This is a genomic window from Croceitalea sp. MTPC6, assembly GCF_036985525.1.
Classification (GTDB): Bacteria; Bacteroidota; Bacteroidia; order Flavobacteriales; family Flavobacteriaceae; genus Croceitalea.
Genome location: NZ_BTGR01000001.1, coordinates 1 through 461,373, shown reverse-complemented (window position 1 = coordinate 461,373; position 461,373 = coordinate 1). Strand labels below are relative to the sequence as shown.

The window sequence follows — 461,373 nt, the reverse complement described above, 5'->3', positions numbered from 1 at the left end:
CAATGATTATTCTTTTATTGGTATCATTTTAATCCTTTTTTGTCTGCGTAAATAGGATTCTATAATAAAAGTTGAGTGTTCATCACCTTCTATTGGAGCTATTATAGATTCTAAGATATGAATATTATTTAGTTGGTAATTTAAGTCCACAAAACCAACACCGTTTAACTTGCCTTGTTTGATTAAAATTGCACTCTGCTCCCCAAGTTCTCGACCTTTGTCCAACAACACTAGACTCCTATTGTCAATACTATATTTTTCTATAGCTTTCAATATTTTTTCATTTCGTCCAGCTGTATTTTCTTCCTCTTCGAGATGAAACTCTTTTTTTATCTTATGTAAAAAATTATCTGAAGCTTTGAAGGTATTAAAACTACCAAGACGTTTGGATTGACCGTTTTTCCTTTCAGATTTTAGGGATAGTAATCCAGCTGCATCTTCAAAAGCATATGCTCCATGTGAATAGCCCCTTTGTCGCTTTTTATCATTAAAGAGTGGAGTATTTCTTTTTATTTCATGGTGTTCCTTCAAAAGCGCAACAAGCTCACTGCCAGTTTTTTCAAAAGTTACTTTTTTAGTTTCTTTTTGTAGCTTTCTTGCCAAAGGGCCAACATTAGTAAAATGTTGATTCACTCTTTTTTTGATGTTTTTTGATTTTCCAATAAAAAGAATTTCACCATTCTTATCGTGCATGTAATATACCCCTGTCTCCGATGGCAACCGATCCACAATGTCCAATTGTTTTGTAGAAAGTTCGCCTAATGTTTCTTCGCGAACAACAGATTTTATAACGGTTTTATTGGAGTCTTTGTTTAAAAGAAGCTTAAAAAGCTTGAGTGTAGCCAGGGCATCACCATTAGCTCGATGTCTATCGCTTACGGCAATACCCAATGAACGCACCAACTTTCCCAAGCTATGCGATTCTGCTTCTGGGATTAATTTTTTGGAAAGATCTACCGTGCAGATTGTTTTTCGCTGGAAGTCATAGCCTAAGCGCCTAAACTCTGTCCGTAGGATTCTGTAATCAAATTGAGCATTATGGGCAACAAGAACCGTATCAGAGGTAATTTCCACAATGCGTTTAGCAACCTCATGAAATTTAGGTGCTGTAGTTAGCATCTTATTATTGATTCCTGTAAGATTGACTACGAATGGCTGAATGTCCCGTTCAGGATTGATAAGAGTTATGAATTTATCGACAACTTCATGGCCATTAAAGCGATGGATAGCAATTTCCATAATGCCCTCCTCGTTGTACTTTCCACCAGTGCTTTCAATATCTAGAATGGCATACATTAATCTAACGATTGCTTTTAAGAATAATTTCTAGCGCTAAAGATACTACTTCCAATACGTACCATAGTACTGCCCTCTTCAATGGCGATTTTGTAATCTCCACTCATGCCCATTGATAAGGTGTCAATTTTTGGCAATATTTTTTTAAGATTCTCAAAAACTCTTTTTAAGGATTTAAACTCTTTTCTGATTTGAGATTCATCGTCGGTATAGGTTGCCATTCCCATGAGTCCTTTTATTTCAACATGTTGCATTGCCTTAAAATCCTCGGAATTAACAATTTCCTCAAGCTCGGTTTGGTCTAATCCAAATTTGGTATCCTCTTCTGCAATATGCATTTGTAAAAGGCATGGGATTGCCCTATTGCATTTTGCTCCCTGTTTATTGATTTCTCGCAATAACCGAAAACTATCCACGCCATGAATCAAAGAAACAAATTCAGCCATGTATTTGACTTTGTTTCGCTGTAAGTGCCCAATCATATGCCATTGGATGTCTTTCGGTAAAGTTTCCCATTTTTTGGTCATTTCTTGGACTTTGTTTTCACCAAAAACCCGATGTCCAGCATCATATGCTTCCAATATATCACCATTGGGTTTTGTTTTGGAAACTGCAACAAGCGTAACTTTTTTTGAAATTGATTTAGTGATCTCTTCTAAATTTTCAATTATGGACATAATCTACAATGTTATATTTCATAAATAGCCAAACCACTTCTAAGTTTGGGCTCTATATACGTACTTTTTGGAGGCATAACCAGGTCTGCATTTGCAATCGCCTTTATTTCTTCTACTGTGATTGGTACTAATCCAAATCCTACAGTAAATTCCCCTTTATCAATACTATTTTTCATCTTAATGAGATTGTATTTTCCATAACCATAGGAGATACGCTTATCATTTCTAAGATCAGAAATTCCTAAAATGGGTTCTAGGATTGTTTTATATAAAATTTGAGTATCGAGTTCACTAAGTACATCGGTAAATTTATATACAGTTTTTCTTAAATAGAGTGAATAAAATTCACCATCTAAATACATGCTAAAATGATGTTTTTTGGTAGGCTTATATATACCATCATCTTTTTTTTCTATACGGTAAAAAGTATCCAACTGTATTAAAAACTCTTCTTTGGACAACCCATTCAAATCTTTTACCATTCGATTGAATTCGTAAATCTTTACATCTGACTCTGGAATTAGATAGCTCATAAAAAAATTATAGGCTTCGTTTCCTCTGTGCCCCTTGTTCTTTGAGCTTAAGTCTCTTGCCAACAAATTGGAAGAAGCACTCCTATGGTGTCCATCTGCTATATAGAGCGCATCTATTTTTGAGAATGCACTTTGCAAAGAGCTAATGGTTGCTTCATCATTGATTTGCCATAATTTGTGTTTAACCTTATCAGTAGTAGTGAAGTCGTATACAGGGGCTTTTCGCATTTCTTCTTTAATGATATTTGATATAACAAGGTCATCTTTGTAAGTCATTAAAACAGGCTCTGCATTAAAACCTACTGTTTTTAGGTAATCTGCAAATAAGATTTCCCTTTTTGCTATGGTGTCTTCGTGCTTTTTGATTGTATTGTTTCTATAGTCTTCAACACTGGTGGCACAAAAAAGCCCTAGGCTTTTAAAATTATCATTAGTAATTTGATACAGGTAAAAACTTGGGTATTTATCTTTTTGAAAGGTGTTGTCTTCCAAAAATTCTAAATATCTGTTATGGACAAGTTTAAACCGCTCCTTCCCTGTGATGGATTTATCAAATTTAAACCCGGGGTTTATAATGTGTAAAAAAGAGAACGGATTATATTTTAAAATTGAATTTAACTCTTCTTTTTGGTATTCTTCATAAGAACGTGAAGCCACAAAAGCCACCTTATCCACTGCAGGACGTATTGCCTTAAAAGGAAGAATCGTAGCCATTGGTTTTATATAAATTGTTTAGCCACCTTTTCTGCCTTTCTGGATACGGAGTAGTCATAAAATCCTTCGCCAGATTTTACTCCGAGCTTGCCAGCCATAACCATGTTAACCAATAGTGGACAGGGAGCATATTTTGGGTTTTTGAACCCATCATACATTACATTTAGTATGGAAAGGCAAACATCCAAACCAATGAAATCTGCCAACTGTAACGGACCCATGGGGTGTGCCATACCCAACTTCATAACGGTGTCAATTTCGCTTACTCCAGCAACACCATTATATAAAGTTTCTATGGCTTCGTTAATCATTGGCATCAATATTCTATTTGCTACAAAACCAGGATAATCGTTAACTTCAGTAGGGGTTTTTCCAAGTTTCTTTGACAATTCCATGATAGTATTGGTAACCTCATCTGAAGTACTGTACCCTCTAATGATTTCTACTAACTTCATTATGGGCACGGGATTCATAAAGTGCATTCCAATCACTTTTTCTGGACGATTGGTTGCCGCCCCAATTTGGGTTATTGAAATCGAAGAGGTATTGGTGGCTAAAATGGTTTTAGAATCACAAAGTTTATCTAGTTGTTTGAAAATGTCCAATTTGATGTTCAAATATTCTGTTGCAGCTTCAACGACCAAATCTGTATCTATAACACCTTTTTTTAAATCTGTAAAAGTGTTGATGTTTGAAAGTGTACTTTGTTTGTTGTCCTCAGAAATAATCTCTTTAGCCAACATTCTATCTAAATTCTTAGTGATAGTGGCAATTCCTTTTTCTAAAGAATCTTGTGAAATATCAATTAGGTTGACATTAAAACCATTTTGTGCAAATACATGTGCAATTCCATTACCCATAGTACCAGCACCTATTACTGCAATTGTGTTCATTGTATAGAGTTGATTTCTTAAAATTTATTTATTCGTTTTCGAAAGCTGCTATAACTTGTAATGCTACCCGTAGTGCATTAGCGCCTTGTTCTAAAGAAACTATTGGTTCAGAATTATTGTTTACTGCATCTGCAAAAGTTTCCAGTTCATCTAAAATTGCATTATTGGGCAGAATATCAGGGTTTTCAAAATAGATTTGCTTTTTTTCACCTTCGGCATTCTGTAGAATCATATCAAAATCTCCAGGATTTTCTGGAGCATTTTTCATTTTTACCACTTCAACTTTTTTCTCAAGAAAATCTACAGAAATATAAGCATCCCTTTGAAAAAATCGCGATTTACGCATGTTCTTAAGAGATATTCTACTAGCAGTTAAGTTAGCAACGCAACCGTTCTCGAACTCTATTCTAGCATTGGCAATATCTGGGGAATTACTAATGACCGAAACTCCACTCGCATTAATTTGCTTTACTTCTGAATTTACCACGCTTAAAATGGCATCAATATCATGAATCATTAAATCCAATACAACGGGAACGTCCGTACCCCTAGGGTTAAATTCCGCAAGTCTATGAGTTTCAATAAACATTGGGTTTTCTATAGCTTCCTTCACAGCTATAAAAGCTGGGTTAAAACGTTCTACATGACCAACCTGTCCTTTTACGTTATGTTCATTGGTTAAATTGAGCAACGACTCCGCTTCTTCTATTGTATTTGTAATCGGTTTTTCTATAAAAACATGCTTACCTTTCTCAATCGCTTTTTTTGCGCAGACGTAATGTGAAAGAGTAGGAGTGACAATATCTATAACATCAACATGGTCAATAAGTTGATTTATGTTTTCAAAATATTTATAACCAAATTCTTCACTTACTTTTTTGCCATTGATTTCATCTGGATCATAAAAACCAATTAATTCATATTTTTCGGATTGGTTGAGCAAACGAAGATGTATTTTCCCTAAATGTCCTGCCCCTAGAACACCAATTTTCAGCATAAAATTCAGTTTTTTCAAAAATACGGATATAGGTTCAATTTGCTAAGGCATTTTAAGGAAGTTCGCAAAGAACTTTATAAATTCGTGAACCAAACCAAAACATGCGAGATACTTTAAAACATAGGGGAATGCGCAATAAACTTGCTAAAGTTGTTGCTTCAAAAGGAGTTACTGATGAGAAGGTATTGGATGCCATCAAGGAAATCCCTAGACATTTATTTTTGGACAGTGGGTTTGAAGCCCATGCTTATCAAGACAAAGCGTTTCCCATCGGTGCTGAACAAACTATATCCCAACCGTATACTGTTGCTTTTCAAACCGAACTTTTGCAAATAAGACCTAATCAAAAAATACTGGAAATAGGTACTGGAAGTGGATATCAGACCGCTATACTACTTAATTTAAAGGCTAAAGTTTATACTATAGAACGTCAACAAGAACTGTTTAAAAAAACTAAGCTATTTTTTAGTAAAATGGGCTATCGTCCCAAAAAAGTAATTTTTGGAGATGGTTACAAAGGATTAGAAGAAGAAGCCCCTTTTGATGGTATTATTGTTACAGCTGGTGCACCAGAAGTTCCAAAACCATTAATGGCTCAATTGAAAATTGGAGGGAGGTTGGTTATTCCTATTGGTGTAGATGAACAAATCATGACTCTATATGAGCGAAAATCAGAAAAAGAGTTCGAAAAGAAAGAGTTTGGAAATTTTAGGTTTGTGCCGTTGTTGGAAAACAAAAATTAATTGTTAAAGCTCTTTTTGATTCTGGATAGATTACGCTTGTTATCCCTATCCTTAATAGTTTCGCGCTTATCGTACTCTTTTTTACCTCTAGCCAATCCTATGTTTATTTTAGCGAGCCCTCTGTCATTTAGAAAAAGATTTATGGGTACAATAGTATTTCCGGAGGTGGTAACTTCTTTTCGTAACTTTTTAAGCTCTTTTTTGTTAAGAAGTAATTTACGTTCCGCCTTTGGTTTATGGTTATAATGGCCACCATGGCTATACTCATCAATTTGCATATTTACAACAAAGAGCTCGCCAGCCTCATTGAATTCACAGAAGCTTTGTGATAAAGAAGCCTTTCCAAGTCGGATAGATTTAATTTCGGTGCCGCCAAGAACAATACCAGCCGTATATTTATCCAATATTTCATAATCGAACTTGGCACGCCTGTTTTTAATATTGATGTTTTTTTGCATGGGTTGCAAAAATAAGAACTCTAAAATTAGTAGGCTCGCGATGTAATTTTTTAGGTATAAATACCGACAGAATCAAAATGAGAAAAATCACTCTAGTTTTACTTATATTATTTTTAAACGCTTGCATTAGCGAGAAAAAAAAGCAATTAACTGCACAGGAAATTATTGATAAATCTATTGAAGTAAGCGGAGGAAAACTACACAACGATTCTAAGGTCTCTTTTTTGTTTAGGGGTAGAAATTATATTTCTGAAGTTATTGAAGGAAAGAAAACATTAAAACGAATTACCTATACTGATTCTCTAAGAATTACTGATGTTAAAAGACATAATTCATTCCAACGATTTTTTAACGACAGTTTGATTCAAGTTTCTGACTCTATCGCAACGAGATATTCAAATTCGGTAAACTCTGTTCACTATTTTGCTCGATTACCATATGGTTTGAATGATTCTGCGGTTAAGAAAGAACTTTTGGGAGAAAAAAAGATTAAGGATAAAAACTATTACAAAGTCCAAGTTACATTTACTAAAGAAAATGGGGGCGAAGACTTTGATGATATCTATATCTATTGGTTTGACAAGGAAACTTTTAAACCCGAATTTTTAGCTTATGAATTTCATGTTGATGGTGGAGGAGTTAGATTTAGAGAAGCATACAACGAAAGATATATTGGGAATATCCGATTTGTCGATTACAATAATTTTAAGCCTAAGAATAAGAATGTTTCAATTTTTGCAATAGATAGCCTTTTTCAAGCTGGGGAACTGGAACTGCTATCAAAAATAGAACTGGACAGTGTGAAGGTAGTTGTTGCCAATTAATTCATTTTCAAACGAATATCCGTGGCAACACTATCTATTATTCTCACAATGAACAAACTGCTATTGTCTGTATCGTCCATCTGTTCATATTTTTCATATCCTATTAACTTATTTACCATCATTGGCGTTGTGTTACTATGACCAACAATCAATACGTCTTTGCTTAAATTATCCGCTTTCAAACTTTCTATATCTATATCACTTGGATTATAATAAGTGACATTTATATCTTTTTTCACAGAAGTTGGAGCTGCGGTCATTGAGGTACGCTCATAATTTGTAGAATAAATCACATCTAAGTCTATGGGTTCAAAAATTTCTGCCCATTTAATGGCTCTACCCAAACCATCTTGATTTAATTCTGGATTTGAATTTGATGGGTCTGTCCTGTCTTTTTCAGCATGCCTAATTAAATAAAAAGTTGATATTATCGGGTCTGCTTTTATTTCTTTATCTTTAGTATTGCAGCTTATAATCCCCACAGCTATAAAGACAAGAAGACAAACTTTATTGAGACTAATTTTTTTAAATTTTGTTGAAATTTTCATATTCAGGTGAGCTTGGTTTTTCTAAAAATAGCATTAAATTTTTATTTTCCCATATGCAAAAAATTATAGTTGTCTCCTTAATACTATTATTTTCTTGTAAAGTATTTGGTCAAGAGGCTATTCTTCCAAATGATTTTAGGCAACATTCGTTAACTCAATTTAATTCCAGTTTACTAAATGCTACAAACGTATTGGATTGGAATAATCCTCGATCACTTTCTCTTTGGACACGTTGGCAATGGCAATCTATAGATGGAGATCCTACCAGTCTATTTTTAAATTATTCGCATAGTTTTAGTTCTAAAACAGGAGTGGGTTTAGGTTTTTTACAGCATAATACTGGCACTTTTTTAAATACTGGAGGTATTTTAAATTTTGCTCAAGCTATTACATTAAAAGAAAATATAAATCTCATTGTTGGAGCAAATGTTTATTTATTTACACAAGAAGTAGCCGATGATAGATTTGATCCTGATATGGATGTATCTGGACTAGAAGGGAGGAATGATTTTGTTGCTCAATTTTCACCAAGTGTTCGTTTAAACATAAACAGGTTTAACATTGCAGCCTCACTAGAAAACACTTTGGATTATAATTTTTCGCAAAGTGAAATTATTGATAACAGTAAAATTTTTGTTGGAACTATTAGTAATGACTTTCCCATTGTACTCTTTCCTTCTATCGAAAACAATTTTATTAGGCCTGTGTTCTATGTTAGGTCTATACCTGATTACGATATGCAATATGGGGGTAATTTGTTACTATCAACTTCAAAATTTTGGGTCCAAGGTGGATATAACAATTTTTATGGACCATCTGGAGGTATAGGAGGTACTTTTTTTAATACTTTTTCCATCGGGGCATTAGTCGAATTTGGAACAAGTACTGAACTTACAGATGAAGAACTTACTTTTGAGTTAGTTGCTTCATATCATTTTGGAAAACCAAATCGAAGTGAAAAAATAGTTGATTTTGATGACGAAGATCAAATTGAAACTAAAGAAGAAGTTATTGAAGAACCAATTCAACCAATAGCCCAAGAACAACTAGAACAAAAAAAGCAGCTCGAACAGGAAGAGATTAAAGAAAGGCTTCTTAAAAAACAACAGGACTCAATTCTACTCCAAGAAGAGAAAAATGCTCAGTTAATAAAGCAGAAAGCTCGTTTAGATAGTATAAACAAACTGCAACTAACTAAAGAAGTGGATGTGTTACCCAATGAGAAATATGAAGAGGTCACTAGCACTACAATTGATGGATTAACACCTGGGTTTTACCTAATAGCTAATGTTTTTGGCACGAAAAAATACTTTGAGGCTTTTATGAAGTCTATGACTGATAAAGGGCTAGAACCTAAATCTTTTTATCGAAGTCAGAATAAATTTAACTATGTCTATTTAGGAAAATACAATACTATTGAAGAAGCACGAAGAAATAGAAACAGTAAATTAAATGGTAAATACCAAGGAAAAACTTGGATTTTTAGAGTTAAGAAATAACGTTATTTTTTGATTTCTTTTTGAACAAGTTGCTCCAAATAAGCCATTGTATTTACCAAATACTTTCTATCTCTAGTCATTGTGGCCATTGCAACCGCACCATTTAAAATGGTATATAATTGCTTTGCAAATTGTAGTGGAGGAACTGGTATCTTTATTTCTTTAGCGTTAACACCATTTTCAATAACCAAAGCAATTTTTCCTTCGATTTCCTTGATAGTCTCTTTGTTGGCAGCAACTAACAAAGAATTATTGTGTTGGGCATCTACACCAATATTTAAAATTGGGCATCCTCCCATTTGCATGGTAAAAACATCATATTGTCTGTAAAAGCTGATTAAAGAATATATTTTATCCAAAGAGTTTCCGCCATTGTTTAACAACTCATCTATTTTAGCCAATAAAAGTGTTCTATTGTGTTGAAATGAAGCTAAAGCAAGGGCTTCCTTATTCTCAAAGTTTCCATAAATCGCACCTTTCGTTAGCCCAGTTGCTTCTGTTAAATGGCTCATACTTGTTCCTACATAACCATGTTTGTTAAAAATAGGAGCAACGGTTTCTATAATATACTGAGTGGTGCGTTCAGCTTTGGTTGACATGCTATGTGGTTTGATACTAGCTAATATAGAAAAAATATATACTGTATGGTATTAAAAAAGACACCTAATTCAAGGTGCCTTTTTAATAAATCGTCATATAGGCTATTTTACCAACTCATTTTGATTTCTAAAGACCAGCTTCTCATCAAAAGAATCTAGTAAAATAATACTTTCTCCTTTTATGTTTCCTGCCAAAAGTTCTTTAGATAGTTTGTTTAAAACTTCTTTTTGTATCAACCTTTTAATTGGCCTTGCTCCATATTGTACATCAAACCCCTTATTGCCTAAATAAGTTATTGCTTCATCAGTAGCATCTAAGGTGATATTTTGCTTTAACAACATCTTTTTTAATTGTTCCAGTTGTATGCCCACTATTTGTTTAATATCCTCTTTATTTAGAGGTGTAAACATAATAATATCATCTATCCGATTAAGAAATTCTGGGCGTATGTTCTTTTTCAATAATCCTAGAACTTCTACCCGTGCACTTTCCGTAGCACTGTGGATATCCTTATTGGCTTCAAACTTTTCTTGAATAATGTGGCTTCCCATATTACTGGTCATTATTATTACGCAGTTTTTAAAGTCAGCCACACGACCTTTATTGTCCGTTAACCTACCTTCATCAAGTACTTGTAGCAATATATTAAAGGTATCTGGATGCGCTTTTTCAATTTCATCAAGAAGTATCACGGAATATGGTCTTCTACGAACGGCCTCAGTTAATTGTCCTCCTTCATCATACCCTATGTATCCTGGAGGTGCTCCAACCAACCTACTCACTGAGTGGCGTTCTTGATACTCGCTCATATCAATTCGGGTCATGGCATTTTCATCATCAAAAAGATATGCTGCCAATGTTTTAGCAAGTTCTGTTTTTCCAACTCCGGTTGTCCCCAAGAATAAAAAAGACCCAATGGGTTTTTTAGCATCTTGTAAACCTGTCCTACTTCTTCTAATTGCATCGGAAACTGCCTCTATAGCTTCTTCTTGTCCTACTACTCTTTTATGTAAGACATCTTCTAACTGCAATAACTTTTCACGCTCGCTCTGTAACATTTTTGTTACTGGAATTCCTGTCCATTTTGCAACAACTTCGGCTATATCCTCGTTGGTAACCTCCTCTTTGATAAGTGTGCTGGACTTTTGTTGCTCTAACAGTTCTTTGTTCAGCCCATCCAATTGCCCTTGGGCCTCTTTAATTTTTCCGTAACGTAGTTCTGCTACTTTGCCATAGTCTCCATTGCGCTCTGCACGCTCTGCATCTAACTTATAGGTTTCTATATCCTGCTTGGTTTTTTGGATATTGTCAACTACAGTTTTTTCACTTTCCCATTTGGCAAAAATTTCGTTTCGCTGCTCTTTAAAATTGGCCAACTCTAAGTTCAAAGATTTTAGTTTTGCACTATCATTCTCTCTTTTTATAGCCTCTATTTCAATTTCCAGCTGCATTATTTTTCTGTCTAGAACATCCAATTCTTCAGGTTTAGAATTGATTTCCATACGCAATTTCGAAGCAGCTTCATCAATTAAATCAATTGCCTTATCGGGTAAGAACCTATTGGTAATATAGCGTTGTGATAGTTCTACTGCAGAAATTACCGCTTCGTCTTTAATACGAACTTTATGGTGCGCTTCATATTTTTCTTTGATACCCCTAAGAATTGAAATAGCACTTTCCGTGTCGGGTTCATCGACCACAACTTTTTGGAATCTTCTTTCTAATGCCTTATCCTTTTCAAAATATTTTTGATACTCATCTAAAGTAGTTGCCCCAATGGCTCTTAACTCCCCTCTTGCCAAAGCAGGTTTGAGGATATTAGCTGCGTCCATAGCCCCTTGACCACCTCCAGCACCTACTAAAGTGTGTATTTCATCAATGAAAAGTACTATGTCACCGTCGGAAGAGGTAACTTCTTTAATAACAGATTTTAAACGTTCTTCAAATTCTCCTTTATACTTTGCACCAGCGATAAGTGCCCCCATATCTAAAGAATAGATAATTTTTTCCTTAAGATTTTCGGGTACGTCTCCTTGTACAATTCTATGGGCCAAACCTTCAGCAATAGCTGTTTTACCTACTCCTGGTTCGCCAACAAGCATGGGGTTGTTTTTGGTTCTTCTGGATAATATTTGTAAAATTCTTCTAATCTCTTCATCCCTTCCAATAACAGGGTCTAGTTTTCCAGAGTCTGCAAGCGAATTTAAGTTCTTGGCATATTTATCAAGAGAGTTATAGGTGTCTTCGGCGCTCTGGGAAGTTACTTTGCCCCCTTTGCGTAGTTCTTCAATAGCTTTTAATAAGTCTTTTTCTGTAACGCCATTATCCTTTAAAATCTGACTTATTTTACTTTTTGACTTAAATATGGCCAAAATCAGATGCTCAACGGATACATACTCATCTTTCATCTTTTTGGCAACAATGTTAGCTTCATTTATTGTTTTGCCTGCTTCTCTGGACAAGGCTATTTCACCTCCAGAAACTTTAGGAAAACTTTGAAGTTCTTTGCCCACAACTTGATTGATGATGTCTACATTTATATTGAGTTTTTTCAAAATAAACGGCAATACATTTTCGTCAACTTCTGAAATTGCTTTAAAAAGATGTTCGTTTTCTATTTGTTGATGCCCAAAACCTTGCGTAATTTGTTGCGCTTGTTGTAGGGCTTCTTGTGATTTTATGGTAAAATTGTTAAAATTCATTTCAATTGTTTTTTACAAGAAAAGCAACAACCTTACCAGTATATCGCATCGGTCAAAATGTCGCCAAAACCTTGAAAATAAAGGACATTTTGTCTGTTTTGTTAAGTACTTTAAAATAAAACGACAAAGATTAAAAATTGGAATATGGGTTTATTTGGAGGATTGTTTGGTGGAGGTTCAGAAGCAAAAAAGGAAAATAAAGTTCTGCCGTGGATTCCTTTGCAGTCTATTGATCAATTGGACGAAATAGAGGAAAAGTCTAAATCTAAAACACAAGTTGTTTTTAAACATTCAACCACTTGTGGAATAAGTAGAATGGTTTTAAATCTATTTACGGATACCTATACTCTTGATGAGAAAAGTATAGACCTTTACTTTTTGGACCTACATGCAAACAGAGATGTTTCCAATGAAGTGGCGGTTAAGTTTCAAATTTTGCACCAATCTCCTCAGTTATTGATCATAAAGAATGGAACTACAATTTTCCATACTTCTCACGGTGCTATTTCAGAAGTTTCACTGGAACAATACATATAAAAAAGCCCCAACTTTCGTTAGGGCCTAAAATATACTAATTGAAATTGTGCCGTTGCACTACACTCTTAAGTCTTGCTTTTAAATCTTCGCCGGCGTCATAAACCATTTGTTCATTAGAAGGAAACGGTACTGCAGCTAAATCTAAAAGGGCAATTAAGTTGTTTTCCAGTGCTCTTTTATCACCACTATAATTTGCATATACATGCTCAAAAACAAACTCACTAGAGATAGGGTAGGAGTTAATTTCTTGACCGTTCTCTAAATCAACAAAACTTACCTTTGCACCAACTTGAGCGTTTTTAAATTGTGTAAATTGATAAAAGCTACATGTTACTTTTTTAAACTTATCAACTTTAATATCATTACCTAGACTGTCTTTGGCAACATTTCCGTTAGCATCCAAAACATAGTCGTAACCATCCCTAATCTGCTTTTCTTTTATTATTTGCTTCTCATTGGTTTGCTCAGGAGAAATATTAATTTCTCTGAAATCTAGATACATGGCATAATCGTATTTGACAGATTCAAGAGGGTTTTTATGGAACTGAGTCCAAAGATTATTGATACCGTAAGTATTAAAGTCTAGTAGCTCTTCTTCCAATCGCTCAGGAATTATCTGTTGCGTGTCATTTCGCAATTCAATTCTTACATAATCCAATCCTTTTGTGTATGCCTCATCCATTTTGGACACCGTATTATAATAACCAGGGTTTATTTCATTCAAATATTTGAAATCATCATATGCTTGTCTATAATCATATTTATTCACGGCATTCTTAAGTAAATCCGATGCATTCGCATATAAATATTCAGACAATTCAGCTTTTGTTTGAATTATTTGGGAGTCATAATTTTTGAAGTTGAAAGACGCATTTCTATTTTCACCATAAATAGGCAATGGTAATAATGGTGCAATTCTATTTTGTAATTTTTTCAACTGTAAATATGACCTATATATTTTCTCTAAGTTAGCAGGGTTGCCATCTTTTTCAAGAAATGCCACTGTTTCCAATTCTCTTTTCTTGTTTTTCACAAATGCTTCTTCCAATAAGAGCACATACTCTTGATTTCCTTTTTTAGTCTTATTGTCCGAAAGTTTAGCAATAGCTTTATTCATAGCTGTCACATAGTTACCGCTGTTTAAAGCCTCTTGTGTTTTTTTAACTCCCCCGCAGGCAGTTAAAATTAGTAAAGTGATTAATAGTAAAGATTTTTTCATGGCTTTTGATTTAATGGTTTATTGCTAGGTTTTCAATAGCTGTGCCAAAAATGCTTTTTTGATAAACGTAAATCTAGTGGATGTAGTATAATGTATTTGTAATTATTTGATTTTTAGAATATTGTGTGATTTTTAGAATTGTTGATTTTTGTTGAATAAAAATCGTGAAATATTGCTTTTGTTGGTATGCTTATGACTACTCCAATTCGTATTTTTGCCACTTAAAATGTGCAAAATGCGAAGAGACCATCATGTTTTTGACCTAATTGAAAAGGAAAAAAAAAGACAGATACAAGGCATAGAGTTAATAGCCTCTGAAAACTTTACCAGTCCCCAAGTTATGGAAGCTGCAGGCTCAGTATTGACCAATAAATATGCTGAAGGCTATCCTGGAAAACGATACTATGGCGGATGTGAAGTAGTAGATGAAGTTGAACAGCTGGCTATTGATAGGGCAAAAGAACTTTTTGGGGCAGTATACGCTAATGTACAACCACATTCTGGTTCTCAAGCAAATGCATCTGTTTACCATGCATGTTTAAAGCCCGGAGATACCATTTTAGGTTTTGATTTATCTCATGGAGGGCATTTAACTCACGGTTCGCCAGTAAATTTTTCTGGTAGATTGTACAATCCTGTTTTTTATGGAGTAGAGGAGGAGACAGGAATCTTAAATTATAATACTATTCAAGAAATTGCTGAAAAAGAAAAACCTAAAATGATTATTGCTGGGGCTTCCGCATATTCTAGAGACATTGATTTTAAGCGCTTTAGGGAAATAGCTGATAGTGTTGATGCTTTGTTGTTGGCTGATATTTCACATCCTTCAGGACTAATAGCGAAAGGAATATTAAATGATCCAATGCCACATTGCCATGTAGTGACCACCACCACTCATAAGACATTACGTGGTCCAAGAGGGGGGTTAATAATGATGGGCGAGAACTTTGAAAACCCGTTTGGAATAAAACTCAAGAATGGAAATCTTCGTAAGATGTCTGGACTATTGGATTTAGCAGTTTTTCCTGGAAACCAAGGAGGCCCTTTAGAACATATCATTGCCGCCAAGGCTGTCGCCTTTGGCGAAGCACTATCAGATAGCTTCTTACATTATATGGTTCAGGTAAAGAAAAATGCTGCAGCTATGGCCAAAGCATTTATGGATAGAGATTATAAAGTAATTTCTGGAGGTACTGATAATCATATGATGCTAATTGATTTACGGAACAAGAATATTACTGGAAAAGATGCTGAAAAAGCATTGGAAAAAGCTGACATCACTGCAAACAAAAACATGGTTCCGTTTGATGACCAATCTCCATTTATTACTTCCGGAATACGTTTCGGGACTCCTGCGATAACAACTAGAGGCTTAATAGAAGAAGATATGGAAACAATTGTTGGTTATATTGACGAGGTGTTGTCAAACTCTGAAAATCAAAAAATTATGGGCGGAATAAAAGAAAATGTGAACAAACTAATGTCACCCAAGCCTTTGTTTACAGCTTAAAAACTAAGACTTTATTATTCATTGTTCAGAAGGATAAAGTCCCCATCAATGATGTTTTTGCTTTTTAAGTCGTATACTAGGGAATCTTGGTTAACCTCAGAGTAGAAGTAAAGTCCCCAATAGTTGAAATAACTGGTCCTAATTTTTGACATCACCCCATATACATCGTCAGATGCATAAGTTTTGTCCGTGGACTCTTCAAAAACTGGGATAAAAATTTCATACGGCATTTCTGTAAGCCCTTTTGTGAAATGGACAAAGTTTTCACTTAATGCTCCTAATATAGAACAAAGTTGGTCTGTTATATTTTGATTAGGAATTTTTGTAATAAATAACGAAGTGTCTATAAAATATATCGCAATCTCTTCGATAATTATCTTTTGGGAGTTCAACTCTTGTAGTTTCGTGACCGCTTGTTCAAAACCTGAGTACTCTAGCTTGGAGTTATTTTTACAAAAGCCTCCCCAGTTACCACTATTTAAATGAAACAAACTTTCGGTAAGGCCGAAATTACAATTTAGCCCAATATTAATTGATAAGTCTGGACAACTCTCATTGAAAGTTGTTTTGATGTTAGCCTCGGCAAAAAAGAATTTTTCTAAACTACTCACAAATTGATTAATACCCATAATTTCAAAAGAATCATTAGAAACTTTTGAGTTGGTATTACCGTTGGTATTCTGATTTTGCCGCATTCAATTTGGTTTGTATTATAAAGTTAAATTGAATATTGAACATTGGATTGGCGCAAAACCTTAAAAAAACTAAGGTTTTAATAGTAAAATCATTAAATTTTGTTAAAAAAATGTTAAAATTTAATGAACTGTCCTATTTAGTGCTTGGAGTAAACAAAAAGACCGATGAACGGTGAGTTAGATAAAGCCCCTATTTTTTGCAGCTAAAATCAAAGCTAAGTCATTCTCTTTTTCTGTCCCAAAAAGAGATTTTAAGTGTCTCTTTCGATTTTCTATGGAGGAGGCAGATAACTCTACATAACTTTCCAAGTCTTTAGTTTTTGTACCTATTGATAAGTGATATAATATTTTCTTGTCATTTTCATCAAGAGAAATAGTAGTAGACATTCTTTTTCTAATTGCTGCCAATGCTTTTGAAGAATAATATGGCGGTTTAAAAGTAACGGTCTTTACTGCATCTTCTAATGATTTAGGATCAATATCCGTTTTAACCATGTAACCGTCAGGGTCTACGGACTTTAGAATACTGTTTATTCTATGGTTATCACTAAAAGAGGACATGAATATTATTTTTGACTCTGGAACCAACTTCCTGGCAAGCTTACCCAAATCTTCACCATTGTGGGGTTGTTCTTCATTTGGGGGGTATAGTTGAACATCTAGAAAAATTATATCATACTTAAAAGAATTTACAGAATCTTTAATCTTTTCTTCACCGCTTTTATACGAGTTGGCGGTATCCACTATAATGGTATGGTTTTCAAAAGAAATTCTTTCCAGAATAAATTTGTAACCGAGCATTGTCATTTCATGATCATCTATGGCTAAAATTCTTAATGTCTTCATAGAGATTTCTTAATTATACTTCTAAAGCTTTCTTTGGCTTGTAGGAGTTTTTTTCTTTGAATTTGCTATCGTAGTTATCTAAAGATACACTAATTATCATTTCCGTTCCTTTACCAAGAGCACTTTTTATTTTTAAATCCCCATTTATCTTTTCAACTCTGGATATAATATTTTTTAGGCCAATTCCCTTTTTACCTTTTTTTACATTGAATCCAACCCCATCATCCACTACTTTTAGTAAAATTTTATTATGCTCTACATTTAGATTGACCGTTATGTTCTTGCATTTTGCATGCTTCACACAATTTTGCAAACATTCTTGTACTATGCGGTAGGTATTTATCTTTATATCTCCTTCTAAATCATCCCAATCAAAAGAGTCAGTAGGATTAAATGAAATAGCAATTTTTGATGAAGAACTCACGGTATCTATCAAATCTTGTATTGCTATTATGTAATTATTTATCTTTTTGTATGCCGCACTATTTAGTTCATGGGAAATTGTTCTTACTTCCTCTTCCAATTCTTGGAGCTTTTCAATAAGTTCCGCACGTTGTGCTATCGCAGACTCATCGCTACGTTCGTTCAAACCACTTAAAATGAGTCTAATACCAAGCATTTGGCCTAAAATACCATCATGAATTTCTTCTGATATTCTTTTTTGTTCAAGTTGTTTACCTTCTTGAAACTTACCCTGCTGCGAAAGCATTAAATTGTAAATTTCTTGATTGCTTTCTTGCTGTTCTTGCTGAAATCTTAACTTTTGATTATTGGATCCCTGATTTATGATGACAAAAACGCCTAAGCCTAATAATAAAAGCCCAATAGTAATTCCGATCAATGTTTCTTTTTCCTTTGCCAACGATTCATTTTCTTCAATAACTTCATCTGTTTCCAGTTCAATTCTAGCAAATTTGTCCTGTATGGCACGTTCTTGTAGTTGTAACTCTTCACTAAGACTAAAATAGGCGTCTGCATATTGCGCACTGTTCTTTTTGTCTAGTATGGTCAAAAGCTTAAGGGAACTTAATAGTCTATCGTTATTTGATGTTTCCCCAGCAATTTTTCTTCCTAGTAGTGCATTTTCTATTGCTAAACCTGTCTTCCCAGCCTTATGTAATACTTCTGCCTTATATTCATAGTTACGTGCCTTATCATAAGTTATTCCTAAGCTGTCTAAGATTTTATTAGAATTTTCAAATTCTTGAATAAGAAAACTAAAATCAGTAATACCATTTTTAAATTTGGCATAGGCCAGACCACTTTTGGCTTTGGAATATAACTTTGTTCTTTTTTGGAATAGACTGTCGGTCTGTAAAAGTTGGCTATAAAATGATATGGCTTGGGGGTAATCTCCATTACGGAGATTGGTTGATGCCATATTGTTAGTGTTGGTGGTATTTTGCCGATATCTTTTATTCTCTCTTGAGAAACGAATAAATTCTTTGGCTTTTCTATGGTATTGTAAAGATTTGTCAAATTTTTGCATACCAGTTTGGGCAATAGCTAGTCTAGTGTAGGCATCAAATAACTCCTCATCCATATCATTATCAGCGTAAAACTGAATTGCCCTGACGATATCCTTTTCTGCTCCTATATAGTCTTTATTATTGTCTTTTATATCTGCTAGAGAAAATAAAATTCTTCCTGGGTAATCTCTAGAAGTGGTATTAAGGTCAGCTTTTAAAAATAAATTATATGCTTCTCGATAGTGATATATGGCGCTATCCGGTTGAATACGTCTGAAAAAGGTTCCTAAATCCCAATGGGCTTCGCCATGCGATTTGTTGTCCTCAATATGTATCGAACTTTTCATCAACTCTTTGTTTACTTGTCTAAAAAAAGCAGAATCTGTTCGACTGTTAATCCTTAAAGAAATATCAGATAAGTATTTTGTTTTTGCTCTGGTATTTGGGCGTTCTTTTATGATATCAAAGGCTTTGTTTAATAGCTCAACTTTTTGTTGCTTGGAAAATTCTGGTTTTTTTGAAGACTCAATCCAGAGGGCTATACTATCTTTAGTTTCTTTTTGTTCTAGTGAAACACTTGTCTTATTTTTAGGAGTACAGCTTAAAGTACTTAGGATAACACCAGTAAGAAGTAAAGATAATTTCCACGTCATGTATGTAGTATAAATCGTATAATTAACAAAATCCCTACTTACAAGATACAAAAAAACCCCAAGTGTTAACATTTGGGGTTTCAAGATAAATTTATTTGATAACTAACTTCCTCTTTTCACTTCATCTACATCATCATCGTCGGTTGCATCTATATATAGTTGTTCTTCTTCAGTGGTACTTTCTGTTTCGCAAGAATAAAAGCCAAATGTCATTGTTGCAATTGCCAAAATACTCAATACTTTTTTCATGTGTTTTAAACTTTAATAGTTATAGGGAATCTTTTTAAATAATATGATAAAAATATAGAAAGACCCTTTCGTTGGGAGTATTATACTTTTTTCGGTGGTAAAATGACCAGTTCTATTAGTGAATGGACTATTTCTATAAGAATTTTATTAATTAACGTGTTGAATCGCGTTATTGGAGAGTAAGATTTGCAATTCGTCAATTCGTGTTTTGTAGGACTTAGAGAACGGAATTTCCTTAGAATTATTTCTTAGTGTACAAATACATTTACCATAATTAATTCTAGAAACATATTCACTATTAAGGATGTAGCTCTGGTGAATTCTAATAAATTTTTTTGGTAATGCCTCCTCAAAAGACTTTAAAGTTTTAAACGCACTAACCTTATCACCATCTGTAAGAATAAAATCTGTAGCATTGTTATCTGCCTGTAAGTATAGAATTTTACTAGTATCCAAATAGTGGAAATCGCGATATGTTTTTAAACAAATAGTGCTTGGTGTTTTTTCTTTTGGGTGTTGCCTTCTTAATTTGAAAACTGTTTTTCGGACATCAAAATCTGAATAGGGGAATAACCAATAATCAAAGAACCCCTGCTTCAAAGCATCATATGCAAATTGTTTGGAGTCAGAATAACCAATAAAAATTGGCATCTTTCGGATGTACTGATGTAATTCAGTAATCATTTTAAAATATTCCTCGGCATCATTATCTGTGAGGTTCACAAAAACAACATCTGGCAGATGCTTTAAAATCATACTCATACCATCATAATGATTATGAACAATATCACTCAGTTCAAAATCATTATAATCACTCAAGTAATCCTTTAGCATTAAACAGGAAGCTACTTGAGAATCTATCACGGTATAGAGATAACTCATACTTAATTTGTTGATAGCTAAGGTAATAACGGAATTTGAATACGGATTGCATTTTTCCCTTAAAAAAACTATGGTTTTTCTTTACCGAAAATTATTACAAGTAGAAACTAATTTTCTGTAGAGTACTCGTAAGCTCCTATATCTGGTAGGTTTTCGCGGTTGACACCTAAAATGTCCAATGGGGAAAATTGGGAAAATTGGATATTGCCATTATCTACTGCAATCGAATTTGGCAATAAGGAGAAGTCATTCTCTGGGGTATTTTGAAAAGCCGTTTCACCATTTAAAAAAATAGATTCAAAAAAAACTGTATTATCAAAATCATATAGGGGATTGCCATTAAATTCATTACCAGTGTCATTAAATTTTATAGTGCAGGTATCAAAGTTGTATTGAAACATAGCATCATCATTTTTTAATAAGCCCAATTCAATACGTCTATTGCCATCAATAATAGTATTGGAGAAACTTGCATTAACTAAATCTGAAGTTATAACCTGGTTCTGACTATTTTCTTCGGAATTTGTGATTATCAAGCTAGGGGTATTTCTAAAACCATTTTGCCAGTAATTAGCTATTGTAGTATGGTTAAAACTATAGTCGCCTCCTAGTCCCAAAACAGCTGAAGCAAAGCCCGCACCCCCTAAAACCAAGTTCTCCGCATCAATCTTGGCCGTTCTTGTCCTTAGATTAGAGTTTAAACTGTTATATATCTGCGAGTTACCAATCTGTAAATTTGGGTTATCGAAATCTCCGTCACCTTCAACAAATAAACCAATAGTGGCATTTTTTATCGTCAAGTAATTTATTTGATTATTGGTACTGCCCCTTGCAAACCAAATTGTTCCCCATTGTCCTGGGATATTGGCAAATTCAGGTTCCAACCGATCACCTTCAAATATGACTTCGTTTTCCAATACTTCTTGGTCCATGCTCAATGCACCATTTATCTGTATGCTACCATCTGGGCTTACCAAAATACCTGAACCCTTATGGAAATGGACCCGTGCACCAGCTTGGAAATTTGCAGTTCTTTCATTGGGTACGGCTGCATACCCATAAATGACATAGGGTTTCTCATTAGAAAAGTCAAGTTCATCATCTTCAAGAAAAAAACCTTCAATCCTAATTTCATTTCCTTCTTCATCCAAACCCAACAATAAGGTTTCAGTAGTGCCATTTGATAAAGTCCTAGGATAAAGGAAAATGGCATCTTTAATAAGTGTTACCAATTCCACCTGCTGTGCTGTATTTGAAGAAGCAAATTCAATAGCATCTGTGTAGAGAAATTCATTCTCATTTACATCTTCAAGGGGAGTGGTAATTTCAATGAAGATAAAAAGACTATCTTTTGCCAATAAAGGCACATTTTCAAACTCTTTACCAGCGGCACCATCAACATTCAAACGATAATTACTTTCTAACCCATTTCTTAATCCAATAGAAGGAATTTTAATGTCGTCATTAGAATTATTGTAAACCTTTAAAGAATAAGTACTACTACCAATATTTGCGAATACAGTATCTAAAAAAACAGTATCCTTGGAGAATTCCAAGTTGCCAGTTGAGGGCTTAAAGTCAAAGTCTTTTCTACAAGATGTTCCCATAACCACTAAAGCAGTTACAGCTAATATGGCCGTATATTTCAAGGTTTTATAAGTCAAGAATCTTGAAAAAGGTTTTTAATTTTATCCGATATCCTCATAGGCTTAAGTGTTTTGGAGTTTAATAAACACCATTCAGTTACTGATTTAACAAACAATTTTCCAGTTTTATTGTTCTTTATTTCTACTTGCCTATAAGAGATTGGGCCTTTTGTGTCTTTTATAGTAGTCGTAACCAACACCTCATCATCTAATTTAGCAGCGTTATAGTAAGTGATGTCATGCCTTCTTACGACCCAAATACATTCTAGTGAAAGGTCTTTAGAAGCCTCTTGCCAATGTTTTTTGGATATTTCTTGAATCCAATTCACGTAAATGACATTGTTCACATGATCTAAATCATCCAAATCACTTTGAACTACTTTTTTCACCAGACCATAGAAATTCATATTACTTTTTGATGATATTTACCTCAAAAAGTTTGTCCCAGTTTTTACCGGTAACAAAAAAGGTTTTACGCTCTGGATGGTAAGCTACTCCATTAAGAACATCTACTTGTGGATGTTGCTCAACCTTTTCTTTGAGCCCTCCAAAATTTATAACGCCCTCTATGGCTCCAGATTTGGAATCAATAATCATCATACTTTCTTTTTGCCATACGTTCGCATAGATTTTTCCATCAACATACTCCAATTCGTTCGCTTTATTGAAGATTGATTTATTGGTAACCGTTTCTATAAAATCAGTTTCGGTAAGGTTTGCCGGGTCTAGAATCCAAATTTTTTCTGTACCATCGCTTTTGTAAATTTTTTGACCATCGTTGCAAAGACCCCAACCCTCTTTGCTCTTTCCATAACTAAAGGTTTTAATCTTAGACAAATTTGTTTTGTTGTAAACGTAGCCAAGACCACTTTGCCATGTTAGTTGATAAATTTTGTCTTCTAATACGGTTAACCCTTCTCCAAACACAGAATCGTCCAACGCTATCTCTTGTAATACCTGACCTGTTTTATAATCTATCTTTCTTAGTCTTGATTTTCCTTTGCGCCCAGTACCTTCATAAAGGGTATCATTTTTAAATTCTAGTCCTTGTGTAAAAGAGGTTTTGTCATGGGGGTAAGTATTAAGAATCTCATAAGTGTATATTTCTGGGGACTTTTCAGCTAGTATTTTTATTTTTTTAGTAATGTCTACAGAATCGTCTTCAAAATCAATTTTAGCAATCAAAATCTTGCTCCCTAACTTATCTATATTAAAGTTTATTTTTCCATTTTTTACTGAAAGTTTTTTTCCATCAATAAAGTAATCCACTTTTTTGATATTTAGATTTTGCTTGTTCTTTATTGAAACTGCTACACTTTCATTTTTTTTGAACTGTTTCTTTTTGCTTTCAAACTGAATATCAAATAGTTTGGTTTTATCCGTTGTGCCACCACAGGCCAGAAAAAAAGTTGATAGTATGGTAAAAAGAAAAATCTTCATAAATTTTTTAGTTTTTCAGCTTTTAAATACAACGCAAATTAAGCATGTCTAGGGATTGCGACAAATTTAAAAGGTCGTATATTTGCCCTTGGCAAGTCCTACACGACCAGCTCCTGCAAAATCCCCCAGGGTGGGAACGCAGCAAGGGTATGCGGTCGTAGCGGTGCGATGTAGGTAGCTTGCCTTTTTTTGTGCCTTAAAGTTAAGGAACAGCGACAAGTTTTCTCTATTTTTGCGCCATGGACAACAAGGTAGTTTTAGTTACTGGAGGGTCATCAGGAATAGGTAAAGCTATAGGTGTATATCTAACTAAAAAAGGGTATAAAGTATACGGAACTACTCGTAATCTTAATAAACTTCCTGACTTCAAAGATTTTGAATTACTTGAGCTTGATGTCACCAACGAAAAAACCATAAAACTTGCCATTGCTCATATTCTTAAAAATGAGGGTAGAATAGATGTGGTTGTAAACAATGCAGGCGTAGGTATAACAGGACCTATTGAAGAAACCCCTATCAATGAGATAAACAAGGCTTTTGATACCAATTTTAATGGCCCTATCCGGGTTATCCAATCTGTTTTGCCCCAAATGAGAGAGCAAAAAAATGGACTTATCATTAACATTACCTCAATAGCAGGTAATATGGGTTTACCCTATAGAGGTATTTATTCGGCTACTAAAGGAGCATTAGGTTTGGTTACCGAGGCCATACGGATGGAGACAAAAGAGTTTGGGGTAAAAATTACAGATTTGGCACCAGGGGATTTTGCAACCAATATAGCTGCAGGTCGTTATCATGCTCCCACAGGGGAAGAATCCAGTTACAGCTCATACAAAAGGGTTTTGGATACGATTAATGAGGATGTTAATGTTGCGCAAAATCCAAATCTAGTAGCAAAAAAAATACATTCCATTATTGAAAAGTCAAACCCGAAAGTTCATTATTCTGTTGGAACTTTTGTACAAAAACTATCTCTTTTTTTAAAACGTATTTTGCCTGGTAAGCTCTACGAAAAATTGCTTTTAAACCATTATAAGTTGTAGCTTTACAACAATTAGAAAACCTTAAACTCACACGAATGAAATTTTTTATAGATACGGCGAATCTTCAACAAATAAAAGAGGCCCAAGAATTGGGTGTTTTGGATGGTGTAACTACCAATCCCTCATTAATGGCAAAAGAAGGAATTACTGGTAAAGAAAATATTCTTAAACATTATGTTGATATCTGCTCAATTGTTGATGGTGATGTTTCGGCAGAAGTAGTATCTACGGATTTTGACGGTATAGTTAAAGAAGGCGAAGCTTTAGCTAAACTGCATGACCAAATAGTGGTAAAAGTCCCCATGATTAAAGAAGGTGTAAAGGCCTTAAAGTATTTTTCAGATAAAGGAATCCGTACAAATTGCACCTTGGTATTTTCTGCGGGGCAAGCCTTATTGGCAGCAAAGGCAGGAGCAACATACGTGTCGCCTTTCTTAGGTAGATTGGATGATATTTCTACAGATGGACTTAATCTAATTGCAGAAATTAGACTTATTTATGACAATTATGGTTTTGATACACAAATTCTTGCTGCCTCTATAAGACATACTATGCACGTTATAGATTGTGCAAAATTGGGAGCAGATGTAATGACAGGACCTCTTTCCTCAATTGATGGATTGCTTAGGCACCCTTTGACCGATATTGGGTTAGAAAAGTTTTTAGCAGATTATAAGAAAGGAAATTCATAGTAGAATTGACTTCTTACATTATATGGAAGCCTAGGCAATTGATTTTATTTGTCAAGGTTTTTTATTTGGAGATAAGTGATTTGCTTGTAAATACATTCGCAAAGGCATCAACTATTATTGTGTCTTTCGTTATGATACATTTGCTAAGGTTGTCTATTATTAAAGCCTCCTGCGCTTTTTCAAAATTTGGACTTCTATATTGACTGTTTTTATCAATAGAGTGCTCTTCAATCATTGTTAACCATTTTTCCTCTGGAGTCCTCAAATTAATACCTACAAAACGATAGTCTGGGTTTTTCTTTTCCAATTTTTTTACATGCCGCAAGATATTCCTGAAATGCCTTTTTTGGTCTCCGGTCCAAAAGTAAAACACAACTTTACCATCCTTGGATATAGCTTTCATACTTGTACTATCACCACTTGTATTTTGTACAACCAGTTTAGGAACATTTTCATTAGGTTGCAATGCTTTTATTCCATTGTATAGGTGGTTTATTTCTGCTATATGTGCTTCATTATCAGAGAGTTTATGAAAAGTATCTATAAATTGGTTGCACTCATTATTTACTTTGTGTACTTTTAATAAATAATTCATCGCAACGTTTCTAAAAAGGTTGTTTCGAAGATGTTCTTCTTCGACCAGACTATCAATCAAATGCATTTTATGCTTGTTTAAATGCAAATGGTCTTTAGATGACATCATTTTTTCCATACCACAATTTTGAACGCATACCATGTAGGATAAGTTCCCAAACCTATTGTTTACGTAGTTATAGTAAGGTCTAAAATAAGTTAATGAAGCATCATTTAGATTCAAGTTTTTACGATAATCATAGAAACTTGCATCAAGCTTGTGTATTGTTTCCTCGCCAGACTTTTTCTTATGTATGAAAGGATATTTCTCTTTGTATATGTAACTGTTATAGTCTATTGATGCTTTGGCCATTTTAAAGGCTCCTTCAGATACATTGCTTGAATTCTTTAATAGGTTCAGTTCTTCTAACTTTTGATTTCTTAAAGAATCTATTTTTCTCCCAAACTTTTCAGGTGGAAACTGATAATAAGAATAGACAAGTTGCTCTTCGTCTTCATAATTTAAGAACATCTCCAATAAGAAATTATTGACCTCTTCATTGGTTCCGGAGAACACCAAAGATTCATCAAAAGCTACGGTATTTAGTCTTATTATTAGGCTGTCACCTTTTTCCAGATATACATATTGCAATTCTGGAGAATGATCAAAATGATGTAAGCCCTCTTCTATATTTGAAAGTTTAAAAGAGAACCTATTATCCTTGTTTAATCTTGCCGAATCTACCACTTTATCGTCCTTGTAAAGCACAATATAGTCACTTGTTGGGTTTACTATTTCGCCAGAAAAGTATACAGATTCGTTAGATTCTGATTGCTGACCACAAGACGCTAATAAACAAAATGTTAGGCAGAGTAAAGCTCTTTCCATAAATAATCTTAAGCTTAACAAAGCTAACAATCCATGGGAGGGCTGTCTGTTAATGGCTAGTTAAATGTTGTTAAACCCCAGTTTTTGTAGGTTTTCTTCTTGATAGAAGTAGTTGGTATAAGGGATTAATTTTAGCTATTTTTGCAAAAAATTAAAATAAAGAAATGCTTTCAGTATCTAATTTATCCGTTCAGTTTGGGAAAAGAGTTTTGTTCGATGAAGTAAACGTTGCTTTTACCCATGGCAATTGCTACGGCATTATTGGGGCCAATGGTGCAGGAAAGTCTACTTTTTTAAAAATATTGGCCAACAAGATAGACCCTACATCTGGTCATGTGCATTTAGAGCCTGGAAAGCGTATGTCTATTCTAGAGCAAAACCACAACTCCTTTGATGAATATCAGGTTTTGGAATCTGTTGTAATGGGTAATAAGCCTCTGTTTAAAATAAAAAAGGAAATAGATGCCCTTTATGCGGATTATACGGATGAGAACGCGGAGAAGATAGGTGAGCTGCAGGTTCAATTTGAAGAAATGAACGGTTGGAACGCAGATAGTGATGCCGCTGCATTATTGTCCAATCTTGGTATTCCTGAAGAATTGCACTATACCACAATGGCAGATATGGACTCAAAACTTAAAGTAAGGGTGCTGTTAGCCCAAGCTTTATTTGGAAGCCCTGATGTTTTAATTATGGATGAGCCTACCAACGATTTGGATTACGAGACTATAAGCTGGTTGGAGAACTTCTTAGCTAACTATGATAATACAGTAATAGTGGTATCGCACGATAGGCACTTTTTAGATGCTGTTTGTACTCATATAGCGGATATTGATTTTGGTAAAATAAACCTATATTCCGGTAATTACACTTTCTGGTATGAGAGTAGTCAATTGGCTGCCAGGCAGAGAGCTCAACAGAATAAGAAAGCAGAAGAGAAGGCAAAGGAACTACAAGAGTTTATAATGCGCTTTAGCGCTAATGTTGCTAAAAGTAAACAGGCCACTTCTAGAAAGAAAATGCTGGATAAACTTAAGATAGATGATATAAAACCTTCTAGTAGAAGGTATCCTGCGATAATATTTGATAGGGAAAGAGAAGCGGGTGACCAGATTTTAAATGTAGAAAAGTTAACCGCTACTTCTGAAGATGGTGATTTGTTGTTTTCCGATATTGATATAAATCTGGCAAAAGGGGATAAGGTAGCAATTATTTCTAAAGATTCAAGAGCAACAACTGCGTTTTATGAAATTGTTGCAGGAGATAAGAAACCAGATTCAGGTAAATTTCAATGGGGAATAACCACCACACAATCTTATTTGCCTGCAGATAATGAAAAGTACTTTGATGAAAACATGAACCTTGTGGATTGGTTACGTCAATGGACCAAAACTGAAGAGGAAAGAGAAGAAGTTTATGTGAGGGGCTTTTTAGGAAAAATGCTTTTTAGTGGCGAAGAGGCACTTAAAAAATCAACTGTACTTTCTGGAGGTGAAAAAGTACGATGTATGTTAAGCAGAATGATGTTACTAAGAGCTAATGTCCTTTTGCTTGATGAACCCACAAACCATTTGGACCTGGAAAGTATTACTGCATTTAATAACAGTCTTAAAAACTTTAAAGGCACTGTTCTATTAACCACACATGATCATGAGTTTGTACAGACCGTTGCCAATAGGGTCATCGAAATTACACCAAAAGGCACGATTGACAGGCACTTGACATTTGATGAGTACATGTCTGATAAAACCATTAAAGAACAGCGTAAAAAAATGTATGCCGTTATGGCCTAATTAGCCATTAAAGTATTTACTGTTCCAAATTGCCGGATTAAAATTTTTGCCTTGGGCAAAAGCATAGTAGATAACTATTGCGCCTATGGTTTTGAACATAAAGAAAAAAAGAATCCAAAACTGAGCGTTCGAGTTAGATTTTGAAAATAATCCGTCAGGAACTAGGATAGCAGCAAAATAGCTAACTACTAACGTAGTAATGGTCAAATTTATCATCCCTTTAAAGGGCCAGACCAATAGTTTTCTCATTGGGTGCAAATCGTTTCCCCATTTATGGATTAAGTAGAAATATCCGTTACCAATAGGGGCAAATAAAAGAGGGTCATCTTTATCTTCTAACTTGAATAACTTAGAAGGGGCCATAATTTTAAAACCCTCCAAGATCATGTTATGCTCTTTTTCTAGATGCTTTATTTTAGAAATAGCCTTTTGAGGAATTTTACCTTTGAAGTACTTGGAATCTAAAAAACGCAATCTGTAATCGGTGCAAATTCTTTTTATCTGTTCAATATGATAGATTTTATCCGTCTCTAATAAGTCAAAAACAAATTGATTATCAACTGCTTGCGAAGAACTAGCAAGACGGTTTTCAATTTTACCTTCAAAATCTTGCGCTAAAATTTTCTGGACTTCTGATAAGATTTTATTTTCAGAACTGGATTTGCTCTTTAAACGAAGCAGCTTATCCTCGATGTTTGTCTTTTGTAGTATCATTTCTTTTCATAGCTTTTTCCAAAGTTACTTAATTGCAATTTTTTCATCGAGAACGTTACAATTTATCAAACGTTAATTATTTGTTAATTTCTATGAACTGCACTCTGATTTTAAAGTAAATGTCCCTTAAAGAGTTAACTTACCGATGTTTTTGGTATTTCATCGATTGCCGACAATATTTTTGCCTTACAAATAGAACTGAACACTAATTGTTATACTAATGAAAATCCCCCATAAAATAGCCTACTTATCACTTGCATTTTTTTGTCTAAATTTTAGTTTTGCGCAAAATACTGATTTAAATACTTCAAGGTCAGAGGTGTATAAAACAGAATCTAACAATCATATACAAGAGGCTATAGCTACGGAAAATCACAAAACCCTTATTGCGGCTTTAAAATCTACAGATTTAGAAGAGTCGTTGGATGAAAATGTACCTTTTACAATTTTTGCTCCATCTGACATTGCATTTTCGAAACTTTCCCCAAGTAAGCTTAAAGAGTTATTGAATTCTGACGATAAGAATGAGCTTAAATCGGTTTTAAAGTATCATATTGTAGCTGGAAAACTCACTGCTTCCAAAATTTTAAAGGCACTTTGTAGGGGAAAAGGTAAAGCGACATTTACAACCATCCAAGGGAATAAAATAACTGCAACTATGCGGGGTTTAGATATTATACTGACCGATAGCATGGGAAATTCTGCAAAGATTACAGTTGCTGACTCTACGCAAGGTAATGGCGTTATGCATGAAATTGACAGTGTAATTCTTCCAACAAGAATCTAAATTTATTTCATTTTTACCTAAGTTCAGCTCCAAGTTGTTGGACGTAAGCATTTTGTAATTTTGACATTATTTTGTCTATTTGCTTATCTGTCAATGTTTTAGATGTATCCAGTAAAGTAAAGCTCACTGCATAGGACTTTTTGCCATTTGGTAGATTTTTCCCAGTGTAAACATCAAACAGGTTTACTTTCTTTAAAAACTTTCTTTCAGTCTGAAAAGCAATATTATGAATTTCCTTAAATGGAATATTTTCATCAACAAGTAATGCAAAATCACGGTTCACTTCAGGAAATTTTGAAACTTCTTTATAGACAATAGTATTTTTTGAGGCAAGGGCCATGAGCAAGTCCCAATTAAAATTGGCGTAGATTGCTTCATTTTTTACACCAAGTTTATTGCTGTAAGATTTATCTACAACACCCAATGACAATAGTATTTTATCATTTTTTTCAAATGAAATACCTTCTGAAAGGTAGTTCGTATTGGTTATTTTTTGGTTGAAGCCGGTTATACCAATTCTGTTCAGTATACTTTCAGAAATTCCCTTTAAAAAGAAAAAGCCAGAATGTGAGTTAGGAGAAGCCCAGCTATTTTCAAACTGGTTCCCTGTTACTAATAAGGAAAGTTCAGATTCCTCATTGTATACACCTTCACTTTTTTCATAGGTCTTTCCAAATTCAAACAATTTCAAATTTTGCTTTCTTCTATTCTGGTTGTGTGCTATAGCAGTTAAACCAGAAAATAGCATAGACTCACGCAAAACGGCTAAATCCGTACTGAGCGGATTAAGCATTTCTACATTTTTTGAACTGTTGACTCCCTCTTTATTAGCATCAGCGGGAACGAGACTATTTGTCATTATTTCAAAAAAGCCTCTTGATGCCAATAGGTCCCCTATAACATTTTGTAATTTGTGGTTTTCAAATTTAGAAGTGCTAGCTACAGATGCAGTAAACTTTTGCTTATAATCTATATTATTATATCCGTACACTCTTAAAATCTCTTCAATTACATCAACCTCACGTTGAACATCAGTCCTGTATGAAGGAATAGTAAGGCCTAGACCAGATTCTGTAACATTGTTCACTTTTATTTCTAAAGAACTCAGTATTGACTTTATGGTGTCTTTTGGTATTTCTTGACCAATAAGTTTGTATATCTTCTCGAAAGTCAAGAAAACCTGGAAATCATCTTTCTTTTTTGGATACAAATCTATAATATCCGAGGTAATCTCTCCCCCAGCGACTTCTTTAATAAGTAAGGTAGCTCTTTTAAGAGCATATTCAGTAGTATTAATATCTATACCACGTTCAAACCTAAACGAAGCATCAGTATTTAAGCCATGGCGCTTTGCGGTTTTCCTTATGGAAACAGCATCGAAATAAGCACTTTCTAAAAAAATAGAAGTAGTATCTTCTGTAACTCCTGAGAACTTCCCTCCAAAAACACCAGCAATACACATTGGCTTCTCGTTGTCACATATCATGAGATCATCTTCATGCAGCTCACGTTCAATATCATCAAGAGTAACAAACTTTGTGCCTTTTGGCAGTGTTTTAACCACTACCTTATTGCCCTTTATTTTAGAAGCATCAAATGCATGTAACGGTTGCCCCAACTCATGCAAAACATAATTGGTGATATCTACAATATTGTTTATTGGAGATAGCCCAATAGCTTTAAGCCTGTTCTTTAGCCAAGTAGGAGAATCTTGAACCAATAATCCACTAATGGTAACCCCACAATATCTTGGTGCAAGCAAGTTGTCTTCAACTTCTACATCCAACTTTAAAGACCTATTGTCTATAGAAAAAGTACTGGTAGACGGGGTTATTAATTCTTTTACAATTTCTTTTTGTTCCAATCCCGCCTTTAAATCTCTGGCTACCCCAAAATGGCTCATTGCATCAGAGCGATTAGGAGTTAGTCCAATTTCAAAAACCTGGTCTTTTTCAATTTCAAATACTTCACTGCATGGAGTGCCGGGTTTTAGATCATCATTAAGGACCAAAATACCATCATGGCTTTCTCCAAGACCCAATTCGTCCTCAGCACAAATCATTCCATGGCTTTCCTCTCCTCTTATCTTACCTTTTTTTATTTGCCAAGGCTCATTGTTATTAGTATATAGCGTGGTGCCAATAGTTGCAACTGGTACTTTTTGGCCAGCAGCCACATTTGGTGCTCCACAAACTATTTGGACAGGTTGTTCTTGACCAATATTTACGGTAGTCAACTTTAAGCGATCTGCGTTTGGATGATTATCACAGGTCAATACATGACCAACAACAACACCTGCAAGTCCTCCCTTCACGGATTCGAAACCAGAGATGCCCTCTACTTCAAGGCCTAAATCGGTCAAAAGTTCTCCCGCTTTTTCCGCTTTCCAATCTAGTTGCAAAAATTGCTTTAACCAGTTGTATGAAATCTTCATTGGTCAGTTTTAAAGTTTGCAAATATAAAACATTGGTTACTCACATTCAATCTACATTTTTAGCAAAATCATTGCCCAAAATGTAAGTAGAGCAGTATATTTTCGATATAATTGAAAAAATATTCTGAAATGAAAAAAATATTCACTTTGTTTTTGCTTGTAGGTTCAATCTTATCCTGCGATAAAAAAGTTGATAATTCATTGAAAATTGGTGAGTGGTGGGCAAATATGGAAGTAACAGAAAGCGAGATTCTTCCATTTAACTTTATATTAAAAAAAGAAGGGAGCAGTTATACCATGGAAATTAAAAACGCTGACGAAACTATTTTGGTCGATGAGTTTGAATTTTATAATGATTCCATCAAGATACAAATGCCAATTTTTGAAGGCTATATCGCCGGAAAATTTACAGAAAATGAAATACGAGGAGATTTTATAAAAGAGAGCTTGGATAGAGTGGTTCCATTTAATGCTCAATATGGTACGAAGCCAAGATTTACTGTTGTACAGAAGCCTACTGTGAATATTTCGGGAGTTTGGGAAGTTAGTTTTGATTTTGATAAAGAAAATCCTTATCCAGCCAAAGGAATTTTTACACAAGAAGGTGAAAAAGTTGTAGGCACCTTTAGAACAAATACCGGGGACTATCGCTATCTGGAAGGCATAGTTGATGGAAATTCTTTAAAGCTATCTACTTTTGATGGTGCACATGTATTTTTGTTTACTGCCCAGGCAACAGATAGCACATTGACAGGTGTTTTTTACTCTGGCAATCATAGTATCGAAAACTTTAAAGCTAAACGGAATGATGCTTTTGAGCTTGCAGATGCAAATTCATTAACGTATTTAAAAGACGGATATGACAAATTCGGTTTTTCTTTTCCAAATGCTGATGGGGAAGTAATAAGCTTGGATGACGAAGAATTTGAGGACAAAGTTGTATTGGTACAGATTATGGGTACTTGGTGCCCAAATTGCTTGGATGAGACAAAGTTTTATGTTGATTACCTAAAGCGAAATCCCAATCCAAACTTGAAAGTGGTAGCTTTAGCTTTTGAATATGCCAAAACCAAGAAAAAAGCCTTTAAAGGAATAGAGAGACTAAAAAATAGAGTAGGGGTTAATTACCCAATTTTATTGGCTCAGGTAGGAAGTTCAGATAAGGTATTGGCCAATGAAAAATTACCAATGCTAAATCATATCATATCTTACCCAACTACTATCTATATTGATAAAAAGGGACAGATACGTAAGATACATACTGGTTTCAATGGTCCAGCAACTTTAGAAAAGCATGAGAAGTTTAAAAAAGAATTCAATAAAACACTTGACGAACTACTGGCAGAATAAATTAGATAATTGTGGATTTTCCCAATCCAATATTCTCATCGTTCATGTTTAGGTCTTCGTCATTATCAACAATATTGTCCGCAATAAAATCACCAACGTGATTTGTTCCGTATTTACTTTTTGAGTTTAAATCTGGAGTTACCACACCTTTTTCAAGAGCTTTGTCAACAGCTTCTCGGACAGCCATAGCCTCTTCAAATAGTTGAAAGTGCTCCAAGAGCATTGCTGCTGATAGAATGGAAGCAACAGGATTAGCAATGTCTTTTCCCTTAGCTTGTGGATATGAGCCGTGAATAGGTTCGAAGAGCGCATTTTCATCACCAATTGAAGCTGAAGCGAGTAAACCAATAGAACCTCCAATTACACTTGCCTCATCAGAAATAATATCACCAAAAAGGTTTTCGGTCAAAACCACGTCAAATTGATTTGGGTTAAGTATGACTTGCATGGCAGCATTATCTACAAAAAGAAAATCTAGTTCTACGTCCGGGTAGCTCTCTCCTATTTTAGTGACTACTTTTCGCCAAAGACGTGAGGATTCCAAAACATTGGCTTTGTCGACCAAGGTTAGTTTTTTTCTTCTGTTTTTTGCAGCCTTGAATGCTAAATGGGCAATGCGGCTAATCTCTTTTTCAGAATACTCACATAAATCAGAGGCTACTGTACCTTCATCATTGAGTTTTTTCTCACCAAAATAAATACCCCCTGTTAACTCACGATAAATGGTAAAGTCTGTACCAGAAATAATATCTTCTTTCAAAGGAGATTTATTTATTAGGGTAGGAAATACTTTAACAGGTCTAACATTAGTGTACAATCCTAATTCTTTACGGAGCTTTAAAAGACCTTGTTCTGGACGCACTTTTGCATTGGGATCATTGTCGTATTTAGAATCTCCAATAGAACCAAAAAGTACGGCATCCGCTTCTATGCAAAGTTTTAGTGTGCTGTCTGGAAGTGGGTTTCCTGTTTTATCTATGGCAATAGCTCCAACAGGGGCTTCTTTATAGACAAATGTATGATTAAATGTTTCTTCTACTGCCTGTAAACATTTTACCGCTTGATTCAATACTTCTGGTCCAATGCCATCTCCAGGTAGTAAGGCTATGTTTAAATTCATGTGATTATTGATTTTGCGTTTCGAACGCTTCAATGGTTTCTTTTTTGCTTATTAAAAAGTCTATATCGTCATAGCCATTTATCAGGCACATTTTTTTGTAAGCATCAATGTCGAATGATTCATTAAGGTTAATTGCCTCTAATTTTAATACTTGGTTTTCCAAATCTACATGGAGCTCAGCAGTCGGATTTTTTTCTAAGTACGCTAAAAGTTGAGAAAGTTTTTCTTTCGAAATCTGGATAGGAAGTAAACCATTATTAAGGGCATTTCCCTTAAAAATGTCTGCAAAATAACTAGAGATTATTACCTTAAACCCATAATCTTCTAATGCCCATGCAGCATGTTCCCTGCTTGAACCGCATCCAAAATTCTCACCTGCAACCAGTATTTTACCAACGTAATTTCCGTTGTTCAATATAAAATCTTCTTTAATATTACCTTCTTTATCAAATCGCCAATCTCTAAAGAGATTTTGACCAAATCCTACTTTACTGGTAGCTTTAAGAAACCGTGCAGGGATTATCTGATCGGTATCCACATTTTCTATTGGAAGTGGAACTGCACGTGATATTAATGTTTTAAATTTTTCCATTAGGTTAATTCTAATTCTGTCACATCTACAACTTTTCCTTCTACAGCAGTTAAAGCTGCAACCAATGGGCTGGCAAGTAAAGTCCTTGCACCTTGGCCTTGGCGTCCCTCAAAATTTCTATTAGAGGTGGAAACACAGTATTCACCTGCTGGAATTTTATCTTCATTCATTCCCAAACATGCAGAACAGCCCGACTGTCTAATTTGAAAACCAGCTGCTTCAAATATATCCTGTAAACCTTCTTCCTTAATTTGCTTAGCAACCAGTTGAGACCCAGGAACGATTAGGGCGGTAACATTTTTTGCTTTCTGTTTTCCTTGTATATGTGAGGCAGCCAACCTAAAATCTTCTATGCGTGAATTTGTACAACTGCCTATAAATACATAGTTAATGGGATGATTCACTAAAGATTGACCCTTCTCAAGGCCCATGTAAGAAAGTGCTTTTTCAAAGGAAGCATCATTTATGGTTGGAATCTTCTCATTTATCTTAATCCCCATTCCCGGATTAGTTCCATAAGTAATCATCGGTAAAATATCCGAAGCGTCAAAATGATATTCGGTATCAAATGTTGCACCTTCATCGGTTGGCAAGGTTTTCCAATAAGCTAGTTTACGATTCCACTCATCTCCTTTTGGGGCAAATTCTTTTCCTTGAACGTACTCAAAAGTAGTTTTGTCAGGAGCAATCATTCCGCCACGAGCACCCATCTCTATACTCATATTGCAAACAGTCATACGCCCTTCCATGCTCATTTTTTCAAATACATCACCAGCATATTCCACAAAATGTCCAGTTCCAGAGTTGGTTCCTAACTGTGCGATTATATAAAGTATTACATCTTTTGGCAATACATTTTTATTAAGCTTTCCATTTACGGTGATACGCATTTTTTTGGGTTTGTTCAGCAACAAACATTGGCTGGCAAATACTTGAGCAACTTGACTGGTGCCAATACCAAAAGCGATTGCGCCAAAAGCTCCGTGGGTTGAAGTATGACTATCACCACAGACCATGGTCATTCCTGGTTGGGTAATACCCAATTCTGGTGCCATTACATGTACGATTCCTTGGTATTTATGACCCAAACCATATAAAGTAACACCATGCTTTTCGCAATTGGTAGTCAACATTTCTACCTGTTTTCTAGATAGGGCATCTTTTATGGTTAAATGTTGATCTAAAGTAGGCACATTGTGATCTGCAGTAGCGACAGTTTTGTTGGGTCTTGATAATGGGATGCCTCTTTGTTCCAATTCGCCAAAGGCTTGCGGACTGGTAACCTCGTGGATTAAATGTTTATCGATATATAAAATTTGGGGACCATTTGGGATAGTTTCAACAACATGGGCGTCCCAAACCTTATCGAACAAAGTTTTTTTCATTAGGCAATACTTTCTAATTTTACATTGCTGGTCTCCACAATTTTATGAATATCTGTATCTACAATCTCTTTCTTGACATCAGCAAATTTTAGAAAATTATCATAAACAACATCCAATTGCAATTTTGTTAATTCATATCCAACCTTTTTTGCCCTGTAGGCTAAAGCAGCTCTACCACTTCTAGCAGTTAAAACAATGGATGATTCGCTTACACCTACATCCTCAGGGTCAATAATCTCATAAGTTTCCCGATTCTTTATAACCCCATCTTGGTGAATACCAGAGCTATGCGCAAATGCATTGGTGCCTACAATAGCCTTATTGGGTTGTACGGGCATACCCATTTTTTGAGAAACCATTCTACTGGTATCAAAAAGCAGTTTACTGTTAATATTGGTATCCAAACTTAAATCTGGATGTTGCCTTAAAATCATTACTACTTCTTCTAATGAAGTATTTCCCGCACGTTCACCTATTCCATTAATGGTGCACTCTATTTGTCTGGCACCATTTATGGCACCGGCAATGGAATTAGCAGTGGCTAATCCTAAATCGTTATGACAGTGACAAGAAAGGATGGCTTTATCTATTCCCCTCACATTTTCTTTAAGGTATTTTATTTTAGCACCGTACTCATGTGGAAGGCAATAACCAGTCGTGTCTGGAATGTTCAAAACTGTCGCCCCTGCTTTAATGACTGCTTCGCAGACTCTTGCCAAATACTCATCATCTGTCCTTCCTGCATCTTCAGCGAAGAACTCCACGTCTTCCACAAAGGTCTTGGCATAAGATACCGCAGCAACAGCTCTTTTTATCACCTCTTCTTGAGTAGTTTTGAATTTAAATTTTATGTGGGATTCCGAAGTTCCAATCCCAGTATGTATCCTTGGTTTTTTTGCATACTTAAGTGCATCTGCTGCAACTTCAATATCTTTTTTTACTGCTCTTGTTAGGCCACAGACAGTAGCATTTCTGATTAATTTACTAATTTCTGTTACAGACTTAAAATCACCAGGACTAGATATGGGGAAACCTGCCTCCAAAATATCCACTCCCAATTCTTCCAGTCGTTCTGCAAGAACTAATTTTTGTGTTGTGTCCAATTTGCAACCTGGCACTTGTTCGCCATCTCTAAGCGTCGTATCAAAAATTTGTACCTTATCTTTACTCATCGTTTTAAGTAATTTTAACCAATCTATACGAAGATAAAATACAGTGGTTGCCAAAAGCTATTACTCAGCAAACCATTACAATGTTAAATTGTTTTTTGACAATGTCAATTATCTGTAAAACAAATAGTTAAACATTTAATTTTACGATGACAAATACCCAAAAGGATGCTTTATTTGTACTGGTCAAGTCACTTTCTAAATCTGAAAAGCGTCAGTTTAAACTTTATGTAGGGAGATTGGGAGTAAATGCTGACGCTAAGTTTTTAGCCTTATTTAACCTAATGGATAAAATGAAGGCATACAGTGAACCCTTGATAATGGAAAGTGGTATTGTAAAAAAATCCCAATTATCTAACCTTAAAGCACATTTATACAAGCAGATTTTAGTCAGTCTTCGACTTAACCCAGTGAATCAAAATATTAGGGTACAGATAAGGGAACAATTAGATTTTGCAACGATTTTGTATCAAAAGGGACTTTATAAGCAAGCCTTAAAAATTCTTGACAAGGCGAAGCACGTTGCAATTGAAAATGAAGAGAAGAATATTGCCTATGAAATTGTAGAGCTAGAAAAAATAATAGAGACACAATACATTACCAGAAGTATACCGGATAGGGCTGATGAACTTGCGGTACAAGCAAAATCATTATCTGCACATAATGTGATGGCCAGTAAATTGTCCAATCTTTCCCTACAACTATATGGAATGATGCTAAAAGTGGGCTATGTAAGGAATGATAAGGACTTGCAAGAAGTTACAGATTATTTTGAAGCACATTTACCAGAATATGATATTGAAGAACTTGGTTTTAGGGAAAAGCTATGGTTGTACAAAGCGTATTTATGGTATAGTTTCTTGACCCAAGACTTTTTATCATCCTATAAATATGCGAGTAAGTGGGTGGATTTGTTTTATGAAAATGAAGAAATGATTCGTTTGAACCCGGTTTTTTTCCTCAAAGGAAACCATTACTTGCTAGAATCTTTATTTTACGTAAAGTACAGTTCTCAGTTTAAAGAGACTTTGGAAAGACTGGAAGAAATGACACAAAATTCGGATTTTCCAAAGAATGATAATATTACGTCATTAGCATTTTTATACATCAATTCCAACAAGCTTAATCTTCATTTTCTTGAAGGCACTTTTGAAAAGGGACTGTACTTAGTTGCTATTATTGAATATGGAATAAACAAGCATAAAGACCGAATAGATGAGCATCACATAATGCTACTTTATTACAAAATAGCATGTTTGTATTTTGGTAACGGCGACAATAAAAATTGTATTGTTTACCTCAAAAAAATTATTACCAATAAAAATCTTAAGATGCGGGAAGATTTAATGTGTTTTGCACGTGTTTTAAGCTTAGTAGCTCATTATGAAGCAGGTATGGATTATCACCTAGAAGTTCAGTTAAAGAGCACTTATAAGTTTTTATTAAAAATGAACGATTTGCAAGCTGTGCAAAAAGAGATGATTAAGTTCTTAAGAAGTTTAGGTGATATTTATCCAAATGAGCTCCGAAAAGAATTTTTAAAGCTGTACAGTGAATTAAAAAAATATGAAGATCACCCTTACGAAAAAAGAGCGTTCTTATATTTGGATATACTCTCTTGGCTAGAAAGTCATTTGTACAATAAACCTGTGGGTCAAATCATTAGAGAGAAAGCTTTAGCCATTAAACGATAGCCTAACTTCTTTATGACTTCATGATATATTAATTCGAAATTCCTGGAGTGCTTAAGTTCATTTGTGGTACCAGCCCATTAGAGAATTTTTCAAATTGATTGTTTTTTGCTAACTCCCTAACCTTTATAGGGTTAAAATTGCCATTAAAGTATAAGAAAGACCCTGTAGCATTATCGTTATTGTAGATTAAAATCTCTTTGACAACATTGCGTTTTTCCCTTATAGAAACTACATTACGCTTTAATTCATCATTCTTTCGGAATACTTCAATAAAAGAGCTAGAGGCAAAGTTGTTCATCTGTGTATTTAAAAAACGTGTTTGGGATTCTGTTTTACTTGGAAACTGCATATACCTCAAATCTCTTGTGTTGCCTACCAAGGATTTCATTTCTGGAGAAATTTCGCTCACCAATGAAAACATAAACTGAGGCACTCGTATAGCTGTAACTTGATTATCGTTTTTATGGGCCTCATAAAAACTATCGATAGAGTTATAACTTCCGCAAGCCGAAAATAATACTGGGCAAAGAACTAAAAGAATTTTTTTCATGGTGCGTGTTTGTTTAAAAGTAGAAAAAATTAAAGACATGCATTCCAGATTGCATCATTGGGTGGCTCAGCTGTAAACGAGACTAATTCTTTTTTCACGGGATGTTCAAATGCTAGACTTCTTGAATGTAAATGAATGCTTCCGTCTTTATTACTACGAGTAGCACCGTACTTTAAATCACCCTTTATGATACTTCCGATAGCTGATAATTGAGCCCTAATTTGATGATGTCTTCCTGTTTTTAAATTGATTTCCAACAACGTATAGTTGTCAAGTTTTTTAATCAAACAGTAATCTAGAATTGCTTTTTTACTATTAGGAACTTCATGTTTGTGCGCGTATGATTTATTTTGTTTTGGATTGCGAACTAGCCAGTGTGTAAGTGTACTGATTTTATTTTCTGCAGCTTTCTCAACAACTGCCCAATAGGTTTTTTTTGTTTCTCCTTCAGAAAACAACTTATTCAAACGTGGCAGTGCCTTAGAGGTTTTAGCAAAAACAACTATCCCCGAAGTTGGTCTATCCAAACGATGGGCAACGCCCAAATAAACATTGCCAGGTTTGTTGTATTTAATTTTCAAGTATTCTTTTACTATTTCGCTTAAGGGCTGATCACCGGTTTTGTCGCCTTGTACGATGTCCCCAGGTCTTTTATTGATTACGATAAGATGGTTGTCTTCGTAAATAACTTGAAGGTTATTTGGCGTAGACAGAATTTTAGTTGCCATCTATTTCTTGTTCGTTAAGAATAGTCGCGGCTATTACTTTTGCAGCTATTTTGCTTCCTTTCATTGAAGGATGAAAGCCATCGTTTCCATAAAAGGAATAATCATTTGTCTCATCAAAATGGGTTTTCCAAACTGCACCTACAGGAGCTAAGAGAGCACCATTAGTTGTTGCAGCATTTATATGGTTTTTGATTACATCATCAAAAGTGTAGTGGTATTGTTTTGAAGGCCATACCATGAAATAGATCAGTTCTGCCCCATGGGCTTCGCATAGCTTCTTGATTTTTGCTCCATCAACAAGGAGCATTTTTCTTCCTTCTGCTTGTGAAGAGGGACCTTGTTGTATAATCACAAAATCAAAACCGTTTTTAGCAATAAGCTTTTGAATATTCCCATCATCTAAGTGGTCAATTAGCGCATAATTAGGAAGAGCAACCATTTTGGTTTTAAGACGAACCTCTTTAGCACGAGCTATCTCTGCCACTAGTTCCGGTAAATTGTTGGTATAAGTTAGGCTATTACCAATGAAGAGCGCCTTGAATTCTTTTTTATTTGTAACATTGTTTGATTGACCAAAAACTGCAAGACTTGAAAGAACAAGAACAAATAACAGTATGTACCTATTTAATTTCACCCAATTAGTATTGTTCTTCTTCACTTGGGAAATCCCTACTCTTAACATCATCTACATATTGGGAAATAGCATTGCCCATATCTTCATAAAGATTCATGTAACGCCTTAAAAAACGAGGATTAAATTCATGCGTCATCCCCAATAAGTCATGAACTACGAGAACTTGCCCGTCCACTCCGTTACCTGCTCCAATACCAATGATTGGAATGGAAACACTTTCCGCCACTTCTTGGGCCAATTCTGCAGGAATTTTTTCCAAAACAATACCAAAACAACCTAATTTTTCCAATAATTTGGCATCTGCTTTTAGCTTTTTTGCCTCTGCTTCTTCTTTTGCACGAACTGTATAGGTTCCGAACTTGTAGATGGATTGTGGTGTTAACCCCAAATGACCCATTACGGGAATACCAGCCCCAATAATACGTTTAACAGATTCCTTAATTTCTTCTCCACCCTCTACTTTGACGGCATGTCCGCCACTTTCTTTCATAATCCTGATTGCGGAACGTAAAGCCTCTTTAGAATCACTTTGGTAGCTTCCAAATGGAATGTCTACAACAATTAAAGCCCTGCTAGCAGCCCTAACAACAGAACTGGCATGGTAAATCATTTGATCCAAAGTTATAGGAAGGGTAGTCTCATGCCCGGCCATAACGTTACTGGCAGAATCCCCAACCAAAATAACATCCACATTAGCGGAGTCCACTATCTTGGCCATGGAATAATCATAAGCAGTTAGCATAGAGATTTTCTCCTTGTTCTGTTTCATTTCCACCAATGATTTTACGGTGACTCTTTTGTATTCTTTTTTGGCTACAGACATTTTGACTTAGATTTGAAGGCTAAATGTAAGCAGATTTGTTTAATTTGGATTTCAATCAAAAAATGTAAATCATGAAGAAAAGTATTTTTATAAGCCTATTTCTTATCGGAATAACCACAAGTTTTGCCCAAACTGATGACAAAGCTGCTGTTAAAAAAGTGGTGGAAACTTTTTTTGAAGGATTCCATAAGCAAGATTCTATCATTATGAAAAGTGTGCTAGCGGATAATGTGGTTTTACAAACCACTGGTCGTAATAAAGAAGGAAAAACCCTATTTAGGAATGAAAAAATTGAGAAGTTGATAACCTCAATTACAAGTATACCTGATAGCGTGACTTTTGAAGAAAAACTCACCTCTTGGTCCATACAAGTTGATAGAACCATGGCAAACGCCTGGATAGGGTATGAATTTTGGTTAAATGGAAATTTTAGTCATTGTGGCATCAATTCTTTTCAAATGGTGAATTTTGATGGGGATTGGAAAATTATCTATTTGATTGATACCCGTGGTAGGGCCGGCTGTTTGGAGAAATAAGGTTATCGCTATTATTGCTCGATTTTTCCAACTGGTCTAGTTCCCTTGCCTGTCTGGTTGTTTAATGAATCTCCGAGCTCTAATCTTATTTTATCGCCCAGTGATTTTATTTTTGCTACAACTTCTGGGTTTTCAGCAGCTACGTCTTTTGTCTCACTAATATCTTTCGATAAATCGTAAAGCTCTATTTTTTCCATGGTGTTGTATTCGTATTCGACTGGAAACCCATTTTCACCACCCTTACGACCATTTAAAGTTCTGTATTTATGCGGATAATACATCTTCCATTTACCAGACCTTATACCATGAAGTTCATTTACATGATAGTAAAAGTAGTATGCTTCATGAGGGCTAGTAGTAGAATCTCCCGTCCATATATTCCAAACATTTTTACCATCAATTTTGTTATCAGGTAATTTTGCCCCTGTTAGTGCTGCAATTGTCGGGAGGATATCTATTGCCATCATAGGTACATTGATTACCCTTCCTGGTTTTATTTCTTTCGGATATCTAATAATACAAGGCTCTCTTTGACCTCCTTCTAGTGCTGTTCCTTTCCCTTCTCTTAATGGATAAGCACAGCCAGCATGATCACCATAATTAAGCCATGGGCCATTGTCTGAAGTGAAAATAACAATAGTATTCTCGTCCAAATTATTTTCTTTTAAAGTAGTTAAAATCTGACCGACTGACCAATCAATTTCCATAATTACATCGCCATATAATCCTCTTTCTGATTTACCTTTAAATTTATCAGATACAAATAGAGGAACATGAGGCTGCGGATGTGCTATGTATAAAAAAAACGGGTTTTCTTTATTCTTCTCAATAAAGTCGACGCTCCTTTTTGTTATCTGTGTGGTTAACAAGGATTGATTTGTTAGGGTATCTATAATTGTTTCATTTTCAAACAAGGGTAGCGGGTCAAAATCGAATATTGGTCCTTGCTGAGGATGAAAAGGCCACATGTCATTAGAATATGGAATGCCAAAATATTCATCAAACCCCTGATTATTAGGCATAAATTTAGGATTGTCACCTAAATGCCATTTTCCAAAAACCCCAGTTTTATAACCAATGTCTTTTAACATTTCTGCCATGGTAGTTTCAGAAGTGCTTAACCCTTGCTTGCTATTTGGCATAAAAGCCCCATGTATTCCAATTCGGTTTGGGTAACAGCCTGTAAGAAGTCCTGCTCGAGATGCGGAACAAACCGCTTGAGCAGCATAAAAATCTGTAAGTTTTATACCTTCTTGAGCCATTTTATCTAAGTGCGGTGTTTTAATATCGGGTGAACCAAAACAACCAATATCTTGGTAACCTTGATCATCAGTAAAAATGATGATTACATTGGGCTCTATACTTCTAGATGACTGTTGTGCAAAGCAAGAAATTGAATAAATAAGGGATAAAAGAAATAAAGCTTTGTTCTTCATGGTTTTAGTTAGTTCATTGTATTTAATGAAAAAGTTGACTGAAGTTTTTATTTCTTTTCTTCTCGTAAAATTTTCTCCATTTTACGACCTTTTGCCAATTCATCAATCAGCTTTTCCATACGTCTACATTGTATATATAATTCAAATTCATCTTCTATTTCTTCAATTCGATAACCACAAACAACTCCTTTGATCATGTGCGCATTGGGATGGATTTTTGCTTTTTCAAAAAACGTTCTAAACGTTACTTTATCTTTAATAAGTGTTTTTAGCTTATTTTCATCAAAACCGGTAAACCATTCTATCACTTGATGAAACTCTTTTTTTGTCCTACCATGTTTTTCCAATCTATTCCAGTAAAGGGGGTAAATGGATGCAAATATCATATTGGCAACCTTTTCATTTTTTTCGACCGTAACTTTCATTTTTTTTTGATTTTAAATTAACAAACGCTAACAGTTTCGTTTAACAGCTTATAATCAGTTATTCAGTAAGTACAAATTGCCATGATATACCGTATTTGTCTTGACACCATCCGAATTTCTTGCCAAACCCATAATCTCCATCACCTTGATAGCTGTCTAAAGGAACCATCACCTGACCTCCATTTGAAGAAAATTTTTCGAAAAGGGATTGTATGACATTATCAGATTTATCACTTATAAAAATTGAAACAGCAGGTGTAAATGACCAAGCGTGATTGTAATTACTTTCAGAAACCATGTAATCGGTTCCATTTAATGAAAATACACCATGTTTAATAAGTTCTGGTGTACCTCCTGCTTCACCTTCTGAATATTTTTTTATGCTTTTAATTTCTGAATTTGGAAAGATGGATGTGTAAAATTCTATAGCTTCTTCAGCCTTTCCACATTGTTGACCTACAAATGTGAGGAATGTTGTTATATTCATCTTTTTACTTTTTACTATTTAATTGTTTATTACTAACAACGTCCTTGCGTAAACTTAGTTTTTAATACATTTTATACTTTGTCAGCAATTTTTTTTCGTCTGTTTCTTCTTCAATTTTTTACCAATTTTTAAAATTCTTTGTTCTAATCAAATTTACTCACATTCAATTCTTTATCTAGATTGCGGAAAGAGCTATTTATCGTGTAATCTCCTGACAATAGAGTATTTAATTTATTGTTAGTTTGAAGTAATACTCTTTGTAAACTGGGGAGTGGGGATAATGGAAATATATCTAGTGCGAAAGAATTAATCATTTACTGAATAAGTCAATTTTAAATATTTGCTACAGTTCGGATAAGCAAAAGCTTTTGGTTTTGTTTTTTCTTTTTTGCCCGAAAGCTAAATCCCAAAGATTTTGCGACTTCTTAAATATACACAGATCTTGGCGTAAAAACACAAGTCCGTTTTAATTATAGGTATTGTTAGTGGTTGGCATTTTATTCAGCCTATTTTTCCGTTTTAGTAAACCCGTACATTGTTTTATAGTAATCAATTTTGGGCTTCCCTTGGCCATTTTATAGCATACCAAACAATAACGGATGTAATTATACTTTCCAAAATTGCCAAGAAAACATAAAAAGCTCGCCAGGGTTCAATCGAAAGAACTCCTAGAAGAACCATTATCGCAGTAAAGAATATTCCAAGAACAATATTCAATCGTTTGTTTAATACGGGATTAAGAACTAATGATAAAAATACCATTAAAGCTGGTACTGCCAACAATACCGCAGATGCAAAAAGCTTAACAGGACTGTCCAATAGATTAATTCCATTAACCAACCCTTCCGTTTTTCCGGGAACATAAAGTTCGAAATAATCTCCATACAAATAACAAAACGTCACCGTAGCCCATAGAGCAGATAATTTAAATCTAACATTGATTTTAAAGTCCTCTAATTTCGGTTTTTCCATTTTGATTTATTTTCTCCAATATTTTTAGTTTTTGCTTACCACTAACGGTTATATATCATTAATGATTTATATAACTATTATGTGCGCAACTAAGATAAAGAATAAGACTTTATAGTTATCTATTGATAACCACGGTATTATTTAATAAAAGCATAGTATGTGTTTATAAATGACTAAGATTTTCTTATCGTTTTAAGTAACAGAATGAATTAGCAGTCACTTAAAAATACGCCAACTGCCAATCCGCCTTCAGAAGTTTCTTTGTATTTGGTGCTCATGTCTTTTGCAGTTTCCCACATGGTATTCACAACCTTGTCCAACGGCACTTTTGCAGCTGCCGGGTCTGTATCCATTGCTAATTCTGCAGCATTTATTGCTTTTATGGCACCCATGGAATTTCGCTCTATACAAGGTACTTGTACCAAGCCTCCAATAGGGTCGCAAGTAAGTCCAAGATGATGTTCCATGGCAATTTCCGCTGCACAAAGTACTTGCTCTGGAGTACCACCCATTAATTCAGTTAAGGCTCCAGCGGCCATGGCAGAAGAAACGCCTATTTCTGCTTGGCAACCACCCATAGCAGCAGAGATGGTAGCTCCTTTTTTAAAGATGCTGCCTATTTCACTCGCAACAAGTAAAAAGCGTTTTACATCATCAAAATCCCCATCATGGTTTTCAATGACCAAATAGTACATTAATACAGCAGGGATTACCCCAGCACTACCATTGGTAGGTGCAGTTACAACACGACCTAGAGAAGCATTTACTTCGTTCACGGAAAGCGCAAAACAGCTTACCCATTTTAATATTTGTCTAAATTTAACTTCGGTATCTCGTATGGTTTCAATCCATTCTCTAGGACTGGAATAGGGGAGGGTTCCCTTTAGTTTTTGGTGCATGTCAAAAGCACGTCTGCGCACATTTAAGCCACCTGGTAAAACTCCTTCGCTATGGCAGCCCGTATACATACATTCCAACATGGTATCCCAAACTTGTTTGATACCGGAATTTATTTCATCATCAGAATTTAAGGAACGCTCATTTTCCAAAACAATTTCCGAAATGGATTTTTGTTCTTGCTCACAAAAAGCCAACAACTCAGCGCCAGATTTTACAGGAAACGGAAAAGTCTTAAAAACTGCCTTATTCTCTTTTGAATTGGTTCGTTCTTCTTTTACCACAAAACCACCACCGATAGAGTAATAAGTTTCCGAACAGTTTTTTTCATTGTTTAGCTGTGCTTTAAATTCAATTCCATTGGCATGGAATGGCAAAAACTCTTTTTTAAAAATGATATCCGTCTCAAAACTAAAGTTTACTTCACGTTCTCCTCCAAACTGTATTTTCTTATCGTTTTTGATTGAATTTATTATGGTTGGAATATGCTCAGTAGGAATGGTGACCGGGTCGGTGCCTGACAAACCTAATGCAACAGCAGTATCTGTAGCATGGCCTTTTCCAGTTAGGGAAAGAGATCCATAAAGGAACACCTGGATTTTTTCTATCTTATCAAATAGGTTGTTCTCTTGGAGTTCTTGTATCCATCTTTCTGCAGCTCTCCATGGTCCCAAAGTATGTGAGCTGGAAGGTCCAACCCCAATTTTAAGCATGTCAAAAACACTGATACATTCCATTGGCTAAGTTTGTTTCACCAAATATAGGCAGCAAAAATAGAAGTCTTATTAAATTTTTATGCCCAGTTTCTGACAGCTTGTCATATTTACTGTCATGGCATAATCATTGACATTTAGAGTGTGAGTAAAAAAGTAAATATAAAAGCATAACTATATAAACATGAGTAAAATAATCGGAATAGATTTAGGGACAACCAACTCTTGCGTTTCCGTGATGGAAGGTAATGAGCCAGTTGTTATTCCAAATGCAGAGGGTAAGCGTACTACACCTTCAGTTATTGCATTTGTAGAAGGTGGAGAAATTAAAGTTGGGGACCCTGCAAAGCGTCAGGCGGTAACAAACCCACACAAAACCATTTATTCTATCAAAAGATTTATGGGAAATAAATTCTCAGAATCTTCTAAAGAAGCGAATAGAGTACCTTATAAAGTTGTAAAAGGTGATAACAATACGCCACGTGTAGATATCGATGGTCGTATGTATTCGCCACAAGAATTATCTGCAATGATTCTTCAGAAAATGAAGAAAACTGCAGAAGATTACTTAGGTCAAGACGTGACCAGAGCAGTAATTACAGTTCCTGCATATTTTAATGACTCTCAGCGCCAAGCTACAAAAGAGGCGGGTGAAATTGCAGGGCTAACTGTTGAGCGTATTATCAATGAGCCAACTGCTGCGTCATTGGCTTACGGATTGGATAAAAAAGATACGGACCAAAAAATTGTAGTATTCGATTTTGGTGGTGGTACACATGACGTTTCTATCCTAGAACTTGGAGATGGCGTTTTTGAAGTATTATCTACGGATGGTGACACACATTTGGGTGGTGATGATGTTGACCAAAAAATTATTGATTGGTTAGCAGAAGAGTTTAAGAAAGACGAATCAATGGATTTACGTGAAGATGCCATGGCATTACAAAGATTGCGTGAAGCTGCTGAAAAAGCTAAGATTGAATTATCTTCTTCTGCACAGACGGAAATCAACTTACCATATGTAACCGCAACGGCATCAGGACCTAAACACTTGGTAAGAACATTGACAAGAGCAAAATTTGAACAATTAATAGAAGATTTAGTAAAACGTACTATTGAGCCTTGCCAGACTGCATTGAAGTCTGCTGGACTTTCAAAAAGTGATATTGACGAGATTATCTTGGTAGGTGGTTCTACAAGAATTCCTGCAGTACAAGAAGCTGTCGAGAAATTCTTTGGAAAGAAACCTTCTAAAGGGGTAAATCCAGATGAGGTTGTGGCAGTAGGTGCTGCTATCCAAGGTGGTGTGTTAACCGGGGATGTTAAAGATGTATTGTTGTTAGATGTTACCCCACTTTCTTTAGGTATAGAAACTATGGGAGCGGTTGCCACAAAATTGATTGAGGCCAATACCACTATCCCTACAAAGAAATCTCAAGTATTTTCTACTGCAGCGGACAATCAACCTTCGGTTGAAATCCATGTATTGCAAGGAGAGCGTCCAATGGCTGCGGATAACAAGACTATTGGTAGATTCCATCTAGATGGTATTCCACCAGCACCAAGGGGGACACCTCAAATTGAAGTGACTTTTGATATTGATGCAAATGGTATCATCAAGGTTTCTGCAACAGATAAAGCAACAGGTAAATCTCAAGATATTCGTATTGAAGCTTCTTCTGGACTCACAGAGGAAGAAATCCAAAAGATGAAAGCTGAAGCTGAAGCAAATGCTGAAGCGGATAAGGCTGCTAAGGAAACTGCTGACAAATTGAATGAAGCAGATGGAATGATTTTTCAGACTGAAAAGCAGTTGAAAGAATTTGGAGATAAACTTTCTGATGATAAGAAAAAGCCAATTGAAGAGGCTTTGGAAGAATTAAAGAAAGCATATGAAACCAAAGACTTAGCTATAATAACTCCAGCTTTGGATAAAATTAATGAAGCATGGAAAGTAGCATCTGAAGAAATGTACAAAGCACAGGCTGAAGCTGCACAAGCTGGGGGAGACCCATCTGCAAGTACGGGAGGAGAAGCTGCTGGCGGTGATGCAACTGAAGGTGATAATGTAGAAGACGTAGATTTCGAAGAAGTCAAGTAAACTCTATATTTTAGTGAAATTTAAAACCCGTAACTGACCGTTACGGGTTTTTGTTTATTTTAGAATAAAATCTTACATGAAAAATAAAGTGAACAGAGAACTTTTTCAAAGCATAGGTACTGCTACTGCGTTAATAATTAGCGTGTTGGCATTGGTAGTATCAATCTATGAAGCCAATCTATTAAAGGCGCAACAAAAAGCAACAGTTTGGCCTTATTTTTCAATTAGTCAAGGTTATAATTCTGATGGGTTTAGTATTTATGGTCTTAATAATGGAACAGGACCAGCTTTAGTAACTTCAGTTTCTGTTACATTCAATGGTGAACCAGCTGTAAACTATATGGATTTTTTGAAGATTGTTAAACCAGACAATACTATAGGATATGATATCATACGACAAAATAAAATGAACAATACCGTATTTAAAGCAGGAGAGGAGCGCTTGTTATTTTTTATGAGATGGAATGAAGAAACACGAGAGATCGTAGAGAAAATGGAAAAAGAAGAAGTTAATATCACAGTACAATATTGCTCTGTTCTGGAAGAATGTTGGACATTTGAATATCCCTCAGGAGAAAGAAAAAAGAAAAAATTTAAATCAGCTTTAGAATTTGAAGATTAAATTACACAAGAATTAAATAAATTAAAAACCCGCATGAAAATTGCGGGTTTTACTTTTTAGTGAGTTTTATGAAGCTTCTAGCATTCTTAATTTTTCTAGAGCTGCAGATTTTGAGTTTACATTGAGTTTTAAATAGATATTCTGAATATGAAAATTGACAGTACTTGGTGTTACATACAATTTTTCAGCAATGCTTTTGTAAGTAGCACCTTGCCCTAAATATTCAGCGATTTGATTTTCTCGCTTTGATAATGCCTCATATTTTTTCTTTTGAAACATTTCAACTACAGTGCGAGCAACGTCATGGCTTAAAGCAGCTCCATTTTCCCTTACGGAATTTAAGGCGGCCAATATTCTAGTTTTTGTTACGGGCTTGGTAAGATAACCGTTAGCCCCTGCTTTAAAAGCTTTCCGTACAATGTCAAAATCATTCTTTGGGCTCAATAAGATAATCTTTACATTATCATCTTTTTTGTGCAAGTATTGAATTCCTTCAATTCCCGATATACCAAATAGTGATACTTCAGATAGAACTATATCTGGCCGATACTTACGATAATTTTGCAATGCATCGTGTACAGATCTAAACGTACCAACAAGTTGATAATCGTAAAAGGTCTCAAAGTAACTTTCGTACTTCTGGTGTGAATTTTGGTCACCGTCTATGACAATTACCTTTAATGCTTCTGTTTTCATATGATATAAGATTTGGGGTTGTACTCATTATTTTATATTTAAAATTAGAAATTGCAATTTTTAACCTATTTCCAGAATAAGTGTAATCGTGGCCATGATTAATGCTGGTCTGAAGTATAGCATACTTTAGATTTAACTTAAATCACAACGAATGTCTTTGAATTATCTGGAGAATTTTATGAATCATACATCGGCTAACTATACACTTGTTAGTTGTAGATTCAAGATTCCCAATAAATTAAAAGTGAGGTATAACTATACCTTAACGAGAATAACTAAAGGATTTTTTTCTCTTTGTATTAATAATGTAGAAAGGATAGCATTTTTGAAGGAGTAGTAGTAAGACTTCATATTGTAGGTTTTACGGGGTTTAAAAGTGTTTGGGTAACTTTTACAAAGGCAATATAGAATTTTTTTTTGAATAACAAAAAAATATGTAAGATTTTTCTTTCAAAATATATTTCATTAACATATGAAAAAGAAAAAAGGGTTGATTACCCAATCAACCCTTTTTAACAAAAGCATTTGCCACTATCTTACAATTAATGGCTAAAAATCAACCCCGATTAGTAAGCTCTTGTAATATCTTTATTCTTCAAAAGTTAGCTCTGCTGTAGCCGTACCCATTGGATTATATACTTCCATTATCCATTTGTCTTCTTGGTAGGTACCAGCCAAATTGTTACCATAGGCATCAGAAGCATCACTTTTGGTTTTAAAATCTGCTAAATAGACATAGTGCAATCCATTTTCCTTATTATAAAATTTTCTGGCATTCAATCCCTTTTTCTTAAGATTGTTCATAAAGGAATTCAAATACTTTTCGTTTTTAAATACATTGGCAATCATATAATAACCAGAGGCAATACCAACTATATTAGAGCCATTTTGTGATTTTATGGGTGTTTTTTCAAATAAGTCCGTTCTATAATTAGCCCTGAAATTTTTCTTTGTCTCTTGAGCATTGTTTTCTGCTAAGCGAGAATTTGCATAACGAGATTGTCTCTTTGGTTTTGGTTCTTGATAATCTTGCTTAATTTCATGACGTATTAAGCGTACCATAGTTTCAAATCGTTTTTCAAACATTTCATCCCTTGCTTTTTCAATAGAATCTTGTCTTAAAATCAGTTCATCAAGAATCAGTCTATTTTCATAGGCGACAGAGTTTTCATCCACTAAAACTGGAGCACCTTTGGTCAACTCTCTTTTAAGGTTTAGGATTTGTTCTTCATAATTTTTGACCACTTCATCAATTCTAGCATCTTCAGATTTGTTTTCTGCAATGTTTACATCAATACCAACGCCTCGTAGATCATCGTCAAATGAATATGCTAAAGAAAGTTCATGGTTCCAACCAAGGTTGTCACCAACTTCAGTTAAATTTTTCTCCATTAAATATCCTAAGGATAGTTTTTTGTTCAAATTAACTCCAATACCTGATGAGAAGCCATAAGAGCTATCATAAGTACTTTGGAACCATCCAAATTGTGGCAAGTCTAAAAGTACCGAACCTGTATAAGAAACATCACCTCTTCCATTGGCACCAACTTGTACCATTGGCATAAGTCTACCGTTTGCCAGCAAACCGGTGGCTTTTTCAAAAGTATGGCTATATTGTATTGTGCCTGTTATGTTTTCCATACCAAAATTGGTTTCCAGTGCGTTCAAAGTTTGATTGTAGACCACTAAATCCCTAAAATATAGACCAAAATCAAATTTATTAAGGGATAGATTAATTCCTGGTTCAACAGTAACTTTATTCTCTTTTCTAGCTTCTTGGATTAAGGGGTCACTTTCGTTTGTTATGGCCCTATTTTTATCCAGCCCTTGGCTCAAATAATTTACATTGGTTCCAAAAGCAAGTGCACTTTTTTCGCCTAATTGAACAGCCGTAGCATAGTTGGCATTAAATCCAAACTCTTGTACAATGCCAGACCAGCGTCCATAAACACCTAATCCCAGTGCCGTGTTTTTATCCAATTTATTGCTAAAACCTAAATAGTAATTTTGATTGTTATCCTCGTAAGAAGCGTATTGATTTCTCAACAATACATTTAAGTAGGACTTGTTTTCACGGACCAACGAAAATGTTGGATTAATTAGAAAACGATTAAAGAACAATTGGTTGTGGAATGGGCTTTCAACATTATATTGATTAGAAGTTTCTGTTTCTTGGGCCATTGTACTTTTAGAAGCTAACATCGCAACTAAAAGCACTAGACCGATTTTTATATTTTGTTTTATAAATGAGTTCATCTTTTCGGGGTTTAAAGTGAAACTGGGTATGTTGTTATCTAGCATTTTGTAAGTATGCTTTTAGTATCTACATTTAAATTAATAAATGGTAAGGGGCTATGGACTTGTGCTTGTAGAGGTTATTCCTCAAAAACTGTTGATGAGTAATCCGTGCCTTTATCATTATGCAAGGCTTTCATAAGTCCTTCTTCGCTTTTTTCAACTAAAGAAGCATCAACTGGTTTGGAGTAGCTTATTGCTATTTGGCTTACTTTATTTTTCTTACCTCTATTGGACATTACATAGCCCATTCCTTTTTCTGGTACTAATGCAAGTGAAAAGTCGTCATAAGGGCTATTAATGGAACTTCCTAAGTTTACGGATTTGGTCAAAGTGTTTTTAGCAACCTGAACAGCAAACAAATCTAAGCCTCCATATCCTTTTCTTCCTTCTGAAGCAAAGAACAATAATGTGCCATTTTTTAGGCTAGGGTAGAGGTCGTTCTTTTTGGTATTTACCTTAGGGCCTAGGTTTTTTGCAACCCCTAAACTTCCGTCTGGTTTAATGTCTGAAACATAAATGTCATATTTACCAAATGTACCTGGCATGTTCGAGGCAAAGAACAGGCGACTTCCATCTTCTGATACTGTAGGATGTTTTGCAGAGTAATATTTTGGACATACAGCTACTTTTTGTACATTTTTCCATTCTCCATTAACGTTACTTGCCTTGTACAAAACATGAACGGGTTCTTTTTTGGAAAAAACACCATATTCTGGTTTTACATTTGCGATCTTACTAAAATAAGCCGTTTTGCCATCTCTGGTAACAGTCATTTCAGGAGTAAACCCTTCTTTACTGTTATCAGTATTTGCTAGTGTAGGGATATAATTCTGTGAAGGGGAACTACCTTTATTCATGGAATAATCTTTTTTAATGACAGCTGCCCAATCTTTATTGTCACTCGCAATATTTCCTTTTAATTGCTCTTTGGCGTACTCATATCTTTCTTGATAACTGCCGCTCAAAGTTCCAACTTGGACAACATTTTGTAGTTTCTCGTACCAGAAAATGGCAGCTTCGTAATTTTCGGTTAAAAAATTTACATTGCCGAGGTCTTGAAATATTTCTACTTCTGAATATCCTTCTTTAAGCAATTCTAAATAGTCATCGATTCGTTTATTGGCTTCGGTCGTATTTTTCTGTGCATTTGTTTTGAAAGCAAACAATAAAACAACAATTACTAAGGTTAATTTGTAAGTGGGGGAAGATTTCATAGCATTAAGATTTTGGGTGTTAATACGATACAAATATCAACAATCAATTCTTCCAAATACTTATGAATTTTTCATAGGTTTTGCTTTTTAACGGTAAAAAAATGCTTTTAAACTGATTAAAAGAGGAGTTTGATAGACTAATTGGTATAGCTCAATGTGTGTTTTAACCTAAAAATGTGTCTTTGAAGAATTGGAAACCAACTGATTTATTTCTTTTAACTCTGTTTCAGTAAGATGTCTATATTTACCAATGGGCACATCCAGTTTAACATTCATTATACGTATCCGCTTTAATTTTCTGACCCGATAATCTAGATATTCGCACATCCTTCTGATCTGTCTATTTAGTCCTTGGGTCAAAATAATCTTAAACTGTTTTTCTGCTATTTTTTCAACTTTACACTTTCTGGTAATTGTATCTAAAATGGGCACACCATTTTCCATTTTACTCATAAAGTCGTTGGTAATAGGTTTATTTACTGTGACTATATATTCTTTTTCATGATGGTTCCTAGCTCTAAGAATTTTGTTTACTATATCTCCATCATTAGTTAAAAAAATGAGACCTTCACTCGGTTTGTCCAATCTCCCAATTGGGAATATGCGTTTGGGATAATTAATAAAATCAATGATATTATCTTTTTCTACTCTGGTATCTGTTGTACAAACAATGCCTACGGGCTTATTGAATGCCAAATAAACGGGTTTATCTTTAGTTTCAGTAATCAGTTCCCCATCAACTTTTACGATATCCCCTTCCTTAATTTTAGTCCCCATTTCAGGGACCTTACCATTAATGGTTACACGACCTTGCTCGATAAGTTTATCTGCTGCTCTACGTGAGCAGTGGCCAACTTCGCTAAGGTATTTATTGATTCTGGTTTCTTTCACTTTAGAAAACGTGATTTTCTTTTAATAAAGGTATAAACAAAAACCCCATAACTTTCGTTACAGGGTTTTTTTGCGGAGAAAGAGGAACTAACCATATTCTCATTTTTTGAGGTTTTATAGGGTCTAAAAGCCGTCTAAAATTTTGCCTCCACCGAAACAGCCCCTTTTTAACAAAAGTTTGGGAATTAAAGGCCATTTCTCCTGATTTTGAATAGAAACAAGCATAATTAACTGCAAATTCTACTTTTTTGATAACTCAAAGACTATCGGTTCGAGTGTAACGCAAATTATTAAGTTCTAACCAAGAATGATGGCGTTAATTCTGTCCTTAATAATAGGTAACGTTTCGGCGAGAATTGCCCTATCAATATTAGCACTTAAAATTTCTTCACTGCGCTGTTGTGATAGCAATAGCGAAAACCGTTCTTTAATAAAGGTACTGACATTTTTGATTAGTAGGTAGTTAATATCAGTAGGGTATTTTTCGGAAGAATTTTATCATTGGTCATCTCTTTTTCCCTCGCGTTGTTCCCTAAGGTGTATTACTCTCATCATTTCTACCCGTTGGATGGAAGGAAGGGGAAAGCCTGCGCGCAATAGGTTATTCATTTATAATTATCATCTATTCGGTTTGTATATTGGCTTCTATTAGACCTAAGGTGTTCTTTAAAAACTGCATAATCGTATTTTCATTTACTGTAACGTAAGATTGATTCATATAATAATCAAACAACATACTATCTACTTCTAAGCTTGACAAGAAAGCCTCATAATTTTCTTTTGCAACTTCTAGAGGTTGAATAATAATATCACGTCTGTAATCAGATCTGTTCATTGATGCATCTGCGTTGCGCACTGGAATATACTTATACATTATTTTGGGTACATTGTTTATCCAATACGCTCTTCTTACAATAATGTCTTCTTTGTAATCGTCTAGTTCGCCAGTCCACTGGTTTAGTGCATATTTTAATTTTGCATCTTTTATGATTTCTAGATTACCAGAAGATATAATATCGTTAATCACGCCCGATCGTGGGTCAAATGTAGCGTAATTGTACATTTGCCCTAGTAAACTATCGATTGTTTTAGTCTTAAATGAACTTGTATGATCAAAATTCATTAAAGCAACAATGGCGTTTAAACACCCTTCATTTAACCTATGGTCAAATTCGAGTTCTTTTATATTTTGCTTAAATTCTTCCCTTAAACTCAAAAGGATTTGCTGTTCCTTTTCTGCATCTTTTTGCTTTTCATTCCAATTATTAATCTGTATGGCAATGAGAATTCCGATAACGACGAGGACGATTTCGCCAATGGCATAGGTGAGGTATTTTGGCATACGCTTTCTCGAAAGCGCATCTAGACGTATTTTTCTGAAGAATTTAATCATTGGTTACAATTGTAATCTCATTATCTTTTTATTTGGCTATCTAAAGCTTCAAGAATATCGTCTATCCTTTTCAATAGAGTTTCAGATTCTTGATTGTTAAACATATTTAGAGTCAATGACCAGGCGACCATACCTTCCAGTTTCGTGTCTTTCAATAGTTCATCCGTAGTCCTTGTAACGAGTTTTGATTCTCCTGGTATGAGGTTTTTAACTTGTCTAGGGTCCAACAAATTTTTTGGGATGTTCTTGTAATAGTAATATGCTAATTCACGCTGAATATCTATTTCATTTGAATAAGGATAGAATTCTTGTTCACAAAATCTGAGAAATATTCGCTCTACTTCTTGAAGCTGAATCACATCTGTGCTCCAGTTGACGAGTAGTTGCTTTAATTCTTCATCTTTCAAAATTTCGATATTTCCAGAGCTTACCAGGTCATTTTGAATAGGGTCAAAGGTTGGTGGCTGAATCGTACTCAAATAAACAAATACACTATCGCGTGTAGCATTTTCTGGATTATCAAAATATTCTAATAATTGCCTAGAGCTTTCAATCAAAGTATTTCTAAATTCTATTTTATCCAGAAGTTGTTCTCTATTCGAATTAAATTCCTTTTCAAGCCTTTTTAATATAGCTTGCTCAGTGGCATTTTCTGCGCGTTGCTCTTTCCAATTGTTAATCTGAAGGGCAATTAAAATACCAATTACAACAAGTATAATTTCGCCAATGGCATAGGTGAGATACTTAGGTACACGCTTTCGCGAAAGCGCATCGAGCCTTATTTTTCTAAAGAATTTTATCATTGGTTAGCGGTTTACTATAGGGAAGCACAACGGTCGTGTATAAGAATAGTAGGGCTGAAAAAAGGCGACTATCATTCGGATAGACACAAGCCAAATTTAAAAATTTGGCGACCTTGCAAAAGTGCTATTACCATTGGATTAAGCACTCATTGCCCTATTATTTTTATACGTTGTTTTAATCAGTTTTCTTTCTATTGATTCCCCAATAAAACGTCTTTACTATCAGGTCTATTAAATTCTTGCCCAAAGAATCTATCTAAAAATGGATTAAATAAATCTGGGTTTGTTAATGGAACAAAATGAGTTTCACCCGGGAAAATCACTAATTGTGAATTGGGAAATGATTGATAGAATTCAACAGAATGTTCTTCTTTAATGATGTCTTTATCAGCAGCCATAACCAAAACGGGCACTTCAATTTTACCTAACATTTCTTTTGTGAATTTTGGCTCGTAATCTAAAAGGTCAAGATGTTGGTCAATAACTGCCCAAGGTGCTGAATCATCTTTTTTTGCAATCATACCTTTTACCATCATATGGTTATCATCAACAAATTTTTCAGCCCAAGGATAAATAGCAGATGTATCAGGTCTCATATTAGACCCCATAACTGCTAATTTTTTTACTTTATTTGGATATTTACTAGCAATAATCATAGCTATATTTCCTCCATCGCTAAAGCCATAAAAATTTGCATTTTCGATTTTCAACTTATCAAGTAATGATTTCCAATCATCTGCCATTAAAGCTAATGTTAGTTTGTCTGTATTCAATTGAGATTTTCCGTGTCCTCTGCTATCGGCGATAATTACTTTGTACTTGTCTTTTAAAAAGTCAATTTGCCCTGCCATTTTTGAAATATCTCCACCATTTCCGTGAATGATAACAAGTGGTTCACCTTGTCCATATATTTCATAATACATTTCTATTCCATTAACATTAACTTTTTGACCACTATTATTTCCATAGGGTATGGAATCATTATTAGTTTCAGTTAATACTTCTGTATTTGGATTACTTTTTTCTTTGGTTGTTTTCTTGCTTGATTCGGTATTACAGCTAAACAGTAAAATTGATGATACTAAAATGATTAGTAAGTTCTTCATTAGTTTTATTTTTTAATTGATTACAACTGTAGTTATTATCTGTTCATTTTTTTCTAAACTTATTTCTATTCCTTTTGATAACTATTAAATTTTTTTGTTATATCAAGCAAATATTAATATCGTCAACTTTTAGCTATACATCTTTTTCCCTTGTATAACCATTTCTAATATTAGCAAAGGAATAACCCAACTCGACCAAACAGATAGAGCATAAATATCTACTGGTTCAGCTATTTTCAGCGGTTGTAAGACATCAATAATCAATCTCGTAAATACAAATGCTGTAAACGTTATTGTGTAGCTTCTTAACATCCACTCCTTATGCAATTCAATTTTTCTTTTTTTAATAGAAAAGAATGCCATCAATCCTGTTGAAGCCCAAAAAAATGACATCGCCATTAATCCAAATTTATAACCAAGATTTACTTGTGATGTTAAAGCCAGATACATCCCTGTAATGCCTCCAAGTACTACACAGACCAAATATATTCTTCCCAATAGCCTATGTCGATGAATATTTTTATTCCGAAATGAGGGTATAAATTGAAAAGGTCCGATTATTATGGCAATAATTCCTAAAATTATATGTGGAAGCAAAATATTGACTCTGGAAAAGTAATAATCTCCATAAGACTCTTGAGAAGGCACGACCATTGAAAATGCTCTTGTTAAAACATAATATGCTCCAATAATTAGGATTAAAACATATAAAATATTCAATAGATTTTTTACAGATTTTGTTTTCATATGGTTGGTTTTTTCATAATTCTGATTGTTTAGTATTTATTTTAGTCGTTTTCGTACTTTTAATTAGATTTATGTACATCAACTTCAATTTCAACCATAAATTCTGGTAGCGCTAATCCCTTAACTTCAAGCCAAGACCCTGTGGGAAATTGATTTTTATAAATTTGAGTACGGTACCCAGACACTTCTAACATTTTGGGCATACTGGTAGTAAAAATGTCTTCCTTTACCACATCGTCAAAAGTGCAACCGTAGTGGGTGAGTATCTTTTGTAAATCGGCATAACAGTTTTTTATTTGCTGTTCCATATCGCCTACAGCTGTAGGATTTCCTTCGTTGTCCATACTTACAGCGCCAGAAATTTTAATGAAATTCCCAACCTTAACAGCGTGTGAGTAGCCGTAGGCTTTTTCCACTTCGGGGCGCAACTGGAAGTATTCGGGTTTTACTTTAGAAGAGCTAGCTTCTATTGCGGTTGCTTTTATTGGTTCTTGATCTTCTTTGGGTGCTTGGCAAGATAATAAGCTTAGTACTATGCATACTGACACTCCTGTTTTTAGTAAATACGTTGCTGTCATTTTTAAAACTTTACATTTAGTTAGTTTCTGTCTAGAAAAGAATTATCGTGTTTTTCCTCGGCATACGAAATTTCAATACGCTTAAAATTTTGTGGGTCGTACGCATTTTCTGGCACAAGTTTTTCTATTCTAATGGCGGTATAGACCTATTGGTCTGTAATGCCCGGACCCGTGGAGGGCTTTTTGGTCTTTATGGTAAGGATGCCACTATTCTCAGAATCTGTTGTTACGGGACTGTTAAAGACCACGTTTTTAAGAATGATGAGGTTTCTTTTCTCTTCGTTTTCATTGGCTGAAGTATTGGGATAGTTACTGGGCAACGGGCCATTGTAATAGGCAACGGTGTACATTCCTTCTGTTTGTTTACATTCGGCAGTTTTACCGGAGGGGAATTGTATAGTGTAGATAAACTCATTATAAGCAGTTACACTTTTTTCAAGATTTAAAGTTGTGCTACTTTTAAATTTGAAATCTTGCTGCACTGGCATTGCCATCCAAAATAATGTGGTGGTTATAAAAATGATTATCGGTTTCATAGGTCTCTATTTTAGAAGTATTGAAAATTAGTTTTCATAGTAAAAGAAGCCGTGTACAATATCTGTATCTAAGCCTATGTTAGCACCCCGATACAGCATATCGGTTTCCCTTTGCACGGGAGCGGCTATGCGCCCATCTTCTATCAGGCCGCATTTTTCTATATGCAAGTCATTGTATTGCCACTCATCTTCTATCTCCCCAGCGGTGGCAAGTTGCCATCCATTTTGCTGTGCTAGCTGTCTGGCTTGTCCGATTGTAATATTTTCACTTTCGTGAAATTTTAAGACATCATATTCAACCTCCTCACCAACCGTATTCGGCGTAGCGTTTGACGTATTTTCAGGGTTTGTGTTGCTAACAACAGGCTGTTGATTAGGCGTCGAATTAGTAGGCGTTTGTGCAGTACTTCCTAATCTTTCTGATTGATAGTTATCCATAATTTTTTTGAAATTGGCATCTGAGATACGGTTGTCTGAGTCAAACTCAAATCCTGGATCAAAGTTGAAGGGGTATTCTAAAGTCTTCGTATCGTTTAAAGAAGTAGAAGCATCCAGTATTCTATTGAATTTATACTGTTTTCCATTAGCCGTATAAACAAACGGCTTAGCAACAATTTTCCATTTTTTCACTTTGTAAATGGTCCTGTTGGGTTGCACGGGTATAACATCCGTATCAATCGTGTTTTTTGACTCTGTAAAATTAGATGCCTGAGAGGAGACATCTTTCTTGGTAGTACTTCCACCTACATTAGTGCCTGCGGTTACCTCAATATTTGCAAAAAGATAACTTACACTGGCCTTGACCGATGCAGATACTTCCCAATAACGATTATCAGTTTCTTCAGTACTTTTTGAAAAGCTAAAGCCTTCTGTGATGTTTTTTGCAATTTCCTGAGTTACAGTAATGGGCGAACTGGTGCCATTTGAGTAGGCAGAGACTGTATAAACCACCCTGCTTTGATCAGGAAGACTTATATCTAGATCGCCTATCTCCTCTCCGTAAACTTGCACTTCACCAAGTTCTAAGGGACCATTTCCTTTCATTTGAACACGCACGTATCGTCCAGGGCGTTTCGTTGCCCCTGTAAATCGTTGTATATTTTGTTCTAGGTGCAGCTTTTGTGCAAAAAAAGGTTCTGTATTTCTATTGTCGTTTCGTATGTCCTGCGTTACCCAAATATTAAAGTCTTTTAATCCATTTTGATTGCCATCTGTGCGTTTTGAAATAACCACATCTTTTATCAAATAGTTTCTGCCTAGATCGACCTCCCAGAAGGGTCGTGATTCATTATTGGTAGTAGCTACGGAGCCTAGGTTTACATTTCCTTCTAGATTTCCGTCGTTTGCGAGATTAGAGGGACGATTGTTTATAGTGCTCCTTTGCCGCGTGGGTTTTCCCAGAGCGAGGTTATCATTAGATTGACGTCGCTTATTTACCAAAGTGCCATTTACTACTACCTCGGCTAAGCTCAGAATTCCTTGCCTGTCTAGCTGTATGCGCACGAACTGGCCTCGGGCATTACCAGTAAATTTTTTACTTCCTCTAAAAAAGCTACCGTCATTATTGAATTTTGTTCCGTTGCCTCCTTCACGGTCTGCAACGATGATGGAGAAGTTAGAAAGTCTATCATCACAACAATCGGTTCTGTTATAAAGTGTGATGGATTTTATATCATATTCCTCTAGTAAATTTACCTCCCACCAACTGTTTTCTTGATTTTGAGTATGAGTGATGGAGTGGTGGTGGTAGTGTCCATCAGTATTGCCATCTACTGCGCGATTTGCGTGACCGTGCCCAAATTGACTAGATTGCTTGGCAGGTTTAAATGCGGCGATGTTTTCTGGATCATATGGAGTCCAGCGCTGTGCGGTAGTAGCAATGGTAAACAGCACTGCACAGACCATTACGGTATATTTAGTATTTGGAAGGTAAGATCGTTTGATCGGAGTATTTTTTACCATAGTCATATTTTTCAGGAGTTTAACCCCAAAGCGATAGCCGGTGAATAGGTGACGTTTCATAGTATGATTTTTGAGAGTTTTCTCGCAGAATGATTTGACAAAAAAGGGTTGATGATTGTATTACCAACCCTTTATGTTATTGATTTTCGCGCTAAGCGAATAAACTACAATAGTGTAGCTTTCAAGTTTTCTTAGAATTCACGCTTTACTTACTGTTTGGCGGGGTCATAGTCCATCCCTGACTTTCCATAAAATCACCAGTATCATAGAAATAATAGACCGCTTTAATTTCTTTTCCGTTTTCCGTAAGAACAGCAATGTGATATCTAACAGGGCTTACTTTGCCATTTTCTTTATTGGTGGCAGTATTAAGCCCCCAGCAGAGTACCCATTCTCCTTCATTCCGATTATTAGTCACCTTAACAGGTAAATAGAGTTCGTTACTAACTTCGAAGGTGTAAGTTTCAAATCTTTCTTTTAAAAAGTCTTTATGCTGGGCAACGGTAAGTGAATCATTTCCTCTACCTAAGCCATAAATTACGGCGTCTGAGGATAGGTTTTTTTGCAGTTTTGACAAGTTCATTTCTTTCCAGCCCGTAATGTACTGTTGAGCCATTTTTAAAGAAGCGTCGGCGTTAGGATAGTCTAGAACGAACGCAGGTCCTGTTTGTGCTTTTGCAGTATGATGACCTGTTATTAAGAAAGTCATACAGAAAATCAATACGGCAAAAATAGAACTAGTTTTTAATGTTTTCATAATAGTTGATTTTAGTTAATAAATATGAGACGAAAATTACACGAATGGCTCATTGTAGTCAATCACATATTGATGTGAAATTGTGGAGTTATTATTCTGTATATTTGGTTTTTACAACCAAATTAAGCCACTCCTTTTGAAAACTATTCACAGACATTTGCCAACTCTTTTCGGCTTTTTTCTATGGTTTTTAATAGGAAATGCACTCGCTCAAAACCCTTCACAGATTGATGTATTGAACACAGATGATGGTCTTCTATTTAGAGACGTGTCTAATATTGCCCAAGACAGTAAAGGTTTAATGTATTTTGGTACGACGCAAGGCCTCAACCGTTACGACGGTAAAAATTTTAAGGCCTACACGAGCAATACCAAGAATCCCTTTTACATTAAAGAAGACTTCATCAAAGCTAATATGGTGTATGAGCCGACCAAAAATGCCTTATGGTTTATGGCCAATGATGAGTTGTTTCAATTACGGCTCACCGAAGATTCCATTATAAATTACACAAAACAGCACAACCTAAAAGATAGGGTGTTGGATGTCTTTAAAACAAAAGACAATGCTATTTGGGTAGTTACCGATGATTTTTGGGAAGTACAAAAGGATAGCTCAAAATTGTACCTTCAAAAGTTTGAAAACAATGCCTTTCAAGTTATTGCAACTGTTAATCGTTATAAACGTGTTTTCAACCACGTGGCCATAGATGCCGATGGTTTTATATGGTGGACAACCACCCGAGGAACTAACAAATATAGTCTCAAAGGTGAGTTGTTAGAGCATATAAAATTAGACACTCATAATTGGTCTGGTGATGCGATACATTATGTACCTTCCTTTTTCGATAGTAATAATACCCACTATTATTTTCCAAACTCTAGTGGTGGTATTGCCATTTTCGATAGTAAAACCGAGACTTACAAAACCATACTAAAAACAGATGATGTTTTTAGGCGTGCCATCGAAGACCAGAATAATAATATATGGTTTTCGAGTGATTCCAGCGTATATAAGATGGATTCTAAGGGGAGTTTTACCAACTATAGCGAAATATTAAAAAACGCCTTTGATTTTTCTGTAATCAGTTCGTTGTATGTTGATCATACGGGCTTACTTTGGGGAAGTACTGACAATGGCCTCTTCAAAATAAAAACCGAAGAACAACTTTTTAGAACGCTTTTTAAATCTGAAAAAGAAGGTTGGGGGCGCTCTATGCGTGGTATTTTTGAAGCTTCTGAGGGTCGTATTTTTTCCTTGTGTGAAAATCAGCATAAACTCTGGTACGCTACAAAAACAGGAATAACCGACACTTTGCCCTTGAAGGACGCCTTAGGAAAACCCGTTTCACTTCTATACGATGCTAATTTCCTTGTAACCGACGAAACGAAAACCAAAGCCTATACTACAGCAAACGGTTTAAGTGAAATAAATTTAAAAACAGGTCTTACCACAACGTACGATACCTTTAAGTCACACAATAATGTTCATGGGCCTAACGGTTTGTTACGATTGGACGACGGTAAATTACTTTTTGGCTTCACTTTTGAACATTTAACGGTATTTGATACTAAGTCTAAAAAAAGCCAGCCCATTTTTAGCTCGAATGCGCTAGATTCTAATATTAGAGGTATTCGGGTTTTTGAAAAAAGTCGTGACCCAGATCAAGTTTGGCTTGGTACCCGGAATGATGGCGTGATAAAAATTGACCTTAAAGGCGAAATCATTACATCTTACAATCAGAGTACCATTCCAGCGTTTGGTAATTACCAAGTTTTGTCTCTACTAGAAGATGATGATGGCAGTTTATGGGTTGGTACGTACGGTGGTGGTTTAAGACACATCTCGGGAGATGGAAAACTCTTGGCATACTACACTACAGATAGTGGTTTACCCAACAACAATGTCGTTGGTGTTATAAAAACAAGACGAAATACGTTATTAATAAGCACTTACAATGGATTGTCCGTTATGGATATAGCTACTGGTGATTTTCAAAACTTTTACACCGAAAACGGCCTTTCGCACAATGAATTTAATTTTTCCTCTTTTTTTAAAGGTAGTGACGGTTTGTTTTATTTTGGAGGAATGAATGGTGTGAATGTGTTTGTCCCCAATCAATTACAAGAGGCTATAGCGCCTCCCCCCGTTGAATTTTTAGGCGTTGCGGGCTATAATAGCAAGACTAAAGACTATTTTGAAACTGATTACTCCCAAACCGAATTTTCAAGACTGGAGCTGTCGCCTTATGACCAGTATTTTGAAGTAAGTTGGATGCTGCCCACCTATTTTCAAAATAACAAAAATACCTTCAGTACCCAGTTGGAAGGCTTTGAAGACCGCTGGTTTTATCAGAGCAATTCCACATCTATAAGGTACAACCAACTACCCGCGGGCGACTATATTTTGAAAGTAAAAGGAACCGATTTTAATGGCAACCAAAGTGGTTCAGTATTGTCTATTCCGATTACTGTAAAACAAATTTTCTATAAAAAATGGTGGTTTATAGGCTTGGTTATTATGACCTTAATTGTATTGGTCTATGTTTTATTTAGGTACCGCTTGCGACAAGTTTTAGCTTTAGAACGTCTGCGTACCAAAATTTCAAGTGACCTTCACGACGATGTGGGTTCATTATTATCTGGTTTGGCTATGCAAACTGAACTTTTGGAAGAAAACGCCAATGAAAATGATAAAAAGAGGCTGAACAAAATAGCATCAATAAGCAGAAGTGCTGTATCTCAAATGCGGGATTTAGTTTGGAGCATCGACAGCAGACGAGAAACAATAGCAGATTTAATAGAGCGCATGCGCGAGCTAGCCGAAGAATTATTGTTACCCAAAGACATTGCCTATACATTGGATTGTAATAACATTCAAAATTTGAATAAAAAATTACCCGCTCAGACCAAACAGCATATTTTTTTGATTTATAAAGAGGCCATTAACAATATTCTAAAACATTCTGATGGCGATTTGGTTGCCATCAAGCTGGGAAATAGTTCCAAGGGTTGCCAGCTCATCATCAAAGATAATGGCAGTGAGAAAGACGTTTACAAATCTTCTGGATTGGGCTTATCTAACATGGCTATGCGTGCCGAGAAACTTCGTGCATCTCTAAAGTTTGAAAGCGAAAATGGCTTTGGTATCTACTTAAGTCTACCGTTCAATATTTAATTTCACATTAAGATGTGATTGTACTTGCCTTTTTATGTCATAACTTTCTAAGGTGAAACTTTACACATCAGCTACCCGTAAAGAAATTCCTACTTGCGTGGAAAATGAATATGATTAGATTAGTACTTATAGAAGACGATTTGTTGATTCAAGAAAGCCTGAACGACTTTTTTGATGGGCAAAACAATGTAGAATGTATTCAGAGTGCTACCTCTGTTGAGGACTTTCTAGAAGCTATAAATAGCTTGGAACATAATCCGGATGTCATTCTTCTGGATATCAATTTATTGGGCATATCGGGTATTGAGGGTATTCCGTTGATTAAAGAACAACTTCCGGACTGCGATATTATTATGCTGACCACTTTTGAGGACAACGACAGCATTTTTAAAGCGCTCTGTGCTGGAGCTTGTTCTTACCTGTCTAAAAAAACATCCCTTAAAAAAATTCTTGAAGCTGTTGAAGTGGTTTCTAAAGGAGGTTCGTATATGTCGCCCGCCATTGCCAGAAAGGTTACGAATCATTTTGTACCGAAAAAACCAAAGCAAAACTTGCTTACACCAAGACAGCTTGAGATTGTTGCAGGACTCGTTGATGGCAAAAGCTATAAAATGATTGCCAGCGACTTGTTTGTATCGTTGGACACAGTACGTACGCATATTAAAAATATTTATAAAACACTTGAAATCAACAGTAAATCACAATTAATTAAAAAAGCTTATGATAATGAGATTTGACGTTTTATATTGAAACCATAGATTTATAAATCACATAAGATTTGTATCCTGATATTATTCTTGAAGACTGAATAATCAATTCTAAGAATATAAAAACGCGAGCCGAATAGTATCCCTAATCGACTCATAACATCAATTCTACATTGTATTTATAACACCGTTCCACCCCATTCCTCTACATTCCGCGAAAAGCTTCATTCCGAGAAAAGAGATTCACTACATCATCTTGAACCCAGTCGCAGAAAAAGCGACAGCATTCGCTCTACAAAAAGTCACTCCAACCTTTCCTCACACAAAGATTTAAAATTTAGCCTGAGACAGACTGCATAACCAGGCGCGCTATGCTTGCACTTTTTATAAGTCCTTACTCAGTCAAAATTTTATTGAGGCTACCGAAAAGGTAACAGCGAAGGCGCTATGGGAAGTAAGTGAAAGAAAAAGAAGAACGCTCCTATTCAACTTTTTACACCAAATTGACTCAATCTTTAGCAAATACCCCTATTTCTAATCAAGGAAAAGGAAAACGCTCTAGATATAATAAGTAAGTAGGGGAAAGTGCCAACTTGGCAACTAATTGACAGTATCCAAACACAAAATTTAGTGGATGAATAATTGATGATATATACTCGAATATATGTTATTGAATATTATGTAAATCAGTTGATTATATAAGATTATCATAAAAATCAGATGAACTTAATCATAAAATTTTGTTTTGGGTTGTTTGCAAAAAAGAGCATTTCTAGTTTCAGAAATGTAAGAAGATACCTGAAATGAAATGAAAGGAATCGAATAGCAAGAGGGTAACACGCTGGCGCGATGTTTCATTTTATCGATTCTTTCAAAGGGCTAGTGTTCATAGGCATTGAGAGCAATTAATGATTTGTTGATTTTCAGATACTTAAGAAGTTTTTTCTGAAAAAGTCTTCTGAGACTAGTAAAATCAACAGAAAAATTCAGAAAAAATGGATAAAGGATACGAAAATGAGCGGTTTGAGAGCCTAAAAATCAAAACCTCAGTGGCAAAGAGATTTAGGGCATTTGGTAAAAGTCTATCAAAATCTCAGTCAATGACATTACTGGTTATGCTCGACTTTTTTGAAGATAATAGTATTTCTCCAACGGATGAATTAGGTGCCGACTTTCAAAGCGTAGAAATAAGAGTTTCAAATCTAATCAAAAAGCGAATGAATGGGATGATTGCAATTATAAAAAATATCGAGAAGAATCAAACGAAACCGACTTTAGCAATGCTCCAGTCTCTATTTGAGCAAACTGAACCGCCTAAAAAGAAAGAAGTGCTCTTTCGCGAAAAGAAATACGTCAATGATAAATAGTAGAATCAATGGAAAAAGTAAACTACATCACGCATCTCAATACCATTTTGGATAACTTCAATGAGGATATCAGAATTAAACAGGGGCACATCACATTGTACCTAGCATTCTTTCATAAGTGGAATAGAAGTTATTTTGAGAAGATAATTACTGTCAATAGAGAACTGATAATGGAGCGAGCAAGGATAAGGTCTAAAACAACCTATCATAGATATTTGAAAGACTTGAATGATTGGGATTATTTAAAGTACATACCTTCCTACAACCCAAGAATTGGCTCTAAAATAGAGATGAAGTATCACCGTCCCAAAATTGGTACAAGTCCTAGTACACTGAAGGTCCAAAATTTGGACAAGTACGAACCAGAACCTAGCCAAAATTTGGCACCTTACATAAAACTAAAAACAATAAGAAAACTTAATAAACAGCCTGACTTAATTTTTAATCTTAAAAATGTGCTTTTCTTCTTTAAAGAAAATAAGTTTCCTGAAATTGAAGGAAGAAAATTTTACACCTATGTTAAAGCAAAGAAATGGAAAACAGATAAATGGAAATCCATAGCTTTCATATTTGCTAAGAACAACTTTATGCTAAACGAGCCAGAAAGGGGCCGTCCATATTTTGGCTATGTTAAGAATTTAGAAAGAAGAAGCAATAGAGATACCACTTAATCTTTAGGCTTAAACTTATCTCTAAGAATCGCCATATCTCGTGACACCTTCATATCCAAGATTTTTGCATAATGTTGCGTAGTTTTAAGATTTGTATGACCCAGCATTTTGCTTACTGATTCTATAGGCACGCCATTAGTTAGCGTGACGGTAGTGGCAAATGTATGCCTAGCTAAATGAAAGGTTAGGTTCTTAGAAATTCCCGCTAAAGTCGCAATTTCTTTGATGTAGGCATTCATTTTTTGATTGCTGAGAACTGGTAACACCAAATCTTTTTCTTTCAATAGCTCATTATCTTCATATTTCTCAATAATGGCCTTTGCAATAGGTAGAATAGGAATGTTACTTCTTGTATCTGTTTTAGAACGTTTGGTTTTGATCCACTCTTCTCCGTCAGAACCAACACTTATGTCGCCTCGATTTAGTTTTTTCACATCGGCGTATGCGAGGCCAGTGAAACAACAAAATATAAAGATGTCACGCACTTGCTCCAGGCGCTCCATTCTAAATTCAAGAGCAATTATTTTCTGAATTTCTTCTTCAGTCAGAAATTCGCGCTCGACTATTTTAAGCTTTCCTTTCCAATGGAGAAAAGGATCTTTATCTATCCAATCATTAGCGTGAGCGATCCGGATAATCTTTTTAAAATTGGTGATGTATTTGATCGCTGAGTTGTGCGCACACTTACGGGTTGTTTTTAGATAGTATTCTAGCCCTGTAATGAACTTATGGTCTACCTCCTGCACAGGAATATCATTTCGCTTGTATTTCTGCTTTACAAATGCTGCAACGTGTTTCTTGCAAGTTCGATACCGCTCAGCCGTTCCGGCGGCAAAATCTTTTCCGATGAGACTCTCTACTTCGTCATTGTGTTCCTGAAAAATCTTTAGGAGCATTTTTAGAGCTTTTCCTTTACCAATAAATGCATCGCGGAGATCAATTGCATCAAACCTTTTATCGACCCTTAAATATTCTTGCTGTATTTTAAAAATTTTATTTTTTATCAAATGGATCTGCTGATTTATCTCTTTTGCATCAGCAGAATTACCAAGAACTCTCTGGGATTTTGGATTCCAATGATCAATCTTGACTTTTCTGTAAATGCTACATTCAGCTCTTTTTCCATCCACAGTAATCCTTAGGTAAATGTTCGATTTACCCTTTGAGTCAGCTTTGCTCTTCTTGATATAAAATAGTATGGATAATGAAGATGACACCTAATGTGCTTTGAATTTACTTAAAGGTAGTAAATAAAAAATTAGCAAGACAAAATATAAAATACTTATAATCAGTTCATTAAGTATAATTCGGTGTCAGTTGAAATAAGAATATAAGTGACACCGAATGGAACCCTTTTTAATTGATATTAAATGATATGAATTGATATCATTAAAAATAAAAAACCCTGTAAATCAAGGATTTACAGGGTTTTTGGTGCCTTTTGTAGGTCTTTAAGCGGAGAAGGAGGGATTCGAACCCCCGGAGGTGTGACCCTCGCTGGTTTTCAAGACCAGTGCATTCGACCACTCTGCCACTTCTCCTAATGCGGGTGCAAATATAATAACCTTTTTTGTTCTATGGAATAAAATTTTTGGTTCAATAGGTTCTTTTATAGATTCAGCCATTGTTTAAATTCCGCAGCTTTATTTTTGCTTATGATAATATCGACCTCAGAGTTTGGATTCACTAATATTTTTAGCTGATTATTGCCATACTTCACTATTTTTTCGATTGCAGAAATCGCAATAATAAATTGCCGGTTTGCTCTAAAAAAATAAGCGCTGTCCAAGTTTGAAAAAAGCTCATCCAAACTAGAGTTTGAGGTACTTCGCTTTTCATCAATACAGACCACGTAGGTAATTGTATTTTCCATATATATGTATGCAATCTCTTCTGTGGGAACAGGCTTTAACTCATTTCTACGATAGGTGAGAATACGTTTTTTAGAAGCATTGTCATCCTTTTTATCCCCTACAGAATGCTCAACTTTTTGTTGGTAGGCATTAACGGCACTGTTAAGTTTTGCAAGATTGACTACCTCATTTGATAATTTCAGGTTTTTTGCTTCCAACCTTTTTTCATATGTACTTCCTATCAATCTTACAGTAACTACGGAAGAAATTATAATCAACAAGCCCATAATTACCAAAATGGTATAAAACTTATTCTTTAAATCGCTAATCTGTGCCATTACCTCGCGGGTGTTGGCATGGGCCGCTATTATCCAATCTGAATATTCTACTGGATATAGGTATACCACTTCTGATTCTTGTGAGGCATCTTCAAAATCGCGTATACCCCCAACTTCTTCTTTGTTTTGAAGTAGACTATAAAAATCATTTGAGGTCAGGTCATCAGAAACTGAGGATACAAAAGATTGTTCTGGACTAATGCTTTCCCCGACAATTTTAATATCAGGATGGCAAACTATTTTGCCCGACCAATTAAACATACTTACAAAGCCAGTGGTACGGTCTGTACTCTCAATACTTTTCTGTAAAGAAGCAATTACGGTATCTTTTGCGATTCCGTTTTTAAGTTGAGTACCCAATAAAGAAGCTACTTCACGCGCTTCCCTCTTACTGAACTCCAATTGTGTCTCAAGCACTTTGTCGACACTGAACTTGACAAAATATCTTGCAGCGATACTTGAGATGACCAAAAAGATTAGAGTAATGGCCAAAAATGTCATTAGGTATAAACGGTCTTTTCGCATAGCTGATTTTGTCTTGCTAAAATAGGAATCTTAAAAAGAAAGCTTCTTAGAAACCTGATTTAAAAACAATCCTGAAAACTTCATCGCTCAAAATTCCCGATTAAGCTCAAAAATTCCCTTTCACAAACATTAATAGGTACTGCCCGAGTGAATATGGGTTCATTTGGATTCAAAACAATACTAAATCTAAAAAATGAAAACATGAAAACAACTAAGTTATTCTCAATGCTATTCATAGGCTTTTGCATTTTAAGCTGTACCAACGATAGCGAAGATGATTTAATCGCCATTGATCAAGAACAGGGAAATGGTGGTGGTGAACCTGGAGAAACTGGGGTAACCTATGCGAACACTGTAAGAGCTATAATTCAAAATAGCTGTGTTGGTTGCCATGCAGATCCACCAAGAAATGGGGCACCTTTTGCTCTTGTAAACTTTCAGCAAGTAAGTAGCAGAGCTAATGGAATTTTAAGTGCAATGTCTCGTGACAACGGTTCTGGTGTTATGCCACCTTCTGGAAGGTTGCCGCAAAATACCATAGATCAAATACAAGCTTGGATTGACAATGATCTCCCAGAAAACTAATCTACTAACGACTATAAAAACCATAAGATGAAAACAAACAAAATTTTATTGCTAGTAATTGCCTTTTTGACAAATGTATTTGTACTGTCATTACACGCACAAAAAAAGTATGTGGATAAATCAGGGTACATAAAATTTGAGGCTTCTGAAAAACTTTTTGAACCAGTTGAAGCTGTAAACAAGTCGGTTACAGCAGTTCTAAATACAGATTCTGGAGAATTTGCCTCTCTAGCATTAGTAGTTGCTTTTAGATTCAAGAATTCTCTGATGGAAGAGCACTTTAACGAAAATTATATAGAGTCCGAAACATACCCCAAAGCAATATTCAAGGGTAAGCTGACCAGTTTTGACCTTTCCAGTTTATCAAATACCCCAAAGCAATTTGAGGTGGATGGGAAATTAGAATTGCATGGAAAAGAAAAGCAGGTCAAAACAATGGTCAGTTTACAAAAGTTGAATGATGCCATAGTCATGGAGGGTGACTTTATGGTCACCCCTTCAGACTTTGATATTGAAATTCCTGGAATTGTAAAAAATAAGATAGCTAAAGAAGTCCAGGTAACCATCAATTTTAATCTTAAGCCATGAACAAAAAGAAAAAGCGATACATAATGGTAATATCAATTGTTTTAATGGTAATGGCGGGGGCTATTATTAATAAGAAAGTAATAAATCCCGAGCACAGAGAGATATCTGAAGAGAAAACAGATTTTACCATATCGGCAGAAAACCTTCAATTCCATTTTGCCAATGACCCTGGTAAAGCTACCAAAAAGTATATGGACAGGGTAGTTGAAATCAGTGGAAATATTACTGAAGTTGAAGCAAACAGCATGGTGATGTCTAATCGAGTTCAAGTGGACTTTCTTGACAGTTTGAATAGTCAATTGAATATAGATGGCAATGTAACCATTAAAGGTAGATGTGTAGGTTTTGACGAGCTTCTATTGATGGTGAAAATTGACCAAGCAACAATACTAAAACACTAAACAAATGAAAAATAGACTAATACTGATAGTAGTTGTATTGTTCAACTACAACTTAAAGGCCCAAGATGATTTACTCGCGGAGTTTGACTCCGTTCAGCCTAACAATTATAAAAGTGCTGCTTTTAAGGGGCTTAAAATCGTGAATTTTGAATCAACCAAAATGATATCAAAAGGAGAACTATACTTTGTGGTTTCCCATCGTTTTGGATCGGTCGATACTGGTTTTGAAGATTTTTTTGGCTTGGACCAAGCTGTTACCCGTTTAAACTTTTTGTATGGAATTACAGATGGCATCAATATCGGGGTTTCACGAAGTTCTTTTCAAAAAATTTATGAATCGTCTTTAAAACTTAGATTAATAAGGGAAAAATCTGGTGGCTTCCCTTTTACCATAGTCAGCTCCAATAACATATTGCTCAATACGGCTTTGGACGATCAAATTTTACCAGGACTAGAATTTGATAACCGTCTTGGATATACAGCTCAGGTATTAATTTCAAAAAAGTTCAACAAGAACTTTTCATTACAGTTAATGCCAACGTTTTTCCATGATAATTACGTCGCTATCGATGAGCAGGAAAACTCACAATATGTTTTAGGCTTTGGAGGTAGACATAAACTCACAAAACGGTTTTCACTCAATTTTGATTATGGATATCACCTAAATAGAGCATCAACCTCACCATTTAAAAACCCTTTATCAATCGGTGTTGATATAGAGACTGGAGGTCATGTTTTTCAATTACACTTTACTAATGCGCAGCCTATGAATACAAATGGATTTTTAGGGCAAGGAACAGGAGACTGGGGCAGTGGCGATTTCTTCTTTGGATTTAACCTTTCAAGAGTATTTAATTAATCATAAAATGAAAACACAGTTAGCAAGAATTCAGGTTCAAAATAGGTTTTGCACTAGGTGCAAAAATTTAATTGAAGCCAAACTATCAGAAATAAATCACGTTTCCAACATTCGGCTTTACGCAAAAGAATCATTGGTGGTCTTTAACTTTTTTAGGGCGAATGAACTATCAGATGTCTTAAACGTATTATCAGAAATCGGGTACCCCGAAATTGGTGAACGAATAGCAGTCACATGTCAACCATCCCCAAAAGCATGTTTTTGTTAAGTAGTTTGAGCAGATTTTTTAGAAGCCTCCAGGTTTAGGGCTTTTATTAACCTTATTGAGGTTAAACCAAGCTTAAGCTATACAATCTTATAGCAAACAATTTTATATAAATAGTAACATATAACACTTAAAAGAAAGTTCTAATATGATAAGGCGATATCCCAATTTTAAAATTAATAAAGTATTCCGCTTTAAGGACGAAAATTCCCTTTCGCATAGCTTTTATGTTCTTGGGTGCCAATTCAGGGGTTTCTTTGACATCATTAATTAATCTAATAGTAAGAAAATGAAAAAATTATTTTTATTCGTAGCGGTCACTTTATTTATGGCCAGTTGTAGTTCAGATGACAGTGGTTATGGAAATGACCCAGACGCTGGAACAGATGATGACCCTGTAGTTGTAGAAAATTCCGTTAGGCTAAGGTCTGATGCTACATTTGGGTCGGTATTGACCAATTCAGAAGGCTTTACCTTATACTTTTTTGCTCCTGATAGTAAAGGAGATTCAAATTGCTCAGGTGGTTGTGCAACAACTTGGCCACCATTTAATACTGCTGAGCTTACATTGGATGATGGACTTGATTCAGCTGATTTTGGCACTATTACAAGAGCAGACGGCAGTGAACAACGGACCTATAAAGGATGGCCTTTGTACCTGTTTTCAAATGACGGTAGTGCTGGTGAAATTAATGGGGATGGTGCTGGTGGTACTTGGTTTGTGGCAAAACCGGATTATTCCATAATGATAGCTAGGGGACAATTGGTTGGAAGGGATAGTAACGGCAATGAGACCAACCTTAATAGTGATTATGAAGAAGGAGATGAAGAAACTTTATACATGACAAGTGCTAATGGGCGTACTATTTATCATTTTTCCAATGATTTTAAGGATACCAATAACTTTACCAATGAAGACTTTTCAAATGATGGTGTGTGGCCTATCCTTAAAATAGACATTGTAAATATTCCAAGTATTTTTGATGCTGCCGATTTTAGTGCAATAGACGTTTTTGGTGAGACTCAAGCTACCTATAAAGGTTGGCCTTTATATTACTTTGGGGGAGACGAAAATAGAGGTGATAACTTTGGTGTAGGCTTTCCAGTAGCTGGGATATGGCCAATTGTAAATCCTGATACTGAACCAGCTCCAGAAGATGACCAAACTTCCACAGTAGATAAGGTTTTTGAAGTAAGTAATGTTGGCGCCACAGCATATACATTTGGTTTTACTGATGTTCAAAACCCTGAAATTGAGTTAGAACGAGGGAAAACCTATGAGTTTACTGTAGACACTCCCGGCCATCCATTTTTTATCAAAACAAATCAGAGCACAGGTACTGGAGATACTTTTGATGAAGGTGTTACAAACAATGGGGCATCAACGGGAACTATAACATTTACGGTCCCACAAGATACACCAGATTTGTTGTTCTACAATTGTGAATTTCATGGTAGCATGACAGGTAGAATTAGAATAGTTGATGCAAATACGAACCGCTCATTTACAGTTGATAACAATGGAGCCACATCTTATACCTTTAGTGGAAATGGGTTAAATGGTGTTGAAAACCCAAACTTTACCTTAACAAGGGGAGAAACCTATGTTTTTACTGTTAATACTCCTGGTCATCCTTTCTTGATAAAATCAGTTCAGAGTACTGGTACAGGAGATACTTTTAACGATGGTGTTGCGAACAACGGTGCTTCCTCTGGTGAAATTACATTTACTGTTCCCCAAAATGCTCCTGATAAACTGTTTTATAACTGCGAGTTTCATGGTACCATGACAGGTGTCCTTGTAATTGTAGATTAAAGAGATCAAAAATTAAGTTTAGTGTTTAGTTTTGGTTATTTAGTTCATTTTTATTTAATCCCCAAGATATCTTGGGGATTAAAATTGATGATTTGAATTCCTTCAGTTTATTTCATAAGTATTAGTTTTATCCACAGAAGGTATTATTGATGATATGATCATAAAGTTTTCATTCTTTCGTTTACTATCCTATTTTTTGATAGTTTTTTTTATTGTTAGTTGCCAAAGTGATGCAAATCAAGACTTTACGAATATAGAACCTGAAATTTCATTATCTGCTGATAATTTAATTCTAAATATATCCAATGAGCAGAATGAAAAGGAAATGGTTGTTGCCGTAGCCGGTTTAGTACATGAAATAAACCATGTTAATAAAAGGACAACAATTTTGCTAAAGGGAAGTACAAAAAAAGAAACCTACATAATTTGCGATATAAACCCAAACCAAGCAGACAATATAAAAGCCATAAAAGAAGGGGATTCCATTTTAGTGAAAGGCCTTTTAAAAGGAATGCTTAGAGATGTTATCATGCTTAATTGCATAATAGCAAAGACCAAATAAAATGATTAGAATAACCACCATATTTTTTATAGCTCTATTAATGGGCATGGGACATAAAGAAGATAAAGAAAGAGTTATTTCCCGACAGGGTAAAGTATCCTTTTTTTCTCATACTTCTGTTGAGGACATAAAAGCTGAAAACAATCAGGTACTGAGTATAATTGAACTTGATCAAGGAAAGATCGCTGTAAGGATGTTAATGAACGCTTTTATTTTTGAAAAAGCCCTTATGAGAGAGCATTTCAATGAAAGTTATGTGGAATCTGATATTTACCCAGAAGCGACTTTTGAAGGTGATATCATTGATTTTGACCACAATTTTATTGGAGAGCAGACACGTATTACCAAAGGGGTTTTTACCATGCACGGTGTCTCCAAACCTTTAGAGATTAAAACCAAAATTGTTAACGATACCAATGGATATGTAGTTTATGGGAATTTTGAAACTTTAGTCAAGGATTATGATATCAATATTCCTCCATTATTAGCAGGTAACATTGCAAAAAGTATTTCAGTAGATTTTAGATTTGAATACCAGCCCTATGAAAATTAATACCATATTAATAGCATTACTGCTACTGATTGTAGTCCAAGAATCTTATTCGCAAGATTTGTTAGAAATTTTGGAGTCTGAAAAGCAAGGTGAAAATCAATTTATCCCAGCTACGTTTAAAATGACTAGGATAACTATTGGACATTCCACTGAGGTTAGGGATAAAGGCATTATGGAAGTAATGACTTCCAGTAGGTTTTGGAATCTTCCAGTTGATAGGTCACAAAGTTTTGTGGCAGATAGATTGAGTACTCGTTTTGCTCTAGAATATGGGGTAACCGATAGGTTAACCTTTGGTACTGGAGCAACAACATTTGATGGTTTGTTTGATGCCCACCTGAAATATAAACTACCACTTAAAAACAAAAACAACGTGGGACGACCATTTAACATCACTTTATTTCAAAACGTAAGTTATAACAGTAGCGCTATTGCAAACCAGGCTATCAATGATGACTTTTCTGATAGAACGGCATATACATCTCAAGTTTTGATTTCAAAGAAAGTTTCCAAAGATTTTTCTATTCAGATTTCACCAACTTTTGTACATAAAAGCCTAGGTTTAACAGATAATGACCCTAATAGCTTTTTTGCTATTGGTTTTGGTGCCCGTTATAAATTGGGAGGTCATTTAAGTTTGGTTTCAGAGTATTACCATATGTTTAATCCTATTGAATCATTTGATACTTATAACCCTTTTGCTATCGGTGCCAACTGGGAGCTAGGCGACATAATGCTTCAATTTATGTTGACAAACGCAGTAAATATGGTAGAAGATACTTTTATTACACAAACAAGAAATAATTTCAATTTTCGAAACCCCAATTTAAATTTTGGTTTTAACGCCACTTACGTTATCCATTTTAAGAATAAGCTTAAGAAAAAGTAATGAAAAGACTTATCGGGTAGTTTTGGGTAATAAAAACAAATAGTACTAGCCTCCTATTATCTTCTGCAATAGTACATTTGCATAATGGATGAATGGTACCATTATATACTCTTAATAGTTACTGGTTTTGTTGTTGGTTTCGTCAATACAGTCGCTGGAGGTGGTTCCCTTCTGTCCTTGCCCGTACTTATATTCTTAGGCTTACCACCCAGTGTGGCCAATGGCACCAACCGTGTTGCCATTGTGGTACAAACAGCTTTGGCAACGGCTGGCTTTAAAAGTAAGGGAGTGAGTACGTTTCCCTTTAATATGTACTTAGGCATTTCAGCACTTTTAGGAGCTATAATCGGCGCAAGAATTGCTGTAGATGTAGACGGAGAAGCATTTAATCGCATCCTCGCTATAGTAATGCTGACCGTAGTGTTGATTATTATATTCAAACCAAAAATTAAAATAACTGATTTACAGGAAAGACTTACCGGTAAGTATTTATGGGTAGGTATAGTAACTTTTTTCTTTTTTGGCATTTATGGTGGTTTTATAAATGCAGGATTAGGTTTTTTAATGATTTTATTTTTAAACTTTGTGAATCGAATGACATTGGTCCGTGCCAATGCTACAAAGGTGGTTGTAGTTTTTACATATATGTTATCAGCTTTGGCAGTTTTTGCCTTTAATGATAAAGTAAATTGGTTTGTGGGGCTAGTTTTAGCTTTGGGAAACGGAAGCGGTGCATGGATAGCAAGTAGATTTTCTGTAAAAAAAGGTGACGGATTTATAAAAACCTTCTTAGTGGTTATGATAGTGATTATGGCTATTAAACTTTGGTTTTTCAATTAACTTTAATGTAGTAATAAAATATGCCAGGATTTGAATTTTTTGGAGATAAGGAGAGAGCACAGGTTAATGAGGTATTGGACTCTGGTGTATTGATGCGTTATGGGTTTGATGCTATGCGCAACGGACAATGGAAAGCCAAAGAGCTCGAAAAGACCTTAGCGGAGCGTATGGGAGTGAAACATGCACAGGTAGTGAGTAGCGGTACGGCTGCGCTTACGGTAGCGTTGGCAAGTGCAGGTATTGGTGCAGGTGATGAGGTAGTTATGCCCACATTTACCTTTGTCGCCAGCTTTGAGTCTATTTTAGCAATTGGTGCAGTACCGATTTTGGTAGATGTTGATGATACGCTTACACTAAATCCAGATGCTGTAAGAAAAGCAATAACAAAGAACACAAAGGTGATAATGCCAGTTCATATGTGTGGTTCCATGGCAGATTTGGATGCCCTTAAAGCTATATGCAAAGAAAATGACTTGCTTTTGTTGGAAGATGCTTGTCAGGCTATTGGTGGCACATATCATGGTAAACCCTTGGGGAGTATAGGGGATTTGGGTTGTTTTTCATTTGATTATGTAAAAACGATTACTTGTGGGGAAGGTGGCGCAGTTATAACGAACAACGAAAAATATTATAGGAAGGCGGACCATTATTCAGATCATGGACATGACCATATTGGCCAGGATAGGGGAGCAGAATCACATCCATTTTTAGGATATAATTTTCGTATTTCAGAATTGAACGCTGCTGTTGGTTGTGCACAAGTTCAAAGACTGGATGAGTTCATTGAAATTCAAAAACGAAACTATACCATTTTGCGAAATGCTTTATCTGAAATTCCACAAATATCTTTTAGAAGGGTTCCCGAAGGGGGAGAGGAAAGCTATGCTTTTCTCAATTTTTTTCTACCTAATGCGGAAATGGCTAAAAATGCACACAATACTTTAGGGGAAAATGGTATTGATGCTTGTTTTTATTGGTATGATAACAATTGGCATTATTACCGAAAGTGGGAACACCTTACCAATTTAAAATCGTTGGGAAATTTACCAAAAGATATATATGATGGTATGCCAGATTATTCAAAATCTAACTTTTCAGCTTCGGACCATTGGGTGGGTAGAACTATTTCTTGTCTAATAAAATTAGGATGGAGTAGGGAAGAAGTAGAGGACAGGTCAACTACAATGGTGTCGTTGTTGAAAGATTTATTTTAATAACCAACATAATCGACAATCTCCAATCCATAGCCTACCATGCCCACTCTTCGGGTTTTTGGTATGGAATTGGTCAATAAACGTATTTTAGAAATATTTAAATCGTGCAATATTTGAGCTCCAATACCAAAATCTTTAGTATCCATCTCAATTTTTGGCGCCTTGGAAACCCCACTTGCCTGTAATTTTTTGAATTCTCCAAGCCTACTCAAAAGATTCATGGATTGTGAACTTTGATTAATAAATACCATTGCACTTTTCTCCTCAGAATTTAGTGCTTTAAACATTTTGTTTAGGGCCTCATCTGGATTATTGGTCAAGGTGCCCAGGATATCATTATTGACCAAAGTGGAGTTAATACGGGTTAAAATAGGTTCTCCACTTTCCCAAGTACCGCGAACCAAAGCAATATGTACCTGATCGTTCGTAGTTTGTTTATAGGCTCGCAACCTAAATTCCCCGAATCTGGTATTTATATCAAAAGCTTCCTTTCTTTCAATAAGACTATCATGCTCCATTCTATAGGCCACTAAATCTTCAATGGAAACAATTTTTAAATCAAAATTTTTGGCAACTTCTGTTAATTGGGGCAAACGTGCCATGCTTCCATCTTCATTCATTATTTCTACAATCACACCTGCAGGTTTGAGACCTGCAAGTCTGGCAAAGTCAATAGCGGCCTCCGTATGTCCAGTACGTCTTAACACGCCACCCTCTTTCGCAATTAGTGGAAAAATATGGCCAGGTCTGGCAAGTTCATGAGGTTTTGTATTGGAATTGGTGAGTGCAACAATGGTTTTTGCACGATCACTGGCAGAAATACCAGTAGTGACCCCATTGCCTCGTAAATCTACAGAAACAGTAAAAGCAGTTTCCAAAGGGTCTGTATTATGACTAACCATTTTATGCAACCCTAATTCTTTACAACGCCCTTCGGTCAGTGGGGCACAAATAAGCCCGCGACCGTGAGTGGCCATAAAATTAATTGTCTCTGGGGTAATTAACTCTGCAGCTGCGAGAAAATCGCCTTCGTTTTCTCTGTTTTCATCGTCAACAACTATAATTACTTTGCCTTTTCTTATATCAGCTATAGCTTCTTCAATAGTATGTAGTTGAACTTTATGGTCTACGGTTTTGGTCATGCTTGCTCAATTTTCTCTTTTCTTTTAAATAAATTTTTAAATACGTCCAACACATTTCCAATGTTCATCAATCCTTTGTCTGCAGTGGCTCGTCGGGTTAAAAATATGCTTAAAGGTAACATAATGAGCGTTGAGAGCCATGCACCAACGATAGGGTGCATTTCTCCTTTTTTAGCATAATTATCAGCAAACACACCAATAAAATAATAGGTCAAGAATAAAATGATTGCAATTACCATTGGTAGTCCTAGTCCTCCTTTACGTATGATAGCCCCAAGTGGTGCACCAACAAAAAACAAAATAATACATGAAAAAGCCAGGGCAAACTTTTTATGCAGCGATAAAATATGTCGGTTATATATCTCATAACGTTTATTGAGCTCTAGCTTTTTCCCTTTAATTGTATTTAGAACATTGGTGACGGAATTTTTTGCATTGGTCAATAGTTGGGTTTTTTGCCATTCTGGCATTATTGCCAAAAGGCTTTTGGTGTCATTTATGCTATCATTTTCTTTTACACTGCCCTCTTGTTGGTATTTGGCTATAGATTCTGCATTTAGTGTGTCAGATTTCTTTATAGGAAAAGCCCCCATCCTTACTGTAATATTTTTTGAAAAGGCTTTTACTTGTTTAAGATTATTAATTTTTAAAGAATCGATATCCTTACTCAGGCGCGAAATATTTTTCATCTTGTCTGTTGTGATATCCGATTCTTCTTCAAGATTTTTATTGCTCAAAGACGAAATATCAATGTTTTTGACATAGACCTCAAATTCTGCTCTGTTAAATGGGTACTTGCGTTTGTCTTTAGCAGCTTTTGGTTGGCGTTCCTCATAATAGTGCCCATCATTTAAAATAAGCTGAATGATATCTGATTCTTCACTACTGACCAATTCCCCAGTTTTGGCTTTAATTACCGTAGTATTGATTTTGGTCTTAGATTTTTGATGAATAACTATATTCTCCAAGTACTGGTCATTATCCCCTGATTTTTTTTCGACTTTAATATTCATATCGGTACCTTCGATATCGCTAAAAACACCTTCTACAATCACTGCAGCAGGTTTTACTTTTGCAATATTGCGACGCATATTAAATATCTTCTGTTCTGAAGCCGGGATTACGGTATTAGCAAAGAAAAAAGTAAAACCACCGAGTAAAATAGTAAAGACAATTAGGCTTCGCATTGCCTTTTGCAAAGAAATACCCGAGGCTTTCATGGCAGCAAACTCATAGTTTTCGGCAAAACTACCAAAAGTAAGTATGGAAGAAAGTAACACGGTAAGTGGTAAAACTTTCTCTGTTAGGTTAGGCATTAAATAGAAAAGGAATTTCCCAATAATCCAAATATCGAGGTCTTTTCCAGCAAGGTCGTCTATAAAAAGCCAGACCGTTTGAAATATGAAGATGACCATCAATATTACAAACGAGCTGAAAAAGTTATAAAGAAATCTCGATAATATATATCGGTCAATTATTGGCAACACACTAATTTCTTATGATATAGTAGCCGTCGTTTTTGTACTTAGCTTCATCAAAAGTAAACAAGCTTTTTGATAAGGGCTGATTGGTTTTGAAAGAATTAACGGTAATGGTAGTTTTTGTACTGTTTTTGCCAGTTTCAATCAATTTATAGATATGCTTTGTTTCTGCATCGATACCTAATAAAATTGATTTTATCTCAGTATTTGTATCAATAGGAATAAGTTTTACAAACTGAATTTTTCTACCTTTTACGTTCTGTAAAATGTCCCATTCATAATTGTGTCCTGTCCTGTAGAAAGTGAGCATTTTGGATGGTGTAACTGTATTTTCTTCTTGACTGGGACTTTCAATCGTTACTTCTTCGTTTTCCGGGACAATCGTATAAACTTTGTTTCCATCAAATAACTGTGTGGCACCAAATAAATTGGCTATGTATTTATCACCTTTTAATGTCACATTGCCTTTGGTCTCTTGCTTAATGTTTGCTTCACTATTTTCCAAAATATAGTTGAAATCGATAAAAATATTATCATAAGTTGATACGTTATTGTAGACCTCGTCTAATAACGCTTTGGCTTTTTGAGAATTTTGGGCGTATGATGAAATTCCAAAAGCTATCAAAGTAATAAGTGTTAGTATTTTTTTTAACATGGTATTTGTTTTACTCATTTTGTAATAATTGATCTAGGGCAAATATATCCGCTACTAAAACTTGACGAGCTTTGCTGCCTTCAAAAGGACCTACAATCCCTGCAGCTTCCAATTGATCTATAATTCTTCCAGCCCTGTTATATCCCAATTTTAACTTCCGTTGAATCAGGGAAGCTGAACCTTGCTGTGCAATCACAACCACTTCAGCAGCTTCACGAAATAATTTGTCCCTATCTGCAATGTCATAATCAATACTCGTGCCAGAATCTTCACCTACATATTCAGGTAATTCGTGAGCGCTTGGATATGCTCTCTGTGCTCCGATGTAAGCCGTTATTTTCTCTACTTCGGGAGTATCAACAAAGGCACATTGTATCCGTGTAACGTCGTTACCTTGTGTGTAGAGCATATCTCCACGGCCAATGAGCTGGTCGGCGCCTTGCGCATCCAAAATAGTTCTAGAATCTATTTTTGAGGTTACCCTAAATGCAATACGGGCAGGAAAATTTGCTTTTATAATACCAGTAATCACATTTACTGATGGTCTTTGTGTGGCAATTATCAAATGTATTCCAATAGCCCTTGCCAACTGTGCCAATCTGGCAATAGGTGCTTCTACTTCTTTGCCAGCAGTCATGATAAGGTCGGCAAACTCATCAACCACTAAGACAATGTACGGCAAGAATTTGTGGCCATCATTGGGATTTAATTTTCTTGCCTTAAACTTGACGTTGTACTCTTTAATATTACGGACCATTGCCTGTTTCAGCAACTCATACCTATTGTCCATTTCGATACAAAGGGAGTTTAAGGTATTGATTACCTTAGTATTATCTGTAATAATTGCCTCTTCAGAATCTGGTAATTTTGCTAGAAAGTGCCTCTCAATTTTATTGAACAGTGTAAGCTCTACTTTTTTTGGATCTACTAATACAAATTTTATTTCCGCAGGATGTTTTTTATACAGTAACGAAGTGATTACCGCATTGAGCCCTACGGATTTCCCCTGCCCTGTAGCACCGGCCATCAATAAATGAGGCATTTTGGCTAAGTCAACCACAAAAGTCTCGTTACTGATAGTTTTACCAAAGGCTATCGGTAATTGCATTTCTGCATTCTGAAATTTCTTGGAAGCAATTACAGAACGCATGGATACAATTGTGGCATTTTTATTAGGGACTTCAATACCAATAGTCCCTTTTCCTGGAATTGGAGCAATAATACGAATACCAAGTGCTGCCAATGAAAGTGCAATATCGTCTTCTAGGTTTTTAATTTTTGAAATACGCACTCCAGCTTCTGGAACTATTTCATAAAGCGTAACTGTAGGTCCAATGGTCGCTTTTATCTGCGCGATTCCTATTTTATAGTTTTTGAGGGTGCTTACAATCTTGTTTTTATTCTCTTCTAGCTCTTCTTGGTTGATGGTAATCCCTCCAGTTACCCCATGTGGGTCTAATAAATCCAACGTTGGGAATTTATAATTACCCAATTCTAGTTTAGGGTCAAATTCTCCAAAATCCTTCACTAGCTTATCAGCTTTTATAGCTGACTCCTCTTTTTCCTCAGCAACCTTACTTACTTCCAAGTCAATTTTAGGTTCTTCTTCTGGTAGATTTACATCTAGGCCCGCTTCATTTTGTAATGGCGGAATATCTTTTTTATGAGTATAAGTGTCTATCTTGATTTCTGGTTCTTCTTCTACAGCTAATTCAATAGCACTTTCTTCCATTTTTGTTGGGACTTTCTCTTTTTTTAGAGATTCCATTTTAGTTCTAAAGTAATTCCCAATTCCCTCAGGAGAAAAATTGAACAACCTGACGAGAATACTTATCAGTGTAAATATCAAGATTAGAAAAACTCCGATTTTACCCGTATAGTCATGAAGAAAATCATTCATTTCATAACCAATTAAACCACCCAATAAAGGTTGTTCACTTGCAAAAAAGCCTAGTGCTATGGAAACCCAAACAACGCCCAATAAGCCCCAAATCCATTTTCCCCATAGATTTTTGCTTTCCAAGCCCAGAAACAGGTACAGTCCCGTAACTGCCAATAAAAGTGGAAATACGAAAGAAGCCAAACCAAAACCTTGGTACATAAAAAAATGACTTATAGCGGCACCAAACTTATTGAGCAAGTTAGAGGCTTCGGCATTTCTATTACTGAATTCTGTAAGCAAACTTTGGTCAGCTTGCCAAGTGAAATAATAGGAAATAAAAGAGAAGAAGAGCGCAATGCTTAGCACTATTAAAAAGCTACCTAGAATAATTTTATTCTTTTTAGAAAACTTGAAGTAAGATTTCTTTTTTGTTACGCTAGCTTTGGATTTTCTTCGTTTTTTGGCCATTAACAGGAATTAAAAGGGGCTAATTTACAAATTTACGATGCTAAGACGGAAAAGGACTTTGCCTTAAAATATTTTGGGAATATAAATCAATAAACCAACGATGGCCGCCAAGATGGAAACAATCATGACTGCACCGGCGGATACATCTTTAATAAAACCAATTTTATCATCATGATTGGGCTGCACAAAATCCGATAGCTTTTCGACTGCGGTGTTCATACCTTCAATTCCCATAACCATACCAATAGCAAGACATTGCAATATCCACTCTGTATTTGATATTTCAAAATAAAAGCCGGCTGAAGCTGTTATTAAAGCAATAACAAATTGCACTTTAATGCTGGCTTCAGTCCGCAACAATAAGAACATGCCCTTTAATGCGAACCCTACACTTTTTACCCTATTTCTTAGAAAAGACTCTTTAGACATCCATTAGTACTTCAAGTGCAGCTTTGTAATTGGGCTCATCAGCAGTTTCTTGTACCTGTTCTGTATGGATAACATTTCCATTGGCATTCAAAACCACTACACATCTTGAGTGCAGCCCTTTAAAAGCGCCATCACTAAATTCAAGCCCATAGTTTTTACCGAAATCCCCTGTTTTAAAATCAGATAACATCTCAACATTTTCAATTCCCTCAGCACCACAAAAACGTTGCTGTGCAAATGGTAGGTCTCTAGAAATACAGAGTACATGTGTGTTTTCAAGTTCTGCTGCTGCTTCATTAAATTGCCTTACAGATTTTGCACAGGTTCCGGTATCCACACTTGGAAAGATATTCATCACTACTTTCTTGCCACTATAATCACTAAGAGAGGCTTCGGAAAGGTCAACTTTTGTTAAAGTGAAATTTGGTGCTGCTGTATTTTTTGATGGAAGTTCACCAGTAGTATTCACTGGAGTCCCACCTAAGGTAATTGATGCCATTTTTATATTTTTAAATTGATGGTGAAGGTAATAAACAGAATAGCCAAAACCAATATGAAATGTTCTAAAACAAATTTCTTTTAAGAACTGACCAATTTCTTAATCCTTATTTTAAAAGAAGCAAAAATCATGGTCATGATAGGGCTTAACCAATTGAAGATTGCGTAAACAAAATATTCACCAACGCCAACACCCAATACTCCACTATGGTATGCGCCGCAGGTATTCCATGGAACCAATACGGATGTCACCGTACCAGTATCTTCTAGTGTTCTACTTAAATTTTCAGGAGCTAAACCACGCTCTTCATAAGCTTTCGAAAACATTTTTCCAGGAACGACCAATGCTAAATATTGGTCTGAAGCAGTACCATTTAAAACAATACAACTTAAACCGGTACTTGCAAAAAGTCCAGTGTCAGATGTCACCATGTTGAGTAATGATTTGGTAATACGCTGTAAGGCTCCAATACCATCCATTATACCTCCAAAAACCATGGCACAGACAATTAACCAGATAGTTCCCAACATACCGGACATTCCGCCTGAAGAAAACAAATCGTTTAAGGCTGGGTCTGGAGTTTCTATTGCTGTATCTATGGTGATTGCATTTAGAATTCCTTTGTAGCTAGATTCAAAAGTCAATGTATCGCTACCTCCTAAAGTAGTCAGTATTTCCGGTTGAAAAATTAAAGCAAATACAGCTCCCAAGAGGGTTCCAATAAGTAGGGCTAAAAGTGGAGGTGCTTTTTTGACAATCATAAAAATCACTGCAGCTGGTACCAGAAATAGCCATCCACTAATGTTAAAAGTGGAATCGATTGTGTTTAAAATTGCATCAGTATCAGCAACGCCCGATGTATCAATTGTAAGACCAATGACTATAAAAACGATCAGTGTTACAGAGATTGTTGGGACGGTGGTCCACAACATATATTTAATGTGGGAAAACAATTCCCCACCTGCCATGGCAGGAGCTAAGTTAGTAGTATCACTAAGGGGAGATAACTTGTCTCCAAAATATGCACCGGAAAGTACAGCACCAGCAGTCATGCCTAAAGAAATACCTAATGCTTCACCAATTCCAATTAATGCAATACCAACTGTCGCCGCAGTTGTCCAACTACTTCCGGTAGCTACAGAGATAATGGCACATATGATAACGCAAGCGGCTAAAAATATCGTTGGATTTAAAATTTGTAAACCATAGTAAATCATGGCAGGGATAATACCACTTACCAACCAAGTGCCAGACAAGGCACCGACCATTAAAAGAATAAGCAAGGCTCCTGTTGTTGAGCGAACATTTTCAGCGACCTCTGCGAGCATTTGTTTGTAGGACACTTTGTTAAAGAAGCCTACTATTGCTGCAACAGCACCACCCAACAATAAAATAAATTGGTTAGAACCACTTAATGCATCATCGCCAAAAACGTATACGTTGTAAGCTAGCATTGCTACAAGAACGAATACTGGGAGAAGCGCTTCCCAAATATTTAGTTCCCTATTCTCAATGATTTTCTCGTCTTCCCGATACCTGGCTTTTTTCTGCTTTTCAGTCATTGTCTTTGGTTTGGTAATCAGGTAATATTACAATTTTAGAACCTGATCTGCAAACCTACTTAAACCAATACGTTTTCTTTATTTAAGATTCCTAAAGTCAGCATACATTCTTTCATTGCCTTGTAGGTTTTTTGAATATCGTTATCCAAACCAATAGAAAACCGGATTAACCCTTCTGATAGCCCCATCTCTAGTTGTTCTTCTTCAGGAATTTCTGAGGATGTTGAAGAACCTGGAGCACTAAACAATGTTTTGTAAAAACCTAGACTCACGGCAAGATACCCAAGATTTTCTCTTTGCATCAATTCCATAAAAGCATTAGCCATTTCTAGATTTCCAACATCTAGGGTCATTAACCCGCCATAACCATATTCTGGATTCATTTGGTCTGTAAAATCTTTGTGCCCAAGGTGGGAGGAGAGCCCAGGGTAAACAACCCGCAACCCATCCTTTTCAAATTGTTCGGCTAAAAACAATGTATTCTCACTATGCTTTTTTATACGAATATGTAGCGTTCGCATATTTTTTAGGATTGACGCCGCCCTTAAGCTGTCCAGAGTACTTCCAAACAGCATTCCTGCCCCATCATTTACATCTTTTAATTGCAAACAAAAATCGCTGGAAGCACAAACTGCTCCAGCTACACAATCACTAGTGCCATTAATAAATTTGGTTAAGCTGTGCACCACGATATCAGCTCCTAATTGAGCTGCTGGAATACTTAGGGGAGAAAAAGTATTGTCTACAACGAGGGGGATATTATATTTCTTTGCGAGTTTTGACAGTGCTTTGATATTAGCAATCTCCAAAAGGGGATTGCTTACTGCTTCGCAATAAATCATTTTGGTATTGCTTGTAATATTATCTTCAACAATTTTTAAATTGGTAATATCTACAAACGAAGTATAAATTTGGAACTTCTTTAGAAAGTTTTTCATTAAAGCATAGGTTCCTCCGTATATGGTTCTACTGCTTACAATGTGGTCCTTGGCATCACATAACTGAAAGATAACGGAACTAATCGCACCCATTCCACTTGCATATACGTTGGCGGCTTCAGTACCTTCTAGCGCAGCCAAAGCTTCACCCAAATAAAGGTTAGATGGGGAAGAATGCCGACTGTACAAATAACAACCCTCGGTGTTCCCTTCAAAAGTGTCGAACATGGTTTTGGCCGAAATAAACGTATAGGTTGAAGAATCTGATATAGATGGATTTACACCACCAAACTCTCCGAAGTATTGTAAATCTTGGACTTTCTCTGCAGACTTATAACTCATAATATTTGTATTTAACTACTAAAATAATTTTTTTTAGAATTTAAATCAATATTTAGTTACATATATTGAATTTAAATCTATAATTAATTTATATAATAGATTTTTTATTTAATTTTAGCAACGAAATTGATAAAATATAGAATTTGATTCACCATGATTTTAGATGCTACAGATAAAAAGTTACTTAGACTCTTGCAAGAAGACAGTAAAAAAACCACCAAGCAATATGCATTAGAATTGGACTTGTCAACCACTGCGGTTTATGAAAGAATACGAAAATTAGAAAGGGAAGGTGTGATTACAAATTATGTGGCCTTAGTGGATAAAAAGAGAGTAAACCGAGATTTCACGGTGCTTTGCCATATACGATTGTCCCAGCATACCAAAGACAATGTATTACGTTTTGAAAAACAGGTTCAGCAATTAGATGAAGTGTCCGAATGCAATCACGTAAGTGGTGACTACGATTATATTCTTACAATCCACGTTGCAGATATGATATCGTATAGAGAATTTATGGTAAATAAACTGACTGCCATTGACCAAATTGGGAGTACCCAGAGTTCTTTTGTGATAAACCCTGTCAAAAAATCTACGGCAATATTCATATGAAGCACTGGGTAAATTTTAACCTAAAGTGGTGTTAAAATGTGTATATACCTGATTAGGTGTTCATAATTTAAGGGAATTAAAACCAAAAAATGAACAGACATCAATTTTTAAAATCTACATTGGTTTCAGGTGTAGTCTTCGGCACTATGCCATTACTTTCTTTTAAAGGAAAAGTTGACCCCCAGCTTGATAAAAAACTGGTACAAGAATTTGTAGGGAAATCGCATAGTGACATCAATCGGGTTAAAGAACTTTTGGAAGAACATCCAACCTTGCTCAATGCTGCGCATGACTGGAAATATGGCGATTTTGAAACTGGGCTTGGTGCTGCTAGTCATGTAGGTAATACAGAAGTCATTCATTACCTATTGGAGAAAGGGGCGCAGGCGAACATTTTTACAGCCTGTGTTTTGGGTAAAATAGAAGTTGTAAAACCAATGCTCATGTCCTTTCCAAATACACTCCATGCAAAAGGACCACATGGATTTACACTTTTGCACCATGCTGAAAAAGGAGGAGACGCTGCTCTAGAAGTAAAGGAATATTTAAAGAGTTTGGGTGCTACAAAAACTCAAATAGAACTTTATTAGGGGGTTAACCACGGCTTATTTTTTATCTAAACTTTAACCTAAAGCCTTGTTAAAGTGACTTTTGCATTGTACTACTATGATTAATTTGACGTTCAATCAAAAAACTACCATCAGAATGTCATCAAAAAACAGACTCCTGTTATACAGTGGAGCAACCATTTTTGGAGGTTTTTCCCTTGTATTATTTACAAAAATCACCAGAGATATCTTATTTAACGGCCTTAGTCTTTGTGGCTCCACAAATCTTGAACTGGTCTTTGGCAGTTTACTTATGTTTACTGCTGCGGTAACGGCGGGCTTTATAACTTCTATTATAGTAGTTCGTAAAACACATTTTCCACACTTACTGTTATCTATAGGTATATTGGCAAAGATGTCATTCATGGTCAGTTGTTCTTTCCTAACTGGCTCTTTTCTTTTTGAGCTGGGTGTGAACAGCTCTTTGATTTTAGGGCTATGGCTTGGAAATTATAGTGCAATAAAATTTCCTTTAGCCCCAGTTTCACAATAGCTTCTTAACGGAAAAACATTCGTATTTTTGTAGTCGTTCAAAACGATTCTATCAAAAAGAATCACCTTTACATTATCAAGATATGAGTAAATACGACGTGGCCGTTATCGGATCAGGACCTGGAGGTTATGTAGCTGCAATTAGATGTGCCCAATTAGGCATGAAAACTGTAATCATAGAGAAGTATGCCACACTTGGGGGAACTTGTCTAAATGTGGGTTGTATACCTTCCAAGGCTTTATTGGATTCCTCACACCACTATGAAGATGCTGTAAAACATTTTGAGGAGCATGGAATTGAAATTCCGGGTGAAGTAAAGGTTAATCTTGAAAAAATGATTGGTAGAAAGCAAGCTGTTGTGGACCAAACTACCAAGGGAATCCAATTCTTAATGGATAAGAATAAGATTGATGTTTTTGAAGGATTGGGAAGTTTTAAGGATGCGACTCATATAGAAATTGCTAAAACAAAGGGTAAAAAGGAAACCATTGAAGCAAAAAACATCATTATCGCAACTGGTTCAAAGCCTTCAACTTTACCTTTCATCGAAATTGATAAAGAACGAATCATTACTTCTACAGAAGCTTTGGAATTAAAAGAAGTTCCAAAGCATATGGTTGTTATTGGAGGTGGCGTCATAGGTCTGGAATTGGGGCAAGTGTATAAGCGATTGGGAGCAGAAGTTACCGTTGTTGAGTATATGGACAGGATTATCCCTGGAATGGATGCTTCACTTTCTAAGGAATTAATGAAGGTGATGAAAAAGCAGAAGGTAAAATTCAACCTTTCACATAAAGTAAAATCTGTTGAACGAAAAGGTGATGAAGTCATAATAATAGCAGATGATAAAAAGGGGAATGAAGTTGAATTTAAGGCAGACTACTGTTTAGTCTCGGTGGGTAGAAGACCATATACGGATGGTTTAAATACTGAAGCTGCAGGAATACAATTAGATGACCGTGGTAGGGTAGAGGTCAATAAACATTTACAAACAAACATTTCTAATATATATGCCATAGGTGATGTAGTTCGTGGTGCTATGTTGGCACATAAAGCAGAAGAAGAGGGTACTCTTGTAGCAGAAATTTTGGCAGGTCAAAAACCACATATCAATTACAATTTAATTCCCGGTGTTGTTTACACATGGCCAGAAGTTGCAGCTGTTGGTAAGACAGAAGAAGAATTAAAAGAAGCTGGCGTTGACTATAAAGTTGGACAGTTTCCTATGAGGGCTTTGGGTAGAGCTAGGGCAAGCATGGATATCGATGGTTTTGTTAAAATCCTTGCCGATTCAAAAACAGATGAGGTCTTGGGAGTTCATATGATTGGTGCTCGCTGTGCGGATTTGATTACAGAGGCAGTGACAGCTATGGAGTTTAGAGCATCTGCTGAAGACTTAGCGCGTATGAGTCATGCCCATCCAACATATGCTGAAGCTGTAAAAGAAGCTGCGCTAGCGGCAACAGATAACAGAGCGTTACACGTTTAAGAAAATTAGTTTCTAATTCTGGTTAGAAAAACACGAAGCTTTACAAAAAAGTCTTTTACCGTCGTGATAGCTATTTTTTGAACAACAAAGAATTCCTTTCTAAAGGAGACAATCGCCAAGCCCAGTTGGTCTTTTATAACATCTTCATACTTGGCATATTTAAGGGCAAGATAAGTACATATAAATATAAATGTCAAAGCCCCAAGAATTACTGCCAAAGGGCTTAATTGATGGTGAAAAAATCTATATAATCCTAAACCGGTAAAACTTCCGTATAAAATCACGAAGTGAATCACATAGATGGAAAGTGTATTTGCTCCAATTTTCAAAACGGTTTTATGGGTCGTTAAGCTTCTAAAAACCATGAAAACTGCAAATACTACAAAAACATCTCCCAAACGTATGAATAGGTAATTGTTCTCTTCTATCAATTTGAACAAAGTAATCCCTGTCTGTTCAAAAAGAGCCAGAAATAAATCTGAAGAGGTAAAAATTAATAAAAGACCAATGCTTAAAGATAAACCAATGGCCTTGAGATAAAAACTCTTAATATTTTTAAATCTGGTGAACAAAATAGAAATAAACCCACCTAAAGAAGCGTAGCCCAACCATGGTATAATGGTGAATACGGAACCATTGGATTTAGTAAAGTAATTAGCTAGCGCATCAGGTAAAAAAGAGAATGACCATTGTTTATAAAAAGGCTCAAAAAGAAATAATACTAGTGTAATGCCCAATAACACAGATGGGAAGAAATATTTTCCTTTTTTGTTCGATAATAGATAAACACCAACAATAGTCAATAATGATAGGCCTATACAATGCAATACATCTACCAAGAAAAAGCCTTCGTAAATTTCACCAACAAGAAGTCCAAACAGATTAAGACGGAGCAAATAGCCTATTAAAATGAGCTGCAAACCACGCTTAATACCTTTTTTAACCCTAGTGTTGTTCCATCCAATAGCAGTCCCCCTTATTAATAAATAAGTGAAAATAAAACCAGAAACCGTAAAAAAGACGGGAGCTGTAACTCCCCTAAAATAACGCCATGTGTTATAAAATAAATTTTCTGGGTCTCTAAACAAGGTATCCAAGAGCCCATCAATAAAGTGACCTTGTAGCATCATTAAAATGGCCCAAGCGCGCATGGCATCTATAAAGAACAGTCTATTGGATTTCGTGTCCACTTTTTTCTATTTCACCCTATATACTTGTTAGACAGGTATTTTGGATGTTTTGCAAAGTAAAATTAGCCAAAATTCGACCAAAAGAACTGTTTTTGGGGTATTTTAGCAGAATACATAATAAATTTTGGTTATGGCTAAGATTTTAGCACTTGCCGGAAGCAATTCTTCCACATCTATTAACTATAAATTAGTTCGCTACACGACATCTTTAATAGAGAATCATGAAATATTGGAATTGGATATGTCAAATTTTCCATTTCCAATGTATAGTGCAGACATAGAAGTCAAAAATGGATATTCCAATTCCATGATTGAGTTTATGAATGATATTAAAAGTGCACGTGCCCTTGTTTTATCTGTAAATGAGCATAACGGAAACTTATCTGCTTACTTTAAAAACTGTTTAGATTGGCTGTCTAGAATTGAACGAAAGTTTCTCCAAGACACCAAGGTTTTATTAATGGCTACGTCGCCTGGAAAAAGAGGAGGTGTAGGAGCCTTAACTATTGCTTCTAGTTTATTGCCACGTTTTGGAGCCGAAATAATTTCAACCTTTTCACTGCCTGATTTTTCAGAAAATTTTGATTCTAATAAAGGTATCATCAACGAAAAACAGATAGAAATGCATCAAAAAGCATTACAATCTTTTCTAGCAGTAATATAAAAAAACAACCTGATTGCGTACAACGCATACATTCTCAGTTTCCAATAGTACAAGGTTCAAGAAAAAACTCTTGATATGGTCCAATAGCTTTAGTGATGCCATATTTTTAGATAGCAATGACCATAAAGATAAATATGGATCATTTGATGCACTTTTGGCGGTAGATTCTGATAGTTTCTTGAGCACTAATAGCAACTCTTTTGAAGACCTAAAGCAGTACCATTCTAAAACTAAGGATTGGTTGTTTGGTTATTTGTCTTATGATTTAAAAAATGAGTTAGAAGATTTAAAATCAAACAATTACGATGGTTTAAGTTTTCCAAGACTTTATTTTTTCCGCCCCAGGAAATTAATCATTTTAAAAGGGGATACTGCTCAGTTTTTATATTTAGACCCTATCAAACAAGAATGCAAGGATGATTTTAAGGAAATTTGTTCCATTGCCCCAAAATTATTCTATAAGAGAGCCATTAAAAAGGATATTAGAATAAAACTGCGAATTCATAAAGATGCTTATTTTGATAAGGCAAAGCAATTTCTGAGACATATTCATCGTGGAGATATTTATGAAGCAAATTTTTGCCAAGAATTTTATGCTGTTGATACTCATATAGACCCAATCGCTACCTATTTTAAATTGAATAAAATTTCGGAAACACCTTTTGCTACCTTATTGAAGATGGAGAATAAGTTTCTGATTTCGGCCAGTCCTGAGCGTTATTTGAAGAAAATGGGGAATACCATAATATCGCAACCCATAAAAGGTACAGCGGGACGCTCAAAAAATAAAGAAGATGATTTAATATTGAAAAAGGCTTTGGAAGAGGACCCTAAAGAGCGCGCGGAGAATATCATGATTACAGATTTAGTGAGAAACGACTTATCTAAACTGGCTCTAAAGGGAAGTGTAAAAGTAGAAGAACTGTGTAAAGTGTACACATTCAGGCAGGTACATCAGATGATTACAACCATAAAAGCACAAGTTGAAGAAACAGAAGACCCAATAGAAATTATTAAAGCATCCTTTCCAATGGGGAGTATGACCGGAGCTCCTAAAATAGCAGCTATGCAAATCATAGAGGATTTGGAAGAAACAAAAAGAGGACTTTACAGCGGAGCTGTTGGGTATTTTGCCCCTAATGGTGACTTTGATTTTAATGTGGTCATCAGGAGTATATTGTATGATGCTAATAAAAAATATGTCTCTTTTTCGGTAGGAAGTGCAATTACGGCAAAATCTGACCCAGAAAAGGAATACCAAGAATGTCTTTTAAAAGCAAAAGCGATGCGAAAAGTTCTTGAAAGCGATTGATATACTTAATTTTACAATGTGTTAGCGGAGTTTAAATCACATATTGAAAATCGATTTCCTTTTTTAAAGGATTCAAAATTGCTTATAGCCTGTAGTGGGGGTCTGGACAGTATTGCGCTTTCATTTTTGGCTAAAAAGCTTGAACTGGATTTTGCCCTGGCACATTGTAATTTTAAGTTAAGGGGACGAGAAAGTGATGAAGACGAACAGTTTGTTGTTGATTTTTGCAACAAGCATACAGTCAAACTATTTTTAAAAGGGTTCGACACAAAAAAGGAAATGGAAAATCAAAGTGGTTCCATTCAAATGGTGGCTAGAAAACTTCGTTATGACTGGTTCCAAGAATTATTGTCTACGGAAGGTTTTGATTATGTACTTACGGCCCATCATACCAATGATAGCTTAGAAACCTTTTTAATCAATCTGTCCAGAGGAACTGGGATAGAAGGTTTAACAGGTATACCAGAGCAAAATAGCAGGATTTTACGCCCACTACTTCCTTTTTCACGAAAGCAAATTCTAGAGTTTGCTAAAGGGCAAAACCTTGTATGGAGAGAAGATAGTAGTAATTCTGAGACTAAATATCTTAGAAATAAAATTAGGCATCAAGTAGTTCCTGAATTGGAATCATTACATCCTAATTTTTTGATGAATTTTTCCAATACCCAAGCTAAGTTAAAAGGGACGTCATCAATTCTACAGAATACAAAGAAACAGCTGCAATCAACACTTTTTAAAGAAGTTAATGGTGTTATCAGAATATCAATTAAAGGCTTATTAAGCCTGCAACCCTTAGAGCCTTATTTGTATTTATTACTACAAGAATATGGTTTTACGGCATGGAAGGATGTATCAAATCTAATACACGCAGAAAGTGGTAAAGAAGTTCGCTCTAGTACCTATAGATTACTAAAAGATAGGGAGTATTTAATCTTAAGCGTTGTACCAACCACTTCTAATAGTATCTCCGATTTTTTTATTTACAAGAATGATGAATTAGTGAATAAACCGCTAAATCTATCAATAGAAAGGGTAAAGCGAATAGGGGAGACCAACGAAAATATTCTATATGCGGATATGGATATGTTAAATTATCCGTTAATGTTAAGAAAGTGGAATAATGGCGACTATTTTTATCCGTTAGGGATGAAGGGGAAGAAGAAGCTTTCCAAATATTTTAAAGATGAAAAAGTTGATATTATTGCAAAAGAAGTGCAATGGTTACTTTGTTCCTCTGGAGATATTGTTTGGATAATAGGAAAGCGAGCAGATGAAAGATTTAAAGTAACCCCAGCAACAAAACAAATAGTAAAGATTACATGGCACAATTGAGGTTTTTGTTCAGTTTATTATCGTTTGTATTGATTTTAAGCCATACTTATGCTCAATCGGATGAAGAACCCGCTATTTGGGAACATGAGGTAAATAAAATATCTGATACCGAGTATGAGCTGATTTTTAAAGCCAAAATATTCGATGGCTGGCACATATATTCACAGTATACCCCTGAAGGTGGTTCCATGCCCAGTGAATTCACGTTTGAGGAAGTAGGGAATACCTATGAATTATTAGGAAAGACCACAGAAGGCGAAACAATAACTGAATACAGTGATATTTTTGAAGTTGACGAAACATTCTTTAAGAACAAAGCAGTTTTTACCCAACGTATAAAGTTGTTAGACCCAGAGGTAAAACAACTTACTGTTAACCTCTTCTATCAAATATGTAAAGAAGTTTGTATTCCAAAAGATGAAGTTTTTGAAATTTCTTTGGATGGAAGTTTTTTTATAGCTGAAAGTAAAAGTTTAGATGAACGTAGCTATTTAATGACCAATGCCTTAAAACTTGATTTAAAAAACAAGGAATTACTTACAAAAAGTGGTGATTCAAGAACCTCTACTAAATCTGGATTTTGGATGATTTTTGGTCTTGGCTTCTTAGGAGGACTTATTGCTTTATTGACCCCATGCGTTTTTCCATTGATACCTTTAACGGTATCATATTTCACCAAACAATCAAAGAACAAATCGAAAGGTATTTCTAATGCGATCTTGTATGGTTTTTTCATAACACTCATTTATTTTTTGTTAAGCCTTCCCTTTCATCTATTTGATTCAGTAGATTCACAAATATTGAACACAATAGCTACTAATATTTGGTTGAATATTTTCTTCTTCGTCATTTTTGTGTTTTTTGCCTTCTCTTTCTTTGGCTATTATGAATTGACTTTACCAAGTTCTTGGGCCAATAAAATGGATGCTGCCTCTGCAAAAATTGGAGGTATTTTTGGTATTTTCTTTATGGCACTTACTTTGGCCATAGTTTCTTTTTCATGTACGGGACCTATTTTGGGGGGGCTTTTGGGTAGTACCGCTTTAGCCCAAGGAAGTGTTGCAACTAATCTCTCTTTTGGAATGACGGGTTTTGGTCTGGCATTAGCATTACCCTTTGCATTATTCGCTTTATTTCCGGCGTGGTTAAATTCTTTGCCGAAATCGGGAGGTTGGATGACCACAGTAAAAGCTGTGCTTGGTTTTCTGGAGCTGGCATTAGCTTTCAAGTTTTTATCCAATGCAGATTTGGTTGGAAATTGGGGGATTTTTAAAAGAGAAATTTTTCTGGGAATTTGGATAGTGCTTTTTGTACTACTTGCATTGTATCTATTCGGGGTTTTTAGATTTCCCCATGATGGACCAAAAGGAAAACTACCTACAGGAAGAAAAATAACTGGAATACTAAGTGCGTGTTTTGCTACTTATTTGATACTTGGGCTTACTAATATTACCAATTTGAAATTACTGAGTGGTTTTCCACCACCAGATTTTTATAGTGTTTACACAACTGAATCGGACTGTCCTTTAGGCTTGGAATGTTTCAAAGATTTTGAAGAAGGTTTAACCTTTGCAAAACAGAAGAATAAACCTATTTTATTGGACTTTACAGGTTGGGCGTGTGTTAATTGTAGAAAGATGGAAGAGAATGTTTGGAGCGATCCAAATGTATATGCTTTGCTCAAGAACAAATATGTTCTGATTTCACTTTACGTGGATGACAGGAAAGAATTGTCAAAATCGAAGCAATTTGATTTTCAATATGAATCTGGTCGAATAAAAACAATAGAAACCATAGGGCAAAAGTGGGGCACTTTTCAGACAATTAACTTTAATGCCGCTTCACAGCCATATTATGTTTTGCTTTCTCCAGAATTAGAAATCTTAAACTCTGCTATTCAGTATACTGATATTGAGACTTATGAGGACTGGTTAAAATCCGGTCTTGAGCAACATTTACTTTCTATGCACTAATATTTGGCAGCTTTCGGGAATAAGGCTTAACTTTAAAGCTCAACTAACTTAACTTTTACATGAGAATAATAAAGAAAGCACTTTTAGTGCTGTTATTTTTATTGGTGCTCATTGGCATATTTTGCTTCTTCTTTATTAATTCCTTGAAGCCAGATTATGAAGGAACTAAGGAATTAACAGCCATTAGTTCTAATGTTGATGTTTATTATGACACCTATGGAATTCCACATATTTATGCTGAAAATGAGGTTGATGCAATAAAGGCATTGGGATATGTTCATGCGCAAGATAGGCTTTGGCAGATGGAGCTCCTGCGTCGTGTAGCCAAAGGCAGACTTTCAGAGGTTTTTGGCAAGGACTTAATTTCAACTGATAAGTTTTTTCTTTCCCTAGGAATAGATGAGCATACGAAGAGAACGGTTTCTTTCTTGGATACAGACAAAGAGATGGTTGTACTTTCTCAGGCTTACCTTGATGGTGTAAACGAATTTATTGAAGAAGGACCAACGCCAGTTGAATTTTATTTGACAGGTTTGGATAAAGAACCCTTTGCATTGGAAGATATTTATAACGCAGTTGGTTATATGGCATTTAGTTTTGCTATGGCACACAAAACAGACCCTTTACTTACAAATATTCGAAATCAGTGGGGTGCTGATTATGTTAATGAACTGGCAATTAACTCTGATAGTAGTACTGTATGGATTAAAAATTATAGAGAAAAGATTAATGATAGTATACCAGTTGGCATTACTGCTAGTGTAATTGATGCTTTAGAAAAACTACCTATTCCACAGTTTGTTGGAAGCAATAGCTGGGTTATTGCACCTGAAAAAACTAAAAATGGCAAAGTGATTTTGGCCAATGACCCCCATATTGGCTTTGCACAACCATCCGTATGGTATGAAGCACACGTAAGCACTCCTAATTATGAAAAGTATGGTTATCATTTGGCAGGTGTTCCTTTCCCATTATTGGGACACGACAGAAACTTGGCTTATGGCCTAACTATGTTTCAAAATGATGATCTAAACTTCTATTACGAAGAAACAAACCCTTCGGATAGTACCCAATATAAGACCGAATCTGGCTGGAAATCATATGAGGTAGTTTCAAAAGAAATTAAAGTAAAAGACGAAAAACCTGTGGCATTTAGCTATAAAAAAACCAGACATGGGCCAGTGTTGAATAAAATTGCAAATCAGATAAGTGGGGAGAGACCAGTTTCCATGTCATGGATTTATACCCAAATAGATAATGAAGTTATGGATGCTTTACATGGAATGACTCATGCTAAAGATATTAAGGAATTCGAAAGGTCACTTCCAAAAATACATGCTCCAGGTCTTAATGTTATGTATGGGGACGCCAAGGGCAATGTGGCTTGGTGGGCAACTGCCAAACTCTATCAGATGCCAGACAGTATTTCAACAAAATTTATTCTTAATGGGGTTTCGGGTATGGAGGAACCTATCAGATTTTTAGACTTTTCGGAAAATCCCCATGCAATAAATCCTGATTGGAACTATGTGTATTCAGCTAACAATCAGCCTGATTCAATTTCAGGGATGCTTTACCCTGGATATTATTTGCCCGAAAACCGCGCAAAACGAATAACCGCTCTTTTAGATGATAAAGATGATTGGGATAAAGAAACGGTAAGTGATATGATATTGGATGTCACATCTTCCGTAAATCCCGAGCTTGTTACTGAACTCATTAAATTGGTGGATATTTCTGGTTTTTCTGAAGAACAATTGGTACAGTTAGATGCACTTAAAAATTGGAAAGGAAATTATCCGTTGGAAAACACTAATGCAGCGCTATATCATAGATGTGAATATTATGTCTTAAAAAATACTTTTGAGGATGAGCTGGGGAAAGAGCAGTTTAAACAGTTTTTATCCACGCATCTTCTTAAAAGACAAATAGCTTGGGGGACTGGTAATACAAATGGTCTTTGGTGGGACAATGTGCATACTAAAGATAAAATAGAGACACGTGATGATATTGCTATAAAGTCATTTTCGGACGCATGGGCTTCTTTAGTTAGAGATTTTGGACCTCACCCTGCTGATTGGACATGGAAGAAAGTACATACCTTAGAGCATGAACACCCAATTGGACAAGTTGAATCTTTAAGAAAATATTTTAATGTCGGACCTTTTGCTGTTGAAGGTACGAGAGAGGTAATAAATAATATGAGTTTTCCTTATGATAGTACTGGTTTTTACCGTGTTAGCTCAGGACCTTCAACTCGTCGTATCATTGATTTTTCAGATATAGAGAACAGTATAAGTATTTTACCAACTGGTCAATCCGGGAATCCTTTTAGCAAATATTACAAAGATCAAGCAGAAATGTATGTAAAGGGAGAATTTAGAAAAATGATGATGAATAAAGAGGAAATAATGCAAACCTCAACTTCTTTACTTACATTTAAACCTTCTGGAAAGTAAACTATGCTCATTAAAGTTTTTGGTAGCGCTGTCTTTGGCGTTGAGGCAACCACAATTACTGTAGAGGTTAATATCGATAAAGGAATTGGATACCATCTAGTTGGTCTCCCAGATAATGCAATCAAGGAAAGTAATTATAGAATAGCAGCTGCACTGCAAAATAATGGGTATAAGATTCCGGGTAAAAAGATTACCATAAACATGGCACCAGCAGATCTGCGCAAGGAAGGTTCTGCTTACGATTTAACTTTAGCCATGGGAATACTGGCAGCTTCTAACCAAATTCAATCTGATGAAATAGAAAAATATCTGATTATGGGAGAACTTTCTTTGGACGGTAGTTTACAACCCATAAAAGGAGCTCTACCCATTGCAATTAAGGCTAAAGAAGAAGGGTTTGAAGGTTTTATCTTGCCAAAACAAAATGCAAAAGAAGCCGCGATTGTTAACGACTTAAAAGTTTATGGTGTAGAAAACATAAAGGAAGTTATTGATTTTCTTGATGTTAAAAAACCATTGGAGCAAACAATAATTGATACGCGAGCCGAATTTTATAAAAGTTTGGACTTTCCAGAGTTTGACTTTTCTGATGTCAAAGGGCAAGAAAGTATTAAGCGCTGTATGGAAATAGCGGCGGCTGGAGGACATAACATTATTTTGATAGGTCCGCCTGGAGCAGGAAAGACGATGTTGGCAAAACGCTTACCATCAATTTTACCTCCAATGACTTTACATGAGGCACTGGAAACCACCAAAATACATAGTGTTGTTGGCAAAATCAAAAACATGGGTTTAATGAGCCAACGACCATTTAGATCTCCACATCATACCATTTCTGATGTTGCCCTAGTGGGGGGAGGAGCTTATCCGCAACCTGGAGAGATTTCTTTGTCACATAACGGTGTATTGTTTTTGGATGAACTTCCAGAATTCAAAAGAGGAGTTTTAGAAGTTATGCGGCAACCTTTGGAAGATAGAGAGGTGACAATATCTAGGGCTAGATTCACGGTTACCTATCCAAGTAGTTTTATGTTGGTAGCCAGTATGAACCCAAGTCCAGGTGGTTACTTTAACGATCCAGACGCTCCAGTGACATCTTCGCCAGCAGAAATGCAACGTTATTTGAGTAAAATATCTGGACCACTTCTGGATAGAATCGATATTCATATAGAAGTTACACCTGTACCTTTTGAGAAGTTATCTGAGGAACGAAAAGGAGAAAGTAGTGTTAAAATTAGGAAAAGAGTTACTGCTGCTCGTGAAATACAGACTAAAAGATTTAGTGAATTGGCTAATGTACATTACAATGCTCAAATGAGTACTAAACAGATTCGAGAGTTCTGTGTTCTAGATAAGGGTTCGAAAGAACTACTCAAAAATGCAATGGAACGCCTTAACCTATCAGCTAGAGCTTATGATAGGATTCTCAAAGTAGCTCGCACAATTGCTGATTTAGAAGGCTTGGATTCCATAAATGGTAACCACATAAGTGAAGCTATACAATACCGTAGCTTGGATCGAGAAGGTTGGTTAGGGTGATTTTAACCAATCACCTTAATATTAGCTCTTAGGCCTTCTATAATTCCTTTAATGTTTTTTACAGTATCAATCAAATAATATTTGATTACGACATGAGGAATCCGTATAGTGGTAAATCCATTTTTAAAAGAATGCATGGCCTGCTCTAGATCATTGATTGCCTGGTCATGTGTAATCATTTCATAATCAGTGTCAATCTCAATATTAAGCTTTACTCTGGAAATAGCCATGTCTACGGATTTTTTACCATCCCACCATTCTAGCATGGGATTTACACCAGCTTCTTTTAAAGCATAGAATAAATGAATAGCTTCAAGAGGAGTTCCGTTGTCTAAGATTACTTTTTTAATAAGTTTTGTATGTCTAGCACATAATTCTACTCCAAGGGAGTCCATAGAATTTTTGTGCTCTTCATAGCCGATGTTTTTCTCACAATCTTTACAGGTCATGTTAAGTAGGTCGTTTGGTATTAATATTAAGATTTGGGATTAGTATAACAGTAACTTTTTTGGATTATTATCAGTAATCGACGTATGACATAAATCTTTTTAGGTGAACCATCATTTTTTAGATAAACGGTAAATTAAAATGTTAAAATTGTTGTGAAAATTCTATTGCGCATGGTTTTTTTTCTTCTATTTTAACAGCATGTTCCTTAAATGGTTTTAAATATGTTTAAGAAAATTGGTCCTGGTATTTTAATCGCCGCTGCATTTATTGGCCCAGGTACTATCACCGCGTGTACGATTGCGGGAGTTAGATTTGGATATTCGCTGTTATGGGCTATGTTAATTTCTGTTTTGGCAACAATGATTTTGCAGGAAATGGCTGCACGTTTAGGGATTGTGACGCAAAATGGATTGGCACATGCCATAAGAAGACAACTTACTTCTAAGTGGTTAAGAACGCTGATTATTATAATTATTTTAGGAGCTATTTTAATAGGTAACGCTGCTTATGAAGCAGGTAACATTGGTGGGTCAACATTGGGATTGCAGGCATTGTTTGGTGATAGTTACTCAAAACTCTACCCTTTTGTAATTGGTTTGTTAGCTTTTGTATTATTGTGGATGGGCAATTATAAAACCTTGGAAAGAGCTTTTATGGGTTTAATTTTTTTAATGAGCATCTCTTTTTTAATTACAGCCATTTTAACAAAACCAGAAATTTCTTCAGTTTTAAAAGGTCTGTTCCAACCTTCTTTTCCCGAAAAAAGTGCTTTTACAATCATCGCATTGGTAGGAACCACAATTGTCCCTTATAATCTGTTTTTGCATGCCTCTTTAGTTAATGAAAGATGGACAAAGAATGATTTAAAAACTGCCAAGTGGGATACATTAATTTCAATTGGTATTGGAGGTATGGTTTCGATGGCGATTATAATATCTGCTTCTGCAATATCATCTACTGAAATAACAGGAGCCTTAGATTTAGCAAAAGGTTTGGAACCCCTATTTGGAGAAACCGCTAGATATTTCATGGGTATAGGGCTTTTTGCGGCGGGCATTACTTCTTCAATAACAGCACCATTAGCCGCTGCTTATGTTGTTAATAGCTGTTTCGGCTGGAAGGCTGGCTTAAAGGATTGGAAGTTTCGTTTGGTTTGGATTAGCATATTGCTTATTGGAGTATTCTGTCTTTCATTTAAAATTAGACCAATTGAAATAATACAATTTGCCCAAATAGCAAATGGGATTTTGTTACCTGTTATTGCTGGTCTACTAGTGTGGATAGTAAATAAAAAAAGGGTCATGGGTACATACACCAATACAAGGATTCAAAACATATTTGGACTTTTAATTATTGGCCTCTCCGTTTTATTGGGAGCAAAAAGTATCTTTAAAGTTTTTGGCCTATTGTAAATGGAAGTGAAAAGCATAGATATTAACTCTGATGTAGGTGAAGGTTTTGGTAATGAAAAGCAACTTTTCCCCTTGATTTCTTCTTGTAATATTGCTTGCGGCGGTCATGCAGGGGACGAAACATCAATATTGCAAGTCGCTTTACTTGCCCAAAAGTATAAAGTTAAAGTAGGTGCACATCCGAGTTATCCAGATAAAAAGGGTTTTGGAAGAGTAGATATCAAAATATCCAATACGAAACTCAAGAACAGTATCGAAAAACAGGTAAATACCTTTCAAAAAGTTATAGAGACAAATGCTATAAAGATGCATCACATTAAACCGCACGGTGCTTTATATAATGGTATAGCTAAAGATGTTACGCTCGCGCATGTTTTTTTAGATGCTATTGGTAACTATAAGGATGAAACAATCCTATACGTTCCATATGACTCAATCATTGCTAGGGAAGCTACCAAGCAAGGTTTCAAAATATGGTATGAGGCTTTTTGTGATAGAAATTACAATAAAGATTTAACCTTGGTGTCTAGAAAAAAACCAGATTCTCTTATCACACGTCCTGAGGAAGTTTTAGAACATTTATTACCTATCATAAATAATGGCTCGGTTAAGACTGTTTCTGGAACTATCTCACATATAAAAGCAGATACCTTTTGCATTCATGGAGATACTCCAACGGCAATGGAAATATTGATGTATCTTACAGAAGAATTACCAAAACACCATATTAAAATAAGTAAGTGAAAAGTTACCCCATTACAGTAAAAGATTTTGGTAAAAAAGCGATTCTGGTCGAATGGCCAATTGAGATAGAAGAAGGTATTTTAAATGATATTATTAGATTTAAAACTATCTTGAAGAATCAATTTAAAGAAGGGTTAGAATTTGTTCCCGCATACAATTCTTTAACCATTATTTCTTCTAATGATTCTTTTGATTTGCAAGATTTTAAAAATGAACTACCTAGACTCTATTCGGATAGAAAAATTACTGTTAAAACAAATAAATTTCTTTGGAAAATACCCGTTTGTTATGATAATGAATTCGGAATAGATTTAGAAGAAGTTGCATCCCATCTTAAGACAAGCATTACGGAATTAATAGAAAGCCATTCTTCTTATGAGTATACGGTCTACGGAATTGGCTTTCTGCCTGGTTTCATGTATTTGGGCGGACTGCCAAAATCTTTGGAAACCAAACGAAAAAAGACCCCTAGGCTAAAAGTAGCCAAGGGTGCAGTTGGATTAGCAGGCAAGCAGACTGGAATATATCCGCAAGAATCCCCCGGAGGTTGGAATATTATTGGCAATTGCCCTATCCCAATTTTTAATGTTGATTCTGAAAAACCTTGTTTTGTACAAGTAGGGGATAAGATAAAGTTTGAATCCATTACCAGAGCTGAACATGACCTTTTTAAGATAGAAGGAGAAGTGGGGATTTACCAACCTGAGAAAATTGCTCTAGATGCTTAAAGTATTAAAACCAGGTTTTTTTACGACCATTCAAGATAGTGGTAGGTTTGGATATCGTGATAAGGGAGTCCCAGTCTCAGGAGCAATGGATATGATTTCTGTTTTTCGACTCAATACGTTGTTGGAGAATAAAGAAAATGCTGCTGTTTTAGAAATCACGATGACAGGGCCAACACTTCTATTTGAAAGTGACACCTACATTGCACTTGCTGGTGCATGGCTTTCCCCAACGTTAAATAACAAACCTATAGATAATTACAAAGTATATAAAATTGTAAAAGGAGACATTTTATCTTATGGTAGACTTGAAAAAGGATTTAGAAGCTATTTGGCTGTTAAAGGTGGCTTTAAGACCCAGATAGTACTGGGAAGTAGGTCACAGTATTTTCCATTATCTGATACCAAGTGTATAGCAGAATCCCAAGAGTTGAATTTTGAAGAGACAAGCAATTTTAAACCAAAAATTTCTGAATTACAAACAGGCACTAATTTAGATTTTAATTTTTTGGAAGTTCAAAAAGGACCGGAATATGATATGCTCAATGATAAGCAACTAGAGGAACTTTTTATAAATGATTTTTCTATTTCTAAAGAGAATAATAGAATGGCTTACCAATTGAATGAGACTATAGAGGGTCACTCAAATACAGTATTAACTTCTGCGACCCTTCCAGGTACTGTTCAATTTACTCCAGCGGGCAAATTAATTATTTTAATGAAAGATGGTCAAACCACTGGGGGTTACCCAAGAATATTACAATTAAGTGAAGAGGCCATAAGCGTTTTGGCGCAAAAGAAACATGGAGATTTTTTAAAATTTAAGTTAATTTAAATTTTGTGGTAGACTTCCTCAAAAGGGATTCTAAACCTAGGGCCGTAGATGCCTTTTTCATCTCTTATTCCGCAACTGATTACCATATTTATTTCAGCTCCTCGAGGTAGCCCCAATATTTTTTTAATCCTTAGTGTATCACTACCTTCCATAGGGCAAGTGTCATAACCAATTGCGGCCATACTTACCATAAAATTCTGGGCGGCCAAACCTGCGCTTTTATGCGCAACGATACGCATATCAGAATTTCTTACTTGTCTATAAATTGGCTTAAATAAACCGACTATTTGAAAAGCTAAATACTTTAGCCATCCAATAATTCCAAGAAAATCAAAATATAATGTTGGAATTAGCTTTTGGTAATAAGCCAAGGCGAATTTTTCACGTTTGGTATATTCGGAGAGTGGCTTATCTCCAAGGTTTGACTTTAAAAACTCAATGTTAGCTTGAGCCCTCTTTTTCCATAAATCTTTACGAGTAACAATCACAACCAATTGCTTAGCATATTTTGCCGCGTTTTGGCCCAAACATGCTATTGTCATTTTATTAAGCACCTCAGGCTCGATAATATGGTAAAACTCCCATAGTTGTAAATTACTGCTTGTGGCCGCTAGCGTAGCATTATAAATACACTGTTTTACTTTTTCATCATCTAACTCTGAGCCTTCTTTATAAACACGAACTGAACGGCGGTAATTAATAGCTTGAGATACTGTTTTTTCCATAGCGGTTAAAAGTATAAAATGTAGCTTGATTTTGTGACGAAAATTAATTTTACTACTATTATGTCATGAACAACAAAAATATAGTGATTAACATAATTGTAATTATTCCGGTATCGGGGTGATTTCAGTATATGTTATTCTGAAAAGCCCTGACAGCGACGTCAGGGCTTTTTTTGTGTCTTTTGTGAAGGAATGAGTATGGTATTTTATTTTGATTTAATCAATTGATAATCAGCAATATGAATGAATATGAATTTAAATGAATTTAGAGCATCGTAAACTGTTAAAATAATTCGGTATTCGAAACAATTATTTTTGATTAGAGAAGTATTTACAGGAGATAACTGGAATTTGAAAGAAATCTTTTAATGGAATTAAACAAACACAGCAAAAATGTTACTCAGGATCCTACGCAACCAGCCGCTCAGGCCATGCTTTATGCGATAGGCCTGTCTGAAGACGATTTAAAGAAGCCGTTTATTGGAATTGGGAGCACTGGGTATGAAGGGAATCCTTGCAACATGCATTTGAATGACTTATCAAAATATGTTAAGCAGGGGATTCAACAAGAAGACTTGGTAGGTTTAATATTTAATACAATAGGTGTCAGTGATGGAATTTCAATGGGTACTCATGGTATGCGTTACTCTTTACCATCCCGTGACATTATTGCGGACTCCATGGAAACTGTTGTACAGGCTATGAACTATGATGGCTTGGTAACCGTTGTGGGATGTGATAAAAATATGCCAGGAGCATTAATGGCAATGATTCGTTTAAACAGACCTTCGGTATTGGTTTATGGAGGGACAATAGCTTCCGGATGTTTAAAGGATAAAAAGCTGGATGTGGTATCTGCTTTTGAAGCCTGGGGAGAAAAAGTAGCTGGTACTTTAAATGAAGAAGATTACAAAGCAGTAATACAAAATGCATGCCCAGGAGCCGGTGCTTGTGGTGGCATGTATACCGCAAATACTATGGCTTCTGCAATTGAAGCATTGGGAATGGCAATTCCTTACAATTCTTCTAATCCGGCTACTGGTTCAGAAAAGGAGGTTGATTGTATTGCTTCAGGTAGGGCATTAAAGCACCTTTTGGAAAAAGACATAAAACCACTTGATATCATTACAAGAAAATCATTGGAAAATGCGGTACGCTTAATTACAGTGCTTGGTGGCTCAACTAATGCTGTATTGCACTTTTTAGCCATTGCTAAAGCTGCGGAAATTGATTTTGGACTAAATGACTTCCAGCATATTAGTGATACAACTCCATTTTTGGCAGATTTAAAGCCAAGTGGAAAATATTTGATGGAAGATGTACATAGAGTTGGTGGTGTGCCGGCAGTGATGAAATTTATGCTGGAAAAAGGGATGCTGCATGGTGACTGTTTAACGGTTACCGGTAGAACAATAGCTGAAAACTTAGCTGAAGTACCTAGTTTGATTGAGGGTCAAAAAGTAGTTAAAGACTTGGATAACCCTATAAAAGAAACGGGGCATTTGCGTATTCTTTTTGGGAACTTGGCGGTAGAAGGTTCTGTGGCTAAAATTACAGGAAAAGAAGGTTTGCATTTTTCAGGTCCAGCTAAGGTTTTCGAAGGCGAGTTTGCCGCTAATGATGGAATAAGACAGGGTCTTGTAAAAAAAGGTGATGTTGTTGTAATCCGCTATGAAGGTCCAAAAGGCGGTCCTGGTATGCCAGAGATGTTGAAACCTACAGCCGCTATTATGGGCGCTGGACTTGGTAAAGATGTAGCACTAATTACTGATGGACGGTTTTCTGGTGGCACCCATGGATTTGTTGTTGGTCACATTGCCCCAGAAGCTCAGGATGGCGGAAATATAGCGTTCTTGAAAGATGGAGATATTATTACCATAGATGCTGAAAAAAACACTATCTCGGTAGATTTATCAAAAGATGAGTTAGAAAAAAGAAAGGCTAGCTGGGAGCAACCAGCTTTAAAGGTGAAAAAAGGAAGTTTATATAAATATGCTAAAACAGTTTCTTCAGCTTCACAAGGCTGTGTTACTGATATGCTTTAAAATTGCGCTGATGGAAACACTAAAAGCTCAAGAGAAACAGAACAAGACAAAATCTAATATTAAAATTTCTGGAGCGGAAGCAATAATTCATTGCTTGCTAGCTGAAGGGGTAGATTTACTGTATGGATACCCAGGTGGTGCAATTATGCCTGTATATGATGAATTATACAAGTTTCAAGACGAATTAACCCATATACTGACTAGGCACGAACAGGGAGCTACACATGCTGCCCAAGGTTATGCAAGGATTTCTGGTAAAGTTGGTGTAGCTATGGCTACTTCAGGCCCAGGTGCGACCAATCTAGTCACTGGGTTGGCAGATGCGCAGATAGATTCAACACCTATGGTTTGTATTACCGGGCAAGTACCAAGACATTTATTGGGCTCAGATGCTTTTCAAGAAACCGATATCATTGGAATCTCTACCCCCGTCACTAAATGGAACTATCAGATAACCAAGGCTTCTGAGATTCCTGAAGTGATGGCCAAAGCGTTTTACATTGCTAAATCAGGTAGACCTGGTCCCGTTTTGGTTGATATTACAAAGAATGCACAATTTGATGAATTTGAGTTCTCTTATAAAAAGTGCAATGGGATAAGAAGCTATAAGCCCACTCCAAAACCTGAAATATCAGCTATAGAAGCTGCCGCAAAGTTGATTAACTCTGCTAAAAAGCCTTTCATTGTATGGGGTCAAGGGGTTATTTTAGGAGAAGCAGAGGAAGAATTAAAATCTTTAGTTGAAAAGGCTGGAATTCCCGCAGCTTGGACAATTATGGGAGCATCAGCATTGGATACGGATCACCCTTTAAATGTTGGTATGGTTGGGATGCATGGAAATTATGGACCAAATATACTTACCAATGAATGTGATTTGTTAATTGCTATTGGAATGCGTTTTGATGACCGTGTAACGGGAAAGCTAGAAGAATACGCAAAGCAAGCAAAAGTTATCCATTTTGAAATAGATCCCGCTGAAATTAATAAAAATGTAAGAGCTGATGTTCCAGTCTTAGGAGATTCCAAGGAGACATTAAGCTTATTGCTTCCACATATCAATTCAAACTCTCATAAAGAATGGTTAAATGAGTTTGATAAGAAATATCAGATAGAGTACGACACTGTCATAAAAAAGGATATTCACCCAACCAAAGATGGACTTACTATGGGTGAGGTAATTGAAGAGATAAATATAGCAACTGGACACAAAGCAGCAATTGTAACAGACGTGGGTCAGCACCAAATGATTGCTTGTAGATATGCGAAGTTTAAAGAAACTAAAAGCAATATTACCTCTGGTGGATTAGGGACTATGGGCTTTGCATTGCCAGCAGCCATTGGTGCCAAGATGGGTGCTATGAATAGGGAAGTGGTTGCTGTGATTGGTGACGGTGGGTACCAAATGACCATCCAAGAGCTAGGCGTGATTTTCCAGCATAATATTCCCGTGAAAATTGTGGTATTGAACAACGATCACCTGGGTATGGTGCGTCAGTGGCAAGAATTGTTTTTTGATAAACGCTATGCTTCTACTGTAATGGTAAATCCAGATTTCGTTAAAATTGCTGAGGGGTACCATATTAAGGCAAAATGTGTAAATGAGCGAAAAGATTTAAAAGCTACGGTTCAAGAAATGATTGCATCAGATAAGCCATACTTCTTGGAAGTTAAAGTGGAAAAAGAAGATAATGTATTTCCAATGATTCCTTCTGGGGCAGCAGTTTCTGATATAAGATTAAAATAAGACTAAATGAGCACTTCAAATAAAGAAAAACAATGGTTTACCATATCGGTTTATTCCGAAAATAATGTGGGATTGTTAAATAGAATATCAGGTATTTTTTTAAAGCGTCACATTAATATAGAGAGTTTAAATGTATCAAAATCAGAGATTGATAATGTTTCAAAATTTACTATAGTTGTGTATACTACAGAAACATGGGTACATAATATTGTTGGTCAAATAGAAAAGCAAGTTGAAGTCATCAAAGCATTTTATCATACTGATGATGAGACCATTTTTCAGGAATCTGCTTTGTTTAAAATTGCTTCAGATTTACTTTTTGATGAACGACAGATTCAAAATATCATAAAAGAGAGCAATGCTCAAATTGTAACTGTTGCCCGGGACTTTTTTGTTCTAGCAAAAACGGGGAGACGATTTGAGATAGATGAAATGTATGAGCAATTAAAACCTTTTGGTATAATGCAATTTGTTCGCTCAGGACGAATTTCAGTTACAAAAGATGAGATGCAGATATCTGCTCTACTTAAAGAATTTCAATACAACTAATCCAATTAAAACAATAAATTAAAGAGAACACACAATGACAAATTATTTTAATACATTATCACTTAGAGACCAACTAACACAATTAGGTAAGTGTAGGTTTATGGAATCTTCAGAATTTTCGGATGGTGTAACTGCTTTAAAAGGAAAAAAAATAGTCATCGTGGGTTGCGGTGCGCAAGGATTGAACCAAGGGTTAAATATGCGGGATTCTGGTCTGGATATCTCGTACACACTTCGTGATGCCGCGATAAAGGAAAAAAGACAATCATATATCAATGCTACTGAAAACGGTTTTTACGTTGGGAATTATGAGGAATTAATCCCAGACGCTGATGTAGTTATCAATCTTACACCAGACAAACAGCATACCGCTGTTGTAAAAGCTGTAATGCCGTTAATGAAAAAAGGCGCTACTTTATCGTATTCCCATGGGTTTAATATTGTAGAAGAAGGTATGCAAATACGTGAAGACTTGACCGTAATAATGGTTGCTCCAAAGTGCCCTGGTTCCGAAGTAAGAGAGGAGTACAAAAGAGGTTTTGGTGTTCCCACTTTAATAGCTGTACATCCTGATAACGATCCTGAAGGAAAAGGTTTAGCACAGGCAAAAGCCTATGCGGTTGGCACTGGGGGCAATAGAGCCGGTGTTTTGGAATCTTCTTTTGTAGCTGAGGTAAAATCAGATTTAATGGGAGAGCAAACCATACTTTGTGGTATGCTACAAACAGGTTCTATACTATGTTTTGATAAGATGATTGAAAAGGGAATTGATGCTGGTTATGCCTCAAGACTCATTCAATATGGTTGGGAAACTATAACTGAAGGGATGAAATATGGTGGGATAACCAATATGATGGATCGTTTGTCAAACCCAGCTAAAATAAAGGCATTTGAGCTATCTGAAGAATTAAAAGATATTATGCGCCCTCTTTTTCAAAAGCATATGGATGATATCATGACCGGGCATTTTTCCAAAACCATGATGGAAGACTGGGCCAATGACGATAAAAATTTATTGACATGGCGTGCAGCTACGGGCGAAACTGCTTTTGAAAAAACACCAGCTGGCAATAATGAAATTAGCGAACAAGAGTTCTACGACAATGGTGTTTTAATGGTTGCAATGGTTAGAGCAGGAGTAGAGTTGGCTTTTGAGTCGATGACGGAATCTGGAATTATTGCGGAATCTGCCTACTACGAATCATTACATGAAACCCCACTAATTGCCAATACTATTGCAAGGAAAAAGTTATTTGAAATGAATCGTGTGATTTCTGATACTGCAGAATATGGATGTTACTTATTCGACCATGCTTGTAAACCTTTATTGGCAGATTTTATGAAAGGCATTGATGTTGATGTTGTAGGAAAATCTTTTGCGGGTGCTGAAGGCAATGGAGTTGACAATGCTAAATTAATTGCGGTTAACAAAGCCTTGCGTGAACATCCAGTAGAAATTGTTGGGGCACGACTTAGAGAATCTATGACTGCAATGAAACCAATTGTTTAAAATAGTAAGGGTAACTATACCCTTTCGTTTATAGCTCATGAAAGAAACGGAAACTTCATATTTTCCCAAGATTGCGGATATTTATTCAGCTGCAAAGACTATTCGTCAAGTGGCGAGTCAAACTCCATTGCAGCAAAGTATTCGTTATTCAAAAGAGTTTGGTGCAAACATTTTGCTCAAAAGGGAAGATTTGCATCGTGTTCGCAGTTACAAAATTCGAGGAGCATTCAATAAGATAAGTTCGCTCTCCAATCAAGAATTAAAAAGAGGTGTTGTTTGTGCTAGCGCAGGTAATCATGCCCAAGGTGTCGCCTTTGCGTGTAATCATTTAGGAGTACGCGGCACTATTTATATGCCAGTAGTAACACCGAATCAGAAAGTTGACCAGACCAAAATGTTTGGCGGAGAGTGGGTGAAAATTGTATTAGAGGGAGATACTTTCGATGATTCTTATAAAGCAGCTATTGCTGCATGTAAAGTTGAAGATAAAACCTTTGTGCATCCGTTTGATGATCCAAAAACTATTGAGGGACAAGCAACAGTTGGTTTAGAGCTTTTAGAGCAATCAGAAAAACCAATCGACTATATTTTTGTTGCAGTAGGTGGTGGAGGATTAGCCTCTGGTTTATGTGGCACATTTCAAGCTTTATCGCCAAGCACTAAAATTATTGGAATTGAACCTTCGGGTGCTCCATCGATGAAAAAATCCATTGAGAATGGGGAACGTATTGAGCTTAAAGAAATAGATAAGTTTATAGACGGTGCCGCAGTGCAAAAAGTTGGAGTCCACACCTTTTCAATATGTAAAGATCACCTTTACAAAATGGAAACGGTTGATGAGGGAAAAGTTTGTCAGACTATTTTGGAACTGTACAATCGGGATGCAATTGTGGTAGAGCCTGCAGGTGCATTAACAATTACGGCCTTAGATGCTTTTAAAGAAGAGATTAAGGGTAAAAATGTGGTATGTATTGTTAGTGGAAGCAATAACGATATTACCCGCACCGCTGAGATAAAAGAGCGTGCTTTACTTTACAGTAGGCTAAAACACTATTTTATCATTAGGTTTCCCCAACGACCAGGCGCATTGAAAGAGTTTGTTGCTGACATTCTTGGTCCAGACGACGATATCACTCATTTTGAGTATTCAAAAAAATCCAGCAGAGAGAATGCCCCAGCGGTTGTTGGAATTGAATTAAAATCTTCTGAAGACCTTGCTCCGCTGATAAAAAGGATGAAAGAAAATAGCTTTTTTGGCGACTATTTAAATGATAAACCTGACTTGTTTCAATACCTAATTTGAGACAAATAATGGAACACATATATGAATACTATACCTAAAGAATTTCAAATAACAAAAGAAATCCACCATGACTCGTATTTGGTAAATGGTGAATTAAAAAAATGGAATGGTAAAACTACTCAAGTAACTTCAACCATTTCATCAACCAAAGCATATGCACCTACAGTTTTAGGTAGTATTCCTGATATGGGAGAGCCTGAAGCGTTAGAGGCATTGGATGCTGCTCTAGATGCTTACGGTAAAGGGCAAGGGGTATGGCCCACAATGAAAGTTAAAGACCGTATTGAATGTATGGAGTCTTTTGTAAAAAAGATGGAAACTAAACGGGAAGAGATAGTAAAGTTATTAATGTGGGAGATTGGCAAGTCTTTACCAGATTCTCAAAAAGAGTTTGATAGAACGGTTGAGTATATCTACGACACCATTGAAGATTACAAGCAAATAGATAGGAATGCGGCCAAGTTCCATAAATCAGGTGATGTATATGCTCATATTCGAAGAGGGCCATTAGGAGTTGTTCTGTGTTTAGGACCTTATAATTATCCGTTGAATGAAACATTTGCCCTTTTGATTCCTGCAATCATTATGGGAAACACAGCGGTTTTTAAGCCAGCTAAACATGGAGTTTTATTAATTACGCCTTTGTTAGATGCTTTTCAGAGTAGTTTTCCAAAAGGAGTGGTTAATATTTTGTTTGGTAGGGGAAGAGCAGTGGCGGCCCCAATAATGAAGACGGGAAAAGTTGATGTTTTAGCATTGATCGGAAATAGTAAGTCTGCAAATGCTTTACAAGACCAACATCCAAAAAGTAATCGATTGAGGTTAGTTCTAGGTTTAGAGGCGAAGAACCCAGCTATCATATTACCAGATGCAGATTTAGACCTTACAATCAATGAGGTCATCGCGGGAACAACCTCTTTTAACGGACAAAGGTGTACAGCCTTAAAGGTGGTTTATGTCCATGAGGATATTAAAGAAGAATTTCTAAAACGTTTTTCAGAGCGCATAGATAATCTAAAGTTTGGAAACCCTTGGGAAGAAGAAGCAAAGCTAACACCGCTTCCTGAACCGGATAAACCGGCATATATTCAAGAGCTAATAGATGATGCTTTGGTAAAAGGAGCAAAAATTCAAAATAAAAAAGGCGGAAGGCATTCAGAGAATTATATATGGCCAGCCGTATTATATCCTGTTTCTAAGGATATGCGCGTTTATGAAGAGGAACAGTTTGGTCCTGTAATACCAGTTCTTTCATTTAAGGACATAGAGGAACCTTTAGATGATATGGCGGAATCCAATTATGGACAACAAGTAAGTTTATTTGGGAAAGATGTCTACACTCTTTCTCCGCTAATAGATACACTGGCAAACTTGGTGTGTAGGGTCAATCTAAATAGTTCGTGCCAACGTGGGCCAGATGTATACCCATTTACTGGCAGAAAAGACTCTGCACAGGCAACCTTGAGTGTTCATGATGCTTTACGCTCATTCTCCATTAGGACATTCGTTGCCTTTAAAGACAATGAATTGAATAATGATACCATTGAGCAATTACTGGATGCTAAAGTGAGTAATTTTTTAAGTACCGATTATATTTTATAGATTAGAAACTCCTTTTTCATCTATTTTGGTAAACTCCAATCGGAGCTTACTTATTTTAGCCTTAACATATTCATTTTAACATAGTTAGCTTATTTTTTAACAATACCCTAACTAGGTTAACATTCTTGGATTGATACTTTTAGCGGACAACAACCAGTTTATTTATCAATTAAAAAGAAACAGATGAAAAAATTTTACTCACGACTATCAGTAATTGTATTATTGGCAATTTTTGGCATTACATCAGAAATCAATGCCCAACTTGACCTTCCTAGAGGCAGTCAAAAGGCAAAAGTGGCACAGCGCATAGGTATTACGGACATTGCCATAATGTATTCTAGACCAAGTGTTGGTGACAGGGAAATTTGGGGACAATTGGTGCCCTACGGAATGAATAATTTAGGTTTTGGAACTGCCAAAGAGTCACCATGGCGTGCAGGAGCCAATGAGAATACCATTTTTAAAACGACACATGACATTAAAGTTGAAGGTCAAATGCTTCCTGCAGGGAAATATGGACTTCATATGATTGTTAATGAAGATGACTCTGTAACTATTATTTTTTCAAAAAATCATGGTGCTTGGGGGAGTTATTTTTACGATCCTTCCGAAGATGTATTAAAAGTGAATGTCACTGCACAAGAAATTCCGCATGTTGAGCAACTTAAATATGAGTTTAATGACGTGGATGCTACATCTGCCGTTGCATCTTTGAATTGGGAAAAAAAACAGATTCCATTTAAAGTTGAAGTAGGGGTGACTGACATTGTATTGGCAGATATCCGCTCAAAAATGCAAACACAACCTGGCTTTAATAGACAAACATGGGAGCAGGCAGCAAATTATGCATTGAATAATGGCGGAGATTTAGGTGAGGCTATGGGGTGGATCGATGCCGCTATTGCTGGACAGTTCTTTAGTCAAAAAACCTTCAATAACATGGGGATTAAAGCTCAGATTCTTATGAAGCAAGGAAAAATGAGCGAAGCAATGGCCATAATGGAGGAAGCCATGCCAATGGGAACAGTTTTTCAGGTTCATGGTTATGGACGTCAGTTGATTACAGCTAGGCAAAAAGACAAAGCACTTGAAGTTTTTAAATGGAATGCCAAAACCCACAAGGACACTTGGCCTGTACACTATGGTTTGGCAAGGGCATATTCGGCAAAAGGAGATCATAAATCAACTTTAAAGCATTTGAAAATTGCTTTGAATAATGCGCCTGCTCAAGCTAATAAGGACAGGGTAGCAGCCAATATCGCTAAAGCGGAAAAAGGAGAAGCAATTAATTAATTCAATATTTTATTAAACTTAAAAGCGCAGGGGGTAATGACTATCTCTGCGTTTTTAGCTTATATACCCCCAAATAGCCTTATCCTTGGTAAGATTTACATAGGCTTGTCTTATCTTTAAATTTTCTGGCTTTGCGAGCTTAGAGTCATCTTTTAAAAGCTGTATTGCGTAGTATCTAGCCGATTTCAAAATCTGATTGTCTTTTACTATATCAGCTATTTTAAGGTTTAATAGTCCGCTTTGTTGCGTACCCATTAAATTACCAGGACCACGCAGTTTTAAATCCACTTCGGCTATTTCAAAACCGTCATTGGTCCGTACCATAGTTTCTAAACGGGTTTTAGCATCAATGGACAGTTTATGGCTAGTCATAAGAATACAGAAACTCTGTTCTGCTCCACGCCCAACACGACCTCTTAGTTGGTGCAATTGCGAGAGTCCAAAACGCTCAGCACTTTCAATAATCATTACAGAAGCGTTAGGCACATTTACTCCAACCTCAATTACAGTTGTAGCTACCATGATTTGTGTTTCGCCTTTAATGAAGCGATTCATTTCATAGTCTTTGTCATCTGCTTTCATTTTTCCATGTACAATGGATATCTGGTATTCAGGTAAGGGAAAATCTCTCGAGATACTTTCGTAGCCATCCATTAAATCCTTGTAATCTAAAGCTTCAGATTCCTGAATTAAGGGATAAACAATATAAACTTGGCGTCCTTTTCTAATTTCATCTTTAATAAATTGAAATACCTTTAATCTGTTCGCATCATATCTATGCACTGTTTTGATAGGTTTCCTACCAGGGGGCAATTCATCAATCACAGAAATATCCAAATCACCATAAAGGCTCATCGCCAATGTTCGTGGTATTGGTGTAGCTGTCATTACTAGAATATGAGGAGGCACTTCGTTCTTTTTCCACAGTTTTGAACGTTGGGCTACTCCAAAGCGATGTTGCTCGTCAATCACAGCCAAACCAAGGCTATTAAATTGAACTTTATCCTCTAATAATGCATGCGTACCCACTAGGATGTTTAGGTCTCCATTTTCGAGGCGTTCATGAATACCCTTGCGGATAGATTTTTTTACCGAACCCGTTAGAATTTCAATAGAGATATCCATTTCTCCCAAAAGTTCTTTCAAGCCATTGTAATGCTGATTCGCAAGGATTTCTGTAGGTGCCATTAAACAGGCCTGGTAATTGTTATCAATAGCTAAAAGCATGCACAACAATGCCACAATAGTTTTACCAGAACCAACATCACCTTGTAAAAGCCTGTTCATTTGAGCGCTACTGCCTAAATCATTGCGAATTTCTTTAACGACTCGCTTTTGGGCGTTGGTCAATTCAAAGGGTAAATGGTTTTTGAAGAAATGGTGAAAATTATCACCTACTTGATCAAAAGCCAAACCCTTAATTTTTTGTTTACGAACAGCTTTTTTATTTAATAATTGGAGCTGGACATAAAAAAGCTCCTCAAATTTTAGCCGAAATTGGGCTTTTGCCAATAATTCTTGGTTCTCAGGGAAATGGATATTGAATAGTGCCTCACTTTTTGAAATCAACTTTAATTCATTGATAAGTGTTACTGAAAGTGTTTCTGGAAATTGATTTTTCGTTTCTATAAATAATTGCTGAATCAGCTTTGAAACTACTCGGTTAGTAATACCAGAGTTGCTCAACTTTTCTGTAGAAGGATATATGGGCTGCATGGCAATTTTCAACCCTGCTTGGTGAACTTTTTGTAATTCCATTTCTGGGTGGGGCATGGAAAAAGTACTTCCGTATCTATTTACTCTTCCAAAAACGACATAGGGCTCATTTAATTTTAAGTTTTCACGAATCCATTTTTGACTTCGGAACCAGACCAATTCCATTTGTCCGGTTTCATCTTTAAAAGTTGCTACTAAACGTTTACCTCGCTTTTGTTCAACGGTTTTAAGATGTATAATTTTTCCAAGTATTTGAATATCAGCCCCGCTATCTTTTAACTGAGCAATTTTATAGTATTGGGTTTTGTCCAAATATCGGTTTGGGTAGAGCTGGAGCAGATCTTGAAAAGATTCGATTCCTAATTCCGTACGTAAAAGTTCGGCCCTGTTTGGACCAACACCTTTAAGATAAACTATTGGTGTTTGCAAGAAATTGGAATTCATAGAACTAAAATATGTAATTTGGATTGACTTTTGCTACTTTGCTCCCATGAGGCTATTCCAGTTTATGTTTCTTTTTGTATTTACGCTTTCACTTTTTGCGCAAGAACAGAGCGCAGTTGATTTTACCAAAGTTGAGGCAGAAATTACACCAATTTTTAATGCTGAGGAGATTTGGGGAAGTGTGACCTACGATTTTGCAATCAAAGCAAAAGTAGACTCTATTTTTGTGGATGCAATCAATATGGAATTTCTCTATGCCTCATTGGATAAAAAACAAATTGAATATTCAAATACGGGAAAGCAAATCGTTTTTAAAGCACCAGAAAACTTAGGTGAACATCAATTATTTCTTAGGTATGTTGCCAAACCAAAGCAGACCGTTTATTTTATTGAAAAAGATTCTTCCCTTCTTTCAAAACAATTCTGGACACAAGGACAAGGAAAATACACTAGCCATTGGTTGCCCAGTTTTGACGATATGACTGAAAAAGTTGAGTTTGACCTAATACTTAATGCGGATGAGGAACATACAGTCATAGCTAACGGAAAACTAATAAAAAAGAATACCGAGGAAGGCCTTACTGATTGGCATTTTGATATGACCCAACCAATGAGCAGTTACCTTGTGGCTTTTGCCATAGGTAATTTTGAAAAGAAAGCATTAAAATCCTCTTCTGGAGTACCTCTTGAGTTGTATTATGAGCCTAAGGATAGCTTAAATGTGGAACCAACATATCGATACACAAAAGAGGTTTTTGATTTTTTAGAACAAGAAATAGGTGTTTCTTATCCATGGCAAAACTACAAGCAAGTTCCTGTACAAGACTTCCTTTATGCTGGAATGGAGAATACTAGTGTGACCATTTTTTCCAATAGTTACATGGTAGACTCTACAGCTTTTGTAGATAAAAATTATGTAAATGTAAATGCCCATGAAATGGCACACCAATGGTTTGGAAATTTAGTTACAGAACAGAGTGGAAAGCACCATTGGCTACATGAAGGTTTTGCCACTTACTATGCGTATTTAGCTGAACAACATCTATTTGGGGATGACTATTTTTATTGGAAGTTATACGAAACTGCTAAAACACTCCATAATTTATCCGAGAATGGAGGAGGAGAAGCCTTGACTGACCCAAATGCAAACAGCCTTACTTTTTATGAAAAAGGAGCTTGGGCATTGGTGATGTTAAAGGACCAAGTTGGAGATAAATTTTTTAAGACAGGAATCCAAAACTATTTGAAAAAATATCAATTCAGAAATATTACAATAGAAGACTTTTTAATCGAAGTAGAATTGGCATCTGGTCAGAAAATGGCTGGGTTTAGGGAAAAATGGCTTGAGTCTGATGAATTTCCCTGGGGAGAAGTAAAAGAAAAATTAAGACGCGAATCTGAAACTTTAGCCATAGTATTTGAAATGGAAAATGAATTCAAAAAAGCTAAGAGTGATGATTTAGATTATGAAGCATACTGGGATAAGACCAATTCCGTTTATTTCAAGCAATATCTAATTAAAGAATACCATCGAGCTTTACCTACTACAGTTATTGAAAAGGCTTTCGCCAGCAATAATACTAAAATTCGAAGAGCCTTATCTAGTTCGCTGTATGGTGTTTCAGGTGCTAGACAGTCAACTGAAAAACTCCAACAACAATTTGAATCGCTTTTAGATGATAATAGTTACGTAACTATTGAAAATACACTTATAAAATTGTGGTCTACTTTTCCTGAGAAAAGGAGTGTATATCTTTCGAAGACAAAAGATATCATTGGACTGCCCAATAAAAATATTCGTTTAATGTGGTTGGCCTTGGCTTTGATTACAGAAGGTTATGAATCAGAGAAGAAACAAAAATATTATATAGAATTGAATGGGTATACTTCACCCAATTATCATTTTGAAGTGAGACAATTGGCATTCCAATATCTCAGTCAGATTCAAGCTTTAAGTGATGAAGCACTGATAAATTTGGTAAAAGCATCCATGCATCATGTTTGGCAGTTTAAGAAGTCTTCAAGAAATTTGCTCAAGGAGTTGAGTGAAAGTAATGAATATAAAGAACGACTTGAAAGTATATCCGGGTTTCTAAATTCTGAAGAAAAAGAAACTTTAAATAAATTATTAAGTCCATGAAAGCACTGGTGATTTCTGGTGGTGGTAGTAAAGGTGCCTTTGCTGGAGGCGTGGCACAATTCCTTATTGAGGAGGCCGGAAACGAATATGATATATTTGTAGGCACATCCACCGGAAGTCTTCTTATTTCACATTTAGCACTTGGGAAACTTAACAAAATCAAAGAAATCTACTCTTCCGTCAACCAAAAAAGTATTTTCAACAATTGCCCTTTTGTAGTTAAGAAAAAATATGGCGCGGATATCATTAGCATGAACCATTGGAATATTTTAAAGAATCTACTGAAAGGGAAAAAGACTTTTGGAGAGAGTGAAAACCTTCGTCAACTCATAAGGGACAGTGTTACTGAGATTGAGTTTAATGAGCTAAAGGCATCTACCAAGGATATTGTCATTACTGTTTCAAATTTATCGCTAAACCAAGTAGAGTATAAATCCATTAATGATTGTACTTATGGTGAGTTTTGTGATTGGATTTGGATTTCGGCTAACTATACGCCATTTATGAGTCTCGTAAGGAAAAATGGTTGCGAGTATGCTGATGGTGGTTTGGGAAGTCTGGTTCCAATTGAGGAAGCAATTCTTAGAGGGGCAACGGAAGTAGATGTAGTGGTATTGCATACCGAGGTTAACTACTACAACAGAATGCCATCTCGAAACCCTTTTGAGCTTATTACCAATATGTTAGGTTTTGTTTTGGATAGAATTGAAAACCAAAATATTAGAGTCGGTAAATTAGTGGCAAACCAGAAAAATGCAATTATCAACTTATATTATACACCAACGATTTTAACTACCAACTCTTTGATTTTCAACAAAGAAAAAATGACACGCTGGTGGAAAAGGGGGTATTTATATGCTAAAAACAAGAATGCAGAGAGTATGCCTATTCAGCCTAACCTTCAAGAATAAATTACCACAAATCACCTACCTCTTTCTTCACAAATGCTAAAGCAGTTGCAGAAGGGGATTGCTTTTCTATCATTTGGGTCAGAATATCTTCACGAAGTTTATCTGCGGAGTCAGATTCGCTCATACCTGCAGATCTTATAATTTGTATTGTTGCACTTTTGGCCGCTTTTATGACATTCCAACATTCATCAGTCATATAAATTTGTTGTGATAGATTATGATCGAACTCATCTTCTACATTTTTGATAAGTAGATTTTCGTAAGCAGCTTTATCCTTACTTTTTGGTGCAACCCTTACCACAAGACTATTAATGGCAATACGCTCTAGAAATAAGGCCATACGCTCATAAGCTTGTAATCTTACTGGCAGTGTGTCTTTTTGAGAGTCTTTGTGCAATAAAAAACGTCTTCTACCATCTTCGTTTCGCGTGTGGAGCCTAAAAAAGTAAAAAGCGATTAAACCTGTAACTACAGATGGTAATAGGTAAGCAAAAAGTTGGAAAATTTGGTCTCCGGTCATAATTCGTTTAGGTTTTGATGAATTAAGAACGTATTTTTTTTTCTAAAAGTATACCTATTGCTATTTGAACTCAGTTTTTAGCATTGTGTAAAAAGCCTTATGGTTTGGACCAATTCTTACGGAAACCCCTTCTTTAAAATTCCCGTCTTTTACCAAAACTTTTATTTTGTTAGGTTCTATACCTTCCGTTTTCAATATGCCGTTAGCTACTGCCGTGGCTTGATTATAGCTTTGTTCAAATTCTCCAGTAATATTCAAGCCTTCCACTATAACAGATCTATCCGGATTGGCCTTAATTAGTTCACCCACTTTTTTTGCCCATGCGAGGCCACCTTCTGTTAGCTTTATTGCAGTATCTGAACCAAACAAGCTATCCAAGGAATTGGAAATTAAGAGCTCACCATCAGTGATTCCAACTTTTGCACCTGCTCCCATAGTTTGTTTGGTTTGAGTCAACAATTGGATGGTAATGGAATCATTCTTCAAGAAAGTATCCCTAATTAGATTCAGCTCTTGCTCTTTCTGATTTAAACTTGTCAAAGCGTTATTTACAGTTTCCGTGTTCTGCTTTGAGATTTTTGAAAAACTCGTCAAATTTTGCAATAGCGTTGCATTAGCATTACGGAGCTCGGTATTTTCTTTTTCAAATAGCTCTGCCTTGGAATCTGAGGCATTAATCTGACGTTTTGCTACGGAAACGGAGTCATTCAATGCCAAAATGGTTTTCTCAAGTTCAGCAACCTTTGTAATTAACTCACTCTTCTTTTGAGCCTGAATCACTACTGATGTAATTAAAAATAAGATTAAGGGTAATAGTTTTTTCATAATTAAAAATTCGTTTTTCCGCCCAAATAGGTGCAATCATAAAGTTCTTGAACTCCGTTAAAATCAACTGGGGTCTTTTCGTACCCATAGACAGATTTTAAATCACTGCTAAGGTAATCATCATCTACGTTAACTTGAATATCTGTCATCATAAATTGTGCGGGATGTTCATAGCCGGCAGCATGGGTCACTTCTAAAACCTCTTTCCTAAAGGTTTTAAAATATTGTGCCAAGCGTTCAGATTTTAAGGTAACATCAATACCTGACTGTAACCATTTGCTTTGTGTGGCCACACCAGCTGGACAGCGGTTAGTATGACAAATCTGTGCTTGAATGCAACCAATGCTCATCATGGCCTCCCTGGCCACATTAATACAATCCACACCCATGGCAAATGCCATAGCAGCTTTTGCGGGAAAACCTAATTTTCCACTTCCCACAAAAACAATTCTTTCAGTTAATCCCCGCTCTTGGAAGATTTTATACAAACTAGTAAAACCATACACCCAAGGTAGGGATACGTGATCTGCAAAACTTGGTGGTGCTGCTCCGGTACCACCTTCACCACCGTCAACAGCTATAAAATCTGGGCCTTTACCGGTTTTCTTCATTAAATCAGCAAGTTCTATCCATTGGTCCAATTTTCCGATTGCACCTTTTATTCCAACAGGTAAGCCAGTTTCGTCCGCTATTTTTTCTACGAGTTCATGCAATTCAGATATGGAAGAAAAAGCTTTATGTGTTGCAGGTGACAACACATCTTTTCCTACTTCAACACCACGAATTTCTGCAATTTCTTTGGTGATTTTTGCTCCAGGCAAAACCCCACCCTTACCCGGTTTGGCACCTTGGGAAAGCTTTACTTCAATAGCTTTGATACACGGGTTTTCATCAACCAAGACCTTCATTTTATCAATAGAAAGATTACCATCTTTAGAGCGCACTCCAAAATAACCCGTTCCAAAATGAAAAACGACATCCCCACCTTGTTTATGATAAGGTGAAAGACCGCCTTCTCCCGTATTGTGATAGGCTTCTGCTTTCTGAACCCCCTTGTTCATTGCTTCCACAGCTGCTGCTGATAAAGAACCAAAACTCATTGCGGAAACATTGATTACTGAGGCCGGGCGATATGGTTTTTTACGTTTATTATACGCGCCCATCACTTTTGCACAAGGTAAAAAATATGGATTTTCTTTATTTGGGTGTTTATCTGATACTTGATAACCAATCATTGCATTTTTAACAAAAATATGTTGGTGTGCATATACATCCCTGTCCGTTCCAAAGCCCTCATAGTTATTTTCGCTCTTTGCGGAAGCATAAATCCAACCTCTTTCAATCCTATTGAAAGGTAATTCCTCCCTGTTGTTGGCCACAAAATATTGTCGCATTTCTGGACCAATACTTTCCAACCAGTAACGCAAATGACCTACAATTGGGAAGTTATGGTTTATGGTATGGGAACGTTGAAAAAAAATATCTCTAATTGCTACGAGCACTAAAATAGATATGACCCATAACCACCATGGGATATTTCCTAAAAAAGTTAATACCTCATCCATTTGCTAAATTTCAACTATGTTTTTTCTTATTGTCGATAACTATTTTGATTACTCCGTATAAGGCCAATAGAACCCCAATAATAGTACAGGAAAGGTATGACCATCCAGGTTTCTCCATTACAAGAAGCCCCATCCCCAAAGAGGTAAAGATCATTCCAATAATGCTATACAAAAAGCCTCTATTTTTCTTTTCCATCCAAAAGTATTCTTACTTGGAAATAATTATTTGCCGCTATCGAGATAATCCAATGTTAATTCTGTCATAGCTTTTACCCCCAATTGCATTCCGGCATCATCTATCATGAAATCAGGAGTATGATGTGGAAAAGATTCTGTATTCCCTGGGGTCATTCCTCCCAGAAAGAAGAAAAACCCTGGCGCTTCCCGTTGAAAATAAGAGAAATCTTCTGCACCTGTTATTGCTTTTTGGATTACAACATTATCATTACCTGCAACTCGCTCTAGTGTTGGGAGCATTTGCGTTACAAGAGCTGGGTCGTTGTAGGTGATATCTGTTGCATCTTTTATTTCGCAAGTCGCGGTACCTCCGTAAGCTTTGGCGATGGTTTCTACCATTTCTACCATTCTTTTGTTCAATTTGTCTTTCATATCATAGTCCAATGTTCTTATAGTACCTATCATTTCAGCACTTTCGGGAATAATATTAAAACGTACCCCACTTTTAATTTTACCTACGGTAATTACAGCTGCTTCTTCTGTAAGTTTAGTTTCACGACTAATAATGGTTTGCAATCCATCAATAATTTTTGCACTTATAAGAATGGGATCAACTCCAGACCACGGTTGTGAACCGTGACTTTGTTTTCCATTTACTTTGATAGTGAAGCTTTGCGCTGCAGCCATTGTGCCTCCAGATTTATACCGAATCATTCCAACTGGTGCTTGTGAGTTGATATGTAATCCAAAAATCGCGTCCACTTTTGGGTTTTCCATCACGCCCTCTTTTACCATTAATAGTGCTCCTCCTTCTTCACCTGGTGGTGGCCCTTCTTCTGCAGGCTGGAAAATAAACTTCACAGTACCGTTTATTTTGTCCTTGTTTTTAGAAAGTATTTCAGCAACACCCATTAGAATGGCAGTATGTGTGTCATGTCCGCAGGCGTGCATAACGCCAACTTTCTCCCCTAAAAATTCTGAAGTAACTGTGGATTTATATGGTAAATCGTTTCGTTCTGTAACGGGTAAGGCATCAATATCAGCTCTCAGTGCTACTACTTTTCCTGGATTATTCCCATTTAAAAGCCCTACAACCCCAGTATGGGCTACGTCAGTTTGTACTTCTATCCCAAGAGATTTTAGATGGTTGGCAATCTTTTCAGCAGTTTTAAATTCACGGTTGCCCAGTTCTGGGTTTTGATGAATGTCATGGCGCCATTCAATCACTTTTTGTTCTATTTTTTCGTAATCTTTTCCAAGATTAGGGCCTTGCGCAATTGCACTTGTTGTTACAAAACATATTCCTAATAGCAATAATTTATTCATGAGTTGTTATTTTAAAATTTAATAAGACGGTAACCATTATTTTGTAACTGAATCAGAGCGGTCATAGCAGAAAGCGACAGTTGTACTCCAGTAATTGTATCTTCTATTGGGAAATCCCTAGATAATGAAGATTGACCACAAAATATAAATTCTACTCCAGCATCCATCAACTGTTCTACCATTTCTGAATTTGGGTTATCAATGTCGTAGCGTTTTTTATACGCGGCGTTGGTGATGATATCTTTGGAAGCTCTGTTGTGCACTACAAGAGCTACTTTCATATTTTCTTTTGTAACGCCGCTTTGGGCATGCATATTTAAAAACCGTGCAGCAGTTTCAATACTTTTATTTAAGGATGATTTGTCCTCGGGGCTGTTCATAATATCAAAAACAACCTTTAGCTCAGTATCTTTTTTAATCTTATAATCTTGATTTTCAATTTGCCAAACTTTTCCGTAATCTGCGATTATGGGACCTGCTTTTTTTTCTTGGGCCACACCTGCAAAATAACCTAGTGCCAACAGGGATAAAAAGAAGTATTTTTTACTCATAAGGTCTAAATATATTTAAAACTGGGCGAAATACCATTTGCTGTTCAAAAGTATTTAAAGCTTCGTTTCAACAAACCGAGTAGATTGGCTAATTTCACCTTTTGAGTTTTTATTTGTGGAGAAAGAGATTGCATATTTAAAAGGATTAAATGAAGCCCAACTAGCACCCGTTTTGCATAAAGATGGACCGCTTATGGTAATTGCTGGTGCCGGCTCGGGTAAAACTAGGGTTTTAACCTATCGTATAGCGCACCTAATGGCGCAAGGCGTAGATTCATTTAATATTTTAGCGTTAACCTTTACCAATAAAGCAGCACGTGAAATGAAGAAGCGTATTGCGGATATTGTTGGTAATTCTGAAGCTAAAAATCTGTGGATGGGGACCTTCCATTCCGTTTTTGCCAAATTGCTTCGTTTTGATGGGGATAAATTGGGCTACCCAAATAATTTCACTATTTACGATACGCAAGACTCACAACGCCTTATTGCTTCTATTATAAAGGAGATGGGCTTGGACAAGGATATATACAAATACAAACAAATTCAGAATAGGATTTCCTCCTACAAGAATAGTCTAATCACAGTGAAGGCCTATTTTCAGAACCCAGAATTGGTTGAAGCTGATGCCATGGCAAAACGCCCTAGACTGGGAGAAATATACCAAAACTATGTAGATCGTTGTTTTAAGGCTGGAGCAATGGATTTTGACGATCTTTTACTAAGAACTAACGAATTGCTGACGCGATTCCCTGAGGTTTTAATGAAGTATCAAGACCGCTTTAGGTATATTTTGGTAGATGAGTACCAAGATACCAATCACTCACAATATTTAATTGTAAAGGCACTCGCTGACCGTTATCAAAATATATGTGTAGTAGGGGATGATGCACAAAGCATTTATTCTTTCCGAGGGGCGAATATCAGTAATATTCTAAACTTTCAGCGTGATTATGACGATGTGGGCATGTACCGTTTGGAGCAGAACTATAGATCTACAAAGAACATTGTAAATGCTGCGAATTCTATTATAGCCAAAAATAAAAATCAGTTAGAAAAAGTAGTTTGGACCTCAAATGACGAAGGAGATAAAATTAAGGTTCATCGCAGTATCACGGATGCTGAAGAAGGACGTTATGTAGCAGCTTCTATTTTTGAAAATCGCATGCAGCACCAAATGAAAAATGGTGAATTTGCTGTGCTATATCGTACTAACTCCCAGTCGCGATCTATTGAAGATGCTTTGCGGAAAAAAGATATCCCATACCGTATTTATGGAGGACTCTCCTTTTACCAGCGAAAGGAAATCAAAGATGTATTGGCATATTTGCGTTTGATTGTTAATCCAAAGGATGAGGAAGCATTAAAACGAATTATAAACTTTCCGGCACGTGGAATTGGGCAAACTACTATAGATAAGTTAGTGGTTGCTGCCAATCATTACGGACGCTCTATTTTTGAAGTTATTGAAAATCTATCCAAGCTAGAGCTTAAAATCAATGCAGGCACTTCTAGAAAACTGGAAGATTTTGTGACCATGATCAAAAGCTTTCAGATTATGAATGAAGGCTCAGATGCATTTGTGCTTGCCGAGCATGTTGCTAAGAAAACAGGATTGCTGTTAGAATTTAAGAAAGATGGTACTCCAGAGGGCATAGGTAGGATGGAGAACATTGAGGAATTGCTCAATGGTATTCAAGATTTCGTGGAGGGGCAAAAAGAATTGGCAGAAGCAACAGGTAGTCTCACGGAGTTTTTAGAAGATGTCGCATTAGCTTCAGATTTGGATAAAGATACAGGCGATGATGATAGAGTAGCCTTAATGACCATCCACTTGGCAAAAGGATTGGAGTTTCCATATGTGTATATCGTAGGAATGGAAGAGGATTTATTTCCATCAGCAATGAGCATGAATACCCGCAGTGAGCTAGAGGAGGAGCGAAGGTTGTTTTATGTGGCATTGACCCGTGCAGAAAAGCAAGCGTATTTGACCTATACCCAAAATCGTTACCGTTGGGGAAAATTGATAGATGCTGAACCAAGTCGATTTTTGGAGGAGATTGAGGAGCAGTATGTGGAAAACTTAACTCCGGTTAATGATGGTTACCGTTACAAATCTCCTATAAGCGGTGATATTTTTGGCGAAGTAGATAAAAGTAAGCTTCGTCAGATAAAGCCAAAGAACGGGACACCACCTAGTATAAAAGGCCCCAATGAAAACCAGTTGCGTAAACTCAGAAAGTTAAAGCCACAAATTTCTGAACCAACTGCGAACACCAATGTAATTGATGCCAATTTAGTTGAAGGGGCGATGGTTAACCATACCCGTTTTGGTAAAGGTAAAGTGTTAAAAATCGAAGGAGTGGGCAACGATAAAAAGGCTGAAATTAAATTTGACAACGGTAATGTAAAAAAGCTATTATTACGTTTTGCTAAGTTGGAAGTGTTGAATCAATAGCTGCTTTTTTATATCTTAATTGGATGAATAAAGTTTTCCTTATATTTTTAATTTCCTTTTATTTTTTAGGGAATCTAAATGCTCAATTTGGGTATAGGTCTTTAAAGAAAGAACAGTCTAGCGCATCTTTTGTTCCGGTTAAGTTTAAAACTTTAAATGATAGCGTTCTAAATGGATACGGTTATCTTAACTCGGTAGCATTACAATCCATAGTGTTTTCAAAAGAAAAACCTACTGGCAAAAAGACCAAAGACTGGAAAGTTCTAAAAGTAAAGAATGTGGAATTATATAGGAAGGTTCCTGTAAATGAGATACAACGAATTTTAACACAAATAGATTTATTCGATTCGATAACGGCTAAAAAAATACATTCGCGAGGAGAGTTTCAAGTTGATACTTTAAGGGCTTATTATTTAAGAAATATGAAAGGTAATGTTGGAAAGGGCTTCAATGAATTGGTTTATGAGAATAATAGTGTTAGGTTATTTGAAGCAATTGAAACCCCTAACTTTGTTAAACACGAGCTAGTCTTCTTTCAGACAAAGGAATTACCTCCTTATGATAGTGACACCTATTTTTTAAATTACCATAATCAAAAAGCCTTTTTACGTTCTGCTAAAAGAGTTTTTAAAGAATGTCCGAAAATTCTAGAAAAAATAAATAGAGGAGCTTATTTTCCTAAAAATTTAAAAAAACTAAAGCAGTTAGCGTACGACTATGAAGTTTTTTGTAAAGCTAATTAATGAACTAAAACATATTTTGTGGCTGAGTTTATCAAAATATATGATGAGAACCCTAATCCTAAAGAGATTACAAAAGTAGTTAAGGTGCTTCGCGATGGTGGATTGGTCATTTATCCAACGGACACAGTTTATGGTTTAGGATGTGACATTACTAAAAGCCGTGCACTAGAAAAGATAGCTCGGATTAAGGGAATAAAATTAGCTAAGGCCAATTGGTCTTTTATTTGTGCGGATTTAAGTAATCTTTCGGACTACGTAAAGCAAATAGATACCGCTACTTTTAAAATATTAAAACGCGCTTTACCTGGTCCCTACACTTTTATTTTGCCAGGGAATAACAATTTACCAAAGGACTTTAAAAAGCGTAACACAGTGGGTATTCGAGTGCCTGATAATAGTATTGCACAAGCTTTAGTGAGCGAATTGGGCAATCCAATAGTTTCCACATCCATTAGGGATGAGGATGACGTTTTGGAATATACTACTGACCCAGATTTGATTTTTGAAAAATGGCAAAACCTAGTTGATATTGTGATCGATGGGGGTTATGGGGATAATGTAGCTTCTACGGTTATTGATTTATCCATAAGCCCTCCAGAAATTGTCCGTGAAGGAAAAGGCAATTTAGATGTATTATAATGCTCAGTTTTAATTTATAAGGTATAAAAAAAGCAGCCAACTGGCTGCTTTTTAAATTTTATGCAATTAGGGAATTCTTAGTTTCCACCACCATTAATAGCAGGGTCTTTCATTCCTTCTTCTATCATACTGTAGAACTGGTCGATTTTTGGAAGTACTACAATTCTAGTTCTTCTATTTTTAGCTCTTTCAGCAGCATTGTCATTACTAACTAGAGGAACATAGAAGCTTCTACCAGCAGCAGTCATTCTTTTTGGGTCTACGCTAAAATCGTTCTGTAAGACTCTTACAATTGACGTTGCACGTTTAGCACTTAAATCCCAGTTATCTAAAAGAACACCACTTCTATAAGGTACGTTATCTGTATGTCCTTCAACCATGAATTCAAAATCTGGCTTGTTGTTCACAACCTTAGCAACTTTACCTAATACTTCCTTGGCAGCATTGGTAACGTTGTAACTTCCACTTCTAAACAATAGTTTATCGGAGATAGAAACAAAAACAACACCTTTCTCTACACTTACTTCAATGTCTTCATCATCCAAGTTTCCAAGTACACCTTTTAAACTTTGCACTAACGATAGGTTTACAGAATCTCTTCTGGTAACGGCATCTTGCAATCTTCTGATGGTTAAATCCTTTTCTTGTAAGCTTTCAAGGGATTTTTCAAGGTTTTCTGCACCTTTAGCAGTCAAGGTAGTTAAATCCCCCATGTTATTTATCAGTTCTTGGTTGTTTGCTTTTAAGAAAGCATTTTGCTCTTCTAGAGCACTTAACCTAGATGAAGCAGTTGCTTTTTCCTCTAAGCAGTCATTAAGCTTAACAGTAGCTGAGTTTAATAAATCTTGAGTTTCTTTTTGTTTGGCTTCTAGTTCCGCATATTTCTTTTGCGATACACAAGAAGATAATAAAACTACAAGTGAAAGTGTTCCGAGTATAACTTTTTTCATGATTTAATTTTTGCGATTAACTGTTAGTTAGGTTTCAAAATTATATAAAATGATATGCTCTGATACCCTATTCTAGTTAATCTTTTACTAAAATGTTAAAATTTCTTATTTGATGTACGAAATGTGCCCATACTATAGATGTCACAAGATAGTATTTTAATATAAAATTAGCTTTTTCGCGTTTTCTATAGATTTTGGAAAAGTTGGCATAAAAGCTCAAATGTGCTTTAAACACAGCAAGGAAATGTTTTGGTTTTAGCTGGAAGAGAAACCTAAGAGCTGCTACTCCGTCTAAAATCAATCTAAAAAAGATAATTAGAAATGCTTTTCTTCTAGGTAAATTTTTTGTGATAGAGTAGAGGGAATTCCTAAAGTTTAAGAATGTTTTTTTTGGATTCATATTGCTCAATGTGGAACCACCAAGGTGATATACTTTACTTTGACCAACATAATACACCTTATGCCCGTTATTTTTTGCACGCCAACATAGGTCTACTTCTTCTTGATGTGCAAAATAATCTGTATCAAAACCATTCAGCTCCCAGAAAACATCAGATTTAATAAACATACAGGCACCAGTTGCCCAAAAAACTTCTTTAATATCATCATATTGACCTTTATCCTCTTCTAATGATTGGAAAATACGTCCGCGGCAGAATGGATAGCCTAACTTATCTATAAAACCTCCGGCAGCCCCTGCATATTCAAAATAACCCTTCCGTTTTAAATCTAAAATTTTAGGTTGAATGATTGTTGCTTTTGGAATTTCAGTGAATCCATTTATAATGGGTTTCAACCAATTTTCGGTAACCTCTACATCGGAATTAAGGAGACAATAGTAATCAGCATGAATACTTTTGAGCCCAATATTATAGCCTCCGGCAAAACCATGATTTTCCTTATTTATGACAATATCAATATGTGGGAACTCATTTTTTAAGACCTTAACCGAATCATCTGTAGAAGCATTATCAATAACATAAATGTCCGCACCGTGAGAATGCTCAATTACAGATGGCAAATACTTTTTGAGTAATTCTGCCCCGTTCCAATTTAATATGACTATTGCGAGTTTCAAAACGGAGGCAAATTAACGGCTAAAATCAGGAATTTCCTTTAAAAAAGAATATTTTTCTTTCTTTAGGTCCATTTGGCAGTAATAGTGTTGTAAACCATTGGTGACCATTAAGTATTCGGCATTTAATTTGAGGTTATAGCGAGCTATTTGGTCAAATGTATATTGGTCTATTTTTATTTTTGGGGATTTGCATTCAACTAAAACTTTAATACTACCATTTGTATTAAATACGACGACATCAAACCTTTTTTTAAGATTGTTTACCAAAATTTGTTTTTCAACATTGATGATACTTCTTGGATATTTTTTTTCTTCAATTAGAAAATGAACCACATGTTGTCTAACCCATTCTTCGGGTTGTAAGGCCACAAATTTTTTACGGATAATGTCAAAAACATGGATGCTATTTTCGCTACTTTTGAAACGGAACTTGTATTCTGGAAAATTCAATGGCTGCATTGAGCAAATTTGGTGAATTTTTTTAAATGGAAGCTGTAAAAGCAATTGTAACTGATATAAAACAAAAAAATCTAAAACCCCTCTATTTTTTAATGGGTGAGGAGCCTTACTATATTGATAAAATTTCAGACTTTATTGCTAATAGTGTATTGACCGAAGAAGAGCGCGGATTTAATCAGATGTCATTTTACGGAAAAGAAACTTCTGTAGATGACATTGTTGCCAATGCAAAGCGCTTTCCAATGATGGCAGAGCATCAGGTTGTTATTGTTAAAGAAGCACAGGAACTTTCAAGGACCATAGAAAATTTAGTTTCTTATGCCGAAAACCCACAACCAACAACAGTTTTAGTAGTTTGTTATAAGTATAAAAAGCTTGATAAAAGAAAGAAGCTATATAAGACTGTTCAAAAAACTGGGGTTTTATTTGAAAGTAAAAAACTTTATGAGAATCAAGTTGCAGATTGGATACGTAGAGTACTTAATGGAAAAAAGTATCAAATTTCGCCAAAAGCTGCTGCTTTATTAGTGGAATTTCTTGGGACAGATTTGAGCAGGATAAATAATGAGTTAGAGAAATTGTTTTTAGTTGTAAAACCCGGAACTGAAATAACACCATCAGTAATCGAAGAACATATTGGTATAAGTAAGGACTTCAATAATTTTGAATTAAAGAAAGCAATTGGAGAGCGAAATATTTCAAAAGCAAGCCGTATCATAAATTATTTTGCCCAGAATCCAAAAGATAATCCATTTGTTCTAACGGTTACCTTGCTCAATAGTTTTTTCACCCAGCTTCTTAAGTATCATGGATTAAGTGACCATTCTCCGAGGAATGTTGCTTCTGTATTGGGAGTAAGCCCTTATTTTGTGGATGAATACCAAGTAGCTGCCAAAAACTACCCCATGAAAAGGGTTAGTAAGATAGTTTCAAATCTAAGGGAGATGGATTTAAAGGGCAAAGGGGTAAATGCGCAAAACACCAGCCACTTTGATTTACTTAAAGAACTTTTAGTCAAGATTATTTAATCACTTTTTATCTACACTAAATTTTCCTGGACCTACAAAAACAATTACGATAAAAACTAAAAGATACAATAAGGCTTTCTCTTGAACTTTAAAGGGGTCTGATATATGCACTGCAAAAAAGGCAACTGCCATAGTTAATGCAGCTGGGATAGCTGCTAATCTGGTTTTATAACCAACAAGTATCAATATTGGCGCAATAAACTCTCCAATTACTGCTAAAAAAAGTGAGGGGGTTGAGCCAATTCCTATTGGGTTTGGAAATTCGAAATTACCTGCGATTAGATTTTGGAACTTGCCGAGGCCATGTCCAAATATCATCATTAAGGAAATACCTACTCTTAGTATTGCAAGTCCTAAATCTGTTAAAAGTGATTTTTTCATTCTTGGGGGAAATTTAATTATTGCAAATTAATCTTTTTATTCAATATCTAATTTCTTTTCGTTTGAAAAAGAGTTTTTATCGTCTCCAAAAACAAAAACTTATTAGTAAATTGTAGAGGTTAAAAATTTATCAATCAATTATTTAAAAACTAGAATACAATGAAAAACACAGTTTTATGTCTCACTTTTTTATTTCTTTCTTTAACTGGTATTTCCGCACAAGATTTTCAGTTTAAAGCAAGTGATATAGAAATTAAATACGAGAGTTTTAAATTACCAAACGGACTAACATTACTTGTCCACGAAGACCATAAAGCACCAATAGCAGCGGTTAATGTATGGTACCATGTGGGCTCCAAAAATGAGAAGCCCGGCAAAAGCGGTTTTGCACATCTTTTTGAACATTTAATGTTTAACGGAAGTGAGAACTATAATAAAGATTATTTCCAAGCCTTAGAAAGTATTGGGGGTACAGACCTGAATGGCACTACTAATAATGATCGAACAAATTATTTTCAGAACGTTCCAGTTTCGGCATTAGATCAGGTTCTTTTTCTAGAGTCTGATAGAATGGGGCATTTGTTAGGCGCCATAGATCAGGAAAGGTTAGATGAACAGCGCGGTGTAGTACAAAATGAAAAAAGACAAGGTGAAAACCAACCATACGGGAAGCAATGGGATTATCTAACAAAAGCTATGTATCCCAAAGGACATCCATACTCATGGACCGTTATTGGAGAAATGGAAGATTTGAACGCTGCTTCACTTGAAGATGTCCAAGAGTGGTTTAAGTCATACTATGGTACTGCAAATGCTGTTGTTGCTGTTGCAGGTGATGTAAACCCACAAGAGGTATATCAAAAAGTGCTAAAATATTTTGGTGATATCCCTTCCGGACCAACTATTGAAAGGCAAGAAGTTAATATTCCTGACCATGGATTGGATACATATCAAGTTTATGAAGATAGAGTTCCGGAAACCCGTGTTTTATTCGCGTGGAACACGCCACAGTTTGGTGCTAAAGAAGATATTCATTTTGATTTAATTTCTGCTGTTCTTACAAGTGGAAAAAACTCAAGGTTGTATAAGAAGTTCATTTATGAAGACCAGACCGCCAGTTCAGTGGTTTCTTTTCAAGCATCCAGTGAGATTGCAAGCAGGTTTGTAACATGGGTGAATGTTAAACCAGGTCAAGACCATAAGAAATTAGAGAAAGAGTTGTTAGCTGAAATCAATAATTTCATAGAAAATGGACCAACGGAAGCCGAGCTCAAGAGAGTTAAAGCTGCTTATTTTTCAAACTTTATAAAAGGACTGGAAAGAATAGGAGGCTTTGGTGGGGTATCAGATATTTTAGCTTCAAATCAAACTTATTTTGGTGATGCCGGATATTATAAGACAGTATTGAATTATGCTGAAACTGCGACTGCTGAAGATTTGAAGAACACTGCAAAAAAATGGTTGACAAAAGGGAAACACACTTTAGTTTGTAAACCGTTTCCAGAATATAGTTCAGCTCAATCGGTAGTTGATAGGTCAAGGCTTCCAGTTCTTGGTCCACAAAAAAGCTCTCAGTTTCCAGATTTAGAAAGAGCTAAATTATCCAATGGATTAAATGTTGTGTTGGCAAGACGCACTGGAGTGCCAACCATTGTAGTAAACCTAATGATAGATGCAGGATATAAATCAGATTATTTAGCTAGTCCTGGTACTGCACAATTGGCCATGAACTTAATGGATGAGGGGACAAAGAACATGAACTCCCTGGAAATAAATGAGAAGTTACAGTTATTAGGTGCAAGCCTAAATACGTTTTCCAATCAGGATGTGTCAAATGTTTACATGACAACGCTAAAGCAAAGCTTTGGTCCAAGCTTGGACTTGTTTTCTGATGTAGTTTTAAATCCAGTATTTCCTCAAAAAGAGTTTGAACGACTAAAGAATGAACAAGTCAATAGTATAAAACAAGAAAAATCACAACCTATTTCAATGGCTCTACGTGTAATGAACAAGTACATGTATGGTGAAGATCATCCCTACAGTAATCCTTATACAGGTACTGGTTATGAAGAAACGGTTGAAAAATTATCTAAAGATGATGTTGTCAAGTTCTATAACACTTGGGTAAAACCCAATAATGCTACCATAGTGGTTACAGGTGATGTTGAAATGAGTGACTTAAAATCTAAATTGGAAAAAAGCTTGGGGAAATGGAAAAAAGGTGAAGTTCCTACAATAGCATTTAACAAACCTAATGCAAATTCTAAGAACACTCTTTATTTAATGAATAGGCCTGAATCCCAACAGTCAGTAATTATTGCTGGACATTTGACAGAAAAATATGGAGATATATCCGAAATAGCTTTAGAACAAATGGTAAGTATTCTAGGTGGAGATTTTACTTCTAGAATCAATATGAATTTACGTGAAGATAAACACTGGTCCTATGGGGCAGGTGGTTTTGTGTTAGGGGCCAAAGAAGAACGTCCATTTATAATGTATGCACCTGTTCAAACTGACAAAACAGCTGAATCCGTAACAGAACTGCGTAAGGAAATCTCAGAATTCTTAACAACACGACCAGCAACCCAAGATGAGCTCACTAAGGTAAAAACCAATCAGGTTTTAAAGTTACCTGGCCAATGGGAAACCAATAGTTCTGTAAACAGTTCTGTTGCAAACTTGGTTAGATATGACTTGCCTGATGATTACTACCAAAAATACGATCAAAATGTTCGTGACCTATCATTGAACGAAGTTCATGAGGTTAGTAAAAAAGTGGTAAAGCCAGAAGCTGTTAATTGGTTTATGGTTGGAGATAGAGCTAAAATAGCAAGTAAGTTGGATGAACTTGGGTTTGATCAGATAATTGAAATTGACGCTGATGGCAAACCTTTAGTTCCTGCCATGAAAGAAGATAATACCGATATTAAGAACTAATAATTTAGAAAACTGAATAAATAAAAAAGCCTCACTTCTCTGTGAGGCTTTTATTTATTTACCTGAGTTTGGGGTAGTTTTGAGGATTTACCTCGTGCATTATATCATATACTTTTTCAAAAATATCTTCAGCATTTGGTTTTGAAAAATAGTCGCCATCGGTAGCATAAGCTGGGCGATGTGCCTTTGCAGTTAAGGTCTGCGGTGCACTATCTAGATGTTTATATCCTTCTTGTTTCTCAATAATTTCCTGTAGTAAATATGCAGAGCATCCACCAGGGACATCTTCATCAACAATTAAAAGTCTGTTTGTTTTTTGAAGACTTTTTACCACATTATGATTAATATCAAAGGGCAATAACGATTGAGCATCTATCACCTCAGCATCAATACCAACTTCTTTTAGTTCATTGGTGACATTTAGAACAATCCGTAAGGTGGAACCATAGGACAATATGGTGATATCATCACCTTGTTTTAAAGTTTCCACAACTCCAATAGGTGTGCAAAACTCACCCAAATTGGTTGGTTTATTTTCCTTTAGGCGATACCCATTTAAACTTTCAATGACCAAAGCAGGCTCATCAGCTTTCATAAGGGTGTTATAAAATCCTGCTGCTTGGGTCATGTCTCTAGGGGTTAAAATGTACATTCCCCTCAACAAATGGATTAGACCACCCATTTGAGAACCAGAATGCCAAATCCCTTCCAACCTATGTCCTCTAGTACGCACAATTAATGGTGCTTTTTGCTTGCCGACAGTTCTATAGTGTAAAGTGGCAAGATCGTCACTAAGTGTCTGTAATCCATACATGATATAATCCAAGTACTGGATTTCTGCTATGGGTCTTAGGCCCCTCATTGCTAAACCTATTCCTTGGCCAATGATAGTAGCTTCCCGAATACCTGTATCTGCTATTCTGTACTTACCATATTTTTCCTGTAAACCTTCTAACCCTTGATTTACATCACCAATATTGCCTGTATCTTCCCCAAAGACCAGTGCATTTGGGTATTTTTCAAAAAGCTTGTCAAAATTGTCCCTAAGGATAACCCTTCCATCTACTTGCTCAGCAGAGTCTGCATAGACAGGGGCTATTTTTTCTTTTGTAACAGCATTTTCCGAAAGTTCTGAGTATAAGTGGGAACTGAATTTTGGCTGGATTTCGGACATAAACTTCGAAATCCAACTTTGTAACGCTTTCCTTTCATCAGAATCTTCCCCAATACAATATCTTAGTGCTTTTCTTGCATGGGACGCCAAATCCTTTTTGATAGGTTCTTCAATCGCTATTAAATCATTCTGGATTTTATTTATGAATGTACGATTAGGGCTTTTATCGGCTACAAGGCTAAGAAGTGTAACCAACTCTTTCTTTTTAGCAATATGGGGCTGCAAAAATTCTGACCAAGCAGCTTTTTTTGCTTGTCGTACTTCTTGCTTTATTTTCTTTTCTAAGGCTTTTAGTTCCTCTTCATTAGAGATATTGTTTTCTAAAATCCATTCCCTAAAACGCTTATTACAATCATTTTCCCTTTCCCATTCCAAACGCTCTTGCGATTTATAACGCTCATGTGAACCAGAAGTGGAGTGTCCTTGTGGTTGGGTAAGTTCCGTTACATGTATTAATACCGGTACATGTTCTTCACGGGCAATATCTGATGCATTTTCATAAGCATGAATCAAAGCTGTGTAATCCCAACCAGGTACTTTTATAATTTCATACCCTTTATTATTCTCATCACGCTGAAAACCCTTTAAAACCTCTGAGATATCACTTTTTGTAGTGTGATATTCCGCGGGTACGGAAATTCCATAAGCATCGTCCCAAACACTAATTATCATAGGAACTTGCAGCACACCTGCTGCATTAAGTGTTTCAAAAAAATGTCCTTCACTGGTACTTGCGTTGCCAATGGTTCCCCATGCAACTTCATTACCTTTGTCAGAAAAATTAGTAGTATCGATTCCAGTAACATTTCGATATACTTTAGAAGCTTGAGCAAGTCCTAATAATCTTGGCATTTGCCCAGCTGTACAGGAAATATCTGCGCTGCTGTTTTTTTGTTCCGTTAATTTTTTCCAACTGCCATCCTCATTAATACTATGGGTAACAAAATGTCCACCCATTTGGCGACCAGCACTCATAGGTTCTTTAGAAATATCCGTTGTGGCATAAAGACCGTGAAAAAATATTTTTGGATTTAAATGGCCAAGAGCCATCATAAAGGTTTGGTCTCTGTAATAACCACTCCTAAAATCTCCGTTTTGAAAAGACCTGGCCATTGCTAATTGCGGTAGTTCCTTTCCATCTCCAAAAATTCCAAATTTTGCTTTTCCGGTAAGAACTTCACGCCTACCTAAGAGACTACATTCCCTACTTGTGACCGCAATCTCATAATCACTTAAAATTTGTGCTTGAAAATCATTAAATGAAATATCATTATCGGTCTTAGGGTCTGTTTTCATATATAAGGAATGATTTTTTGCAAAATTACAAAATATAAGGTGATTTTGCCAGTAAAAAGCAGAAATGAATATTTACAAAATCACAATAAATTGTTATTTTAAAAACGAATATGAAAAAATAATGGTGATTTAAGAATTGTATTTTGTTGATTCTTTAAAATTAGAACCATTTTCTTGTGAAGAGACCGGTTAGTGTTCTTGGGCTAATGGTAACTATAAAGCGTATGCTTTGGCCGTAATCTGGTTGCGCAATTTCCCAACCTTTATTTGAGTACAATGGAAAATATAATTCAAAATAATCAGTTACCAGGTTCAGGCGTATTCCAGAATCATATACAAAGCGACCACTCTCGCCTTTGTCCGCAATCATACCTATATCACCATATAGTTCTATCCATCTCCATAAATTAAAACTTGCATTTGTTGTTGCAATCCAGTCACTCCCAAACTGATCGTCAAAACGTGATTTAAAGCCACCTTCAGCTATAATTATCTGTTGACTATAAATACCACTGCCTTCAGAACGACCTAAGTAGCCCAAATCAAAAAGGTAATCAGTTGGTCTGTCCAATGCATAACTGAAGAAATCAGAATTGGTTTTATTTCTTAAAAACTTCCCAGCATAAAAGCGTAAATTCAACTGTCTGTTACTTTCGAAAAGTTTGCGGTATTCAAACTCAAATGATGCTTTGGTAAATTCGCTTGAATGTTGAAAATCTAAAATGGATGACTTAAAATTTAAAATATTATTATCTACATTTAAGTAACGAACATTAAATACGCTGTAATCTGGATTATTTTCTAAATCTAAATCTACGGTCTCATCCAACAGCACGGTAGGGTCAATACTCCTAAAAACGTTACGATGCCTAAAAAGTAATAGCTGTCTTTTATTGGATATTAAGTCATCAGGCCGCCAACCAAAACTCATTGAAGGTGTAATTGTTGTAAACCTTGAATTTGATTGAAAGTGAGAGGTGCTTGCACCAATACTAAAGTTAGATACGTAATGTCCACTTTTTCCGTGATATTTGCGGTATCGAAAGCTGGTTTTACCAACCAAAGTTCTTTCCAAAAAGGAATAGGTTGGAGCTATATCATAGGTAAACTGTCTTTCAAGAAAAGTTTTATTGTAAATTCTTAACCCTGGTGTTATCCCATCATAAACATTGAAATTAGCAATGGGAACATAAAAAATTTGGTTATAGTACGGGTCTTCTGAATCTTTAAAAAAACGAAACTGTAGTTTTTTATTGCTGGAGAAAAAGCCATTTAGAGTCTTCCAGTTATCACGTTGATTAAATTCAGGAATCTTTTTATCATAGTTTAAAACAAGTCGGTCTGCACCATTTCTTGGAATGGTAAATGTCTTTGAGGTATCTATGTCCGAAAACCAATATTTTGATACTACAGAATCTTTTTGTAACCCAAATAAAGATATTGGGACATTGGTTTTTCTTTTATTTTTAATGGTAAAGCTTACAGAATCCTCAGTTTTGGTGATATCCTTTATCTTAAAGTCTATTTTTTTCCTAGAACCTACATAATCATCAAAAAACCAGTTGATGTCTGTCTCAATATTACTTTCCAGTACACGTCTAAAGTCTTTTGCCTTAATCTTGGGTTTAAGTTTATTTCTATCATAGAAGTCATAAATGATATTTTCAACCTTTTCTTCACCAACATAGGCTGACAAATAGGCCATGCCTAAACCTGCTTTGTATCTATTTGCAATTTTTTGATTAAAAAAGACCAAGGAATCATTAGGTGTTGTTAAAGCTTGGTCAATATTTCTGCGCGCTGTAAACATTTGCAACCAATAGTATTGGTCGTTAAAGTCTTTCTTTGCAAGTTGGAAGCCTCTTAGTCCCCAAACCTTTGATAATTTTCCAAGAAGCTTCTGCTTAGGGTAGTTGTCCTCCACATATTTTATCATTAAGTAATTACTGATAGCATCATTGACCCAACGTTCTTTTCTAGGATCTAGAAACAGGGACTCTTTTAGATAAGCATTTAGCGCTGTCTTTAAAAATACCATCTCAAACTGGAACTGTTCTTGGTACGGTCTAATAAAGGAGGGGAGTTGATTTAATCCATACAAAGGACTTTTGTTGTAATCAATTTCACTGACTAAAAGGGCATCATGAGGATATTCCCCTAGATTATTATTTAGGAAACGTGATACTTTTTCTATGGAAATCACTTGTGAAATACCGTCGTACTTTTTTGAATCTAAATCCGTTTTTACGGTCAAATACCCAGTTACGTGTTTGGTAAATTCCTTTTCTGGAGATAGAATAACATCACAATTTTTGCTATTACTCTCTTTTAAAGTTACTTGCTGTCCAACAGAGATATCCGTGATTCGGGATTCTTTAAAGTTGGAAGTTATATATAGCTTTTTCGGAAATATTAAGCTAATAGTGGTATTAGCAATATCTGTATAGTTATCCTCTAAGTTTTTATTGGAATACAACTTCCATTCCCCATCAAAAACTGCAGGATTTAGATACCAATCCTTTAAATAATACCCTCCTTTTGCATTGTAGCCATAAGGGGTAAATTTATTTTCAGGAAGCTTAAGATTGTATGTAAAAAAGATGGTAATAGACTGTTGTGGAGCCAATGGTTCCTGTAACTGAATCTTTATGATGTCCAGGTTTTTGGTACGCTCCCAGTTAAGCCCACCATATTCGCTATCAACAACACTTAAGATAGTTGTTCTGCCTCTTTCGTCATCCTTTGCTAGATGCAGACTTCTTTTAAACTCTTCTGCAAAACGTTTGGCCAAGGGTGTTTTTTTTGAAGAATAGGCGTGGTTCCAATCATTAAAATATAGGTTGCTTAAAGTAACATCGGAACTGTTTACATAAGTGAATTTTTGCCTTATTGAAATTTCTTTTGTTTCATCGTTAATAGTAGCGGTCAAATCATTCTCATGCTGTCCTATTACTGTAAATATGGAGAACAGGAGTAATGCTGTAACATAATGTTTGACTCGAATACTATTTTTTTTCAAAGGAATTTGATTAAAAATTTGGACTCATTTCATGTCCTTTATAGAAGCTATCTATTATGGAAACAACTTCCTCTGGCGAATCCACTAATTTTATTAAATCTAGATCTGATGCACTAATGTTTTTTTCTTCTAGCATTGTAGTTTTAATCCAATCCAATAGACCATTCCAAAAGCTTGTTCCAACAAGTACAATTGGAAATTTCCCAATTTTTTGTGTCTGAATAAGGGTAATGGCTTCAAATAGTTCATCAAGTGTGCCAAACCCTCCAGGCATAACGACAAATCCCTGTGAATATTTGACAAACATGACCTTACGGACGAAAAAGTAGTCAAAATCCAAGCTTTTGTCTGAGTCAATATAGGGATTGTCATGTTGCTCAAAAGGCAAATCTATATTTAAGCCTACTGAAGTTCCGCCTGCTTGGTTTGCTCCACGATTACCTGCTTCCATAATTCCAGGGCCACCACCAGTAATAACACCATAGCCTGATTCCGCAAGCTTTTGGGCTACTTCTACCGCTTGATTGTAATAATCTTCTCCAGGTTTTGTTCTAGCCGAACCAAATATGGAAACACAAGGGCCAATAGCACTCATTCTTTCAAAACCATTGACAAACTCCCCCATTATTTTAAAAATGGCCCATGAATCATTAGTTTTTATTTCGTTCCAACCTTTAGGATGCACTTCAGATCGCATATTTTGTTATTTAGACTGCTTTCGCAATATTAGTATTCGAATTTTCCAGCTCTTTTTTTAAAAATTTGGCCGTATAGCTCTTAGGATCTTTAGCCACTTGCTCTGGTGTACCTTTTGCGACTATCATTCCACCACCACGGCCACCTTCATAGCCAATGTCTATAATATGGTCCACCATTTTGATAACGTCCATATTGTGTTCGATGACCAAAACCGTATTTCCCTTATCAACTAGCTTGTTTAAGACATCCATTAGAACCCTAATATCTTCAAAATGAAGTCCTGTTGTGGGCTCGTCCAAAATATAGAAGGTATTTCCGGTGTCACGTTTAGACAGTTCTGTTGCCAATTTAACGCGTTGTGCTTCACCACCAGATAGGGTAGTAGATTGTTGCCCTAGGGATATGTAGCCTAGTCCAACATCAACTATTGTTTTAAGCTTTCTATGAATTTTCGGAATATTCTCAAAGAAATCAACTGCTTCGTTCATCGTCATTTCCAAAACATCCGCTATGGATTTCCCTTTGTAACGAATCTCTAAAGTTTCTCTATTAAAACGCTTGCCGTTGCAGGTTTCACATTCTACATAAACGTCAGGCAAAAAGTTCATTTCGATAACTTTTAACCCACCACCTTGACATGTTTCACAACGTCCACCTTGAACATTGAAGCTGAAACGACCGGGCTTATACCCACGAATGGTAGCTTCGGTAGTTTTGGCAAACAAGGCTCGGATTTCACTAAAAGTACCGGTATAGGTCGCTGGATTTGACCTAGGAGTTCTTCCTATCGGAGATTGATTGATATCAATAACCTTATCAATATGTTCTAAGCCCTTTATTTTTTTGTAAGGCATAGGTTTTTTGACCCCATTAAAATAATGGGCATTCATAATAGGGTATAGGGTCTCGTTTATCAATGTGGATTTCCCACTTCCTGAAACTCCAGTTACACCGATCATTTTACCAAGGGGAAATTCAGCAGTTACATTTTTTAGATTGTTACCGGTGCAATCTGTAAGTACTAATTTTTTTCCTGTGCCTTTCCTTCTTTTTTCAGGAACTTCTATCTCTTTATCTCCAGTGATATAATCTGCTGTAAGTGTGTTGTAGTTTCTTAAATCTTCAGGTTTGCCTTCGGAAATAATGGTGCCTCCATGTTTGCCCGCCTTGGGTCCAATGTCGATAACATGGTCCGCTGCTTCAATCATATCACGGTCGTGTTCCACGACAATCACGGAATTGCCAATGTCACGGAGTGAAGCCAGAGAATTTATCAAACGCTCATTATCACGTTGATGTAAACCTATACTGGGCTCATCCAAAATATAAAGTACGCCTACCAATTGCGAACCAATCTGTGTGGCCAAGCGAATGCGTTGCGCTTCTCCACCAGACAGGGATTTTGAACTTCGATTTAAAGAAAGATAATCCAATCCAACATCCAAAAGGAAACGAATGCGGGTTCTAATCTCTTTTACTATCTCTTCCGCTATTTTCTTTTGGTTCCCTTCTAACTTTTGCTCTAGTTCCTCGAAGAATTCTGCCAATTCTGCTATATCCAAGTGCGCGAGTTCTGCAATATTCTTTTCGTCGATTTTAAAGTAAAGCGATTCTTTGCTTAAACGAGAACCATTACAAGTTGGACATTGTATTTTATCCATGTAATCCTTGGCCCAGCGTTTTATAGAGGTGGAACTAGCTTCATCAAATTGTGATTTAATGAAATTGGAGATACCTTCATAGTCAATATTATACTCTCGTTTAACCCCTAAAGTTTTAGAATCTACCGCAAAACTGTCTTTCCCACCATTTAAGATAACACCCATGGCTTCCTTCGGAATTTTATCCAATGGCGTCTCAATATCAAACTTATAGCGTTGTCCAATGGTCTCCAATTGTTTAAAGGCCCAAGACTTTTTGTATTCTCCTAGAGGAGCAATACCGCCAGTCTTGATGGATAGTTTTTTATTGGGAAAGATTTTAGCCTCATTTACCTCGTACACATGCCCCAATCCGTTACAATGCGAACACATTCCCTTTGGGGAATTAAAAGAAAAGGTATTGGGTTCTGGAGTGGGATAGGAGATGCCCGAAGACGGACACATTAAATCCCGACTGAAATAGCGCGGTACTTTTTCGCCTTCTTCCAAAACCATGAGTACATTATTGCCACTATACATGGCAGTGTTAATAGTTTCAGTTAGGCGTTTATCAAACTCTTCTCCTTCAGCTACTTTAAGGCGATCGATAACAATTTCAATATCATGTACTTTGTAACGATCCACCTTCATTCCCTTGGTGATGTCGACAATCTCTCCATCTACCCTTACCTTTACAAAACCTTGTTTACCAATCTGTTCAAAAAGTTCGCGATAATGCCCTTTCCTTGATTTTATAACTGGCGCCAAGACATTGATTTTTTTGTCTTTGTAAGCCTCAATAATTAAGGTTTTAATCTGCTCATCGCTGTAGCTTACCATTTTCTCACCCGTATTGTAACTGTAGGCATCACCAGCTCTTGCAAAAAGCAATCGCAGAAAGTCATATACCTCGGTAATGGTTCCGACTGTTGATCTAGGGGATTTAGAAGTGGTTTTTTGCTCAATGGCAATAACAGGAGACAAGCCGTCTATTTTATCTACATCCGGTCTTTCCAAACCTCCCAAAAATTGCCTTGCGTAGGCAGAGAAAGTTTCTATATAGCGACGTTGCCCTTCTGCATAAATGGTATCAAAAGCGAGCGAAGATTTACCACTGCCTGAAAGACCGGTAATGACCACCAGCTTTTCCCGTGGAATGGTAACATCTATATTTTTAAGATTGTGAACGCGCGCTCCGCGTACCTCAATGTTTTCTTCGTAGTTGATCATAGCACAAGATGCTAAAGTAATCAATTGACTGTTAAAAATGAAGTGAGTTTAGGTTGCATTTTTGTTAATTGATGATGTATTTTTATGCTCAGATTTGTCATTTCCGCGTTTCACACTCAGCGCCCACCTGCTGGACGGACAGGTAGGCGAAGTACAAGAGGAGATTTATTTTAAAGTCATCCGCCTACGCAGACGATGAAGCTAAACTATTTTATTATATGAAACTACTAGGCATAGGCTCTCGCATTAACCACTCTGAATATGGAAAGGGAGTGGTTACGAATGTATCATCAAAACATTATTGGGTAACCTTTTTGGATAAAGGATTGGAAACTATTGCTATTGACTCGGATTTTGAAGTTATAGAAGCTTTAGAAGACGATGTAGATAGCATTAGCTTTTTTGATGTAGAAAGCTCCTTGGTGAAAATTTTGGAAAAATGGAGTGATACCCACGAAAAAGTTGCCATAGCGGATAAATGGAAAGGTGGTAAACTAATCTTAGAACCAGATGATAGCACTGCCAATAAAGAAATGCCCATTGACACCTTTTTTCACAAAATTGTGATGATACGTGACCGTATTCGTGTGATGGAGCAAAAGATAAACAGCAGTAAAAATCTGGACGACCAAGAAAAGGTTGACTTACAGCAGTATATTACCCGTATTTATGGTTCCTTGACCAGTTTTAACGTACTTTTTAAAACCAAGAGCGATTATTTTGTTGGGGAGCGGAGTAAATAACTTATATGTATTTACTTCTGAAACCTTATACAGTTACAGTTTTTAACCTTCTGATTAGTGTATTCGTTGTAAAATTTAAATATTACCGGAAACATTATTCGAAAGGTTTTTAACTTGTTGGGAATAATTTGTAGATGTGGGAAAGAGTGGATATTTAATAACCAATTAATAATATACCTTTCAGTGGAAGGTGTAACCTGCTACTGATATACAAGGTTTCTAGGAAGGTATATATTTTCTTAAAATCATCTGCTCCTCGATATTCATTTCTTACTGCTATGACCAGATATTCAACTTCAAACATCATGCACGCTTGAAAAATATCTTTTAAAAATTGATTGTTATCAACAGCCCTACCAGCTTCAACCTCAATAACAATCTTACCGTCCTCACTTAGTGCATCTGCGTTAAAACTTTTATCTATTTGATTGTCATAGCCAAAAAGGACTGGGACATCAATTTTTTCATTTTTTGATTTACCAGTTTCAACTTTAAAGTTTATAGATTCTAATTTTGGTCTTAGAAAATCTAATACCTCATTGCTGTGTAATTTGCTATCAGTTGAAGAAATTTGATTTTCAACTTTCTTAAAACATTCAATGATTTCTTCCATTTCGTTGGTTATGCCATGTGAACGTGGGAAAAATTGAAATCTTATCATACTATTTCTGAGTTAATCTTTTTTATTAGCTCTTTGGAAGTTAAGTTAATATCTTTTTCTTCAACATAGTAAAAAATATTTTCATCAATCACCCTGGCTTTTCTTGAGGTATAATAACCTTCTTGAGATATTAATTTTTCATTTAATCTATTTGTACCTATTAAACACTTACCCTGCTCACTAAAATTAATAGTTTTAATTGGGTATTTTACACCTCGAAAACTTATGTAATCCATATGATATAATTTAAACTGCCTCTTTCTTTTCACTCAAATACTTCCAATACCGTTTTGGCACATGTTGCGTATGCAGTTTTCTATTGATACGGGATTTGATATTGGTACTTTGGAAATAGTTATTCCATAAATCTTGGTATTCATATTCGACATCTGCGAAGACTTTGCTTTTTCGAGTGCGGTTAAAATGTATCTCAGATAAGTCCAGTGAAACAATTTCTACACGTTCTAAATTATAGAATATGCCGTATTTACGCTTTACATCGTAAATTAACCATTGTTGGTCCGCATAGCGGTTACGAAAGTGTTTGGAGATAAGGGGCAACACATCAAAGTCGGGTTCTATATTGGCAAAATAAATATCATCTTTTGTCAATTGAAAACGTACAAATGCTTCCATACGATGTTTTTCGCGACCGACTTTTTGTGCCAGCTTAGAAATATATAAAACGGTCTCATCGGAGAAATCCGCCTGCTTTTTATCCTTTGTTGCCATTAGTTTTTTAATATAGGTATAGCACATCATTTCCACCCCCTCTGTTTCGCTCAAAAAAGCAAAGTATATGGTGTTAATAGCATTATAACTTTTGGAGCGAACGCCGTTCCATACGCGTTTGGCTTTCTCCACATTGGTAAAAATGGTTTCAGTATCTGAAAACAGGCCATTTTGACTTTGACTGTTACGTTGAATATCTGCCACATGTAGCCTTTCTTCAAAAGCAATAAAAACAGCAGTAAGAAAGCCGTTAAAGCTTCCATCATAAATCAGGGTTGCTTGTCTGTCATTTCCGCGAATGCGGGAATCTGTTTTTGAATTTTCCATAGTATTCAATGTTTTTTAAAGAGTCATTTCAAACGTGTGTGAGAAATCTAGATTTCTCGGTCGCAAGCTTCTTCGAAATGACTAGCATTATCTTACAATTCTTCTTTTAATAATTAGTAGTGCCTTTTTTACTTTGCTCTTAAATACAACATAGTCGTAACCAAGACTAAGAATAGTATCTCGGCTACGTTCTAGAAAATCAACTTGATTTTGGGTCTGTGGTGCTTTTAATGTGTTCATAGTTTTAGTTTTAGTATTGTCAGGCTGAGCTTTTCGAAGCCTTTTGTCTATACTTTGACAAGCTCAGTATGACAAAGTCCTAGTTAAATAATGCTAGTTGTGTACTGTACTGATTTCGGAACTTCCCAGTGGAGTTTTGTAAAATCAGTCCTTTAATCTTCTCCGCATCCAAATCCCTGCGTTCCCAATTGCGAGAGTCACAAACCATAAAGTATTTGGCACGGTTGAGCGCCACTCCAATTTTCTTGAGGTGGTCCCAGTTCAATTTTCTAAATCTTCGGGCATTTATAATTTTGTGCACAGAACGCATTCCCAATCCAGGCACCCTTGCCAGCATACATTTATCCGCTTTGTTGATATCCACAGGAAAATATTGCATATTACGTAGCGCCCAAGACAATTTGGGATCTACATCCACATCCAGATTGGGATGCTCATCATTTACGATTTCGTTGACTGCAAAACCATAGAATCGCAAAAGCCAATCTGTCTGATATAAGCGATTTTCACGTAGCATAGGTACCTGAGAACCAATTGCTGGTAAACGTTTATCCTCTGCTATAGGTACATAACCAGAGTAGTAAACCCGTTTCATGTTGTATTTTTTGTAATAATAGGTAGCGGAATACATAATGTCTTTATCCGTTTCGCCCGTTGCACCTACAATCATTTGCGTGCTTTGACCGGCAGGAGCATACTTTGGGGTGCTTTTGATGATTTTGCGTTCATTTTTAAAACGGAGCAATTCGTTTTTAACCTTAAGCATGGGTTTGGTGAAATCTTCATGCTTTTTATCAGGAGCCAATAATTTAAGGCCAGATACGGTGGGGATTTCTATATTGACCGATAGACGGTCAGCATACAATCCGGCCTCATACATTAATTCATCACTAGCACCAGGTATGGATTTTAGATGGATGTAACCGTTGAAATTTTCTTCTTCACGCAATTTTTTGGCAACGGCAATCAAACGCTCCATGGTATGGTCTGGACTTTTAAAGATGCCCGAGCTCAAGAACAACCCCTCGATATAATTTCTGCGATAGAAATTAATGGTCAAATCCACCACTTCTTGAATTTTAAAAGCAGCACGCTTTACATCATTGCTTTTTCGTGTAACACAATAGGCACAATCAAAAATGCAGTGATTGGTCAATAGAATCTTTAATAAAGAGACACAACGACCATCTTCCGTATAGCTATGGCAGATTCCCATTTTAGAAGCGTCACCTAGACCTTTTCCTTTATTTTTTCGGTCACTACCACTACTGGCACAAGAGACGTCGTACTTCGCGGCATCTGCTAAAATGTTCAACTTTTCTTTTATACGTTCAAAATTCACTAGAACTGGTTTTAATCCAAAATTATGGAAATAATCCCAATAATGGAAATATTCCATATTGTTTTTGGAATTATTCCATATTTAACTACATTTGAGTATGGAAAATGAACTCACACTCAAACGTTTTACAGCTATTCGAAGGGATTTAGGGCATACCCAAGCAGAGTTTGCCAAGCTTTTAGGGGTGTCCAATACTACTGCAGATATAGAACGAGGACGTACCAAACTTTCTGGTAGGGTAGTAGTGGAGCTGTTGCGGCAATTCAATATAAATCCACTATGGTTGTTTGGTGAAAGTGATGAAAAACATTTGGACACTACGAGAACAAGTGTCATCCCCAAAGTGGTTACTGTAGATAGTTCTGAGCAAGATAACATGGTCTTGGTAAACGCTAAAGCAGCTGCAGGGTATCCCCAGAACATAACGGACACAAGTTGGTACCAACAATTACCAGCTTTTGATATGCCCATTCCAGAGTTTAGGAATGCTACCTACCGTGGTTTTCAGGTAGAAGGGGACAGTATGTTGCCCAATCTACACCCCGGGGAATGGGTTTTGGCCAAAGCGATTGAACATATAGACCACGTTAGTCTTAATAAAATGTATGTGGTGGTTTTACAGGACGCTGTGATGGTAAAAAAGATTGAACGAAAACCAAATTCTAATAACATCACCTTGGTTTCTTTAAACGAAATCTATCCTCCCTATGATATTAAGCCCTTTCAGATTCAAGAGATTTGGGAGGTAAGTAGTAAACTCACTTTTAATGTTGATGCTACTACGGAAAAAGGATTGCTGCGCCAGTTACAAGAATCAATGGAGGAATTAAAAAAGCAAGTGGGGCAGACAAAAAACTAATCCTTTTTGGATTATCTTTAAAACCATAATCAACCACTTATCCAATGAAACGATTTTTTTTCGTTTTTGCACTTTTCCTATTCTGTTTTAAGATTTCCGCACAAGCGCCTACTGATACTTTAATAGTAGGCTATGCACCGGCAGCTCCATTTATTATTGAGGACGATGAGCTTTTGGAAGGAATAAATATTTGGCTTTGGAAACGTGTGGCTGAAGATTTAGAGCTGCCTTACACCATAAAGAAGATGGCTTTTGCCGATATGCTAGCGGCATTAAAATCTGGCGAGATAGATGTAAGTATTAATCCTTTGACAATTACGAGTGACCGCATTAAAGAACTTGGGTTTACCCGTTCTTTCTTTGCTTCACATTCTACTGTAGCGGTTGCCGAAAAATCATCTTTTCAGAAAATAAAACAGTTCTTGGGCGCCATATTTCAGATGAATTTCCTTCGCGGATTTCTTTTACTTTTTGTTATTCTGTTGTTTTTCGGCTTTTTGACTTGGTTGTTTGAACGTAGACATAATCCCAATGATTTTAGACCTGGACAAAAAGGAATTTGGGATGGACTTTGGTGGTCTGTTGTGACATTAACCACTGTAGGCTATGGTGATAAAGCACCAAAAACACGATGGGGGAAAATCGCCGCTTTAGGGTTGATGTTGAGTGGTCTGCTTTTTGTTTCCGGTTTAACAGCAAGTATAGCATCAAGTTTAACGGTAAACCAATTAACGGAAAACGTTGAAAGTTTTGATGAGTTTAAAGAACGACCAGTAGGCACAGTTCGTAGTTCTAGTTCTTATGATTTTTTACGAGTCCATTTTTTTAAAGATATTAACCAATATAATAGTGTTGTACCTGGGTTACAAGATTTGAATAACCAAAAAATAGAGGCATTCATATATGATGAACCTATCCTCAAATATCGAATTCGAAAAGATTCTACATTAGCTAAGCTGCAATTATTGCCCATTAAGTTTGATGTACAATTCTATGCTTTTGGCATAAATAAGGACAGCTTGGCCTTACAGAGAAGAATATCACAACGGATTTTGGAAATCATTGAAACCACAGAGTGGGAGGTAGTACTTGCAGAATATGGACTTACAGAGATTTAATTATATCCTTTAATGTTACCAATACTTAAATTAACAGGGCCAAATTTGTGTGATTTAGGTAGATATGCACCAGTTGAAGTAATAATCCAATCGTCCCAACTAGCTTCCAGGCCTCCAATTGGAATAATTTTAACCCACATTTGAAAGGAATTAGGAAATCCATTAGGGTTCAATTTCCAGAGATAGCTATCTCCAGGTGTAGTTCCGCCTTTGGTATAGGTAACCAAAAGTCCTTTTGAGCCATCTTCAAGTTCGACAATACCTCTTTTAGTTCCCTTGTCAAAAACCTTGTAGGGTGCTACCAACCAGAAAGAATCATTATTGAATTTGTCCAAGGCATCATCTATTAAAGTTTTGCTATTTACGTCATTAATTGCTTTACCCCCTTCATAAGATTTGCTTTTTGAAAGATTGGATAAGTCTAGAACAACTTTCTTGTTACTCCATTTGACTTCAACAATACCGTTCTCTTTGTCCCACTTATAGTGATGGGAATCGTTTCTAAAAGACCATTCTATAAACCGTGTTTGTTTATAGCTATCATAATTAATTGCTTTAAGCATTTTAGCTGCTAATGCATCCGCTTCTGCCCCTGACTTTCCTTTTGGTAGGGGTTCGTTTATTATCCACCCATAAATAAATAGTCCAAGAAGAACTACCCCAGTTAGAATGCCTATAATTTTTAAAATACGTTTTATCAAAATAATCCTTCTTTAATACTTTTAGCTAAAACCTGTGCAGCTTTTGGATAAAAGCGAAACCAAAGCTCAGGTTCAAATACTTCCAGTTCTGCTAGCGCCAATTTCTCTTCATTGTCCTTAAAAATATCCACTCTGGCATAGATAGGAAGCTCGGGAGCTGCATTTACTATTGAAATGGCAAAATCTATCTCTTCGCTTGAAGGTTGATATTTATGTACAGAACCCCCATAGTCATCCTGTACTCTAAAATCACCAGGCTTTGCAATTTTTAAAACGGCATGGGTGAATTTTCCGTTAAGGACCATCATGGAAATTTCACCTTCTACAACTATATTTTTTTGAAACTCTTGAAGCATCATGGCTTGATTGCAAATTAATTCTTTAAACGTGGCTTCATGCTTATTGCAGTCTGATTCATGGAATTTATAGGTATGATAAGCTCCGCCTCCAATACAAGGTTTTAGAACAAAATCTCTAGCTGTAAAACCCATGGTGCTTTTAGCATTTTTTATAGAATCAGCAAGGCTTGTTTTGGTATTGGGCTCAACAAATAATGTTTTAGGAATGTTCACGCCTTTTTTATTCAAATCTTGAAGATAGTGCTTATCAATGTTCCATCGAATCAATGTTTTGGAGTTGATAAATGTAGTTTGTTGAGCTGTTTTTTGAAACCATTCAAAAAATTCCTCATAACGGTCAAAATAATCCCAAGTAGCTCTGAATATAGCATACGTGCTGCTTGACCAATCAAAGTTTTTATCATCCCAAGGTTTTCTTGTTACGCTTAGACCTTGTTGTACCAATTCATCTTGTAGCATTTGATCTTCCAATAAAACATTTTCTATGTATTTGTTGGTTTTAGTTGGGTTTATATATCTGCTGTCCGTAAGGATGGTAATATCATATCTCATAGGTGATTCTCAATGAAGTTGATTAGCCCAAAAATGATGATAATCCAAAAAATAAAACCTAGAACCCTAGCATAAAATGATTGTTTTATTTTTCTATCAAAACCATGTTTTTTAAACCTATCTATTTCAAAATCATTTGAATCTTTTGCAGGAAAAAGTTTAGATGAATTATTTATAGGAATAATAAAAAAATCGGACCATTCTTCAAATGTCAAAGAAGCATTTTTTCTTTTTGCTGAATTATCCTCCTTCTTTTTATTCATTTTATCTAAAACTAAATAGTTCTGAAAATTGAGTTCCGAGCTTCAAATTAATCGACACAAATCACACTAATTCTTACAAATAATTTACAAGTCGGCCTCTTAAAATTTTAATACTTGGGTTTGAGCTTGAAGTTTGAACTTTAATTTAAAAACCTACTGCTTTATCATCCCCACGCTTATCTGCACCACCTTCCAACTTTCCATTTGGCAACACGCGGATGGCATCAACTTTGCCAATTATCGGGGTTCTTTCCTCATTAATGATATAGCCTTTTGCTTTTAATTCGGTCTTTAATTCTCCAGAAAAACCTTGAGGTTCAAAAACAACCATGTCCGGTAACCATTGATGGTGAAAACGTGGGGCATCTACCGACTCTTGCATGCTCAAATTAAATTCATAAGCATTTAAAATGGTCTGTGCTACCGCTGTTATAATAGTAGAGCCACCTGGGGTACCAACGACAAGCCATAATTTTCCATCTTTTTCTACTATGGTTGGCGTCATACTGCTCAACATTCTTTTTTCTGGGGCAATGCTGTTTGCCTCGGCCCCAATAAGTCCAAACATGTTTGGGACGCCAACTTTGGCACTAAAATCATCCATCTCATTATTCAAAAAGATACCTAGCTCTTTTGAGTATAATTTTGAGCCATAGCCTCCATTTAATGTGGTTGTAGCCGAGATTGCGTTTCCTTCGGCATCGATAATAGAGTAATGGGTAGTTTCCATACTCTCCACAATTTCTACCTCGCCGTGACTAACATCTGATGAAAGTGTCGCTTTATCAAACGAGAAGTTTTTCATCCTTGAACTTAGATAATCATTGGTCAGAATTACATCCAAAGGAATATCCGTAAAATCTGGATCGCCTAAAAAGTAGTTGCGGTCCGCGTAAGCCCTTCGAGCTGCTTCGGTAAACAACTGAACCGTTTTTGCTGAGTTATGACCAAAATCATCCACATCATATGGTTCCATCATTTTAAAAATCTGATTCATGGTGACGCCACCGCTACTTGGTGGACTCATGGAAATCACTCGTAAATCTTTATAGTTGAAAGTTACTGGGTAGCGCCATTTTGCTTCATATTTAGCCAAATCTTCCTCGGTTATAAATCCACCATTTTCTTGAATCAATTCAGCTAGTTTTTGGGCTACTTCGCCTTTGTAAAACCCGTCACGTCCTTCATTCATTATTTTGGTTAACGTATTGGCAAGTTCAGGATACTTTATAGTATCGCCTACTTTAAAATTTTGTGCAAATTTTGTACTGTCTCCATTTACCTCAACAAATCGCTCCTTATAATTTTCTAGTCGTTTTGCTTGTTTTTCTGTTACAACAACACCTCTTTTTGCCAAGGCAATTACTGGTTCTAAAATTTCTGGAAGCGCTAATGAGCCATATTTTATATGGACTTCCATAATTCCGGCAACAGTTCCAGGAACGCCCACTGCAGTCGCGCCAACTGTACTCATATTGGGGATTACATTGCCCAGTGAGTCTAAATACATATCCTTGTGAGCAGCCAATGGCGCTTTTTCACGATAATCCAATCCGCCTATATCACCGTTTGCTTTTCGGTAAACCATAAAACCACCACCGCCAAGATTGCCTGCAAACGGATAGGCAACTGCTAGTGCCATTTCTGTCCCAACCATAGCATCAAAGGCATTTCCACCTTTTTTCATGATTTCAATACCAATTTCACTAGCTTCTTCACGTGCGGAAACCACCATTGCTTTCTCGGCAACTTCGCCGGTTGGAATAGCAGGCTTTTGCTTGCAATTAATGAATAAAACAAATGGTAATAGCAGTATTAATCTTCGCATAGGGAAATGAATTTTTGTTTGGAAAAGGTAATCAATTCATCAAAAAAAGCAGTAAACTCTTTTTCAAAGTCAGTATAGTGTTCTTCTAAGTCTAAAATCGCATTGTTCATTTTCGACCTATTTTTTGTACGGCGGTTCATTCCATTAAGCACTCTAGCAATCCCCGTTAGGTTGGAATAGTTATAGAGCCAATTATCAGCTACCATATAGGGCAACATGCGCTGCGTGCCAAGAGGTAGTATCTCGTAATTTTCTTCTAAAAGGTCGTAAAAGGAATCAACATAGCTATCCAAAGGTATTTCCGAATAGGCATTCCAATTTTTTGCCAAAAAGTGATCGTAAAAAATATCTACAATAACCCTGCTGTAGTGACTGTAATTTTTATGTAAACGTTTACTGCTCTGTCTCGCAATAGGGTGCGCATCTGTAAAAGTATCTATCTCACGATGCAATAAAATCCCGTTTTGAACTTTAAGAGGTAGGTGTTTGTATTTATTGGCACGAATATGATCGGCAAAAAAATTACCCAAGGTAATCTGTGGGTCATCAAACGAAAGATAAATATGTGCTAAAAAATTCACTTTCGAAATTTACAAATTAGAAACGTGTATTAACAACCATCAATTTATATTTGCAAAAACTTTTAAACACATGGCCTTAATCAAATCTATTTCTGGAATTCGTGGTACCATTGGTGGTGGTGCTAATGATAACCTAACACCTATTGATGCTGTAAAGTTTGCGGCGGCCTACGGAACTTGGTTAAAAGACTATACAGGTAAAGATGAACTTACTGTAGTCATTGGGAGAGATGCGCGTTTGTCTGGTGAGATGATTCAGAATTTAGTGGTTTCTACTTTGGTGGGACTAGGGATAGATATTGTGGATTTAGGTTTGTCTACCACGCCAACAGTTGAAATTGCAGTGCCGTTGGAAAAGGCAGATGGGGGCATCATTTTAACTGCTAGCCATAACCCAAAGCAATGGAATGCACTTAAACTTTTGAACGAAAAAGGGGAATTTTTAGATGCAAAACAAGGTGCTGTCATCTTAGAACTGGCAGAAAAAGAAGATTTTGATTTTGCAGAAGTGGATGATTTGGGCAAAATAGATAAAAATGATTCTTATATAGATATCCATATAGATGAAGTATTAAATCTGCCCTTGGTGGATAAAGAAACCATAAAAAAGGCAGCTTTTAAAGTTGTTGTTGATGGGGTTAACTCTACTGGAGGAATAGCCATTCCTAAATTGCTTAAAGAGTTGGGAGTAGAAGTGGTTGAATTGTATTGCGACCCTACCGGGCATTTCCCACATAATCCAGAGCCGCTAAAGGAGCATTTGAAGGATATTTGTGAATTGGTTGTAAAAGAAAAAGCAGACTTTGGAATTGTCGTAGACCCAGATGTAGATCGTTTGGCATTTATAAGCAATGATGGCGAAATGTTCGGGGAAGAATATACTTTGGTTGCTTGCGCTGATTATGTATTGGGCAAAACAAAAGGAAATACAGTGTCCAATCTCTCTTCTTCCAGGGCTTTGCACGATATTACCCAAAAGCATGGTGGTACATACGAAGCTGCTGCAGTAGGCGAAGTAAATGTAGTCACCAAAATGAAAGCTAACAATGCCATAATTGGTGGTGAAGGTAATGGAGGAATCATATATCCCGAAAGTCATTATGGCCGTGATTCGTTAGTGGGTACAGCTTTGTTTTTGATGTTGATGGCTGAAAGGGGAGGAACAGTAGCTGAACTTAGAGCTAGCTATCCAAGTTATTTTATGAGTAAAAAGAAGATTCAGTTAACCCCTAATTTGGATGTAGACGCTTTACTTGTGGCAATGCATGATAAATATAAAAATGAAGATGTGTCCACTATTGATGGTGTAAAGATTGATTTTGCTGAAAATTGGGTACATCTTAGAAAATCCAATACAGAGCCTATCATCAGAATTTATACGGAGGCTAGAAGTCAGGCTGAAGCAGATGGTTTGGCAGACAGAATCATTGGAGAAATCAAAGATATTGCTGGGATATAATCTATTTTGACAAGAAATCCAGTAAGTTATCTTTTATGAGTTGCTCTTTGTCCCAAACAATAAAATGGTTTTCGTCTTTAAGAGTAATAACTTCTAAGTTATCCACATTTGAAAACGCTTGTTTCATAAAGTCAACATTTTTATAGGGCACCAAATTATCTGCTGTACCATGAATTATCATCACGTTTTGGGATAAGTATTTTAAATCTGGACGCATAGCGATTAAATCCTGTTTTAGCATCCAAAGTTCATCATTTGAAGGTTTTAAAGAACCAGGGACAAGGTATTTAAGGGGAACCCAAGTCAGTGGTTTTCTCCACTTTTCTGGCTTTTCAGTACTTGGATCTATTGCGCCCGCTAAAATCATTAGATTTTGATATAAATCTGGATTTTCTAAAGCCATTTTTACAATAAGGGGCCCTCCATAAGAATGACCAATCAGGGTGATAGGTTTACCATTATCAATTTTCTTAAGGAAATTGTTCATAATTGTAGCCTGTACATCTAAATTCAGGCTTCTACGAAAATCACTATATCCAAAGCCAGGTCTATCTGGCGCAATAAGGCGATACTTTTTAAGTAAAAGGGAGTCGGTCAAATAATTTTTCCATGCATCCCAACTTCCTGGAGAACCATGTATAAAAACAAGGCTTTGTGCCTTCTCATTACCAGTCTGTAGATAATGAAGATCTCTATCTTGAATTTGAACAGTGGAATCTAAAAATGCTACTCTTTGTTCTTTGAAAAAAGCTCTAGTCTTTTTTGCAGAAGTACGCATAGTCATACAAGAGTGTGCGAATAATAGGTAACCTAAAAGCACGGCATAGACTAAGTACCGTTTTTTAAATTTCATAAAGCATCTTTATTTAGATACTCAGTCGGAACTTTGTCCCGATGCTTCCATCTTCGGTGCGTCCATAAGTAAAATTCAGGAGCTTCATGTATTTGTTGTTCTGCCAGCCTGAGGAATTGTTCAGTGATTTCGTTTTCCGAAGTATTGGCACCATCAAGGGTAATAGGAATTAATTCTGCCTTGTAATATCCACGTTTTACTTTGGAAACTTTTAGGAACACAACGGCTAGGTCCAATTTTCGTGCAAGTTGTTCCGCGCCTTTGTAAACAGGGACTTTAACACCCATGAAATCTGACCAATATTGTCCTTTCTTAACCATTGGCGATTGATCACTGACCATACCATAGACCGAAATGGTATTCTTTTTTTCATTGCCAATTACGGTTTTAACGGTTTCTTGCTGGGTAATAAGATTGGTATCCCAGCGGTTTCTGACTTTTCGGGTCAATTTATCAAAATATGGGTTGGCAATACGCTGGTAAACACCATAGCCTCTGGCATCTATGTAATTATTGATACTGGTATTCCATTCCCAATTCGCATAATGGGAACAAACAATCAAAACTGTTTTAGATTTAACGATTTCTTGTAAAACCTCAATATTTGGTAAGTGATATCGCTTTTTCACTTCTTTTTTAGACATCCCCATAGTTTTGGTCATTTCTAAAAAAACATCGCACATGTGCTTGTAAAACTTGCGTTGTATCTGTAGGATTTCTTCTTCGGATTTGTTGGGAAAAACCAATTTTAAGTTGTTATAAACCACTTTTTTACGATAGCTAATCACATAATATAACAGATAGAACACACAATCTGATATAAAATGGATAAGCTTAAAAGGAAGTCTGGAAAATACCCATAAAATGGGGTAGGTTATAAGATATACAACTAGCTGCATATAAAAATAGTATGCGCAAATATAGCTATATTTAGACCCAAAAATGACACTTTATGTATAGTTTGCATATTGCTACAATTGCCATTATTGCAGCCAATGTTTTGGTTTCTATAAAAGGCTTTAATGATACTATATTTTTTGATCGTTATAAGTTTAGCATAGGAGGAATAAAAGGTGGGCAAAAAGAACGTGCCTTGACTTCGGGTTTTTTGCATGTGGACATGGCCCATTTGTTTTTCAATATGTTTACGCTTTACTTTTTTGCTGATGTAGTAATTAACTGGTTTGGTCCGACCCAATTTTTAATTATTTACTTTATTAGTTTGTTAGGAGGAAACTTATTATCAATTTTCTTCCATCAGAACGAACCCTACTATAGTGCTGTAGGGGCAAGTGGTGCTGTAACTGGTATTTTGTATGCTGCAATCCTATTGCAGCCAGATATGCAATTGGGCTTCTTCTTTATTCCCATACCACTGCCTGCATATGTTCTGGGTATTGGTTATTTGCTGTATTCTATTTATGGCATGAAAAATAGGGTTGGGAATATCGGCCATTCTGCACATTTTGGGGGTGCAATCGGTGGGTATGTGACCACTTTGTTATTTAAGCCAGAGCTTTTTCAAACGGATACTCTAATGGTCGTTCTTTTAGCATTACCAATCATAGCCTTGTTTGTGCTTGAAAAACTAGGAAAGATTTAAAAAAGTAATCTTTATCTTACATAATTTGTTTTAGTAGTGTGTACTTCATCGGATTGCCCACAATTTAGGTGTGTTTTACAACAATAATTAGTGGGAGTAGGGGATTCAGGATAATTTCGTCATTCAAAATACGATTAAACATGTCCCATTTCAAGAAGTTTAGACTGCTTTTCATTTTGATTTTGATTGTTGTTTCATGTACTGATGAGACCACAGTTTTTGAAAACCCGCAAGATACTATAGGAGTAGAGTTGAATAGTGAAACACTATTAAACAGTGTCGTTTTTGACGACAGCGGAGTACTTGATATCTTTGAAGAAGATATCAATACAGGAAAGTTTGCAAAATTTGCCAACGAGCAAGCTGGTGATTACCCTTTAACCCTAGTTGCTAAAATTGAACCACCCTTATTTTCTGGAGGTGAAAATTTAACAGCTACTGATGTCCACATAGATGGAGATTTTGCATATGTAAGTTACAATACTGCTGGTGCAGTTTATGCCGGCGCAGTTGATATAGTTAACATCGGTGACCCTACAAATCCATTTTTGGCCGGCAGGGCTTATTCTTATGATAAAGATTTAAATGCCATACATTATGATAATGGCTATGCCTATATTGTTGGAGGTATTGATGCCGAGCAATCTGTATTAGCTACTGACAATTCTGTAATTATTAAAGTTGCAGTTAATAGCGGACGTTTTAACACTTCTGATTTAACCTATAACTATCAAGCTGGTTTTAATGCTACAGATATAGAATTAATGGGTAATAGCTTATTCGTAACTTCTGGCAAGGATGGTTTTATTAGTGAATACAGTACAAGTACCCTTGAGCTTATTAAAGAAGCCCCATTTACAGATTTACGTTCACTATCTATAAATAATGATAAAATAGCTGTCTTGGATGCAAGTGTAGGGGTTCGCATTCTGAATACTGATTTCAGTGAATTATCCCAAATTTCTATCACTTCGGATTTTAGAGAGTCAGATAAAAGGACTTTGGATTTTTCAGGGGATAAAGTAGTAGTATCAGAAGGAGAAAATGGAGCAGGAGTTTATAATGCTTCTACAGGAAGTTTTATTGAATATGTTCCTATACTAATAAATCCTGATGATGTTTCTACGTCTGATGTTGTGACCAATGCAGTTGCTTTTAATGAGGATGTGCTTTTAATGGCCAATGGCGGTGCAGGTTTGTGTCTTTCAGAAGAAAATAATTCAGTGGAATTGGTTGGGATTATTGAATTAGAAGGCTCTATAAACTATGTTGCGACAAAGGGAGACTTTATTTTTGCAGCTTCTGGACGTGAAGGTTTACAAATTATAAAAATGAATAAACCATCTACTAGTCTTCAAGAAAGATGTTCTATATCCCCTAGATATTTTGGAAGCTCAATATTAAATGTGCCTCAAGGTGATGATTTAGCTTACAGTGGTTCTAGAAGACTTAGAGAAGTTACAGTTGATGGTTCTTTGCTATTGTGCGGAAGTTGGACTGTTAGAGATGGAATATCAATCAATAACAATGCAATACTTGAGTTGAGTGGAATTTATACAGTAGCTAGAAACAATAGAAGGCGAAATGTAACTATTAGTGAAGGTGCAACTCTTAGGTTAGAAGGAGAAGAAAATGGCGGCTTGACCATTTGGGGAGATTTGATACTTGAAGATAACGCTACGCTAGAATTTTTAGGAAATAACAATGCCATAACTGTTCATGGGGATGTCATTATATCTGACTCTGCTACTGTGATAGGTAATTATGATGATACAGAAAATAAGTTCTAATCAAACTAAAAACCATAACAAATAAAAAAAGCCCTTGTAATTCTACAAGGGCTTTTTTGATAAAAGTATTTTTAATTCTAGTTAAGAAGCAATTCTACTACTTTTTCTTCTAAGGCAGGCCCTCTGAGGTCTTTTGCCACAATAACCCCATTTTCATCCAGTAAAAAGGCAGCTGGGATAGCATTTATCCCATATAATTTAGCAATTGGATCATTAAAATATTGTAGGTTGGATACATGGTTCCATTGTAAGCCATCTGCCTCAATGGCATTAAGCCAATCTTCAGACTTTCTATCCAAAGAAACTCCTAAAACATTGAAACCTTTATCCTTGTATTTATTGTAAACCTGAACAATATTAGGATTCTCTGCTCTACATGGTCTGCACCAAGCAGCCCAAAAATCTACAAGGGTTAGTTTTCCTTTTACATCATTCAATGCTAGCACTTTACCCTCTGGCGTTGGCCCGGAAAATACAGGGGCAATCGCTCCAACTTCGGTTGCAGCTGTTCTTTCTAATTCTTCAGCAATTCGTTTACCTGGTTTTGTAGCTTTTATTTCATTGGTAAGTGAATTAAAAAGATCTTTGATTTCATTTGCTGGTATTGCTTTGGTACGTAATACATTTTCTAGAACTAGAGCAGAAATTAGGGCATTTGGATTTTCTTTGATAAAATCAATATTAAAGCTTTTTGATTTCTCTTGAAGTTCAAAAAATTCTTCTCTCAAAGAGGTCATGGCTGCACTATCTGGAGGAGATTGCATTCTTGCTTTTTGCATGTCTTGCTGCATAGATTGAGCCATTTGCTGCATTTTCCTTGATTCGTCCAAGAACTCAGAGAACATTTCGTTCTGCAGTGTTCCCTCTATTTTAGCGAACATCAAACTGTCTTTTTGACCTTTGAACGTTATTGCCCCATTTTCAACAATTACTGGCCAATTTCCACGGATTCCCTCAACCACCATATAATGTAAAACGGGAGAATCTTGAGTTCCTTGGAATTCAAATTTGCCCCCTACGGTTATTGTTGTGTCAACATCGACTAGTCTGTTGGTAGAATCGGTTGTTTTTAAGTAGACTTTGGAACTGTCAGCAAGCTCACCGGTTATTTCTCCATTAATACTGTATCCATCAGAGCCTGTTCCACAAGCAATAACTAAAATAGCAATTAAAATGACAACTAAACCTTTTTTCATATTGTAAATTTTGGTCAAAGGTAAAGATATTCATGAGCATAAAAAAAGCCCTGTGTTAAGGGCTTTGCATTATGTTAGAAATAGTTATTAGAATTGATAGCGAAGTCCTAAGGCAATATCAAAAAGGAAATCGTTGTCAAAACCGTCAAAGCCAATAATGCCTATCTCTGGACGTATATCTAATGAGATTAAAAGCGGAATGTCAAAATCATATTCCAACCCAAGATTTCCAGCTGCAAAAACAAACAGTCCGTCATTGTCATCACTAAAGCCGTTGTTGTTATTGGGCACAGGTTCAAAATCGGCATTTCCCAATCCTCCACCAACACCGTAGTACCAATTAAAACCACCATCTATTTGATGTACCCATTGGTAAACCCCAGCTAATTTAAAGGCATCAAATTCTCTGCTATCCCTAAATCCAAGGTTAAATTCTGCTCTGTTGAGTCTACCAATTGATTTTTGATAGGATATTTCCGCACCAAAGCCATCGCTATCTCCCAAACGTAACCCTAATGAATGGTCTGAAATACTTTGTGCCTGTAAGTTGATTGTTGCAAATACAAATAGTAATGTAATAAATGTGATGATTCTCATAAGTTTCTCGATTTAATGAAAATTAAAAATAGTCTCTTTCGGACTTTCTGTAATAAAACTTACTTTAGTTGTCAAAAATTGTTCCAAATTGAATAAATCAATTTTAGAAGCACTTTCTAACCAGCTTGAAGGAGAATTAAATCATGATGATTTAACAAAAACCTTGTATGCTACAGATGCATCTGTATACCGTAAGATTCCCCTTGCTGTAGCCTTTCCAAAAGTGGCCAATGACTTAAAAATATTAGTAAATTTTGCTGTAAATAATAAAATAGGATTAATACCAAGAACTGCGGGCACTTCATTGGCGGGACAATGCGTTGGAGAGGGCATAATTGTAGATACCTCTAGGTATTTTACTAAAATCATACATCTTAACGAAGAAAAGCGACAAGTTGTCGTACAACCTGGGGTAGTACGTGATGAACTCAACCAATATTTAAAACCATTTGGTCTTTTTTTTGGACCAAATACCTCCACTTCAAACCGTTGTATGATAGGGGGAATGGTGGGTAATAACTCATCTGGGACTACATCAATTCAATATGGGGTAACACGTGATAAAATAGTGTCTTTAAAAACCATACTTTCTGATGGAAGTGAAGCTTTTTTTGAAAATATCTCCAAAGATGAGTTCTTTAAAAAGTCAAAAGTGGATTCCTTGGAAGGTAATATTTATAAAGCATTACATGAAGAGCTTTCCAATACTGAAGTTCAGCAAGAAATTTTAAAAGAGTTTCCCAAGCCAAGTATCCATAGACGAAATACAGGATATGCAGTAGATGAACTTTTAGATAGTTCTGTTTTTTCAGATTCAGTAGAACAGTTTAACCTTAGTAAGCTCCTGTCCGGAAGTGAAGGAACCCTTGCTTTTACTACTGAAATTACGCTCCATCTCGATGTTTTACCTCTTGAATACTCGGCAATGGTGGCAACGCATTACAGTTCTTTGGAAGACTGCTTGAGTGATGTTGCACCTGTAATGACACATAGTTTGCATTTGTGTGAAATGATGGATAAGGTAATTTTGGACTGTACCAAAAACAACAGGCAGCAACTGGCAAATCGGTTTTTTGTAGAAGGCGACCCAGCTGCTATTTTAATGTTAGAGGTAAAAGCTAAAACAGAACAGGATTTAAAAGTACAAATAGATAACCTCTTAAAAACTATTTCAAAATCTGGGCTAAGCTACGCCAGTCCGGTTTTATATGGTGGTGATATTGGTAAAGCCATTGAGCTTAGAAAGGCTGGACTGGGTTTGTTGGGTAACATGGTGGGTGATAAGAAAGCGGTAGCCTGTATTGAAGATACTGCGGTTGCACTTGAGGATTTAAAAGACTTTATCTTGGAGTTTTCAGCAATAATGGCTAGTTACAAACAAAGTGCGGTCTATTATGCCCATGCTGGTGCTGGAGAACTGCATCTTAGACCAATTTTAAACCTTAAAAAGTCAGAAGATGTAAAGTTATTCAGGGCAATTACAACTGATGTTGCCAAATTGACCAAAAAATACAAAGGAAGTTTTAGCGGAGAGCATGGTGATGGTATTGTTCGTGCAGAATTTATCCCTTTGATGATTGGTGAAGCCAATTATGAGCTTTTAAAACGTATTAAAAAAGTATTTGACCCTCATAACATCTTTAATCCAGGTAAGATTGTCGACGCGTATGCAATGGATGAGTCGCTTCGCTATGAAATTGACAGGGAAGAACCTGAGATCAAAACACTGATGGATTTTTCAGACAGTGAAGGTATTCTTAAAGCTGCTGAAAAGTGCAATGGGAGTGGGGATTGCCGTAAATCTCACAATATGTCCGGTGGCATGTGTCCTAGCTATCATGCAACGTTGGACGAAAAAGACACTACTAGGGGCCGTGCGAATACCTTAAGAGAGTTTTTGACCAATTCTGATAAGCCCAATCAATTTGACCATAAGGAATTGAAAGAAGTGTTTGACCTTTGTTTGAGTTGTAAGGCCTGTGCCAGTGAATGCCCAAGTAATGTTGATGTTGCCACACTGAAAGCCGAATTTTTATATCAGTACCAAGAAACAAACGGATATTCCTTACGAAGTAAGTTGTTCGCTTACAATACCAAGTTTAATGCTATGGGGAGTAAGGTTTCTGGTTTGACCAATGCCGTATATGATTCCAAAATACTTGGGGGTTTACTTAAGAAAACTGTTGGAGTATCATCAAAAAGAAAACTTCCTAAGGTATATAGTTTTAGTTTCGATAACTATATAGAAAATTTTGAAAATAAAGAGGTTAAACCTAATAGAAAGATAATTCTATATATAGATGAATTTACAAAATACCTTGATGTTGAGGTTGGCAAAGATGCAATTCATGTGCTACAAAAATTAGGGTATTCGGTAGAACTTTTTTACGCGGAAAGTGGACGCACTTACATGTCTAAAGGTTTCTTAAGACAAGCAAAAAAACTTGCAGCTGCGAATATTGAGAAATTAAAGCCTTTTTTAGACAAGAACCTTCCTATTATTGGATTAGAACCTTCTGCAATCTTATCCTTTAGAGATGAATATAAACGTTTGCACTATGATAAGGGAGTTTTAGAGCAATTGTCTGCCAATAGTTTTTTGATTGAAGAGTTTTTGGCTGAGGAGATTCAGAAAGGTGTCATCACTGCTAATTACTTTACAAGTGAAGAAAAAACAGTTAAAATACATGCTCACTGCCATCAAAAGGCTTTATCAAATCAGAAAGTAACATTCGATGTGCTAAATCTTCCAAAGAACTACAAGGTGTCGATTATCGCTTCAGGTTGCTGTGGTATGGCTGGTTCTTTTGGTTATGAAAAAGAACACTACGAAACCAGTATGGCCGTAGGAGAGCTAAAACTTTTCCCTTCGGTAAGAAAAAGTGATGAAAACACCATTATAGCAGCTAATGGAACCAGTTGTAGGCATCAAATTAAGGATGGTACAGCTAGAGAAGCGCTACATCCCATCACCATCTTGCGCCAAGCCCTGCTTATCCAATGATTTTGTATCAGACTTTTTCTCTTCCTTTTCTGTTATTTCCACATCTCTTTTGTCCGTAATGGATGCGATTAGTTCATTCATGTCCATTTCCTTCAGTTCCTCATCAACAAAAAAAGGTGATAGCTTATCGTGACTGTAATGGTATATGCGCCAACGCTTAAAAGAATATTCCAAAGCGGTCAAATTTTCTACCCAATCCCCTGAATTTAAATACAAGGTTTTACCATGTCTGTTTTCGTAAATTTCTTTTTTAGGCTGGTGTATATGACCGCAAACAACATAATCATATCCATTTTCAATAGCTAAATCAGTAGCGGTTTTTTCAAAATTATTAATGTACTTTACCGCGCCTTTTACACTGTTTTTTATTTTTTTGGAAAGCGAATACTTTTCGCGCCCCAGTCTTACGAGGCACCAGTTTACAAAACTATTTATTAAGATGAGCAAATCATATCCGTAGCCACCTAACTTCGCAAGCCATTTTGCATTCTGAATGGAAACATCAAAAACATCGCCGTGGAAAATCCATGTTTTCTTTCCATCTAAATCCATTACCAATTTATTTACAATTTTAAAATTGCCCATGGATGTGTTGGAGAATTTTCGAAGCATCTCATCATGATTTCCTGTAACATAGCATACTTCGGTGCCTTTTGAAGCCATTCCAATAATCTTCTTGAGCACTTTTAAATGTGAGGGAGGGAAGTATCTCTTGCTAAACTGCCATATGTCAATAATATCACCATTTAAGACTAGTTTCTTTGGCTCGATACTGTTTAGATATGCAATTAATTCATCTGCATGGCAGCCATATGTTCCCAAATGGACATCTGATATTACCGCTAGCTCTATCTTCCTTTTTTTCAATGCAAATAGTTTATTTGCAAAGTAACGACGTTGTTATAAGCTTAGAATCAATTTGAAGTCAAGTGTTTATAAGCTTATTGTTAAAAAAACATTACGGTATATTTTCAATGTTTCAAAATCTTTAAGCAATAGCTAGGTTTTAGGATTATTTTGTGTTTTTTGTTTAGGTATCTGCCTACTGTTGTTAAAAACTAATTTGGAAATCTAAAATCCTTAGTCTAGATTTTATGAAAGTTTTAAGCGAACTTCGTTATCGGTCGATATGTTTAATTTAAACAAGCCTTATCTTAACATTGTGAACGATACTAAAAAATATAGAACTAAACCAAAACCAAATATGAAAAACCTAAAACCTTTATTATTTGGTTTAATCTTGTTTCTTTCAATTAGTTGCTCTATAACTAAAAATCAAAAAAGAGGGACAGTACTGCCTCAAAGTTTTAATTTCAAAACAGAATTCACTACTGCAAAATCAGTAATAATCTTGCCTTTTGAAATTGATGGAATTTCTAAAAACTTCCTATTTGATACGGGTGCTGATTTCAACCTTATTCAACGAGACTCAATCATAGGACGTACTGGTAATTATGATGGAGCCTCCAAGCGAAAAATGAAACTTGGAAATGAGTTTGTGAAATCTATGAAGATTGGAAGCGTAGAATTTCAAAATACTTTTGCAGGAAACGGAAATTTCGAAGGGTTAAAAGAACAGATTCCTAATTTTGGTGGAATTATAGGACAGTCAATAATTAGCAAGGCAAATTGGCTCATTGATTATCCTAATAAAACACTAAGGGTTTCGAATGAAAATTTAGCAGATAATACATTTCAAACTATTCAAATTAAAAGAGAACATGGAGCGCCATATACTTATATATCGATTAATGGAGTAGAATACAAAGTTATAATAGACTTTGGCTCCTCATCAGAATTTAACCTGCCAAAGGAATCTAAACTTGCAAAATGGCTTTTACAACAGTATGATTTTAAAGACAATGAAAGAGACAGGTATACGCTTGGCGGGCTTCAAACTATTAAAGAAAAAATCGGAACTGTACCCTTAATAAAATTGGGGAATATGGAATTTAATAATATTAATGCCACAATAAATATTTCAAGCCAACCTAGAATCGGAATTGGATTTTTTAAAGACTGTGAAATCTATATTGACAACCTTGATTATAGTTATAAAATTAAAAAACTAAGATAAAAAATACCGCTCACAGCAAAGTGCATAATTATTTGCTACGGAATGTTTTTTACGAACCATACTACAACTAACCATGTACAACCCGTAACGTGACCCATATTTCCAATTGTCTTTATATCCAATCTATTTGTTTCAAAAAAAGCTTGTATGGGTTCTTTGTTTAAAATTTATAAAAATTACCTTTGAAAAGCACTAACATTAGACAATGGCAGGGAATTCATTTGGAACACTTTTTAGACTTACAACATTTGGAGAATCACATGGTAGAGCCTTGGGCGGCATTATTGATGGCTGCCCAGCTGGTATTGAATTGGATATGAAAGCAGTTCAAAATGAACTGAATCGTAGGAAACCTGGTCAATCAGCAATTGTTACACAACGTAAGGAACCAGATGCAGTAGAAATATATTCTGGAGTTTTTGAGGGTAAAACTACGGGGACGCCAATTGGTTTTGCTATCCATAATACCAACCAGAAATCTAAGGACTATTCGCATATAAAAGACTCGTACCGCCCATCACATGCAGATTATGTGTACGATAAAAAATATGGCTTTCGGGATTATCGTGGTGGGGGAAGAAGTTCAGCGCGTGAAACAGCAAGTAGGGTAGTGGCAGGCGCTATTGCTAAACAGTTTTTAAAAGGAATTGAAATCAATGCTTTTGTTTCTCAAGTTGGAGAACTAAAACTTCAGAAACCTTATCAAGAACTGGACTTTGAAGAAATTGAAAAGAATCCTGTCCGTTGTGCTGATTCTGAAATGGCGAAGCAAATGGAAGATTATATCAAATCCATTAAAAAAGAAGGGGATACCATTGGTGGGGTTGTCACTTGTGTTGCTAAAAACGTGCCAATTGGTTTGGGAGAACCTGTTTTTGATAAGCTACATGCAGAATTAGGTAAAGCGATGCTTAGTATAAACGCTGTAAAAGGCTTTGAATATGGTAGTGGATTTGATGGGGTTTTAATGAAAGGAAGTGCCCACAACGACCAATTTAACCAAGATGGCACAACCAAGACTAATCTTAGTGGTGGTGTGCAAGGGGGTATAAGCAATGGCATGGATATCTATTTTAATGTTGCTTTCAAACCTGTGGCGACCGTATTACAAGGTTACGAGACCATCAATAAGGAAGGTGAAAAAGTAAAAACTCAAGGTAAGGGAAGACATGATCCTTGTGTAGTGCCAAGAGCAGTCCCTATCGTAGAAGCCATGACAGCTTTAGTGTTGGCAGACTTCGCATTGTTGGCTAGGACCAACAAAATGTAAGGTACTTAGTGGATTTCACTTCAAAATAGTATCTTACAGCGTAAATTTCAACTATGCGTAAATTAGAATTGCACTGGAAAATCCTAATAGGGATGGTCCTAGGTATTGTCTTTGGATTTGTAATGACCCAGGTTGACTGGGGAGCTTCTTTTGTTTCAGATTGGATACAACCTTTAGGAACCATTTTTGTGAAGCTGTTGAAGTTAATAGCAATTCCATTGATAATCGCTTCTTTGGTTAAAGGGATTTCCGATTTAAAAGACATTTCTAAGTTTAGGAATATAGGTCTGCGCACCATAGGCATCTATATAATTACCACCGTAGTTGCAATCACAATTGGATTGGTATTGGTCAATATTGCCCAGCCTGGTGACGGAATTTCTGAAGAGACAGTATCGAAACTCACGGAAACTTACGCGGAATCTGAGGGGGTGACCGGTAAGATGAATGAGGCCATGAAGCAGAAAGATAGCGGTCCGCTACAGTTTTTGGTGGATATGGTGCCAGACAATGCTCTAAAGGCAATGAGCGATAACAGTTTAATGCTTCAAGTTATCTTTTTCACCATATTTTTGGGAATATCAATGCTTTTAATAGGGGAAAAAAGGGCAAAGCCCCTGAAGGATTTCTTTGATTCCCTAAATGATGTAGTGCTAAAAATGGTTGATTTGATTATGCTTTCGGCTCCTTATGCGGTATTTGCGCTTTTAGCTGGCGTTGTGGTTTCTTCGAGTGACCCAGACTTACTATTGGCTTTATTAAAATATGCGGGAACCGTTGTTGTAGGGTTGCTTTTAATGATTGTTTTCTACACGATTGTAGTCTCGGTTTTCACCAAGAAAAACCCATTTTGGTTTTTAAAAGAGATAAGCCCAGCACAATTATTAGCGTTTTCAACTAGTTCTAGCGCAGCCACGCTGCCAGTGACTATGGAAAGGGTAGAAGAGCATATAGGAGTGGATAAAGAAGTTTCCAGTTTTGTGCTTCCGGTTGGAGCAACAATCAATATGGATGGCACAAGCCTATATCAGGGAGTGGCAGCAGTATTTATTGCTCAGGCTCTTGGATTTGATTTAACTTTAGGAGACCAACTTACTATTGTGCTTACGGCACTTTTGGCATCGATTGGTAGTGCAGCAGTACCAGGAGCCGGGATGGTGATGCTGGTCATTGTTTTAGAGGCTATAGGTTTTCCAGCTGATAAATTAGCTATTGGCTTAGCCTTAATTTTTGCGGTAGATAGACCCTTAGATATGTGCAGAACCGTAGTAAATGTTACAGGTGACGCAACCGTATCTATGGTAGTTGCTAAATCTGTTGGGAAATTAGGTGATCCAAAACCAAAAGAGTGGGATGATCATTATGATGAGGTCAAGTAAGGCAAACCTTAAGAAAAGCGTAACAGTATTTCTTTGTCATAGCTAATGACAACTATTATATTTTGTGCTAATTGAATAACGACCACTATGAATATTTGTTTTTTAATGTATCCTTGGGAAGAAATTGACCCTGAAAACGATACCAGTCTAGCTCTAATCCATGAGTGTGCAAAGCGAAAACATGGCGTAGCACTTTGCAGCCCTGCTAATCTAACTATTCGAAACAGTGTCACTAATGCCTTTTGTACTGTGTTGAATAGAGCAGAAAAAATCTCAAGTAATCTAAAAACTTTCTATAAACAGACGAGCTTACGCGAGGAAATGCTTCCTTTGGCTGGTTTTGACGTCATATTTATGCGCGCAAACCCTCCATTGGACCCAATAATGCTCAATTTTTTGGATTCCGTGAAAGATGATGTTTTCATTATGAATTCCCTTCAAGGAATTCGCGAAGCGAATAACAAATTGTATACAGCAGCTTTTGGGGATTCGCATAGTAATATCATCCCTGCTACCCATGTGTCAAAAAACAAACATCATCTCATTAAACAAATAAAAGAATCTAAGACCGACAAGATGATTTTAAAACCCTTGAATGGTTTTGGAGGCTCTGGTGTTATTCTTATTGAAAAGTCAGCAATGAGTAGTATTCAATCTCTATTAGATTTTTATATAACTAACTCAGATGGAACATCTAACTATGTTATACTTCAAGAATATATTGAAGGAGCTGACCAAGGTGATGTACGTATCTTACTGTTGAATGGTTTGCCTATTGGTGCTATGAAAAGAGTGCCAGGGACAGATGACCATCGTTCCAATGTTTCTGCTGGTGGTACCGTTGCTAAACATGCAATGACCAAGGAAGAAAAAGCGCTTTGCAAACAAATTGGCCCTAAGTTGGTAAAGGACGGACTCTATTTTGTTGGTATCGATGTAATCGGAGGTAAGTTGGTTGAGGTCAATGTAATGTCGCCAGGTGGTATAACTTACATGAACAAAGTGTATAAGACCAAGATTCAATCTAAGGTCATCGATTTTGTAGAAAGTAAAGTTGTTGATTCTTTAGAAGCGTTTAATAGGCGTTCTCGCTTAAGAAATGAAGTAGCGAATGCGTAAACTATCCATCAATGGGATTATTAAGTTAATTGAAGCTGAAGCGATATTTGAAGCAGTAGCGGAAGATTATTCTTTCACTTTAAAAATTGATTCTTATGTCCCCTATATTTGTGGGGCAGTGCATGATGGGCATCAATTTCGAAAATCCCTTTGGGATGTTTGCACACATACAGAATATGAACGTTGGTATGAAGAAGACCCATGCACAAAACAAATGGTTCAGTCGCATCCAATTGTGATAGCCGGGTATGATAGTCGTTTTGAGTATGATTTAAATCGAGCTCCAGAAACTGCAATTTATACAGATGCTTGGGGAAAAGAATTGTGGAAGTTCCCTTTAAAACAAGATGTTAAAGAGTTTAGTTTACAAAAACACATTAATTTTTATCGTGTAGTGCAGGCTTTGATGGAAAAACTAGAGTCAAAATACCAGAGGGTATTAGTTTTTGATATGCACAGTTATAATTGGAAACGATGGGACAGGGAAGTACCCACCTGGAATATGGGTACAGCAAATATTGACAATGAACGTTTTGGAGGCATTGCACTTAACTGGAGCGCTAAACTAGGACAAATGCAACTTCCCAATGGGATAAAATCTACTTCTAGAATTAATGATACATTTCAAGGAAACGGCTACTTTTTAAAATATATCTCTCAAAACTTCACTAATACATTGGTTTTGGCTACTGAAATTGCAAAAGTTTACTGTGATGAGTTAACTGGAGTTATTTATCCTGAAGTTGTGCATTCTGTTGAGAAACAGCTAAAAGAATTGATACCTTTGCAATCGCAAGAGTTTCAAGAAGCACAATGATTCAAGAAAAATTACAGACTGAAATACAAAAAGAATATCCTGATCTATTTGAGATTGACGCAAATCTAGACCGTTTGGTAAAACGGATAGAACTATTGAGCTATGTTAATCCGCAGAACATTGAAAAGGAAAAACAACGTTTTTTTGCTTCTAAGTATACTGGTGAACCAGAATTTAAATATCCAAAGCTAAAGTTTAACCCCTATAAATTACATCGTCTTTTCTTTTCCCAACGTTTGGAAAGGATTAAAGATGATAATATCCGAAAATTCTATCAAGAAGTTATTTATTATTATGCCAATATGATTCAATGTATTGAAACGATAGGTAAGGGTAAAAACTTCTATTACAATTCTTTACGAGTTTTTGGAACTCCTACAGAAAAAGATGTGCAGAACGCACAATTCATTCTACATTATGCAGATGAACCTTTGTCTGGAGATATGGAAAAGGTATTTTCCCCGAATGAAGCAAAAGATTACTTTGAGGATTTTGCAAAGCAATATGACTTTCCGCTAAATGTAAGGTTCTCTACCAATATAGCGGCGGATGCAATGGTCAGTAACAGCTCCCAAACACTCCTGATTAAAAAGAACACTCGATTTAGTAAGAATCAACTGTTGACATTGGCCAACCACGAAATTGGGATACACTTGGTAACCACTTTTAATGGTTTGGAACAGCCACTGAAGGTATTTTCAAATGGTTTGCCTAAAAATGTGGAAACACAAGAAGGTTTAGCTGTATTTAGTGAATATATGGGAGGTGCACTCACATTAAAGCGCTTAAAAGAGTTGGCGTATCGTGTAATGGCATCTGATAGTTTAATAAAGGGTTATAGCTTTGCAGATACTTTTGATTTGATTCATGGACAGTACAAACTAAACCGTGATGAGGCTTATAGTATTACTCTTCGTGCCCACCGTGGTGGCGGTTTTACAAAGGATAGACTCTACTTAAGTGGGTTGAGAAAAATCTACAAACGATATCAGCGAGAAGAGAGCTTGGATGTGCTTTTATCTGGAAAAGTTTCTTTGGATAGCGAAAGTCAAATAAAATATTTACGCGATGTTGGCCTTGCCCAGCCGATTACACATAAAAGTCTTTCTTTTACACAAAAATTAAATACAAATACCACTTTAGATTTTATTTTAAACAACTTAAAATAAAATCTAACTAGATGAAGCGCTTTACTCCTTCTGTCATTACAAGTATTTTGATACTAACCATCAATTCTGTATTCGCCCAAGATAATGAATCATTGATTGCACCAATAAAATGGCATTCATACACACAACCCGGCGAGTTAATGTATTTTACAGAATACAAGGACAAGCTAGTTATAGAACGAAGAAGTGAAGGTGATAACTATGCAGAGCCAAGATTAAAAAACATCATGATTGTTAAACGCATAGATGACAGTCATTATATTGTAGAGGAAGAAGATAAGGAAGGTTTTGTCTTACTTAAAAAAGTTATGTCAGCTAACAATCAAGTTTTAGATATAAGTTTCCCTATTGAAGGAAAAACTGTTGAAAATGTAGGAGAGCAGTTTGAAAATGGCGTTCCAATTTGGAAAAGTTTAGAAGCTATTCGATTTTATTCCCAAGAAAAATTTCAAGAAGTAAAAAAACTACCTGGTTTAAATGAAGTCAAAAGGGAAGATTTAATAAAATCGCTTCAGTGGCGCAAACCCCTTGGAGAAATGTTAGAGGCTTATCTAAAAGACTCTGACGGTTCAAGACCTTACCAAATCTATCGCTTTTTAGAGGCATATCAGAAGAAAAAGTTTGTTGAATTAGGCTATAATCCTTACAAGATGATAGCCTATAACTTTGAAAAACAATTTGCAGGCGATGAAGAAATCATAAAGTTATTGACGGAAGAAATTACTTTTGATTAGGAAATAAAGGTGCTCATTTGAGCACCTTTATTAGTAAAAGATTATAAAGAGATATATTTCCCCCTTGGGTATTTTACTTGAAAAGAAAATTGAGCTGACTTGTTTTCCTTAGCAGATAAATCCATAATCCAAGTTAGTAGCCCCTTCTTTTTGTCATAATCGGCAGTAAAAGTCTCTATATCATCTACTTTAATTTCTTTGTTCTGTGATTTTGGAATCCTGTCCATAAGTTTTAAAGTAATGGCGGTATTCTTATTATTCTTCACCTCTAAATCATAAGTTCTATCAAGGATACGATTGCTTCCAGTAAAAGATTTACTTTTAAAGTTACGTTGTTGCTTTCTGGTTACGGTAATGTTAGGGTCTATACCCAAGGAAAGCACCATTTCTTTTTTCACTGTATAAGGGTCCAAAGTTGTTTTACCTGCATAGGTGCCTTCAAAATAGATGCTCGCTTCACCAGGTAATAGCTGGTATTTCTCCCAATCTTTAAAACTAGCTGTTAAGAATACATTTTCATTGATAATGGGAGCTGCAAAGTACTCGTAGTTTGCTAGCATTTTAAAAGTGTTGATTTCAATAGCGGTAATATCTCCGTCTGATAAAATGGAATAAGGCTTTTTAATGATGAACTTAGCATTGGTAAGGTCATTCTTAAGTGTGCTTTTCTTTGTGGTTATCACTATTACTCCATTTGCTGCTCTTTTGCCATAAAGAGAAGTGGCACTGGCATCTTTAAATGTTTCAATGTGTTGAATTTCATTTTCATCTAAATCCCCTTCAGTAAAGCCCTCCATTGGCACACCATCTATAATTACCAGAGGCTCTGGTACTTTTGGTATAGAAGAATTTCCGCGAACTCTAATTCCAGAACTACTTCCAGAAACCCCGTACCCTACAACTACCACTTCATCTAAATGCTGTGCATCTTCCTCCATTCGCATATTCATTATCGAAGAATAGATAGGAAGCTCGGTTGTCTTTTGCCCTATATAAGAAAACTGTAATTCCTGTCCATTAGTGACATCAAGCGTATAATTACCATCAAAATCGGTTTGGGCGCCATTGTTAGTTCCTTTTACAACAACGTTAACTCCTGGTAACGGTTGTCCAGATTGGTCAGTTACCGTTCCTACTATTTTTCTGACTGTTGGATTATAGGCATAGCCTTTCTTTTTCGCTTTTGTTGGATATCGGTTGGCATATTTACTGGTAAAATTCAGGTACTTGGCTTCTAGATTTGGTTTTGAAACATTATAGGTTGGGTTTCCTGTTGATAAAGTCACATTAACATCATTCCAATCTTTACCAGTTTTCTGATACACATTCGCTTTGTATGCTAAGTTTAACGGTGCGTTTAATGCTTTAGATTTTATATCATAATTAGGGATCCAGCCAGCGTCTTGCACCAGATAGGATAGTTTAATATTTAGATTCGTGTCAATAGGAGCGTCAAATTTTATAGTCAGTTCCCCTTGCGGTAGTGCTGGGGAGTTGTTGGCCTCTGCCAGTTGATTTTGAATCTCTCGTACATCCTTGTTTAATTCATTTATCTGTAGATTGATTTTAAAAATTTCATTCTTGATAGCGGTTATTCGTTCTCTGTAATACTGACTTATTTCTTTTATCTTTTGTAAGTCCAATGCCTGGCTGTCGGCACTTACCAATCGGTTTGTGGTTATCACTTTTTCCTCTTCTTCTAATCCAACAATCTGATTTTTTAAAAAAGTAACCTCGGAAGTTATCCTCTTAATTTCATTTTCCCAAAGTGTAGTTTTTGGATGGCTCTCAGATTTATCCAAGTAGTTAATATCATAAGACATGGATAAAATGGACACTGCTTGCAGCCCAGAAACTTGAATGCTGCTTTCTTCAATTTTATGGGACAGACCTGTAAAAATTACTTCAGACGTACCTGATACCAAGCTGCATGAGGCGCTTCGTGTTATTTGAGCCCCGCTTAAATACACAGTTACTTCGTTAATCTTGGATGAAATTTTTAAATCGTTTGCCAATACAAAATAGGGAAGTAGAAATAAAATTTGAACTAACTTTTTCATAAGGATTGGTTTTAAAGTTTTACCAAACCTATTTCTATAAACCAATTCTTAAAACTTAGAATTAGTAGCCGCTACCAATTTGTATGTGAACGTATGAATTGAATGAGTAACTATAAAAATTTAGCCTGTAATTCTGGAGTGGGAATCATACAGGCATCCTTCTTTCCATACCATTTATAGCGATTACGAGCAATAAAGTCATAAACTATGTTCCGAAGACCTTTAGGAAAAACATATAATAGTGAAGAAAGCGTTCGATAACCTTTTAGGTTTTTGCCTATCTGTAAAGCGGCGTCAGATTTGGTGTAATAGGCAACACCAGGTTCTATAAGAATAATGGAATCTACCTGAGAAGTGCCAATACCACGTTCTGCAGTCAATTTTTCACCAACCTCACTTTGTAATGCCGCGAAACGAAAGGTATCTTCTTTATCAAGTTTAATCACAAATTGCACAACCCCATTACAAAGGTTACAAACCCCATCAAAAAGAATGATTTTATTGTCGTTTTCCACTATGCAAAGATACCACGGGGAAATAGGAAGACCTAGATTTTATAATGTATTTAAGAAACTGGTTAAATCATTTTTTTTATCTAGACTTAACTTCTTTTTTAGACGGTATTTAGATTTTAAAATACTATCGGGTAAAACATTTAGCGTGGCTGCAATCTCCTTGGTAGTCAAATTCATTCGTAAAAAAGCGGCCAAACGAATTTCTTTTTCAGAAATATCTGCTGATAACGTTTTCAATTTCTGGTCAAAGTCGTTGTGCACCTCAGCAAAATAGGTTTTAAAGACCGCCCAATCCTTATCGGATGCATTTTCTTTTTTGAGCAACATTACGATACGCCTGAACTCTGTTTTAAATTTATCGGGTGAGTTCTTCACATTTTCCAAGTTTTCCATCAACTCTTGGATAAAAGTGTTCTTTTGTACCAAATGCAAGGTTTGACTGGTCAGTTCCTTTTGTTTGTGTTCAATTTCTTTCTTATAGATTTCTTCCTGCTTTTCTCTTGCAATACGGTTCTTTTTAATACGTTGTCGATAGCCAAAAACTGAAAGACCAAACAAGCCTAGAGCAGAAGCCATACCACCTGCGTATAGGCCTTTTTGAAGGTTGTCGGCTCTAGATTTTTGATTTAAGGTTTTGATTTCTTCTTCTTGAAGGGCAATTTCAGCTTCTTTTTTTTCTGTTTCGTAAATAATTCTAAGTTCTTCAACTTTTGATATTTTATCTCTGTTGTAAATTGAATCATTCAATTTTTTAAACTTTTTAAAATCCTCAAGTGCAGCAGAGGAGTTATTATTTTGATAAGCTAAACTCCTTTTGTTGTATGCATCTCTTAAAATTGTGTTGTTTCCAGATCCCTCTGCATATTTTATTATTTCATTGCAAAGATTAATTGTTCTATCGTATTGATTTAAATTAAGGTATGTTTCTGCAAGCTCTAATCTTGAAATTGAGCCTCTACGTTTTGAACTAATATTTTCTGCAATGCGAATACTTTCTCCAAGGCTTTCAATTGCTTTGTTGTAGTTCTTAGCGATATTATATAAGGATCCTAACTCAGTTAGTGCAGATGCCTCAATGGACGAAACATTGGTCTTCTTAGCTTTTTCAATCCCTTGAAGAAAAAGCTCTTTAGCCTTATCATAATTTTCCATTGATTTATATGATTTGCCCAAATCAATCAGTGCAACGGCTTGGTAATGGGTGTCGTCTTGATTGATATAGATTTCCAACGCCTCTTTATTATATTCTATGGCTTTTTTAAAATTCCCAAGGTTTTGTTCAATAGCCGCCAGATGATTTTTTGCATCAGCAATCCTTACATTCTTATTGATGGGAGCATCAATAATAGGAAGCATTTTTAGGCTTTCAAGAACATTTTCTAAAGCTATTTGGTAATAACCTCTACTTTCATTAATTCTTCCTTTAAAATCTAGAGAATATGCTATGCCAACTGAATCTTTGTTTCTTTTATTATATGAAAGATTTTTATCGTTTATTTCATCTGCCTTGTCCAAATTTCCAAGTTCAAATTCTAATAATGCAAGCCCATGATAGGCCTGTGATACAAAGATGTAATTGTTGTAAATTTTAGCAAATTTTAAAGCTTCTGTATATCTATAACGAGCCGAATCTACCTTATTAACGTTGTTATATAGAATTCCAAGTTGATAATTAGCCATTGATTGTCCGCCGCTAAATTTTATTTCATTAGATATCGCAAGTTGCTCAAAGGCATATTTTTTTGCTAATTCTGGATTCCTATACATGTAGTAATTAATAATCTTGTTATTAGTTATCACCTTGCTAGAATCTAGTTTTTGTGTTTTATAGTTCACTAATAAACTATCAATATCAAAATTCAGTTGGGATGAAACTTTCAAATAAGAAAAGAAAGCTAAAACAATTAAAAGAGATTTAATATTTGCCATGTTTAATAATGATTGGATGTAAGCAATATAAATAATTATTCCATTGCTAAGGCATTTGTAAAAGTGAGTTGAAAATCATCTGTCCATGGAAAGTCCATGAAAATTTAGATTCAAAATTTACAATAAATCACTTAAATGTATTGATTTTAAAGGGATTAAGGGTGTTTATTTTTTTTTCAGAAAAAGAGCTTGTCCGAGGTGTTTTTGTAATAGGTCTATAATGTTTGTCCATACTTTGTCCATGGACAAAATTAGGGAAGGGGTGTTTTCTGTTCTAGGTTTGGAGTGTTGAATCTTAAAAACCAAAAATTATGAAAACAAATCAATCAACATTTAAAAGAGGTATCTATGTATCTGTTTTAAGTTTAATTTTTATGGCCTGCAATGGTTGTAGTAAAGATGAAATGGAGCCAGGACCAGAACAACCAAATTTTTCTGAGGAAGAAGCATTAGATTTTAATGCTGCGGTCACCAATTTAAATGCTTTTGACCAACCGGATGAATCCCCTATTGTTGAGGCAGGCACAAGTAACCCTGAGCGTGATACTGAGGATACTACTTTAGAATGTACAACTAAAACATATAAAGGTGCTCCCGGATTTAATGAGATGTTTACCTTAGATCCTACTACAGACGTAATTTATCCAGGTGCTTTATTAAAGGGTGAAACCATCCCTACTGGAGCATATGAACGCATTAGCGGAGAAAGAGCACCAATTACAATTTCTGCCTCTTTACAGAATATAGCCAAAGTTAAGGTCGATATTGAGAATCCAGATAAACTATCAAATGTTAGACAAGGCATAGCAGATTTATTGAATCAAGAAGTAAATGGATCAACTGCAGCGGCAATAAATCTAGAAATTCAGGAAGTTCATTCTGCCCAACATTTAGAGGCTTCGGTAGGAGTTAATTATAGAGGCGTAGGAAAGAAAGTGTCCAACACTTTAGATTTTAGTAATTCGTCTTATAAAAACACCTTTGTCTTAAAATTTATTCAACGGTATTACACCTTAGATGTTGATACTCCAGGAAGTTCTCCTTCTGATTTATTTACTGGCTTGCCAAATGTAAATCTTTTGGGTTCTACAAGTCCAGTTTATGTTTCTTCAGTGCAGTATGGTAGAATGGTATTGTATACTGTAGAATCTAACTCTAGTATTACTGATGTTAAAAATGCTTTTGATGCATCTGTTGGTTCAACAGATGGTACTATTGATGTTGAATATCAAAATATTATCAATTCATCCAATATACAGGCACTAATAATAGGTGGTTCTGGAGCTGGGGCTGTACAAGCTATTAATGGACCAGGAGAAGTATATAATTTTATATCTGAGGGAGGTAATTATTCTAAAGACTCCCCTGGAGCACCTTTGGCGTATAAACTAAATTATGTGAAAGAAGGTTTTCCAGTTGCAAAAGTTGTTTTAGCTACGGAATATCAAATTAGAGATTGTGATTTAGCTTACCCAGAATATCAGGTAACAATAGATAAAATTACAGGTACACAACCCTCTGACACTGAAGTTAATGGAAATCTTAGAATGAAGATGAAGGTGGGTACAAGTTACTTAGATGCAAATAATAATGGTTTGGATGACGGTCCGTCATGGAGCAGATCTACAAGTAATTTTGTTGATGTTCAAAATGGTAAAACTGCCAGTATTGGAGAAGTATACATCTTCAAGCCCTATCGTCCTAATACTGCTGTGGACCAAATTGAATTCTATGGTGAACTTAAAGATTATAATGGTGTTTTTGGCAACCCAAGTCTAGGAAATAAATCTGGCAGTGTAAAACTGGATGCATTACTCATGAATGCTGAGCAAAGTTTCACGTTATCCTATAATGCTGGAATCACAGCTCATTTTAAGGTTGTACGTATAAAGTAGTTAGCTTTCTTAAATTTCAGTCGGTGCCTAAAGTTGGGATTCAACAACTTGGCGCCGGCTGTTATTTTATTCCCGCGAATGCGGGAATCTCTTTATGGATTCCGTATCAAGTGCGGAATGAAAAGCGAAATTATTTTTTCGCCTCTACCAAATCCAACTGTTCCACACTCACATTTGTGGTAAATAGGCCGTAGTTTACTACGGCTTTGTTTTTTTCGAGTTTATCAATAGTACCCACCGCCTTGCCATCAAACAATCGTACACGGTCACCTATTTTAAAAACCGGTCTCGGCTTTGTTTTTTCAGCTTGTATAGCTTTTTTCTTTTTAACTATTTTCTCTTTACGAACCTTAACTATTTTTTGCTCCAATTCGTTGGCCACTTGTTTCTTTTGAGCTTTTCTTGCTTTTGCTTGCTTGGCAGAAGTTTTTTTACGTTTGCTATTCTCAGTTTCTACAATTCTAAGCAGTTCCGAAACTAAGGGTCGCTTTTTATTGTCTAAAAAGTACTTTTCAGCGGCATCATTTAACTTGTTGCCCAAATAAATCATACGTTGGTTATGGTCATACTGCTCTTGGTAATTTTCTAGCTTGTTTTTAACTTTAGAATTTAACTCTTCTAATCGTTTTGCTTCTTCTCTGGCCTTAGTTTCCTCATCTTGGAGCCTTGAACCTGTTTTCGCCATTTTGGAGCGCTCCTTCTGGAGTTTAGCTATGGTTGCATCAAAACGAACCTTTCCACGTTCAATTTTCTTTTTTGCTTTGTTGATTAAAGAGTAGGGTATCCCATTTTTCTGTGCAACTTCAAAAGTGAATGAACTTCCAGCCTGTCCCATGACCAATTTAAAAGTGGGTTGAAGCGTCTGATTATCAAAAACCATGTTGGCATTTACGGCGTGTGGTAATTCGTTCGCCAATAACTTAAGATTTGAGTAGTGGGTGGTGATTACGCCATAAGCTTCACGCTCGTAAAAAACTTCCAGACAAGCTTCGGCTAATGCTCCTCCTAATTCGGGGTCAGAACCTGTGCCAAATTCATCAATTAAAAACAAGGTTTTATTGTTGCACCGCTTTAAAAACTGATTCATGTTCTTAAGACGGTAACTGTAGGTACTTAAATGATTTTCAATAGATTGATTGTCGCCAATATCCGTTAATATCTTATCAAAAAGAAAAACAGAACTGCGTTCGTGGACAGGAATCAATAAACCGCTTTGCAGCATTAGCTGTAATAATCCAATGGTCTTTAAAGTGATACTCTTTCCACCTGCATTTGGTCCAGATATTACGATAATCCGTTTTTCTTGATGCAACTCAATCGTCTGTGGCCAAGTTTTTTCCCTTTTTTCCTTGTTGCTCAAAAAAAGCAGTGGATGATAGGCATCACGCAGAAACAATCGTCTTTCATTATTGATTTCTGGCAATATAGCATTCATCTCCGAGGCATATTTAGCTTTAGAGGCTGTAATATCTATATGTGTTAGAAAATGTTGGTGGTTTTCTAGGTCTTCTGAATAGGGACGAATATAGTTTGTGAGCTGATTTAATATTTTTTGAATCTCTTCCTTTTCTTCAAATTCCAAATTACTAAGCTCTGTACTGTATTGAAGTGTAGCTTCGGGCACAATGTAAATAATACTGCCCGTTTTAGAAGTGCCCATTACAGTGCCTCGTACCTTTTTACGATGCATGGCTTTTACCGCCAGAACACGTCTATTTTCAACAACAGACTCTCGAATTTCATCTAAAAATTCAGAAGCCTGATATCTAGTAAGCGCAGCACCAAAACTCTGATTCATTTTTCCCCGAACACCATTAATTTGGTGCCGGATATTCTTTAAATCAATTGAAGCATTGTCTCGAATCTCTCCGAACTTATCGATGACGGAATCTATTTCTTCAACAATAGCTTTGTTTTCATCAACAGTCTCTGAAAAGACAAATAAGAGCGGATAGTATTCTTTAAATTTTTTGAAGAACTTTTTATGGATACTTATAGTCTTACAAATATTCCCAATTCTTCGAAATCCAGAAATTTCTAAGGTTGTATTCTCAATTTGTAGTAGTTTTAGCTCGCTATCAATAGAGTCAAAACCATGATTGGGAATACGGTTGTCATTTTCAAATGAGGCTAGGTATTCTGAGGTTTGACCAAGTATCGTCTTTAAATATGCTACATCTAATAAGGGTTGTAGTTGCAGTACAGCTTCTTTACCAAGTTCTGTGTTACATCTAGCTTGTAATTGCTGTAAAACAGTTGGGAATTCTAGGTCTTGAAGTGTTTTTTGATGTATGTGCTGCATGTACTTTTTCTGGCAGCGCAAAGATAATGCTTTCAAGAGAGGTAGTGGAATTGGTTTTTTAGTTGTTAAGAACGGCACTTACTAATTTTTCAACCCCAAATCGTACTACGTCTGTTGAGGACAACCCCGTTAGGTTCTCTACTTCGGTTATTTTTTTCTCTGCTTCTTCTTCATTTAAACCAACCGTATTTAAAGCGATTCCGGTGGTTTTTGGTTTCGTTTGTGAACCACAAACTGTAGCAACGGCCTCATTCAATTTAATGAATTCATCCAAAGGTGGAATGGGAATATGTGAAACAGGTTCCCGTAAATGGGTATGGGCAGCTTTATGGCAAAGTATTAGATGCGTGGCTTGTGAACCACGCAACAAGGGTAGGGTAGCGGTACTGCCTGGATGCGCTAATGAACCCTGCCCCTCTATGATTACAATGTCTTTATCCGCTTCAGCAAGAACAGCTTCTTGTACCGCACCAGCAGCCTGGTCCACTTTTATGGCGTCCAAGGGAATACCATTCCCCATAATAGTTATTCCAATTTGTCCTGTTGGAACAAACCCTACATTATGACCTTGTTTTTTTAATTCAGCATATAGCTCTAAACCTGCAGTCATTTTACCAGCTGCCATATCGGTCCCTATCATTAGAATGCGTTTATTCTTTAATTGAACTGCTTTTCCTGTAGCAATGGGGTAGCTAGGTTTTGGTTTACGAACATCCCATATTCTCTGTTTTGGGGAATCGATCAAATGATGTCCATATCGCAAATTTAAATCATCATGAAGACCATTGATTAATGAAAGTCCATTTTGTAAAGCTTCAGAAATTGGCTCATCCCATGTGTCTGGAAATTTCCCCCCGGAAGGGGCAATGCCAAGCACCAGTATTTCACCGCCTTTTTGAACAGCTTCGGCAATAGTGCCAATTACGGGGATGTCATAAGGTAATCCTACGGATTCCTTTACTGTTTTTCCTGCGTGCTTGGAATCTATGACACAAATAATGGAATGTTTGGAAAAGCGCATTAATCCAAAGCCCATTTTCCCCATGTCGGAGTCCAGCGCTCCCTCCATAAAGAGTGCTATTTTTTGTGAAGTATCAAACATGACAGTTAATCAGTTTTAAATTTACCTCCATGTCCAGGAACATCCAAAGGCATGGTAATTTCATTGACCAAAGGCGCTCCAGTGCAAGGGTCGGGATTGAGATTTAAGTGTGAGTCTAAGTCAATATGATTTAAAGCACCTGATACAGCGGCTCCTGCAGCAATAGAAATGGAACTTTCCCCCATACAACCAATCATGGTCTGAAGGCCAAAAGCCTTTGCCGTTGCAATTATCCGCAATGCACCGGTGATTCCACCGCACTTCATCAACTTCATGTTCACGCCATCTACGGCATCCGCCCATTTTGGAATATCACTTGCAAAACGACAAGATTCATCTACAAATATGGGTAAAGGTCTATTTTTAAACAGTTGTAGTAAATCATCTTCCTGTCCTTCTTTTAAAGGTTGTTCTACATACTCGCAACTTCTTTCAGAAAGCCATTGCATCATATGTTTGGCATCTTCCAATGACCAACCACCGTTAGCATCTACACGTATTGCAATAGGATAGTGCCTATGATAATCCAATACTTCATTATACATGGCTTTGTCTGCTTCAATACCATCATTGTTGCCTAATTTCACTTTAAGCGTTTTAATGCCCATGTTTTCTAAAATCAATGGTAAGCGTTCTCGAGCTTCCTCTGGCCCCATGATTCCTAACGTGATAGAAGTAGCATGCTTTGGTTTTGAAAATCCCAATAGTTGATATAGAGGCATTTGGACTTTTTTAGCCTTTAAATCCCAAAGCGCTATATCCAAGGCTGCTAATGCACAGGGGGAAACACCTTCTTTTAACGCAGTATCATAGGTATCTATCACTGAACTTAAATCTGTATACTTAGAAAGAAAGGATTCCAATTGTTTTTGGGCTACTTCTGGGGTTTCTGCGCCTTCGGATTTCCCTGGAGAAGTTTCCCCCCAACCAGTATGGTCTCCATCTGTCACCGAAACATATAGATTGGATTGCCCATCACGGACCCCCCGGCTTATGCGTAAAGGATATAATTTTTTCAGGTATACGGTTTTGTAGGCTACTTTCATAATTTTTTTATGTACGGATTATCCAAAAATTAGAATTCAAAATAAACGGAAATAGATAGCATTATCATACCTAAAACCCCAATAATTAAAACTAAGGGCAGTACAAACTTCAACCATTTATTGTAGCCAATGTTTACAATTGCCAATGAAGCTAAAATAATACCGGTTGGATTAATAAATTTAAAAAGCCCTACCCCAAATTGGTATGCATTCACCATAACTTCCCTGCCAATACCAACGTTATCTGCTAGTGGAGACATAATGGGCATGGTAAGAACAGCCATCCCTGATGATGAAGGAATAAAAAATGATAATCCGCTGTACAATAAATAGGTAACGTTAATAAACAGGCCCTTATCCATATCGGATGTTAGTTCGCTAGTGTAAAATAGCAGTGTATCGCTAATTTGCCCATCTTCCATTAGAATGCTTACACCGCGAGCTATACCAATAATAAAGGCAACCCCCAATAAATCTTTTGCGCCAGCTATAAATTGGTTTACGAACTGTTTCTCGCTCATTCTTGTGATTATTCCAATCAATAATGCCCCCGCCAAAAAGACGGCGGTCATTTCCAAAAACCACCATCCAAGTTGGGAAACACCATATACCATAACAACAAAGCAACAAGCAAAAACAAACAATACCAGTTTAAGTTTCCAATCTAGTTTGGTAAGATTATTTATACCGCTACCGGCAAATAGTTTTTGTATTTCATCTTTTTGACTAAAAATCAATGATTTGCTCGGGTCCTTCTTTACCCTTTCCGCATACCTGACGATATATGCGACACAGATTATTATGCCTATGATCAATGTTACTATTCTACTGTTAAGGCCTTCGACCCAATTAATGCCAGCTGCATCTGATGCAATTATGGTGCTAAACGGATTTACGGTCGAAGCCAAAGTGCCGATTGAAGAGCCAATATATATAGAGGCTATGCAAACCAAGGCGTCGTATTTAGCAGCTAAAAAAACAGGAATCAATATAGGGTAAAAGGCAATTGTTTCTTCCTCCAATCCAAAAGTAGTGCCCCCCAGGGCAATCAATAAGGTTACCAATATTATTAAAAGGAATTCTTTCCCTTTTAATTTTACACCTAACCAAGCAATACCTGCTTCAAAGGCTTTAGAAGCATTTACTATACTTACCAAACCGCCAATAATCAGTACCAATAAGATAATATCCGCAGATTGCATGATTCCTTTTAGCGGTGCTTGGATAAAAGATACCAGGCCCTGAGGTTTATTGTTTAAGGTAGTGTAAGTATTAGGAACACTTATAGGTTTAGAGATAGCACCTTCAGTAAATTTTTCAAGATTTATTTTAATTCCCAGTTCGTTTAGTGATTTTTGTGTGGCAGGAAGCTCTATAGTATTTTCCTGTTGCTTTTGCACGAACATATTTGTGCTATGATCATACAATAATCTATCATATTGCCCGGCAGGAACTAACCAAGTCAGAACACATACAACAGCTAAAATCAAAAACAGTATAGTATGTGCAGTAGGGAATTTAACTTTTTTTAAAAATGACATAGTAGTTTCGGTTTGTTGCTTTAGGAAAGATATTATTTTTAAATCATATAAAGAATTTGATATAATGAATGTATCCATAGAACCTAGCTGGAAAAAAGTATTACAACCAGAATTTGAAAAGCCCTATTTTAAACAGTTGGCACAGTTTGTCAAACAAGAATACAAACAACATACCTGCTACCCTAAGGGGAAAGAGATTTTTGCCGCCTTTGACCATTGTCCGTTTCAAGAGACCAAGGTTGTTATTATTGGCCAAGACCCTTATCATGGATCCAACCAGGCAAATGGGCTATGTTTTTCGGTTAAGGATGGAGTTCCACACCCTCCTTCCTTGGTAAATATCTTCAAGGAAATAAAGGTTGATACAGGTACTGAATACCCAAAGAGTGGTAACCTAGAACGTTGGGGGGCACAAGGGGTGTTGCTTTTAAATGCTACATTAACTGTTCGTGCGCACCAAGCAGGAAGTCATCAAAAAAAAGGATGGGAGCAATTTACAGATGCCGTTATTTCTACTCTTTCTAGAGAACATAACGGGTTGGTTTTTTTACTTTGGGGTGGTTTTGCAAAGAAAAAAGCAAGTTTGGTAGATAAAACTAAACATCATATTCTAACATCCGGTCATCCATCACCTTTAAGTGCTAATCGCGGACTTTGGTTTGGAAATCAGCATTTTAGTAAAGCAAATGAGGTATTGGCAAGTATGGGTAAAGAAGCGATTAAATGGTAATTAGAATTAAATTTTCTCTAGATTCAAAATATCTTACAAGTTCGTACGTTAATTCTAATACAAATGCTTAAAAATTCTTACAAGAATGATACCAAATACTATTCTGTTGGTTGATGATGATGATACCACAAACATACTTAATAAATTCTTTGCCGAATCCTTGGATGACACGATTGATGTAGTCACTGCAGTAAATGGTCAAGAAGCTCTGGATTTTTTAGAAGAAAATGATATTGAAGCTATTGGCCCATGTTTTGTTGTATTGGATGTATTAATGCCCGTAATGGACGGATGGGAGTTTCTAGCCGAATTCAATAATCGTTTTAGTGATAAATACAAAGAACAGGTGACCATATCTATATTGACGGGGTTGGATTCAGAAAAGATTTCTAAACAAGCAAAAGATAACCCACTGGTTCATGATACTGTACAAAAACCGTTATCTGATGCTAAATTCAGGGAATTGATCACAAAACATTACAAAGAAGAGAATTTAAGTCAGTAGTTCCGTACTATCTTTTATTTCTGATATTAAATCCAGTTCAAATAATTGCTTCTGGATTTTTTTTATGGTATCCACATCAAGTTGAGATTGCCCCCAATGTGTCTTGGACAACCATATTTTAATGTCTTCCAGTTTTTGACTATATCTATTGGCTAAAGTCCTGTCAATACTTGGAATCATTTTAAACTCTTCGGTATATAAATTGATGACCTCAAGAATATGATTCAATGTTCCTTTGTTCTCAAGGGCAAAACTATTGGTAACTGCTATCACAAAACAGGGCCATAATGTTGGGCAATCCCCCAATCTTCTAAAGACCCCATTATCTACTAATGGTTTTGTTGTAAAATGCTCCCACATAAAATAGTCGGCATCTTCTTCGGTTAAACCTTTTACGGCGCCTTTTAGGTTGTTTATGATTTCAAACTTTAATTCTTTTGTGTTCCAGTTCTGTTGCTTAGCATTCACATAGGCCATAAGATGGCTGCCACTACCATATCTACTTATAGCGGCCTTTTTTCCTTCTAAATCTGAGATGGATTTAAATTTACTTTTTGCCGCTACATGAATGCCCCAAAGTAGGGGAGATGCCACATAGGTTTGCGCTATTTTTGATTGATTGCCCTCAGTAATACTTTTTACTATACCTTCTGTAAGGATTATGGCCAGATCCGTCTCACCATCTGAGAGCATTTGTGCCATTCTACCTGTTCCCTCATGGATATCCGTCCACTCTAAATCAATTCCTCTATTTTCAAAGGCACCTTCTTCTATGGCTAAATGCCAAGGGAGGTTAAAATGTTCAGGTACTCCTATAATCTTGACCTTCTTCATCTAAGATATTTTAATTCAAAATTCATGAAATTTTCTCTAGACAGTATTTTATTAACTCTTCTACAGTTTTTGAAGGGTTATTGGAGAATTCACCTGTTGCCCTATTGGCCAATATGGCATTCATGGATACAGCACGATGTCCCAAAAGCTTTGCCAATCCATAGATTCCAGCGGTTTCCATCTCTAAATTAGTGATTTGTTTACCTTGAGACTTAAATGAAGACAGCTTTTGGTGAAAGTCCTCTAATTTTGGGTTTAAGCGGATACTTCTGCCTTGCGGACCATAGAATCCAGCATTGGTTACGGTAGTCCCAAATCGTATACGATTTGATTTTAAGGAGTTTGCTAGGTCAGGACTGCAATCGAACACGTATGGGGTAATATTATGTGATTCCCACTTGAGAAAAGCAATCAATTTGTCTGAAAAGTTTTGATTCTCAAATATCTTTTTTTTATAAAAGTGCATAAGCCCATCCAAACCTATTGCAGTTTCAGTTAAAAGGAAAGAATCAATTGGAATATTTAGCTGAATAGCTCCAGATGTACCGATACGTATAAAATCTAATCTTGTTTTTTTAGTTTTTTCGGTTCTAGTTGTAAAATCTATATTCACCAATGCGTCCAACTCGTTGAAAACTATGTCAATATTATCGGTTCCTATTCCAGTTGAGATGACCGAGATACGTTTGCCGTTTACAATACCAGTATGTGTATGGAATTCGCGTTTTTCTTTCTTTACTTCAACTTTATCAAAGTGTTTGGAAACATCGCTTACACGTTCTGGGTCTCCAACGGTAATGATAGTCTTTGCAATATCCTGTGGAAGTAAATTTAGGTGATATATACTGCCATCTGCATTAAGAATCAGCTCGGATGCTGCTAATGGCATGCTATAATTTTAGAATCCTATCGGAAGTTGTGTTATACAGAAAATTATATTTTAAGGCTCCGCCTAGATAGGCTTCATTATCACGCAATTGTGCATAATAATTGGATTTCCCCTGTAAAACTTCTTTCCCAATTTTACTCAACCTTACTGGACTGAATGAAGTAAACAAGGGTTTCATGGTACTGAGTGCCCGTTCGTATTGGGTGTCACCAAATCCGTACATACCTTGATTGGATAGTATTTTCCCTAAAAACTCCCGTTTTGTCTTAGGTTTTTCGTTTGTTGCAAGATTTAAAATATGATTTTCTACATCGTTAAGCCCATTTTTTATACTGGGAAAGCGTTGTAGATGAACTTTCATGGCTTCTGAAAGGTATTCGAATTGGTAATTTTTGTAATCGGTTAGATTTTCCAAGCGTATTGGATTATCACTACAGTACAATTGCCATACATAATCAGCATACTCAATATCATCCTGTGTAAGAACGGTACGCTTTTCATAAAGTGCTAGCAATTTTTCATCACTTAGTTCATTGAGTGCATAGAGTTTGTCGGACTCATCTTCTTTCCCACTGCAAACCAATGAAATTTCCGCATGTCTCCGATGGGTTTTTAGCCAGCTTAACACAGCTAGCATATTTATTTGGCAAAAAAGGTCGTATTCGAACCAAAGTACTATTTGGTCCTGTTGTTTGTGATTGCAGAGCGAACGATACTCTTTAAGCGTTTTCTCCACAAACCAAGACTTGGATACTTTATAATTTTTATTAAGGAACTCAAAACGGGTTTTCCAAAAGGATTCGCTACCTACCGTACTAAGGGTTTTACCTTCACAAAGCATTTCTCGCCATGTGATAATGTCTCCTTTTAGGGGTAACGTTTGTAATCTTTCCGTGAAACTGTCTCCATTTGTAATGTGCAACAGTGATTTCATCTTAAGAGTAGTTTACGTTGGTTAGGAAAGTTAAATGTAACATTTAAACGAAAAAAACAAAAACTATTCTGGTAAAACATCGTTATTTAACCGAAAAATTTAACACATCATCGATAAAATCAAATTATAACGCAACCTAATAATGAACCTAACCTCCGACTCGTTTCACCTTAAACCCTTTTTGTTTAAGAAATCCCATGATTTTATCCCGATAATCTCCTTGGATAATAATCTTTTCGTTTTTGTAGCTCCCTCCGACACCTAAAAATGATTTTAACTCTTTGGCAAGTTTCTTAAAATCGGAATCAGCACCAGTATAACCCTCTAATATAGTGATTGGCTTGCCTTTTCTTTTCTCGTACTTACAGATGATTGGTGCCTCTTGCAACCAGTAATCAGGTTTTTCTTGCTTGGGTTCATTGCTTTCTTCGGGAACGTGGTCAGGGAATAATTTTTTGAGCTGATCGTTTAAATCCATTGTTTACTTTTTTACCAAGCCTAATTCTACGAGACGTTCGTTTAGATATTCCCCAGCTGTAATATCTTCGAATTGTTTGGGATTCTCCTCATCAATACAATCTTCCAAACAATTCAAGGGCATTTCACTTATGGGATGCATAAAAAATGGAATGGAATAACGTGATGTTCCCCAGAGTTCACGTGGAGGATTAACAACTTGATGAATGGTAGATTTTAATTTGTTGTTGGTCAAGCGGGAAAGCATATCACCTACATTGATCATCAGCTGATCTGAAGTTGCAATGGCATCAACCCACTCATTCTTATGGTTTTTAACTTGTAAACCTTTGCCATGGGCCCCCATCAAGAGTGTGATCAAATTAATATCCCCATGCGCCGCGGCACGAACGGCATTCTTTGGTTCTGAAGTTATAGGCGGGTAATGAATGGGTCTTAAAATGGAGTTCCCATTTTTTATCCACTCATCAAAATAGTTTTCCTCTAAATCCAAATGCAATGCAAGTGCACGAAGGACATATTTAGCTGTTTTTTCAAGCATTTGGTAGGTCTCCTTGCCAACGCTATTAAACTCTGCAAGCTCTTTTACCATTACATTGTCTGGATATTCTGCTTCTAATTTTGGATTGTCTTGCACATATTGGCCAAAATGCCAAAACTCCTTTAAATCACCTTCTTTACGACCCTTAGCATGCTCTTTTCCGAAGGAAGTATACCCACGTTGTCCGCCAATCCCTTCTATTTCATAAGAATCTTTTACTTCTTGAGGTAGGGAAAAGAATTTTTTGATCTCTTCATATAAATTTTCAACAAGTTCATCAGAGAGAAAATGCCCGCTCAATGCGACAAAACCAATATTTTCAAAAGCACTTCCAATATCTTTTGTGAATTGCTCTTTTTGTTTTGGGTCTTCGGATAAAAAATCTTTAAGATTAACACTTGGTATCGCACTCATGGCAAACTTTTTTTAATACTATCAAATTTAAGGAATCTCCCTCTACCATTTTAAAAATTAGATGGCAACTATCCTTTTTACTACATTTATCTCGCCATAAAATTTAGTATGCGATACCATATTGGAGATTTAGACAATAAAACTTTGGTTCAGCTTTATGAGCGAATGCTTAAACCAAGGATGATAGAGGAGAAAATGCTTATTCTGCTTAGGCAAGGGAAGATTTCTAAATGGTTCAGCGGTATTGGGCAAGAGGCGATTTCGGTTGGGGTTACTTCTGCATTGAAGAATGAGGAGTATATTTTACCCATGCATAGAAATCTTGGGGTTTTTACAACAAGAAATGTTCCTTTAAACAGATTATTTTCGCAATGGCAGGGTAAAGCTAGCGGTTTTACAAAAGGTAGGGACCGCAGTTTTCATTTTGGTTCTCAAGAACATAAAATTGTGGGTATGATATCCCATCTTGGCCCTCAATTAGGAGTGGCTGACGGTATTGCCCTTGCAGATTCCTTAAGAAAAAAGAAACGGGTCACTTCCGTGTTTACAGGTGAAGGAGCGACAAGTGAAGGGGATTTTCACGAGGCTCTTAATGTAGCCTCCGTTTGGAACTTACCAGTATTATTTTGCATAGAAAACAACGGATATGGCTTGTCTACACCTATAAATGAGCAATATAACTGTGAACATTTGGCAGACCGTGCAAAAGGCTATGGTATGGAGTGCCGTATTATTGATGGGAACAATATCTTGGAAGTCTATGCTAAGGTAAGTGAGTTGTGCAAGGCCATTAGAAAAAGACCACGCCCTGTGTTGATAGAGTTCAAGACCTTCCGTATGCGTGGCCATGAGGAAGCAAGTGGCACTAAATATGTTCCGGACAAGCTTATGTCGAAATGGGCCAAGAAAGACCCTATTTCTAATTACGAAGCCTTTCTTTTAAAAGAGGGTGTTCTTTCCGAAAAGAAAATAGCTGCATTAAAGACTACGATAACCGACGAAATCAATTCTAATTTAGAGTTGGCTTTTGCAGAAGATGAAATGTCTTCAAGTTTAAGTAATGAATTAAATGATGTATTTCAAAAGTTTATATACCAAGAAGTTAAACCATCTAAAAAAAATAATAGTATTCGTTTCGTAGATGCTATTTCAGAAGGATTGAAACAATCCATGGATAAGTATAATGAGCTTATTATCATGGGGCAAGATGTGGCAGAATACGGAGGGGTTTTTAAAATAACAGAAGGTTTTACCAAGCAATTTGGGCGTAGTAGGGTACGAAACACGCCAATTTGTGAATCTGCCATTGTTTCTGCTGCAATGGGACTTTCTATAAACGGTATGAAAGCGGTTGTAGAGATGCAATTTGCAGATTTTGTGACCTCTGGCTTTAACCCAGTTGTAAACTATTTGGCTAAAGTACATTATCGTTGGGGGCAAAATGCTGATGTTGTAATTCGGATGCCTTGTGGTGGTGGAGTGGGGGCGGGCCCATTCCATTCACAGACCAATGAGGCATGGTTCACAAAAACACCAGGCCTTAAAGTAGTCTATCCTGCATTTCCTGTTGATGCAAAAGGATTATTGAATACGGCCATTAACGATCCAAACCCAGTTTTGTTCTTTGAGCATAAAGGTCTGTATAGAAGCGTTTACGGAGATGTGCCTGAAGAGTATTATACATTGCCTTTTGGTGAGGCAAGCATTTTAAGGAGCGGACTACAAGTTACTATAGTTTCCTATGGCGCCGGTGTACACTGGGCTTTGGAAACTTTGGAAAAACACCTAGAGATTGATGCTGAGCTTATCGATTTGAGGACGCTACAGCCTTTGGATATAGAAACCATTTATACTTCCGTTAAAAAAACTGGAAAGCTTATTGTGCTGCAAGAAGACAGTCCTTTTGGGGGTATTGCTAGTGATATTTCCTCATTAGTTATGGAGAATTGTTTTGAATATTTGGATGCACCAGTCAAAAGAGTGGGCAGTTTGGAAACCCCAATACCGTTTGCAGCTCCTTTAGAAGAACAATACCTTCCTAAAAAACGTTTCGAAACTGAATTACTGGCACTTATTGCATATTAATAAAGCAATAGTGTTAACCTTATATCGCTATTGGAGCAAAAGAACCTTCTCTTTTGGGCGTACTTAGCAATCTAGAATACATTTCTCGATTTTAACAAAACTTAACATAAGTGCGTAATCGATTTTTTAACATATGCGTATATACTATAAATACTAAATAAATAACTATGCAATTAACTAGAATTATATGTGCGCTGGCATTAGTTGGCCTCATTTCTTCATGTTCAGTCTCTAAATCTGCGAGACAACAACGAAACCTTTTGAGTGGTACGTGGTCATTGAATGATGTTTCCTATGAAAATAACCAAGGTTCTTTTAAATCTATAATATTCGGAGATGCCCAAGATATTTGTTTTGAGGGAAGCGATTGGTTCTTTAGGGATAACAACAGTACTGGTCGATATACCATAAAGCAAGGTTCACTTTGTCAAGGTGGTGACCGTTTTATCCGTTGGTCGATTGTAGAACCTGCAGATAGGTTAAGTCAATTACAGTTTAAGTTTATTGATGAAAAAAGGAAAGATGTATCAGGTGGGAGAGGATATCGATTAGACATTACAAACCTTAATGAACAAACAATGACCTTAAAATCCAACGTTTCGGTTGAGGGTCAACCAGTAACAATAGTTTATGAATTCACAAGAAAATAGAAAAACAATGAAAACTAATCTAAAAAAGAGTACAGCTTTACTAATGATATTTAGTCTTTTATTGAGCTGTAATACTGTAAAGAACGCAAATAATAAACAAAAGGGAGCTGTCATTGGTGCAAGTGGTGGAGCAGTTATTGGCGGAGTTATAGGTAACAACGTAGGTAAAGGAAACACAGCCTTAGGGGCAATTATCGGTGCCGTTGTTGGTGGAGCTGCTGGAGGGTACATTGGAAATAGGATGGATAAGCAAGCAGAACGTATTGAAGAAGAAATTCCAGGTGCAGAAGTAACAAGGGTAGGTGAGGGCATTAACGTGACCTTTAATGAGGATGCAGGTGTTTATTTTGACACCAATAAATCCGATGTTAAAGGAACTTCTGCCTCTACTCTGGATAAACTTGCGGGAATTTTAAATGAATATCCAGAATCAAACATACTTGTAGAGGGGCATACCGATAGTGCTGGTAGTGATGAGTACAATTGGAAACTCTCTCAACAAAGAGCAGAATCCGTCACCAAATATTTGGTCAATAACGGAATAGCGTCAAATAGGCTGACTACAAAATGGTATGGAGAAACACAGCCTAAAGAAAGTAATGAAACATTGGCAGGTAAAGCTAAAAACCGCCGTGTAGAATTGGCAATCATTGCTAGCGAAGCCTTAAAACAAGAGGCGATGCAAAAGACAAAGGGGTAACCCTTTAATTTCATCCCACAATGGAATCCCGACTTGAATAGTCGGGATTTTTTTGTTTTTAGGACTATCTTAAGAGCGTGAAAAAGTATGATGTCATTATTATCGGTGGAGGATTGGCCGGTCTTACCGCAGCAATACACTTAAAACAAGAAAATTGTGAGGTATTGGTGATTGAAAAAAACATGTATCCCAACCATAAAGTCTGTGGGGAGTATATTTCTAATGAAGTAAAGCCATATTTGAAAAGCTTGGGACTTGCTATTGATTTATTTCCATATGCTGAGATTGATACCTTACAGATGAGTACCCGTTCCGGTAAAATGATTGAAACCAAGTTGCCTTTGGGCGGTTTTGGAATTAGCAGATATACTTTTGACAACTTACTTTTTGAAAAAGCTAGCGCAATTGGGGTTGAGTTTCTATTTGATATGGCAACCTTGGTCACTTTTGAAAATCACATTTTCAAAGTCATGGTAGGTTCTAAAACAACTTACAATACATCAATAGTTATTGGGGCATATGGAAAACGCTCAGTTTTAGATAAGAGTTTAAAACGGAACTTCATTCAACAAAAATCACCTTGGCTAGGTGTAAAATGTCACTATGACTATGATGGTTTTCCTTCCAACCGGGTAGCACTTCATAACTTTAACGGCGGTTACGGTGGCTTGTCAAAAACTGAAGATGGCAGTGTGAATTTTTGTTACCTAACCACTTTTGCAAGCTTTAAAAAATCAAAATCCATTCAAGATTTCAATACTAATATAGTTTCAAAGAACCTTTTCTTAGGGGATTTTTTAAATAATGCTAAATCAAAATTTGAAAAACCAATAAGTATTGCTCAAATTTCATTTGAAAAGAAAAATACAGTTGAAAACCATATGTTAATGTGTGGAGATAGTGCCGGACTTATTCATCCTTTGTGTGGCAATGGTATGGCAATGGCGATACATAGTGCTAAAATTGTTTCAGAGTGTATTTTAGATTATCTGAATGATAAAAATTACGACCGTAGTAAGTTAGAAATAAGCTATACTAAGCTTTGGAAAAAGGAATTTGAAAGTAGATTGCGAACAGGGAGGGCCATTCAAAGTGTTTTGATGAACAATACTGGTTCAGAATTAGCTCTCAATACAATAGCAAGGTCAGAAAAAATACTGCAAATGATGATTAAGCGTACACATGGAAACCCTATCTTAGTATAATGCAGCTGGCATTAAGAAATACTGAGACTGAACTCATGGACAACCCAGATTTGGGAGTTAGTGAATTGGAAAAAGTATTTAAAGACATTAATAGGGTCAATGCCATATTGGGCGGAAGTTCTATTAGTCTTAAAGAAATCCAAGAGTTGATTAAACTCCATCCAAAAAAATCGTATACGATTTTAGATATGGGTTGTGGTGACGGTTATATGCTTCGTAAAGTAGCATTATTGCTAAGGAAACGGAATGTAGATGCCCAACTCATTGGTATTGATTTAAGAGAGGATATTCTTTCTATTGCAAAAAATGCGTCTATGGATTTTCCAGAGATTAGCTTTAAAAAACAAGATGTTCTTGAATTGAATCCAAAGGATTTTCACTGCGATATTTTACTTTGTACTTTAACAATACATCATTTTGACAATAAAGAAATATCCGTTTTTTTAGAGAAATTTATAGCTATATCTAAGATAGGGGTTATCATAAATGACCTACAAAGAAGTGAATTGGCTTGTTATTTATTTAAAATTTTTCGTTTTTTCTTTTTAAAAACTACCATTGCGAAAAAAGATGGATTAACATCAATAAAAAGTGGGTTTAGAAAGTCAGAATTACAAAGATTTGCAAAAAATATACCGAATGTTATTCATAAAATTAGATGGAAATGGGCTTTTCGGTATGTATGGGTCTTACAACTAAATCGACTATAGTAAAATATGCACCAAGTTAAAGTCGTTGGGGTTTCCAAAGAACTTCCACCTTACAGTAGAACCACTAAAGACATTATTCCTTTTGTAAACCTTTGGCTATCCGATCAAGAAGATCGGTTTAAAAGAAAAGTCATCAAAATTTTTGAAGGAGCTGGCGTTGATAAGCGTTACGGCATCATGGATATTGATGAAGTTTTTCATGCAACTTCGTTTGAGGCCAAAAACAATATCTATGTTAGGGAAGTAAAAAAACTGGGTAGTAAATCTTTACAAAAAGCATTGCATAAACAAGGTTGGCAAGCTGATTCTTTAGATTATATTATTACTGTTAGTTGTACAGGAATTATGATTCCTTCACTTGATGCTTACTTAATTAACGAACTTGGTCTAAAACAGGACATAGTTCGTCTACCAGTAACGGAAATGGGCTGTGCGGCAGGAGTTTCAGGGCTGATATACGCTTCACATTTTTTAAAGCACAATCCAGGTAAAAGAGCTGCTGTAGTTGCTGTTGAAAGCCCGACTGCAACCTTTCAATTGAATGATTATTCCATGGCTAACATGGTAAGTGCGGCTATTTTTGGTGATGGTGCGGCCTGCGTTTTACTTTCTTCACGTAAGGCAGATAATGGTCCTAAAATTATAGGTGAGGAAATGTATCATTTTAAAGATGCCACACACATGATGGGCTTTGATTTAACCGATACGGGTTTAAAAATGATATTAGACCCAACTGTGCCTGAAGTTATTGCCTCGCATTTTCCTAAAATTGTATATCCATTTTTAGAAAATCACAACACTTCCATTGAAAAAGTAAATCACCTTATTTTTCATCCCGGAGGACGAAAAATAGTGCAGACCGTTGAGGATTTGTTTGGTAAATTAGGAAAGCAAATAGATGATACTAGAGAAGTACTTAAAAACTATGGAAATATGAGTAGTTGTACAGTTTTATATGTGCTGGAACAATTTCTGGAGAAAAATATAACATCCGGAGAACAAGGGCTTATATTAAGTTTTGGACCTGGGTTTTCTGCCCAACGTGTTTTAATAGAATGGTAATGGAAGAAAAAGGCAAGCATAATCTGTGGGCTTTAATTCTTGGCGGAAGTAGTGGGCTGGGTTTGGCCACTGCCAAAAAATTGGGAAAAGAAGGATATCAGATACTAATTGTACATAGAGACAGAAAGTCTGACTTAGATTTACTCAATAAAAATATCGCAGAAATTACTTTAGGTGGCGCTCGTTGCGAAAGCTTTAATGTTGATGCTACCAATCCAGAAAGACAACAAGAGGTATTACAGCTTATTTTACAAGTAGTGCAGCAAGAGAAAATAAAAGTCTTGGTGCACAGTATTGCAAAAGGAAATTTAAAGCCTATGAAAAGTTCTGATGGTGCAGAACTGCTAAATCAGGATTTTCAACTTACCATTAACGCTATGGCCTTAAGTCTGTATGATTGGGTAAAACTTTTAGTGAAAAACAATCTGTTTTCTACTGATGCACGGGTGATATCGTTTACCAGTGAGGGTAACAGTAAGGCTTGGAGAAGCTATGCCGCCGTTTCTGCTGCTAAAGTCGCACTAGAGGCTATTACTAGGAATATAGCTTTAGAATTTGCATCAAAAGGCATTAAGGCAAACTGCATCCAGGCAGGTGTAACAGAAACCAAATCCATGCGTATGATTCCGAATAGTGACAAAATTGTTGAAGAAGCCCTTAAAAGAAATCCCAACGGACGCTTAACCACTCCAGAAGATGCAGCTAGTGCCGCTTATCTTTTAACTACTGATGACGCAAAATGGATTACAGGTACAATAATCAAGGTGGATGGAGGTGAAAGTTTGCGATAATGGAAAAAGATAAAATCCTGGCTAAACTTCCTTATACAACACCTTTCCTCTTCGTTGATGAAATCACCGAAATTAACGAAAGTGGCGTGGTTGGAAATTATGCGTTCAAAGCATCATCCGATTTTTATCAAGGTCATTTTAAAGATTTCCCGATTACACCTGGTGTTATTTTAACGGAATGCTGCGCTCAAATAGGTCTTGTCTGCCTGGGAATCTATCTTTTAGGTGAAGAATTGGATTCTAGGATTAAAATTGGGCTTTCCAGTTCAGAAATGGAGTTTTTATTCCCTGTATATCCTGATGAAAAAGTTATTGTGACTTCTGAGTTGGTTTATTTTAGGTTCAATAAATTAAAATGTAAGGTCCAAATGTATAATCCCAGTAGGGAATTAGTTTGTAAAGGGGTAATTGCTGGAATGTTTAAAACAGGAGCGGATGAATGATAGGGTAGTGGTTACCGGTCTTGGGGTTTGTGCTCCTAACGGAATAAGTCTAGAAAAGTTTACAAGGGCGCTTGAAAATGGAGAAAGTGGAATTAGATTTTTTAAAGAGTTAAAAGATTTAAAATTTTCATGTCAAATAGCTGGAAAACCGAACATTAATGAAATCAATCTCAATAATTACTTCAGTAATGTTCAATTAAAGGATTTAAACTCAAGCGGACTAATTTATGGGGTAATTTCTGGGCTAGATGCATGGGAAGATGCTGGTCTGGAAAAAGTCAATCAAGGAGGACAGCCAGATTGGGATAGTGGTATTCTGTTTGGTACTGGTATTTTAGGTGTGGATAAGTTTCGAGAGTCCATTTATAAAGTTGATGAAGGTAATGTGCGAAGATTAGGCAGTACTTCAGTAGTTCAGACTATGGCAAGTGGCATAAGTGCGTATTTGGGAGGAATTTTGGGTATGGGGAATCAGGTAACCACTAATTCATCTGCATGTATCACAGGTACGGAAGCTATATTAATGGGCTATGAACGGATTAAATCTGGTAAAGCTAAACGAATGCTGGTCGGTAGCTGCAGTGACAGCGGACCATATGTTTGGGGCGGTTTTGACGCTATGCGAATTCTTCCAAGAAAATACAATCACAATCCCGAAAGTGGAAGCAGGCCTATGAGTGAAACTGCATCTGGATTTGTCCCAGGAAGTGGAGCAGGGGCATTGGTTTTAGAATCACTAGAGAGCGCTCTAGAGCGTGAAGTAAAAATCTATGCAGAAATATTAGGTGGAGCTATAAATAGTGGGGGACAACGAGTAGGAGGGAGCATGACAGCCCCAAATAGTACTGCTGTTCAGCGCTGTATTACACAAGCACTTAAGAATTCTGGTATTATAGGGAAAGATGTTGATGCGATTAACGGACATTTAACCGCAACCACTAAAGACCCAACAGAAATAGAAAATTGGTGCAAAGCATTGGAACGCTCAGAAAGTGATTTTCCTTACATAAACTCATTTAAAAGTCATTTTGGACATTGTTTGGCTGCTGCAGGGAGTATTGAATGTGTCGGCACCGTATTACAATTGAAAAAGCAAAAAGTATTTGGAAACCTTAACTGTGAAGATTTGCATCCTGAGATTAAAAAACTGATAGCTTCTGATAAAATTCCTTTAAAAACATTCAATACTAGCATAAATATAATAGCTAAAGCTAGTTTTGGTTTTGGAGATGTGAATGCCTGTGTTATTTTTGGTAACTATACAAAATAAGCATGAGTCTAACTGAAGAAGAGAAATATCAAAAATTAAAGTCCATTGTTCAGACATATTTGCCAGATGATGTTACTGTAGATGCCATACAAATGGAAAGTAACTTCACAACGGAATTAAATATTAACTCTGCTAATCTTGTGGATATCGTATTAGATGTAGAGGATACTTTTGATATTATGTTGGAGAATGATGACATGGATGGTATGCAAACGGTAAAGGATGCATTGCAGATAATCGATAAAAAGATAGCGGAAAAATGAAAGAATTTGGGGAGTGGATAAAACTAAAACTTACCGTAGATAAGCGTTTAATATTCACCTATTGCATCATTTATTTTTCTTGGGGGATACTAATGAACTGGTTTGGCGCCGAAGTTCAGATAGCTAAGTTTACCTATTGGTGGCAAGTGGTAACCTGCTATATTTTATATATGGTGCCTGTTTCTTTACTGCTAAGAGGTTTACCATTTCATGCACAATATGCTTACGGTCTTGTAGCGATGTGTCTGTTGGAGTTTGGGGGCTATGCACTGGAAACTTCTTATGCGTACCCAAATAATTTATTGGATCAATTTTTTAATGAGCGAAATTTTAGTTTAGCTATGGCACTTTTCTTTGCCTTGTATTTTCCAATGGGGAATTGGTTAGTAGGAAAGGTGTACCGAGCCATTTTCAAATAAAAATAAACTAGAATTAAACTACTTTATGTCAAAAAGTAGTGTAATCCTTACTAGGTTGTCTTCGCGCTTCTTTTTTATTTTTATACCGTAATCAGAACAATAGATTGAAGTAGTGCCCTTAAGCTGATTGCCTTGTTTTGCAAAAACTATCGTAATCGGTTTAGTAGTTCCTTTAAGTGTTAGATTTCCTTTCACAAGATAACCATCATCTTTCGGATTAACAGCGCTACTTTCAAATTCTATTCTAGGGAAATCATCTTCATCAAAGTATTTCCCGCTTTTAAGGGACCAATTACGTAAACCATTGTTGGTGTCAAGGGTTTTAACCGCTACAGAGCCACTAAAAAAAGAGTTTTCAGGATTATCAAAGTCTATTTTACTGCTCGATTCAAAACCTTCAATAGTACCCTTGACGTCTTTGGAAACGAACTCAAAGCTAATCTTAGCTTTGGATATTGTTGTCTGTGAATTGACTGAATTATGTAGGCTGAATAGCGTAACAAGTGATAGAAACAGAGTAAGTCTTTTCATAATTAGAGTATAGGTTTTGAGTATTGAGTCATTTTTTAGATTGAAACTTACACCTTCTCCATTTCATATGGGTTATACTCAAGGTTATTGAAGTGTTAAACTTACTGGAATTAGGGTATTTTTTCTACAAAACGAAGGTATTTTTACTAACTTTAAAGAGAGTCATATGTACAAAATGATGGAAAGCACTCCAAAAGATAATCCAGTAATCAATGAAATGCGCTTTAAATTAGAGCGCAACCATACGGAGATACAGACACTATTGGATAAACTTAACTCTTACACGTGCGAACCCACAAATTATGAATGCTTTGAAAGATTACGTAATCTTAGAGATGATATTCAAGCTTTAAAGAAAGAGCATTTAAAATTGTTCAGCAGATTTGATATAAGGCAATGGAAGAATCAAGATGACTTGGTGAAAATTATGCGTGAACAAATTGCTTCTTTTAGAGAATTGGATAGAAAAATAGGGGCATACGTTTTAGATACAACAGGAGAGCATTAGTTAATGCTTTCAAATATTTTATTTTACATAATATAAATTATGATACAGATTGGTATATAAGTATTTCAGGTTCAACATCTTAGCTGTAAGTCATAATTCTATTATGTAAAATATCCCTCACGTTTATAGCCTTTAAGAGAATTACCAACAGGGTCATCAACCTGTTTAATTTACGCTACGAGAAAATTTTTCACACAAAATAAAATTCCTTCTAAACTTCGAAATTCCACAACCCTGGCGACAAACTTTCCGTCTGTACTCATAATTTGCCGTTATGTAAAATAGCCGCTAGCAAACGCTTGATTGCTTTTTAAATTCTAAAATGCTTAATCGCATTTTAAATTTAAACACAATTTCCAGCCGCTTGCCAACGCCATTTAAAAGCTGACCTTTTTGGTTTGTTCAAAATTTGAGTATTAAAGGAAATGTGTGCAAGATTTTTTTCTAGAGCATTCTCGTCTGATTGCCGCAACAGCTAAAATTTTCTCTGCGAGCAAAATTCTTAGCCCTTGCTAACCTCTCGTCTTGTTTGAAGTTTTTCTTTAAGTGCTTCTAACATTATGAAAATACGGCATAAATTCTGAAGATTAAGAATCTTTAGAATTTTGAGCGAGCTGTAGCGTTGGCATTGACTAGCACGGTGTTTATTGAAGTCTCATTTCTTTTTTTCTTGATAAAAAAAGAAACAAAAAAATCAAGGCTTACAGATAATTTTAGAAACAATGTACGGCTCAGTCGCTATATTCTAGAAAGCATTCTAACTCTTAAGACCGCTTTGAACTATTTGAAACATTAAGGTGGTTAAGAAACCTTATTACCAGCCCTCTAGAATATGGCCGCTCCCCTCGCCTATTGTTTAGCTAAAATTCTCTTAGGCCATAACCCTTTTACTTAAGAATAAACCATATTTTTCAATCGCTCCTCAATTTCAAAATTTTGATATAACACCTTACCAAAATGTTTTTCTTGAACCGGTACGTAGTTCTTATCTATGCGTGAGTGAATCTTTTTTAATAGCTCAACTAATTTTTTGGAAAATTTTAAATTATATTTTTCTGAGTAATAAAAAGAGTTGACAACGCACAAATGATAATTAGCATTAGGAGCATAAACTACATCCATTTTTTTATCCCGTAGAAACCTTAAGAAGTACTTAGTATAAATAAATTTCTCTTCATTTATTGAAAAAACAACAGCGGAAAAATTAAAAAACGCTGTATGTGGGATATAGGTGTCAAGCCATAGGTTTAATATTGTTTGGTGTTTGTTTATAGCCCATGTTTTATCCATTCTCCATACATCAACTACTAAATTGTCAATCTTAACCTTATATCCACCAAAACTATTTACTCTGCAGTCATATTGATTCATTAGCTCCATTAAATCATGGTCTGACTCAATTACAATATCTACATCGCGAATAGTTTTATTCTTTAAAAAATAATTCCTAATTATTCCGCTAAACAAATAGACTTTGGTATGAAGTGCCATTTCCTCAATAAAATCATAAACATTATTGGTTAGAGAATTTTTCAAATAAGAAGAAAAAGGCTTATTCTGTAATTCTATGTATTCTTGTATATCAGCTAATTTTTTGGCCACTTAATTTTTGAAAATGTATTAATGCAAATTGGTCGGTCATTCCGGAAATAAAATCTACGATGATTCTGAGTTTGGCATAATCACTTAAATTATCGAATTCATCGGTATTATTCTCAAAAAGAGCTGCCTGTATTATGCTACCGGAAATCATGCCTAAAGCCCTTCTTTTATAATCTTTAGATTTCTTAAAAAGGCAATCAATATAATAGTCTAATAGTCCAGTTAGAACAGAATGACCAGTAAGTTCAAGCTGTTGAATCTCTCTTTTCTTAAAAATATGTTTAACTGTAAAACTTGATAAAGCATCCGTTAAGCCAGATTCATCATCCTTAATTAATTCCTTGTTATAGCTTCCATCACATATTTCTTCCAAGTTCTCCACATAGTTTTTTACAGCTAGTTTAACCAACTCTGAAATTAAAAAAATTCTAAGTTTTACCATTCGTGATAATCCTTTTGCGTCACTTTCTATTTTCGATAAATCTTCTAGTTTCTTTTTAACTAAATCAATATGCCCAAATTTACTTTTTATAAAATCAAAATTGTACCAACCTTTATTAAAACCATCTTCAATATCCATAACTAAATAGCAAATTGAATCTGCGGCTTCCATTAGATATGAAAGTGGATGACGAATAAAAGAATTTCCATTTACCATTCCACAATTTTCACCAACTAATTTTAAATATTTGATTTCGGATTGAAAAACACCTCGTTTACTAGTGCTGATTATACTTTTGTCAATTTTACCAGAATTTGGATACTTCAGAAATGCACCTAACGTTGCATAAGTTAAATTTAAACCTGCTTCTTCCTTATGCAATAACTGTAATTTGGTCAAAACTCTCAGTCCCTGCGCGTTACCATCAAAAAACTCGTAATCCTCTCTTTCTTCTTTAGAAAGCGTAAAATTTCCGTTTTCATTTTTAAAAAGATCTTCAAAATAATTCGCAATTACAGTTTCTCCGAAATGCCCAAAAGGTGGATTCCCTATGTCATGTACCAAACAAGCATTTTTCAGAATCACAGGGATTGTTCTGTGAATTTCTTCTTTGTCTAACCTTGTTTTATTTAGAAATTCTTCTTGTTCACAAACCCTTAGTCCCAATGAATGGCCTATCGCCATTACTTCCATGGAGTGAGTTAATCTTGAATGAATATTATCGTCTAATGTTAAAGGGAATACCTGAGTTTTATCGTGCATCCGTCTTGTTGCAGGGCTGAAAATTACTCTACCAAAATCACTTTCAAATTCGTTTCTAGGGTCTAGAGTCTTATCCCTTGTTGTAACACGAATTCTTTCTGGGTTTAGATATTTATTCCATTTCATATTTTAAAAGTTCAATTATTAATCTACATATAAAAACTATACTTTAATTGCATTACATCTTCTGGTTCTAAATATTTTAATATTTCACCCACATTTCGTGCACACTCCAATGTAATTGGAAATTTTCTATCAAATTGAGTATTATTCCAATTCATCTTTGTCAATGCAAGAATCTCATCGCATATCACATTGGGGGATTCGTCATGTTCAAATAATCTAATTTCAATTGGGCTTGGAATATACATGCCTGCATATGTTTCAAAATATGGGACTGAGCCTCTAGTATAAAGTAGAAGTCTTTTTTCTGAGAGTGAAACTTGAGTTCCTCTTAAAGGTGGATATTCTCCACTCCTATATAATCTCAATTTAGACGGCATAATTGTAACCAAATCTATTTGATATATATTCACCTGTTTAGCGGCCTGCTTAAAGCCATAAATTTCATCTGGACTAAAATTTGAGGTTTTATGTACTACAAGTCTTCTAGGGTATATTTTAACTGCTTCAAAGTACTCTTTTAATGATATTGACAATAGATTAAAAGCTTGCTCTTCATTCATATGAGGCGTTCTATCATACTTGTTTATTATGACTTCTTCACCTCTTAATATAACACCTTTACCAATCTCATTGAATATTTGCGCTATACTTGTTTGAGTGGTTTTACTATCTCTACTTTTGTAAAAACTTATTCCAGCATAACAAGTTGAATCAGAAATATCCTTCCTTATTAAAGCCCATGGTGTACCAGAAGCTTTATAATAAATTGCAGTAAAAAAATTCCATGCTATAGTCGCGGGGTCTTGCATGCCACTTGAAGGATTTGCAATTTTATCCCGTAGCATCTGAATTGGGACATTATACTGCATAGCTTTAGCCTTTAGGTACCTTCTGAAATTTTGTTCCTTCTTTACAATGACTTCATCTATGGCTGACTCTTTAAAATCATTCTTTTCTTCCTCATCTTCTGGTTCCAAATCTTTTCCCTGAACTAAGTTGAAAAAGTTATCACTTAGAACACAGAGAATAACATCGGGTCTTTTATTCTTAGTCAAAAACTTAATTTCGGCTAAATATAAATCTGCAATTGATGTAATGCGAGATTCAAAATCCATGTCGCTGTTAACTATTTCCTCAAACTCAGAATTATTGATTTTTCGCACATAACCATCATCATATACAATTTCAGATTTAAAGCCAACCTCTTTATTAAACCCACAAAAATTTAAAAAAAGATTTGGATGCGGAACACTTCCATTCTTTCCACTTTTACCGTCAATATGCCTTTTACAACTATTTAACCATTCCAAAACAATATCTGTGCTCTCCGATTTACCTATAATTCCAATTGTTATTTTATCTGGACGTACTTGGTCTAAATCATAGGGATTATAACTAAATATGCCTGATTTAGGACAAAGATGTTGACCTTTACCGAACTGAAGAGATGGCTCTTGAATATATCTTAATTTCATTCACTAAATAAGTTTAGGGAAAGTTCATTATCAGCTTCTATAATTGCCTCACCTTTTTGAATTTGGGTTTGATCATGTTTAACAGGTTTCCATTTTGAATCATCTATTTTAGTCTTTATAAAAAGTGGTTCGGGAGTTTTAAACTTTAAAACTCTCTTGTCCACAGTAAATAAATCTTTATAAAGCAAAAAGTAACACCAAAATTTATAGAAGTAGTATATAGTTTTATTGTTTTCTAACCTTTTAATGCCAGAGATATAATCTTTTTCAAAGCGACTAGTTTTATATCCTCCAGGATTTGTAAAGCTCCATGTTGAGTTAATCGCCAAATACCAGACATTATTAATAAGTTCAAAAGATGGTATAAACGCTAGATGTCTATAACAGATAATGTGCTTTTCTTTCTTATTTATTATTTCGGAAATTACAGTTTTAGTTGCATAGTTTTTGGCCTTCCACCTTATTTCTTTCGGCGCTGGATTTTCTCTATCTACCATACCAAAACGTAATAATTTTTTAGTGTTAATCCATTCCAATCCTCTTACAAACAAATCTTGCCTTAAAGTATTTCGCAAAAGATTTTTAAAAATCCTTAAATAATCTGAGTTGTCGTCGTAGTATTCTTTGCTTTTAACTGCCGTAATAGTTCCTTTATCTACTAATTGAGAAAAAAACTCTTGGTCATCAGATAAATTCCTAAATGTGATTAGTTTCCCTTCGCGAAGTAGCCAATCATTACACATCATATTACGCTCTTTAAGCTCATTAACCAATAAAGATTCTTTGCTTCTTGGACTTTTCAAGGCTCTATAGCCCTTGTTAATTCTCCATGAATTAATTCTTTTAAAAATTTTGTCTTCTTTAATATCTAGGTCTGCTATATAAATATTTTCTGGAATTTCAATTTCCAATAGGTTTAAGAAAATCTTTTCTCCCATATGTGATAGATAACCTTGAGTAAACTCTTTTGTTCTATTTTCAATTTGAACATCAGAGAACTCATGATTATATATTTTGGCCAAGTAAGTAAACTTTTCTAGAGATAATCCCTCGATTCTTTTGAGTAGATCAACATTATCTAGAATATGTTCATTCGAATTGAAGACTAGTGAACTAGGCTTTATTTCTTCGAACTTTTCAACAGGATATTTCTCTTGCCTTTTAGTTAGGATAAAAACATAAAGTACATCAAAGTGATCTTTTAAATCATACTTATCAAACTTCTCTAAAGTATCCTTTATTTTTTGTGAACTAGAAGTTGAAGTTATTTGAAATGCAACTCTATTTTTAAAATCTGCAAGATCTATAGCTGGGAAATTATTTTTCTTTGTCGAATTAAGATTCTCTAGTTTAAGATCAAAAACTGAATTTAATACTGGTATCAAAAAATGCTCGGAATGAAGATTAATATCGTATTTCCCAAGTTTATTATATTGCTCCACTTCAACAACAAATCTTGTAGAATATTTTACTATTTCGTTTATCTTATCTAATCTATTCAACTTTCTTGTTCAATTTTAATTTCATATCCCTAGGTTAAGTATAATATATTTACTCTTGTACAACATTATACTTTGTAGATTTCCGGATTATAGGATAGGATTCGTCTTATAATTTCATCTTCATTATCAGTCAGAGCTAAAAGCTCACCATAAATTTTGTTTTTTGAAACCTCTTTAAGAAAGTCCCACAATGGTCGTTCAACTGTCCACCTCTTAATTCCAAATAAAATCATAGGCGAGATATAGCCCATTGATTTATAGTGATTTTGAGTTGCGTCTTGAAATATTTCCTGAGTCGTTCCAGCACTACCAGGTGCGAAAATGACACCATGCTTTGCTATAGATAGAAGCCCATCTTCTCTTACGCTATTTGCGAAATATTTTGCGATATGAGTGGCAAATGGAGCTGGCGGTTCATGACCATATAACCATGTAGGAATTCCGACGCTCATACATTTATCTTCTTTACCCTGTTCAATCGGGTATTTTTTCATGACTTTCCAAGCACGATGAAGCCAGTCTTTATCCTTATATTCCTTGCCCGCTTCGCCATGTTCAGGCCTTACTTTCATTTCGTTAATTGCATGATTTAAATCCTCCTCACTTCTCTCAGCAAAAAAGGCACCCAGATGAGTTGCTTCCATAGCCCCTGGGCCACCTCCACTAACCATCAAAAATCCTTTTTTTGTAAGCTTTCTTGAGAGTTTGGCTACTTTTAGATAAAACTCATCTTGTCGCTCCATACCATGCCCTCCCATAACTGCAACAACTTTCCTTTTGGAAATTACTTCATTAAGCGCATCTGTCATGCTATGATCATGTAGTCTTCTCAAAAGACTGGTCATTATAGTATCTGGCTTATCTTTTCCTTGATTTTTATATTGTTTGTAGATTTTATAGTCATATGTGTTTTCATAGCCATCTGGATCTTTTAAATCAAATCCCTTGAAAAGTTCTCTCGGGTGGTATAATTTACCTCTATGGACCTCAAAAAAATACTCTTTAACATCAGGAATTACCAAACCGCCAGTTTTAACAATATGACCTGAAACATTATCTGATAAATCACATCCTAAGAAAATAGAGTTATCAAATTCTTTTTTTAGAATATCATTTTCGAATTCTTTCAAATCTAAGTTTTGAATTGCCGCTTTCTTTGAAGTGTTCAACCAAACTTTAAAGTCTTCAATATTATCTATTTCGGTCATAATCGTAAGTTTTCGGTATTAATTATTAATGTATGAGGTTTGGCCATTGACCATCTAAAATCAAAAATCTGGAGGAGGTTTTGGCTAAATGGGGAGAAAGTAAAAGTAATTAATTTTAACAAGTATTCAATTACGTAAATCAATAATAAATTTGAAAAATGTAGTAAAATACCATTTCACACACATTACACTCCCCTCCTATCGTCGGCTCGTATAATAAGTGTTCCATTACCTTTTGAGAAGAAAGTTTTTAGAAAGAAAAAAATCAATGAAGATGGTAACAACTTTCGCTTTTAATCAAAGCTCAAGTTACATAACGCGGAACATTATGATACATTTTATATTATTGGTTTAGCCAGTGGCTGAAGCAATAATCAAGAAAGACGATGCGGCTGCCAATACACCGTAAAGGTTTAATGTAAAACGTAAGTCTTAGTCGGACTTTCGAAGACTGCTTTTTATTTTGTTGGCAGAAATTTTTTATGAATTCAGTAGGATATATAAATAATTTAGTACGGAAGGTTCTGTATACTTGCTATATTTCTTTGTATAAATATATACCGAGTTTAAAAGCTCTTTCAGCAAATTGATTGGCATTAGAAATTGATGTGTAAACTTCATAGCTGTCAACTCCAACCCTTCTTTTCTCTACAATATTTTCATGGACATAATCATAGAAACGAGATTCAATTATTGATTGGATTTTAATTGAATTAAATTTTAGTGTATACTCGCTATCATATGAGTGTTCTTCCAAGAAAATTATCAAATCTTCAAAGTCCTTATCTCTTAAAGACGACAGAATAGAATTATACTTAAACAAATTATCGGACATAGTCCAAAAATAAGGATTAAATCCAATATTACTTTATTTTGATGGAAACAGGATGACTTTTAGATTATAGTTATTGAAGTAGTTATATTAACAGAATTTAGGTAAGGCTATAGTGTGGTTCTTCAAGAATTCAACGACGAGTCTTTTTTTCTTTTTTATCTGTCTCTACGAGTTTGTCATCTTGCCATGTCCCGCTGGTAAGTACGCTGCCATCCTTTGCGTAGAACTCGCCTTCCCCATTACGTTTGTCATCTTTCCAGTTCCCTACATATTTTTCACCATTAGGCCAATAATAAGTGCCATATCCAGTGCGCTTTGCATTCACATAACCTCCCACATAATATTCTCCATCTGGCCAGTAAAAAGCGCCTTGTCCATGACGCTGGTTATCTTTCCATTCGCCTTCATATCTACTGCCTGTATCGAGTAATGCAATTCCGTACCCGTTGGCCATATTATTACGTACTTGGCCAACATAATGCATTTGATTGCCTTTTTTACTCTTAAAGGTGAGGTACTCCCCAAAAGACTTTTCTTGCAACTGTTTCCGTAGACGGTTAAGCTGAATTTTTGCTTTTTCATGGGCAAAGCTCAACGAATCGTAACGTTGAATTTCAATTGGACTGGCTAGTTTAGGAAGCGCTAAAGAATCATCTTCAGCTTGATTTGTTTTGTCCCTTAATCTTTGCTCATTGTAGTTTCTAATTTTCTTTGCCAGTGCAATACGTAGTTTAAGTCCGTTATTTTCACTTCCTATTTCATGTGCAATTTTATCATACTCCCTAAGCGCAGTATTGTAATCATCAGTTAATAAAAGTGAATCCTTTGAAAATAGATCTTCGTAGATGCTAACTTTTTTCGTCAGCTTTTCCTCATCGGCATCAAACTTATTAACTCTATTTTGTAGCACATTTAACCTAAAAAATAGACCAATAGAAATTACAACTGCAGTTGCCAATAATAAATAAGGAATTAAAATGCGCTTTTTCATCTTTACATTCTTACAGTCTACTTACGATAAAGGCTAGTCGTTTAGATGTATTGAAGGTAACTTGTTTTTAACCTTCCTAAAATCAGGTGAAAAATAGACATGAAAACGTAAGGTCCAATTTTGCTTAAACTCCCCTGCATTTTCCAGAGTCTGACCTTGGGAATACATTAATCCACCAGCTACAGTTAGTCGTGGGGTAAGGATATAGCCTAATGTTGTTGTTAAACGCAAGTCTTCCATTACACTTCCCACTACAGTTTTTCCACTTTGCATGATAAGTTCAGATTCTGGGGAAATGTACAGGGTTTTAGGCGCTAGTTTATCATTGTTCAAAGGAATCTTTGCCCTAAACATATAGCGCCACCTATTTCGAAATATATAATCGCTATTTTCTTCAAACCCTTGCGTCCATCGGTGCTCAATTCGTATACGATGATAAATCATTGCTGAATACAGGGGCTGGGCAAATTGATATTGATGCCAAATTCGAAATTCTGGGACTACATTACGATCGGTTGAACTTTCATCAGTATTAAAGTTGATTCGCACTACACCGCCCAAGGCAGCATTGATTTTTTTATTGTAAATGTAACCAATGGCGTGGCGGTTATAGATTTGCCCTACTTGACCAATAAATGGAGTTGCTTCGGTTTCTTCAAACCGAAAATGGGTTTGTGCTACCCAAAATAAACGTTTGGAAATCCTGATATTTCCGTAAGTATTTATCCATAGTCTGGTTTTTGGGTCCTTAAACTTTGATTCTGATGGAAGGATTTCTCCATCCATGTCTTGTGCCATTGCAGGTTTACAAAATGCTAGTAGCAGTAAAAACAAAGTAAGTATAGAGCTAATAGAGTTTTTCATGTACTATTGCTCTTTTTTGATAGGTTGAAGTCCAAATAAAGCTATGACCTTAAGAGGGTCTGTTTCCTTCCTTAGTTTACGCTCTAGTTTTGAAGTATTTTCTACCCTTAGTTCAAGCATTCGCTGGTAGGTATCTTTCATCAATACATTCAAGGCTTTTGCATCTTTGCATTTAAATTCTTCTTGGGCGTGGGTCAAAAAATAAGGCACTAAGACTTTTCGGTAAGCAGAAGTGATGCGCTTTTTTACCTCTTCGTCCATAAGAGTCGCCATAAATGGATTCCATATACGATCTTGATATTTTATTTTGATAGTTTCTTCTTGCTCAGGAAGTTTGATAATGTTTTCCGCTAATACATTCAGCTGGTCATAGCATGACGATAGCTCCTTTGCTTTTATAAGTTTGGATTCTATTTTTGATAATGAAGAATATGAACTTAGTGCTTCATCTGAATGCTCTTTTAGAATGTTAAGCGCCTTTTTAATTGATGATGGACTGTTATTAGCTGAAGAGTCGATACGAATATGCAATTCTTTTTGCTTAGCTATCAACTTCTCTTCAATACTAACAAGCTCCTGCTGCCTTTTTTCATTTGTGAGTCTTTCTTCCAGTTTGTTTTTTATGGAGCTTAAACTTTCCCTTGCATACAGGCTCAATTGAACCAGACTCCCTAAGTCATTATTTGAAAAATCGAATTCTTCCTTTGTATCTAAACTGAAAGAGCGATTTGTATTATTTGTGGTATCTGACACTATCACAACATCAATAGTGGCAGAAGGTTTTCCTGATGACCAAAGCTTTTGAATTAGTTGTTGTCTTGGTGCAAATTCAATAATGTCCTGGTCATTGTAGCCTAATAATTTCCCAATGGGCTTTAAAAAATCCTCTGCAATTTTTTTAATTATTTCATATTGAAAAGCCGCATTGTTATCAGATAGTTTTAAGATATTGAGTTGTGTGTCTGCTAAAAAAGAAGTGCTTATGGCATTTGCAGCTTCATAATTTTCAGAAATCAGGACTAATTGTTGCTGCTCTTCTTCTGTTAATTGGAAATATGGAACTTTGACTTTGAATTCGGGCAGAAAAGAAGACTCTCCAAGTTCAGAAAGAATATCATCAATTTTCTTGTAATAAGCAGCATTCTGAGCCAATAATTGCTGCATCTTCCCTCCTACTGTGTTATCAAAACCTGAATTGGCAAATTGATAGATCGCTATGGCTTTAATATATTTTTCATCAAGGTTTATAGTTTTTGTGGTACCTGAAAAAGTGCCATAAATAGTCTCATTTTTGCTATCTCCATCTATTTCAGTTTGGATTTGGTTTAAAAGCCCATTGGAGAATATCCAATTTTCTGAAGCGCCTGTACCAAAGGAATCATAAAGGGACCATTCGTCATGGGCCAATCCATTTCTCAAAAAACGACCGGCCAATATTAAACTATCATTCTCTACACGAAAACTCTTTTGGGGAACTCCATTGTTAAAATCAATACTACTTTTAAAAAGTGTTTGGGATACTTTAGAATCTTCAATCTTGCTAACCGTATATGTCCAAGAACCATTAGGCTTACCTTTTACTATTTTACCTGAAGTTTTTTCTTGAACACCGTTAATTGCAACTCGATATTGATAATCGATGACTTGTGATTGGTTATTGGATTGAAATTCACCAAATTGGAACTTCCAATATCCCGTGGGATAATTATTTTGAAAGTTACCAGCAAAATCAAACGAATAATCTTGTTTTTTTAGAAGAGAATCAAGATTTGCTTTTTTTAGGTTGAAGCTGCCATTTAGTACAGTGTCGCCTTCTATTAATTTATAACCATAGTCTGCATCCCCTTTGTACTTACCAACGGTAAGCGGCCCTTTGTAATGTAGGTTTTCCTGTGCCGTAGTTTCATGGCAAAAGAAAACTAGAAATAGAACTCCGTAAATTAGCTTGTTTAAGCTAGGGTAAGTTAGATACACAATTCAATAATGAAAGTTAGTTCATTACTGATACGATTAAAATATGATTTTAGATGTTTTAACTCATTAAAGTTAAAGCAAATGAAGAAAATAAAATGCTCCCTTGTTATAATACAATAGTGGAGCAGAAAGAAATTAAGAACCTCTTGGCATTTCTTTAACGCTTGACCATTAGCATTTTATTTAATTTTAAGATGTTCTACTAACTAATATTTATAATTATGAAAAAGCTGTCAACCCGATTCTTGTTAATGATTTTCTGTTTTTGCCTCAGTACCGTATATGCTGGCGATTCGTTGAAGGGTAATTTTACTACTGGGAATCCTCAAATTAGCTCTATAAATAGTATGGCTTTTGGTCCAGAAGGTATTTTGTTTATTGGTGATAGCAAATCTGCCCAAATAGTTGCAGTAGACTTAAGTGGACAAACAAAAATGGACCATAGTAAATTAAGAATTGATAGAATAGATCAATTATTGGCGGATATGATTGGTAGTGCTACCGATGAGTTACAGATTACGGATATGGTCGTAGACCCATCCAGCAATAATATTTATGTTTCGGTCAATCATAGTTCTGGTAAATCTTTGCTCTTTAAAGTAATCGACAATACATTAAAACAAGTTCCATTAACAGCAGTGTCATTCAGTAAAATTTCGTTAGATGACCCTATTGCTATGGGTGCAAAGGACAGACGGGATAGAGACCTTCGTAAATGGGCTGTAGCCGACATTGGCTACTCCGAAGGAAAAGTAATGGTATCTGGATTGAGCAACAAGGAGTTTGCATCTACATTCAGAGTAATAAATTTTCCTTTTGAGAATAAGCAGGCACATGGGAGCTTAGAAATTTATCATGCTGCACATGGAAAGTATGAGACGCATGCTCCAATCAAAGCCTTTTTAGCTACCAATGTTGGTAACGAACACCATCTAGTAGCTGGATACACCTGTACACCGTTGGTATTGTTCCCAATGGAGAAAATAGAACTTGGTAGACATAATAAGGGAAGAACCGTTGCCGAATTAGGTAGTGGTAATTCACCTGTTGATATGATTGAGGTTGGCAGTGGAGAGAAAAGATTTTTACTTATAGCCAACACAAACCGCCCACTGATGAGAATGAAGTTTGCCGATATAGAGGCATATAAACAATCAATGACAAATCCTGTAACCATTAAAGGTGCCACTGAAGGTGTGGCGTATGTAAACATGCCGTTTGTAAATGTGCAACAACTTGATAATCTTGAGGATGGTTATGTTATGATACAAAGAGAAGCCAATGGTAACTTAGCCCTAAAAAAAGGAAGTGATTGGTGGATCAATTAGTTTTCTGTATCCTTTGAAAAACTATATTTACTTACCAATTATAGTCCTTACTAGTTGGGTGTCATTTTCGCAAGACCCACCTTCTTTTGTGTTTAAAAAGAACAATATTAAATGTATTGATAGTGCTTTTGATGAAAGTGAGTTTTTAGTTTTTAACGGGGAAATAACGCTGCAGGAGGCTAAAAGTTCAGCTCCTATAATTGGTCAATTATACAGAGATGGAGAAATACATTATTTTGAACCTATAGTACCTTTTGCTTACGAAAAAAAATACTCGTTAGCATATAAAGATTCGATTGTATATTTTAAAATTGAAACTCCAAAAGACTATCAGTTTTTATCGGTAAATGCTATATATCCAAGAGCTACAGAGCTCCCTGCAAACATCTTAAAGTTTCATGTTCAGTTCTCACGACCTATAAACCTTGCAAACGTTTATGACCATATCTATTTTATAAGCTCTAGAGGAATTATAGTAGATCGGGCAATCCTACCATTAGAAAATGTTTTGATTTCTGCAGACGGCACCCTACTAACACTCTGGATCGAACCGGGAAGGCAAAAGAGAGGACTTTCACCAAATGAAGAACTTGGGCAGGTTTTTAGTCCTGGTGAAAGCTACACTTTGGTTGTAAGTAATCGTTTAAAGGACCAGAACGGTATTAACATGCAAAATCCTTTTAGTCATCAATTTCGTGTTATGAAGCCAGATAGAGAAAAGCCAAAAATAGCTTCTTGGGAAATTACGGCTCCTCTTGCTAATACTACATCTGATTTAGTTATCAATACCGGTAAAGCATTGGATTTTATGAGTGCAACTCAAAAAGTAACTGTATATGATTCTCAAGAGAACCTAGTTTACGGACAATGGGATCTTACTAATGGTGATCAACAGCTTATTTTCAAACCCAATAAAAAATGGGTTAAAGGAACTTTTTCGCTTTTATTCGATGAAAGACTGGATGACTTGGCCGGGAACAATCTACTCCAAGTGTTCGACAATGAAATATCTACAAAAAGTGAGCAAGCTAATTATGAGGAGTTTAAATTGTCTTTCGTGGTAAAATAGGTATTCATTTATCTTGGATACTGTCTCACAACGGCCCTATTTTCATTCAGTTAGTAATATAAATTCTAAGAAATATGCTTTCTATATAAAATAAAAATCCATTATCAATTTATTTTTTTAACTATAACGTCCTTACTCCTGTACTTTTTTATATGTATATGTTTCTCCGTTATCAATAATTTTTAAATTGAAGTTGTCGTCTTTTTCATTTTTAATGAAATTGACAGTGATGTCGGCTCTTCTTATAAAAAAATTATTGTTCGATGTAGCATAAAGTCTAAATCTTATATCATTGTTTAGGTAAATATATAATTGATTATCTCTTTTTGTAATACGTCTTACCCTTTCGTTCTCACCTACATAATTACCCACAAGTTTCTCTTGATGTTGTGCTGAAATAGAAATTACTTTAGGTAAAGGCTTCTTAATTGTTTCTGGATTTGAAGCTGTAGAAAGTAACTTGTTGGTGACATCGTAGATTTGATTCCAGCATTCTGAAGTATTGCCTAAAGTTGCAACGACTATCTCCTTATCTAAATTGATCATTAACTGAGTAGATGTACCAGACTGTGACCCACTATGCCCAATAATATGTCCTGCATTGTTATTTTCATCTCCATATATATACCAACCCATTGCATATGGATTGCTCCAAGTCTTAACTCCTGGATCAGTAATCATCATAATAAAAGTTTCAGGCTTAATTAATTTATTTTTTATGACAGCTTCACCAAACTTGAGTAAGTCTTCGGTACTTGTATAGAATCCCCCGCCAGGGACTTTCACACTTAAATTTGTTACAGTATCAGGAACAAACTCTCCAGATGGGTTTTTATAATATAATTTTGATTTGTTTGGATATTGCTTTCCATATAGTTCTACATCAGTATATGCCATTCCAGCTTTGTCCCATATATATTGTTTCATGTAATCCCTATAACTAATTCCAGAGGCGTTTTCAATTATTGCCCCTAAAACTACATACCCATAAGTAGTATAGGAATAATTAGAGCCAGGTGAATGTTTTAAAGGTCTATCCTTAAAAATTGTAATTGCTTCTTCGAATGAATTATAATTATACGTTGGAAAAGCCTCTTCTTGGGATTCGTATGCTCCTATTCCCGAAGTATGGGTCAATAAGTGTTTTATTGTGATTTCACCTTCTTCCTTTTTTGGAAAATAGGGTAGGTGTTTTTGAATTGGGTCGTCTAAAGTTAATTTTCCTAGCTCATATAGCTGCAGAATGGCAATTGCTGTCATTGGTTTTGCAATGGAGGCAGTTCTATTAAGCGTATTTGCATTTATCCTTATCTTATTCTCTAAATCCATAAAGCCAACAGCACCAATCCACTCTATCTTTCCGTCAATGTATATACCTGCTGTAATACCAACAGTTTCATTGTACGTGACGCATTCTTCAAGAAGAGCGTTTGATTTTTCCTTAAGAGAATTAAATCCATTTTCTGATTGAGCTGTAGTGAATTGAAATGAAATAAAAACAAAGATTACCAAAAGTATATTTTTCATGCATGTCCGATTTTTTAAGATTGAAGGTTTTACCATTAAAACTAAACTACCTCAAACTTTCGAAAAACTATAGCATGTAAAATAAAATGGTCTATAGATTTATAATTCCGAAGAAAAAACAGCTAGTTTAAAAGTGACCTTGTCTTTTTCAGCTATCTCTTCAATACGACCACTTACATGGCGGAAGTATTTTTCTTGAAAAATGTTAAATTACTTACACCGTCAGTAAAGATTGTGAAACCGTTGATTTCATTTTTTTCATCTCTTTGAAAATGGATACTACCCATTGCTAATAGTTCACTGGTGAAAATATCCTTTTTAACGGAACTAAAAACAATCTTACCATGCTGTTCATGCTCTGTAAATAAATTGCCGTCTTCAATTTTAAATTCGTATTCAGAATCAATTTCCCTTTGCTTAAACTTACCAACAAACTGTTCGAGTTCATTTACAGAATATGACACTGGTCGATAGGCTATATATTGATTGGGATGTGCGACACCGGAAACAACCTCATAGCTCTTAACACCATTTTCGTTTTTAAAGTTGATAAAAACCTTGTCATCACTTTCCACGGCTAGTTGAAACTTAGTCTGGCTTAATGGTATCAAAGGTGTCTCATAATCGCCATTTACAGCAGATAACCTTAATGTGTCATTTTTTAACGTTACTTTTCGTGTTCTACCACCTTTTGCAGAAAAATAATGCCCTCCATAAGAGTTCATTTTCTTTCTACTTACTTTTGTACTGGATATAGCATTCAAATCAATTGATGGGGGTTCAGGGTAAATATCTTCTAAAAAATGTATTGCCATTTGCATTGCTGCCTGACCATTATATTGCATATTATTGCCCAAGGCAATGGTGGTTACTTGCTCGGTGGGAAAACGGAACACATTTGCGCCATAACCACCTATTACACCAAACATCCAATAACACTCCAGTCCTCTTTCATAATGCCAAAAATCCCTTCCGAGGGTCATTCTACCCCAATAAGAGTTATTAGTTTTTCCATTGTTCAATTGAACAGGGGAATCTAGCTTTTGAATCAGCTTGGATAGGTTTCCTGTACTTTTGTGGAATTGTGCATACCAAATGGCTAAATCTTCAGCTGTGGTGTATAAATTTGTTGGGCCTGTTGTGCTTATTCTCACCGGGTTTTTAATAATTCCACTTTCAGTTCTTGAATATGATGCCGCTTTGTTTTTAATCAATATTTCAGACCCATTAAGAAATAAGGTGTTTTGCATACCAAGTGGCTCAAAAATGTTTGTTTTGGTAAATTCTGCTAACGATTTCCCTGAGACTTTTTCAATAATCGCTGTCATGAGCAAACTCTCGGTATCTGAGGTAAAATACGAGAAGTCAGTTCCGGGGGTAAAATTCAACGAAGTTTGACTACTTATCAATTCTAGGGCCTCTTCATTGGTAAAATCTTCTATTGCGCTTTTACCCAAAAGAGATTTGATAACAGTATAGTCATTTAAACCTGTACTATGGTTCACTACATGTCCTATGTTCAGAGTTGCATTATAAGGTGGTAATTGTGGCACGTATTTTTGAACAGGGTCGTTCATTTTAATATTGCCCTGTTCTACAAGTATTAGGATTGCTAATGTTGTAAATTGTTTGGACAGCTTATCTACTAAGAACTTGGTTTGCGGTGTTACGGCTATGTCATGTTCTAAATTTGAAGTCCCTACCGCTTTCAAATAAAAAGTCTCTCCTTTATTTACTATAGCTCCAACCAGACCTGGTGTTTCTGGCTTGTCCCATGTTTTAAAAATGGTATCCAATTCATGTTTTAAGACTTTGTTTTCTTGTGCCTGTGAACCAACACATATGAGCATTAGGAATAGACTAAAAAAAAGTGATTTCATATTGATGAGCTATTTATTTATTCTTATTTAATTCAAGTGCTTCAATAACTTTTTTAGCTACAGTTGCAGCAGCAGTAGGATCTTGCCCAGTAATCAACCTACCATCTGTAATTGTATAATTGTCCCATCCATTTTTTGAATGTGGGAACTCCCCTCCTCTTTCTATGATTTTTTGCTCAATAGAGAATGGAAACTCTTGATAGTATTGTGCCTTCATGTCCTCAAAAAGATCTGGAAAGCCATTTACTTTCTTACCGCTTACCAAATATTTCCCATCTGAAGTGGTAATATTAACAAGCCCAGCTGTGCCATGGCAGACGGCGGATATAATTCCGTTTTGCTGCTCATAGATTACCTGAGCAATTTTTTGGATTTCTTTGTTATCCGGTACACCAAACATTGCTGCGCCACCACCCACATAATAAATGGCAATATATCCCACGGGATTTATTACGGATGGTTTTTCTCTATTTTTAAGTTTTGATAAAAACTCGCAATCATACAAATATTTCTTAATTAATGGATTCGCAGTCTGGATGTATCCAAGAGGTACGGCACCACCTTTAGGACTTACGAAATCAATTTTATACCCAGCTTTTTTAAATTCATCATATGCCAATACAATTTCAGCAAAATGATTGGCAGCATTAATTTTAGAATTGCCGTAAAAATGAGCATTGGATACTACAAAAATTATTTTTTTGGTTTGATTAGATTCTAATTCATTTGCTTTTATTAATGATGTTTGATGGAATAAGCTGAATAAAATCAAGTATGAAACGATAATTCTCATTATATCAAATTTTGACCCTAATTTGACACATTGACGGCAGAAAATAGTTGAAGCTTATAAATCCGAACTACGGATTTATAAATTAATACAAGAAAGCAACTAAAGCCCTTCTTTAAATTGTGATGGGGTGGTTTGGGTAATCCTTTTAAAAGCAGTGTAAAAAGTAGATTTAGAATTGAAACCACATTCATACCCTATACTTTCGATACTGTATTTATCATGAGAGCGAATTAATTCTTTAGCTTCATGAATACGATATTCGTTTAACCAATTCGGAAAGCTTTTTCCTAGGTTATCATTAAGTAATTGAGACATTTGATGGGTGCTGAGCGCTATTTGCTTAGCAACTTCCGCCAACTTTAAATCAGCATTTTTGTATAATTTTTTAGTACGCATTAATTCATCAAGGCTTTCTAGCAATTCCGTAGCTCTAGTTTCCTCTATCTTCTTATCTACATAACTAAATGCATTTTTAAAAAGAACAGATTGTTTTTTTCGTGAAAAAACCAAGAGCAAAATTAAGAGATATGTTAGCAATGAAAAGGTGATTGCACCGGTCATGTATGATGTATAATAGGATGAAAAATAGGCAATCCAAATTAGAGCAGTACCAACAAATACATTGATTACCCATATATCAATAGCTTTCATTCTTAGACTTTTATCAAATAATTTTTGAAAAGCTGGAACCAATAAGACCCCAGAAAAAATTAAATATAAAAACCACTCAAGATAGACAAGGTTCATAAAATAATCTTGCCATAGATGAAGGTGATCAAAATAAGGATATCTAATACCTACAATCAAAATAAGTGGCAAGAGAAATGCAATGTGATATATCCAGCTTCTATTAATATTGTTTATGGGCCGCATTACTGATTTAATATAGAAATACAAAAAAGGACCAATAAAAAAGCAGGCAGTAATTCCGATTTGAATAAACACACCTGAAAGATCCACCATGAAATAGAAGAAAACAGATTTACCAATTCTTATGCTCAGAATTAAAAAGAGTAGTCCTAAAAAAGTATTTGAAATGTGCTTTGGTTTAGCAAAGAATAAAAAATAACCAGCTAAAATTAGCCCATTGAGTACACCAAGGGCACTAAAAAAGAACAGAAGATAAATATTAAAATCCATTACTGTTTATGTCTTTCTAAAGATATTAAAAAGGAACACAAATTGTAACTCAATATAGATAAGTGAACTTATTTGATAAGGGTGACTTTTACGGCATTCATACCTTTCATGCCCTTTTCTAGTTCAAAAGTGACCTTGTCATTCTCAGCTATCTCATCAATAAGACCGCTAACATGGCAGAAGTATTTTTCTTGGTCTTCAGAATCGATAATAAACCCAAACCCTTTTGAAGTATCAAAAAAGGAAACTTTACCGGTTCTTACTGGGTCAAATTCCTCAACGTCACCTTCTTCCTTTTTAGGAATGCCCAAAACAATGTCTTCAGCTTCTATTTCTACCTTCATGGAGGGGTCTGGTGGTGTATCAACTAGATTACCATTAAAATCAACATAGGCCAATGGGATGCCTCCACCATTTTCCTTTGCTTCAGCCCTACGTGCTTCTTTTTTCTTTTGCTTGTCTTCACGCCTCTTTAAGCGTTTTTTTTCTTTTTCACTTTTACTGTAGGTCTGTTGAGATCTCCCCATTTATACTTAAAAATTTATTGATTTGACTTAAAGGTAAGCTAATAAAAAAGTCTAATCTAAAAAGAAAGGCTTTTTTCTTGAATTTTAGAGCTAATATTGGCTTTTCGGGCTTATTGGTTCCACCAATTAGATGGTTTTGCTGTTACCTCACCTATTATAATTTCCTGTCCAATTTGTGGTGTTATGTAGTTTAAACCCAATTCCTCTGCTTTACTCTTAAAACGTTTAACGGGTTCTATCCAATCATGTAGTGCTAATTTGAATGCACCCCAATGAATTGGCATTGTTAGCTTTGCATTTAGATCCAGCCCAGCCTGTGCTGTTTCTTCGGGGAACATGTGTATGTCTGCCCACATCTTATTATACTGCCCACATTCTAACATAGCAAAGTTAAAAGGGCCATATATCTCTCCTATTTCTTTAAAATGGGGAGCGTACCCACTATCACCACTAAAGAATAAGGATTCTGTTTCTGATTTTATAACCCATGAAGACCATAAAGTACTCTGCCTATTATTAAATTTTCTGCCTGAAAAGTGTTGCGCTGGAGTACAGGCTAATTTTAGATTTTTAAAAAGCCTCTCTTCCCACCAATCAAACTCTATGATTTTTTCTTTTCCAACACCCCATGCTTTTAAATGTGACCCAACACCCAAAGGGGCATAAAACATTCCAACTTTGTCCTTTAGTTTCTTAATGGATGGATAATCTAAATGGTCATAATGGTCATGGGATATCAATACCAAATCTATCTTAGGTAATTTCTCAATTACAATGGGCATTTCTTTATTAAATCTATTTGTTCCCAATAGGTTGTGTGGTGCCGCCACTTTACCGAACATAGGATCAATTAGAATATTTTTTCCATCTATTTGTAATAGAAATGAGGAATGCCCAAACCATATCAAACGCGTATCACTTTTATAATTAGCAACTTCAGTAGAATCTACTTTTTGTACTTCTATATCTTCGGATGGGCTACCATTTGGTACTTTAGTGAAGAAAAATTTACGTGTTAAACTTAGGGTTTCTCCAAAACTTAAATCTTTTGGAACATCTTTTTTGTTGACAAATTGTCCGTTTCTGTAATTGTCAGATTTAGCAAACTCAAGCTGTTGTTCTTTTGATATATCACCACCAAAACTGGGATAAAAATTCACAAAAAGAAAATATAAAATGACTAGTAGTCCTACTATGGCTAGAACGGTCCAAAACATACGCTTGAGATATTTTTTAATTCTTTTCAAAAATGTATGCCGAATTAGTTGATGCTAGCTACACGATTATCACTGTAAGTCACTCGATAGATGGCGTCTCCATAATCGTCAGAAATTAAAAGTGACCCATCTTTTAAAAACAAAAGGTCAACAGGTCTACCAAATGCTTCTTGCGTTTCGTCATTTAACCAACCATCTATAAAGGTTTCATAGCTAACAGCCTTATTGTCTTCCAATTTTACCAAAGCTATTTTATAACCAACTTTTTTACTTCTGTTCCATGAACCATGTTCTGCAACAAAGGCTGTGTTGGCATACGCTTCAGGAAACATACTTTTCGTGTTGAACTTAACGGCCAATGGCGCAACATGAGCACCCATGGCCTGTACAGGTGGCACAAAATCTTCGCAGGGTCTTTGGTTTCCAAACTCTGGGTCTTTTACTGTTCCTCCATGACAAAAGGGGTAACCAAAATGCTGACCTATTTCTGTGACTCGGTTTAATTCACAAGGAGGAATATCATCACCCATCATATCACGTCCGTTGTCTGTAAACCAAAGTTCTTTTGTTTTTGGGTGCCAGGTAAAACCTACCGTGTTCCTAACTCCCTTGGCATAAATTTCTCGATTGCTGCCGTCTGGGTCCATACGAGTAATAGTTGCATATCTTTCATCCACAACCGTGGAATCACAAATATTGCATGGGGCTCCAACGGGAACATACAATTTATTATCTGGACCAAAAGCAATGTATTTCCACCCATGATGAAATTCCGTTGGATAATCATCATAAACTACAACTGGATTTGGCGGACTGTCCAATTTGGATTCAATACTATCATATCTGAGAAGCCTTCCTACTTCAGCCACGTACAAAGAACCATTTTTAAAAGCAATTCCGTTTGGTACTTCTAAAGTGGAATCTAAAACTTTTACATGATCAGCTCTATAGTCATTGTCTAAATCTTGTATTGCATACACGGTTTTATCATTTCTAGTTCCAACAAACAAAGTCCCATCATCACCCATAGCCATAGAACGTGCGCCGTCTATACTATCTGCATAAACTTCAATTTTAAAACCGTGAGGGAGTTTCAACCTATCTATTGGTAACTTAGAAACTGCTTCGTCATACTGAACCACTTCTTGTTTTTCTTCTTTGGACGCCTTCTCTTTACAAGAATGACCAAGACTTACTATAAGTGCTAAAATTAAAATGCGAGTAATACTAGTTGTTCTCATAGGTATTGTTGTAAGTTGGTTTTAAAATAATTTGCGCTGTCCGTAATACTTTGAATGGAGTTGGTCGCAAAGTTACCACCTTGTTCCAAATAATAGTATTCTAAGCCCGATTGGTCTAGTTGGGATAGCATTTTATGATAATCTATGGAGCCATTCCCCAATTCTGAATAATCCCGAGTAACTTTGTCCATATCTTTTATATGCCACATCACAAAGCGTTTGGGGTCTTTTGCAATTAATTCAACTGGATTCAATTTTGATGATTGTACTGCCCAATAAAGGTCTAGTTGTAGTTTTACCAAACTTGGGTCTGTCCTGGACATAATTATATCATATCCAATTTCCCCATTATGGTCTAAAAATTCAAAATCATGATTATGATATGCAAAGCCTAACCCTGAGCTATTTACCTGCTCTCCTATTCTGTTTAATTTCTCAACAAGAAGTTTGAAATTTTCAATAGTTCTGTATTTTGGTTGTAGCCATGGCCAAGTGACGTAGCTTAAATCTAATTCTTTTGCTGTTTTGATGCACTTGTCCACATAAGTTTTTAATTCTTCTGGTGAAGCTTCAAAATAATCGGAAAACCCATAGTGGCAACTAGATGCAGTAAGCCCAATATCGCTTAATATTTTTTTGAAGTCACTTGTGCTATGGCCATAATATGTTTCTTTAACAGAATTAAAACCATATAACTCCAAATCTTCATAACCCAAAGATTTCACCGTTTTTAAACTCCCAATTAAATCTCTCTTCATAGCATCACGAATAGTAAATGCTTGAAGCCCCATTTTATATTTTGATTTATCACTAGTTGAAAAACATGAAATTGGGATAATAGAGACAGCAGTTAATGTTCCTGACTGTTTAATAAATTGTCTTCTGGACATGGATTGTTACGGCTAAATTGAGCCAATGAAAATAGAGAAATATTTTATCATTCCACAGCTTTAATATCTCCTCTGTATGCAATATTTGTACGATGCGTGCTGTTAATATTCATTTGGGTCTGTTTGTTAGGAAAGATATTAATGGCAACTTGATAAGTTTCGATATCATGACTAGCCTGAAAACGTAATTCGTATCGTTTTTTCTTTTCATTAAAATCAACTTTTAAGTCTTCCATAAGTCCATCCAACTCTATACCAATGTCTTGGCTATTGTAGTTTGCCGAAAGCTGGCGGTCACCAAAATACGGAAGGTGAGCTTTAATGCTATCCCCTTCTATCTTTAAGAAATTTGGATTGCCTATCAAGTTTATTTGATTAGAGTTACTACCAATTGGAAAAAGCCCTGCATTATATAAATTGTTAAGTCCAAATGATGCCAAAGGATAAGCCCATGTAGATTCTATCTCAAACTTTTTCCCTTCAACAAGACTATGTAATTCATCTATATTTTGTTCAGAATAAGTAGTTTTAGAACTACTGGCGCAACTTAGCAAGAGTATTGAAATAATTATAGCTAAAACAAAGTGATATGTTTTTTTTCTTCTCATGGCATTCTAATTTACTAAAAAAACACATCAAAAACTAAACCAATTTTATAGAATTAAGTTAAAATTAGTTCCCCTCAAACCATTGTTTAAAGCTATTTACCTTTTCTCTGCTGACCACAATTTCTTTGTCTACATTAGGTTCCAATGAGAGTTTTAATCTTCTGTTGGAATACACGGTTACATCTCTAATTGAATTTAAAGACACCATAAAACCTCTATTTACCCTAAAGAACTGTTTTGGGTCCACTAAATTTTCTAAGGTCTCCATTTTGTATTCAATTAAATACTCTTTATTTTTTTTAGTCAATATGGACACATCTCTGCCTTCAGCTTGAAAGGCTATAACATCAGTACACGATATAGATTTAATATGGTTTCCAATTTTAACCACGAACCTATCTTTATATGATTTTTGGCTTAACTTTTTCAGTATTGGAGCACCATCTTCAAAGGTTTTGAATTGCCTTTGCATATTGTCCAATTTTTTTAATGCTGCGGATAGTGCAGTAAAGGTTATGGGTTTTAATAAATAGTCAATGCTATTGACTTTAAAAGCATCCACAGCAAATTCATCAAAAGCAGTTGTAAAGATGATAGGTTTATTTATGGACAATTGTGAGAATAGCTCAAAACTTAGTCCATCACTTAATTGTACATCCATGAAGAATAAATCCACATTTTCTTTATGCTTTTCTATCCATGGTATTGCTTCACTTAATGACGCTAAGGTCTTTAAAATTTCTATCGCTGCATTATACTTAAGCAAGTAGCGTTCCAGCTTTTCAGCAGCTAAGTGTTCGTCTTCTATGATTACAACTTTCATAGGCTATATAATTTCTTGATAGCTTAATTTTGGAAGTACAATGGATTTTAAAAGTCCTTTTTCCACAATTTGCAATGCTTTATCTGTGTAAAAAGCATATTTTTTTGATATTTCCTCCAGGCTTTTGATTGTTAAAGGGACTCTTAATTTTTCCTCATGTTGATAACTGACTTTTACTCCATTTTCCTGTTCTGTAACCGAGACAATTATCGTTTCGTTTTCTGAAACTACTGTACTTTTAACAATAGCTTCAATGATTTTTAAGAGTGAGGTTGGCACTACAGATGTTGAATTGGAAATAGTGCTTTTCAATTCAATTTTACGATATGGCAAATGATTCAACAGTTCTATCAACTCCTGTAAAACAATCATTTCTTCTTGTATCGGCACTAGTTCATCATTTTTCTTGGTGATGATATACCTATAAATACTTGAAAAATTATCTGCAAGTCCTTCCGCGGCATTTGCATCTTTTTTCATCAATACTATTAATGCCTCAAGGCTTTCAAATAATAAATCTGGATTAATCCCTCTTTTAAATTCTTGAAAATCATCTTCGATGTCATGTTTTGCCAATACCTCTCTAGAAATCTTTTCCTTGTTTACTTTGTGCAAATAAAAATGTGCCAAATATAAAATCACATAAATGATTGTAATAAAGATGAAGATTGAATTAAAAATAATCAATTCCCTACTATTTAAAGTGTAGGAAAGCACATATTTAAAATACAAATGCATTGCTGCCGAGACTAAAATAACGGTCATTATAATTGAACTCAAGACCTGTAATAGCAGACGCGCAAAGAAGGATTTCGGATGCTTTAACTTTTTAAACACCAACAAAGAAAGCCTGGAAAATTCCTGAATTAGATATGCTAAAATTATACATACATAAAGCTCCTGCCCTATAAATGTCTCTTGTAATTGGTCTATGGTATTGTTTATCAACAACAATAGTAAATAAACCAAAACCCCATTGAATATGGGACTCAATAGCCGAAAAATAGTGTTATGTATAAATAACTTTTTCATTTATTTATGATAGGTAGTTTTATCGTAAAATTATCGGAGTCCTCAATTGTAATTTTTTTACCGATTAGAATCGCATACCTAGCAGAAATGTTCTTTAGTCCAAGCTTTGTTGACTTGATATTTGTTTTGATTTCTGTTTTTGGATTTGACACTACTAAGTTGTCACCTTCTTTATATAAACTAACGGTAAGGGGCTCTTGAGCATTAAAGCTGTTATGTTTAGAAGCATTTTCTACCAATAATTGTAATGTTAGTGGAGGGATAAAAGTTTGTAGTGTTTCTTCATCCAAATTAAAATTCACTCTAAAACATTTTCCAAAACGTGTTTGGAGCAATAAAAGATATGCTTCGGCAAAATGTACCTCTTCTTCAACAGTCACTAAAGTAGCCCTGTAATTCTCCAAGGTATACTCATACGATTTTGCCAGTGCCCTTATGAACTGTTCAGCAAGTATTACATCTTTATGGAATAGTGATGTAAGTACATTAATACTATTGAACAAGAAGTGGGGCCTAAGCTGTGATTTTAATGTGCTCAGTTGTAATTCTGCTTGTTTACGTTCTAATTTCAATTCTTTGACCTGTACTTTTGCATAGTGGTTGTATGAGTAAAGAGCAAAGTATATGACATTGTATAAAATTGCCGCACAAAACAATAGAATAGAAATTTTAATAAACAAATTGGATTGTGATTGGAATGAAAACTCATGATTCATTATATTAGAGTATGCCCAAAACCCTATGGTAACTATTAAAAAGCTGAGAACTAAATCCCAGATTACTCCAAAGAGGATACGAATACCAGGGAGTTTTTTAAACGAAATAAGCGTGTTTAGTTTTGAATTGGAAAAATGTACTGAATAACTGATTAAAATGCCTAAAACCCCGCTCAAGATAAATTCTAACGTAGTTTGGGACTCGTTAAACCGCAAGAAAGTATAGAGTAAGATACCCAAAAAGAATCCCGTAAGGAATATGGTGACATGCTTTTGCACGGTTGGCTGGTATATAATGGTTTTATAATTCCACTCCATATCACCAAAATAGACATAATCTGAGAACTATAACACGTCTATTCTGGAGATATTAGATGTGGTCTTGGTTGGGTTGATTGTATTTTTACTACTGGATTGCCTTTAATGCTCTTCCAAAGTGAGATTCTGAAGAAATATCTTTACAAGCTTCTGTATACACATTTTTAACATTGCTGCTGCTATTTCTTACTTCAGAAGCAAAACTTAAAAGTGTTTCTGCCTTATGAAAATCTGAATTAATATTTTTAGTTGCTAAAAGAATTTTTGAAAGTTGTGAATCTTCAAATTCTTGTCTAGATAATTGCTTAAAAACATCAGCCTGGTGATGGTCAGAACTTATTTCTTGTAAAGCCTCTAAATAAGCTGGTAAAACGGTACTATCTATATTCTGCTTAGTTGCTACTTGCTTTAAAACACTGGCCTGGTGATTGTCGGAATCCATATTGTCTTCAACTAGTCTTAGTAGGTTGGACAATGAACCAGAATCCATTTTATTACGAAGTAATTCCGAAAATACACTAGCTATATGGTGGTCAGAATCCATATCGCTTATGGAAGCTAATAGTGAATTATGAACACTTTCTGATAATCCGTTAATATTCAAGGCTTTTTTTAACACTGAAGCTTTATGGTGATCAGAATCTATACCTTTTGAAGTATTAACTAAAAGCTTCATGTTTTCCGGATTTAAGGAACGACGGTTTAACACTTCCTTTAAAACACTTGCTTTATGGTGATCAGAATCTATGTCATTAGCGATAATGAACAGTGTTTTCATTTGAGTGTCTGAAATATCACCGTTCTGTATAGATTTTTTTAAGACTTCTGCCTTATGATGATCAGAGTCTATTTTTCCAGCTGTTTTAATGTAAGCAGCAGTAGCCCCTTCTGAGATAATAAAGTGCTTAATGTTATGTTTTAAAATACTGGCGATATGATGGTCAGAATCTATGTCTTCACCTACAGTGTTCAAAACAGAGATAATATCTTTCTCCTTTAAATCTTTATCCAATAGTAGTTTTACATATCTGGATTTTACATGCTCACTGGAAATATTGCCTACTTCTTTAAGTACTTTGTAAGAGCCACCTTGTTTGTACATTCGGTCAACTCTTTTTTCTGCTCCAAGTGTGGTGGTTCTTACTATCTCAAGCAGAATTTCTGAAAGCCATTTTTTACCTTCAGCATCAAAACTTTTCTGTGAACCTCCTACATAATACTTCTTTGTAAGCCTGCCTGAGTTATCTGGCTCTATGAATATCTTTCTTCGGCTTCCAAAGGCAGATTTTTTTATTTCCATATAACCATTTTCAGAAATAGCGATTACATCGGTATCGTCATCGGACAAAGTAATTTCTCCCTTATATTCGACAGAGAAATTATTTCCAAAACCATTTTTAACAGAAATTGAGGTTTTCCCATTAGAAGATATATTTACCGAGGTACTCTTTTTCTGCCCATTACCTATACTAGAACTTAATAGGAGGAGAATAAAAATAATTTTAATGAGAAAAGACGTGATGATTTTTGATAACTGATTCATGATTGTTCGTTTTTTGTACCGATGATTATCGGGTGATGAATAAACTCTTATTTGATTGATGAAGCAAATATGGAAAGTATATGGTCTTTGAAAAAAAGGAATGTAGTGAATTGGACAATCTTTGTATTGAAATGTACATTGACTAGAAAAGGCTTATTTTCTGAACCTTTCAAAAAGCATAAGCTTCTTCTTGGAATTAATGAAGTAAACCCCTGCCAATAGAATTATGGCGGCAATAATGGATTGTAGTGTAATTTTTTCATCCAGAAATAACCACCCCAAAAACAAGGCCACTATTGGGTTAACATAGGTATTTGTAGCTACTTTTTCTGGAGATACATGTTTTAATAAAAAATTGAATGAAGTAAAAGCAACGATGCTTCCAAATACTATGAGTAATACCATTGCCCATTGTGTGTCTGTTTGCCATGTTTGTGGCCAAGACCATTCCTCAGCGAACATCAAACTCATGATTGCCAAGAAAACCCCAGCAATAAACATTTGGTATCCAGTATTTACAAAATAGTTGGATGGTAAATCAGCTTTTTTAACGTAAAGACTTCCATATCCCCAAAAAAGCATTACCGAAAAAATCATTAAAATACCCAAGACCGAGTTCTCTTGTGCTAAAATTTCTTTTTGACTCACCAAAAGATAGATTCCAACGACCCCTAAGACTACGCCAAAAATGGACATCGGCTGGATTTTTTTTCCTTGTAGCACATACATCATCAATAATATAACTAAGGGCTGGGCAGATATTTCTAAAGCGGCAAAACTGCTATCCATATATTTTAGTGCCCAAACGGCTACACCATTTCCATAACTTAGAAATACAAAGCCCAAGAAAGCAGTATTTATAAGCTGCTTCCTGGTTATTGTTAAGGAATGCCCCAAAAGGCCGGCAATAATAAATATTAAAATCCCTGCTATTATAAAACGAATGGAAGCTAAGAAAAATGGTGCTAATTCTGTAACAGCAATTTTATTTAATAAGTAGGTTGATCCCCAAACAATGTAAATAGAAATAAAGGAAAGTACGATTAGGGTTCCTTGTTTTTTCTTATAATGAAACAGGTCTTTGTTGCGCAATACTGGCTCTATTTATATTTCTTTTTGGTTAGGATAATATAGTTTGTGTACTTATGCTTCAACAATTTTAGATTTATCCTCATTAAGTTTCATGCGTTCTCCTGACCAATAAGCTGCGGTAGCAAGATGTGAAGGTGTAACAGCTTGCAGACCAACCTCTATGGGTGCCAATGGTTTGGCACCCTTTTCAATGGCATCTAAAAAATTGTTGATATGCACTAAGTCTAAATCCTCTTCATTATTAAAGACTCGAGGGGGTTGGCCGTGCGGAGTATAAATATAACCAGCTCTAAACAACTCTAAATTACCTTTGGTACCTAAGAACAGGACAGAGTCATGAGAGTTCTTAACTGGTAATACACTGCATTCGAAAGAGAGATTCCAATTTTTTGGGTAGGATATTATTGAGTTAACGGTATCTGGGTTTGATCTGCCATCATTAAGATGATATATCCCACCAGTTGTTACCGCATTAGTAGGGGTTTCGTCATCCATCATCCATTGTGCTACATCGGCCCAATGCGTTAATAGGTCCGAGAGAATACCTGCACCGTACTCTTTGTAATTTCTCCAAGCGGTGTACCTAGCCCACTCATATGGAATATTTGGAGCATTTCCTAAAAATTTTTCCCATCTAAAATCTTTTGGAATTGGCCTTGGTTTTATAACCCTTCGCTGCCACCCAAAATCACTCCAAACTGCCCTTACAAAAACCACCTCACCTAATAGTTTTGTACCAGAGAAGAATTCCTGTTTTACACGACGGTACATAGTACTGCTTCGTTGTTGAGTTCCCGTTTGACAAATCATACCACTTTTAGAGACTGCTTTTTGTATTATTTCACCTTCTCCAAATTTAAGTGTCACTGGTTTTTCCAAATAAAGGTGCTTTTTAGCCTCTAGTATTCTAACCGCATAATCTTTATGTAAATGATCTGGGGTAGCTAAAATGACCGCATCAATTTTTGAATCTTTGAGTACTTCATCTAAATTATAGCTTTGTTTAATAGAACTGATCTTAAGAAATTCTTTGCTCCGATCTATTTGTTCACCCCAAACGTCACATAGAACTACAGGGTTGACCCTGCCAGTTTCTATCATTTTTGCCAGGACCCATGTTCCTCGTCTTCCTGCTCCTACCAAAGCAATGTTTATGCTAGGTTTAGCTTTAAGAATTGTTGGATACATTATGGTTGAGGCCATAACGGCACTACTAGAACGGATTACAAAATCTCTTCGCTTCATAAGCACTTATTTTTCTTCCGGTTGGGCATACCTCATTTCCATACCTATTGATGTTCTTGGTTTAAAACCCTTCCAATTTCCTGTATTAGCATCTTTTGAAACCCTTAAATAGTTTATGAAATCTTCCTTATTCTTAAGATGTAATCCAAAAAATGCTGTTATGAAATGTTGATTAATATTGTTTATTCTTCTCATATCCCACACCGAATCCGCGTACCTCAAATACTCGTTGATATCTAAACCTGGCTTCATAGTTTGGTCAACTGGAGGGTTAGGTGCAACATTATGCCTAGCATTGATGAAGGTAAGTAAATATCGATCACTATTAATCGCCCCTTCATATATTGCTTTCACTCCATTTTCATACTTTGAAATATCATCTTGGCTACCCGAAACAAAAAATGTTGGAATTTTAAGCCCTGACAATCCTTTCAAATCCCAAACCTGATTTGCCATACCCCATGGAGCTAAGGCAACAAAAGCTTTTATTCGTTTGTCAACAAAACCTTGGTATAAAGAACTTCCCATCATACGATTATCCAATGCAGTATTTCCTCCGGTCATTTTCTTATAAAAGTCAACTGCATTCTGACTATAACCTGCCCCGCATGTATTAAGACCTCCATAACCTCCCATGGAGTAACCTACCAGACCGGTTTGGTCAGTATTGACCATTCCTGATAAAAAATGATTGCTTTGTAATGAAGACAATCTTGTAATTTCGTTTAAAACAAATAATTGATCTAAAGATCGGTTAACTAACGTGCTCGTAAAATTAGCTGCATCTTTATACGTGGAATCGGTATGATCTATAGAAACAACCACATATCCCTTGGAGGCGAGATTTTCTGCTAAATAAGTGAACAAAAAGCGTGATCCGACATATCCGTGGGAAAGAATTATTAATGGGAAAAGTCCTTCAGAATCTACAATCTCAGCTGATCTCAAAGCTCTACCCTTAAATTCAAATGGAATAACAGGCCTATTGTCAACTCCTTTTCTGCCGAGTACTTGGATATAATTCTCTATCTCATTCGTCCCTTCAGGAATTTTGGCCGGATACCAGACTTCGATAGTAATAGGTCTATTATATATTGGGGCCATACCATCTTTAATGTTGAGAATGTCCAATTGATTTTTGTTGATTAAATCAATTGTACGCACTCCTACACCAAAATTACCACGCAGGGCTAGTTCAGGAGCATCTGGTAGGGCATCACCTATGATATAAGTATGTCTTTCTAATTTCTGGGAATAAACCTTAGCGCATTCAACATTTAGAAATACTAAAATATTAATGATAATTATTATGTGACGTATGAGATTTCTCATTCAAAAAAATTAAGTATAGTTTTAATAAAAATAACGAATGTTTATTGAATCTACTTATAAAATTATAAGATATAGAATTTGTTTTTTGTGAATAAAAAGTATGATATTAGAGCTTTAAAGTTAAAAATGATATGAAAAGAATTTTGCCACTTATCACGCTGCTCACTACATTGATTTCATGTAATATAACTAATGATGACGGTGTTCCGCCACCAAACTTTGATGTTATTGGTCTTTGGGACTTAACTGAGATTAATGTAAATCCTGCACAAGACATTAATGAAGATGGTATGGCCTCAACCAATCTTTTGGATGAGCTTGACTGCATATCAGGTGAACTCCTTATCGATGGGGACTTACTATGGTCATTGGAACAAACCAGTTTACAGGTCACTACAATAACAAATGGACAATTTAATGTAGCATGTTCGGGTAACGTAGTTGCAAACGGTGAATGGTTTTCCGATGAAAACGAAATCACTTTTGAAGATAATCCAGAATTTTCTGCTTTACAAATTGAAAACGGTACGTTAGTATTAAATTTAGGGGAAGACCTTCCTGGCTTTCAAAGTTTTATGTACACACTTAGACAATAAGATTATATAGTCCTATGGACGGTAAAATTATTCTACGTGATGACATCAAGACCTATCTTTTAACACAAATAAAACTGGGGCATCATAAAATTGGCAAGACCATTAATTTGGCGGCACTAGCAAGAAAGCTCAATGTAAGTGTCACACCTATACGTGAAGCACTTACTCAGCTTGAAGAATCGGACATTGTAAAAGCTATTCCCAACAGGGGGTTTATCATTAACGAATTATCCCTAACAGAAGCTATTGACTTGTATAACACTGTTGCACAGCTAGAGGTAATCGCATTGGATTCATCCACATTTAGTTCAGAATTAAAATATAAACTAAAAAACCTTCAATTACGGTTACAGCAAACACATATGCCAAAAGCTAGACTAACAACAAGGCTAGAATTTCATGAGACTTTGGTAGAAGCCTGTGATAATGTTATCTTAAAAAGCATCCTTAAAAAATTGAAAACAAGAATCCTGTTTTATGAGCAGTTATATTTTGATGATGCAACATTTTATGAAACCATAGACAATCAAAATGAAGGAGTTTTAAGAGCAATTGAGGAAGATAACCTTCCCACGGCTGCCCTTATTCTAAAAATGAACTGGATGACAGTATTGGACTATCTAAAGAACAAATGGGGAAATTCATGATTCTTAATAAGAACATAGATCTCTATCCCCTTCTTCTTTCCAACAAAACAAGCATCATTAAACTCAGCATAATACGATGGTCGTCATCTGCATCTGTTGGTTTTACCTGAGAGATTTGAAACTTTCGCCCAAAAAAAGAGGCTTCTTTTTTTAAACGCACCACTATTTGTTCTTGCTTATCAAGTACTATATAGCTCGGATTGAATAAATATCCGGTAAAAAAGTTTAGAATAGGTATTTGCCCCAAAAGGCCATCTGCAACTTTTACCCATGCATTCTCTTCGCGAATTTTATATTGTGGTTTTTGGTGCTGGTCTATGATGTCATAGTTAGCTTTCCATAAGGAAGCCCAACCTTTACGGGCGACTTTGCCCAGTTCTTTATCTGAACTATCAGTAAAACTGTATGCTGTGGAAAAATCAATCCATTTATCCGCTTTGATGTGATAATTCACTTGTGTTTTTGTTTCATTGGAGAAAACTTCTATATCTTCTTTTAGCTTGAACATTTTTTGACGTACATAAGCAATTACTTTGCCATTAGCATCTTTAGCAGTAAAGTCATTGGATAAAGTTGTAATGTTAAAATCAAATGAAATAGGAAAATTCAGGTCGGTCATTATGGTTTTTTATTTGAATAAGCTTTTATCTAGCCCTGGGATAAGTTTTAAGGCATTTTTATAATATACCTTGCGCAGAACTTCATCTGGTAAATCTAAGCCATACATGGCCCAAAACGCATGGTATTTTTTGTAATATGGGAAATACTCGTCCGCCGTTTCTAAAACTCTAAAATAAGTTGGAAACTCTTCAGGTTTCCAACTGTCTTTTCCAAATAGGATACGGTCTTGATATTTAATGAAAAATGCTTTTGCTTGTCTTGGCTGTCTACCAAGCTCTGAAATAATAGCACCGATACCTACGGACATATTTGGCATTTCATCCAACAACTTTGCTAACTTTTTAAGGTTATTGGCATACCAGCCCATATGGGCATTGATAAACTTAGTTTTTGGGTGTTTTTTGAACATTCGGTGTTGCTCATCAATTATTTGTTGCCATGGGGCCGGGTTTGTAGCGGAACGTTTTCTTCTGGGTCTCGTCTTTAGTTCTAACCAACGTTCATTATCACTGTTCATATCATCCCAAAAGGATTTGGGGTCTGCCGCATGAATCAATACTGGAATACCCAATTCACCACATTTAGTCCAAATGAGGTCTAATCTAGAATCGTCTATTGCTATCCGGTTGCCATTTATGTCTTTGTTGCGCAGACCCAAACTTTTATAGATTTTAAGTCCTTTTGCCCCAGCTTTTACATCGGCCTCTAGCTGTGCTGCAGCTTGTTCTCCCCATCCTTCATTACCAACACCATTAAAATTTATATTTGCAAATACAGCAAAACGATTTGGGTAATTGTCATTTACGTTTTTGAGCATGGCCCTAAGCCCATCGCCAGATCCACCACTAAGATTCACCATAATGCCTTCATTTAATTTATCCATATCTGAGATTAATTGGGATAAATCTTGCTCAGCCATTCGAAACTGGTGACTATGTACATCTATAAACTTAAATTTTGCCTTTGAAACCGGGTTTTCAGGTACAACAAGAGTGGATTTTGGACTATATTCTTCAAAACTCATTTCTTGGGCATGTGCATTGAATTGAATTGCAAAGAGGATTAAGATTAAATGTAATGTATACTTCATTTTTTGATGATTTTAGATTGATTATTCCCTTGTTTTAAGAATTCATATGTTTCTGGGGTGTCAATATCGATTTCTTTACCCTTAGGGTCAATGGCTTTTAGAGTGTAGGAGTAACGCTCCATTAATTTTCTTGCACCGTAGTCTTTGTTGAGTTTTTTTAACTCCACAAAAACCGATTTACTAAAAATAGCTGGTACACCATTACTAACACCATAGCTTGTTGCTATAATTTTATAGTTATTTGAATCGTAACTTGTTAACATTTTGACAAGGTAGTCTGGGTCAATTAGAGGTTGATCCGCTAACATAATCAATATGGCTCTAAATCGTTCTTTACTTTCAATCGTAGAAACACCACAGGAAATAGAACTCCCCATGCCTTCTTTCCAATTTGGATTATGTATAATGTCGACATTATTGGGAACTTTTTGTTCTATCTCATTTGCGTTTGCACCCAAAACAACAAATATATCTTTGGAAACCTGATTCGCTTGTTGAACAGCATGCTCTAACAATGTACTGTTTCTCCAAGGCAGTAACTGCTTAATCTTACCCATTCTGGTTGAAGCACCAGCTGCTAATATTAAAACAGCGATATTATCCTTCTCTTTCCCCATCAAATATGGATTCTTCCTTCCCTTTCTTTAAGATGTATGGGAGTGCGTTTATGTATTACAGCTAAAATTTCTGCAATAACTGCAATAGCAATTTCTTGAGGTGTTTCCGCTCCAATATCAAGCCCAGCAGGACCATGAATACTGTCAATAAAGGCTTCTGAAATACTGATATCTCTTTCCAATAAGTCACTTAACAATTTTTCCCTCCGTTTAAGTGGGCCCAATACACCCAAGTAGGCAGGATTTACATGTTTTAATTTGTCCAAAAACTGTAAGTCTTTCACAAAACTATGTGTCATCAATACCACCGCGGTTTGCATATCCACATCTGCATTAAAGGATTCTGCTTCAACATTTATAAAATGTGTTGCTCCAGGGAAATCTTGTATCGATTTTTCTTCTTTGGGATTGGCTACTATAGAAACTTCCCAACCGGTCATTGCTGCATAGGAACATAATTGGACTGCATCGTGTTCAGCACCGATTATTATCAATTTAAAACATGGATTTAGTTCTTGAACAAAAGTCAAATCACTCTTTTGTGCATCAAAACCCTTGCGTACAACATGTTTTTCACTATTGAATATAAAGTAGGACCCAAATTGAAACCCTTCTAAATGTTCCTTTTGATAAGTGCTTTCTATTCGAAGTGGAATCCGACTTTCAATTGCTTCCCAGAACTTTGATACAAATAAGTCATCTGGTTCAAATAGCTCCAATAAAATGTATAAAATACCTTCACAGCCTAAACGATACCTTCCATCATACGTCATTATCTTTGGAATTGAAGTCTTGAATACACTGTCAGCTTGTCTCAATACTTCTTTTTCAACGCAACCACCGCTAACTGCTCCTGCCATTTTTCCATTTTCATGAATTAGCATTCTTACGCCTGGTCTACGATAGGATGAGCCGTCCAATGAAACTACGGTAGCTAAAACTGAAGCTATTCCATTAGTTTTTGCGTTCTGATATGCACTGATGATTTTCTTTAATTCATGTGTCATTTAGAGAATACTACGTGTTGCAATAAATGGAACAATAGCTCCACTTTTATATTCTTTATTAGATTTCAACAGTACAAAGCCATTTGCCTTTGATAAGCTGGTTAAATCTCCCGATCCATTACCGAGAATTAGATTACATTTTAGTTTTCCTGCCACAATTCTAGCCTTAGCTCTTATAAAACGTGTTAAATCGGTACTGTTTTCAAAAGCCTCTTCTAAAATTACGGTAAATTCAATAGTTGACAATCCTAAACATTTGTTAAGCCATGGAATAAAATAGACATGATAATTGGCAAATGTTGAAGCTGGGTTGCCAGGGAAAGCGAAAACTGTCACTTCCTTTTCTTTATGCTGACCAAACCAAAAGGGTTTGCCAGGGCGTTGTTTTACTTTATGAAAGACTTTTTCAACCCCTATATCTTCAAGGACTTCGGGCAGATAATCATATTTTCCTTTGGATACGCCACCACTTAAAAGCAGTACGTCAAAATTATTTAGGAGCTGTATAAGCTTACTTTTTGTAATTTCTTTATCGTCTTTAATATGAACAGATTCAGAGCGTATACCTTCTCGTAGGAGTGTAGCTTCAATCGTGTGTACGTTGGATTTCCGTATTTGGTGCGCCATTGGAGTTTCAATAACATCCACTAATTCATCTCCAGTAGAAACTAAACATACCTTAGGGTTCTTTTTTACCAATACTTCTGACTTACCTACCGATGCCAGAACACCTATTTCAGCAGCTGTAATTTTTTTTCCAACTTTTAGTACAGTAGTACCTTTTGGTTCATCACTCCCCTTTCTATGTATATTTTGTCCTTTTTTAACGGGTTTTTGTACTACAGCGTCCTCACCTTTAATTTTAAGGTGTTCATACATGATAACGGTATCTGCACTTAAGGGAAGTACAGCTCCTGTCATGATTTCTATACAGCAAGAGAAATCTAACAACTCCTTTTGAGGAGAGCCAGCAGCGGCAATATCAATAATCCTAAATTCTTCTAAGCTCTTTGTTATGGCGTCATAATTTATGGCAATACCGTCCTTAGTTGCTCTATGAAAAGGTGGAAAATCCCTATCGGCAAATATGTCCTCAGCTAATACTCTTCCAAAAGATTCTTTAAGAGGTACCTGTTCAACCCCAAAACCTTTGCAAGTATCTAAAACTAGACTTATTGCCTCTTCAAATGCAATCATGAGAAAAAATTGATTTGTAAACCATTGTTTAATAATACTCGTACGCCAACAAATAATACTAAAATAGCGGTTAATATACGTATTCGCTTACCGGAAAACTTACTCAAAGTTAGCCTTACTCCTATTTGCCCGCCAACAAACACTGCCAACAATAGTCCTATTATCTCTGGCCAAAAAAGCTCCAAAGTACCATTTACCATTAATCCTGTTAATCCAGAAACTGAATTGACCAAAATAAAAAAACTTGCCAAGGCGGCTATGGTAATTGGTTTCTCCCATTTTAAATGGTTTAGGATTGGGGCTAAAAATATTCCACCTCCAATGCCAACCAGACCGGATAGCAACCCTATAACCCCTCCTAATAGATAGGAAGTGTATTTTGGGTATTTTACAGAGACATAATTTGATTTAAGTTGAATACTCTGAATAATTAACGCTACTGCTGATATAATGAGCGTAACCCCAAGAATACTAAAAAATATTGCTTCACTAAGTCGAAAAGAAGCACCAATAAAAGCTAATGGAATGCTGGTAACAATAAAGGGTAAGAATTTCTTAAATTCCAAATGACCTTTTTTAAAAAATAAGTAGCAGCTGCCAGAAACCACCATAAGATTGCACAACAAGGCAACACTACGTATCACAAAAAAGCTAGTTATAAAAAGCGTTAGTAGAGCTAGATAACTTGAGCCACCTCCAAAACCTACTGATGCATAAAAAAGGGCTACAAAAAAGAAAATAAGCATCAATCCAGATAATTCACTAATTTCTAGGAACATACTGAAGCCATTTCATTCATACCCCCTAAAATATGATAAATTGAAGAGTGGGGATATTCAGATGTCAATTGTTTTAAAGCTATTTCGCTTCGCTTCCCAGATTGACAAATAAGATAGATGTTTTTATTAAAGTTAATTTTATCCATTGATGTATTTAATTCTGAAAGCGGAATGTTAATAGCGCTCTTTAAATGTTTCGTATCAAACTCATCTGGGTTTCGAACATCAATTAGTACTACTTCTTCAATTTTTTGTATATCTCTAAATTCTAACGGACTTACTGTTGGTACTACTTCACAACCAGTAAACCCGTAATCATCTTGAAGCTTTCTTATATTTTTATGTATACCCTTTTTGTTAAAACTAACTTTTTGTGTAGACTGCGTGAGACCATCAAATAACAGTAATTTTCCCGACAGCACCTCTCCTACTCCAGTAATAATTTTCACTACCTCTAAAGCTTGTAAGGTGCCAATAATACCAGGCAAAACCCCCAAAACCCCATTTTGATTACAATTTGGAATTTCGTGAGCGTTTGGCATTGTCGGAAACAAACAGCGGTAAGTAGGACCGTTATTGTAATTAAACACACTTACCTGTCCTTCAAAAGCATGTAAAGCGCCATAGACAAAAGGTTTGTTGAGAATAACACAGGCATCATTAATTAGATATCTTGTAGCAAAGTTATCCGTTGCATCTACAATCACATCAAAATCTTTGATGATAGTTATAGCATTTTCTTTGGTCAAAAATAAGTCATAGGATTTAATATTTGTATTGGAATTTTGCGCTTCCAATTTCTGTTTTGTTACCTCCAATTTAGACTTACCAATATCGGCTTCAGAATATAATACTTGACGTTGTAAATTGTGCAATTCCACCACATCTTGGTCTATTAAACCTAGTGTCCCCACTCCCATTGCGTTTAAGTATTGGGCAATAGGAAGTCCTAATCCTCCAAGTCCAACTATTAATACTTGATTTACATATAGTTTAGATTGGTTATCTACACCAAAGCTTGATAGTTTTGTTTGTCTTATGAATCTTTCTGTTTTGCTCATTGAACTATCTGCTTGGTTGCATACTTATACTCTTCTATAGAATTTGCATTATATAAAACCTCGTCATTTTTTGGGTATACTAGTTTTATCTCGGAATTTATCAAAAATTTTCTTGGACAAGAACTTTTCGATGTTTCCATGTAGGTAATTGCTTTGTCCAAACCAGATGGTTCCCATATAGCTATTAAAGGTTCTGGCAATTTGGTTTTATTGGTGGCAAAAGCCGTGGCCACTTTTCCAAGATTTCTTTGCGAAACAAGCTCTTTAATATTTTCTTTATTTAATAGCGGTAAATCACACGCTAAAACCAGCCACGCAACATCTGGGAATTCAGCATGAGCACTCAAGATACCGTTTAATGGACCTCTATATTCATTTTTGTCCACTATATAGTCAAAATTATCCCTAAGTTCCTTTTCTTGCTCATTCCTAACACTAAGGAATGTTTTATCACAGATTCCTCCTAGAAGTTGATACATATATTCCCTTTGTGGAACATCATGATATTTAATCAACCCTTTATCCTTGCCCATCCTAGTGCTTTTACCTCCAGAAAGTACCAGTCCGTATATTTTAGGTTTTTCATTTCGCATTGAGAAGGCTAATTGCGTTATCCTCCAATTGAGGTCATGGAACTATCAAACACTGAAGCATGTTCTTGCTGCGCATCAAAGCCTGTTTTAGCTCGTGTGCCTAAAGCTTTTAAGATAGCTTCTTCAATTTTTTCTTTAGAACTTTCCGCACGTAATAAATCTCTAAGATTAGCTTTTGATTTTCCATACAAACAGGTAATCAAATCTCCCGTAGCAGTTAATCGTAATCTATTGCAAGTACCGCAGAAGGTTCTGCTAAAAGACGGAATCAACCCAAAAGTGCTTTTATGATTTTTAATCTGATAGTTAATCGAAGTAGAAGTTTTGGGGGATTCCAGCTTTACGTAATTTGGAAAAGCATTGGCTATATGTTTTAAAATGGCTTTATAATCCCATTTTATCTTGCTGAATTCCTTGCTTCCCCCATTAAATGGCATTTCTTCTAAAAACCGTACCGAAACTGGATAATGTTTCATGAGCTCTAGAATAGGAATTATGTCCTGTTCGTTTTGCTCTTCCAAAACAATAAAATTAATACGCACATTGAACCCTTCTGAAATCAATCGGATTAAATTTTCATGGACCGTATCGTACTGGTCTCTTCTTGTAATCTGTTCAAAAGTAGATTTATCAATCGCGTCAAGACTCACATTGATATTTTTGATTCCCAAGACTTTTAATTCATCAATATAAGGACCTATTAAAGTTGCATTTGTGGTAACAGATATATCTTTTAGACCATCTAACTGCTTTAAGTGCCTTAATAACACCAGAAGGTCTTTTCTCACAAATGGTTCCCCACCAGTAATCCGAATTTTATCTATGCCCTGTCCTACCAAGATTGTGCTCAACGAAACCAACTCTTCTATGGACAAAAGTTTATCTTTTTTAGAAAAATTGATTCCTTCAGCAGGCATACAATAGTTACAGCGTAAATTACATCTGTCTGTAACCGCTAATCTTAAGTAATTGATATGTCTGTTGTGATTGTCTAAAAGCATATTTTAGTATTATCCTCCACTCACTGGTGGAATCAATGCAATTTCGTCATAAGAATTTATTTTTTGGTCATCCTCAGCGTAAGAATTGTTGACCGCAATGGCCAATGATGAAAGTTTTTGAAGCTCAGGATAAGACTTTCCCAAAAAATCACGTAGTTCTTTTACGTTTTTTGGAATAGTCCTGCCTGTTACACTAGCAGTAGGTATAGAAAGGGAGGGGCTACCAACGATATCCTTGGTAACCCCAAATAATAAAATTGTCATTATAATTATCCTAATATTTGTTTAGCTGGAACTTCTAATAGCTCCGGCGTTTTAATGAATGGTTGCTTGTAGAGGCGTTTACCTGTAGCCGCCTTAAAGGCATTCGCAATTGCCCCACCTACTGGGGGCAACGTAGGCTCTCCTAGCCCTGTGGGCGATAATTCATTTTGGATTAAATGTGTCTCCACCTCAGGAACTTCGTTCATTCTAATTAAACGATACTTATCAAAGTTTTTGGCAACAGGTTCTCCGTTTTCAAAACCAAAATCTCCATACATAGAATGTCCTATACCGTCTATAATGCCCCCTTCAATTTGGTTTATTGCACCTGTTGGGTTTATAACTATCCCACAATCAACAACACAAGTAATCTTTTTTACAACAGCAGTTCCATTTTCAATGGCTACATCAGCTACTTGTGCTACATGGGTATTGTGACAATAGTAATTGACAAAGCCTTGATAAATACCTTCTGGTTTGTGACCCCATCCAGATTTTTCTACTGCTGTTTTAATACAATTTTGCATTCTCTCTGGGTCATACTGTATACGGTCATCGGTAGTTCCTTTAACCTTTTCCAGCAAATCCAATCGAAATTGGATTTTATCCACTTCCATCAATTCTGCCAATTCGTCAAAAAAGCTTTGTTCCGCATAGGCCAAAAAGTTGGTATAGGGAGCACGCCATGCACCAGTAGTAATATTGCTTTTGTAATTGGCCACATCCACTTGATAGTTCTCAATTGCTCCAGCTGGGAAAAAGTTTGGGATAAGCCCATACATGTTATCATTGATAGCAGCTTCTTTTAAATGATATCCAGTTAATTTTCCATCTTTTACAGCAGCCTTGATTCTGTATTTTATTGCTGGTCTATAGACACCAGTGTTCATATCATCTTCTCGTGAGGATACCAATTTGACAGGTTTCCTGATAGTGTTTGATATTTCTGCTGCCTCATAGACAAAATCTCCGTAGAGCCTTCTTCCAAAACCGCCACCCATACGTGTCATTTCTAAATGGATATCAGCGACATCACGTCCTAGCATGTCAGCAACAGTGTCTGCTGCTGAAGCCGGTGTTTGTACAGGACCAACCAAATGAATTTTGTCATCCGAAACGTTGGCAAAGAAATTCATGGGTTCCATACAGTTATGAGGTAAGAAAGGTGACTCATAGGTGCGTTCCAGTATCTCATCAGCTTCTACAAAGGCTTTTTGGACATTCCCGTCTGAACGCATTGTATTGAAGTTTCCTCCATCTAAAAGCCCCATAAGAATTTCATCATGTTGTTCGGTGCTTTCGAGTACAGAATCTTCCCAAATAATTTTCAAAGCCTTTTTTGCCTTCATTGCTTGCCAAGTAGATTCGGCAATAACGACCACTTTATCACTTTCGGACAGCTTGACAGACCAATTTCTATTTTCACCATTCATATGGGCCCTGGCCTTTTCACCGATAGTGATTACATCAACCACTCCTTGCACCTTCCTAGCTTCAGAATCATCATAGGAAACTAATTTTTGACCAAATGCTGGAGGTCTTGCTACAGCCGCATAAAGCATTCCTTCCTCCTTGTAATCCAATCCGAACAATGGCTTTCCGGTAGTGATTTTATCGATATCAACATTGAAGGCATCTTTACCAATAATCTTATAATCTTTGGGTTCTTTGAGCACAACATCTTCGGGAACTTCTAGAACGGCAGCTTCATTGACTACATCGCCATAACCCAATGTTTCTCCAGCAGCGTTTGTTATTACTCCCTCACTTACGGTACAGGTTGAAGCATCAACACCCCAACGGGCAGCGGCGGCATTAACCAGCATTTGTTTAGCCGTTGCTCCTGTTTGTCTTAATGCATCCCATCCAAAACGAATGGATTGACTGCCACCAGCAACTTGCCGTGTGTAATTTTTTGTGTCCAGAACTCCTTGTTCAACAAAGACATTTTTCCATGCTACATCCAGTTCTTCAGCAATTATCATTGGCATAGAAGTTTTTACCCCTTGCCCTATTTCTGGGTTTGGAGAGAATAGGGTAACTGCACCGTTATTCGCTATTTTGATAAAGGCGTTAAAATCATTGTAGTCTAATTGGGATAAGTCTATTGGAAGCACAACTTTTGGTTTGCATGCCTGAAAAAGATTAAATCCAATGAGCATTCCCCCTCCAGCTAATGTAGAAGTTCGCATAAATGCCCTTCTGCTAAATGTATTTTTTTGAGTTGTTGACATGATGTTTTTTTGAAGGGTTTCTTTTAAGACATTTTTTCTGCAGCTGTTGCCACTGCTTTACGAATTCTAGTATAGGAAGCACATCTACAGATATTACCGTGCATGGCATTTCCAATTTCTTCCTCTGTAGGGTTCGGGTTATTTTCCAAAAATGCGGAAGCCGTCATTATTTGCCCAGCTTGGCAATAACCACACTGGGGTACATCTACTTCGGCCCATGCTTCTTGGACAGGATGTTTTCCATCTTTTGAAAGTCCTTCTATAGTAGTGATGGACTTTCCTTCCACTTGGGAAAGTGTTGTGGAACAACTGCGTAGTGGTGTACCGTCCACATGTATGGTACAAGCCCCGCATTGTCCAATTCCACAACCAAATTTAGTGCCTACAAGGTCAAGATGATCTCGTAGCACCCATAAAACAGGAGTATCAGCAGCTACATCCACAGTTTTGGATTCACCGTTGACTTTAATTTGAAATGTTGGCATAAGTCTTTGAATTGATTAATTACTGGATTACTGTTGAAGTTACCAAAATTTGTGCTAATCAATTCTTTTTTAACAGATGGGATTTCGTTTTAACTTTTCCTTAAAACTAATATGCTCCTACAAAATAATTTATCATCCATTTGTTCGTTAAGCAGAAAGGAACCATAAAATTTTGAAAATGAAAAAATGCCTTAATTACGCCATTCTTATATTCGGTCTTACCCTTTTTATTTCTTGTGGAAATGCAGATGATGATGTTAACTTTGACCTCAATCAAGGTGAACTTGGCGAAGGTAAGGAACCTGATGACTGTCTAAATTTTGGAGAGAACGAACTTCTTCTTTCCATTCAAGAACAGTTTACCACGCTTCCGGGAAAAGTTTCAATTTTGTTTAAGGTGAGTGATAATCTTGGTAATCCGGTTTCTGGGTTAACTGCTAACCAGTTTACCATTTATGAGCAAGGAAGGAATGACGATTGTTTTAATACAATATCTTCTTCAGAATCTTTTGCACGTATTTCACCCAACTCCCAAATTTTTAATAATAATACGCTGTTGGTCTTGGATTTGAGTAATTCTGTGTTGCAAAGTAGCTTGGAAGAGCTTAAGGTTGCTTCCACAAGTTTTGTAAACAATGTAATGCCATCTCCTGAAATGGATTCCTTTAAAATGGCCATCTATTGGTTTGATGGGGAAGATGAATTACACTTATTAAATGAATTGACTTCTTCTACAATAGAATTGACAGCAGCGATTGAAGGTATAGATGAGAACATTAGTAATGACCCTTCCACGGATTTATACGGAGCAGTAATAAAGTCAACAAATATTGCAGAGGAATTATTGCAGAGCAGCACTCAAAACAATGCTATAGGCGCAGCCTCAGTAGTACTTTTTACCGATGGGACTGACCAGGCTTCTAGGTTTACAGAACAAAGCGCATTGAATGCAGTTGATAATGCAAATAGGAACATATCTTTCTTTACTATTGGTCTTGGCGATGAGATTGACTCTCAAATTCTTGAAGAAATTGGAAAAACAGCAAGCGTCGTTGCAAGTAATGCGACAGAACTGGAAACCACTTTTAATCAAATTTCCGCACGAGTTTCTGAGCAAGCAAATAGTTTTTACTTATTTGAATATTGCACTCCAAAAAGAGACGGTAGTGGTGAGAACAACCTTGTAATTCAACTTACAAATAGTGCACAACAAGGTGCTGTGCAGACTAGATTTAGTGCAAATGGATTCACTGGAGGCTGTGAGTAATTCTTTTTGTGGTAACCTAATTAAATACTGCGGTTTTAGTATCTTGTGATTTCATTCAAACCAATATATAATGACTTTTAAATCCAGACCTAGTTACTTTGTTTTTTTAGTAACACTGCTCTTCTTTTTATCAAATTTAAATGCTCAAGAACACCATGCAATAGAAGGAAGATGGGATTTGGAAATGGAATTTGAAGGAAAAACAGAACCTTCTTGGTTGGAGGTTCGCCACTCTGGTCATGCCACTTATGTTGGGCGCTTTGTATTTGCTTTTGGAAGCGCAAGACCCATTTCAGAAGTAAAAATTCAGGATAACAGTTTTAGTTTCTCCATTCCTAGACAATGGGAACCCAAGGGTCAAGAAATGAAGTTTAAGGGTATGTACTCAAATGGAAACATAGAAGGCTCTATGATTTACACAGATGGGTCTACTGTTAATTGGACTGGTAGAAAAGCACCAAGTCTGGCATACACTCAAAACCCAATTGAGATGACGCCAATAAATTTGTTCAATAATAAAGACCTTAAGGGTTGGCATACCGATCGTAATGAAAATCAATGGTTTATCAAAGAAGGTATTTTAACAAGCCCTAATTCTGGAGCCAATCTAATTAGTGATAAAAAGTTTACAGACTTTAAATTGGTCACGGAATTTAGATTTCCCAAGGGAAGTAACAGTGGAATATATCTAAGAGGCCGCTATGAGGTACAAATTGCTGACAACTATGGCTTAGAACCATCAGATATATATTTTGGTGGAATCTACGGCTTTTTAGAGCCTAATGAGAATGCGGCGAAACCCGCAAACGAGTGGCAAAAATATGAGATTACTTTAATTGGACGCAGGGTTACTGTAGTAGCCAACGGAAAGACAATTATAAAAGATCAGACAATACCTGGAATCACAGGAGGAGCTATAGATAGTAAAGAGGGCGAACCTGGACCATTTATGTTACAAGGAGATCATGGACCTGTTGAATTTAAAAGCTTTATCGTCACCCCATTAAAGGGAAAGGAAGAAATGAACAAAAACTAGTTTAGGTTATATTTTCTTTAATGTAATATTTCTCCATCTAACCTTTATTCCTCCACCATCATGTATTTGTAATGCAATGGAACCTTTTCCCTCACCAATTTTTTCATCTTCTAGATGAATCATTTCTACTCCGTTCAGGTAAGTAGTTATTTTTGGTCCATGTGCTATAATCTTCATGGTATTCCACTGATTCATTTTTAAAATAGCATCTTTTCCAGAATCTGGTTTAATAAGCCAACCCCTACCATAAGATTCATAAATGCCGCCTGTATGTAAACCTGTTGGAGCTACCTCTGCCTGCCATCCGGTGACTTTGGTTCCTTCAAAAGTTGACCTTATAAACACCCCACTATTGCCATCAGCCTCTTGTTTAAATTCTAATGATAACTCAAAATCATCATAGTTTTTTTCTGTGGATAAATATCCGTATGCCTTTTCTGGTCCACTTTCACACACAAGTTCACCATTTTCAACATACCATTTTTCTGTACCATGTACAATCCAACCATCCAAGTTCTTACCATTAAACAATGATGAAACTTTTTCTTGGGCAAACATTGAATTGAAAATAAAAATTGATGTAATTAAGATTATATTTTTCATAATAAATTAGTCTTATTTAAAGAGATAAAAGTTAGTCAATTAAAATAAAAACAACACATAGTAGTATTTTTCTTACAATATTATTATATTTGCTACATAAATCTAGCCTATGTCCGAAATTACCCCCAATATTTTCTTTCAGATGTGTCCAAAAAAACGTAAAAAAATATATTGATAGATGGTTTATCTTATCATTAATATTTATGTCACTGGGTCTAGTTTTGGCATTTTTAGCTTTGCTTATAGTTGCTTAAATAGTTTTAATCACGATAAATCAGGGCGTTTCCAAATTTTTGATTTTCCAAAGGTTCATTCAAATCAATAAGAAAACCATTGATTACAGCGTGAGTTATTTCACCATCCTTTTCTAGAAAGAAAGTTGGATTTACATAGGGCTTCAGCTTAAAAACCCCTAAATTTCTCCCTTTTGGCCATAAATTAAACGGTAATCCATTAACTATTTTGGAAGTTTTATATTTTGAAAAATCAACGGTTAAATAACCTATGCCATCTTTAAGCAAAGACGTTAGGTTATTAGAATCTAAATTAACTTTACCGCGTTCAGCTACTTTGGGCGCTACAATATTGTAACCAGAAGCATCAAAAGTTTGATAACCATAATAGGTTGATAAATCTCCTTGATCTTCAATTATACTTTTATAATAATACTCGTTATGTTCTTCTAAATCAATTTCTTGCCTAAGTATACCTAAATCTAGAATAAAGGATTTCCCCTCTAAGTCATAAGTCACATTCTCAATTTTTAAGTCGAAAAGATTTCTGTCATTTCTTGGAATTTTCTCATAATCTTCAATAGGAATATCCACATAACTTTCTTTAGCAATGGTATATAAAGCAGATAGAATGGAAACATAGTTGAGCTTACGTATTTCTTGCTTTTCTGTATCATTGGGATATCCTCCAGATTCAATAAGAATTAGACTAGTACCCCATTTAGCGATGTTATCACCAAAGGCACGTGGTTCAAAAGCGTCATTATATCGCCCTACTTGACCAGGCGCGTATTTTTGAATGATATCGTTCATAAAAACAATAACCTTCATTGCATTTGCGCGAACCTCATTAATGTCTTTTTCGTAGTTGTAAGCAGTTGCCAAATAAGATATTGAAGCAGGTTTTTCTGTTCTTTCTGCATTGTAATACGTGCTTTGATCGTGTAGATTAAAACCAAAAGCGGCGTCCAGACTGTCCCTGACTCGTTTTAGCACCCTACTTTCTGGTGATTGCAACCGTAACGCATCCCGATTAATATCAACTCCAAGAGCATTTCTTCTAGTAAAAACTTCCGCACCATCTGGATTTAGCATTGGGAGAAAATGTAATGTTAGATTATCTAAAATTTCTTCCTTTTCAGTTTTAAAATCGTTACTATTAAAGAAATTCAATAAATCAAATATGGCTTGGGTAGCAGTAGGCTCATCACCATGCATTTGGGACCATAAAAAAATATTGGTTTTCCCAGAACCAAGGCTAATAAGACTTAAATCTCTCCCTTCAATGGATTCCCCAACTTTTTGAACAACAAACTTAGGATTAGCCCTAAAATTATTGATGAGAGGTTGTAATTGATGGTGCTTTATCCTTCGGCTATCTAAGCTAACTTCTTTATAGTTTTCATACGAGTCATATAAAGCCTCGGTAATACTCTGCGCAGATATAAAAGAAACAAATAATAATGTGAGTAATAGAGTTGAAAGATTTTTAATCATTTTAATTTTTTAATGGAACTGGTGTAAAATTATATCTTTTTGTGGCTTTTCTGACTTCTATCATAAAATCCTCACCAGGATCTGTCTTTTGGGTACGGTATCCCTCATCCTGCTCAAGCCAAAGTGGGTGATCTTCAAAATTGATATACTCGTAATGCCCAATCAGAAACTTGATATCATATTTTTTAGCTAAGTACTTGACCAATTTTATGTTTGATTTCAATTGTTTTTTGGTCAATGGAGATTCTGATGTACCACCAACATTCTCAATGCCTATTGCATAATAATTTAGACCTATTACGTGCCTGCCCATATAGTTTTCGGGCATCATTCTATAAATCTTACCATCCTTGTCCACCAAAAAGTGTGTGGAGACGTTAAGTCCACTAACATTTTCTAAATCTGGTCGCCAACTGGGCAAGGTACTTTTATAAAAAGCATCAAAAGAACCCTCAAAAGTGGGGGTTGCGGTCCAATGTAACACAATCATTTTTGGGTCAATAATTATAGAATCCTTTTCAAGTCCATACCTATTTTTTATATACTCTTTGGTAAGTGCAACACGCTCTTCGTCAAATATGATAGGCTTGTCAATAATAGCCTTTGATATACCACAGTTGCTTAAAAGCAGAATGAAAACTACACAAAAGACAGGTCTCATGGTAAGGTTTTATAATTTGTAGAATCTTTGGGAAGCGCATAGCAAATAAAGAGTTTCTTTCTCCCCCACTCACGTGCTTTTTTTACATCTTTCCCCATGTAAATATCTATTCGGTTTCTCCACCTTCTATTCATCTTATCCTTAACTATAAAAGTGTCGGGCAAGGACTCAATGGTCATCATGGAGTTATGGTCTATGCCTAAGGCCATTAAATCCCTAGAAATTGCAACAACTTTCATCCCTGGTTTTAATGTATCACCCCAAGCAGCAATATTTGGATTACCCTGTGTTTGCCAAGAAACGGAATTATACGCTGATACCGTAACCTCATGGCCATGCCAATTGTATTTAGAGACCACTATTGCTTTTTCCTTTTTACAAGATAATAGACAACTAAAAGCTAAAATATAAACAAGAAGTCTTATCAATGCTATTGATTCTTTAACGTAACCACCCCCTAAACTACATAAAATATGGTATACTAAAAATGAACTTGTTTGCTATAGTATACTTTCTGTAATTTTACCAAGCTATGAAAAAAGAAAAGAAGCCCGATTACGTTGTCTTTGACGAAGAAACACAATCGTACAACAGTAAAATCCTACCCTATTCCAGCAATGTTTCTGCTCCAAAAATAACTCCTCCCGATGTTACTTCATGGAAGAACACCAATATCATTAGTGCCAACAATCAGTTTAAAGCAAAGTATGAAGCCATACAAGATGAGTATAAGCGAATGATGGAAGAATTTGAATATAACTCACTTGTTTACAATGCCAAGTTTAGCTTTGAACCAATTGTAGGGAAGGTTTATCATTTATATAGAGCTAAGGATGGCAGTGCATTTTTATCCTTGATTTTACCCAATGAGTGTAACTTTGAACATTTGGGCACCTTTAAATTAGGGTCAGATAAAACTTGGGAGAAACTATGACCTGGGTAATGGCACATAAGTTTCATCTGTCTTCATCATTGGAAAGGTTTTATCTCGCCAAGCCCTTTTAGCCTCTTCAATTCGTTCTTTAGAAGAGGAAACAAAATTCCAATAGATATGTCGCTCTTCCTTAAAAGCTTCACCACCAAACAATAAAACGTGCGTATTGGCTTGGAGTTGTATTTTGCAAATATCTTCTACTTTACTCACCAAAATATTGCCCTTTTGTATTTCTTCATCACAGGCTTTAATACTACCATCCACAATACAAATGCCAATCTCACCTTTTAAATCACCACCTACATCCAAATCATAAATAGAATTGTTTCTTATTTCCACCATAAATAGTGGAGAAAATGTTGGGACTGGGGACTTCTTGCCATAACCTTCTCCCGCAACAAGTGTAAAATGGGCACCACTATCTTGCCATTTGGGTAATTCAGATTCAGCTATATGATGAAAACTTGGAGCAATCTCTTCAAACTCTTTGGGTAGGGCTACCCAAATTTGATAGCCGTGGGCAGTGAATTCTTTTCCGTCCCTCAAACTTTGCGGAGTACGTTCTGAATGCGAAACCCCACTACCCGCTGTCATCCAATTTACCGAACCCGGTCTAATCAATTGTTTGGTTCCAAGGCTGTCTTCATGCATAATTTCACCCTCTAGCATAAAGGTCAAAGTGGACAAACCAATGTGCGGGTGCTGGTCGACATCCATATATTTTTTTGGTCCAAGTTTGGTAGGCCCCATGTGGTCAATAAAAATAAAAGGACCTATCATCCGCTTTTTACGAAATGGGATTAATCTACCAACCAAAAAATCTCCGATATCACGACTTCTTTCTTCTATTATTAAACCTACATTAGACATAGTAGTATGATTTCCTATTTTAGCCACAGAAAGTTACAATATTACCTTTTAAAATATGAAAATAGTCAAGCGAGTTTTACTGTTTTTGCTAATAGTAATTGCAATAGTGGTATATCTAAATTATCCGAAACTGAATGTAATTTCCGGATATGCTTCCAAGTATATGGCATCCAGTGTTTTAGTTGGTAAGCGTTCTCCCGAATCTATCATTAAAAATGATTTGGATATGCCCTTGATAAAACTAGCAAAAACTGAGTATAATGAGTCCGAAGCAGAAGCCACGGCTAGTGTTTACGGGTGTATGACCAGAAAAGCAATAGACCGCCAAGGTTTGGGAACAGTCTTAGTGGACAGTGACTACCTCGAAGACGAAATGTACCTACAACCCCAAAGAAACTTCACCAAGATTGAAGCTCCCTATCCCTTTGGTCATTTGCCAGCAAAGGATACCATATTTCCAGAGATTGACTATGACCAGTTGCAAAAGGCAATTGCCATGGCTTTTGAGAATAACGGAGTGCAAAAAACACGTACGCTTTTAGTGCTCTATAAAGGGCATCTGCTTGCCGAAAACTATATTGAAGGATTTACAAAAGATACTCCAGTTCTTGGTTGGTCCATGACCAAAAGTATTTTAGCTACCTGCTATGGTATTTTGGAGCATAAAGGAAAATTAGAAATGGAATGGCCTGCTCCAATTGCAGAATGGAAGAATGATGGACGCAAAGTAATTACACTAAACCATTTGTTACGGATGCAAAGCGGATTAGAGTGGAATGAGGATTATTCTACCATATCAGATGTTACTAAAATGCTTTTTTTAGAATCTGATATGACTAAAGCGCAACGCAAGAAAAAAGCAGCAGCCAAACCAACCGAAGTTTGGAACTATTCTTCTGGCACTACTAATTTGCTTTCTGGAATTCTGCGCCAACAGTTTAGAACCCAACAAAAATACTTAGATTTCCCCTACACCAGCTTTATTGACAAAATTGGCGCATACTCTATGTTGTTGGAAGCTGATTTAGAAGGAAACTACGTAGGTTCCTCATACGGCTGGGCAAGTACTAGGGATTGGGCAAGGGTTGGACAGTTGTATTTGGACAACGGAAACTGGAATGGTGAACAGCTATTCTCTAAGGAATGGATAAATTATATTACTACACCAACTACATTATCAGATGGTTGGTATGGCGCTCATTTTTGGTTGAACTCCGGTGGGATTTTCCCAGATGCTCCTAGGGATTTATATTCCATGAACGGTTTTCAAGGGCAATACGTGTTTATTATACCTTCTAAAAATTTAGTAGTTGTACGTACAGGGTTGGCTGAAAACCCAGTTTTTGATGTAAACCGGTTTTTGAAAGCGCTTGTTTCAACGATTAAGTAGGCTCTTTATTGCTCAAATAACGGTTTTAACTCCACATACCACAAAAGGAAGGTACTTCACAACAATAATTTCATTTGGGGACACTCTCATACTACATTTACAGTGTAATAATCAAGTAAATAAATTTTTTCATTTTCATATAGTGTTCTCGTAAAAGGGCCTTTGTCGAATAGACAGGGCTCTTTTTAGTTTACACCATTTTGTAGAATGAGTATCATCTGTTACTGGTTCTCGATACATTTTGCTTCTCAAAACACTCGCCCTGACATTACGCTAGACTTTTAAGGAATCCATTTATCTTTGCCAAAATCTGGCTTTCGCTTTTCTAAAAAGGCATTGCGACCTTCCTTAGCTTCATCGGTCATATAGGCCAAACGTGTAGCTTCACCAGCAAACACTTGTTGCCCTACCATACCGTCATCGGTTAGGTTCATGGCAAACTTGAGCATTTTTATAGAGGTAGGTGATTTTTCCAATACTTCCTGTGCCCATTGATATGCGGTAGCTTCGAGCTCCTCGTGTGGGACCACAGCATTTACCATACCCATTTCAAAAGCTTCTTGTGCAGAGTAATTTCGACCTAAAAAGAAAATCTCACGAGCTTTTTTCTGTCCTACCATTTTAGCCAAATATGCAGAACCGTAACCGCCATCAAAACTGGTGACATCTGCGTCTGTTTGTTTAAAAATGGCATGTTCTTTACTGGCCAGTGTCATATCACATACCACATGCAAGCTATGGCCACCACCTACAGCCCAGCCTGGCACTACTGCAATAACCACTTTTGGCATAAAACGCATCATACGCTGTACTTCCAAAATATTTAAGCGGTGTTGCCCATCCTGTCCCACATAACCTTGGTGTCCCCTAGCCTTTTGGTCGCCACCACTACAAAAAGACCATACTCCGTCTTTGGTTGAAGGCCCTTCGGCTGAAAGTAGGACTACACCAATGGATGTATCCTCCTGTGCATCATAGAATGCTTTGATGAGTTCACTAGTAGTATTTGGACGAAACGCATTACGCACGTTTGGGCGGTTAAAAGCAATACGGGCTACCCCATTAGCTTTTTTATAAGTAATATCCTCAAATTCTATAGCAGTTTGCCAGTTGGGTGACTTCATATGATTTCTTTTCTAAGCACTAAAATAATGGTTTTGTTTGGTCATTTCGAGTGAATATGAAAAATCTAATAGTTGTAAAATTGAGCAGAGTTGAAAGGTCTCAATCATCTGTTTAATGCGGTCTCATTTTAAAGTGAGTAAGGCCTTGTTAAAAACTAATTAAAATCATAAGCGCTTTCGCCTAGAATTAATAAAAATTTTCAACGAACTTCGTTATCGACCGATATAGCTTATTAAAACAAGACCATATCTTAACAATTAGCAGCCATTGGAACAGACCGTAATCTGTGTTTAATATTCAGTAATCTGTGTAATTTCCTACCAAAATATTAGCCGAAATTTGACCAAAAGATTTCTGTTATGAAGAAAAAAAAATACCATTAATTATATGCTTTATTTTTTTAGCAATAAACTTAAGCGCACAAGAAGGATTTAAAAACACCAAAGAAAAGAAAATTTATTTTGAGTTGCGACCTCTACAATTTGCTCTAAAAGGCTATTCAGTAGTGGGGCACTATGCATTAAATGATAGAACACAAATAGGGGCTAGTGTATTTGCTGCTACATTATCAGATGGAATCATAGATTTTGTTTGGGACACAGAAGGTTCTTTGGAATTAGAAGCTAAACAAGACATAGTAATAGGACTATCTTATCGCTATTTTTTGAATAAAAGAAAACCACATCAAAGTTGGTTTGTTGGTACTGCTGCAGGAGTAGAATTTTATACGTTAACGAATCAAAACGATGGTCAGGAGCTTGACTATACTTTTTATTTTCTTGCACCAAGAATTGGATATATCTGGTATCCTCTTAAAAGTAAAGTGCCAAACTTTTTTGTTACAGGGGAAGTCGTAGCTGTATTTCCATTAATAAATGACGGAAAGGTCACCTTTGAATCAGGAGCTACCGCAGATATCAACGATTTCTTGCCTTCTCCGCTTATTGGAATTGGTTATCGCTTTTAAAAAACATGCATATTTCATTTTAAAAACTAATCCAATTTTATGGTGAAGCTTTTAAGTGTTCATGACAAATATAATGAGCTTATTATCAATGATTTAATCGAAAATAGAATTATTGATAGTTTCAATATAGAAAAGTAATTCAATTGGAGTCCGATATCTTTACAAGAACAGGTAAAAGATATCGCACGCAGTCTTAAAAATTCAAATATTGTAAAATGAGAGCTTTGTATTTTCCTTCAAATCAAAATTTTGCTAGCTTATTCTTAAGAATTTCAATTGGTGGTATGTTTTTACTCCACGGTATTGGAAAACCTTTCATTGTGGGGATGGACAAGGTTATTCCAGGATTTATTGAGCAAGGTTTTCCTGTATGGACAGCTTACTTTTCAACAATAGTTGAAATCATAGGTGGAATGATGCTCTTAGTAGGTCTTTATTCAAGAATCGCTTCCATAGCTCTTATGCCAATAAGTTTAGGTATATTATTCTACCATTTTCCAAACGGTTGGGTTTTTCAAAGTATAGGAGGAGGTTGGGAATATCCTCAACTAATAATAGTTGCACTAGTCGTCATTTACTTTTTAGGTACAGGCAAATATGGAATAACAAAAACATGAGCGTAACAAAAATGATACATATCAAATCAATTCATCAAATTCATAAATTAGCAGGGCTTAATAAACCGAAGCACCCTTTATTCAGTATATACAGGATTGAAGAGTTGAAGTTGGATTCAGATAATTTTCCAGAAAAGATGACTTATGATTTTTATACCGTTGGTTTGAAAAAAAATCTTAATGGATATGTAAAATATGGAAGAACCAATTACGACTTTCAAGAAGGTGCTTTAGGATTTACAGGACCTTTCCAGTTAATGGAGTTTAGTACTGATTTAATACAAAATGCTAGTGGTTGGATTCTATTTTTCCATAAAGAACTCTTAAATTTTACCAAACTAGAGAAAAGTATTGATGATTACGGTTTTTTTGAATATGCTGTAAATGAAGGGCTTCATTTATCTAAAGATGAAGAAAAATCAATAGAGGAAATTTTCCAGAACATAGAAAAGGAATATCAATTGCCCATCGATAAATACAGTAAGCAAGTAGTTCTATCAAACTTGGAACTTCTATTAACATATTCTGACAGATATTATTCAAGACAATTCATATTAAGAAATGAAGTGAACAATCGCATTTTCTCAAATTTTAAAGATGAATTAAAGGCTACTTTTAATGACAATATTAAGCTACCAACAGTTGAGCAATTAGCAGAAAAACTAAACCTTTCCGCTAATTATTTGAGTGATTTTTTAAAGACAACCACCGGGAATTCTGCAATCGAACATATCCACCGTTACATTATAGAACAAGCAAAGAAGGACTTGGTTTTAAGCGATAAGTCCATTTCTGAAATCGCTTTTGAACTAGGGTTTGAATATCCACATTATTTCAGCAGACTATTCAAGAAAAAAACAGGACTTACGCCATCCGAATACAGATTAGAATCGGAATAATAACGGTGGCTAACAATGTATAAAAAATAATAGCGGTTTCGGTGCTTAACCGAAATCGCTTTTTTATACTTAGAGTCAGGCTTAATTCGAATAGTTAGATTTCATAACCCGCTACTATTCTTATACGAGACCGATAACGAAGCTTGTTTTATCTTTTCGTATTCTTCTCCTCAATCCACTTACCCATAAACTTAGTGCTTGCCATGGTTTGGTGCTGTAATAGCGAGCCGATAAAGTTATGGGAGCGGTGTTTTGCTAAAGTATTTTTTAAAGAAGTAATTGTTTTAAATAATTGAAAAGCTAAGTTTTGTTTTGCAAAGTGTTTATTTATGATTGCCACACCTGCTTTTTGCATTTTTAACCATTCCGCTTTATTGTTATAACTATTTATTGCCGCTATGGAAAATTCTTTTGGGTTTTCATAAGCTTTAAATTCTGGGATTCCCTCTGCTCCAACCGCTGTAGTTATTGTTGGTGTACCGTTTTGCATTCCGTCTACAACCTTTCCTTTAAGTCCAGCACCAAAACGTAACGGGGCAAGGTTAATTTTGGCATTCTGCATTACAGTATTTAAATCTTCTCCCCAGCCATGCACTAAAAAACCATCTTTTGGCTCATGTATTTCTGTGATTTGCTGTGGCAAATAGGCTCCGTAGATATTGAGTTTAACATTTGGCAATTCTTTTCTAACCAATGGCCAAATATCAGCTTTTAAATATTTTACAGCATCTACATTGGGTGCATGCTTGCCATTGCCGATAAAAATAAAATCTTGCCGATCTTCAAAAGCTGGCCATTGGGCTTGTGCTTCTTTAGAAATCGTATCCAATAAAAATGGTAAGGTAAGCAATAAACTTTCTGTTATACCAAAAACACTTTGTAATAATTGGGTTTCAACCTGAGAAATCATAAGGGTTAAGTCAGAACGGTAAATACTTGCAATTTCCCGTTTAGTGATATCTTCTTTTAGCCACTTTGCATTAGTAAACGCTTCGTTAGCTTTTATACAGGCTTGCCTTATACTTCGTAAACTATGTAAATCTTCTGTATTTAGTATTCGTAATGCATTGGGAGCAAATTGGGCAACACGCCAACCAAATTGTTCTTCAACCATAAATCGGTCAAAAACCACCACATCTGGATTTAAGCTGCCCACAAAGTCATCAAAAGTGGCATCGTTTAAAAGAATTTTCTGGGTTTTTATATTTAAATCTAAAAGTTTTTCGGAATAGCTGGTTTCTTGCGCCGTAGTTGCGAAAGTAATCTCATAACCGTTAGCTATAAAACTTTCCAAAAGTTGCACCATACGATGTCCTGCTGCTGTGGTTTTGGGCTCTGGCCAAACATAACCAAGGAATAAGGCTTTTTGCATAGTGGTTGAAAATAGAGCTTACCTACATCATTTGTGCAAACTTCTTTGAGATATTGGAACGCAATTTTCGCTCGTAATCTTCCTCTAACCACTCTTTGTAGTTTTTGGTATTGTTCATGATACAATACGAATATTGGCGGACCCTATATTGAATTTCCTCTTTCAATTCTTTTGCTAAAATTCGCGCATCAAACACATCTTCACTATTCTCCACACAAATTTGAGCATGCTGTTCTATGCTGCGTTCCAGCACTGTTTTAGACTTTCCGCCTTCGGCAAAGACTTTTTTATACTCCGCCTTAATATCAAAGTGAATATTTTCAGACTTGCTGAATTTAGCCTTGAGTTCGTCTGGCATTTCATAGACGAATTCACGCTCTATTTCTTCATCATTTTTAATATTCTCCAAGTAAAAATCTGGAAAATGGAATATTTCTTGCCAATCCAATGGCTCATCCCATGGTCCAAAACGGGCAATATTATTACCCATATCAATCACATTGAACTTGTCCTTATTGGGTAATACACGCGAACCACGACCAATCATCTGAAAATATAAGGTCAATGACCGTGTTGCTCTATTTAAAATTATGGATTCTACTGTAGGCTCATCAAAACCAGTAGTTAAAATACTTACAGAGCTTAGAATGGCATCGGGAGTGTTGGAAAACCACTCTAGAATTTCTTTTCGCTCTGCAGCACTATTACGATTGTCCAAATGTCTCACATTATATCCTGCCTTCTTAAAGGTTTCATAGACATAATGTGAAGTGTTGATGCCGTTATTGAAAATAAGGGTTTTGGTCCCCTTGGCCACTTCTTCATAGGCAGTTACCAATTTGCCCAACATACTTTGATTTCCGTAAAGCTCTTCGGATGATTTCACGGTATAATCCCCATGAATACCCAGCTTTAAACTTTTAAGGCTAACATCATAATTGTACAGTTCAGCTTTGGACAAGAAGCCTTTTTCTATTAGGGATTTAATGGATTTTCCCACTATCAATTTCTTGTAGTGGTCTTTCATGGGCAGCTTGATGTTTGAGCTCAAAGGTGTAGCGGTTACACCTAAAATGGTAGATTTTTCGAAGTATTTGAACAGTTTTCTAAAGGAATTGTAATGTGCTTCATCTATAATGACCAATCCAATATCCTTAATCTTTATCTTTTCTTCTTGCAGTCGATTATTTAGGGTTTCCACCATTGCCACAAAGCAGGTGAACTCATCTTGGTCATCAAATTCTTTTACCTCACTATTAATGATTTTGTTCTTCACCCCAAAACCATGAAGCATTTTGGAAGTCTGTCGGCTTAACTCTATCCTATGGGTCAAGACTACCACTTTCTTTTTGGTCTGCTCTATATAGCGCCTAGTAATTTCAGAAAACACTACAGTTTTACCACCACCGGTGGGCAATTGGTAAAGCAAGTTGCTACCATCTGGCATGCTGTCCAGTTCCTTGAAGATGATCTTGAGGTCTTCTAACTGATAATCGTAAAGTGTTTTTCTTGCAACTTCTTTTTGTACTTCCAAACAGATATGCTTTTGCTCAATTAATAACAAACCTTACAAAACTAGAAGATTTTAAGGGTAGTTCTAAATTCTTTTGGAGGAATATTTCAAATACTATTAACAATTAGCAAGTATGTAAAATGTAAGGTCATTATTTAGCAATGCTCATAAAATTTTTATAATAAAGCATAATACCATTTGGAAAAACGGTTCTAAAGATGTATTATGAGAGCTATTACCTAAAAACTAGAAAAACGCATGAGGCAACTTAAAATCATTAAGCAGGTTACCAACAGAGAATCCAAATCTTTAGACAAATACCTACAAGACATTAGTAAAATTGATTTAATAACTGCCCAAGAAGAAGTAGAATTAGCGCAAAGAATACGCACTGGTGACCAAGTTGCCCTCGAAAAGTTGACCAATGCAAATTTACGGTTCGTTGTTTCTGTAGCAAAACAGTACCAAAACCAAGGTTTAAAACTTCCAGATTTGATTAATGAAGGAAACGTTGGTCTGGTAAAAGCGGCCAAACGTTTTGATGAGACACGTGGATTTAAATTTATTTCCTATGCTGTTTGGTGGATACGTCAATCCATTTTACAAGCACTCGCAGAACAATCACGTGTGGTTCGTTTGCCGTTGAACAAGATTGGTTCCATTAATAAAATCAAAAAAACGTTCTCATATTTGGAACAAGCGCATGAGCGACCACCTTCTGCAGAAGAAATCGCCAAGGAACTTGATATGACGGTTACCGAGGTCAAGCAATCGCTTAAAAACTCTGGACGCCATGTTTCCATGGATGCACCACTAAAAGAAGGAGAGACTTCTAATTTGTACGATGTAATGCGTGCTGGGGAATCTCCTAAACCAGATCGTGAACTAATGCACCAATCCTTAAATACAGAAATCAATAGGGCATTGGATACGTTATCACCACGAGAAGCAGATGTAGTTCGTTTGTACTATGGTATAGGACAACAGCCGTCGATGACCTTAGAGGAAATTGGAAGTACGTTCGATTTAACAAGAGAGCGGGTTCGTCAAATTCGAGAAAAAGCAATTCGAAAACTCCGTCACAATTCTAAAAGTAAAATTCTAAAGACTTATTTAGGATAAAAAAAGAGCCCAGATAATTATCTGGGCTCTTTTTTTTATAAACACACTAAACTTAAGAACAATTCATTTGGGTAATATCGTAATCCGTTAGTATTTCATTTAGCTTATTAATGAAATTAACGTAGGCAGTATTTTCATTGTTTTGGTTTTCCATAGGTTTTAGGTTTTGGGGCAAAAAAGGCTATAGGTAATCCAATTCGGCTAATTCGTTTATACTCAAAATTTCATTTAACTCTTGTAAAAATGCAAGGTATTCCTCACCGTAGGTATCGTATAACATGCTAGATTAGGTTTTTAAATTTGGGTCTTTCTAATTAACACTGTAAACATATCCTAAACTTTAGAAGACGACAATAAATTGTGGTGAAGGCTATCTAAAATGTTGTGAAGGTTAAAAAAATGTAAAAAACCGATTTTACTGTAGTCCTAATCTCACACATATGTTAAATAAGTCAGTATCTTGTCACTAATTCACAAAAAAGTACTTTTCGCAACATAGGGGGGCTAAACCAATGTATATGCTGTTATAATTCCGCAATATGCAATGCTTATCTACGTTTTAGATATACTGTTTAATATAGACCCAATGACGAAAACCTATTCCACTATCTTACGAAAACTTCATTTATTGCTATTGTTTATCAGTACAGTTGCAATTTTAAAAGCAAATACTCGCAATTCAACAGTATATAATAGCAGCAGCGAACTTCTTGTCCAAAGCAATAGCTTTAATGCAAAAAAGCGAAGTAGCTTTTCATTAAATGGCATAAAAGAGCAAGTGGACAGAGGCTTAACTATTGTACACTTTTTTAATACAGGGAAATTTGAATACCGTACTTATGACACCCATGGTAGTGCTGATGCTGTCATAGAAATAAAAGAGGTTTTGTCACAACTATTTGCGAATGATGCAACTTTTGCAATTTTAGCACATGATTCTGCTGCCAAGGCTTTTGATGGCAATACCGCTGCTTTAAAAGAAATGGGACTTAATACCTTAAGTGCTTTGAAAAGCCGCCAAGCCTATATTATGCACAACCTAAATGGAAACATTATAGAATTGGTCGATGACCTGACTATTGACCTTAAAGTTGACGTACCCAATAATATAAGTGATATAAAAATTTATTTCCCAAGGGAGGTTTACACTTTTGTTCCCAACAATAATCGCTATATAGCACATGCTGGCGGAGAAATCAATGGAGTTAAATCTACAAATACCAAAGATGCCCTTGATGCAAATTATGTTAAAGGGTTCCGACTTTTTGAACTGGATATTATCACTACATCTGATGGGAAGCTAGTTGCTGCACATGATTGGCGCATGTGGTCCAGATTTACGGATTACGAAGGAGAGCTGCCCCCTACCCACGAAGAGTTTATGAAACGTAAAATTTATGGAGACTACACCACACTAGATTTAAAGGGAATAAACGACTGGTTCAAGGCGCATCCAGATGCTACCTTGGTAACTGATAAGCTCAATGATCCTGTGGCCTTTGCCGAATCATTTGTTGATAAGGACAGGCTTATCATGGAGCTTTTTAGTGTAATGGCCGTTGAAGAAGCTGCTAGTAACGGACTAAATGCAATGATTTCCCAAAAACCTTTTATGAGCTTAAAAGGGGATAAACTAGATTTTTTGGAAATAAACAATATAAAATACATTGCTTTATCCCGTAGATTGATTTCCAGAGAGAAAAAATTACTTCTAAAACTAAAAGATGCTGGTGTAAAAGTATATGTATACCATGTAAACTTTGACCCAGGAAAGGATGAGACCTATGTATATGAAAATGAAATTGGACTGGTTTATGGAATGTATGCAGATAAATGGGCTTTTGATTCCAAAGATGATCAGGCTTCAAAATAGCTGTTTAGTGCATTTCTAAAACTTCACATTATAGTTAAGTCCTGCAGTAATTCCCCAGAAAAAGTTATTGGAATCAAATGCAAGTTCTTGTCGTCTTACCCCCAGCCTAGCTTTATAAATGTTTTGGCTATTCTTACTGGTAAATTGATATTCCAAACTCATACGCTGTGATTCTATAAAAAGTAATGTTTCGGCCAATAGTGTATCACCGGCAACAATTTGTCTTAGTTCAGGAGAATACCCCACACCTACACTAATTCCCATATAATTTTCAGCATCCTTAAGATACTTTCTTGTTAAGAGATTGGCAGAAACCCTAGTAAGATTCCCCGGTCTTGGAGTTATAAAAGAACGAAGTGAAAAGTAATAATTACCTCTGTAATGCCCAATGGAATTGGTTATGGCCGTAACATTTCTAGTTCTAGTGACTATGTATCTTCCACCTGCAGAAAATTCAAATGCACCGGGCAAGCTCACATAAACATCTCCTCCCACCTTCTGTTCTGGATAAATATCCGCATTTGAATAGCCATAATTTAGATAGGCATAAAAACGCTTAAGAAATTTTGGGTACATATCTATTTCGTACTGCAAGCCGTTAATTCCATTACGATTACTAAAATTGACTTTGGGAATTATACTTCCAATTTTGGTTTGATGCCTGTAGGAGATGTTAGAAAAGAAAATAGGATCATATCTTTCACTAAAAACGGTATATGAATTATTAACTCCAAATCTTCCTACCAATGCATTATTTTCAGTTTCAGAAGTGTTTTCTATTTTGGCACTTTCTACTTTGGTTTGCTTACTTTTTTTATGCTTACTAATAATTTTTTGGTCTGTGTTGTACCACCCCAGTACAGAATATTCTTTGTTTTCTAACCTTTCCTTAGCTATTCTTCTTAAACGCTGAATTTCTTTAGTATCGTTGTTATAAAAAATAGCTTTGTTCGCCAAGCCTAGAGCTGTAGCGTTATTTCCGGCATATAATTCGTTTTTAATTGAAGCTACCCAAAACTGTTTGTCATTTTTATCTTTGGAAATTAACTTATTGTATGTTTTACGTGCTGTTGTGTATTCACCATTCCAAGTATAGGTTTTAGCCAATAAATATTGGGCCTTATCATCCTCTGGGGAATTCTCAGCAATTTTCATAAGTACTTCCCTAGCCTGTTTATGTTTGCCTTCGTATGCCAATTGATGGGCATCTTCATAGGAGTTGTCAGCCAAATCTTGCCCCCACCCAATAACGGAAAGGAGCATAAAAACTGTACAATATGTGGAACGTCTTAATATCATTGTTCTAAAGATGCTACAACTTTTTCTGGTTCAGGTTTTTTGTATGTCTTTATGCCCACCTTACGAGCTTCTCGCCTAGCTCGCGCTATTTTATCCGACACCACATCAGCATTTGAGCTATTGGCCTGTACCAATTCTATAAGCTCTAAGGCTTCATGATTAAGTCCATTCCAGAAATAGACATCGAAAAGCGCAGAGTATGAGTCAATATAATCTGGGTTGATTTTTATACATTCCCGCAGTATTTCGATAGCTGTTTCGGAATTTCCTCTCCATGCATTGACCCTGCCCATTAAAATTTTTGTGTCCACATGCCTTGCTTTTTCCGAAAGGATATAGCGACATAACAATAAGGATTTATCGTATTCTTCATCAAAGGCCAAATCTCTTGCAATCATGTAGAACTTATCAGAATCATAACCGTTGTAGAGACTGTTGAACCAAATCATTTCACTGTCCGTAAACTTTTCTTTTTTGACAGTAAATATTGCTAAGCTATCAGGGATAATCTTGTTGTTGTTGGTTACATAAGCATTCATAGATTTAAAAGCTTTTACTTTACTCTCCAGATTTCCACCACCAAAAGAGTTACCTAAATTCATATCTCCATCCACTTCATAGACAGAACCTTCAGAAAATAGTTTTTCGCCACTGATATATTCTTTCAATTCGTTTTTGTTTCGCATTAAAGGAATGTCCTTGATAGATCTAAACTCAACATTAGTATCAAGTACATCTCCCATCCAGGCCACTTTTTTTGGCATTTTTAGTTCGTACTTACCTTCTAACAGAGACAGTAGTGTTGGAGTTACATCAAAATGAGAGGAAATGGCACTCATTTTCCTATTAGTCTTTAATAATGGGCTATGTATTATTAGGGGGACATGGAATCTACTCAGATTGTTCCGCTGTGGTATAGGAATTAGTCTATGATCACCGGTAACAATAAAAATTGTATTATCATATCCTGGCTGCTTTTTGTATTCTTCAAACACATAGCTTAATGCATCATCCGTGTATAGTAAGGTTGCAAAAATGTTATCGTTCTTTTTGATTACCTTTTTTGTCCTACTATCAAAATTTCCAATAGATAATATTTGTTCTACCTGCTTTTCATAAAATTCTTGTCGCGGAGGTATAAAGGGCTCGTGGTTACTAATGGTCATATATACTTCTAGCCTATTTGAGAGAGCACTCCTATCAATACTCATACTTTTTTTGAACAGTTCTTTATCTGGGTATCCCCACGAAAAGCCATCTGTTCCTGCTTGCATTTCATAATCATTTCCAAAAGTTGATTTATCCAGAATAAAATCTAAATTTTCACTTATTAGAAAACTATCTACATTATCAAACGTGCTATTGGTTCCTTGATAAAAAGAAGTGTGGTATCCGTTGTTTTTCAGAATACTGAACAAGGTTAATTTATTTGGGTATTCCTCTAACTCCATGAAACCACTTTTACCAAATGGTAAAGAACCCATAAGAGACGGCAATACACCAAAAGTTCTCCCTGTATTACTGAGACAGTTCTCCCAATATAAAGACTTCTCTGTAAGTGAATCCAAGAATGGGGTAAATCCGCCATACTCGGCACCCTCACCTACAAAGTCCCTTCCAAGGCCTTCTACTATTATAAAAACGATATTGGGCTTTTCCTCCCTTAGGTCAAAAAATTCCCCAAGTGGATTCGCTATTTGCTGTGACTTAATTAAAGGATATTCTACATTAGCATCATAAGAAGTATCTTCTGTTGAACTATTGTATAAATTTATAGCCAGATATTGACTTTTATTTTGATTTATAGGTTTACCTTCTAAGTATAGTGTAGAGATAAAGAAACTAAATAAGATGATTGTAAAAGGATACATTCTACCTATATAATGATAGTATTTAGATGTTACTTTATAGAGCCCAAAATACACCCCAATTATTATGATTATTCCTAAAATGGGTAAAAAGGATATTCCCCCAGAATTGGAAATGGTCATTTTTATATCCTTAAAACTATACCCCAATAAATCTGACCCTAAGGGAACTAGAACCGTACAATAATAACTTATTAGAGCTGCTTCTATAATGAGCAAAAAAGCAATAATTACAAATACAAGGTTGAAGCCATACTTTGGTCTTAAGTTTTCCCAAAAATTAAATGGAAATACTAGAATAAGCCCAATTATAGACGCATAACCCAATTGGTGCGCAACAGCAATAAAGAAACTGCCACTGAATATTGTATCTACCACACCTTTAAAGTATAACGTGGTGTATTGGTATATTGAAAGCAATAACAAAGTACCAAAGAAAGAGATGATTAATCTGGTGTATTGTTTTAAAGTGTATCTATCTATTGAACTTGTATTCATTCTTTAAAAATTAAGCTGCTTTGGCAAAGCCTTTACGTACTTGTGAGCCCCAGCCAGATTTTACCCTAAATAATTTTTTTAGATTTCCCCTTACCGCAGAATACACAAGAATTGGATGAAATGTAATTGGCTCTAGGATTGCACACAGTAAAAGCATTAAAATATCTTTGGTTTTTTTATATTCATTATAGGTGTATACATCCCATAGAATAGCATAAAAAGAAAATGTTATTGAGAAAACATAGATTGCAGCAGTTATAGCTATAAAGAAATCCCAGTTTATAATTCCTAAATACCAGAAATATATAATGGTAAAAAAACCAAAAAACTCCAGTAATGGTGCCAACCATTCATAAAAGAACCAGTAAGGATAACTGATAAGACCAAGTCTTCCAAATTTAGAATTGAAGAACATGTCCTTATGCTTATACAAGGTCTCCAAATTACCTCTTGTCCATCTATCTCTCTGATTTACCAAGATGTTTAAATCCTCTGGAACTTCTGTCCAACATAAAGAATCCGGTATATATTCAATGGTGTAGGCTTCTTTAAGCTCGTGCATATACCTTCTCATCCTAAAAACCATCTCCATGTCTTCACCTACAGTATTTGTATCATAACCCTCTACGGCCAAAGCAATTTCTCTGTCAAAAAAACCAAAGGCCCCGGAAATAATCAATAAACTATCTATTCTTCCCCATGCCATACGTCCTAATAAGAAAGAACGCGTATACTCCAATAATTGAAATCTTGCCAACCATTTCTTTGGCAGTTTTATTTCTTCCAAGGTTCCCCCGGATATTGTACAAGAATTTGCAACCCGGATTACCCCGCCAACAGCAATGACTCTTTTCTTGGTTCGCTGTGAAAAGGATTTGACCACATGTAGCAAAGCATCTGGACGTAACAGGCAATCAACATCTATACAGCCAACATACCTGCTTTCAGAAAGAAAAATCCCAGTATTCAACGCATCTGATTTGCCGCCATTTTCTTTATCTATTATTGTAAGTTTTGCAAATGAAAGTAGTTTGGATTTGTATACCCCGCGGATTGGTTTAGACTTCCAATTTGGGTCTATTTCCCGTTCTACTTTAACTAAATCATAGGCTTCAATCATTTTTTGAAGTGTATCGTCCTTACTTCCATCGTTTACTACCATTACCTCATAATTCACATATTTTAGTGATAGCAGCGAGCGGATGTTTTCTACAATGGTTAGGCTCTCATTATAGGCTGGAGCAATAATGGTTATGGTTGGAGCTATTGGTGATGCCATTACTTTGGACAAATCCCCAAAGCTATTTTTGTTTTTGTAGTGCAGTGAGTTTCTTGTAGAAAAATAACCCATGAATACGAAAAGGCAGAACAAGATAGAACTGAACAACAAGAAAATGAGGTCAATATATTCTAGTACTATGTCAAATAAACTAGTGCTCATGATTCTCTTTTTGGTTGCTTAAATTCAAAAAGAATTCCTCTGATAGTTCAAAATCAAAATCATCGTCCTTTTCTTCAGAAGCGTTAATACCAAACTCATCATATAAAAAACATAACTCTAGTGGTAGTTTATTGTCTTTTTCCCCCTTCTCTTCTATGTAAGGAGCTTCAATATTATTTTCTAATTCAAAAGTTTGGGATGGATTAATTAAATCATCTCCAAGTGTATCCAACAAGTTAATCTCATCATCATTTGCATAAATATCTTGAATGGAATCTGAAAGTTTCTTTTCCAATACTGCAACGGTCTTTTTAGAAAGCTTAACAATTTTTGATTCTTTAGAATTCAGGAGTTTTTGCAAAAAGACAATCTCTTTTTCATCGCCCAAAGATTCCATCTGCTTAATCAGCAATAATTTAGAATCTAAATCAACCGCTTTTTGAAATAATGGGTAAAACACACTCTCTTGCTCCTTGCCAATAACAATATCTTTAGATTGCTTAGTCTCTGGTAACTCACTTTCAACTATTATAGAACTTGTTGGCTCTGAAGTTTCTTCAGATTCTTTTTGCAATATTTTTTTTACTGGAAAAGAAGTTTTTAGCTTTTTAAGTTTTTTGAATGCTTTAAAACGAAGTTCTGACTCAACCTCATGCTCCATGACTATTTCAAGGAATTCCACTTGTTTGGAGTCTACTGTTTCTTCCATGTTCTCCAAGTATGTATCCTTGTCCGCAAAGTCCATTTCAGCATATTCCTCCACATTAACTTTACTATGGTAGACATCATCATTTTCAGATGATAAAAGACCAAGTTCCACATCTAGAGAGGAAACCGTTTCATTATCCATTTCCTCAAAATCGAAATCTGTTTCTTCTGGGACAACTACTACTGGATCTACTATTTCTTTATTTTTTATTTCATCTGATTCCGAGTCGTCAATTTCAAAAACGTCCATTTCATCAGTAGTTTCAATCTCTAAATATTCATCGGAAATTGAAACAGTTATAGTATCATCAGAGTGAATTATTGAAGGCTTTTTTTCTTCACCCAATGGAATCTCTATATCTGAACCAGCAGCTTTGGTTTTGGTGATATCCTTTGTTGGCAAAACACTTTCCGGAGCTATACTGTTCATAGCACTTCTAGCTTTGCTGCTCACTAAAAAGTTGAGTTCTTTTACAGAAACACCATTTAAAAAAGGAATGTCAGATTCGTTTCCAAAAATAGCGATAGCACCAAGAATCTGTATTTTAACTTCATCATTACATACAAGGAATACATCTCTTAAAGTAGATTTGGCTTCGACAAAATTAAAATCTTTTATACACTGTATTGCTGCTAGTTTTATTTGGTCATTTTTATGTTTTATCAATTCAATAATTGAGGCAGCCGCATCGTTTTGATTGTAGTGTTTTATTAACCGTAATGCGAACAAAACCACATCTTTATTTTCTGAAATAAGCCATGATTTAAACCTTGGGGGCTCATAATCCTTTAGACCGCTCAACGCTTCTATCATTTTTAATTGTTGCCATTCACTTATGGCATAGCTGGTAGAATCAAGGATATAGTCAATCCCTTCATGACGCAGCTTAATGGTAGCTATTTCCGCTTGTTTACGAATTGTCCCTCTCTTGTCATTAATGAACTTAGTGATTAACTGGTAAGACTCTCCAACCTGCATTTGAGTGAGTTCTAAAATGCCTTTTGAAACAACCTCCCAGCGCCAACTTTTAAGTTTGGCAAAAGCATCATGATGCAAGCCAAGTTCTCTGTACAACTTAAAAAGCCTCTCTTCTGTAGTGCCCGAAACATCTTTTTGAAGATCAAAAAGTATTTCAGCTAAAATTTTTCTAAAACCTTTATCCCGTAGATACTCTCGAATCTCAATTTTTAGATTTACATATTCTTTTTGCTCATCTTTTGAGTCTTTAGGAGAATGGAATAGGAAATTGCTAATTACTGGAGCAAGCTCAGACCTTTTACTAGCGGTCTTTACTGCTTTTTGTGATAGCTTGTTCTTAAAAAAGAAAATGAAAATAAAGTACAGCAAACCCAGTCCCAAAAAGAGAAAGGTCAAGTTCCACAATACATTTGTATCAGTTGCTGTGGAATTAACGTATAAAAGACTTTTATATGTTTGAGTAGTTAAGTTCAATTCATTCTACTTATTTCCCTAGAAACCCGCACCAATAATTCTGAAGGGCTTACGGGTTTAGAAATAAAATCATTCGCACCCATTTCAAAGGCGCTCAATACATTTTCTTCATTAGAGGCTGATGATATTAAAATAATGGGAATGGTAGATTTTAAATCATTTCTTATATAGTCTACCAGTTCAATACCAGAAAAATAGGGCATCATTATATCACTGACTATAATATCTGGCAATGAATCGTTTAGCCAATTCTTCACTTCTTTGCCATCACTTTTCAATACTACCTCATAACCTCCTTTTTCGAGACGGTAATTTAATAATGATGCAAGCATGTCATCGTCTTCAGCTAGTAGGATTCGTCTTTTTCTCAATGGGATTTGGGGGATTTAATTATTATTATGTTGTCTTTATTCGTTGTATTTCCAATTCAATCTTAGGAGCAATATTCTCATATTCTTTTAAAAACTCCTCATATAGAAAATTAAGGTGTTTAGGATCTTTATCGGATTTGCACACCAAGCTCATCTGTTCACAGATTTCTATAAGATTATTTAGCTTAAACATTCGTAAACCATTTTTAATCTTATGTGCTGTAAAACCTACACCATCAAAATCATCATTTAACAAGTGGACCTTGGTTTTGCCGATAAACTCAAGAATATTTTTCTTGAATAACTGCACCAGTTCATCGAGTAACTCAACCTGTCCCATACAATCTTCCAATACGGGGTCTAGGCTTAGCTCTTCAGTTACATTGTTCTTACTGATTGGCTCTATGATTTCAATTTTAGCGTCACTTTCCGTCATCTTTCTATTTTTATTATTAACAATTTTCTTGAGTAAGTCGTTTGGTTTAAAAGGTTTAAGAATAAAGTCGTTGATGCCCAAAGCCGTAAATTGCTCCTTGTCAGAAGTACTAAAATCTGCGGATAGGGCTATTATAGGAATGTTTTTTATAGATTTTTTTGAATTGCCACGTATTTGTTTGGTAATTTCAAACCCTGTCATATTAGGCATTCTAAGGTCCATGAGAACAACATCGATTTTATGGTCCTGTAAGATTTTTAAACCAAAGAGTCCATTATCCGTTACTATAGTTTTACAGCCCCAGTTTTGTAAACGGCTTGTAATAAGTTTTTGGTTTAACTGATTATCTTCAAATACCAAAACTGTAATATCAGCTAAAGGGTTTTGCGTCTGCTTTACAATACTTTTGACCTTTTGACTTTTTTTTGGTTGTGCTGAAGCTTTTTTATAAGGGATTTCAAATTTGAATGTAGTTCCAGAGCCTAGAATGCTTGATACTGATATTTTACCATTAAGCTGCTCAATAATTTCTTTTACGATACTTAGTCCAAGTCCAGAACCACCATATTTGATGTGAGTGTCCTTTTCTGCCTGTTGGTAAGATTCAAATATTTTGCCCAACTTGTCTTTTGCAATACCAATGCCAGTATCCTTTACCTCAAATCCTAAGTGGACTTCATCACCCTCGATTGACTCAAGGTTTACAGTAAAGTTTATCTCTCCGTTCTCAACAAACTTAACTGCGTTCCCCAAAAGGTTCAGCAAAACCTGAGTGAGTTTAGATGGGTCCCCAATAATAGTTTTAGGAATATCTTTATCGATACTTAAATTCAACTTTACATCCTTATTCACAATAAGGGTTTGGGTTAAGTAACTTAACTCCTTTAGTAAGTTTTTAAGGTTGAACTCAATAAGTTCAAAACGTTCTTTTCCAGAAGATAACTTTGAAAATTCTAATAATTCATTGATAATGGTCATTAAATTATTAGAAGCAAGGCCAAGTGCAGTAACCAATTCTTGTTGCTCTTTTGTGAGTTTGGTTTCCTGCAATAAATCTACAAAGCCAACAATTCCATTCAGTGGCGTACGGATTTCATGACTAACATTAGCGATTAGAGAGCTTTCTGTTGTAGCCAAAGTAGTTTTTTGGGATTCATTATCATCAACAATAACGGCCTCTGTATTTCTTTCACCAAAAACTTTACTTTCTAAACCATTTTTAAATGATTCAAATGTTTTTTTAAGGCTGGATGCCTCAGAAGCACTCAACTCTTCAAATGAAAACTGGTCTAGACCATCTTCAATTTTTGAAAGCTGCGTTAATAATTCTCTGGTATTCAAAGTAGTTTTTTTAGTCTCTTGCAGATATATTTTCCAAAAAAGAGGTTAACAATCTGGTTTTTATAATTTTAAAGCTCCCCATTTCACGTAGTGTGCACAATTAATTGTTACCTACATTCGATATTCTGTTGTCAAAATGCTTTATTTGTAGGTATAAATTTTTTGGAATGAAAAAACTTGGGATGTTATTAGCTGCATTATCACTGTTTGCTTGTGGTGAAGGTGAAAAAAAGAAGGAAGAAAATTTGGCAGAAAAGGCTAAAAGAATTCATGAAAAAGTAATCACTATCGACACCCATGACGATATCAATGTAAAGAACTTTACAGATTCAATAAACTATACCCAACGTCTTGATAATCAAGTTAATCTACCTAAGATGAAAGAAGGTGGATTGGATGTAGCTTGGCTAATTGTTTACACTGGGCAAGATTCTCTTAATGCTGAAGGCTATGCTAAGGCATCAGAAAATGCAATGGCTAAGTTTGACGCTATACATCGTCTTTGTGAAGATTATGCTCCCAATGAAATTGAATTAGCACTGAATTCCAATGATGTTCGTCGAATTCATAAAGCTGGAAAGAAAGTAGCGATGATAGGGGTTGAGAATGCTTATCCAATTGGTGAAGATTTGTCAAAATTTGAAGACTATTACAAGCGAGGAGCAAGATATATTTCCCTATCCCACAATGGCCACAGCCAGTTTTGTGATTCCAATACAGGGGAAAAAGATAACGTTTGGTTATATAATGGTTTAAGTGATATTGGTCAAGATGCTGTAAAAGAGATGAATAGATTAGGTGTTATGATTGACATATCACATCCATCAAAAGAATCTATGAAACAAATGGTAGCGCTTTCTAAAGCACCTATTATAGCATCACACTCTTCTGCTAGGGCATTATGTAATCATAGTAGAAACTTGGATGATGAGCAATTAAAGTTATTAAAGGAAAATGGAGGTGTGGTACAAACAGTTGCATTTAGCTCTTACCTAAATAAGGAAAAGCATGAAGCTAGAGCTGAGTACATGAAAACTGTTTATCAATCGGTCGCAGATTCTTTAAACATGAATTGGTATGCGCGGTCTGAGTTTGCTACATTATCTGACCAGCAAAAAGGTGAGTTTATGGAAAACTACCCAAAGATCATGAGTATTGGTAAGGATTTAGTGAAAAACATGAAGGACGCTCCTGCTCCTGTGGCTGTTTCTGATTTTATTGACCATATTGATTATATGGTAGATCTAATTGGTATTGACCACGTAGGAATCAGTTCAGATTTTGATGGTGGCGGAGGGATTGATGGTTGGTCCGATGCTTCTGAAACATTAAATGTTACCACGGAATTGGTAAAAAGAGGATACACCGAAGAAGAAATAGAAAAACTATGGGGCGGTAACCTATTACGTGTTTTAGATGAAGTACAAGCTGTTGCTGGTGAAATACAAGGAAGCTAAACTTCCTCATCTTTTTTAGCCAATCTGTCTTTTACAAACTCGATTTTTGTCTTACCATGTGGTTTTGGTTTACCATTATCATCTAAATTAACCATGATGATGTTATCCACCGTTACTATTGTTTCCTGAGTCATTTTATTACGTACCTCACAGTTAAGGTTTAGTGAACTTTTGCCAAATTTAACGGCCTCAACGCCAATTTCCACAATATCCCCCTCCTCTGCCGAGCTCATAAAATTAATTTCCGACATGTATTTGGTGACCACCTTTTTATTTTCCAATTGAATAATGCTATAAAGTGCGGCCTCCTCATCTACCCAAGCCAACACTTTTCCGCCAAATAGGGTTCCATTAGCATTTAAATCTTCAGGTTTCACCCATTTTCTAGTATGAAATCTCATTGCATGAATTTAGTATTTACAGCAAAATTAGAGAAGAAAATAGGATTATAATAAACTGATTTGGCCTCCACCTAAAGTTTTAGGGATAATCAAATTTGTTCCTAATTTTTTATTCAAATTATCAATAAAATAGGCAGATAAAAGCGGAGATTCCAATTCCATATTTTGATGCACAAAAAAATGAATATTTTTTAAACCCATTTTCTTCCATTCGTCTAATTTGTTTACCCAATCTACCAGTCTTAAATAATCACTTTCATGATTTGCTCCCACATATCTTACAAAAGCCTCATTTGTGGTCAACCGCATATGCATGATATCCCTTCTGCCCGCAGTATCGACCAATACGTTGGTAATATTGTTTTCTTCCAGCAAATGATATAGCTCATTGGCGACAGATTCGTCATTAAACCAATCTGTATGTCTAAACTCCATGGCCAATGGAAACTCCTTTGGCCAATATTCCACAAAACGCACTACCCTATCCCAGTTTTTAGGATCAAAATTGTTGTGCATCTGCAAAAAAATAGTTCCAAGTTTTTCCTTTAATAAGGACGTTACTTCTAAATACCTATCCGTAATTTCATATACCTTTTCATTCATTCTTCGTAAATGACTTACCTCATTGGTCATTTTAGGAAAAAACTTGAAATCTGATGGTGTTTTGTCATACCATTTCTGGTAGGTCTCTGCTGGAAAAATGCGGTAAAAGGTTGCGTTTAATTCTATTGAATTAAACTGAGTTGAATAATAGCTCAACTCGTCTTTCGTTCCACGAGGATAGAAGTTTTTTAAATCTTGCCTATTCCATTTTGCACAGCCCACAAAAATATTAAAAGGACCATCAATTTTAGAATTACCAAGTAAAACCTCAGTTTCAGGATGGTTGGGGGGTATTGTAAAATCTATTAATTCTGGGCGGTCAACTTTTCCAAATTTCATAGCTGTTGCATGGTTTTAACTAGATTCTAAAAATACGTAATTTGATTTCTTATGACATGTTTTATGATGTTTATAAATACGTTGACAAATAAAAAAAATCAAGATTTTGCATCAAAACAGTTACGCTATCTTTATAAAAACTATCACAATGAACGATAGGTCCAATAATTTACTGCGCATTCGTCCAGAGATTAAAACTACCCAAATAAATAGTGACATGAGTTCCGAGGAGCGTTTTCAGAACGAAACCCTTCGTCCTATTCTTAAGTTTCAGAACCCTCTTATTATTGAGATGTTTAGAAATTATATTCGAAAACATAAGAATGCTTTTTTAGAGTTATCTCTTGAAAAAAGGCTTATGTACATAGAGAACGCTATTCAAAAGGATGTTAAGTTCCGGAATTCTTTAAAAGGGATGGTAATAGGTCAATTTACAGTTGATGAATACGCAATCTATATCCAAAACTCTTCTGCATTGAACAAACGAATGATGAATATGGTTGTTGAACGGTTAAAAGACCAAGTTCAATTACTTGATGAGTCTGTTTTAGCCTATTAGTGATTCACCATTTAGATTTGTGGTAAGGATAGAGCTCATCAAATCAAAATAAGGTCGTATTGTTTTGAAAGAATGGTCTATCTGTTCTATAAAATCCTTAGCAAGAACTTCTTTGTCCGTAAAATTTCTAACAAAGATGAATTGCTTGTGACGCAGTAATTCAATATCTGGATGTTCTTTATCAAATCCTTTAGGTGCTGTTTTCACAGCATCTCCTTGCAACTCTCCCCAAACTGATTTAAAAGATTTTTTATTTATGACTTCTCTAAACTCTGTAGCGTCCAATTCCAATTCCTTCCTTATACGCAGTAAATCTTCTTTATTGGGTTCCCAAAACCCAGCTGCCAAGAATGTTTCCCCTGGTTTTATTCTAAGATAGTACCCGCCTCTTCGCTCAAGTCCCATTCTAGAAAAAGATCCTGCAAAATGTGCTTTGTAAGGCGTTTTGTCTTTTGAAAAACGCACATCTCTATAAATACGAAAAACCTTTAGCTTCTCTATTTGGTCGTGCTTATTAAGATTTTCCATAATGGCATTATAAAATACTTTTACATCGGTTTCATGTGATTTAAAAGTATCCTTGTTTTCTGTAAACCATTCTCGGTTATTGTTCTTTTCTAGTTTCTTTAAAAACTCAAAAGCCTCTTTCTTTATAATTTCAGCAGACATAAAACAAACAATTCATAATTTATGCTAAAGTTAACCAATTCTAACATTGTTGTTTTTTAAGAATAGCTAATTTTAATGGCTTTAGATTAAAACCCTTAAAATGAATAAGCAATCAATCATCAAGGAGTTAAAGGCTCATAAAAAGCAACCCTATTTAGACTATCGGTTAAAAAGAAATACAGAGGTTTTTACGGATACACTTTTCTACACCCTATTTGATATTAATACTAGTGTAGAAACTAATTTAGATACTCTTGAAGTACAGTTTGATGAACTCGTGAACCTAGCGTGTTGGGAAACTAACCGACCTTGTAAAAAGGTATGGGAAAACTATATTTCAGAACTTCCTTCTATTCTAAAAAAACTGAATTTAGATGCCGAAGCTATTCTTAATTGTGACCCAGCGTCATTATCTATTCAAGAAGTTTATATGGCTTATCCTGGGTTTTATGCGATTGCTATTTATAGATTGGCGAATGTACTTTATAAAGAAGGCTTTCCTTTAGTTCCCCGTTTAATGACAGAGTACGCGCATAGGCAAACCGGCGTAGATATTAATCCAGGTGCTACCATAGGCGAATCTTTTTTTATTGATCATGCTACTGGCGTTGTCATTGGAGAGACCGCCATAATCAAAGACCATGTTAAAGTATATCAAGGGGTAACTCTAGGGGCATTATTTGTAAACAAATCCCTTAAAAAGACCAAACGGCATCCTACTATAGAATCACACGTTACTATATACGCAAACGCAACAATTTTAGGGGGAGAAACTGTAATTGGTGAAAATTCCACTATCGGTGGGAATGCATGGCTTACGAAATCAGTGCCTGCTAATTCCACAGTTTTTCATACTCCAGAAATCAAAATAAAAACGAATGTCTAAGACTATATTGGATTTAATTGGAAATACACCTTTGGTAAAGTCAAGGGTTTTGAATACCAATCCAAATGTGGAATTATATTTTAAATTGGAAGGACATAACCCTGGAGGAAGTGTAAAAGATAGACCTGCCTTTAACATGATTAAAAATGGATTGGAGCGAGGAGATTTTACAAAAAATTCTAGATTAATCGAAGCTACTAGCGGTAACACAGGTATTGGGTTGGCCATAGTTGCTGGAGTTTATGGTTTAAATATTGAATTGGTGATGCCAGAAAACTCTACCAAAGAACGGATACAAACAATGCGCGCTTACGGAGCTAAAGTAACTTTGACATCTTCTGATATTGGAATAGAAGGTGCTCGTGATTATGCTGAAAACAAAGTATTAAATGAAGGCTATATAATGTTAAATCAATTTGCTAATGATGATAACTGGAAGGCACATTATAATACTACGGGACCAGAGATTTGGAAAGACACCAATAAAAAAATCACCCATTTTGTTTCCAGTATGGGAACAACAGGTACAATTACAGGTACTTCAACATTCTTAAAAGAACAGAATCCGAATGTCAATATAATTGGGGTACAACCTGAAGAAGGCTCTCGTATACCAGGTATTAGAAAATGGTCGCCAGACTATGTTCCAAAAATCTATAATTCTGAAAAAGTTGACAATATTCTTTATGTAAATGAAAAAGAAGCAGTAGCCACGGCTAAACGATTGGCCAAAGAAGAAGGTATTTTTTCTGGCATGAGTAGTGGCGGGGCGGCTGTTGTAGCTTTACAGATTGCCGAACAATTGAAAGAAGGAGTTATTGTTTCTATCGTTTGCGACCGTGGAGATCGTTACTTATCCTCCAATTTATTCGATTTGTAAAGCCTGATTAATATTTGAATTATAGGCCTTAAATAATATTAAATCGTTGTGCCCTCCACCTTCTACAGTGAGAAATTCTTTGTTGCTTGAGGCTAAACTAAAAAGCTTTTTGCCCGATTCATAAGGTACAACAGCATCTTCGGTTCCATGAAAAATAGTTACTGGGCATGTAACCTTGCCTATATATTTGTTTGATTCAAATTTATATTTCAACAGCCATTTAACGGGTAATACAGGAAAACGTTTTCTTGCAACTTCAAGTAAATTATAAAAGGGTGTTTCCAGAACTAATTTTGCTGGTTTATTTTTTGAAGCTGTATAAGTTGCTACCGAAGCACCCAGAGAACGCCCATAAAGTATGATATCATCTTCTTTATAGTTGTCCAAAGTATAATCATAGAACAGTTGTGCATCTCTTAAAAGTGCAGCTTCACTAAGTTTTCCTGTACTTTTACCATAAGTACGATAATCCATCACAATAACATCATACTCTTTTTTAGCAAAAAAGGTTGCGATTTCTCCCCACCGTGATAAATCTCCAGCATTACCATGAAAATATAGTATCACTCCCTTTGGATTTTCCCTTTTAAATTGCAATGCATTTAATTTAGCTCCATCATCAGCAGTTAAAAAAAACTCTTCAAAAGGTTCGGAAAAACTATAGGTGTATTCTTGAGGTAATTTTGAGGTAAGGAAAATTATCTTTTCCTGTAAAAAATATAACATAGCAGCAACTAGTATATAAAGTATGATGAGTATTCTGCCAACGCGTTTAAGCTTTTGCATTAGAAGGTTTTGAAGAATGTTGGACATGAATGCTTGAACCTTCCAAATTGACTTTCTTGGGTTTTGAATTCACAATTTCCGATAACATCTTATGATAAGATTCAAAAGTATTCAAGTTTTTATGGTCACCACCGATTACTGTATGCAGTGTAGTGTTTTTAGGTTTTATTCTAGATAGTTTTACACTTGTTTTATAAGGTATTAATCTATCGTCGGTACCGTGAATAATATGAATGGGACATTTTACATACTTTAACCATTTATAGGTTGGCATCGGAAATTTAATCAACAATGATAATGGCATAAAAGGAATATATTTTTTGGCAACTTTGCTTAAGCTATAATATGGCGCATCCAAAATCAACATTCTTGGATTATTCATAGATGCTAATTTCGTTGCAAAACCAGAACCCAATGACCTACCATATAGAATAATGTATTTCTCTGAAACGTTATCCTTTATTTTGTTGTAAATCACCTGCATATCACGCTTTACGGCTTTTTGTGTCCTTCGTCCTGTGCTTTTACCAAAACCGCGATAGTCTACCATGATAACATCAAAACCATGTCTTGTGAAATCTACAGCAAACTTGCCCCAACCTTTGATGCTTTTTGAATTGCCTTTTAAATAGAAAACAACTCCCTTTGGAGTTTTAGCCTTAAATCGAAGTCCATTAATTACCGCGCCATCCCTAGTCTGTATGTTGTATTCTTCGGTTTCTTGATTTTCATAGTAAAACTGAAAATCCTTGGATAATTTTTCTGGTTTAAAAAGAAAATAGTCTTGTAGAAAATACAGTAGTATGCTAATAACCACATAGGCTATTAAAACAATCCCTAAAATATAAAAGACTTGCTGCACACTTTTAATTTCTTTGAAAATACAAAAATCTATAGTATTAAATATTACAACAAAAAAAGAGCGCTAATTGCGCTCTTTTATCTATTTGATACTATATGATTCTATTGGTCATCAGTAGCATCATCGATTTCATCTTCAATCTCTTCGGCACCTTCTTCTATGCCTTCACCAACTTCTTCGATTGCATCCTCTGCCTTCTCTTCTGTTGATTTTTGTTCTCTACAATTTACTAATGCAATTAGTATGATTACCGCAGAAACTAGTTTTATTGCTATATTTTTCATTCTTATATTTTTTTAAATGCGTTCTTAATTAAGGTCAAAATAAATAGTACTATAAATATGAAGAATAGAATTTTAGCTATTCCTGCAGAAGCTCCTGCAATTCCTCCAAAGCCTAATATTCCGGCTATAAGTGCTATTACTATAAATGTTATGGACCATCGTAACATATTATTATTGTTTTAGGGTTAGTAACTATTACTTAGATTTTTTTTCATTTACTTTTTGGAAGGATTCTACCTTTAACTCAATTTCTTTACCATCTTCCATAGTGAATACATATGCTTTTTCTAGATTCATATTGTCCTCCATACTTATGGTCATATTTTCCAAAATGGTAATGTTTTCACCATCTTCTACAGCTAACATTAAATCATTCTCACTGGATACTAATGTGAAGTCAGTTTTTTCTTTTGTTGTATAACTAAACTTGACTACCTCATCATACAAGTCATCTGCATCATTATCAATCTTTACAGTTTTTACTACTACTGTTGGTGGAATAATTCTATCTTGATTTATCTTCTCCTTGTCGTTTTTATCCAACATTACAACTTGGTTTCTGGTAGTTTCAATTAAGACTGAATTCTTGATTAATTCTCCTTTTTTATAAAGCTTGTAAGTCTTCTTTGTACTCTCTTTTGCTACTCCTGATTGCTCAGCCTCTTGGGCTGTTGCTATTGTTCCAGTTATTAGTGCAATTGATAATACTATTGTTTTATAAATTTTCATTTTTGTGTTTTTAAGTTTAATAATTCGTTTTCTAATTTGGATTTCCTTAGGCGTTCAATGAAGTCTTAAGCTTTTCATCCTTTCTCTTTCCCCATGCATTTAACATCCAGCTACTTTTCTCCAATTCCCTGATGTAGGCCCCTATCAAGTCAATCGTTCCCTCATCATTTATATCTGTAGCTTTCTTTATCACTTTACCCATCTGTTTCAATAAGATTCCGTGTGCATAGAGAATTTCTTCGACCATTTTTTGGTCATCTAAATCTGTATTACTTTCATTGATTGCTGATTTCTCCAAATAGTTACTAAGGTTGCTCATCGGATGGTAGCGTAAGGTTAGTATACGCTCTGCAATCTCATCTATTTTAATCCTTGCATCTGTATACAAGTCTTCAAACTTTTGGTGTAAATCAAAAAAGTTTTCTCCGGTTATGTTCCAGTGGAAATTTCTTAATTTTTGATAATACAAATGATAATCTGCTAATAGTGTATTTAATTCAATAACTATTGGTAATACCTTCTCCTCTTCTAAATTCAAATAATTCATTTTTCAGGTGTTTTTTTCCTTGGATAATCCAAGGATTAGATTAATATAATATGCTAGTGTTGGCAGTGAAGAAAATTTAACGTCGCATAGATTCTGCAACCACTTTTGGCGAATGCCCGTTTACAAGAATAGTAGTAAACCAACACTATCAATATAAGGGCATATTAAAGTTTGTCAAGTGATTTAACAGGATTTAACCCTTTATAGAAAGCATTAACTTAATAGTATGTTAAAGCCAGTCTTTTTTCTTAAAGTAAATTAACAGTCCAAGGAAGATTAGTAAAAAAACTCCCCACAAATAGTAGTATCCATTTTCTGTGTGAAGCTCAGGCATATTGTCAAAATTCATCCCATAGATGCCTGCAATAAAAGTTAGAGGGATAAAGATAGAAGCAATAACGGTCAACACCTTCATTACCTCATTCATTTTATTGCTCATGTTGGTCATATACATTTCCATGAGGCTTGTAGACATTTCTCTGTATAGCATAATGTCTTCATTTATTTCTGAGCAATGGTCAAGTGTATCATGTAGAAAAAGCTTGGTCTCTTTAGAAATAAGACTATGTTCAGTATGGACAAGTCTATTTACCAATTCTTTTACGGGAAAAATCCATTTACGAATCCGTAAAATTTCTTTTTTTAGATATTGAATTTTTCGGGCTGATTCTTTCTGAGGGTTATTATAGACTTCATCTTCAAGCAACTCTAATTTATTCTTAATATCATCTAGCACAACAAAATAATTATCCACAATGGCGTCTAACAATGCAAAAAACAAGTAATCTGCTCCCCTACTTCGTATTCTACCGTACTTATTTTCTATACGCTTTATTACCTCTCCAAAAACATCGTCATCAGTCTCTTGAAATATTAAAACACAATTCTCAAATAGTGTAAGCGCCACATGTTCAATAATGAGTTGTCCTTCACCATTTATGTATAACATCTTAAAAACCCCAAAAACATAATCTTCGTATTCATCAATTTTAGGGCGTTGTAGGGTATCCACCAGATCTTCCAGTAAAAGATTGTTTAAATCAAATTGTTGTCCAATACTCGCAATTGCAGCTTCATCGGTTAAACCAACCACATCAATAAAAGAAGTAAACTTGTCACTTAAATTAGACTTAATATTTTCCTTAATAGGATTTTCGGTAAAATACTCTTCATTATTGTAGTTAATAGTGGTAATTGTAGTAATTTGTTTTTTACGATTACCTATATAATTAATCGCCCCAGGTGCTTTACCTAGTTTTGATTTAGACCTGTGCGTTTTCTTAATCTTTACCTTGGGCGGGTTTTTTCTCATCTCTTGTGCCGAATAGATTTATATCCAATCTAAATATACATTTAAAAATTACATGAACTCTTGTTAAAACACTCAACTATTTTCCATAGTTTTATTGTAATCATCAATCAATCAATACTATGACAACTATCACAGCTTCACCTCATTTTAAAAGAATTGAAATAATAGATGCTCTTCGGGGCTTTGCCCTAGCTGGAATAGTTGTCTGCCACGTAGTTGAAAATTATATAGGTTCCATGCCCTCACAAACTTTTAATGAAGCAGTGCATCTGGGAATTATTGATGATATTGTTGATGGTTTCATCAACACACTTCTCAGGGGAAAATTTATTGCATTATTTTCTTTTTTGTTTGGTCTTAGCTTTTTTATTCAAATGGATAATGGCCATAAAAGAGGAAGTTATTTTGGCGATAGATTTTTTTGGCGTCTACTGCTTTTATTAGGTATTGGCTATGTGCATCATCTTTTTTACAGAGGAGATATTCTAACTATTTATGCCATACTCGGAATATTCCTTATTCCATTTTATGCCATAAACAACAAATGGGTCTTAAGTTTTGCCACTCTTTTATTTTTAGGTTTAGGAAGATATATTGTCTTCTATGCCACTGGTGGTGATGGTCTATTCAGCACCGAGGAAATGACTCCAGAAGCTCCAAAAGTATTGACCTATTATGAAACATTAAAAACGGGAACTTTGACGGATGTTTTTGCCACTAATGCTGTCCAAGGACATATTGATAAAGCTGAGTTTCAATTTGGTATTTTTGGTCGCGGATATTTCACATTTGCATTTTTTCTGATTGGACTTTATGTGGGGAGGCTTAATTTTTTGAAAAAATTTAGAGAGGAAAAGAAACTGACCAAAAAAGTGCTCATTTATGCTTCAATAGTATTGGTGCTATCATTTGTAGGAATGGCTTTAGCATTTTCTAGTATGGGTGAAAACTTCAACTTTAAAAGTTGGAATTCTATGATTGGGTTAAGCTTTATGGATTTGACCAACTTTTCAATGACCCTTATTTACATCGCACTTTTTGCAATATTGTTCCGAAAAGTTAAATGGGAAAAAAGACTTAGCACATTTGCTCCCTACGGACGTATGGCACTCACCAATTATGTCTTCCAGAGTGTCCTATTTACATTTATTCTCTTTGGCTGGGGCTTAGGTTTTATTGGCGAATTAAGACAAATCTATACATTTTTAATTGCCATTATCTTTGTCGCGTTGCAAATGTGGTTTAGCAAATTATGGCTTAAACATTTTTACTACGGACCACTAGAGTGGCTATGGCGTAGCTTAACCTTCTTTAAGTTAATGCCTATGAAACGGAAGTAGCTTAATTACAAATCATTGATGTAACTACCATAAAGGTCTTTGAATCTAACTCCATTGGTAAATCTATACTTACTTAACTTTTTATGGGCAACTAGCCCCCATAAAACTAGTTCCTTTACAAAATAACTATCGTTTTTACTCAAATCTGGCAGATGTTCTTTTAGTAATCTATTTAATGGAGCAATGCTATCAAGTTTTTGCTGATAAACTTTATCGGAATCTTCATCAAATAACTCAAACCCTTCTTGGTCAAAAAACCATGAGATTAATCCATCATAAGGTGTCTCTGCATCTTTACGTTCGAGTTTATTTATCTTTGGAAACAGGGTTGGGAATAAAGTTTTAATAGCTTCGTCCAACAATGTCTCTGCCACAAAACCAGCACCTTCTTGTTCTCCTTCGTAAACCAATTCTATTTTACCAGTAATAGCTGGGACAACCCCCATAAAATCACTCAATCTAATATTGGTTTTATCTTCTCCAGACTTTAAAATTCTTCTTTCGGCTGTGCTCAACAAGTTTTCGAAAGCTGTAATGCTCATACGGGCACTGACCCCACTTTTAGCATCCACATATTCACTGTTTCTAGCTTCAAAGCTAATCTGTTCCAATAAATCCATAGCCAGTTCCGGAACATTAACCAAATCGGACTGCCGTTTATCCAGTTTAGCTTCTTGTTTTGTAATCTGCTTAGCAATTGTAATATCTTCTGGGTAATGGGTTAGGATCTGCGAACCAATCCTATCTTTTAAAGGAGTAACTATACTTCCTCTATTGGTATAATCTTCTGGGTTTGCTGTGAATATGAATTGTAAATCCAAAGGGAGTCTAAGTTTAAACCCGCGAATCTGAATGTCTCCTTCTTGCAAGATATTAAATAAGGATACTTGAATTCTCGCCTGTAAATCTGGTAACTCATTAATTACAAAAATACAGCGGTTGGCTCTGGGTATCATGCCAAAATGAATAACTCTATCATCAGCATAACTCAATTTTAGATTGGCGGCTTTTATTGGGTCTACATCGCCAATTAAGTCGGCCACAGTAACATCTGGCGTAGCTAGCTTTTCGTAAAATCGTTCATCCCTATGCAACCAAGAGATGGGTGTCTTATCCCCCTCTTCTTTGATTAATTCGATGGCATATCTTGAAAGGGGATTTGTAGGGTCATCATGAATTTCAGAACCTTCAACAACTGGAATGTATTCATCTAAAAGGTTTACCATCAATCTAGCCAAACGTGTCTTTGCCTGACCTCGAAGTCCAAGTAGATTAATGTTGTGTCGGGAAAGAATGGCTCTTTCTAATTCTGGAATTACCGAATCCTCATAACCCCAAACACCTTCAAAAACATTTTCATCATTCTTTATTTTCTCAATGAGGTTGTCCCTGAGTTCGTCTTTTATACTTTTAGATTGGTATCCAGCTTTTTTAAGCTCACCCAGTGTTTTTATGTTTTCTATTTTCATATTTTTTGATAGTGCATAGTCATCTCGAAGGAGCATGCTACTAAGAAATCTAGATTTCTCATATTCGTTCGAAATGACATTAAATTATTTTATTCTCTTTCTTCTATTGTTCTCGTAATCTTCAAAAATCATTTCACCCAAGCCTTTTAAGCCTGTGTAAAAAGCCTTTCCCTTATTTGCCTGGGTAAACTCTCTTATAAATTGCATCAGATAGGGGTCTTGTGCTATCATAAATGTTGTAATTGGAATATGTAACTTTCTAGCTTGTGATGCCATGGCATAACATTTTTCCACAATGTACTCATCCAAACCAACACTGTTTTTATAATAGGTTCCATCTGGCATACGCAAACAGCTTGGCTTACCATCTGTAATCATAAAAATTTGCTTGTTGGTGTTGCGTTTTCTACGGAGCATGTCCATAGCCAATTGCAATCCAGCAACCGTATTGGTATGATAAGGTCCAACTTTTAAATAGGGCAAATCTTTAATGGGTATTGGCCATGCATCATTACCAAACACCAAGATATCCAAAGTGTCTTTTGGATAACGGGTAGTAATTAACTCCGCTAATGCCATAGCTACTTTTTTTGCAGGTGTAATGCGGTCTTCACCATATAGAATCATACTATGGCTAATATCTATCATGAGCACAGTGCTCATCTGTGCCTTGTATTGTGTGTCTTCAACTACCAAATCTCCTTCATCCAACATGAAATTGCCGATACCATGGTTTATTTGTGCATTCTTGAGACTTTCGGTCATTGAAATACGGTCTAAACCATCACCATAACGATATTCCCTAAACTCTCCAGTGTGCTCGTCTCCGCTTCCAGATTTACCTGTTTTATGATTTCCTGAACCACTGCGTTTTATTTTACCAAAAATTTGGTCAAGAGCACGCTGGCGAATCATTCGTTCCAATTTAGCGGTAATAGAAATAGTTCCTTTTCCGCCTCCTTCATCTCCCTCTTCACTTTCCTCACCCATTTGACCACCCCCATCTTCAAACTCTTCGCGGATATATCCTTTGGCCTTCAAATCCTCAATAAAGTCTTCTATAGTATAATCATCAGTGGTAAGCTCATATTCCTTATCCAATTCACGCAACCAATCAATAGCTTCATCAAAGTCACCAGAAGTGTGTGTAATGAGCTCCTGAAAAATCTCAAAAAGTTTTTCAAAAGGGGATAAATTGGGAGCTTCGTAAGGTGTAAAACGAAATCCTTTTCTCAAATTCATAGCCATCATATAAAATTAACACATTCTAATAAGATGGTAGATGCTTTACAAAAAACTTAACGCTTCTGTTTATGTTTGCAGTTATGGAAAAAGAACTGTGCAAAGGATTCTACACCACTCCTCCACTATGGATAAATAAGCAGTTTGGTGTACAACAGTTTAATTTTCCTAAACTGGATTTGTTAAACTTAAGTGCGAAGGCAATCCCAGAACAATTGCGATTGGGCCATAAAATGGAATATGTATTTGAGCAGCTTTTGAATCATTCTGAGGATTGGAAAGTTTTAGCTAAAAACTTGTTGATAGATAGAAATAAAGTACGACAGGGAGAACTGGATTTTGTTTTGCAGCATAAACAAAGTAAGGAAACTTATCATGTTGAACTAGCATATAAGTTTTATATAATTAATCCTGAAATTACAGAACCTATTCATCGTTTAATGGGGCCTAACAAAAGGGATATGTTCTTTACCAAGTTAGAAAAATTAAAGCAAAAACAGTTTCCATTATTATATTGTAAAGAATTGTCCAAACAGCTTGAGATACTTGAAATTAAAACAGAAACGGTACAGCAGCAAGCATGCTTTAAAGCACAATTGTTTCTGCCTTACGAGGTAGATGGGATTTCGATTAGACCATTAAACAAAAACTGTATTAAGGGGAGCTGGGTTCGGTTTGATGACTTTAATACTGCAGAATTTAAAAAATGGCAGTATTACATTCCTTTTAAACAAGAATGGGTACTAGAACCATCTACAGATAGAAATTATGCCACACAGTATGAAACTTTGTTGGATATCAACTTAAGAATGCTTAAAGAAAATGCACCTATGCTATGGGTTAAAAAACCTAATGGTGTTATTGAAAAGGTTTTTGTGGTTTGGTGGTAGTATTTTCGGTTATTAAATTGGGTATTATGAATTAGTTGATAAAAGAAATACAGTACCTTGTTGCTTTTGCATTTGATTGTTAGCAATAATCAAAAATAGGAAATGAATAAAACCATATTTACAATTAGTATCATTTTTACAGGATTTGTACTCCATTCATGTAAGAGTAAAAAAAGAGATGCAAATACAGAAGAAATATTATTAGTTTGGGCAGATGAATTTGAAAAAGATGGCCCTCTAGATAGTAAGAAATGGTTTCATCAAACACAACTTCCACCAGGAGGTAGTTGGTGGGGTGGTATCATACAGCACTATACAGACAAAACGTCTAATTCTTATGTAAAAGATGGCTATTTAAACCTAATCGCTAAAAAAGAGACTTTGGATGACCAAGGTCATGTAAAACAGTATACATCGGCTAGACTAAATTCCAAATTTGCTTTTACCTATGGTCGTGTAGAAATCCGTGCAAAACTACCAACTGGAACTGGAACTTGGCCAGCAATTTGGATGCTCAATACAAATATAGATGAAGATGGCGCCTATTGGGACAACCAAGGTTATGGGACTACCAAATGGCCTAACTGCGGTGAGATTGATATTCTAGAACATTGGGGAAAGAATCAAGATTATGTATCAAGTGCGGTACATAATGGTTCTAGCTATGGATATAAAGTTAAAAATGTTGGTGGTCAACAAATTGATAAAGCTTCTGACAAATTTCATATTTACACGCTAGATTGGTCTAAAGAGAAAATGATTTTCAGTGTTGACGGCGTGGAGCACTTTACCTATAACCCCGCTACTAAAAACGATGATACTTGGCCTTATGATTCTGATTATTACCTAATATTGAATATTGCTATAGAACCAGATATTGATCTAAATTTTGTTGAAAGCCCTATGGTAATAGATTATATCAGGATTTATAAATAGCCAACTATTTTTTTCTTTTCAATAAAGTGGTCTCAATATCTTTTAAAGTATACCCTTTAGCTTGTAGCAGAATTAAATAGTGAAACAACAAATCCGCACTTTCATTTAAAAATAAATCGTCATTATCATCCTTGGCTTCAATAACGGTTTCTACAGCTTCCTCCCCTACTTTTTGGGCAATTTTATTTATCCCTTTTCTGAATAGTGATGCCACATAACTCTTTTCGTCTTCTTTATTGTCTTTTCGAAAAGCAATAGTTTTTTCCAATTCAGAGAAAAAACCAAAAGAACTATTATTATCTTCTGACCAACAGGTATCTGTTCCTTTATGACAAGTTGGACCTTCTGGTTTAACAGTGATTAAAAGCGTATCATTATCACAATCGTTTTTGATACTGATTAGGTTTAAAAAGTTACCGCTCTCCTCTCCTTTAGTCCAAAGCCTTTGTTTGCTTCTACTGAAAAAAGTAACCTTTTTGGTTACTTGAGTAACTTTTACAGCTTCTTCATTCATGTAACCCAACATCAACACATTTTTGGTTTGTGCATCTTGAATGATTGCTGGTACTAGTCCGTCATTATTTTTTGTAAAATCTATTATCATAGTCTAACTGGAATTCCTTCCGATTTTAGTGCTGTTTTTAAATCTTTAATTTCAATTTCTTTAAAATGAAATACACTTGCAGCCAATGCAGCATCTGCTTTTCCTTCTATAAAAGTATCTGTAAAATGTTTGATTTTTCCAGCACCACCAGATGCAATAATAGGTATGTTTAATTCTGTTGAGAGCTTTTCCAAAGCCACATTGGCAAAACCATCTTTAGTGCCATCATTGTCCATTGAAGTAAACAAAACTTCTCCTGCTCCACGTTCTTCAACTTCTTTTGCCCAGTCAAACAAATCAAGTTCTGTTGGGACTTTACCACCAACCAAGTGCACTTTCCATTTATCCTCTACTTGTTTGGCATCAATGGCCACAACGATACATTGTGAACCAAACTTTGCCACTAAATCATTTATCAATTGCGGATTTTTTACTGCAGAAGAATTTATGGACACTTTATCTGCACCATTCTTTAGCAAAACATCAACGTCTTCTACAGATGAAATTCCTCCACCCACGGTAAAGGGAATATTTAATTTTTCTGCAACACGATACACCAAATCTGCTAAGGTCTTTCGTTTTTGCTCTGTTGCCGATATGTCCAAAAAAACCAATTCATCCGCACCCTCTTCAGCATAACGTTGGGCTAACTCAATTGGGTCTCCGGCATCACGAAGGCCAACAAAGTTCACTCCTTTGACAGTTCTCCCATCTTTAATATCTAAACAAGGTATTATTCTTTTAGTCAGCACTTAATATATAATTTTCCAATTGTTTCAAACTAATTCTATTCTCATAGATTGCTTTACCAATAATTACTCCTTCACAACCTAATTCTTTGAGTTTTGGCAGCTCATCAAAATTAGAAATGCCCCCACTAGCGATTAGATTGATTCCAATTTCCTCAAAATCTTCAACTCCTGCACCAGTAATCTGGGTTCTATGAATCATGGTTTCTCTCAGAAGTTTTTCATATAGCTTAAAAGAAGGGCCTTCTAGCATTCCATCCTTTGAAATATCAGTACAAATCACATACTTAACACCAGTTTTTTGGTATTCTTTTACAAATGGAATTAGTTCCTCTTTAGATTCTTCTTTCCAACCGGAAATAGCTACTTTTTCATCTAAAGCATCTGCGCCCAAAACGATTTTATTTGTCCCATAGACATTTAACCATCTTAAAAAAGTAGTTTTGTCCTTTACAGCTATACTTCCTCCTGTTATTTGATTTGCGCCATTCTCAAAAGCAATTCGTAAGTCCTCATCTGATTTTAATCCCCCTCCAAAATCAATCTTTAAGCTAGTTTTTAAGGCAATTTGTTCCAAAATTTTATGATTTACAATATGTTTAGACTTAGCACCATCTAAATCCACAAGGTGTAAAAATTCAATCCCATGACCCTCAAAAGATCTTGCAACTTCCAAAGGATTTTCGTTGTATACCTTTTTAGTATTGTAATCTCCTTTTGAAAGGCGAACACATTTACCCTCAATAATATCTATAGCAGGGATTATTCTCATAATTTTAAAAAATTCTCTAAAATTTTAGCTCCATACTCACCTGACTTTTCTGGATGAAATTGAGTTCCATAAAAATTATCCTTTTGTAATGCTGCACTATATTCCAACCCATAGGAACAAGCTGCAATGGTCTCCTCTACTTTTGGAGCATAAAAACTATGCACTTGATAAATAAAATCTTCTTGAAGCCCATTAAAAAGTTTGGATTTCAGGTTTTCAATTTTGTTCCAACCGATTTGCGGTACTTTAACTTCTGAATTAAACTTTTCAACTTCGACATCAAAAATTCCCAATCCCTTAGTATTTCCTTCTTCAGAAGAATTGCACATGAGTTGCATGCCCAAGCAAATTCCTAAAACGGGCTGTTTTAACTCAGGGATTAAATTATCAAGTCCGCTCTCCTTCAATTTTTTCATAGCACTACTTGCCTCTCCAACCCCAGGGAAAATTACTTTATCAGCTATTTGTATTTGTCGAACATTTTTGCTCAAAGTTGCATTTACACCTAGACGATTAAAAGCGAATTTGATACTTTGGATGTTCCCTGCCCCGTAATCAATAATCACCAGTTTCATCTATAACATCCCTTTTGTTGATGGCAATATCATTTTCTCTACATCACGCTTAACAGCTACTTTAATTGATTTTGCAAAAGCCTTAAAAATTGCTTCAATTTTATGGTGTTCGTTAGTGCCTTCTGCTTTTATATTTAGGTTAGCTTTAGCTCCATCTGTAAAGGATTTAAAGAAATGATGGAACATCTCGGTTGGCATATCCCCCACTTTTTCACGTTTAAAATCTGCATTCCACACCAGCCAATTACGACCTCCAAAGTCAATGGCCACTTGGGCCAGACAATCATCCATGGGTAAACAAAACCCATAACGTTCAACACCTAATTTAGAACCCAGCGCGTCATGGAAAACTTCTCCCAAAGCAATGGCAGTATCTTCTATGGTATGATGCTCGTCCACTTCCAAATCACCGTCAACTTTAATTTTCAAGTCCATTTGTCCATGTCTTGCCAATTGGTCCAACATATGATCAAAAAATGCCAATCCAGTTTTGATATCGCTTTTTCCTGTACCATCAAGATTTAACTCAATTCGAATATCTGTTTCGTTGGTTTTTCTATGGATTTTTCCGACACGATTTGAAAGTTTTAAAAATTCATAAATCTTCTCCCATTCGTTGGTTTCCAGAGAGATATAGTCAGAAAGTCCAGTCTTATCTACAGTAATCTCATCAGTCCCTAAATGTGTTTCGTCGTTGATAAAGACCCCTTTTGTCCCTAAATTCTTTGCCAACTCCATATCAGTTAACCTATCACCTATTACAAAAGAGTTTTCCATGTCATAATCTGCTGTCAGATACTGTGTGAGCAATCCTATTCCTGGCTTTCTTGTATCTGCATTCTCATTTGGGAAGGTTCTATCAATAATTACTTCATTAAATATTATATTTTCATTTTCAAAAGACTTGATGATAAAGTCTTGAACTGGCCAAAAAGTATCCTCAGGAAAAGAGTCAGTGCCCAAGCCATCTTGATTGGTTACCATAACCAATTCAAAATCCATTTCTTTGGCAATCATGCTGAGATACGTAAACACTTTAGGATAAAACTCTAATTTTTCAAAACTATCCAGTTGATAATCTGAAGGTGGCTCAATGACCAATGTTCCATCACGATCTATAAACAATACCTTTTTTGCCATTATTCTAGTTCTTTTAAGGTCTGTAATAATTTTGAATTTTCCTCGCCTGTACCAATAGTGAATCTAAGTGTTTCTTCACACAAAGCCTGTGAACTAAGGTTTCGCACAACTATACCTTTGTCTAATAACTGCTTATAGCGCAAAGTTGCATTATCTACTTTCACCAACAAAAAATTAGCTTCGCTTGGGAAAACTTTTTCTATGTAGCTGATCTTTTGAAGTTCTTTATTTAATATTTCACGATCTTCAACCAAATCTGCCACATTGCCCAATACTTTTGATTGATTCAAAAACCCTTTTAAAGCCCTTTGTTGGGTTAGTTCATTTATATTGTATGGTGGTTTTATTTTCTTGAGAACATCAATAATATCTTTTGATGCAAAACACATCCCTAATCTAATAGCTGCCATCCCATATGCTTTAGAGAGTGTTTGGGTAACTACTAGATTTGGATATGATTCTAATTGTTTTATCCACGATTCAGATTGAGAAAAGTCGATGTAAGCTTCATCAATAACAATTAAACCATTAAATTTTTCAAGCAGTTCAATGATTTTTGAAGCTTTAATTAAATTACCTGTTGGATTATTAGGAGAACAAAGGAACAGGAGCTTAGAATTTTCATCAATGACTGAAAGAATTTTTTCTACATCTGGTTGAAAATCATTTGTCAACAAAACTTTCCTATTCTCAATAGCGTTTGTTCCTGCCAAAACTTTATACATTCCGTAAGTTGGTGGCAATGAAATAATATTATCCTTATGGGGTTCGCAAAATGCTCTAAAAAGTAAATCTAGAACTTCATCACTTCCATTACCTAGTAAAATTTGATTTTCAGAAACTCCTTTTTGCTCAGCTAAAACTGCTTTTAGGTTTCGCTGGTGAGGGTCAGGATAACGGTTTATACCATTCTCATTTGGATTTTCATTGGCATCCAAGAAAATCATGTTCTCACGTGTAGAAAAATATTCATCCCGCGCAGATGAATAAGGCTGTAAAACCTTTACATTCTCTCTAGTTATTTTCTCTAAATTTAAGCCCATACTATTCCTTTAAACTTTTCAATCTTAAAGTAACCGCATTTTTATGTGCTTGTAAACCCTCAGCTTCAGCCATTAGTTCGATGGTTTTACCCAAATTCTGAATTCCTTCTTTTGTTATTTTTTGAAAAGTCATATTCTTCATAAAACTATCCAAATTCACACCACTATATTGTTTAGCGTATCCATTCGTTGGTAAGGTATGATTGGTTCCTGAAGCATAATCTCCAGCACTTTCCGGTGTGTAATTGCCAATAAAAACAGATCCGGCATTTATTGTGTTCTGAATATAAAAATCATCATTTTCTACACAAACAATGTAATGCTCAGGACCATACTCATTAATGAGTTTTAAAGCTGTTTCGTCATTTTCAACATAGATAAGCTTGCTATTTGAAATAGCTTTTTGGGTAATTTCCTTACGCGGCAGTTCTTCAAGTTGTTTTTCGATTTCTTTTTCAACCTCTGATATTAAATCTTTTGAAGTTGAGACCAGTATAACTTGACTGTCTGCACCATGCTCTGCTTGGCTCAATAAATCTGAAGCAACAAAAGCAGCATCTGCAGTATCGTCAGCGACAACCAGAAGTTCACTGGGTCCAGCGGGCATATCTATCGCTACTCCACACTTAGTAGCCCATTGCTTAGCTACGGTCACATATTGGTTTCCAGGGCCAAATATTTTATAAGCCTGTGGAATACTTTCCGTGCCAAAAGTCATAGCTGCTATGGCCTGAATGCCCCCAACTTTATAAACTTTGGTTACACCACAAAGTTTTGCGGTGTATAGTATTGCGGGATTTAAATTTCCCTCGCTATCAGGAGGGCTACATAAAATAATTTCATTACAACCAGCTAATTTAGCCGGAATAGCGAGCATTAATATTGTTGAAAACAAAGGTGCTGTTCCGCCAGGAATATATAACCCAACTTTCTGTATAGGACGCTTTTCTTGCCAGCATGTAACACCAGGCATAGTTTCAACCTGAACTTTTTCTGTTATCTGTGCCTTGTGAAAGGATTCAATATTTGCTTTGGCTACCTTAATTGCCTTCTTCAATTCCTTAGATACTAAGTTTTCTGCCTCATCAAATTCATATGATAAAACTAATGTTGTATCCAATTTAATACCATCAAACTTTTCAGTAAAATCTGCTATAGCAGAATCTCCATCAGCACTTACCGCATTAAATACTTGGGCTACAGCATCTTCAATTGCCTCAAAAGATTGTGTAGGTCTTTTTAACAAAGCCGACCATTCTGATGTAGCTGGGTTATAAATTTTATTCATTACAACACCATTTTCTCGATTGGACAAACTAAAATACCTTCTGCCCCTGCACTCTTTAATTCATCAATAACTTCCCAAAAAGTATCTTTATTGATTACCGTATGTACAGAACTCCATCCTTTCTCTGCCAACGGAAGTACTGTTGGGCTACGCATCCCTGGCAATAACTTTAAGATTTTATCTAACCTGTTATTAGGTGCATTCAATAACACATACTTAGATTTCCGCGCTCTTAAAACTGATTGAATGCGAAACTGGAGTTTTTCAAGAAGTGAGGTTCTTTCCTCATCAATTTGTGGAGAAACCGCTAAAACAGCCTCACTTGCCAGCATTACTTCCACCTCTTTAAGGCCATTCTTAAACAATGTGCTACCACTAGAAACAATATCACAGATTGCGTCTGCCAAACCAATGTTTGGTGCAATTTCCACGGAACCATTAATAATGTGCAAATCTGCTGAAATACCCTTTGAATCTAGATACTGCTTTACTGTATTTGGATATGATGTAGCTATGCGTTTGCCTTCTAAATCTTTGATAGAATTATAACTTTCAGATTTAGGTATAGCTAGAGAAACTTTACATTTAGAAAACCCTAAACGTTCTGTAATCCGTATACCATCGCCTTTCTCTATAAGTACATTTTCTCCAATAATAGCTATGTCTACTACTCCATCTCGCAAATATTGGGGAATATCTCCATTTCTTAAATAAAATACTTCTAAAGGAAAATTACGCGCTGTGGCTTTTAATTGGTCTTTACCATTATCAATTGAAATTCCAGCTTCCTTTAAGATTTTAAGTGAATCCTCATTTAACCGACCACTTTTTTGAATAGCAATTCTGATTTTATTCATTTTCAAATTTTGATGTTTGGGCAAACAAACTAGGTCAAAAACAAAACCCGTTTGATTGCTCAAACGGGTTTTAATTATTTTGAAATACACAAAATATCGTTACCTCGCCTGAGCGTGTATTACGATATGATGATGTGTATTGTTATTTATCATTACGCAGTAAAATTAAAACTTAATTTTTAGACAAAAAAGCAAATTTTAGTTATTTCCTAAAATTAGAGGTAATCCACTATCGCCAGAACCTACTACAACCACTTTTGAATTTGGGGATTTTGAAAGTTCCAAAGTCGCTTCGATACCTTTATCCTGCAAAATTTTATCTGTTAGTGAAGCACTTAAAATACGGTTTGCATCTGCTTTACCTTGGGCTTCTATGCGCACTTTCTCGGCCTCCTTCGCAGCTGTGACCAAACGAAATTCATACTCCAAAGACTCTTGCTCTTGTTTTAGTTTACGTTCAATAGCCTCTTTTATAGTTGGTGGTAACGTTACGTCCCTAATTAAGACCTCATTCAATTGAATATATTGATCATCTACTATCTTTTTGGTTTCTTCGTAAATTTCAATCTGAATGGCATCACGCTTGCTTGAATAAAGCTGTTCTGGGGTATAGCGCCCAACAACACTCCTTGCAGCTGAACGTATAGCTGGTAAAAGTATCCGGTCTATATACTGTTCACTCTTCTGTTGGTGTAACTTCCCAAGTTCTTCATATTTAGGCTGAAACCATGTTGATGCATCTAGTTGAATATCCAATCCGTTTGAGGATAACACTTTCATTTTTTCAAAAACCTCTTGCTGTCTTACTTCATAAACATATACTTTATTCCAAGGAGCAACCAAATGAAATCCTTCACCTAATGGGGGCTTGTCCGTTACAACACCATCTCCAAAAGTTTTGTACAAAACACCTGCCTCACCTGAGCCAATTGTTATTGCGGATTTAGAAATTAAAATAATCAGTAAAATAATAATGAAAACTGCTGGTAATGCAATTTTTGGTAATCTATCCATCTTTATTCTTTTTTATAATAAACCGTTATACTTTCTAATAAACCACTCCGCTGCGAATGCTAGGACAATAAAAAATAACAAATAGCGAAAATCGATTAAAGATACTACATTTCGATTGCTTTTTTGGACTGGTGTAAAACGAGTGTCGTTTTCTAAATCATTAATTAATGATTCCATTTGATTTGGAAAGTAAGATTTACCCCCTGTAGTAATCGCAAAACGCTCTAATTTTTTATAGTTTGAAGATAGGAATTGATTCTCTAAGTTAAAATCCAATATTTTAAAACGTTCAGATTTTGATATTTTTTCTTTTGATTCCGTAATGGAAAAATCATAGTCTCCAGCCTCTAGACCATCAAGATTAAATTCATAATTATTTCCTTTGAGCAACATGGGAAACTCTCTATTAAAATCGGGTGCTTTTCTGCTTAGTTCAAGTATCAAACTGGCATTAGGGTCAAACGTGTAGGAGTTGTCAAAAAAGGAGGCAGAGATTTTTGCATTTGTACTACCATCATAGACTAACTCATAATCTACTGTCAATCTACTTTTTTGTTTTACATCAGAAAGGAATAATATCAATTTGCCTGTAAAATCATCGAATGCCTTAAAGCTTCTTTCGTTTCTGTAGGTTTGTACACGCCATTTCCAGATATTCTCCCCAAAGAGCACTGCCTCTTTAGACTTTTCCTGATTGATTATCAAAAAAAGCGGCGTATCCAATTCTACGCCTTTAATACGTTGATTCGCAATAGATTCATACGGTTTTAAAATTGACAAATCACCTAGTCCACTTTCTAAAGGAGGATATCCTTCAAACGATAAATCTGAAATATCAAAAAGATTAAAGGCAGCATTTTTAGATGGAATAACTTCCTCCTTTTGATTATAACTTTCCTTTAAAAAACTACTTTGAACAGCATTTAAAAAGTTCCAATCTGTTTTACTACCAGTAATAGTAAAACTACCTAGTCCCTTATTGGATATAAAATCAAAAACTGTTTTAAAATTTGTATTAGGCTGATAAAGAATAAAAACATCTATGTCTTCCAAGACTTCGCTGGAAACATTAGGTTTTAATATTTTAACCTCTCGTTGCTCATTGGTTTCAATTGATTTTTTTAGTGCACCAATGTCTGGATGCATAATGGAACTAACGATACCGACATTTGTTTTTTCATCAATAACTTCAATTGCTTGCTCTTTAACATTATTTGCTGTGTTCTTTTCATTGCTCAGTTTATCAACTTGGACCCTTAAATCTTTTACGCCTACATTTTCAGCCTTTATTGTGGCACTAATGGTTTTGGCATTATCATTTTTACTGAAACTTAAAGGTTGCTGAAAAACTTGCCTCCCGTCCAAATAGATTCTTGCTACAGAACTAACATTTTTATTTCCAGAGTAAGTGACACTTGTTTCTACAGGAAATCTATTTCTTAAAAATGCATACTTATTTATAATTACTTGACCAACGTATAGGTCCTCGTAAGAAGTAGTATCTCCAGCTACAACCGGAAATACGTGTAGTCCTGAATCAAGTGTAAGATATTCATAATCCGTTCCCAAAGTCTGGTTTCCATCTCCAATGAGTATGACAGCATTAGTTTGCTTGTTATAAATTTCACCTAGAGTAGTAATAGCTTCAGCAATATCTGTATTATTCTCATTAAATACTAAAGTATCATTTGTGCTAATGTTACTGCCAAAAGTATAATAAGTCGTATCAAATCGTTCTCCCAATTTACTATTAGACTTAATCCCGTTAATAGATTTTCTAACATCTTCTTCCCCTTCAAGGTTCAAGATAGATTTAGAATTATCTGATACAACAATTAGATTTGGCTTTTCTGTATAATACTCTTCTTTTGAAAACTTTGGATTTATAAGTAAGAGTAAACTGCAGAACAATGCTACAAACCTTAAAAAGGCTAAGAATTTGTTAGTTTTATCTTTTCTAGTCTTATAAAAATATTGAAATAGGACAAAGCATAACGAGACTATAGCGGCAAGTAATATTAGTAATACCGTTGAAGTCTGCATTAAAATTTATCTAATTAAAAAGGTATTTATGTTAGCATTCCACCATCAACGTTCAAAACCTGTCCAGTTATATAAGCGGACAAGTCAGATGCTAAGAACAAACAGGCATTTGCAACATCTTCAGGAGAACCACCGCGTTTTAATGGAATTGCATCTCGCCATCCCTGCACGGTTTTTTCATCTAATTTATCTGTCATTTCAGTTTCAATAAAACCCGGAGCAATTGCATTACAACGAATGTTCCTGGATCCAAGCTCTAAGGCAACAGATTTAGTAAAACCAATCATTCCAGCTTTAGAAGCTGCATAATTGGTTTGACCTGCGTTCCCCTTCACTCCAACAACACTGCTCATATTTATGATAGAACCTTTGCGTTGTTTTAAAAGGGTACGTTGAACCGCTTTGGTCATATTAAAAACTGATTTTAGATTGATTTCGATAACCTTATCAAAATCATCTTCTCCCATCCGCATTAAAAGGTTGTCTTTGGTAATTCCAGCATTGTTTATCAAAACATCTATTCCCCCAAAATCTTCCAAAACTGAAGCTATAAGCTCCTCCGATTCATTAAAGTTAGCAGCATTACTTTTATAGGCTTTCGCCTTTACACCCAAACTTGACAATTCTTTCTCCAATGCTAAAGCGGGTGCTTCACTTGAACTATAAGTAAAGACTACGTTAGCCCCGTGCTCTGCGAATACTCTTGCAATTCCCATTCCTATTCCACGGCTAGCGCCTGTAATGATGACATTTTTATCTTGTAGTAATTTCATAGTAAAAACAATTGGTGCTTATTCAAATATAGTCTTTGTATAATTTATCAAAATAAAAAATCCCGAATTTATTGGGATTTTAAATAAGTTTTAATAAAAATTTAAGCCATTACGGATTTTACTTTTAACCCTATCTCAGCAGGAGAATCCACTACGTGGATTCCACATTCTTTCATAATTTGTTTTTTGGCCTGTGCAGTATCATCACTTCCTCCAACAATAGCACCTGCGTGACCCATGGTACGACCGGCGGGAGCAGTTTCACCAGCTATGAAGCCAACTATCGGTTTTTTACTACCACTTTCTTTATACCATTTAGCAGCATCTGCTTCCAATTGACCACCTATTTCACCTATCATAACAACACACTCTGTTTCGGGGTCGTTAATCAACAATTCTACTGCTTCTTTGGTAGTTGTTCCGATAATAGGGTCACCACCAATACCAATTGCCGTAGTAATACCAAGCCCTTGTCTTACAACCTGATCGGCAGCTTCATAGGTCAATGTACCAGATTTGGAAACGATTCCTACATTTCCTTCTTTGAAAACAAAACCTGGCATGATCCCAACTTTCGCCTCACCCGGAGTAATTACACCTGGGCAATTTGGCCCAACCAAAGTACAATCCATGTTTTTAATATAATCGTTTGCTTTGACCATATCAGCAACAGGTATACCTTCGGTAATCGTAATAATGACTTTTATTCCAGCGTTAGCAGATTCCATAATAGCATCAGCTGCAAATGCAGGTGGTACAAAAATGATAGAAGTATCTGCCCCTACTTTCTGTACTGCCTCTTCCACTGTATTAAATACTGGTTTGCCCAAATGCTCTTGTCCACCTTTCCCCGGAGTTACACCACCAACTATATTGGTTCCGTACTCAATCATTTGTTCAGCGTGAAAAGTACCCTCGCTACCTGTAAAACCCTGTACAATTATTTTGGAATCTTTATTTACTAAAACGCTCATAGTATTTTATTTGTTAACGATGACAAAAATAGCAGTTTGAAAGTCAATTGTAAAGTAATCGATTGCTATTTATTTTGAATTTTTTTTAAAATGGAAGGCATGTTCTTAATCGTTGCCAGTTCCCTCATTTTTTCTCTTGCCTCAACAGCTGGGCTTCCAAAGTAAGTCTTGCCACCGTCCAATGAATTAGCTACCCCAGATTGTGCATAAACCACTGCTCCCTTCCCTATGGTGATTCCACTTATTACTCCTACCTGACCCCATAAAGTCACTTCGTCTTCAACCACAACACAACCAGCTATACCTGTGTGCGAAGCAATCAAGCATTTTTTACCCAAAATGGTATCATGCCCAATCTGGATTTGATTATCCAATTTAGAACCTTCTCCAATAGTGGTATCTCCTGTAACTCCCCTATCAATTGTACAACCAGCACCTATATCCACACTGTTTTCTACAACTACACGACCTCCCGAAACTAGCTTGTCAAATCCTTCTGAGCGCTTTTTATAATAAAAGGCATCAGCCCCTAAAATAGTATTTGCATGAATAGTAACATTATCTCCAATAATGCAATCATCATAAATAGAAACGTTAGAATGAATCAAGCAATTTTTTCCAATAACGACATTATTCCCAACAAAAGTATTGGGCTGGATGACTGTATTTTCTCCAATAATAGCTGTTTTAGAAACCGAAGCACCTGAGGATTTAAATGGCTTAAAATGCTTTGTCAATTTATTAAAATCTCGGAAAGGATCATCGGAAATCAATAATGCTTTTCCTTGTGGGCATTCTAATTCTTTGTTTATAAGTACAATAGTTGCAGCAGAATTTAAGGCCTTATCGTAGTATTTTGGATGATCCACAAAGACAATGTCCCCATTCTCCACTACATGAATCTCGTTCATTCCTAAAACAGGAAAATTTGGGTCACCTACATGTTTCGCATTTATAAGTGCAGCAATATCTTTAAGTGAATACGGTTTTGGAAACTTCATTAGGTTTATTCTTTTACCCTTTCGAGGTAAGCACCTTTTTCAGTATCTATCTTTATTTTGTCACCTTCATTTATGAACAATGGAACATTAATACGGGCTCCTGTCTCCACAGTGGCAGGTTTAGTGGCATTTGTAGCGGTATTTCCTTTAACCCCTGGTTCTGATTCTGTGACTTCTAGAATAACACTTGCTGGCATTTCAACAGAAAGTGGCATACTATCCTCTGTGTTGAACAAGACTTTTACAACCTCTCCTTCTTTTAATAAATCAGGAGCATCTAAAGTTTCTTTTTGAAGTGTAATTTGATTGTAGTCATCCGTATTCATAAAATGATAAGTATCTCCCTCCGGATATAGATACTGATACGATCTAGTTTCTACACGAACATCTTCAATCTTATGGCCAGCTGAAAAAGTATTGTCGATTACCTTGCCAGTGGAAACACTCTTCAGTTTTGTTCTCACAAAAGCAGGGCCTTTTCCTGGCTTTACATGTAAAAACTCAATTATTTTATAAATGTCATGATTGTATTTGATACACAATCCTTTTCTAATGTCTGATGTACTTGCCATAATTAATTTGTGCTAAAATAACCCTTCATTATCCCTCTTTGGGAATCCCTTATAAATTGTAATATCTCATCTCTTTCTGGAGTTGCTTCCATTTCAGCTTCGATTATTTCTGAAGCCTGTGAGTTATTGTAATTTTTTTGATATAATATTCGATATATATTCTGAATCTCTCTAATCTTATCGGATTCAAACCCTCTTCTTCGTAACCCAATAGAATTGATACCAACATATGATAGAGGCTCTCTTGCAGCTTTTACGTAAGGTGGCACATCTTTTCTTACTAAGGAACCTCCGGTCACAAAAGCATGGTTTCCGATGGAAACAAACTGATGCACGGCAACCATTCCAGCTAAAACAACATTTTGACCGATAGTGACATGGCCAGCAAGCGTTGAATCATTACTAAATATACAGCCATCTCCTATAAAACAATCATGAGCAACATGGCAATAAGCCATAATCAAACAATTTTTGCCAATAACGGTCTTCATTCTATCAGCAGTACCTTTATTGATGGTCGCGCATTCTCTTATAGTAGTATTGTTTCCTATCTGTACCGTGGTTTCTTCCCCATTGTACTTTAAATCTTGTGGTGGTGCTGAAATAACAGCACCTGGGAAAATATTACAGTTTTTACCAATTCTAGCGCCTTCCATTATGGTAACATTGGAACCGATCCAAGTACCCTCACCAATAGTAACATTGTTATGTATGGTTGTAAAAGGTTCAATGACCACATTTTTAGCGATTTTTGCACCTGGATGCACATAAGCTAAGGGTTGATTCATGCTATTCTCCTTTAGTTTTTACTATTTGGGCCATTAATTCAGCTTCAGATACCAGTTTACCATTTGCATAGGCATAAGCTTGCATGTGGCATATACCTCTTCGAATAGGAGATATTAAATCACATTTAAAAATTAGGGTATCACCAGGAACTACTTGTTGTTTAAACTTCACGTTATCAATCTTCATGAAAAAGGTTAAGTAATTTTCTGGATCGGGAACCGTACTTAATACCAAAATCCCTCCTGTTTGTGCCATTGCTTCAACCTGTAGGACTCCTGGCATAACTGGTGCTCCAGGAAAGTGCCCAACAAAAAAGGGTTCGTTCATGGTAACATTCTTTACACCAACTACATGGCTATCGGAAAGTTCCAAAATCTTGTCCACTAGCAGGAATGGCGACCTGTGGGGCAGCATTTCCATGATTTGATTTACATCCATTAAAGGTTTCTGGTGCAAATCATAACTAGGAACTTTATTCCTTCTTTCAATCTTAATAATCTTAGCTAGTTTCTTAGCAAACTGTGTATTTACATAATGCCCCGGCTTATTGGCAATTACTTTACCTCGAATCCTAGTTCCTGTAAGGGCTAAGTCTCCAATAACGTCCAGTAATTTATGACGGGCCGCTTCATTAGGCTGGTGCAAAGTGAGATTATCTAAAATACCATTTGGTTTTACGGAGAGTTTCTTTTTATTGAACGCTTTCTCTAACCTTTTCATTGTAGGTTCAGAAATCTCCTTATCTACATAGACAATAGCATTGTTTAAATCACCACCTTTAATCAGTCCATGCTCCAAAAGCATTTCTAATTCATGTAAAAAGCTAAAGGTTCTTGCATTGGAAATCTCAGTTTTGAAATCTGACATTTTTTCCAATGTCGCATTTTGGGTTCCCAGGACTTTGGTGCCAAAATCTACCATTGTAGTTACTTGATACTCTTCTGAGGGGATTACCGTTATTTCACTGCCTGTGGCCTCGTCTTTGTATGAAATAACGTCTTTCACCACATACTCATCTCTGTCTTGCTCTTGCTCAACAAAACCGGCTTCTTCCAATGCTTCTACAAAAAACTTGGAGGATCCATCCATAATTGGAGGTTCTGGCGCATCTAGTTCAATCAACACGTTATCTACCCCCATACCGACCAAAGCAGCTAAAACATGCTCTGAAGTCTGTATTTTTACGCCGTTCTTTTCTAGATTGGTTCCTCTTTGCGTATTGATTACATAGTTAGCGTCCGCTTCAATAATCGGTTCCCCTTCTAAATCTACACGCTTAAAAGCATATCCATGGTTCTCTTGGGCCGGAACGAATTTCATTGTAACGTTTTCGCCAGTATGTAGACCCACCCCTTTTAAAGTAATCTCTTTTGCAATAGTGCGCTGCTTCACATCAATCTCTTTTACTATTTACTTTCTTTTCTATATCAGAAATTTGATTAGCAAGTTTGGGTAAGTTCTTAAAGTAAACATATGACTTATTATAATCACCATAGTTTAGTGCGGGGGAACCTTGAAGCACTTCATCATCTTTAACATTTCTGCCAATTCCTGATTGGGCCTGTATCTTTACCCTATCGCCTATATTAATATGACCGACAATACCCACTTGGCCACCAATCAAACAATTCTTACCAATTTTTGTAGAACCTGCAATACCTGTTTGAGCAGCAATCGCTGTATGTTCTCCAATTTCAACATTATGGGCAATCTGAATTTGATTATCCAATTTTACACCTTTCCGTAAAATCGTGGAACCCAGAGTAGCTCTATCGATAGTGGTACCCGCTCCCACATCTACATTGTCTTCGAGAATAACATTACCGGTTTGTGGAACCTTACTATATTCGCCTTTTTCATTTGGAGTAAAACCAAATCCATCAGCTCCAATTATTGCTCCGCTATGAATTACGCAACCATTTCCGATAATTGACTCTGAATATATTTTTGCTCCAGCAAAAATCATAACATTATCGCCAATTCTTACATTATCACCAATGTACACGTTAGGATATACTTTAACGTCAGCACCAATTTTCACATTGTTGCCTATATAAGAAAATGCCCCAAGGTAAAATCCCTCTCCGTATTCAGCATCTTCAGATACAAATGAGGGGCTTTCAATACCAACCTTGTTATTCTTAACTTGATTGTAATATTCCAACAGTTTGGAAAAAGATTTGTAGGCATCTTCCACTTTTATCAACGTGGTCGAAATTTCTTGCTCAGGAATAAAATCCCTATTAACAATGGTAATGGAAGCTTTTGTGGAATAAATGTAGGATGTGTATTTTGGATTGGCCAAAAAGGTTAGAGATCCTTTTTCACCTTCTTCAATCTTGGAAAGTTTATGAACAGCGGTTTGAGGGTTTCCCTCAACTTCTCCTTCTAAAATTCCAGCAATTTGGTTAGCGGTAAATTTCATTTTGGCAAAAGTAAGAAAATTTGTCAAACGCTTTCTTTCGGATAACAAACATAGTGCTTGGTTACCGTCTTGGATAATGCTTTCAAGTTTAGGTGGTCAGAAGCTTTAGCAACATCTGTAAGCTTCCCGTTTTTTCTTAAGATATTAATATTCTGTCGCTTCTCATTATATGCCCTATTGCTTATCACTCCTGTAAACACAAAATATTCCAATTCTTCTTCTTTCAGATTGTAAAGAGATTTGACCCAATCTTTCTTCTTTGCAATTCGTTCTTCGTCTATTGGTTTATTCTTTATTTTGATATGCAATAGATTTCTATTCAATAGTATTGCCGCCAATCTTGATAAAATAAAATCTGGGTGAGATTCCCACATTTTTAATGCAGATAGAACATCAACATCGTCCAACTTAGAGAAAAGTTGTAATGTGTTCTCATCAAAAGTTAAAGAGTTGTTTCTTTTCAGAAAAAATAATAATCCGTCTGAACAACTTAAATCTTCATTGCTTTCCAATAAACACTTGGCACGATCAATCAATTTTACCAATAACTGTTCTGCCACAAGGCTGGTCTTATGTAGATATACTTGCCAATACATAAACCGTCTCGCCATTAAAAACTTTTCTACAGAATATATTCCCTTTTCTTCCACTATAAGCTCACCGTCAAAAACGTTGAGCATCGTAATCATCCGCTCTGAGCTGATATTACCTTCGGTAACCCCAGTGTAAAAACTGTCCCTTTTCAAATAATCCAAGCGATCCATATCCAATTGACTTGAAACCAATTGATTTAAAAACATTTTGGGATGCTCCCCTTTAAATATTGAAATGGCAATTGTAAGTGCTCCATCAAACTCCACATTTAATTTCTCCATAAAACGCAACGAAATGGTTTCATGGTCTGTATTCGAAACTAAAATGTTTTCCAATGCATGGGAGAATGGTCCATGACCAATATCATGAAGCAAAATCGCAGCCAATAACCCAGTTTCCTCTTCTGCATTAATTTCTACATTTTTAAATCTTAGCACACGGATAGCTTGCCTCATCAAATGCATACTGCCCAAAGCATGATGAAAACGGGTATGGTGTGCCCCTGGATATACCAAAAATGAAAGGCCCATTTGCGATATTCTTCTAAGGCGCTGGAAGTATGGGTGGGCAATTAAGTTAAAAATAAGTTCATTGGGAGTGCCAATAAAACCGTAGATTGGATCGTTAAATATTTTAAGCTTGTTGGTCTGTGCCAAGGAGTTTTATTTTCGAAGAGCAAAGATAACACTATATGAAGAAGATTTCCATTCTATGGGTCGATGATGAAATTGACCTATTAAAGCCTCACATTTTATTCCTTGAAAAGAAAAATTATGAAGTTACCACTTCTCAAAGTGGCCAAGATGCTATTGAAGAACTAAAAGATAGAACTTTTGATATTGTCTTTTTGGATGAAAATATGCCGGGCATTTCTGGACTGGAAACCCTCACTGAAATAAAAAAATTGGATGCAACACTTCCTGTAGTGATGATTACAAAAAGTGAGGAAGAATATATTATGGATGAAGCTATTGGAAGTAAAATAGCGGACTACCTAATCAAGCCCGTAAATCCCAATCAGATTTTATTGAGCCTAAAAAAGAGTTTAGATAATTCAAGATTGGTCTCTGAGCGGACTACTGCAAATTATCAACAAGAGTTTCGGAAAATTGCAATGGATTTATCCATGGTCAACAGTTATGAAGAATGGGCAGAGCTCTATAAAAAATTAATTTTTTGGGAAATGCAGCTGGAAGAAATTGAGGATTCTGGTATGTTCGAAATTTTGGAATCCCAAAAAGTAGAGGCGAACACTCAGTTTAGCAAATTTATTGACAGGCGTTATCCCGAATGGTTTGATGAAGGGGATGGCCCTATAATGTCCCATACACTATTCAGAAAGTTGATTCAACCAGAGCTTAAAGGAGAAAAAACCTTATTGGTAGTTGTAGATAATTTACGATACGACCAATGGCTCGCATTTGAGGAAACTTTATCTACTTTCTATAAAAAGAAAAAGGAAGTCCCCTATTATAGTATTCTCCCTACTGCCACCCAATATGCGCGTAATGCCATTTTTTCTGGCCTTACCCCATTGGATATGGAAAAAAAACACCCTAACTGGTGGAAGAACGATACCGATGAAGGAGGTAAAAACTTGTTTGAAAAAGAGTTTCTTGGAGCACAGCTTAAACGATTAGGGTTAAATTTAAAATGGGATTACCATAAGATCAGTAGTTTACGCCAAGGTAAACAGTTGGCTCAAAACTATAAGTCGCAAAAAGATAATGACTTGACTGTTTTAGTCTATAATTTTGTAGATATCCTTTCCCATTCCAAGACAGAGATGGAAGTGATAAAAGAGTTAGCTAGCAATGATAAAGCTTATCGTTCACTGACTGTAAGTTGGTTTAAGAATTCCCCATTACTGGATATTATACAGCAAGCACAGGGATTAGGACAAAAACTGATTATTACTACAGATCATGGGACTATAAATGTAAAGCATCCCTCAAAAGTTATTGGAGATCGGGAAACCAGTCTCAACTTGCGTTATAAAACAGGGCGTAGTCTAACCTATGAGGATAAAGATGTTCTGGCAGCTACAGACCCTAAGAAAATTCACTTGCCCAATATTAATGTTAGCAGTTCCTATATTTTTGCAAAGAACGATTTGTTCTTTGCTTATCCCAACAACTATAATCATTACGTGGGGTATTACCGTAACACCTACCAGCATGGTGGAGTAAGTTTGGAGGAAATGATAATTCCTTTTGTAGTTTTGGAAGCGAAATAAATCTGAAAATGAAATTGCAATTTACAATTGAGGAACTTGATAAAGTTTCTAGAGAGCTGCTTTCCAATTTTAATAAAAATATAATCTGTTTCAATGGCCCAATGGGTGTTGGTAAAACCACTTTAATAAAGGCTATCATCAAAGAACTAGGGGCTGTTGACTCTGGTAACAGTCCAACCTTTGGATTGGTAAATGAATACCACAATGTAAATGGAGAACTTGTAGCCTATCATTTTGATTTCTACAGAATTAATAATGAAGAAGAAGCTTTAGATATGGGTATTGAGGAATACTTTAATTCCAATGCTTATGTTTTTATAGAATGGCCAGAAAAAATAGGTGGTCTCCTCCCAGAAAACCATAAAAAACTACAGTTACACCTAATCGATGAAAACACCCGTCTAATCGAATATTAGATTCCTTAACATCTTGTTAATCCTCCTTTGGTTATATTCAAATCACGAGGACTATTAATTCGACCAAAAGGTTAATGTTTCTGTTAAAGTGCATGTTTTATCGATAAAATGCACTTTTTCCCGATATATTTTCCTACTTTTGTATCGAATTAATTCATTTATTAACCAAAATTTTTAGTTACGATGAACACTAGAAAATTATTTTTTGGATTTTTGGCTGTTGCCTTTTTGGCAATGACCGCTGTTTCAACCACAATCATTGTTGAAGATGATTTGGATGATTCTACAAATATTAAGAGAGGTACAGTTATCAGAGAGTAAAACTGTTATCTTAATGTATCTAACCCCTAAAATTTAGGGGTTTTTTTATGCAATAAATCCTAGAAACTGTTGTTATAAACTTAGATGGAAAAAAAATACGTATTACAAAGAAAGTTTTTGATTGAGGGTTTTATGGCTCTTTTAATTGCTTTGTCTCCAATATTATACTATTCCTACAAGTACCTTCCAATAGACAAGGAAGTTATTGACTTTTACATATTTGATGTTACGGCAAATGGTTTTGTGGATGCTTCAACCGCTATATATTGGTATCTATCCAAAATAATCCCCATTCTACTTTTGATAATTTGGTTTGTCACTAGCAAACAATGGTGGTACCATGCTATTTTAATACCACTGGCAATGTATTCTTTTCAATTGTTTTCTGCCATAAACACTTCTGATGATTTGGATGAAAATGAAATTTTATATGTAGTTGCTGTTTCAATGGTGATTATACCGGTCGTATATTTTGTAAGAATAAAATTAGTGGATAAATATATCCACGGTATAGACCTTAAAGCCATGGATACCGAACTTCAGATTCTAAAAGCTAAAGAAGAACTACGTAAAGAACGTGAGAAATTAGAACAACGCAAGGAGACACTCTCAAAAAAAATGTAAATTTGAGTAACGTTCAGATTTACCATTAATGGCACAACCATCCTCACCGTTTAGTAAACAACAATTACTACCCCAAGAAGAAACTCTAGAAGTTCTTAAACAAAAAGGAGAACTCTTCATTGGATTGCCTAAAGAGAATCAATACCAAGAAAAACGTATTTGTTTAACACCGGATGCCGTAAATGCCATTACCGCTCATGGACATCGAGTCTTAATTGAAACTGGTGCTGGTGAAGGTGCTAATTATTCAGACTTGGATTATACCAATGCTGGCGGGGAAATTACAAAAGATACTAAAAAGATTTTTGCTTGCCCACTCATTCTAAAAGTGGAGCCCCCTACCCTGGCGGAAATAACCATGATAAATCCGCAAACTATCGTCATATCTGCTTTGCAGATAAAGACCCAAAACAAAAAGTACTTTGAGGGACTTGCAAAAAAAAGAATTACGGCAGTTGCTTTTGAGTACATCCGCGATGAGGACGGTAAATATCCAGCTGTACGATCACTGAGCGAGATAGCAGGTATCTCTTCAATATTAGTGGCATCAGAATTAATGGCAGCTACAAATAAAGGCAACGGTCTAATGTTTGGTAATATTAGCGGTGTGCCACCAGTTGAAGTTGTCATTATTGGGGCTGGTACTGTTGGGGAATTTGCTGCACGCTCTGCATTAGGCCTTGGCGCCAATATTAAAGTGTTTGATAACTCTATCACAAAATTGCGTAACATTCAAACCAACCTTAAGCAAACGGTTTATACTTCAACCATTCAACCTAAAAACCTATTAAAGGCGCTAAAAAGATGTGATGTTGCTATTGGTGCTACCAGAGGACAAGATAGGTCGCCTGTTGTTGTTTCCAAGTCTATGGTGGAAAATATGAAGAAAGGTGCTGTTATCATTGACGTGAGCATTGATACTGGGGGTTGTTTTGAAACATCAGAAGTTACCACACATGCCAAACCAACCGTTGAAAAATACGGTGTGGTTCATTATGGAGTACCCAATATTCCATCTCGCTACCCAAGAACTTCCACGATTTCCATAAGTAATATCTTTACCCCATATTTGCTCAAAATAGGTGAAGATGGCGGATTGGAACATTCGCTGCGATTTGACAAAGGTTTGCGAAATGGGCTATATATGTACCATGGGATTTTAACTAATAAGTCAGTCGGAGATTGGTTCAACCTCTCTTATAATGATATCAACTTTTTAATCTTTTAAATTTTAATGGCTTTTATAAAACGTTTGGGTTGGTATCTTGTTGGGGTATCCGTTGGGCTTGTTTTTCTGGCATTTATTCTTAAAAAGAAATCTGGAGAAGAAGGTATAGATTTTTGCTACCTCCCCAATTGTAGAGTGCTTAAAAATCTAAGGTCTAAACCTATTGCCTTTGACAGTTCATTAGAAAAACAAATGGATAGCACTTATCTTCTAAAAGTTCTTACCGATGGAGATATTGATTTTGGTAAAAGTGATACCAAGTCAAAACCATGTAAAACCTACTTTATAAATTTTGATGATAAAGTGATACAATTAAGAAATTGTGAAGAAGAGGTGATAATTCAAAAAATTACTTCCAAAAAATGATAACTATATTTTTCTACGCTCCTTTTCCCTTTTTAGCAAATCCAATTCTCGAGTAGTCTGTCCTGCAACCGAGGTGTTTTCTTCTGCTCTGCGTATTAAATATGGCATTACATCCCTTACAGGGCCAAAAGGTAAATACTTAGCAACATTGTAGCCATGGCTCGCTAGATTGAATGAGATATGATCGCTCATTCCAAAAAGCTGCCCGAACCAAACTCTTGAATCTTCGTTCTTAATATTGGCGTTTTTCATTAACTCCATTAAACGGTAGGAACTATCTTCATTATGTGTTCCAGCAAACAGTGAAATCACATCTAGATGATGTAACATATATTGTACTGCAGCATCAAAATTTTCATCAGTTGCTTTTTTAGAAGAACAAATAGGTGTAGGGTATCCAAGCTCTTTTGCTCTTTCGTTCTCCTTTTCCATATAGGCACCTCGCACTACCTTCATCCCAATTTTGAATCCTTCCGCCATAGCTTTTTGATGTAACTTTTTTAAATAATCCAATCTGTCCCACCGGTACATTTGTAGTGTGTTAAAAACGACTGCTTTCTTTTTGTTGTACTTCCGCATCAAATCCTCTACAATTTGATCGGCAGCATCCTGCATCCAGCTTTCTTCTCCGTCAATCAATAGCGAAACATCAAGATCGTACGCTTTTTTGCAAACCTTGTCAAACCTATTGATGACCCTTTCCCATTCTTTGATTTCATCCTTTGTTAGCTTCTTTCCCTCTCCGACTTTTTGGTATAGTGCAAACCGACCAAAACCGGTTGGCTTAAATACAGCGAATGGAATTGCATCCTTCTCTTTCACAAAATCTAAAATCTTTAAAATTGTTTCCAATGCACTATCCAAAGGATCATCGCCTTCCTTTCCCTCAACCGAATAGTCCAATACGGAACAGACTCCTTTCGCATACATTTTGTCCACGACCGGCAAGCAGTCTTCTTCATTAACCCCACCACAAAAATGGTCAAATACTGTTGCACGGATAAGTCCTTCAACAGGAAGATGTGCTTTGATGGCAAAATTGGTCATTGCAGTACCTATTCTTACCAAGGGCTCATTAGCAATCATTTTAAAAAGAAAGTAGGCTCTTTCCAGCTGAGAATCTGTTTTTAATTGAAAGGCTGTTGCCGTATTCTCAAAAATCCGCTGCATATTTGATAAATTAATAACTAATCAAAGATAAGCAGCCATACTATATTCTTATCTATGAAATAAGTCTTTATTTTATACCTATATTTCAATAAATGGAAACAGTTTCAACATCAACATATGATGTTCATTTCACTGAAGTTGCAAAAGCAACTATTCGTCAATTTCTTGGAAACAGCAAGTACTCCAAAGTTTTTGTTCTAGTAGATACAAATACAAAAAAATTGTGTCTGAACGTACTCAAAGATATAGTCGATTTCCCCTTTGATGAAATCATTGAAATAAAGCCTGGTGAGGAAAACAAGACAATAGATACGTGTTTAAAAGTTTGGCAAGAACTATCAGATTTAGGTGCTGATAGAAAAAGTTTACTCTTAAACCTTGGTGGCGGTGTAGTAACAGACTTGGGAGGATTTGTTGCTTCAACTTACAAAAGGGGAATTAATTTTATAAATATCCCTACTACATTATTGGCCATGGTAGATGCATCAATTGGTGGAAAGACTGGGGTAGATCTAGGGTCGCTCAAAAACCAAGTTGGAGTAATTAACCAACCTAAAATGGTATTGATCTTTCCAGAGTTTTTGAATTCTTTAGGGGAACGCCAAACTACAAGTGGGTTTGCCGAGATGCTTAAGCATGGTTTGATTAGCGATTCTGCTTATTGGACAGAACTTACGGGAACCAATGATTTTGGCGCAACAGAATATATTCAAAAATCAGTTTACATTAAAAATAAGGTCGTTCAAATTGATCCGACTGAACAAGGTATTAGGAAAAAGTTGAATTTTGGACATACTATGGGCCATTCCATTGAATCTTATTTTTTAGATAACCCAAATTTAGATACTCTTTTACACGGCGAAGCAATTGCCGTAGGCATGATTTTAGAAGGATACTTTTCCCATGAACTTTGTGGTTTGTCCAAAGTTGATTTAAATGAGATAAAAAATGTTTTTCTAAATCACTTTAAAAAAGTTGACTTTTCCAACCAGGATATTGAAATAATAACAGATCTCTTGAAACATGACAAGAAGAACTCTCATGGAGATATAAACTTTGTTCTCTTATCCAAAATTGGCTCTACTGTTCTAGATGTTAAAGTACCTCAAAGTTTGTTCAAAAAAGCGTTTGCTTACTACAAAGAATAATGGTTACGTATACTAAATGTAGCAATTGACAACTCTTTAAAAAGTTAGAAAGTAAAAATTCATAGCTTAGGTAGTGTAAACTAAAAAACCTACCAATGAGGCGAATTATCATTGATTACAAAAGACTTGACCACTCTTTAGCCGCTTTACTTATTGATTTATATCCGCATGGTTATGGCGATGATGATATCATTACTCTAAAAAAACCTAATGGTGAAGTTGTTGAATCTGTTGAGATTAGAACTGATGATACTGTTTATCTTGTAAAAATCAGTAAAAGTCTTTCTAACTTTATTTCCAATTTTGAAGAACGTATAGAAAAAGAGCTAGAAACAACCGCCAAAGAGAGTGTCTTGGAAAACTCTACAGAAAATGATTTAGAGGGAGAAGTAGATTCAGATTTGGATATTTCTGGAGATGTATACTAGAAATTCTTAGAGATATCTATCCATCAAAATAGTTCTGTGATGTAATAGATGTCCACAAATAACAAAACCTAGAGCTCTAACGCTCATATCACTTCCGCTGGCTGCACCAATATGTTTCAATTCTTCTTCATTCAAGGATTTGAATAAAGCAATACTAGACTTTCTTACAGTTATAAACTCTTCTGCAATTTCTTTTTTACTCTTAGAATTGGCCCTGCTAGCTGGTACATAAATGTCTTGATCAAAACCAGGAAGCTCAGTTTTATCATTTCTTGCAAAACGTAAAGCTCTGTAATGAAAAATGCGTTCGGCATCAACTATATGCATGATAACTTCGGCTATTGACCATTTATCAGAACTGTAAGAGTAGTATAACTTTTCATCTGGTATTTGCTCAATAAACCCAATAAAAGAATCCAAACCAGATTCTAGACTTGCTAACAGTTCAACTTTACCCAGAGCAGCTATATAAGGATGGTAATAACTATTATATTCGGTGGGCTTTAACGTAGAGCTATTCATCAAATAGCCTTATAATTCATTAAATATAGTATGCATTAAGCGTTTTTTGTCATTAATACTTTCTTCTAATGAAATCATGGTCTCTGTACGACTGATGCCCTCTATATCATCAATTTTAAAGATGATATTCTTGGCGTGTGTGGTATCCTTAGCTCTAATCTTGCAGAAAATATTGAATTTACCTGTCGTGATATGGGCAACAGTAACATTAGGTATCTGGGCCAAGCGCTCTAAAACAAACTTTGTTTGGTGTGTTTTTTCGAGAAAAATCCCAACGTAAGCAATAAAAGAATATCCTAATTTAACGTAATCCAATGTTAAAGAAGAACCTCTTATGATTCCTGCTTCCTCCATTTTCTTTACCCTAACATGTACTGTACCAGCAGATATCAATAGTTTTTTGGCAATATCAGTAAACGGAGTTCTGGTATTATCAATTAACATATCCAATATCTGGTGATCTATTTCGTCTAATTTTACCTTACTCATATCAATATTATTTTCAACAAAACTAATGAATTAGAGAATATAATGTAAGGAAACTTATTTTTTTTTGAATATTATGTAAGAAAAGATATTTATTTAACTATTGAGAAGCTTTTATAAGTTAATTAAATAGATTTCAAATGCATAAGTATTTTAGTACTTTTCAGGAATGAAGAGATTTTTACTTTTTTTCCAATCCGTCTTATTACTATTTGCTTGCCAAGAAGCTCCTAAACGAAATTGCAAAAATTTTAAAACTGGAACTTTCACTTTTACAAGCATAGTCGATGGTGATAGCCTGACCACAACTTTTGTTAGAAAGGGAAATATTGAAATTGATTATTTTCAAAATGAAATTGATACTTCAACTATAAGATGGATTAATGACTGTGAGTATGTTCTAAAACAGATCAGTCCCAAAAAACGAGCTGAAGAAAAGTCTATTCACATAAAAATATTGAATACTACGGATAGTTCTTATACATTTGAGTTTAATACCGTTGGTGATTCTAAAAAATTAAGAGGAACCGCATTTAAAAAACACTGACCATGTTCGAAATTTTCACTAGTCCAGATGCTTGGATAGCATTGTTAACGTTAACTTTTCTAGAAATTGTTTTAGGTATAGATAACATCATTTTTATATCCATCGCCGCTGGAAAACTAGAAAAAAAGAATAGAAAAAAAGCAACTAACCTAGGACTTATATTGGCGATGGCAATGCGAATTATTCTCCTGTTCGGAATAACATGGTTAACATCCCTAAAAAAGCCATTTTTGGTGTTAAGCGAATCTTGGATTCATGGTGGTATTAGTTGGCAAGCATTAATTTTATTCCTAGGTGGGCTTTTCTTGCTTTATAAGAGCACAAAAGAAATTCGTGAAAAGGTCGAGGACCGTGGCCATGATGAAAGGGAGGTAAAGAAAGGGCGGTCATCATCATTGACAAATGCGATAGTTCAAATTACTATAATAAATATCGTTTTCTCTTTTGATTCCATCCTCACAGCAATTGGAATGACAAATGGCATTTCTCCAAATCCAAATGACGCCCTGATTTTAATGATTGTAGCTGTGGTAATTTCAGTAATCATTATGATGCTTTTCGCAAACCCTGTTGGGGAATTTGTGAGCAAACATCCATCCATTCAAGTACTTGGGCTTTCCTTTCTAATATTGATTGGCTTTATGCTTATTGCAGAAGCAGCGCACTTATCCCACCTTGTGGTATTTGGAAATGAAGTAGGTACCATACCAAAAGGATATCTATATTTTGCAATTGCATTCTCTTTAATGGTAGAATTTTTGGACATGCGCATGCGAAAGAATAAAAAACCTGTTGTAGCGGAAGAATAAACGTATAGCTTAGGTGGAATACTGACTTAATGACTATGAAAAACAAACTGTTTTACACAACATGTTTCGCAATTTTAGCCATGTTCTTTTTCTCATGCAGCAATGATGGTGGACCAGCCGGACCTGGTACAGGGCCTACGAGTTGGAATCTTGAAAATTTCAACTATCAGGGCGGTGCATCGGCTACCAGTTCAACAACAGTAACGTATGATGAAACAGAAGTTGAAATAAGTGTGCTCGTGGTAACTACCGCTAATGATGACGGAAAAGGCGCTTTCAATGGATCTGTGATTACTGTTACTTACCCCAATTTTGGAGGAGGCCTATATTCATTGACCAGTCGTGAAGCACAAGCAGAACAACTTACTGAAAACCCAAATGCGCAAGTGGCTGTTTTAGAATGTATTGTCGGTACAGCTACGACGGACGGAACCACAACATATTTGCCGCCACTTTCAGGAAGTTCTGTAGAGGTAAGTATCGATAGCGACGGAAAATATCATTTTGATATTTCTTCTGCGATACAGTTACAAAAAGGGTTGGAAGTAAATGGAGGTGTCGCAAATGCACCACAAATCGCATCGTTTACTGTGAACAATGCGTTTGATTTCTCAAATTAATAGCGACTAAAAAAAATCAGTTGGGTCTACTAAATGCAACTTTTGGGTTGGTTCTTTTTTGTTTTTCAAATAGGGCTTGTTGTTGCTTTACTGTCATTGTACTACCATCATGACTCCATCCTGGAGGACCGAAAATGTACATTAACTTATCGGAAAGCTTTTTAGATTTTTTAGTATCGTTCCAAATGTCTTTGAATTCATGGGTCAAAATAACCAATGGGTTATAAGAATCTGGAGAATGGATAACACCATATTTAACATCAACGTCATCATCCAATTCTTTCCATGTTCCAAACATCTTATCGAAGATATTTAAAAACCCCCCATGGTTTTTATCCAAATATTCTACATTCTGCGCATGATGTACTTGGTGCATCGTATGGGTATTAAAAATCTTTTCGATAAAGCCCATTTTTGGTACATATACTGAATGCAACTGAAACTGCCATAAAGCTTCGATTCCTAGGCATACTACGACCATTTCAGGTGGAAAACCTATTGCTGGCATCCACATGTAAAACAGTGGTTTATAAAGAATGGTGAACCATCCATTTCTAACAGCAGTACCTAAATTAAAATTGTCCGAAGAATGGTGCACAATATGGGCCGCCCATAGGATGCGAATTTCATGATTAGCTCTGTGAAACCAATAATAGGTGAAATCATCAGCTAGCATACAAAGTAGCCATGCGTACCAAACATACCCAAAAGACTCATATCCCAAAAAATTCTGTCTTATACCATTTACTTCGGGATTACATAATTCATAGACCCCCTCAAAAAGTACAATTGCGAAGATAACCTTAAACAAAGGTCCCAAAAAAGCGGATACAATTCCCATAAAACCGCTTGCGGCTAAATCTTTCCAGTTGTATAAATGGTCGTCACCGTGGGTTTTACTATATGTTAATTCAAATAAGATAAAGGCAATAAAAACGGGCACTCCGTAGACTAACGGGTTAGTAAAATCCATATATTAAATTAAGTAAATAGTGTTAGTGTGCATTTATAGTCGATGGTAAAATAGGTAGAAATATGGTTTAAAACAAAGTTGTTTGATCATTCTCCTGATCATTACTTTTTATACCACTATCCGTTTCGTCTATATTTTCTTCATCAATCACCTCAATATCATTTGGCGACTGCATCTCCGGCTCTTCATAAGGTAGTGAATCCAAAGCATTAATATTCTTTACCTTTTCCGTGGTCAATTGATTCCCTAAAGCCTTTATTCCCTTTATGGAAATGAAATCTTCTACATCCACTTTTTGGTTGGGCTTGGCATCTTTACCCCTAGGTTTTACAAATTCCAATTCAACTACTGGTCTCCAATCTGTTGAAATTAATTCCAATTGAGACTTTGGATTCTCAGTAATGACCAAATCTTCCCTATTGGCATTTTCAATCAAAAATCGTTTTATGTAATATCGCTCTTTATCACCATCATAGTAAATTGCTGATATGGGCTTGTTTGGATTCCATTTCTCCAAAATAATCATATCGTCATCAAAACGAGTATTTAAATCTGGAATAATGGTTTTTACAATTCCCTTTTGATTAACCACAAGCAGAAGGTCATCTGGTCTAAATTCTCCCAATAAATCTCCTCTTTCGTCCACATTAAGCCTACTTACGATATCATCAAACCAAATCCTCCTTGGTTTTAAAGTTGAAAGTCCTTTTTCTTTGAGTTCTATTCGTTTTACTGGGTACTTAGTGACTATGTTCCCTTTTGAAGTTCTACCCTTAATTAGAACATCTGCAAAATCAATATCCCATTTTAATTTTTTAATGCTTCCTGATTGTCGTAAATGAACAGTGACCACTTCAGCCTCACCGTTAGGGTTTGCGGAAAAATAAAGTACATCTGAACTTGCTTTACCATTTGTCAAATCATACATTTTATCCCTAGTGATACTGGTCACGTTAAAACGTTTAATATAACTAGGGCCTCCCCTACCATCTTTGTAAATAAGATTATACGTTGTTCGTTTGTCTTTCTTTTTAAATACCGCTACATGTAAAATGTTTTTTTCAACAAACGTTTTCGAGTCAACTTTGGTTACCATCATTTTACCACTTTTGGTGAAAATAATAATGTCATCAATATCGCTGCAATCCGTTACATATTCATCCCTCCTTAATGAAGTTCCAACAAAACCTTCCTCACGGTTGACATAAAGCTTGGTATTTCTAATGACAACTTTTGTGGCTTCAATATCATCAAAAATCCTTATTTCAGATTTTCGTCCTCTATCTTTACCATACTTTTTCTTTAGCTCTTGAAAATAATCTATTGCAAAGTCAATTAGATTAGCCAAATAGTTCTTGGTTTCAGCAATCCTATCTTCTAGACTTTCCAAATGCTGTTTGGCCTTGTCCAAGTCAAATTTTGAAATCCGCTTGATTCTAATTTCGGTCAAACGAACAATATCCTCTTCTGTCACTGCTCTGCGGAGGTGTTCGGTATGTGGCTTTAAACCTTTATCAATTGCAGCAATAACACCTTCCCAGGTTTCTTCTTCTTCAATCTCTCTATAGATTCTGTTTTCTATAAAAATTCTTTCTAGTGAAGCAAAGTGCCACTGTTCTTCCAGTTCATTTAACTGAATTTCCAATTCTGCTTTCAATAGCTCTACTGTATTATCAGTAGACCTACGAAGCATTTCCGTCATTCCCATAAAAATGGGTTTGTTGTCTTCTATAATGCACCCTAATGGCGAAATAGAAGATTCACAAGCAGTAAATGCGTAGAGGGCATCAATAGTTTTGTCAGGAGAAATACCACTGGGCAAATGCACAAGTATTTCTACTTCAGCAGCAGTGTTATCTTCAATTTTCTTGATTTTTATCTTGCCTTTATCATTGGCCTTAAGAATGGAATCTATTAAAGAAGAAGTGTTAGTTCCGTATGGTATTTCCTTAATAACCAGTGTGTTCTTATCAAAAGTTTCAATTTTGGCCCTTACTCGTATTTTACCCCCACGAAGACCATCATTGTAATTGGTGACATCAATAATACCAGCAGTAGGAAAATCTGGAAACAGTTTAAAGCTTTTTCCCTTAAGGTGTTTTATGGAAGCATCTATGAGCTCGACAAAGTTATGTGGAAGCACTTTAGTGGAAAGTCCAACTGCAATACCTTCAGCACCTTGAGCTAATAAAAGTGGAAATTTTACTGGAAGATTGACAGGTTCTTTTTTACGCCCGTCATAAGAAAGCTGCCATTCTGTGATTTTTGGACTGAATATGACGTCTAGGGCAAATTTTGATAATCTTGCCTCAATATACCTCGATGCCGCTGCTCTATCACCAGTTAAGATATTGCCCCAGTTACCCTGGGTATCTATCAATAAATCTTTTTGACCTATTTGCACCATGGCATCTGCTATACTGGCATCACCATGGGGATGGTATTGCATGGTGTGCCCAACTACGTTAGCCACTTTATTATAGCGCCCATCATCCAATTCTTTTAGGGCATGCATTATTCTTCTTTGCACTGGTTTAAAACCATCTTCAATTGCTGGTACAGCACGTTCAAGAATCACGTAAGATGCATAATCTAAAAACCAATCTTTATACATGCCCGTAACACGGGTCAGCGCATCGTCAGAAGCTTCTTCCTCGTTTGAAAAACCTTCTGTCAACTCTTCGTTTTCATTCATGTATTAATAATTCCTTATTATTATGATTTACAGTTGGTTTTCTTCAACTAAATCAAGTTCTACTTTAAGATTTTTTATGATAAATTCTTGCCTATCTGGCGTATTTTTACCCATATAGAATTTCAATAATTCTTCTATGGACATTGCTTTGTCCAGCATTACAGGTTCCAATCTAATATCATCCCCAATAAAGTGCTTGAATTCATCTGGTGAAATTTCACCTAAACCCTTGAATCGGGTTATTTCAGGTTTACCTGTGAGCTTTTCTATGGCATTACGCCTTTCTTCTTCACTGTAACAGTAAATAGTTTCCTTTTTATTACGAACCCTAAACAAAGGGGTTTGTAGAATATATAAGTGATTTTCTTTTATTAATTCTGGAAAAAATTGTAAAAAAAAGGTAATCAATAATAATCGTATGTGCATTCCATCCACATCCGCATCAGTAGCGATTACAATATTGTTATACCTAAGGTCCTCCATAGAATCCTCAATGTTCAAAGCAGCTTGGAGAAGGTTAAACTCTTCATTCTCATAGACTATCTTTTTAGACATTCCATAAGAGTTTAGTGGTTTCCCTCTCAAGCTAAATACTGCTTGCGTATTTACATCTCTAGATTTTGTAATGGAACCAGAAGCAGAGTCCCCTTCTGTGATGAATAGTGTGCTTTCTAAACGTCTATCTTTCTTCATGTCCTGTAAGTGTACACGACAATCCCTAAGCTTTTTGTTGTGCAAACTAGCCTTCTTTGCACGATCTCTAGCTAATTTTCGAATCCCGGATAGTTCTTTACGCTCTTTCTCTGCCTGAATAATTTTACGTTGAATAGCTTCCGCCGCATCTTGGTTTTTGTGTAAATAGTTATCAAGGTTGCGACCAATAAAATCATTAATGTAGGTACGAACTGTTGGTAGGTCACCTCCCATATCCGTAGAGCCCAGTTTTGTCTTGGTCTGACTCTCAAAAACAGGCTCCATTACCTTTATGGCTATTGCAGATATAATTGATTTTCTAATATCCGAAGCGTCATAGTTCTTGCCATAGTGGTCGCGAACGGTCTTTACCAATGCTTCTCTAAACGCTGCTTGGTGTGTTCCGCCTTGAGTAGTATGTTGCCCATTCACAAAGGAATGATATTCTTCGCTATACTGTGTCTTACTATGCGTAATGGCAACCTCTATGTCATCTCCCTTTAAGTGAATAATGGGGTATAAAAAGTCTTCTTGGTTATTGTTGTCCTCTAATAAATCCTTTAATCCATTTTCCGAATGAAATTTTTCGCCATTGAATACAATCGTCAATCCAGGATTTAAATACACATAATTTTTGAGCATTCGCTCCACATACTCATTACGGTACTTGAATTTTTTAAAAATAGATTCATCAGGGATGAAACTGACTTGTGTTCCTCGTCTTTTTGAAGACTCAACCAACTCTTCATTAACAAGATTACCTGCTTCAAACTCTGCAGCTTTGGCTTGTCCGTCCCTTATGGACTCAACCCTAAAGTAATTGGAAAGCGCGTTGACTGCCTTAGTCCCTACTCCATTTAATCCAACAGATTTTTTAAAAGCCCGAGAATCATACTTACCGCCAGTATTCATTTTTGAGACTACATCCACTACTTTTCCCAAGGGAATGCCACGCCCGTAGTCTCGTACACGTACCTCCTTTTCTTTTATTGCAATTTCAATGGTTTTACCAGCTCCCATTACAAACTCATCAATACAATTGTCAATGACTTCTTTTAAGAGAATGTAAATACCATCATCTGCAGAGGAACCGTCTCCCAGCTTTCCAATATACATTCCTGGACGCATACGAATATGCTCTTTCCAGTCAAGGGAGCGAATATTATCTTCGGTATATTGGGTGTTTGCCATTAAATAAAGAGATTATCCTCGCTAATATAGAATTTAGGGGCAAAAATCAAAATGTAAGCCTAAGAAAGTAATCAACAAAAGGAGTATGTGATTGTTGATAGTTGAGATTAGACGTTGAACCTAAAATGCATGACATCACCATCTTTTACAATATAATCCTTCCCTTCAACCCTCATTTTTCCAGCTTCTTTTACTTTAACTTCGCTGCCATAATTAACGTAATCATCATAGGCAATTACTTCTGCACGGATAAAGCCTTTTTCAAAATCTGTATGGATTACACCTGCTGCCTGTGGTGCCGTAGCTCCAACAGGTATTGTCCAGGCACGAACCTCTTTTTCCCCTGCTGTAAAATAAGTTTCTAAATCCAAAAGTCTGTAAGCTCCGCGGATTAACTTTGCGGAACCAGGCTCGGAAAGACCTAAATCTTCCAAAAACATTTGCCGTTCATCAAAAGTTTCCAATTCAGTAATATCAGCTTCTGTGCCAACAGCCAAATAAATCACTTCAGCATTTTCCTTGGATACAGCTGCTTTTACTTTCTCAACATATTCATTTCCATTTACTGCTCCATCCTCATCCACATTACAGACATACATTACAGGTTTGTCCGTAATTAATTGAAGTGGTTGCACAAACTCACTCCTTTCATCCACACTAAGTTCTATAGCGCGGATAGAAACTCCAGCTTCCAATCCATCTTTTAGTTTAACAAGTACCGCTTCTTCTTTTTGTGCTTCTTTATTTCCAGTCTTAGCAGCTCTTTTTACTTTGTCCAGCTTCTTTTCAACACTCTCCAAATCTTTTAGTTGAAGTTCCATGTCTATAGTTTCCTTATCGCGAATAGGATTTACAGAACCATCCACATGGACTACATTATCATTATCGAAGCAGCGCAATACATGCAGAATCGCATCTGTTTCCCTGATATTACCTAAAAATTGATTTCCAAGTCCCTCTCCTTTACTGGCTCCTTTAACCAAACCTGCAATATCAACAATCTCTACGGTAGCGGGAATTACTTTTTCTGGATTCACCAATGACTCTAACTTCTCTAATCTTGGGTCAGGTACATTAACTACACCAATATTGGGCTCAATGGTGCAAAACGGAAAGTTGGCACTTTGCGCTTTTGCATTTGACAGACAATTAAAAAGGGTTGATTTACCAACGTTTGGTAATCCTACGATTCCAGCTTTCATCTTAAAGTTTTAAGGCTGCAAATATAAGGTGAAGTTGTATGAAAATACTATTAAAAACCCTTGAAAAAAAGATAGGCCAACACTACAATTAATGCAATTATTCCGAGTATTGCGATTGCAGATAGAAAACACCCTATGTCTTTCCAAATCCCTTTATACTCTTCGTCTTTTTTCATAAAAAAACCCAAATCATGTGATTCGGGCTAAATTACTTGTTTTTTTAATCTTATCCGTCCGGGTGCATAAACTTTTGCTTACCAAGCAGCACCTCTTCTGTCTCTACTCTATCTTCATCAGGCACACAGCAATCTACTGGACAAACTGCGGCACATTGGGGTTCTTCATGAAAACCCATACACTCCGTACATTTGTCCGGTGCTATATAATAGATTTCGTCACTGATAGGCTCTTGAACTTCGTTGGCATTTACAGCTTTGCCATCTGGCAACACCACATCGCCATTCAAAGATGTACCATCACTGTAACGCCATTCATCTGCTCCTTCATAAATTGCAGTATTTGGACACTCAGGCTCGCAAGCTCCACAATTAATGCATTCGTCCGTAATAATAATTGCCATAATTTTCTTTTTCTATTGCAGAAGTCGATTCTGCATCGACTATTTTTGCACAAAAATAAACCCCACTAATTTAGTGTACAAATATAATGAGAGTAGACAACCATATTTTGCAAGCTTTTGTTAAACTAGGAAACTTTCTTGTTGATTTTTGTGATAATGACAATCCAAAAAACTCCGGATGGAGTAAAAACCTAAAAGAGACCATTACAATTGCAGGACAATATAACAGATGGTTTACTGAAGACAATATACTTTTTGCTCTAAAACAATGGGGTGAACTGCTTACTGAAGACTGTTTGAGCAAATGGCTCTCCAATTATGAAATGACTCAAGATACATCTACAAAAAACATAGCTATTGTAATGGCCGGTAATATACCACTTGTAGGATTTCATGATTTTATGTGCGTTTTACTTACCGGAAATAGTGTGTTGGTAAAGCTTTCATCAAATGATAAAGTTCTTTTGCCATTTATTGCTGATTTTTTAATTGATTCCAATAGAGAGTTAGAAGGCAACATACACTTCGCAGAACATAAGCTGGAAGGTTTTGATGCAGTAATTGCTACCGGAAGTAATAACACGGGGCGTTATTTTGAGCATTACTTTGGCAAACACCCAAACATTATAAGAAAAAATCGTAGCTCTGTAGCTGTTCTATCTGGAAACGAAACCAAAGAGAAGCTTCAATCACTTGGAGAAGACATTTTCAGATATTTTGGTTTGGGTTGTCGAAGCGTATCTAAGTTATTTGTTCCAAAGGGATATGATTTTTCCTGCTTTTTTGAAGGGATTTTTGAATATGATTGGGTAATCAACAATAGCAAGTATGCTAATAATCATGACTATAATAAGGCTGTTTATCTAATGTCTGATTTCAACTTATTTGACAATAACTTTTTACTGTTAAAAGAAGATAAAAGCTATGGCTCTCCAATTGGCACATTGTATTTTGAATATTATGAAAGCTTAAGTAAACTAAATGAAAAACTAAAAAACGAAAGTAAACAGTTACAATGTGTAGTTTCAGAAGATATTATCGAAGGTTCAATCCCAATTGGCACTACCCAAAAGCCAAGTTTAGATGACTATGCAGATGGCATAGATACCATTCAATTTCTTTTGGACTTGTAATTTTTAGAGTTTGATTTTTCATTCTATAAAATTTTAAGACCTTTATCGCTTAATTTTTACACAAAAACTTCTACACAATCTCAGGAACGAAATAGTATAAGATGAAAAAACATAATTTTAGCGCAGGCCCATGTATTTTGCCACAAGAAGTAATGAAAAAAGCAGCTGAGGCTATAATTGAATTAGACGGTAGTGGCTTATCCCTTATTGAAATATCTCACAGAAGTGCTGCTTTTGTTGAGATTATGGAGAATGCACGTTCTCTGGCACTGGAACTCTTGGACCTAAAGGGAAAAGGATATGTGGCGCTCTTTTTACAAGGTGGTGCAAGCACACAGTTTTTGGCAACAGCTTATAATTTACTGGAAAAAAGAGGAGGCTATTTAAATACAGGTACTTGGAGTTTAAAAGCTATAAAAGAAGCGCGTCTTTTTGGTGATGTTATTGAAGTAGCATCTTCCCAAGAAAAGAATTTTAATTACATCCCAAAGGGGTATGAAATTCCTGCTGGTCTGGATTACTTTCATTTAACATCAAACAACACGATATTTGGGACACAGGTAAAAAATTTCCCAAAAACAGATTGTCCCTTGGTTTGTGACATGAGTTCAGATATTTTCTCCAGACAATTGGATTTTTCTCAGTTTGATTTAATTTATGCAGGGGCACAAAAAAACATGGGGCCAGCCGGTACTACCCTTATCGTTGTTAAGGAAGATATTTTAGGGAAGGTAACCAGAAAAATACCTTCTATGCTGGATTATAAAACACATATCAGCAAAGACAGCATGTTCAATACACCTCCAGTTTTTGCAGTGTATGTTTCCATGCTCACTATGCAATGGCTTAAAGACTTAGGTGGCATAGCAACGATTGAAGAAATCAACGAAAAGAAAGCCAATCTTATTTATTCAGAGATAGACCTAAACCCAGTCTTCTCTGGTTTTTCAGCAGTAGAAGACCGTTCCAATATGAACGCCACCTTTAATATTACAGATGATACTTTAAAGGAAACTTTTGATAAGCATTGCAAAGAAGCAGGCATAAATGGTATTAATGGACACCGCTCGGTTGGGGGTTACCGTGCATCAATGTATAATGCCCTATCATTGGAAAGCGTTGGAACATTAGTGGATATTATGAGTGAATTGGAACGTAAAGGATAAATATATGGCAAAAGTTTTAGCTAATGATGGTATTTCAGAATCTGGAATTGAAAAGCTTACAAGTTCTGGATTTGAAGTAATCACTACAAAAGTAGCACAAGAACAACTGGAGAATTTTATTAATGAACATCAGATTGATGGTCTTTTAGTGCGAAGCGCAACACAGGTCCGAAAAAAATTAATTGATTCCTGTCCTTCATTAAAACTAATTGGTCGTGGCGGTGTTGGTATGGATAATATTGACGTGGAATATGCAAAATCCAAGGGTATTCACGTAATTAATACACCAGCTGCCTCTTCCTCTTCAGTAGCAGAGTTGGTATTCGCACATTTATATGGTGGTGTACGTTTTTTATATGATGCCAATCGTAATATGCCTTTAGAAGGGGATTCAAAATTTAAGCAATTGAAAAAATCCTACGCTGCTGGTAGGGAACTAAGAGGAAAGACAATAGGAATCGTTGGCTTTGGAAGAATAGGGCAAGAAGTGGCTAAATTGGCTTTAGGTATTGGTATGAAAGTGCTTTACTTTGATATCCATAATAAGGAAACCGACATCAATCTGGATTTTTATGACGGTCAAAAGCTAACTTTCAATCTTAAAGTCACAGAACTAACCAATCTTTTAAAAGAATCAGATTTCATAACCATCCATGTTCCAGCTCAAAAAGATTATGTACTGGGCGAAAAAGAGTTTTCAATGATGAAGAATGGTGTAGGAATCATTAATGCAGCTAGAGGTGGGATATTGGACGAAGTTGCCTTGGTCAACGCCCTAGAATCTAATAAAGTGGCTTTTGCTGGATTGGATGTTTTTGAATCTGAACCAAATCCAGAGGTGAAAATTCTCATGCACCCAAGTATCTCACTAACACCACATATTGGCGCTGCAACAACCGAGGCCCAGGATAGGATTGGGGTTGAATTGGCAGATCAAATCATTGAGTTGCTTAGTTGAGTTGGTTTTTGCTTTTAGCACCAGAATAAAGACTTCTTTTTTGTACATTGCCTTTATAACAAAAACACTATAGAAAATGTCAGGATTACTAGATTTAATTAATAGCCCAGTGGGCAAACAACTAATTAGTGGTGTTTCAGGTCAAACTGGACAACCAGAAAACAAAACCGCAGATGTATTGGCCATGGCTATGCCTCTTTTAATGGGTGCAATGAAGAAAAATGCTTCGACTCCAGGAGGTGCGCAAGGTTTAATGAATGCTTTATCATCAAAACACGATGGGAGTATTTTGGACAACCTTGGTGGACTGTTTGGTGGTGGTGTAGACCAATCGGTAATGGATGATGGTGCCGGAATTTTAGGCCATGTGTTTGGATCAAAGCAACCACAAGTGGAGAATGCCCTCAGTAGTAAATCTGGAATTGATGCTGGCTCTGTTGCACAAATTCTAAAAATAGCTGCACCTATTTTGTTGGGCTATCTAGGAAAACAAACAAGACAACAAAATGTAAGTAGCCCAGATGCACTAAATGGACTTTTAGGTGGATTAATGGGTGGTAATAAAACTGCAAATAAACAACAATCCCTAATAGAGAGCTTCTTAGATTCTGATGGAGATGGTAGTGTTATTGATGATTTAGCTGGTATGGTTCTATCTGGTGGTGGAAAAAAGAAGAGTGGCCTTGGCGGACTGCTAGGAGGATTGTTCGGTAAATAATCCTTCAAAAAGAGTTTTTAACAAGCCGTTTAGAACAACTAAACGGCTTTTTTTATATTTTAACATTATGAAAAAGAATATATTAAACACAGCTTTCCTAGCTATGCTGATTTTCTTGGGCTCTTGCGGAACTCAAAAAGAGGCATTGGAAGTTTCGGAAAAAGAGAAAGAAATATTTAATACAGGAACAGAAGAACCTGTAGAAATATCCGATGAAGAATCAGAATATGAAATTATAATTATCGAGCCAGGCTTCTTTGTCTGGTTACAGAGTATAGCTAGACCAGAGGGTTATTATTCCCAATCCTTTTTGGAAAGTAGAAATGAAATAATGGTAATCAATTGGAATCAAAGGGTTTTACAACCAGGAAGGTTTAATCCAAATTTGTACGAGTTGCAAATAAATTATGATCCGCAGGTTGATTATGGTTACGAAGTAAATTATAAACTTTACAACTACTTTGTTTATTTCCAACGTAAGTACAATCAGAGGCTTGGTCCTTTTTTCCCTCGGATTTAATCTTGTAAATTTGCCATCGAAAATTAATTGATGGAAAAACTGAAACAGCGTTGGGGCATTGATTCCAACTTCCAGGTTATCGTTATTTTTATTGTTTTCGCAATAACGGGTAGTGTGTCTGCAAAACTTGCTGCTCCTATTACAGAGCTTATTGGCATCACTAAGGTAAGTGTTTCTGGGTGGGTTTACTGGCCTATTAGAATTCTCTTGATTTTTCCTATATATCAGGTACTTTTGGTTTTCTTTGGATGGTTGTTCGGACAGTTTAAATTCTTCTGGGCGTTTGAAAAAAAGATGCTTAAAAGACTAGGGCTTGGGTTTCTCTTTTCTTAGAATTGTGATTTTGTTAACATATGCAGTCTTTCAAATTTAGTTAGATTTGCTTTGTGAAGTCTATAGTCCAAAGTTTTGGGGTTTTCATTTTTACAGCATTACTTTTTCTTAAAGTATCTGCGCCTCACTCCTACTGTCATGACGATTCCAATGAAACTAAAGACTGTACCGTTTGCTTAATTAGCTTGGAAAATCAACAAGATGATTTTGATTATGCACATTCTTTTGAGTTTGTTCCAGAATCTATTCCTATTCTTTTTGAGCACAACATTACCTATAAATCTGTTTCTGTAACTTCAGAACTTTCAACTTCTCTTTTCAGCAGGCCTCCTCCTATAACTGCAACCATTCTAGCGTAATATTTTCAGGGTTTTTAATTAATTCATCACATATTTATGAAAAAACTATTTTTCATAATATTCTGCTTTTTTACTGGTTTCCATTTATTTTCACAAGAATGTGAAAGTGTTTTAGTAGGTTCTGTCATTGATTATCATGATAAGACACCTTTAGCTAGGGCTACTTTACAAACATTAGATGGTTCAAAAAAAGTTATTACAGATACCAATGGAAAGTTTCAAATTTTTAATCTGTGTGATGCTACCTATACGTTAGAAGTCTCACATCCAGAGTGCAGCACGGTCTTGTTAAATGTTGTTGTTTCCGGTACTACAGAGATTGAAATAAAATTAGAACATCATTTAGAAGAGCTAGAAGAGGTGGAAGTAGTTGGTGAAGTATTGTTTGACCAAACCAATTCTGCGCAAGAAGCTACTTTAAATACTAAAAGTCTTGAAAAATTTAGTTCAGCAACGCTAGGAGATGCTCTTAAACAAATAAGTGGAATTTCAAGCTTAAATACGGGTGCAAATATTGTAAAGCCAGCTATCCATGGGCTAAATGGTAGTAGGGTATTAATCTTAAACGATGGTGTCCGCATGCAAGATATGGAATGGGGAGATGAACATGCTCCCAATGTAGATGTAAATTCTGCAGGCAGCGTTACGGTCGTTAAAGGAGCCTCAGCGTTACAATATGGTGGGGACGCAATTGGTGGAGTTATAGTCCTGGCCAAAAATCATATTTTTAAAAGCGATACGCTATTTGGTAAAACCTTAGTCAATGGTGTCTTAAATGGGCGTGGAGGAAACATAAACTCAGAGTTGACCAAGTCTTTTAAGAAAGGTTGGTTTGTTACTGGACAAGCTTCTTATAGAAGGTTGGGAGACCAAGAAGCGCCTGATTATATCTTATCGAATACAGGTGTCCAAGAATTTGGTGGTTCTCTTCACTTTGGTAAAAATGCCCTTGAATGGGGTTGGGATGCCAATTACACCTATTACGATGCTGAAATTGCCATTCTAAGAGCATCGCATATCGGAAATGTAGATGACCTAATACGAAGCGTCAATAGCGGACAGCCACTGGTAATACGTAATTTCACTTACAATTTAGGAAACCCAAGGCAAAAAGTAAGACATCATTTAGGAAAACTAAAGCTGTACAAACGCTTTGAAGGTATAGGAAAATGGAGTTTACAGTACGATTTTCAAAATAACCGAAGATTCGAGTTTGACGTAAGAAGAGGAGAGCGAAGCGATAGGGCCTCTATAGATTTAGAGCTTACTACACATACCGTTTCAAGTAACTTTAAGTGGGATGCCAATAAAAAACTAAATCTGAACGTAGGCGTATTGGGAAGGTATCAAGATAATTTTGCCAATCCTGATACAGGGGTTAGACGATTGATACCCGATTATGAAAAGTATGACTTGGGTGGTTTTACAATTGCAGAGTACCGCTTGGGTCAAAATTGGATTTTGGATGGAGGCTTTAGATATGATTTTACCCAAGTTGATGCCAAAAAATTCTATCGTATATCAAGATGGGAAGAACGCGGATATGATGAAGATTTTCAAGATTTGGTTATTGAAGACCGTAGCGATATTGGACAATTATTAGTCAACCCTATTTTTGATTATCATAACTTTTCAGCTACCGTCGGGGGACAGTTTTCAAAAGATAACACAAGTAATTTACGCTTCAATTATGCACTTTCACAACGAGCACCAAACCCAGCGGAATTATTTAGCGATGGTCTGCATCACTCTGCTGCCCGTATTGAATTGGGAGATCTTAGGTTACAAAGTGAAACATCACACAAAATCTCATTAACAAAAGAACGTGACTTCAAAAGTTGGGGTTTTACCATTGAGCCATATGCAAACTTTATCAATAATTTTATCATATTGGAACCTACTGGCGTAGAATTCACCATACGAGGTGCATTCCCAGTATGGAGTTATAGGCAAACCAATGCTAGATTGTTGGGAATTGATGTTTCCAGTTATATTAATTGGAATGACCATGTGAAAACAAACCATCAGCTCGCGGTGGTTAAGGGTAACGATTTGGATAAGGACATCGCTTTGATAAACATTCCCGCAGCTAATCTTCGCAACAGTATCACATACCAAAGGCCAAAATGGAACAATTTTGAAGTAAGCTTGAACAGTAACTATGTCTTCAGACAAAATGAGTTTCCACCAAATATTGAAGTTTTTTCCCCAAATGGAGAGGAAAATGTTATCCTTGAAATAAATACGCCTCCCCCAGCCTATCATTTACTTAGTCTTGATTCTCAACTTGAATTTTCATTGGGCGGAAAAACAAGACTGACAACTGGTTTGACAGTAAATAACATTCTGAATATAAATTACAGGGAATACCTTAATCGCCAGCGCTATTTTGCTGATGATTTGGGCACAAATATCATTTTACAACTAAAAATTAATTATTAACACAATTCTATTACTATGAAAACTATTAAGTATTTATCAATTTTTCTTATCGCAGGATTATTGTTTGTTGCATGTTCTGACGATGATAATGGTAATCCTGACCCCGTAAATGAGGAAGAGGTTATCACTACAATGAATATTACTTTAACACCAGAAGGCGGTGGTACTGCCATTACCTTTAGTTACCAAGACTTGGATGCTGACGGCCCTAATCCACCAACGGTTACAGCTCCTAACTTGGCTGGTAACACAACCTATAATGCTACAATTGAAGTATTGAACGAAACAGAATCACCTGCTGAGGATATTACTGTGGAAGTTGAGGCAGAAGACGACGAGCATCAATTCATATTCCAAATAGGTGGTTCGGTTGCTAGTGCAACTGCTACAGATCAAGATGGTAATGGAAATCCTGTTGGTTTAAGTTTCGACTTAGTGACCAATACTGCTGGAGCAGGAGGTTTAACAGTTACACTACGTCATGAACCTACAAAGCCAAATGATGGTACATTATCTGGGGCTGGCGGCGAGACTGATATTGCTGCAACTTTTAATTTTAATATTACTAATTAAAATATTACAAAAGAGCCGCTTTTGGCGGCTCTTTTTATACATCAATAATCTTTTTTGACTTTTTACCACTTAGCAAATAGGTGTAAACCCACATTATGGTAAAGGTGGGGACAACATCTAATCCAGGTATCAATTCTTCCACAAATGTAACCAAACCTGCAGCTTGCCCTATTTTGCCTTTGTACATTCTGGTCATAAGCCAACCAGCCAGTGGCGCCCATATTACATCAGAAAACTCTCCTATTCCAGGTAAAATAAAAGATACCATTCCCAAGGCATCAAATAATAATCCCAAGAACAAGTTCCTGATTTTTTTATCCTTTTGTTTTGACATACTCGAAAAATAGGAATTTCCTACTTCAATTGAAACTATGGGAGTATCAAAAATATTATGATAAGTCTGAAGTTATCAGTTTTAAGAACTCATTACGGGTCTCAATTTTTTCAAATTGCCCTCTAAAACCAGAAGTAGTGGTAACTGAGTTCTGCTTTTGTACACCACGCATCATCATGCACATGTGTGAAGCCTCAATGACAACTGCAACTCCTTTTGGTTTAAGTGTATTGTTCAAACACTCCAGAATATCGTGGGTCAACCTTTCTTGTACTTGCAATCTGCGGGCAAATACATCAACTATTCTCGGTATTTTACTTAAACCTACAATATGCCCATTTGGAATATATGCAATATGTGCCTTCCCAAAAAATGGTAACATGTGATGTTCACAAAGGGAATACAACTCAATATCTTTTATGATGACCATATCGTCATAGTCTTCCTTAAACATTGCCCCTTTTAAAATCTCCGAAGCATCTTGCTGATACCCTTGAGTAAGGAACAACATGGCCTTTGCAGCTCGTTCTGGTGTTTTTACCAGCCCCTCCCTTTCTACATCTTCACCGATTTCATCTATAATCTTGGAAAAACGTTCTTTTACTTCGTTGGTGATTTCAATATTATATTCCTCTAAATTTTTATAAGGTGCCATACTAGTTTATAACAGTGTTTAATTTATCAGCGTAGTACTTTTTGAGTTTATCAATCTTTGGATTGATCACAAACTGGCAGTAACGCTGTGTTTTGTTTTGATTATAATAGTTTTGATGTTCTTCTTCTGCAATATAAAAAGGTTTCTCTTCTGATATCACAGTAACTATGGGTGATTTGAAAACATTTTCCTTTTCGAGAAAGCTAATGAATTTTTCTGCAGTTTCTTTTTGAACATCAGTTGTATAAAAAATTTCACTTCTATACTGTGTGCCTACATCATAACCTTGTCTATTTAGGGTCGTAGGGTCATGGGTCGCGAAAAAAACCTCCAATAATTCATCATAACTAATCTGTGAAGAATCAAAAGATATTTTAATAGCCTCAGCATGTCCTGTCCTGCCAGTAGTTATTTCTCTGTAGGCTGGATTTTTAATTTTTCCTCCTGTAAATCCAGAAACCACTTCTTTTACACCTTTAAGTCGCTGAAAAACAGCTTCTGTACACCAAAAGCATCCATTAGCAAAAATTGCAGTTTCTAAAGTATCTTTGTTTTGTTTACTCATTTTGTGTAAATGTTAAACAATATTATTAATTATGCAATAACTTTATTGCTTTTAACTTTTAATTATAGTCGTAAAAAAAATTAAATCTTTTTGATTAATGAATTTTTACCGATTACAACTTATGCTTACTTTCATCATTTCATTTTAAGAATATGGTAAAGGCTTCAAATATCAAAAAATTCTATGGAAACCTTCAGGTGTTGAAAGGTGTAGATATTGAAATAAAAAAAGGGGAAATTGTTTCTATAGTTGGTGCTTCTGGTGCCGGTAAAACTACATTATTACAAATCTTGGGTACTTTAGATATTCCATCTAATAAAGCGGACAGCACTATAAACATTAATAAAATAGACACCACGACCCTTAATGCCAAAAGTTTGGCAAAATTTAGGAATGAGCATATAGGGTTTATTTTTCAATTTCACCAGCTACTACCTGAGTTCACAGCTTTAGAAAATGTTTGTATCCCTGCATTTATCAAAAAAACCAATAGAAAGGAAGCAGAAAGCAAGGCAGAGGAACTGCTTGGTTTTTTAGGACTTTCCGATAGAATTCACCACAAGCCCAATGAGCTTTCAGGTGGTGAGCAACAGCGTGTTGCGGTTGCACGGTCTTTAATTAATAATCCATCGGTAATTTTTGCTGATGAACCCAGTGGCAACCTAGATTCTGAAAGTGCTGATAACCTGCACCAATTATTCTTTGATTTACGTAAAGAATTTGGACAAACCTTTGTGATTGTAACCCATAACGAAGAGTTGGCCAATATGGCAGATAGAAAGTTAGTGATGGTTGATGGTTTAATAACAAATTAATATGTTGAAGGACGTTTGGAGTTTTGTTAAAGACCCCATTTATGGTGACGAAGATTATGCCGCACCGGAAAGGAATAGCATCTTTTTAAAGCTTTCCTTGATTACTGTATGCTTTAGTGTAATTCTAGGTATACTAATGCAAGGTGTTATTACGCTAGTAGGCTTTGATTCTGAAAATCATGCTGTCATAGAAATGTTTGATTCCTATTCCCCAGTTATGATTTTTTTCTTGGCTGTAATCGTGGCTCCGTTACTGGAGGAATTAATTTTTCGGGCACCTTTAGGATTATTTAAAAAATCGGAATACTTCAAATATGCATTCTACGCATCTGTTATTTTATTCGGACTAATCCACGTTGGCAATTTTCAAGATATTGAAGGTTTCTATTGGCTCATTCCTATTTTAGTTGCTCCGCAAATTTCTGCTGGAATTTTTTTAGGGTTTATACGTACCAAACTTGGATTACTATGGTCAATACTGCTACATGCTGTTCATAATATGATTCTTTTAGGGCCATTTATTTTTATGAAAATACTTGATATTCCTTTTGAATGAATAAAAGCGAATTAAAGGCATTCCTAGACCAAAAAGCAGCGCTATACGAACACCCAAAGTTTTTGGAGAGTGATCCATTACAAATTCCACATCGCTTTAATAAGAAAGAGGATATTGAAATAAGTGCTTTTTTGACCGCGACCATTGCTTGGGGAAATCGTAAAAGTATAATTAACAATGCCTCACGATTAATGGAGTTACTAGATAACTCACCCCACGATTACATTATAACTCATCAAGAATCAGATTTAGATAACCTATCAAGTTTTGTACATCGCACATTTAATGGAGATGATTTAAGGTTTTTTATAACATCCCTCAAAAACATATATCAAAACCATGGGGGATTAGAGAATGTATTTTCCAAAAGTCAAGAACAGGAATCCTTGCAAGGGACAATCAGTAACTATAAATCACTTTTCTTTGAACTGGAACACTTACCAAGAACGCAAAAACATGTTTCTGACCCTTTAAAAGGCTCTGCTGCCAAACGCATAAACATGTTTTTGCGCTGGATGGTTAGATCTCCAAACAAAGGCGTGGATTTTGGTATTTGGAAAAGAATTCCACCTTCAAAATTATCCTGCCCATTAGACGTGCACTCTGGTAATGTAGCTCGGAAACTAAAATTGCTTAAAAGAAAACAAAACGATGCTAAAGCCTTGGTAGAATTGGATAGCAACCTAAAAAAACTGGATGCAAGTGACCCTGTGAAATATGATTTTGCACTATTTGGATTAGGGGTTTTTGAGAAATTTTAATAACCTTTTTGTCTAAACTAGGCGTTTTTAGTATTTAAAGAACAAAACAGAATCATTGTTACGGGCAACAATTACAAAGCTATCGGTGGTCATAATATCTCTTATCTCACCCGGAACATCAAAGCCACTATTTTCTTCTTTAAAATGCATGTTCCCATTATTTTTTAGAAAAACACCATTGGTCGCATCATATCTGCCAACCTGTGGCCTTACACCATATAGGTTCCCACCAAGGACTAAATCAGTATCACCATCACGGTCAAAGTCACCAGAAGAAATGGCATAAATTGGAGCAAGTTGTGCAGCTGGAGGAAGTAAATTAATTTCAAAGGTTGCATCTCCCTGATTGATAAATAGCATCGAGGCTAGATGAGTTGCTTTTACAACGACTGAAGTATCAAGTTGAGCCTTAGAAAACATTCTTTGTATTGTTGCATTTTCATAAGACTTAAAATCAGGGTATATTTTCTTTATCGATGCAATCTGGTCAACTATGTCATTTCTAACAGCGTATGGAACAGCCTCTCCAAATATGTTATATTTAGTAAGAATAGGGTCTATAAAGCCATTCTTATCATAATCATTTACAAAAAGAGCTATAGGTTTGTCTGGGGAGGCCCTAAACGTACTATTTAAACCATGATTTCCAGCTACTATATCCAAGTCACCATCACCATCCAAATCTACAACATGGATTGTGTTCCACCAGCCTAATAAACTTGAGAGGCCATTCGTTTTAGATTCAAATTTTTCACCAGAATTCATAAAACAATGAATTCCCATATATTTCCCAGTTACAACCAAGTCCTGCCTACCATTACCGTTAATATCAGCGAATACTGCTTCAGAAATCATCCCAAGTTCTTTTAAATCTGGAAGCCATGTATTTGTAACATCTTCGTAAACACCTGCTCCTTTATTTTCAAATAGATACCCATCTACTGGTAATCCATATTCCATCGGACTTGAATCCCCTCCAATGAATATGTCTAAATCCCCATCTCCATCAAAATCAGAAGTAGCCAAACAAGATGTATTAATGGATAATTCACCAAATGGTCGTATTTCTTGTTTTGAGAGCACACCATTATCATTGGTATAAATCAAATAGCTAAGCAGTACAGACTCTTTTTCAATTTCCGCCCCCCCAACAGCAACCATTAAATCCAAATCGTTATCTCCATCAATATCAATAAACTTTCCATCTGTAACTTCTAAAACGTTATTTATTTTCTGAATATCATATGTGCCGCCTAGAGATAAAATTTGCGTAGGCTCCCCATAGGCACCTCCTACAAAAAGATCATCATTACCATCTTTGTTCCAATCTGTAAGAGCAAGTTTGGGTCCTTTAGTACTTCGCATTAAATATAAAAATCGGTCTCTGTCAAAATCTATAAAGCGATTCTCTTTATGACTTATGTTTGCAAAATCTAGCAGTTTAAATACTTTTTTCTTTTTAGATTCCAACGCTCTTGGTTTTGGATTCTTCGCCTCTGACTCCCAAATCTCGATGGTTTGATTCACATCTACCTTTTTTAGGGTTGAAACCTTTCCTTCGGGCCAATGTACTTCAATGTCTACAGCTATTTTAGAACGCAGACCTACTAAAATTTTCGGATCAACACTTGATTGAAAACCTCTCACAGGTTGTTGTTCATAGTAATATTGAACGGAATCTGATTTAATGATAATTTTGCTACCTATGCCGTGTATGTTGGTCTCTCCTCTTAAAATAAGACCAATACTATTTCCTGAGGTATTGTTTTGATAAACTGATGCTTTCCCATTCACATTGTTAACAACAAGGTCTAAATCACCATCATTATCTAAATCCCCATAAGCAGAACCATTTGAAAAACCGCTATAGTCCAATCCATACTTACCTGAAGCCTCTATAAACGTCTGCCCATCCACGTTTTTAAAAAAGTTATTTGGAATCGGGCTAGATGTAATATGCTTGGAAAGTTTATCATAATCAAATCCATCTTTGGAGATTAGTCCATTCATTAACTCCTCATTGGATATATAATTGATATAATCCAAATCGGTCAAGTCTTGATATATACCGTTGGCGACAAAAATATCTTTAAAGCCATCATTATCTAAGTCAAAAATCAAAGCACCCCAGCTCCAATCTGTAGCTTCAATACCTGAGAACCGCCCAAGCTCTCTATATCCTTTAGGTGAACTTAACTGTAATACGTTTCGGGAAAATTGGTTATGGTAACCATATTTTTTATTGAACTCAGCCTTGTTCCAATCCATAAAGGTCGTTTTTGACTTAATTCTGGCATCATCTCTTGGCAACATATCGGTTACGAACAAATCATTTTTACCATCGTTATTTATATCTGCCATGTCCGCGCCCATAGAATTGAGACTAATGGATTGAAAATAATTGATAAGTTCTTCACTGAACGTGCCGTCTTTTTGGTTGATGTACAAATAATCCCTTTCAAAGAAGTCATTGGAAACAAATATATCATCCCAGTGGTCTCCATTTATATCACCAATTGCCACCCCCAGGCCAAAACCAATTTCACTACCGAAGATACCAGCTTGCTCACTGACGTCTACAAAAACATCACCTTCATTTCTCATCAATTTGTCTCCACCTCTATAATCTCTTTTTTTTCGTTGATTTTGTCTTTGGTCAAAAGCTGCTAAAGGTTTGTATGAATTATTCAGTAAATATGCGTCTAAATCACCATCCTTATCGTAATCAAAAAATGAGGCATGCGTTCCAAATCCCACATCTGCAAGGTTATATTGCAATGCACTTTCAGTAAAGGTTAAGTCGCCATTATTGATAAAAAGTTCATTCTGTTTGTTGGCCATCTTAATATTTCCGGAATTGCAAACATAAATATCTAGGAGCCCATCTGAGTTTATATCTACCATACTTACACCTGTAGACCATGCACCATTTCCTCCAGTTTTGGACTTTTTAGTAATATCTTCAAAATTGAAATTTCCTTTGTTTAGGTATAACTTGTTCTTTTGCATATTAGCCGTGAAATAAATATCTGGAAGCCCATCATTATTAATATCACCTATAGCCACTCCCCCACCATTGTAATAATTTCGATAATTAAACCCATTGAAATCTTTATTGAAGCTTAACTGGTTCATAAAATCAATTCCAGTTTTATTGGACTCCAAAAGCTCCATAAAGTTGTTGCTTTTTGATTGCTCACCACAGGATTGCAAAAGGCATACAATGAAATTAAACCATATAAATGCGCTAAAAAACCTAATTACCATACGAAAGTTGGTTTGGAGTCTAATACGAATTTATTGAATTGGTGCTTCATTTCCTTTTAGGAATTGTTCATCATTCAGGGTTTTCATAAAAGCAATCAATGCCTTAGATTCTTTATCCGATAAATTAAGGGAATCTGGCGGCAAAGTTTGATATGGTACATCCAATCCCATTCCTTGGCCCCCACCAACATTATAAAAATTAACAACTTCTTCAAGGGTTTCGTAAACACCATTATGCATATAAGGGCCTGTTAATTCAGTATTTCTAACCGTTGAAGTTTTAAAGAAATTCCTTTTCTCCTCAACCTTATATGGGTAGTATTGTCCAGGATCTTCGTCTAAGACAGGGTGCTCAAAACTGGCATTTTTTGGTACACCCAAGTTTTCAAATTCTGTTTCCATATACTTAGGTGGAACCGTACCGTTGAACGCCGGCGGAAAATGGCAAGTGGCACAAGCAGCTTTTCCCATAAACAGGTTAAATCCTAAAACTTCTTCCTCCGTTAAGGTTTCTTCCTTGCCCTGCATGTTTTTATCAAATTTGGAATCAAAAGGAGCTAAACTTCTTATATAAGTAGCTATTGCATGACGTGCATTCCGGTTAGAAAGTTTTCCATCGTACAATGAATCAAAATGCTGAACATATAGGGGGTTTTCTCTTATACGTCTTTCCAAGGTGTTTAAATCCATATGGAATTCGTTTTCATCGTTCACTACATTTACAATTTGGTCTTCAAGCCCTGTGGCACGCCCGTCATAGAACATCGCTTTTTGATAAACTGCATAGGTCAAGGTAGGCGTGTTTCGTTGCAATTCAACATTATCTATTCCCCTAGCTTTTTTTAGGCCATCCGTAAACGCCTTATCCTTATGATGGCAAGTGGCGCAACTAATGTTCCCAGTGCTTGATAGGGATTTATCGTTGAACAACATCCTACCAAGTTCTATCCTATCTTCAGTAATCTCAGGAGAATTAGGGACAGAAAACATTTTTATGTTGAAGAAATTCTTATCAAATAAATTCGTAGCGACAGGACTTAGCGGACGTGAGGTATTCAATTTTATGTTCCAATCTTCCGCAGTTTTATTGATTAGTTCTAGTTGCTTATTAGTGTGATTTTTTATAAAGTTATAACGGTCAAAAGTGTCAAAATCTCCCGATTTTAAATCTGCTATGGTACTATTGATTTCTTGCGACCAAGTTTGCAGTAATTCCTTTGAACCAAAGGCGGGTTCATAAATACCAAGAATTTCCTGAATGGTCTCGTAATTATAAATGGCCTCATTTAAGGAGTTGGCCAACATTGGGGAATCAAAGCCAGTTATGCCTTTTGCAGCAATGTTTACGATGGCATCTCGTAACATTTTAAGGTGGTGACGGTCTCTCTGTCTGATTAGGATATGATTTTTTCGAATATAGGGTATTCGAACTTTTAAATATTGAATCACGTATTCAACATCTTTATTATCAAACCCCTCTTCACTATACAACAACTCCTCAAGAACTTGATAGCTTTTCGGCTTGATTTTTTTGATATCCTGATAATCATCAATCTCAAGCTTAAGCAAATTTGGAGCATTCATAGAAAGGTAATTCTCATAATCATACGCCATTAACATAGGCTCTGCGCGTTTGTACCACTGCCTACTTTTTAAAAAGTTAATTTTATTTTCTTCCAATGTCTTTAACGTGTCTACCTTTTGAATGTAATGAGCAGCACTGTCCAAAGTTTTAAAATAATGGTTTCTTATAGCTTCGTTGAACATTGAAGTACTATCAGATGAAGTTGATAAGACAAATAATTTCGGTTCTTTTTTACAAGAGACAAAACATACTACCAATACTAGTACTTGAAGAAAATAAAGTTGAAATTTCATAGTTGTGTATTCTTAATGTGATAAGCAAAAAGGTTCCCAAAACTGGGAACCCTTTGTTTGTTTAAAGTTTTATTACTTAAACTATCTTGGCAGACCCGTAATCTTGAACAAAAATGATCCTTCTAATCTAGCAGATCCTTCGTCTATTGCAGTTGGGTCGTAGAATTTTGCACCATCTGCTCGTATGGCTGATGCGGGCTGACTTGAGTAATTCCATCCATGAACTTGTGCTCCTCCAATAAATGTAGGCTCAGTAGCTCCTATGATATCTGTAACATCAATCAATCCAGTAATCTCCCAATAACTAGTAGTGTTTCCAATATCCATTGTAGTGGCCATATTTTGGTTGCATTCCATTACTTCTGTAACAGCTCCTGTGTTCAAATCCAGTTGCCACAATTTAGCGAAACCTTGAATTGCAGTATTCAAATCTTGGTAGCCATTCGGGTCTTCTTGAATGTAAGCGTAGTTTTCTGTTACTACGATGTTATCTGGTGAGTGCATACCATCTGCAACACCACCTACATTGTCACCATCCATAACAACTTCCAATTTAGCGGGGCCTGTTGGGTCATCGGTATTCATGGTCAACTTGTAAACTCGACCAAAAGTAGTGCCTCTATTTGCTAAATCAGGATTGTCTGATCTGTATCGTCCTGTTGCATTGAAGTAAACTTCTCTATTTGCCTCAGCAGAACCTCTTCTCCAATCGATATCTTCAATTCTCTGGAAACCAATTGCCAAAGAATCTATACCTTCTTGGTTTAATTCATTAATTGTTCTCTCGGTAACTTCTACCCATTCAACATCATATTCTGTTCCTTCAGCCATACCCATTTCAAAAAGTTGACCTCCAGCACCAGGAGCTGTTTCCACGGGATTTGTTCCTCTCAATACATACAAATTTCCGCCATTTAAATCTCCTCTAGAACCCACATACATAGCAAAATGAGATTCTGGATAGTCATTACTACTGTCATCATCACCCATAAATACAACTGTTTGGGAAGGATAGGCTTCTTTACCAATAACTACAGCATTCTCAGTGGACCACTCTCCAAGGGCTGGTAGTCTATCCGCTTCAACCCTATCATCAGTTGAACGGAAAGGATTTACTCGGTAAACGCCTTTGGCATTACCACCCCACTCACCACCGGAAAGGTATAAGGGACCAAAACCGTGCTCTTCCGGTGTTATTGAAGAACCAGAACATTGAGCGGTAAATGCAGTGGCAGTGGCATTAACAATATAATCTCCCGCTAATGGTTGTAAATCAGAATTCATCATAATCCTCGCAATTGAGAAATCAGATTCTAGGTTGTTGATAAACGCATACATTCCGTCACCGGCTGGATAAAGTGCTGCACCATCCATAAAAGAACCGTAAACAAATGTTGAATCAGAGGGAAGTATATCTGCCGATGTCATGATCATCTCCAAGTTAGCAGAGGAAGCAAAGCTCCCCTTCAATTCAAAAACGTCGTTTGAAATGACCGAACTTTCCAATGGAATCATTTCTTCAAGTGTTAAATCCATACCATCTGCACCATCCGCTCCGTCAGCACCATCGGCTCCGTCAGCACCATTAACACCGTCGACACCATCGCGACCGTCCATTCCGTCTTCGCCCTCACAGCTTGTGAATGTTGTCACCAATGAAGCGGCAGTAAATAAAAAGAATACTAATTTTTTCAATTTCATGATTAAAGTTTTTAGGTTTTTGTGTTACCCAAAAGTACTTTATACATCAAATTAGGTATGTTAAGTTCCGGTAGTGATAATATGAACGATTGATAAAAAAAAGGTTAAGCTTTTAACGAAACGTTAATATTTAGAATAAGTCTTAATAATTTTTTTTGGGTCATTTTTTGAAAATATTTAGTATTCTTCAAACCCATAATTAGGCTCAAAATTAAACTCCTGCTTTTTACCTCCTTCGGCAATTGACTTATATATCGCTTCCACAATCATCATATCTCTCTTGCCCATTTCTCCAGGAACTAAATTTGGTGTTCCCACTAAAATATGTATAGCAAAATCATCCATTTGTAGTTTTTGCTGGCTTTCTTGTTCAAAGTTCAATTTTCCTCTAGAGGTTCTACCAGCTAAGGGAATATAAGTACTGGCAGGGTCCAATTCAAACCAACCATCTTCACATTTAGCATGTAAACGATTTGCATTAATATTATGAGAAGTCATGATAGTACCTACTGCCCCACTCTTAAACTCAAACTGAGCAGTAATGGTTTCGTCCGTATCATTAAAATACGCTGGTCTAGTACTATATTCCTGGGCAGAAACAGAAATTGGGTTTTCTCCAGTCCCATAAATCACACTTTGGATGGCATATACTCCCATGTTCACTAGAGCTCCTCCACCAGAAAGCTTTTTATTTAGTCGCCACTGTCCTGGGTTACTGCCAGAATAGTATCCTGCATCTGCAGAAATATATCTAATGTTTCCAAATGTTTTTTCTTTCACAAATCGCTTCACTTCTTGCGTATATGGTTCTGAGTGTAGCCGATAGCCTATTCCAAGTTTTACATTGTTATCTTCACATGCATTGATTATGGCATCACATTCTTTAACATTCATTGCCATTGGCTTTTCACAAATAACATGTTTTCCCGCTTTGGCAGCCCTTATGGAAAAATCAGCATGCATAGCATTAGGTAAGACTACATAAACAATATCAATATCTGTATTATCCTTTATCTTATCAAAATTGTCATAGTTATAGATGCTCTTTTTTGGGATGTTATACTTAGAGGCCCAAATCCTTTCTTTTTCAGGAGTTCCCGTCACAATACCTGCTAAATAACAATGTTTTGTGTCTTGTAATGCTGGTGCCAGTTGATAGCTACTATAACTACCAAGCCCAACCAAGGCTACACCTAATTTTCTCTTTTCTACATTATTTCCCATAGCACAAGCAAATGGAATATTGGCGGCTACCACTGAGCTGCCTATGCCTTTGGCGAATGTGGAATTAAAATTCCTTCTTGTATTTTTTTCATGATGATGAATTCTTTCTTCTAAAGATATAAAATTGGATTGCAGCTTGTTGGGTTTACAAAATTTCTAACTCAAAATTCTTACTTTTAGAATCAGACTAATTATCCAATAGAAATGAAAGAAAAGCTCTTTACCGCCTTACTAATTATCCATACCACAATCAGCTTCTCCCAAGAACGGAAATTACCCATAGATACAACTGTCACTACCCAGCATAGTGTTACAGTAAATGGAACAAGTTTTAGCTATACTGCCACAACGGGCACACAACCTGTTTGGGATGATATGGGTAAACCAACAGCTTCACTACACTACACTTATTACACTAGAAACAATATAAAAGACAGAGCAAAAAGACCGCTTTTGATTTCCTTTAATGGTGGTCCGGGTTCTGGTTCTGTGTGGATGCACTTGGCATATACCGGACCTAGAGTACTCAAAATAGATGATGAAGGCTATCCCGTTCAGCCCTATGGGGTCAAAGAAAATCCATTTTCTGTTTTAGACGTTATAGACATAGTTTATGTAAACCCAGCAAATACAGGTTATTCTAGAACAATTCCAGAAACTGGAAAAGAAGTTGACCGAGATAAGTTTTTTGGCATTAATGCAGATATAAAATACTTGGCAGAATGGCTAAATACTTTTGTAACCAGAAATAATCGTTGGCGTTCCCCAAAATACATAATTGGTGAAAGCTATGGGGGAACCCGAGTCATGGGGCTCTCTTTAGCACTGCAGAATCAACAGTGGATGTACCTTAACGGGGTCATCATGGTTTCGCCGGCAGATTATAAATTGTACAATACAGGAGGTGCCGTGGAAAATGCCATAAGCCTGCCCTACTTCACGGCTGCTGCGTGGCATCACCAAGCATTACCACCTGAATTACAGCAAAAGGATTTATTGGAGGTCTTGCCTGAATCTGAAGATTACGCGGTCAACACCCTAATTCCGGCTTTAGCAAAAGGAGGGTTTATTGGGGAAACCGAAAAAAACTCGGTTGCAGAAAAAATAGCCTACTATTCAGGACTATCAAAAAAAGAGATTTTGGACCAAAACCTAGTGGTTCCTGTCCAGTATTTCTGGAAAAACCTTTTGAAGGATAAAGGTTATAATATCGGTAGGTTGGATTCCAGATACCTTGGCATAGACCGTCAGTTGGCTGGTATGCGTCCGGATTATAGTGCAGAATTAACCTCTTGGTTGCACAGTTTCACACCAGCAATCAACTACTATCTGCAAGAGGAATTAAAATTTAAGACTGATATAAAGTATAATATGTTTGGTCCCGTACGACCATGGAACAATGATGACGATAATACTAGGGATAATCTAAGACAGGCCATGGCTCAGAATCCTTATTTGAACGTATTGATTCAATCCGGATATTACGATGGTGCTACAACCTATTTTAATGCAAAATACACGATGTGGCAAGTTGACCCAAGTGGCCGTATGAAAGATAGGTTTGAGTTTAAAGGATATCGCTCTGGCCACATGATGTATTTAAGACGAGAGGATCTAAAAAAAGCCAACGATGATATCAGGGCTTTTATAAAAAGAACAGCAAATACAGGTAATAGTGCCAAATATTAAACATAGTTTCATGAAAAACATATTTACAGTATCAACTTTATTTTTCTGCACTATTCTTTTGGGGCAAGAAATCCCATCTAAGGAATGGCAAATAAAAACTGCACTCATGGCAGTGCCAAAGGATTACAAGGAAGGCGCAAAAGTATATGGCTATTATTCCGATGGTAGCTTTACTACTTTGCGAGAGGGCACCAATGATTACATTGCTTTAGCTTCTGACCCAAAAAGAAAAAAATTCTCAACATCTGCTTATCATAAGGATTTGGACGAGTTTATGGCAAGAGGAAGAGCTCTAAGAGCTGAAGGAAAAGAGTTCCAGGAAATATTTGACATCCGCGAAGAGGAAGTCAAATCAGGGAAACTAAAAATCCCAGATAAAGCTACACTTTGTGTCTTTACTGGAGACGTAAATAGCGAAACTATGGAAATTGAAAATACATACACTCGTTACGTCTTTTATTTACCATACGCAACGGGGGAATCTACAGGTCTGCCAACTACTCCTTTGCCACCTGGTCAACCATGGCTTATGGACCCAGGTACACATCGTGCTCATATCATGATTAATCCTCAAAAGAAATAATCTACTGCATCAATCTAACTCATCATGCTAAAAAATAAAATAACAATTCTAGTGCTATTAAGCTTATTCTTGTTCTCTAAAAAATCCAATGCACAAGATTGGGCCAACCTTACCAAGTACAAATCTCAAAATGAAAAATTGCTTAGTATGCCCTATGATCAAAAAAGAGTCGTTTTTATGGGTAATTCCATTACAGAAGGTTGGACAAAATCTTTTTTTGAAAATCCTTCTTATATCAACAGAGGAATTGGTGGTCAAACTACACCACAAATGCTGCTTCGGTTTAGACAGGATGTAATCGATTTAAAGCCAAAAGTTGTTCTTATTCTAGCTGGTACCAATGATATAGCAGGTAATACTGGACCTATGACCCTTGAGGAAATTAGAGATAACATTCTTTCAATGGTAGAATTGGCAGAAGCTAACAAGATTTACCCAGTTGTTTGTTCTGTCCTGCCAGCTTATGATTATCCATGGCGACCAGGTTTGGCCCCAAACATTAAAATTCCAAAGCTTAATGCTATGCTAAAAAATATAGCAGAACAAAAAGAAGTGCCATATTTGGATTATTTTGCGGCCATGGCTGATGATAGGAATGGATTACCCTCGGCACTCACAACAGATGAGGTCCATTTAACGGAGAAAGGCTATGAAGTATTAGGGGAAATGGCAAAAAAAGCAATTGAGAAGGCATTAAAGAACAAACATTAAATGCATCAAAGCTTAATTAGCATTGTTATCCCATTTAAAAATACAGCGCAATATTTACCCGAATGTTTGGACTCTATTTTAGCGCAGACCTATCAAAATTGGGAGGTAGTGGCGGTAAATGACCAATCCATAGACAATGGCTTACAGCTTTTGGAATCTTACTCCAAAAAAGACAATAGGATAACGGTTTTCAATAATGAAAAAACGGGCATTATTCCTGCATTGCAGAAAGCTTATGCCAATTGTAACGGAGAATTTATCACCCGTATGGATTCTGACGATATCATGAAGCCAAATAGATTAGAGATTATGGTGAATGCTTTATTGGAACATGGGAGAAATCATGTTTCGGTAGGTCAGGTTAGTTATTTCTCCCATCGGGGCATTAGTGATGGTTATTCCCGTTATGAAAAATGGCTGAATGGTCTTACAGCAATTGGTGCCAATTACTCTGAAATTTACAAGGAATGTGTAATCCCCTCCCCGTGTTGGATGGTACATAAAGATGATTTTGATAAATCTGGTGCTTTTAATTCTGAAAGATACCCAGAAGACTACGATCTTACCTTTCGATTCTATGAAAATGGTTTAAAAGTAATCCCATGTAAAGAAATTTTATTGCTATGGCGTGATTATGACACCCGCACCTCAAGAACCCATGAACACTATGCACAAAACTATTTTCTAGATATTAAACTTCACTATTTTTTAAAACTAGATTACAATTCAAAACGACCATTAGTTATATGGGGGGCTGGTTTTAAGGGAAAAACTATTGCAAAAAGTCTTATAGAAAAAGACATAGAGTTTTATTGGTTATGCGATAACCCAAAAAAAATCAATAAAAAAATATACAATCAAGGATTGTTTCACTTTTCAAAATTGGAAACACTTAAAAATCCTCAAAGTATAGTTACAGTGGCTAATGAAGAAGCCCAAAAGGATATTAAAAATTATCTGAAAGGGTTACACCAAATTCCCATCAAAGATTTTTATTTCTTCTGCTGATATAAGCCTTATGTCTTGAAAATATTATCAAACTCTTAACAATAGCCCCTAAAAACCTAAACACATTAAAACAGTATATTTACCTAATTAAATAACGGAATGCAGTTTAAACATCCAGAAATTCTTTGGGCTCTTTTTTTATTGCTAATTCCCATCATTATCCACCTCTTTCAGTTACGTAGGTTTAAAAAAACACCATTTACCAATGTGGCCATGTTGCAAAAAGTGGTCTCAGAATCGCGAAAAAGCAACAGCTTAAAAAAGTGGTTGTTACTGCTCTCAAGGTTATTATTATTAGCTGCTGTTATAACGGCTTTCGCGCAACCTTTCCTTGCAAACAGTACTGCATTAAGAGACAAAGAGATGGTAATTTATTTAGATGACTCCTTTAGTATGCAAGCTAAAAAAGATGGATTTACTTTATTGGAACAAGCTACCCAAGAATTAGTGAAAGTTATTCCAAGCGAAACAAAATTCAGTCTTTTTACAAACAATACTACTTTTAAAGATGTTGAATTAAAAGACATACAGAATAATCTTTTAAGTATAGAAAACAATCACAAACAATTGGTTTTCAATGAAATACTATTAAAAGCAAATACACTATTCACCAAAAATCCCGCATCCCAAAAGAACCTTGTTCTAATTTCTGACTTTCAAACCAGGCTTGAAGAAATTACAAATGATAACGAAGAAGAAATCACATTAAGTTTAGTTGACCTTAAGCCCGATAACTTCTACAACGTTGCAATAGATTCAATTTTTCTTTCAAAAACTATAAATAACCAAATTGAATTGACCACTCAAGTTGCTGGTATAACAAATGATGGGAATATCCCTATTTCATTATTTAACGATGGAGAACTGATTGCAAAAACCGCAGTAGAATATGACCAAAAACAAAAGGCAAGCGCTACTTTTTCCTTACCTGCGGATAGGGCAATAAAAGGTCGCATTACCCTTTCTGATAAAAGCTTGACATTTGATAATGATTTCTATTTTAACATTGATAAAAAAGAGAAAATAAAAGTTTTCACGATTAGCCAAACCAGTGCAGACTTTTTAAAGAGAATCTTTACCCCAGAAGAGTTTGAGTTTAAAAATACATTGCTAAAAGATTTGAATTACAGCGAAATTGATAATCAAAATTTAGTTATCCTTAATGAACTCAGTTCAATCCCAACCAGTTTGCAAACCGTTATAAAGTCTTTTCATGACAAAGGAGGCAGTCTAACAATTATACCTCCACAAGAAGTTGATATAAAATCCTATAACTCACTATCAAATAGTATATTAAAATTTTCATATTCTGATAAAAATCAATTTGAACAAAAGATAACATCCATTACTGTTGACCACCCATTATTCAGAGATGTTTTTGAAAAAAAAGTATCAAATTTTGATTTTCCACAGGTAAGCACCTATTGGAATTGTTCAACAAATGCAGCCACCATACTATCCTTTAATAATAATTCTCCTTTTTTAGTTAATAGCGATAATACATATATTTTTACTGCGTCATTAAATATTGAAAACTCTAATTTTAAAAACTCACCATTAATTGTTCCCACTTTTTATAATATGGGTACAAACAGTCTTAAAATTCCAGATTTGTACTTAAAAATTGGGGATAATTCAACCATAGAACTGCCCATAAAAATTGAAAAAGACAATGTAATAAAGGTAGTTGGGAAAGATGTGGGGTTTATTCCGCTTCAACAATCATTTTCTAACAAGGTTAATCTTACTTTCTCTGAAAATCCAAATAAGGCTGGTATTTACAGTATAGTGAAGGGTTCAGATACACTCAAAGGAATAAGTTTTAATTATAGCAGAGAAGAAAGTCTCCTTCGCTATCTGCAATTAGAGGGTTTAGGAGTTTCCAGTATAGAAAATAGTATCTCAGATTTATTTGAAAAGTTGGCCAAAGACAATACCATTACGGAATATTGGAAATGGTTTGTTATTTTTGTACTGGTCTTCGCTTTGGTGGAAGTGCTGATACAAAAATTTCTTGCATGAACATACTTCTAAAGTCTGCTACGATAATAGATTCCACTAACACCACTATTCATCAGAAAAAAAGAGACATCCTTATTAAAAACGGCACTATTGAAAAAATTGCTGTAAAAATTGATGCTTCAAAAGGCGTCAAGGAAATTGCATTGGATAAGCTCCATGTTTCACTGGGATGGTTTGATAGTAGTGTTAGTTTTGGTGAACCTGGATTTGAAGAACGTGAAACCATCAGCAATGGGCTGGAAGTTGCTGCTAAGAGTGGGTTTACAGATATTGTTTTAAATCCAAATACAAAACCAACACCCGACACTAGTTCTGATATTATATTTCTAAAGGAAAGAAGTAAAGGTTTTGCGACAAACTTATATCCAATTGGTAACCTAACCGTAAATGCAGGTGGCGGGCACTTAGCCGAGCTTTTTGACATGCATAATGCTGGGGCCATTGCCTTCTATGATTACAAGAAGCCTATTGAAGATACCAACCTACTAAAAATTGCCATGTTATATGCCCAAAACTTTGACGGATTGGTTTTTTCTTATCCAGAGGAAAAAAAGATTAAGGGGAAGGGCACCGTTAATGAAAGTGAAGTTTCCACGAGATTGGGATTAAAAGGCATTCCCTCTTTATCTGAAGAATTGCAGATTATACGAGACTTATATATTTTGGAATACACTGGGGGGAAATTGCACATTCCCACAGTTTCAACAGCTAAATCTGTAAAACTTATTGCAGAAGCAAAGAAAAAAGGCTTGGATATAACTGCCAGTGTTGCAATTCATAATCTAATTTTCACTGATGCTGAACTGGACAGTTTTGATTCAGATTATAAGGTGAAACCACCTCTTAGAAGTGAAAAAGATGCCAAAGCCTTACAGAAAGGTTTGCAAAATGGCACTATTGATTTTGTAACCACCGATCACACCCCGATTGACATTGAACAAAAACGAGTAGAGTTTGATAATGCAGAATTTGGTACTATTGGCTTAGAAAGTGCCTTTGGAGCTTTAAACACCATATTCAGTTTAGAGGAAACCGTAACCTTATTGACGAAAGGAAGAAATCGCTTTGGAATAACTAGCCCAAAAATAAAGGAGGGAGAAACAGCTTGCCTTACTTTATTTACTCCAGATGAAGACTATACATTTAAAAAAGAGAATATTAGTTCTACTTCTAAAAACAGCCTATTTACTGGCGAACAATTAAAGGGCAAAGTCTATGGGGTTGTAAACAATGGAAAGACCATACTTAATTAATTGTGGAGAAGGAAATCACTAAAGGAAAAACTACTGCAATAATTGCGCATATAACCTTAATTGGCTGTCTTATTGCCATTACAATGAATTTAGAGCCAAAAAATTCCTATGCCCAATTTTATATTAGGCAGGCTTTTGGAATTCATATTCTATTTCACGCATTAGCAATTTTCTTCAATTTCACCAATATCCCATATGCATGGGTATTACTGTATATTGTCTTTTTTTGCTTATGGGCCTACAGCCTTTATGGAACAATCAATAACAAAAAAATAACCATTCCTCTCCTAGGACCCTTTTTTCAAAAATGGTTTACTTTTATTAGTTAGATGTTAGATGTTAGATGTTAGATGTTAGATGAAATTATATTTTTTAACCTATTGAGGAATTAAACTATTAAACCCGTAAACACCAAACTTTTAAACTTTAGTAATGACCCCCACCCCACTATCTTTAGAACATTTAATACGACCTGCTACTTTTAAGACTGGCAAAAGCCCTGTGTTAATTATGCTGCATGGCTATGGAAGCAATGAAGAAGATTTGTTTTCATTTGCCAGCGAATTACCTCCAGAGGTATTCATAATTTCAGTCCGAGCACCATATAATTTAGAGCCTTATGGCCATGCATGGTATGCCATAAATTTTGATGCAGAGCAAGGTAAATGGAGTGATGATACCCAAGCAATAAATTCGAGGGAGAAAATAGTTGCTTTTATTGAGGAAGCCTGTAAAGCTTACAACTTGGACAAGGAAAATGTTACACTTTTAGGTTTTAGCCAAGGGACTATTTTGAGCTATGCAGTTGCATTATCATACCCAGAAAAGGTGAAAAATGTAATCGCTTTGAGTGGGTATATCAATGAAGGGATTTTAATTGATGGTTTTAAGGATAAAGACCATACAAAATTGGATTTTTATTGTTCCCACGGTCAAGTAGATGCTGTAATACCTATTGAATGGGCACAGCGAGCTCCAGAATTTCTAAAAAAGCTTGGTATTAAACATGTCTTTGAAGAATTTCCTGTAGGCCACGGAGTTGCACCACAAAATTTTTACGCTTTCCAAAAATGGTTAAATTTAAGATTAGAAAGCTAGCTATAAAGCTTATATTTTAAATATGTGTCCTATCAGAAGTATTATATCATTAGTGGTCATCATTTTTTTTCTAAGTTGTAAAAATGAATGTGATGGGAGTATATCACAAAAAGATGAACTCTTAACCTCTTTAGAACTTTTTAATAAAACCTTTAAGGAAGGTGATGCAGAAAAGCTAAGTACAATGATTACTGATGATTATGTACATACCAATGGGAGTTCAAAAGCTATTGGCAAAAAAGGATGGCTTACTTACCTTAAGAAGAGGGAGCAAGACATTACTTCTGGAAATTTAGAGGTAATTGATTATGAGATGAATGACATTTCAGTACAATATTACTGTAATTCTGCAATAGTGACTGCAAAAGTCAAGGTTAAAACAAAAAACGACTCTGGAATAAAGGAATCCCAGTTTAGAGTAACCAATCTGTGGGTCTATGAATCAGGCAATTGGTTGAGAGCGGCTTTCCATGATGGAAAAATAAAATAGTTTCTAGTTACTTCTTGCATACAACAGATGATCTACAAGGGTAAAATCTATACCCAAATCATCTTTAAGCTCATATTTAATAATCAGGTCTCCCCAATACTGTCCATCCGAAAAGTCTGCCAATAACCATCTATGGTTCAATACTTTGATCTTGTTTATTTTAAAATCACTGTTCATTCCTTCATAGGGAATCAAAGGATTGTCTCCTTTCTTCTCATTTGTTTCCAAAAGCTTGTCTTCTATATAGCGGGTTGGATCTTTCAAGTTCAAATGATCATAATAGGCTAAGGCGTCATCATTATTTTCCAAAGAAAAATATTGCATATCCAAAATCCGAAGTTGTGATTGCTGTAACGAGTCCTTTAATTGCGAAACCTGGGTATTCAGCTTTTCAATTTCTTCCAAACTCTGATTTTGCATTTTATTCCCATTTACAATCATGTAGAGTGCTATCAATGCTGCAAAAACAAATAAGTACAGGAATATATTCTTCTTCATTATATCGTGATTTTTAAATTATCATAAGCCAAATGTACGTTATCTGGCAAGTTCTTCTCTACATCTTCATGAAACCCTAAAAGATGGCTTATGTGTGTAAAATAAGTTTGTTCCGCACCTACTCTATCCGCAAAATCCAAAGCCTCTTGTAAATTAAGATGTGAAATATGGGGTTCTATCCGTAAAGCGTTTACCACAACAACTTTACACCCCTCTAGTTTTTTAAATTCTTCTTCTGCTACAGTTTTAACATCAGTCAAATACACAAAATCACTAACACGAAATCCCAAAATTGGAAGTGTATTGTGGAATACTTCTATTGGCACCACCTCAAACCCATTAAGTTTAAATGGGGTGTCTTTATCAATCAAATTTATATCCACTCCGGGAGCTCCTGGATATCGGTTTTCTTTTTCAAAAATATAATCAAAACGTCTTTTAAGTGAGGTAACCACTCGAGAATGGGCATAAATTGGAATATCTCCCTGTCTGAAGAAAAAAGGGCGAATGTCATCTATACCAGCAGTATGATCTGCATGTTCATGGGTAAATAAAATTCCATCTAGTCTGTTAATTGGATTGGATAACATTTGCTGCCGAAAATCCGGGCCACAATCAATTACATAATTGAATGATTTCCATGATAATAGCACTGAAACACGCAGTCGTTTATCTTTTGGGTCATTACTTAAACATACTGGATGTTTGCTTCCAATTATCGGGATTCCTTGGGAGGTTCCAGTGCCTAAAAATGTGACTTTTAATACCTCACTCATCTAATTCAAAATTATAACATATTTATCTAAAAGAATTCCCTAACTTCTTAACTTTGTTAACAACAAAAAACGTAGCATGGCCACTGTTCCTAACAAAGTAAATGAGTTTGAAAATATTCCTTCAATCAAAGCGAAAACGCTTCGCATTAATCTTAACCCGGATATTTATGGCACATTTGCTGAAATAGGTGCCGGCCAAGAAACCGCAAGGCATTTTTTTAGGGCAGGTGGAGCTTCTGGAACTATTGCAAAAGCGATGAGTGCTTATGACAAATCTTTTAGTGATGCGATTTACGGTGTAGAAAAAGATGGGCGTTACGTAACCCAGGCACGCTTAAAAACCATGCTACGGCATGAAATGCAATTGGTTGAGGAAAGGATTGATAGAAAAAGTAATCCGGACTACAGATTCTTTTCTTATGCAAATACTGTTGCTACGATTGATTTTTCAAAACGCTACAAGGGCCATGGATGGATTGGACTTCGTTTTCAATTAGATCCAAACCAAAAAGAATATGACGAAATTATTCTGCACATACGTTTTAAGCAGAATGAGGCCCGTCTACAACAAGAAACACTAGGGATTTTAGGGGTTAATCTAATCTACGGAGCTTTCTTTAAATACAATAGGCCCAAAAAACTACTGAAATACCTGTATGACCATATTGACAAAGACACCATAGAGATTGATATGGTAAACTTCACTGGTCCAAACTTTAGGGAAGTAGATAACCGCTTAATGAGTCTACAGCTTATTAAAAATGATATGACGGATGCGGTCATGTTTGGTCCAGATGGGAATAACTTACTCCCTGCGGCAGTACTTTACAAAAAAAATATCCTTGCACTGCGTGGTAGTTTTAGACCGGTAACCAAGGTAAATATGGATATGTTTCAAAAATCATATGACATATTTATCAGGGAACAAACGGTAGATTTAGAAAAATCCATTGTCATTTTTGAGATTACGCTATCCAACCTAAAAGCATCAGGGGAAATTGATGAACAGGATTTTATGGATCGTGCAGAGTTGCTATGTTCTTTGGGGCATACCGTTATGATTTCTAAATTCCAAGAGTACTACAAACTTGTGGAGTACTTTAATAATTATACCAAGGCTCGTATTGGTTTGACCATGGGTGTAAATAACTTAGTGGATGTATTTGATGAGAAATATTACCGTCATTTAAGTGGGGGCATTTTAGAAGCGTTTGGAAAACTCTTCTTTAAAGACCTAAAAGTGTACTTGTACCCTATGAAAAATGCAGAAACTGGACAAATCATGACAAGTAACAACGTAAAGGTGCATCCAAGGATGAAAGAACTCTATAAGTTCTTTAAGTACAATGGAAAAGTTATGGATATTATAGATTATGATCCTGATATTATGGACATCTTTTCCAGAGAAGTACTCAAAAGAATCACCAATGGCGAAGATGGTTGGCAAGAAATGTTGCCAGAAGGTATTGCTGAAATTATAGAAAAGAAAAAGCTATTTGTTAGAAAGAATCTACCAGAAGCTCAAGAAGTGGATGAAGAATAAAAAAAACCTAACCAATTGGTCAGGTTTTTTGTTTGGATTAATCTTCTTCTAGTATTTGTTCGGCATGTTGTTTTGCCTTTACTTTATTTATAACTCTGGAAACTACTCCGTTTTCATTAATAATGAATGTGGTACGATGAATTCCATCAAATTCTCTGCCCATAAACTTTTTTGGACCCCAAACCCCAAAAGCATCAATAACAGTGTGGTCTTCATCGGCCAATAGTGGATATTCAAAACCAAACTTTTCTCTAAAGTTGGATTGTTTACGTTGAGAATCTTCACTTACACCTAAAATTTCATAACCTGCCTTCTTTAAATTTTTTATGTTTTCGTTCAAATTACAGGCTTCATTGGTACAGGTTGGTGTATTAGCTCTTGGGTAGAAGAATACTATCAATTTTTTGCCTGCATAGTCCGATAAACTTATCGTGTTACCATCTTGGTCTTTTGCAGAAAATTCAGGTACTTTATCTCCAACTTTTAAAGTGTTCATATCAAATTTAATTTTGTTTAAATTATTTTTGATAAAATTAAACAAAAATGACCAAACAAGAAAAGGTAAACTTCACAATAAGCACTTTAGACGAACTATATCCTACCATCCCTATCCCGCTGGACCATAAAGACCCGTATACTTTATTGATTGCCGTGCTCCTATCTGCCCAAAGTACTGATGTCCGCGTGAATAAAATTACTCCCCTACTCTTTAAAAGGGCTGATAATCCGTATGACATGGTGAAAATGACTGTGGAAGAAATAAGGGATATTATTAGGCCTCTGGGTTTATCTCCAATGAAATCTAAAGGGATTCATGGGCTTTCAAAGATTTTGATAGAAAAATATAATGGTCAAGTTCCAAAAGAAATTGAACTATTGGAAGAATTGCCTGCGGTAGGTCATAAAACAGCTAGTGTAGTCGTTTCACAAGCTTTTGGCATACCAGCATTTCCAGTGGACACCCATATTCATAGGCTAATGTATCGTTGGGGGTTTACCAATGGAAAAAATGTGGTCCAAACAGAGAAAGATGCAAAACGTTTATTTCCAAAAGAAATATGGAACAGGCTCCATCTACAGATAATTTGGTACGGAAGGGAATACTCCCCAGCTAGAGGTTGGGATTTGGAAAAGGACATCATTACCAAAACCATTGGTAGAAAAACGGTCCTTAACGACTACCATAAAAACAAAAAAGCCGCTAAATAGCGGCTTTTTTCCAAAATGTAACTTGTTTTAGTTCAAAGTAGCTTCAAACTTAATGTCTTTGTAATCAATGACTTGCATTGATGCTGAAAATCCTAATAAAAACTTGACCGTTTCTGGTCTCGCTTTTGTGATTTTACAAATTTGTTGTTCTTCAGAGTAAATTTCTTCCATATTCTAGCGTTTTGTTATAAATAGATAACGCCACTAGAATGGAAATATTGCGAGATCCGTTCTAAAGTAAATTAATTCGTTAAAACGATATTATTTCGCTCAACTATCTTTCTTAGGTTGATCAAAGCATAACGCATACGCCCTAGAGCAGTGTTTATGCTTACTCCGGTATTCTCAGAAATCTCTTTAAAACTCATGTCTTTGTAGATACGCATTACCAAAACTTCTTTTTGGTCGTCTGGTAATTCATCAATCAATAAGGTTAAATCAGAATCAATTTGATTTTTTATCAATTGCTTTTCCGCATTGAGCTTATCATCATGGATTACCGAAAAGATATTGAAGTCATCGCTGCCTTCAAACTTTGGCATCCTTTTATTTTTACGAAAGTGGTCTATAATCAAGTTGTGTGCTATACGCATCACCCAAGGTAAAAATTTACCTTCTTCACTATATGAGCCTCTTTTTAAAGTTTTAATTACCTTAATAAAGGTATCTTGAAAGATGTCTTCTGTAACATCCCTATCCAATACTTTGGAATAAATAAAACTTGAAATTCTTTGATTGTGACGGTTTATTAGTACTTCAAGAGATTTTTCATCTCCGTTAATGTATTCTTTTACTAATACCGAGTCTTCGATTTGCAGTTCCATACAAATTACTTTTTGGTTAACATGTGAGGCCTCCTTTCGTAGGTCAAAAGGCTTCTGAGTTATTAGTTATTAAATTAAAAAGTAATTATCGCTGTATAGGCCTATCAGATTTTAATTACATACCAAATATAGATAGAAGGGGTTCCTTCAGAAAAACTATGTTGTGATATGCGCAATTTTAGATGTCAAAGTTAATAATATAGTCATTAACTACATTCAATCGTATCTTTGAATATTAAATATACGTAAATGCTTTCCCTTAAAGACGTCGATTCTAAGCAAAATATTATCATAAAGGGTGCCAAACTCCATAACCTCAAGAATATAGATGTAATTATTCCTAGAAATAAATTAGTGGTCATCACTGGTTTATCAGGTTCTGGGAAGTCCAGCCTTGCTTTTGACACCTTGTATGCGGAAGGTCAAAGGCGCTATGTGGAGAGTTTATCATCCTATGCGCGCCAGTTTTTAGGCAAATTGGATAAACCCAAAGTGGACTATATAAAAGGTATAGCTCCGGCAATTGCGATTGAGCAAAAAGTGAATTCCACCAATCCGCGTTCTACTGTTGGCACAACTACAGAGGTATACGACTATTTAAAACTCTTGTTTGCCCGCATTGGTAAGACTATCTCCCCTATTTCTGGCAGAGAAGTTAAAAAGGATGTGGTGACGGATGTCGTAAATCACGTAAAGAAATTTGAAGAAGGGACAAAACTCTTATTACTTGCCCCTATACATATTAGGGAAGACAGAGATAGTTTAAAATCTTTGGCGTTGTTTTCCAAACAAGGCTATGCACGTATTAAATATAAAGGAGAGGTGCTACGGGTTGACCAAGTCCCGGAAGACATTGGAAAAGAGTTTGATTTGGTCGTAGACCGAATCGTGGTTAAAGATGATGAAGATTTTTTGAACCGATTAGCAAATGCAGTGGACAATGCTTTCTTTGAAGGTAAAGGCAGATGTACCATCGAAGTATTGGAAACTGGTGAACAGACCGTGTTCAGCAATCAGTTTGAGTTGGATGACATGAAGTTTTTGGAACCCAATGTTCACCTCTTTAGTTTTAATAACCCTTATGGTGCGTGTCCAAAGTGTGAAGGATATGGCGATGTTATTGGAATTGATGAAGACTTGGTGATTCCCAATACAGCCTTATCCGTTTATGAAGAAGCTGTTTTTCCATGGCGTGGGGAGAGTATGAGTTGGTACCGAGACCAATTGGTGAATTCAGCCTATAAGTTTGACTTCCCCATCCATAAACCCTGGTTTGAACTTTCTGAGGAGCAGAAACAATTGGTCTGGGACGGTAACGACCACTTTATTGGTATCCATAAATTCTTTGAACAGCTTGAAGAGAAAAGTTATAAAATCCAAAATCGGGTGATGCTTTCGCGTTACCGCGGAAAAACCAAATGCTCGGTTTGTAAGGGCAAGCGACTTCGTAAGGAAGCTGACTATGTGAAAATAAATGGCAAGTCCATTTCTGATATTATAGAACTGCCTATAAAAAAACTAGCTCCGTTCTTTGAGGAATTGCAATTATCTGAACATGACCAAACCATTGCAAAACGGTTATTAAAGGAAATAAACACACGGCTGGAGTTTCTTTCTAAAGTAGGATTGAGTTATTTATCCTTAAACCGAAAATCCAATACGCTATCTGGTGGTGAGAGCCAGCGTATTAATTTGGCAACTTCTTTAGGGAGTAGTTTGGTAGGCTCCATGTATATATTGGATGAACCCAGTATTGGACTCCACCCAAAAGACACGGAGAATCTGATTGAAGTCTTAAAGTCCCTCCGTGATTTAGGTAATACCGTTATTGTGGTAGAACATGATGAAGATATTATGAAAGCTGCGGATGAAGTTATAGATATTGGTCCGGAAGCAGGAACGCTTGGTGGCGAAGTTGTGGCTACAGGTCCTTTGGATGAAGTTTTAAAATCCAATTCCCTTACCGCTTCCTATTTAAATGGCGCTATGGAGATTGAAGTTCCAAAGGAACGCCGTAATTCTCCAAATTACATACAAATAAAAGGTGCCCGCGAGAACAACCTTAAGAATATAGATACCACTTTTCCCTTAAATATGCTTACTGTAGTTACTGGAGTCTCCGGTAGTGGAAAGAGTACTTTGGTAAAAAAGATTTTGTACCCCGCTATTTTAAAAGAAGTAGGTGGTTATGGCGAAAAGGCTGGGCAGTTCACCAAGATAGAAGGTAAATACTCCCAGGTAAAGACCGTGGAGTTTGTGGACCAAAACCCCATTGGGCGTTCCTCACGCTCCAATCCCGTTACCTATATAAAGGCCTATGATGATATACGGGCTTTGTTTGCTTCACAGAAGCTAAGCAAGCTAAGAGGCTACCAAGCCAAACACTTTTCTTTTAATGTAGATGGTGGCCGTTGTGAAAAATGTAAGGGCGAAGGTGAAATAACGGTAGAAATGCAGTTTATGGCAGACGTACATCTGGAATGTGATGTCTGCGAAGGAAAACGCTTTAAAAAAGAAGTTTTAGAAGTAAAGTTTGAAGGCAAAAGCATTAATGATATTCTAATGCTGACGATTGATGATGCCATTGCACACTTTACTGCCCATAAAGAAGATAAAATTGTAAAAAAACTACAGCCCTTGCAAGATGTAGGTCTGGGCTATGTTACGTTGGGGCAAAGCTCCTCTACCCTATCTGGTGGTGAAGCGCAACGTATTAAACTGGCTTCCTTTTTAGTAAAAGGGGATACTAAGGATAAGGCCTTATTTATTTTTGATGAACCTACAACGGGGCTACACTTTCACGATATTAAAAAGCTGCTAAAATCTTTTGATGCGCTTATTGACAAAGGCCATTCTGTTATTGTAATAGAACATAATATAGAATTGATTAAATGTGCTGACTATATTATAGACCTTGGCCCAGAAGGTGGTGAAAACGGTGGAGATTTATTAGCTGAAGGTACTCCAGAAGAGGTCATACAGAGCAAAGAGTCTTTTACGGCAAAGTATTTAGCGGATAAGATTTAGGTATAGTTATCTTCTGTTTTTAGAGAAATAATTAATTAAATCAGTACTTAATGTCCTGCCTTTATAATAATTATCAAAATTTATTTCTAAGGTTCTCTCGCCAGTCTCTGGGTCAAACATTTCTCTAAAATAACTCCTATTAGTTGGTAAATTTTTTACATACTTTTCGAAATCAAACCATTGCTGAATTGTTTCTAATGCGGCTTTACTTGCCTGAGCATAAAATTCCTCTGTATTTGAATATTTTGAATCGTAAATTTCACTTGCAATATTAATTACTGCCATTTTTCCATATCTAAGCCCATTACCATATTGAACCACACCGAATTTATTGTTTTGATCTTTATCGAATTTCTTTTGTTCCTTATTTAAACTTTGAAGAATACTGTAACCAAAATAGTATTTCTTAAATAATTGTGAATCATTTAAAATTTGCGCGAAAATTTCTTTTTTAAATATTTGTTTTGCACTACCTCTTCTTGACTGAGCTGGATTACCATTAATAGACAAACTAACGCGTAAAAAAACTTCCCGATCAATAATTATTGACCTATCAATATATTTATTTCTTAACCCGTCACCGTATTCACCCTTTTTCCTTTCATAAAACATTCCAAATTCTTCAAAAAGATTTTGCTGTAAATCTACTTGAACTTTTTCATTAGATCTTCTATCTGCCTCGTTAACAGCAGTTTGATTATTTGTTGCTTTAGAAACATCTTCAATTAAAGTAAGTTTTTCATCTTGACTCAAATTATTGAACTCGTCATTGAAAGTTATAACTTTCAATAAAACTTCTTTATTTTTAAAAATATTGAGTTCAGGATCTATTTCTTTATACTCTTCAAAAATCCTGCTCATTGTATATGCTGTCTGTCCTCCATTTATTATTTGTGGATTAGAGATAATTATAGCCGCTTCATTACGCTTACCAACTCTATCGCTATAATAGGTGTTATCGGAAAGCATTGTAATTCCGTTGTTAAAAAGAGCAAATTCATTTGTCTCAATATTTACTATGGAATCTTTAATTTTTGCATTAACAGAACCAGAAGCTAACTCTAAGTAGCTACGGGGATTAAATTTTAAAATGGAATTTTTGAATTTATAAAGAATTCTGCCTATTTCAGCTGTAGGCACAAAAAGAATAGAAATATTACATTCTCCAATTGATGTGTCCACATAATAATCAATTCGGTTGCTACCTCCATAGTTTGACACATTTATTGTAATTTTAAGCTCTTTAGGATTATAGTATGTGCCAGAAACCACTGGAAACACTAACTCATTATAACATCTATCATAAGCGTACACTTCCGTTGGAAAAATCGTAAGAGGTTTAAGTTTTGGAAGATATTTATCTTTCAAATTAGCAAGTAGAATTACCGTTTCTTTATATTTCGGATAATCATCAATTCCTTGTATTTTTTTTATTAGCTTTTGGATTTTTGAATTATAATCAACGCCAGTCACACCAGATTTTTCACCTTTAGTAATACGATCAAGATCCATGCAAATTAATTCATCCAATTCGATGTTTTTCTTTTCAAAATTCTTTTGATTTATTCTGAATTTAGATTGAATAAAAAATATTTTCTTATTTTCTTCATCAATGAAATATCCATCAATTCCACCATCGTTTACTTCATCTGTAATAAATTCTTCTCTTGATTTAAACTCTAATAAACCAAATTTAACTTTAAGAAATAAATGGATATATGCTCTAGCTCTTGCTTGATTTAAGCCTTCAACATTATTGTCTAAGGGGTAATATCTTTTATATTCTTTTGGAGCTTCTTTTCGCAACTGGTCTAAAACGTTAATTAGAGTTTGATATTTAGTCATATTATATCTGTTGTAACTGATGTTAATCTATAATCCTGTTTAAATATAGCATATCTGTTTGTAATGAAGTTCCCTTTAAATTCATACAAAGACTAACGTTAAACCTGCATAGTTCTAATAGTTTTTAACAACAAGATTTCGCACATACGTTCGAAATGACAAAATACTACTAGCGGTCATTCCGAGCGAATGAAACGAAAAGGAACCTAAAATTAATTTCTCCTGCCAAAGGCAGGCAGGCGAAAACTCTCGATAGCTATAGGGATTCAGAAGTAGGCGATAACAAGCAATTGCTCTTAGCCATATTTAGCCACTGTATTTTAGTTTACATTCATCAATCTTTTCTCAGATACATCTATGTAAACATCAATTATTTCTAATTTTCAATTTCAGTACTTTCTTCTCTTTTCGAGGCCTCCATTACCTATACTTTAGATGTCAAGATTCATTTTCTTGAAAAAGCAATTTTTTTTATACCCCGGTTAGATACTGAAAACCCAAGCACTTTACCTGCGTTATTTCGCTCGAACCTGATATTTGAAAAGTTTCGATTATTGGAACTAAAGTACGCTTCATTGATTTGTACAATCTTTATATCATCCAATTTATGGTGTATTAGGTATAGTTCATTATCCTTTTCTATCAGATTGTACTGTGTATTTAATTCGTCGTTGTAATAAGTTCCTAAATAATTTGAGGGGTTTACTTTATCAACTTTCATATTCCAATACCACATGATGTCTGGTATTCTAATCTCAAGTATTGGCTCGTTATAATCATTTTCTTTAAAGTTTACAGAGATATCATATTTGCTCCCCTTAACTTTAAAATTACTATTCCCAACAGGATATAATTTGATGGTTTCCGATAAAACACTTCCTTTTAAATAGAGTGTGTCATTTTCGAGTTTAACCTCAGTATAACCTTTGGTTTCGCGATTAAAATAAGAGCCCTCAAACTTTTTCATTTCGGCGTTGGAAAGATTAACAAAGAGATTATCGTCATACTGAAATAGTTCGTTAGTTTCATTGTTGTCACTATCGCTAGGAAGTTCATCTTCTAAATAATGATTGATAAGCTTATAAATTTCATCATAGGCACTAATATATGATGCGTTTGCCAAAACAGTAAATTCATACCCAAGCTCTGGAAACCTAGCAAAGTAGCAACGGTATCCCGCATCTGATCCAGAATGGTAAATCATTTTTAAGCCCTTATAATTTTTCACAAACTGACCCTTAGCATAGCTTGAGACTGTCCCATCGTTCTTTTGCGCTTTCTGGTTCATTGCTTGGAAGATACCTTCACTACCAATTGTCAGGCTTTTAAAGTTATGTGCCCATTTGTTCATATCTTCAGTTGTGGTAAATAAACTGGTAGGGCCTACCGTTGCAAAATTTAGATTGCTCTTTTTAAGTTGATTATTCACTTTTTTATAAGAATAGGCCCTGTTAGATACCATTACCTCATGATCATCATAAAAAAAGCTATCATTCATTTGCAAAGGTTCAAATACGGTTTTCTTTGCATAATTGGCAAATGACATTTTGGTAAGTCGTTCTATAATAATGGCCAATAAGGTATATCCAGAATTAGAATACTTAAAACTATCTCCAGGCGCAAAATTGAGCTCTTTTTGACTTGTAATAAGCTTAAAAACCTGCTCGGTCTTAATAACATCGTCCATTCGCCAACCTGCCATTTCCAATAATCGCCACTGATCCCGTATTCCGCTAGAATGTGTTAGTAAATGATTGATAGTTATTTTCTTACCATAATTGGGTAATTCAGGAATGTATGTTCTTACATCATCATTAATGGACAATAAACCTTCATCCTCAAGTTTCAAGATCATAAAGGCCGTGAATTGTTTCGATAATGACGCTACATGAAATTTTGTTTTCTCCGTGATTGGAATCCCATATTCCAGATTTGCCATACCAAACTCTTTTTGGTAAATGGCGCTGCCACCTTTTGTGACTGAAACCGCAATTCCTGGAACTTCAGTGTTGTTGTATTTTTCAAAAAGAGCATCTACCTCGGTAGTATTTTGGGCAGAGGTAACTTTAACTAATAGTATAAAAATAAATAGTACTATTTTGTTAATCTTAATGTAGTTTTTGGAAAAAGCATTCTTTGACTGGCTTCTAGTTGTAATGGTTTTCATGATAAAGAAATTAAGTTTTTAACTCTGTTTATATCATGAAGACAAAAAAATTCTGTAAAGGTTACATCTGGTTTATTGAATTGTAGTTTTAATACCATAAAGAGGGTATTTCAAAATCAATACAACGCTCAAATTAAGTTTTTATCTTATTGATTTACATGATTTTACGATAAAAACTGTATGTTTATCAAAGCTTTTCTCAAAAACAAAAATAAAAGCCTCGGTAACATTTATTTTAGTAAGATTTAAAGATTTGTGCTTATGGTGACTAACGCTTATCTAAGTTGAGTTTCAATTCCATCTAGCACGGTCGCAGAAAATTTATATAAAATCTAGTGTAAAACCTCTATAGTTTTTAACAACTAGATTTCTTACACTACTTTTAGTAAACCAAAAAGAAGTTTTGTACTAAAACACTTAATATATGAACATTGAAATTCCTAATTGGATTATAATTGCAGGCGGGATTGGTCAAATCTTTACTGCCTTAATTTATCCATATATAAGACATAAAGTTTTTGATTGGTATACAGACGTAAAACAACTAAAGCCATTAAATCAGGAAATTGCAAAGACCTACGGGCGTTATATTCAAGGCTTAAACTTCACTTTTGGGCTTATAGCCATCTTAATTCCTTCAGACCTAAAGAACCAGACCAATCTGGCATTGGCATTAACCGGTCTAATTGGGGCTTATTGGGTGGGCAAAGTGGCTACACAAATTGCCTATTACCCCATGTATCAAATTCCACAAAAGAAGCTTTTCAAATTTGGTAGCTATGGAATGAACTTCCTTTTTGTTTTCTTCGCCGTTGTGTATACATTACTCTTTATTTATAATTTAAATATCTGATTTTTAGATAGTTAATTTTTTTGGCACGCTGTTTGGTATTATCTAATCGGAAAGTAAATAGTTACTTCCAGAATTTAAAACCTTATAGTATGAAAAAGTTAGTACTTATTATTGCAGCGGTCTTTTTTGGTACAACCATGACCAAAGCAGAAACACTAGAAGATAAGGTTGTTGTTAATGCTTATCGTTATAATAACTCCTTCATCTTCGTAGAAAATGGAGTAACATTCTCTGTATATCCAGATGGTGAATTTGATTTCTACATAGACAATCAAGTGAACATTGGTGCAAGAGCAAGAGTTGGTAATGTTGGTATTACATTCAATTCTGGGTTTAATTACAATCCATTTGTACAGTATGATGATTACGGTGCTGTAATCCAAGTTGAGAACGTACCAATCTTTTATGACTATTATGGTCGTGTATCACAAATTGGTGGTATAGATGTTTGGTACAGGAACAACAGAGTCCGTAGAATTGGTGGTCTTAATCTATTCTATAACAGAGGGGTGTTTAGTTACCATACGGGATTCATAAATATCTATAACAGAAATTACGTATACAGACCGTTCCATAGATGGTTTGCTAGACCAGCAGTAGGTTTCTGTAATGTATGGACCACTCCATATAGAAGATGGTACAACCCAGTAAGATATACTTGGCACAGGCCTTATAGAAACAATTTTAGACGTGCTTATGTAAATAGAGGTAGAGAATACCGTTACAACAGATCACGAAGAGCAGATGTATATCGTAACGACAGACGAGTAGCTGTTAGAGAGAACAGAGGTCGTAGAGGTGATTTTGGTAGAAATGGTGAGAGAATCTCTAAGTCTGATAGAAGGTTTGCCGACAGTGGACGTAGCTCTAGCAATAGATCAGCAGTATCCAGAAGCAAGTCTACCAGACAGGGTGATGTACGTAGAGGGAACAGCACTGTAAAAAGAAGTAATAGTGTTGCCCAACGTTCCAACAGGGGTACAAGTGTAACCCAAAGAACGGTAAAGCGTACACCAAGAGGTACTTCGGTCACTAAAAGAGAAGTTACCAGAACGCCTCAAAAGCGTACAGTGAGCAGAACTACTAAAACGTACAGAAAGCCACAAGCGCAGAATAGAAGCAGAAGTGTAGTTAGCAACCGTAATACACAACGTAAATCTAGTGTACAACGTAGCGCTCCACAAAGAAGAACGCAGAGTGTACAAAGAAAAAGTACACCTCAAAGAAAAACAGTGAGCAGAAGTTCTTCTTCAAAAAGAAGTTCAGGAACTAGCTCTAGAAGCAGAAGTTCTAGAAGAGTTCAATAAAGATAGTTTTTAGGTTGGTTAGTTGTTACCCCGTAGTTGGATTTATCCGCTGCGGGGTTTTTCACTGAGATAATAAATCTAAAAAGCTATGAACGCTTATTCAAAAACTTAGAGAGAATCCCATTTACATCCTCAGAAATTTTAAAACGATATAAAATCCCCACATACATTGCAACTAGAAGTGCTGATTTAAGGATGATGTTAATAATGGGGTGAAATGAAAAATTCAAGTAGCTAAATAATGCGCCTAGAACCACTAGGGTTGCCAAAATCTTAGCAGTTGCACCAGTAAATGGTTGGATTTTAAACTTGGTGTTCACATACCAAAGCTTTAAAATATTAAAAAGGCAAATAGCAATAAAGCTTGCTAACGCTGCACCCTCTATACCCATACTTGGAATTAACCATAAATTTAAAAGTATGGTCAATATTGCCAAACAGACGCCAAACAACAATACGGTTTTGTAGTATTTTGAGTTGTATAAAATAGCGTTGTTATTACCCAAAAGCGAATCTAAAACCTTCGTTGAACCTATGAGCAAAACAATATAAAACCCACCACGGTAAGCTTTTGGCAATAATTTATACAACTCCTCTAAATTCAAAACAATTAAAAGAAATAGTATTCCCGAAGCGATAAAAAGTGTCAGAGATGTTTTTTGGTACAGCTTCCTTAATTCAGTTAGGTTATTTGAATTTAAAAGTTCCGCAGTAAGCGGATAGGTAATATTATGCATCGCTCTTGAAGGAACTATGATAACCGTAGCTATAAACACAGCAACACTGTAGTAGGCCACATTTTCAATCTCCACAAACTGATTAATCATTACTTTATCTATCTCTAAAAGAATCAGTGCTGCAGAACCCCCAAGAATTATTAACAAACTATAACTCAATATTGATTTGGTCTCCTTTGGAAAATTGAAATCTAACTTTGGCTTTCGTATGTAATAGGCGTATAACTTAATGATAAGTGTTCTTAAAAGATAAACACCAACCAATGCCATTAAAAAAAAGTCGAGAGAGATGATTTCAAAATAATACATCCCTAGCAAAATCATAACACAAAGCCTAGCAAAAACTTCCTTTAAAAAATTACCAAAAACCGATTTTAGATGCACTTTACACCATGCGTAGAAGACTTCAAAATAGGCCATGGCAAAAGCCACTAAAAAGATATACCAGACATAATCCCTTACAATCTCGTTTTCCTTGGATAAAAAATTGGCTATATCATCATAAAAGAGCCAAGTCCCCAATGCTAAAGGAAATAAAACCATTAACGGGCTAACTAACATTAGCGTTAAAAAAGAGTCCTTATCCTCTTCTCTTTGGCCACTATAGAACTTGACCATGGCATTGTGAACCCCAAATGCCAATAAGGGCATAAGTATTGCCGCAGTTGCCAAAATCACATTGACCAGTCCAAAATAAACATCCGGCAGTATTTTAGTGTATAAAAAGAGAATGTTAATCGCACCTATACCAAAACCAATGTAGGTTATAGTGGTGTTTTTAAGCGATTGTTTTAAGACGATTCCCATCTAATGAATTTGGCAAGTTGGTTGGTCAGTTCTTTTCTATGGTACTTTTCTATATCTTGGGATTTTGAAACTAGTTTACCTTTTTTATAGTTTTCAAACCATTCTAAAAGTACATTTTTTAACTCACTTTCTTCTTTTGTATTACTTGCATGCCCTGCACTGGTATCCTTTATAATTTGTGCAGCTTCCCAGCCCTGTGGCCCAATTGCTAAAATTGGTCTTTTCGAATTTAGGTATTCAAACAGCTTTCCGGGAAGAATTCCTTTGGTTTCTTTTGAGTCAATTTCAAGTAGTAGTAGGACTTGGGATTTTTGTTGCAATTGCAATACCTCTTCATGGGAAACATAGCCTAGATTGGACACAAAAGATAACAAACCAAAGTTTTTCAGTGATTCCAGAACCTCTTGCCCCACTACCCCAACCAATTGTATTTGTAGACTTTCTTTAAACCCCTTATTCTCAACCAAAAGTTCATTTAAAACTTTCCATAGTGTTGTAGGGTTTCTATCTGTAAGCAAAGAGCCTATATGGGAAATGGTGAATTTCTCATCCAATGGAAGCGGATTTAATTCATTATCATAACCATTGGTAATAACTTTTATGGGTTTTGGGGTGATATTTAAAAACTCCTCTTTTGTGGTGTTGCTCGTTACTACAATTTTATCGGCAGTACTTAGAACTTGAGCTTCCAATTGTTTGTGCTTTTTTCGCGAAGACTTAGTTAGCTTTAATTTCTTATGATATCCGATACTGGTCCAAGGGTCGCGAAAATCAGTAATCCAACTAATCTGTTTTTGTTTTTTTAGCCCTAATCCAATTAAATGAACACTGTGTGGTGGCCCCGTTGTAATAACCGTTTGTATTCCTTGCGCTTCAATTACAGTCAAGAGATACTTAACCGAAGGCTTTACCCAATATTTACGGGCATCTGGAATAAAGAAATTACCACGAACCCATAACAATAAACGCTCTAATACAGATTGTTTCTTATACTTTTGGATAATACCGGAACTAATACGTTTGGTCTTCTTTTTAGAAAATATAGATGCCAATCCATAGGGTTCAAAAATGGGTTGCTTTAACACCTGAATTCCCTTGGGTATCTCATTTACTAAAGAAGCATCAGTTATTGGATAATTGGGGTTTTCGGGAATATACACAACAGGTTCCAAGTCAAAATCACACAAGTATTTTACAAATTTTAACCAACGCTGAACACCTGGTCCGCCAGCGGGAGGCCAATAATATGCTATAATGAGAACTTTTTGCATTATTCCTTCGCTTTACGCTTAGGTCTCCAGAAAGAAAATATAATCCCACCCAAAACAACCAAACCAAGTAGAATATTACTGCCTAAAGCAATCTGACTTCCAGTTTTAACCACTTCTGGCTCGAACCTAAATTCAATTTCATGATTTCCAGCGGGAACTTTCATCCCCCTCAGGGCATAATTTACTTTTATGTTTTCTGCTTCTTTACCATCAATGAAAGATTTCCATCCTTTTGGGTAATGCATTTCAGAAAAGACCACAAAACCATCATTGGAATTCGAATAATTATATTTAGCAACATCCGGTCTAAAATCAACCAAATCAATTGTAGCTAAAGAATCTACCTCATAAGACAATTTGGTAATTCTGGGAAACAATTTGGTATTTACAACTGCTGTTGTTTTAGAATTTAAACCTTTTAAAGCTTGGATTTCCTCATCTGCGGAACTTACAGGTTGTATATCTTCAATAAACCATGCATTACCATTTCTATCATCATTTACTGCAGGGAAACTTCTACCCTCCTCATCTTGCTGAATAATATATTTTACATTCAGCATGTTTAACACCTCTACATTATTGTCGTACAGATGATACTCAAATAAATCTTCCAACTTACCGGGCTTAGCTGCATGATAACCTCCTAAAGACTGATGGAAATATGACGTCCGCGCGCCATTTACACCTTCTTGTGGGTCAAAAACCCGAAATATTTCTTTATCCTGCTGTATTGCCTTGTCAAAATCTGATGCTTGGAAAGGGCGTTCTACGGCTCTAGAGCGCACAAAGTCGTCCTTATTTACATACCTAAGATTTACACCGATTAAATCAAAAAGCAGTAATGCTCCAAGCACAATAACTACCACATTCTTTTTTACTTTTCCTCTTAAAAATAAAAAGAGGACGCCAGCGGTAAGAACAGCATAAATTACGGAACGTATGGTATCACTAACATATACTGCTTCCCTATCCCGTTCTATCATTGCCATAAGGTCTTCTGGGAAACCACGTTGTATCATACTGGCATCCCTAAAGCTTTCAAAATCAAAAAAGCCTTTCATTAGAAAAATGAGGACAAATATGCTTCCAACGATAATACCTGAAACCTTTAGAGCATTCATTTTCACCTTCTTTTTTACAGAAGATTTAAAAAGCTCCCGTAAACCCAGAATTGCTAAAATTGGCGCACAAAGCTCTAGTATCACCTGTATGGAAGAAACCGCTCTAAACTTATTATACAATGGAAAGTAGTCTATCATAAAATTGGTTAGGACCGGAAAGTTCTTTCCCCAAGACAAAAACAAGGATAAAATTGTACCTCCAAGAAGCCATAAAACAAATTTTCGCTTTACTAAAAATAGACCAATTACAAATAAGAAGAATATAACTACACCTATATATGCAGGTGCAGAAGTTCCCGGTTGGTCTCCCCAGTATAGTGGTAAACTCTCAGAAAATTCCAATGCCCGTGATGGTTGTAAACCTTGGCCAATTAAAAACTCATAGGATTTGGAATCTTTTCCTAAATCCTCATTATTAGACCCACCAAACATTCGTGGCACCAATAAATCCAAAGACTCGGTAATACCGTAGCTATAATGGGTGATATAATCTCTATCTAAACCATTACTAATTTCTTTTGCAGAACCATCTGGATTTATGGTCAGCTCAGATTTACCTCTGGTACTCCAATCTGCATATTCCTTGGTTGCCATGAGAGAAGTTGCATTGGTTGCTATCGCCAATACCACGGCCACAATCAAAATACCCACCGAACTAAAGAAATGCTTTAACTGTTTATCCTTTATCGCATAGATTAAATACACGAGTCCAAGAATTAGGACCAATAGCATAAAGTAATAGGTCATCTGGTAGTGATTGGCACTTATCTCTAGCGCCATAGCGATTGCGGTTAAAATAAAACCTAATAGATATTTTTTCCTGAAAACTAGGGTAATTCCACCTAAAACCATCGGTAGATAACCCAAAGCATGTGCTTTTGCATTATGCCCTACTCCTAAAATTATAATGAGATAGGTAGAAAAGCCAAAGGCGAGAGCGCCTAAAACGGCTAGTCTATATTCCACCTTCATGCAGAGCATTAAAATATAGAAACCGATAAAATAAAGAAAAAGGTAATCCGCTGGTCGTGGTAAAAACCGAATTAAACGGTCCAGTTTTTTTACATAGTCATGAGGGTAGTTTGCACCTAATTGATAAGTTGGCATTCCTCCAAAGGCACTGTTGGTCCAATATGATTCAACCCCGGTAGTCTCTTTATAATCATTACGCTCCTTGGCCATTCCCTTATACTGGGCAATATCTGACTGAAAGATTGCTTTCCCCTGCAACACTGGGTTAAAGTATGCCAGCGCCGTAATGATAAAAATGGCAATGACAATTAAATTGGTAAAGATTGCTTTAGCGGAAAGCTTCATAGAATGCTATTGAGAGCTCAAAGATCACTCAATTTCTTCAAAATCTATATATTCTCCAACTTTTTTTGAAGGATTAGATTTTGGTCTCGTCTTTTTATTGACCGTAGTCTGGCCTTTTGACTGTGTTTGATTATTAAAATCTTGATAATTACCAAACTGCTGTCCAAAACGTTCTTCGGTCTTCTTGACCGCATAATTAAACAGCTTTGGAGCCAACCATTTTAAAAGTAATTTGACTCCGTAGTATACTAAGATTAGTATTAAAATCGTTTGTAATAAAACCATATTACTGTTGCTATTGATTCAAAATTACATTGTAAGTATCGCAAACCCATATAAAGTTTCATAAAATAGTATTAAAATCGGTTCTATGGCCATTCAAAAAAAAGTTTTCCTTTTACTCCTTTTCCCACTTTTAGCTTCTGCACAATACACGGATGTTATTAACTCGAATCGTCCTGGGGTCTCTGTAAGTGCTTATGCTGTTGGTAAGAATGTAGTACAGGCAGAAGTTGGATTATTATATGAAATACAGAATCATTCAGATATTAATTATGATTCCAATATTATCGGAGGTGATCTTTCGCTTCGTTATGGACTGCTTTTAGAAAACTTAGAACTGAACTATGAAGGTTCCTACATCAATCAAAATATTACATTCAACAACCTAAATTTTGAAGAAACCAGAACAGATTTCAGAAGAAATAGAATTGGTTTAAAGTACTTGCTATATGATCCTTTTAAAAATCCTGAAGCAAGCAAACCCAACCTATATAGTTGGAGGGCCAACAATAAATTTCAATGGAAAAATTTGATTCCTGCTGTCTCGGTTTATGGAGGGGCAACTTTTAATTTAGGGGATAATCCTTTTTATCGCGAAGACGCTACCATTTCATATCGCGGTATGGTGGCCTTACAAAGTTTGTTGTCACCACGATTTGTGCTGATTTCAAATATTGCTTATGATAGAATCACTACAGATTTTCCTGAACTAAGTTATACCATTTCGCTCTCCCATGCCCTTCGCAATCCCAAATGGAGTGTTTTTGTAGAGCATCAAGGTATAGACAGTGACCGCTATTCAGATTTATTGTTAAGAGGAGGTATTGCTCATTTATTTAGCCCAAACTTTCAAGTTGACGTAAATTTTGGGGGAAGTTTTAAAACCACACCTTCACGAATACTGGTATCCACGGGTTTATCTTATCGTCTGGATTTTCATAAAGATGAGTTAATCCAAACTGAAAGTGATAATACCGGTAAAATCAAAAAGAAGAGCATGAAGAAAAAACGTAAAAAGAAAAAGAAGAAAAACGAGCTGGACTTCTAACTTATTTCAAATACTATTTTTCTTGCGTTCTTAATATTGTTAATATTGACCATTCAAATCCAACTGCATGGTCACTATAAAAAAAGTACTATCCCCTGCCGATTTTAAGGCGTTTGTAAAATTTCCTTTTTCACTCTACAAAGACAATAAGTATTGGGTTCCACCGATAATTAAGGACGAACTGGATACTTTTGATAAAACCAAAAATCCCGCTTTTAAAAATGCGGAAGCCAGATTCTTCCTTGCCTATCGCGATACTAAAATAGTAGGTCGTGTAGCAGCTATTGTAAATTGGATTGAAGTTAAAGAGCAAAAACTAAAGAAAATGCGCTTTGGCTGGTTCGATTTTATTGATGATTTTGAAGTATCCAAAGCCCTTTTGGAAAAAGTGGCCGAAATTGGAAAACAGAAGCAGTTGGAATATATGGAAGGGCCAGTTGGGTTTTCCAATTTGGACAAAGTTGGAGTATTGATTGACGGATTTGACCATATAGGAACCATGATTACCTGGTACAATCATCCATATTACCAATCACATTTTGAACAGCACGGTTTTGTCAAAGAAAAAGAATACTTGGAAAACAAGTTTCTTTTTGCAAATGCTGACCCCAAAACTTTTGCTAAAGCAAATGAGCTCATAAAGAGACGCTATAGTCTGCGAGCACTCAATTTTACCAACAGTAAGGAAATTATGCCTTGGGTAGATAATATGTTTGACCTATTCAATGAAAGCTACTCAAGTTTAGCTTCATTTGTCAAGATAACTGATGTTCAAAAAGAATATTTTAAAAAGAAATACATCAGTTTTATAAACCCAGAGTATATAAAATTTGTAGTGGATAAAGACGACAACCTAGTTTCTTTTGCCATAGTGATGCCCTCATTTTCTGAGGCTTTGCAAAAAGCAAAAGGAAAACTTTTTCCTTTTGGAATCTTTCACTTATTAAGAGCGAGAAGACACAGTAAAAATGTAACGTTTTATTTGATTGGTGTTCATCCAGATTATCAAAACAAAGGGGTTACCGCTATAATATTTAATGAATTCTATAAAACCTTTACCGAGAAAGGTATTGTAAACTGCATACGTACACCGGAGTTGGAAGAAAATACCGCCATTGCGCAGATTTGGAAGCATTTTGACCCCTGGACGCATAAACGGAGACGTACCTATAGAAAAGCTTTGTAATTATCGTCCCAAATAATTTAGAGCCAAACTTTCCCTATTTATATCTTGGGATAATTTTGCCTTAAAAAACAAATATTCTATCAGAATCTACTTCTAGTTTTATAGAACCAGATTTTGTAAAAAGCAATTTAAATCCTTCATCTTCGATTTGAGACGCACAAAATTCAAAGTTTTTGGACTTGATGACCAATTTATTGGAACGAATTACACGCCAAAACGGAATTTGTAAATCGATATTATCATTTGAATAGCGTTCAGCGATTTTCTTTATGCCATTTCCGGTTCGCATTGGACAAGTTACGTCCGTGCCAAAATCTGTTGCTAGACGTTTTGCGAGTGAATCGATTGTAGTAACAAAGCCTTTTGGAATGGTTTTTATAAGTTCCTCAATCTCTTCAACAGATGGATGCAACATTGTACCTTTTCCATAAAACTTTTCCATCTTAGTGGGAATATCAACTATTTTAGATTTACTCATTTTCATATTTTTCATAAAGTGCAGCGGCAATCCAAGCACCAATTGCCATTTCTAGCCAACTTAATGGCAACGTAATCCAAAGAATTTTCCATTCCGACAACCCCATATTTGATGTTGCTACCCAAAAAATAACGAAAACAGCTAACCAAACCAGTGTGCCTGAAATCAACACAGACCGATTTGAATCACCAAAAACCCTTGAATAGAGCCAAAAAACAAAAACTAGGAGGCCTGTTAAAAGAGTGTCCCAAAACCCCCAGATTGCAAAAATGCCTAAATCCATATCTGCAATACCCTCTCTATTGTTAAAAAAAGATTTTATACGCGGCATAACAAGTATAAAATATCTGAAAACCTCAGAAATGTTAATCCAAATACTGGTCAAAAGAGTAATAATGACAAAGTGCTTAAAACTAAATCTTTTGTTGGTCATAATTAATCAAGTGCCAATGCTTGTTTTATATTGTTGAAAATTGTCCTCGGGGCTTTGGCTTGAGGAACGGAGCGATAAATCGCAAGAGACTTCTCCAATTCTCCCAATTTTCCAACCAAATCGATGCTGCGTTGTGAAAACCCAGCAAACCTTAAATCCTTTGGATTCACTATTTTTTTGTCAATCAGAAAATCAATCTTCTTATTACATCGACAGGGGTTTTTAGGATTTGCAAGTCCACATTTGTTGTTTAAAAAATTTCGGATTTTAGTTCTTGAACGTGATAATTTCTTTCTAAAATTCTCAGCGGTTATTTCCATTATTTCAGAACCTTCGATACTACTGAACTCTAGAATCTCTGCCAAAATATAAACCATCCTATCAACGGAATTCAGACAAAGCAATAAACCTTGCGTACAGCTTACCTTTACTTCCTCTTCCAAAAGAGAAAGCTCGCCTTCATTGTTGGAATATCTAATTGTATCGGAATGTCCCGAATCTATTAAATCTGCATAATCATCAAAAGGCATTGCAAACTCCTTATTTTTTCGACCTTTATAGGTTAACAAATAATTAGTTGCAACCCTATAGACCCAGGTCATAAACTTGCTTTTTTGATTGAAAGTACTTAAATGGGTTACGACCTTTATAAGTATTTCTTGAGTTGCATCTTCAGCATCTTCAGGATAAAGCAACATTTTTATGGATAGATTATAAACATAATCCTTGATGCCTAGAATTACCCGTTCTAAAGCTTTTCTATCTCCGGAGTTAGCCTTATCTACTAAAATTTCTAAAGTATCTTTCATATCTCTGTTAATTAGACATGAAAAAGATACAAAGTGTGACAATCAGAACGTAAAAAACTACCTTTAACAAGGTATATAATTCATTATAGGGTGGTAAATAAGCACTTTATTCATATTTATTTGAGATAATAGCTTTTGATGGACTTTATTTTTGACTAAAATAAATACGCAGAATTCGGGAATGAATTCTAAATTGTATGACCTTAAGAATTTATAAGTAAACTATTAAAATCATGCTAACGGATATTAATCCAAAACTACCAATGCGTAATAAAGATGTTACCAAAAAATTCTACACAAATAAGTTAGGGTTTAAAGTATTAGGCAGTGTAGATTATGATGGCTATTTAATGTTGGGAAAAGACCAAATTGAAATTCATTTCTTTGAATTTAAAGGACTTAAACCAAAAAAGAATTACGGACAGATTTATATTAGAACTAACAATATTGACGAATTTTATAAAAGTCTATTGGAAAATAACATAACTATTCACCCAAATGGACCGTTGGTAACCAAGCCTTGGGGACAAAAAGAATTCTCCATACTAGACCCAGACAGCAACCTATTAACATTTGGGCAAAGTATTTAACGGATAACAACATTATAGTAACAACATGAAATATACCTGCTCCATAGACATTAAGCTACCCATAGACATGGTATCTGCGTTATGGAGTAATGAAGCCTATTTTAAAGAGTGGCAAGATGGTTTTCAATTTATAAAACATCTAGAAGGAGAACCAAACTCCGTTGGTGCAAAATCTAAAATTCTATTGCAGCAGGGGAAAAGAAAGGTAGAATTACTAGAGACTATCTTGGTTAATAACCTACCAGAAGAGAAAAAGGCACTTTATGAGCATATTCATATGACCAATACCCAAACCACACGGTTTAAAAAAATCTCTGAAAATCAAACCCAGTATACTTCCGAAGTTGAATACACCAAATTCAATAGTTTTATGCCCAAGTTAATGGCAAAATTGTTTCCTGGAGTATTTAAGAAGCAAAGTCAAAAATGGATGAGACAATTTAAAGCCTTTGCAGAAACTAAAAACTAATTATTATGAGTTTTCTAAAGCGAATACCATTTTATATTGCAGTTATCGCTGTATTCTTTTCAGTAGTTTCATGTGAAAATTCGCAAGCATTATTTCAAGAAAATACTGATGATTGGAAGCGTTTTGGAGGCACTACTTGGAAATTTTCCAATGGCGAATTAATTGGTGTAGCTGATAATACTAATGGATCTGTTATAACACAAAATACCTATACTGATTTTGTTTTGGAGCTAGAATTTAAACCTGATGATACTATTAATTCTGGAGTTTTTATTCGCTGCTCTAATCAGGAAATTAACCCAACAGATTGTTATGAAGCAAACATTTGGGATTTACATCCAAATCAGGATTTTAGAACAGGAGCAATAGTTTTAAAAGCAGTTCCTTTAGCTATAGTTGAGACCAATAATAAGTGGAATACCTATAAAATAAATGCGGATAAAAATCATGTCCAAGTTTGGGTTAATGGTATATTAACTGTTGATATCAGTGATAATACACTCTCCAACGGGTATATTGGTTTGCAAGCAAATGGAACAGGAGAAATTAAGTTTCGGAATGTACGGATTACACCTTTAAACTGATATTTTTTATCTTGCATGCAGACAATCAATACCATTAAAATGGAAAAAGCACTGCAAACCATGATTTCCAATATGCCTGAAAAGACTGGCAAATCGTTAGAAGAGTGGAAGTCGATTCTTAAGAAAAAGGCTTTTACAAAACATTCCGAAGGAGTTAACTTTCTTAAAAAAGAGCATCAGGTTACCCATGGCTTTGCAAATACGATTGTAACGCTATCAAAAGAGGAAAACCAAGCTCCAGTAGATTTGGTAACAGAACAATACAAAGGAAAAGAGGCATTACTCCCTATTTATGAAAAATTATTAGAGTCCATTAAGGATTTGGGAAATGATATCACTATTACACCAAAAAAAGGTAGTGTAAGTATCATACGCAAACGACAGTTTGTCCTCATAAAACCCGCAACAAAAACAAGAATAGATTTGGGGCTAAAGTTAAAAGATAAACCAACTACCGATAGACTTGGAAATTCTGGACCTTTTGGCACTATGTGCACCCATCGCGTAAAATTGACCTCAACATCAGAAATTGATGCTGAATTGATTGATTGGATGAAAGAAGCTTATGAAAAAGCTGAGTGATTATTCTCCCATTGCAGCAGCAACGGCAGCAGACAATCTTTTGTAGGTCCCGTTTTCCAAGCGTTCACGAATACCAGAAAACGCATCTAAAGTCTCTGAAATGTCTTCCATGGTATGTGTAGCCGTAGGAATTAGACGCAATAGTATTAATCCTCTAGGAATAACAGGATATACTACGATAGAACAGAAAATACCATAATTTTCGCGTAAATCCTTAACTAAAGCCATTGCTTCAGGAATACTACCATTTAAATATACTGGAGTAACACAACTAGATGTAGTACCAATATCAAAACCACGTTCTTTAAGTCCATTTTGCAAGGCGTTTACATTCTCCCAAAGCTTTTCTTTAAGCTCCGGCATGGTACGTAACATATCCAAACGTTTTAATGCTCCTTTTACATAAACCATAGGTAATGATTTAGCAAACATTTGTGAACGCAGATTGTATTTTAAGTAATCTATGATTTCTTGGTCAGCGGCTACAAATGCCCCTATACTTGCCATTGATTTTGCAAATGTGGCTAAGTACACATCGATATCGTCTTGTACACCTTGCTCCTCGCCTGCTCCAGCACCAGTTTTACCTAGTGTTCCAAAACCATGGGCATCATCAACCAATAATCTGAAATTGAATTTTTTCTTTAGGGCAACAATCTCTTTAAGTATACCTTGCTCCCCACGCATTCCAAAAACACCCTCAGAGATAACCAAAATACCACCTCCAGTTTGCTCTGCCATTTTAGTGGCGCGCTCTAGGTTTTTCTCTAAGCTTTCCGGATCATTGTGCATAAAAGTGAATCGTTTCCCCATATGGAGACGAACACCGTCAATAATGCAAGCATGCGCATCAACATCATAGACGATAATATCATCTTTAGTAACCAAAGCATCTACTACAGACATAAAACCTTGGTAGCCAAAATTCAATAAATAAGAAGCATCTTTACTTACGAAGGCTGCAAGTTCATTCTCCAACTGTTCGTGATAATCCGTGTGGCCACTCATCATACGAGCACCCATAGGGTATGCAGAACCATGTTCATGGGCAGCTTCTCCATCAACCTTTTTAACTTCAGGTAGATTTGCCAGACCCAAATAGTCATTTATACTCCAAGTAATCACTTCCTTTCCTTGGAACTTCATTCGGTTAGATATGGGTCCTTCTAGCTTAGGAAATACAAAATAACCTTCTGCTTGAGACGCCCATTTGCCCAGAGGGCCTTTATTTTCAATAATTCTCTCAAATAAATCTCTCATCTACCTTAAAATTGAATGAGCTGCAAAAATATGCATTTTTACGAACCATGCAATGGCTTACTTATAAACAAAAAATGACAACTTACAAGAAGTTGCCATCTATAACTTCTTTTAGTGTTCTCTACTTAATGTATTGAATTTCCTTAGGTTCCTCTGCATTTTTAGCATCAAAAAAACCTTGGTTTTGCATCCACTCATCACTGTAAATCTTACTCATGTAGCGTGAACCATGGTCAGGGAAAATAACAACTACATTACTGTCTTTTTTAAATTCTCCCTCTGTACTATATTGCATAACTGCCTGCATTGCGGCACCACTGGTATAACCAACAAACATACCTTCTGTATGTGCTATTTTACGAGCCATGTGTGCACTTTCTGCATCAGTTACTTTAATATATCTATCTATAGTATTAAAATCCGTAGCACTTGGAATTAAGTTCTTGCCTAATCCTTCTATACGGTAAGGATACACCTCTTCATGGTCAAACTCGCCAGTTTCATGATACTTTTTAAGTACCGAACCGTAAGCATCCACCGCTAAAATTTTAATATTAGGATTTTTCTCTTTTAAGAAACGTGCCGTACCAGATATAGTACCTCCAGTACCACTACAAGCAACAAGGTGTGTAATATTACCGTTAGTTTGTTCCCAGATTTCAGGACCTGTAGTTCTGTAATGCGCTTCTATATTCAATCCATTGAAGTACTGATTAATATAAATTGAACCAGGTGTTTCTTTATGTAAACGCTTGGCTACTTCATAATAGGAACGAGGGTCATCCGCACTAACATGTGCAGGACAAACATATACCTCAGCCCCCATTGAGCGAAGCATATCTATCTTGTCCGGGGAAGACTTTGAGCTAACAGCCAAAATACATTTGTATCCTTTCACCATACTGGCCATAGCTAAACTAAATCCAGTATTACCTGAAGTAGTTTCTATTATGGTACTTTCAGCATTTAAAAGTCCTTTGCGTTCTGCTTCCTCAATAATATGTACTGCAATCCTATCTTTAGCAGAGTGTCCTGGATTAAATGCCTCTATTTTAGCATAAAAGTTACCAGTTAATGATTCAGCAATCTTGTTTAGTTTGATAAGGGGCGTATTACCCACCAAATCCAATATGCTGTTATAAGCATTAATGTTATTATCCATAGTTAAGTAAGGTCTTGTAAATAAAGACTTAAAGTCTAAATTCTACGGTGCAAAAATAACATTTTTTATTTTACTTGATAATCGAGATTTAAATATCCCAGGGTTTGCATCGAACTCAAAGTGTTATTTTCTTTTACTGTTTAGTAAGTTTTATTAAAGATAGTTGCTAGATTTTTCCTTCCAAATCTAAAATAAAGGCATATTCTTTAGCGGTCTCCTTTAAGGCTTCAAATCTTCCTGAAGCTCCTCCATGACCAGCTTCCATATTGGTGTCTAAAAACAACTGGTTATCGTCTGTTTTGTACTCGCGCAGTTTAGCCACCCATTTTGCCGGTTCCCAATACTGTACTTGTGAATCATGAAGACCCGTAGTCACCAATAGATTTGGATACGCCTTTTCTTCAACATTATCATATGGAGAATAGGATTTCATATAATCGTAATAAACTTTATCGTTGGGGTTTCCCCATTCATCATATTCACCAGTAGTCAGTGGAATACTGTCATCCAACATCGTGGTTATTACATCGACAAAAGGTACTGCAGCGATTACCCCGTTATATAATTCTGGAGCAATGTTGACTACGGCTCCCATGAGCAAACCGCCTGCGGAACCTCCCATAGCGTATAAATGCTCCGATGATGTGTAGTTCTCAGCTATTAAATGTTCAGAGACATCCACGAAATCTGTAAACGTATTTTTTTTGGTCAATAGCTTTCCATCTTCATACCAAGGTCTTCCCAAATACTCACCACCCCTAACATGGGCAATGGCATAGATAAAGCCTCTATCCAACAAACTCAATCGTACCGTAGAAAAATAGGGGTCTATTGTAGAACCATAAGAGCCATAGGCATATTGTAATAAAGGACTAGTACCATCTAGCCTTGTGTCCTTATGATAGACAATGGATACTGGGACCTTTGTTCCATCTTTGGCCGTTGCCCAAATTCGTTCCGAACGGTAATTTTCCTTTTTAAACTTGCCACCTAGAACTTCTTGCTCCTTTAGAACCTCCTTTTCCTTGGTCCTCATATTAAAATCGATGATGGAGTACGGAGAGGTCATGGCATTATAGAAATAACGTAATTTCTCCGTGTCAAAATCCAGATTGGTACTAGAGCCTGCAACATAGGTTTCACTATCAAAGGGCAAATAATAACTGTCATTACCATCCCAACGAACCACCTTCATTTTATTTAATCCATTCTCACGTTCAGAAAGCACATAATAGTCTTTGAATATATCTATGTCTTCTAAAAGAACGTCCTCCCTGTGTAGGATGAATTCCTCCCAATTATCAAAAGACGTATTGTTTTCTGATGTTTTCATCAACTTAAAGTTGGTAGCATCATCTTTATTGGTCAGTACATAAAAACTATCATCATAATGCGATATAGAATATTCTAATCCTCTGGTTCGTGGTGAAAAGATTTTAAAGTCAGTATCTGGCTCATCTGCTGGTATAAATTGATATTCTGAAGTTAAGGTGCTAACAGAGCCAATAATAATATACTTTCTAGACTTGGTCTTATAAACAAACGTGCTATAAGTCTCGTCTTCTTCGTGAAATACCAATTTATCCTCCTCAACTCGTGTTCCCAACTTGTGTTTGTAAATTTTATCGGAACGGAGCGTGACCGGGTCTTTTTTGGTGTAAAACAAGGTCTTGTTGTCCGCTGCCCAAACAGAACCACCAGTAGTGTTGTCTATTTTATCAGGATATATTTCACCTGTATCCAAGTTTTTGATTTGAATAAAGTACTGCCTTCTGGAAACCGTATCCGTGGCAAAAGCCGCTAATTTGTTATCTGGGCTTACAGAGACACCTCTTAAATTGAAAAAATCATGCCCTTTTGCCAGCTCATTACAGTTAAAGATAATCTCTTCTTCTGCGTCTAGCGATTCCTCTTTTCTAGAGTAAATAGGGTATTCTTTGCCTGTTTCATATCTGGTAAGATAATAGTACCCGTTTCGCTTATATGGAACCGATTCATCGTCCTCTTTTATCCTAGACTTCATCTCTAAGAACAATTCTTCTTGAAAGTCCTTTGTATGAGAGGTCATTTCTTTGTAATAACTATTCTCAGCTTCCAAATACGCTATCACCTCTTTATTCTCCCTATCATCTAGCCAATAATAATCGTCAACTCTTATATCTCCATGAATTTCAAGTTTCTTGGGGATTTTCTTTGCTTTTGGCGTATTCATAGCTGTACTTTCTTTATTCTCATTTTTACAAGAAGCCGCAAAAATAAGGCAGAAAAATAGAACAGATACTAGTTTTGTTAGGTGTCTCATTACTTAGATTTTGCTCAATATTAGTAATTTTGGACTTTAACCTAAATTAAAATGTAAAATATGTTTGGTGATTTAATGGGTATGATGGGGAAATTAAAAGAGACCCAAGAAAAAGTAAAGGCTACAAAAGCAAGACTAGATACAGTTTTAGTTGATGAAACTTCTTCAGATGGACTTATAAAAGTTTCCTTGACCGCAAATAGGACAATAAAATCCATTGAAATTGATGATAGCCTCCTCCAAGATAAGGAACAACTTGAAGATTACTTAATCCTTACGTTAAATAAAGCGATAGAAAAAGCTACAAACATTAATGAAACAGAATTAGCTGCAGCTGCAAAGGAAGGAATGCCCAATATTCCGGGAATGGATGCGTTATTTAAATAACTGGCAAGGAATTTGCCCTGTATAAATAAAGAACAATGAAAGCCTTACTATATATTTTGACTTTTTTCTTCTTATCGCAGCCTAGCTTGGAAAAGGAAGCTATGTCATCGGTGGAATGGCAAACAGATTATAAATCTGTTTTAAAACAGGCTAAAAAGGATAAAAAGAATGTACTAATTTATTTTACGGGTAGTGATTGGTGTCCTCCATGTAAAATGTTAAAGAAAGATTTGTTTGAAACGGATGCCTTTAAAGAACTTTCTTCTGAATACGTTCTTCTGTATGTTGATATTCCTAGGAATAAAGATTTATTGACACCAGAACAGTATGCAAAAAATAAATCATTGCTTCCAAAATATAATAAAAAAGGAGTCTTTCCTTTAATGGCAGTAATAAGCCCAAATGGCGTATTACTTGATGATTACTCTGGATATAGTATGAATGGAGAGGTTAGATATCATCTAGATTTCTTAAAGAAGAATAAATAAAAAAAGCCTCCTTAACAGGAGGCTTTTTACTGATTGAAAAGTAGTGTTTAATTATTAATCAATCTAAACTCTGTTCTTCTGTTAGAAGCATGTTCTCGCTCAGTACAAGAAACCCCATCTGCACATCTATTCTTTAATTTTCTTTCGCCGTAACCATTAGCTACCAATAAGCTGGAGTTAACTCCTTTAGAAATTAAATAATCAGCAACCGCTTTAGCTCTTCTTTCGGAAAGACTTTGGTTTGAAGTTGCCCCACCTCTAGAATCAGTGTGAGAAGCAATCTCTAATTTAGTTCCAGCATTTTGTTGTAGAACCGGCATTAATCGAGAATCGATGATTCGTTTAGCCTCAGGAGTTAAAGTAGCACTTCCTAAGTTCCAATTGATAGGTAATGCTTGGTATTCTACTAAAGAACACTCAACTTCTTTCCAAGTAGTTAAACCACCTTTAGTTTTTAATACTTCTTTAGTAATGGTTTTGGTAACCGCTGGTATAGTTTCTTCAACTGTGTAAGCATCTTTATCCAAAACTGTTTTAGTAATAGTAGCATACTCCGCAGGAATAACTTCTTCCACAACTCTCGCAGGTTCCAACATTACCCTTTTAGTGTAAGATGCATTCTTTACGGAACCAGCCACTTTTTGAGCTGATGCATCGTTTGCCAATACTTGAGTACTTACAGTGGTGTACTCCGCTGGGTATCCTTTGTAACACCAGTAACGACAGTCGTCTGGGTTACCAGAAGCACAATCAGGTGCAGGCGAACCTAGTTCCCACTGTGCATATGCTGGCTTAACTTCTACTGTTTCTGAACTAGGCTTAAAACTTGCTGGAATAATATTCAATGAATTTCCTGCTTCTTTAGAAACATAAGAGACTGTCTCTGTGCCCCATTTTGCAGGAATAACTGCAAGTCTTTTACCTTCTTCTTTTACTAGTACTCTTTCTGTAACTGTTTTATAGGTAGCAGGTACAGTTTTTAAAACCTTGTATGCAGGCTTTGTGGTTATTGTCATTGTCTCATTCGCGTAAACGTCTGGAGTAGTACAACGCACATAACATTTACCTGGTTCGGGGTTTGTAGGTAAGTCTTGTGCACTCATCGTGGCTGTGGCAAAAATTGCCAAAAGAAATAGAACTTTTTTCATAATCTGTTAGTGTTTATTATTATAATTAATGGATTAACAATATAATATGTTAACAGTACTTATGAACCTGATTTCTTAAAAAAGTCACAAAATTTGAAGATAATTTATTGCAAATCAGGAAAAGATTACGAAATCTTCAAAGAAAGAAGCAAAAACCTAGTTGACAGAGTACTCTATCTTTTTGACAAACAAATATTTATTTTAAGAAAAGTCAATACTTAAGGTTAATTTAATTCAGATAGAACTTTAAGGAAAGTGTCATGCATAGCATCTGTATAATCCAAGTGGGTTACAATCCTAAGTTTACCCTGTCCCATACTAATAATTGAAATTTTATTTTCTTCCAGTTTTTTCAAGAATGTTTCTGCGGACATTTTAGCTTCGTCTACTTCAAAAATGATAATATTGGTTTCAATGGGCTCAACAGTTTTAATAAACTCAAGTTTACCAAGAACCTCCCCTATTTCCTGCGCCTTCTGGTGGTCATCTGCCAATCTATCAACATGATTATCCAAAGCATAAACTCCAGCTGCTGCTAAAAAACCAGCCTGACGCATTCCGCCGCCTAAAATTTTTCGAACCCTAACCGCATTATGAATTAACTTTTCGTCACCAACCAATACCGAGCCTATGGGACAACCTAAACCTTTACTTAAACAAACACTTATCGAATCAAACAATTCGCCATATTGTTTTGGAGTTTCGCCTCTTGCTACTAATGCATTCCAAAGTCGAGCACCATCCAAATGGTATTTTAGGTTATTGTCGTCACATACTTTTCTAATCGCTTCTAACTCTTCAAAGTCCCAACAAGCTCCCCCACCCTTATTTGTGGTGTTTTCGATACACACCAGGCTTGTTAACGGACTATGGTAAAAATCTGGAGGGTTTATTCCTGCTTCTACTTGGGATGCTGTCATCATACCCCTTTTTCCATCAACTAGCTTACACGAGACACCACTATTAAAACTTGCGCCTCCACCCTCATAATTATAAACGTGGGCATATTTGTCACAAATCAATTGTTCTCCAGGCTGTGTATGTAGTTTCATAGCCGTTTGGTTGGTCATACTACCGCTAGGAAAAAACAGGGCAGCTTCCATTCCAAATAAATCAGCAACCTTTGCTTCTAGTTTATTAACGGTTGGGTCATTCTTAAAAACATCATCTCCTACTTCTGCATGCATCATTGCATCAAGCATACCAGGAGTTGGTTTGGTAACCGTATCGCTTATTAAATTTATTTCCATAAAAACTAGTTAAAACATGCCATTCCGATAGGCGAACCATCTGGAATTTTTGGTGCAGCTATGACTTTAAATTGTTCAGGATGTGCGTAAAAAGTATTGATTCTTCTTACCATTTCGGCTTTGATAGGGTTATTTAAAGCTGCAGAACCAATTTTTCGCGATAGTTCGCGAATGGTCTGATTAGCAATAGCATTTACCTGTGGATGTACATCTTTGTGCGAAGCCAAATTCATTAAATGAAATAATACCCTGAAATTAATATTCTGTTGCACTTCATTGATATAGGAATCTTTAACTGACTTGTTAATGGTCTTCTTAACTAATTCGTCCAATACTTCTTGTAAACCTAAGTTATCCGAATCGGTTGCTTTTTGCTGGATAAGCCTCGAAGCACGCTCTGGGTGTAACAATAGACCTAATGTCATATCTGCAGCGGTTTCCGGAGCCGAAAGGGCATCAAAAGAAACACCTGTTTTTCCTTTTAAGGATTCTCTAGATTTTCCATATCCTATTGCTCTCGGCGGAAATAAACTTAATTTTTTTCTTGGAATTGCAATTTGAGATGCATCTAAGGTCATTAAAATACTGTTCAAGGCATCTTCTTGGGTAGCCCTATCTAAAATAGATACTGTTTGTTGACCATCACCTTTAACTGTATAGTTATAGTTTAAACCACCAATCACTTTTGCGACAGCCTCGGTCTGATAACGATGGAAGAAATACAATGGCGCAAAAACATCTTCTAAAACAGAGTTTGGCTCACCTTTTCTAATATTATCAATAGAGAAATTAGCAATTCCTGTTTCCCTAGTTTTTAAAACATCCCCCAACTCTTTACTTGCACTTTTACCATTGTCCCAAAGATGTGCTAAAACATGTGCGCCACCCATAGGTCGGGCATCTTGGTCAGATATATAGCGTAGACCTGCATTTTGAGCATCTTTTAGTATACTATTTAAACCTTCCTTTTCCGAACCCTTAGGAAAATCTGAATAAGAATATGCAACAGTTACTTTATCCCAAGCGCCGATATTTACTGCATAAGCATCAGAAAAATCAATCTCATTACCATTTAGTTTAAATTGCGGGTGTGGATAATCCATAACGGAAGCCCTACCATTGGTACTTGCAGCAAAATTATGCGAAAATCCAAGTGTATGTCCTATCTCGTGTGCTGACAGTTGACGTATTCTTGCCAAGGCCATTTCCAACATAGGTTGATAATTGTCGTCGCGTTCAGCAAATGGTTTGTTCATCAAAGCTTGGGCAATTAAAAAATCTTGGCGTATGCGTAAACTACCTAAACTTACATGTCCTTTCATGATTTCTCCTGTTCTAGGATCTGTAATACTACTACCATAACTCCAACCCCGGGTGGAGCGATGAACCCACTGTATAACATTATACCTTACATCCATAGGGTCTGCATCATCAGGTAAAATTTTTAATTGAAAAGCATCCTTATAACCAATGGCTTCAAAAGCCTGGTTCCACCAACGACCACCATCTAACAATGCAGAACGTACCGGTTCTGGAGTACCATTATCCAGATAATAAATAATAGGTTCAACGGCTTCACTAATTGCCGCATTAGGATTTTTCTTTTCTAAACGATGTCTAGTGATAAATCTTTTCAAGATTGGTTCCTGGACTGGTGTGGCATAATCGTAGTAAGAAAATGGATACGAGCCACAACGAGGATCAAATTCACGTTTTTGATAACCATCATCCGGTAATTCTATTAAGGAATGGTGTTGGGCTACAGTGACCAAACTTGAATTTGGAGTCACAGATCTAATATAATTACCTTTTGGTTGCCCTTTAAAAGTTAAAATAACATCAAACTCTACATTTTTAGGAAAAGCCTTTGTTCTATCAAAAGCTAAAGCACTTTTTGATTTATCTAAACTGTAGGACCCTTGTTTGCTACTTTGTAATCTTGCACTAACACCATGCGCATCGTGCATTAAAAAATCGGTAATATCAATTAAATAACTACCTTTTTGTTCTTCTTCAATTTTAAAACCATGTAAGATTGATTTTGCAAAGGCTTGTTCTACAGACTTGCGCTCTAATTCGTTATCCGTAAGTGCTCTAAATCTAAGATTTGGCTGTATCAACAATAATTTGTTTCCAGCCTTTTTAAAAAAGACCACTTGTTCGTTCCCCAGTTGCCCTCTATCCAGGCCAATATCATTACTGCCAATACCACTGCTTAAAGAATATACATAAAGAAACTCTTTTTCTAAATCATCAACTTGTAAATAGATTTTATCACTGCCATCATCATAATAGAAGTTAAAATAGCCATTGAACTTTTGAAAATCTTTTGTTTTCTCAAAAGTTTGGGCAAATGCAGAAGTAATAGAAATCAATACTAATAATACTATAGTAAACTTATATCTCATGATTGGTTTATTAGTGTTTAAATTTATATAAAATAGATTGCCCAGCCATAGCGCAAACCCTATTTTTGCTACAAATAGAATTTATGACTTCTACAGATCAGCATAAAGATCTTATTGATCGCCTTGGTGCGTTAAGGAGGTATCTTTGACATTGATGCCAAACTTATTGAGATAGAGAATGAAGAAGAAAAAACTTTAGCTCCAGGTTTTTGGGACAATCCGCAAGAAGCCCAAATTCAGATGAAATCTATTAAGTCAAAGAAAAATTGGGTAACTGATTTCAATTTGGCACAAACCTTGGTAAATGATTTAGAGGTATTGTTAGAATTTCAAGAAGCTGGTGAAGTTGGAGAGGATGAAGTGACCCAAAAACATGATAAAGCTGTTGAACTTATTGAAAATTTGGAGTTCAAAAACATGCTTTCGGATGAAGGTGATGAACTTACTGCTGTATTGCAGATAACTGCAGGAGCTGGTGGTACAGAGAGTTGTGATTGGGCAGCAATGCTCATGCGCATGTACTTAATGTGGAGCGAGAAGAATGGCTACAAAGTTAAAGAGCTTAACTATCAAGAAGGTGATGTTGCGGGTATAAAAACTGTTACTTTAGAAATTGATGGAGACTATGCTTTTGGATGGCTAAAAGGTGAAAATGGGGTACATCGTCTAGTTCGTATTTCACCATTTGATAGTAATGCAAAACGCCATACATCGTTTGCCTCTGTTTATGTTTATCCATTGGCTGATGATACTATTGAAATCGATATCAATCCAGCTGATATTGAAATTACAACAGCCCGCTCAAGTGGTGCTGGTGGACAAAATGTAAATAAGGTGGAAACTAAAGTTCAGTTAGTACACAAACCAACAGGGATACAGATTTCTTGTTCTGATTCTCGTTCACAACATGATAATAGGGCTACTGCAATGAAAATGCTAAAGTCTCAACTCTATGAAATTGAGCTTCGTAAAAAACAGGAAGCCAGACAAGAGATAGAATCGTCAAAAATGAAGATAGAATGGGGTTCTCAAATTAGAAATTATGTGATGCATCCTTATAAACTGGTCAAGGATGTACGCACTGCAGAAGAAACTGGTAATGTAGATGCGGTTATGGACGGTGATATCAATCAGTTTTTAAAAGCTTTTTTAATGATGATGGGGCAAAAAGAAAACTAAGATTCTTAAGAGATTCACAATTTGTTTAACGATTATTTTATTTTAACAAACAATTAACCAAAGACATTTAAACCTTAATCTAATTTTGAAATCCAATATATTATGAAAGCACTAATCCAACTCGCTTTTTTATTATTTTTATTTAGTTACACTACTATTGAAGCCCAGTACGGTTACGGTAATAGATATGGTAACCGAGGAGGTCGCAATACAATCCCGCAAGCTCAAACTCCACCTAAAGAGCCAGAAGCAAAAACGTCTGAACAAGTAGTGGATGAACAAATGCCAAAAATCACAGAAACTTTAGAGTTAGATCCTTTTGAAGAAGCTGTTGTTCGTTCTACATTGGTAAAGTATGTTCAAAAAAGAATGGAGCTTCAAATCTTAAAATTGGAGCCACAAAAAATGAGGGAGGAATATGAGAAACTTGCAAAACTGCAAGATGAAGAAATGAAAGCCGGACTTCCAGAAGAAAAATATGAGGCGTATCTAAAACTTCAGAAGAATCAATTCAAAGCAAAAAAGAAAAAAAAGAAGAAGAAAAAAGCTAAATCATAATATGAAGAAACTGTTCCTTATCATCTTGCTTTCATCTGCAGCAAGTACATTCGCTCAAAGACCAACTGGGCAAGACCAAAGGCAAATAAAAATTTCAGGGACAGTTATTGATAAAGACACTGGGCAGCCTCTAGAATATGCCACACTAGTTCTTCAAAATGTAAGAAAACCTGATGTCGTCACAGGCGGGATAACTAATCTTAATGGTGAATTTGAAGTTGAAACCACCCCGGGTATGTACAACATATCCGTAGAATATATTTCTTATAAATCTTTTAAAAAAGATAGGCAGCTACTTCGTACAGACACAAATCTGGGTAAAATTATATTAGCAATTGATGTTGCCCAATTAGCTGAAGTAGAAGTTATCGCAGAACGCACAACCGTAGAGTTAAGGTTAGATAAAAAGATTTATAATGTTGGAAAAGACTTAACCGTAAGTGGTGGCACTGTTAGCGATGTTCTCGATAATGTTCCATCAGTTTCGGTAGATGTGGAAGGCAATGTGCAACTTAGAGGAAATGATGATGTTAGAATTCTAATTAATGGGAAACCATCTGCAATCACAGGATTGAATAGTACCGATGCTTTAAGGCAACTTCCAGCAGAGTCCATTGAAAAAGTAGAAGTCATAACATCTCCTTCTGCCCGCTACGATGCGGAAGGTTCTGGCGGTATCATTAATATTATTTTACGTAGAAGCAAGCTACAAGGTTTAAATGGGGCACTTACCGCTAACCTAGGTTATCCAAACCGAGCAGGCATAAACGGAAATTTAAACTACAGAACTGGAGATTTAAACTTATTCACCAATACAGGTTACAATTACAGGGAAAGTCCAGGAAATTCTTTTAATGATACAGATTTTTTTGATACAAATGGAGATTTTACAAATTCTATACGTGAAGAAAGAGAATTTGAAAGGTTCCGAAAAGGATATAACATAAATTTTGGTGCAGAGTGGTATGTAAACAAGACTGCATCTATTACACAATCCATCTTTTTAAGAAACTCTGATAATAGTAGTGAAACAACCAATACTTTTTTCCAAACCGATAATTTAAACAATACCAGCTCAGGTTTTCGTTTTGATCCAGAAACTGAGGATGATAAAACATTTCAATATTCCTTCAATTATGATAAACAGTTTAACGGAAATTCTGACCACAAACTCACTTTTGCATTTCAATATGAGACCAGTGATGAAACAGAGGAATCATTAATTGTCCAAAATGGTTTTGATAGTGAAAGTGTGGAAACCATTGAGGACCAACAGCGAGTCTTTCTACAATCAGATTATGTTGTACCTGTTGGAGAAGGCGGGCAATTTGAAATAGGGTATCGTGGGGATTTCAATAGACTTAATACAGACTATAGAGTAGTTTTTATAAGCCCCACAATTGATGAACTAGGCATTACAGACCCAAGTAATGTTCTTGACTATAAAGAAACTATAAATGCGGTCTATACTCAGTTTGGAACAAAAATCAAGAAATTTTCTTTTTTAAGTGGTTTGCGTTATGAATCAACACGATTAATCATAAATCAAATTGAAACGGGGGATTTTAACCGTAATAATTTTGATGGTTTGTTTCCAACATTAAACCTAAATTATGAGTTTAGCGAAACAGAAAATATTCAATTTGGTTATAATAGAAGAATTAGAAGGCCAAGGTCACGCTTTTTAAACCCCTTCCCATCCAGATCTAGTCCAACAAATTTATTTCAGGGAAACCCGAGTTTAATACCTTCATTTTCCAATCAAGTAGATTTTGGATACCTAAAACGATATAAGAAACTAACCCTTAATAGTTCTATTTACTTTGCAAGAGCTACAAATGTTATCACGTTTATTACTGAGGATACTGGTGAGGACACCCTTTTTGATGGGGAAATAGTAAGCATATTACGGAGAACACCAGTAAACTTAGCTAAGAATGATCGTTATGGTTTTGAAATGAATGCTAATTATAGACCAAATAGAAAATGGAACATCAACGGAAATGTGAATTTGTTCAACTTGATAACAAGAGGTGATTTTAATGGTCAAAATTTTGATGCCGAGAATTTAAGTTGGTTTGTACGCTTAAATAATAAGATTACGCTACCTGGTAGCGTGGATTGGCAAACAAGAATTTTTTATAGAGGTCCGTCGGAAACTGCTCAAACCAAAAACCAGGGAATTTTTTCCATGAGCTTGGCATTCAGCAAAGACTTGTTCAAAGAAAAGGCTTCTTTAGCTTTAAATGTAAGTGATGTTTTCAATAGCCGTAGAAGGGTAAGCGAGACCCAAACACCATTTTTTCAGAGTGATAGCGAATTTCAATGGCGTGTTCGTAGTTACAATCTATCCTTTACTTATAGATTTAATCAAAAGAAAAAGCGAACTCAAGGGGGAGAACGTGATAGTGGTGGTGATGAAGAGTTTGAAGGATAATAAAAATAAAAAAGGAGCCAAATGGCTCCTTTTTCTATTCGTTACGTTTGGCTCGTTTAGCCTCACGTCTTTCTTTCCACATTTCTAATAAATTTCCACCTAACCAATAAGGGACAACAAAAGTCAATAAGAAAATCATTAACCAGAATCCTATTGTTAGGATGGTTAAGAATGCTAAAAATCCAAGATATTGGTCAAATTCTACCATGAAAACTTAATTTATACTACAAAGATACTTTGAAATGATTCAAAATTGCAAATCAGTTACAATAAAATTTTAAAAGTATATTACTTCATCAAAAAATAAAAAGACTAAACTTTACCTTTGCTAATATCAATACAGAATTATGAACTATAGAATCGAAAAAGATACGATGGGCGAAGTTAAAGTGCCCTCAAATAAATATTGGGGTGCACAAACAGAACGTTCAAGAAACAATTTCAAGATAGGTACTCCTGCATCCATGCCATTGGAAGTTGTTTATGGCTTTGCTTATTTAAAGAAGGCAGCTGCATATACGAATCATGAATTGGGGGTTTTATCTGAAGAGAAACGAGATTTAATAGCTAAAGTTTGTGATGAAATATTAGATGGCAATCATGATGACCAATTCCCATTGGTCATTTGGCAAACTGGTTCTGGAACACAGAGCAATATGAACGTTAATGAAGTAATTGCGAACAGAGCCCATGAATTAGCAGGCAAAAAAATTGGTGAGGGAGAAAAGACCATTCAACCCAACGATGATGTGAATAAATCTCAATCATCTAATGACACCTTTCCTACCGGAATGCATGTTGCTGCTTATAAAAAAATTGTAGAGGTAACTATTCCTGGGGTAAAACAACTACGAGATACATTCGCCAAAAAAACAAAAGATTTTAAAGATGTTGTAAAAATTGGGCGTACACATTTAATGGATGCTACTCCCCTAACCCTTGGGCAAGAGTTTTCTGGTTATGTTTCGCAATTAGACCACGGGCTCAAGGCTCTGGAAAATACTTTAGCACATTTGAGTGAATTGGCTTTAGGTGGTACAGCTGTTGGTACAGGTTTAAATACCCCAGAAGGCTATGATGTCTTAGTTACTAAATATATTGCGGAATTTAGCGGACTTCCATTTATTACTGCAGAAAATAAGTTCGAGGCTTTAGCAGCTCACGATGCTATTGTAGAAAGTCATGGTGCTCTTAAGCAATTAGCAGTCTCACTTAATAAAATCGCAAATGATATTAGAATGATGGCTTCTGGGCCTCGCTCTGGTATCGGTGAAATAATTATTCCAGCAAACGAACCAGGCAGTTCCATTATGCCAGGTAAAGTAAATCCAACACAATCCGAAGCTTTAACTATGGTATGTGCCCAAGTAATCGGAAATGATGTGGCAATCAGTGTTGGCGGTACACAAGGACATTATGAGCTTAATGTATTTAAACCTATGATGGCTGCTAATATTTTGCAGTCTGCACAATTACTGGGTGATGCATGTGTTAGTTTTGACGTAAACTGTGCATCTGGTATTGAACCAAATCATGAAACCATTAAAACTTTATTGAACAACTCCTTAATGTTGGTTACAGCCTTAAATACTAAAATTGGATACTACAAAGCTGCAGAAATAGCTAATACTGCACACAAAAATGGTACTACTTTAAGAGAAGAAGCGGTTAATTTAGGATATGTTACCCCAGAAGAATATGATGAGTGGGTAAAACCAGAAAAGATGGTTGGAAGCCTTAAGTAAAGTTCCAAATAGGAAATTTAAACAATAAAAAGGGCGGCTCTTTGATTGAACCGCCCTTTTAATTACGTGGATAGTGTTTATTCTCTTATTTCAATGTGAATTTAGACGTACCTAATAATTTCAATCCGTCATCATATACATTTACCATATAGTTTCCTTTTTGGAAATCTCCAGCTGGCTTGTTAATGTAATCACATACATCTAACGCACTGTTTTCATAATAAAACTGTGTCCCTTTAGTGTAAGTGATTGAAGCGCCGCTTTCATTGGACTTAGACAAGCTCTCACCAAGAATATTTCCTTGTGGATCTAGAACTTCGATAAAGAACTCTCTATCTCCAGCCTGGGCAATAGTATTAGGAGCTACAGTAAAACAAACTCTGAATTTATCAGTAGCCTTAGCTCTTGAAGTAGAAACCAATTTACCATTGTTTCTTTCTTTAACAGCATCTACGCTCTGAGTATTCAAGTTCAATGCAGAACCTCTTTCTACAGCATCAGCTAATTGTGTGTTTTGTACAACTAGAGAGTCGTTGAAAACAGTTTGCTTTTCCAACTCAACAAATGTACTGTCTCTCTGCATGGCCAACATTGTATTAGACTGTGATAATGAGTCTACTTGTCTCAGCAATTCTTCACGTTCTGCTTTTAAAACACTCACTTGTCTTCTGTATCTTGAAAGTGAAGCGATATCAGCTTTCATGCTCTGTACAGAATCTATATACTGAGCAATATTGTCTCTAGCAGCAACCAACTCTTCGTTAGTAGCGTTGCTTTCTAAGATTGCTTTGTCATATTCAGATTTAAGATTATTTAAATCTTCAACGACCAATTCCTTCTCTTGAGTAAGAGCTACGGTATTCTTTTTATTCTCGTTGTATTGGGTTACCGCAAAAATGATAGTACCTAAAAGGATAACTCCCAATAGTCCTGCTATCACTTTTAAACTGTTGTTACTTTTTGTGTCTGTCATAATAATTTGATTTTAATATCTTCTTTTAAACAAACCATAAATGTTTGCTTCTGTTCTATCTACGTGATAAGATTTCTTTTAGATGTCTTAAAATGTCAAAATGTTAATTTTTTTTCTCTAACCCAGTGATAATGTACCTTTAAAAGAAATGTTAAACTTTTGTAAAGTGATAAAAAATAATATTGTGTGCTTATTCCTAATCCTAGTACTTGGAGGATGCAAAGAAAAAAAGACTGACAAAGCTCTTAATACAAAACCTGTTGTAATAGCTGAGAACGAGATAAAAATAAGACCTATTGAACATGCGACCGCTATTTTAGAATGGAGGGGTATCACCATTTATATAGATCCAGTAGGTGGTGCTAAAGCATTTGAAAATCAAAAGCAACCAGATTTAATTCTAATTACAGATATACATGGAGATCATTTTAATTTAGAAACGCTACAAGAACTAAATACTGAAAAAGCGAAAATTATAATGCCCCAAGCTGTAGCTGATAGAGTGCCCGAACAGTTTACTCCACAAATTGATGTTTTGAACAATGGTGACTCTAAAGAGCGCTTTGGAATTACGGTAGAAGCAATACCTATGTATAACCTTCGTGAAGAAGCATTAAAATTCCATACCAAAGGTCGTGGTAACGGATATGTTTTGAATTTAGATGGCAAGCGTATCTATTTTTCAGGGGATACCGAGGATATTCCAGAAATGAGAACATTAAAAAATATTGATAAAGCCTTCGTATGCATGAATCTACCCTACACAATGACAGAAGAAAGTGCTGCGGATGCAGTTTTGGACTTCAAACCGAAACAAGTATATCCATATCATTACAGAGGTAGGCCAGATGTGAGTGATGTTGGCAAGTTCAAAAAGCTGGTCAACAATGGGGATTCAAATATTGAAGTGATTCAATTGGATTGGTATCCCAATTCACCTTTTTAACAAGTTTTATACTACAATAAAAAGATGTGCGTTTCATAAGTAACTATTTCTTTATTTTTCAAGGATAGCATTATCCAAATCGAAAAAATATTTTAATGAAAGCATCATTTTTATTACCTACATTATTGCTGACTTCCCTTGTAACTTTTTCAAATTCGGCGTGTGATAACCTATACTCCAAGGTAACCTATGCCATGTCACATTCAAAAAAATCACTTGGTGCAACAAACTTTGAACACCAAATGTATTACGCAGAGCGTGCTTTAACAGCGATGAAAAAGGCAGAAGTCTTAAGAAGTGATTGTGGTTGTGCAAAAGCAGAAGAAAAGAGCTATCAAGCAATACAAAACCTTAAAAAAGCAATAGAACCAATCGATTGGAATGCTGGAAGGTTCTTTACAAAAAAATCAAAGAAGCTCATTGATGAACTTATAACCGTTTTAGATGAATGCACTTTTAAAAATAATATTGATACCTCACCTTTAACTCAAAATAACGAAATAGTAGGCTCAAAAGAAAGTAAGGGAATAGACCATGAAACCTTGAAGTTGGCAAAATATATCTCGTCCGCGGAGAAAAGATTAAAGGCCACAGAAGTAGAAGTCAATAAATTACTGCGAGCATTAAACGCAATGGAACCCTCTTCAGAAGGCAAACATTCAGGCTCAATTAAAGTACAACAGGAAATGTACATTGATAAAACAAAAAAGCTATTACAAAAAGCTCTGAAAGAGCTAGATAATGATTAGTTAACGTATTAATTTTTTATACTTAATACGTTTAGGTATTAAATCTCCACCAAGACGCTTCTTTTTGTTCTCTTCATAGTCTGAAAAAGAACCTTCAAAGAAATATACTTGGGAGTCCCCTTCAAAAGCTAAAATATGAGTACAAATCCTATCCAAGAACCAACGGTCGTGAGAAATGACCACTGCACAACCTGCAAAATTCTCTAAACCTTCCTCTAATGCCCTAAGGGTATTTACATCTAAATCATTGGTAGGCTCATCAAGCAATAGCACATTTCCCTCTTCTTTTAGGGTCATTGCCAAATGAAGACGGTTTCGTTCACCACCAGAAAGCATATTCACCTTTTTGTTCTGTTCACTACCCGAAAAATTAAATCGACTCAAATATGCCCTAGAATTAACTTGTCTTCCACCCATCATTACCAATTCTTGGCTATCACTAAAATTCTCCCAAATAGTTTTCTCAGGGTCAATGTTAGAATGACTCTGATCAACATAAGCCAATTTAGCAGTATCTCCAACCACGAACTCTCCCATATCTGGTTGCTCCTCTCCCATTATCATTCTAAAGATGGTTGTTTTTCCAGCACCGTTTGGTCCAATGATACCCACAATACCAGCTTGTGGCAAATTGAAGTTCAAATCTTCATATAATAATTTATCATCATATGCTTTGCTCACACCTTTAGCCTCAATGACGTTAGTTCCTAAACGCGGTCCATTTGGAATATAAATCTCTAACTTTTCATCAAGCTGCTTTTGGTCTTGACTCATTAATTTGTCATAGTTCTTTAATCTGGCTTTCTGTTTGGTTTGGCGACCTTTAGCTCCTTGTCTAACCCATTCCAATTCACGCTCCAGCGTTTTTTGACGCTTAGAAGCCTGTTTGCTTTCTTGTGCCAACCGCTTGGATTTCTGGTCCAACCAACTAGAATAATTTCCTTTCCAAGGTATTCCTTCCCCCCTATCCAATTCTAAAATCCAACCAGCTACATTATCTAAAAAATATCTATCGTGTGTTACTGCGATTACAGTTCCTTTATATTGTGCCAAATGATGCTCCAACCAATGCACGGATTCTGCATCCAAATGGTTAGTAGGCTCATCTAACAATAAAATCTCCGGTTCCTGTAGTAATAGTCTACAAAGTGCAACACGTCTCCGCTCGCCTCCAGATAAAACACCTATTTTTTTATCTGAATCTGGAGTACGCAAAGCATCCATGGCTATTTCTAGTTTGGTATCCAACTCCCAAGCATTACTGGCGTCAATCTTATCCTGAAGCTCAGCCTGCTTGTCCATGAGTTTTTGCATTTTGTCTACATCTTCATAAACCTCGGGCAAACCAAACATATCGTTAATCTTATTGTACTCATCTAAAATCGCAACTGTCTCAGCAGCTCCTTCCTTAACCACTTCCAAAACGGTTTTGTTCTCATCCAACTGTGGTTCTTGTTCTAAATAACCTACGTTGTAACCAGGTGAAAAAACTACATCACCCTGAAAGTTTTTATCTACCCCAGCAATTATTTTTAATAGTGTTGATTTACCAGAACCGTTAAGTCCTAAAATCCCAATTTTGGCGCCATAAAAAAAACTGAGATATATATTCTTTAATACAGGGGTATTGGCATTCTTGTAAGTCTTGGTAACCCCAGACATTGAAAAGATGACCTTCTTATCGTCAGACATTATTTGCTAAAATTAAAAGTTGAAAGAAAATTAAAATATTAAACCCGTCCTTTGAGCGCGTTAAAAACCCAAGCAATGGCAAAAAAACCTATTCCGACAGCTCCAAAACCATATCCGGCTACTTCATCATATTTGAATGCACCGAGTGCTATCATACCAACCCCTACAAAAATCATTATAAATGTGGCCCATCCCAAAATTGTATTTTTATCCTTCACTGTATGGTATTTTTTTGTATAAAATCAAATATCGTAAAAAATGAACAATCTGTAGTCATCTTTTAATTTTCAAAAGGGAACCTTACTCCTCCCTTTTCACGTATTTCATCCAAAAGCATTATGAGTTCTAAACTATTTTTATGCGACCACAAGGAACTTTCCAATTTATTTTCTTCAAGACATTTGTTAACCTCCATAATTTCATGGGTATAGCCATTACCAACTTTAGGCAATTCTATGTTTTCGACTATATCATGGGTTTTTAAACAATAACCATCTGTCTCATGAAAACGAGGTTCCAAGGTTATACTTCCCTTAGTACCTGAAACTTCTGCGCTCATCCGAGAATCATTTCCTAAGCTACTACTTAATATAGCCTGAGCATTTTTATACTGAAATATAACCGAGGTCTGAATTTCTGTTCCATTTTCATTAAAGTTGGAAATTGACTCTATTCTTTTTGGTTTTCCCAAAAGCAAATAAGCTAAAAAAACTGGATAGATGCCTATATCCAGAATTGATCCTCCCGCTAAATCCAAGTTAAACAATCTTGATTCCTTAGGCCTATCCATAGCATAAAAAGCAAAATCCGCATTGATATACTTTAGCTCTCCAATTGTCCCATTCTCGGTAATCTCCTTTATTCTTCTAATGGTCGGATTAAAGCGAGACCATAAAGCTTCCATCAAAAAAACATTGTTTTCTTTGGCGACGCTAATCATTGCCGCAACTTCTCTTACATTAATGCCCAAGGGCTTTTCACATAATATATGCTTGCCCGCTCTCATCGCTCTTATGGACAGCTCTTTATGAAAGGTATGAGGTGTAGCGATATAAATTACATCAACCACATCACTGGAAAATAAACTATCGTAGCTATCGAAAACGTTTTCAACTTGATAAGTATTGGCAAACTCTTGTGCCCGTTGCAAATTCCTTGAGGCAACTGCAGTTAATTGAGCTTCAGAAACTTGAATTAAATCCTCAGCAAATTTCTGGGCAATTTTTCCAGGCCCCAAAATACCCCATCGTATCTTACCTCTCATAGTCGTTAATCAAATCAGGATTAGTGCTTATCTTTAGGCATCAAAAGCTTAAGCAATCTATTTATGGACTTAAAGTTCAATCAAAACGAAGACCAAAATAAACTAAAAGTCTCAGAACTAAGAAAACGACTGGCTAAAGTTAAATTAGGTGGTGGAAAAAGTCGTATTGAAAAGCACCAAGCTAAGGGCAAAATGACCGCTAGGGAAAGAATCGATTTTCTTCTAGATACTGATAAAGATGCAATTGAAATTGCTGCTTTTGCCGGACAAGGCATGTATGAAGAACATGGCGGTTGCCCATCTGCCGGGGTAGTTGTCAAAATAGGCTATGTAAAAGGTAGACAGTGTGTTGTTGTGGCTAATGACGCTACTGTTAAGGCAGGTGCATGGTTTCCCATAACTGGGAAGAAAAATTTACGAGCGCAAGAAATTGCAATAGAAAACAGATTACCAATCATTTATCTAGTGGATAGTGCCGGTGTTTATCTTCCGATGCAAGATGAAATTTTTCCAGATAAAGAACACTTTGGTCGTATTTTTAGAAATAATGCTGTAATGAGCAGTATGGGTATTACCCAGATCTCTGCGGTTATGGGCAGTTGTGTAGCTGGAGGAGCATACTTGCCAATTATGAGTGATGAAGCACTAATCGTTGATAAAACTGGCAGCATTTTTTTAGCAGGAAGCTATTTGGTGAAAGCAGCGATAGGTGAAAGTATTGATAACGAAACCCTAGGTGGAGCAACAACACATTGTGAGATAAGTGGAGTCACTGATTACAAAGCAAAGGATGATGCCGCAGCTTTGGAAACCATTAAAAATATAATGGGTAAAATTGGTGATTATGATAAGGCTGGCTTTAACCGAATTGAAATTAAAAAGCCAGGCAAAAAAGAGGAAGATATTTACGGTATTTTACCCGCTTCACGTTCTGACCAATACGATATGGTGGAAATTATTGAACGTTTGGTTGATGAGTCAAAATTTGAGCAATACAAAGCCGATTACGGAAAAAGCATTTTAACTGGTTATGCACGTATTGATGGTTGGGCGGTAGGAATAGTTGCCAATCAACGAAAAGTAGTGAAAAACGGCAAGGGAGAAATGCAATTTGGTGGGGTCATATATTCTGACTCTGCGGATAAGGCCACCCGTTTTATTGCCAATTGTAATCAGAAAAAAATTCCATTGGTATTTTTACAAGATGTTACCGGGTTTATGGTAGGAAGCAAGAGTGAACATGGTGGTATTATCAAAGACGGAGCAAAAATGGTAAACGCAGTAAGTAATTCCGTAGTACCTAAGTTTACCATAGTCATTGGAAATAGCTACGGAGCTGGCAATTATGCAATGTGTGGTAAAGCCTACGACCCAAGATTAATAGTTGCATGGCCGAGCGCAGAACTGGCAGTAATGAGTGGGAACTCAGCGGCCAAGGTATTGTTGCAAATTGAAAAAGCTTCTCTGGAGAAAAAAGGAGAAAAAATAACCTCAGAAGAAGAAGCTGAACTTTTTAAAACCATAAAAGACCGCTATGACAATCAAGTCTCTCCGTATTACGCAGCATCCAGAATATGGACAGATGCAGTCATAGACCCTTTGGAGACCCGAAAATGGGTTTCAATGGGAATTGAGGCTGCTAACCATGCTCCCATTGAAAAGCAATTTAATTTAGGGGTTTTGCAGGTTTAGTTATTATCTAGCTACTAGTTTACTGCCTACAGAGATATTAAAAAGAGATTGGTTTACATTTTTCACACTCAATTTAAAAACTTTTACTTCCTTACGCTGAGAATAGGGAGCAAAGTAATATTCAATATTCTCGTAACATCTTCTACTTTGATATGAACCGTTTTCATGCCCTGATAACTATATTTAAGTATATCTCCAATATTGGCCTGGATAGCATACTTTCCATATTCATCGGAAAAGACTGATTTTGATTCTCCTTCTATTGATACGGAAACATTTGAAATAGGAAGTTTCCCATCACTTATTGAGCCAGATATGTTCTTATTCCCATTTTGGGGGAAACAAAATGAAGTGGAGAGTAAAAAAAGAATTAGTAACTTTTTCATAGCTAGAATTTTTATGTATTCAGGTTACAAAATTTTGAAATAGTAATTGTTTCCTACTAACCGCTAATTAGTTGCCCTGATGCGATTTAACCCTTGGAATCAATAAAAGTTCCGTTTGTCTTCCATTTACATATCTAAAACCATTTTTACCATAAAATCCAGCCTCTTCCAGCATAATTCTAATATCCCTTACCCATTCTGTAACAGTAATAGTAGTGTTCAATTCTATGGCATAAACAGTATTGGGATTTAAAGGGTAATTATCACCATCATCCTTCGTAACACCTCCCTGCGAATCCCACATGCCTATTGTTGTTCCTGCGGAATGCCCATATAATCCTAAAGGATGTGTATATATTGCTGGTTTAAGGCCAGCTTCTCTTGCTTCTTTCAATGACTTGGCCAAAATCTCATTTCCCGTTTTACCTGTTATCATATTTTTGGTCAAGAAATCCTGGACACGATTTCCATCTCTCAAGCCGTTTACAAGAAAATCAGGAGCTTTTTTCTCTTCTGGTTTTAGTACATAGGCCAATTCTTGACAATCAGTATTTAATCGCAAATAAGTAATTCCAAAATCGCAATGCAATAAATCTCCTGGCAAAATAACCGTATCGTCTGGTCTGCCTGAAAATGAATATAAATGACCTACTAGTTTTTCACTTGTTCTTTGGACATCAACAGTGGGATGAAACCATGTCTCAAGTCCCATATCTGTTACTTTTTGACGCATCCACCATTCCACCTCGGTAGTCGTAGTAATTCCAGGTGTAATCACTTTTTCTGAAAAAGCCCCAGCAATAATATCATGGGTTATATCAACCAATTGGTTATATATGACCATTTCGCGTTCAGTTCGAGTCTCAATCCAACGTACTGCAAGCTGCTCAGCAGAACCAATCCTATCACGGTATTTTTTTGGGAGATTTTGCATAAATTCATCATAATCGGTTTTATCAAGACCATCTGCAATATTATGGTCTTTGGAAAAATTCAATCCAATTTTAGACGGGTTTCGTTCCCCAATTATCTGTATCAAACGTTTCCACTGGTCAGGCTCTTTTTCTTTATCCCATGCTGAAGTAATACTTTTCCCCACGTTATATCTGGCAACAGCCAACTTATCAATTGTATTGTTCCTCTTGTCTCTATAAAAAACTAGTATTGTCCTTCTCCTGGCGTTGAGCCAAGTAGCAGGTAACATAGTTTTTAGAACAGGATCTTCGTTGTATTCTCTGGAAATAAGAATCCACATGTCAATACCAGTCTTATCCATTAACTCTGGTAAGAGATTATTGAACTTATCTTCCAAAATTTCATCCACTACCCTAGCCCGTTCAATTTCAGGCAGAATTTGTTGAGCATTCAATAAAAATGGAAGAATAAAAAAGATAAGAAGTAATCGATTTTTCATTTGATATGGTTGTATGAAATGAAAAATACAAAATATTAATTAGTAAGTGCCATTTGTAATGTTTGAGCTCTTAGAATCTTCCCATTTGAGCTTTCTATAAATTGATTTGGATTTAGAACAGCTTTTGGAACCTCAAATTTGGTTAAACTTTTTACGGATTTGATTTTGGACAATAAGCCTTCAGCATCAATCCCTCCTTCAATGAGCAACACTAACTTTTGACCTAAAGTTACATCTGGAATGCCTGCTACAAAGAATCGATTTTTAATCACTGAGCTTAACTTAGCCTCAATCTGCTCTGGAATTAATTTGATGCCTCCTGAATTGATTATTGAGTCATAACGCCCGAGCCATTTAAATTCATTTTCTGAAATCAGTTCGACTATATCATTAGTAGTAACTTTTCCATCACTAATTTTTGGAGCATCTATTACCAAACAATCCCTATTATCCTTAGTTATAGAAATATTAGGGAGTACTGTGAAATAATTTTCTCCAATAGACGACTTCTTATTCAATCTTTTTGCAGCTATATGGGTAATGGTTTCAGTCATTCCATAAGTTTCATAGACAGAAGCTTGTATCTCTCCGAGGGGTTTTAACAAATCATGTCCTACCGGAGCGCCACCGATTATTAATGTTTTTATACTATTGAGTTTATTTAAAGAATTTTGTGCTTGCAATGGAATCATTGCAGTAAAATCGTATTCCGTTGTTATTCTAGATATTGGGTTTAAATTTGGTTTTACATAATCCAATTCCAAGCCTAAAACCATAGCCCTTACCAACATCATTTTACCCGCAATAAAATCGCAGGGTAAACATAACAAAGCAGAACTACCTGGAATCAAATTAAAAAAAGAACCTGTGGCCAAAGCAGAATTGACCATTTGTTTTTTTTGTAGCTGTATTTTTTTAGGTTTTCCAGTAGAGCCTGATGTAGATACACTTATGCCTTTAGAATTACCTAACCAATCAAGTAAAAAATCTCCAATTGAAATCTCATGCTTTTCGCCTTCTTTAACTAGGTCATAAGCAACTTCTGTGAGTTCTTGAATTGAATGGGATTTCCCATTAAACTTAAATCTTGGGTGGATTTCCATCTTCAAGGGCTAAAAATTCTTCTTTGTCCATCACTTTACCAAAAAGTCTTTGGTTCCAATTTGTCCACTTGTACTTTTTAGAGAAAATGAACAATAGAATTGGAAATACTACAAAAACCGGAACCAAGATTTCTGATAAAACTGCTCCTTCTGCCACGGCAACATTTTTAAAAATTGCATCTGCTTGCAAGGCGCCCCAATCATATGTAACCAACAAAACTCCAAAAAGGTTATTCGCAGCATGAAAACCCAATGCCAGTTCTAAACCTTCATCCATCAAGGTTATTATTCCTAGAAAGAAACCAGTTCCTATATAATAAATTAAAAGAATATACCCTATTTTTCCTATTTCTGGATTGGCAATATGCATTAGCCCAAACAAAACAGAAGTTACTATTAAAGGCAACCATTTATTCTTAACCCAAATACCCAAACCTTGCATCATATACCCTCTAAAAAGATACTCCTCAAAACTAGTTTGTAAAGGCACTAGTATGATAGCTATGGGCAGTAATATTAAAAACTTTCTAATATCAAAATTATTAATAAAATCCTCTGGCGCCAAATAATACACGCTGGCTAGGGTAAAAGCAGTTGTAATTGCTCCCCAAATAAAAAAAGAGGTGAAAATACGCCCCCAATCTATATTTTTTCTTGATGTTGTTAATGATGTTATCGATTGCGGATGCACCAATTTTGTCCATCCTAATACTACAAAAAGACCCACAGCCAAAATACCAAGGTTAATAGCTAGGACAGCATTTTTTCCAATCATTTCAATTAAACGATTCATCATTACATCAACTGGTTCATCAGACATTAACACTGTGATGTAATTTAAAACCATGAAGCCTATAAAACCAATCGGAATAAATAAATATTTCCATAATTTTAAATCACCTCGATAACCTTGTTCTACGTACATAGTTTTTCTTTTATATCTGATTGCCAAGATAAATCTTTTCCATAATATAAATTACCCTGTTCAACTTTTAAAGGGCTATCAAAATTATTAGTGAAAAGGCTTCCTGTACCAAGACCTTGTGGCAATGGGTTTTTCATAGTATATGTCCATTGTGCGATAGCGTTTAGGCCAATATTACTTTCCAATGCACTTGTAATCCACCATCCAATGTTAAGTTGTTCGGCAAGCGCTATCCATTCTTGCGAACCTTTATAACCCCCTACTAAACTAGGTTTAAGAATAATGTACTGAGGCTGTATGGTCTTGAGCAATTCACTTTTTACTTCCAAAGAAGTTATCCTAATCAACTCCTCATCTAGAGCGATTGGTAAAGGTGTTTCATTGCAAAGTTGTTTCATCATCTCCCATTTACCCTGTTTTATGGGCTGTTCAATTGAGTGTAAATCCAACTTTGATAATTGCTCTAATTTGGAAAGTGCTTCTTTAGCCTCAAATGCTCCATTGGCATCTACCCTAAGCTCAATCTCATCTTTACTGTACTTTTCTCTAATTGAACTTAACAAAGCAAATTCAGTATCAAAATCTATCGCACCAATCTTCATTTTAATACAACTGAAACCTGATTCAAGTTTCTCAGCAATTTGCTCTAACATAAACTCTTTGCTGCCCATCCAAATCAATCCATTGATTTCAATTGGGGACTCTTTGGTTGTAAAGTTGCTTGGAAACAATTCAAACGAGTTATTAGAGGAAAAAGATAAAAAGGCTTGTTCCAATCCAAACTGAATTGAGGGGAAATCCAATAACTGCTCCAAAAGCTTTTCAAGACCCAAATAGATGTTCTCGCAGACCCATTTTAGTTTGGCCTCATAATTTGGCACATCATCAAAACTTAAACCTTTTAGCAAACCACATTCTCCAATTCCATAGTTATTATCACTTTGCAGTAAAATGAACCATGTTTCTTTAGTATTCAACACACCTCTAGAAGTTCCACTAGGGCGTTTAAAAATAAGTTCATGCTTTTTATATGATGCTCTCATCTACTAATCAAAATTAACTATATTCTACGCCTAAATAAATTCTTATGCCTAGAATTGACGGAAAAACGGTTTGGATTACTGGAGCTTCATCGGGTATTGGTGAAGAACTTGCCTATCAACTTTCCTTGAGAAATTGTAAACTGATACTTTCTGCAAGGAGAAAGGAAATGCTAGAAAAGGTAAAGGATAAATGCGCTAACAAGGAAAACATCTATATTCTGCCTTTAGACATCATAGAATTTGAGAAAATGAACGATAAGGTTGAAAAAGCCTTATCAATTGTTGGTAACATAGATGTTCTAGTGAATAATGCAGGAATAAGCCAGCGCTCTTTAATTGCTGAAACTGATTTTAGTGTATATCAAAAAATGATTGATGTGGACTATTTGGGTACAGTTGCTTTAACCAAAGCTTTGTTGCCTCATTTTATAAAACAAAAGTCTGGACACTTTGTTACTGTGAGTAGTTTGATGGGGAAATTTTCATCTCCTTATCGCTCTGGCTATTGTGGAGCCAAGCATGCACTGCATGGTTTTTTTGATTCCTTACGAATGGAACATGACAAGGATAATATAGATGTAACGATGGTATGCCCTGGGTTTGTAAATACAAATATTGCCAAAAGTGCATTGACTGGTGACGGTTCTCAACAAGGAGAAAACGACCAAGCCACTGAAAATGGAATTACCACTGAAAAGCTATGTTCAAGAATGGTCAAAGCAATCGAAAGAAAGAATTTTGAGATTTATGTGGGAGGTAAAGAAACTAAAGGAGTTTATGTAAAACGTTTTTTTCCTAAGCTCTTACACAAACTAGTTCTTAGAAGTACAGTAAAATAGGTTAATTGAAATTAAACCAAAAGCGAACACCCTCACCGGATTTGTCTACATTTAATTTAGACTGCAGTTGATTCACCAAACGGTTCATTAATCTTATTCCCATTGAAGAATTCGCTCGTTCATCCGTATCATCAGGTAATCCAACACCATTATCAGTATACTCAAAATATCCCTGTTCCCCATTCTTTCTAAGGTGAATATATATTTTACCGTTTTCATCACTTTCTGGGAAAGCATATTTAAAAGAGTTGGAAACCAGTTCGTTTAAAATTAGCCCAAAAGGTATGGCTCTGTCAATATCCAGTTCGGTCCCCTCAGCATCAATGGTAATACTGATATTATGCCCCCCTTTTTTATAAACTGATTGTACACTGTTGATTAGGCTTTCTATGTAACCTTGCATTTCAATTACTGAAAGGTCTTCATTTTGATATAGCTTTTGGTGAATCAAAGCCATTGCTTTTACCCTACTCTTTCCCTCTTCCAATGCTTCTATTGCAGCTTTACTTCTAGTGTTTTTAGTTTGGAGACTTAGCAAACTTGAAACCATCTGTAAATTGTTTTTTACCCTATGATGAATTTCCTTTAATAGAGAATCTTTCTCTTTGAGTGAATCTTCTATAATATGCTTTTGCTGTGCGATTAACCTTTGGTTTTTTATACTTTTTAAATAAGCATAAACCAAACCAGCAAACCCGAGCAAAGTAAATATCAAAGAAATAATCACAAGGTTAGTACGCTCGCTTGCCTGTTGCATCTCACTTCTAAACTTTTCATTGGCTGCTTTTTGCTCATTGATAAGTTTACGCGAGTTTTCTAAATCAGATGTGCCAACTATGGCAACTAATTGTTGGTTTAATATTGACTGTTCTTTCGCTTTTAATGAATCTATGATACGTTCATTATTCTTATAGTATATAGAAGCTGTCCTGTAGTTTTCTGTCCTATCATAATAATTCGCCAATAAACGATTTAATCTTAATTGTTGTTGCACAGTCACAACACTATCTATCTTATCTAAATTTCTTTTTGCTGTCCTGTAGTTGCTTAATTGTAAGTGGGCGTTGGCAAAATTTAAGGTGTTATCAACTATTTGGGCTTGATACCTATCATTATCAAATTCCTCAAAGACATCAAGACTTGACTTCAGGTAAGGGAGTGCTTCAATGTATTGCTTTAATCCAACATGGGATTTTCCAATATTACCTTCTATTTCTGCTTTGAGCAGTTCAATTTCAAAAAGTTCGTTCTCAGATTTTTGCTTGGTTAAATCATTGATAAAAAGTTCCAGAAAAGCATTGGCTTTATTAAACTCTGTAATGGCAGTTGGCTCAGATTTATCCAACCTTAGATAATTTCCAATTTTATTATGGTACTTGGCCTTGCCAAAATGGTCATTATCGGCAATGGTTGTACCCACGGTCATGATGTACTTTTCCATGGCCCTTCTGTACAAGCCCATCTTTTCATAAATATCATAGAAAGCAACCCCTTGTGTATAACCAAAAGTCTTCTTTTCTTCTCGTGTTTCAATTTGTTCATTGAACATTTGAAGCTTACCATAATTCTCATCTAAAATTGTAAGCAGTATTTCCAATGGTCTTTGTCCAAGTGAATCCTTATTTTTTGGCAACTCTTTGGCAATGGCGATACTCTTATCATAATCACCTAAGTCATTGTACAATTGTGCTTGTATTAACTTATACAAAACTATTTCTGAAGAATCATTGATTTTTTCAGCGCTGTTGAGATATACTTTTACATCATCTAGCCAATCATAAGCTGAGTTCTGTGTATATCTATTAGGGGTTGCAAAAAAGAATTTAAATTTTTCAACAGCTCCTTCCGCATTTCTAAAAGTTTCCAGTAAATCTATCCTCTCAGTTTGGATTGATTGCGCAGATATCCAACCCATTGTGAAAAGGCCTATAAGGACAAATATTTTAGCTTGCTTTGGCATTATAATTTACTACTATACTTTAGAAAACGTTCTATTTTAAAATAACTTATGTAAAAGCTTTGAACGTATTCAATCAAAATTACTTCTATATGTACTAGGTCACAATGTTTTGTTGTAAATCAAATGACTTAAGTGGTATAACCACTAAAGAATAGTTAGTTGGGGTGGATTTTACAACAAATTCACTCTGCCCATTAAAAAAAGACCATACAATGAAGTATGATCCTTTTCATATTTTAATAAAGTAAGATTTGTTGGCACATAAATTTCTATCAAAATTATGATGAAACGCATACCATATCCCTAAAATGTTGTGAAAGTGCCAATTTCTGTTGTGAAACCATTTTAAGTATATGTGAAAGTACATTTTATCGATGTTTTGTGTACTTAGTGGATAATCTATTTAAACTCTATAAAATTTAAAGCACAAAAAAAGCCCTATCTTTTGGATAAGGCTCTTTTACGAGAACACTATATGAAAATGAAAAAATTTACTTTCTTTATTATTACATCGTAAAAGTATGGCTCATTACTCTCGAACAGAAATTAATGTTGTGAACTGAGCTTTAGATGTGGTTTAGAGCCATATTACTGTACTCTATAGTAACTATAAATACAAAGGCACCTATAGGAATAGGTGCCTTTGTATTTACGTGGTAATATCTTATTTATGAATTCATTGATGAGATAATAAATTCCTTAAAATCTTTAGAGATTGGGATTAGGGTATTATTTATCATAATGTCTTTGGAGTTAATAGCATCTATATGATCCACATTAACAATATAAGATTTGTGCGCACGATAAAATTTTCCTTTGGGCAATTTTTCCAAGTAGTCCTTTAACGGAGATCTTACCAAGAATTTCTTGTCTACTGTATTTACTTCTAGGTAAACGTTATCCGCTTTTATGAATTGAATATCTCCAAACTGAATTCTGTAATACAGATGTTGCTTTTTTACAAAAATGGAATCTTTCAAAACGGAGTTAGACATAAAACCATCCTCCACATCGTTTTCACCGCTGTTATTATTACTCGCTTTGGCAGAGTAATTAAAATTTGACAGTGCTATTTCTATAGATGTGTAAAGGTCTTGTTGCTCAAACGGTTTAACTAAATAACCGTCTGGTTTTACGGTTTTGGCATTTTCAACAGTTGCCTTATCAGAATTTGAAGTAACAAATACAAACGGAATGTTATAAACATCTCTTATATGTTTTCCTAAATCTATTCCTGTCTTGTCCGAAGCAAGTATAATATCAATTAGAACTAGGTCTACGTGATTGTTTTTTAAAACTTCAACCGCTTGTTCGTAAACGATGACATTATCAACAACTTCATAACCTATTTCTTCCAACATGGACTGCATATCATCAGCAATAATGACGTTGTCCTCAACTATAAGAATCTTTATGGGGTGTTCCAAAATAAGCTGGTTTACATTATTCTAGTGAATAAAATTACGAAAAATAATTAACTGCTATATAAAACAAGCATGATAGCAGGAATGTACTTAACGCTAATTTTTTTAATTCAGTATCTAATTCAACTGGAAATTTGGTCAAATACACTTTGCGCAGATGAACAAAGATTGGTAAGTAAGCAACAAAATAAAATAGTCTTGAATAGCCATTTAAACTAACAATGTAAAATAACACCATGCAAATAAGGCTTATGAGAAGTATGGTGTAATGGTACTTTTTTCCTCTATTAAAACCCATTTTTACAATCAAGGTATTCTTCCCATGATTTTTATCCGATTCAATATCCCTAAGATTGTTCAAGTTTAAAACCCCAACGCAAAGAAGCCCAATTGAAATAGCTGGTAATAGTGAAATTGTATCAATCGTTTTTGTATAAAGAAATAAAGTTCCTAAAACAGCAAGTAATCCAAAAAAAATGAAAACAAACAAGTCTCCCAACCCCTTATATCCATATGGAGACTCTCCCATTGTATATTTTATTGCCGCCCAAACACTAAACCCAGCCAACACCAGAAACAATAATGGATATAACAGATTTTTTAACCCAAAAGAATAGTAAATTAAAAGAAGGGCAAGTACAAAGCATACCAAAATGCTTATTACTATTCCAGATTTAAGTTCTCGTTTTGTAAGTATGCCACTTTGAAGAGCACGCCTGGGACCAACACGGTCCGCTGCATCCGTCCCTTTTACACCGTCTCCGTAATCATTTGCAAAGTTTGAGGTTATCTGAAAGGCAATTGTCGTGAGCAGTGCTAAGGTAAATATTGTGTAATTGCTAAATCCCCTAAGATTGGCCAATGAAGTACCAACAATAATTCCAGAAATGGATAAGGGTAGTGTGCGAAGTCTAGCAGCGCTTACCCATGCTTTGAATTTGCTCAATTAAAACGGATCTTCAATTTTAACGCGTTTTCCATCTTGATACGAAGCAACAAAGGCATCTTTAAAGCCCATTGTTACCAATTGCTCTCGGAAACGCCTTGCCTCATCTAAAGTTTCAAAGTTTCCAAGAGAATACGCGTAAAACGGATTTGTCTTTACAAAAAGCGTATTGGTCAATGCTTCAGAAGCTAGGGTGGCGTTATTATCAACAAAGGATTTCACTTGAACGGAATATATCTTCTCTTTTTCTAAAAACTCTTTTGCCAAATAGAATTCTTTCACTAAACTAAGTTCCTCGTTTCGTTGCTTCAAGTAATCAATACGTGACCTGAAAGTATCTATACTGTCAATAGCCTCTGTTAAAGTTGCTTGTTCACGGAAATTGTTTGAAGTTCTAAGGCCAGAAAAGAGGCCCCAAAGTCCAAAAGTTATCAAAAGAAAAAGGAATGTAACGCCTGCTAATACGTTACGCTGAATCTTAAGTTTTTTAAGATCTTTATTTTTAAAACCAATTTGGTCGAGAAGCCTTTCGTTGATTATTTGCGATTTCTCAATATCCTTATGCAAATCCAACAAATCATTTTCCTCAATAAATGGCATACAGCAATGAAATTAAAATTCTTAATGTAACTGCTAATTAAATAGTTATCAAATACTTAAAAGGCAGCTTTTTACAAAAGTAAAATTTTTGTCCTAACAAAAAAATAATGCATGGTTAAATCCATTTTTAACTGGCAAAAAGCAAGTTTTTACTGACAAAACCTCAAGATGACAACTTTACAATAACCGAATTCCATTAGGTTCCAATACTATTTTTCGCTCTCTGTACAAGGTGCCGATGCCTTTCTTAAAAGCTTTTTTACTTAGTTGGAGTGCGTTGCGTATTTCTTCCGGGGGCGATTTATCGTGCAATCCCAAAAAACCATTGGAGTCCTTGAGTTTCTGCAAAATGAGTTCGGCTGTTGGCTCCAACATTTTTTCACCAATGGGTACTAGAGAAATATCAATTTTTTTATCCTCTCTTATATTTTTAATGTAACCCTTTAAAGTATCCCCTATACTTAGGCTTTGGAATACATCGCTAAAAAACAAAAGACCTTTGTGCTTATTATCAATTATAGTTTCCCACCCTAATTCTGTTTTTCTACTTACTAATAAGGAAACCTCGTCGTTTTGTTTTTTTGTTATGTTTTCATTGTCTAAAAACTTATCTATCTTATTGGATGCGGTTAACCTGAATGATTGTTCATCCAAATAACAATGAACAACATATTTTGTGCCTTGCTCCATTTTTAATCGCTGTTCCCTAAAAGGCACCAACAAATGCTTCTCCAAGCCCCAATCCATAAAAGCCCCATATGCACTAACCTCAACAACCTCTAAAAAGGCAAACCCATCTCTAACTACATAAGGTTTTAGCGTTGTAGAAACTGGTCTCTCGCTATTATCCAAATAACAGAAAACTGTTAGTTTTTGACCAATCTCAATAGGATCAGGAACGTATTTATTTGGTAGTAGGATTTCGGTTCCCTCTTCATCTCCAAGAAAAAGTCCAACACTAGTACTCCTTAAAATTTCTAAAGTATTGTAATTTCCCAGTTTTATCATTCGACAAAAATAGAAATAAAAAAGCCGTCTCAATATGAGGCGGCTTTATGATATTTTAAAAACTATATCTTAATTATAGACAGATTCTTTTTTGAAATGCCTTGCCAACTGATAGTAAATAACCGCTCTATGCTTGTTTCTCTCGGAACGGCCATACTTATCAATAACGCTATTAATGGCATCCATAAGTTGTGGACTGTCTGAAAGCCCCAATTTCTTTATAAGAAAGTTATTTTTAACTGTTTCAAGTTCTTTGTCATCACTTCCCGAAACTTTTGAAGCATCTAAATTATAAATAGCTGGACCTAATCCTATAGCTACTTTAGTAAGCAAATCCATGTTTGGAGTTTCGCCAAATTTATCCTTGATATCGGCGGCATACTTTTCAATTAATTCGTCTCTTTTACTCATGATTGTTAGTGTTCTTAATGTTTATAATTATCCTAAGATATAAAATCAAAGTAACCGAGCAAAATTTTGTCATTTAACTTTCTTGGAGTAAATATTTCCAACAATTTTGGAGCTTTAGAACTATCGTAAAAATCTAAAAATGCTTTTTTTAGGGCATCCTCATCTTTTGCACATGTGTACTCAAAACCAAATTGTTTACATAAAAATTCAGCATTGGTTCTGTGTTTTGTTTCAAAAAAAGTTGAGAAATTTTCCGAATCTTCCGCACCAGGTAAAATCCTAAATATACCCCCTCCAGAATTATTGATTAAAATGATACGAAAGTTGTTCTTTATATAGTTGTTCCAAAGTGCATTACTATCATAGAAAAAGCTTAAGTCCCCCGTTATTATTAATGTAGGAGTTTCTTCATAAACTGCTGCCCCTACTGCTGTGGAAGTACTACCATCAATTCCACTGGTTCCCCTATTGCAAAAAACTCTTAATGAAGGATTCAAATTAAAAAGCTGGGAATAACGAACAGTTGAGCTATTGGCCAAATGTACTTGGTAAGTATTAGGTATTTCTTTAAGAATTTGATTAAATACAGAAAAATCTGAAAAGGGAATTCCCTTTAGATAAGATTCCCTTTTTCTTTCGTAATCATTTTTAACGCTGTTCCAAGTATCAAAATACTTACTTTTCACGTTTTCATTTTTAAACAACAAAAACTTCAAAAACTTATTCGGATTTGTTTTAAAATGATGTTCTAAAGAGAAATAAGTGTCATAAGCTTTAACTTCATCTACATGCCAATGATGTTTGGGTTTATAATTCCTTAAAAAAGCCTTTATCTTTTTAGAGACAACCAATCCGCCAAAAGTGAGCAATATCTCAGGTTGTAATTCTTTAAATAATGTATCAGAGTTATCGGACTTTTCAATTGGAAAAATAACGCTGTCTATGCTTGGAAAAAAATTGGGATGATGCAGGTTTGATGTTGTTTCGGTAAAAACAAGTACGGATGGGTCATTGCCCAAAATATCTAAAAGCTCTTGTTCAACTTCATTAGGATGGTTTACACCAATGAGTACCATCTTTTTTTTAGCCGTTCTCCAAAGTTTTTTGTAACTATCTATATCGCTCAGAACCCCTTCCTCAATAAATTCAAATGTTTCAGAAAGAACTTGTGTAAATCCAACCTCTTCATTAATTACTTCTACGTCATACAATGGTTCTTCAAAAGGAACATTAATATGAGCAGGTAGTTTTTTTTGAAAGACCACATTTAGTGCTTGCGTAATTTCTCTTTTGTTATAGGCATTAATATCTTTTTGTTCTTTCGAAAGTAAATCTGGTGCATATAATTTTAATCTTTTTTGCGCATGGCTAACATCCAATTTTAAATTGGCGGAATAACCAATATGCCTATTAAATACATTGTCTTGTCTAATAGTTTGTCCATCACCAACATCAATTTTGTAGGGAGGCCTATCAGCTGATATCACAACCAAAGGGATGGTGCTATAAAATGCTTCTGCTATTGCAGGATAATAGTTTAACAAAGCACTACCAGAAGTACAAACCAAGGCAGTAGGCAACTTTTGCTGCAACGCAATTCCCAGCGCAAAAAATGCTGCGCTACGTTCATCTACAATACTAAAACAATTGAAAAAAGAATCTTCGGTAAAAGTTATCGTTAAAGGGGCGTTTCTGGAACCCGGAGAGATAATAATATTTTTAATTCCTGTAGCTCTACATGCAGAAACTACTGCTTGGGCCGAAGGTATATTGGACTGCTTCATTCAGAGCAAAAATACGAACTGAAATTCTGAAAATAGAAATAATTAGTAGTAAGCTTAAAGCAAACTAAGCATTGTTCTGCTTTTATGTTGGGTCTCCTCCCACTCATTTTTTGCAGTTGATTGTTGTGTTACCCCTCCACCTACATAAATAGAAGCTTTAGTACTGTCTAACTTCATGCAGCGAAGATTTACGAATAATTGTGTCTGCTTGCCGCGATTATAATTTAGCTCTCCTAGAAAACCAGTATAATACTCGCGGTCGTAATTTTCATTATCAAGTATGAACTTTTTTGATAGTTCTTTGGGCACTCCACAGATTGCTGGTGTAGGATGTAATGCTTCAATAACGTCCGTTAAACTTATTTCTCTCTTTAACTCGCCAGTAATAACGGATTTTAAATGCCAAAGCTTGCCTGCTTTAACAGAGGTTACAGGCGTAACAGTACTCTTGGATATTTTTTCTGACAAAACTTCCTTCAGATAATCCGTTACCATTTGTTGTTCTTGCAATTCTTTACTGCCCCAGTCAGGCGGTTTATCCCCAACAATTGGTAAAGTTCCTGCAAGGGATATGGTTGTGAGAATACTATTGTCCAATCTTAGTAATGTCTCAGGAGTTGCCCCAAGCCATGTACCTAATTTAGGATGAAAAAGTATGTAATTAAAAGCACTTGGATAAGTATTGAGAAGAAGCTGAAATATTTCAAAATCAGTTTTTTTAGTCTCAGTAATAATTTTTCTAGAAAGCACTATCTTTTTAAGTGGTCCTGCTGTAAATAAAGAGACAGCATCATCTATTAATTTTAAATGTTGTTCTTTCCCTTTTTCAATTGGCTCGAATTTAGTGTTAACCTGATTGTTTTCAGCTTGATATGCTACTTTTAAAACTTCATTGCTCAAAAACAACAACGCTTTTTTAGAGGTGTCAAACGGTGAAAATACAAAGCCAGTTTTTGAAAAATCCAAAGTATATTCAACTTTATTTTTAGCTGGAAAGATAGCATTGACTGTTTTCGAATTTGGCTTTCGGTAAAGAACAAACGGCAAACCATCTTTTTTGCTCTTACTTGCTTTTGAAAGAAGCTCTTTAAATTCTTTATTTTCTTGGGAGGGCAATAGTAGTTAGTTTACAGTTAGAAATAAGCTCATCATCCTCATTCGTAATTTTTATCTCCCATAGTTGGGTGGTCCTACCTTTATGAATAATAGTTGCCTTAGCAAAAACATATCCCTCCTTTACACTCTTAACATGATTTGCAGAAATTTCGATTCCTCTAACATAAAACTCATTTCCATCAAGAAAAATGTAAGATGCTGCACTACCAACACTTTCTGCCAAAGCTACAGTGGCTCCACCGTGCAAAACCCCATCTGGTTGATATACTTTGGAAGTCACTGGCATCTTTGCAACCAAAAAATTTTCTCCTACGTCTGTAAAAGAAATATCCAATGTTTCCATTAATGTTCCCTTACAAATTTCATTACAGACATTAAGAATTTTTTCTTTGTGTGCTTCCATATTTCCTTTTTGTAAAATTAAACATTCCATACGATAAAAGGTGCTAAATTTATACTATGACTTCTTTTAAGAAAACAGTTAAATACCAGAATACGAATTCATACGAAACACTAAATGAACTGACTAATCACACAAAAAATATTTGGATTGTCTTCCATGGAATTGGATTTTTAAGTAAGTACTTTCTTAAATATTTTAAGGATATAAATCCTAATGAAAATTACATCGTTGCTCCACAGGCGCCATCTAAATATTATTTAAATGGGGAGTATAAATATGTGGGTGCAAGTTGGCTAACGAAAGAGGATACACAAACTGAAATTTGTAATGTTTTAAATTATATTGATGCAGTTTTAGACTCTGAAAAAATACCCTCTGACAAAAACTTGATTGTACTTGGTTTTTCACAAGGGGTTTCAATTGCTACACGATGGCTAAGCCAAAAAAAGAAGATATTTAACAAGCTTATCCTGTATGCTGGGGGAATTCCAAATGAATTGACAGCAAAAGATTTTGAATATTTAGATTTTAATGAAGCTTCTATCACAATTGTATATGGTGATAAAGATGAGTTTCTAAACAAAGAAAGGATTGGGTTAGAAAAGAAAAAAATACATTCCTTATTTAAAGAAAGTGCACAAGTATTGACTTTCGATGGTGGGCATGAACTAAAACCTGAACTGCTCAAACAATTTGAATAAGCCAATTACTCAGGTTGTTCCTCAACTTCTAAAGGAGGGTAATATTCAATTTTACGGGTAATATAGGTGTTTTCAGGAGTAGTTATTTTTTTGACCCAGTTCTTATTCTCGTTGTCGTCAAATTGAAATATAAATTCCTTTTCACTAACTGCCTTACCTTTTTTAATTACTTCTTTTTCCAACACACCATCTGTATTGTATTTAAACTGCCGTATTTCTTGACTTGCAAATCCGCCTTTCAAGTTGTCACTTAAAAATAGTTCTTCGTAGATAAGTATTCCATTTTCATCAAACCTTTGTTCCACAGCTTTATTAGGCTCACCGTCTACATATTCCTTAGTAAGAATTATTTTTTGTTCAATTCCTGATTTAGATTTCTTAATGGAAGTACGGATAGATTTCTCAATGACTCCATTAACAAAATATGTTTTGGTTGTCTCATTCTTAAAAGTTGAGTACTCTATTCTTGTCTCATCAACAGCATTTTCATGCGATGTAGTCACTTTAAAAATTCTGTCTTCTTCTCCGTAAACATATTCTTGAAGCTCCACAAATTCCTTGTCATAAGAAATAATTTGTTCCCTAACTATTTTTTGTTTGGTTGTATCTATTTTATAAAAGTTTGCCATTGAACTGGATTCATCCAAAACATTGTCCTTGTAACTCTCCATTCTTTTTTCCAACAAGAAGCCATTAGCATATTTATAAGAGGTGATATCTTGATCAGCTTCATTATAGGCGGTGATTGATTTTAACAGAAGTCCGTTCTCATCAAACTCAAATACTTCTTGACCATAATCTGTAATTACCGTACATTTTTTAACCTTACCATTAAGGTCAAAATCATTTGTAGTAAAAAGTTTTAGCTCTTGACCAAAAGATTGATAACCAAATAGTAAACAGATTAAAAAAAAGTAGAGGTAATCTTTTATCATATTGCAAAAATACTTTGATTTATGTCAATTGAAAAGCAAATGGAGTGCCAAACGTCGAAATTTACTCTAAGATAAAGTGGATTTCATTAGAATTTGCGATCAGGACTAAAAGAAGTAATATTCATTTCTGTTTTCTTATTAGATGAAATTTGGGCAACCAACTTACCAGTAATAGGTCCAAGGCTCCAACCCATCATAGCATGTCCCGTAGCGAAAATTAAGTTTTTATATTTTGAAGACTTTCCAATGTATGGTAGCCCATCCGGAGTGACTGGACGAAGTCCGCATTTAGCATCCTCCCTATCCATTTTTGGTATATGTAGATTTTCATAGAATTTTGAAGCACTATTCGCAATGGCATTTACCCTTTCTCTACGAATTGTAGTATTGATTCCAGAAAACTCCATGGTTCCTGCAAAACGCGTAAAACCCATCATAGGGGTAACTGCCACTTTAGCTTCCATCAAAATAGCTGGCATACTAATATTTGTATTGGTTTTCACATCAATACTATAACCTTTTCCAGCTTGCATTGGCAAATTAACCTTTAGCTTTTTACTTAGGTCAGATGTCCAAGAGCCAGCTGCAAAAATGACTTCATCTGCATTTAGGGTTCTTTTGGTGGTTTCTACAGACCTAATTTTTTGGTTTGATGAATGTATATCTATTACTTCTTCATTTTTATGGATTGTTACCCCCGTAGTGAGTAGATAGGAAATCATTTTTTCCATAAACTCATTAGGTGTTGTATGACCATCGCACTCATAATGGACTCCCCCAACTGCATTGATTTTTATATTTGGTTCAAGTTTATTAACACCATTACCATCAAGTCTTTTCACTTTAAGCCCCATAAATTTGGCCTTCTTGGCAATTTTCATCTCTTCGTCTCCTGCTTCTTGATTTTGATAAAGCATTAATAATCCTTTACGCTCTAAGTGGAAATCGCCTAAATCGCCTGATGATTTAATGCCTTCGAACAACTCCCTACTTAATATATTAATGTCTTTAATTATCGGGATAGCTTTTTCAACTTTACTTTTAGTAGAAGACCTTTTAAAATACCATGCCCATTTTATGAAATCTAAATCAAATCTTGGTTTCATATAGAAAGGGCTTGAAGAGTCAAACATATAACGTAAGCCCTTAGAAATCATACCAGGAGAAGCTAGAGGTACAATATGACTGGGTGTAATATATCCAGCATTCACATATGAAGCACCAGATAACATATTGGATTTATCCAGTATAGTAACTTTATTCCCCTCTTTTTCTAGAAAGTAAGCCGAACAAAGTCCTATAATCCCACCACCAATTATTACAACATTCTTTCCCATTTAAATAACCTGAAATCCATGTGCGTAAGGGTCGTCATCATCTATAGTGATTGTATTCTCTCCATAAATTTTTGCCCACCCCTTTATACTTGGAACAATTGCTGTTTTACCAGCTAAAGTGGTCTCTAGTTCAATCTTTCCTATAAAAGTAGAACCGATAAAACTCTCATGGACAAACTCTTCATCAACATCTAATTTCCCTTTTGCATGTAATTGTGCCATTCTTGCTGATGTTCCTGTACCACATGGGGAACGGTCTATGGCTTTATCTCCATAAAAAACCGCGTTTCTGCTAGAGGAATCAATATTTAAAGGTGTCCCTGTCCACAATATATGCGACACATCACGTATTGCATCATTCTCTGGGTGAATAAACTCATTTGAATATTCATAATTTATACGCTTGCGTAGTTTTTGAGATAACTGTATCAATCTAGATGCGGAATAATCTTGAACTCCTGAGAAATTATCTTGTGGGTCGAAAATTGCGTAAAAATTACCGCCGTAAGCAACATCAAAAGTTAATTCTCCCAATTCCGGTGATTCAATAGACAATCCACTCTTTGCCAAATAGCTTTTAACATTGGTCAACTTTACCCATTCAACTTTTTCTTTGGGTTTATGATATTCAATTTCCACAAGTCCAGCAGGAGTTTCCATCAACACTTTTCCTTGTGATTTAGGTTTTATCAACCCCCTTTCTATTGCAATGGTTATAGTTCCAATGGTTCCATGTCCGCACATAGGCAAACAACCACTGGTTTCAATAAATAATACGGCAACGTCATTATTTGGGCCGTGAGGCGGGTATAAAATACTACCACTCATCATATCATGCCCACGTGGTTCAAACATTAAACCTCTTCTTACCCAATCATACTCATTTAAAAAGTGTTTTCGTTTCTCGTTCATGTTCTTACCTACCAATTCTGGTCCACCTTCCGCAACCAAACGAACAGGATTTCCACAAGTATGGGCATCGATACATTTAAAGGTATGAACAGCCATAAATAATTAACGTGTTATAGTTTCTTTGGTTGAAACACCGTTTACAGACCTATTGATTTTAAGTGGATTCTCATCTCTTAATTCATCTGGCAATAAATTATTTGGCCAGTCTTGAAAACTAATTGGCCTAACCCATCTATTTATAGAATGAATACCAACAGCTCCAAATCTACTGTCCGTTGATGCAGGGTATGGCCCGCCATGTTGTATCGCTGGGCAAACTTCTACACCAGTTGGAACACCATTAAAAATCAACCTTCCAACTTTGCTCTGTAATAAAGCAATAGTCTGTGAAAAGTCTTTGATTTCGTCTTCTTCTGAAATCACAGTTCCTGTCAACTGACCTTCCAAACTATTGATAGCATTTTCTAGTTCTATATTATCTTCACATTGAACAATCATTGAGAATGGTCCAAAAACCTCCCTATGTAGGGATGGGTTAGCTATAAATTCAGCTCCGGAAACGCTTACTACCGCTTGATTCCCAAAATTGTCTTCCCGTTCTTCTTCTGTAGCAACTGTTGAAACACCATTTTGTTCTTGAATAAATGATTTGTTAGTTGAATAATTATTCTTAATTGCAGGATTAAGCATACAAAAAGGTTGAATTTTCAAAATCTCTTTTGCCAATTCATTCATAAAAGTTGTAAGTCCATCACCCCTAATTCCAAATAATAATCCTGGATTGGTACAAAATTGACCTGCCCCCAAGGTAATTGACCCTGCATACGTTTTTGCCCAATTCTTTGTTTTTAACTCTAAAGCCTTAGGAAGCAATACTACTGGGTTAACACTTCCCATTTCAGCAAAAACGGGAATAGGTTCTTCTCTCTCTGTTGCCATATCCAAGAGCGCTCTACCTCCCTTGATACTTCCCGTAAAACCAACAGCTTTGATATTTGGGTGGGAGACCAATTTTTCACCCACCTCAATGCCACTACTGTTTAAATTTGAAAAAATACCATTTGGCATATTCGTTTTTACTACTGCTTTTATGATAGCTGAAGCTACCAACTCTCCTGTACCAGCATGCATGGGGTGACTTTTAACCACCACTGGACACCCAGAAGCTAAAGCACTTGCAGTATCACCACCAGCAGTGGAATATGCTAAAGGAAAGTTGCTTGCACCAAAAACAGCTACAGGACCAAGGGGAATCATCATTTTACGAAGGTCTGGTTTAGGCATTGGAACTCTTTCAGGCAAGGAAGTATCAATTGTAGCTTGAACCCAAGAACCTTCATCTACAAGTGCGGCAAAAGACCTTAATTGTCCTACTGTTCTACCTCTTTCTCCTTTTGCCCTACCCTCGGGAAGTCCAGTCTCTTGGCAATATACCTGCATTAACTCATCACCTAAAGTCTCGATTTCATCTGCAATCTGATTTAAAAAAATTGCCCTTTCTTTTCCTGAAGTATTCTTGTAATCATCAAATGCATCAGTGGCCAAACTAACTGCTTTGTTTATTTCAGAATCTGAAGCTTCATGGAAAGTCCATTCGTTTTCAATATTTAATTTTGGGTTAAATGTTTTAAATGTTTCACTTCCTAAATTGGAAAGTGAATTCCCTATATAGTTCTTTCCTGTAATCATAATGATTTGTAATCTGGTAGATTTGGTCTAGTATTGACACCCTCTTCTATTATTTTTAGTACCTTATCCCTTTCTTTTCCTTGTAAAGGTAATCTAGGTTCGCGCACATACTCTGTACCAATCCCAGTGGCAACTTCTGCTAATTTTATATTCTGAACCAATTGCGGATTAATGTCCAATTCCAACAATGGTAAAAACCATCTGTAAATTTCAATTGCTTCATTAGTCTTTCCCGCTTTTGCCAATCTATAAATGGCTACCGTTTCCCTAGGAAATGCGCAAACTAAACCAGCAATCCATCCATCTGCCCCCATTAGAATACTTTCAAGTGCTAAAGTATCTACTCCAGAAAGAATCTTAAGTCTATTTCCAAATTGGTTTCTAATTCTAGTGATATTAGTAATATCCCTGGTAGATTCCTTGACGGCTTTAATATTGTCCAACTTTAAAAGCTCGCCAAGCATTTCTAGCGTTACCTCAATTTTATAATCTACCGGGTTGTTATAAATCATTATTGGTAAATCTGTACTTTTTGCAACGGCTTCAAAGTAAGTTACAGTTTCATAATCTGTGGCTTTGTAACGCATTGGGGGCAACAACATTAAACCATTTGCCCCATTTTCTTCTGCGTTCTCAGCAGCATTTATAGCATCTTTGGTAGATTGCTCTGCAATATTCATGATAACAGGTATTTCTCCATCAACCAAATCAACTGTTTTTTCCAACAATAATTTTTTCTCTTCCTTGCTCAATGTGCTGGCCTCTCCCAAGGTCCCCCCTAAAACCATTCCATTGACACCAGCATCTAACTGTGCCATAATGCTCTTTGAAAACATATCTAAATCCAAAGTGTCATCCTTAGTAAATTTGGTGGTTATTGCGGGCATGACCCCATCCCAGTTAAAATGCATAAAAAGACTTTTTTAATTCAATCCAAGATACATAAAGCATTTAAAACTAAATCTATTTCTAACCCCCACTTTATTAAACTTTTAGCTATTTTTGGTCAACTTATTTTTAAATTTTTCGAATGAAAAAAATACTTTTAATTACATCGTTAATTATAGCGTCATGTAATTCTTCCCAAAAAACTGTTTCTGATAGCAAAGTAGCTACAGTTAAAAACTCAAACCCTGTTCCTTATGCTGAAAGCATTACTGAAGATGAGTTAAAAGAACATTTGTACATCTATGCTTCTGATGAGTTCGAAGGTCGTGAAACTGGGCAGCCGGGTCAGAAGAAAGCTATCGAATATTTAAAAAAGCAATATGAAGCCATGGGAATTCCAGCGGCACAAACCAACGGGGATTATTTTCAAAAAGTTCCTCTAGAGATAGGCAAAGTACCTACCGGTACTATCACTATTGGTAATGAAGAATTTGAACTTGGTGAAGACATTTTAACCTTTACCTCTGCCCAGGGAAATCATTCTGAGATTGTATATGTTGGATATGGTATAGAAGATGGTGACTATTCTGACTATAAGGGGTTAGACCTTTCTGGAAAAATAGTGTTGATAAACGCTGGTGAGCCAGTTGACGAAAATGGAACTTATCTAATTTCTGGTACGGAGGAGAAATCTGTTTGGAGTAATATGTCAGAAGCAATGGGCAAAAAAACCAAACTTGCTTTTGATAAAGGAGCGGTTGGAGCAATCTACTTTGATGGTCAAAATTATCCGCGTTTTAAGCGCTATTTTGATTACATGAAAACAAATGATTCTGGCAGAATGGGACTTGCTGATGAAACTTCGAATGAGTTTGTAGTTTTAGTTAAAGATAAAGCTGCTAAAGCGTTAAAGAGTGATATTTTAGATGATAACAAACCAGCATCACTATCGGTAAAACTAGGTTTAAGTATTATCAGTGCGAATGATAAAGTTGATTCCGAAAACGTGGCAGCAATAATAAAAGGTTCAGAAAAACCAAATGAATATTTGATTATTTCATCCCACCTTGACCATATAGGTATTACTGCCGATGGACAGATAAACAATGGTGCTGATGATGATGGTTCTGGAAGCGTTGCCCTGTTAGAGATTGCGGAAGCATTTAAAAAAGCAGCCAGTGAAGGAAACGGTCCTAAAAGATCTGTAGTGTTTTTACATGTTACCGGCGAAGAAAAAGGGCTACTTGGTTCGAAATATTACACAGATTTCCAGCCTATCTTTCCGTTAAACCAAACCGTTGCAAATTTAAATATAGACATGATAGGAAGAATAGACCCTAAGAGAGAAGGAGACAGAAACTATGTTTACTTAATTGGTTCGGATAAACTTAGCACAGAACTTCATGAATTGTCTGAGGAAATTAATTCTAAATACACCAATATAGAATTAGATTACAAGTACAATGATGAGAATGATCCCAATCGTTTTTACTATAGAAGCGATCACTATAATTTTGCAAAAAATAATATTCCCATCATTTTTTATTTTAATGGTACCCATGCAGATTATCACAGACCCGGGGACACTCCTGATAAAATTGATTACGATCTATTGGAAAATAGGACACGATTGGTTTTTCATACAGCTTGGGAAGTAGCGAATAGAGCCAATAAGGTGGTTGTAGACAAGGCTACTGCGACAAAATAATCATTAAGAAGTTTTCATGAAAAGAGAAAGCCTCCTAAGAAGGAGGCTTTTCTATGCTAAGGGTGGAAGACCGGGTTCGAACCGGCGACCCTCGGTACCACAAACCGATGCTCTAACCAGCTGAGCTACAACCACCATTTAAACGGATGCAAATGTAATTTTTTTTGTGCTATCATTCAAAATAAAAATAATATTATTACTACGCTAAAGATGATTATCTTAGAGTAATCAAAAACCCTAAATTATTTAGATTGCTAATAGTAAAGTTTAAAAGTAATATTCCTACATACATAACTTTATTAAGTCTAATTGCAGTTTTTCTTTATACACCATTAATTTTTAGCCAACAGAAATTTTCAGATAGTATTCATGGTGTAATAAAAAAGATGAAGAATCAACAAGGTTTTCATTCAACAGATATAAAATATTTGAATTTACTTGGACCATTGGCCGAGAGCTATGTATATCAAAACAAGGACAGTCTATTAAAATACACACAAGAATTAAAAGAACTTAGTATTAAAGCAGAATATAAAAAAGGCATTCTGAATTCAGATTTAATAAGAGCTAGATATGAAGCTTTTAATGGGAATCCAAAAAAAGGAGCTGAAGACGCCCACAATCTATTTAATAAAGCAAAAAATCTGGGTTTAGATAGTTTAGCAATTGAAGCTTTAAATATTGAAGCTGTAGGTTGGTCATCGACTGGGGATTTTCCTAAGGGTTATGTTGCTTTTAAAAAAGCAGAATCCATCGCTGAAAGAATAAATCATCAAACTAAGCTTTTCACGATAAGAATGAATTTAGGTACCAGTTTCTCATTATTAAAAGATTATGATAAAGCACTGGAATATTACATTAAAAACTTAGAATCATTAAAAAATAAAAACCAACAATTTATACAGAAAGCCCAGTTAGAAGCAAATATGAGCTTTCTGTATTGGAAAAATGGCAACTATTCCAAAAGTAAATTTCATAATCTAAATGCAACAAAAGTTTTTGCCTCACAAAAAAATGCCGCATGGGAATCATTTTGTAGGATAACCCTTGGTGGAGTGGCAATCAAGGAAATGGACATTAAAGAAGCTATTTATCAATATTCACTAGCCAAGAATCTATTGAAAAACATGAATGATAAAAAGCGTGAAACTGACGCTAATTTAGGTTTTGCAGAAGCCTATTTAAGCAATAAGAACTTAAAACTATCGGAAGAGTTTTTACATAAAGCTATAGAAATTGCAACTGAAATAGAATATAAAGATGGGTTGTCCCTAGGTCACAATCTTTTGTATCAATTATACCTCTCAAAAGGAGAATTTGAAAAAGCTATAAAAAATTTAGAAATTTCACATAATATTTCAAATTCTTTAAGAGTCCAAGAGAATAAAACTCAGTTTTTAATGCTTGTTGCGCAAACAGAATATGAACGCGAACAAGAAAAACTCAAAATTGAAAGTGATAAAAAATTAACTCAACAAAAAGCAATTAATAGGATAGCAATTTTTGTGTTAATCATCTCATTAATAATCGGAACGCTTATACGTCAAAACTATATCAATCAAAAAAAGGCAAATAAAAAACTTAAGGAAATCAACACTACCAAAGACAAAATATTCTCCATTATAGGACATGACCTAAAAACTCCGCTATCCACACTTAATGAATTACTGGGGTTGTTTGAAAAAAAAGTAATCTCACCAAAAGAAATGGGTGAGCTAACACCAAGAATTCAAAAAAACGTTGATTATACCACCTTTACACTTAATAACCTCCTTTTTTGGGCTCAAAGCCAAATGAACAGTATAATGGCCCATCCTACAGAAGTAGATGTCAAAAAAATTATTGATGAGACCATCTCTGTTTTTGAGACTGAGGCCCATAAAAAGTGCATTGAAATCACAAACTCTGTTACTCAAAAATGTATGGTTAGGTTTGATTGTGAGCATTTGAGGATTATTTTCCGGAACCTTATCAATAATGCCATAAAGTTTACTCCAGAAAACGGTAAGGTTACCATAGGAACTAAAACTAGTGATGAAGAAGTTACAATTACCATCTGCGATACAGGAATTGGCTTTGACAAAAAGTTACTTTCAGAACATTTTACTTCTAGCGTAATGTTTACCACTAAAGGCACTAATAATGAAAAAGGTACAGGTTTAGGACTATCCATTTGTAAAGAATTGGCACAAAAGAACAATAGTCAGATTATGGTAGAACAAAATAAACCCGACGGAAGTTGTCTACTACTTAAAATCCCTACATAGGCCAAATACTGCTAATTTTTTAAAAAACATCGATGAAATGCATGTTTTTTAAGTTAAAACACACAAAATTTCGGAGTTCACAACATTAGTTCGTTGTCTACCTTTTATGTAAAGTACATTTACATAGTTAACCTACTTTAACAATCATGAGCTTCAATTTTCCAAAAATAGTTTGGAATTTACTTTTTAAAACAATCCTATTGGGGCTGGTTTGTACTATTACTATACCTACAATTTGTGCTCAAAATAAAAAAGTTGATAGTCTTACCCAGGTAGTCTACAATCTGCGCCAGAATAATAATTTATTCGAAAAGGATACGGCTTATATAAAACCATATACACAATTAGGAAATGCATACCGGTTTGTAAACTCTGACAGTTTGCTGTTCATAGCCAAAAAATCGCTAAGGTTAAGTAGAGAAATCAACTTTAAATTAGGAATCATTGAAGCTTTGGCCTTACATGGAAATTATTACTCGGATAAGGGTAAAAGTAAAAGAGCCATAGAAAATTATGAAAGAGCCTTAGGTATTCTCGAAATTGACCAGAATAAAAATCAAAGGCTAACTTTGATGAATAGTCTTGCAGGAGAATATGGCTATTTGGGTGATTATTCCAAAGCCTTAAGTGGTTATCTAAGGGGAATAGATTTAGCGACAGAGATGGATAACAAACTACTATTATCCATTATGAATGAAAACATAGCTAATCTATATGCATCACAAAACGATTTTAAGCAAGCAATAGCATTTTATGATAAAGTAATAACTATTAATGAAGAAATAGGTAACGAAATCATTGCAGCAGAAACATTTAGCAATATTGCATTGACATATTCAGAAATGAAAAAGTTTAACTATGCAGCATTTAATATAAATAAGAGTATTGCGACTTTTGAAAAACATCAAATTTTAGACTGGTTGGCATTTGCATATGAGGTAAAAGGTCGAATTTATTTAGATCAAAAAAAATACAAATGGGCATTATATTGGTATGAGCAGAGTAATTTAGTCCACAATAAGATAGATGATGAACGGGGCAAAATTGATATGCTAAATGGTATATCACAAACTTATTTAGGTCTCAAAAAAGATAGTTTAGCCATGGTTTACGCAGAAAAAGGTTTTACCGTTGCCAAAACTATCAGTTCACTTCAAGGTCAAAAAGAATGTGCAAATACATTATATAAAATATATAAAAGAAGTAATGATCATACCAATGCGCTTTCTTACCATGAATTGCATAAAAAACTTTCTGATTCTTTAACCAGAGATGATAATAAGAAGAGTTTATCGTTGTTAAAAGCAAAGTTAGATTACGAAAAACAAAAAGAATTATTAATAGAGAAAAATGATGAAGCTCTTGCCAGACAACGAGTTATTATATATTCAACATTAGCTATATTATTTATCCTTGGAGTAATCATATTCATTGTGGTACGTAGCCAAAAAATGCAAAAGCGATTGAACAAGAAGCTAAACCACAAAACTGTTTTAATACAAAGAAGGGAAATAGAGCTTACCAAAACGAACAAGACAAAAAATAAACTTTTCTCAATAATAGGTCATGATTTACGGGGTCCCGTAGGAGCTTTACAAGAATTATTACGTCTATTCTCCAATGGAGACATAAAAAAAGATGAATTGGATTCTTTTATCCCTAAGTTAAAATCTGATGTTGACAACGTACTTTTTACTCTTAATAACCTATTATCATGGGGACAATCACAAATGAACGGTTCCTCTACCAGGCCAAAGAATTTTACAATTAAGGGTATTGTGGATAGAAATATTAATTTACTTTCCGAAATGGCGCACCATAAATCAATTAAAATGATCAATCATATTGATGATACTCCAATGATATGGGCCGATCAAAACCAGATTGATATTGTCATTAGAAACCTTGTAAGCAATGCTTTGAAATTTACTCCTGAAAACGGTCTGATTACCTTTACAGCTGTGGAAAAAGGAAAATCTTGGCAAATACAGATAAAGGATTCTGGAGTGGGTATGACCCAAGATATACAAGAAAAAATATTCTCAGATTATTCAAATATTACCACATATGGTACCAATAATGAAAAAGGAACAGGTTTAGGCTTATCCCTTTGTAAAGAGATGATTGAAAAAAATAATGGTAAAATCTGGGTGGAAAGTAGAATAAACAAAGGCTCAATCTTTTATTTTACCATTCCAAAAGCTAAGAGTAGCTATCAAAGGGCCAGTTAGACCAAGTCGCTCACACTGTCAACAGCTAAATAGCGCTCAGCGGTAAATCCTTCAGCATATTCCACTCCTACTAACCTTCCCAAATCACGAGCACGATAATTAACACTATCCATAAAGTTTTTACTGCTTATTGGAGTCTCAGGCTCGTTACTTTTTGGGTCATAAAATTGAGTACTATATGCAAGTATTGCTTCTATTTTCTTATCAATAAAATTTGAGACGTCTACGACAAAATCAGGTTCTATATTTTTCCATTGAATGTAGTGATAAACAACTCTTGGTCTCCATGGTTTTTGGGGCTTATCATCTTTGCTGATTTTTGTTTCAATCTTTATCAAGCCACTTAAAAAACAAGCGTCGCTAACCAATTTACTACCTTTTCCATGATCAATATGACGGTCATCAATCGCATTACATAGAATTATTTCTGGACGATATTTTCGTATCATTTTTATCACTTCAATCTGATGCAATCTGTCATTGACAAAAAAACCGTCGGCAAAACCAAGATTTTCACGAATACTGACCCCAAGTATTTTCGCTGCCTTTTCTGCTTCTATATGTCTTGTTTCAGCTGTACCACGGGTACCTAACTCCCCTCTTGTCAAATCAACAATACCTACTTTTTTACCCTTTGCAATTTCTTTTGCTATGGTGGCACCAGCACCAAGCTCCGCATCATCTGGATGTGCTCCAAATACCAATATATCTAACTTCATTATACTAAAACTGATTTTGACTTTATTCTCACCAATGCTTGCTCAATATCATCCATTAAGTCTTCGGTTTCTTCAATTCCTACAGAAAATCGAATCAATCCATCTTTAATCCCTTGCTTTTTTCTGTCATCTGGGCTCATCAATGAGTGAGACGTCAACACTGGTAATAGCATAGTACTTTCTACACCAGCCAAACTCATGGATGGTTTTATTAATTGCAAGGACTTCAAAAACTCCAAAGGATCTAACGCTTCTGCAAGTTCAAAAGATAGCATTCCGCCAAAACCATGCATCTGCTCCTTAGCTAACTTATGGTCTGGATGTGATTCTAAACCTGGGTAATAAACAGCATCCACATCATCTGTTTTCGTTAAAAATTCTGCCAATTTTTGTGCATTCGCATTTTGGGCCTTAACTCTTAGTCCCATAGTTTTTAAACTACGTTCCAATAACCATACGGTCTGGTCGCTTAAACTCCCACCAAAGCAAATTGAAGATTCCCAAATTTTATGAATGTACTCTTTAGAAGCAGCTACAGCGCCAGCGCAAATATCAGAGTGGCCACCCATATATTTTGTTGCACTATGTATGGCCACATCTATTCCAAAATCGATGGGGTTTTGATTGATTGGGCTTGCAAACGTATTATCTATCATTGAGACAATACCATATTTTTCAGCCAGTTGGGCTACACCTCTAACATCGGTTATGGTCAATAAGGGATTAGAAGGTGTTTCTATATAGATTACTTTAGTGTTCGATTTAATTTCCTTTTCAAAATCCGCTATCTCCCAACCTTGGGTAAAAGAAAAGGTAATTCCATATTTTTCTAATTGGGTCACTGCAAAATTATAGGTTCCCCCATACAAGGTCTGTTGCAAAACAATATGGTCACCAGCACTTAGAAAAGCCATTAGAGCATGGCTTATCGCTGCCATACCACTTCCAAAAATAAGTGCGCCCTCAGCATGTTCCAAAGCTGCTATTTTCTTACCCAAAGCTTCTTGATTTGGAGTGTTAAAATATCTGGGGTATCGTTTTACATCAACATTCTCAAAAGCATAAGAAGAAGACATATATATTGGAGAAACTGCTCCTTTAAACTGCTCATCCTTCACTTCCCCAACATGAGTACAGATGGTATTAACCCCTTTAGAACTCTTTTTCATTTCATATTATTTTGAAATCTTAAATTTAGGGAAATCATTTTTAAATCCTTGCGCTGCATAGCTAGCATATTTCGCATTGAAAATCTATACTTGTATGGTTTTCCATCTACCCTTTTTAAACCACATCATAGAAAGTATGGCCAAGAATACTTGGGCAGCAGTAATGGCTATAAACACCCCAACAGCACCAAAATCAAAAGTTAAAGCCAAAAGATATGCCATTGGCAATTGAAACAACCAAAAGCAGATTAGATTTAATCTAGTAGGTGTCCTAGTATCCCCAGACCCATTAAATGCCTGCGTTACTACCATACCATAGGCATAAAATATATATCCCAATGCTATTATTTGTAAACAAAGTGCTCCATTTTCTATCACAGCAGGTGTTGTATTAAACCAACTTACAATTTGCCTTGCAAACACAAGATAAATAAGTGAGACCACTCCCATGAAAATTGCATTATACTTCCCTGTTTTCCAAACAGACGTTTCTGCTCTATCTGGCTGTTTTGCCCCTAAATTCTGACCAACTAGCGTTGCAGCAGCATTACTCATTCCCCAAGATGGCATTAAGGTAAATAGTATAATACGAATGGCAATGGTATAACCAGCCAATACTTCGCTACCAAATTCTGACATAATTCGCATTAAAAAAACCCAACTTGAAGTTCCAATCAAAAACTGTGCAATACCACCCAAAGAAACTTTTACCATATTGAACATCACCTTTATGTTCACTACGATATCTTTTAATACTAGCTTAATCTTACTCCATCCAAAGAATAAAATTCCAAGTTGAAATAAAACTGCTGTTCCTCTCCCGATATTAGTTGCTACTGCTGCTCCCATTACTCCAAGCTCAGGAAAAGGTCCCCATCCAAAAATGAAAAAAGGATCTAGAATAATATTCAGTCCATTTGATAAGATAAGTGCCCACATAGCTATAGAAGCATCTCCAGCACCCCTAAATATGGCATTAATAAGAAATAATAATACAATTGTGATGTTTCCACCGAGAAGCCATTTGGTATAACCAGAACCTTCAGCAATCAAATCAGGTTCAGCTCCCATTAAAGCCAATATTTCTTTATGGAACATGAAACCGATAATACTTACTAAAATGGAAATTAAAATACCCAAAAAAATAGCTTGTACAGCAGCTTCACGTGCCCCTTGAATATCTTTTTCCCCTACTCTTCTTGCTACAATGGCCGTTGCAGCCATACTTAACCCTATAGCAACGGCATAAACGAGGGTAACAACAGATTCTGTAAGGCCAATGGTAGCAACAGCATTCACACTTACTTGGGAAACATAAGCAATGTCTACAAGTGCAAAAATACTCTCCATGAGCATTTCTAAAATCATGGGGATGGAAAGCATAAAAATAGCCTTCCGTATACTGCCCGTAGTAAATTCAGTCTCCTTACCGGTTACGGCAATTATGAAATAATTAAATATTTTTTTTATTGATAATGGTTGAGATGTCATTGTAAATGAAATTATGTTAGAAAAAAAAGAATTGATGCCTATCTTACCGAAGAAGAATTTTTCGGTTACTTAAATCGCCTTTCGGCTATGACATCTATGGTATACATAATTTCTATGACTTCATTGTGTGACAAAGATGAGAAAAATATTTAAAAGTGCAAACCCCAGAATCTATTTAGCATAATTTACGCGATATCTCCAAAGGCTGATACCTCCTAAAACAAAAGCACTGAGAACTATATACCAAACATAATCGGGAGTAATGGCCGCGGCCCCACTTTGTCCATAACTATGAAGACCTACCAGATAATAGTTTACTCCAAAATAGGTCATCATGATACTGAAGTAAGCAATTACACTTAAAAAATTAAATGTCCATCTTCCTCTTAAGCCGGGTACCAAACGTGTATGAATTACAAACGCATATATCATGATAGAGATTAAAGCCCAGGTTTCTTTTGGATCCCATCCCCAATAACGACCCCAACTCTCGTTGGCCCATTGCCCACCGAGAAAATTACCAATGGTCAACATTATTAAGCCCACTGTAATAACTAATTCATTGATTATAGTCAGTTCTTTCAAATTGAGCTCCATGCGTTTTTTATTCTTTTGAGTGGTCAAAATCATCAGAATCATACAAACAACACCCAAAATCATACCTACGGTCAATGGACCATAACTGCCAACAATCACAGAAGTATGTATCATTAACCAGTAACTATCCAAAACAGGAACTAAATTACCAATGGCTGGATCCACCCAATTTCGATGTGCAAAAAATAACAGCATTGAACATACAAAAGCTGCAGCGGACAAGGTCATAATACTTTTTCTTATGAACAACATGCCCATTCCCATAGTTGCCCAGGCCACAAACAACATACTTTCATAGGCATCACTCCAAGGTGCATGTCCCGAGATGTACCAACGAAGAATTAAGCCTGCAGTATGCCACATAAATAAAATGATGATTGTTCCTTTGAGAACATAGGAAGCTGCTTTCCAAATTTCACGGTCTTTAAAAATCTGAAAGACTAAAACAAAAAATAGTACCACACCGACAACCGCATAAAGACGATATAACAAATTGAAAATTCCCAATTTGTTGTAGATCACTTCTGTGTTGATTTTTGCTTCCGAAGGTAGAACTTCACTGCCGTGGTTTTGTTGATTCTTTTTAAAGGCAGCCAATAACTTATCTGCTTCCGAGTAATCACCAGTATTTAAAGCTTTTCGAAGTGACATCAAATAATACGGTATCGCATTTTTAATAAAATTACCATATAAGGAATCAGAAACTTGATATTGCCCCCCACGATATTCTACCGCAGATATCCACTTGTTGTTCTCATCATTCAACAATGGAAAAATTTTAACTATTCTTCCGCTTAAAGCTTGATCCAAAAGACTCAAACGAATATTAGCATCTTTTAAATCCTGTTGAAATTTATTCGGGGCAAGTGCCTTGGTCGCATCATCTAAAAACCTTCCTAATTTGTATTCACCCTTTTCATTGAAAAAATCAGTTGCTTTTACGAACTCTTGCCCTTTTGGTATCCCTAAAACATTCCGAATACTATCATTCTTTCCTTTCTTATCTACCGCGATGAATTCCGCATTGTACCAAGCGGGAGGGTTAAGCATCATAGATAAAAATACCTGATCAGAGTTCATTTCTTGAAACTTGTCCTTCAGGCTCAGCTTTCGTAGCAACTCTGAAGAAAAGGTATTAATGGGTTTCATGCGCCCCCCATCATCTTGTATCACTAGTTTTCCAAAAGCCTCTGCATGCTCTTTTGCTACTATGGTCGTTTGTAAAATAGAATCTATTTGTGCCTGCGTAGGTTCAAGACTGGAATGGTCGTGCCCATCATCGGCCGTATGATTCTGCGCAAAGATATTTCCGGCAAAAGCCAAAATAAAAATTGCTGCAAGCCCATTCTTTTTGGATTTTACCTTATCAAGTGCCTTGGTCAAATCTTTGAAGCGAGTTTTTCCGAAGAACATAATTCCCATTAAACCAATATACAGCAGAAAGTACCCAATATAGGTAACCCAAGTACCCCATTGGTCATGATTTACTGAAAGTACGGTTCCTTTTTCATCTGGGGAAAAACTGGCTTGAAAGAAACGATAGCCTTTATGATCCAAAATATTATTCATGAAAATATCATAGTCAAAAGGTCTTTCATCCTCTACCGTAACTTTACTCATAAAAGAAGCATAGCCAGCTTCAGTACCCGGGTACTTCTCTGCAATAAAATCATTAAGCTTTATACTAAAAGGAAGTTCATAAACTTTAGATCCATAGCGTAGTGCAAAATCTAACCCTCCAACTGAAAATTTATCACTGAACTCTGATTGTCCTTTACTACCTAGCAACTTCTTTTCAACGGTTTCCCCGTTAGATGTTACCGAGATAACAAGTGCATCTTGAGTTTGCTCCGTAATTTCTTCTTTTGGAACTTTAACTATACCATATTTTCCTTTAACCAAGGGTTCCGGTATTACAAACTGCATCCCGGCCATTGTATAAAGTGAACGTAACTGAAGTGTTTCCAAACTATCTTTGGATACAGCACCTTTAAACTGGTCTGCCATGCGCATAAATGCACCATCAAAAGGTGATTTTATGGTATATGTACTATCTGAAGAAAAGATATTGATAGCACCATCGGTTTCTTTATTTAATGCAAAAAGTACATTGTGAATACTGGTAATTTGCCCACTTTCTAAATAGTGTTCATGACGCTGACCATCCCCAGCTTCAACAATCTTAAGGTATTGATTGCCTGTTTCGTCTAAAATTAAACCTTCTTTGGCACCATCTATAAAATCTGAAAATGTAATCGAAAATGGTTGCCCATTAAAGTCATCCCTCCAAGGTAAACTAGAGCGCTTACCTTCTGCGGTGACCAGAATATCATCCTCTAATATTTTTCTTCTTGTTTCACCCTCAATTTCCCCATCTATGTAAACAGTTAAATAAGTTTTATCTGAATAAAAAACTTTCTCTGCATCGCCTTCCCGGATAGGCATCATTCCCTCAAAACTTAAATATCTGGTGATTCCTGCCCCAATTATGATAAGTATCCAAGATAAGTGAAGGATTAGGACGGGCCACTTTTTCCATTGCAATAAATTGTATCTAAAAATGTTGCCCACAAAGTTGATTACAAAAAACACCATAATCACCTCAAACCAAGTGGCATTATAGATATAGATTCTTGCGGTTTCAGTGCTATACCAACTTTCCAAAAATGTACCCACAGCCATCGCGACAGCAAAAATCAAGAAAAGAACTGCCATTAAACGTGTGGAAAAAAGAGTTTTCTTGAGCAACTGGAGCATATAATCCTTCTTTGGCATGCAAAAGTACGGCGTTTTTACATTTTGAAAATGAACTTGCCACATTAAATAGTTCAACAAAATTGTTAATTATTTCTCAATAAATCAGCACTGTTAAATTTGTACTTTTGGGCATGTTTTCAATTGTACTCCTAGGAACAGGCAACGTAGCTCATCATTTATTCGATATTTTTCAACTCCAAAAAGATATTCAGGTAAAACAAGTTTTTGGTCGTAGTTCCAACGCCCTTTCACATTTTAGTATAAAATGCGATACTACTACCAATACCAAACACATAATAGATGCCGATATCTATATTATCGCAGTAAGCGATTCATCTATTGCTAAGGTCTCAGAATTACTTTTAGATAAAAATGGGTTGGTTGTACACACGTCTGGCAGTGTTCCCATGAATGCAATAAAATCCAAAGACAGAGGTGTTTTTTACCCTTTACAAACCTTTACAAAAGATAAGAAAGTAGATTTTTCAGAAATACCAATTTGTGTTGAAGCCAATAGCGATAAAGATTTAAAAACTTTAAAATTGCTTGCCGGAAAAATATCGAGTTCCATAAATGAGATATCATCCTTGAAAAGAAAAAAACTTCATTTGGCAGCGGTTTTTGCCAATAATTTTACAAATCATATGTATAGTATTGCCAGTGAAATTTGTGCGGAAGAAAACCTTCCATTTGACTTATTAAAGTCCTTAATTGAAGAAACCACGGATAAATTACGATTTTTGAGCCCTGGAGAAGCGCAAACTGGACCAGCCAAACGAAATGATGTTTTTACTATGAAAAACCATTTACAAGAGTTGGCAAATCCAATGCATAAAAAATTATACCAACTACTAAGCGAATCAATCAAATCCTGATATGAAAAAGAATTATAAAGAATACCTCAACCAAATAACCACCTTTATTTTTGATGTAGACGGTGTTTTTACAGATGGCACTTTACTCATAACTTCAAAAGGGGAAATGCTCCGTAAAATGAACGTAAAGGATGGTTATGCCCTAAAAACTGCACTGCAAAAAGGATATAATGTTTGTATTATTTCTGGAGGAACAAATGAAGGGGTAAGAAATAGATTCAAAGCACTTGGAGTTACAGATATTTATCTTGGTGCCCACCACAAGCAAGACCAGCTTGATGAATATATGGACATTTATAATATAAAGGCAGAAAATGTGGTGTATATGGGTGATGATATACCGGATATACCTCCAATGAAAATGGTCCAATTGGCTACATGCCCGCAAAATGCCATAGCAGAGGTAAAATCTATTTGTGATTATGTATCGCATAAAAATGGTGGAGAAGGCTGTGTGCGTGATATTATCGAGCAAGTATTAAAGGTTAGAGGGGATTGGAACTCAAATTTTAGTGCGGCAAATGACTAAAAACCCACTCGTAGAAAAACTACAGAACCACAAATTAATCTTAGCATCGGGGTCTCCACGAAGAAAAAAATTCTTTGAAGACTTGGGGGTTCATTTTGAGGTTAGAATTAAACCAGTAGAAGAAGTATATCCAAAAGAACTTAAAGCGAAGGAAATTGCTATGTATTTAGCGGAATTAAAAGCATCTGTTTTTAAAGATGAACTTGTGCCTAACGAGATTTTGATTACTTCTGATACTGTGGTATGGTCTGATAATGAGTCTCTAGCAAAAGCTAATGACAAAAGTGAGGCCGTAAAAATGCTTAAAAAATTATCTGGCCAATGGCATGACGTTATAACAGCTGTATGCTTTACTACTACCACAAGTCAAAAGATAGTAAGCGCAAATACCAAGGTTAAGCTATCCGAGTTAACTTCTAACGAAATAAATTACTACATAGAAACTTTTAAACCCTATGATAAAGCGGGTGCCTATGGAATTCAAGAATGGTTGGGTACCATTGGGATAGAAGAAATACAAGGGTCCTACAATAATGTGGTTGGACTACCTACACATTTGGTTTACAAAACCTTGTCCAATCTTTAAAAATATCATAAAGTATTCTTTTTATTTTGTTAATTAGAAAGGTTTCTTGTTTGTAATCCTATTACCTTCATTTGCAAAATTTAAGAAATGAAAGTTCTGTTTTTCTCATTTTTAACCTTATTGGCAGCTATGTGCAGTGGTGGCAATAGTGCTTCCGTAAATGAATCTACCACTGCGGATTATGAAACGGTTTCCAAAGTTGAAAGCGCAACGCCAACTGAAATCGATGATACAGCCAACCGAAAAATGATTTGGAAGGGAAACCTTGAAATTAAAGTAGATAATGTAGATGAAACCACTAGAAAAGTCAATGAAATTTGTGCTCAATATGGTGCTTTTGTATCTGGGATGGAACTGAACAATTCTAATTATGAAATTTCAAATAGAATCACGTTAAGGGTTGAAAGCAAGAACTTTACACAATTAATTGAAACCATTAAATCCGAAGCAACCTATGTGAAAAATGTAACCATATCCTCAAATGACGTTACCGAAAAATTTATTGATGTTGAAAGTAGGTTAAAAACCAAAAAAGAGGTGCGACAGCGCTATATTGATATATTAAAAAACAAAACTGGTAAAATATCCGAAGTACTCGAAGCAGAAGAAGCGATTAGAAAAATAACTGAGGAAATTGAAGCGAAAGAAGGCCAATTACGATATTTACAAGACCAAGTAAAATATAGCACCCTTACGTTACGATTGTACGAAAAAGTAACTTTCAGTGAAGAACCTGAAGCTTACGAAAAATCATTCGGCAGTAAGTCATTGCAGGCTTTAAAAAATGGTTGGAACATTGTTAAGACTCTAATCTTGGTCTTTATCAATATCTGGCCTTTTATATTGATTGCCGCACTGTTAATTTGGCGCTGGAAATGGATAATATCCAAGTTAAATCGAAAAAGATAAGTTTTGATTTAAACTACTCCTATTTCAATTAGTTTACAAAACGTTAATGGACATGGTTGACTAAGGATTCTTAGTTAATTTTGATAAAAACCATCCTTAGTATGAAAAAGTGGATACGATTTGAACTTGCAATAGTACTATTTGTAACTACAGTCTCTCTTTTTGAAAGCTGTAAAGAAAAAAATACTTCTAATTCCAATGAGTTAGCTTTCAACTCAGAAGAAGTCATAGAAGAAAAAGCTCCAGTAAAACCCCTAACAGAAGAATTTAAAAAATACTGGTATGCTGGAGAAGCAGAGATAACCTCTTATAAATTAGAGCAAGCCAGATATGGTGAAGTAAGGGAAGGTACCTCCGTACTTATTTACGTTACAGAACCTTTTTTACCAGAGGTACAGGTGAAAGCAGACAGAAGTAATGCTACAAATGTTCCTGTTTTAAAATTGAATGCCACAAAGAAATATTTAACTGGTATTTACCCCTACTCTATTATGAGCAGCACTTTTTATCCTGTTTCTGACAATCAACACGCCATTAAGACAAGTCTGTCTGTGCAAGAATGGTGTGGACACGTATATTCACAATTGAACAATAGGGAACAATTTGAATTTACTTCACATTCCTATTTTGAAGGTGAGGCAGACCAAAATCTTAAATTGGATAAGGCAATTCTAGAAAATGAAATCTGGAACAAAATCAGAATAAATCCAAGTGGTTTGCCAACTGGAAAAATCAATATCGTTCCATCACTTGAATTTTTCAGAACAAAACATCAGGATATCGGGGCTTTACCAGCAGAGGCTAGTATACAAATAAACGATGGTATCACTTCTTATACCATTGATTATGGTTCAGATGTTAGAAAATTGGTGATTAATTTCACTACGGATTTTCCACATACCGTAGAAAGCTGGAAAGAAGAGTTTAAAAGTGGTTATGGTCCAAATGCCAAATTATTGACCTCTTCTGGAACCAAATTGAAAAGTCTTAAAACACCATACTGGAGGCAAAATTCAAATAAATATCTTGGGCTCAGAGATAGCCTTGGTCTATGATAGCACTTCAAGATTTTATAAATGACTACCAAAGTGAATTAATTGGTACGTTAATAGGGTTTGCGGTTTTTCTCATTTTACGGTTTTTAGCTGTAAAAACTATTCGCCGTGTTGGTAGAATCAGTGATATTAACCAGGTACGCACAGTTTTGGTAGGTAGATATATCACATTTGCCCTATTTATTCTCCTTTTGATTTCGTTATTATTTATTTGGAAGGTTAACTTTAAGGAACTAGGCCTTATTGTTTCTTCAGTCTTTGCAGTCATCGGCGTTGCACTGTTCGCAACATGGTCTATCTTGAGCAATGTTACTGCTGGTATTATTTTATTCTTTTATTTTCCGTTCAAGATTGGAGACCGAATTAGAATACTTGACAAAGATTTCCCCGAAGAGGCTATTATTATTGATATTCAAGCTTTTACGGTAAATCTAAAAAAAGATAATGGGGAGTTATTAACTTATCCCAATAATCTGTTGCTACAAAAAGGCGTAGTACTTATTCAAAAAGAAGTTGCCACTGGTGAAGACTTGGAGCAACATTTTTAGCCTGTTAAAGAAGTTCTAAATCTAAAGTTCTAGGCAGCTAATCTTTCTATATTTGGTGTTAACTAAATAACCAATTATGCATTTTCCAAAGGCTTTTGTAATTGCCTGCCTATTATTATGTTTTAATATTAAAGGCCAGTCTCCTAAAAAGCTATCCTCAGCAGCTATTCACCATGAAATTGAAAAACTTAATTTTTTGGGTGCTGCATTATATGTAGCTGCCCATCCGGATGATGAAAATACCCGTTTAATTTCTTACCTGGCTAATCATGTAAAAGCAAGAACCACTTATTTATCATTGACAAGAGGTGATGGTGGGCAGAATTTAATTGGTGCAGAACTTAGAGAACTGCTTGGAGTCCTAAGAACGCAAGAATTACTTGCGGCGAGAAGAGTTGATGGTGGTGAACAAAGATTCTCAAGAGCCAATGATTTTGGGTATTCCAAACACCCGGATGAAACCTTACAGATTTGGAATAAGGAAAAAGTACTCGGAGATGTGGTTTGGGCAATTAGAACCTTGAAACCAGATATTATTATAAACCGATTTGACCACAGAACTCCAGGAAGCAGCCATGGACACCATACTTCATCTGCAATGTTAAGTTTTGAGGCTTTTGATATGATAAACAATCCCAATGCATATCCTGAACAATTGACCAGTACAAAATTATGGCAACCAAAACGTCTGTATTTTAATACTAACTGGTGGTTTTATGGGAGTCGGGAAAATTTTGAAAAAGCAGATAAATCAAACATGTCCAAGCTAGATGTTGGTGTGTATTACCCTAATCTTGGTATCTCTAACAATGAGATTGCGGCTTTGGCAAGTAGCCAACATTTATGCCAAGGTTTCGGTCGTATATCGAGCCGAGGGACCCAAGAAGAGTATGTAGAATATCTAAAGGGGGATATAGCAAAAAATAAGAATGATTTATTTGATGGAATCAACACAACATGGTCCAGGGTTTCAGGTGGCAAAGCAGTTGGTGAAATCCTGTATGAAGTAGAAAATAATTTCAATTTTAAAAATCCGTCTGTACATATTCCAAATTTGGTTGAAGCATATGCAAGACTTCAAAAAATAGAAGATGAGCACTGGAGAAACTTAAAATCTAAACACTTAGAAGAAATAATTCTAGCCTGTGCGGGAATCTACCTGGAAGCTAATGCCAATAGTTACTCAGCAGTACCAGGAGAAAATGTAAAAGTTAGGATTGAAGCTTTAAATAGAAGTAACTCGTCGATAAAGTTAAAATCAGTTGATATTCAAGGAACTGGTGCCGTAGTAAATCCTAACATTGATTTACAGGAAAACAAAAGGGAAAATTTAGAATTGGAATTTAAGGTTAATGAAAATGCCAATACCTCAAATGCCTATTGGTTGAATGAAAAAGGAACTTTGGGTATGTATAGTGTAAAAGATGATTCCTTAATTGGGAAACCAGAAACTCCATCAGCATTTATTGCAAATTTTGAATTGGATTTTGGTGGCACAATCATAGACTTCAAAAAACCTGTTGTTCACCACTATTCAAAACCAGATAAGGGTGAAATCTATGAGCCATTTATGGTACTTCCACAAGTTAGTGCAAGTTTTAAGGATGATGTTCTATTATTTTCAGATAGTAATACCAAAGAAATCATTGTTGAAATTAGGGCGGGTAAAAATGATATTAATGGTACAGTTTCCTTAAACCATCCCAAAGGTTGGAGCGTAAATCCATCTTCGGTGGATTTTTCAATTAAGCAGAAAAACGATATCCAAAGTGTTACTTTTAGCTTAACTCCACCAGAAGGGGAAAGTGAAGGTATTATTTCTCCATCCATCAGCATAGATGAAAAAATCTATACAAAAAAACTAGTTGAAATCAACTACGACCATGTTCCAAAACAATCCATTTTACTTCCTTCAGAAGCTAAGGTAGTACGCTTAGACATTAAAAAGAGTGGAAATAATATTGGCTATATCGTGGGCGCGGGTGATAATGTTCCTGAGAGCCTTCAACAAATAGGCTATACTGTTGAAACTATAGATGTTCCAAGCATTCAAGAAGGGTCACTAGCCAAATATGATGGTGTTGTTCTTGGGATAAGGGCCTACAACGTCATCGAAGAACTTAAATTTAAGCAAGCCTATCTGCTTGATTATGTGAAAAATGGAGGTAATTTAATTGTTCAGTACAATACTGCTGGGCGTTGGCGTGACCAGTTCAAAAACATAGCCCCCTACCCTATAACAATTTCTAGGGATAGGGTAACCGATGAAAATGCTAAGGTTGAAATTCTTGCAAAGAACCATTCTTTAATTAATTTTCCCAATACCATCACAGAAAAAGATTTTGGAGGTTGGGTACAAGAACGTGGATTATACTTCCCAAATGAATGGAGTAAGGAATTTACCCCTATCTTGTCCATGAATGATAAAGGAGAAAATAAGAAAACAGGAAGTCTTTTGGTAGCACAATACGGAAAAGGCCATTACATCTATACAGGACTAAGTTTTTTTAGAGAATTACCTGCTGGAGTACCAGGCGCCTATAAACTATTTGCCAATATGTTATCAATAGGAAAAGAAAACCTAAAAGCAGTAAATGGAGCCAAAGGAAAATAGTGAAGAGCCTAATAGTTTTATTTGGAAAAAGGAATACTCATTGGTCCTTATCTTAAATACACTTTATATTCTGCTATTTCATTTTTTAATGAAAGTAAACATATAGTCTATGGCAACTTTAGACTGGGTCATTCTCGTACTTACATTGCTATCCATAGTTGTTTATGGAGTATGGAAGACCAAAGGAAGTAAAAATGTTGAAGACTATGTAAAGGGCGGAAAAGATACCAAATGGTGGACTATTGGGTTATCTGTTATGGCTACACAGGCCAGTGCAATTACTTTTCTTTCCACTCCCGGACAAGCCTTCCATGATGGAATGGGTTTTGTCCAATTTTATTTTGGACTTCCAATTGCGATGATTGTTATATGTCTGGTATTCATACCAATATACCATAAATTAAAGGTATACACTGCCTATGAACTGTTAGAGAAACGATTCGATTTAAAAACTAGGACGCTCACTGCCATTCTTTTTTTAATTCAACGAGGACTCGCTGCCGGTATCACCATTTATGCCCCTTCAATCATATTGTCTGCTGTTTTAGGTTGGGATTTACGGACCTTGAACATTATTATTGGGCTTTTAGTAATCATCTACACCGTATCCGGAGGAACAAAGGCGGTAAGTGTGACCCACAAACAGCAGATGTTTGTAATTATGACGGGAATGTTCTTTGTTTTCTTTTTTATTTTAGGAAGTCTACCATCTGATATTTCTTTTAGTGAAACCCTTAAGCTGGCGGGCGCAAATGGAAAACTTGACATCCTAAATTTTGAATTTGATACGAAGAACAGATATACTTTTTGGAGTGGTATTACAGGTGGATTCTTTTTAATGCTTTCCTATTTTGGAACGGACCAAAGCCAGGTACAACGTTATCTTTCCGGTAAGTCCATAAGGGAAAGTCAACTAGGGCTAATTTTCAACGGTATACTAAAAATACCTATGCAGTTCTTTATCCTTTTGGTTGGGGTCATGGTATTCATATTTTACCAATACAACCCTTCACCATTAAATTTTAATCCCGCCGCTACCGAAGCCGTTTTAAATTCTGATTATGCAGATGACTATAAGGCATTACAAGCTGGCCACGAAGAATTGCAATTAGAGAAAAAAATGGCGCAAAGCGAATTTTCGTCAGCATTGAAGCTAAAGGATTTTAATGCCATAGAACAAGCGAAAATTGATGTAGTTGCAGTAAACAAAACTGAACTTGCCATACGCAATACCGCGAAAGACATCATCAGTAAATCAGACTCTGCGATTGAAACAAATGATAAAGACTATGTTTTTATTCACTTTATCCTAAACAACCTCCCTATGGGTCTTGTTGGTTTGCTTTTGGCCGTAATCCTTTCAGCAGCAATGTCTTCAACTGCTTCAGAATTAAACGCTTTAGGGACCATTACTGCACTTGATTTATTCAAACGAAATAGCAAAGAAGGTTTTTCCCAAAAATATTATGTGAATGTAACTAAAGTATTTACGTTAGTTTGGGGCATTATAGCAATAATAATTGCGTGTACAGCTTATCTTTTTGATAATTTAATTCAGCTGGTAAATATTATCGGTTCCATTTTTTATGGTAATGTCCTAGGCGTATTTTTACTTGCCTTCTTTGTGAAGTTTGTAAAGGGGAATGCTGTTTTTATTGGGGCCATCATCACACAAGTCATTGTCTTTATCTTGTTCTTTGTACTTATCTTCCCTTATGAAAGTGGTCAAGAAAAATTAGGCTATCTCTGGTTGAATGCTATTGGTTGTGGTCTTGTTGTAGCAATAGCAATGCTTATTGAAGGGTTTGACCGAACCTTAAGGAAAGAGACTGTAGAAGCTTAACTTTATAATTTGTATCCAACAAAAAACCCGATGTTTCCATCGGGTTTAAAACTATTATTATTTAACGTTTTACAGGGCTCCCCATTCTTTAAGAGAATCTGTATTCATTTTAACATAATCGTCATTACCAGCAGCTTTAGCACCTTCAAGTGATTTTTTAGCAGTAGCGATTGCGCCTTTTTTATCCCCAGACTTAGCCAAGATTAAAGATTGTTGTCTTAGTTGCCAGAAAGCTGGTTTTTCAACCATAGACATTGCCTTGTCCATCCATTCTTTGGCCTTGTTGATATCCTTACCTTCATTCGCGTAATATACAGCTGAAGCATAGTAATCACCGGCAGATGGTCCAGACATCACTCTTTCAATAGTTGCAACTACCTCTTTGTCAGTACCAACACCAAAAGGAACTCCAACATAAGTCTTTTCCCAGATAAAACCTAGATTAGCTCCGTTACCGGTAACATCATCAATTGTAATGGTAAATGTTTCCACAGGCATTTCCATTTTATAAACGGGAACAGTAGCTTTAGCCACTACTTTAGAATCATCCCAATTTCTTGGCGTTCCACCACCTTGGGTATCTGTGTAAAAGAAAACTTCCCAATTAGCTTCTCCAGGTTTTGTGAAGATTGAATAGGTTCCAGCTTTCACATCGCTATCTCCAATGGTAACATCTTTGTCAAAACTAATTTTAGTATAGGCATTTGCTCCCGTTCTCCATAGCTTATTAAAAGGAACTAAATCTCCAAAAATGGTTCTACCTCGCATAGATGGTCTAGAATAATCCACAGTTACTTCGGTTAATCCAACGGTTTGCCAAATTTTTGCAGAAGGACTAGGTTGTGGGGTTTCTATTTGGGCACTGAGCGTAGAGGACAAAAGCGCTACAAAAGAAAATAATACTAATTTTTTCATGATAATAAGTGTTTTAGATCTGATTAGGTAACAAAGCTACTTATAATGAAAAGCTGCATATGTTAACAAATACTTAAATAAGTTAATGGTTACAACTGGATGTCTGATACACTGAAAATGAGGCGATAAGGTTTACAGTAGTCATTTTCAGTTTTGTTTAACTTATATTACTTTAAATTAAACATTTTAACATTTATCTTTGTAAAAAATCTTTCATGAAATTATATCAACTAAGAGCCAAACAAGCTTTTCCAATATCAAAAAAGGAAGCATGGGATTTCCTATCTGACCCAAAAAATCTAAAGGTTATTACACCTGACCATATGGGTTTTAACATCCTTTCTGGAGCAGATAGACCAATGTTCCAAGGACAGATTATTCAATATATCGTAAAGCCATTTCCAGGCTATTCCACAAAATGGGTTACTGAGATAACCCATGTAAGGGAAGGTGAGTATTTTGTTGATGAACAAAGATTTGGTCCTTATGCTTTATGGCATCACAAACATTTCATAAAAGAAATTGATGGCGGTGTAGAAATGGAAGATATTATAGACTATAAAATCCCTTTTGGGATTTTAGGGCGAATAGCGCAGCCTTTGGTGGTAAAAAAACAATTACAGCAAATTTTTAACTATCGCGAAGCTAAGCTCAATGAATTATTTGGTAAACTTGAAGGTCACAAAAATCACCTAGAATTAAAATCAATCTAATATGACCAAAAATATACTATTGGTAGGAGGTTCTCACGGAATAGGCTTTGAAATTGCTAGAGCTTTACAAGACCAGTTTACAATATATGTTGCATCGAGAACCAATGACGAATTGGGAAACCTAGATGTTAATTATATTTCTTTTGATGCTACAAGCGATACGCTTGACGAATCAGAACTTCCAAGTGAACTTCATGGTTTTGTTTATTGCCCAGGCACTATTAATTTAAAGCCGTTTAAAATGCTGTCCATTGACACTTTTAAGGAGGATATGGAGTTAAATTTCTTCTCCATGGTAAATGTGGTCAAATCCATTATGCCCAAAATGGCGGAAGGTTCCAGTATGGTATTCTTTAGCACCGTAGCAGTAGCTACAGGAATGCCCTTTCATACAAGTGTAGCGGCAGCCAAAGGAGCTATAGAAGGTTTTTCCAAATCATTGGCAGCAGAATATGCTCCCAAAGTACGGGTGAATACCATTGCACCCTCGCTAGTAGATACTCCCTTAGCAAAGCGCCTATTGAACAATGACAAGAAAAGGGAGTTAATGAATCAGCGACATCCTTTAAAGCGCGTTGGAGAGGCTAGGGATATTGCTAACCTTGCCTGTTTTTTGCTAAAAGAGGAAAGTTCTTGGGTCACGGGCCAAAGCATTGGTATAGATGGAGGAATATCCACATTGAACATTAATTAATGAGTGAAAAGGTTTCCATATTTTGGTTTAGAAGAGATCTTAGACTCGAAGATAATGTAGGTCTATATAACGCTCTAAAAAGCGCTCAACCTGTTCTGCCCATCTTTATTTTCGATGCGGAGATTCTTGATAAACTTCCCAAGGATGATGCAAGGGTAAGCTTTATCCATGAGCAGTTACAAAAAATTAGAAAAGAACTGCAAGATGATGCTGAGAGCTCTTTAGCCGTTTATCATGGAAAGCCCATAGAAGTCTTTAAAAAACTAAGCTCTGAGCATACCATCCATACGGTTTTTACCAATCACGACTATGAGCCATATGCAAAAAAACGTGATGAACAAGTTTCTGAATTTTTAACCGAAAAAGGAATTGAATTCAAAACCTTTAAAGATCAGGTCGTTTTTGAAAAAAATGAGGTGGTTAAAGATGATGGGGACCCATATGTGGTTTATACTCCATACAAAAACAAATGGAAAGAAAATTTTAATCCGTCTGTAGATTTAGTGGAATACGAACCAGAACTTTCCAATTTCATAAAAAATAAGCGCTTACCAAATTGTTCATTGGAAGAAATAGGCTTTGAGAAATCACCCATAGTTATACCAGATTATGTAGTTACCAAAGATTTGGTTCAGAACTATGAGGATACCAGAAATTTCCCCGCTATTAAAAATGGTACCTCACGATTAGGCCCCCACCTAAGATTTGGAATAGTATCAATTCGTAAAATGATGAAAAAAGCCATCGCAGAGGAAAATGAGGTCTTTTGGAGTGAACTGATATGGCGAGAGTTTTTTATGCAAATACTTTGGCATTTCCCCCACACTCAGGAAAAGGCATTTAGACCAAAATATGACCGTATTGAATGGCGGAACAATGAAGCGGAGTTTGAAAAATGGAAGAATGGTCAGACTGGTTATGCATTGGTAGATGCTGGTATGCGGGAACTCAATACCACTGGATATATGCACAACCGGGTTCGCATGTTGGTTGCAAGTTTCTTGTGTAAGCATTTATTGATAGACTGGCGTTGGGGAGAAACTTATTTTGCCGAAAAGCTATTGGACTATGATATGAGTGCCAATGTTGGAAATTGGCAATGGGCCGCTGGCAGTGGTGTGGATGCTGCCCCCTACTTTAGAATTTTTAATCCAATGACCCAAGTAGATAAGTTTGACAAACAAAAAGAATACATTAACAAGTGGGTCCCTGAACTTCAAGAGCTTACCTACCCACAAAAAATGGTAGACCATAAAATGGCAAGGGAAAGATGTTTGCGGGTCTATAAAGAAGCGGTTGGCTGATACTTTTTCATTACTTTAGAGATTCTAATTTTAAAGTAACCAACACACTATAATTATGAAAAAAGTTATTCTTTTAGTTGCTCTTTTTGCTACTATTAATGGGTTTAGTCAAAAAATGAGTTCCAACAAGAAGGCTATCATTGCTTCAGTTGAAAAACATGAAGCGGAATTGATAAAAATCAGCGATTCCATTTGGGAACTTGCAGAAACTGCTTTCAACGAAAGTGAATCTTCCCGTATCCTTGCCGACTATGCAGAAAAGAACGGACTCAATGTCACAAGGGGTGTAGCTGATATCCCCACAGCCTTTACCGCCACTTATGGTTCAGGAAAGCCTGTGATTAGTATCTTGGGAGAGTTTGATGCGCTACCTGGGCTTTCACAAAAAACAGAACCAACCAAGAACCCACTTAAAGATGGTGCTCCAGGCCACGGTTGTGGACACAATATGTTCGGCACTTCAAGTTTAGGCTCAGCTATCGCGGTAAAAGAACTCATAGAAGCTGGGAAGCTAAAGGGGACTGTAAAATTTTTGGGAACTCCAGCCGAAGAAAAGTATTTTGCCAAAGTTTGGATGGTAGAAGCAGGTCTTTGGGATGATGTGGATGTAAACATCAGTTGGCATCCAGGTGCCAATATAGAAGCCGATGTACAAAGTGGACTTTCCTTAATAGATTTTATAGTTGAATTTTATGGTCAGGCCGCCCATGCCTCAGCAGACCCATGGAATGGTCGTAGTGCATCAGACGCACTTGAAATATATACTACGGGAATCAACTATTACCGCGAACACATTAAACCAACATCCAGAATACATTACCATATTCAAGATGGTGGTCAAGTCGTTAATGTAGTGCCAGATTATGCAAAACTTTGGGTGCGTGTGCGTGATCCAAAACGTAAGGTGATGTTACCAACGTATGAGCGAGTTAAAAAAATGGCGAAAGGTGCGGCAATAATGGCAAACGTAGATTACAAAATCTCTTTGGTATCTGGTATTTACGAAACACTGGTAAATCGTTCTGGAGGTGAAATCATGCAGAAAAACCTAGAACTGTTAGGGCCTATTACATACACAGATGAGGAAATAGCCTTTGGAAAAGCCATACAAAAAGCAACAGGCAAAGAAGAAGTAGGTATGGACAGCCAGATAAATCCACTACGGGAAACAGAGAAGAACCCCGGTGGTGGTTCTACTGATGTAGGTGACGTAAGCTGGAATGTTCCCAATATAAACCTTAGCGTTACCGTAGCACCAAAAGATACCCCTTGGCATTCTTGGGCGGTGGTTGCCTGCGGTGGAATGAGTATTGGCCATAAAGGAATGTTATATGCCACAAGAGCTATGGGTATGACCATGGTCGACCTTTTTGAAAATCCAAAATTGGTCGAAAAAGTAAAAGAAGAATACAAAACCCGTAAAGGAGATGAAGTCTATGAGGCTATGATAGATGGTCCTCCGCCAATTGGGAAAGATTAAATCTAAAAATTGCTATGTTCGGATTATTTAAAAAGAAAACAGAAGTCGAAAAATTACAAGAAAAGTACCAAAAGCTAATGAAAGAGGCTTTTGACCTTTCTAAAATCAACAGGAGTGAAAGTGATGCTAAATATGCTGAAGCCGATAAAATTCAAAAACAGATTGAAGAACTTACAAAATAATATTTTCAACTATTTTCTAATAGTACCCATTTTCTTTTTAAACCTCTCCATAACTGCCCAAAACAATCCATTGGCAGGTTTTGAACCTTTAATGGGCAAAACATGGAAAACAGAGAAAAAATGGGATGTTGGCACAATATTTAAACAAGAAATCACTTTTGAATATGCGCTAGGAGGTAGCATTGTCCGTGTATACACAAAAGGTTTTACCAATGAAGCAGAAACAGCTTTTGGTAACCGTAACCATGGTATAAGACAATTTGATAGTGAATCTAACACCATAAAATTTTGGGAGTTTGATGTTTTTGGAGGGGTTACTGAAGGAACTGTTCATGTAGAGGAAAAAAATATACGCTATGATTATTTCTACAATGGCTCTTTTATTTCGGACCTCTGGGAATACGTTGATGATAATACCTATAATTTTAAGGTAGGAACTTATAAAGATGGAAAATTCCAACAAATCTATTTAGAAACAGTTTTTAAAGCTGAAGAAAAATCGGGGTTTGATTTTCATTTTGACCACCAATCCATAGTGGTTACCAAGTTGAGGGAAACTGGCGACTTCTATCGCGATATTTTACAATTAAAAGAAATTCCCCATCCAGATAAAGCTCAAGGTTTCCGCTGGTTTCAGGTTAGGGGAAATTCACAATTACATCTCATTAAAAAAGATGTAATCGAATTTAAAAAGGACAAGAGCATCCATTTATGCTTGTCTACTCAAGATTTAGAGGGTTTTATAACGCATTTAGTGACCAACTATACTGATTTTTACAATTGGCCAGGTGAAAAGGGTTCCGTTACGGATAGGAGTGACGGCGTAAAACAAATCTATTTACAGGACCCCGATGGCTATTGGGTAGAAGTAAATACCGCAAAACATTAGTAAAATCAGACATCAGACATCAGACATCTAAATTAGTATGAGCAATTCTGTAATACAAACATTCCCCTTAGGCTTCCCATGGCAAACGCAAGACCCATTTTTATTTTGCGTATATCATTTGGACCACTATCCAAAAGGTAATGGAGAAATGGGTCCGGACCCAAAACTACTGGAAGGTAGAAATATTGGTAACGATTTTACCATAAAGGATGGCTGGCGTATGTACCATGGTTCAACTATCCCTGGTTTTCCCTATCATCCGCACCGTGGTTTTGAAACCATAACCATAGTGAACAAAGGCTATTGTGACCATTCCGATTCTTTGGGAGCAGCTGGGCGTTTTGGGGATGGTGATGTACAATGGATGACCGCTGGGCGTGGCGTACAACATTCTGAAATGTTTCCTTTGTTAAATGATGACAAAGAAAACCCATTGGAATTGTTTCAAATTTGGCTGAATCTACCAAAGGCCGACAAATTTGTGGACCCACATTTTAAAATGCTGTGGCATGAGGATATTCCTGTCATTAAAGAGACTAACGCAACGATAAAAGTAATTGCAGGAAATTACAAAGGAAACCAAGCCAATGACCCTGCACCAAATTCTTGGGCGGCAAAAAACGAGAATGAAGTTGCGGTATGGAATATTCATGTAGATGCGGAGACAGAATTCACCTTACCCAAAACAACTACAGAAGTTTCTAGAACCCTTTATTTTTATGAAGGTGATGAAGTGGTTATTGAAGGTAAAAAAGTAACTCCAAATTTTGGAGTGATTTTAGATGCCTCGCATGAGACCACCATACAAATAGGCAAAAAACAAGGACACTTTTTGGTATTACAGGGAAAGCCCATTGGAGAGCCCGTAGCCAAATACGGGCCTTTTGTGATGAATACAGATGCCGAGATACAAAAAGCAATGGATGAATACCGTACCACACAATTTGGTGGCTGGCCTTGGCCCTACCCTGACAACGTTCATGAAAAAGAAAAGGGCCGTTTTGCCAAATACCCTGACGGAAAGTTGGTTGAAAAAAAGTAGCTTTTCGATTATGTTAAAAAGTACATATAGCCAACCCAAAGGTTGTATATAAGCAATTGCACTAAAAAGTGTTTATATACAGCTATTTTTGAAGGGATATTAATAAAAAAAGGAGCGCTTTAATATATTAACAAGTTGGCAATAATTAAGCCTAACTTGAGCAATCCATGACGCACTAAAATTCGATATAATGAATACATATGATGTCCATACATCCAATCCGGATATTTTTAAACAGTTTTCCATAAAGGACATCTTGTTTTTATATTACCATTGCCCTCAGAAAGAAAAGATCCTCAAGTTACATTCTCCATACAATCAACTTACATTTTCTATATCTGGCAGGAGAATACTGCATCAAGGAGACCATACTTATACAGTCAATCAAAAATCCGGTTTTCTCTTGAGAAGGGCCGCTTTTTTACAAGAAATGGATGATACTATCAAGGGTTGGGAACTTATGGCCTTTTACCTCAAGGATGAGTTCTTAAAAAAGATTTTTAATGAGTTCAGACCGCATTTACCACTAAAAGATATCCCACCTCCACCCAATGAAATGGTAATTCCGATGGATATCAATGATCGCATTAGGAGCTGTTATTTGAGTCTTATACCATATTTCAATCAATCGGTTTCCTTACCTGAAGAGATTTTAATCATTAAATTAAAAGAACTGCTGTACAACGTATTCATAAATCCCGAAAACCGTTTGCTTCTTTCATATGTTAATGGTTTAGCAAACGGATATAAAACCCCTATATGGGAGATAATGGAAGCAAATTATATGTACAATTTGAAATTATCGGACTATGCACAATTGGCTAATAAAAGCCTTTCTTCCTTTAAAAGGGAATTTGAGGAATTTTACGGTACTACCCCTGGAAAATGGGTTCTTGAAAGGCGTTTAGAACGTGCCAAAAGACTTGTTAGAACTTCTCCAAAAACCATAAGTGAAATTACATTTGAATGTGGTTTTAAAAACATATCCCATTTTAGCAGAATCTTTAAAGAGAAATTCAAATTATCACCAACTGAATATCGTGAGAATAATTAAACCACGTAATATTCGTATTTGAACTCCAAAGTAAAAGGATTGACTTTTTAAGAAAAACGATGTAAGACTTCCTCTTCTAGATTTGTGATGTATTAATTAGTCATTAAAATTTATAACTATGAAACCTTTACTATCATTAAGCGTATTACTCTTATTCACCTTTAGTGCTCTACAAGCACAACAAATGGAAAACCAAACTACGACCAATAACAAGGGCACTATGAAAACTTATGTCATTGAACGTATAATTCCAGGAGCGGGAGACTTAACTGCCGAGCAACTTAAAGGAATTTCACAAGTGTCTTGTTCAGTTTTAGAAGAGATGGGCCCCACAATTGAATGGAAACACAGTTATGTTACAGGGGACAAAGTTTACTGTGTTTATGATGCAAAAAACAAACAGCTTATTGAAGAGCACTCAAAAAAAGGAAATTTTCCCGCGAATTCAATAAATGAAGTTGCTACTGTAATTAGTCCAGTAACAGCAAAACAGTAGGTTAAACAACTATTGCCAACAATGTATAAAAGCAATAACGGTTTGGGGTATTCCCGAACCGTTACTTGTTTATTTAGGTATATTGCGTTTTAAAGCGTTAAGTGAATTGTTCGCTACTGCTTTTATACGAGACCGTTGAAGCACATATCTGAAAACAATACGCCTAGATGAAATTCGACTTGAAAAATTCAATTGAAATTTTAGAAAAGACACCGAAAATTTTGGAATCTTATTTGAGCGGATTATCAAACAATTGGTTGAAAAACAATGAGGGAAAAAATACTTGGAGCCCTTATGACGTTATTGGACACTTAATATTTGGAGAAAAAACAGATTGGATAATTCGTGCGAAAAAAATTTTAGACCAATCCGAGAATAAAATGTTTGAACCTTTTGATAGATTCGCTCAGTTAAAAGAAAATCAAAATAAACCAATCTCTAAATTAATTACTGAATTTAAAGGTTTAAGAAAAAGTAATCTTAAAGAACTTAAGTCTCTAAATATTACTGAGAAAGACCTTAAACTTAAAGGAATTCATCCTGAGTTTGGAGAAGTAACACTTGAACAATTACTTTCAACTTGGGTTGTACACGATTTAGGTCACATCTCACAAATTTCAAGAGTCATGTCTAAACAATATGAATCAAATGTAGGACCATGGAAAGCATATTTAGGGATATTGAAAAAATAAAAATACTTGCT

General features: G+C 35.7%; 427 protein-coding genes, 2 tRNA genes and 1 other RNA gene (1 of these 430 only partly in view). 180 read left to right on the top strand and 250 right to left on the bottom strand.

Features of this window, described 5'->3' with window-relative positions; genetic code table 11:
* The 6 genes in view from AACP56_RS02150 to AACP56_RS02125 are tightly spaced (at most 28 nt apart) and all read right to left on the bottom strand, a layout consistent with a single transcriptional unit that may run on beyond the window.
* Window positions 1–3 carry the 5' portion of an ion transporter gene (locus AACP56_RS02150; protein WP_339333936.1) on the bottom strand. It extends 840 nt beyond the left edge of the window, so the window shows 3 of its 843 coding nt (coding positions 1–3); it begins with the start codon at window positions 1–3; the stop codon falls past the left edge of the window.
* 3 nt (window positions 4–6) lie between these two features.
* The gene (locus AACP56_RS02145; RefSeq protein ID WP_339333938.1) at window positions 7–1,296 is read right to left on the bottom strand and encodes an exonuclease domain-containing protein; all 1,290 of its coding nucleotides are present in this window, start codon (window positions 1,294–1,296) and stop codon (window positions 7–9) included.
* 17 nt (window positions 1,297–1,313) lie between these two features.
* A complete protein-coding gene (locus AACP56_RS02140) occupies window positions 1,314–1,973 on the bottom strand; it encodes a YggS family pyridoxal phosphate-dependent enzyme (protein ID WP_339333941.1) in 660 nt (219 codons plus the stop codon).
* An 11-nt stretch (window positions 1,974–1,984) separates the two neighbouring features.
* Window positions 1,985–3,220 (bottom strand): DUF1015 domain-containing protein, encoded by a 1,236-nt coding sequence (locus AACP56_RS02135; RefSeq protein ID WP_339333943.1) that lies wholly within the window; start codon window positions 3,218–3,220, stop codon window positions 1,985–1,987.
* A gap of 5 nt (window positions 3,221–3,225) precedes the next feature.
* Window positions 3,226–4,113, bottom strand: a complete 888-nt coding sequence (locus AACP56_RS02130; RefSeq protein ID WP_339333945.1) for a 3-hydroxyacyl-CoA dehydrogenase family protein — start codon at window positions 4,111–4,113, stop codon at window positions 3,226–3,228.
* Between the two features lie 28 nt (window positions 4,114–4,141).
* Complete coding sequence (locus AACP56_RS02125; protein WP_339333948.1) at window positions 4,142–5,110, bottom strand: Gfo/Idh/MocA family protein; 969 nt, start codon at window positions 5,108–5,110, stop codon at window positions 4,142–4,144.
* Between the two features lie 101 nt (window positions 5,111–5,211).
* Here AACP56_RS02125 and AACP56_RS02120 point away from each other — a divergent pair, with 101 nt between their 5' ends.
* The gene (locus AACP56_RS02120; RefSeq protein ID WP_339333950.1) at window positions 5,212–5,853 is read left to right on the top strand and encodes a protein-L-isoaspartate(D-aspartate) O-methyltransferase; all 642 of its coding nucleotides are present in this window, start codon (window positions 5,212–5,214) and stop codon (window positions 5,851–5,853) included.
* Here AACP56_RS02120 and smpB read toward each other — a convergent pair.
* Window positions 5,850–6,311, bottom strand: coding sequence for an SsrA-binding protein SmpB (gene smpB / locus AACP56_RS02115; protein ID WP_339333953.1), 462 nt, complete (start codon window positions 6,309–6,311; stop codon window positions 5,850–5,852). The two genes, AACP56_RS02120 and smpB, sit on opposite strands and share 4 nt — an antisense overlap.
* A gap of 77 nt (window positions 6,312–6,388) precedes the next feature.
* Here smpB and AACP56_RS02110 point away from each other — a divergent pair, with 77 nt between their 5' ends.
* Entirely contained in the window at window positions 6,389–7,135 is a 747-nt protein-coding gene (locus tag AACP56_RS02110; RefSeq protein ID WP_339333955.1) for a DUF6503 family protein, read from the top strand.
* Here AACP56_RS02110 and AACP56_RS02105 read toward each other — a convergent pair.
* A complete protein-coding gene (locus tag AACP56_RS02105) occupies window positions 7,132–7,683 on the bottom strand; it encodes a phosphoglycerate mutase family protein (protein ID WP_339333957.1) in 552 nt (183 codons plus the stop codon). The two genes, AACP56_RS02110 and AACP56_RS02105, sit on opposite strands and share 4 nt — an antisense overlap.
* 53 nt (window positions 7,684–7,736) lie before the next feature.
* On the opposite strand from AACP56_RS02105, the gene AACP56_RS02100 reads away from it, so the two are divergent.
* Entirely contained in the window at window positions 7,737–9,182 is a 1,446-nt protein-coding gene (locus AACP56_RS02100) for a PorP/SprF family type IX secretion system membrane protein (protein ID WP_339333960.1), read from the top strand.
* Window positions 9,183–9,184: 2 nt separating this feature from the next.
* Here AACP56_RS02100 and AACP56_RS02095 read toward each other — a convergent pair whose 3' ends face one another.
* Together AACP56_RS02095 and clpB are read right to left on the bottom strand one after the other, a co-directional pair.
* Window positions 9,185–9,781 carry a TetR/AcrR family transcriptional regulator gene (locus AACP56_RS02095; RefSeq protein WP_339333962.1) on the bottom strand — a complete coding sequence of 199 codons (597 nt, stop codon included), beginning with the start codon at window positions 9,779–9,781 and terminating at the stop codon, window positions 9,185–9,187.
* Between the two features lie 102 nt (window positions 9,782–9,883).
* Window positions 9,884–12,484 (bottom strand): ATP-dependent chaperone ClpB, encoded by a 2,601-nt coding sequence (clpB, locus tag AACP56_RS02090; RefSeq protein WP_339333964.1) that lies wholly within the window; start codon window positions 12,482–12,484, stop codon window positions 9,884–9,886.
* A 144-nt stretch (window positions 12,485–12,628) separates the two neighbouring features.
* On the opposite strand from clpB, the gene ytxJ reads away from it, so the two are divergent.
* On the top strand, window positions 12,629–13,021 hold the full coding sequence (ytxJ, locus tag AACP56_RS02085) for a bacillithiol system redox-active protein YtxJ (protein WP_339333966.1): 393 nt from the start codon (window positions 12,629–12,631) through the stop codon (window positions 13,019–13,021).
* Window positions 13,022–13,055: 34 nt separating this feature from the next.
* Here the strand turns inward: ytxJ and AACP56_RS02080 are convergent, their stop codons facing one another.
* A complete protein-coding gene (locus AACP56_RS02080; protein WP_339333968.1) occupies window positions 13,056–14,240 on the bottom strand; it encodes a hypothetical protein in 1,185 nt (394 codons plus the stop codon).
* A 235-nt stretch (window positions 14,241–14,475) separates the two neighbouring features.
* Between AACP56_RS02080 and glyA the strand changes: the two genes are divergently transcribed.
* On the top strand, window positions 14,476–15,750 hold the full coding sequence (glyA, locus tag AACP56_RS02075; RefSeq protein WP_339333970.1) for a serine hydroxymethyltransferase: 1,275 nt from the start codon (window positions 14,476–14,478) through the stop codon (window positions 15,748–15,750).
* 14 nt (window positions 15,751–15,764) lie between these two features.
* On the opposite strand, the gene AACP56_RS02070 is transcribed toward glyA, so the two are convergent.
* From AACP56_RS02070 to AACP56_RS02035, 8 genes are all read right to left on the bottom strand, one after another.
* The gene (locus AACP56_RS02070; RefSeq protein WP_339333972.1) at window positions 15,765–16,445 is read right to left on the bottom strand and encodes a hypothetical protein; all 681 of its coding nucleotides are present in this window, start codon (window positions 16,443–16,445) and stop codon (window positions 15,765–15,767) included.
* Window positions 16,446–16,622: 177 nt separating this feature from the next.
* Window positions 16,623–17,291 carry a histidine kinase gene (locus AACP56_RS02065; RefSeq protein WP_339333974.1) on the bottom strand — a complete coding sequence of 223 codons (669 nt, stop codon included), beginning with the start codon at window positions 17,289–17,291 and terminating at the stop codon, window positions 16,623–16,625.
* A gap of 13 nt (window positions 17,292–17,304) precedes the next feature.
* Entirely contained in the window at window positions 17,305–19,413 is a 2,109-nt protein-coding gene (locus tag AACP56_RS02060; protein ID WP_339333976.1) for a tetratricopeptide repeat-containing sensor histidine kinase, read from the bottom strand.
* Window positions 19,414–19,515: 102 nt separating this feature from the next.
* On the bottom strand, window positions 19,516–19,662 hold the full coding sequence (locus tag AACP56_RS02055) for a hypothetical protein (RefSeq protein WP_339333978.1): 147 nt from the start codon (window positions 19,660–19,662) through the stop codon (window positions 19,516–19,518).
* 147 nt (window positions 19,663–19,809) lie between these two features.
* Window positions 19,810–20,544 carry a LytR/AlgR family response regulator transcription factor gene (locus tag AACP56_RS02050; RefSeq protein ID WP_339333980.1) on the bottom strand — a complete coding sequence of 245 codons (735 nt, stop codon included), beginning with the start codon at window positions 20,542–20,544 and terminating at the stop codon, window positions 19,810–19,812.
* Between the two features lie 107 nt (window positions 20,545–20,651).
* Entirely contained in the window at window positions 20,652–22,193 is a 1,542-nt protein-coding gene (locus AACP56_RS02045; RefSeq protein ID WP_339333982.1) for a choice-of-anchor Q domain-containing protein, read from the bottom strand.
* An 11-nt stretch (window positions 22,194–22,204) separates the two neighbouring features.
* A complete protein-coding gene (locus AACP56_RS02040) occupies window positions 22,205–22,597 on the bottom strand; it encodes an acyl-CoA thioesterase (protein ID WP_339333984.1) in 393 nt (130 codons plus the stop codon).
* A gap of 1 nt (window position 22,598) precedes the next feature.
* Window positions 22,599–23,630: a glutaminyl-peptide cyclotransferase gene (locus AACP56_RS02035; protein ID WP_339333986.1), complete on the bottom strand. Its 1,032-nt coding sequence runs from the start codon at window positions 23,628–23,630 to the stop codon at window positions 22,599–22,601.
* An 89-nt stretch (window positions 23,631–23,719) separates the two neighbouring features.
* Here AACP56_RS02035 and ffs point away from each other — a divergent pair.
* The 3 genes from ffs (at window position 23,720) to fsa (ending at window position 25,368) form a co-directional block, all read left to right on the top strand.
* Window positions 23,720–23,818, top strand: an RNA gene (ffs, locus tag AACP56_RS02030) — signal recognition particle sRNA small type.
* Window positions 23,819–23,869: 51 nt separating this feature from the next.
* Window positions 23,870–24,676 carry an SDR family oxidoreductase gene (locus AACP56_RS02025; RefSeq protein WP_339333988.1) on the top strand — a complete coding sequence of 269 codons (807 nt, stop codon included), beginning with the start codon at window positions 23,870–23,872 and terminating at the stop codon, window positions 24,674–24,676.
* A gap of 35 nt (window positions 24,677–24,711) precedes the next feature.
* Complete coding sequence (gene fsa / locus AACP56_RS02020) at window positions 24,712–25,368, top strand: fructose-6-phosphate aldolase (RefSeq protein ID WP_339333990.1); 657 nt, start codon at window positions 24,712–24,714, stop codon at window positions 25,366–25,368.
* Between the two features lie 61 nt (window positions 25,369–25,429).
* Here fsa and AACP56_RS02015 read toward each other — a convergent pair whose 3' ends face one another.
* A complete protein-coding gene (locus AACP56_RS02015) occupies window positions 25,430–26,830 on the bottom strand; it encodes a TlpA family protein disulfide reductase (protein WP_339333992.1) in 1,401 nt (466 codons plus the stop codon).
* Between the two features lie 164 nt (window positions 26,831–26,994).
* Here AACP56_RS02015 and AACP56_RS02010 point away from each other — a divergent pair, with 164 nt between their 5' ends.
* Window positions 26,995–28,623, top strand: a complete 1,629-nt coding sequence (locus AACP56_RS02010; RefSeq protein ID WP_339333994.1) for an ABC-F family ATP-binding cassette domain-containing protein — start codon at window positions 26,995–26,997, stop codon at window positions 28,621–28,623.
* On the opposite strand, the gene AACP56_RS02005 is transcribed toward AACP56_RS02010, so the two are convergent.
* Entirely contained in the window at window positions 28,624–29,337 is a 714-nt protein-coding gene (locus tag AACP56_RS02005; RefSeq protein ID WP_339333996.1) for a hypothetical protein, read from the bottom strand.
* Window positions 29,338–29,557: 220 nt separating this feature from the next.
* On the opposite strand from AACP56_RS02005, the gene AACP56_RS02000 reads away from it, so the two are divergent.
* Complete coding sequence (locus AACP56_RS02000) at window positions 29,558–30,124, top strand: fasciclin domain-containing protein (protein ID WP_339333998.1); 567 nt, start codon at window positions 29,558–29,560, stop codon at window positions 30,122–30,124.
* A gap of 13 nt (window positions 30,125–30,137) precedes the next feature.
* On the opposite strand, the gene pheT is transcribed toward AACP56_RS02000, so the two are convergent.
* On the bottom strand, window positions 30,138–32,558 hold the full coding sequence (gene pheT / locus AACP56_RS01995) for a phenylalanine--tRNA ligase subunit beta (RefSeq protein WP_339334000.1): 2,421 nt from the start codon (window positions 32,556–32,558) through the stop codon (window positions 30,138–30,140).
* Window positions 32,559–32,687: 129 nt separating this feature from the next.
* Here pheT and AACP56_RS01990 point away from each other — a divergent pair, with 129 nt between their 5' ends.
* Entirely contained in the window at window positions 32,688–33,908 is a 1,221-nt protein-coding gene (locus AACP56_RS01990; protein WP_339334002.1) for a peroxiredoxin family protein, read from the top strand.
* Window position 33,909: 1 nt separating this feature from the next.
* On the opposite strand, the gene leuB is transcribed toward AACP56_RS01990, so the two are convergent.
* The 4 genes from leuB to AACP56_RS01970 are packed head-to-tail and all read right to left on the bottom strand — an operon-like array spanning window position 33,910 to window position 38,177.
* Window positions 33,910–35,028, bottom strand: a complete 1,119-nt coding sequence (leuB, locus tag AACP56_RS01985) for a 3-isopropylmalate dehydrogenase (protein WP_339334004.1) — start codon at window positions 35,026–35,028, stop codon at window positions 33,910–33,912.
* Between the two features lie 4 nt (window positions 35,029–35,032).
* Window positions 35,033–35,620 carry a 3-isopropylmalate dehydratase small subunit gene (gene leuD / locus AACP56_RS01980; RefSeq protein WP_339334006.1) on the bottom strand — a complete coding sequence of 196 codons (588 nt, stop codon included), beginning with the start codon at window positions 35,618–35,620 and terminating at the stop codon, window positions 35,033–35,035.
* A complete protein-coding gene (leuC, locus tag AACP56_RS01975; protein WP_339334008.1) occupies window positions 35,620–37,005 on the bottom strand; it encodes a 3-isopropylmalate dehydratase large subunit in 1,386 nt (461 codons plus the stop codon). The genes leuD and leuC overlap by 1 nt, the downstream gene beginning before the upstream one ends.
* The gene (locus AACP56_RS01970) at window positions 37,005–38,177 is read right to left on the bottom strand and encodes a 2-isopropylmalate synthase (RefSeq protein WP_339334010.1); all 1,173 of its coding nucleotides are present in this window, start codon (window positions 38,175–38,177) and stop codon (window positions 37,005–37,007) included. The genes leuC and AACP56_RS01970 overlap by 1 nt, the downstream gene beginning before the upstream one ends.
* A 146-nt stretch (window positions 38,178–38,323) precedes the next feature.
* Here AACP56_RS01970 and AACP56_RS01965 point away from each other — a divergent pair, with 146 nt between their 5' ends.
* Complete coding sequence (locus tag AACP56_RS01965) at window positions 38,324–39,868, top strand: hypothetical protein (protein WP_339334012.1); 1,545 nt, start codon at window positions 38,324–38,326, stop codon at window positions 39,866–39,868.
* 28 nt (window positions 39,869–39,896) lie between these two features.
* On the opposite strand, the gene AACP56_RS01960 is transcribed toward AACP56_RS01965, so the two are convergent.
* From AACP56_RS01960 to panB, 4 genes are read right to left on the bottom strand one after another with little or no spacing between them, the layout of a single operon-like run.
* Window positions 39,897–40,418, bottom strand: a complete 522-nt coding sequence (locus AACP56_RS01960; RefSeq protein WP_339334014.1) for a DUF4252 domain-containing protein — start codon at window positions 40,416–40,418, stop codon at window positions 39,897–39,899.
* A gap of 29 nt (window positions 40,419–40,447) precedes the next feature.
* A complete protein-coding gene (locus AACP56_RS01955; RefSeq protein WP_339334016.1) occupies window positions 40,448–41,146 on the bottom strand; it encodes an RluA family pseudouridine synthase in 699 nt (232 codons plus the stop codon).
* Window positions 41,136–41,780 carry an SGNH/GDSL hydrolase family protein gene (locus tag AACP56_RS01950; RefSeq protein ID WP_339339820.1) on the bottom strand — a complete coding sequence of 215 codons (645 nt, stop codon included), beginning with the start codon at window positions 41,778–41,780 and terminating at the stop codon, window positions 41,136–41,138. Before AACP56_RS01950 ends, AACP56_RS01955 begins: the two co-directional genes overlap by 11 nt.
* A 4-nt stretch (window positions 41,781–41,784) precedes the next feature.
* Window positions 41,785–42,603, bottom strand: coding sequence for a 3-methyl-2-oxobutanoate hydroxymethyltransferase (panB, locus tag AACP56_RS01945; RefSeq protein WP_339334020.1), 819 nt, complete (start codon window positions 42,601–42,603; stop codon window positions 41,785–41,787).
* A 71-nt stretch (window positions 42,604–42,674) separates the two neighbouring features.
* Between panB and AACP56_RS01940 the strand changes: the two genes are divergently transcribed.
* On the top strand, window positions 42,675–43,139 hold the full coding sequence (locus AACP56_RS01940; protein WP_339334022.1) for a nuclear transport factor 2 family protein: 465 nt from the start codon (window positions 42,675–42,677) through the stop codon (window positions 43,137–43,139).
* Window positions 43,140–43,150: 11 nt separating this feature from the next.
* Here AACP56_RS01940 and AACP56_RS01935 read toward each other — a convergent pair whose 3' ends face one another.
* The 5 genes from AACP56_RS01935 to AACP56_RS01915 form a co-directional block, all read right to left on the bottom strand.
* Complete coding sequence (locus tag AACP56_RS01935; protein ID WP_339334024.1) at window positions 43,151–44,575, bottom strand: sulfatase family protein; 1,425 nt, start codon at window positions 44,573–44,575, stop codon at window positions 43,151–43,153.
* A 47-nt stretch (window positions 44,576–44,622) separates the two neighbouring features.
* The gene (locus AACP56_RS01930; RefSeq protein WP_339334026.1) at window positions 44,623–45,000 is read right to left on the bottom strand and encodes a DUF2200 domain-containing protein; all 378 of its coding nucleotides are present in this window, start codon (window positions 44,998–45,000) and stop codon (window positions 44,623–44,625) included.
* 58 nt (window positions 45,001–45,058) lie between these two features.
* The gene (locus AACP56_RS01925) at window positions 45,059–45,487 is read right to left on the bottom strand and encodes a VOC family protein (RefSeq protein ID WP_339334028.1); all 429 of its coding nucleotides are present in this window, start codon (window positions 45,485–45,487) and stop codon (window positions 45,059–45,061) included.
* Between the two features lie 549 nt (window positions 45,488–46,036).
* Window positions 46,037–46,459 (bottom strand): DUF6326 family protein, encoded by a 423-nt coding sequence (locus tag AACP56_RS01920; RefSeq protein WP_339334030.1) that lies wholly within the window; start codon window positions 46,457–46,459, stop codon window positions 46,037–46,039.
* 209 nt (window positions 46,460–46,668) lie between these two features.
* Window positions 46,669–48,093: an L-serine ammonia-lyase gene (locus AACP56_RS01915; protein WP_339334032.1), complete on the bottom strand. Its 1,425-nt coding sequence runs from the start codon at window positions 48,091–48,093 to the stop codon at window positions 46,669–46,671.
* A 160-nt stretch (window positions 48,094–48,253) separates the two neighbouring features.
* Between AACP56_RS01915 and dnaK the strand changes: the two genes are divergently transcribed.
* Together dnaK and AACP56_RS01905 are read left to right on the top strand one after the other, a co-directional pair.
* Window positions 48,254–50,170, top strand: a complete 1,917-nt coding sequence (dnaK, locus tag AACP56_RS01910; protein ID WP_339334034.1) for a molecular chaperone DnaK — start codon at window positions 48,254–48,256, stop codon at window positions 50,168–50,170.
* 76 nt (window positions 50,171–50,246) lie between these two features.
* Window positions 50,247–50,792, top strand: a complete 546-nt coding sequence (locus AACP56_RS01905) for a hypothetical protein (protein WP_339334036.1) — start codon at window positions 50,247–50,249, stop codon at window positions 50,790–50,792.
* 66 nt (window positions 50,793–50,858) lie between these two features.
* On the opposite strand, the gene AACP56_RS01900 is transcribed toward AACP56_RS01905, so the two are convergent.
* The 12 genes from AACP56_RS01900 to AACP56_RS01845 form a co-directional block, all read right to left on the bottom strand.
* On the bottom strand, window positions 50,859–51,488 hold the full coding sequence (locus AACP56_RS01900) for a response regulator transcription factor (RefSeq protein ID WP_339334038.1): 630 nt from the start codon (window positions 51,486–51,488) through the stop codon (window positions 50,859–50,861).
* Window positions 51,489–52,076: 588 nt separating this feature from the next.
* Entirely contained in the window at window positions 52,077–53,744 is a 1,668-nt protein-coding gene (locus tag AACP56_RS01895) for a PorP/SprF family type IX secretion system membrane protein (RefSeq protein WP_339334040.1), read from the bottom strand.
* A gap of 119 nt (window positions 53,745–53,863) precedes the next feature.
* On the bottom strand, window positions 53,864–55,000 hold the full coding sequence (locus AACP56_RS01890) for a cell envelope biogenesis protein OmpA (protein ID WP_339334042.1): 1,137 nt from the start codon (window positions 54,998–55,000) through the stop codon (window positions 53,864–53,866).
* A gap of 168 nt (window positions 55,001–55,168) precedes the next feature.
* Window positions 55,169–55,891, bottom strand: coding sequence for a 23S rRNA pseudouridine(2604) synthase RluF (rluF, locus tag AACP56_RS01885; RefSeq protein ID WP_339334044.1), 723 nt, complete (start codon window positions 55,889–55,891; stop codon window positions 55,169–55,171).
* Window positions 55,892–56,513: 622 nt separating this feature from the next.
* Window positions 56,514–57,284, bottom strand: a complete 771-nt coding sequence (locus tag AACP56_RS01880) for a DUF6090 family protein (RefSeq protein WP_339334046.1) — start codon at window positions 57,282–57,284, stop codon at window positions 56,514–56,516.
* Window positions 57,285–57,304: 20 nt separating this feature from the next.
* Window positions 57,305–58,087: a hypothetical protein gene (locus AACP56_RS01875; RefSeq protein ID WP_339334048.1), complete on the bottom strand. Its 783-nt coding sequence runs from the start codon at window positions 58,085–58,087 to the stop codon at window positions 57,305–57,307.
* A 191-nt stretch (window positions 58,088–58,278) separates the two neighbouring features.
* Window positions 58,279–59,193, bottom strand: coding sequence for an alpha/beta fold hydrolase (locus AACP56_RS01870; protein ID WP_339334050.1), 915 nt, complete (start codon window positions 59,191–59,193; stop codon window positions 58,279–58,281).
* Between the two features lie 129 nt (window positions 59,194–59,322).
* Window positions 59,323–59,940 carry a DUF2306 domain-containing protein gene (locus AACP56_RS01865; protein WP_339334052.1) on the bottom strand — a complete coding sequence of 206 codons (618 nt, stop codon included), beginning with the start codon at window positions 59,938–59,940 and terminating at the stop codon, window positions 59,323–59,325.
* A gap of 59 nt (window positions 59,941–59,999) precedes the next feature.
* Window positions 60,000–60,518 carry a RidA family protein gene (locus AACP56_RS01860; RefSeq protein WP_339334054.1) on the bottom strand — a complete coding sequence of 173 codons (519 nt, stop codon included), beginning with the start codon at window positions 60,516–60,518 and terminating at the stop codon, window positions 60,000–60,002.
* 146 nt (window positions 60,519–60,664) lie between these two features.
* Window positions 60,665–61,054: a hypothetical protein gene (locus AACP56_RS01855; RefSeq protein ID WP_339334056.1), complete on the bottom strand. Its 390-nt coding sequence runs from the start codon at window positions 61,052–61,054 to the stop codon at window positions 60,665–60,667.
* A gap of 27 nt (window positions 61,055–61,081) precedes the next feature.
* On the bottom strand, window positions 61,082–63,076 hold the full coding sequence (locus tag AACP56_RS01850; RefSeq protein WP_339334058.1) for a galactose-binding domain-containing protein: 1,995 nt from the start codon (window positions 63,074–63,076) through the stop codon (window positions 61,082–61,084).
* Between the two features lie 145 nt (window positions 63,077–63,221).
* Window positions 63,222–63,773 carry a hypothetical protein gene (locus tag AACP56_RS01845; RefSeq protein WP_339334060.1) on the bottom strand — a complete coding sequence of 184 codons (552 nt, stop codon included), beginning with the start codon at window positions 63,771–63,773 and terminating at the stop codon, window positions 63,222–63,224.
* A gap of 136 nt (window positions 63,774–63,909) precedes the next feature.
* Between AACP56_RS01845 and AACP56_RS01840 the strand changes: the two genes are divergently transcribed.
* The 4 genes from AACP56_RS01840 to AACP56_RS01825 all read left to right on the top strand — a co-directional run bounded on the left by AACP56_RS01840 (window position 63,910) and on the right by AACP56_RS01825 (window position 69,693).
* On the top strand, window positions 63,910–66,948 hold the full coding sequence (locus AACP56_RS01840; protein ID WP_339334062.1) for a ligand-binding sensor domain-containing protein: 3,039 nt from the start codon (window positions 63,910–63,912) through the stop codon (window positions 66,946–66,948).
* A 110-nt stretch (window positions 66,949–67,058) separates the two neighbouring features.
* A complete protein-coding gene (locus AACP56_RS01835) occupies window positions 67,059–67,685 on the top strand; it encodes a response regulator transcription factor (protein ID WP_339334064.1) in 627 nt (208 codons plus the stop codon).
* Between the two features lie 965 nt (window positions 67,686–68,650).
* A complete protein-coding gene (locus tag AACP56_RS01830; RefSeq protein WP_339334066.1) occupies window positions 68,651–69,022 on the top strand; it encodes a BfmA/BtgA family mobilization protein in 372 nt (123 codons plus the stop codon).
* An 8-nt stretch (window positions 69,023–69,030) separates the two neighbouring features.
* Window positions 69,031–69,693 (top strand): hypothetical protein, encoded by a 663-nt coding sequence (locus tag AACP56_RS01825; RefSeq protein WP_339334068.1) that lies wholly within the window; start codon window positions 69,031–69,033, stop codon window positions 69,691–69,693.
* Here the strand turns inward: AACP56_RS01825 and AACP56_RS01820 are convergent.
* The 3 genes from AACP56_RS01820 to AACP56_RS01810 form a co-directional block, all read right to left on the bottom strand.
* On the bottom strand, window positions 69,690–70,910 hold the full coding sequence (locus tag AACP56_RS01820) for a site-specific integrase (RefSeq protein WP_339334070.1): 1,221 nt from the start codon (window positions 70,908–70,910) through the stop codon (window positions 69,690–69,692). The genes AACP56_RS01825 and AACP56_RS01820 overlap by 4 nt on opposite strands.
* 239 nt (window positions 70,911–71,149) lie before the next feature.
* A tRNA-Ser gene (locus AACP56_RS01815) sits at window positions 71,150–71,234 on the bottom strand.
* Window positions 71,235–71,302: 68 nt separating this feature from the next.
* The gene (locus AACP56_RS01810) at window positions 71,303–72,409 is read right to left on the bottom strand and encodes a LytTR family transcriptional regulator (RefSeq protein WP_339334072.1); all 1,107 of its coding nucleotides are present in this window, start codon (window positions 72,407–72,409) and stop codon (window positions 71,303–71,305) included.
* Window positions 72,410–72,610: 201 nt separating this feature from the next.
* Here AACP56_RS01810 and AACP56_RS01805 point away from each other — a divergent pair, with 201 nt between their 5' ends.
* The 10 genes from AACP56_RS01805 (at window position 72,611) to AACP56_RS01760 (ending at window position 80,981) form a co-directional block, all read left to right on the top strand.
* On the top strand, window positions 72,611–72,994 hold the full coding sequence (locus AACP56_RS01805; protein ID WP_339334074.1) for a hypothetical protein: 384 nt from the start codon (window positions 72,611–72,613) through the stop codon (window positions 72,992–72,994).
* Window positions 72,995–73,021: 27 nt separating this feature from the next.
* A complete protein-coding gene (locus AACP56_RS01800) occupies window positions 73,022–73,582 on the top strand; it encodes a YceI family protein (protein WP_339334076.1) in 561 nt (186 codons plus the stop codon).
* Entirely contained in the window at window positions 73,579–73,983 is a 405-nt protein-coding gene (locus tag AACP56_RS01795) for an OB-fold protein (protein WP_339334078.1), read from the top strand. Before AACP56_RS01800 ends, AACP56_RS01795 begins: the two co-directional genes overlap by 4 nt.
* Before the next feature lie 4 nt (window positions 73,984–73,987).
* The gene (locus AACP56_RS01790; protein WP_339334080.1) at window positions 73,988–74,842 is read left to right on the top strand and encodes a DUF5777 family beta-barrel protein; all 855 of its coding nucleotides are present in this window, start codon (window positions 73,988–73,990) and stop codon (window positions 74,840–74,842) included.
* Window positions 74,843–75,396: 554 nt separating this feature from the next.
* Window positions 75,397–76,923, top strand: a complete 1,527-nt coding sequence (locus tag AACP56_RS01785; RefSeq protein WP_339334082.1) for a hypothetical protein — start codon at window positions 75,397–75,399, stop codon at window positions 76,921–76,923.
* Between the two features lie 196 nt (window positions 76,924–77,119).
* Window positions 77,120–77,485, top strand: coding sequence for an OB-fold protein (locus tag AACP56_RS01780; RefSeq protein WP_339334084.1), 366 nt, complete (start codon window positions 77,120–77,122; stop codon window positions 77,483–77,485).
* 1 nt (window position 77,486) lies between these two features.
* Entirely contained in the window at window positions 77,487–78,038 is a 552-nt protein-coding gene (locus AACP56_RS01775) for a YceI family protein (protein ID WP_339334086.1), read from the top strand.
* Window positions 78,028–78,927, top strand: a complete 900-nt coding sequence (locus tag AACP56_RS01770; RefSeq protein ID WP_339334088.1) for a DUF5777 family beta-barrel protein — start codon at window positions 78,028–78,030, stop codon at window positions 78,925–78,927. Before AACP56_RS01775 ends, AACP56_RS01770 begins: the two co-directional genes overlap by 11 nt.
* 84 nt (window positions 78,928–79,011) lie before the next feature.
* Window positions 79,012–79,767 (top strand): sulfite exporter TauE/SafE family protein, encoded by a 756-nt coding sequence (locus tag AACP56_RS01765; RefSeq protein ID WP_339334090.1) that lies wholly within the window; start codon window positions 79,012–79,014, stop codon window positions 79,765–79,767.
* A gap of 20 nt (window positions 79,768–79,787) precedes the next feature.
* A complete protein-coding gene (locus AACP56_RS01760) occupies window positions 79,788–80,981 on the top strand; it encodes a DegT/DnrJ/EryC1/StrS family aminotransferase (RefSeq protein WP_339334092.1) in 1,194 nt (397 codons plus the stop codon).
* Here AACP56_RS01760 and ribB read toward each other — a convergent pair.
* The 8 genes from ribB to AACP56_RS01720 all read right to left on the bottom strand — a co-directional run bounded on the left by ribB (window position 80,978) and on the right by AACP56_RS01720 (window position 90,379).
* Entirely contained in the window at window positions 80,978–82,123 is a 1,146-nt protein-coding gene (ribB, locus tag AACP56_RS01755) for a 3,4-dihydroxy-2-butanone-4-phosphate synthase (RefSeq protein WP_339334094.1), read from the bottom strand. The two genes, AACP56_RS01760 and ribB, sit on opposite strands and share 4 nt — an antisense overlap.
* Entirely contained in the window at window positions 82,120–83,538 is a 1,419-nt protein-coding gene (locus AACP56_RS01750; protein WP_445227693.1) for an LptF/LptG family permease, read from the bottom strand. The genes ribB and AACP56_RS01750 overlap by 4 nt, the downstream gene beginning before the upstream one ends.
* Before the next feature lie 73 nt (window positions 83,539–83,611).
* Window positions 83,612–84,259: a LolA family protein gene (locus tag AACP56_RS01745; protein ID WP_339335476.1), complete on the bottom strand. Its 648-nt coding sequence runs from the start codon at window positions 84,257–84,259 to the stop codon at window positions 83,612–83,614.
* A gap of 10 nt (window positions 84,260–84,269) precedes the next feature.
* Window positions 84,270–86,609 (bottom strand): DNA translocase FtsK, encoded by a 2,340-nt coding sequence (locus AACP56_RS01740; protein WP_339334098.1) that lies wholly within the window; start codon window positions 86,607–86,609, stop codon window positions 84,270–84,272.
* 63 nt (window positions 86,610–86,672) lie between these two features.
* The gene (locus tag AACP56_RS01735; protein ID WP_339334100.1) at window positions 86,673–87,038 is read right to left on the bottom strand and encodes a diacylglycerol kinase family protein; all 366 of its coding nucleotides are present in this window, start codon (window positions 87,036–87,038) and stop codon (window positions 86,673–86,675) included.
* On the bottom strand, window positions 87,031–87,537 hold the full coding sequence (gene tpx, locus AACP56_RS01730) for a thiol peroxidase (RefSeq protein WP_339334102.1): 507 nt from the start codon (window positions 87,535–87,537) through the stop codon (window positions 87,031–87,033). Before tpx ends, AACP56_RS01735 begins: the two co-directional genes overlap by 8 nt.
* Window positions 87,538–87,617: 80 nt before the next feature.
* Window positions 87,618–89,099 carry a Na+/H+ antiporter NhaC gene (gene nhaC, locus AACP56_RS01725; protein WP_339334104.1) on the bottom strand — a complete coding sequence of 494 codons (1,482 nt, stop codon included), beginning with the start codon at window positions 89,097–89,099 and terminating at the stop codon, window positions 87,618–87,620.
* A 59-nt stretch (window positions 89,100–89,158) separates the two neighbouring features.
* The gene (locus AACP56_RS01720) at window positions 89,159–90,379 is read right to left on the bottom strand and encodes an aminotransferase class I/II-fold pyridoxal phosphate-dependent enzyme (RefSeq protein ID WP_339334106.1); all 1,221 of its coding nucleotides are present in this window, start codon (window positions 90,377–90,379) and stop codon (window positions 89,159–89,161) included.
* A gap of 153 nt (window positions 90,380–90,532) precedes the next feature.
* Between AACP56_RS01720 and AACP56_RS01715 the strand changes: the two genes are divergently transcribed.
* From AACP56_RS01715 to lpdA, 4 genes are all read left to right on the top strand, one after another.
* Window positions 90,533–90,991, top strand: coding sequence for an Lrp/AsnC family transcriptional regulator (locus tag AACP56_RS01715; protein ID WP_339334108.1), 459 nt, complete (start codon window positions 90,533–90,535; stop codon window positions 90,989–90,991).
* 89 nt (window positions 90,992–91,080) lie between these two features.
* Window positions 91,081–91,581: a hypothetical protein gene (locus AACP56_RS01710; RefSeq protein ID WP_339334110.1), complete on the top strand. Its 501-nt coding sequence runs from the start codon at window positions 91,081–91,083 to the stop codon at window positions 91,579–91,581.
* Between the two features lie 115 nt (window positions 91,582–91,696).
* Entirely contained in the window at window positions 91,697–92,092 is a 396-nt protein-coding gene (locus tag AACP56_RS01705; protein WP_339334112.1) for a hypothetical protein, read from the top strand.
* An 82-nt stretch (window positions 92,093–92,174) separates the two neighbouring features.
* Window positions 92,175–93,581: a dihydrolipoyl dehydrogenase gene (gene lpdA / locus AACP56_RS01700; protein WP_339334114.1), complete on the top strand. Its 1,407-nt coding sequence runs from the start codon at window positions 92,175–92,177 to the stop codon at window positions 93,579–93,581.
* Between the two features lie 5 nt (window positions 93,582–93,586).
* Here lpdA and AACP56_RS01695 read toward each other — a convergent pair whose 3' ends face one another.
* Complete coding sequence (locus tag AACP56_RS01695) at window positions 93,587–94,771, bottom strand: acyltransferase family protein (protein WP_339334116.1); 1,185 nt, start codon at window positions 94,769–94,771, stop codon at window positions 93,587–93,589.
* A 130-nt stretch (window positions 94,772–94,901) separates the two neighbouring features.
* Between AACP56_RS01695 and AACP56_RS01690 the strand changes: the two genes are divergently transcribed.
* The 6 genes from AACP56_RS01690 to AACP56_RS01665 are packed head-to-tail and all read left to right on the top strand — an operon-like array spanning window position 94,902 to window position 104,050.
* On the top strand, window positions 94,902–95,435 hold the full coding sequence (locus AACP56_RS01690; protein WP_339334119.1) for an NADPH-dependent FMN reductase: 534 nt from the start codon (window positions 94,902–94,904) through the stop codon (window positions 95,433–95,435).
* A gap of 13 nt (window positions 95,436–95,448) precedes the next feature.
* Window positions 95,449–96,747 carry an anthranilate synthase component I family protein gene (locus AACP56_RS01685; RefSeq protein ID WP_339334121.1) on the top strand — a complete coding sequence of 433 codons (1,299 nt, stop codon included), beginning with the start codon at window positions 95,449–95,451 and terminating at the stop codon, window positions 96,745–96,747.
* 18 nt (window positions 96,748–96,765) lie between these two features.
* Window positions 96,766–98,079 (top strand): tRNA lysidine(34) synthetase TilS, encoded by a 1,314-nt coding sequence (tilS, locus tag AACP56_RS01680; RefSeq protein WP_339334123.1) that lies wholly within the window; start codon window positions 96,766–96,768, stop codon window positions 98,077–98,079.
* Entirely contained in the window at window positions 98,067–100,052 is a 1,986-nt protein-coding gene (locus AACP56_RS01675; protein WP_339334125.1) for a protein-disulfide reductase DsbD family protein, read from the top strand. The genes tilS and AACP56_RS01675 overlap by 13 nt, the downstream gene beginning before the upstream one ends.
* Window positions 100,053–100,111: 59 nt before the next feature.
* A complete protein-coding gene (locus AACP56_RS01670; RefSeq protein ID WP_339334127.1) occupies window positions 100,112–102,511 on the top strand; it encodes a penicillin acylase family protein in 2,400 nt (799 codons plus the stop codon).
* Window positions 102,512–102,514: 3 nt separating this feature from the next.
* Window positions 102,515–104,050, top strand: coding sequence for a YifB family Mg chelatase-like AAA ATPase (locus tag AACP56_RS01665; protein ID WP_339334129.1), 1,536 nt, complete (start codon window positions 102,515–102,517; stop codon window positions 104,048–104,050).
* 2 nt (window positions 104,051–104,052) lie between these two features.
* On the opposite strand, the gene AACP56_RS01660 is transcribed toward AACP56_RS01665, so the two are convergent.
* Window positions 104,053–104,499 carry a hypothetical protein gene (locus AACP56_RS01660; RefSeq protein WP_339334131.1) on the bottom strand — a complete coding sequence of 149 codons (447 nt, stop codon included), beginning with the start codon at window positions 104,497–104,499 and terminating at the stop codon, window positions 104,053–104,055.
* A 222-nt stretch (window positions 104,500–104,721) separates the two neighbouring features.
* On the opposite strand from AACP56_RS01660, the gene AACP56_RS01655 reads away from it, so the two are divergent.
* Genes AACP56_RS01655 through AACP56_RS01640 form a run of 4 tightly spaced genes read left to right on the top strand, consistent with a single transcriptional unit; the run spans window position 104,722 to window position 108,216 of the window.
* Window positions 104,722–105,912, top strand: a complete 1,191-nt coding sequence (locus AACP56_RS01655; protein WP_339334133.1) for an Nramp family divalent metal transporter — start codon at window positions 104,722–104,724, stop codon at window positions 105,910–105,912.
* Entirely contained in the window at window positions 105,913–106,656 is a 744-nt protein-coding gene (pxpA, locus tag AACP56_RS01650) for a 5-oxoprolinase subunit PxpA (RefSeq protein WP_339334135.1), read from the top strand.
* On the top strand, window positions 106,653–107,384 hold the full coding sequence (pxpB, locus tag AACP56_RS01645) for a 5-oxoprolinase subunit PxpB (protein ID WP_339334137.1): 732 nt from the start codon (window positions 106,653–106,655) through the stop codon (window positions 107,382–107,384). The genes pxpA and pxpB overlap by 4 nt, the downstream gene beginning before the upstream one ends.
* Window positions 107,377–108,216: a 5-oxoprolinase subunit C family protein gene (locus AACP56_RS01640; protein ID WP_339334139.1), complete on the top strand. Its 840-nt coding sequence runs from the start codon at window positions 107,377–107,379 to the stop codon at window positions 108,214–108,216. The genes pxpB and AACP56_RS01640 overlap by 8 nt, the downstream gene beginning before the upstream one ends.
* On the opposite strand, the gene AACP56_RS01635 is transcribed toward AACP56_RS01640, so the two are convergent.
* Complete coding sequence (locus AACP56_RS01635) at window positions 108,213–108,941, bottom strand: nitroreductase family protein (protein ID WP_339334141.1); 729 nt, start codon at window positions 108,939–108,941, stop codon at window positions 108,213–108,215. The two genes, AACP56_RS01640 and AACP56_RS01635, sit on opposite strands and share 4 nt — an antisense overlap.
* A 368-nt stretch (window positions 108,942–109,309) precedes the next feature.
* On the opposite strand from AACP56_RS01635, the gene ilvD reads away from it, so the two are divergent.
* The 7 genes from ilvD to AACP56_RS01600 all read left to right on the top strand — a co-directional run bounded on the left by ilvD (window position 109,310) and on the right by AACP56_RS01600 (window position 118,987).
* On the top strand, window positions 109,310–110,986 hold the full coding sequence (gene ilvD, locus AACP56_RS01630; RefSeq protein WP_339334144.1) for a dihydroxy-acid dehydratase: 1,677 nt from the start codon (window positions 109,310–109,312) through the stop codon (window positions 110,984–110,986).
* A 10-nt stretch (window positions 110,987–110,996) separates the two neighbouring features.
* The gene (gene ilvB, locus AACP56_RS01625; protein WP_339334146.1) at window positions 110,997–112,730 is read left to right on the top strand and encodes a biosynthetic-type acetolactate synthase large subunit; all 1,734 of its coding nucleotides are present in this window, start codon (window positions 110,997–110,999) and stop codon (window positions 112,728–112,730) included.
* A 6-nt stretch (window positions 112,731–112,736) separates the two neighbouring features.
* Window positions 112,737–113,279, top strand: a complete 543-nt coding sequence (ilvN, locus tag AACP56_RS01620) for an acetolactate synthase small subunit (RefSeq protein WP_339334148.1) — start codon at window positions 112,737–112,739, stop codon at window positions 113,277–113,279.
* Between the two features lie 34 nt (window positions 113,280–113,313).
* Complete coding sequence (ilvC, locus tag AACP56_RS01615; RefSeq protein ID WP_339334150.1) at window positions 113,314–114,789, top strand: ketol-acid reductoisomerase; 1,476 nt, start codon at window positions 113,314–113,316, stop codon at window positions 114,787–114,789.
* Window positions 114,790–114,826: 37 nt separating this feature from the next.
* The gene (gene ilvA / locus AACP56_RS01610) at window positions 114,827–116,092 is read left to right on the top strand and encodes a threonine ammonia-lyase IlvA (RefSeq protein ID WP_339334152.1); all 1,266 of its coding nucleotides are present in this window, start codon (window positions 114,827–114,829) and stop codon (window positions 116,090–116,092) included.
* Between the two features lie 21 nt (window positions 116,093–116,113).
* Window positions 116,114–117,694, top strand: a complete 1,581-nt coding sequence (locus tag AACP56_RS01605; protein ID WP_339334154.1) for an NADP-dependent glyceraldehyde-3-phosphate dehydrogenase — start codon at window positions 116,114–116,116, stop codon at window positions 117,692–117,694.
* Between the two features lie 183 nt (window positions 117,695–117,877).
* Complete coding sequence (locus AACP56_RS01600; RefSeq protein WP_339334156.1) at window positions 117,878–118,987, top strand: DUF2911 domain-containing protein; 1,110 nt, start codon at window positions 117,878–117,880, stop codon at window positions 118,985–118,987.
* 54 nt (window positions 118,988–119,041) lie between these two features.
* On the opposite strand, the gene recG is transcribed toward AACP56_RS01600, so the two are convergent.
* The gene (gene recG / locus AACP56_RS01595) at window positions 119,042–121,147 is read right to left on the bottom strand and encodes an ATP-dependent DNA helicase RecG (RefSeq protein ID WP_339334158.1); all 2,106 of its coding nucleotides are present in this window, start codon (window positions 121,145–121,147) and stop codon (window positions 119,042–119,044) included.
* A 46-nt stretch (window positions 121,148–121,193) separates the two neighbouring features.
* Between recG and AACP56_RS01590 the strand changes: the two genes are divergently transcribed.
* A complete protein-coding gene (locus tag AACP56_RS01590) occupies window positions 121,194–123,287 on the top strand; it encodes a M1 family metallopeptidase (protein WP_339334160.1) in 2,094 nt (697 codons plus the stop codon).
* The gene (locus AACP56_RS01585; protein WP_339334162.1) at window positions 123,284–124,198 is read left to right on the top strand and encodes a patatin-like phospholipase family protein; all 915 of its coding nucleotides are present in this window, start codon (window positions 123,284–123,286) and stop codon (window positions 124,196–124,198) included. Before AACP56_RS01590 ends, AACP56_RS01585 begins: the two co-directional genes overlap by 4 nt.
* 1 nt (window position 124,199) lies before the next feature.
* Here AACP56_RS01585 and AACP56_RS01580 read toward each other — a convergent pair whose 3' ends face one another.
* From AACP56_RS01580 to AACP56_RS01555, 6 genes are read right to left on the bottom strand one after another with little or no spacing between them, the layout of a single operon-like run.
* Window positions 124,200–124,718 (bottom strand): DUF7935 family protein, encoded by a 519-nt coding sequence (locus tag AACP56_RS01580; protein ID WP_339334164.1) that lies wholly within the window; start codon window positions 124,716–124,718, stop codon window positions 124,200–124,202.
* Between the two features lie 60 nt (window positions 124,719–124,778).
* Window positions 124,779–125,543, bottom strand: a complete 765-nt coding sequence (locus tag AACP56_RS01575) for a hypothetical protein (RefSeq protein WP_339334166.1) — start codon at window positions 125,541–125,543, stop codon at window positions 124,779–124,781.
* A gap of 2 nt (window positions 125,544–125,545) precedes the next feature.
* Window positions 125,546–127,108, bottom strand: a complete 1,563-nt coding sequence (locus tag AACP56_RS01570; RefSeq protein ID WP_339334168.1) for an FMN-binding glutamate synthase family protein — start codon at window positions 127,106–127,108, stop codon at window positions 125,546–125,548.
* 10 nt (window positions 127,109–127,118) lie between these two features.
* Window positions 127,119–127,304 (bottom strand): hypothetical protein, encoded by a 186-nt coding sequence (locus AACP56_RS01565; RefSeq protein ID WP_339334170.1) that lies wholly within the window; start codon window positions 127,302–127,304, stop codon window positions 127,119–127,121.
* A gap of 26 nt (window positions 127,305–127,330) precedes the next feature.
* On the bottom strand, window positions 127,331–128,611 hold the full coding sequence (locus AACP56_RS01560; protein WP_339334172.1) for an amidohydrolase: 1,281 nt from the start codon (window positions 128,609–128,611) through the stop codon (window positions 127,331–127,333).
* Between the two features lie 11 nt (window positions 128,612–128,622).
* Window positions 128,623–129,162: a DsrE family protein gene (locus tag AACP56_RS01555; protein WP_339334174.1), complete on the bottom strand. Its 540-nt coding sequence runs from the start codon at window positions 129,160–129,162 to the stop codon at window positions 128,623–128,625.
* Between the two features lie 115 nt (window positions 129,163–129,277).
* Between AACP56_RS01555 and AACP56_RS01550 the strand changes: the two genes are divergently transcribed.
* From AACP56_RS01550 to AACP56_RS01540, 3 genes are read left to right on the top strand one after another with little or no spacing between them, the layout of a single operon-like run.
* Window positions 129,278–131,617, top strand: coding sequence for an ATP-dependent helicase (locus AACP56_RS01550; protein ID WP_339334176.1), 2,340 nt, complete (start codon window positions 129,278–129,280; stop codon window positions 131,615–131,617).
* A 23-nt stretch (window positions 131,618–131,640) separates the two neighbouring features.
* The gene (locus AACP56_RS01545) at window positions 131,641–132,360 is read left to right on the top strand and encodes a hypothetical protein (protein WP_339334178.1); all 720 of its coding nucleotides are present in this window, start codon (window positions 131,641–131,643) and stop codon (window positions 132,358–132,360) included.
* An 18-nt stretch (window positions 132,361–132,378) separates the two neighbouring features.
* Window positions 132,379–132,999 carry an L-threonylcarbamoyladenylate synthase gene (locus tag AACP56_RS01540; RefSeq protein ID WP_339334180.1) on the top strand — a complete coding sequence of 207 codons (621 nt, stop codon included), beginning with the start codon at window positions 132,379–132,381 and terminating at the stop codon, window positions 132,997–132,999.
* 77 nt (window positions 133,000–133,076) lie between these two features.
* Here the strand turns inward: AACP56_RS01540 and AACP56_RS01535 are convergent, their stop codons facing one another.
* The 3 genes from AACP56_RS01535 to AACP56_RS01525 form a co-directional block, all read right to left on the bottom strand.
* A complete protein-coding gene (locus AACP56_RS01535; protein WP_339334182.1) occupies window positions 133,077–133,949 on the bottom strand; it encodes an OmpA/MotB family protein in 873 nt (290 codons plus the stop codon).
* A 76-nt stretch (window positions 133,950–134,025) separates the two neighbouring features.
* Window positions 134,026–135,027 (bottom strand): glycosyltransferase family 2 protein, encoded by a 1,002-nt coding sequence (locus AACP56_RS01530; RefSeq protein WP_339334184.1) that lies wholly within the window; start codon window positions 135,025–135,027, stop codon window positions 134,026–134,028.
* 12 nt (window positions 135,028–135,039) lie between these two features.
* Window positions 135,040–135,486 carry a type I restriction enzyme HsdR N-terminal domain-containing protein gene (locus tag AACP56_RS01525; RefSeq protein ID WP_339334186.1) on the bottom strand — a complete coding sequence of 149 codons (447 nt, stop codon included), beginning with the start codon at window positions 135,484–135,486 and terminating at the stop codon, window positions 135,040–135,042.
* A 26-nt stretch (window positions 135,487–135,512) separates the two neighbouring features.
* Between AACP56_RS01525 and holA the strand changes: the two genes are divergently transcribed.
* Window positions 135,513–136,514: a DNA polymerase III subunit delta gene (holA, locus tag AACP56_RS01520; protein WP_339334188.1), complete on the top strand. Its 1,002-nt coding sequence runs from the start codon at window positions 135,513–135,515 to the stop codon at window positions 136,512–136,514.
* On the opposite strand, the gene AACP56_RS01515 is transcribed toward holA, so the two are convergent.
* Complete coding sequence (locus AACP56_RS01515) at window positions 136,515–136,895, bottom strand: DoxX family protein (RefSeq protein ID WP_339334190.1); 381 nt, start codon at window positions 136,893–136,895, stop codon at window positions 136,515–136,517.
* 159 nt (window positions 136,896–137,054) lie between these two features.
* Between AACP56_RS01515 and AACP56_RS01510 the strand changes: the two genes are divergently transcribed.
* The gene (locus tag AACP56_RS01510; RefSeq protein WP_339334192.1) at window positions 137,055–139,835 is read left to right on the top strand and encodes a M16 family metallopeptidase; all 2,781 of its coding nucleotides are present in this window, start codon (window positions 137,055–137,057) and stop codon (window positions 139,833–139,835) included.
* A gap of 58 nt (window positions 139,836–139,893) precedes the next feature.
* Here the strand turns inward: AACP56_RS01510 and AACP56_RS01505 are convergent, their stop codons facing one another.
* The 4 genes from AACP56_RS01505 to uvrA (AACP56_RS01490) all read right to left on the bottom strand — a co-directional run bounded on the left by AACP56_RS01505 (window position 139,894) and on the right by uvrA (AACP56_RS01490) (window position 148,893).
* The gene (locus AACP56_RS01505) at window positions 139,894–142,305 is read right to left on the bottom strand and encodes an alpha-ketoacid dehydrogenase subunit alpha/beta (RefSeq protein ID WP_339334194.1); all 2,412 of its coding nucleotides are present in this window, start codon (window positions 142,303–142,305) and stop codon (window positions 139,894–139,896) included.
* A 160-nt stretch (window positions 142,306–142,465) separates the two neighbouring features.
* Window positions 142,466–145,324: a metalloprotease gene (locus AACP56_RS01500; RefSeq protein WP_339334197.1), complete on the bottom strand. Its 2,859-nt coding sequence runs from the start codon at window positions 145,322–145,324 to the stop codon at window positions 142,466–142,468.
* Between the two features lie 10 nt (window positions 145,325–145,334).
* Entirely contained in the window at window positions 145,335–146,021 is a 687-nt protein-coding gene (locus AACP56_RS01495; protein WP_339334199.1) for an LOG family protein, read from the bottom strand.
* Between the two features lie 10 nt (window positions 146,022–146,031).
* On the bottom strand, window positions 146,032–148,893 hold the full coding sequence (gene uvrA, locus AACP56_RS01490; RefSeq protein ID WP_339334201.1) for an excinuclease ABC subunit UvrA: 2,862 nt from the start codon (window positions 148,891–148,893) through the stop codon (window positions 146,032–146,034).
* 218 nt (window positions 148,894–149,111) lie between these two features.
* Here uvrA (AACP56_RS01490) and AACP56_RS01485 point away from each other — a divergent pair, with 218 nt between their 5' ends.
* The gene (locus tag AACP56_RS01485; protein ID WP_339334203.1) at window positions 149,112–149,636 is read left to right on the top strand and encodes a hypothetical protein; all 525 of its coding nucleotides are present in this window, start codon (window positions 149,112–149,114) and stop codon (window positions 149,634–149,636) included.
* A 154-nt stretch (window positions 149,637–149,790) separates the two neighbouring features.
* On the opposite strand, the gene AACP56_RS01480 is transcribed toward AACP56_RS01485, so the two are convergent.
* The 5 genes from AACP56_RS01480 to AACP56_RS01460 all read right to left on the bottom strand — a co-directional run bounded on the left by AACP56_RS01480 (window position 149,791) and on the right by AACP56_RS01460 (window position 152,938).
* On the bottom strand, window positions 149,791–150,297 hold the full coding sequence (locus tag AACP56_RS01480) for a hypothetical protein (protein WP_339334205.1): 507 nt from the start codon (window positions 150,295–150,297) through the stop codon (window positions 149,791–149,793).
* The gene (locus AACP56_RS01475; RefSeq protein ID WP_339334207.1) at window positions 150,294–150,533 is read right to left on the bottom strand and encodes a hypothetical protein; all 240 of its coding nucleotides are present in this window, start codon (window positions 150,531–150,533) and stop codon (window positions 150,294–150,296) included. Before AACP56_RS01475 ends, AACP56_RS01480 begins: the two co-directional genes overlap by 4 nt.
* Before the next feature lie 10 nt (window positions 150,534–150,543).
* The gene (locus AACP56_RS01470) at window positions 150,544–151,356 is read right to left on the bottom strand and encodes a TIGR03915 family putative DNA repair protein (protein WP_339334209.1); all 813 of its coding nucleotides are present in this window, start codon (window positions 151,354–151,356) and stop codon (window positions 150,544–150,546) included.
* 87 nt (window positions 151,357–151,443) lie between these two features.
* On the bottom strand, window positions 151,444–151,596 hold the full coding sequence (locus AACP56_RS01465) for a hypothetical protein (RefSeq protein ID WP_339334211.1): 153 nt from the start codon (window positions 151,594–151,596) through the stop codon (window positions 151,444–151,446).
* A gap of 79 nt (window positions 151,597–151,675) precedes the next feature.
* Window positions 151,676–152,938 carry a putative DNA modification/repair radical SAM protein gene (locus AACP56_RS01460; RefSeq protein WP_339335478.1) on the bottom strand — a complete coding sequence of 421 codons (1,263 nt, stop codon included), beginning with the start codon at window positions 152,936–152,938 and terminating at the stop codon, window positions 151,676–151,678.
* 97 nt (window positions 152,939–153,035) lie between these two features.
* Between AACP56_RS01460 and AACP56_RS01455 the strand changes: the two genes are divergently transcribed.
* Both AACP56_RS01455 and AACP56_RS01450 read left to right on the top strand, forming a co-directional pair.
* Window positions 153,036–153,797 carry an XRE family transcriptional regulator gene (locus AACP56_RS01455; protein ID WP_339334213.1) on the top strand — a complete coding sequence of 254 codons (762 nt, stop codon included), beginning with the start codon at window positions 153,036–153,038 and terminating at the stop codon, window positions 153,795–153,797.
* Window positions 153,798–153,841: 44 nt separating this feature from the next.
* Entirely contained in the window at window positions 153,842–154,915 is a 1,074-nt protein-coding gene (locus AACP56_RS01450) for a transporter substrate-binding domain-containing protein (protein WP_339334215.1), read from the top strand.
* Here AACP56_RS01450 and AACP56_RS01445 read toward each other — a convergent pair.
* From AACP56_RS01445 to AACP56_RS01425, 5 genes are all read right to left on the bottom strand, one after another.
* Window positions 154,912–155,616 (bottom strand): hypothetical protein, encoded by a 705-nt coding sequence (locus AACP56_RS01445; RefSeq protein ID WP_339334217.1) that lies wholly within the window; start codon window positions 155,614–155,616, stop codon window positions 154,912–154,914. The genes AACP56_RS01450 and AACP56_RS01445 overlap by 4 nt on opposite strands.
* Entirely contained in the window at window positions 155,613–156,527 is a 915-nt protein-coding gene (locus AACP56_RS01440; protein WP_339334219.1) for an ATP-grasp domain-containing protein, read from the bottom strand. Before AACP56_RS01440 ends, AACP56_RS01445 begins: the two co-directional genes overlap by 4 nt.
* Complete coding sequence (locus tag AACP56_RS01435) at window positions 156,524–156,790, bottom strand: hypothetical protein (protein WP_339334221.1); 267 nt, start codon at window positions 156,788–156,790, stop codon at window positions 156,524–156,526. The genes AACP56_RS01440 and AACP56_RS01435 overlap by 4 nt, the downstream gene beginning before the upstream one ends.
* Window positions 156,791–156,935: 145 nt before the next feature.
* Entirely contained in the window at window positions 156,936–158,618 is a 1,683-nt protein-coding gene (ggt, locus tag AACP56_RS01430; protein ID WP_339334223.1) for a gamma-glutamyltransferase, read from the bottom strand.
* A complete protein-coding gene (locus AACP56_RS01425; RefSeq protein ID WP_339334225.1) occupies window positions 158,606–159,199 on the bottom strand; it encodes an acyl carrier protein phosphodiesterase in 594 nt (197 codons plus the stop codon). Before AACP56_RS01425 ends, ggt begins: the two co-directional genes overlap by 13 nt.
* Window positions 159,200–159,269: 70 nt before the next feature.
* Between AACP56_RS01425 and glmM the strand changes: the two genes are divergently transcribed.
* Entirely contained in the window at window positions 159,270–160,658 is a 1,389-nt protein-coding gene (gene glmM / locus AACP56_RS01420) for a phosphoglucosamine mutase (protein ID WP_339334227.1), read from the top strand.
* A gap of 1 nt (window position 160,659) precedes the next feature.
* Here glmM and AACP56_RS01415 read toward each other — a convergent pair whose 3' ends face one another.
* Together AACP56_RS01415 and AACP56_RS01410 are read right to left on the bottom strand one after the other, a co-directional pair.
* Window positions 160,660–161,511: an alpha/beta fold hydrolase gene (locus AACP56_RS01415; protein WP_339334229.1), complete on the bottom strand. Its 852-nt coding sequence runs from the start codon at window positions 161,509–161,511 to the stop codon at window positions 160,660–160,662.
* A complete protein-coding gene (locus AACP56_RS01410; protein ID WP_339334231.1) occupies window positions 161,508–162,410 on the bottom strand; it encodes a lysophospholipid acyltransferase family protein in 903 nt (300 codons plus the stop codon). Before AACP56_RS01410 ends, AACP56_RS01415 begins: the two co-directional genes overlap by 4 nt.
* Before the next feature lie 53 nt (window positions 162,411–162,463).
* On the opposite strand from AACP56_RS01410, the gene AACP56_RS01405 reads away from it, so the two are divergent.
* Together AACP56_RS01405 and AACP56_RS01400 are read left to right on the top strand one after the other, a co-directional pair.
* Complete coding sequence (locus AACP56_RS01405; protein ID WP_339334233.1) at window positions 162,464–163,114, top strand: rhomboid family intramembrane serine protease; 651 nt, start codon at window positions 162,464–162,466, stop codon at window positions 163,112–163,114.
* A 140-nt stretch (window positions 163,115–163,254) separates the two neighbouring features.
* Window positions 163,255–164,904: a hypothetical protein gene (locus AACP56_RS01400; RefSeq protein WP_339334235.1), complete on the top strand. Its 1,650-nt coding sequence runs from the start codon at window positions 163,255–163,257 to the stop codon at window positions 164,902–164,904.
* A 77-nt stretch (window positions 164,905–164,981) separates the two neighbouring features.
* Here the strand turns inward: AACP56_RS01400 and AACP56_RS01395 are convergent, their stop codons facing one another.
* Window positions 164,982–166,100 carry a TlpA disulfide reductase family protein gene (locus AACP56_RS01395; protein ID WP_339334237.1) on the bottom strand — a complete coding sequence of 373 codons (1,119 nt, stop codon included), beginning with the start codon at window positions 166,098–166,100 and terminating at the stop codon, window positions 164,982–164,984.
* Between the two features lie 87 nt (window positions 166,101–166,187).
* Window positions 166,188–166,697: a hypothetical protein gene (locus AACP56_RS01390; RefSeq protein WP_339334239.1), complete on the bottom strand. Its 510-nt coding sequence runs from the start codon at window positions 166,695–166,697 to the stop codon at window positions 166,188–166,190.
* An 88-nt stretch (window positions 166,698–166,785) separates the two neighbouring features.
* Here AACP56_RS01390 and AACP56_RS01385 point away from each other — a divergent pair, with 88 nt between their 5' ends.
* Window positions 166,786–169,701: an FAD-binding and (Fe-S)-binding domain-containing protein gene (locus AACP56_RS01385; protein WP_339334241.1), complete on the top strand. Its 2,916-nt coding sequence runs from the start codon at window positions 166,786–166,788 to the stop codon at window positions 169,699–169,701.
* On the opposite strand, the gene AACP56_RS01380 is transcribed toward AACP56_RS01385, so the two are convergent.
* Window positions 169,657–170,568, bottom strand: a complete 912-nt coding sequence (locus tag AACP56_RS01380) for a UDP-2,3-diacylglucosamine diphosphatase (protein WP_339334243.1) — start codon at window positions 170,566–170,568, stop codon at window positions 169,657–169,659. The two genes, AACP56_RS01385 and AACP56_RS01380, sit on opposite strands and share 45 nt — an antisense overlap.
* Before the next feature lie 337 nt (window positions 170,569–170,905).
* Here AACP56_RS01380 and AACP56_RS01375 point away from each other — a divergent pair, with 337 nt between their 5' ends.
* The 7 genes from AACP56_RS01375 (at window position 170,906) to AACP56_RS01345 (ending at window position 178,266) form a co-directional block, all read left to right on the top strand.
* Window positions 170,906–171,778 (top strand): hypothetical protein, encoded by an 873-nt coding sequence (locus tag AACP56_RS01375; protein WP_339334245.1) that lies wholly within the window; start codon window positions 170,906–170,908, stop codon window positions 171,776–171,778.
* A 205-nt stretch (window positions 171,779–171,983) separates the two neighbouring features.
* Window positions 171,984–173,048: a chorismate synthase gene (gene aroC, locus AACP56_RS01370; protein ID WP_339334247.1), complete on the top strand. Its 1,065-nt coding sequence runs from the start codon at window positions 171,984–171,986 to the stop codon at window positions 173,046–173,048.
* A 53-nt stretch (window positions 173,049–173,101) separates the two neighbouring features.
* Window positions 173,102–174,427 carry a dicarboxylate/amino acid:cation symporter gene (locus tag AACP56_RS01365; protein WP_339334249.1) on the top strand — a complete coding sequence of 442 codons (1,326 nt, stop codon included), beginning with the start codon at window positions 173,102–173,104 and terminating at the stop codon, window positions 174,425–174,427.
* Window positions 174,428–174,514: 87 nt separating this feature from the next.
* Window positions 174,515–175,546, top strand: coding sequence for a glutathione synthase (gshB, locus tag AACP56_RS01360; RefSeq protein WP_339334251.1), 1,032 nt, complete (start codon window positions 174,515–174,517; stop codon window positions 175,544–175,546).
* A complete protein-coding gene (locus AACP56_RS01355; protein ID WP_339334253.1) occupies window positions 175,539–176,363 on the top strand; it encodes an N-formylglutamate amidohydrolase in 825 nt (274 codons plus the stop codon). Before gshB ends, AACP56_RS01355 begins: the two co-directional genes overlap by 8 nt.
* The gene (locus tag AACP56_RS01350) at window positions 176,360–177,532 is read left to right on the top strand and encodes a flavohemoglobin expression-modulating QEGLA motif protein (RefSeq protein ID WP_339334255.1); all 1,173 of its coding nucleotides are present in this window, start codon (window positions 176,360–176,362) and stop codon (window positions 177,530–177,532) included. The genes AACP56_RS01355 and AACP56_RS01350 overlap by 4 nt, the downstream gene beginning before the upstream one ends.
* An 11-nt stretch (window positions 177,533–177,543) precedes the next feature.
* On the top strand, window positions 177,544–178,266 hold the full coding sequence (locus AACP56_RS01345; RefSeq protein WP_339334257.1) for a hypothetical protein: 723 nt from the start codon (window positions 177,544–177,546) through the stop codon (window positions 178,264–178,266).
* Between the two features lie 41 nt (window positions 178,267–178,307).
* Here AACP56_RS01345 and AACP56_RS01340 read toward each other — a convergent pair whose 3' ends face one another.
* From AACP56_RS01340 to AACP56_RS01330, 3 genes are all read right to left on the bottom strand, one after another.
* The gene (locus AACP56_RS01340; RefSeq protein WP_339334259.1) at window positions 178,308–180,326 is read right to left on the bottom strand and encodes a mucoidy inhibitor MuiA family protein; all 2,019 of its coding nucleotides are present in this window, start codon (window positions 180,324–180,326) and stop codon (window positions 178,308–178,310) included.
* Between the two features lie 110 nt (window positions 180,327–180,436).
* Entirely contained in the window at window positions 180,437–180,841 is a 405-nt protein-coding gene (locus AACP56_RS01335) for a thiol-disulfide oxidoreductase DCC family protein (RefSeq protein ID WP_339334261.1), read from the bottom strand.
* 39 nt (window positions 180,842–180,880) lie between these two features.
* Window positions 180,881–182,770: a tetratricopeptide repeat protein gene (locus AACP56_RS01330; RefSeq protein ID WP_339334263.1), complete on the bottom strand. Its 1,890-nt coding sequence runs from the start codon at window positions 182,768–182,770 to the stop codon at window positions 180,881–180,883.
* A gap of 311 nt (window positions 182,771–183,081) precedes the next feature.
* Here AACP56_RS01330 and AACP56_RS01325 point away from each other — a divergent pair, with 311 nt between their 5' ends.
* A complete protein-coding gene (locus AACP56_RS01325) occupies window positions 183,082–184,665 on the top strand; it encodes a thiol-activated cytolysin family protein (protein ID WP_339334265.1) in 1,584 nt (527 codons plus the stop codon).
* A 130-nt stretch (window positions 184,666–184,795) separates the two neighbouring features.
* On the opposite strand, the gene AACP56_RS01320 is transcribed toward AACP56_RS01325, so the two are convergent.
* From AACP56_RS01320 to AACP56_RS01305, 4 genes are read right to left on the bottom strand one after another with little or no spacing between them, the layout of a single operon-like run.
* Entirely contained in the window at window positions 184,796–186,967 is a 2,172-nt protein-coding gene (locus tag AACP56_RS01320) for an endonuclease MutS2 (protein WP_339334267.1), read from the bottom strand.
* Window positions 186,968–187,025: 58 nt separating this feature from the next.
* Entirely contained in the window at window positions 187,026–188,069 is a 1,044-nt protein-coding gene (locus tag AACP56_RS01315) for a DUF1611 domain-containing protein (RefSeq protein WP_339334269.1), read from the bottom strand.
* 5 nt (window positions 188,070–188,074) lie between these two features.
* Window positions 188,075–189,115 carry a dipeptide epimerase gene (locus AACP56_RS01310; protein ID WP_339334271.1) on the bottom strand — a complete coding sequence of 347 codons (1,041 nt, stop codon included), beginning with the start codon at window positions 189,113–189,115 and terminating at the stop codon, window positions 188,075–188,077.
* Between the two features lie 29 nt (window positions 189,116–189,144).
* Entirely contained in the window at window positions 189,145–190,656 is a 1,512-nt protein-coding gene (locus AACP56_RS01305) for a YfcC family protein (protein ID WP_339334273.1), read from the bottom strand.
* Window positions 190,657–190,720: 64 nt separating this feature from the next.
* Here AACP56_RS01305 and AACP56_RS01300 point away from each other — a divergent pair, with 64 nt between their 5' ends.
* Together AACP56_RS01300 and AACP56_RS01295 are read left to right on the top strand one after the other, a co-directional pair.
* Window positions 190,721–191,386 carry a uracil-DNA glycosylase gene (locus tag AACP56_RS01300; RefSeq protein ID WP_339334276.1) on the top strand — a complete coding sequence of 222 codons (666 nt, stop codon included), beginning with the start codon at window positions 190,721–190,723 and terminating at the stop codon, window positions 191,384–191,386.
* Window positions 191,387–191,471: 85 nt separating this feature from the next.
* Window positions 191,472–191,891 carry a response regulator gene (locus AACP56_RS01295; protein WP_339334278.1) on the top strand — a complete coding sequence of 140 codons (420 nt, stop codon included), beginning with the start codon at window positions 191,472–191,474 and terminating at the stop codon, window positions 191,889–191,891.
* Here the strand turns inward: AACP56_RS01295 and AACP56_RS01290 are convergent.
* The 5 genes from AACP56_RS01290 to AACP56_RS01270 all read right to left on the bottom strand — a co-directional run bounded on the left by AACP56_RS01290 (window position 191,880) and on the right by AACP56_RS01270 (window position 195,980).
* Entirely contained in the window at window positions 191,880–192,725 is an 846-nt protein-coding gene (locus tag AACP56_RS01290) for a substrate-binding domain-containing protein (RefSeq protein WP_339334280.1), read from the bottom strand. The two genes, AACP56_RS01295 and AACP56_RS01290, sit on opposite strands and share 12 nt — an antisense overlap.
* Before the next feature lie 22 nt (window positions 192,726–192,747).
* Window positions 192,748–193,614 (bottom strand): nucleoside phosphorylase, encoded by an 867-nt coding sequence (locus AACP56_RS01285; protein WP_339334282.1) that lies wholly within the window; start codon window positions 193,612–193,614, stop codon window positions 192,748–192,750.
* 1 nt (window position 193,615) lies between these two features.
* Window positions 193,616–194,548, bottom strand: a complete 933-nt coding sequence (locus AACP56_RS01280; RefSeq protein ID WP_339334284.1) for a DUF1835 domain-containing protein — start codon at window positions 194,546–194,548, stop codon at window positions 193,616–193,618.
* Between the two features lie 148 nt (window positions 194,549–194,696).
* Complete coding sequence (locus tag AACP56_RS01275; protein ID WP_339334286.1) at window positions 194,697–195,026, bottom strand: translation initiation factor; 330 nt, start codon at window positions 195,024–195,026, stop codon at window positions 194,697–194,699.
* A gap of 3 nt (window positions 195,027–195,029) precedes the next feature.
* Window positions 195,030–195,980 (bottom strand): isopenicillin N synthase family dioxygenase, encoded by a 951-nt coding sequence (locus AACP56_RS01270; protein ID WP_339334288.1) that lies wholly within the window; start codon window positions 195,978–195,980, stop codon window positions 195,030–195,032.
* Window positions 195,981–196,088: 108 nt separating this feature from the next.
* On the opposite strand from AACP56_RS01270, the gene AACP56_RS01265 reads away from it, so the two are divergent.
* The 11 genes from AACP56_RS01265 (at window position 196,089) to AACP56_RS01215 (ending at window position 205,578) form a co-directional block, all read left to right on the top strand.
* Complete coding sequence (locus tag AACP56_RS01265; protein ID WP_339334290.1) at window positions 196,089–198,065, top strand: alpha-ketoacid dehydrogenase subunit alpha/beta; 1,977 nt, start codon at window positions 196,089–196,091, stop codon at window positions 198,063–198,065.
* Window positions 198,066–198,232: 167 nt separating this feature from the next.
* Window positions 198,233–198,715 carry a lipocalin family protein gene (locus tag AACP56_RS01260; RefSeq protein ID WP_339334292.1) on the top strand — a complete coding sequence of 161 codons (483 nt, stop codon included), beginning with the start codon at window positions 198,233–198,235 and terminating at the stop codon, window positions 198,713–198,715.
* A 7-nt stretch (window positions 198,716–198,722) separates the two neighbouring features.
* On the top strand, window positions 198,723–199,415 hold the full coding sequence (locus AACP56_RS01255; RefSeq protein ID WP_339334294.1) for an OmpA family protein: 693 nt from the start codon (window positions 198,723–198,725) through the stop codon (window positions 199,413–199,415).
* 77 nt (window positions 199,416–199,492) lie between these two features.
* Window positions 199,493–200,620 carry an NAD(P)/FAD-dependent oxidoreductase gene (locus tag AACP56_RS01250; RefSeq protein ID WP_339334296.1) on the top strand — a complete coding sequence of 376 codons (1,128 nt, stop codon included), beginning with the start codon at window positions 199,493–199,495 and terminating at the stop codon, window positions 200,618–200,620.
* The gene (locus AACP56_RS01245; protein WP_339334298.1) at window positions 200,620–201,330 is read left to right on the top strand and encodes a methyltransferase domain-containing protein; all 711 of its coding nucleotides are present in this window, start codon (window positions 200,620–200,622) and stop codon (window positions 201,328–201,330) included. The genes AACP56_RS01250 and AACP56_RS01245 overlap by 1 nt, the downstream gene beginning before the upstream one ends.
* 6 nt (window positions 201,331–201,336) lie before the next feature.
* Window positions 201,337–202,392, top strand: a complete 1,056-nt coding sequence (locus AACP56_RS01240; RefSeq protein WP_339334300.1) for a type III polyketide synthase — start codon at window positions 201,337–201,339, stop codon at window positions 202,390–202,392.
* Window positions 202,392–203,183: an SDR family oxidoreductase gene (locus AACP56_RS01235; RefSeq protein WP_339334302.1), complete on the top strand. Its 792-nt coding sequence runs from the start codon at window positions 202,392–202,394 to the stop codon at window positions 203,181–203,183. Before AACP56_RS01240 ends, AACP56_RS01235 begins: the two co-directional genes overlap by 1 nt.
* Complete coding sequence (locus AACP56_RS01230) at window positions 203,183–203,626, top strand: 3-hydroxyacyl-ACP dehydratase FabZ family protein (RefSeq protein WP_339334304.1); 444 nt, start codon at window positions 203,183–203,185, stop codon at window positions 203,624–203,626. The genes AACP56_RS01235 and AACP56_RS01230 overlap by 1 nt, the downstream gene beginning before the upstream one ends.
* The gene (locus tag AACP56_RS01225) at window positions 203,619–204,896 is read left to right on the top strand and encodes a beta-ketoacyl-[acyl-carrier-protein] synthase family protein (protein WP_339334307.1); all 1,278 of its coding nucleotides are present in this window, start codon (window positions 203,619–203,621) and stop codon (window positions 204,894–204,896) included. The genes AACP56_RS01230 and AACP56_RS01225 overlap by 8 nt, the downstream gene beginning before the upstream one ends.
* A gap of 2 nt (window positions 204,897–204,898) precedes the next feature.
* Window positions 204,899–205,159 (top strand): acyl carrier protein, encoded by a 261-nt coding sequence (locus AACP56_RS01220; protein ID WP_339334309.1) that lies wholly within the window; start codon window positions 204,899–204,901, stop codon window positions 205,157–205,159.
* On the top strand, window positions 205,156–205,578 hold the full coding sequence (locus AACP56_RS01215; RefSeq protein ID WP_339334311.1) for a hypothetical protein: 423 nt from the start codon (window positions 205,156–205,158) through the stop codon (window positions 205,576–205,578). Before AACP56_RS01220 ends, AACP56_RS01215 begins: the two co-directional genes overlap by 4 nt.
* Before the next feature lie 18 nt (window positions 205,579–205,596).
* Here the strand turns inward: AACP56_RS01215 and AACP56_RS01210 are convergent, their stop codons facing one another.
* Window positions 205,597–206,109, bottom strand: a complete 513-nt coding sequence (locus tag AACP56_RS01210) for a YceI family protein (RefSeq protein WP_339334313.1) — start codon at window positions 206,107–206,109, stop codon at window positions 205,597–205,599.
* A gap of 166 nt (window positions 206,110–206,275) precedes the next feature.
* On the opposite strand from AACP56_RS01210, the gene AACP56_RS01205 reads away from it, so the two are divergent.
* The gene (locus tag AACP56_RS01205) at window positions 206,276–206,617 is read left to right on the top strand and encodes a hypothetical protein (RefSeq protein ID WP_339334315.1); all 342 of its coding nucleotides are present in this window, start codon (window positions 206,276–206,278) and stop codon (window positions 206,615–206,617) included.
* 891 nt (window positions 206,618–207,508) lie between these two features.
* Here the strand turns inward: AACP56_RS01205 and AACP56_RS01200 are convergent.
* From AACP56_RS01200 to AACP56_RS01160, 9 genes are all read right to left on the bottom strand, one after another.
* On the bottom strand, window positions 207,509–208,219 hold the full coding sequence (locus AACP56_RS01200) for a hypothetical protein (RefSeq protein ID WP_339334317.1): 711 nt from the start codon (window positions 208,217–208,219) through the stop codon (window positions 207,509–207,511).
* Window positions 208,200–209,549: a dGTP triphosphohydrolase gene (dgt, locus tag AACP56_RS01195; protein WP_339334319.1), complete on the bottom strand. Its 1,350-nt coding sequence runs from the start codon at window positions 209,547–209,549 to the stop codon at window positions 208,200–208,202. Before dgt ends, AACP56_RS01200 begins: the two co-directional genes overlap by 20 nt.
* A gap of 23 nt (window positions 209,550–209,572) precedes the next feature.
* Window positions 209,573–211,024 (bottom strand): argonaute/piwi family protein, encoded by a 1,452-nt coding sequence (locus tag AACP56_RS01190; protein ID WP_339334321.1) that lies wholly within the window; start codon window positions 211,022–211,024, stop codon window positions 209,573–209,575.
* Window positions 211,021–212,526: an SMEK domain-containing protein gene (locus tag AACP56_RS01185; protein ID WP_339334323.1), complete on the bottom strand. Its 1,506-nt coding sequence runs from the start codon at window positions 212,524–212,526 to the stop codon at window positions 211,021–211,023. Before AACP56_RS01185 ends, AACP56_RS01190 begins: the two co-directional genes overlap by 4 nt.
* A gap of 65 nt (window positions 212,527–212,591) precedes the next feature.
* Window positions 212,592–213,734 (bottom strand): LOG family protein, encoded by a 1,143-nt coding sequence (locus AACP56_RS01180; RefSeq protein ID WP_339334325.1) that lies wholly within the window; start codon window positions 213,732–213,734, stop codon window positions 212,592–212,594.
* A 535-nt stretch (window positions 213,735–214,269) separates the two neighbouring features.
* Complete coding sequence (locus AACP56_RS01175) at window positions 214,270–214,569, bottom strand: hypothetical protein (RefSeq protein WP_339334327.1); 300 nt, start codon at window positions 214,567–214,569, stop codon at window positions 214,270–214,272.
* A 130-nt stretch (window positions 214,570–214,699) separates the two neighbouring features.
* Window positions 214,700–215,560 (bottom strand): hypothetical protein, encoded by an 861-nt coding sequence (locus AACP56_RS01170; RefSeq protein WP_339334329.1) that lies wholly within the window; start codon window positions 215,558–215,560, stop codon window positions 214,700–214,702.
* Window positions 215,561–215,593: 33 nt separating this feature from the next.
* A complete protein-coding gene (locus tag AACP56_RS01165; protein WP_339334331.1) occupies window positions 215,594–216,424 on the bottom strand; it encodes a DUF2490 domain-containing protein in 831 nt (276 codons plus the stop codon).
* Window positions 216,425–216,427: 3 nt separating this feature from the next.
* A complete protein-coding gene (locus AACP56_RS01160) occupies window positions 216,428–218,398 on the bottom strand; it encodes a hypothetical protein (RefSeq protein ID WP_339334333.1) in 1,971 nt (656 codons plus the stop codon).
* A 221-nt stretch (window positions 218,399–218,619) separates the two neighbouring features.
* On the opposite strand from AACP56_RS01160, the gene AACP56_RS01155 reads away from it, so the two are divergent.
* Window positions 218,620–219,726: a hypothetical protein gene (locus tag AACP56_RS01155; protein ID WP_339334335.1), complete on the top strand. Its 1,107-nt coding sequence runs from the start codon at window positions 218,620–218,622 to the stop codon at window positions 219,724–219,726.
* A 13-nt stretch (window positions 219,727–219,739) separates the two neighbouring features.
* The gene (locus AACP56_RS01150; RefSeq protein ID WP_339334337.1) at window positions 219,740–220,795 is read left to right on the top strand and encodes a hypothetical protein; all 1,056 of its coding nucleotides are present in this window, start codon (window positions 219,740–219,742) and stop codon (window positions 220,793–220,795) included.
* Between the two features lie 132 nt (window positions 220,796–220,927).
* On the opposite strand, the gene AACP56_RS01145 is transcribed toward AACP56_RS01150, so the two are convergent.
* The 16 genes from AACP56_RS01145 to AACP56_RS01070 all read right to left on the bottom strand — a co-directional run bounded on the left by AACP56_RS01145 (window position 220,928) and on the right by AACP56_RS01070 (window position 238,719).
* The gene (locus AACP56_RS01145; protein ID WP_339334339.1) at window positions 220,928–222,322 is read right to left on the bottom strand and encodes a serine hydrolase domain-containing protein; all 1,395 of its coding nucleotides are present in this window, start codon (window positions 222,320–222,322) and stop codon (window positions 220,928–220,930) included.
* Between the two features lie 173 nt (window positions 222,323–222,495).
* Window positions 222,496–224,202, bottom strand: coding sequence for a serine hydrolase domain-containing protein (locus AACP56_RS01140; protein WP_339334341.1), 1,707 nt, complete (start codon window positions 224,200–224,202; stop codon window positions 222,496–222,498).
* A gap of 13 nt (window positions 224,203–224,215) precedes the next feature.
* A complete protein-coding gene (locus AACP56_RS01135; protein WP_339334343.1) occupies window positions 224,216–224,995 on the bottom strand; it encodes a type 1 glutamine amidotransferase domain-containing protein in 780 nt (259 codons plus the stop codon).
* Between the two features lie 99 nt (window positions 224,996–225,094).
* Window positions 225,095–226,135, bottom strand: a complete 1,041-nt coding sequence (locus AACP56_RS01130) for a helix-turn-helix domain-containing protein (protein WP_339334345.1) — start codon at window positions 226,133–226,135, stop codon at window positions 225,095–225,097.
* Window positions 226,136–226,203: 68 nt separating this feature from the next.
* Window positions 226,204–226,662, bottom strand: a complete 459-nt coding sequence (locus tag AACP56_RS01125; protein WP_339334347.1) for a cold-shock protein — start codon at window positions 226,660–226,662, stop codon at window positions 226,204–226,206.
* A gap of 110 nt (window positions 226,663–226,772) precedes the next feature.
* Complete coding sequence (locus tag AACP56_RS01120) at window positions 226,773–227,879, bottom strand: MBL fold metallo-hydrolase (protein ID WP_339334349.1); 1,107 nt, start codon at window positions 227,877–227,879, stop codon at window positions 226,773–226,775.
* Between the two features lie 44 nt (window positions 227,880–227,923).
* Window positions 227,924–229,120, bottom strand: a complete 1,197-nt coding sequence (locus AACP56_RS01115) for a PQQ-dependent sugar dehydrogenase (RefSeq protein ID WP_339334351.1) — start codon at window positions 229,118–229,120, stop codon at window positions 227,924–227,926.
* A complete protein-coding gene (locus AACP56_RS01110; RefSeq protein ID WP_339334353.1) occupies window positions 229,117–230,010 on the bottom strand; it encodes a sugar phosphate isomerase/epimerase family protein in 894 nt (297 codons plus the stop codon). Before AACP56_RS01110 ends, AACP56_RS01115 begins: the two co-directional genes overlap by 4 nt.
* Window positions 230,011–230,057: 47 nt before the next feature.
* Complete coding sequence (locus AACP56_RS01105) at window positions 230,058–230,618, bottom strand: DUF4251 domain-containing protein (protein ID WP_339334355.1); 561 nt, start codon at window positions 230,616–230,618, stop codon at window positions 230,058–230,060.
* 64 nt (window positions 230,619–230,682) lie between these two features.
* Window positions 230,683–231,441 (bottom strand): LytR/AlgR family response regulator transcription factor, encoded by a 759-nt coding sequence (locus tag AACP56_RS01100; protein ID WP_339334357.1) that lies wholly within the window; start codon window positions 231,439–231,441, stop codon window positions 230,683–230,685.
* A 3-nt stretch (window positions 231,442–231,444) separates the two neighbouring features.
* Complete coding sequence (locus AACP56_RS01095) at window positions 231,445–232,473, bottom strand: histidine kinase (protein ID WP_339334359.1); 1,029 nt, start codon at window positions 232,471–232,473, stop codon at window positions 231,445–231,447.
* On the bottom strand, window positions 232,470–233,507 hold the full coding sequence (locus AACP56_RS01090) for a sensor histidine kinase (protein ID WP_339334361.1): 1,038 nt from the start codon (window positions 233,505–233,507) through the stop codon (window positions 232,470–232,472). The genes AACP56_RS01095 and AACP56_RS01090 overlap by 4 nt, the downstream gene beginning before the upstream one ends.
* A gap of 88 nt (window positions 233,508–233,595) precedes the next feature.
* Window positions 233,596–235,050 (bottom strand): hypothetical protein, encoded by a 1,455-nt coding sequence (locus tag AACP56_RS01085; RefSeq protein ID WP_339334363.1) that lies wholly within the window; start codon window positions 235,048–235,050, stop codon window positions 233,596–233,598.
* Between the two features lie 153 nt (window positions 235,051–235,203).
* On the bottom strand, window positions 235,204–236,142 hold the full coding sequence (locus AACP56_RS01080) for an EamA family transporter (RefSeq protein ID WP_339334365.1): 939 nt from the start codon (window positions 236,140–236,142) through the stop codon (window positions 235,204–235,206).
* A 51-nt stretch (window positions 236,143–236,193) separates the two neighbouring features.
* Window positions 236,194–237,387 (bottom strand): Gfo/Idh/MocA family protein, encoded by a 1,194-nt coding sequence (locus tag AACP56_RS01075; RefSeq protein WP_339334367.1) that lies wholly within the window; start codon window positions 237,385–237,387, stop codon window positions 236,194–236,196.
* Window positions 237,388–237,393: 6 nt separating this feature from the next.
* The gene (locus AACP56_RS01070; protein ID WP_339334369.1) at window positions 237,394–238,719 is read right to left on the bottom strand and encodes an alpha/beta hydrolase family protein; all 1,326 of its coding nucleotides are present in this window, start codon (window positions 238,717–238,719) and stop codon (window positions 237,394–237,396) included.
* A 131-nt stretch (window positions 238,720–238,850) separates the two neighbouring features.
* On the opposite strand from AACP56_RS01070, the gene AACP56_RS01065 reads away from it, so the two are divergent.
* On the top strand, window positions 238,851–239,315 hold the full coding sequence (locus tag AACP56_RS01065; protein ID WP_339334371.1) for a hypothetical protein: 465 nt from the start codon (window positions 238,851–238,853) through the stop codon (window positions 239,313–239,315).
* 14 nt (window positions 239,316–239,329) lie between these two features.
* The gene (locus AACP56_RS01060; protein WP_339334373.1) at window positions 239,330–239,962 is read left to right on the top strand and encodes a GntR family transcriptional regulator; all 633 of its coding nucleotides are present in this window, start codon (window positions 239,330–239,332) and stop codon (window positions 239,960–239,962) included.
* 22 nt (window positions 239,963–239,984) lie between these two features.
* Here the strand turns inward: AACP56_RS01060 and AACP56_RS01055 are convergent, their stop codons facing one another.
* Genes AACP56_RS01055 through AACP56_RS01000 form a run of 12 tightly spaced genes read right to left on the bottom strand, consistent with a single transcriptional unit; the run spans window position 239,985 to window position 250,911 of the window.
* Entirely contained in the window at window positions 239,985–240,581 is a 597-nt protein-coding gene (locus AACP56_RS01055; protein WP_339334375.1) for a hypothetical protein, read from the bottom strand.
* 9 nt (window positions 240,582–240,590) lie between these two features.
* Window positions 240,591–241,673 carry an amidohydrolase family protein gene (locus AACP56_RS01050; protein ID WP_339334378.1) on the bottom strand — a complete coding sequence of 361 codons (1,083 nt, stop codon included), beginning with the start codon at window positions 241,671–241,673 and terminating at the stop codon, window positions 240,591–240,593.
* Window positions 241,670–242,290, bottom strand: a complete 621-nt coding sequence (locus AACP56_RS01045) for a nucleotidyltransferase family protein (RefSeq protein WP_339334380.1) — start codon at window positions 242,288–242,290, stop codon at window positions 241,670–241,672. Before AACP56_RS01045 ends, AACP56_RS01050 begins: the two co-directional genes overlap by 4 nt.
* A complete protein-coding gene (locus AACP56_RS01040) occupies window positions 242,290–243,297 on the bottom strand; it encodes an XdhC family protein (protein WP_339334382.1) in 1,008 nt (335 codons plus the stop codon). The genes AACP56_RS01045 and AACP56_RS01040 overlap by 1 nt, the downstream gene beginning before the upstream one ends.
* The gene (locus AACP56_RS01035; protein ID WP_339334384.1) at window positions 243,298–244,494 is read right to left on the bottom strand and encodes a molybdopterin molybdotransferase MoeA; all 1,197 of its coding nucleotides are present in this window, start codon (window positions 244,492–244,494) and stop codon (window positions 243,298–243,300) included.
* Window positions 244,491–245,273: a sulfite exporter TauE/SafE family protein gene (locus AACP56_RS01030; protein ID WP_339334386.1), complete on the bottom strand. Its 783-nt coding sequence runs from the start codon at window positions 245,271–245,273 to the stop codon at window positions 244,491–244,493. Before AACP56_RS01030 ends, AACP56_RS01035 begins: the two co-directional genes overlap by 4 nt.
* Window positions 245,264–246,334, bottom strand: coding sequence for a HesA/MoeB/ThiF family protein (locus AACP56_RS01025; protein ID WP_339334388.1), 1,071 nt, complete (start codon window positions 246,332–246,334; stop codon window positions 245,264–245,266). Before AACP56_RS01025 ends, AACP56_RS01030 begins: the two co-directional genes overlap by 10 nt.
* A complete protein-coding gene (locus tag AACP56_RS01020) occupies window positions 246,331–246,927 on the bottom strand; it encodes an NTP transferase domain-containing protein (protein ID WP_339334390.1) in 597 nt (198 codons plus the stop codon). Before AACP56_RS01020 ends, AACP56_RS01025 begins: the two co-directional genes overlap by 4 nt.
* Window positions 246,928–246,944: 17 nt before the next feature.
* Window positions 246,945–247,928, bottom strand: a complete 984-nt coding sequence (gene moaA, locus AACP56_RS01015; RefSeq protein WP_339334392.1) for a GTP 3',8-cyclase MoaA — start codon at window positions 247,926–247,928, stop codon at window positions 246,945–246,947.
* 9 nt (window positions 247,929–247,937) lie between these two features.
* Entirely contained in the window at window positions 247,938–248,192 is a 255-nt protein-coding gene (locus AACP56_RS01010; RefSeq protein ID WP_339334394.1) for a MoaD/ThiS family protein, read from the bottom strand.
* Between the two features lie 5 nt (window positions 248,193–248,197).
* Window positions 248,198–250,426, bottom strand: coding sequence for a xanthine dehydrogenase family protein molybdopterin-binding subunit (locus AACP56_RS01005; protein WP_339334396.1), 2,229 nt, complete (start codon window positions 250,424–250,426; stop codon window positions 248,198–248,200).
* Between the two features lie 23 nt (window positions 250,427–250,449).
* Window positions 250,450–250,911, bottom strand: coding sequence for a (2Fe-2S)-binding protein (locus AACP56_RS01000; RefSeq protein WP_339334398.1), 462 nt, complete (start codon window positions 250,909–250,911; stop codon window positions 250,450–250,452).
* 178 nt (window positions 250,912–251,089) lie between these two features.
* Between AACP56_RS01000 and AACP56_RS00995 the strand changes: the two genes are divergently transcribed.
* Complete coding sequence (locus AACP56_RS00995) at window positions 251,090–252,178, top strand: vWA domain-containing protein (protein WP_339334400.1); 1,089 nt, start codon at window positions 251,090–251,092, stop codon at window positions 252,176–252,178.
* A 70-nt stretch (window positions 252,179–252,248) separates the two neighbouring features.
* Window positions 252,249–253,214, top strand: a complete 966-nt coding sequence (locus AACP56_RS00990; RefSeq protein ID WP_339334402.1) for a 3-keto-disaccharide hydrolase — start codon at window positions 252,249–252,251, stop codon at window positions 253,212–253,214.
* Between the two features lie 6 nt (window positions 253,215–253,220).
* Here the strand turns inward: AACP56_RS00990 and AACP56_RS00985 are convergent, their stop codons facing one another.
* From AACP56_RS00985 to AACP56_RS00970, 4 genes are all read right to left on the bottom strand, one after another.
* Entirely contained in the window at window positions 253,221–253,817 is a 597-nt protein-coding gene (locus tag AACP56_RS00985; RefSeq protein WP_339334404.1) for a 3-keto-disaccharide hydrolase, read from the bottom strand.
* Between the two features lie 260 nt (window positions 253,818–254,077).
* Window positions 254,078–255,547: a M14 family metallopeptidase gene (locus tag AACP56_RS00980; RefSeq protein WP_339334406.1), complete on the bottom strand. Its 1,470-nt coding sequence runs from the start codon at window positions 255,545–255,547 to the stop codon at window positions 254,078–254,080.
* A 1-nt stretch (window position 255,548) separates the two neighbouring features.
* Window positions 255,549–256,208, bottom strand: a complete 660-nt coding sequence (locus AACP56_RS00975; RefSeq protein WP_339334408.1) for a peptidoglycan recognition protein family protein — start codon at window positions 256,206–256,208, stop codon at window positions 255,549–255,551.
* Window positions 256,205–256,636, bottom strand: coding sequence for a 3D domain-containing protein (locus AACP56_RS00970; RefSeq protein WP_339334410.1), 432 nt, complete (start codon window positions 256,634–256,636; stop codon window positions 256,205–256,207). The genes AACP56_RS00975 and AACP56_RS00970 overlap by 4 nt, the downstream gene beginning before the upstream one ends.
* 104 nt (window positions 256,637–256,740) lie before the next feature.
* On the opposite strand from AACP56_RS00970, the gene AACP56_RS00965 reads away from it, so the two are divergent.
* Window positions 256,741–257,142, top strand: coding sequence for a DUF2452 domain-containing protein (locus tag AACP56_RS00965; protein WP_339334412.1), 402 nt, complete (start codon window positions 256,741–256,743; stop codon window positions 257,140–257,142).
* On the opposite strand, the gene AACP56_RS00960 is transcribed toward AACP56_RS00965, so the two are convergent.
* Complete coding sequence (locus AACP56_RS00960) at window positions 257,137–258,012, bottom strand: pirin family protein (protein WP_339334414.1); 876 nt, start codon at window positions 258,010–258,012, stop codon at window positions 257,137–257,139. The two genes, AACP56_RS00965 and AACP56_RS00960, sit on opposite strands and share 6 nt — an antisense overlap.
* Window positions 258,013–258,067: 55 nt before the next feature.
* Between AACP56_RS00960 and AACP56_RS00955 the strand changes: the two genes are divergently transcribed.
* Window positions 258,068–259,402 carry a serine hydrolase domain-containing protein gene (locus AACP56_RS00955; RefSeq protein ID WP_339334416.1) on the top strand — a complete coding sequence of 445 codons (1,335 nt, stop codon included), beginning with the start codon at window positions 258,068–258,070 and terminating at the stop codon, window positions 259,400–259,402.
* Window positions 259,403–259,683: 281 nt separating this feature from the next.
* Here AACP56_RS00955 and AACP56_RS00950 read toward each other — a convergent pair whose 3' ends face one another.
* Window positions 259,684–260,526: a 1,4-dihydroxy-2-naphthoyl-CoA synthase gene (locus tag AACP56_RS00950; RefSeq protein ID WP_339334418.1), complete on the bottom strand. Its 843-nt coding sequence runs from the start codon at window positions 260,524–260,526 to the stop codon at window positions 259,684–259,686.
* Window positions 260,527–260,993: 467 nt separating this feature from the next.
* Between AACP56_RS00950 and AACP56_RS00945 the strand changes: the two genes are divergently transcribed.
* From AACP56_RS00945 to AACP56_RS00935, 3 genes are all read left to right on the top strand, one after another.
* Window positions 260,994–261,494, top strand: coding sequence for a hypothetical protein (locus AACP56_RS00945; RefSeq protein ID WP_339334420.1), 501 nt, complete (start codon window positions 260,994–260,996; stop codon window positions 261,492–261,494).
* Window positions 261,495–261,709: 215 nt separating this feature from the next.
* Complete coding sequence (locus AACP56_RS00940) at window positions 261,710–262,111, top strand: DoxX family protein (protein WP_339334422.1); 402 nt, start codon at window positions 261,710–261,712, stop codon at window positions 262,109–262,111.
* Complete coding sequence (locus tag AACP56_RS00935) at window positions 262,108–263,010, top strand: helix-turn-helix domain-containing protein (RefSeq protein ID WP_339334424.1); 903 nt, start codon at window positions 262,108–262,110, stop codon at window positions 263,008–263,010. The genes AACP56_RS00940 and AACP56_RS00935 overlap by 4 nt, the downstream gene beginning before the upstream one ends.
* A 148-nt stretch (window positions 263,011–263,158) precedes the next feature.
* Here the strand turns inward: AACP56_RS00935 and AACP56_RS00930 are convergent, their stop codons facing one another.
* Both AACP56_RS00930 and AACP56_RS00925 read right to left on the bottom strand, forming a co-directional pair.
* A complete protein-coding gene (locus AACP56_RS00930; RefSeq protein WP_339334427.1) occupies window positions 263,159–264,382 on the bottom strand; it encodes a glycosyltransferase in 1,224 nt (407 codons plus the stop codon).
* A gap of 22 nt (window positions 264,383–264,404) precedes the next feature.
* Window positions 264,405–265,916 carry a DEAD/DEAH box helicase gene (locus AACP56_RS00925; RefSeq protein ID WP_339334429.1) on the bottom strand — a complete coding sequence of 504 codons (1,512 nt, stop codon included), beginning with the start codon at window positions 265,914–265,916 and terminating at the stop codon, window positions 264,405–264,407.
* A gap of 237 nt (window positions 265,917–266,153) precedes the next feature.
* Here AACP56_RS00925 and AACP56_RS00920 point away from each other — a divergent pair, with 237 nt between their 5' ends.
* Window positions 266,154–267,017: a sigma-70 family RNA polymerase sigma factor gene (locus AACP56_RS00920; protein WP_339334431.1), complete on the top strand. Its 864-nt coding sequence runs from the start codon at window positions 266,154–266,156 to the stop codon at window positions 267,015–267,017.
* A gap of 586 nt (window positions 267,018–267,603) precedes the next feature.
* Entirely contained in the window at window positions 267,604–268,890 is a 1,287-nt protein-coding gene (locus AACP56_RS00915; protein ID WP_339334433.1) for a hypothetical protein, read from the top strand.
* 15 nt (window positions 268,891–268,905) lie between these two features.
* Here AACP56_RS00915 and AACP56_RS00910 read toward each other — a convergent pair whose 3' ends face one another.
* The 6 genes from AACP56_RS00910 to AACP56_RS00885 are packed head-to-tail and all read right to left on the bottom strand — an operon-like array spanning window position 268,906 to window position 278,305.
* On the bottom strand, window positions 268,906–270,189 hold the full coding sequence (locus tag AACP56_RS00910; RefSeq protein WP_339334435.1) for a YaiO family outer membrane beta-barrel protein: 1,284 nt from the start codon (window positions 270,187–270,189) through the stop codon (window positions 268,906–268,908).
* Complete coding sequence (locus tag AACP56_RS00905; RefSeq protein WP_339334437.1) at window positions 270,186–272,555, bottom strand: sulfatase-like hydrolase/transferase; 2,370 nt, start codon at window positions 272,553–272,555, stop codon at window positions 270,186–270,188. Before AACP56_RS00905 ends, AACP56_RS00910 begins: the two co-directional genes overlap by 4 nt.
* A 10-nt stretch (window positions 272,556–272,565) precedes the next feature.
* Window positions 272,566–273,996 (bottom strand): glycosyltransferase family 2 protein, encoded by a 1,431-nt coding sequence (locus AACP56_RS00900; protein ID WP_339334439.1) that lies wholly within the window; start codon window positions 273,994–273,996, stop codon window positions 272,566–272,568.
* The gene (locus AACP56_RS00895) at window positions 273,986–276,157 is read right to left on the bottom strand and encodes a HEAT repeat domain-containing protein (protein ID WP_339334441.1); all 2,172 of its coding nucleotides are present in this window, start codon (window positions 276,155–276,157) and stop codon (window positions 273,986–273,988) included. Before AACP56_RS00895 ends, AACP56_RS00900 begins: the two co-directional genes overlap by 11 nt.
* Window positions 276,154–276,528 (bottom strand): response regulator transcription factor, encoded by a 375-nt coding sequence (locus AACP56_RS00890; protein WP_339334443.1) that lies wholly within the window; start codon window positions 276,526–276,528, stop codon window positions 276,154–276,156. Before AACP56_RS00890 ends, AACP56_RS00895 begins: the two co-directional genes overlap by 4 nt.
* A 25-nt stretch (window positions 276,529–276,553) precedes the next feature.
* Complete coding sequence (locus AACP56_RS00885) at window positions 276,554–278,305, bottom strand: ATP-binding protein (protein WP_339334445.1); 1,752 nt, start codon at window positions 278,303–278,305, stop codon at window positions 276,554–276,556.
* 167 nt (window positions 278,306–278,472) lie between these two features.
* Here AACP56_RS00885 and AACP56_RS00880 point away from each other — a divergent pair, with 167 nt between their 5' ends.
* Window positions 278,473–279,762 carry a dipeptidase gene (locus AACP56_RS00880; protein ID WP_339334447.1) on the top strand — a complete coding sequence of 430 codons (1,290 nt, stop codon included), beginning with the start codon at window positions 278,473–278,475 and terminating at the stop codon, window positions 279,760–279,762.
* Here the strand turns inward: AACP56_RS00880 and AACP56_RS00875 are convergent.
* Window positions 279,759–280,163, bottom strand: coding sequence for an acyl-CoA thioesterase (locus AACP56_RS00875; protein WP_339334449.1), 405 nt, complete (start codon window positions 280,161–280,163; stop codon window positions 279,759–279,761). The two genes, AACP56_RS00880 and AACP56_RS00875, sit on opposite strands and share 4 nt — an antisense overlap.
* Window positions 280,164–280,208: 45 nt before the next feature.
* Window positions 280,209–281,105 carry a DUF72 domain-containing protein gene (locus tag AACP56_RS00870; protein ID WP_339334451.1) on the bottom strand — a complete coding sequence of 299 codons (897 nt, stop codon included), beginning with the start codon at window positions 281,103–281,105 and terminating at the stop codon, window positions 280,209–280,211.
* A gap of 148 nt (window positions 281,106–281,253) precedes the next feature.
* On the opposite strand from AACP56_RS00870, the gene AACP56_RS00865 reads away from it, so the two are divergent.
* Window positions 281,254–281,664, top strand: coding sequence for a glyoxalase (locus AACP56_RS00865; RefSeq protein WP_339334453.1), 411 nt, complete (start codon window positions 281,254–281,256; stop codon window positions 281,662–281,664).
* Here the strand turns inward: AACP56_RS00865 and AACP56_RS00860 are convergent.
* A complete protein-coding gene (locus AACP56_RS00860) occupies window positions 281,653–282,333 on the bottom strand; it encodes a DUF2461 domain-containing protein (RefSeq protein WP_339334455.1) in 681 nt (226 codons plus the stop codon). The two genes, AACP56_RS00865 and AACP56_RS00860, sit on opposite strands and share 12 nt — an antisense overlap.
* A 100-nt stretch (window positions 282,334–282,433) precedes the next feature.
* On the opposite strand from AACP56_RS00860, the gene epsC reads away from it, so the two are divergent.
* Together epsC and cysM are read left to right on the top strand one after the other, a co-directional pair.
* Window positions 282,434–283,219: a serine O-acetyltransferase EpsC gene (gene epsC / locus AACP56_RS00855; protein ID WP_339334457.1), complete on the top strand. Its 786-nt coding sequence runs from the start codon at window positions 282,434–282,436 to the stop codon at window positions 283,217–283,219.
* On the top strand, window positions 283,212–284,099 hold the full coding sequence (cysM, locus tag AACP56_RS00850) for a cysteine synthase CysM (protein ID WP_339334460.1): 888 nt from the start codon (window positions 283,212–283,214) through the stop codon (window positions 284,097–284,099). The genes epsC and cysM overlap by 8 nt, the downstream gene beginning before the upstream one ends.
* Here cysM and AACP56_RS00845 read toward each other — a convergent pair.
* From AACP56_RS00845 to corA, 7 genes are all read right to left on the bottom strand, one after another.
* Complete coding sequence (locus tag AACP56_RS00845; RefSeq protein WP_339334462.1) at window positions 284,085–284,885, bottom strand: alpha/beta hydrolase; 801 nt, start codon at window positions 284,883–284,885, stop codon at window positions 284,085–284,087. The genes cysM and AACP56_RS00845 overlap by 15 nt on opposite strands.
* Entirely contained in the window at window positions 284,872–285,747 is an 876-nt protein-coding gene (locus tag AACP56_RS00840; protein WP_339334464.1) for an alpha/beta hydrolase, read from the bottom strand. The genes AACP56_RS00845 and AACP56_RS00840 overlap by 14 nt, the downstream gene beginning before the upstream one ends.
* A 101-nt stretch (window positions 285,748–285,848) precedes the next feature.
* The gene (locus AACP56_RS00835) at window positions 285,849–286,031 is read right to left on the bottom strand and encodes a hypothetical protein (protein ID WP_339334466.1); all 183 of its coding nucleotides are present in this window, start codon (window positions 286,029–286,031) and stop codon (window positions 285,849–285,851) included.
* Between the two features lie 2 nt (window positions 286,032–286,033).
* The gene (locus tag AACP56_RS00830; RefSeq protein ID WP_339334468.1) at window positions 286,034–286,198 is read right to left on the bottom strand and encodes a DUF1328 domain-containing protein; all 165 of its coding nucleotides are present in this window, start codon (window positions 286,196–286,198) and stop codon (window positions 286,034–286,036) included.
* A gap of 28 nt (window positions 286,199–286,226) precedes the next feature.
* The gene (locus AACP56_RS00825; protein WP_339334470.1) at window positions 286,227–286,760 is read right to left on the bottom strand and encodes a hypothetical protein; all 534 of its coding nucleotides are present in this window, start codon (window positions 286,758–286,760) and stop codon (window positions 286,227–286,229) included.
* Window positions 286,761–286,806: 46 nt separating this feature from the next.
* A complete protein-coding gene (locus tag AACP56_RS00820; protein WP_339334472.1) occupies window positions 286,807–287,307 on the bottom strand; it encodes a Dps family protein in 501 nt (166 codons plus the stop codon).
* Window positions 287,308–287,536: 229 nt separating this feature from the next.
* Window positions 287,537–288,619 carry a magnesium/cobalt transporter CorA gene (gene corA, locus AACP56_RS00815; RefSeq protein ID WP_339334474.1) on the bottom strand — a complete coding sequence of 361 codons (1,083 nt, stop codon included), beginning with the start codon at window positions 288,617–288,619 and terminating at the stop codon, window positions 287,537–287,539.
* Between the two features lie 119 nt (window positions 288,620–288,738).
* On the opposite strand from corA, the gene AACP56_RS00810 reads away from it, so the two are divergent.
* Window positions 288,739–289,959 (top strand): DUF418 domain-containing protein, encoded by a 1,221-nt coding sequence (locus tag AACP56_RS00810; protein WP_339334476.1) that lies wholly within the window; start codon window positions 288,739–288,741, stop codon window positions 289,957–289,959.
* Window positions 289,960–289,964: 5 nt separating this feature from the next.
* On the opposite strand, the gene AACP56_RS00805 is transcribed toward AACP56_RS00810, so the two are convergent.
* The gene (locus AACP56_RS00805; RefSeq protein WP_339334478.1) at window positions 289,965–291,428 is read right to left on the bottom strand and encodes a magnesium chelatase; all 1,464 of its coding nucleotides are present in this window, start codon (window positions 291,426–291,428) and stop codon (window positions 289,965–289,967) included.
* A gap of 84 nt (window positions 291,429–291,512) precedes the next feature.
* Window positions 291,513–292,676 carry a vWA domain-containing protein gene (locus AACP56_RS00800; protein WP_339334480.1) on the bottom strand — a complete coding sequence of 388 codons (1,164 nt, stop codon included), beginning with the start codon at window positions 292,674–292,676 and terminating at the stop codon, window positions 291,513–291,515.
* A gap of 77 nt (window positions 292,677–292,753) precedes the next feature.
* Between AACP56_RS00800 and AACP56_RS00795 the strand changes: the two genes are divergently transcribed.
* Both AACP56_RS00795 and AACP56_RS00790 read left to right on the top strand, forming a co-directional pair.
* Entirely contained in the window at window positions 292,754–293,560 is an 807-nt protein-coding gene (locus AACP56_RS00795) for a DUF1853 family protein (RefSeq protein WP_339334482.1), read from the top strand.
* A 102-nt stretch (window positions 293,561–293,662) separates the two neighbouring features.
* Window positions 293,663–294,496: a glycoside hydrolase family 16 protein gene (locus AACP56_RS00790; protein ID WP_339334484.1), complete on the top strand. Its 834-nt coding sequence runs from the start codon at window positions 293,663–293,665 to the stop codon at window positions 294,494–294,496.
* Window positions 294,497–294,500: 4 nt separating this feature from the next.
* Here the strand turns inward: AACP56_RS00790 and hisIE are convergent, their stop codons facing one another.
* The 18 genes from hisIE to AACP56_RS00700 all read right to left on the bottom strand — a co-directional run bounded on the left by hisIE (window position 294,501) and on the right by AACP56_RS00700 (window position 312,365).
* A complete protein-coding gene (gene hisIE / locus AACP56_RS00785; protein ID WP_339334486.1) occupies window positions 294,501–295,100 on the bottom strand; it encodes a bifunctional phosphoribosyl-AMP cyclohydrolase/phosphoribosyl-ATP diphosphatase HisIE in 600 nt (199 codons plus the stop codon).
* A complete protein-coding gene (hisF, locus tag AACP56_RS00780; RefSeq protein ID WP_339334488.1) occupies window positions 295,097–295,852 on the bottom strand; it encodes an imidazole glycerol phosphate synthase subunit HisF in 756 nt (251 codons plus the stop codon). Before hisF ends, hisIE begins: the two co-directional genes overlap by 4 nt.
* Window positions 295,842–296,621: a 1-(5-phosphoribosyl)-5-[(5-phosphoribosylamino)methylideneamino]imidazole-4-carboxamide isomerase gene (locus AACP56_RS00775; protein ID WP_339334490.1), complete on the bottom strand. Its 780-nt coding sequence runs from the start codon at window positions 296,619–296,621 to the stop codon at window positions 295,842–295,844. The genes hisF and AACP56_RS00775 overlap by 11 nt, the downstream gene beginning before the upstream one ends.
* Window positions 296,618–297,196 carry an imidazole glycerol phosphate synthase subunit HisH gene (hisH, locus tag AACP56_RS00770; protein ID WP_339334492.1) on the bottom strand — a complete coding sequence of 193 codons (579 nt, stop codon included), beginning with the start codon at window positions 297,194–297,196 and terminating at the stop codon, window positions 296,618–296,620. The genes AACP56_RS00775 and hisH overlap by 4 nt, the downstream gene beginning before the upstream one ends.
* Entirely contained in the window at window positions 297,197–298,336 is a 1,140-nt protein-coding gene (gene hisB / locus AACP56_RS00765) for a bifunctional histidinol-phosphatase/imidazoleglycerol-phosphate dehydratase HisB (RefSeq protein ID WP_339334494.1), read from the bottom strand. It lies immediately after the preceding gene.
* Entirely contained in the window at window positions 298,336–299,379 is a 1,044-nt protein-coding gene (gene hisC, locus AACP56_RS00760) for a histidinol-phosphate transaminase (protein WP_339334496.1), read from the bottom strand. The genes hisB and hisC overlap by 1 nt, the downstream gene beginning before the upstream one ends.
* A gap of 1 nt (window position 299,380) precedes the next feature.
* A complete protein-coding gene (hisD, locus tag AACP56_RS00755; RefSeq protein ID WP_339334498.1) occupies window positions 299,381–300,667 on the bottom strand; it encodes a histidinol dehydrogenase in 1,287 nt (428 codons plus the stop codon).
* On the bottom strand, window positions 300,667–301,524 hold the full coding sequence (hisG, locus tag AACP56_RS00750; protein WP_339334500.1) for an ATP phosphoribosyltransferase: 858 nt from the start codon (window positions 301,522–301,524) through the stop codon (window positions 300,667–300,669). The genes hisD and hisG overlap by 1 nt, the downstream gene beginning before the upstream one ends.
* A 198-nt stretch (window positions 301,525–301,722) precedes the next feature.
* A complete protein-coding gene (locus AACP56_RS00745) occupies window positions 301,723–302,538 on the bottom strand; it encodes a prohibitin family protein (protein ID WP_339334502.1) in 816 nt (271 codons plus the stop codon).
* A 12-nt stretch (window positions 302,539–302,550) separates the two neighbouring features.
* Window positions 302,551–304,581 carry a VWA domain-containing protein gene (locus AACP56_RS00740; protein ID WP_339334504.1) on the bottom strand — a complete coding sequence of 677 codons (2,031 nt, stop codon included), beginning with the start codon at window positions 304,579–304,581 and terminating at the stop codon, window positions 302,551–302,553.
* A gap of 26 nt (window positions 304,582–304,607) precedes the next feature.
* Window positions 304,608–305,354, bottom strand: coding sequence for a 3-oxoacyl-[acyl-carrier-protein] reductase (fabG, locus tag AACP56_RS00735; RefSeq protein WP_339334506.1), 747 nt, complete (start codon window positions 305,352–305,354; stop codon window positions 304,608–304,610).
* Window positions 305,355–305,455: 101 nt separating this feature from the next.
* Window positions 305,456–306,328: a succinate--CoA ligase subunit alpha gene (gene sucD, locus AACP56_RS00730; protein WP_339334508.1), complete on the bottom strand. Its 873-nt coding sequence runs from the start codon at window positions 306,326–306,328 to the stop codon at window positions 305,456–305,458.
* Between the two features lie 65 nt (window positions 306,329–306,393).
* Window positions 306,394–307,329: a UDP-3-O-(3-hydroxymyristoyl)glucosamine N-acyltransferase gene (locus tag AACP56_RS00725; protein ID WP_339334510.1), complete on the bottom strand. Its 936-nt coding sequence runs from the start codon at window positions 307,327–307,329 to the stop codon at window positions 306,394–306,396.
* Window positions 307,330–307,334: 5 nt separating this feature from the next.
* Window positions 307,335–307,901, bottom strand: a complete 567-nt coding sequence (gene efp / locus AACP56_RS00720) for an elongation factor P (protein WP_339334512.1) — start codon at window positions 307,899–307,901, stop codon at window positions 307,335–307,337.
* A 2-nt stretch (window positions 307,902–307,903) separates the two neighbouring features.
* Window positions 307,904–308,689, bottom strand: a complete 786-nt coding sequence (lpxA, locus tag AACP56_RS00715; RefSeq protein ID WP_339334514.1) for an acyl-ACP--UDP-N-acetylglucosamine O-acyltransferase — start codon at window positions 308,687–308,689, stop codon at window positions 307,904–307,906.
* Between the two features lies 1 nt (window position 308,690).
* A complete protein-coding gene (locus tag AACP56_RS00710; RefSeq protein ID WP_339335480.1) occupies window positions 308,691–310,088 on the bottom strand; it encodes a bifunctional UDP-3-O-[3-hydroxymyristoyl] N-acetylglucosamine deacetylase/3-hydroxyacyl-ACP dehydratase in 1,398 nt (465 codons plus the stop codon).
* The gene (lpxD, locus tag AACP56_RS00705; protein WP_339334516.1) at window positions 310,084–311,115 is read right to left on the bottom strand and encodes a UDP-3-O-(3-hydroxymyristoyl)glucosamine N-acyltransferase; all 1,032 of its coding nucleotides are present in this window, start codon (window positions 311,113–311,115) and stop codon (window positions 310,084–310,086) included. The genes AACP56_RS00710 and lpxD overlap by 5 nt, the downstream gene beginning before the upstream one ends.
* A gap of 23 nt (window positions 311,116–311,138) precedes the next feature.
* Window positions 311,139–312,365: an HD domain-containing protein gene (locus AACP56_RS00700; protein ID WP_339334518.1), complete on the bottom strand. Its 1,227-nt coding sequence runs from the start codon at window positions 312,363–312,365 to the stop codon at window positions 311,139–311,141.
* Window positions 312,366–312,400: 35 nt separating this feature from the next.
* Here AACP56_RS00700 and porX point away from each other — a divergent pair, with 35 nt between their 5' ends.
* The 6 genes from porX to AACP56_RS00670 all read left to right on the top strand — a co-directional run bounded on the left by porX (window position 312,401) and on the right by AACP56_RS00670 (window position 316,900).
* A complete protein-coding gene (porX, locus tag AACP56_RS00695) occupies window positions 312,401–313,945 on the top strand; it encodes a T9SS response regulator signal transducer PorX (protein WP_339334520.1) in 1,545 nt (514 codons plus the stop codon).
* 8 nt (window positions 313,946–313,953) lie between these two features.
* Window positions 313,954–314,361: a tRNA (adenosine(37)-N6)-threonylcarbamoyltransferase complex ATPase subunit type 1 TsaE gene (tsaE, locus tag AACP56_RS00690; RefSeq protein WP_339334522.1), complete on the top strand. Its 408-nt coding sequence runs from the start codon at window positions 313,954–313,956 to the stop codon at window positions 314,359–314,361.
* A 183-nt stretch (window positions 314,362–314,544) separates the two neighbouring features.
* Window positions 314,545–314,682, top strand: coding sequence for a hypothetical protein (locus AACP56_RS00685; RefSeq protein WP_339334524.1), 138 nt, complete (start codon window positions 314,545–314,547; stop codon window positions 314,680–314,682).
* An 84-nt stretch (window positions 314,683–314,766) separates the two neighbouring features.
* Window positions 314,767–315,306 (top strand): hypothetical protein, encoded by a 540-nt coding sequence (locus AACP56_RS00680; protein ID WP_339334526.1) that lies wholly within the window; start codon window positions 314,767–314,769, stop codon window positions 315,304–315,306.
* A 28-nt stretch (window positions 315,307–315,334) separates the two neighbouring features.
* Window positions 315,335–316,534, top strand: a complete 1,200-nt coding sequence (locus AACP56_RS00675; protein ID WP_339334528.1) for an alanine dehydrogenase — start codon at window positions 315,335–315,337, stop codon at window positions 316,532–316,534.
* A gap of 6 nt (window positions 316,535–316,540) precedes the next feature.
* Window positions 316,541–316,900: a DUF4258 domain-containing protein gene (locus AACP56_RS00670; RefSeq protein WP_339334530.1), complete on the top strand. Its 360-nt coding sequence runs from the start codon at window positions 316,541–316,543 to the stop codon at window positions 316,898–316,900.
* Between the two features lie 3 nt (window positions 316,901–316,903).
* On the opposite strand, the gene AACP56_RS00665 is transcribed toward AACP56_RS00670, so the two are convergent.
* Window positions 316,904–318,070 carry a proline dehydrogenase family protein gene (locus tag AACP56_RS00665; protein WP_339334532.1) on the bottom strand — a complete coding sequence of 389 codons (1,167 nt, stop codon included), beginning with the start codon at window positions 318,068–318,070 and terminating at the stop codon, window positions 316,904–316,906.
* 92 nt (window positions 318,071–318,162) lie between these two features.
* Here AACP56_RS00665 and aroB point away from each other — a divergent pair, with 92 nt between their 5' ends.
* Both aroB and AACP56_RS00655 read left to right on the top strand, forming a co-directional pair.
* Window positions 318,163–319,218, top strand: coding sequence for a 3-dehydroquinate synthase (aroB, locus tag AACP56_RS00660; protein WP_339334534.1), 1,056 nt, complete (start codon window positions 318,163–318,165; stop codon window positions 319,216–319,218).
* 95 nt (window positions 319,219–319,313) lie between these two features.
* Window positions 319,314–319,646: a hypothetical protein gene (locus AACP56_RS00655; RefSeq protein WP_339334536.1), complete on the top strand. Its 333-nt coding sequence runs from the start codon at window positions 319,314–319,316 to the stop codon at window positions 319,644–319,646.
* 6 nt (window positions 319,647–319,652) lie between these two features.
* Here AACP56_RS00655 and AACP56_RS00650 read toward each other — a convergent pair whose 3' ends face one another.
* Complete coding sequence (locus AACP56_RS00650) at window positions 319,653–320,168, bottom strand: DinB family protein (protein WP_339334538.1); 516 nt, start codon at window positions 320,166–320,168, stop codon at window positions 319,653–319,655.
* Between the two features lie 9 nt (window positions 320,169–320,177).
* Entirely contained in the window at window positions 320,178–320,657 is a 480-nt protein-coding gene (locus AACP56_RS00645; RefSeq protein ID WP_339334540.1) for an Lrp/AsnC family transcriptional regulator, read from the bottom strand.
* A gap of 166 nt (window positions 320,658–320,823) precedes the next feature.
* Here AACP56_RS00645 and AACP56_RS00640 point away from each other — a divergent pair, with 166 nt between their 5' ends.
* Genes AACP56_RS00640 through AACP56_RS00630 form a run of 3 tightly spaced genes read left to right on the top strand, consistent with a single transcriptional unit; the run spans window position 320,824 to window position 322,630 of the window.
* A complete protein-coding gene (locus AACP56_RS00640; protein WP_339334542.1) occupies window positions 320,824–321,201 on the top strand; it encodes a DNA topoisomerase IV in 378 nt (125 codons plus the stop codon).
* Between the two features lie 2 nt (window positions 321,202–321,203).
* Window positions 321,204–322,010 carry a TerC family protein gene (locus tag AACP56_RS00635; RefSeq protein ID WP_339334544.1) on the top strand — a complete coding sequence of 269 codons (807 nt, stop codon included), beginning with the start codon at window positions 321,204–321,206 and terminating at the stop codon, window positions 322,008–322,010.
* 35 nt (window positions 322,011–322,045) lie between these two features.
* Window positions 322,046–322,630 (top strand): hypothetical protein, encoded by a 585-nt coding sequence (locus tag AACP56_RS00630; protein ID WP_339334546.1) that lies wholly within the window; start codon window positions 322,046–322,048, stop codon window positions 322,628–322,630.
* Between the two features lie 16 nt (window positions 322,631–322,646).
* Here the strand turns inward: AACP56_RS00630 and AACP56_RS00625 are convergent, their stop codons facing one another.
* From AACP56_RS00625 to AACP56_RS00605, 5 genes are all read right to left on the bottom strand, one after another.
* On the bottom strand, window positions 322,647–323,603 hold the full coding sequence (locus AACP56_RS00625; RefSeq protein ID WP_339334548.1) for a sterol desaturase family protein: 957 nt from the start codon (window positions 323,601–323,603) through the stop codon (window positions 322,647–322,649).
* Between the two features lie 67 nt (window positions 323,604–323,670).
* The gene (locus AACP56_RS00620) at window positions 323,671–326,298 is read right to left on the bottom strand and encodes a DNA gyrase/topoisomerase IV subunit A (protein ID WP_339334550.1); all 2,628 of its coding nucleotides are present in this window, start codon (window positions 326,296–326,298) and stop codon (window positions 323,671–323,673) included.
* A 27-nt stretch (window positions 326,299–326,325) separates the two neighbouring features.
* Window positions 326,326–328,182, bottom strand: coding sequence for a DNA topoisomerase IV subunit B (locus AACP56_RS00615; RefSeq protein WP_339334552.1), 1,857 nt, complete (start codon window positions 328,180–328,182; stop codon window positions 326,326–326,328).
* A gap of 107 nt (window positions 328,183–328,289) precedes the next feature.
* On the bottom strand, window positions 328,290–329,384 hold the full coding sequence (ychF, locus tag AACP56_RS00610; protein ID WP_339334554.1) for a redox-regulated ATPase YchF: 1,095 nt from the start codon (window positions 329,382–329,384) through the stop codon (window positions 328,290–328,292).
* 226 nt (window positions 329,385–329,610) lie between these two features.
* Window positions 329,611–329,964 (bottom strand): 4Fe-4S dicluster domain-containing protein, encoded by a 354-nt coding sequence (locus AACP56_RS00605; protein ID WP_339334556.1) that lies wholly within the window; start codon window positions 329,962–329,964, stop codon window positions 329,611–329,613.
* Between the two features lie 86 nt (window positions 329,965–330,050).
* Between AACP56_RS00605 and AACP56_RS00600 the strand changes: the two genes are divergently transcribed.
* The 9 genes from AACP56_RS00600 to AACP56_RS00560 all read left to right on the top strand — a co-directional run bounded on the left by AACP56_RS00600 (window position 330,051) and on the right by AACP56_RS00560 (window position 338,166).
* Window positions 330,051–331,097, top strand: a complete 1,047-nt coding sequence (locus AACP56_RS00600) for an acyl-CoA reductase (RefSeq protein WP_339334558.1) — start codon at window positions 330,051–330,053, stop codon at window positions 331,095–331,097.
* Between the two features lie 101 nt (window positions 331,098–331,198).
* Complete coding sequence (gene serC / locus AACP56_RS00595) at window positions 331,199–332,263, top strand: 3-phosphoserine/phosphohydroxythreonine transaminase (protein WP_339334560.1); 1,065 nt, start codon at window positions 331,199–331,201, stop codon at window positions 332,261–332,263.
* Window positions 332,264–332,267: 4 nt separating this feature from the next.
* Entirely contained in the window at window positions 332,268–333,221 is a 954-nt protein-coding gene (locus AACP56_RS00590; protein WP_339334562.1) for a D-2-hydroxyacid dehydrogenase, read from the top strand.
* Window positions 333,222–333,297: 76 nt separating this feature from the next.
* Window positions 333,298–333,939, top strand: coding sequence for a DUF937 domain-containing protein (locus AACP56_RS00585; RefSeq protein ID WP_339334564.1), 642 nt, complete (start codon window positions 333,298–333,300; stop codon window positions 333,937–333,939).
* A gap of 67 nt (window positions 333,940–334,006) precedes the next feature.
* Window positions 334,007–334,459 carry a DUF6146 family protein gene (locus AACP56_RS00580; RefSeq protein WP_339334566.1) on the top strand — a complete coding sequence of 151 codons (453 nt, stop codon included), beginning with the start codon at window positions 334,007–334,009 and terminating at the stop codon, window positions 334,457–334,459.
* A gap of 30 nt (window positions 334,460–334,489) precedes the next feature.
* On the top strand, window positions 334,490–334,792 hold the full coding sequence (locus tag AACP56_RS00575) for a DUF6787 family protein (protein WP_339334568.1): 303 nt from the start codon (window positions 334,490–334,492) through the stop codon (window positions 334,790–334,792).
* A 53-nt stretch (window positions 334,793–334,845) separates the two neighbouring features.
* Entirely contained in the window at window positions 334,846–335,151 is a 306-nt protein-coding gene (locus tag AACP56_RS00570) for a hypothetical protein (RefSeq protein WP_339334570.1), read from the top strand.
* Between the two features lie 36 nt (window positions 335,152–335,187).
* A complete protein-coding gene (locus AACP56_RS00565) occupies window positions 335,188–337,593 on the top strand; it encodes a TonB-dependent receptor (protein ID WP_339334572.1) in 2,406 nt (801 codons plus the stop codon).
* Window positions 337,594–337,608: 15 nt separating this feature from the next.
* A complete protein-coding gene (locus tag AACP56_RS00560) occupies window positions 337,609–338,166 on the top strand; it encodes a type 1 periplasmic binding fold superfamily protein (protein WP_339334574.1) in 558 nt (185 codons plus the stop codon).
* Window positions 338,167–338,200: 34 nt separating this feature from the next.
* Here the strand turns inward: AACP56_RS00560 and AACP56_RS00555 are convergent, their stop codons facing one another.
* Genes AACP56_RS00555 through msrA form a run of 3 tightly spaced genes read right to left on the bottom strand, consistent with a single transcriptional unit; the run spans window position 338,201 to window position 339,720 of the window.
* Window positions 338,201–338,500, bottom strand: a complete 300-nt coding sequence (locus AACP56_RS00555) for a hypothetical protein (RefSeq protein WP_339334576.1) — start codon at window positions 338,498–338,500, stop codon at window positions 338,201–338,203.
* A gap of 55 nt (window positions 338,501–338,555) precedes the next feature.
* The gene (gene folE / locus AACP56_RS00550) at window positions 338,556–339,155 is read right to left on the bottom strand and encodes a GTP cyclohydrolase I FolE (RefSeq protein ID WP_339334578.1); all 600 of its coding nucleotides are present in this window, start codon (window positions 339,153–339,155) and stop codon (window positions 338,556–338,558) included.
* A 1-nt stretch (window position 339,156) separates the two neighbouring features.
* Window positions 339,157–339,720: a peptide-methionine (S)-S-oxide reductase MsrA gene (msrA, locus tag AACP56_RS00545; RefSeq protein ID WP_339334580.1), complete on the bottom strand. Its 564-nt coding sequence runs from the start codon at window positions 339,718–339,720 to the stop codon at window positions 339,157–339,159.
* Between the two features lie 152 nt (window positions 339,721–339,872).
* On the opposite strand from msrA, the gene AACP56_RS00540 reads away from it, so the two are divergent.
* Genes AACP56_RS00540 through AACP56_RS00530 form a run of 3 tightly spaced genes read left to right on the top strand, consistent with a single transcriptional unit; the run spans window position 339,873 to window position 341,852 of the window.
* Window positions 339,873–340,535, top strand: coding sequence for an ABC transporter ATP-binding protein (locus AACP56_RS00540; protein WP_339334582.1), 663 nt, complete (start codon window positions 339,873–339,875; stop codon window positions 340,533–340,535).
* Window position 340,536: 1 nt separating this feature from the next.
* Window positions 340,537–341,091, top strand: coding sequence for a CPBP family intramembrane glutamic endopeptidase (locus tag AACP56_RS00535; RefSeq protein ID WP_339334584.1), 555 nt, complete (start codon window positions 340,537–340,539; stop codon window positions 341,089–341,091).
* Complete coding sequence (locus AACP56_RS00530) at window positions 341,088–341,852, top strand: TIGR02757 family protein (RefSeq protein WP_339334586.1); 765 nt, start codon at window positions 341,088–341,090, stop codon at window positions 341,850–341,852. The genes AACP56_RS00535 and AACP56_RS00530 overlap by 4 nt, the downstream gene beginning before the upstream one ends.
* 27 nt (window positions 341,853–341,879) lie before the next feature.
* On the opposite strand, the gene AACP56_RS00525 is transcribed toward AACP56_RS00530, so the two are convergent.
* The 4 genes from AACP56_RS00525 to AACP56_RS00510 form a co-directional block, all read right to left on the bottom strand.
* Window positions 341,880–345,026, bottom strand: coding sequence for a VCBS repeat-containing protein (locus tag AACP56_RS00525; RefSeq protein WP_339334588.1), 3,147 nt, complete (start codon window positions 345,024–345,026; stop codon window positions 341,880–341,882).
* 123 nt (window positions 345,027–345,149) lie between these two features.
* The gene (locus AACP56_RS00520; protein ID WP_339334590.1) at window positions 345,150–346,997 is read right to left on the bottom strand and encodes a cytochrome-c peroxidase; all 1,848 of its coding nucleotides are present in this window, start codon (window positions 346,995–346,997) and stop codon (window positions 345,150–345,152) included.
* An 81-nt stretch (window positions 346,998–347,078) separates the two neighbouring features.
* Window positions 347,079–348,698: a phosphatase gene (locus AACP56_RS00515; RefSeq protein WP_339334592.1), complete on the bottom strand. Its 1,620-nt coding sequence runs from the start codon at window positions 348,696–348,698 to the stop codon at window positions 347,079–347,081.
* A 177-nt stretch (window positions 348,699–348,875) separates the two neighbouring features.
* Window positions 348,876–349,922: a Gfo/Idh/MocA family protein gene (locus AACP56_RS00510; RefSeq protein WP_339334594.1), complete on the bottom strand. Its 1,047-nt coding sequence runs from the start codon at window positions 349,920–349,922 to the stop codon at window positions 348,876–348,878.
* Between the two features lie 204 nt (window positions 349,923–350,126).
* On the opposite strand from AACP56_RS00510, the gene AACP56_RS00505 reads away from it, so the two are divergent.
* From AACP56_RS00505 to AACP56_RS00470, 8 genes are all read left to right on the top strand, one after another.
* Entirely contained in the window at window positions 350,127–351,611 is a 1,485-nt protein-coding gene (locus AACP56_RS00505) for a S10 family peptidase (protein ID WP_339334596.1), read from the top strand.
* Between the two features lie 10 nt (window positions 351,612–351,621).
* Entirely contained in the window at window positions 351,622–352,194 is a 573-nt protein-coding gene (locus tag AACP56_RS00500) for a hypothetical protein (RefSeq protein WP_339334598.1), read from the top strand.
* A gap of 24 nt (window positions 352,195–352,218) precedes the next feature.
* Complete coding sequence (locus AACP56_RS00495; protein WP_339334600.1) at window positions 352,219–352,905, top strand: SGNH/GDSL hydrolase family protein; 687 nt, start codon at window positions 352,219–352,221, stop codon at window positions 352,903–352,905.
* Window positions 352,906–353,913, top strand: a complete 1,008-nt coding sequence (locus tag AACP56_RS00490; RefSeq protein WP_339334602.1) for a glycosyltransferase family 2 protein — start codon at window positions 352,906–352,908, stop codon at window positions 353,911–353,913.
* A gap of 99 nt (window positions 353,914–354,012) precedes the next feature.
* Complete coding sequence (locus AACP56_RS00485) at window positions 354,013–355,935, top strand: BatA domain-containing protein (protein ID WP_339334604.1); 1,923 nt, start codon at window positions 354,013–354,015, stop codon at window positions 355,933–355,935.
* Window positions 355,932–357,188: a dihydroorotase gene (locus AACP56_RS00480; RefSeq protein WP_339334606.1), complete on the top strand. Its 1,257-nt coding sequence runs from the start codon at window positions 355,932–355,934 to the stop codon at window positions 357,186–357,188. The genes AACP56_RS00485 and AACP56_RS00480 overlap by 4 nt, the downstream gene beginning before the upstream one ends.
* Before the next feature lie 432 nt (window positions 357,189–357,620).
* Entirely contained in the window at window positions 357,621–358,286 is a 666-nt protein-coding gene (locus tag AACP56_RS00475) for an alpha/beta hydrolase (protein ID WP_339334609.1), read from the top strand.
* Between the two features lie 22 nt (window positions 358,287–358,308).
* Window positions 358,309–358,776 (top strand): nuclear transport factor 2 family protein, encoded by a 468-nt coding sequence (locus AACP56_RS00470; RefSeq protein ID WP_339334611.1) that lies wholly within the window; start codon window positions 358,309–358,311, stop codon window positions 358,774–358,776.
* A 3-nt stretch (window positions 358,777–358,779) separates the two neighbouring features.
* Here AACP56_RS00470 and AACP56_RS00465 read toward each other — a convergent pair whose 3' ends face one another.
* Together AACP56_RS00465 and AACP56_RS00460 are read right to left on the bottom strand one after the other, a co-directional pair.
* Entirely contained in the window at window positions 358,780–359,274 is a 495-nt protein-coding gene (locus AACP56_RS00465; RefSeq protein ID WP_339334613.1) for a hydrolase, read from the bottom strand.
* On the bottom strand, window positions 359,274–360,050 hold the full coding sequence (locus AACP56_RS00460; RefSeq protein WP_339334615.1) for an MBL fold metallo-hydrolase: 777 nt from the start codon (window positions 360,048–360,050) through the stop codon (window positions 359,274–359,276). Before AACP56_RS00460 ends, AACP56_RS00465 begins: the two co-directional genes overlap by 1 nt.
* A 76-nt stretch (window positions 360,051–360,126) precedes the next feature.
* Here AACP56_RS00460 and AACP56_RS00455 point away from each other — a divergent pair, with 76 nt between their 5' ends.
* Window positions 360,127–361,593 (top strand): TonB-dependent receptor, encoded by a 1,467-nt coding sequence (locus tag AACP56_RS00455; RefSeq protein ID WP_339334617.1) that lies wholly within the window; start codon window positions 360,127–360,129, stop codon window positions 361,591–361,593.
* A 37-nt stretch (window positions 361,594–361,630) separates the two neighbouring features.
* On the opposite strand, the gene bcp is transcribed toward AACP56_RS00455, so the two are convergent.
* A complete protein-coding gene (gene bcp / locus AACP56_RS00450) occupies window positions 361,631–362,089 on the bottom strand; it encodes a thioredoxin-dependent thiol peroxidase (protein WP_339334619.1) in 459 nt (152 codons plus the stop codon).
* 47 nt (window positions 362,090–362,136) lie between these two features.
* Here bcp and AACP56_RS00445 point away from each other — a divergent pair, with 47 nt between their 5' ends.
* A complete protein-coding gene (locus AACP56_RS00445) occupies window positions 362,137–362,802 on the top strand; it encodes an endonuclease III domain-containing protein (RefSeq protein WP_339334621.1) in 666 nt (221 codons plus the stop codon).
* A gap of 27 nt (window positions 362,803–362,829) precedes the next feature.
* Here the strand turns inward: AACP56_RS00445 and AACP56_RS00440 are convergent, their stop codons facing one another.
* Both AACP56_RS00440 and AACP56_RS00435 read right to left on the bottom strand, forming a co-directional pair.
* Window positions 362,830–362,973, bottom strand: coding sequence for a hypothetical protein (locus AACP56_RS00440; RefSeq protein WP_339334623.1), 144 nt, complete (start codon window positions 362,971–362,973; stop codon window positions 362,830–362,832).
* A 71-nt stretch (window positions 362,974–363,044) separates the two neighbouring features.
* Window positions 363,045–363,626: an RNA polymerase sigma factor gene (locus tag AACP56_RS00435; RefSeq protein WP_339334625.1), complete on the bottom strand. Its 582-nt coding sequence runs from the start codon at window positions 363,624–363,626 to the stop codon at window positions 363,045–363,047.
* A gap of 249 nt (window positions 363,627–363,875) precedes the next feature.
* Here AACP56_RS00435 and uvrA (AACP56_RS00430) point away from each other — a divergent pair, with 249 nt between their 5' ends.
* A complete protein-coding gene (gene uvrA, locus AACP56_RS00430) occupies window positions 363,876–366,653 on the top strand; it encodes an excinuclease ABC subunit UvrA (protein WP_339334627.1) in 2,778 nt (925 codons plus the stop codon).
* Window positions 366,654–366,659: 6 nt separating this feature from the next.
* Here the strand turns inward: uvrA (AACP56_RS00430) and AACP56_RS00425 are convergent, their stop codons facing one another.
* Together AACP56_RS00425 and AACP56_RS00420 are read right to left on the bottom strand one after the other, a co-directional pair.
* On the bottom strand, window positions 366,660–368,498 hold the full coding sequence (locus AACP56_RS00425; RefSeq protein WP_339334629.1) for an AIPR family protein: 1,839 nt from the start codon (window positions 368,496–368,498) through the stop codon (window positions 366,660–366,662).
* A 445-nt stretch (window positions 368,499–368,943) separates the two neighbouring features.
* Entirely contained in the window at window positions 368,944–370,665 is a 1,722-nt protein-coding gene (locus AACP56_RS00420) for a serine hydrolase domain-containing protein (protein ID WP_339334631.1), read from the bottom strand.
* Between the two features lie 424 nt (window positions 370,666–371,089).
* On the opposite strand from AACP56_RS00420, the gene AACP56_RS00415 reads away from it, so the two are divergent.
* Together AACP56_RS00415 and AACP56_RS00410 are read left to right on the top strand one after the other, a co-directional pair.
* The gene (locus AACP56_RS00415) at window positions 371,090–371,518 is read left to right on the top strand and encodes a hypothetical protein (protein WP_339334633.1); all 429 of its coding nucleotides are present in this window, start codon (window positions 371,090–371,092) and stop codon (window positions 371,516–371,518) included.
* Window positions 371,519–371,607: 89 nt separating this feature from the next.
* A complete protein-coding gene (locus tag AACP56_RS00410) occupies window positions 371,608–372,825 on the top strand; it encodes a hypothetical protein (RefSeq protein ID WP_339334635.1) in 1,218 nt (405 codons plus the stop codon).
* A gap of 86 nt (window positions 372,826–372,911) precedes the next feature.
* Here AACP56_RS00410 and AACP56_RS00405 read toward each other — a convergent pair whose 3' ends face one another.
* From AACP56_RS00405 to AACP56_RS00390, 4 genes are read right to left on the bottom strand one after another with little or no spacing between them, the layout of a single operon-like run.
* A complete protein-coding gene (locus AACP56_RS00405) occupies window positions 372,912–374,369 on the bottom strand; it encodes an oligosaccharide flippase family protein (protein WP_339334637.1) in 1,458 nt (485 codons plus the stop codon).
* A complete protein-coding gene (locus tag AACP56_RS00400; protein ID WP_339334639.1) occupies window positions 374,354–375,640 on the bottom strand; it encodes a glycosyltransferase family 4 protein in 1,287 nt (428 codons plus the stop codon). Before AACP56_RS00400 ends, AACP56_RS00405 begins: the two co-directional genes overlap by 16 nt.
* The gene (locus tag AACP56_RS00395; RefSeq protein ID WP_339334641.1) at window positions 375,640–378,078 is read right to left on the bottom strand and encodes a YfhO family protein; all 2,439 of its coding nucleotides are present in this window, start codon (window positions 378,076–378,078) and stop codon (window positions 375,640–375,642) included. Before AACP56_RS00395 ends, AACP56_RS00400 begins: the two co-directional genes overlap by 1 nt.
* A gap of 24 nt (window positions 378,079–378,102) precedes the next feature.
* Window positions 378,103–378,363 (bottom strand): DUF4834 family protein, encoded by a 261-nt coding sequence (locus tag AACP56_RS00390; RefSeq protein ID WP_339334643.1) that lies wholly within the window; start codon window positions 378,361–378,363, stop codon window positions 378,103–378,105.
* An 85-nt stretch (window positions 378,364–378,448) separates the two neighbouring features.
* On the opposite strand from AACP56_RS00390, the gene AACP56_RS00385 reads away from it, so the two are divergent.
* Window positions 378,449–379,408 carry a transporter gene (locus AACP56_RS00385; RefSeq protein WP_339334645.1) on the top strand — a complete coding sequence of 320 codons (960 nt, stop codon included), beginning with the start codon at window positions 378,449–378,451 and terminating at the stop codon, window positions 379,406–379,408.
* Window positions 379,409–379,475: 67 nt separating this feature from the next.
* The gene (locus tag AACP56_RS00380; RefSeq protein ID WP_339334647.1) at window positions 379,476–380,594 is read left to right on the top strand and encodes a GTP cyclohydrolase; all 1,119 of its coding nucleotides are present in this window, start codon (window positions 379,476–379,478) and stop codon (window positions 380,592–380,594) included.
* Between the two features lie 61 nt (window positions 380,595–380,655).
* Here AACP56_RS00380 and AACP56_RS00375 read toward each other — a convergent pair whose 3' ends face one another.
* From AACP56_RS00375 to AACP56_RS00365, 3 genes are all read right to left on the bottom strand, one after another.
* Window positions 380,656–381,072: a hypothetical protein gene (locus AACP56_RS00375; protein WP_339334649.1), complete on the bottom strand. Its 417-nt coding sequence runs from the start codon at window positions 381,070–381,072 to the stop codon at window positions 380,656–380,658.
* Window positions 381,065–381,355, bottom strand: coding sequence for a hypothetical protein (locus tag AACP56_RS00370; RefSeq protein ID WP_339334651.1), 291 nt, complete (start codon window positions 381,353–381,355; stop codon window positions 381,065–381,067). The genes AACP56_RS00375 and AACP56_RS00370 overlap by 8 nt, the downstream gene beginning before the upstream one ends.
* A 152-nt stretch (window positions 381,356–381,507) precedes the next feature.
* The gene (locus AACP56_RS00365; RefSeq protein ID WP_339334653.1) at window positions 381,508–382,314 is read right to left on the bottom strand and encodes an RNA polymerase sigma factor; all 807 of its coding nucleotides are present in this window, start codon (window positions 382,312–382,314) and stop codon (window positions 381,508–381,510) included.
* Window positions 382,315–382,547: 233 nt separating this feature from the next.
* On the opposite strand from AACP56_RS00365, the gene AACP56_RS00360 reads away from it, so the two are divergent.
* Genes AACP56_RS00360 through AACP56_RS00345 form a run of 4 tightly spaced genes read left to right on the top strand, consistent with a single transcriptional unit; the run spans window position 382,548 to window position 384,539 of the window.
* The gene (locus AACP56_RS00360) at window positions 382,548–382,904 is read left to right on the top strand and encodes a bleomycin resistance protein (protein ID WP_339334655.1); all 357 of its coding nucleotides are present in this window, start codon (window positions 382,548–382,550) and stop codon (window positions 382,902–382,904) included.
* Between the two features lie 25 nt (window positions 382,905–382,929).
* Window positions 382,930–383,373 carry an SRPBCC family protein gene (locus AACP56_RS00355; protein WP_339334657.1) on the top strand — a complete coding sequence of 148 codons (444 nt, stop codon included), beginning with the start codon at window positions 382,930–382,932 and terminating at the stop codon, window positions 383,371–383,373.
* A 5-nt stretch (window positions 383,374–383,378) separates the two neighbouring features.
* A complete protein-coding gene (locus AACP56_RS00350) occupies window positions 383,379–383,957 on the top strand; it encodes a 3-keto-disaccharide hydrolase (protein ID WP_339334659.1) in 579 nt (192 codons plus the stop codon).
* 39 nt (window positions 383,958–383,996) lie between these two features.
* Window positions 383,997–384,539, top strand: a complete 543-nt coding sequence (locus AACP56_RS00345; RefSeq protein WP_339334661.1) for a DUF4287 domain-containing protein — start codon at window positions 383,997–383,999, stop codon at window positions 384,537–384,539.
* Here the strand turns inward: AACP56_RS00345 and AACP56_RS00340 are convergent, their stop codons facing one another.
* The 3 genes from AACP56_RS00340 to AACP56_RS00330 form a co-directional block, all read right to left on the bottom strand.
* On the bottom strand, window positions 384,540–385,799 hold the full coding sequence (locus AACP56_RS00340; protein ID WP_339334663.1) for an aminotransferase class I/II-fold pyridoxal phosphate-dependent enzyme: 1,260 nt from the start codon (window positions 385,797–385,799) through the stop codon (window positions 384,540–384,542).
* A 121-nt stretch (window positions 385,800–385,920) separates the two neighbouring features.
* Entirely contained in the window at window positions 385,921–386,961 is a 1,041-nt protein-coding gene (locus AACP56_RS00335; RefSeq protein ID WP_339334665.1) for a PLP-dependent cysteine synthase family protein, read from the bottom strand.
* Between the two features lie 166 nt (window positions 386,962–387,127).
* On the bottom strand, window positions 387,128–389,263 hold the full coding sequence (locus tag AACP56_RS00330) for a S9 family peptidase (RefSeq protein WP_339334667.1): 2,136 nt from the start codon (window positions 389,261–389,263) through the stop codon (window positions 387,128–387,130).
* A gap of 60 nt (window positions 389,264–389,323) precedes the next feature.
* Here AACP56_RS00330 and AACP56_RS00325 point away from each other — a divergent pair, with 60 nt between their 5' ends.
* Both AACP56_RS00325 and AACP56_RS00320 read left to right on the top strand, forming a co-directional pair.
* Window positions 389,324–389,650: a YbaB/EbfC family nucleoid-associated protein gene (locus tag AACP56_RS00325; protein ID WP_339334669.1), complete on the top strand. Its 327-nt coding sequence runs from the start codon at window positions 389,324–389,326 to the stop codon at window positions 389,648–389,650.
* A 35-nt stretch (window positions 389,651–389,685) separates the two neighbouring features.
* Window positions 389,686–390,138, top strand: coding sequence for a thioredoxin family protein (locus AACP56_RS00320; RefSeq protein WP_339334671.1), 453 nt, complete (start codon window positions 389,686–389,688; stop codon window positions 390,136–390,138).
* 47 nt (window positions 390,139–390,185) lie between these two features.
* On the opposite strand, the gene AACP56_RS00315 is transcribed toward AACP56_RS00320, so the two are convergent.
* The 3 genes from AACP56_RS00315 to AACP56_RS00305 all read right to left on the bottom strand — a co-directional run bounded on the left by AACP56_RS00315 (window position 390,186) and on the right by AACP56_RS00305 (window position 394,944).
* Complete coding sequence (locus AACP56_RS00315; RefSeq protein WP_339334673.1) at window positions 390,186–391,286, bottom strand: OmpA family protein; 1,101 nt, start codon at window positions 391,284–391,286, stop codon at window positions 390,186–390,188.
* 224 nt (window positions 391,287–391,510) lie between these two features.
* Window positions 391,511–392,536: a threonine aldolase family protein gene (locus AACP56_RS00310; protein ID WP_339334675.1), complete on the bottom strand. Its 1,026-nt coding sequence runs from the start codon at window positions 392,534–392,536 to the stop codon at window positions 391,511–391,513.
* A gap of 5 nt (window positions 392,537–392,541) precedes the next feature.
* On the bottom strand, window positions 392,542–394,944 hold the full coding sequence (locus tag AACP56_RS00305; protein WP_339334677.1) for a zinc-dependent metalloprotease: 2,403 nt from the start codon (window positions 394,942–394,944) through the stop codon (window positions 392,542–392,544).
* Window positions 394,945–395,027: 83 nt separating this feature from the next.
* Here AACP56_RS00305 and prfB point away from each other — a divergent pair.
* The 3 genes from prfB to AACP56_RS00290 all read left to right on the top strand — a co-directional run bounded on the left by prfB (window position 395,028) and on the right by AACP56_RS00290 (window position 399,118).
* Window positions 395,028–396,123 (top strand): peptide chain release factor 2 gene (gene prfB / locus AACP56_RS00300; protein ID WP_339334679.1). Its coding sequence is split into 2 segments (ribosomal slippage): window positions 395,028–395,090 and window positions 395,092–396,123, totalling 1,095 coding nucleotides; the frame shifts between segments, so codons are not numbered across the junction.
* A gap of 102 nt (window positions 396,124–396,225) precedes the next feature.
* The gene (locus AACP56_RS00295) at window positions 396,226–396,681 is read left to right on the top strand and encodes a hypothetical protein (protein WP_339334681.1); all 456 of its coding nucleotides are present in this window, start codon (window positions 396,226–396,228) and stop codon (window positions 396,679–396,681) included.
* A gap of 1 nt (window position 396,682) precedes the next feature.
* Window positions 396,683–399,118: a TonB-dependent receptor domain-containing protein gene (locus AACP56_RS00290; protein ID WP_339334683.1), complete on the top strand. Its 2,436-nt coding sequence runs from the start codon at window positions 396,683–396,685 to the stop codon at window positions 399,116–399,118.
* 34 nt (window positions 399,119–399,152) lie between these two features.
* On the opposite strand, the gene AACP56_RS00285 is transcribed toward AACP56_RS00290, so the two are convergent.
* On the bottom strand, window positions 399,153–399,326 hold the full coding sequence (locus tag AACP56_RS00285; protein ID WP_339334685.1) for a hypothetical protein: 174 nt from the start codon (window positions 399,324–399,326) through the stop codon (window positions 399,153–399,155).
* A gap of 139 nt (window positions 399,327–399,465) precedes the next feature.
* Here AACP56_RS00285 and fumC point away from each other — a divergent pair, with 139 nt between their 5' ends.
* Entirely contained in the window at window positions 399,466–400,863 is a 1,398-nt protein-coding gene (fumC, locus tag AACP56_RS00280; RefSeq protein ID WP_339334687.1) for a class II fumarate hydratase, read from the top strand.
* An 85-nt stretch (window positions 400,864–400,948) separates the two neighbouring features.
* Here fumC and AACP56_RS00275 read toward each other — a convergent pair whose 3' ends face one another.
* Complete coding sequence (locus AACP56_RS00275) at window positions 400,949–401,836, bottom strand: hypothetical protein (RefSeq protein WP_339334689.1); 888 nt, start codon at window positions 401,834–401,836, stop codon at window positions 400,949–400,951.
* A gap of 148 nt (window positions 401,837–401,984) precedes the next feature.
* Here AACP56_RS00275 and AACP56_RS00270 point away from each other — a divergent pair, with 148 nt between their 5' ends.
* Together AACP56_RS00270 and AACP56_RS00265 are read left to right on the top strand one after the other, a co-directional pair.
* On the top strand, window positions 401,985–402,782 hold the full coding sequence (locus AACP56_RS00270) for an MBL fold metallo-hydrolase (protein ID WP_339334691.1): 798 nt from the start codon (window positions 401,985–401,987) through the stop codon (window positions 402,780–402,782).
* A 95-nt stretch (window positions 402,783–402,877) separates the two neighbouring features.
* Window positions 402,878–403,531: a hypothetical protein gene (locus AACP56_RS00265; protein WP_339334693.1), complete on the top strand. Its 654-nt coding sequence runs from the start codon at window positions 402,878–402,880 to the stop codon at window positions 403,529–403,531.
* Here the strand turns inward: AACP56_RS00265 and ettA are convergent, their stop codons facing one another.
* From ettA to AACP56_RS00250, 3 genes are all read right to left on the bottom strand, one after another.
* Window positions 403,532–405,223, bottom strand: coding sequence for an energy-dependent translational throttle protein EttA (gene ettA, locus AACP56_RS00260; RefSeq protein WP_339334695.1), 1,692 nt, complete (start codon window positions 405,221–405,223; stop codon window positions 403,532–403,534).
* A gap of 38 nt (window positions 405,224–405,261) precedes the next feature.
* Window positions 405,262–405,441 (bottom strand): CAL67264 family membrane protein, encoded by a 180-nt coding sequence (locus AACP56_RS00255; protein ID WP_339334697.1) that lies wholly within the window; start codon window positions 405,439–405,441, stop codon window positions 405,262–405,264.
* A 62-nt stretch (window positions 405,442–405,503) separates the two neighbouring features.
* Window positions 405,504–406,487 carry a Gfo/Idh/MocA family protein gene (locus AACP56_RS00250; RefSeq protein ID WP_339334699.1) on the bottom strand — a complete coding sequence of 328 codons (984 nt, stop codon included), beginning with the start codon at window positions 406,485–406,487 and terminating at the stop codon, window positions 405,504–405,506.
* Window positions 406,488–406,550: 63 nt separating this feature from the next.
* Here AACP56_RS00250 and AACP56_RS00245 point away from each other — a divergent pair, with 63 nt between their 5' ends.
* Window positions 406,551–408,179 carry an acyl-CoA carboxylase subunit beta gene (locus AACP56_RS00245; protein ID WP_339334701.1) on the top strand — a complete coding sequence of 543 codons (1,629 nt, stop codon included), beginning with the start codon at window positions 406,551–406,553 and terminating at the stop codon, window positions 408,177–408,179.
* Window positions 408,180–408,262: 83 nt separating this feature from the next.
* Here AACP56_RS00245 and AACP56_RS00240 read toward each other — a convergent pair whose 3' ends face one another.
* The 5 genes from AACP56_RS00240 to AACP56_RS00220 form a co-directional block, all read right to left on the bottom strand.
* A complete protein-coding gene (locus tag AACP56_RS00240) occupies window positions 408,263–408,565 on the bottom strand; it encodes a carboxypeptidase-like regulatory domain-containing protein (protein WP_339334703.1) in 303 nt (100 codons plus the stop codon).
* A gap of 67 nt (window positions 408,566–408,632) precedes the next feature.
* Window positions 408,633–409,979, bottom strand: coding sequence for a M24 family metallopeptidase (locus AACP56_RS00235; RefSeq protein ID WP_339334705.1), 1,347 nt, complete (start codon window positions 409,977–409,979; stop codon window positions 408,633–408,635).
* A gap of 35 nt (window positions 409,980–410,014) precedes the next feature.
* A complete protein-coding gene (locus AACP56_RS00230) occupies window positions 410,015–411,082 on the bottom strand; it encodes an AMP-binding protein (RefSeq protein ID WP_339334707.1) in 1,068 nt (355 codons plus the stop codon).
* A complete protein-coding gene (locus AACP56_RS00225) occupies window positions 411,060–412,007 on the bottom strand; it encodes a CPBP family intramembrane glutamic endopeptidase (RefSeq protein ID WP_339334709.1) in 948 nt (315 codons plus the stop codon). Before AACP56_RS00225 ends, AACP56_RS00230 begins: the two co-directional genes overlap by 23 nt.
* Window positions 411,998–413,050: an o-succinylbenzoate synthase gene (locus AACP56_RS00220; RefSeq protein ID WP_339334711.1), complete on the bottom strand. Its 1,053-nt coding sequence runs from the start codon at window positions 413,048–413,050 to the stop codon at window positions 411,998–412,000. The genes AACP56_RS00225 and AACP56_RS00220 overlap by 10 nt, the downstream gene beginning before the upstream one ends.
* A gap of 44 nt (window positions 413,051–413,094) precedes the next feature.
* Between AACP56_RS00220 and AACP56_RS00215 the strand changes: the two genes are divergently transcribed.
* Entirely contained in the window at window positions 413,095–413,889 is a 795-nt protein-coding gene (locus AACP56_RS00215; protein WP_339334713.1) for an SDR family oxidoreductase, read from the top strand.
* 1 nt (window position 413,890) lies between these two features.
* Here AACP56_RS00215 and AACP56_RS00210 read toward each other — a convergent pair whose 3' ends face one another.
* The 9 genes from AACP56_RS00210 to AACP56_RS00170 all read right to left on the bottom strand — a co-directional run bounded on the left by AACP56_RS00210 (window position 413,891) and on the right by AACP56_RS00170 (window position 423,541).
* A complete protein-coding gene (locus AACP56_RS00210) occupies window positions 413,891–415,804 on the bottom strand; it encodes a sensor histidine kinase (RefSeq protein ID WP_339339811.1) in 1,914 nt (637 codons plus the stop codon).
* A 713-nt stretch (window positions 415,805–416,517) separates the two neighbouring features.
* Window positions 416,518–417,276, bottom strand: a complete 759-nt coding sequence (locus AACP56_RS00205; protein ID WP_339334718.1) for a LytR/AlgR family response regulator transcription factor — start codon at window positions 417,274–417,276, stop codon at window positions 416,518–416,520.
* 34 nt (window positions 417,277–417,310) lie between these two features.
* A complete protein-coding gene (gene menA, locus AACP56_RS00200; RefSeq protein ID WP_339334720.1) occupies window positions 417,311–418,219 on the bottom strand; it encodes a 1,4-dihydroxy-2-naphthoate octaprenyltransferase in 909 nt (302 codons plus the stop codon).
* The gene (locus AACP56_RS00195) at window positions 418,220–418,819 is read right to left on the bottom strand and encodes an SPOR domain-containing protein (protein WP_339334722.1); all 600 of its coding nucleotides are present in this window, start codon (window positions 418,817–418,819) and stop codon (window positions 418,220–418,222) included.
* Between the two features lie 177 nt (window positions 418,820–418,996).
* Window positions 418,997–419,827, bottom strand: coding sequence for a CvfB family protein (locus AACP56_RS00190; protein ID WP_339334724.1), 831 nt, complete (start codon window positions 419,825–419,827; stop codon window positions 418,997–418,999).
* A 69-nt stretch (window positions 419,828–419,896) separates the two neighbouring features.
* On the bottom strand, window positions 419,897–420,238 hold the full coding sequence (locus tag AACP56_RS00185) for a DUF2853 family protein (protein ID WP_339334726.1): 342 nt from the start codon (window positions 420,236–420,238) through the stop codon (window positions 419,897–419,899).
* A gap of 32 nt (window positions 420,239–420,270) precedes the next feature.
* Window positions 420,271–422,022 carry a 2-succinyl-5-enolpyruvyl-6-hydroxy-3-cyclohexene-1-carboxylic-acid synthase gene (gene menD / locus AACP56_RS00180; RefSeq protein ID WP_339334728.1) on the bottom strand — a complete coding sequence of 584 codons (1,752 nt, stop codon included), beginning with the start codon at window positions 422,020–422,022 and terminating at the stop codon, window positions 420,271–420,273.
* 54 nt (window positions 422,023–422,076) lie between these two features.
* Entirely contained in the window at window positions 422,077–423,138 is a 1,062-nt protein-coding gene (locus AACP56_RS00175; RefSeq protein WP_339334730.1) for a chorismate-binding protein, read from the bottom strand.
* A complete protein-coding gene (locus AACP56_RS00170) occupies window positions 423,119–423,541 on the bottom strand; it encodes a PaaI family thioesterase (protein WP_339334732.1) in 423 nt (140 codons plus the stop codon). Before AACP56_RS00170 ends, AACP56_RS00175 begins: the two co-directional genes overlap by 20 nt.
* 56 nt (window positions 423,542–423,597) lie before the next feature.
* Here AACP56_RS00170 and AACP56_RS00165 point away from each other — a divergent pair, with 56 nt between their 5' ends.
* On the top strand, window positions 423,598–424,242 hold the full coding sequence (locus tag AACP56_RS00165; RefSeq protein ID WP_339334734.1) for an alpha/beta hydrolase: 645 nt from the start codon (window positions 423,598–423,600) through the stop codon (window positions 424,240–424,242).
* A 5-nt stretch (window positions 424,243–424,247) separates the two neighbouring features.
* On the opposite strand, the gene AACP56_RS00160 is transcribed toward AACP56_RS00165, so the two are convergent.
* The 5 genes from AACP56_RS00160 to AACP56_RS00140 form a co-directional block, all read right to left on the bottom strand.
* Complete coding sequence (locus AACP56_RS00160) at window positions 424,248–425,177, bottom strand: hypothetical protein (protein WP_339334736.1); 930 nt, start codon at window positions 425,175–425,177, stop codon at window positions 424,248–424,250.
* An 86-nt stretch (window positions 425,178–425,263) separates the two neighbouring features.
* Complete coding sequence (locus AACP56_RS00155) at window positions 425,264–426,514, bottom strand: NAD(P)/FAD-dependent oxidoreductase (RefSeq protein WP_339334738.1); 1,251 nt, start codon at window positions 426,512–426,514, stop codon at window positions 425,264–425,266.
* A complete protein-coding gene (locus AACP56_RS00150; RefSeq protein ID WP_339334740.1) occupies window positions 426,515–427,522 on the bottom strand; it encodes a 4-hydroxyproline epimerase in 1,008 nt (335 codons plus the stop codon).
* A 6-nt stretch (window positions 427,523–427,528) separates the two neighbouring features.
* Window positions 427,529–429,115: an aldehyde dehydrogenase (NADP(+)) gene (locus AACP56_RS00145; protein ID WP_339334742.1), complete on the bottom strand. Its 1,587-nt coding sequence runs from the start codon at window positions 429,113–429,115 to the stop codon at window positions 427,529–427,531.
* Window positions 429,112–430,026 carry a dihydrodipicolinate synthase family protein gene (locus AACP56_RS00140; protein WP_339334744.1) on the bottom strand — a complete coding sequence of 305 codons (915 nt, stop codon included), beginning with the start codon at window positions 430,024–430,026 and terminating at the stop codon, window positions 429,112–429,114. Before AACP56_RS00140 ends, AACP56_RS00145 begins: the two co-directional genes overlap by 4 nt.
* A gap of 119 nt (window positions 430,027–430,145) precedes the next feature.
* Between AACP56_RS00140 and AACP56_RS00135 the strand changes: the two genes are divergently transcribed.
* Window positions 430,146–431,711 carry a M28 family peptidase gene (locus AACP56_RS00135; RefSeq protein ID WP_339334746.1) on the top strand — a complete coding sequence of 522 codons (1,566 nt, stop codon included), beginning with the start codon at window positions 430,146–430,148 and terminating at the stop codon, window positions 431,709–431,711.
* 60 nt (window positions 431,712–431,771) lie between these two features.
* Here AACP56_RS00135 and AACP56_RS00130 read toward each other — a convergent pair.
* Window positions 431,772–431,847, bottom strand: a tRNA-His gene (locus AACP56_RS00130).
* A 250-nt stretch (window positions 431,848–432,097) separates the two neighbouring features.
* Between AACP56_RS00130 and AACP56_RS00125 the strand changes: the two genes are divergently transcribed.
* On the top strand, window positions 432,098–433,978 hold the full coding sequence (locus tag AACP56_RS00125; protein WP_339334748.1) for a tetratricopeptide repeat-containing sensor histidine kinase: 1,881 nt from the start codon (window positions 432,098–432,100) through the stop codon (window positions 433,976–433,978).
* A gap of 146 nt (window positions 433,979–434,124) precedes the next feature.
* The gene (locus AACP56_RS00120) at window positions 434,125–436,209 is read left to right on the top strand and encodes a tetratricopeptide repeat-containing sensor histidine kinase (protein ID WP_339334750.1); all 2,085 of its coding nucleotides are present in this window, start codon (window positions 434,125–434,127) and stop codon (window positions 436,207–436,209) included.
* Here AACP56_RS00120 and bshB1 read toward each other — a convergent pair.
* The 4 genes from bshB1 to ccsA all read right to left on the bottom strand — a co-directional run bounded on the left by bshB1 (window position 436,206) and on the right by ccsA (window position 442,942).
* Window positions 436,206–436,928: a bacillithiol biosynthesis deacetylase BshB1 gene (gene bshB1, locus AACP56_RS00115; RefSeq protein ID WP_339334752.1), complete on the bottom strand. Its 723-nt coding sequence runs from the start codon at window positions 436,926–436,928 to the stop codon at window positions 436,206–436,208. The two genes, AACP56_RS00120 and bshB1, sit on opposite strands and share 4 nt — an antisense overlap.
* On the bottom strand, window positions 436,928–438,097 hold the full coding sequence (locus AACP56_RS00110) for a trans-sulfuration enzyme family protein (protein WP_339334754.1): 1,170 nt from the start codon (window positions 438,095–438,097) through the stop codon (window positions 436,928–436,930). Before AACP56_RS00110 ends, bshB1 begins: the two co-directional genes overlap by 1 nt.
* Window positions 438,098–438,181: 84 nt before the next feature.
* Window positions 438,182–439,588, bottom strand: a complete 1,407-nt coding sequence (locus AACP56_RS00105) for an MATE family efflux transporter (RefSeq protein ID WP_339334756.1) — start codon at window positions 439,586–439,588, stop codon at window positions 438,182–438,184.
* 171 nt (window positions 439,589–439,759) lie between these two features.
* Window positions 439,760–442,942 carry a cytochrome c biogenesis protein gene (gene ccsA, locus AACP56_RS00100; protein ID WP_339335482.1) on the bottom strand — a complete coding sequence of 1,061 codons (3,183 nt, stop codon included), beginning with the start codon at window positions 442,940–442,942 and terminating at the stop codon, window positions 439,760–439,762.
* Window positions 442,943–443,073: 131 nt separating this feature from the next.
* Here ccsA and AACP56_RS00095 point away from each other — a divergent pair, with 131 nt between their 5' ends.
* From AACP56_RS00095 to AACP56_RS00060, 8 genes are all read left to right on the top strand, one after another.
* Entirely contained in the window at window positions 443,074–443,817 is a 744-nt protein-coding gene (locus AACP56_RS00095; protein ID WP_339334758.1) for a Rossmann-like and DUF2520 domain-containing protein, read from the top strand.
* 1 nt (window position 443,818) lies between these two features.
* A complete protein-coding gene (locus tag AACP56_RS00090; protein ID WP_339334760.1) occupies window positions 443,819–444,346 on the top strand; it encodes a KdsC family phosphatase in 528 nt (175 codons plus the stop codon).
* On the top strand, window positions 444,339–444,932 hold the full coding sequence (locus tag AACP56_RS00085; RefSeq protein WP_339334762.1) for a Maf family nucleotide pyrophosphatase: 594 nt from the start codon (window positions 444,339–444,341) through the stop codon (window positions 444,930–444,932). The genes AACP56_RS00090 and AACP56_RS00085 overlap by 8 nt, the downstream gene beginning before the upstream one ends.
* Before the next feature lie 87 nt (window positions 444,933–445,019).
* Entirely contained in the window at window positions 445,020–445,841 is an 822-nt protein-coding gene (locus AACP56_RS00080) for a DUF4349 domain-containing protein (protein ID WP_339334764.1), read from the top strand.
* 101 nt (window positions 445,842–445,942) lie between these two features.
* Window positions 445,943–446,896, top strand: a complete 954-nt coding sequence (locus tag AACP56_RS00075) for a septum formation inhibitor Maf (RefSeq protein ID WP_339334766.1) — start codon at window positions 445,943–445,945, stop codon at window positions 446,894–446,896.
* On the top strand, window positions 446,893–447,444 hold the full coding sequence (locus AACP56_RS00070) for a mechanosensitive ion channel domain-containing protein (RefSeq protein WP_339334768.1): 552 nt from the start codon (window positions 446,893–446,895) through the stop codon (window positions 447,442–447,444). The genes AACP56_RS00075 and AACP56_RS00070 overlap by 4 nt, the downstream gene beginning before the upstream one ends.
* A 76-nt stretch (window positions 447,445–447,520) precedes the next feature.
* Window positions 447,521–450,058, top strand: coding sequence for a PIG-L family deacetylase (locus tag AACP56_RS00065; protein ID WP_339334770.1), 2,538 nt, complete (start codon window positions 447,521–447,523; stop codon window positions 450,056–450,058).
* A gap of 109 nt (window positions 450,059–450,167) precedes the next feature.
* Window positions 450,168–451,901 (top strand): sodium:solute symporter, encoded by a 1,734-nt coding sequence (locus tag AACP56_RS00060; protein ID WP_339334772.1) that lies wholly within the window; start codon window positions 450,168–450,170, stop codon window positions 451,899–451,901.
* A gap of 69 nt (window positions 451,902–451,970) precedes the next feature.
* Here AACP56_RS00060 and AACP56_RS00055 read toward each other — a convergent pair whose 3' ends face one another.
* Window positions 451,971–452,816, bottom strand: coding sequence for a DUF2911 domain-containing protein (locus tag AACP56_RS00055; RefSeq protein WP_339334774.1), 846 nt, complete (start codon window positions 452,814–452,816; stop codon window positions 451,971–451,973).
* Window positions 452,817–453,031: 215 nt separating this feature from the next.
* On the opposite strand from AACP56_RS00055, the gene AACP56_RS00050 reads away from it, so the two are divergent.
* The 10 genes from AACP56_RS00050 (at window position 453,032) to AACP56_RS00005 (ending at window position 461,362) form a co-directional block, all read left to right on the top strand.
* Window positions 453,032–453,529, top strand: coding sequence for an SRPBCC family protein (locus AACP56_RS00050; protein ID WP_339334776.1), 498 nt, complete (start codon window positions 453,032–453,034; stop codon window positions 453,527–453,529).
* A 1-nt stretch (window position 453,530) separates the two neighbouring features.
* The gene (locus AACP56_RS00045) at window positions 453,531–454,223 is read left to right on the top strand and encodes an SDR family NAD(P)-dependent oxidoreductase (RefSeq protein WP_339334778.1); all 693 of its coding nucleotides are present in this window, start codon (window positions 453,531–453,533) and stop codon (window positions 454,221–454,223) included.
* Window positions 454,223–455,527: a cryptochrome/photolyase family protein gene (locus AACP56_RS00040; RefSeq protein WP_339334780.1), complete on the top strand. Its 1,305-nt coding sequence runs from the start codon at window positions 454,223–454,225 to the stop codon at window positions 455,525–455,527. Before AACP56_RS00045 ends, AACP56_RS00040 begins: the two co-directional genes overlap by 1 nt.
* A 55-nt stretch (window positions 455,528–455,582) precedes the next feature.
* Window positions 455,583–457,007, top strand: a complete 1,425-nt coding sequence (locus AACP56_RS00035; RefSeq protein ID WP_339334782.1) for an amidohydrolase — start codon at window positions 455,583–455,585, stop codon at window positions 457,005–457,007.
* Between the two features lie 14 nt (window positions 457,008–457,021).
* Window positions 457,022–457,189: a Lacal_2735 family protein gene (locus tag AACP56_RS00030; protein WP_339334784.1), complete on the top strand. Its 168-nt coding sequence runs from the start codon at window positions 457,022–457,024 to the stop codon at window positions 457,187–457,189.
* Window positions 457,170–458,078: a VOC family protein gene (locus tag AACP56_RS00025; RefSeq protein ID WP_339334786.1), complete on the top strand. Its 909-nt coding sequence runs from the start codon at window positions 457,170–457,172 to the stop codon at window positions 458,076–458,078. The genes AACP56_RS00030 and AACP56_RS00025 overlap by 20 nt, the downstream gene beginning before the upstream one ends.
* A 37-nt stretch (window positions 458,079–458,115) precedes the next feature.
* On the top strand, window positions 458,116–459,120 hold the full coding sequence (locus AACP56_RS00020) for a pirin family protein (protein ID WP_339334788.1): 1,005 nt from the start codon (window positions 458,116–458,118) through the stop codon (window positions 459,118–459,120).
* 190 nt (window positions 459,121–459,310) lie between these two features.
* A complete protein-coding gene (locus tag AACP56_RS00015; RefSeq protein WP_339334790.1) occupies window positions 459,311–460,174 on the top strand; it encodes a helix-turn-helix transcriptional regulator in 864 nt (287 codons plus the stop codon).
* Between the two features lie 118 nt (window positions 460,175–460,292).
* Complete coding sequence (locus AACP56_RS00010; protein ID WP_339334793.1) at window positions 460,293–460,670, top strand: DUF4242 domain-containing protein; 378 nt, start codon at window positions 460,293–460,295, stop codon at window positions 460,668–460,670.
* A gap of 167 nt (window positions 460,671–460,837) precedes the next feature.
* Window positions 460,838–461,362, top strand: coding sequence for a DinB family protein (locus tag AACP56_RS00005; RefSeq protein ID WP_339334795.1), 525 nt, complete (start codon window positions 460,838–460,840; stop codon window positions 461,360–461,362).
* Window positions 461,363–461,373: the final 11 nt, after the last annotated feature.

Coding starts and splice junctions, on each gene's coding strand:
- AACP56_RS02145 (WP_339333938.1), bottom strand. CDS start 1,296: ATGTATGCCATTCTAGATATTGAAAGCACTGGTGGAAAGTACAACGAG.
- AACP56_RS02140 (WP_339333941.1), bottom strand. CDS start 1,973: ATGTCCATAATTGAAAATTTAGAAGAGATCACTAAATCAATTTCAAAA.
- AACP56_RS02135 (WP_339333943.1), bottom strand. CDS start 3,220: ATGGCTACGATTCTTCCTTTTAAGGCAATACGTCCTGCAGTGGATAAG.
- AACP56_RS02130 (WP_339333945.1), bottom strand. CDS start 4,113: ATGAACACAATTGCAGTAATAGGTGCTGGTACTATGGGTAATGGAATT.
- AACP56_RS02125 (WP_339333948.1), bottom strand. CDS start 5,110: ATGCTGAAAATTGGTGTTCTAGGGGCAGGACATTTAGGGAAAATACAT.
- AACP56_RS02120 (WP_339333950.1), top strand. CDS start 5,212: ATGCGAGATACTTTAAAACATAGGGGAATGCGCAATAAACTTGCTAAA.
- smpB (WP_339333953.1), bottom strand. CDS start 6,311: ATGCAAAAAAACATCAATATTAAAAACAGGCGTGCCAAGTTCGATTAT.
- AACP56_RS02110 (WP_339333955.1), top strand. CDS start 6,389: ATGAGAAAAATCACTCTAGTTTTACTTATATTATTTTTAAACGCTTGC.
- AACP56_RS02105 (WP_339333957.1), bottom strand. CDS start 7,683: ATGAAAATTTCAACAAAATTTAAAAAAATTAGTCTCAATAAAGTTTGT.
- AACP56_RS02100 (WP_339333960.1), top strand. CDS start 7,737: ATGCAAAAAATTATAGTTGTCTCCTTAATACTATTATTTTCTTGTAAA.
- AACP56_RS02095 (WP_339333962.1), bottom strand. CDS start 9,781: ATGTCAACCAAAGCTGAACGCACCACTCAGTATATTATAGAAACCGTT.
- clpB (WP_339333964.1), bottom strand. CDS start 12,484: ATGAATTTTAACAATTTTACCATAAAATCACAAGAAGCCCTACAACAA.
- ytxJ (WP_339333966.1), top strand. CDS start 12,629: ATGGGTTTATTTGGAGGATTGTTTGGTGGAGGTTCAGAAGCAAAAAAG.
- AACP56_RS02080 (WP_339333968.1), bottom strand. CDS start 14,240: ATGAAAAAATCTTTACTATTAATCACTTTACTAATTTTAACTGCCTGC.
- glyA (WP_339333970.1), top strand. CDS start 14,476: ATGCGAAGAGACCATCATGTTTTTGACCTAATTGAAAAGGAAAAAAAA.
- AACP56_RS02070 (WP_339333972.1), bottom strand. CDS start 16,445: ATGCGGCAAAATCAGAATACCAACGGTAATACCAACTCAAAAGTTTCT.
- AACP56_RS02065 (WP_339333974.1), bottom strand. CDS start 17,291: ATGAAGACATTAAGAATTTTAGCCATAGATGATCATGAAATGACAATG.
- AACP56_RS02060 (WP_339333976.1), bottom strand. CDS start 19,413: ATGACGTGGAAATTATCTTTACTTCTTACTGGTGTTATCCTAAGTACT.
- AACP56_RS02055 (WP_339333978.1), bottom strand. CDS start 19,662: ATGAAAAAAGTATTGAGTATTTTGGCAATTGCAACAATGACATTTGGC.
- AACP56_RS02050 (WP_339333980.1), bottom strand. CDS start 20,544: ATGAGTTATCTCTATACCGTGATAGATTCTCAAGTAGCTTCCTGTTTA.
- AACP56_RS02040 (WP_339333984.1), bottom strand. CDS start 22,597: ATGAATTTCTATGGTCTGGTGAAAAAAGTAGTTCAAAGTGATTTGGAT.
- AACP56_RS02035 (WP_339333986.1), bottom strand. CDS start 23,630: ATGAAGATTTTTCTTTTTACCATACTATCAACTTTTTTTCTGGCCTGT.
- AACP56_RS02025 (WP_339333988.1), top strand. CDS start 23,870: ATGGACAACAAGGTAGTTTTAGTTACTGGAGGGTCATCAGGAATAGGT.
- fsa (WP_339333990.1), top strand. CDS start 24,712: ATGAAATTTTTTATAGATACGGCGAATCTTCAACAAATAAAAGAGGCC.
- AACP56_RS02015 (WP_339333992.1), bottom strand. CDS start 26,830: ATGGAAAGAGCTTTACTCTGCCTAACATTTTGTTTATTAGCGTCTTGT.
- AACP56_RS02010 (WP_339333994.1), top strand. CDS start 26,995: ATGCTTTCAGTATCTAATTTATCCGTTCAGTTTGGGAAAAGAGTTTTG.
- AACP56_RS02005 (WP_339333996.1), bottom strand. CDS start 29,337: ATGATACTACAAAAGACAAACATCGAGGATAAGCTGCTTCGTTTAAAG.
- AACP56_RS02000 (WP_339333998.1), top strand. CDS start 29,558: ATGAAAATCCCCCATAAAATAGCCTACTTATCACTTGCATTTTTTTGT.
- pheT (WP_339334000.1), bottom strand. CDS start 32,558: ATGAAGATTTCATACAACTGGTTAAAGCAATTTTTGCAACTAGATTGG.
- AACP56_RS01990 (WP_339334002.1), top strand. CDS start 32,688: ATGAAAAAAATATTCACTTTGTTTTTGCTTGTAGGTTCAATCTTATCC.
- leuB (WP_339334004.1), bottom strand. CDS start 35,028: ATGAATTTAAACATAGCCTTACTACCTGGAGATGGCATTGGACCAGAA.
- leuD (WP_339334006.1), bottom strand. CDS start 35,620: ATGGAAAAATTTAAAACATTAATATCACGTGCAGTTCCACTTCCAATA.
- leuC (WP_339334008.1), bottom strand. CDS start 37,005: ATGAAAAAAACTTTGTTCGATAAGGTTTGGGACGCCCATGTTGTTGAA.
- AACP56_RS01970 (WP_339334010.1), bottom strand. CDS start 38,177: ATGAGTAAAGATAAGGTACAAATTTTTGATACGACGCTTAGAGATGGC.
- AACP56_RS01965 (WP_339334012.1), top strand. CDS start 38,324: ATGACAAATACCCAAAAGGATGCTTTATTTGTACTGGTCAAGTCACTT.
- AACP56_RS01960 (WP_339334014.1), bottom strand. CDS start 40,418: ATGAAAAAAATTCTTTTAGTTCTTTGCCCAGTATTATTTTCGGCTTGC.
- AACP56_RS01955 (WP_339334016.1), bottom strand. CDS start 41,146: ATGGCAACTAAAATTCTGTCTACGCCAAATAACCTTCAAGTTATTTAC.
- panB (WP_339334020.1), bottom strand. CDS start 42,603: ATGTCTGTAGCCAAAAAAGAATACAAAAGAGTCACCGTAAAATCATTG.
- AACP56_RS01940 (WP_339334022.1), top strand. CDS start 42,675: ATGAAGAAAAGTATTTTTATAAGCCTATTTCTTATCGGAATAACCACA.
- AACP56_RS01935 (WP_339334024.1), bottom strand. CDS start 44,575: ATGAAGAACAAAGCTTTATTTCTTTTATCCCTTATTTATTCAATTTCT.
- AACP56_RS01930 (WP_339334026.1), bottom strand. CDS start 45,000: ATGAAAGTTACGGTCGAAAAAAATGAAAAGGTTGCCAATATGATATTT.
- AACP56_RS01925 (WP_339334028.1), bottom strand. CDS start 45,487: ATGAATATAACAACATTCCTCACATTTGTAGGTCAACAATGTGGAAAG.
- AACP56_RS01920 (WP_339334030.1), bottom strand. CDS start 46,459: ATGGAAAAACCGAAATTAGAGGACTTTAAAATCAATGTTAGATTTAAA.
- AACP56_RS01915 (WP_339334032.1), bottom strand. CDS start 48,093: ATGGAATGTATCAGTGTTTTTGACATGCTTAAAATTGGGGTTGGACCT.
- dnaK (WP_339334034.1), top strand. CDS start 48,254: ATGAGTAAAATAATCGGAATAGATTTAGGGACAACCAACTCTTGCGTT.
- AACP56_RS01905 (WP_339334036.1), top strand. CDS start 50,247: ATGAAAAATAAAGTGAACAGAGAACTTTTTCAAAGCATAGGTACTGCT.
- AACP56_RS01900 (WP_339334038.1), bottom strand. CDS start 51,488: ATGAAAACAGAAGCATTAAAGGTAATTGTCATAGACGGTGACCAAAAT.
- AACP56_RS01895 (WP_339334040.1), bottom strand. CDS start 53,744: ATGAACTCATTTATAAAACAAAATATAAAAATCGGTCTAGTGCTTTTA.
- AACP56_RS01890 (WP_339334042.1), bottom strand. CDS start 55,000: ATGAAATCTTCCCCCACTTACAAATTAACCTTAGTAATTGTTGTTTTA.
- AACP56_RS01880 (WP_339334046.1), bottom strand. CDS start 57,284: ATGATTAAATTCTTCAGAAAAATACGTCTAGATGCGCTTTCGAGAAAG.
- AACP56_RS01875 (WP_339334048.1), bottom strand. CDS start 58,087: ATGATAAAATTCTTTAGAAAAATAAGGCTCGATGCGCTTTCGCGAAAG.
- AACP56_RS01870 (WP_339334050.1), bottom strand. CDS start 59,193: ATGAAGAACTTACTAATCATTTTAGTATCATCAATTTTACTGTTTAGC.
- AACP56_RS01865 (WP_339334052.1), bottom strand. CDS start 59,940: ATGAAAACAAAATCTGTAAAAAATCTATTGAATATTTTATATGTTTTA.
- AACP56_RS01860 (WP_339334054.1), bottom strand. CDS start 60,518: ATGACAGCAACGTATTTACTAAAAACAGGAGTGTCAGTATGCATAGTA.
- AACP56_RS01855 (WP_339334056.1), bottom strand. CDS start 61,054: ATGAAACCGATAATCATTTTTATAACCACCACATTATTTTGGATGGCA.
- AACP56_RS01850 (WP_339334058.1), bottom strand. CDS start 63,076: ATGAAACGTCACCTATTCACCGGCTATCGCTTTGGGGTTAAACTCCTG.
- AACP56_RS01845 (WP_339334060.1), bottom strand. CDS start 63,773: ATGAAAACATTAAAAACTAGTTCTATTTTTGCCGTATTGATTTTCTGT.
- AACP56_RS01835 (WP_339334064.1), top strand. CDS start 67,059: ATGATTAGATTAGTACTTATAGAAGACGATTTGTTGATTCAAGAAAGC.
- AACP56_RS01830 (WP_339334066.1), top strand. CDS start 68,651: ATGGATAAAGGATACGAAAATGAGCGGTTTGAGAGCCTAAAAATCAAA.
- AACP56_RS01825 (WP_339334068.1), top strand. CDS start 69,031: ATGGAAAAAGTAAACTACATCACGCATCTCAATACCATTTTGGATAAC.
- AACP56_RS01810 (WP_339334072.1), bottom strand. CDS start 72,409: ATGCGAAAAGACCGTTTATACCTAATGACATTTTTGGCCATTACTCTA.
- AACP56_RS01805 (WP_339334074.1), top strand. CDS start 72,611: ATGAAAACAACTAAGTTATTCTCAATGCTATTCATAGGCTTTTGCATT.
- AACP56_RS01800 (WP_339334076.1), top strand. CDS start 73,022: ATGAAAACAAACAAAATTTTATTGCTAGTAATTGCCTTTTTGACAAAT.
- AACP56_RS01795 (WP_339334078.1), top strand. CDS start 73,579: ATGAACAAAAAGAAAAAGCGATACATAATGGTAATATCAATTGTTTTA.
- AACP56_RS01790 (WP_339334080.1), top strand. CDS start 73,988: ATGAAAAATAGACTAATACTGATAGTAGTTGTATTGTTCAACTACAAC.
- AACP56_RS01785 (WP_339334082.1), top strand. CDS start 75,397: ATGAAAAAATTATTTTTATTCGTAGCGGTCACTTTATTTATGGCCAGT.
- AACP56_RS01775 (WP_339334086.1), top strand. CDS start 77,487: ATGATTAGAATAACCACCATATTTTTTATAGCTCTATTAATGGGCATG.
- AACP56_RS01770 (WP_339334088.1), top strand. CDS start 78,028: ATGAAAATTAATACCATATTAATAGCATTACTGCTACTGATTGTAGTC.
- AACP56_RS01765 (WP_339334090.1), top strand. CDS start 79,012: ATGGATGAATGGTACCATTATATACTCTTAATAGTTACTGGTTTTGTT.
- AACP56_RS01760 (WP_339334092.1), top strand. CDS start 79,788: ATGCCAGGATTTGAATTTTTTGGAGATAAGGAGAGAGCACAGGTTAAT.
- ribB (WP_339334094.1), bottom strand. CDS start 82,123: ATGACCAAAACCGTAGACCATAAAGTTCAACTACATACTATTGAAGAA.
- AACP56_RS01750 (WP_445227693.1), bottom strand. CDS start 83,538: ATGGTCATCTTCATATTTCAAACGGTCTGGCTTTTTATAGACGACCTT.
- AACP56_RS01745 (WP_339335476.1), bottom strand. CDS start 84,259: ATGTTAAAAAAAATACTAACACTTATTACTTTGATAGCTTTTGGAATT.
- AACP56_RS01740 (WP_339334098.1), bottom strand. CDS start 86,609: ATGGCCAAAAAACGAAGAAAATCCAAAGCTAGCGTAACAAAAAAGAAA.
- AACP56_RS01735 (WP_339334100.1), bottom strand. CDS start 87,038: ATGTCTAAAGAGTCTTTTCTAAGAAATAGGGTAAAAAGTGTAGGGTTC.
- tpx (WP_339334102.1), bottom strand. CDS start 87,537: ATGGCATCAATTACCTTAGGTGGGACTCCAGTGAATACTACTGGTGAA.
- nhaC (WP_339334104.1), bottom strand. CDS start 89,099: ATGACTGAAAAGCAGAAAAAAGCCAGGTATCGGGAAGACGAGAAAATC.
- AACP56_RS01720 (WP_339334106.1), bottom strand. CDS start 90,379: ATGAGTTATAAGTCTGCAGAGAAAGTCCAAGATTTACAATACTTCGGA.
- AACP56_RS01715 (WP_339334108.1), top strand. CDS start 90,533: ATGATTTTAGATGCTACAGATAAAAAGTTACTTAGACTCTTGCAAGAA.
- AACP56_RS01710 (WP_339334110.1), top strand. CDS start 91,081: ATGAACAGACATCAATTTTTAAAATCTACATTGGTTTCAGGTGTAGTC.
- AACP56_RS01705 (WP_339334112.1), top strand. CDS start 91,697: ATGTCATCAAAAAACAGACTCCTGTTATACAGTGGAGCAACCATTTTT.
- lpdA (WP_339334114.1), top strand. CDS start 92,175: ATGAGTAAATACGACGTGGCCGTTATCGGATCAGGACCTGGAGGTTAT.
- AACP56_RS01690 (WP_339334119.1), top strand. CDS start 94,902: ATGGCTAAGATTTTAGCACTTGCCGGAAGCAATTCTTCCACATCTATT.
- AACP56_RS01675 (WP_339334125.1), top strand. CDS start 98,067: ATGGCACAATTGAGGTTTTTGTTCAGTTTATTATCGTTTGTATTGATT.
- AACP56_RS01670 (WP_339334127.1), top strand. CDS start 100,112: ATGAGAATAATAAAGAAAGCACTTTTAGTGCTGTTATTTTTATTGGTG.
- AACP56_RS01665 (WP_339334129.1), top strand. CDS start 102,515: ATGCTCATTAAAGTTTTTGGTAGCGCTGTCTTTGGCGTTGAGGCAACC.
- AACP56_RS01660 (WP_339334131.1), bottom strand. CDS start 104,499: ATGACCTGTAAAGATTGTGAGAAAAACATCGGCTATGAAGAGCACAAA.
- AACP56_RS01655 (WP_339334133.1), top strand. CDS start 104,722: ATGTTTAAGAAAATTGGTCCTGGTATTTTAATCGCCGCTGCATTTATT.
- pxpA (WP_339334135.1), top strand. CDS start 105,913: ATGGAAGTGAAAAGCATAGATATTAACTCTGATGTAGGTGAAGGTTTT.
- AACP56_RS01640 (WP_339334139.1), top strand. CDS start 107,377: ATGCTTAAAGTATTAAAACCAGGTTTTTTTACGACCATTCAAGATAGT.
- AACP56_RS01635 (WP_339334141.1), bottom strand. CDS start 108,941: ATGGAAAAAACAGTATCTCAAGCTATTAATTACCGCCGTTCAGTTCGT.
- ilvD (WP_339334144.1), top strand. CDS start 109,310: ATGGAATTAAACAAACACAGCAAAAATGTTACTCAGGATCCTACGCAA.
- ilvB (WP_339334146.1), top strand. CDS start 110,997: ATGGAAACACTAAAAGCTCAAGAGAAACAGAACAAGACAAAATCTAAT.
- ilvN (WP_339334148.1), top strand. CDS start 112,737: ATGAGCACTTCAAATAAAGAAAAACAATGGTTTACCATATCGGTTTAT.
- ilvC (WP_339334150.1), top strand. CDS start 113,314: ATGACAAATTATTTTAATACATTATCACTTAGAGACCAACTAACACAA.
- ilvA (WP_339334152.1), top strand. CDS start 114,827: ATGAAAGAAACGGAAACTTCATATTTTCCCAAGATTGCGGATATTTAT.
- AACP56_RS01605 (WP_339334154.1), top strand. CDS start 116,114: ATGAATACTATACCTAAAGAATTTCAAATAACAAAAGAAATCCACCAT.
- AACP56_RS01600 (WP_339334156.1), top strand. CDS start 117,878: ATGAAAAAATTTTACTCACGACTATCAGTAATTGTATTATTGGCAATT.
- recG (WP_339334158.1), bottom strand. CDS start 121,147: ATGAATTCCAATTTCTTGCAAACACCAATAGTTTATCTTAAAGGTGTT.
- AACP56_RS01590 (WP_339334160.1), top strand. CDS start 121,194: ATGAGGCTATTCCAGTTTATGTTTCTTTTTGTATTTACGCTTTCACTT.
- AACP56_RS01585 (WP_339334162.1), top strand. CDS start 123,284: ATGAAAGCACTGGTGATTTCTGGTGGTGGTAGTAAAGGTGCCTTTGCT.
- AACP56_RS01580 (WP_339334164.1), bottom strand. CDS start 124,718: ATGACCGGAGACCAAATTTTCCAACTTTTTGCTTACCTATTACCATCT.
- AACP56_RS01575 (WP_339334166.1), bottom strand. CDS start 125,543: ATGAAAAAACTATTACCCTTAATCTTATTTTTAATTACATCAGTAGTG.
- AACP56_RS01570 (WP_339334168.1), bottom strand. CDS start 127,108: ATGGATGAGGTATTAACTTTTTTAGGAAATATCCCATGGTGGTTATGG.
- AACP56_RS01565 (WP_339334170.1), bottom strand. CDS start 127,304: ATGGAAAAGAAAAATAGAGGCTTTTTGTATAGCATTATTGGAATGATC.
- AACP56_RS01560 (WP_339334172.1), bottom strand. CDS start 128,611: ATGAATAAATTATTGCTATTAGGAATATGTTTTGTAACAACAAGTGCA.
- AACP56_RS01555 (WP_339334174.1), bottom strand. CDS start 129,162: ATGAGTAAAAAATACTTCTTTTTATCCCTGTTGGCACTAGGTTATTTT.
- AACP56_RS01545 (WP_339334178.1), top strand. CDS start 131,641: ATGAATAAAGTTTTCCTTATATTTTTAATTTCCTTTTATTTTTTAGGG.
- AACP56_RS01535 (WP_339334182.1), bottom strand. CDS start 133,949: ATGAAAAAAGTTATACTCGGAACACTTTCACTTGTAGTTTTATTATCT.
- AACP56_RS01525 (WP_339334186.1), bottom strand. CDS start 135,486: ATGCAGCCATTGAATTTTCCAGAATACAAGTTCCGTTTCAAAAGTAGC.
- holA (WP_339334188.1), top strand. CDS start 135,513: ATGGAAGCTGTAAAAGCAATTGTAACTGATATAAAACAAAAAAATCTA.
- AACP56_RS01515 (WP_339334190.1), bottom strand. CDS start 136,895: ATGAAAAAATCACTTTTAACAGATTTAGGACTTGCAATACTAAGAGTA.
- AACP56_RS01510 (WP_339334192.1), top strand. CDS start 137,055: ATGAAAAACACAGTTTTATGTCTCACTTTTTTATTTCTTTCTTTAACT.
- AACP56_RS01505 (WP_339334194.1), bottom strand. CDS start 142,305: ATGAAAACAGACCCTAAGACCGATAATGATATTTCATTTAATGATTTT.
- AACP56_RS01495 (WP_339334199.1), bottom strand. CDS start 146,021: ATGCGATCTGAAGTGCATCCTAAAGGTTGGAACGAAATAAAAACTAAT.
- uvrA (WP_339334201.1), bottom strand. CDS start 148,893: ATGATCAACTACGAAGAAAACATTGAGGTACGCGGAGCGCGCGTTCAC.
- AACP56_RS01485 (WP_339334203.1), top strand. CDS start 149,112: ATGAAACTACTAGGCATAGGCTCTCGCATTAACCACTCTGAATATGGA.
- AACP56_RS01480 (WP_339334205.1), bottom strand. CDS start 150,297: ATGATAAGATTTCAATTTTTCCCACGTTCACATGGCATAACCAACGAA.
- AACP56_RS01475 (WP_339334207.1), bottom strand. CDS start 150,533: ATGGATTACATAAGTTTTCGAGGTGTAAAATACCCAATTAAAACTATT.
- AACP56_RS01470 (WP_339334209.1), bottom strand. CDS start 151,356: ATGGAAAATTCAAAAACAGATTCCCGCATTCGCGGAAATGACAGACAA.
- AACP56_RS01465 (WP_339334211.1), bottom strand. CDS start 151,596: ATGAACACATTAAAAGCACCACAGACCCAAAATCAAGTTGATTTTCTA.
- AACP56_RS01455 (WP_339334213.1), top strand. CDS start 153,036: ATGGAAAATGAACTCACACTCAAACGTTTTACAGCTATTCGAAGGGAT.
- AACP56_RS01450 (WP_339334215.1), top strand. CDS start 153,842: ATGAAACGATTTTTTTTCGTTTTTGCACTTTTCCTATTCTGTTTTAAG.
- AACP56_RS01440 (WP_339334219.1), bottom strand. CDS start 156,527: ATGAGATATGATATTACCATCCTTACGGACAGCAGATATATAAACCCA.
- AACP56_RS01435 (WP_339334221.1), bottom strand. CDS start 156,790: ATGAATAAAAAGAAGGAGGATAATTCAGCAAAAAGAAAAAATGCTTCT.
- ggt (WP_339334223.1), bottom strand. CDS start 158,618: ATGCGAAGATTAATACTGCTATTACCATTTGTTTTATTCATTAATTGC.
- glmM (WP_339334227.1), top strand. CDS start 159,270: ATGGCCTTAATCAAATCTATTTCTGGAATTCGTGGTACCATTGGTGGT.
- AACP56_RS01415 (WP_339334229.1), bottom strand. CDS start 161,511: ATGAAATTTAAAAAACGGTACTTAGTCTATGCCGTGCTTTTAGGTTAC.
- AACP56_RS01410 (WP_339334231.1), bottom strand. CDS start 162,410: ATGCAGCTAGTTGTATATCTTATAACCTACCCCATTTTATGGGTATTT.
- AACP56_RS01405 (WP_339334233.1), top strand. CDS start 162,464: ATGTATAGTTTGCATATTGCTACAATTGCCATTATTGCAGCCAATGTT.
- AACP56_RS01400 (WP_339334235.1), top strand. CDS start 163,255: ATGTCCCATTTCAAGAAGTTTAGACTGCTTTTCATTTTGATTTTGATT.
- AACP56_RS01395 (WP_339334237.1), bottom strand. CDS start 166,100: ATGAAAAAAGGTTTAGTTGTCATTTTAATTGCTATTTTAGTTATTGCT.
- AACP56_RS01390 (WP_339334239.1), bottom strand. CDS start 166,697: ATGAGAATCATCACATTTATTACATTACTATTTGTATTTGCAACAATC.
- AACP56_RS01375 (WP_339334245.1), top strand. CDS start 170,906: ATGAAAAACCTAAAACCTTTATTATTTGGTTTAATCTTGTTTCTTTCA.
- aroC (WP_339334247.1), top strand. CDS start 171,984: ATGGCAGGGAATTCATTTGGAACACTTTTTAGACTTACAACATTTGGA.
- AACP56_RS01365 (WP_339334249.1), top strand. CDS start 173,102: ATGCGTAAATTAGAATTGCACTGGAAAATCCTAATAGGGATGGTCCTA.
- gshB (WP_339334251.1), top strand. CDS start 174,515: ATGAATATTTGTTTTTTAATGTATCCTTGGGAAGAAATTGACCCTGAA.
- AACP56_RS01355 (WP_339334253.1), top strand. CDS start 175,539: ATGCGTAAACTATCCATCAATGGGATTATTAAGTTAATTGAAGCTGAA.
- AACP56_RS01350 (WP_339334255.1), top strand. CDS start 176,360: ATGATTCAAGAAAAATTACAGACTGAAATACAAAAAGAATATCCTGAT.
- AACP56_RS01345 (WP_339334257.1), top strand. CDS start 177,544: ATGAAGCGCTTTACTCCTTCTGTCATTACAAGTATTTTGATACTAACC.
- AACP56_RS01340 (WP_339334259.1), bottom strand. CDS start 180,326: ATGAAAAAGTTAGTTCAAATTTTATTTCTACTTCCCTATTTTGTATTG.
- AACP56_RS01330 (WP_339334263.1), bottom strand. CDS start 182,770: ATGGCAAATATTAAATCTCTTTTAATTGTTTTAGCTTTCTTTTCTTAT.
- AACP56_RS01325 (WP_339334265.1), top strand. CDS start 183,082: ATGAAAACAAATCAATCAACATTTAAAAGAGGTATCTATGTATCTGTT.
- AACP56_RS01320 (WP_339334267.1), bottom strand. CDS start 186,967: ATGCAGCACATACATCAAAAAACACTTCAAGACCTAGAATTCCCAACT.
- AACP56_RS01315 (WP_339334269.1), bottom strand. CDS start 188,069: ATGTTTGATACTTCACAAAAAATAGCACTCTTTATGGAGGGAGCGCTG.
- AACP56_RS01310 (WP_339334271.1), bottom strand. CDS start 189,115: ATGAAAGTAGCCTACAAAACCGTATACCTGAAAAAATTATATCCTTTA.
- AACP56_RS01305 (WP_339334273.1), bottom strand. CDS start 190,656: ATGTCATTTTTAAAAAAAGTTAAATTCCCTACTGCACATACTATACTG.
- AACP56_RS01300 (WP_339334276.1), top strand. CDS start 190,721: ATGAATGTATCCATAGAACCTAGCTGGAAAAAAGTATTACAACCAGAA.
- AACP56_RS01295 (WP_339334278.1), top strand. CDS start 191,472: ATGATACCAAATACTATTCTGTTGGTTGATGATGATGATACCACAAAC.
- AACP56_RS01290 (WP_339334280.1), bottom strand. CDS start 192,725: ATGAAGAAGGTCAAGATTATAGGAGTACCTGAACATTTTAACCTCCCT.
- AACP56_RS01285 (WP_339334282.1), bottom strand. CDS start 193,614: ATGCCATTAGCAGCATCCGAGCTGATTCTTAATGCAGATGGCAGTATA.
- AACP56_RS01280 (WP_339334284.1), bottom strand. CDS start 194,548: ATGAAATCACTGTTGCACATTACAAATGGAGACAGTTTCACGGAAAGA.
- AACP56_RS01275 (WP_339334286.1), bottom strand. CDS start 195,026: ATGGATTTAAACGATCAGCTCAAAAAATTATTCCCTGACCACGTTCCC.
- AACP56_RS01270 (WP_339334288.1), bottom strand. CDS start 195,980: ATGAGTGCGATACCAAGTGTTAATCTTAAAGATTTTTTATCCGAAGAC.
- AACP56_RS01265 (WP_339334290.1), top strand. CDS start 196,089: ATGCGATACCATATTGGAGATTTAGACAATAAAACTTTGGTTCAGCTT.
- AACP56_RS01260 (WP_339334292.1), top strand. CDS start 198,233: ATGCAATTAACTAGAATTATATGTGCGCTGGCATTAGTTGGCCTCATT.
- AACP56_RS01255 (WP_339334294.1), top strand. CDS start 198,723: ATGAAAACTAATCTAAAAAAGAGTACAGCTTTACTAATGATATTTAGT.
- AACP56_RS01245 (WP_339334298.1), top strand. CDS start 200,620: ATGCAGCTGGCATTAAGAAATACTGAGACTGAACTCATGGACAACCCA.
- AACP56_RS01240 (WP_339334300.1), top strand. CDS start 201,337: ATGCACCAAGTTAAAGTCGTTGGGGTTTCCAAAGAACTTCCACCTTAC.
- AACP56_RS01235 (WP_339334302.1), top strand. CDS start 202,392: ATGGAAGAAAAAGGCAAGCATAATCTGTGGGCTTTAATTCTTGGCGGA.
- AACP56_RS01230 (WP_339334304.1), top strand. CDS start 203,183: ATGGAAAAAGATAAAATCCTGGCTAAACTTCCTTATACAACACCTTTC.
- AACP56_RS01225 (WP_339334307.1), top strand. CDS start 203,619: ATGAATGATAGGGTAGTGGTTACCGGTCTTGGGGTTTGTGCTCCTAAC.
- AACP56_RS01220 (WP_339334309.1), top strand. CDS start 204,899: ATGAGTCTAACTGAAGAAGAGAAATATCAAAAATTAAAGTCCATTGTT.
- AACP56_RS01215 (WP_339334311.1), top strand. CDS start 205,156: ATGAAAGAATTTGGGGAGTGGATAAAACTAAAACTTACCGTAGATAAG.
- AACP56_RS01210 (WP_339334313.1), bottom strand. CDS start 206,109: ATGAAAAGACTTACTCTGTTTCTATCACTTGTTACGCTATTCAGCCTA.
- AACP56_RS01205 (WP_339334315.1), top strand. CDS start 206,276: ATGTACAAAATGATGGAAAGCACTCCAAAAGATAATCCAGTAATCAAT.
- dgt (WP_339334319.1), bottom strand. CDS start 209,549: ATGAAATGGAATAAATATCTAAACCCAGAAAGAATTCGTGTTACAACA.
- AACP56_RS01190 (WP_339334321.1), bottom strand. CDS start 211,024: ATGAAATTAAGATATATTCAAGAGCCATCTCTTCAGTTCGGTAAAGGT.
- AACP56_RS01180 (WP_339334325.1), bottom strand. CDS start 213,734: ATGACCGAAATAGATAATATTGAAGACTTTAAAGTTTGGTTGAACACT.
- AACP56_RS01175 (WP_339334327.1), bottom strand. CDS start 214,569: ATGTCCGATAATTTGTTTAAGTATAATTCTATTCTGTCGTCTTTAAGA.
- AACP56_RS01170 (WP_339334329.1), bottom strand. CDS start 215,560: ATGAAAAAGCGCATTTTAATTCCTTATTTATTATTGGCAACTGCAGTT.
- AACP56_RS01165 (WP_339334331.1), bottom strand. CDS start 216,424: ATGAAAAACTCTATTAGCTCTATACTTACTTTGTTTTTACTGCTACTA.
- AACP56_RS01155 (WP_339334335.1), top strand. CDS start 218,620: ATGAAAAAGCTGTCAACCCGATTCTTGTTAATGATTTTCTGTTTTTGC.
- AACP56_RS01145 (WP_339334339.1), bottom strand. CDS start 222,322: ATGAAAAATATACTTTTGGTAATCTTTGTTTTTATTTCATTTCAATTC.
- AACP56_RS01140 (WP_339334341.1), bottom strand. CDS start 224,202: ATGAAATCACTTTTTTTTAGTCTATTCCTAATGCTCATATGTGTTGGT.
- AACP56_RS01135 (WP_339334343.1), bottom strand. CDS start 224,995: ATGAGAATTATCGTTTCATACTTGATTTTATTCAGCTTATTCCATCAA.
- AACP56_RS01130 (WP_339334345.1), bottom strand. CDS start 226,135: ATGGATTTTAATATTTATCTTCTGTTCTTTTTTAGTGCCCTTGGTGTA.
- AACP56_RS01125 (WP_339334347.1), bottom strand. CDS start 226,662: ATGGGGAGATCTCAACAGACCTACAGTAAAAGTGAAAAAGAAAAAAAA.
- AACP56_RS01120 (WP_339334349.1), bottom strand. CDS start 227,879: ATGTTTTGGACCGTTCTAGCCATAGTAGGACTACTAGTCATTTTATAT.
- AACP56_RS01115 (WP_339334351.1), bottom strand. CDS start 229,120: ATGAGAACAACTAGTATTACTCGCATTTTAATTTTAGCACTTATAGTA.
- AACP56_RS01110 (WP_339334353.1), bottom strand. CDS start 230,010: ATGTCCAGAAGACAATTTATTAAACAGTCAGGAACATTAACTGCTGTC.
- AACP56_RS01105 (WP_339334355.1), bottom strand. CDS start 230,618: ATGAGAAGAAAAAAAACATATCACTTTGTTTTAGCTATAATTATTTCA.
- AACP56_RS01100 (WP_339334357.1), bottom strand. CDS start 231,441: ATGAAAGTTGTAATCATAGAAGACGAACACTTAGCTGCTGAAAAGCTG.
- AACP56_RS01095 (WP_339334359.1), bottom strand. CDS start 232,473: ATGAAAAAGTTATTTATACATAACACTATTTTTCGGCTATTGAGTCCC.
- AACP56_RS01090 (WP_339334361.1), bottom strand. CDS start 233,507: ATGGAGTGGAATTATAAAACCATTATATACCAGCCAACCGTGCAAAAG.
- AACP56_RS01085 (WP_339334363.1), bottom strand. CDS start 235,050: ATGAATCAGTTATCAAAAATCATCACGTCTTTTCTCATTAAAATTATT.
- AACP56_RS01075 (WP_339334367.1), bottom strand. CDS start 237,387: ATGAAGCGAAGAGATTTTGTAATCCGTTCTAGTAGTGCCGTTATGGCC.
- AACP56_RS01070 (WP_339334369.1), bottom strand. CDS start 238,719: ATGAGAAATCTCATACGTCACATAATAATTATCATTAATATTTTAGTA.
- AACP56_RS01065 (WP_339334371.1), top strand. CDS start 238,851: ATGAAAAGAATTTTGCCACTTATCACGCTGCTCACTACATTGATTTCA.
- AACP56_RS01060 (WP_339334373.1), top strand. CDS start 239,330: ATGGACGGTAAAATTATTCTACGTGATGACATCAAGACCTATCTTTTA.
- AACP56_RS01055 (WP_339334375.1), bottom strand. CDS start 240,581: ATGACCGACCTGAATTTTCCTATTTCATTTGATTTTAACATTACAACT.
- AACP56_RS01050 (WP_339334378.1), bottom strand. CDS start 241,673: ATGAAGTATACATTACATTTAATCTTAATCCTCTTTGCAATTCAATTC.
- AACP56_RS01045 (WP_339334380.1), bottom strand. CDS start 242,290: ATGGGGAAAGAGAAGGATAATATCGCTGTTTTAATATTAGCAGCTGGT.
- AACP56_RS01040 (WP_339334382.1), bottom strand. CDS start 243,297: ATGACACATGAATTAAAGAAAATCATCAGTGCATATCAGAACGCAAAA.
- AACP56_RS01035 (WP_339334384.1), bottom strand. CDS start 244,494: ATGATTGCATTTGAAGAGGCAATAAGTCTAGTTTTAGATACTTGCAAA.
- AACP56_RS01030 (WP_339334386.1), bottom strand. CDS start 245,273: ATGTTCCTAGAAATTAGTGAATTATCTGGATTGATGCTTATTTTCTTT.
- AACP56_RS01025 (WP_339334388.1), bottom strand. CDS start 246,334: ATGAGCAAAACAGAAAGATTCATAAGACAAACAAAACTATCAAGCTTT.
- AACP56_RS01020 (WP_339334390.1), bottom strand. CDS start 246,927: ATGCGAAATGAAAAACCTAAAATATACGGACTGGTACTTTCTGGAGGT.
- moaA (WP_339334392.1), bottom strand. CDS start 247,928: ATGCTTTTAGACAATCACAACAGACATATCAATTACTTAAGATTAGCG.
- AACP56_RS01010 (WP_339334394.1), bottom strand. CDS start 248,192: ATGACAATTTTATTATTTGGGGTTACCAAGGATATCGTTGGTAGCCCC.
- AACP56_RS01005 (WP_339334396.1), bottom strand. CDS start 250,426: ATGTCAACAACTCAAAAAAATACATTTAGCAGAAGGGCATTTATGCGA.
- AACP56_RS01000 (WP_339334398.1), bottom strand. CDS start 250,911: ATGCCAACATTTCAAATTAAAGTCAACGGTGAATCCAAAACTGTGGAT.
- AACP56_RS00995 (WP_339334400.1), top strand. CDS start 251,090: ATGAAAAAATGCCTTAATTACGCCATTCTTATATTCGGTCTTACCCTT.
- AACP56_RS00990 (WP_339334402.1), top strand. CDS start 252,249: ATGACTTTTAAATCCAGACCTAGTTACTTTGTTTTTTTAGTAACACTG.
- AACP56_RS00985 (WP_339334404.1), bottom strand. CDS start 253,817: ATGAAAAATATAATCTTAATTACATCAATTTTTATTTTCAATTCAATG.
- AACP56_RS00980 (WP_339334406.1), bottom strand. CDS start 255,547: ATGATTAAAAATCTTTCAACTCTATTACTCACATTATTATTTGTTTCT.
- AACP56_RS00975 (WP_339334408.1), bottom strand. CDS start 256,208: ATGAGACCTGTCTTTTGTGTAGTTTTCATTCTGCTTTTAAGCAACTGT.
- AACP56_RS00965 (WP_339334412.1), top strand. CDS start 256,741: ATGAAAAAAGAAAAGAAGCCCGATTACGTTGTCTTTGACGAAGAAACA.
- AACP56_RS00960 (WP_339334414.1), bottom strand. CDS start 258,012: ATGTCTAATGTAGGTTTAATAATAGAAGAAAGAAGTCGTGATATCGGA.
- AACP56_RS00955 (WP_339334416.1), top strand. CDS start 258,068: ATGAAAATAGTCAAGCGAGTTTTACTGTTTTTGCTAATAGTAATTGCA.
- AACP56_RS00950 (WP_339334418.1), bottom strand. CDS start 260,526: ATGAAGTCACCCAACTGGCAAACTGCTATAGAATTTGAGGATATTACT.
- AACP56_RS00940 (WP_339334422.1), top strand. CDS start 261,710: ATGAGAGCTTTGTATTTTCCTTCAAATCAAAATTTTGCTAGCTTATTC.
- AACP56_RS00935 (WP_339334424.1), top strand. CDS start 262,108: ATGAGCGTAACAAAAATGATACATATCAAATCAATTCATCAAATTCAT.
- AACP56_RS00930 (WP_339334427.1), bottom strand. CDS start 264,382: ATGCAAAAAGCCTTATTCCTTGGTTATGTTTGGCCAGAGCCCAAAACC.
- AACP56_RS00920 (WP_339334431.1), top strand. CDS start 266,154: ATGAGGCAACTTAAAATCATTAAGCAGGTTACCAACAGAGAATCCAAA.
- AACP56_RS00915 (WP_339334433.1), top strand. CDS start 267,604: ATGACGAAAACCTATTCCACTATCTTACGAAAACTTCATTTATTGCTA.
- AACP56_RS00910 (WP_339334435.1), bottom strand. CDS start 270,189: ATGATATTAAGACGTTCCACATATTGTACAGTTTTTATGCTCCTTTCC.
- AACP56_RS00905 (WP_339334437.1), bottom strand. CDS start 272,555: ATGAATACAAGTTCAATAGATAGATACACTTTAAAACAATACACCAGA.
- AACP56_RS00900 (WP_339334439.1), bottom strand. CDS start 273,996: ATGAGCACTAGTTTATTTGACATAGTACTAGAATATATTGACCTCATT.
- AACP56_RS00880 (WP_339334447.1), top strand. CDS start 278,473: ATGAAAAAACTTGGGATGTTATTAGCTGCATTATCACTGTTTGCTTGT.
- AACP56_RS00875 (WP_339334449.1), bottom strand. CDS start 280,163: ATGAGATTTCATACTAGAAAATGGGTGAAACCTGAAGATTTAAATGCT.
- AACP56_RS00870 (WP_339334451.1), bottom strand. CDS start 281,105: ATGAAATTTGGAAAAGTTGACCGCCCAGAATTAATAGATTTTACAATA.
- AACP56_RS00865 (WP_339334453.1), top strand. CDS start 281,254: ATGAACGATAGGTCCAATAATTTACTGCGCATTCGTCCAGAGATTAAA.
- AACP56_RS00860 (WP_339334455.1), bottom strand. CDS start 282,333: ATGTCTGCTGAAATTATAAAGAAAGAGGCTTTTGAGTTTTTAAAGAAA.
- epsC (WP_339334457.1), top strand. CDS start 282,434: ATGAATAAGCAATCAATCATCAAGGAGTTAAAGGCTCATAAAAAGCAA.
- cysM (WP_339334460.1), top strand. CDS start 283,212: ATGTCTAAGACTATATTGGATTTAATTGGAAATACACCTTTGGTAAAG.
- AACP56_RS00845 (WP_339334462.1), bottom strand. CDS start 284,885: ATGCAAAAGCTTAAACGCGTTGGCAGAATACTCATCATACTTTATATA.
- AACP56_RS00835 (WP_339334466.1), bottom strand. CDS start 286,031: ATGAAAAATATAGCAATAAAACTAGTTTCTGCGGTAATCATACTAATT.
- AACP56_RS00830 (WP_339334468.1), bottom strand. CDS start 286,198: ATGTTACGATGGTCCATAACATTTATAGTAATAGCACTTATAGCCGGA.
- AACP56_RS00825 (WP_339334470.1), bottom strand. CDS start 286,760: ATGAAAATTTATAAAACAATAGTATTATCAATTGCACTAATAACTGGA.
- AACP56_RS00820 (WP_339334472.1), bottom strand. CDS start 287,307: ATGAATTATTTGAATTTAGAAGAGGAGAAGGTATTACCAATAGTTATT.
- corA (WP_339334474.1), bottom strand. CDS start 288,619: ATGAGAAAAAACCCGCCCAAGGTAAAGATTAAGAAAACGCACAGGTCT.
- AACP56_RS00810 (WP_339334476.1), top strand. CDS start 288,739: ATGACAACTATCACAGCTTCACCTCATTTTAAAAGAATTGAAATAATA.
- AACP56_RS00805 (WP_339334478.1), bottom strand. CDS start 291,428: ATGAAAATAGAAAACATAAAAACACTGGGTGAGCTTAAAAAAGCTGGA.
- AACP56_RS00800 (WP_339334480.1), bottom strand. CDS start 292,676: ATGGCTATGAATTTGAGAAAAGGATTTCGTTTTACACCTTACGAAGCT.
- AACP56_RS00795 (WP_339334482.1), top strand. CDS start 292,754: ATGGAAAAAGAACTGTGCAAAGGATTCTACACCACTCCTCCACTATGG.
- AACP56_RS00790 (WP_339334484.1), top strand. CDS start 293,663: ATGAATAAAACCATATTTACAATTAGTATCATTTTTACAGGATTTGTA.
- hisIE (WP_339334486.1), bottom strand. CDS start 295,100: ATGATAATAGATTTTACAAAAAATAATGACGGACTAGTACCAGCAATC.
- AACP56_RS00775 (WP_339334490.1), bottom strand. CDS start 296,621: ATGAGAATAATCCCTGCTATAGATATTATTGAGGGTAAATGTGTTCGC.
- hisH (WP_339334492.1), bottom strand. CDS start 297,196: ATGAAACTGGTGATTATTGATTACGGGGCAGGGAACATCCAAAGTATC.
- hisB (WP_339334494.1), bottom strand. CDS start 298,336: ATGGCAAAAAAGGTATTGTTTATAGATCGTGATGGAACATTGGTCATT.
- hisC (WP_339334496.1), bottom strand. CDS start 299,379: ATGGGCTTAAATTTAGAGAAAATAACTAGAGAGAATGTAAAGGTTTTA.
- hisD (WP_339334498.1), bottom strand. CDS start 300,667: ATGAATAAAATTTATAACCCAGCTACATCAGAATGGTCGGCTTTGTTA.
- hisG (WP_339334500.1), bottom strand. CDS start 301,524: ATGAATAAAATCAGAATTGCTATTCAAAAAAGTGGTCGGTTAAATGAG.
- AACP56_RS00745 (WP_339334502.1), bottom strand. CDS start 302,538: ATGGATAGATTACCAAAAATTGCATTACCAGCAGTTTTCATTATTATT.
- AACP56_RS00740 (WP_339334504.1), bottom strand. CDS start 304,581: ATGCAGACTTCAACGGTATTACTAATATTACTTGCCGCTATAGTCTCG.
- fabG (WP_339334506.1), bottom strand. CDS start 305,354: ATGAAATTACTACAAGATAAAAATGTCATCATTACAGGCGCTAGCCGT.
- sucD (WP_339334508.1), bottom strand. CDS start 306,328: ATGAGCGTTTTAGTAAATAAAGATTCCAAAATAATTGTACAGGGTTTT.
- AACP56_RS00725 (WP_339334510.1), bottom strand. CDS start 307,329: ATGAAGTTTCCAAAACCGTATTCACTTAAAGATATTGCTGCACTTATA.
- efp (WP_339334512.1), bottom strand. CDS start 307,901: ATGGCAAGTACATCAGACATTAGAAAAGGATTGTGTATCAAATACAAT.
- lpxA (WP_339334514.1), bottom strand. CDS start 308,689: ATGAATCAACCCTTAGCTTATGTGCATCCAGGTGCAAAAATCGCTAAA.
- lpxD (WP_339334516.1), bottom strand. CDS start 311,115: ATGAAATTTACCGCTAACCAAATTGCTGGAATTTTAGAAGGAGAAGTT.
- porX (WP_339334520.1), top strand. CDS start 312,401: ATGAAGAAGATTTCCATTCTATGGGTCGATGATGAAATTGACCTATTA.
- tsaE (WP_339334522.1), top strand. CDS start 313,954: ATGAAATTGCAATTTACAATTGAGGAACTTGATAAAGTTTCTAGAGAG.
- AACP56_RS00685 (WP_339334524.1), top strand. CDS start 314,545: ATGAACACTAGAAAATTATTTTTTGGATTTTTGGCTGTTGCCTTTTTG.
- AACP56_RS00680 (WP_339334526.1), top strand. CDS start 314,767: ATGGAAAAAAAATACGTATTACAAAGAAAGTTTTTGATTGAGGGTTTT.
- AACP56_RS00675 (WP_339334528.1), top strand. CDS start 315,335: ATGGCACAACCATCCTCACCGTTTAGTAAACAACAATTACTACCCCAA.
- AACP56_RS00670 (WP_339334530.1), top strand. CDS start 316,541: ATGGCTTTTATAAAACGTTTGGGTTGGTATCTTGTTGGGGTATCCGTT.
- AACP56_RS00665 (WP_339334532.1), bottom strand. CDS start 318,070: ATGCAGCGGATTTTTGAGAATACGGCAACAGCCTTTCAATTAAAAACA.
- aroB (WP_339334534.1), top strand. CDS start 318,163: ATGGAAACAGTTTCAACATCAACATATGATGTTCATTTCACTGAAGTT.
- AACP56_RS00655 (WP_339334536.1), top strand. CDS start 319,314: ATGAGGCGAATTATCATTGATTACAAAAGACTTGACCACTCTTTAGCC.
- AACP56_RS00650 (WP_339334538.1), bottom strand. CDS start 320,168: ATGAATAGCTCTACGTTAAAGCCCACCGAATATAATAGTTATTACCAT.
- AACP56_RS00645 (WP_339334540.1), bottom strand. CDS start 320,657: ATGAGTAAGGTAAAATTAGACGAAATAGATCACCAGATATTGGATATG.
- AACP56_RS00640 (WP_339334542.1), top strand. CDS start 320,824: ATGAAGAGATTTTTACTTTTTTTCCAATCCGTCTTATTACTATTTGCT.
- AACP56_RS00635 (WP_339334544.1), top strand. CDS start 321,204: ATGTTCGAAATTTTCACTAGTCCAGATGCTTGGATAGCATTGTTAACG.
- AACP56_RS00630 (WP_339334546.1), top strand. CDS start 322,046: ATGAAAAACAAACTGTTTTACACAACATGTTTCGCAATTTTAGCCATG.
- AACP56_RS00625 (WP_339334548.1), bottom strand. CDS start 323,603: ATGGATTTTACTAACCCGTTAGTCTACGGAGTGCCCGTTTTTATTGCC.
- AACP56_RS00620 (WP_339334550.1), bottom strand. CDS start 326,298: ATGAATGAAAACGAAGAGTTGACAGAAGGTTTTTCAAACGAGGAAGAA.
- AACP56_RS00615 (WP_339334552.1), bottom strand. CDS start 328,182: ATGGCAAACACCCAATATACCGAAGATAATATTCGCTCCCTTGACTGG.
- ychF (WP_339334554.1), bottom strand. CDS start 329,384: ATGAAAGCTGGAATCGTAGGATTACCAAACGTTGGTAAATCAACCCTT.
- AACP56_RS00605 (WP_339334556.1), bottom strand. CDS start 329,964: ATGGCAATTATTATTACGGACGAATGCATTAATTGTGGAGCTTGCGAG.
- AACP56_RS00600 (WP_339334558.1), top strand. CDS start 330,051: ATGAGAGTAGACAACCATATTTTGCAAGCTTTTGTTAAACTAGGAAAC.
- serC (WP_339334560.1), top strand. CDS start 331,199: ATGAAAAAACATAATTTTAGCGCAGGCCCATGTATTTTGCCACAAGAA.
- AACP56_RS00590 (WP_339334562.1), top strand. CDS start 332,268: ATGGCAAAAGTTTTAGCTAATGATGGTATTTCAGAATCTGGAATTGAA.
- AACP56_RS00585 (WP_339334564.1), top strand. CDS start 333,298: ATGTCAGGATTACTAGATTTAATTAATAGCCCAGTGGGCAAACAACTA.
- AACP56_RS00580 (WP_339334566.1), top strand. CDS start 334,007: ATGAAAAAGAATATATTAAACACAGCTTTCCTAGCTATGCTGATTTTC.
- AACP56_RS00575 (WP_339334568.1), top strand. CDS start 334,490: ATGGAAAAACTGAAACAGCGTTGGGGCATTGATTCCAACTTCCAGGTT.
- AACP56_RS00565 (WP_339334572.1), top strand. CDS start 335,188: ATGAAAAAACTATTTTTCATAATATTCTGCTTTTTTACTGGTTTCCAT.
- AACP56_RS00560 (WP_339334574.1), top strand. CDS start 337,609: ATGAAAACTATTAAGTATTTATCAATTTTTCTTATCGCAGGATTATTG.
- AACP56_RS00555 (WP_339334576.1), bottom strand. CDS start 338,500: ATGTCAAAACAAAAGGATAAAAAAATCAGGAACTTGTTCTTGGGATTA.
- folE (WP_339334578.1), bottom strand. CDS start 339,155: ATGGCACCTTATAAAAATTTAGAGGAATATAATATTGAAATCACCAAC.
- msrA (WP_339334580.1), bottom strand. CDS start 339,720: ATGAGTAAACAAAACAAAGATACTTTAGAAACTGCAATTTTTGCTAAT.
- AACP56_RS00540 (WP_339334582.1), top strand. CDS start 339,873: ATGGTAAAGGCTTCAAATATCAAAAAATTCTATGGAAACCTTCAGGTG.
- AACP56_RS00535 (WP_339334584.1), top strand. CDS start 340,537: ATGTTGAAGGACGTTTGGAGTTTTGTTAAAGACCCCATTTATGGTGAC.
- AACP56_RS00530 (WP_339334586.1), top strand. CDS start 341,088: ATGAATAAAAGCGAATTAAAGGCATTCCTAGACCAAAAAGCAGCGCTA.
- AACP56_RS00525 (WP_339334588.1), bottom strand. CDS start 345,026: ATGGAGCTTTTGGAGTCCAATAAAACTGGAATTGATTTTATGAACCAG.
- AACP56_RS00520 (WP_339334590.1), bottom strand. CDS start 346,997: ATGAAATTTCAACTTTATTTTCTTCAAGTACTAGTATTGGTAGTATGT.
- AACP56_RS00515 (WP_339334592.1), bottom strand. CDS start 348,698: ATGAAATTGAAAAAATTAGTATTCTTTTTATTTACTGCCGCTTCATTG.
- AACP56_RS00510 (WP_339334594.1), bottom strand. CDS start 349,922: ATGGGAAATAATGTAGAAAAGAGAAAATTAGGTGTAGCCTTGGTTGGG.
- AACP56_RS00505 (WP_339334596.1), top strand. CDS start 350,127: ATGAAAGAAAAGCTCTTTACCGCCTTACTAATTATCCATACCACAATC.
- AACP56_RS00500 (WP_339334598.1), top strand. CDS start 351,622: ATGAAAAACATATTTACAGTATCAACTTTATTTTTCTGCACTATTCTT.
- AACP56_RS00495 (WP_339334600.1), top strand. CDS start 352,219: ATGCTAAAAAATAAAATAACAATTCTAGTGCTATTAAGCTTATTCTTG.
- AACP56_RS00490 (WP_339334602.1), top strand. CDS start 352,906: ATGCATCAAAGCTTAATTAGCATTGTTATCCCATTTAAAAATACAGCG.
- AACP56_RS00485 (WP_339334604.1), top strand. CDS start 354,013: ATGCAGTTTAAACATCCAGAAATTCTTTGGGCTCTTTTTTTATTGCTA.
- AACP56_RS00480 (WP_339334606.1), top strand. CDS start 355,932: ATGAACATACTTCTAAAGTCTGCTACGATAATAGATTCCACTAACACC.
- AACP56_RS00475 (WP_339334609.1), top strand. CDS start 357,621: ATGACCCCCACCCCACTATCTTTAGAACATTTAATACGACCTGCTACT.
- AACP56_RS00470 (WP_339334611.1), top strand. CDS start 358,309: ATGTGTCCTATCAGAAGTATTATATCATTAGTGGTCATCATTTTTTTT.
- AACP56_RS00465 (WP_339334613.1), bottom strand. CDS start 359,274: ATGAAGAAGAATATATTCCTGTACTTATTTGTTTTTGCAGCATTGATA.
- AACP56_RS00460 (WP_339334615.1), bottom strand. CDS start 360,050: ATGAGTGAGGTATTAAAAGTCACATTTTTAGGCACTGGAACCTCCCAA.
- AACP56_RS00455 (WP_339334617.1), top strand. CDS start 360,127: ATGGCCACTGTTCCTAACAAAGTAAATGAGTTTGAAAATATTCCTTCA.
- bcp (WP_339334619.1), bottom strand. CDS start 362,089: ATGAACACTTTAAAAGTTGGAGATAAAGTACCTGAATTTTCTGCAAAA.
- AACP56_RS00445 (WP_339334621.1), top strand. CDS start 362,137: ATGACCAAACAAGAAAAGGTAAACTTCACAATAAGCACTTTAGACGAA.
- AACP56_RS00440 (WP_339334623.1), bottom strand. CDS start 362,973: ATGGAAGAAATTTACTCTGAAGAACAACAAATTTGTAAAATCACAAAA.
- AACP56_RS00435 (WP_339334625.1), bottom strand. CDS start 363,626: ATGGAACTGCAAATCGAAGACTCGGTATTAGTAAAAGAATACATTAAC.
- uvrA (WP_339334627.1), top strand. CDS start 363,876: ATGCTTTCCCTTAAAGACGTCGATTCTAAGCAAAATATTATCATAAAG.
- AACP56_RS00425 (WP_339334629.1), bottom strand. CDS start 368,498: ATGACTAAATATCAAACTCTAATTAACGTTTTAGACCAGTTGCGAAAA.
- AACP56_RS00420 (WP_339334631.1), bottom strand. CDS start 370,665: ATGAAAACCATTACAACTAGAAGCCAGTCAAAGAATGCTTTTTCCAAA.
- AACP56_RS00415 (WP_339334633.1), top strand. CDS start 371,090: ATGAACATTGAAATTCCTAATTGGATTATAATTGCAGGCGGGATTGGT.
- AACP56_RS00410 (WP_339334635.1), top strand. CDS start 371,608: ATGAAAAAGTTAGTACTTATTATTGCAGCGGTCTTTTTTGGTACAACC.
- AACP56_RS00405 (WP_339334637.1), bottom strand. CDS start 374,369: ATGGGAATCGTCTTAAAACAATCGCTTAAAAACACCACTATAACCTAC.
- AACP56_RS00400 (WP_339334639.1), bottom strand. CDS start 375,640: ATGCAAAAAGTTCTCATTATAGCATATTATTGGCCTCCCGCTGGCGGA.
- AACP56_RS00395 (WP_339334641.1), bottom strand. CDS start 378,078: ATGAAGCTTTCCGCTAAAGCAATCTTTACCAATTTAATTGTCATTGCC.
- AACP56_RS00390 (WP_339334643.1), bottom strand. CDS start 378,363: ATGGTTTTATTACAAACGATTTTAATACTAATCTTAGTATACTACGGA.
- AACP56_RS00385 (WP_339334645.1), top strand. CDS start 378,449: ATGGCCATTCAAAAAAAAGTTTTCCTTTTACTCCTTTTCCCACTTTTA.
- AACP56_RS00380 (WP_339334647.1), top strand. CDS start 379,476: ATGGTCACTATAAAAAAAGTACTATCCCCTGCCGATTTTAAGGCGTTT.
- AACP56_RS00375 (WP_339334649.1), bottom strand. CDS start 381,072: ATGAGTAAATCTAAAATAGTTGATATTCCCACTAAGATGGAAAAGTTT.
- AACP56_RS00370 (WP_339334651.1), bottom strand. CDS start 381,355: ATGGATTTAGGCATTTTTGCAATCTGGGGGTTTTGGGACACTCTTTTA.
- AACP56_RS00365 (WP_339334653.1), bottom strand. CDS start 382,314: ATGAAAGATACTTTAGAAATTTTAGTAGATAAGGCTAACTCCGGAGAT.
- AACP56_RS00360 (WP_339334655.1), top strand. CDS start 382,548: ATGCTAACGGATATTAATCCAAAACTACCAATGCGTAATAAAGATGTT.
- AACP56_RS00355 (WP_339334657.1), top strand. CDS start 382,930: ATGAAATATACCTGCTCCATAGACATTAAGCTACCCATAGACATGGTA.
- AACP56_RS00350 (WP_339334659.1), top strand. CDS start 383,379: ATGAGTTTTCTAAAGCGAATACCATTTTATATTGCAGTTATCGCTGTA.
- AACP56_RS00345 (WP_339334661.1), top strand. CDS start 383,997: ATGGAAAAAGCACTGCAAACCATGATTTCCAATATGCCTGAAAAGACT.
- AACP56_RS00340 (WP_339334663.1), bottom strand. CDS start 385,799: ATGAGAGATTTATTTGAGAGAATTATTGAAAATAAAGGCCCTCTGGGC.
- AACP56_RS00335 (WP_339334665.1), bottom strand. CDS start 386,961: ATGGATAATAACATTAATGCTTATAACAGCATATTGGATTTGGTGGGT.
- AACP56_RS00330 (WP_339334667.1), bottom strand. CDS start 389,263: ATGAGACACCTAACAAAACTAGTATCTGTTCTATTTTTCTGCCTTATT.
- AACP56_RS00325 (WP_339334669.1), top strand. CDS start 389,324: ATGTTTGGTGATTTAATGGGTATGATGGGGAAATTAAAAGAGACCCAA.
- AACP56_RS00320 (WP_339334671.1), top strand. CDS start 389,686: ATGAAAGCCTTACTATATATTTTGACTTTTTTCTTCTTATCGCAGCCT.
- AACP56_RS00315 (WP_339334673.1), bottom strand. CDS start 391,286: ATGAAAAAAGTTCTATTTCTTTTGGCAATTTTTGCCACAGCCACGATG.
- AACP56_RS00310 (WP_339334675.1), bottom strand. CDS start 392,536: ATGGAAATAAATTTAATAAGCGATACGGTTACCAAACCAACTCCTGGT.
- AACP56_RS00305 (WP_339334677.1), bottom strand. CDS start 394,944: ATGAGATATAAGTTTACTATAGTATTATTAGTATTGATTTCTATTACT.
- AACP56_RS00295 (WP_339334681.1), top strand. CDS start 396,226: ATGAAAGCACTAATCCAACTCGCTTTTTTATTATTTTTATTTAGTTAC.
- AACP56_RS00290 (WP_339334683.1), top strand. CDS start 396,683: ATGAAGAAACTGTTCCTTATCATCTTGCTTTCATCTGCAGCAAGTACA.
- AACP56_RS00285 (WP_339334685.1), bottom strand. CDS start 399,326: ATGGTAGAATTTGACCAATATCTTGGATTTTTAGCATTCTTAACCATC.
- fumC (WP_339334687.1), top strand. CDS start 399,466: ATGAACTATAGAATCGAAAAAGATACGATGGGCGAAGTTAAAGTGCCC.
- AACP56_RS00275 (WP_339334689.1), bottom strand. CDS start 401,836: ATGACAGACACAAAAAGTAACAACAGTTTAAAAGTGATAGCAGGACTA.
- AACP56_RS00270 (WP_339334691.1), top strand. CDS start 401,985: ATGTTAAACTTTTGTAAAGTGATAAAAAATAATATTGTGTGCTTATTC.
- AACP56_RS00265 (WP_339334693.1), top strand. CDS start 402,878: ATGAAAGCATCATTTTTATTACCTACATTATTGCTGACTTCCCTTGTA.
- ettA (WP_339334695.1), bottom strand. CDS start 405,223: ATGTCTGACGATAAGAAGGTCATCTTTTCAATGTCTGGGGTTACCAAG.
- AACP56_RS00250 (WP_339334699.1), bottom strand. CDS start 406,487: ATGAGAGGTAAGATACGATGGGGTATTTTGGGGCCTGGAAAAATTGCC.
- AACP56_RS00245 (WP_339334701.1), top strand. CDS start 406,551: ATGGACTTAAAGTTCAATCAAAACGAAGACCAAAATAAACTAAAAGTC.
- AACP56_RS00240 (WP_339334703.1), bottom strand. CDS start 408,565: ATGAAAAAGTTACTAATTCTTTTTTTACTCTCCACTTCATTTTGTTTC.
- AACP56_RS00235 (WP_339334705.1), bottom strand. CDS start 409,979: ATGAAAAATCGATTACTTCTTATCTTTTTTATTCTTCCATTTTTATTG.
- AACP56_RS00230 (WP_339334707.1), bottom strand. CDS start 411,082: ATGGAAATCCACCCAAGATTTAAGTTTAATGGGAAATCCCATTCAATT.
- AACP56_RS00225 (WP_339334709.1), bottom strand. CDS start 412,007: ATGTACGTAGAACAAGGTTATCGAGGTGATTTAAAATTATGGAAATAT.
- AACP56_RS00220 (WP_339334711.1), bottom strand. CDS start 413,050: ATGAGAGCATCATATAAAAAGCATGAACTTATTTTTAAACGCCCTAGT.
- AACP56_RS00215 (WP_339334713.1), top strand. CDS start 413,095: ATGCCTAGAATTGACGGAAAAACGGTTTGGATTACTGGAGCTTCATCG.
- AACP56_RS00210 (WP_339339811.1), bottom strand. CDS start 415,804: ATGGGTTGGATATCTGCGCAATCAATCCAAACTGAGAGGATAGATTTA.
- AACP56_RS00195 (WP_339334722.1), bottom strand. CDS start 418,819: ATGCCATTTATTGAGGAAAATGATTTGTTGGATTTGCATAAGGATATT.
- AACP56_RS00190 (WP_339334724.1), bottom strand. CDS start 419,827: ATGATAAAACTGGGAAATTACAATACTTTAGAAATTTTAAGGAGTACT.
- AACP56_RS00185 (WP_339334726.1), bottom strand. CDS start 420,238: ATGAGTAAAAGAGACGAATTAATTGAAAAGTATGCCGCCGATATCAAG.
- menD (WP_339334728.1), bottom strand. CDS start 422,022: ATGAAGCAGTCCAATATACCTTCGGCCCAAGCAGTAGTTTCTGCATGT.
- AACP56_RS00170 (WP_339334732.1), bottom strand. CDS start 423,541: ATGGAAGCACACAAAGAAAAAATTCTTAATGTCTGTAATGAAATTTGT.
- AACP56_RS00165 (WP_339334734.1), top strand. CDS start 423,598: ATGACTTCTTTTAAGAAAACAGTTAAATACCAGAATACGAATTCATAC.
- AACP56_RS00160 (WP_339334736.1), bottom strand. CDS start 425,177: ATGATAAAAGATTACCTCTACTTTTTTTTAATCTGTTTACTATTTGGT.
- AACP56_RS00155 (WP_339334738.1), bottom strand. CDS start 426,514: ATGGGAAAGAATGTTGTAATAATTGGTGGTGGGATTATAGGACTTTGT.
- AACP56_RS00150 (WP_339334740.1), bottom strand. CDS start 427,522: ATGGCTGTTCATACCTTTAAATGTATCGATGCCCATACTTGTGGAAAT.
- AACP56_RS00145 (WP_339334742.1), bottom strand. CDS start 429,115: ATGATTACAGGAAAGAACTATATAGGGAATTCACTTTCCAATTTAGGA.
- AACP56_RS00140 (WP_339334744.1), bottom strand. CDS start 430,026: ATGCATTTTAACTGGGATGGGGTCATGCCCGCAATAACCACCAAATTT.
- AACP56_RS00135 (WP_339334746.1), top strand. CDS start 430,146: ATGAAAAAAATACTTTTAATTACATCGTTAATTATAGCGTCATGTAAT.
- AACP56_RS00125 (WP_339334748.1), top strand. CDS start 432,098: ATGAAGAATCAACAAGGTTTTCATTCAACAGATATAAAATATTTGAAT.
- AACP56_RS00120 (WP_339334750.1), top strand. CDS start 434,125: ATGAGCTTCAATTTTCCAAAAATAGTTTGGAATTTACTTTTTAAAACA.
- bshB1 (WP_339334752.1), bottom strand. CDS start 436,928: ATGAAGTTAGATATATTGGTATTTGGAGCACATCCAGATGATGCGGAG.
- AACP56_RS00110 (WP_339334754.1), bottom strand. CDS start 438,097: ATGAAAAAGAGTTCTAAAGGGGTTAATACCATCTGTACTCATGTTGGG.
- AACP56_RS00105 (WP_339334756.1), bottom strand. CDS start 439,588: ATGACATCTCAACCATTATCAATAAAAAAAATATTTAATTATTTCATA.
- ccsA (WP_339335482.1), bottom strand. CDS start 442,942: ATGCTCCAGTTGCTCAAGAAAACTCTTTTTTCCACACGTTTAATGGCA.
- AACP56_RS00095 (WP_339334758.1), top strand. CDS start 443,074: ATGTTTTCAATTGTACTCCTAGGAACAGGCAACGTAGCTCATCATTTA.
- AACP56_RS00090 (WP_339334760.1), top strand. CDS start 443,819: ATGAAAAAGAATTATAAAGAATACCTCAACCAAATAACCACCTTTATT.
- AACP56_RS00085 (WP_339334762.1), top strand. CDS start 444,339: ATGACTAAAAACCCACTCGTAGAAAAACTACAGAACCACAAATTAATC.
- AACP56_RS00080 (WP_339334764.1), top strand. CDS start 445,020: ATGAAAGTTCTGTTTTTCTCATTTTTAACCTTATTGGCAGCTATGTGC.
- AACP56_RS00075 (WP_339334766.1), top strand. CDS start 445,943: ATGAAAAAGTGGATACGATTTGAACTTGCAATAGTACTATTTGTAACT.
- AACP56_RS00070 (WP_339334768.1), top strand. CDS start 446,893: ATGATAGCACTTCAAGATTTTATAAATGACTACCAAAGTGAATTAATT.
- AACP56_RS00065 (WP_339334770.1), top strand. CDS start 447,521: ATGCATTTTCCAAAGGCTTTTGTAATTGCCTGCCTATTATTATGTTTT.
- AACP56_RS00060 (WP_339334772.1), top strand. CDS start 450,168: ATGGCAACTTTAGACTGGGTCATTCTCGTACTTACATTGCTATCCATA.
- AACP56_RS00055 (WP_339334774.1), bottom strand. CDS start 452,816: ATGAAAAAATTAGTATTATTTTCTTTTGTAGCGCTTTTGTCCTCTACG.
- AACP56_RS00050 (WP_339334776.1), top strand. CDS start 453,032: ATGAAATTATATCAACTAAGAGCCAAACAAGCTTTTCCAATATCAAAA.
- AACP56_RS00045 (WP_339334778.1), top strand. CDS start 453,531: ATGACCAAAAATATACTATTGGTAGGAGGTTCTCACGGAATAGGCTTT.
- AACP56_RS00040 (WP_339334780.1), top strand. CDS start 454,223: ATGAGTGAAAAGGTTTCCATATTTTGGTTTAGAAGAGATCTTAGACTC.
- AACP56_RS00035 (WP_339334782.1), top strand. CDS start 455,583: ATGAAAAAAGTTATTCTTTTAGTTGCTCTTTTTGCTACTATTAATGGG.
- AACP56_RS00030 (WP_339334784.1), top strand. CDS start 457,022: ATGTTCGGATTATTTAAAAAGAAAACAGAAGTCGAAAAATTACAAGAA.
- AACP56_RS00020 (WP_339334788.1), top strand. CDS start 458,116: ATGAGCAATTCTGTAATACAAACATTCCCCTTAGGCTTCCCATGGCAA.
- AACP56_RS00015 (WP_339334790.1), top strand. CDS start 459,311: ATGAATACATATGATGTCCATACATCCAATCCGGATATTTTTAAACAG.
- AACP56_RS00010 (WP_339334793.1), top strand. CDS start 460,293: ATGAAACCTTTACTATCATTAAGCGTATTACTCTTATTCACCTTTAGT.
- AACP56_RS00005 (WP_339334795.1), top strand. CDS start 460,838: ATGAAATTCGACTTGAAAAATTCAATTGAAATTTTAGAAAAGACACCG.